402 protein-coding genes, 2 tRNA genes, 4 pseudogenes and 1 riboswitch (2 of these 409 running past the window's edge) are annotated in these 454,786 nt (G+C 74.0%); of the genes and pseudogenes, 211 read left to right on the top strand and 197 right to left on the bottom strand.

Features of this window, described 5'->3' with window-relative positions; all coding sequences use genetic code 11:
* Positions 1-1,457, top strand: the 3' portion of a protein-coding gene (gene pknB / locus ACWPWV_RS07050; RefSeq protein ID WP_454042220.1) for a Stk1 family PASTA domain-containing Ser/Thr kinase. Its footprint begins 616 nt before the window's first position; only the last 1,457 of its 2,073 coding nucleotides appear in the window; the start codon falls outside the window, past its left edge; it ends in the stop codon at positions 1,455-1,457.
* A gap of 177 nt (positions 1,458-1,634) precedes the next feature.
* On the opposite strand, the gene ACWPWV_RS07055 is transcribed toward pknB, so the two are convergent.
* The 4 genes from ACWPWV_RS07055 to ACWPWV_RS07070 are packed head-to-tail and all read right to left on the bottom strand — an operon-like array spanning position 1,635 to position 4,067.
* Positions 1,635-2,285, bottom strand: a complete 651-nt coding sequence (locus tag ACWPWV_RS07055; RefSeq protein ID WP_454042221.1) for an aminodeoxychorismate/anthranilate synthase component II — start codon at positions 2,283-2,285, stop codon at positions 1,635-1,637.
* Complete coding sequence (locus ACWPWV_RS07060) at positions 2,282-2,482, bottom strand: hypothetical protein (protein WP_454042222.1); 201 nt, start codon at positions 2,480-2,482, stop codon at positions 2,282-2,284. The genes ACWPWV_RS07055 and ACWPWV_RS07060 overlap by 4 nt, the downstream gene beginning before the upstream one ends.
* Positions 2,482-3,258: a class E sortase gene (locus tag ACWPWV_RS07065; RefSeq protein ID WP_454042223.1), complete on the bottom strand. Its 777-nt coding sequence runs from the start codon at positions 3,256-3,258 to the stop codon at positions 2,482-2,484. Before ACWPWV_RS07065 ends, ACWPWV_RS07060 begins: the two co-directional genes overlap by 1 nt.
* Complete coding sequence (locus ACWPWV_RS07070; RefSeq protein ID WP_454042224.1) at positions 3,255-4,067, bottom strand: DUF881 domain-containing protein; 813 nt, start codon at positions 4,065-4,067, stop codon at positions 3,255-3,257. The genes ACWPWV_RS07065 and ACWPWV_RS07070 overlap by 4 nt, the downstream gene beginning before the upstream one ends.
* 291 nt (positions 4,068-4,358) lie before the next feature.
* Between ACWPWV_RS07070 and ACWPWV_RS07075 the strand changes: the two genes are divergently transcribed.
* Positions 4,359-4,613 carry a cell division protein CrgA gene (locus ACWPWV_RS07075; protein ID WP_454042225.1) on the top strand — a complete coding sequence of 85 codons (255 nt, stop codon included), beginning with the start codon at positions 4,359-4,361 and terminating at the stop codon, positions 4,611-4,613.
* 92 nt (positions 4,614-4,705) lie between these two features.
* On the opposite strand, the gene ACWPWV_RS07080 is transcribed toward ACWPWV_RS07075, so the two are convergent.
* A complete protein-coding gene (locus ACWPWV_RS07080; protein WP_454042226.1) occupies positions 4,706-5,428 on the bottom strand; it encodes a rhomboid family intramembrane serine protease in 723 nt (240 codons plus the stop codon).
* A 203-nt stretch (positions 5,429-5,631) separates the two neighbouring features.
* Positions 5,632-6,171, bottom strand: a complete 540-nt coding sequence (locus tag ACWPWV_RS07085) for a peptidylprolyl isomerase (RefSeq protein WP_454042227.1) — start codon at positions 6,169-6,171, stop codon at positions 5,632-5,634.
* A gap of 150 nt (positions 6,172-6,321) precedes the next feature.
* On the opposite strand from ACWPWV_RS07085, the gene ACWPWV_RS07090 reads away from it, so the two are divergent.
* The gene (locus tag ACWPWV_RS07090; protein WP_454042228.1) at positions 6,322-7,494 is read left to right on the top strand and encodes a hypothetical protein; all 1,173 of its coding nucleotides are present in this window, start codon (positions 6,322-6,324) and stop codon (positions 7,492-7,494) included.
* A 101-nt stretch (positions 7,495-7,595) separates the two neighbouring features.
* Complete coding sequence (locus ACWPWV_RS07095) at positions 7,596-8,384, top strand: hypothetical protein (protein WP_454042229.1); 789 nt, start codon at positions 7,596-7,598, stop codon at positions 8,382-8,384.
* 93 nt (positions 8,385-8,477) lie between these two features.
* On the opposite strand, the gene ACWPWV_RS07100 is transcribed toward ACWPWV_RS07095, so the two are convergent.
* From ACWPWV_RS07100 to gyrB, 6 genes are all read right to left on the bottom strand, one after another.
* A tRNA-Ala gene (locus ACWPWV_RS07100) sits at positions 8,478-8,550 on the bottom strand.
* A 40-nt stretch (positions 8,551-8,590) separates the two neighbouring features.
* On the bottom strand, positions 8,591-8,710 hold the full coding sequence (locus tag ACWPWV_RS07105; protein WP_454042230.1) for a DLW-39 family protein: 120 nt from the start codon (positions 8,708-8,710) through the stop codon (positions 8,591-8,593).
* A 28-nt stretch (positions 8,711-8,738) separates the two neighbouring features.
* Positions 8,739-8,812 (bottom strand) — tRNA-Ile (locus ACWPWV_RS07110).
* Positions 8,813-8,948: 136 nt separating this feature from the next.
* Positions 8,949-9,926 (bottom strand): DUF3566 domain-containing protein, encoded by a 978-nt coding sequence (locus ACWPWV_RS07115; RefSeq protein ID WP_454042231.1) that lies wholly within the window; start codon positions 9,924-9,926, stop codon positions 8,949-8,951.
* Positions 9,923-12,538 (bottom strand): DNA gyrase subunit A, encoded by a 2,616-nt coding sequence (gene gyrA, locus ACWPWV_RS07120; protein ID WP_454042828.1) that lies wholly within the window; start codon positions 12,536-12,538, stop codon positions 9,923-9,925. Before gyrA ends, ACWPWV_RS07115 begins: the two co-directional genes overlap by 4 nt.
* Positions 12,539-12,826: 288 nt before the next feature.
* Positions 12,827-14,905 (bottom strand): DNA topoisomerase (ATP-hydrolyzing) subunit B, encoded by a 2,079-nt coding sequence (gyrB, locus tag ACWPWV_RS07125; protein WP_454042232.1) that lies wholly within the window; start codon positions 14,903-14,905, stop codon positions 12,827-12,829.
* Positions 14,906-15,521: 616 nt separating this feature from the next.
* On the opposite strand from gyrB, the gene ACWPWV_RS07130 reads away from it, so the two are divergent.
* Positions 15,522-17,018, top strand: coding sequence for a hypothetical protein (locus ACWPWV_RS07130; protein ID WP_454042233.1), 1,497 nt, complete (start codon positions 15,522-15,524; stop codon positions 17,016-17,018).
* 126 nt (positions 17,019-17,144) lie between these two features.
* Here ACWPWV_RS07130 and ACWPWV_RS07135 read toward each other — a convergent pair whose 3' ends face one another.
* The 5 genes from ACWPWV_RS07135 to dnaA all read right to left on the bottom strand — a co-directional run bounded on the left by ACWPWV_RS07135 (position 17,145) and on the right by dnaA (position 23,659).
* Complete coding sequence (locus ACWPWV_RS07135) at positions 17,145-17,645, bottom strand: DUF721 domain-containing protein (RefSeq protein ID WP_454042829.1); 501 nt, start codon at positions 17,643-17,645, stop codon at positions 17,145-17,147.
* Positions 17,646-17,754: 109 nt separating this feature from the next.
* On the bottom strand, positions 17,755-19,140 hold the full coding sequence (locus ACWPWV_RS07140) for a DNA replication/repair protein RecF (protein ID WP_454042234.1): 1,386 nt from the start codon (positions 19,138-19,140) through the stop codon (positions 17,755-17,757).
* Positions 19,141-19,192: 52 nt separating this feature from the next.
* Positions 19,193-20,128: a phosphogluconate dehydrogenase (NAD(+)-dependent, decarboxylating) gene (gene gnd, locus ACWPWV_RS07145; protein WP_454042235.1), complete on the bottom strand. Its 936-nt coding sequence runs from the start codon at positions 20,126-20,128 to the stop codon at positions 19,193-19,195.
* 43 nt (positions 20,129-20,171) lie between these two features.
* On the bottom strand, positions 20,172-21,302 hold the full coding sequence (dnaN, locus tag ACWPWV_RS07150; protein WP_454042236.1) for a DNA polymerase III subunit beta: 1,131 nt from the start codon (positions 21,300-21,302) through the stop codon (positions 20,172-20,174).
* 923 nt (positions 21,303-22,225) lie between these two features.
* Complete coding sequence (gene dnaA, locus ACWPWV_RS07155) at positions 22,226-23,659, bottom strand: chromosomal replication initiator protein DnaA (protein ID WP_454042237.1); 1,434 nt, start codon at positions 23,657-23,659, stop codon at positions 22,226-22,228.
* A gap of 568 nt (positions 23,660-24,227) precedes the next feature.
* On the opposite strand from dnaA, the gene rpmH reads away from it, so the two are divergent.
* The 9 genes from rpmH to ACWPWV_RS07200 all read left to right on the top strand — a co-directional run bounded on the left by rpmH (position 24,228) and on the right by ACWPWV_RS07200 (position 31,966).
* Positions 24,228-24,365: a 50S ribosomal protein L34 gene (rpmH, locus tag ACWPWV_RS07160; RefSeq protein WP_012880118.1), complete on the top strand. Its 138-nt coding sequence runs from the start codon at positions 24,228-24,230 to the stop codon at positions 24,363-24,365.
* A gap of 67 nt (positions 24,366-24,432) precedes the next feature.
* Positions 24,433-24,738: a ribonuclease P protein component gene (gene rnpA / locus ACWPWV_RS07165; RefSeq protein ID WP_454042830.1), complete on the top strand. Its 306-nt coding sequence runs from the start codon at positions 24,433-24,435 to the stop codon at positions 24,736-24,738.
* Positions 24,739-24,893: 155 nt separating this feature from the next.
* Entirely contained in the window at positions 24,894-25,112 is a 219-nt protein-coding gene (gene yidD, locus ACWPWV_RS07170; protein ID WP_454042831.1) for a membrane protein insertion efficiency factor YidD, read from the top strand.
* A 54-nt stretch (positions 25,113-25,166) separates the two neighbouring features.
* The gene (yidC, locus tag ACWPWV_RS07175; RefSeq protein WP_454042238.1) at positions 25,167-26,231 is read left to right on the top strand and encodes a membrane protein insertase YidC; all 1,065 of its coding nucleotides are present in this window, start codon (positions 25,167-25,169) and stop codon (positions 26,229-26,231) included.
* 44 nt (positions 26,232-26,275) lie between these two features.
* Positions 26,276-26,809, top strand: a complete 534-nt coding sequence (locus ACWPWV_RS07180; RefSeq protein ID WP_454042239.1) for a Jag family protein — start codon at positions 26,276-26,278, stop codon at positions 26,807-26,809.
* A 107-nt stretch (positions 26,810-26,916) separates the two neighbouring features.
* Positions 26,917-27,612: a 16S rRNA (guanine(527)-N(7))-methyltransferase RsmG gene (gene rsmG / locus ACWPWV_RS07185; protein ID WP_454042240.1), complete on the top strand. Its 696-nt coding sequence runs from the start codon at positions 26,917-26,919 to the stop codon at positions 27,610-27,612.
* 127 nt (positions 27,613-27,739) lie between these two features.
* Positions 27,740-29,032: a ParA family protein gene (locus tag ACWPWV_RS07190; RefSeq protein ID WP_454042241.1), complete on the top strand. Its 1,293-nt coding sequence runs from the start codon at positions 27,740-27,742 to the stop codon at positions 29,030-29,032.
* Positions 29,029-30,381: a ParB/RepB/Spo0J family partition protein gene (locus tag ACWPWV_RS07195; protein ID WP_454042242.1), complete on the top strand. Its 1,353-nt coding sequence runs from the start codon at positions 29,029-29,031 to the stop codon at positions 30,379-30,381. Before ACWPWV_RS07190 ends, ACWPWV_RS07195 begins: the two co-directional genes overlap by 4 nt.
* A gap of 895 nt (positions 30,382-31,276) precedes the next feature.
* Positions 31,277-31,966, top strand: a complete 690-nt coding sequence (locus ACWPWV_RS07200; RefSeq protein WP_454042243.1) for a hypothetical protein — start codon at positions 31,277-31,279, stop codon at positions 31,964-31,966.
* 1,204 nt (positions 31,967-33,170) lie between these two features.
* Here ACWPWV_RS07200 and ACWPWV_RS07205 read toward each other — a convergent pair.
* The 5 genes from ACWPWV_RS07205 to ACWPWV_RS07225 form a co-directional block, all read right to left on the bottom strand.
* Complete coding sequence (locus tag ACWPWV_RS07205) at positions 33,171-34,148, bottom strand: D-alanine--D-alanine ligase family protein (protein ID WP_454042832.1); 978 nt, start codon at positions 34,146-34,148, stop codon at positions 33,171-33,173.
* 184 nt (positions 34,149-34,332) lie between these two features.
* Complete coding sequence (locus ACWPWV_RS07210; protein WP_454042244.1) at positions 34,333-35,661, bottom strand: aminotransferase-like domain-containing protein; 1,329 nt, start codon at positions 35,659-35,661, stop codon at positions 34,333-34,335.
* A gap of 100 nt (positions 35,662-35,761) precedes the next feature.
* Entirely contained in the window at positions 35,762-36,094 is a 333-nt protein-coding gene (gene trxA, locus ACWPWV_RS07215; RefSeq protein ID WP_454042245.1) for a thioredoxin, read from the bottom strand.
* Between the two features lie 70 nt (positions 36,095-36,164).
* A complete protein-coding gene (gene trxB, locus ACWPWV_RS07220; protein WP_454042246.1) occupies positions 36,165-37,193 on the bottom strand; it encodes a thioredoxin-disulfide reductase in 1,029 nt (342 codons plus the stop codon).
* Positions 37,194-37,396: 203 nt separating this feature from the next.
* Complete coding sequence (locus ACWPWV_RS07225) at positions 37,397-38,236, bottom strand: hypothetical protein (RefSeq protein WP_454042247.1); 840 nt, start codon at positions 38,234-38,236, stop codon at positions 37,397-37,399.
* 132 nt (positions 38,237-38,368) lie between these two features.
* On the opposite strand from ACWPWV_RS07225, the gene ACWPWV_RS07230 reads away from it, so the two are divergent.
* Positions 38,369-38,809 carry a hypothetical protein gene (locus ACWPWV_RS07230; RefSeq protein WP_454042248.1) on the top strand — a complete coding sequence of 147 codons (441 nt, stop codon included), beginning with the start codon at positions 38,369-38,371 and terminating at the stop codon, positions 38,807-38,809.
* 149 nt (positions 38,810-38,958) lie between these two features.
* Positions 38,959-39,546, top strand: a complete 588-nt coding sequence (locus ACWPWV_RS07235) for a hypothetical protein (RefSeq protein WP_454042249.1) — start codon at positions 38,959-38,961, stop codon at positions 39,544-39,546.
* Here ACWPWV_RS07235 and murJ read toward each other — a convergent pair.
* From murJ to ACWPWV_RS07250, 3 genes are read right to left on the bottom strand one after another with little or no spacing between them, the layout of a single operon-like run.
* Positions 39,467-41,392, bottom strand: a complete 1,926-nt coding sequence (gene murJ, locus ACWPWV_RS07240) for a murein biosynthesis integral membrane protein MurJ (RefSeq protein WP_454042250.1) — start codon at positions 41,390-41,392, stop codon at positions 39,467-39,469. The genes ACWPWV_RS07235 and murJ overlap by 80 nt on opposite strands.
* The gene (locus tag ACWPWV_RS07245) at positions 41,389-43,503 is read right to left on the bottom strand and encodes a DUF6049 family protein (RefSeq protein WP_454042251.1); all 2,115 of its coding nucleotides are present in this window, start codon (positions 43,501-43,503) and stop codon (positions 41,389-41,391) included. The genes murJ and ACWPWV_RS07245 overlap by 4 nt, the downstream gene beginning before the upstream one ends.
* Positions 43,500-44,246: an NUDIX hydrolase gene (locus ACWPWV_RS07250; protein WP_454042252.1), complete on the bottom strand. Its 747-nt coding sequence runs from the start codon at positions 44,244-44,246 to the stop codon at positions 43,500-43,502. The genes ACWPWV_RS07245 and ACWPWV_RS07250 overlap by 4 nt, the downstream gene beginning before the upstream one ends.
* Positions 44,247-44,304: 58 nt before the next feature.
* Between ACWPWV_RS07250 and ACWPWV_RS07255 the strand changes: the two genes are divergently transcribed.
* A complete protein-coding gene (locus tag ACWPWV_RS07255) occupies positions 44,305-45,789 on the top strand; it encodes a CCA tRNA nucleotidyltransferase (protein ID WP_454042253.1) in 1,485 nt (494 codons plus the stop codon).
* Positions 45,790-46,054: 265 nt separating this feature from the next.
* Here ACWPWV_RS07255 and ACWPWV_RS07260 read toward each other — a convergent pair whose 3' ends face one another.
* From ACWPWV_RS07260 to ACWPWV_RS07275, 4 genes are all read right to left on the bottom strand, one after another.
* Positions 46,055-47,611: an MDR family MFS transporter gene (locus ACWPWV_RS07260; RefSeq protein ID WP_454042254.1), complete on the bottom strand. Its 1,557-nt coding sequence runs from the start codon at positions 47,609-47,611 to the stop codon at positions 46,055-46,057.
* A 313-nt stretch (positions 47,612-47,924) separates the two neighbouring features.
* Positions 47,925-48,533 carry a hypothetical protein gene (locus tag ACWPWV_RS07265; protein ID WP_454042255.1) on the bottom strand — a complete coding sequence of 203 codons (609 nt, stop codon included), beginning with the start codon at positions 48,531-48,533 and terminating at the stop codon, positions 47,925-47,927.
* 1,349 nt (positions 48,534-49,882) lie between these two features.
* Positions 49,883-50,974, bottom strand: coding sequence for an inositol-3-phosphate synthase (locus ACWPWV_RS07270; protein ID WP_454042256.1), 1,092 nt, complete (start codon positions 50,972-50,974; stop codon positions 49,883-49,885).
* Positions 50,971-51,666 carry a helix-turn-helix transcriptional regulator gene (locus ACWPWV_RS07275; protein WP_454042257.1) on the bottom strand — a complete coding sequence of 232 codons (696 nt, stop codon included), beginning with the start codon at positions 51,664-51,666 and terminating at the stop codon, positions 50,971-50,973. Before ACWPWV_RS07275 ends, ACWPWV_RS07270 begins: the two co-directional genes overlap by 4 nt.
* Positions 51,667-52,070: 404 nt before the next feature.
* Here ACWPWV_RS07275 and ACWPWV_RS07280 point away from each other — a divergent pair, with 404 nt between their 5' ends.
* The 5 genes from ACWPWV_RS07280 to rplI all read left to right on the top strand — a co-directional run bounded on the left by ACWPWV_RS07280 (position 52,071) and on the right by rplI (position 56,492).
* Positions 52,071-54,509: a transglycosylase domain-containing protein gene (locus ACWPWV_RS07280; protein ID WP_454042258.1), complete on the top strand. Its 2,439-nt coding sequence runs from the start codon at positions 52,071-52,073 to the stop codon at positions 54,507-54,509.
* 194 nt (positions 54,510-54,703) lie between these two features.
* Complete coding sequence (gene rpsF / locus ACWPWV_RS07285) at positions 54,704-54,994, top strand: 30S ribosomal protein S6 (protein ID WP_251152937.1); 291 nt, start codon at positions 54,704-54,706, stop codon at positions 54,992-54,994.
* Between the two features lie 161 nt (positions 54,995-55,155).
* Positions 55,156-55,698: a single-stranded DNA-binding protein gene (locus ACWPWV_RS07290; RefSeq protein WP_454042259.1), complete on the top strand. Its 543-nt coding sequence runs from the start codon at positions 55,156-55,158 to the stop codon at positions 55,696-55,698.
* Between the two features lie 91 nt (positions 55,699-55,789).
* The gene (rpsR, locus tag ACWPWV_RS07295; RefSeq protein WP_021481584.1) at positions 55,790-56,026 is read left to right on the top strand and encodes a 30S ribosomal protein S18; all 237 of its coding nucleotides are present in this window, start codon (positions 55,790-55,792) and stop codon (positions 56,024-56,026) included.
* Positions 56,027-56,045: 19 nt separating this feature from the next.
* Entirely contained in the window at positions 56,046-56,492 is a 447-nt protein-coding gene (gene rplI, locus ACWPWV_RS07300) for a 50S ribosomal protein L9 (protein ID WP_251152935.1), read from the top strand.
* Between the two features lie 139 nt (positions 56,493-56,631).
* Here rplI and ACWPWV_RS07305 read toward each other — a convergent pair whose 3' ends face one another.
* Complete coding sequence (locus ACWPWV_RS07305) at positions 56,632-57,927, bottom strand: MATE family efflux transporter (protein WP_454042833.1); 1,296 nt, start codon at positions 57,925-57,927, stop codon at positions 56,632-56,634.
* A gap of 580 nt (positions 57,928-58,507) precedes the next feature.
* Here ACWPWV_RS07305 and dnaB point away from each other — a divergent pair.
* On the top strand, positions 58,508-60,994 hold the full coding sequence (gene dnaB / locus ACWPWV_RS07310) for a replicative DNA helicase (protein WP_454042834.1): 2,487 nt from the start codon (positions 58,508-58,510) through the stop codon (positions 60,992-60,994).
* Positions 60,995-61,867: 873 nt separating this feature from the next.
* Here dnaB and ACWPWV_RS07315 read toward each other — a convergent pair.
* The 4 genes from ACWPWV_RS07315 to ACWPWV_RS07330 form a co-directional block, all read right to left on the bottom strand.
* A complete protein-coding gene (locus ACWPWV_RS07315) occupies positions 61,868-62,350 on the bottom strand; it encodes a GbsR/MarR family transcriptional regulator (RefSeq protein ID WP_454042260.1) in 483 nt (160 codons plus the stop codon).
* Complete coding sequence (locus tag ACWPWV_RS07320) at positions 62,343-63,152, bottom strand: alpha/beta fold hydrolase (RefSeq protein WP_454042261.1); 810 nt, start codon at positions 63,150-63,152, stop codon at positions 62,343-62,345. The genes ACWPWV_RS07315 and ACWPWV_RS07320 overlap by 8 nt, the downstream gene beginning before the upstream one ends.
* 68 nt (positions 63,153-63,220) lie before the next feature.
* A complete protein-coding gene (locus ACWPWV_RS07325; protein ID WP_454042262.1) occupies positions 63,221-63,934 on the bottom strand; it encodes an SDR family oxidoreductase in 714 nt (237 codons plus the stop codon).
* A 38-nt stretch (positions 63,935-63,972) separates the two neighbouring features.
* Entirely contained in the window at positions 63,973-65,049 is a 1,077-nt protein-coding gene (locus ACWPWV_RS07330) for an alkene reductase (protein ID WP_454042263.1), read from the bottom strand.
* 165 nt (positions 65,050-65,214) lie between these two features.
* On the opposite strand from ACWPWV_RS07330, the gene ACWPWV_RS07335 reads away from it, so the two are divergent.
* Positions 65,215-65,817 (top strand): TetR/AcrR family transcriptional regulator, encoded by a 603-nt coding sequence (locus tag ACWPWV_RS07335; protein ID WP_454042264.1) that lies wholly within the window; start codon positions 65,215-65,217, stop codon positions 65,815-65,817.
* Between the two features lie 183 nt (positions 65,818-66,000).
* Here the strand turns inward: ACWPWV_RS07335 and ACWPWV_RS07340 are convergent, their stop codons facing one another.
* From ACWPWV_RS07340 to ACWPWV_RS07355, 4 genes are all read right to left on the bottom strand, one after another.
* Positions 66,001-66,984, bottom strand: coding sequence for an MDR family oxidoreductase (locus ACWPWV_RS07340; protein ID WP_454042265.1), 984 nt, complete (start codon positions 66,982-66,984; stop codon positions 66,001-66,003).
* Positions 66,985-67,389: 405 nt separating this feature from the next.
* On the bottom strand, positions 67,390-68,259 hold the full coding sequence (locus ACWPWV_RS07345) for an alpha/beta fold hydrolase (RefSeq protein WP_454042266.1): 870 nt from the start codon (positions 68,257-68,259) through the stop codon (positions 67,390-67,392).
* A 65-nt stretch (positions 68,260-68,324) separates the two neighbouring features.
* Positions 68,325-69,320, bottom strand: coding sequence for an NADP-dependent oxidoreductase (locus ACWPWV_RS07350; protein ID WP_454042267.1), 996 nt, complete (start codon positions 69,318-69,320; stop codon positions 68,325-68,327).
* A 43-nt stretch (positions 69,321-69,363) separates the two neighbouring features.
* A complete protein-coding gene (locus ACWPWV_RS07355; protein WP_454042268.1) occupies positions 69,364-70,239 on the bottom strand; it encodes an alpha/beta fold hydrolase in 876 nt (291 codons plus the stop codon).
* 375 nt (positions 70,240-70,614) lie between these two features.
* On the opposite strand from ACWPWV_RS07355, the gene ACWPWV_RS07360 reads away from it, so the two are divergent.
* From ACWPWV_RS07360 to ACWPWV_RS07400, 9 genes are all read left to right on the top strand, one after another.
* A complete protein-coding gene (locus tag ACWPWV_RS07360) occupies positions 70,615-71,739 on the top strand; it encodes a LacI family DNA-binding transcriptional regulator (RefSeq protein ID WP_454042269.1) in 1,125 nt (374 codons plus the stop codon).
* Between the two features lie 14 nt (positions 71,740-71,753).
* Entirely contained in the window at positions 71,754-73,043 is a 1,290-nt protein-coding gene (locus ACWPWV_RS07365) for an extracellular solute-binding protein (RefSeq protein WP_454042270.1), read from the top strand.
* 195 nt (positions 73,044-73,238) lie between these two features.
* Positions 73,239-74,078, top strand: coding sequence for a carbohydrate ABC transporter permease (locus ACWPWV_RS07370; protein ID WP_454042271.1), 840 nt, complete (start codon positions 73,239-73,241; stop codon positions 74,076-74,078).
* A gap of 5 nt (positions 74,079-74,083) precedes the next feature.
* Positions 74,084-75,004: a carbohydrate ABC transporter permease gene (locus tag ACWPWV_RS07375; RefSeq protein ID WP_454042272.1), complete on the top strand. Its 921-nt coding sequence runs from the start codon at positions 74,084-74,086 to the stop codon at positions 75,002-75,004.
* Entirely contained in the window at positions 75,004-75,978 is a 975-nt protein-coding gene (locus ACWPWV_RS07380) for a glycosyl hydrolase family 32 (protein WP_454042273.1), read from the top strand. The genes ACWPWV_RS07375 and ACWPWV_RS07380 overlap by 1 nt, the downstream gene beginning before the upstream one ends.
* Positions 75,979-76,051: 73 nt before the next feature.
* Positions 76,052-77,752 carry a hypothetical protein gene (locus ACWPWV_RS07385; protein ID WP_454042274.1) on the top strand — a complete coding sequence of 567 codons (1,701 nt, stop codon included), beginning with the start codon at positions 76,052-76,054 and terminating at the stop codon, positions 77,750-77,752.
* A 70-nt stretch (positions 77,753-77,822) separates the two neighbouring features.
* Entirely contained in the window at positions 77,823-80,231 is a 2,409-nt protein-coding gene (locus ACWPWV_RS07390) for a GH32 C-terminal domain-containing protein (RefSeq protein ID WP_454042275.1), read from the top strand.
* 80 nt (positions 80,232-80,311) lie between these two features.
* The gene (locus ACWPWV_RS07395) at positions 80,312-84,952 is read left to right on the top strand and encodes a GH32 C-terminal domain-containing protein (protein ID WP_454042276.1); all 4,641 of its coding nucleotides are present in this window, start codon (positions 80,312-80,314) and stop codon (positions 84,950-84,952) included.
* A gap of 173 nt (positions 84,953-85,125) precedes the next feature.
* Positions 85,126-86,139: a PfkB family carbohydrate kinase gene (locus tag ACWPWV_RS07400; RefSeq protein ID WP_454042277.1), complete on the top strand. Its 1,014-nt coding sequence runs from the start codon at positions 85,126-85,128 to the stop codon at positions 86,137-86,139.
* A gap of 240 nt (positions 86,140-86,379) precedes the next feature.
* Here ACWPWV_RS07400 and ACWPWV_RS07405 read toward each other — a convergent pair whose 3' ends face one another.
* The 3 genes from ACWPWV_RS07405 to ACWPWV_RS07415 all read right to left on the bottom strand — a co-directional run bounded on the left by ACWPWV_RS07405 (position 86,380) and on the right by ACWPWV_RS07415 (position 89,854).
* Positions 86,380-88,062, bottom strand: coding sequence for a discoidin domain-containing protein (locus ACWPWV_RS07405; protein WP_454042278.1), 1,683 nt, complete (start codon positions 88,060-88,062; stop codon positions 86,380-86,382).
* Positions 88,063-88,256: 194 nt separating this feature from the next.
* Positions 88,257-88,928 (bottom strand): Type 1 glutamine amidotransferase-like domain-containing protein, encoded by a 672-nt coding sequence (locus ACWPWV_RS07410; protein ID WP_454042279.1) that lies wholly within the window; start codon positions 88,926-88,928, stop codon positions 88,257-88,259.
* A gap of 125 nt (positions 88,929-89,053) precedes the next feature.
* Positions 89,054-89,854, bottom strand: a complete 801-nt coding sequence (locus ACWPWV_RS07415) for a class I SAM-dependent methyltransferase (RefSeq protein ID WP_454042280.1) — start codon at positions 89,852-89,854, stop codon at positions 89,054-89,056.
* Between the two features lie 185 nt (positions 89,855-90,039).
* Here ACWPWV_RS07415 and ACWPWV_RS07420 point away from each other — a divergent pair, with 185 nt between their 5' ends.
* Positions 90,040-90,834 carry a 3-ketoacyl-ACP reductase gene (locus tag ACWPWV_RS07420; RefSeq protein WP_454042281.1) on the top strand — a complete coding sequence of 265 codons (795 nt, stop codon included), beginning with the start codon at positions 90,040-90,042 and terminating at the stop codon, positions 90,832-90,834.
* A gap of 11 nt (positions 90,835-90,845) precedes the next feature.
* Positions 90,846-92,975: an FAD-binding protein gene (locus ACWPWV_RS07425; protein WP_454042282.1), complete on the top strand. Its 2,130-nt coding sequence runs from the start codon at positions 90,846-90,848 to the stop codon at positions 92,973-92,975.
* Between the two features lie 21 nt (positions 92,976-92,996).
* Here the strand turns inward: ACWPWV_RS07425 and ACWPWV_RS07430 are convergent, their stop codons facing one another.
* Positions 92,997-93,662, bottom strand: coding sequence for a class I SAM-dependent methyltransferase (locus tag ACWPWV_RS07430; RefSeq protein ID WP_454042283.1), 666 nt, complete (start codon positions 93,660-93,662; stop codon positions 92,997-92,999).
* 111 nt (positions 93,663-93,773) lie between these two features.
* Between ACWPWV_RS07430 and ACWPWV_RS07435 the strand changes: the two genes are divergently transcribed.
* The 7 genes from ACWPWV_RS07435 to ACWPWV_RS07465 all read left to right on the top strand — a co-directional run bounded on the left by ACWPWV_RS07435 (position 93,774) and on the right by ACWPWV_RS07465 (position 100,414).
* Positions 93,774-94,217: a MarR family winged helix-turn-helix transcriptional regulator gene (locus ACWPWV_RS07435; protein WP_454042284.1), complete on the top strand. Its 444-nt coding sequence runs from the start codon at positions 93,774-93,776 to the stop codon at positions 94,215-94,217.
* A gap of 120 nt (positions 94,218-94,337) precedes the next feature.
* Complete coding sequence (locus ACWPWV_RS07440) at positions 94,338-95,831, top strand: MATE family efflux transporter (protein WP_454042285.1); 1,494 nt, start codon at positions 94,338-94,340, stop codon at positions 95,829-95,831.
* Between the two features lie 117 nt (positions 95,832-95,948).
* Positions 95,949-96,884, top strand: coding sequence for an ABC transporter ATP-binding protein (locus tag ACWPWV_RS07445; RefSeq protein WP_454042286.1), 936 nt, complete (start codon positions 95,949-95,951; stop codon positions 96,882-96,884).
* Positions 96,884-97,678, top strand: coding sequence for an ABC transporter permease (locus tag ACWPWV_RS07450; RefSeq protein ID WP_454042287.1), 795 nt, complete (start codon positions 96,884-96,886; stop codon positions 97,676-97,678). The genes ACWPWV_RS07445 and ACWPWV_RS07450 overlap by 1 nt, the downstream gene beginning before the upstream one ends.
* A 9-nt stretch (positions 97,679-97,687) precedes the next feature.
* The gene (locus ACWPWV_RS07455) at positions 97,688-99,034 is read left to right on the top strand and encodes a sensor histidine kinase (protein WP_454042288.1); all 1,347 of its coding nucleotides are present in this window, start codon (positions 97,688-97,690) and stop codon (positions 99,032-99,034) included.
* Complete coding sequence (locus tag ACWPWV_RS07460; protein ID WP_454042289.1) at positions 99,031-99,651, top strand: response regulator; 621 nt, start codon at positions 99,031-99,033, stop codon at positions 99,649-99,651. The genes ACWPWV_RS07455 and ACWPWV_RS07460 overlap by 4 nt, the downstream gene beginning before the upstream one ends.
* A gap of 166 nt (positions 99,652-99,817) precedes the next feature.
* A complete protein-coding gene (locus ACWPWV_RS07465; protein WP_454042290.1) occupies positions 99,818-100,414 on the top strand; it encodes a hypothetical protein in 597 nt (198 codons plus the stop codon).
* 63 nt (positions 100,415-100,477) lie between these two features.
* On the opposite strand, the gene manD is transcribed toward ACWPWV_RS07465, so the two are convergent.
* Entirely contained in the window at positions 100,478-101,704 is a 1,227-nt protein-coding gene (manD, locus tag ACWPWV_RS07470; protein ID WP_454042291.1) for a D-mannonate dehydratase ManD, read from the bottom strand.
* Positions 101,705-101,910: 206 nt separating this feature from the next.
* Here manD and ACWPWV_RS07475 point away from each other — a divergent pair, with 206 nt between their 5' ends.
* Positions 101,911-102,984 (top strand): saccharopine dehydrogenase family protein, encoded by a 1,074-nt coding sequence (locus tag ACWPWV_RS07475; RefSeq protein ID WP_454042292.1) that lies wholly within the window; start codon positions 101,911-101,913, stop codon positions 102,982-102,984.
* Between the two features lie 21 nt (positions 102,985-103,005).
* On the opposite strand, the gene ACWPWV_RS07480 is transcribed toward ACWPWV_RS07475, so the two are convergent.
* The 3 genes from ACWPWV_RS07480 to ACWPWV_RS07490 all read right to left on the bottom strand — a co-directional run bounded on the left by ACWPWV_RS07480 (position 103,006) and on the right by ACWPWV_RS07490 (position 106,447).
* Positions 103,006-104,679 (bottom strand): ABC transporter permease, encoded by a 1,674-nt coding sequence (locus ACWPWV_RS07480; protein WP_454042293.1) that lies wholly within the window; start codon positions 104,677-104,679, stop codon positions 103,006-103,008.
* Positions 104,676-105,695, bottom strand: a complete 1,020-nt coding sequence (locus ACWPWV_RS07485) for an ABC transporter ATP-binding protein (protein WP_454042294.1) — start codon at positions 105,693-105,695, stop codon at positions 104,676-104,678. Before ACWPWV_RS07485 ends, ACWPWV_RS07480 begins: the two co-directional genes overlap by 4 nt.
* A 65-nt stretch (positions 105,696-105,760) precedes the next feature.
* Complete coding sequence (locus ACWPWV_RS07490) at positions 105,761-106,447, bottom strand: TetR family transcriptional regulator (RefSeq protein WP_454042295.1); 687 nt, start codon at positions 106,445-106,447, stop codon at positions 105,761-105,763.
* A gap of 163 nt (positions 106,448-106,610) precedes the next feature.
* Between ACWPWV_RS07490 and glsA the strand changes: the two genes are divergently transcribed.
* The 3 genes from glsA (at position 106,611) to ACWPWV_RS07505 (ending at position 109,763) form a co-directional block, all read left to right on the top strand.
* Positions 106,611-107,627, top strand: coding sequence for a glutaminase A (gene glsA, locus ACWPWV_RS07495; protein ID WP_454042296.1), 1,017 nt, complete (start codon positions 106,611-106,613; stop codon positions 107,625-107,627).
* Positions 107,624-109,285 (top strand): MFS transporter, encoded by a 1,662-nt coding sequence (locus tag ACWPWV_RS07500; protein WP_454042297.1) that lies wholly within the window; start codon positions 107,624-107,626, stop codon positions 109,283-109,285. The genes glsA and ACWPWV_RS07500 overlap by 4 nt, the downstream gene beginning before the upstream one ends.
* 184 nt (positions 109,286-109,469) lie before the next feature.
* Positions 109,470-109,763, top strand: a complete 294-nt coding sequence (locus ACWPWV_RS07505) for a hypothetical protein (protein ID WP_454042298.1) — start codon at positions 109,470-109,472, stop codon at positions 109,761-109,763.
* A gap of 93 nt (positions 109,764-109,856) precedes the next feature.
* Here ACWPWV_RS07505 and ACWPWV_RS07510 read toward each other — a convergent pair whose 3' ends face one another.
* Positions 109,857-115,928, bottom strand: a complete 6,072-nt coding sequence (locus tag ACWPWV_RS07510; protein ID WP_454042299.1) for a PKD domain-containing protein — start codon at positions 115,926-115,928, stop codon at positions 109,857-109,859.
* Between the two features lie 242 nt (positions 115,929-116,170).
* On the opposite strand from ACWPWV_RS07510, the gene ACWPWV_RS07515 reads away from it, so the two are divergent.
* Positions 116,171-116,575 (top strand): hypothetical protein, encoded by a 405-nt coding sequence (locus tag ACWPWV_RS07515; protein WP_454042300.1) that lies wholly within the window; start codon positions 116,171-116,173, stop codon positions 116,573-116,575.
* Positions 116,576-116,582: 7 nt separating this feature from the next.
* On the opposite strand, the gene ACWPWV_RS07520 is transcribed toward ACWPWV_RS07515, so the two are convergent.
* Positions 116,583-117,278 (bottom strand): M23 family metallopeptidase, encoded by a 696-nt coding sequence (locus tag ACWPWV_RS07520; protein WP_454042301.1) that lies wholly within the window; start codon positions 117,276-117,278, stop codon positions 116,583-116,585.
* A gap of 128 nt (positions 117,279-117,406) precedes the next feature.
* On the opposite strand from ACWPWV_RS07520, the gene ACWPWV_RS07525 reads away from it, so the two are divergent.
* A complete protein-coding gene (locus ACWPWV_RS07525; protein ID WP_454042302.1) occupies positions 117,407-118,030 on the top strand; it encodes a dihydrofolate reductase family protein in 624 nt (207 codons plus the stop codon).
* A 114-nt stretch (positions 118,031-118,144) separates the two neighbouring features.
* Here ACWPWV_RS07525 and ACWPWV_RS07530 read toward each other — a convergent pair whose 3' ends face one another.
* Positions 118,145-118,795 (bottom strand): fasciclin domain-containing protein, encoded by a 651-nt coding sequence (locus ACWPWV_RS07530; protein ID WP_454042835.1) that lies wholly within the window; start codon positions 118,793-118,795, stop codon positions 118,145-118,147.
* 279 nt (positions 118,796-119,074) lie between these two features.
* On the opposite strand from ACWPWV_RS07530, the gene ACWPWV_RS07535 reads away from it, so the two are divergent.
* Positions 119,075-119,635, top strand: a complete 561-nt coding sequence (locus ACWPWV_RS07535) for a hypothetical protein (protein WP_454042851.1) — start codon at positions 119,075-119,077, stop codon at positions 119,633-119,635.
* A 585-nt stretch (positions 119,636-120,220) separates the two neighbouring features.
* Here the strand turns inward: ACWPWV_RS07535 and ACWPWV_RS07540 are convergent.
* Positions 120,221-120,436: pseudogene (locus ACWPWV_RS07540) on the bottom strand (NAD(P)-binding domain-containing protein); the annotation flags it as partial.
* Between the two features lie 80 nt (positions 120,437-120,516).
* Here ACWPWV_RS07540 and ACWPWV_RS07545 point away from each other — a divergent pair.
* Positions 120,517-121,508, top strand: a pseudogene (locus ACWPWV_RS07545) (metalloregulator ArsR/SmtB family transcription factor).
* A 25-nt stretch (positions 121,509-121,533) separates the two neighbouring features.
* Positions 121,534-121,971: an arsenate reductase ArsC gene (locus tag ACWPWV_RS07550; RefSeq protein WP_454042303.1), complete on the top strand. Its 438-nt coding sequence runs from the start codon at positions 121,534-121,536 to the stop codon at positions 121,969-121,971.
* Positions 121,972-122,083: 112 nt separating this feature from the next.
* Here ACWPWV_RS07550 and ACWPWV_RS07555 read toward each other — a convergent pair whose 3' ends face one another.
* Positions 122,084-123,499, bottom strand: a complete 1,416-nt coding sequence (locus tag ACWPWV_RS07555) for an FAD-dependent oxidoreductase (RefSeq protein WP_454042304.1) — start codon at positions 123,497-123,499, stop codon at positions 122,084-122,086.
* A 63-nt stretch (positions 123,500-123,562) separates the two neighbouring features.
* On the opposite strand from ACWPWV_RS07555, the gene ACWPWV_RS07560 reads away from it, so the two are divergent.
* Positions 123,563-123,958, top strand: a complete 396-nt coding sequence (locus tag ACWPWV_RS07560; protein ID WP_454042305.1) for an ArsR/SmtB family transcription factor — start codon at positions 123,563-123,565, stop codon at positions 123,956-123,958.
* An 18-nt stretch (positions 123,959-123,976) separates the two neighbouring features.
* Here the strand turns inward: ACWPWV_RS07560 and ACWPWV_RS07565 are convergent, their stop codons facing one another.
* On the bottom strand, positions 123,977-124,699 hold the full coding sequence (locus ACWPWV_RS07565) for a cation diffusion facilitator family transporter (RefSeq protein ID WP_454042306.1): 723 nt from the start codon (positions 124,697-124,699) through the stop codon (positions 123,977-123,979).
* On the bottom strand, positions 124,696-125,031 hold the full coding sequence (locus ACWPWV_RS07570) for an ArsR/SmtB family transcription factor (RefSeq protein ID WP_454042307.1): 336 nt from the start codon (positions 125,029-125,031) through the stop codon (positions 124,696-124,698). Before ACWPWV_RS07570 ends, ACWPWV_RS07565 begins: the two co-directional genes overlap by 4 nt.
* A gap of 154 nt (positions 125,032-125,185) precedes the next feature.
* On the opposite strand from ACWPWV_RS07570, the gene ACWPWV_RS07575 reads away from it, so the two are divergent.
* Positions 125,186-125,674 carry an SRPBCC domain-containing protein gene (locus ACWPWV_RS07575; RefSeq protein WP_454042308.1) on the top strand — a complete coding sequence of 163 codons (489 nt, stop codon included), beginning with the start codon at positions 125,186-125,188 and terminating at the stop codon, positions 125,672-125,674.
* Positions 125,671-126,003, top strand: a complete 333-nt coding sequence (locus ACWPWV_RS07580) for an ArsR/SmtB family transcription factor (protein ID WP_454042309.1) — start codon at positions 125,671-125,673, stop codon at positions 126,001-126,003. Before ACWPWV_RS07575 ends, ACWPWV_RS07580 begins: the two co-directional genes overlap by 4 nt.
* A gap of 97 nt (positions 126,004-126,100) precedes the next feature.
* Here ACWPWV_RS07580 and ACWPWV_RS07585 read toward each other — a convergent pair whose 3' ends face one another.
* From ACWPWV_RS07585 to ACWPWV_RS07620, 8 genes are all read right to left on the bottom strand, one after another.
* Positions 126,101-127,117, bottom strand: a complete 1,017-nt coding sequence (locus ACWPWV_RS07585) for an epoxide hydrolase (protein ID WP_454042836.1) — start codon at positions 127,115-127,117, stop codon at positions 126,101-126,103.
* Positions 127,089-127,298, bottom strand: a complete 210-nt coding sequence (locus tag ACWPWV_RS07590; protein ID WP_454042310.1) for an epoxide hydrolase N-terminal domain-containing protein — start codon at positions 127,296-127,298, stop codon at positions 127,089-127,091. Before ACWPWV_RS07590 ends, ACWPWV_RS07585 begins: the two co-directional genes overlap by 29 nt.
* Positions 127,299-127,374: 76 nt before the next feature.
* Positions 127,375-128,166, bottom strand: a complete 792-nt coding sequence (locus ACWPWV_RS07595) for an anti-sigma factor (RefSeq protein WP_454042311.1) — start codon at positions 128,164-128,166, stop codon at positions 127,375-127,377.
* Entirely contained in the window at positions 128,150-128,803 is a 654-nt protein-coding gene (locus tag ACWPWV_RS07600) for an RNA polymerase sigma factor (RefSeq protein WP_454042312.1), read from the bottom strand. The genes ACWPWV_RS07595 and ACWPWV_RS07600 overlap by 17 nt, the downstream gene beginning before the upstream one ends.
* A complete protein-coding gene (locus ACWPWV_RS07605) occupies positions 128,800-129,300 on the bottom strand; it encodes a class F sortase (protein ID WP_454042313.1) in 501 nt (166 codons plus the stop codon). The genes ACWPWV_RS07600 and ACWPWV_RS07605 overlap by 4 nt, the downstream gene beginning before the upstream one ends.
* A 180-nt stretch (positions 129,301-129,480) precedes the next feature.
* Positions 129,481-130,374: a DUF4397 domain-containing protein gene (locus tag ACWPWV_RS07610; protein WP_454042314.1), complete on the bottom strand. Its 894-nt coding sequence runs from the start codon at positions 130,372-130,374 to the stop codon at positions 129,481-129,483.
* A 58-nt stretch (positions 130,375-130,432) separates the two neighbouring features.
* On the bottom strand, positions 130,433-131,299 hold the full coding sequence (locus ACWPWV_RS07615) for a cytochrome c oxidase assembly protein (RefSeq protein ID WP_454042315.1): 867 nt from the start codon (positions 131,297-131,299) through the stop codon (positions 130,433-130,435).
* The gene (locus ACWPWV_RS07620; protein WP_454042316.1) at positions 131,296-131,829 is read right to left on the bottom strand and encodes a DUF2243 domain-containing protein; all 534 of its coding nucleotides are present in this window, start codon (positions 131,827-131,829) and stop codon (positions 131,296-131,298) included. The genes ACWPWV_RS07615 and ACWPWV_RS07620 overlap by 4 nt, the downstream gene beginning before the upstream one ends.
* A gap of 111 nt (positions 131,830-131,940) precedes the next feature.
* On the opposite strand from ACWPWV_RS07620, the gene ACWPWV_RS07625 reads away from it, so the two are divergent.
* The 4 genes from ACWPWV_RS07625 (at position 131,941) to lhgO (ending at position 135,834) form a co-directional block, all read left to right on the top strand.
* Positions 131,941-133,086, top strand: a complete 1,146-nt coding sequence (locus tag ACWPWV_RS07625) for a winged helix DNA-binding domain-containing protein (RefSeq protein ID WP_454042317.1) — start codon at positions 131,941-131,943, stop codon at positions 133,084-133,086.
* A 63-nt stretch (positions 133,087-133,149) separates the two neighbouring features.
* Complete coding sequence (locus ACWPWV_RS07630) at positions 133,150-133,779, top strand: glyoxalase (RefSeq protein WP_454042318.1); 630 nt, start codon at positions 133,150-133,152, stop codon at positions 133,777-133,779.
* Between the two features lie 105 nt (positions 133,780-133,884).
* Positions 133,885-134,550 (top strand): pentapeptide repeat-containing protein, encoded by a 666-nt coding sequence (locus ACWPWV_RS07635; RefSeq protein ID WP_454042319.1) that lies wholly within the window; start codon positions 133,885-133,887, stop codon positions 134,548-134,550.
* A gap of 72 nt (positions 134,551-134,622) precedes the next feature.
* Positions 134,623-135,834 (top strand): L-2-hydroxyglutarate oxidase, encoded by a 1,212-nt coding sequence (gene lhgO / locus ACWPWV_RS07640; protein ID WP_454042320.1) that lies wholly within the window; start codon positions 134,623-134,625, stop codon positions 135,832-135,834.
* A 10-nt stretch (positions 135,835-135,844) separates the two neighbouring features.
* Here lhgO and ACWPWV_RS07645 read toward each other — a convergent pair whose 3' ends face one another.
* The 4 genes from ACWPWV_RS07645 to ACWPWV_RS07660 form a co-directional block, all read right to left on the bottom strand.
* Positions 135,845-137,485: an ATP-dependent DNA ligase gene (locus ACWPWV_RS07645; RefSeq protein WP_454042321.1), complete on the bottom strand. Its 1,641-nt coding sequence runs from the start codon at positions 137,483-137,485 to the stop codon at positions 135,845-135,847.
* A gap of 51 nt (positions 137,486-137,536) precedes the next feature.
* Entirely contained in the window at positions 137,537-138,193 is a 657-nt protein-coding gene (locus ACWPWV_RS07650) for a PAS and ANTAR domain-containing protein (RefSeq protein ID WP_454042322.1), read from the bottom strand.
* A gap of 107 nt (positions 138,194-138,300) precedes the next feature.
* Positions 138,301-139,005 carry a GAF and ANTAR domain-containing protein gene (locus tag ACWPWV_RS07655; protein WP_454042323.1) on the bottom strand — a complete coding sequence of 235 codons (705 nt, stop codon included), beginning with the start codon at positions 139,003-139,005 and terminating at the stop codon, positions 138,301-138,303.
* Complete coding sequence (locus tag ACWPWV_RS07660; protein ID WP_454042324.1) at positions 139,002-139,754, bottom strand: ANTAR domain-containing protein; 753 nt, start codon at positions 139,752-139,754, stop codon at positions 139,002-139,004. The genes ACWPWV_RS07655 and ACWPWV_RS07660 overlap by 4 nt, the downstream gene beginning before the upstream one ends.
* 139 nt (positions 139,755-139,893) lie before the next feature.
* On the opposite strand from ACWPWV_RS07660, the gene ACWPWV_RS07665 reads away from it, so the two are divergent.
* The 6 genes from ACWPWV_RS07665 to ACWPWV_RS07690 all read left to right on the top strand — a co-directional run bounded on the left by ACWPWV_RS07665 (position 139,894) and on the right by ACWPWV_RS07690 (position 144,456).
* The gene (locus ACWPWV_RS07665; RefSeq protein ID WP_454042325.1) at positions 139,894-140,403 is read left to right on the top strand and encodes a hypothetical protein; all 510 of its coding nucleotides are present in this window, start codon (positions 139,894-139,896) and stop codon (positions 140,401-140,403) included.
* Complete coding sequence (locus ACWPWV_RS07670) at positions 140,400-141,629, top strand: Nramp family divalent metal transporter (RefSeq protein WP_454042326.1); 1,230 nt, start codon at positions 140,400-140,402, stop codon at positions 141,627-141,629. The genes ACWPWV_RS07665 and ACWPWV_RS07670 overlap by 4 nt, the downstream gene beginning before the upstream one ends.
* Positions 141,626-142,024 (top strand): hypothetical protein, encoded by a 399-nt coding sequence (locus ACWPWV_RS07675; RefSeq protein ID WP_454042327.1) that lies wholly within the window; start codon positions 141,626-141,628, stop codon positions 142,022-142,024. Before ACWPWV_RS07670 ends, ACWPWV_RS07675 begins: the two co-directional genes overlap by 4 nt.
* The gene (locus tag ACWPWV_RS07680; protein ID WP_454042328.1) at positions 142,021-142,473 is read left to right on the top strand and encodes a PRC-barrel domain-containing protein; all 453 of its coding nucleotides are present in this window, start codon (positions 142,021-142,023) and stop codon (positions 142,471-142,473) included. Before ACWPWV_RS07675 ends, ACWPWV_RS07680 begins: the two co-directional genes overlap by 4 nt.
* A 111-nt stretch (positions 142,474-142,584) precedes the next feature.
* Positions 142,585-143,187: a flavodoxin family protein gene (locus ACWPWV_RS07685; protein ID WP_454042329.1), complete on the top strand. Its 603-nt coding sequence runs from the start codon at positions 142,585-142,587 to the stop codon at positions 143,185-143,187.
* Positions 143,188-143,400: 213 nt separating this feature from the next.
* Positions 143,401-144,456, top strand: coding sequence for an NAD-dependent epimerase/dehydratase family protein (locus tag ACWPWV_RS07690; protein WP_454042330.1), 1,056 nt, complete (start codon positions 143,401-143,403; stop codon positions 144,454-144,456).
* A gap of 23 nt (positions 144,457-144,479) precedes the next feature.
* Here ACWPWV_RS07690 and ACWPWV_RS07695 read toward each other — a convergent pair whose 3' ends face one another.
* Both ACWPWV_RS07695 and ACWPWV_RS07700 read right to left on the bottom strand, forming a co-directional pair.
* Positions 144,480-146,261 carry a thiamine pyrophosphate-requiring protein gene (locus tag ACWPWV_RS07695; RefSeq protein WP_454042331.1) on the bottom strand — a complete coding sequence of 594 codons (1,782 nt, stop codon included), beginning with the start codon at positions 146,259-146,261 and terminating at the stop codon, positions 144,480-144,482.
* A 58-nt stretch (positions 146,262-146,319) separates the two neighbouring features.
* Positions 146,320-146,832, bottom strand: coding sequence for a GNAT family N-acetyltransferase (locus ACWPWV_RS07700; RefSeq protein ID WP_454042332.1), 513 nt, complete (start codon positions 146,830-146,832; stop codon positions 146,320-146,322).
* A gap of 103 nt (positions 146,833-146,935) precedes the next feature.
* Here ACWPWV_RS07700 and ACWPWV_RS07705 point away from each other — a divergent pair, with 103 nt between their 5' ends.
* Positions 146,936-147,478, top strand: coding sequence for a MarR family winged helix-turn-helix transcriptional regulator (locus ACWPWV_RS07705; RefSeq protein WP_454042333.1), 543 nt, complete (start codon positions 146,936-146,938; stop codon positions 147,476-147,478).
* Positions 147,471-148,445 carry a haloalkane dehalogenase gene (locus tag ACWPWV_RS07710; RefSeq protein WP_454042334.1) on the top strand — a complete coding sequence of 325 codons (975 nt, stop codon included), beginning with the start codon at positions 147,471-147,473 and terminating at the stop codon, positions 148,443-148,445. Before ACWPWV_RS07705 ends, ACWPWV_RS07710 begins: the two co-directional genes overlap by 8 nt.
* On the opposite strand, the gene ACWPWV_RS07715 is transcribed toward ACWPWV_RS07710, so the two are convergent.
* From ACWPWV_RS07715 to ACWPWV_RS07750, 8 genes and pseudogenes are all read right to left on the bottom strand, one after another.
* Positions 148,390-149,562 (bottom strand): glycosyltransferase family 9 protein, encoded by a 1,173-nt coding sequence (locus ACWPWV_RS07715; RefSeq protein ID WP_454042335.1) that lies wholly within the window; start codon positions 149,560-149,562, stop codon positions 148,390-148,392. The two genes, ACWPWV_RS07710 and ACWPWV_RS07715, sit on opposite strands and share 56 nt — an antisense overlap.
* Entirely contained in the window at positions 149,553-150,290 is a 738-nt protein-coding gene (locus ACWPWV_RS07720; protein WP_454042336.1) for an SDR family oxidoreductase, read from the bottom strand. The genes ACWPWV_RS07715 and ACWPWV_RS07720 overlap by 10 nt, the downstream gene beginning before the upstream one ends.
* Positions 150,287-152,455, bottom strand: a complete 2,169-nt coding sequence (locus tag ACWPWV_RS07725; RefSeq protein WP_454042837.1) for a PfkB family carbohydrate kinase — start codon at positions 152,453-152,455, stop codon at positions 150,287-150,289. Before ACWPWV_RS07725 ends, ACWPWV_RS07720 begins: the two co-directional genes overlap by 4 nt.
* A gap of 162 nt (positions 152,456-152,617) precedes the next feature.
* Positions 152,618-153,847 (bottom strand): annotated as a pseudogene (locus tag ACWPWV_RS07730) (glycosyltransferase); the annotation flags it as partial.
* Positions 153,844-154,848 carry a glycosyltransferase gene (locus ACWPWV_RS07735; RefSeq protein ID WP_454042337.1) on the bottom strand — a complete coding sequence of 335 codons (1,005 nt, stop codon included), beginning with the start codon at positions 154,846-154,848 and terminating at the stop codon, positions 153,844-153,846. The gene ACWPWV_RS07735 and the pseudogene ACWPWV_RS07730, both read right to left, overlap by 4 nt.
* On the bottom strand, positions 154,845-155,966 hold the full coding sequence (locus ACWPWV_RS07740) for a glycosyltransferase family 9 protein (protein ID WP_454042338.1): 1,122 nt from the start codon (positions 155,964-155,966) through the stop codon (positions 154,845-154,847). Before ACWPWV_RS07740 ends, ACWPWV_RS07735 begins: the two co-directional genes overlap by 4 nt.
* A complete protein-coding gene (locus ACWPWV_RS07745; RefSeq protein WP_454042339.1) occupies positions 155,963-157,603 on the bottom strand; it encodes an HAD-IIIA family hydrolase in 1,641 nt (546 codons plus the stop codon). Before ACWPWV_RS07745 ends, ACWPWV_RS07740 begins: the two co-directional genes overlap by 4 nt.
* Positions 157,600-159,297, bottom strand: a complete 1,698-nt coding sequence (locus tag ACWPWV_RS07750) for a carbamoyltransferase family protein (RefSeq protein WP_454042340.1) — start codon at positions 159,295-159,297, stop codon at positions 157,600-157,602. Before ACWPWV_RS07750 ends, ACWPWV_RS07745 begins: the two co-directional genes overlap by 4 nt.
* 188 nt (positions 159,298-159,485) lie before the next feature.
* Between ACWPWV_RS07750 and ACWPWV_RS07755 the strand changes: the two genes are divergently transcribed.
* Entirely contained in the window at positions 159,486-160,943 is a 1,458-nt protein-coding gene (locus ACWPWV_RS07755) for an aldehyde dehydrogenase family protein (RefSeq protein WP_454042341.1), read from the top strand.
* Positions 160,944-160,973: 30 nt separating this feature from the next.
* Here ACWPWV_RS07755 and ACWPWV_RS07760 read toward each other — a convergent pair whose 3' ends face one another.
* Together ACWPWV_RS07760 and ACWPWV_RS07765 are read right to left on the bottom strand one after the other, a co-directional pair.
* Positions 160,974-161,678, bottom strand: a complete 705-nt coding sequence (locus tag ACWPWV_RS07760) for a phosphonatase-like hydrolase (protein ID WP_454042342.1) — start codon at positions 161,676-161,678, stop codon at positions 160,974-160,976.
* Positions 161,679-161,740: 62 nt separating this feature from the next.
* Positions 161,741-162,868 carry a TIGR03364 family FAD-dependent oxidoreductase gene (locus tag ACWPWV_RS07765; RefSeq protein WP_454042343.1) on the bottom strand — a complete coding sequence of 376 codons (1,128 nt, stop codon included), beginning with the start codon at positions 162,866-162,868 and terminating at the stop codon, positions 161,741-161,743.
* Between the two features lie 65 nt (positions 162,869-162,933).
* Here ACWPWV_RS07765 and ACWPWV_RS07770 point away from each other — a divergent pair, with 65 nt between their 5' ends.
* Positions 162,934-163,641 (top strand): GntR family transcriptional regulator, encoded by a 708-nt coding sequence (locus ACWPWV_RS07770; protein WP_454042344.1) that lies wholly within the window; start codon positions 162,934-162,936, stop codon positions 163,639-163,641.
* Positions 163,642-163,652: 11 nt separating this feature from the next.
* Here ACWPWV_RS07770 and ACWPWV_RS07775 read toward each other — a convergent pair whose 3' ends face one another.
* From ACWPWV_RS07775 to ACWPWV_RS07790, 4 genes are read right to left on the bottom strand one after another with little or no spacing between them, the layout of a single operon-like run.
* A complete protein-coding gene (locus ACWPWV_RS07775) occupies positions 163,653-164,708 on the bottom strand; it encodes a zinc-binding dehydrogenase (protein WP_454042345.1) in 1,056 nt (351 codons plus the stop codon).
* Positions 164,684-166,306, bottom strand: a complete 1,623-nt coding sequence (gene phnE, locus ACWPWV_RS07780) for a phosphonate ABC transporter, permease protein PhnE (protein WP_454042346.1) — start codon at positions 166,304-166,306, stop codon at positions 164,684-164,686. The genes ACWPWV_RS07775 and phnE overlap by 25 nt, the downstream gene beginning before the upstream one ends.
* Positions 166,303-167,151, bottom strand: a complete 849-nt coding sequence (gene phnC, locus ACWPWV_RS07785) for a phosphonate ABC transporter ATP-binding protein (protein WP_454042347.1) — start codon at positions 167,149-167,151, stop codon at positions 166,303-166,305. The genes phnE and phnC overlap by 4 nt, the downstream gene beginning before the upstream one ends.
* A 2-nt stretch (positions 167,152-167,153) precedes the next feature.
* Positions 167,154-168,140, bottom strand: coding sequence for a phosphate/phosphite/phosphonate ABC transporter substrate-binding protein (locus ACWPWV_RS07790; RefSeq protein ID WP_454042348.1), 987 nt, complete (start codon positions 168,138-168,140; stop codon positions 167,154-167,156).
* 207 nt (positions 168,141-168,347) lie between these two features.
* On the opposite strand from ACWPWV_RS07790, the gene ACWPWV_RS07795 reads away from it, so the two are divergent.
* Positions 168,348-169,586: an alpha-D-ribose 1-methylphosphonate 5-triphosphate diphosphatase gene (locus ACWPWV_RS07795; protein WP_454042349.1), complete on the top strand. Its 1,239-nt coding sequence runs from the start codon at positions 168,348-168,350 to the stop codon at positions 169,584-169,586.
* Here ACWPWV_RS07795 and ACWPWV_RS07800 read toward each other — a convergent pair.
* The 7 genes from ACWPWV_RS07800 to ACWPWV_RS07830 all read right to left on the bottom strand — a co-directional run bounded on the left by ACWPWV_RS07800 (position 169,568) and on the right by ACWPWV_RS07830 (position 177,497).
* The gene (locus ACWPWV_RS07800; RefSeq protein WP_454042350.1) at positions 169,568-172,708 is read right to left on the bottom strand and encodes an alkaline phosphatase D family protein; all 3,141 of its coding nucleotides are present in this window, start codon (positions 172,706-172,708) and stop codon (positions 169,568-169,570) included. The genes ACWPWV_RS07795 and ACWPWV_RS07800 overlap by 19 nt on opposite strands.
* A gap of 149 nt (positions 172,709-172,857) precedes the next feature.
* Complete coding sequence (locus ACWPWV_RS07805; RefSeq protein WP_454042351.1) at positions 172,858-173,073, bottom strand: CDGSH iron-sulfur domain-containing protein; 216 nt, start codon at positions 173,071-173,073, stop codon at positions 172,858-172,860.
* The gene (locus ACWPWV_RS07810; protein ID WP_454042352.1) at positions 173,070-174,080 is read right to left on the bottom strand and encodes a glycosyltransferase; all 1,011 of its coding nucleotides are present in this window, start codon (positions 174,078-174,080) and stop codon (positions 173,070-173,072) included. Before ACWPWV_RS07810 ends, ACWPWV_RS07805 begins: the two co-directional genes overlap by 4 nt.
* On the bottom strand, positions 174,067-175,254 hold the full coding sequence (locus ACWPWV_RS07815; RefSeq protein WP_454042353.1) for an iron-containing redox enzyme family protein: 1,188 nt from the start codon (positions 175,252-175,254) through the stop codon (positions 174,067-174,069). Before ACWPWV_RS07815 ends, ACWPWV_RS07810 begins: the two co-directional genes overlap by 14 nt.
* Before the next feature lie 197 nt (positions 175,255-175,451).
* Positions 175,452-176,075, bottom strand: coding sequence for a DUF3618 domain-containing protein (locus ACWPWV_RS07820; protein ID WP_454042354.1), 624 nt, complete (start codon positions 176,073-176,075; stop codon positions 175,452-175,454).
* Positions 176,072-176,590, bottom strand: coding sequence for a phage holin family protein (locus ACWPWV_RS07825; RefSeq protein WP_454042355.1), 519 nt, complete (start codon positions 176,588-176,590; stop codon positions 176,072-176,074). Before ACWPWV_RS07825 ends, ACWPWV_RS07820 begins: the two co-directional genes overlap by 4 nt.
* On the bottom strand, positions 176,574-177,497 hold the full coding sequence (locus tag ACWPWV_RS07830) for a hypothetical protein (protein WP_454042356.1): 924 nt from the start codon (positions 177,495-177,497) through the stop codon (positions 176,574-176,576). Before ACWPWV_RS07830 ends, ACWPWV_RS07825 begins: the two co-directional genes overlap by 17 nt.
* A 334-nt stretch (positions 177,498-177,831) precedes the next feature.
* Between ACWPWV_RS07830 and ACWPWV_RS07835 the strand changes: the two genes are divergently transcribed.
* Positions 177,832-178,089, top strand: a complete 258-nt coding sequence (locus ACWPWV_RS07835) for an acyl carrier protein (RefSeq protein WP_251152845.1) — start codon at positions 177,832-177,834, stop codon at positions 178,087-178,089.
* Between the two features lie 122 nt (positions 178,090-178,211).
* Here ACWPWV_RS07835 and ACWPWV_RS07840 read toward each other — a convergent pair whose 3' ends face one another.
* Positions 178,212-178,400: a hypothetical protein gene (locus ACWPWV_RS07840; protein WP_454042357.1), complete on the bottom strand. Its 189-nt coding sequence runs from the start codon at positions 178,398-178,400 to the stop codon at positions 178,212-178,214.
* A 217-nt stretch (positions 178,401-178,617) separates the two neighbouring features.
* On the opposite strand from ACWPWV_RS07840, the gene ACWPWV_RS07845 reads away from it, so the two are divergent.
* The 9 genes from ACWPWV_RS07845 to ACWPWV_RS07885 all read left to right on the top strand — a co-directional run bounded on the left by ACWPWV_RS07845 (position 178,618) and on the right by ACWPWV_RS07885 (position 185,895).
* A complete protein-coding gene (locus ACWPWV_RS07845) occupies positions 178,618-179,055 on the top strand; it encodes a DUF6098 family protein (RefSeq protein ID WP_454042358.1) in 438 nt (145 codons plus the stop codon).
* 93 nt (positions 179,056-179,148) lie between these two features.
* Complete coding sequence (locus ACWPWV_RS07850; protein WP_454042359.1) at positions 179,149-180,108, top strand: manganese catalase family protein; 960 nt, start codon at positions 179,149-179,151, stop codon at positions 180,106-180,108.
* Between the two features lie 117 nt (positions 180,109-180,225).
* Complete coding sequence (locus ACWPWV_RS07855; protein ID WP_454042360.1) at positions 180,226-181,311, top strand: acyl-CoA dehydrogenase; 1,086 nt, start codon at positions 180,226-180,228, stop codon at positions 181,309-181,311.
* The gene (locus ACWPWV_RS07860; protein ID WP_454042361.1) at positions 181,305-182,747 is read left to right on the top strand and encodes a PIG-L family deacetylase; all 1,443 of its coding nucleotides are present in this window, start codon (positions 181,305-181,307) and stop codon (positions 182,745-182,747) included. Before ACWPWV_RS07855 ends, ACWPWV_RS07860 begins: the two co-directional genes overlap by 7 nt.
* Positions 182,744-183,556 (top strand): glycosyltransferase, encoded by an 813-nt coding sequence (locus ACWPWV_RS07865; protein WP_454042362.1) that lies wholly within the window; start codon positions 182,744-182,746, stop codon positions 183,554-183,556. Before ACWPWV_RS07860 ends, ACWPWV_RS07865 begins: the two co-directional genes overlap by 4 nt.
* Positions 183,557-183,646: 90 nt before the next feature.
* A complete protein-coding gene (locus ACWPWV_RS07870) occupies positions 183,647-184,333 on the top strand; it encodes a GAF domain-containing protein (protein ID WP_454042363.1) in 687 nt (228 codons plus the stop codon).
* Positions 184,334-184,431: 98 nt separating this feature from the next.
* Positions 184,432-185,061: a PAS and ANTAR domain-containing protein gene (locus ACWPWV_RS07875; RefSeq protein WP_454042364.1), complete on the top strand. Its 630-nt coding sequence runs from the start codon at positions 184,432-184,434 to the stop codon at positions 185,059-185,061.
* Between the two features lie 169 nt (positions 185,062-185,230).
* A complete protein-coding gene (locus tag ACWPWV_RS07880) occupies positions 185,231-185,557 on the top strand; it encodes an STAS domain-containing protein (RefSeq protein WP_454042365.1) in 327 nt (108 codons plus the stop codon).
* Positions 185,554-185,895, top strand: coding sequence for a hypothetical protein (locus ACWPWV_RS07885; protein ID WP_454042366.1), 342 nt, complete (start codon positions 185,554-185,556; stop codon positions 185,893-185,895). The genes ACWPWV_RS07880 and ACWPWV_RS07885 overlap by 4 nt, the downstream gene beginning before the upstream one ends.
* Before the next feature lie 24 nt (positions 185,896-185,919).
* Here ACWPWV_RS07885 and ACWPWV_RS07890 read toward each other — a convergent pair whose 3' ends face one another.
* From ACWPWV_RS07890 to ACWPWV_RS07900, 3 genes are all read right to left on the bottom strand, one after another.
* Positions 185,920-186,735, bottom strand: a complete 816-nt coding sequence (locus ACWPWV_RS07890; protein WP_454042367.1) for an SDR family NAD(P)-dependent oxidoreductase — start codon at positions 186,733-186,735, stop codon at positions 185,920-185,922.
* Positions 186,732-187,361 carry a DUF2231 domain-containing protein gene (locus ACWPWV_RS07895; RefSeq protein ID WP_454042368.1) on the bottom strand — a complete coding sequence of 210 codons (630 nt, stop codon included), beginning with the start codon at positions 187,359-187,361 and terminating at the stop codon, positions 186,732-186,734. Before ACWPWV_RS07895 ends, ACWPWV_RS07890 begins: the two co-directional genes overlap by 4 nt.
* A gap of 79 nt (positions 187,362-187,440) precedes the next feature.
* Entirely contained in the window at positions 187,441-188,103 is a 663-nt protein-coding gene (locus tag ACWPWV_RS07900) for an ANTAR domain-containing protein (RefSeq protein ID WP_454042369.1), read from the bottom strand.
* 202 nt (positions 188,104-188,305) lie between these two features.
* On the opposite strand from ACWPWV_RS07900, the gene ACWPWV_RS07905 reads away from it, so the two are divergent.
* From ACWPWV_RS07905 to ACWPWV_RS07920, 4 genes are all read left to right on the top strand, one after another.
* Positions 188,306-189,196, top strand: a complete 891-nt coding sequence (locus ACWPWV_RS07905; protein ID WP_454042370.1) for an SDR family oxidoreductase — start codon at positions 188,306-188,308, stop codon at positions 189,194-189,196.
* A 193-nt stretch (positions 189,197-189,389) separates the two neighbouring features.
* Entirely contained in the window at positions 189,390-190,271 is an 882-nt protein-coding gene (locus tag ACWPWV_RS07910; RefSeq protein ID WP_454042371.1) for a manganese catalase family protein, read from the top strand.
* A 10-nt stretch (positions 190,272-190,281) separates the two neighbouring features.
* Complete coding sequence (locus ACWPWV_RS07915) at positions 190,282-190,770, top strand: DUF4383 domain-containing protein (RefSeq protein WP_454042372.1); 489 nt, start codon at positions 190,282-190,284, stop codon at positions 190,768-190,770.
* The gene (locus ACWPWV_RS07920) at positions 190,767-192,134 is read left to right on the top strand and encodes a cytochrome P450 (protein WP_454042373.1); all 1,368 of its coding nucleotides are present in this window, start codon (positions 190,767-190,769) and stop codon (positions 192,132-192,134) included. Before ACWPWV_RS07915 ends, ACWPWV_RS07920 begins: the two co-directional genes overlap by 4 nt.
* Positions 192,135-192,201: 67 nt before the next feature.
* Here ACWPWV_RS07920 and ACWPWV_RS07925 read toward each other — a convergent pair whose 3' ends face one another.
* The 3 genes from ACWPWV_RS07925 to ACWPWV_RS07935 all read right to left on the bottom strand — a co-directional run bounded on the left by ACWPWV_RS07925 (position 192,202) and on the right by ACWPWV_RS07935 (position 194,349).
* Entirely contained in the window at positions 192,202-192,897 is a 696-nt protein-coding gene (locus tag ACWPWV_RS07925) for a GAF and ANTAR domain-containing protein (protein ID WP_454042374.1), read from the bottom strand.
* On the bottom strand, positions 192,894-193,604 hold the full coding sequence (locus tag ACWPWV_RS07930; RefSeq protein ID WP_454042375.1) for an ANTAR domain-containing protein: 711 nt from the start codon (positions 193,602-193,604) through the stop codon (positions 192,894-192,896). Before ACWPWV_RS07930 ends, ACWPWV_RS07925 begins: the two co-directional genes overlap by 4 nt.
* A gap of 73 nt (positions 193,605-193,677) precedes the next feature.
* A complete protein-coding gene (locus ACWPWV_RS07935; RefSeq protein ID WP_454042376.1) occupies positions 193,678-194,349 on the bottom strand; it encodes an ANTAR domain-containing protein in 672 nt (223 codons plus the stop codon).
* Between the two features lie 160 nt (positions 194,350-194,509).
* On the opposite strand from ACWPWV_RS07935, the gene ACWPWV_RS07940 reads away from it, so the two are divergent.
* A complete protein-coding gene (locus ACWPWV_RS07940; RefSeq protein WP_454042377.1) occupies positions 194,510-194,950 on the top strand; it encodes an SRPBCC family protein in 441 nt (146 codons plus the stop codon).
* Between the two features lie 3 nt (positions 194,951-194,953).
* On the opposite strand, the gene ACWPWV_RS07945 is transcribed toward ACWPWV_RS07940, so the two are convergent.
* The 5 genes from ACWPWV_RS07945 to ACWPWV_RS07965 are packed head-to-tail and all read right to left on the bottom strand — an operon-like array spanning position 194,954 to position 201,154.
* On the bottom strand, positions 194,954-196,546 hold the full coding sequence (locus tag ACWPWV_RS07945; RefSeq protein ID WP_454042378.1) for a phytoene desaturase family protein: 1,593 nt from the start codon (positions 196,544-196,546) through the stop codon (positions 194,954-194,956).
* Between the two features lie 46 nt (positions 196,547-196,592).
* Positions 196,593-197,798: a zinc-dependent alcohol dehydrogenase gene (locus ACWPWV_RS07950; RefSeq protein WP_454042379.1), complete on the bottom strand. Its 1,206-nt coding sequence runs from the start codon at positions 197,796-197,798 to the stop codon at positions 196,593-196,595.
* 38 nt (positions 197,799-197,836) lie between these two features.
* The gene (locus ACWPWV_RS07955) at positions 197,837-198,796 is read right to left on the bottom strand and encodes a carbohydrate ABC transporter permease (protein WP_454042380.1); all 960 of its coding nucleotides are present in this window, start codon (positions 198,794-198,796) and stop codon (positions 197,837-197,839) included.
* Positions 198,793-199,767 (bottom strand): carbohydrate ABC transporter permease, encoded by a 975-nt coding sequence (locus ACWPWV_RS07960; RefSeq protein WP_454042381.1) that lies wholly within the window; start codon positions 199,765-199,767, stop codon positions 198,793-198,795. Before ACWPWV_RS07960 ends, ACWPWV_RS07955 begins: the two co-directional genes overlap by 4 nt.
* A 1-nt stretch (position 199,768) precedes the next feature.
* The gene (locus ACWPWV_RS07965; RefSeq protein ID WP_454042382.1) at positions 199,769-201,154 is read right to left on the bottom strand and encodes an ABC transporter substrate-binding protein; all 1,386 of its coding nucleotides are present in this window, start codon (positions 201,152-201,154) and stop codon (positions 199,769-199,771) included.
* Between the two features lie 164 nt (positions 201,155-201,318).
* Between ACWPWV_RS07965 and ACWPWV_RS07970 the strand changes: the two genes are divergently transcribed.
* The 4 genes from ACWPWV_RS07970 (at position 201,319) to ACWPWV_RS07985 (ending at position 205,728) form a co-directional block, all read left to right on the top strand.
* Entirely contained in the window at positions 201,319-202,545 is a 1,227-nt protein-coding gene (locus tag ACWPWV_RS07970) for an SLC13 family permease (protein WP_454042383.1), read from the top strand.
* Between the two features lie 344 nt (positions 202,546-202,889).
* Positions 202,890-203,516, top strand: a complete 627-nt coding sequence (locus ACWPWV_RS07975) for a GNAT family N-acetyltransferase (RefSeq protein ID WP_454042384.1) — start codon at positions 202,890-202,892, stop codon at positions 203,514-203,516.
* A 116-nt stretch (positions 203,517-203,632) separates the two neighbouring features.
* The gene (locus ACWPWV_RS07980) at positions 203,633-205,357 is read left to right on the top strand and encodes an alpha/beta hydrolase (protein WP_454042385.1); all 1,725 of its coding nucleotides are present in this window, start codon (positions 203,633-203,635) and stop codon (positions 205,355-205,357) included.
* A gap of 95 nt (positions 205,358-205,452) precedes the next feature.
* On the top strand, positions 205,453-205,728 hold the full coding sequence (locus tag ACWPWV_RS07985) for a GlsB/YeaQ/YmgE family stress response membrane protein (protein ID WP_454042386.1): 276 nt from the start codon (positions 205,453-205,455) through the stop codon (positions 205,726-205,728).
* Positions 205,729-205,808: 80 nt separating this feature from the next.
* Here the strand turns inward: ACWPWV_RS07985 and ACWPWV_RS07990 are convergent, their stop codons facing one another.
* Entirely contained in the window at positions 205,809-206,999 is a 1,191-nt protein-coding gene (locus ACWPWV_RS07990) for an MFS transporter (RefSeq protein ID WP_454042387.1), read from the bottom strand.
* Positions 207,000-207,024: 25 nt separating this feature from the next.
* Positions 207,025-207,507, bottom strand: a complete 483-nt coding sequence (locus ACWPWV_RS07995) for a glutathione peroxidase (RefSeq protein ID WP_454042388.1) — start codon at positions 207,505-207,507, stop codon at positions 207,025-207,027.
* Between the two features lie 160 nt (positions 207,508-207,667).
* Here ACWPWV_RS07995 and ACWPWV_RS08000 point away from each other — a divergent pair, with 160 nt between their 5' ends.
* On the top strand, positions 207,668-208,435 hold the full coding sequence (locus tag ACWPWV_RS08000) for an SDR family NAD(P)-dependent oxidoreductase (RefSeq protein WP_454042389.1): 768 nt from the start codon (positions 207,668-207,670) through the stop codon (positions 208,433-208,435).
* A gap of 1 nt (position 208,436) precedes the next feature.
* Complete coding sequence (locus tag ACWPWV_RS08005; RefSeq protein WP_454042390.1) at positions 208,437-209,162, top strand: DNA alkylation repair protein; 726 nt, start codon at positions 208,437-208,439, stop codon at positions 209,160-209,162.
* Between the two features lie 19 nt (positions 209,163-209,181).
* On the opposite strand, the gene ACWPWV_RS08010 is transcribed toward ACWPWV_RS08005, so the two are convergent.
* Complete coding sequence (locus tag ACWPWV_RS08010; protein WP_454042391.1) at positions 209,182-209,973, bottom strand: CPBP family glutamic-type intramembrane protease; 792 nt, start codon at positions 209,971-209,973, stop codon at positions 209,182-209,184.
* Positions 209,974-210,122: 149 nt separating this feature from the next.
* Between ACWPWV_RS08010 and ACWPWV_RS08015 the strand changes: the two genes are divergently transcribed.
* The 10 genes from ACWPWV_RS08015 (at position 210,123) to ACWPWV_RS08060 (ending at position 225,349) form a co-directional block, all read left to right on the top strand.
* Positions 210,123-210,752 carry a uridine kinase gene (locus ACWPWV_RS08015; protein ID WP_454042392.1) on the top strand — a complete coding sequence of 210 codons (630 nt, stop codon included), beginning with the start codon at positions 210,123-210,125 and terminating at the stop codon, positions 210,750-210,752.
* A 77-nt stretch (positions 210,753-210,829) separates the two neighbouring features.
* Positions 210,830-211,330 carry an ATP-binding protein gene (locus tag ACWPWV_RS08020; protein WP_454042393.1) on the top strand — a complete coding sequence of 167 codons (501 nt, stop codon included), beginning with the start codon at positions 210,830-210,832 and terminating at the stop codon, positions 211,328-211,330.
* Positions 211,331-211,412: 82 nt separating this feature from the next.
* Positions 211,413-212,507, top strand: a complete 1,095-nt coding sequence (locus tag ACWPWV_RS08025) for an N-acetylglucosamine kinase (protein WP_454042394.1) — start codon at positions 211,413-211,415, stop codon at positions 212,505-212,507.
* Positions 212,497-213,384: a MurR/RpiR family transcriptional regulator gene (locus ACWPWV_RS08030; protein WP_454042395.1), complete on the top strand. Its 888-nt coding sequence runs from the start codon at positions 212,497-212,499 to the stop codon at positions 213,382-213,384. Before ACWPWV_RS08025 ends, ACWPWV_RS08030 begins: the two co-directional genes overlap by 11 nt.
* Complete coding sequence (locus tag ACWPWV_RS08035; RefSeq protein WP_454042396.1) at positions 213,381-216,335, top strand: FAD-binding and (Fe-S)-binding domain-containing protein; 2,955 nt, start codon at positions 213,381-213,383, stop codon at positions 216,333-216,335. Before ACWPWV_RS08030 ends, ACWPWV_RS08035 begins: the two co-directional genes overlap by 4 nt.
* Positions 216,336-216,539: 204 nt before the next feature.
* Complete coding sequence (locus ACWPWV_RS08040) at positions 216,540-217,520, top strand: sugar phosphate isomerase/epimerase family protein (protein ID WP_454042397.1); 981 nt, start codon at positions 216,540-216,542, stop codon at positions 217,518-217,520.
* 438 nt (positions 217,521-217,958) lie between these two features.
* Complete coding sequence (locus ACWPWV_RS08045; protein ID WP_454042398.1) at positions 217,959-221,636, top strand: PQQ-dependent sugar dehydrogenase; 3,678 nt, start codon at positions 217,959-217,961, stop codon at positions 221,634-221,636.
* A 93-nt stretch (positions 221,637-221,729) separates the two neighbouring features.
* Positions 221,730-222,758, top strand: a complete 1,029-nt coding sequence (locus tag ACWPWV_RS08050; protein WP_454042399.1) for a sugar phosphate isomerase/epimerase family protein — start codon at positions 221,730-221,732, stop codon at positions 222,756-222,758.
* A 38-nt stretch (positions 222,759-222,796) separates the two neighbouring features.
* Positions 222,797-224,071, top strand: a complete 1,275-nt coding sequence (locus ACWPWV_RS08055; RefSeq protein ID WP_454042400.1) for a hypothetical protein — start codon at positions 222,797-222,799, stop codon at positions 224,069-224,071.
* Positions 224,072-224,209: 138 nt separating this feature from the next.
* Complete coding sequence (locus tag ACWPWV_RS08060) at positions 224,210-225,349, top strand: WxL protein peptidoglycan domain-containing protein (RefSeq protein ID WP_454042401.1); 1,140 nt, start codon at positions 224,210-224,212, stop codon at positions 225,347-225,349.
* A 7-nt stretch (positions 225,350-225,356) separates the two neighbouring features.
* Here the strand turns inward: ACWPWV_RS08060 and ACWPWV_RS08065 are convergent, their stop codons facing one another.
* From ACWPWV_RS08065 to ACWPWV_RS08075, 3 genes are all read right to left on the bottom strand, one after another.
* Positions 225,357-225,689: an LPXTG cell wall anchor domain-containing protein gene (locus tag ACWPWV_RS08065; protein WP_454042402.1), complete on the bottom strand. Its 333-nt coding sequence runs from the start codon at positions 225,687-225,689 to the stop codon at positions 225,357-225,359.
* 756 nt (positions 225,690-226,445) lie between these two features.
* On the bottom strand, positions 226,446-227,705 hold the full coding sequence (locus tag ACWPWV_RS08070) for an MFS transporter (protein WP_454042403.1): 1,260 nt from the start codon (positions 227,703-227,705) through the stop codon (positions 226,446-226,448).
* A 69-nt stretch (positions 227,706-227,774) separates the two neighbouring features.
* Positions 227,775-228,701 (bottom strand): PhzF family phenazine biosynthesis protein, encoded by a 927-nt coding sequence (locus ACWPWV_RS08075; protein WP_454042404.1) that lies wholly within the window; start codon positions 228,699-228,701, stop codon positions 227,775-227,777.
* Positions 228,702-228,860: 159 nt separating this feature from the next.
* Between ACWPWV_RS08075 and ACWPWV_RS08080 the strand changes: the two genes are divergently transcribed.
* Positions 228,861-232,193, top strand: a complete 3,333-nt coding sequence (locus ACWPWV_RS08080; protein ID WP_454042405.1) for a family 16 glycoside hydrolase — start codon at positions 228,861-228,863, stop codon at positions 232,191-232,193.
* 222 nt (positions 232,194-232,415) lie between these two features.
* Positions 232,416-234,587 (top strand): annotated as a pseudogene (locus ACWPWV_RS08085) (MMPL family transporter); the annotation flags it as partial.
* A 317-nt stretch (positions 234,588-234,904) separates the two neighbouring features.
* Here ACWPWV_RS08085 and ACWPWV_RS08090 read toward each other — a convergent pair.
* Both ACWPWV_RS08090 and ACWPWV_RS08095 read right to left on the bottom strand, forming a co-directional pair.
* Positions 234,905-235,411, bottom strand: a complete 507-nt coding sequence (locus ACWPWV_RS08090) for an FBP domain-containing protein (protein ID WP_454042406.1) — start codon at positions 235,409-235,411, stop codon at positions 234,905-234,907.
* A 469-nt stretch (positions 235,412-235,880) separates the two neighbouring features.
* On the bottom strand, positions 235,881-236,276 hold the full coding sequence (locus ACWPWV_RS08095) for a VOC family protein (protein WP_454042407.1): 396 nt from the start codon (positions 236,274-236,276) through the stop codon (positions 235,881-235,883).
* Between the two features lie 67 nt (positions 236,277-236,343).
* On the opposite strand from ACWPWV_RS08095, the gene ACWPWV_RS08100 reads away from it, so the two are divergent.
* Entirely contained in the window at positions 236,344-236,592 is a 249-nt protein-coding gene (locus tag ACWPWV_RS08100; protein WP_454042408.1) for a DUF2630 family protein, read from the top strand.
* Positions 236,593-236,655: 63 nt separating this feature from the next.
* The gene (locus ACWPWV_RS08105; protein ID WP_454042409.1) at positions 236,656-236,910 is read left to right on the top strand and encodes a hypothetical protein; all 255 of its coding nucleotides are present in this window, start codon (positions 236,656-236,658) and stop codon (positions 236,908-236,910) included.
* A 98-nt stretch (positions 236,911-237,008) separates the two neighbouring features.
* On the opposite strand, the gene metE is transcribed toward ACWPWV_RS08105, so the two are convergent.
* From metE to ACWPWV_RS08145, 8 genes are all read right to left on the bottom strand, one after another.
* On the bottom strand, positions 237,009-239,498 hold the full coding sequence (metE, locus tag ACWPWV_RS08110; RefSeq protein WP_454042410.1) for a 5-methyltetrahydropteroyltriglutamate--homocysteine S-methyltransferase: 2,490 nt from the start codon (positions 239,496-239,498) through the stop codon (positions 237,009-237,011).
* Between the two features lie 32 nt (positions 239,499-239,530).
* Positions 239,531-240,592 (bottom strand): methylenetetrahydrofolate reductase, encoded by a 1,062-nt coding sequence (locus ACWPWV_RS08115; protein WP_454042411.1) that lies wholly within the window; start codon positions 240,590-240,592, stop codon positions 239,531-239,533.
* 117 nt (positions 240,593-240,709) lie between these two features.
* A riboswitch (SAM riboswitch) is annotated at positions 240,710-240,812 on the bottom strand.
* A 107-nt stretch (positions 240,813-240,919) separates the two neighbouring features.
* Positions 240,920-242,440, bottom strand: a complete 1,521-nt coding sequence (locus ACWPWV_RS08120) for a sodium/solute symporter (protein WP_454042412.1) — start codon at positions 242,438-242,440, stop codon at positions 240,920-240,922.
* Positions 242,437-242,922 (bottom strand): heavy metal transporter, encoded by a 486-nt coding sequence (locus ACWPWV_RS08125; RefSeq protein WP_454042413.1) that lies wholly within the window; start codon positions 242,920-242,922, stop codon positions 242,437-242,439. The genes ACWPWV_RS08120 and ACWPWV_RS08125 overlap by 4 nt, the downstream gene beginning before the upstream one ends.
* Positions 242,919-243,773 (bottom strand): LytR/AlgR family response regulator transcription factor, encoded by an 855-nt coding sequence (locus ACWPWV_RS08130; protein ID WP_454042414.1) that lies wholly within the window; start codon positions 243,771-243,773, stop codon positions 242,919-242,921. The genes ACWPWV_RS08125 and ACWPWV_RS08130 overlap by 4 nt, the downstream gene beginning before the upstream one ends.
* Positions 243,770-244,996, bottom strand: coding sequence for a histidine kinase (locus tag ACWPWV_RS08135; RefSeq protein ID WP_454042415.1), 1,227 nt, complete (start codon positions 244,994-244,996; stop codon positions 243,770-243,772). The genes ACWPWV_RS08130 and ACWPWV_RS08135 overlap by 4 nt, the downstream gene beginning before the upstream one ends.
* A 130-nt stretch (positions 244,997-245,126) precedes the next feature.
* Positions 245,127-245,393 (bottom strand): YbdD/YjiX family protein, encoded by a 267-nt coding sequence (locus ACWPWV_RS08140; RefSeq protein ID WP_454042416.1) that lies wholly within the window; start codon positions 245,391-245,393, stop codon positions 245,127-245,129.
* Positions 245,390-247,489, bottom strand: a complete 2,100-nt coding sequence (locus ACWPWV_RS08145) for a carbon starvation CstA family protein (RefSeq protein WP_454042417.1) — start codon at positions 247,487-247,489, stop codon at positions 245,390-245,392. Before ACWPWV_RS08145 ends, ACWPWV_RS08140 begins: the two co-directional genes overlap by 4 nt.
* A 361-nt stretch (positions 247,490-247,850) precedes the next feature.
* Here ACWPWV_RS08145 and ACWPWV_RS08150 point away from each other — a divergent pair, with 361 nt between their 5' ends.
* From ACWPWV_RS08150 to ACWPWV_RS08160, 3 genes are all read left to right on the top strand, one after another.
* Positions 247,851-248,408, top strand: coding sequence for a GNAT family N-acetyltransferase (locus ACWPWV_RS08150; protein WP_454042418.1), 558 nt, complete (start codon positions 247,851-247,853; stop codon positions 248,406-248,408).
* 82 nt (positions 248,409-248,490) lie between these two features.
* Positions 248,491-251,262 carry a prealbumin-like fold domain-containing protein gene (locus ACWPWV_RS08155; RefSeq protein ID WP_454042419.1) on the top strand — a complete coding sequence of 924 codons (2,772 nt, stop codon included), beginning with the start codon at positions 248,491-248,493 and terminating at the stop codon, positions 251,260-251,262.
* Positions 251,263-251,304: 42 nt separating this feature from the next.
* Positions 251,305-251,943, top strand: coding sequence for a hypothetical protein (locus ACWPWV_RS08160; RefSeq protein WP_454042420.1), 639 nt, complete (start codon positions 251,305-251,307; stop codon positions 251,941-251,943).
* A gap of 6 nt (positions 251,944-251,949) precedes the next feature.
* Here the strand turns inward: ACWPWV_RS08160 and ACWPWV_RS08165 are convergent, their stop codons facing one another.
* From ACWPWV_RS08165 to ACWPWV_RS08180, 4 genes are all read right to left on the bottom strand, one after another.
* Positions 251,950-252,762 (bottom strand): SDR family NAD(P)-dependent oxidoreductase, encoded by an 813-nt coding sequence (locus tag ACWPWV_RS08165; RefSeq protein ID WP_454042421.1) that lies wholly within the window; start codon positions 252,760-252,762, stop codon positions 251,950-251,952.
* A gap of 45 nt (positions 252,763-252,807) precedes the next feature.
* Positions 252,808-253,245, bottom strand: a complete 438-nt coding sequence (locus ACWPWV_RS08170; RefSeq protein WP_454042422.1) for an MFS transporter — start codon at positions 253,243-253,245, stop codon at positions 252,808-252,810.
* Positions 253,246-253,339: 94 nt separating this feature from the next.
* On the bottom strand, positions 253,340-253,954 hold the full coding sequence (locus tag ACWPWV_RS08175; protein ID WP_454042423.1) for a TetR/AcrR family transcriptional regulator: 615 nt from the start codon (positions 253,952-253,954) through the stop codon (positions 253,340-253,342).
* A gap of 2 nt (positions 253,955-253,956) precedes the next feature.
* On the bottom strand, positions 253,957-254,541 hold the full coding sequence (locus tag ACWPWV_RS08180) for a sugar O-acetyltransferase (protein WP_454042424.1): 585 nt from the start codon (positions 254,539-254,541) through the stop codon (positions 253,957-253,959).
* 142 nt (positions 254,542-254,683) lie between these two features.
* Between ACWPWV_RS08180 and ACWPWV_RS08185 the strand changes: the two genes are divergently transcribed.
* The gene (locus ACWPWV_RS08185; protein WP_454042425.1) at positions 254,684-255,973 is read left to right on the top strand and encodes an NYN domain-containing protein; all 1,290 of its coding nucleotides are present in this window, start codon (positions 254,684-254,686) and stop codon (positions 255,971-255,973) included.
* Between the two features lie 9 nt (positions 255,974-255,982).
* Here the strand turns inward: ACWPWV_RS08185 and ACWPWV_RS08190 are convergent, their stop codons facing one another.
* Positions 255,983-257,194, bottom strand: coding sequence for a cation:proton antiporter (locus tag ACWPWV_RS08190; RefSeq protein WP_454042426.1), 1,212 nt, complete (start codon positions 257,192-257,194; stop codon positions 255,983-255,985).
* Between the two features lie 257 nt (positions 257,195-257,451).
* On the opposite strand from ACWPWV_RS08190, the gene ACWPWV_RS08195 reads away from it, so the two are divergent.
* The 4 genes from ACWPWV_RS08195 (at position 257,452) to ACWPWV_RS08210 (ending at position 263,201) form a co-directional block, all read left to right on the top strand.
* Positions 257,452-258,810, top strand: coding sequence for an 8-oxoguanine deaminase (locus ACWPWV_RS08195; RefSeq protein ID WP_454042427.1), 1,359 nt, complete (start codon positions 257,452-257,454; stop codon positions 258,808-258,810).
* Between the two features lie 200 nt (positions 258,811-259,010).
* On the top strand, positions 259,011-260,627 hold the full coding sequence (locus ACWPWV_RS08200; protein ID WP_454042428.1) for a nucleobase:cation symporter-2 family protein: 1,617 nt from the start codon (positions 259,011-259,013) through the stop codon (positions 260,625-260,627).
* Positions 260,628-261,006: 379 nt separating this feature from the next.
* The gene (locus ACWPWV_RS08205) at positions 261,007-262,461 is read left to right on the top strand and encodes an amino acid permease (RefSeq protein ID WP_454042429.1); all 1,455 of its coding nucleotides are present in this window, start codon (positions 261,007-261,009) and stop codon (positions 262,459-262,461) included.
* A gap of 95 nt (positions 262,462-262,556) precedes the next feature.
* Complete coding sequence (locus tag ACWPWV_RS08210; RefSeq protein ID WP_454042430.1) at positions 262,557-263,201, top strand: lysophospholipid acyltransferase family protein; 645 nt, start codon at positions 262,557-262,559, stop codon at positions 263,199-263,201.
* A 106-nt stretch (positions 263,202-263,307) separates the two neighbouring features.
* On the opposite strand, the gene ACWPWV_RS08215 is transcribed toward ACWPWV_RS08210, so the two are convergent.
* Positions 263,308-264,054: a ZIP family metal transporter gene (locus ACWPWV_RS08215; protein ID WP_454042431.1), complete on the bottom strand. Its 747-nt coding sequence runs from the start codon at positions 264,052-264,054 to the stop codon at positions 263,308-263,310.
* A 109-nt stretch (positions 264,055-264,163) separates the two neighbouring features.
* Between ACWPWV_RS08215 and ACWPWV_RS08220 the strand changes: the two genes are divergently transcribed.
* From ACWPWV_RS08220 to ACWPWV_RS08235, 4 genes are all read left to right on the top strand, one after another.
* The gene (locus tag ACWPWV_RS08220) at positions 264,164-265,549 is read left to right on the top strand and encodes a sensor histidine kinase (RefSeq protein WP_454042432.1); all 1,386 of its coding nucleotides are present in this window, start codon (positions 264,164-264,166) and stop codon (positions 265,547-265,549) included.
* Positions 265,546-266,196: a response regulator transcription factor gene (locus ACWPWV_RS08225; RefSeq protein WP_454042433.1), complete on the top strand. Its 651-nt coding sequence runs from the start codon at positions 265,546-265,548 to the stop codon at positions 266,194-266,196. Before ACWPWV_RS08220 ends, ACWPWV_RS08225 begins: the two co-directional genes overlap by 4 nt.
* An 81-nt stretch (positions 266,197-266,277) precedes the next feature.
* Positions 266,278-266,715 carry a DoxX family protein gene (locus ACWPWV_RS08230; protein WP_454042434.1) on the top strand — a complete coding sequence of 146 codons (438 nt, stop codon included), beginning with the start codon at positions 266,278-266,280 and terminating at the stop codon, positions 266,713-266,715.
* A 75-nt stretch (positions 266,716-266,790) separates the two neighbouring features.
* A complete protein-coding gene (locus ACWPWV_RS08235) occupies positions 266,791-267,969 on the top strand; it encodes a hypothetical protein (protein ID WP_454042435.1) in 1,179 nt (392 codons plus the stop codon).
* A gap of 77 nt (positions 267,970-268,046) precedes the next feature.
* On the opposite strand, the gene ACWPWV_RS08240 is transcribed toward ACWPWV_RS08235, so the two are convergent.
* The 3 genes from ACWPWV_RS08240 to ACWPWV_RS08250 all read right to left on the bottom strand — a co-directional run bounded on the left by ACWPWV_RS08240 (position 268,047) and on the right by ACWPWV_RS08250 (position 270,772).
* A complete protein-coding gene (locus tag ACWPWV_RS08240; protein ID WP_454042436.1) occupies positions 268,047-268,916 on the bottom strand; it encodes a hypothetical protein in 870 nt (289 codons plus the stop codon).
* A 93-nt stretch (positions 268,917-269,009) separates the two neighbouring features.
* Positions 269,010-269,657, bottom strand: coding sequence for a hypothetical protein (locus tag ACWPWV_RS08245; RefSeq protein WP_454042437.1), 648 nt, complete (start codon positions 269,655-269,657; stop codon positions 269,010-269,012).
* Positions 269,658-269,695: 38 nt separating this feature from the next.
* Positions 269,696-270,772 carry an App1 family protein gene (locus ACWPWV_RS08250; RefSeq protein ID WP_454042438.1) on the bottom strand — a complete coding sequence of 359 codons (1,077 nt, stop codon included), beginning with the start codon at positions 270,770-270,772 and terminating at the stop codon, positions 269,696-269,698.
* Positions 270,773-270,904: 132 nt separating this feature from the next.
* Between ACWPWV_RS08250 and ACWPWV_RS08255 the strand changes: the two genes are divergently transcribed.
* The gene (locus tag ACWPWV_RS08255; protein WP_454042439.1) at positions 270,905-271,375 is read left to right on the top strand and encodes a hypothetical protein; all 471 of its coding nucleotides are present in this window, start codon (positions 270,905-270,907) and stop codon (positions 271,373-271,375) included.
* 33 nt (positions 271,376-271,408) lie between these two features.
* Here ACWPWV_RS08255 and ACWPWV_RS08260 read toward each other — a convergent pair whose 3' ends face one another.
* Positions 271,409-271,612, bottom strand: a complete 204-nt coding sequence (locus ACWPWV_RS08260) for a DUF2945 domain-containing protein (protein WP_454042440.1) — start codon at positions 271,610-271,612, stop codon at positions 271,409-271,411.
* 70 nt (positions 271,613-271,682) lie between these two features.
* On the opposite strand from ACWPWV_RS08260, the gene ACWPWV_RS08265 reads away from it, so the two are divergent.
* The 4 genes from ACWPWV_RS08265 to ACWPWV_RS08280 all read left to right on the top strand — a co-directional run bounded on the left by ACWPWV_RS08265 (position 271,683) and on the right by ACWPWV_RS08280 (position 273,915).
* Positions 271,683-272,309: a pyridoxamine 5'-phosphate oxidase family protein gene (locus ACWPWV_RS08265; protein ID WP_454042441.1), complete on the top strand. Its 627-nt coding sequence runs from the start codon at positions 271,683-271,685 to the stop codon at positions 272,307-272,309.
* The gene (locus ACWPWV_RS08270; protein WP_454042442.1) at positions 272,306-272,671 is read left to right on the top strand and encodes a TfoX/Sxy family protein; all 366 of its coding nucleotides are present in this window, start codon (positions 272,306-272,308) and stop codon (positions 272,669-272,671) included. The genes ACWPWV_RS08265 and ACWPWV_RS08270 overlap by 4 nt, the downstream gene beginning before the upstream one ends.
* A gap of 47 nt (positions 272,672-272,718) precedes the next feature.
* Positions 272,719-273,643 (top strand): IS5 family transposase gene (locus ACWPWV_RS08275; RefSeq protein WP_454042443.1). Its coding sequence is split into 2 segments (ribosomal slippage): positions 272,719-273,081 and positions 273,083-273,643, totalling 924 coding nucleotides; the frame shifts between segments, so codons are not numbered across the junction.
* Positions 273,640-273,915, top strand: a complete 276-nt coding sequence (locus ACWPWV_RS08280; RefSeq protein ID WP_454042444.1) for a hypothetical protein — start codon at positions 273,640-273,642, stop codon at positions 273,913-273,915. The genes ACWPWV_RS08275 and ACWPWV_RS08280 overlap by 4 nt, the downstream gene beginning before the upstream one ends.
* A gap of 43 nt (positions 273,916-273,958) precedes the next feature.
* Here ACWPWV_RS08280 and ACWPWV_RS08285 read toward each other — a convergent pair whose 3' ends face one another.
* Positions 273,959-274,603, bottom strand: coding sequence for a nucleoside/nucleotide kinase family protein (locus ACWPWV_RS08285; RefSeq protein WP_454042445.1), 645 nt, complete (start codon positions 274,601-274,603; stop codon positions 273,959-273,961).
* A gap of 79 nt (positions 274,604-274,682) precedes the next feature.
* Here ACWPWV_RS08285 and ACWPWV_RS08290 point away from each other — a divergent pair, with 79 nt between their 5' ends.
* Both ACWPWV_RS08290 and ACWPWV_RS08295 read left to right on the top strand, forming a co-directional pair.
* Entirely contained in the window at positions 274,683-275,147 is a 465-nt protein-coding gene (locus ACWPWV_RS08290) for a MarR family winged helix-turn-helix transcriptional regulator (protein ID WP_454042446.1), read from the top strand.
* A 152-nt stretch (positions 275,148-275,299) separates the two neighbouring features.
* Complete coding sequence (locus tag ACWPWV_RS08295) at positions 275,300-275,722, top strand: organic hydroperoxide resistance protein (protein WP_454042447.1); 423 nt, start codon at positions 275,300-275,302, stop codon at positions 275,720-275,722.
* A gap of 50 nt (positions 275,723-275,772) precedes the next feature.
* Here ACWPWV_RS08295 and ACWPWV_RS08300 read toward each other — a convergent pair whose 3' ends face one another.
* Positions 275,773-276,282, bottom strand: a complete 510-nt coding sequence (locus tag ACWPWV_RS08300) for a MarR family winged helix-turn-helix transcriptional regulator (RefSeq protein WP_454042448.1) — start codon at positions 276,280-276,282, stop codon at positions 275,773-275,775.
* Positions 276,283-276,376: 94 nt separating this feature from the next.
* On the opposite strand from ACWPWV_RS08300, the gene ACWPWV_RS08305 reads away from it, so the two are divergent.
* From ACWPWV_RS08305 to ACWPWV_RS08315, 3 genes are all read left to right on the top strand, one after another.
* Positions 276,377-276,805 (top strand): Rid family hydrolase, encoded by a 429-nt coding sequence (locus ACWPWV_RS08305; protein ID WP_454042449.1) that lies wholly within the window; start codon positions 276,377-276,379, stop codon positions 276,803-276,805.
* Positions 276,806-276,851: 46 nt separating this feature from the next.
* Positions 276,852-277,694, top strand: coding sequence for an NAD(P)H-binding protein (locus tag ACWPWV_RS08310; protein WP_454042450.1), 843 nt, complete (start codon positions 276,852-276,854; stop codon positions 277,692-277,694).
* Between the two features lie 145 nt (positions 277,695-277,839).
* Positions 277,840-278,010, top strand: coding sequence for a hypothetical protein (locus tag ACWPWV_RS08315; RefSeq protein WP_454042451.1), 171 nt, complete (start codon positions 277,840-277,842; stop codon positions 278,008-278,010).
* Between the two features lie 12 nt (positions 278,011-278,022).
* Here ACWPWV_RS08315 and ACWPWV_RS08320 read toward each other — a convergent pair whose 3' ends face one another.
* From ACWPWV_RS08320 to ACWPWV_RS08330, 3 genes are read right to left on the bottom strand one after another with little or no spacing between them, the layout of a single operon-like run.
* Positions 278,023-278,880, bottom strand: coding sequence for a ferredoxin reductase (locus tag ACWPWV_RS08320; protein ID WP_454042452.1), 858 nt, complete (start codon positions 278,878-278,880; stop codon positions 278,023-278,025).
* Positions 278,873-279,472, bottom strand: coding sequence for a sulfite oxidase-like oxidoreductase (locus ACWPWV_RS08325; protein WP_454042453.1), 600 nt, complete (start codon positions 279,470-279,472; stop codon positions 278,873-278,875). The genes ACWPWV_RS08320 and ACWPWV_RS08325 overlap by 8 nt, the downstream gene beginning before the upstream one ends.
* A gap of 37 nt (positions 279,473-279,509) precedes the next feature.
* Positions 279,510-280,160 (bottom strand): TetR/AcrR family transcriptional regulator, encoded by a 651-nt coding sequence (locus tag ACWPWV_RS08330; RefSeq protein ID WP_454042454.1) that lies wholly within the window; start codon positions 280,158-280,160, stop codon positions 279,510-279,512.
* A gap of 128 nt (positions 280,161-280,288) precedes the next feature.
* Between ACWPWV_RS08330 and ACWPWV_RS08335 the strand changes: the two genes are divergently transcribed.
* Both ACWPWV_RS08335 and ACWPWV_RS08340 read left to right on the top strand, forming a co-directional pair.
* Positions 280,289-281,602, top strand: coding sequence for a glycosyltransferase (locus ACWPWV_RS08335; RefSeq protein WP_454042455.1), 1,314 nt, complete (start codon positions 280,289-280,291; stop codon positions 281,600-281,602).
* A gap of 152 nt (positions 281,603-281,754) precedes the next feature.
* A complete protein-coding gene (locus ACWPWV_RS08340) occupies positions 281,755-283,116 on the top strand; it encodes a glycerophosphodiester phosphodiesterase family protein (RefSeq protein WP_454042456.1) in 1,362 nt (453 codons plus the stop codon).
* Between the two features lie 16 nt (positions 283,117-283,132).
* On the opposite strand, the gene ACWPWV_RS08345 is transcribed toward ACWPWV_RS08340, so the two are convergent.
* On the bottom strand, positions 283,133-283,864 hold the full coding sequence (locus ACWPWV_RS08345; RefSeq protein WP_454042838.1) for a class I SAM-dependent methyltransferase: 732 nt from the start codon (positions 283,862-283,864) through the stop codon (positions 283,133-283,135).
* A 118-nt stretch (positions 283,865-283,982) separates the two neighbouring features.
* Between ACWPWV_RS08345 and ACWPWV_RS08350 the strand changes: the two genes are divergently transcribed.
* Entirely contained in the window at positions 283,983-284,567 is a 585-nt protein-coding gene (locus tag ACWPWV_RS08350) for a carboxymuconolactone decarboxylase family protein (RefSeq protein ID WP_454042457.1), read from the top strand.
* Positions 284,568-284,571: 4 nt separating this feature from the next.
* A complete protein-coding gene (locus tag ACWPWV_RS08355) occupies positions 284,572-285,444 on the top strand; it encodes an RNA polymerase sigma-70 factor (protein ID WP_454042458.1) in 873 nt (290 codons plus the stop codon).
* 78 nt (positions 285,445-285,522) lie between these two features.
* Here ACWPWV_RS08355 and ACWPWV_RS08360 read toward each other — a convergent pair whose 3' ends face one another.
* From ACWPWV_RS08360 to ACWPWV_RS08375, 4 genes are all read right to left on the bottom strand, one after another.
* On the bottom strand, positions 285,523-287,730 hold the full coding sequence (locus ACWPWV_RS08360; RefSeq protein ID WP_454042459.1) for a rhamnogalacturonan lyase family protein: 2,208 nt from the start codon (positions 287,728-287,730) through the stop codon (positions 285,523-285,525).
* Positions 287,731-287,906: 176 nt separating this feature from the next.
* Positions 287,907-288,497, bottom strand: a complete 591-nt coding sequence (locus ACWPWV_RS08365; RefSeq protein ID WP_454042460.1) for a shikimate kinase — start codon at positions 288,495-288,497, stop codon at positions 287,907-287,909.
* A 275-nt stretch (positions 288,498-288,772) separates the two neighbouring features.
* Positions 288,773-290,224, bottom strand: coding sequence for an L-serine ammonia-lyase (locus ACWPWV_RS08370; protein WP_454042461.1), 1,452 nt, complete (start codon positions 290,222-290,224; stop codon positions 288,773-288,775).
* A gap of 57 nt (positions 290,225-290,281) precedes the next feature.
* On the bottom strand, positions 290,282-290,935 hold the full coding sequence (locus tag ACWPWV_RS08375; protein ID WP_454042462.1) for a DNA-3-methyladenine glycosylase I: 654 nt from the start codon (positions 290,933-290,935) through the stop codon (positions 290,282-290,284).
* A gap of 151 nt (positions 290,936-291,086) precedes the next feature.
* On the opposite strand from ACWPWV_RS08375, the gene ACWPWV_RS08380 reads away from it, so the two are divergent.
* Both ACWPWV_RS08380 and ACWPWV_RS08385 read left to right on the top strand, forming a co-directional pair.
* Positions 291,087-292,586: an ATP-binding protein gene (locus ACWPWV_RS08380; RefSeq protein WP_454042463.1), complete on the top strand. Its 1,500-nt coding sequence runs from the start codon at positions 291,087-291,089 to the stop codon at positions 292,584-292,586.
* Positions 292,587-292,593: 7 nt separating this feature from the next.
* Complete coding sequence (locus ACWPWV_RS08385; protein WP_454042464.1) at positions 292,594-294,309, top strand: tetratricopeptide repeat protein; 1,716 nt, start codon at positions 292,594-292,596, stop codon at positions 294,307-294,309.
* Positions 294,310-294,324: 15 nt separating this feature from the next.
* Here the strand turns inward: ACWPWV_RS08385 and ACWPWV_RS08390 are convergent, their stop codons facing one another.
* Complete coding sequence (locus tag ACWPWV_RS08390; protein ID WP_454042465.1) at positions 294,325-295,182, bottom strand: TetR/AcrR family transcriptional regulator; 858 nt, start codon at positions 295,180-295,182, stop codon at positions 294,325-294,327.
* Between the two features lie 104 nt (positions 295,183-295,286).
* On the opposite strand from ACWPWV_RS08390, the gene ACWPWV_RS08395 reads away from it, so the two are divergent.
* The gene (locus ACWPWV_RS08395) at positions 295,287-296,378 is read left to right on the top strand and encodes an ATP-binding cassette domain-containing protein (RefSeq protein ID WP_454042466.1); all 1,092 of its coding nucleotides are present in this window, start codon (positions 295,287-295,289) and stop codon (positions 296,376-296,378) included.
* Positions 296,375-297,226 (top strand): ABC transporter permease, encoded by an 852-nt coding sequence (locus ACWPWV_RS08400; RefSeq protein WP_454042467.1) that lies wholly within the window; start codon positions 296,375-296,377, stop codon positions 297,224-297,226. Before ACWPWV_RS08395 ends, ACWPWV_RS08400 begins: the two co-directional genes overlap by 4 nt.
* 43 nt (positions 297,227-297,269) lie before the next feature.
* Here ACWPWV_RS08400 and ACWPWV_RS08405 read toward each other — a convergent pair whose 3' ends face one another.
* Positions 297,270-297,905: a maleylpyruvate isomerase N-terminal domain-containing protein gene (locus ACWPWV_RS08405; protein WP_454042468.1), complete on the bottom strand. Its 636-nt coding sequence runs from the start codon at positions 297,903-297,905 to the stop codon at positions 297,270-297,272.
* 104 nt (positions 297,906-298,009) lie between these two features.
* Here ACWPWV_RS08405 and ACWPWV_RS08410 point away from each other — a divergent pair, with 104 nt between their 5' ends.
* Complete coding sequence (locus ACWPWV_RS08410; RefSeq protein WP_454042469.1) at positions 298,010-298,702, top strand: hypothetical protein; 693 nt, start codon at positions 298,010-298,012, stop codon at positions 298,700-298,702.
* Here ACWPWV_RS08410 and ACWPWV_RS08415 read toward each other — a convergent pair.
* Entirely contained in the window at positions 298,693-299,499 is an 807-nt protein-coding gene (locus tag ACWPWV_RS08415) for an SDR family NAD(P)-dependent oxidoreductase (RefSeq protein ID WP_454042470.1), read from the bottom strand. The genes ACWPWV_RS08410 and ACWPWV_RS08415 overlap by 10 nt on opposite strands.
* Positions 299,500-299,662: 163 nt before the next feature.
* On the bottom strand, positions 299,663-301,930 hold the full coding sequence (locus ACWPWV_RS08420; RefSeq protein WP_454042471.1) for a hypothetical protein: 2,268 nt from the start codon (positions 301,928-301,930) through the stop codon (positions 299,663-299,665).
* 391 nt (positions 301,931-302,321) lie between these two features.
* Between ACWPWV_RS08420 and ACWPWV_RS08425 the strand changes: the two genes are divergently transcribed.
* Positions 302,322-305,339: an esterase-like activity of phytase family protein gene (locus tag ACWPWV_RS08425; protein ID WP_454042472.1), complete on the top strand. Its 3,018-nt coding sequence runs from the start codon at positions 302,322-302,324 to the stop codon at positions 305,337-305,339.
* Between the two features lie 216 nt (positions 305,340-305,555).
* Here the strand turns inward: ACWPWV_RS08425 and ACWPWV_RS08430 are convergent, their stop codons facing one another.
* Positions 305,556-305,774, bottom strand: coding sequence for a PspC domain-containing protein (locus ACWPWV_RS08430; protein WP_454042473.1), 219 nt, complete (start codon positions 305,772-305,774; stop codon positions 305,556-305,558).
* Between the two features lie 113 nt (positions 305,775-305,887).
* On the opposite strand from ACWPWV_RS08430, the gene solA reads away from it, so the two are divergent.
* Together solA and ACWPWV_RS08440 are read left to right on the top strand one after the other, a co-directional pair.
* Positions 305,888-307,075: an N-methyl-L-tryptophan oxidase gene (gene solA / locus ACWPWV_RS08435; protein WP_454042474.1), complete on the top strand. Its 1,188-nt coding sequence runs from the start codon at positions 305,888-305,890 to the stop codon at positions 307,073-307,075.
* Positions 307,072-308,439, top strand: a complete 1,368-nt coding sequence (locus tag ACWPWV_RS08440; protein WP_454042475.1) for an APC family permease — start codon at positions 307,072-307,074, stop codon at positions 308,437-308,439. Before solA ends, ACWPWV_RS08440 begins: the two co-directional genes overlap by 4 nt.
* A gap of 17 nt (positions 308,440-308,456) precedes the next feature.
* Here the strand turns inward: ACWPWV_RS08440 and ACWPWV_RS08445 are convergent, their stop codons facing one another.
* Together ACWPWV_RS08445 and hrpA are read right to left on the bottom strand one after the other, a co-directional pair.
* Entirely contained in the window at positions 308,457-309,662 is a 1,206-nt protein-coding gene (locus tag ACWPWV_RS08445; protein WP_454042476.1) for a beta-ketoacyl-[acyl-carrier-protein] synthase family protein, read from the bottom strand.
* A 160-nt stretch (positions 309,663-309,822) separates the two neighbouring features.
* Positions 309,823-314,685 (bottom strand): ATP-dependent RNA helicase HrpA, encoded by a 4,863-nt coding sequence (gene hrpA, locus ACWPWV_RS08450; protein WP_454042477.1) that lies wholly within the window; start codon positions 314,683-314,685, stop codon positions 309,823-309,825.
* Between the two features lie 176 nt (positions 314,686-314,861).
* Here hrpA and ACWPWV_RS08455 point away from each other — a divergent pair, with 176 nt between their 5' ends.
* Positions 314,862-315,800, top strand: coding sequence for a potassium channel family protein (locus ACWPWV_RS08455; protein ID WP_454042478.1), 939 nt, complete (start codon positions 314,862-314,864; stop codon positions 315,798-315,800).
* 37 nt (positions 315,801-315,837) lie between these two features.
* Here the strand turns inward: ACWPWV_RS08455 and ACWPWV_RS08460 are convergent, their stop codons facing one another.
* The 3 genes from ACWPWV_RS08460 to ACWPWV_RS08470 form a co-directional block, all read right to left on the bottom strand.
* Positions 315,838-316,227, bottom strand: coding sequence for a hypothetical protein (locus tag ACWPWV_RS08460; RefSeq protein ID WP_454042479.1), 390 nt, complete (start codon positions 316,225-316,227; stop codon positions 315,838-315,840).
* A 209-nt stretch (positions 316,228-316,436) separates the two neighbouring features.
* Positions 316,437-317,024 carry an N-acetyltransferase family protein gene (locus ACWPWV_RS08465; RefSeq protein ID WP_454042480.1) on the bottom strand — a complete coding sequence of 196 codons (588 nt, stop codon included), beginning with the start codon at positions 317,022-317,024 and terminating at the stop codon, positions 316,437-316,439.
* 53 nt (positions 317,025-317,077) lie between these two features.
* Positions 317,078-317,494 carry a pentapeptide repeat-containing protein gene (locus ACWPWV_RS08470; protein ID WP_454042481.1) on the bottom strand — a complete coding sequence of 139 codons (417 nt, stop codon included), beginning with the start codon at positions 317,492-317,494 and terminating at the stop codon, positions 317,078-317,080.
* 69 nt (positions 317,495-317,563) lie between these two features.
* On the opposite strand from ACWPWV_RS08470, the gene ACWPWV_RS08475 reads away from it, so the two are divergent.
* Together ACWPWV_RS08475 and ACWPWV_RS08480 are read left to right on the top strand one after the other, a co-directional pair.
* Positions 317,564-318,445, top strand: a complete 882-nt coding sequence (locus ACWPWV_RS08475) for a siderophore-interacting protein (RefSeq protein WP_454042482.1) — start codon at positions 317,564-317,566, stop codon at positions 318,443-318,445.
* 66 nt (positions 318,446-318,511) lie between these two features.
* Entirely contained in the window at positions 318,512-319,630 is a 1,119-nt protein-coding gene (locus tag ACWPWV_RS08480) for an NAD-dependent epimerase/dehydratase family protein (RefSeq protein WP_454042483.1), read from the top strand.
* A gap of 134 nt (positions 319,631-319,764) precedes the next feature.
* Here ACWPWV_RS08480 and ACWPWV_RS08485 read toward each other — a convergent pair whose 3' ends face one another.
* The 6 genes from ACWPWV_RS08485 to ACWPWV_RS08510 all read right to left on the bottom strand — a co-directional run bounded on the left by ACWPWV_RS08485 (position 319,765) and on the right by ACWPWV_RS08510 (position 325,836).
* On the bottom strand, positions 319,765-320,838 hold the full coding sequence (locus ACWPWV_RS08485; protein ID WP_454042484.1) for an LLM class flavin-dependent oxidoreductase: 1,074 nt from the start codon (positions 320,836-320,838) through the stop codon (positions 319,765-319,767).
* 49 nt (positions 320,839-320,887) lie between these two features.
* The gene (locus ACWPWV_RS08490; RefSeq protein ID WP_454042485.1) at positions 320,888-322,525 is read right to left on the bottom strand and encodes a phosphatase PAP2 family protein; all 1,638 of its coding nucleotides are present in this window, start codon (positions 322,523-322,525) and stop codon (positions 320,888-320,890) included.
* A gap of 59 nt (positions 322,526-322,584) precedes the next feature.
* Positions 322,585-323,085 carry a hypothetical protein gene (locus ACWPWV_RS08495; RefSeq protein ID WP_454042486.1) on the bottom strand — a complete coding sequence of 167 codons (501 nt, stop codon included), beginning with the start codon at positions 323,083-323,085 and terminating at the stop codon, positions 322,585-322,587.
* 89 nt (positions 323,086-323,174) lie between these two features.
* Positions 323,175-324,059: a metal ABC transporter permease gene (locus ACWPWV_RS08500; protein ID WP_454042487.1), complete on the bottom strand. Its 885-nt coding sequence runs from the start codon at positions 324,057-324,059 to the stop codon at positions 323,175-323,177.
* The gene (locus tag ACWPWV_RS08505) at positions 324,056-324,868 is read right to left on the bottom strand and encodes a metal ABC transporter ATP-binding protein (RefSeq protein ID WP_454042488.1); all 813 of its coding nucleotides are present in this window, start codon (positions 324,866-324,868) and stop codon (positions 324,056-324,058) included. The genes ACWPWV_RS08500 and ACWPWV_RS08505 overlap by 4 nt, the downstream gene beginning before the upstream one ends.
* Entirely contained in the window at positions 324,868-325,836 is a 969-nt protein-coding gene (locus ACWPWV_RS08510) for a metal ABC transporter substrate-binding protein (protein WP_454042839.1), read from the bottom strand. The genes ACWPWV_RS08505 and ACWPWV_RS08510 overlap by 1 nt, the downstream gene beginning before the upstream one ends.
* 105 nt (positions 325,837-325,941) lie before the next feature.
* Here ACWPWV_RS08510 and yidD (ACWPWV_RS08515) point away from each other — a divergent pair, with 105 nt between their 5' ends.
* Positions 325,942-326,232 carry a membrane protein insertion efficiency factor YidD gene (gene yidD, locus ACWPWV_RS08515; protein WP_454042489.1) on the top strand — a complete coding sequence of 97 codons (291 nt, stop codon included), beginning with the start codon at positions 325,942-325,944 and terminating at the stop codon, positions 326,230-326,232.
* 4 nt (positions 326,233-326,236) lie between these two features.
* Here the strand turns inward: yidD (ACWPWV_RS08515) and ACWPWV_RS08520 are convergent, their stop codons facing one another.
* Positions 326,237-327,172: a universal stress protein gene (locus ACWPWV_RS08520; RefSeq protein WP_454042490.1), complete on the bottom strand. Its 936-nt coding sequence runs from the start codon at positions 327,170-327,172 to the stop codon at positions 326,237-326,239.
* 190 nt (positions 327,173-327,362) lie between these two features.
* Between ACWPWV_RS08520 and ACWPWV_RS08525 the strand changes: the two genes are divergently transcribed.
* The 3 genes from ACWPWV_RS08525 (at position 327,363) to ACWPWV_RS08535 (ending at position 329,180) form a co-directional block, all read left to right on the top strand.
* Complete coding sequence (locus tag ACWPWV_RS08525; RefSeq protein ID WP_454042491.1) at positions 327,363-328,085, top strand: response regulator transcription factor; 723 nt, start codon at positions 327,363-327,365, stop codon at positions 328,083-328,085.
* A gap of 94 nt (positions 328,086-328,179) precedes the next feature.
* Positions 328,180-328,614: a pyridoxamine 5'-phosphate oxidase family protein gene (locus ACWPWV_RS08530; RefSeq protein WP_454042492.1), complete on the top strand. Its 435-nt coding sequence runs from the start codon at positions 328,180-328,182 to the stop codon at positions 328,612-328,614.
* A gap of 65 nt (positions 328,615-328,679) precedes the next feature.
* Complete coding sequence (locus tag ACWPWV_RS08535) at positions 328,680-329,180, top strand: N-acetyltransferase family protein (RefSeq protein WP_454042493.1); 501 nt, start codon at positions 328,680-328,682, stop codon at positions 329,178-329,180.
* 10 nt (positions 329,181-329,190) lie between these two features.
* Here ACWPWV_RS08535 and ACWPWV_RS08540 read toward each other — a convergent pair whose 3' ends face one another.
* The gene (locus ACWPWV_RS08540; protein ID WP_454042494.1) at positions 329,191-330,354 is read right to left on the bottom strand and encodes a GAF domain-containing sensor histidine kinase; all 1,164 of its coding nucleotides are present in this window, start codon (positions 330,352-330,354) and stop codon (positions 329,191-329,193) included.
* A 127-nt stretch (positions 330,355-330,481) separates the two neighbouring features.
* On the opposite strand from ACWPWV_RS08540, the gene ACWPWV_RS08545 reads away from it, so the two are divergent.
* Complete coding sequence (locus ACWPWV_RS08545) at positions 330,482-331,294, top strand: tetratricopeptide repeat protein (RefSeq protein ID WP_454042495.1); 813 nt, start codon at positions 330,482-330,484, stop codon at positions 331,292-331,294.
* Between the two features lie 156 nt (positions 331,295-331,450).
* Here the strand turns inward: ACWPWV_RS08545 and ACWPWV_RS08550 are convergent, their stop codons facing one another.
* Together ACWPWV_RS08550 and ACWPWV_RS08555 are read right to left on the bottom strand one after the other, a co-directional pair.
* A complete protein-coding gene (locus ACWPWV_RS08550) occupies positions 331,451-332,077 on the bottom strand; it encodes a DoxX family protein (protein ID WP_454042496.1) in 627 nt (208 codons plus the stop codon).
* A gap of 93 nt (positions 332,078-332,170) precedes the next feature.
* Positions 332,171-332,686: a hypothetical protein gene (locus ACWPWV_RS08555; protein ID WP_454042497.1), complete on the bottom strand. Its 516-nt coding sequence runs from the start codon at positions 332,684-332,686 to the stop codon at positions 332,171-332,173.
* 182 nt (positions 332,687-332,868) lie between these two features.
* Here ACWPWV_RS08555 and ACWPWV_RS08560 point away from each other — a divergent pair, with 182 nt between their 5' ends.
* The 3 genes from ACWPWV_RS08560 to ACWPWV_RS08570 all read left to right on the top strand — a co-directional run bounded on the left by ACWPWV_RS08560 (position 332,869) and on the right by ACWPWV_RS08570 (position 337,268).
* Positions 332,869-334,857 (top strand): D-alanyl-D-alanine carboxypeptidase family protein, encoded by a 1,989-nt coding sequence (locus ACWPWV_RS08560; protein ID WP_454042498.1) that lies wholly within the window; start codon positions 332,869-332,871, stop codon positions 334,855-334,857.
* A gap of 133 nt (positions 334,858-334,990) precedes the next feature.
* Positions 334,991-336,724, top strand: a complete 1,734-nt coding sequence (locus tag ACWPWV_RS08565) for an ABC-F family ATP-binding cassette domain-containing protein (RefSeq protein WP_454042499.1) — start codon at positions 334,991-334,993, stop codon at positions 336,722-336,724.
* A 19-nt stretch (positions 336,725-336,743) separates the two neighbouring features.
* Entirely contained in the window at positions 336,744-337,268 is a 525-nt protein-coding gene (locus ACWPWV_RS08570) for a DUF2087 domain-containing protein (RefSeq protein WP_454042500.1), read from the top strand.
* 47 nt (positions 337,269-337,315) lie between these two features.
* Here the strand turns inward: ACWPWV_RS08570 and ACWPWV_RS08575 are convergent, their stop codons facing one another.
* Positions 337,316-337,963 carry a TetR/AcrR family transcriptional regulator gene (locus ACWPWV_RS08575; protein WP_454042501.1) on the bottom strand — a complete coding sequence of 216 codons (648 nt, stop codon included), beginning with the start codon at positions 337,961-337,963 and terminating at the stop codon, positions 337,316-337,318.
* A gap of 145 nt (positions 337,964-338,108) precedes the next feature.
* Here ACWPWV_RS08575 and ACWPWV_RS08580 point away from each other — a divergent pair, with 145 nt between their 5' ends.
* The 6 genes from ACWPWV_RS08580 (at position 338,109) to ACWPWV_RS08605 (ending at position 345,682) form a co-directional block, all read left to right on the top strand.
* Entirely contained in the window at positions 338,109-338,711 is a 603-nt protein-coding gene (locus tag ACWPWV_RS08580) for a TIGR03086 family metal-binding protein (protein ID WP_454042502.1), read from the top strand.
* Positions 338,712-338,804: 93 nt separating this feature from the next.
* Positions 338,805-339,905 (top strand): epoxide hydrolase family protein, encoded by a 1,101-nt coding sequence (locus tag ACWPWV_RS08585; RefSeq protein ID WP_454042503.1) that lies wholly within the window; start codon positions 338,805-338,807, stop codon positions 339,903-339,905.
* Between the two features lie 45 nt (positions 339,906-339,950).
* Entirely contained in the window at positions 339,951-340,421 is a 471-nt protein-coding gene (locus ACWPWV_RS08590; protein WP_454042504.1) for an aminoacyl-tRNA deacylase, read from the top strand.
* A 271-nt stretch (positions 340,422-340,692) separates the two neighbouring features.
* On the top strand, positions 340,693-341,055 hold the full coding sequence (locus tag ACWPWV_RS08595) for an STAS domain-containing protein (protein ID WP_454042505.1): 363 nt from the start codon (positions 340,693-340,695) through the stop codon (positions 341,053-341,055).
* Positions 341,056-341,129: 74 nt separating this feature from the next.
* Complete coding sequence (locus ACWPWV_RS08600; protein ID WP_454042506.1) at positions 341,130-342,395, top strand: exonuclease SbcCD subunit D; 1,266 nt, start codon at positions 341,130-341,132, stop codon at positions 342,393-342,395.
* The gene (locus ACWPWV_RS08605; protein WP_454042507.1) at positions 342,395-345,682 is read left to right on the top strand and encodes an AAA family ATPase; all 3,288 of its coding nucleotides are present in this window, start codon (positions 342,395-342,397) and stop codon (positions 345,680-345,682) included. Before ACWPWV_RS08600 ends, ACWPWV_RS08605 begins: the two co-directional genes overlap by 1 nt.
* On the opposite strand, the gene ACWPWV_RS08610 is transcribed toward ACWPWV_RS08605, so the two are convergent.
* Positions 345,666-346,412 (bottom strand): helix-turn-helix domain-containing protein, encoded by a 747-nt coding sequence (locus ACWPWV_RS08610; protein WP_454042508.1) that lies wholly within the window; start codon positions 346,410-346,412, stop codon positions 345,666-345,668. The two genes, ACWPWV_RS08605 and ACWPWV_RS08610, sit on opposite strands and share 17 nt — an antisense overlap.
* A gap of 21 nt (positions 346,413-346,433) precedes the next feature.
* Between ACWPWV_RS08610 and ACWPWV_RS08615 the strand changes: the two genes are divergently transcribed.
* Complete coding sequence (locus ACWPWV_RS08615; RefSeq protein ID WP_454042509.1) at positions 346,434-346,931, top strand: VOC family protein; 498 nt, start codon at positions 346,434-346,436, stop codon at positions 346,929-346,931.
* 87 nt (positions 346,932-347,018) lie between these two features.
* Positions 347,019-347,183, top strand: coding sequence for a hypothetical protein (locus tag ACWPWV_RS08620; RefSeq protein ID WP_454042510.1), 165 nt, complete (start codon positions 347,019-347,021; stop codon positions 347,181-347,183).
* A gap of 86 nt (positions 347,184-347,269) precedes the next feature.
* Here the strand turns inward: ACWPWV_RS08620 and ACWPWV_RS08625 are convergent, their stop codons facing one another.
* From ACWPWV_RS08625 to ACWPWV_RS08635, 3 genes are all read right to left on the bottom strand, one after another.
* Positions 347,270-348,064 carry a uracil-DNA glycosylase gene (locus ACWPWV_RS08625; RefSeq protein WP_454042511.1) on the bottom strand — a complete coding sequence of 265 codons (795 nt, stop codon included), beginning with the start codon at positions 348,062-348,064 and terminating at the stop codon, positions 347,270-347,272.
* A 162-nt stretch (positions 348,065-348,226) separates the two neighbouring features.
* Positions 348,227-349,567: a multidrug effflux MFS transporter gene (locus ACWPWV_RS08630; protein WP_454042512.1), complete on the bottom strand. Its 1,341-nt coding sequence runs from the start codon at positions 349,565-349,567 to the stop codon at positions 348,227-348,229.
* Positions 349,568-349,647: 80 nt separating this feature from the next.
* Positions 349,648-350,433, bottom strand: a complete 786-nt coding sequence (locus ACWPWV_RS08635) for an LLM class F420-dependent oxidoreductase (protein WP_454042513.1) — start codon at positions 350,431-350,433, stop codon at positions 349,648-349,650.
* Positions 350,434-350,551: 118 nt separating this feature from the next.
* Here ACWPWV_RS08635 and ACWPWV_RS08640 point away from each other — a divergent pair, with 118 nt between their 5' ends.
* Together ACWPWV_RS08640 and ACWPWV_RS08645 are read left to right on the top strand one after the other, a co-directional pair.
* Positions 350,552-351,241 carry an LmeA family phospholipid-binding protein gene (locus tag ACWPWV_RS08640; RefSeq protein ID WP_454042514.1) on the top strand — a complete coding sequence of 230 codons (690 nt, stop codon included), beginning with the start codon at positions 350,552-350,554 and terminating at the stop codon, positions 351,239-351,241.
* A 66-nt stretch (positions 351,242-351,307) separates the two neighbouring features.
* The gene (locus tag ACWPWV_RS08645; RefSeq protein WP_454042515.1) at positions 351,308-352,495 is read left to right on the top strand and encodes a DNA glycosylase AlkZ-like family protein; all 1,188 of its coding nucleotides are present in this window, start codon (positions 351,308-351,310) and stop codon (positions 352,493-352,495) included.
* On the opposite strand, the gene ACWPWV_RS08650 is transcribed toward ACWPWV_RS08645, so the two are convergent.
* Positions 352,492-353,295 (bottom strand): CPBP family intramembrane glutamic endopeptidase, encoded by an 804-nt coding sequence (locus ACWPWV_RS08650; protein ID WP_454042516.1) that lies wholly within the window; start codon positions 353,293-353,295, stop codon positions 352,492-352,494. The two genes, ACWPWV_RS08645 and ACWPWV_RS08650, sit on opposite strands and share 4 nt — an antisense overlap.
* Before the next feature lie 116 nt (positions 353,296-353,411).
* Here ACWPWV_RS08650 and ACWPWV_RS08655 point away from each other — a divergent pair, with 116 nt between their 5' ends.
* From ACWPWV_RS08655 to ACWPWV_RS08680, 6 genes are all read left to right on the top strand, one after another.
* Positions 353,412-354,728, top strand: coding sequence for an FAD-binding protein (locus ACWPWV_RS08655; RefSeq protein ID WP_454042517.1), 1,317 nt, complete (start codon positions 353,412-353,414; stop codon positions 354,726-354,728).
* 165 nt (positions 354,729-354,893) lie between these two features.
* The gene (locus ACWPWV_RS08660; protein WP_454042518.1) at positions 354,894-356,492 is read left to right on the top strand and encodes a sodium-dependent transporter; all 1,599 of its coding nucleotides are present in this window, start codon (positions 354,894-354,896) and stop codon (positions 356,490-356,492) included.
* On the top strand, positions 356,489-356,656 hold the full coding sequence (locus ACWPWV_RS08665) for a methionine/alanine import family NSS transporter small subunit (RefSeq protein WP_454042519.1): 168 nt from the start codon (positions 356,489-356,491) through the stop codon (positions 356,654-356,656). The genes ACWPWV_RS08660 and ACWPWV_RS08665 overlap by 4 nt, the downstream gene beginning before the upstream one ends.
* Positions 356,657-356,846: 190 nt before the next feature.
* Entirely contained in the window at positions 356,847-357,797 is a 951-nt protein-coding gene (locus tag ACWPWV_RS08670) for an ABC transporter substrate-binding protein (protein WP_454042520.1), read from the top strand.
* Positions 357,798-357,944: 147 nt separating this feature from the next.
* Positions 357,945-359,012 (top strand): amino acid ABC transporter permease, encoded by a 1,068-nt coding sequence (locus tag ACWPWV_RS08675; protein ID WP_454042521.1) that lies wholly within the window; start codon positions 357,945-357,947, stop codon positions 359,010-359,012.
* A 20-nt stretch (positions 359,013-359,032) separates the two neighbouring features.
* Positions 359,033-359,797, top strand: a complete 765-nt coding sequence (locus ACWPWV_RS08680; RefSeq protein WP_454042840.1) for an amino acid ABC transporter ATP-binding protein — start codon at positions 359,033-359,035, stop codon at positions 359,795-359,797.
* Between the two features lie 80 nt (positions 359,798-359,877).
* On the opposite strand, the gene ACWPWV_RS08685 is transcribed toward ACWPWV_RS08680, so the two are convergent.
* Complete coding sequence (locus ACWPWV_RS08685) at positions 359,878-360,084, bottom strand: hypothetical protein (protein WP_454042522.1); 207 nt, start codon at positions 360,082-360,084, stop codon at positions 359,878-359,880.
* 151 nt (positions 360,085-360,235) lie between these two features.
* Between ACWPWV_RS08685 and ACWPWV_RS08690 the strand changes: the two genes are divergently transcribed.
* The gene (locus ACWPWV_RS08690; protein ID WP_454042523.1) at positions 360,236-360,676 is read left to right on the top strand and encodes a hypothetical protein; all 441 of its coding nucleotides are present in this window, start codon (positions 360,236-360,238) and stop codon (positions 360,674-360,676) included.
* A 2-nt stretch (positions 360,677-360,678) separates the two neighbouring features.
* Here the strand turns inward: ACWPWV_RS08690 and ACWPWV_RS08695 are convergent, their stop codons facing one another.
* A complete protein-coding gene (locus tag ACWPWV_RS08695) occupies positions 360,679-361,305 on the bottom strand; it encodes a hypothetical protein (protein ID WP_454042524.1) in 627 nt (208 codons plus the stop codon).
* A 399-nt stretch (positions 361,306-361,704) separates the two neighbouring features.
* Between ACWPWV_RS08695 and ACWPWV_RS08700 the strand changes: the two genes are divergently transcribed.
* A complete protein-coding gene (locus tag ACWPWV_RS08700) occupies positions 361,705-363,483 on the top strand; it encodes a PP2C family protein-serine/threonine phosphatase (RefSeq protein WP_454042525.1) in 1,779 nt (592 codons plus the stop codon).
* A 76-nt stretch (positions 363,484-363,559) separates the two neighbouring features.
* Positions 363,560-367,297 carry a TM0106 family RecB-like putative nuclease gene (locus ACWPWV_RS08705; RefSeq protein ID WP_454042526.1) on the top strand — a complete coding sequence of 1,246 codons (3,738 nt, stop codon included), beginning with the start codon at positions 363,560-363,562 and terminating at the stop codon, positions 367,295-367,297.
* Here ACWPWV_RS08705 and ACWPWV_RS08710 read toward each other — a convergent pair.
* On the bottom strand, positions 367,294-368,013 hold the full coding sequence (locus ACWPWV_RS08710) for a hypothetical protein (protein WP_454042527.1): 720 nt from the start codon (positions 368,011-368,013) through the stop codon (positions 367,294-367,296). The two genes, ACWPWV_RS08705 and ACWPWV_RS08710, sit on opposite strands and share 4 nt — an antisense overlap.
* Before the next feature lie 239 nt (positions 368,014-368,252).
* Entirely contained in the window at positions 368,253-368,456 is a 204-nt protein-coding gene (cspE, locus tag ACWPWV_RS08715; protein ID WP_047231069.1) for a transcription antiterminator/RNA stability regulator CspE, read from the bottom strand.
* Between the two features lie 680 nt (positions 368,457-369,136).
* Between cspE and ACWPWV_RS08720 the strand changes: the two genes are divergently transcribed.
* The 6 genes from ACWPWV_RS08720 (at position 369,137) to ACWPWV_RS08745 (ending at position 376,622) form a co-directional block, all read left to right on the top strand.
* Positions 369,137-370,387 (top strand): branched-chain amino acid ABC transporter substrate-binding protein, encoded by a 1,251-nt coding sequence (locus ACWPWV_RS08720; RefSeq protein ID WP_454042528.1) that lies wholly within the window; start codon positions 369,137-369,139, stop codon positions 370,385-370,387.
* Positions 370,388-370,501: 114 nt separating this feature from the next.
* On the top strand, positions 370,502-371,560 hold the full coding sequence (locus ACWPWV_RS08725; protein ID WP_454042529.1) for a branched-chain amino acid ABC transporter permease: 1,059 nt from the start codon (positions 370,502-370,504) through the stop codon (positions 371,558-371,560).
* Positions 371,557-372,930 carry a branched-chain amino acid ABC transporter permease gene (locus ACWPWV_RS08730; protein ID WP_454042530.1) on the top strand — a complete coding sequence of 458 codons (1,374 nt, stop codon included), beginning with the start codon at positions 371,557-371,559 and terminating at the stop codon, positions 372,928-372,930. The genes ACWPWV_RS08725 and ACWPWV_RS08730 overlap by 4 nt, the downstream gene beginning before the upstream one ends.
* Positions 372,927-373,976: an ABC transporter ATP-binding protein gene (locus ACWPWV_RS08735; RefSeq protein WP_454042531.1), complete on the top strand. Its 1,050-nt coding sequence runs from the start codon at positions 372,927-372,929 to the stop codon at positions 373,974-373,976. Before ACWPWV_RS08730 ends, ACWPWV_RS08735 begins: the two co-directional genes overlap by 4 nt.
* Positions 373,963-374,682, top strand: a complete 720-nt coding sequence (locus ACWPWV_RS08740; RefSeq protein WP_435737442.1) for an ATP-binding cassette domain-containing protein — start codon at positions 373,963-373,965, stop codon at positions 374,680-374,682. The genes ACWPWV_RS08735 and ACWPWV_RS08740 overlap by 14 nt, the downstream gene beginning before the upstream one ends.
* Before the next feature lie 38 nt (positions 374,683-374,720).
* On the top strand, positions 374,721-376,622 hold the full coding sequence (locus ACWPWV_RS08745) for an outer membrane protein assembly factor BamB family protein (RefSeq protein WP_454042532.1): 1,902 nt from the start codon (positions 374,721-374,723) through the stop codon (positions 376,620-376,622).
* Between the two features lie 28 nt (positions 376,623-376,650).
* Here ACWPWV_RS08745 and ACWPWV_RS08750 read toward each other — a convergent pair whose 3' ends face one another.
* Genes ACWPWV_RS08750 through ACWPWV_RS08760 form a run of 3 tightly spaced genes read right to left on the bottom strand, consistent with a single transcriptional unit; the run spans position 376,651 to position 379,555 of the window.
* Positions 376,651-377,661, bottom strand: coding sequence for a transglutaminase-like domain-containing protein (locus ACWPWV_RS08750; RefSeq protein ID WP_454042533.1), 1,011 nt, complete (start codon positions 377,659-377,661; stop codon positions 376,651-376,653).
* On the bottom strand, positions 377,658-378,533 hold the full coding sequence (locus tag ACWPWV_RS08755) for a MerR family transcriptional regulator (RefSeq protein ID WP_454042534.1): 876 nt from the start codon (positions 378,531-378,533) through the stop codon (positions 377,658-377,660). Before ACWPWV_RS08755 ends, ACWPWV_RS08750 begins: the two co-directional genes overlap by 4 nt.
* 50 nt (positions 378,534-378,583) lie before the next feature.
* Complete coding sequence (locus ACWPWV_RS08760; protein ID WP_454042535.1) at positions 378,584-379,555, bottom strand: GGDEF domain-containing protein; 972 nt, start codon at positions 379,553-379,555, stop codon at positions 378,584-378,586.
* Between the two features lie 151 nt (positions 379,556-379,706).
* On the opposite strand from ACWPWV_RS08760, the gene ACWPWV_RS08765 reads away from it, so the two are divergent.
* The 5 genes from ACWPWV_RS08765 to ACWPWV_RS08785 all read left to right on the top strand — a co-directional run bounded on the left by ACWPWV_RS08765 (position 379,707) and on the right by ACWPWV_RS08785 (position 386,442).
* Positions 379,707-382,067 carry a S9 family peptidase gene (locus ACWPWV_RS08765; protein ID WP_454042536.1) on the top strand — a complete coding sequence of 787 codons (2,361 nt, stop codon included), beginning with the start codon at positions 379,707-379,709 and terminating at the stop codon, positions 382,065-382,067.
* 22 nt (positions 382,068-382,089) lie between these two features.
* Positions 382,090-383,034 carry a hypothetical protein gene (locus ACWPWV_RS08770; protein WP_454042537.1) on the top strand — a complete coding sequence of 315 codons (945 nt, stop codon included), beginning with the start codon at positions 382,090-382,092 and terminating at the stop codon, positions 383,032-383,034.
* A 60-nt stretch (positions 383,035-383,094) separates the two neighbouring features.
* Positions 383,095-384,723, top strand: a complete 1,629-nt coding sequence (locus tag ACWPWV_RS08775) for a hypothetical protein (protein WP_454042538.1) — start codon at positions 383,095-383,097, stop codon at positions 384,721-384,723.
* A gap of 157 nt (positions 384,724-384,880) precedes the next feature.
* Positions 384,881-386,146, top strand: coding sequence for an anion permease (locus ACWPWV_RS08780; RefSeq protein WP_454042539.1), 1,266 nt, complete (start codon positions 384,881-384,883; stop codon positions 386,144-386,146).
* Positions 386,147-386,157: 11 nt separating this feature from the next.
* Positions 386,158-386,442, top strand: a complete 285-nt coding sequence (locus ACWPWV_RS08785; RefSeq protein ID WP_454042540.1) for a hypothetical protein — start codon at positions 386,158-386,160, stop codon at positions 386,440-386,442.
* 43 nt (positions 386,443-386,485) lie between these two features.
* On the opposite strand, the gene ACWPWV_RS08790 is transcribed toward ACWPWV_RS08785, so the two are convergent.
* Both ACWPWV_RS08790 and ACWPWV_RS08795 read right to left on the bottom strand, forming a co-directional pair.
* On the bottom strand, positions 386,486-387,463 hold the full coding sequence (locus ACWPWV_RS08790; RefSeq protein ID WP_454042541.1) for a glycoside hydrolase family 3 N-terminal domain-containing protein: 978 nt from the start codon (positions 387,461-387,463) through the stop codon (positions 386,486-386,488).
* Positions 387,464-387,769: 306 nt separating this feature from the next.
* The gene (locus ACWPWV_RS08795; RefSeq protein WP_454042542.1) at positions 387,770-388,183 is read right to left on the bottom strand and encodes an SRPBCC family protein; all 414 of its coding nucleotides are present in this window, start codon (positions 388,181-388,183) and stop codon (positions 387,770-387,772) included.
* Between the two features lie 111 nt (positions 388,184-388,294).
* On the opposite strand from ACWPWV_RS08795, the gene ACWPWV_RS08800 reads away from it, so the two are divergent.
* Complete coding sequence (locus tag ACWPWV_RS08800; protein WP_454042543.1) at positions 388,295-389,341, top strand: hypothetical protein; 1,047 nt, start codon at positions 388,295-388,297, stop codon at positions 389,339-389,341.
* A 43-nt stretch (positions 389,342-389,384) separates the two neighbouring features.
* Here the strand turns inward: ACWPWV_RS08800 and ACWPWV_RS08805 are convergent, their stop codons facing one another.
* Positions 389,385-390,542 (bottom strand): threonine aldolase family protein, encoded by a 1,158-nt coding sequence (locus ACWPWV_RS08805; protein WP_454042544.1) that lies wholly within the window; start codon positions 390,540-390,542, stop codon positions 389,385-389,387.
* A gap of 99 nt (positions 390,543-390,641) precedes the next feature.
* On the opposite strand from ACWPWV_RS08805, the gene ACWPWV_RS08810 reads away from it, so the two are divergent.
* Positions 390,642-391,028, top strand: a complete 387-nt coding sequence (locus ACWPWV_RS08810) for a hypothetical protein (protein WP_454042545.1) — start codon at positions 390,642-390,644, stop codon at positions 391,026-391,028.
* A 113-nt stretch (positions 391,029-391,141) separates the two neighbouring features.
* On the opposite strand, the gene ACWPWV_RS08815 is transcribed toward ACWPWV_RS08810, so the two are convergent.
* Positions 391,142-392,845: an alpha-amylase family protein gene (locus tag ACWPWV_RS08815; RefSeq protein ID WP_454042546.1), complete on the bottom strand. Its 1,704-nt coding sequence runs from the start codon at positions 392,843-392,845 to the stop codon at positions 391,142-391,144.
* A complete protein-coding gene (locus ACWPWV_RS08820; protein ID WP_454042547.1) occupies positions 392,842-393,849 on the bottom strand; it encodes a TIGR03885 family FMN-dependent LLM class oxidoreductase in 1,008 nt (335 codons plus the stop codon). The genes ACWPWV_RS08815 and ACWPWV_RS08820 overlap by 4 nt, the downstream gene beginning before the upstream one ends.
* Before the next feature lie 120 nt (positions 393,850-393,969).
* On the opposite strand from ACWPWV_RS08820, the gene ACWPWV_RS08825 reads away from it, so the two are divergent.
* The gene (locus ACWPWV_RS08825; protein ID WP_454042548.1) at positions 393,970-394,428 is read left to right on the top strand and encodes a VanZ family protein; all 459 of its coding nucleotides are present in this window, start codon (positions 393,970-393,972) and stop codon (positions 394,426-394,428) included.
* Here the strand turns inward: ACWPWV_RS08825 and ACWPWV_RS08830 are convergent.
* Positions 394,337-395,227 (bottom strand): helix-turn-helix domain-containing protein, encoded by an 891-nt coding sequence (locus ACWPWV_RS08830; RefSeq protein WP_454042549.1) that lies wholly within the window; start codon positions 395,225-395,227, stop codon positions 394,337-394,339. The genes ACWPWV_RS08825 and ACWPWV_RS08830 overlap by 92 nt on opposite strands.
* A gap of 92 nt (positions 395,228-395,319) precedes the next feature.
* Here ACWPWV_RS08830 and ACWPWV_RS08835 point away from each other — a divergent pair, with 92 nt between their 5' ends.
* Entirely contained in the window at positions 395,320-395,901 is a 582-nt protein-coding gene (locus ACWPWV_RS08835; protein ID WP_454042550.1) for a dihydrofolate reductase family protein, read from the top strand.
* Here the strand turns inward: ACWPWV_RS08835 and ACWPWV_RS08840 are convergent.
* Positions 395,898-396,329 carry a YchJ family protein gene (locus ACWPWV_RS08840; protein WP_454042551.1) on the bottom strand — a complete coding sequence of 144 codons (432 nt, stop codon included), beginning with the start codon at positions 396,327-396,329 and terminating at the stop codon, positions 395,898-395,900. The two genes, ACWPWV_RS08835 and ACWPWV_RS08840, sit on opposite strands and share 4 nt — an antisense overlap.
* Before the next feature lie 23 nt (positions 396,330-396,352).
* Positions 396,353-396,865 (bottom strand): MarR family winged helix-turn-helix transcriptional regulator, encoded by a 513-nt coding sequence (locus ACWPWV_RS08845; protein ID WP_454042552.1) that lies wholly within the window; start codon positions 396,863-396,865, stop codon positions 396,353-396,355.
* Between the two features lie 96 nt (positions 396,866-396,961).
* On the opposite strand from ACWPWV_RS08845, the gene ACWPWV_RS08850 reads away from it, so the two are divergent.
* On the top strand, positions 396,962-397,552 hold the full coding sequence (locus tag ACWPWV_RS08850; RefSeq protein ID WP_454042553.1) for an NADPH-dependent FMN reductase: 591 nt from the start codon (positions 396,962-396,964) through the stop codon (positions 397,550-397,552).
* 122 nt (positions 397,553-397,674) lie between these two features.
* Here ACWPWV_RS08850 and ACWPWV_RS08855 read toward each other — a convergent pair whose 3' ends face one another.
* Positions 397,675-399,444: a carbohydrate-binding protein gene (locus tag ACWPWV_RS08855; protein ID WP_454042554.1), complete on the bottom strand. Its 1,770-nt coding sequence runs from the start codon at positions 399,442-399,444 to the stop codon at positions 397,675-397,677.
* Positions 399,445-399,528: 84 nt separating this feature from the next.
* On the opposite strand from ACWPWV_RS08855, the gene ACWPWV_RS08860 reads away from it, so the two are divergent.
* Entirely contained in the window at positions 399,529-400,275 is a 747-nt protein-coding gene (locus tag ACWPWV_RS08860; protein WP_454042555.1) for a DUF305 domain-containing protein, read from the top strand.
* A gap of 18 nt (positions 400,276-400,293) precedes the next feature.
* On the opposite strand, the gene ACWPWV_RS08865 is transcribed toward ACWPWV_RS08860, so the two are convergent.
* Together ACWPWV_RS08865 and ACWPWV_RS08870 are read right to left on the bottom strand one after the other, a co-directional pair.
* Positions 400,294-402,546: a hypothetical protein gene (locus tag ACWPWV_RS08865; protein ID WP_454042556.1), complete on the bottom strand. Its 2,253-nt coding sequence runs from the start codon at positions 402,544-402,546 to the stop codon at positions 400,294-400,296.
* A gap of 1 nt (position 402,547) precedes the next feature.
* On the bottom strand, positions 402,548-402,910 hold the full coding sequence (locus ACWPWV_RS08870; RefSeq protein ID WP_454042557.1) for a hypothetical protein: 363 nt from the start codon (positions 402,908-402,910) through the stop codon (positions 402,548-402,550).
* A gap of 227 nt (positions 402,911-403,137) precedes the next feature.
* On the opposite strand from ACWPWV_RS08870, the gene ACWPWV_RS08875 reads away from it, so the two are divergent.
* Positions 403,138-404,181, top strand: a complete 1,044-nt coding sequence (locus ACWPWV_RS08875) for a ribokinase (RefSeq protein WP_454042558.1) — start codon at positions 403,138-403,140, stop codon at positions 404,179-404,181.
* 135 nt (positions 404,182-404,316) lie between these two features.
* On the opposite strand, the gene ACWPWV_RS08880 is transcribed toward ACWPWV_RS08875, so the two are convergent.
* Positions 404,317-405,924, bottom strand: a complete 1,608-nt coding sequence (locus tag ACWPWV_RS08880; RefSeq protein ID WP_454042559.1) for an asparaginase — start codon at positions 405,922-405,924, stop codon at positions 404,317-404,319.
* Between the two features lie 196 nt (positions 405,925-406,120).
* Here ACWPWV_RS08880 and ACWPWV_RS08885 point away from each other — a divergent pair, with 196 nt between their 5' ends.
* Positions 406,121-407,494 (top strand): pyridoxal phosphate-dependent decarboxylase family protein, encoded by a 1,374-nt coding sequence (locus tag ACWPWV_RS08885; protein ID WP_454042560.1) that lies wholly within the window; start codon positions 406,121-406,123, stop codon positions 407,492-407,494.
* Between the two features lie 74 nt (positions 407,495-407,568).
* Here the strand turns inward: ACWPWV_RS08885 and ACWPWV_RS08890 are convergent, their stop codons facing one another.
* The 3 genes from ACWPWV_RS08890 to ACWPWV_RS08900 form a co-directional block, all read right to left on the bottom strand.
* Entirely contained in the window at positions 407,569-408,786 is a 1,218-nt protein-coding gene (locus ACWPWV_RS08890; protein ID WP_454042561.1) for a ScyD/ScyE family protein, read from the bottom strand.
* 284 nt (positions 408,787-409,070) lie between these two features.
* On the bottom strand, positions 409,071-410,189 hold the full coding sequence (locus tag ACWPWV_RS08895; RefSeq protein ID WP_454042841.1) for an endonuclease/exonuclease/phosphatase family protein: 1,119 nt from the start codon (positions 410,187-410,189) through the stop codon (positions 409,071-409,073).
* 331 nt (positions 410,190-410,520) lie between these two features.
* The gene (locus ACWPWV_RS08900) at positions 410,521-410,706 is read right to left on the bottom strand and encodes a hypothetical protein (protein ID WP_454042562.1); all 186 of its coding nucleotides are present in this window, start codon (positions 410,704-410,706) and stop codon (positions 410,521-410,523) included.
* 158 nt (positions 410,707-410,864) lie between these two features.
* Between ACWPWV_RS08900 and ACWPWV_RS08905 the strand changes: the two genes are divergently transcribed.
* Positions 410,865-411,713, top strand: coding sequence for a VOC family protein (locus tag ACWPWV_RS08905; protein WP_454042563.1), 849 nt, complete (start codon positions 410,865-410,867; stop codon positions 411,711-411,713).
* Positions 411,714-411,809: 96 nt separating this feature from the next.
* Here the strand turns inward: ACWPWV_RS08905 and ACWPWV_RS08910 are convergent, their stop codons facing one another.
* The 4 genes from ACWPWV_RS08910 to ACWPWV_RS08925 all read right to left on the bottom strand — a co-directional run bounded on the left by ACWPWV_RS08910 (position 411,810) and on the right by ACWPWV_RS08925 (position 417,285).
* On the bottom strand, positions 411,810-413,753 hold the full coding sequence (locus tag ACWPWV_RS08910) for a glycerophosphodiester phosphodiesterase family protein (protein ID WP_454042564.1): 1,944 nt from the start codon (positions 413,751-413,753) through the stop codon (positions 411,810-411,812).
* A 215-nt stretch (positions 413,754-413,968) separates the two neighbouring features.
* Positions 413,969-414,946, bottom strand: a complete 978-nt coding sequence (locus ACWPWV_RS08915; protein WP_454042565.1) for a glycoside hydrolase family 19 protein — start codon at positions 414,944-414,946, stop codon at positions 413,969-413,971.
* A gap of 282 nt (positions 414,947-415,228) precedes the next feature.
* Complete coding sequence (locus ACWPWV_RS08920) at positions 415,229-415,948, bottom strand: histidine phosphatase family protein (RefSeq protein ID WP_454042566.1); 720 nt, start codon at positions 415,946-415,948, stop codon at positions 415,229-415,231.
* 98 nt (positions 415,949-416,046) lie between these two features.
* A complete protein-coding gene (locus tag ACWPWV_RS08925; RefSeq protein ID WP_454042567.1) occupies positions 416,047-417,285 on the bottom strand; it encodes a hypothetical protein in 1,239 nt (412 codons plus the stop codon).
* A 190-nt stretch (positions 417,286-417,475) separates the two neighbouring features.
* On the opposite strand from ACWPWV_RS08925, the gene ACWPWV_RS08930 reads away from it, so the two are divergent.
* A complete protein-coding gene (locus ACWPWV_RS08930; protein WP_454042568.1) occupies positions 417,476-419,038 on the top strand; it encodes an alpha/beta fold hydrolase in 1,563 nt (520 codons plus the stop codon).
* Between the two features lie 5 nt (positions 419,039-419,043).
* On the opposite strand, the gene ACWPWV_RS08935 is transcribed toward ACWPWV_RS08930, so the two are convergent.
* Complete coding sequence (locus tag ACWPWV_RS08935; RefSeq protein WP_454042569.1) at positions 419,044-419,682, bottom strand: hypothetical protein; 639 nt, start codon at positions 419,680-419,682, stop codon at positions 419,044-419,046.
* 64 nt (positions 419,683-419,746) lie between these two features.
* The gene (locus tag ACWPWV_RS08940) at positions 419,747-420,856 is read right to left on the bottom strand and encodes a saccharopine dehydrogenase family protein (protein WP_454042570.1); all 1,110 of its coding nucleotides are present in this window, start codon (positions 420,854-420,856) and stop codon (positions 419,747-419,749) included.
* 528 nt (positions 420,857-421,384) lie between these two features.
* Between ACWPWV_RS08940 and ACWPWV_RS08945 the strand changes: the two genes are divergently transcribed.
* The 3 genes from ACWPWV_RS08945 (at position 421,385) to ACWPWV_RS08955 (ending at position 429,220) form a co-directional block, all read left to right on the top strand.
* The gene (locus ACWPWV_RS08945; RefSeq protein WP_454042571.1) at positions 421,385-422,512 is read left to right on the top strand and encodes a multicopper oxidase domain-containing protein; all 1,128 of its coding nucleotides are present in this window, start codon (positions 421,385-421,387) and stop codon (positions 422,510-422,512) included.
* 172 nt (positions 422,513-422,684) lie between these two features.
* The gene (locus ACWPWV_RS08950; RefSeq protein ID WP_454042572.1) at positions 422,685-426,608 is read left to right on the top strand and encodes a ThuA domain-containing protein; all 3,924 of its coding nucleotides are present in this window, start codon (positions 422,685-422,687) and stop codon (positions 426,606-426,608) included.
* Positions 426,609-426,742: 134 nt separating this feature from the next.
* Complete coding sequence (locus tag ACWPWV_RS08955) at positions 426,743-429,220, top strand: OmpL47-type beta-barrel domain-containing protein (RefSeq protein WP_454042573.1); 2,478 nt, start codon at positions 426,743-426,745, stop codon at positions 429,218-429,220.
* A 151-nt stretch (positions 429,221-429,371) separates the two neighbouring features.
* Here ACWPWV_RS08955 and ACWPWV_RS08960 read toward each other — a convergent pair whose 3' ends face one another.
* Positions 429,372-431,033 (bottom strand): hypothetical protein, encoded by a 1,662-nt coding sequence (locus tag ACWPWV_RS08960; protein ID WP_454042574.1) that lies wholly within the window; start codon positions 431,031-431,033, stop codon positions 429,372-429,374.
* Between the two features lie 271 nt (positions 431,034-431,304).
* Between ACWPWV_RS08960 and ACWPWV_RS08965 the strand changes: the two genes are divergently transcribed.
* Genes ACWPWV_RS08965 through ACWPWV_RS08975 form a run of 3 tightly spaced genes read left to right on the top strand, consistent with a single transcriptional unit; the run spans position 431,305 to position 432,609 of the window.
* Positions 431,305-431,715, top strand: a complete 411-nt coding sequence (locus ACWPWV_RS08965; RefSeq protein ID WP_454042575.1) for a hypothetical protein — start codon at positions 431,305-431,307, stop codon at positions 431,713-431,715.
* Positions 431,716-431,749: 34 nt separating this feature from the next.
* A complete protein-coding gene (locus ACWPWV_RS08970; protein WP_454042576.1) occupies positions 431,750-432,289 on the top strand; it encodes a nucleotidyltransferase family protein in 540 nt (179 codons plus the stop codon).
* Positions 432,286-432,609 carry a HepT-like ribonuclease domain-containing protein gene (locus tag ACWPWV_RS08975; protein ID WP_454042577.1) on the top strand — a complete coding sequence of 108 codons (324 nt, stop codon included), beginning with the start codon at positions 432,286-432,288 and terminating at the stop codon, positions 432,607-432,609. Before ACWPWV_RS08970 ends, ACWPWV_RS08975 begins: the two co-directional genes overlap by 4 nt.
* Before the next feature lie 25 nt (positions 432,610-432,634).
* On the opposite strand, the gene ACWPWV_RS08980 is transcribed toward ACWPWV_RS08975, so the two are convergent.
* Both ACWPWV_RS08980 and ACWPWV_RS08985 read right to left on the bottom strand, forming a co-directional pair.
* Positions 432,635-434,323, bottom strand: coding sequence for an SIR2 family protein (locus ACWPWV_RS08980; protein WP_454042578.1), 1,689 nt, complete (start codon positions 434,321-434,323; stop codon positions 432,635-432,637).
* The gene (locus ACWPWV_RS08985; protein WP_454042579.1) at positions 434,323-434,979 is read right to left on the bottom strand and encodes a DUF6308 family protein; all 657 of its coding nucleotides are present in this window, start codon (positions 434,977-434,979) and stop codon (positions 434,323-434,325) included. Before ACWPWV_RS08985 ends, ACWPWV_RS08980 begins: the two co-directional genes overlap by 1 nt.
* A gap of 104 nt (positions 434,980-435,083) precedes the next feature.
* Here ACWPWV_RS08985 and ACWPWV_RS08990 point away from each other — a divergent pair, with 104 nt between their 5' ends.
* From ACWPWV_RS08990 to ACWPWV_RS09015, 6 genes are all read left to right on the top strand, one after another.
* Positions 435,084-435,473 carry a hypothetical protein gene (locus tag ACWPWV_RS08990; RefSeq protein ID WP_454042580.1) on the top strand — a complete coding sequence of 130 codons (390 nt, stop codon included), beginning with the start codon at positions 435,084-435,086 and terminating at the stop codon, positions 435,471-435,473.
* Positions 435,474-435,525: 52 nt separating this feature from the next.
* Positions 435,526-436,569, top strand: a complete 1,044-nt coding sequence (locus ACWPWV_RS08995; RefSeq protein WP_454042581.1) for a hypothetical protein — start codon at positions 435,526-435,528, stop codon at positions 436,567-436,569.
* A gap of 55 nt (positions 436,570-436,624) precedes the next feature.
* A complete protein-coding gene (locus ACWPWV_RS09000; protein ID WP_454042582.1) occupies positions 436,625-437,581 on the top strand; it encodes an HNH endonuclease in 957 nt (318 codons plus the stop codon).
* A 185-nt stretch (positions 437,582-437,766) separates the two neighbouring features.
* Complete coding sequence (locus ACWPWV_RS09005; protein ID WP_454042583.1) at positions 437,767-438,120, top strand: DUF4352 domain-containing protein; 354 nt, start codon at positions 437,767-437,769, stop codon at positions 438,118-438,120.
* 83 nt (positions 438,121-438,203) lie between these two features.
* On the top strand, positions 438,204-438,806 hold the full coding sequence (gene mug / locus ACWPWV_RS09010; RefSeq protein ID WP_454042584.1) for a G/U mismatch-specific DNA glycosylase: 603 nt from the start codon (positions 438,204-438,206) through the stop codon (positions 438,804-438,806).
* A gap of 102 nt (positions 438,807-438,908) precedes the next feature.
* The gene (locus ACWPWV_RS09015) at positions 438,909-439,271 is read left to right on the top strand and encodes a DUF4440 domain-containing protein (protein WP_454042585.1); all 363 of its coding nucleotides are present in this window, start codon (positions 438,909-438,911) and stop codon (positions 439,269-439,271) included.
* A gap of 9 nt (positions 439,272-439,280) precedes the next feature.
* Here ACWPWV_RS09015 and ACWPWV_RS09020 read toward each other — a convergent pair whose 3' ends face one another.
* Positions 439,281-440,582: an FAD-dependent monooxygenase gene (locus ACWPWV_RS09020; RefSeq protein ID WP_454042586.1), complete on the bottom strand. Its 1,302-nt coding sequence runs from the start codon at positions 440,580-440,582 to the stop codon at positions 439,281-439,283.
* A 199-nt stretch (positions 440,583-440,781) separates the two neighbouring features.
* On the opposite strand from ACWPWV_RS09020, the gene ACWPWV_RS09025 reads away from it, so the two are divergent.
* Positions 440,782-442,977, top strand: a complete 2,196-nt coding sequence (locus tag ACWPWV_RS09025) for a family 43 glycosylhydrolase (RefSeq protein WP_454042587.1) — start codon at positions 440,782-440,784, stop codon at positions 442,975-442,977.
* 139 nt (positions 442,978-443,116) lie between these two features.
* On the opposite strand, the gene ACWPWV_RS09030 is transcribed toward ACWPWV_RS09025, so the two are convergent.
* The gene (locus ACWPWV_RS09030) at positions 443,117-444,073 is read right to left on the bottom strand and encodes a ribonuclease Z (RefSeq protein WP_454042588.1); all 957 of its coding nucleotides are present in this window, start codon (positions 444,071-444,073) and stop codon (positions 443,117-443,119) included.
* A 180-nt stretch (positions 444,074-444,253) separates the two neighbouring features.
* Here ACWPWV_RS09030 and ACWPWV_RS09035 point away from each other — a divergent pair, with 180 nt between their 5' ends.
* The 7 genes from ACWPWV_RS09035 to ACWPWV_RS09065 all read left to right on the top strand — a co-directional run bounded on the left by ACWPWV_RS09035 (position 444,254) and on the right by ACWPWV_RS09065 (position 451,267).
* Positions 444,254-444,841, top strand: a complete 588-nt coding sequence (locus ACWPWV_RS09035) for a DUF6318 family protein (RefSeq protein WP_454042589.1) — start codon at positions 444,254-444,256, stop codon at positions 444,839-444,841.
* Entirely contained in the window at positions 444,838-445,752 is a 915-nt protein-coding gene (locus tag ACWPWV_RS09040; protein ID WP_454042590.1) for a hypothetical protein, read from the top strand. Before ACWPWV_RS09035 ends, ACWPWV_RS09040 begins: the two co-directional genes overlap by 4 nt.
* Positions 445,753-446,009: 257 nt before the next feature.
* Positions 446,010-446,693, top strand: a complete 684-nt coding sequence (locus ACWPWV_RS09045; protein ID WP_454042591.1) for a histidine phosphatase family protein — start codon at positions 446,010-446,012, stop codon at positions 446,691-446,693.
* 95 nt (positions 446,694-446,788) lie between these two features.
* Positions 446,789-447,694, top strand: a complete 906-nt coding sequence (gene kynA / locus ACWPWV_RS09050) for a tryptophan 2,3-dioxygenase (protein ID WP_454042592.1) — start codon at positions 446,789-446,791, stop codon at positions 447,692-447,694.
* Positions 447,691-448,917 carry an amidohydrolase family protein gene (locus ACWPWV_RS09055; protein ID WP_454042593.1) on the top strand — a complete coding sequence of 409 codons (1,227 nt, stop codon included), beginning with the start codon at positions 447,691-447,693 and terminating at the stop codon, positions 448,915-448,917. Before kynA ends, ACWPWV_RS09055 begins: the two co-directional genes overlap by 4 nt.
* Positions 448,914-450,269 (top strand): kynureninase, encoded by a 1,356-nt coding sequence (gene kynU, locus ACWPWV_RS09060; protein ID WP_454042594.1) that lies wholly within the window; start codon positions 448,914-448,916, stop codon positions 450,267-450,269. Before ACWPWV_RS09055 ends, kynU begins: the two co-directional genes overlap by 4 nt.
* Positions 450,266-451,267 carry a PaaX family transcriptional regulator gene (locus ACWPWV_RS09065; protein ID WP_454042595.1) on the top strand — a complete coding sequence of 334 codons (1,002 nt, stop codon included), beginning with the start codon at positions 450,266-450,268 and terminating at the stop codon, positions 451,265-451,267. The genes kynU and ACWPWV_RS09065 overlap by 4 nt, the downstream gene beginning before the upstream one ends.
* Here ACWPWV_RS09065 and ACWPWV_RS09070 read toward each other — a convergent pair.
* Entirely contained in the window at positions 451,264-451,857 is a 594-nt protein-coding gene (locus ACWPWV_RS09070; protein WP_454042596.1) for a sugar O-acetyltransferase, read from the bottom strand. The genes ACWPWV_RS09065 and ACWPWV_RS09070 overlap by 4 nt on opposite strands.
* Positions 451,858-451,927: 70 nt before the next feature.
* Positions 451,928-452,650, bottom strand: coding sequence for a hypothetical protein (locus ACWPWV_RS09075; RefSeq protein ID WP_454042597.1), 723 nt, complete (start codon positions 452,648-452,650; stop codon positions 451,928-451,930).
* A 131-nt stretch (positions 452,651-452,781) separates the two neighbouring features.
* Between ACWPWV_RS09075 and ACWPWV_RS09080 the strand changes: the two genes are divergently transcribed.
* Together ACWPWV_RS09080 and ACWPWV_RS09085 are read left to right on the top strand one after the other, a co-directional pair.
* Complete coding sequence (locus tag ACWPWV_RS09080; protein WP_454042598.1) at positions 452,782-453,207, top strand: ChaB family protein; 426 nt, start codon at positions 452,782-452,784, stop codon at positions 453,205-453,207.
* A gap of 246 nt (positions 453,208-453,453) precedes the next feature.
* A protein-coding gene (locus tag ACWPWV_RS09085) for a collagen-binding domain-containing protein (RefSeq protein WP_454042599.1) crosses the window boundary here: on the top strand, positions 453,454-454,786 show its 5' portion. 353 nt of this gene lie beyond the right edge of the window; the window shows 1,333 of its 1,686 coding nt (coding positions 1-1,333); it begins with the start codon at positions 453,454-453,456; the stop codon falls past the right edge of the window.

Below are 454,786 nucleotides of genomic sequence, written 5' to 3' on the forward strand. Positions count from 1 at the left end.
TGTACTCGACCGGCTGCCTGCTCTACGAGCTCCTCACGGGCCGCCCGCCGTTCATCGGCGACTCGCCCGTCGCCGTCGCGTACCAGCACGTGCGCGAGGCTCCCGCGACGCCGAGCGCGATCGCGCCCGACGTCCCGGAGGTGCTCGACCGGATCACGCTCAAGGCGCTCGCCAAGGAGCGCACGGCGCGCTACTCGAGCGCGGCGGAGTTCCGGGCCGACCTCGAGAACGCCGTGCGCGGCGGGGCGATCACCGCGCCCTCGCTCGGTGTCGCCGCGGCGGCCGCCGGTCTCGGCGCCCTCGCCGCCGCCGACATGCAGCCCACGATGGTCGAGTCGGCCACCCAGGTCATGAGCCCGGCCGCGCCGCCGTCCCCCTGGGCGACGGCGGCAGCCCCCGCCGTCCCGCCGGGCGAGGTCCCCGGCGAGGACGAGGAGGAGCCGACGAAGAGCCGCAAGGGCCTCATGTGGGCCCTCATCGCGGTCGCCGTGCTCGCCGTCGCGGCGATCGTCACGATGTGGCTGCTCAACCGGCCGCCCGCCGAACCGGAGACGGTCACCGTCCCGACGGTCCAGGCCGGGATGACGGAGGACGAGGCGCGCGCGCTGTTCGAGGACGTCGACCTCGAGTTCACGCCCGTGCTCGAGGAGAGCGCCGACGTGCCGGAGGGCGAGTTCGTGCGCCAGGACCCGGCGGGCGGCGAGGACGTCGACCCGGGCTCCGAGGTGAGCGTCTTCTTCTCCACCGGCCCGGACAGCGTGCAGGTGCCCGACGTCACGGGCAGGAGCCAGGACGAGGCGCGCCAGCTCCTCACCGACGCGGGCCTCACGGTCGGCACGGTGAACACGGAGAACTCCAAGAACGTGCCCGAGGGCAACGTGACGCGCAGCGAGCCGGCCGCGAACGAGACGGTGGCGGCGAACTCCGCCGTCACGCTCTACACGTCCGACGGGCGCGTCGAGCTCGGTGAGCTCGTGGGGATGAGCCGGCAGGAGGCCGAGGCGGCGATCACCGACCTGGGCCTCAACCCGGTCGTCGAGGAGACCGAGTCCGACGAGGCCGAGGGCACCGTGCTGTCGCAGCAGCCCAACGCCGGTCAGGTCCCCCAGGGCTCCGACGTGACGATCGCGGTCGCGATCCCGCGGGCCGTCGAGACGACCACCGTCCCGGCGAACCTCGCGGGCATGACCGAGGCGCAGGCACAGGAAGCGCTGGGTGCCGCAGGGCTGAACGCGTCGGCGAACCGCCAGACGCAGGCATCTGACACGTGGCCCGCGGGCACCGTCATCGGCTCGGACCCGCGCGGCGGCTCGGAGGTCCCCGAGGGCACCGAGGTCTCGCTCATCGTCTCGACCGGCCCCGGGCCGGCGACCGACGACGAGAACGGCGGCGGTGGCAACGGCGGCGGGAACGGCGGCGGCGAAGGCGGCGGGGAGGGCGGCGGCGGCGAGGGCTGACGCCCCGAGCCCGCCTCCGCGCGACACGCACGCTGCCCCCCGAGCAGCACGTCGGCCCTCACCTCTCGAGGTGGGGGCCGACGTCGTGCAGGATCCGCGCAGGGCTACGGCGCGCCGGAGGCGCCGCCGCGCTCCCCGTGCGCAGGGCGCCGTCCGGGGGTCACCGCCGTGCGGGGGTCACTGCCGTACGAGGGGCGCCATGCCGGCGGATCGCTCGACGGCACCGTCCAGCCCGCAGGCCTTGAGCCAGTTCGCCAGCAGCCGGTGCCCGCCCTCGGTGAGCACCGACTCGGGGTGGAACTGGACGCCGTGCAGCGGGAGCTCGCGGTGCTGCAGGCCCATGACGACGCCTCCCGCCGTCTGCGCGGTGACCTCGAGCACGCCCGGGACGGTCTCCCGCAGGACGGCGAGCGAGTGGTAGCGCGTCGCCGTGAACGGCTCGGGCAGACCGCCGAGGACCCCGGCGCCGTCGTGCTCGACGAGGCTCGTCTTGCCGTGCATGAGCTCGGGGGCGTGCGTGACGGTCGCGCCGTAGACCTCGGCGAGCGCCTGGTGGCCGAGGCACACGCCGAGCATGGGCGTGCGCGACGTGGCGCACGCACGGATGACCTGCTCGCTCTGCCCGGCCTCCTTCGGCGTGCCGGGGCCGGGGGAGACCAGCACGCCGTCGAAGGGCGTGCCGTCGGTGTCGCGGAAGACGCCGTCGGCGTCGGGCTCCGGGACGGCGTCGTTGCGCACGACGACGGTCTGCGCCCCGAGCTGGTCGAGGTAGCCGACGATCGTGTAGACGAACGAGTCGTAGTTGTCGACGACGAGGATGCGGGTCATCTCAGGGTCTCTCCTGCCTCCGTCTGGATGCCGGCGGCGCCCGTCTGGACGTTGGGGTCGTTGAACGGCATGCGCTCGGCGACGATCGGGAACAGCCACTCGAAGCACACCAGCACGACGGCGGCCGCGAGCACCAGCAGGAGGAGCACCCGGAGCCACGCGGGTCCGGGCAGGATGCGCCACAACGCCCCGTACATCACGCGCTCCCGTCGGTCGGTGCGGTCTGGCCCACGAGGTCCGGCGGCGTGCCGTCCGCGACGGGCAGCCAGTAGTCGAGCTTCGCGTTGACGATGAAGCGCGCCTGGAGCGAGTTGAGCCCGATGGGGTGGCACGTCGTCAGGGTGAGGTACCGCTCGGTGGGCTCCACGCCGGGCTCCCACGGCACGGGGGCGACGGCCTCGACCTGGTCCGGCTGCACCGCCTGCATGTGCGTCACGCGGTACACGTACCAGGTGTCGTCCGCCTCGACGACGATCGGGTCGCCCACCTGCAGCTCCTCCGCACGGTGGAAGATCGCGCCGTACGTCATGCGGTGCCCGGCGAGCGCGAAGTTCCCGACGTCACCGGGCATCACGGTCTCGGGGTAGTGGCCCGCCATGGCCTTGTCGAGGATCGTCCGCTTGTCCGTCCCCTGCGCCATCGGCATCACGGCGTCGTCCCAGCGGGGCACGTGCAGCGTGCCGAAGACCTCGCCGACGGCCGGGGGGTCCATGACGGGCGGCGCGTCCCGGCGGACCTCGACCGCGACGTCGTCCGCGTCCGGGGTCGGGGCGTCGAGCTCGGCGAGGATCTGCGTCTGCTCACGGTCCGCCTGGACGTCGGTCCACCAGAGCTGCCAGACGACGTAGAGGCCGAGCAGCACGCCGAGGGTGATGAGGACCTCGCCCAGCACGCCGACGACCGCGGAGACACCGCCCCGGCGTGGCCTGCCGCCCGAGCGGTGCCGGATCGGCGGCACCGTGGTGGTGCTCACGGCGCGACCTCGGCGGGTCGGTCGCCCTCGGTCCCCGGCGTCCCGTCCGACGTCGTGGACGTCGGCGAGGTCGAGCGCGCGAACTTCAGCTCGAGCGCGCCCTCGTAGCGCGGCATGTCGATCCGGTCGTGGTCCTCGACGGCCCACCCGAGGTTCACCGCCTCGACGTACTCCTGGTAGATGTCGATCCGCTCCGAGCGGTCGAGCGCGTCGCGCAGCCGCTGCGGGTCGCCGACGGCCTCCACGACGTACGGCGGCGAGTAGACGCGCCCGTGCAGGAGCAGGATGTTGCCCGCGCAGCGGAAGGCCGAGGTCGCGGTGACGCGCTGGCCCTGGAGGGTCATCGCCTCGGCACCGCCCGCCCACAGGGCGTTGACGACGGCCTGGATGTCCTGCTGGTGCACGACGAGGTCGTCGGGTCGGATCGACGCGGGGTAGGAGCCCTCGGGAGGGGCGTCGTCGAGCATGACCGAGACGCCGGGCCCGCTCACGGCGACCGTGCCCGCGGCGACGCCCGAACGGCTCGCGAGCCCGGGGTCCACCGCACCGGACGCGGGGTCCGCCGCCGACAGGGTCGCGATCTCGTCGTCGAGGGCGTCCACCTGGGCCGCGAGGTCGGCGACCCGCTCCGACTCGCGGTCGACGAGCTGGGCCAGGTTCTCGGGGTGCCGGCTCTCCTCGCCGCGCGCGAGACGCGCGTTCGCCGTGAACATCAGGCCCGCGAGGGCGAGCACGAAGGCGACGGTCAGCGCGGACCGCCAGCGCCGGGCACGGGAGGGTGCGGGGACGGGGGGCTGGTCGGTGGCCATGCGCCCTCTCCTCTCGTGCTCGCGGTGCTGTGCTCGTCGGTGCTCGCCGATGCTCGCCGATGGCTCGACGTGCGCCGGCCGGGGCCTGGTGACGGTCGCCCGACACCCCGGTGGTGTGGTCTATTGTGTGCGCCCACTACGCTAGACGACGAACGCCGTCCACGGACGGGACGAGTGCCGCGACCCGGGCAAGAGCCCCGGACCGCGACCGCCCGTCGACGACGTCCACCCGAGCCACGCACGGTTCCTGCACGACGACGGCAGGAACCACCAGGACAGGAGCCATCCCTCGTGCCCGAGTCGAAGTCCCGCAAGAAGCCGGCGCGCCCGGCCCGCGAGCCCCGCCAGCCGAAGCCGGACACCGGCAACCCGCGCTGGCTCGTCCCGACCATGCTCACGCTGATGCTCGTGGGTCTCGCGTGGATCGTGCTGTTCTACCTCAGCGGCCCGGCGCAGCTGCCCGTCCCGGCGCTCGGTGCCTGGAACCTCGGGGTCGGGTTCGCGTTCATCATCGCCGGCTTCGCCCTCACCACGCGCTGGAAGTGACGCCGCCGAGGCACCCGTGCGCACGGACGGAATGACACGCACGTAGTTCGTTCCACACCTGTGCACAAACCTGTGGACAACCGGTCCGGTGGTCAGCCCACGACGCCGGGCGGAAGTCCGACGGACTGGTACGTCAGCCACGCCGTGAGGACCAGGGCCAGGGTGACGACCACTGTGGCACCGACCGACACGAGGGTGCGCTGTGCCTTCGGCGCGTACGCGTAGGCGAGCCCGAGCAGCACACCGACGATCAGGCCACCGAGGTGCGCCTGCCACGCGATGCCCGGGAAGAACAGGCCGATCGCGAAGTTGATGCCGATGAGGACGACGATCTGCATCGCGTTGCGTCCCGTGCGCCGCAGGACGAGCAGGATGGCGCCGAAGAGCCCGAAGACGGCCCCCGAGGCACCGACGACCGCGGTGTACCAGGCCTGCTCCGTCGGCCCCCCGGCGAGCACGAGGTAGCCGACCGACCCGCCGAGCGCCGACAGCAGGTACAGCGCCGTGAACCGCCACCGGCCGAGCATCTGCTCCAGGAACGGCCCGGTGATCCACAGGGCGTACATGTTGAACAGGATGTGCACCGGGCTCGTGGAGTGCAGGAACGCCGCCGTGAGGAAGCGGTACGGGTCCTGCTCGCCCACGACCGGGGCGAACGCGAGCAGACGGGTCCACTCGCCCCCCGTGACGAGCTGGAGGATCCAGCTGACCACGCACAGCCCGATGATCGTGAAGGTCACGACCGGCGGGCCCCCGCGCACCTTCCCGCCGAGCACCGTGCGCTGCTCCGGTGCGTTGCGGGACGCGTCCCGCACGCAGTCGACGCATTGGATCCCGACGGCCGCGGGACGCTGGCACTCCGGGCACGTCGGCCTCCCGCACCGCTGGCAGCGGACGTAGGACACGCGGTCGGGGTGCCGCGGGCACACGGGCGGGACGGCGGGACCGTCGTACGGCCCGGCCGTCCCGTAGGCGGGAGGTCCCGGAGGTCCGGGGGGCACCGGTGGCTGCGAGATGGTCAGTCCTCGATGGTCACGGAGGTGATGACGATGTCCTCCTGCGGGCGGTCCCCCGGACGCGTCGGCGTGTTGTTGATCCCGTCCACGACGGCGCGCGACGCGTCGTCCGCGACCGTGCCGAAGATCGTGTGCTTGCCGTTGAGCCACGGCGTCGGGACGGTCGAGATGAAGAACTGGGAGCCGTTGGTCCCCTCGACGTCGCCCGTGACCGGGTTGCGGCGGACACCCGCGTTGGCCATGGCCAGCAGGTACGGCTTGTCGAACTGCAGCTCGGGGTGGATCTCGTCGTTGAACGTGTAGCCGGGGCCACCGGTACCGGTCCCGAGCGGGCAGCCGCCCTGGATCATGAAGTCGGAGATCACGCGGTGGAAGATCAGGCCGTCGTAGAACGGCTCGGTGCGCTCGGCGCCCGTGCGGGGGTCGGACCAGGCCTTCGTGCCCTGGGCGAGCCCGACGAAGTTCGCCACCGTCTTCGGGGCGTGGTTCGGCAGGAGCTCGATCCGGATGTCACCAGCGGTCGTGTGGAGGGTTGCGAACATGCCCACCATCTTCCCACGACACCCGCGCCGTACCCGTCCGACGCCGATGCGCCAGACATCTCGCGGGCGCGCCCTGCTGGTGGCAGAGTGGGCGGAATCGTGACCTTCCACCACTCGTCCGTCACGGACGACGACACCCGAGGAGCGCGCATGACTCGTTCTCGCTCAGGGTCCAGCCCGATCAAGGAGACGATCGACTCGCTGGACACCGAGAAGATCAAGGACCAGGCGGCCGTCGCCGCCGCATCGGCGCAGAGCGCGGCGATCCAGCTCGCGGACCAGGCGAAGGACGCGGCGGTCCACGCGAAGGAGTGGAGCACCCCGAAGGTCGAGGCGTTCCTCGAATGGCTGCAGCCGCGCGTCGAGAAGGCGTGGCAGGACAGCATCCAGGCCGCCGCGCCGCGCGTCGAGAAGGCGGCGGACAAGGCCGCGCCGGTGTTCGACACGGCGCACGACAAGATCGTCGACGACGTCCTGCCGAAGATCGTCGCGAGCTTCAACGCCGCGGCAGCCAGCGCCTCGGAGGCCGCGCAGCGCGCCGCCGACGACGCCGCGGCCGCCACCGCAGCGGCGACCGCTGCCGCCGCGGCCGCCAGCGGCCGGAAGGGCCGCAAGCTCGCCAAGCGGACGAAGAAGGCCGCCGAGGAGGCTGCCAAGCAGGCCAAGAAGTCGTCGGGCAGGGCGGGCAGGAAGGCCGCGAAGTCGGCCGACAAGGCCGCGGCGAAGGCGAGCGCGAAGCTGGCCGTCGTCGCGGACAAGGCCAGCAAGAAGGCCGCCGAGAGCGACTCGACCGGCAGCAAGGGCAAGACCCTCTGGTGGGTCGCCGGCGGCGTGACCGCTGCCGGTGTCGGCTACGTCCTCTACCGCCGGGCCCAGCCCACGACCGACCCCTGGGCCGAGCCGTGGGAGCAGGAGGAGCAGCACGCGCGGTTCGACGACGTCGTGGGCGACGCCCGCCACGCCGTCGGCGACGCGGCCGAGACCCTCGGGGAGGCGGCGGGTGCAGCCGTCGCCAAGGGACGCGAGGCCACGGACAAGCTCTCCGAGCGTGCCGCCGAGGTGCGCGACGACGTCAGCGACCGGGTGACCGGTGCCGTCGGCGACGCCAAGGAGGCCGCGAAGAAGGCGACCAGCCGTCCGCGCGGTGGCACCGCGAAGAACGCCACCGGCACGGCGTCGGCCGTCCCCTCCGACGCGACGGAGACCACCGCCGGCGGCGACGCCGACAAGGCGGCGGAGCACGTCGAGCAGGCGGCGAGGAAGGCCCGCGAGGCCGCCGAGGCCAAGGGCGAGGACGCCGCGGACAAGGCCGACGACGCCTGACCGACGGCCGGCGACCTTCGTGTCGCCGACGGAGGTCGTGAAGAGGGGCCCGCACCGCACGGTGCGGGCCCCTCTCCGTCGGGAGCCGCTACGATCCCGCCATGCGACACGCCTGGATCGCACCCTGTCCGGGGCGGTTCCTCGCCGTCATGTGGCTGGTGATGAAGCCTGGTTCCATCCTGCGCCTGGACTGGACGCCCGTCCTGGCGGAAGCCCTCGACCGGTACGTCGTCGTGCTGCACCCGCGGACCTCCGACACGGACGTGGAGTCGACCAGGCGGCGTCTGGCCGCCGTCGGAAGGCTGGCCCGGACGCGCTACCGGTGGTCGCGCGCCGCGCACGCGCTGGTCGTCGCGACGCCGTTCGTCTTCCTCGCCGTGGCGGTCTCCGCCTCGAAGGCTGCGGGCGGGTCGACTGAGGCAGCCCTCGAGCCGGCGATCGCCGTCTCGTTCGTCGTGTGGTGCGTCGCGGTCACGGTCGCATGGGGGTGCGACGCCCGGAGCCGACGATCCGTCCGTCAGATCCGTGAGATCGCCGCACCTCACGTCGTGAAGAGCGCTCGTCTCGGTCGGAGCGCCGCGCTGCGTCTCGCCGTCGCTCACGCCGAAGGGGGCGAAGCCCGGGCCGAGGTCGACATGCTGGCAGAGCTCCTGTGGCGCGCGGCCCAGGCCGACAGGACGCGCTCGGAGCACCTGTCGAGCACCGCGTTCGACGACGCCGCGTTCGCGCACGTGCTCGCCCGTGCAGAGGAGGCACGTGACGAGTTCCTCGCCGCCAGCGCGGCGCTCCGCGCCGGCGGCCCTCGATCGCCCGCGGGTGATCGCCGCGGGGTCGCGCAGCGGCAGGGCTGGGCGCCGGCACGCTCGCGACGCGACCTCGCTCGGCGGTGAGCCACCTGGACGTCCCGCGGTCGCGCGTCGCCCGCGGAGAGACGACGAAGGCCCCGCACCGGTGGGTGCGGGGCCTTCGTGCTGTTCGGGACGTGGAGCCAGGGGGACTCGAACCCCCAACCCCCTGCTTGCAAAGCAGGTGCGCTACCAATTGCGCCATGGCCCCGGGACTTCCGGCCGACGGCCGGAGGTACGAGCCGCTGGACTCACTCGAACGTGTCGGTGACCTCTGCCCACAGGTCGCGCTCGGCGTTGTCCTCCGAGTACTTGCGCCACAGGAGGTAACCGGCGCCGGCAGCGAGCAGGACCACCAGGATCTTCTTCATCACGTTCCCCCTCGAGTGGGTTCGGCAGTGGGCCTAAGAGGACTTGAACCTCTGACCTCTTCCTTATCAGGGAAGCGCTCTAACCGTCTGAGCTATAGGCCCGTTCGCCGGCAGCGTCGCACGCTCCGACTCAGGTCAGGAGCTGCTCCGCACGCAGGCAGCGCTTGAGATTACCCCACGGGGGCCCGGACGCCCAAACCGAGACCGGGCTCCGGCACCCCGTCGGAGCGCCCGAGCGTCAGTCGTCCGTCAGCGTCAGGTGCACGCCACCGACGAGAGCAGCGACGATGTTGTACAGGAACGCCATGATCGTCGACAGGGCCGTGATGATCACCACGTTCACGACGCCGAGCAGCGTGGCGACCGAGATGACGCGCCCGAACTCGACGAACTGCAGCATGTCGACGTTGCTCTCCTCGCCCGCGATCTGCGTGACGAAGTCCTGCACCTTCTGGAAGACCATCATGCCGTCGAGGACGTACCAGACGACCGCGGTCGCCACGACGGTCATGATGCCGATCGCCACCGCGAGCAGGAACCCGAGCTTCATGGCCGACCACGGGTCGACACGGGAGACCGAGAGCCGCACGCGACGGGGCCCGTCGTGCCGGACCGTCGGGGTCGCGCCCGTCGCGGGGGACGCCGTCGAGGTCGCCCCCGTGACCGGGTTCGCGGTGCCGGTCACGCCGGCCGCGGAGTAGTGCATCGAGGAGGCGCCCGCGGAGGAGCCGTTCGTCCCCGTGGCCGGCGCGGCGGCGCCCACCGACGCGGCAGCACTCGTCGTGGTCACGCGCTTCACCGTCCGATCGTCGATCTCGTCGTCGTGCGTCTCCGGGGGAGCGGCCGGCACGGAGGCGGACACCTTCTTGGCCGCCGTCTTCGCGGCCGCGATCGCCGCGGCCGCGGCCTTCACCGCACCGGCGCGGGCGACCGCGACGCGGCTCTCGCCGGACGCGACCTCCATGCCGTCCGACGGGTCCGTCGCCGTCGCGGACCCGTTGCCGGCAGGACCGCTGCCGGAGGTGCCGTTGCCGGAGGTGCCGTTGCCGGAGGTGCCGTTGCCCGACACGCCGTTGCCGGACGCGCCGTGGCCCGAGCCGCCGTTGCTCTCCGCGGCCGACGGCGGCGGAGGCGGCGGAGGCGGCGTGCTCGTGTCAGGGCGTGCCACGGTCAGCCTCGGCGTGATCGCCGGCGGTGCGTTGTTCTCGGTGCTCATCTGGCTTCCTCGGTGGTTCCGTGCGCCGTGTCGGTCCCACCGGCCTCCTCGGCCGTGGCGCTCTGGTCGGTCTCCGGGGCGGAGTCGTTCGACGTGCTCTCCTCGCCCACGGTATCCCGATCCTCCCCGAGACGACGCTCGACGTTCCGGGCGACGGCGATGATGCGGTCCCCCTTGTCCGGCTTCGCGAAGGTCACTCCCTGGGTGTTGCGCCCGGTGAGGTTGACCTCGTCGACGGCCGACCGGACGATCTTCCCCCGCTCCATGATGACGAGGACCTCGTCGTCGGACTCCGTGACCAGTGCTCCCACAAGATCTCCACGAGCCTCGACGAGGTTGGCGACCTTGATGCCCAGGCCACCGCGTCCCTGGACGCGGTACTCGTCGAGCCGGGTGCGCTTCGCGAAGCCCCCCTCGGTCACGACGAACAGGTCCGCGCCGTCCTCGACGACGTCCGCCGAGAGCAGCTCGTCCTCCTCGCGGAACTTCATGCCCGTGACGCCCGACGTCGCCCGGCCCATGGGGCGCAGCGCGTCGTCGTCGGCCGTGAAGCGGATCGACTGGCCCTTGCGCGAGACGAGGATGAGGTCGTCCGTCGAGTCCACGAGCCGGGCGGAGACGAGCTCGTCCGGCGTCCCAGCCTCGTCCTCCCGCAGGTTGATCGCGATGAGGCCGCCGGAGCGCGGCGAGTCGTACTCCGTGAGCCGCGTCTTCTTCACGAGCCCGCGCCGCGTGGCGAGCACGAGGTACTCCGCGGCGGCGTAGTCCCGCAGGTCGAGCACCTGCGCGATCTTCTCTCCCGGCTGGAAGGCGAGCAGGTTCGCGACGTGCTGACCCTTCGCGTCGCGCCCGCCCTCGGGCAGCTCGTACGCCTTCGCCCGGTAGACGCGGCCGAGGTTCGTGAAGAACAGCAGCCAGTGGTGCGTCGTCGTGACGAAGAAGTGGTCGACGATGTCGTCCTCGCGCAGCTGCGTGCCCCGCACGCCCTTGCCGCCGCGCCGCTGCGACCGGTAGTTGTCGCTGCGCGTCCGCTTGGCGTACCCGCCGCGCGTGATGGTGACGACCATCTCCTCCTCGGCGATGAGGTCCTCGATCGAGACCTCGCCGTCGAACGGCAGGATCGTCGTCCGGCGCTCGTCGCCGTACCGGTCCACGATCTCGCGCAGCTCGTCGCCGACGATCGCCCGCTGGCGCTCCGGCGACGCGAGGATCGCCTCGTACTCGCGGATCTCGCGCTGGAGCTTGTCGTGCTGGTCGATGATCTCCTGGCGCTGCAGCGCGGCCAGACGGCGCAGCTGCATGTTGAGGATGGCCGTCGCCTGGATCTCGTCCACGTCGAGGAGCGTCATGAGGCCCTCGCGGGCCTGGTCCGCGTCCGGCGAGCGACGGATCAGCGCGATGACCTCGTCGAGCGCGTCGAGCGCCTTGAGGTAGCCGCGGTAGATGTGGATCTGCTTCTCCGCCTCGCGGAGCATGTACTGCGTGCGCCGCACGACGACGTCGAGCTGGTGCGCCGTCCAGTGCCGGATGAACGCGTCGAGGCTCAGCGTGCGCGGCACGCCGTCGACCAGCGCCAGCATGTTCGCGCCGAACGTGTCCTGGAGCTGGGTGTGCTTGTACAGGTTGTTCAGGACGACCTTGGCGACGGCGTCGCGCTTCAGCACGACGACGAGGCGCTGCCCGGTGCGGCCCGACGTCTCGTCGCGGATGTCCGCGATGCCCTGCACACGGCCCTCCTTGACGAGGTCCGCGATCTTCGCGGCGAGGTTGTCCGGGTTGACCTGGTACGGCAGCTCGGTGACGACCAGGCAGATCCGTCCCTGGATCTCCTCCACGTTGACGACGGCGCGCATCGTGACGGAGCCGCGCCCGGTGCGGTACGCCTCCTCGATGCCCTTGTGCCCGAGGATCGTGGCGCCCGTCGGGAAGTCCGGTCCCTTGATCCGCAGGAGGAGCGCGGCGAGCAGCTCCTCGCGGCTCGCGTCGGGGTGGTCGAGGTGCCACTGCACGCCCTCGGCGACCTCGCGCAGGTTGTGCGGCGGGATGTTCGTCGCCATGCCGACGGCGATGCCCGCCGAGCCGTTCACGAGGAGGTTCGGGAACCGGGCGGGCAGGACGGCCGGCTCCTGCGTGCGCCCGTCGTAGTTGTCCTGGAAGTCGACCGTGTCCTTGTCGATGTCCCGGACCATCTCCATGGCCAGCGGAGCCATGCGGCACTCGGTGTACCGGGGCGCGGCCGCCGGGTCGTTGCCCGGCGACCCGAAGTTCCCCTGGCCCGCGACGAGCGGGTAGCGCAGCGACCAGTCCTGCACGAGGCGCACGAGCGCGTCGTAGATCGCGGTGTCGCCGTGCGGGTGGAACTTGCCCATGACGTCGCCGACGACGCGCGAGCACTTCGAGAACGACCGGTCCGGGCGGTACCCGCCGTCGTACATCGCGTACAGCACGCGCCGGTGCACCGGCTTGAGGCCGTCGCGGACGTCGGGCAGCGCGCGCCCGACGATGACGCTCATCGCGTAGTCGAGGTACGACCGCTGCATCTCGAGCTGCAGGTCCACCTGCTCGATGCGCCCGTGGTGCACCGCGACGGCCGTCCCGTCGGAGTGCACGATCTCCTCGGCCCCGTCGCCGGGAACCGCGGGCTCGATCTCGGGGTTCTGCTCGTCGGTCACGATCTACCTCGTTCGTCGTCTTCTCGTCGTGCTGCTGTGGCTCGGCGTCGCATCACCCCATGAGGTGACGGGCGCGCGCGCGCCGGGCCGTGGCCGGAGGGGCGGCCGTGCCGGGTCGTGGCGGGTCTGGCGGGAGCGCCGCGAGGAACGAGCGGCGCGGATGGTAGACCCGGCACGGCCGCCCCGGAGAGCCACGGCTCGGCACCCCGGACAGCCGGGCGACCGGCGCTAGATGTCAAGGAAACGCACGTCCTTGGCGTTGCGCTGGATGAAGTTCCGTCGCGACTCGACGTCCTCGCCCATGAGGACGGAGAAGATCTCGTCCGCGGCGGCGGCGTCGTCGAGCGTGACCTGGTTCAGCGTGCGGTGCTCCGGGTCCATCGTGGTGTCCCACAGCTCGGAGTAGTCCATCTCTCCGAGACCCTTGTAGCGCTGGATGCCGTTCTCCTTGGGGATCCGCTTGCCCGCGGCCTGCCCCTGCGTGAGGAAGACGTCGCGCTCCCGGTCGGAGTACACGTAGTCGTGCGGCGCGTTGGACCACTTGAGCCGGTACAGCGGCGGCTGCGCGAGGTACACGTGGCCGTTCTCGATGAGGGGCCTCATGTAGCGGAACAGCAGCGTGAGCAGGAGCGTCGCGATGTGCTGGCCGTCGACGTCGGCATCGGCCATGAGCACGATCTTGTGGTACCGCAGCTTGGTGAGGTCGAAGTCCTCGCCGATCCCGGTGCCGAACGCGGTGATGATCGACTGGACCTCCTGGTTGGACAGGGCCCGGTCGAGGCGTGCACGCTCGACGTTGAGGATCTTGCCGCGGATCGGGAGGATCGCCTGCTTGTCGGGGTTGCGCCCGCGCACCGCGGAGCCGCCGGCGGAGTCGCCCTCGACGATGAAGATCTCGCACTCCTCGGCGCGGTTCGACTGGCAGTCGCGCAGCTTGCCCGGCATGCCCCCGGACTCGAGGAGCCCCTTGCGTCGCGTGGCCTCGCGCGCCTTGCGCGCGGCGAGGCGGGCCTGCGACGCCTGGATCGCCTTGCGGATGACGTCGCGACCCTCGGTGGGGTGCGAGTCGAACCAGTCGACCAGCCGCTCGTTGACGACGCGCTGGACGAACGTCTTCGCCTCGGTGTTGCCGAGCTTCGTCTTCGTCTGGCCCTCGAACTGCGGCTCGCCGAGCTTCACCGAGACGACGGCGGTCAGTCCCTCGCGGATGTCGTCCCCGGTGAGGTTGTCGTCCTTCTCCTTGAGGATGCCCTTGTCGCGCGCGTACCGGTTCACGAGCGACGTCATGGCCGCGCGGAAGCCCTCCTCGTGCGTGCCGCCCTCCGTCGTCGAGATGGTGTTCGCGTAGGTGTGCACCGACTCGGAGTAGGAGCTGGTCCACTGCATCGCGATCTCGACGGAGATGCGTCGCTCGGTGTCCTCGGACTCGAAGTCGATCACCTCGGGGTGGACGAGCTCGACCTTCTTCGCGGAGTTGAGGTGCTTCACGTAGTCCACGAGGCCGCCGTCGTACTTGTACGACACGACCCGGGCCTTCGGTGCATCGGTCTCCGCCGAGCTGTCCTCACCGGGCTCGGGGTCGACACCGGTGACCTCGTCGCCCGTGTCGAGGTGCGCGGGGCGCTCGTCGGTGAGGGTGATGCGCAGGCCCTTGTTGAGGAAGGCCATCTGCTGGAACCGGGCGCGCAGCGTCTCGAAGTCGAACTCGGTGGTCTCGAAGATCTCCGGGTCGGCCCAGAAGGTCTGGGTCGTCCCGGTGGCCGTCGTGGCGTCGCCGCGCTCGAGCCCGGTGAGGGGCTTCCCGCCGTCCCCGAACTCCTGGCGCCACGAGTAGCCGTCGCGCCGCACCTCGGTCACGACGCGGCGCGAGAGCGCGTTGACCACGGAGATGCCGACGCCGTGGAGGCCGCCCGACACGGCGTAGCCGCCGCCGCCGAACTTTCCGCCGGCGTGGAGGATCGTCATGACGACCTCGACGGTCGGCTTTCCCTCGGTCGGGTGGATCGCGACGGGGATCCCTCGACCGTTGTCGACGACTCGTACACCTCCGTCGGGGAGAAGTGTCACGTCGATCGTGTCGGCGTGCCCCGCGAGGGCCTCGTCCACAGAGTTGTCCACAACCTCGTACACCAGGTGGTGGAGCCCTCGTTCACCCGTCGAGCCGATGTACATCCCGGGACGCTTGCGGACCGCCTCGAGACCTTCGAGGACGGTGATGTTGCTCGCGTCGTAGCCACCGCCTGCGGGAGGTGCTCCGTCGGCGGGTGCCGCAGAGACGGGCTGGGCGGTGTCGGTGTGATCTGCCACGGGCAGGACTACTCCTCGTCGTCGCGCGCGACGACGGCTGCCGCGGCGGGCACGGGCGCGGATCCGGCCAGGATCCGGCCGTATCCCGCTGCAGGGCGGTCGTCGACGGCTCATAGGTTCCGGGCCCCCGACCGCCCGTCGACGCCGGATCCCCTCGGTCGAGCTCGTGCCGGCGATGGCCGACGGCGACCTCGGAGGAGGGTTGCGTAGACGGTCGGTGAGACGACCCGGAATGACCCTCCCAGTCTACCCGGAACGAGCCGAAAACCGCGGATCCTCGGCCTCCTGAGGACATCTCGTGCACACGGTCCCGGCCGTCCCGGCATCCTGCGAGCAGGGTTTCTCCACATCGTTGTCCACAGGCTCGCCCACAGCCTGCTGTCCGGCGCGAGAACCGCTCCGACGGGACCCTGCGCGGTCCGCCGCCGACCACCGCGACGCCCGTCCGGAGCGTCCGTTTCGCTACCGCTCACATGGTATTGGCGGGAATCGGCTTTTTGCGAGGAAGGTGGTTGACTACCACACACGATCCTCCTGTGCACGTCGGCCGCGGCGAAGCGGTCGGCCCCACCCCGAAGGGACACCTCCCCCAGTGAAGAGACTCCTCGCGGGCGCCATGACCACGGCACTCGCCCTCGGCGGGCTGCTCGTCGCCACCGCCGCCCCCGCCTCGGCCCACACGCCCGTCGTCGTGGCCGACTGCGACTCGCTCGACGTCGACCTGAGCTACTACGCGAAGAGCGGCAACCGGGTGACCGTCGTCGTCGACGGGAAGACCCTCGCCGAGGACGAGTTCGGCGACCGCTACAAGAAGTCGTTCGAGCTCGACGGCTCGGCCGACCACGCGTGGAGCGTCTCCGTCGACGCCTCCGACAAGAACCGGTACGACTGGTCCGACGAGGGCACGACGACGGCCTGCCCGCCGGCCGCGGGCGAGGAGGGCGAGGAGGTCCAGGTGGGCATCTACCTGTACCCCAAGCTCGACGCGACGAAGGGCGCCGCCTGGGAGAACTCCGGCAAGCAGGAGCTCCTCGCGACCAAGACGCTCGTCCTGCCGGAGGACCAGCTGAAGAACGACGAGCACTGGTTCACGGAGCTGCCGGAGACCACGCTGCTCGACGACGTCGACCTGTGCCTCGGGTGGGGCGTCCAGCAGGACCTGCTGCGCGGCGGGCCCGACGAGTACACGATGCCTCCGACCCTCACGTACCCGGACGGGACGTCCATGGACGGACGCCTCGTCGACTGGACCCACCAGGAGCTCTCCGCCTTCGGCATCACGCTGCCGTCGGCCGAGGACTGCGCGACGCCTCCCGCCCCGCCCGTCGAGGAGGTCGACGAGCCGGTCGTCGTCGTCCCCGAGGCGCCCGCCCCCGTCACGGTGTGCGGTGCGGACTCGACCAGCCTCGTCGCCCCGGCGAACACCGCCGACGTGACGTACCTCGTCACGGACGCCGGGATCCTCGCGACCCCGACCGAGGGCCGCGTCTTCGGCGAGGACCTCGCCGGGTACACCGCCACGGACGAGGGCCTGCTGTTCCCGGTCGACCAGCTCCTGCCCACGGCCGAGGAGTGCGCCCTGGTCCCCGGTGCGATCGAGGCCGTCTGCGAGGCCGACGTCCCGTACCTGGGCTACGCGGTCGCCCTCCCCGAGGGCGTCGAGGCCGACGGCGACACCCCCCTGACGATCACGTTCCTGCACCCCCGCGGTGGCGAGGACTACGTCGTGACGGACCAGCCGCTGTCGGGCAGCATCCTGTGGCCCGGCGCCTCGGCGACCGAGCCGAAGCAGTGGCCCGGGTACGTCCGCAACGAGGACGGCTCGTACGCGCAGACCGAGGGCAACTTCGCGTGGACGCGTGAGGGCGTCCAGGTGCTGTTCGAGGTCAACCCGTCGTACCAGACGGTGGTGGACTACCCGCCGGCGTCGAGCGAGTGCGCGAACCCGCCGGTCACGCCCGTCGCGGACGAGGACGCCACGCTGGTGAGCGCCGGGGAGGACGACGAGCTCGCCTCCACGGGCGCGACCGTCGCGGGCGCGGCGACGTTCGCGGTGCTGCTCGTCGCGGGCGGCGCGCTGGTGTTCTGGCTGCGCCGACGCGTGCAGGCCTGACACGGGAAGGCCGGCCGGTCCGGCCCGGAGGCCCGTCGCGACGCACGTCGCGGCGGGCCTCCGCCGTTCCCCGACGGATCGCGCGAGGGACCGCCGACGACGCACGGTGCGGCGTCGGCGCCGCGCTCAGCCCCAGGTGTCGCGCGGACCCGGCCCGCGGACGGCACGCTTGCCGCGCCGGAAGCTGGGGCCGGCCGGCCCCAGCACCGTCACGCTCTCGACGACGCCCTCGCCGACCTCCTGCGCAAGGCGTTCGAGCAGGCGCGGGACCAGCAGGCGCACCTGCGTCGCCCACGCCGTCGAGTCTGCGCGCACCACGAGCACCTTGTCCTCGAACGTCTCCGGCTCGCAGTGGTCCGCGACCTGGTCGCCGACGACCTGGCGCCAGCGGCCGATCACGCCGCCGACCGAGACGTCCGCCACCCAGTCGCGCTCGCGCAGCAGGTGCGCCAGGACGTCCGACAGCAGCTGCGGGTCCCGACCGCTCGGTCGCGCGCCCGACGTGGGGGTGTCCGCGAGGATCCGACGTCGCGGTTCCTGACCGGGTCGCAGACCCTTGGCACGTGCCGCCGCCTTCGCCCGGTTGAGCGCCTGACGGGCGACCTCGGCGGGCGGCGTGAGGTCCACGACGTTCCCGACCGGCACCCCGGTCGCGCGGGCCGGGCGGTCGTCGTCGTGGTCGCGGGCGCCACGGTCGTCGGGGTCCTCGTGCTCCCGCGCCGGCGGGTTCTCGTCGTCAGTCGTCGACACGCTGCACCGTCCCGTCCTGGACGGCGAAGCGCGCGCCGACGAGCAGCGCCGGGACGTCCTCGGCGACGGCCGCGGTGATGATGACCTGGCCCGCACCCGCGACGAGCTCGGCGAGGCGGTCCCGGCGGCGCGCGTCGAGCTCGGCGAACACGTCGTCGAGCACGAGGACGGGCTCGCCGTCGGGCCCCCACTGGTCCGCCCACAGGAGCGAGTCCAGCCCCGCCGGGGCCCCGTCCTTCAGCAGCCGGTAGGAGGCGAGGCGCAGCGCGAGGGCGAACGACCACGACTCCCCGTGGCTCGCGTACCCCTTCGCGGGCAGGCCGCCGAGGGTCAGGACGAGGTCGTCCCGGTGCGGGCCCACGAGGTTCACCCCCCGCTCGATCTCCTTCGCCCGCACCTCGCGCATGGCGTCCAGCATGCGCTTCTCGAGCGTCGCCACGTCAGCGATGCCCGACGCCGGACCGTCGCCCGCCGGCTCCGGCTCGCCCCCTGAGCGCGCTGCGCCGTCCTCGTCCGCCACCGAGCGGGTCGCGCGGTCGTCCACCGAGGCCCCGGGCGTGCCGTCAGGGGACGACCCTGCCTCTCCGACCGCCTCGTCGACCGACGACCGGTAGGCGACGAGCGCCTCGCCCTGCCCGGCGCTCACCTGCTCGTACGCGTGCGCGACGTACGGGGTGAGCGCCGCGACGAGCTGCAGTCGCAGGGCGGTGATCTCCGCGCCCAGGCTCGCGAGCCGGGAGTCCCACACGTCGAGGGTGGCGAGGGCCGCCTCGGGGCCGCCGGCCTGCGCGGGCCCGGCACCGTCGTCGGGCACGGGAGGCTCCGGCGCGCGCGACGGGCGCCCCCTGCCCCTGCCGCGCAGCGAGGACGCGGACTTGAGCAGCGCGCCTCGCTGTCGCAGGACGCGGTCGTAGTCGGCGAGGAGCGCCGACACCCGGGGCACCAGGAGCACCGCGAGCTGGTCGAGGAAGCGACGGCGACCGTCGGGGTCGCCCTTGACCAGCGCGAGGTCCTCCGGGGCGAAGAGCACCGTCCGCACGACCCCGAGGACGTCCCGCGGGCGGGCGGCGGGGGAGCGGTTGATGCGGGCGCGGTTCGCCCTGCCCGGGTTGAGCTCGATCTCGACCGTGCTCGCCCGGTCGCCACGCACCACGCGGGTCCGGACGACGGCGCGAGGTGCACCGGCGCGGACGAGCGCGACGTCGCCCGCGACCCGGTGGCTCGTGAGCGTCGCGACGTACCCGATCGCCTCCACGAGGTTGGTCTTGCCCTGCCCGTTGGGCCCGACGAGGGCGTTGACGCCCGGCTCGAGCTCGACGTCGACGGTCTCGTAGGAGCGGAAGTCGACGAGGGACAGGTGGGAGACGTACATGTGCTTCTCGGTGGTGCGGAGAGGTCGGGCCGGCGCGTCGGGCGACCGCCGGTCAGGCGGGCGGCTCGAGCGGACCGGCGCCGGGTGAGGCCGGCCCCGCGGCCTTGACCGCGTGCCCGCCGAACTGCTGGCGCAGGGCGGCGACCGCCTTGAGCGCCGGCGACTGGTCCTGTCGCGACGCGAAGCGCGCGAAGAGCGCGGAGGAGATGACGGGGAGGGGCACGGCGTTGTCGATCGCCTCGTCGACGGTCCAGCGTCCCTCGCCCGAGTCGTCGACCCAGTCGTCGATCGCGGTGAGCTGCGGATCCTCCTCCAGCGCCTTGACGAAGAGGTCCAGGAGCCAGGACCGGACGACCGTGCCGCGCGTCCACGCCTTCATCGTGCCGTGCACGTCCGTGACGAGGTCCTTCGCGGCGAGCAGCTCGTAGCCCTCGGCATACGCCTGCATGAGGCCGTACTCGATCCCGTTGTGGACCATCTTCGCGAAGTGGCCGGCCCCGACGCCGCCCGAGTGGACGAACCCCTCCTCGCGCGGACCGTCCGGTCGCAGGGCGTCGAACACCGGCATCGCGGCCTCGACGAGGTCCTTCTCGCCGCCGACCATGAGGCCGTAGCCGTTCTCGAGGCCCCACACGCCGCCGGACACCCCGACGTCGAGGTAGCCGACACCCTTCGTCGCCAGCTCGGCGGCCCGTGCCTGGTCCTCCTGGTAGTAGGAGTTGCCACCCTCGATGACCACGTCGCCCGCCCCGAGCAGCTCGCCCAGCTCGGTGACGACGCCTCGGGTCGGGTCGCCCGCGGGGACCATCACCCACACGATGCGGGGACCGTCCGTCGGCAGGGCCGCCACGAGGTCGGCGAGCGACGCGACGTCCGAGACCTCGGGCCGCGGGTCGTAGCCGGTGACCTCGATGCCCGCGGCGCGGACGCGCTCGCGCATGTTGTTGCCCATCTTGCCCAGGCCGACGAGTCCGATGCGGGTGACCATGCGAGTCCTCCGGGTGCGTGTGGTGCGCTGTCGGGCGGTTGCCTCAGCCGGCGAAGCGGATGGGGACGAGCAGGTACCGGTAGGCGGACGAGTCCTCGCCGTCCAGGGACTCCTGCCCCGTGAACTCGACCGGCTTGTTCGGGTGCGTGAAGCTCAGGCGGACGAAGTCCGTCCCGAGCGCGCCGAGCCCGTCGAGCAGGAACTGCGGGTTGAACGCCACCGAGATCTCCTCACCGACCAGCACGGCCTCGAGCGCCTCGGAGGCCTGCGCGTCGTCGCCCTGTCCGGCGTCGAGGACGACCTGCCCGTCCGTGAACGACAGGCGGATGGGGGTGTTGCGCTCCGCGACCAGCGCGACACGCTTGGCGGCGTCGATCAGGGGCGCCGTGGGCACCACGGCGTGGATGGGCGTCTCGTCCGGGAAGAGCCGGCGCACGGCCGGGTAGTCGCCGTCGACGAGCTGCGACGTCGTGTGGCGGCCACCCGCCTCGAAGCCGATGAGGTCGACACCGGCGCCCGTGTTCAGGCCGACGTTCACGAGGCCCGAGCCGCCGAGCGACTTCGCGACGTCGTTGAGGGTGCGGGCACGCACGAGGGCGACCGCCGAGAAGCTGGGCGTGACGGGCGTCCAGGTGAGCTCGCGCAGCGCGAGACGGTAGCGGTCGGTCGCGAGCAGCGTGATGCGCTCGCCCTCGATCTCGACGCGGACGCCGGTGAGGAGCGGGAGCGTGTCGTCACGGCTGGCGGCGACGGTCACCTGTGCGACGGCGTGGGTCAGCTCGTCGCCGGAGACCGTGCCGGTGAGCTCCGGCATGGCCGGGAGGGCGGGGTACTCCTCGACCGGCATCGTCAGGAGCGTGAACCGGCTCGCGCCGCACGTCACGATGACCTTCGTGCCCTCGAGCACGACGTCGACCGGCTTCGCCGGGAGCGCGCGGGAGATCTCGGCGAGCAGGCGTCCTGAGACGAGGACCGTGCCCGGCTCGCTCACCTCGGCGGGGATCTCGGACCGTGCGGAGACCTCGTAGTCGAAGCTCGAGAGGCCGATCGTGCCCGAGGCGTCCGCCTCGAGCCGGACGCCGGCGAGCACGGGAGCCGGAGGACGGGTCGGCAGGGTCCGTGCCGTCCAGGTCACCGCGTCGGCCAGGACATCACGCTCAACCCGGAACTTCATCCCACACCCTCTCGTCCCCACGTCCAGGATCGGACTCGATCTTCACACGTGCCGGACGTCCGTGCTCGCCTGTGCCCGTCGGCCGCCCCGTGTCTCAGGACCGGGGGACCGGCGCGCCGCTCGACGGCGGTGTGCGCGGTGTCCGGGTGGTGCGGTCGGCATGGCGGCGGGTCGGTGAACGACGTCCTGTCCAGCATGAACAGTACGCGAGGACCGCGTTCAGGAGGAACCGGGAGGGCTGGCGGTGTGGGCTGTCGGCACGGGGGCCGGAGCGGTACGTCGACAGGTCCGGCGCGCTCCACGTCCCAGGCCTGATGAAGGCGCTCGAATTTCCCCCTCGATAGATCGTTAGTCGTCGTCATAGGGGTTGTGCATACGGTGGAAAACGACTGTTTGCGCAGGTCAGCGGCGTTTTCGGCATGTGGACGAGGTCGTGGGCGCGTTGTGGGTAAGTCGCACGACCTGTGGGTACCGGTGTTTTCCCCACAGGTCGTCCACCGGGGAGAGGGGCTCCGTCCACACGCAGAGGCCCGTCGTCCACAGTTATCCACAGCGACATGCACAACTGTGTACACCTGTCCGGGATGGTTCGACGGATCGGCAACGGTCCGTCCACAGCATGGTGTGGGTAAACCTGGTGATGACGCACGGAGGGGCGGCGCCTCGGGAGGGTGTGGACGCCCGGAGAGACTGCGCTTCCGGCAGCAGCGTTGCCCACAGGTTCCTGTGGATGGGTGTGGATATCTCCGCCCACACCCTGTGCGTGGCGGCGTCGTCCGGTGGTCTCCTCGGACAGCCGTGGCGTCCGCGGGCTCCGGGCGGGGGGACGGGCCGCGACCGGGGCGTGCACGACGAGGTGACTGGCAGACGGGTCGGTGGAGGTCCTGGTCGGACGTCGCCGCGGAGCGGTCCACCGTCGAGGCTCAGCCCCGGTGCTGCTGCTTGATGCGGCTCGTCAGCTCGGTGACCTGGTTGTACGTCGAACGGCGCTCGGCCATCTGCTCGGTGATCTTGCGGTTGGCGTGCATGACCGTCGTGTGGTCACGGCCGCCGAACTGCTGACCGATCTTCGGCAGGGAGAGATCCGTGAGCTCCCGGCACAGGTACATGGCGATCTGCCGTGCGGTCACGAGCACCCGGGAGCGGGAGCTGCCGCACAGGTCCTCGATGGTGAGACCGAAGTACGCCGCCGTCTGCGCGATGATCGCGGCCGGCGTGATCTCCGCGGAGTCCTCGTCGGTGATGAGGTCCTTGAGGACGATCTCGGCCAGGGGGAGATCGACCTGCTGCCGGTTGAGGTTGGCGAACGCCGTCACCCGGATGAGCGCGCCCTCGAGCTCGCGGATGTTCGTCGAGATGCGCGACCCGATGTAGGACAGGACGTCGTCGGGTGCGTTGAGCCGCTCGCTGCTCGCCTTCTTGCGGAGGATCGCGATGCGCGTCTCGAGGTCCGGCGGCTGGACGTCGGTGATGAGGCCCCACTCGAACCGGGAGCGCAGGCGGTCCTCGAACCCGTTGAGCTGCTTCGGGGGCAGGTCGGACGTGATGACGACCTGCTTGTTCGCGTTGTGCAGAGCGTTGAAGGTGTGGAAGAACTCCTCCATCGTCTGCTCCTTGCCCTGCAGGAACTGGATGTCGTCGATGAGGAGGACGTCGACGTCCCGGTAGCGGCGCTGGAACGCGCCGGCCTTGCCCTCGCCGATCGAGTTGATGAAGTCGTTGGTGAACTCCTCCGAGTTCACGTACCGCACGCGGACGTTGGGATACAGGTTGTGGGCGTAGTGCCCGATCGCGTGGAGGAGGTGCGTCTTGCCGAGGCCCGAGTCGCCGTAGATGAACAAGGGGTTGTACGCCTTGGCCGGCGCCTCCGCGACCGCCACGGCCGCCGCGTGGGCGAACCGGTTGGAGGAGCCGATGACGAACGTCTCGAAGACGTACTTGGGGTTCAGCCGGCTCGGCTCCGCCTGCGGCCGAGGAGGAGGCGGAGCCGGGAGGTCGGGGAGGTCGTCGTCGGGGTCGACGTACGGGCGCTCGACGGCAGGCCTCGAGGCGGGTGCCAGGACGGGCTCCGAGCTGAGCTCGGGATCGACGGTGATACCGAACCGCACGTCCCGGCCGAGACACGACGACATGGCGGTCACCAGCTCGTCGCGGACCCTGGTCTCCAGGTAGGTCCGCGTCTGCTCGTGCGGCACCGCGATGAAGACCGTGTCGTCGAGGATCGCGAGCGGCTTCGCCAGCCGGATGAACGCGATCTGCCGTGGCGTGATGTCCGGGCTCGCCTCGAGGATGCTCAGGGTCTGTGCCCAGACGTCGGCGATGCTGTCGGCCGGGTTCGCCACGGGCGGTGTCCTCACGAGGTCGAGGGTGTGCGTCGACGAGCGGTGGCCGCGCGACGGAGGGCGCGAGTGGCGAGGGTCGACGGGAGTCAGAGGGGTTGGTGCTGAGGACGATCGTGCCACGTCAAGGGCTCATCCACATAGTTGTCCACAGGCTGTGGGTTACTAGCGTGACAATCGGCTGAGGTCAAGACGCGCGCGTCGACCGACCGAGGATCGGCCCCAGCGCGGGTCCGCAGGTCGGGCTGCAGCGGCGGGCTCGCAGACGATGGTCGGGCGGTGTGCTGGGGATCGTCGTCGTGGCCGTGCTGGTTTGACCTGGGCGGGTCCGGCAGCGTAGCGTCATACAGCCGTTCCAGGTGCTCTTGGCGCGCCCGCGTGGACAGCGCGGGTCGAGCTGCGGGCGGAGTCGCGTCGCGCAGGACCAGCCACTGCACACGGTCCACGTGTTGCTCGCACCAGGACGGCCGACGAGGGGGAGACCGCTCGTCGCGCCACCCGAACCACCGACAGGGTCCACCGGAGCCTGTCACTGCATCGTCGAGGACATAGACGGTGTACCTCCCCGACGTTCTTGGAGTACCTCGTGAGCAAGCGGACCTTCCAGCCGAACACCCGGCGCCGGGCGAAGACCCACGGCTTCCGGCTGCGTATGCGGACCCGTGCCGGCCGCGCCATCCTGGCTGCCCGCCGTCGCAAGGGCCGCACCGAGCTCTCTGCCTGATCGCGTGCTCCCCGCGGCGCACCGACTGCGCCGTTCCGTAGATTTCGAACGGGCGGTGCGCCGCGGCGTGCGTGCTGGCAGGTCGACCGTGGTCGTCCATCTCTCCGAGGACCCTCGGGGCGACGACGCGCCACAGGTCGGCTTTGTCGTATCCAAGGCCGTGGGCAACGCCGTGCACCGCAACCGCGTCAAGCGCCGCCTCCGAGCCGCCGTCGCGCCGCATCTGGGCGCGCTTCCTGCGCGGAGCCGGACGGTCGTCCGAGCGCTTCCGGCGTCCTCGTCGGCGAGCTTCGAACAGCTGGACGGTGACGTCGCCCGCGGCCTCGACCGCGCTGCCTCCCGGTGGCGCGAGCGCGAGAGCGCTCGGCCGTGACCACGACCAGGACGCGCGAGGACCACGCCGCACCCACGGTCGAGGACGGTCGTCCCTCGGCCGGCTCGGCCGACGAGGGTGCGTCAGCGCCAACGGGCGTCAGGCACCGGGTCATCGATCTGCTTCGCCGAGTGCCGGCACTCACCCTGATCGGGATGATCCGGGCCTACCAGTCCGTGATCTCGCCCATGACCGGGCCCACCTGCAAGTACTACCCGTCCTGCTCCCAGTACGCCCTGACCGCTGTGCAGCGGCACGGTGCGCTGCGCGGCACGGGCCTCGCCCTCTGGAGGTTGCTCCGCTGCAACCCGTGGAGCCTCGGCGGGGTCGACGACGTGCCGCCGGCACGAGACGCGCACACGCACCAGTCCTGAGCCCCGCAGGGGGCGACCCACGAGCTTTGTCAGAAGGTTAGGGAGCAGTCACCGATGGACTTCTTCGCGTTCCTCGCCCCCATCGAGTGGGCCGTGGCGTGGATCATGTACCTGTGTCACCAGGGCCTCGTGTTCCTGGGGTTCTCCGACGGTCCGGGCCCCGCGTGGGTGCTGTCGATCGTCGGCCTCGTCATCATCATCCGTATCCTGCTCATCCCGCTCTTCTTCAAGCAGATCAAGGCCTCGCGAGGCATGCAGATGCTGCAGCCGGAGATGCAGGCGATCCAGAAGAAGTACAAGGGCAAGTCGGACCCCGCGTCCCGTGAGGCCATGAGCCGCGAGACCATGGAGCTGTACCGCAAGCACGGGACCAACCCGTTCGCGTCCTGCATGCCGATCCTGCTGCAGTCCCCGATCTTCTTCGCCCTGTTCCGCGTCCTCAACGGCCTCGTGCCGATCTCTGACGGCTCGGACGACCCGATCGGGCCGATCAACGCCGCGGTGGCGAGCGACATCGAGAGCTCGTCGGTGTTCGGTGCGAACCTCTCCGACGTCTTCCTGCGGACCGACGACCTCCAGGCGAGGATCGTCATCGCCGTCCTCATCCTCGCGATGTGCGCCACGACGTTCTTCACCCAGCGCCAGCTCACCATGAAGAACATGCCGAAGGCGGCCCTCGAGGGCCCGATGGCCTCGACCCAGAAGATGATGCTCTACGTCTTCCCGTTCATCTTCGCGGTCTCGGGCGTGAACTTCCCCGTCGGCGTCCTCGTCTACTGGACCACGACGAACCTGTGGTCCATGGGACAGCAGTTCTACACGATCCGCCGGATGCCGGCGCCGGGCTCCGAGGCCGAGCGCCTGCTCAAGGAGCGACAGGCACGCAAGAAGGCCGCGAAGGGGATCGTCGAGGACACGGCGCCGGTCATCGAGCAGCCCCGCGGTCAGCGGCAGCAGCCTAAGCGGAAGGACCGGCAGAAGCCCCGGCCTCAGGTCTCCGGACCGTCGGCTGCGTCGAACGGGCAGAAGGAGCCCATCGAGGATGCGCCCGTCGTCGATGAGGGCCCGAGTGATCCGCCGGTCTCCGGACCGGCGAAGAAGCCCAAGAAGAAGCAGTAGACCCCGCGCCATCGCGCGACCCTGCCGCACCGAGGAGCACCCGTATGCCATCAACCGATACCCCTGTGCCCGACGACACCACTGCCGACGAGGCCGCGACGCGACAGCCGTCCCGGCTCGAGGAAGAGGGTGAGATCGCGGCGGACTACCTGGAGGAGCTGCTCGACATCGCCGACCTCGGTGGGGACATCGACATCGACGTCGAGCACGATCGCGCCGCCGTCGAGATCGTCGCCGAGGACGCATCGGAGCTTGATCCCCTGGTCGGCGAGGACGGCGAGGTCCTCGAGGCTCTCCAGGAGCTCACCCGGCTGGCGGTCCAAGCGCGAACGGGCGAACGTAGCCGGCTCATGCTGGACGTTGCGGGATTCCGTGCACAGCGGCGGCGTGAACTGACGACGCTGGCCGAGGAGGCGATCTCGAGGGTGAAGAGCGAGGGTGCCACGGTGGCCATGGACCCTCTCAACGCGTTCGAACGAAAGGTCGTCCACGACGCTGTGGCGGCGGCTGGTCTCCGCAGCGACTCCGAAGGCGCGGAGCCGCAGCGCTACGTGGTCATCCATCCTGCCGCCGAGTAGACGAACCCCGACGAGCGCCCCTTGTTTCACGTGAAACAGGGGGCGTTCGTCGTTGGGCGACTGGCGACCGGGGCACCCGGAACGGTTCCACGTGAAACGATGGAGCGTTGATCGAGACGAGAGAGGGCGACGGATACATGGATGCTGCTGAGACGGGGGACCGGGACGCGTCAGAGCTGGACGAGTCGACGCTGGCGACCTACTTCGGTGAGGCATATCCACAGATCCAGGCGTACGCGCAGCGGCTCGAGAGCGAGGGCGAACTCCGCGGCCTGATCGGTCCGCGGGAGGTGCCGCGCATCTGGGACCGGCACATCCTCAACTCTGCCGCTGTGGTGCCATTCCTTCCCGTCAGGGGTCTCATCGCCGACGTCGGGTCCGGTGCAGGTCTGCCCGGCATCGTGGTGGCCGCCCTGAGGCCCGAGTCGACGGTCTATTTGATCGAACCGATGGAGCGGCGGTGCGCGTGGTTGACGGAGATCGCTCGCGACCTCGGGCTTGCGAACATCGAGGTCAAGCGCGGGCGCGCGGAGGAGTTCCACGGTGCGTTCGAGTGTGACGCCGTGACATCTCGTGCCGTCGCGTCGCTCGACAAGCTGGTGCGCATGTCTATGCCCTTGGTTCGGCCTGGCGGCGAGATGATCGTCCTCAAGGGGCGAAGTGTTGCCAACGAGGTCGACCCAGCACGCAAGGTGATCCGGAAGTTCAAGGGCTCCGAGCCTGAGATCATCGACGCGCCGACGATCCATGGTGTGGAGAGCACCACCGTCGTCCGTATCGTGCGGCAGACTGGGTCTCGCTGAGCACCCGGCACCTCGGAGACGACGTGGTGCGGGGTGGCGAGGACCAGTGGAGAGTGGACCGCCGGAGGCGGCCCTGTCATCCAGGCTCGACGCCTGCTGGTCGAATGAGTCGAAGAGGGAGAGGCGCGTGACCGAGAGCACCCACGAGGTCGACACCGGTGCGACGGGCTGGGGCGATGCCGACAGGCTCGCGGAGCGTGGTCTTCCTGCTGAGGATGATCGCCGTGCCGCCCTCATGGCGAGCCTGCCTCAGACGGACGAGACCACGCCGCTGGCGGCACAGCTGGCCGTCGACGCACGTCGGCGGATCGATCTCCAAGGTCGCCGCTTTCCGCGACCGGCTTCGACACGGATCATCACCGTGGCCAACCAGAAGGGTGGCGTCGGCAAGACCACCACAACGGTCAACATCGCCGCAGGACTGGCTCAGGCGGGTTTGAACGTCCTCGTGATCGACAACGATCCCCAGGGCAACGCCTCCACCGCCTTGGGGGTCGACCACCGTGCTGGCACACCGTCGATCTACGAGGTTCTGGTTGATGGGGCTCCGCTGGAGTCGGCGGTTCAGCAGTGCCCCGACATCCCGACTCTGTGGTGCGTTCCGGCCACGATCGACCTGTCCGGCGCGGAGATCGAACTCGTCTCGATGGTTTCACGTGAAACGCGGCTCCGGCGTGCGCTGGACGTCTACCTTGAGCAACGCGTCGCGGCGGGGCTGGACCCTATCGACTACGTCCTCGTCGACTGCCCGCCGAGTCTTGGTCTCCTGACGATCAACGCGTTCGTCGTCGGTCGCGAGGTGCTGATCCCCATCCAGTGCGAGTACTACGCACTGGAGGGCTTGAGTCAGTTGCTCAAGACCATCGAGCTGATCAAGGCACACCTCAACCCCGGTCTGCATGTCTCCACCATCCTGCTCACCATGTACGACGGTCGCACGAACCTCGCACAGCAGGTAGCGGCGGAGGTGCGAGAGCACTTCCCGGACCAGACGCTCCGGACAACGGTTCCTCGTTCCGTCCGGATCTCCGAGGCGCCGAGCCACGGGCAGACGGTCATGACCTATGACGCCGGATCAACAGGTGCGCTGGCCTATCTCGAAGCGGCGCGGGAACTCACGCAGCGCGGGCCGGTCTTGGCCGGCCAGGGCGAACCGCGCGACACCGCAGGTCGGGGCGACCACGAGGCCAGCACGCCCGAGGGCGACACAGAGCGAGTCGTCGCAGACGACGAGCGTCCGGACATCTGGGGCGGGACGCAGGCCGTCAACGGGCGGTCTGAGGACTCCGGCACGACGGACGACGAGGTTGTCACCGTCGCTCCGCAGGGCGATCCGGAACGGGCCGTGACAACGACGAACGAACATCGGTTTGCCGCGTCCTTCGGAGGACCGGCTGTCCGACTGGAGGAGCAGCGATGAGCGAGAAGCGGCGTGGCTTGGGACGCGGCCTTGGCGCCTTGATTCCGACGAGCTCCGAGGGAAAGCGTCCCGTCGACGTCTTCTTTCCTAGTGCGCCAGCGGATGACGCGGAGGTGCAGGAGACGGAGCCGTCGGTAGGCGGGCCCGCATCACCTGGCACCTCACGTGATGGCCGCACGGAATCCGAGACGGCTGTCACCACGCTTGACGGCACGTCTGATCCCGCTGACGTGATCGGCATCGTCGGGCTTTCCGACGACGACCTCGCGGAGCTTGCTGCGCTTGAAGAGGTGCACGGCGGTGCTGGCGGGGATGGTGAGACGGCGTCTGTCGCCAGCCCTTCGACAAGCTCCGTGGTCGAGGATGCGTCAGCAGGCACGGCTCACGACGGCGTGAGTGACGTTTCACGTGAAACAGCGGAGTCCGCGACGGGGGGAGATCTGGCGCCCGATGGCGTCAATGCGCGGGCGATTGATGTCGATCTGGAGTGGACTGGCGGTGCGGGAGACGACCTCGTGCCCGTCCCCGGTGCGCGCTTCGCGGAGATCCCCGTCACGGCGATCCGCCCCAACCCTCGGCAGCCTCGTACGGTCTTCGACGACGTCGACCTCGATGAGCTTGTCGGCTCGATCCGCGAGATCGGAGTTCTCCAGCCGATCGTCGTTCGTCCCGTTCCGGGCGAGAGCGGCTCGTACGAACTCATCATGGGGGAGCGTCGGTGGCGCGCGACTCAGGCTGCGGGCCTGGCCGCGATCCCAGCAATCGTGCGCGAGACGGAAGATGCTGATCTGCTGCGCGACGCACTTCTCGAGAACCTGCACCGGAGCGCGCTCAACCCGCTCGAAGAGGCCGCCGCCTACCGGCAGCTCCTCGACGACTTCGGATGCACCCACGAGGAGCTCGCCGAGCGCATCTCGAGGAGTCGCCCGCAGATCTCCAACACCTTGCGACTTCTGCGACTCCCTCCGCTCGTGCAGCGTCGGGTCGCCGCGGGTGTCCTGTCTGCTGGCCACGCGCGGGCTTTGCTCGGCCTGACGGACGGCGGAGAGATCGAGCGCCTGGCGCAGCGCATCGTGGCCGAAGGACTCTCGGTACGTGCCACCGAGGAGATCGTCGCCATGGGCGGCCTCGATCAGGATCACCGCCAGCCTCGCGCACCGCGGGCGGGACAACGGTCGGCGGCGATCGACGAGCTGGCGACCCGGCTGTCCGATCGGTTCGAGACTCGCGTCAAGGTGGACCTCGGCAAGAGCAAGGGACGTCTCACGGTCGAGTTTGCGTCCGTGGAGGACCTCAATCGAATCCTCGACCTCATGGCCCCTGAGGATCCAGGCTTGTTGAGGCAGTAGCAAGGCTGCGGTGCGCGGGATCCCTGGATCATGAAGGGTTGGGCCGATCGGCCGGAGTGAGTGACGGCCGGTCGCGTCCAGCTGTCGTACCGGGGAAGTCTCGGTATCGCGGAGCTCTGCTGGGGGCCCAGCGCTGCTCCCTGCCATGTGAAGCAATCCGAGGCACGTGAAACGCCTCGCGCCGCATCCGCGCCGTCGTCACCGGGGTGGCCGCGATGACGTCGTTGCGGCGGTCCTTGAAGAGCATGGCAAGCCTCTTCACAACGGCTCGTCGATCCGATTGACGCTCTGAAATGTTCCACGTGAAACGTGTCGGCGCTCCTGCCGCGGTGATCGGTCGTCCACGGCCGGTAACGCGGTCAGCAATGGCTATGTTTCACGTGGAACCTATGGCGCTGGTCCCGTCGTGACTACTGCCGACGTCTCCAGGAGTAGGCGCAACCCGGGGCTCCCTCAAACTGGGCGCGGACCACATCGCGCTGCTGACGGGCGTCCCCTGCAGACGATCTACCGGGCAAGGCAAACGTAGGGGTCGACGTGGAGGTCGACCGCGTCATCTCGGCGGGCGCACGGCCCGGGGGAGCGGCGTCGGCGAAAGGAGTGCCGGCACGAGTGCGAGCCGCATGCGCGGGGCAGCGATGAGAATCCAGGGCCATGCCTGAGCGTCGGCGTTTCGATCGCCGGCGGAGGTCGTGCGTCCTGCGCATGCTTGATCGCGCGCGCAGTTGCGACGTCACGAGACCGCCCACGGCGCGAGAAGCGCGATGTCACACAGCGGCGACGTGACGCCCACGACGTGAGGCAGGCGACATTGCATGGGGGACACGCCGCCTCATTGCGATGCGGCCGGGAAAAGGACCTGACCGAACCGGTGTACGTCGCGCATCCTGGCTCCGTGCTTCCCACGTTCACCCGTCGCACCTCGGCTGTCGAGGCGCGCACCCTTCTTGAATCCACTGGCTGGCGGACCCTCGGTACGGGCGACTGGGCATGGGTCCTCGCGTCGCCGGACGACCATGTAGCGGTGCGCGTGACCCCGTTCGATCCGGCGTTCCGCATGTTCGCGGAGGCCTGTCTCTTGGCTCCGCCGAACCGGTTCGTCGTGCAGATCGACAAGGTCATCCCGTTGCGCCGCAAGGCCTACGCCGTCGTCATGGAACGACTGCATCCGGCCGACGAGGACCGCGCGAAGGCCCTCGTCGCCTCTCTGGGTGGTGCGGCCGCGACGGGCTCACTGCTCCGTGGCAGCGCTGCGGACCCCGGCGATGACGCAGCCCTCGCTGAGCTGCGGAAGCGGATCACGAGCCTTCTCGCCGGAGGTGCACGACGATTCCGGCTCTGGGGTGGCTCGGACATCCGTCCCGTCAACGTCCTGCAGACCTCGGACGGTCGACTGCGCCTCACCGATCCCGTCTACGTCCGCGGCACCTCCATCGTCGAGGCCATCCGTGAGGGTCGCACCGAGAACCTGGGAGACTTCTCCCGGCACGACCTCGAGGACTTCCTGTGCATCCCCGCCTTCTTACCGGGACCAGATACCGACGCACTGCGCCAATCGCTCGGGAGCCTCATCCTCACCCCATGAGCGAGCACCGACGCGGGCGGGGATGCTGGCGCAGTTCGGCTGCTGGCGCGGGTCGCAGGCGCTTGCGAGGCGTTCGCGCACCCTGGTGCAGGGTCTGGGCAGCGCCACCTCGCAGTGCGTGGGTGTGGCCGGGCGGAACGGCGATCGTGGAACTCGGCCTCCGCTCGGCGGCGCCTGATGGGCACGCCCTGGCTCCGCTGACTGCCGTGTCTTCCCAGATCAACTCCGGTGCTGTGGGCGGCGGTCATCCCGTCCGGCTCGTCGAACGTGGCTGACGACAGAGCCCTGTCCTGCCGTTTCACGTGAAACACGTGCGACGAGGACGGTGTTCGGAGGGCACTAGTCTCGTCGCATCGTTGGACGGAGCGGTTCGACGCCGACCCGTCAGGGACTCGGGGGCCCGCTCGGGGGTGCGGTGGCGTCCGAGATCGCCCCGCCGCTGTTCAGGATCTCGTCGGCTTGTTCAGCACGTGACAGATGCCGTGACGCCACAGATGCGTGGCCGGTGGTGGCCAGCTCGGCGGACCGGTACAGCGTCCCGCGATACGCTCTGGACGAACGCGGAGCCGATGGTGGCTGGTTCGGGGCGACGCGCACGACGACTCGTGGATGTGGCACGCCAACGGATGCGGAGCCGGTGGTAGCTGGCTCGGGCGACCGCGCAGCGACCGACGGATCCCACCACGCCAATGCAGCCCGAAGGTGCGGGGCCGGGCACAGCCGACCGCCAGTACGCCCGGCAGGATGGGTGTCGTCCACAGCACTTCGGGGAAGCAGTCACCCGCAGCGCATCCGGGAGACGGATCGCGCTCGCACAGCCACGAACGGACTCTCAAGCCAGGCAGCGCAGCAACGCCATCACCGGCCAGACCACGGGTTCGTCCTGTGCCGTGGCGCAGTCCGTGCCTCCGTTGCCTTCTGCCGGTGACTGAGTGCATGCGTTAGCGGTGAGTGCGCAGATCCATGCACAGCGCCCAGGACCCGGGGGAGCGGACAACGGAACGGCGCGCGCGTTTCACGTGAAACCACCGCCACTGCGTGGCAGACGTCCGGCGAACCACGCGAGGGCCCGCTCGCCCGTTTCACGTGAAACAGTCTCGACCGCGCGCCGCCCGCACCGGGGCCCAGGCCTTTACGGCGTCGATGAGCAAGCGACCCAGCCGGGCCCAAGGCACGCAGCGACAGTGTGCGTCTCAGACGCTCGTCACGCTCGAGCGTGGACGCGCACGAGCGCCCTGTAGAGGCCGGGCAGATCGGCTCCGGCGGCGCGTGCCGCCTGAGGGAAGAGGGAGGTCTCCGTCATGCCCGGTGCGACGTTCACCTCGAGGAACTGCACCACGCCGTCAGGGTCGAGGACGACGTCGGTCCGCGAGAGGTCGCGGAGCCCGAGCGCCGTGTGTGCGCGAACGGCGATGTCCTTCACCCCCTCCAGGACGGCGTCGTCGATGCGGGCCGGCGCGAAGTACTCCGTGCGCCCGGGGTTGTAGCGCGCGTCGTAGTCGTACGGCCCGTCGGTCACGATCTCGACCGGGGGAAGCGCGGACGGCCCGGACCCGAGGTCCACGACGCTCACCGCGAGCTCTACTCCCTGCACGGCACGCTCGATGAGCGCGACCTCGCCGTAGGCGAAGCAGTTGACCATGGCCCGGGGGAGGGCATCGGCCGTGGCGACCAGGGTGACCCCGAGTGCCGACCCGCCGTGGGTGGGCTTGACGACGAGCGGGAGGCCCAGCCGGGCGACGACGGCATCGAGGACAGGTCGAGCACCGAGCTCGCGGAAGAGGCTCTGGGGAAGGGTCACGTACTCGGGGGTGGAGATGCCGGCGCCGAGGACGATGCTCTTCGCCACCGGCTTGCTCCAGGCGGTACGACTCTCCCGGGGTCCGGTTCCGACGTACGCCAGACCGAGCAGCTCGAGCATGTCGCGGACGGAACCGTCCTCTCCGCTCGCCCCGTGCAGGAGCGGCCACACGACGTCGGGACGGTGCTTGTCCAGGAAGGGCAGGAGCGTCGCGTCGAGGTCGTGCACGGACACCTCGAGCCCTGCGGCGCGCAAGCTCTCTGCGACGCGTCGACCAGACCTCAGGGACACGTCTCGCTCGTGCGAGAGGCCGCCGGCGAGGATGACGACGTGTCCGCCGGGCTGTGCCCCAACGTTTCCATCTCCGAGGTGAACCTGCAGGTCAGAGGGACGGTCACGACCGGTCGAACCTGCCGAGGAGCTCACCTCGTGACGGTCTGCACGGTCTGCGTCCTCGTCGATCGGGGAGGGGATGCCGGTGGTCGTGTCCACGAACGGACTCCTTGTCGCTGAGCCCTCTGCGCGCGGTCGAGCGACGGGCTCACGGGTGAGATGGCGGCGGTGATCAGGCGAGGTCGGGCGAGGGGTTCTCGACGTCCGTGAGGTCCGGGTCCAGAGCGGTCCCGGTCCCGAAGATCTCGACGAGCTCGCGTTCGGCGTTCACGACCCCGGCGAGCCGGCGCACGCCCTCGCGGATGCGGTCGGGGGTCGGGAAGCAGAAGGAGAGGCGGACGTGGTCGGCTCCGGTGCCGTCCGCGTAGAAGGCCGTCCCGGGGACGTAGGCGACCCGTGCCGTGACGGCCCGTGGGAGCATCGATCGCGCGTCGAGGCCTTCCGGGAGCCGGACCCACGTGTAGAAGCCCCCGTCGGGGACCGTCCAGCGAGCCGTCGGCAGGTGCTCGGAGAGCGCGCCGATCATCGCGTCACGACGCTCGCGGTAGAGCTCGCGGAACTGCTTGATCTGGCCCTTCCAGTCGCAGGTGTCCAGGTAGGCCGCGATCGCGAGCTGCGACGCGTTCGACGGGCACAGGATCGCCGACTCGCTCGCGAGGACGAGCTTCTCCCGGACAGCGTGCGGCGCGACGACCCAGCCGACCCGGTAGCCCGGTGCGAAGGTCTTCGAGAAGGAACCGAGGTAGAGCACGCCGTCCTCGTCGAGCGAGCGGAGCGCGGGGAGGGTCTGACCGTCGAAGCCGAGGAGGCCGTAGGGGTTGTCCTCGACGACGAGCACGCCGTGGCGGCGCGCGATCTCCAGCACCCGGGGCCGTCTCTCGGCGGACAGGCTCACACCGGCCGGGTTGTGGAAGTTCGGCACGGTGTAGAGCAGCTTGACCTGTCGACCGTCGGCGGCGAGGGCGGTGAGCGTCTCCTCGAGCGCCTCGGGGACGAGGCCGTGCTCGTCGAGCGGCACGTGGACCACGTCGGCCTGGTAGGAGCGGAAGACGCCCAGCGCGCCGACGTAGCTCGGCGCCTCGGCCACCACGACGTCGCCCGGATCGATGAAGATCCTCGTCACGAGGTCGAGCGCCTGCTGGGACCCGGTCGTCACGACGACGTCGTCGGGGTGGCAGTCGATGCCCTCGAGCCGGACGACGTCGAGGATCTTCTCCCGGAGCGTCTCGTCTCCCTGCCCGGAGCCGTACTGGAGAGCCGTGGTGCCGCGGGTGGCCACGAGTCGCTGCATCGTCTCGGCGATCGTGTCGAGCGGCAGACCCTCGAGGTACGGCATCCCGCCGGCGAGGGAGACGACCTCGGGACGGTTGGCGACTGCGAAGAGCGCCCGGATCTCCGACGCGCGCATGCCGTGCGCACGCTCTGCGTAGGCGCCGAACCACGGGTCCAGGCGGGTGCCACCGGAGGCCGGCTGCTGCGGGGGAGTCGTGGGCGCGGTCACGCCTCCCAGTCTGGCACGGCGGATCGGGGGATCCCGTGAAGACGCCGGAGGGCGGACCGCTCGTGGCGGTCCGCCCTCCGGCGGGTGCGTGGACGAGGTGTCAGGCCGTCGTGGCCAGGACGGCGTCGATCTCCTCGGTCAGCGCGCGCTTCGGGCGAGCGCCGATGATCGATCGCTGGAGCTCTCCGCCCACGTAGACGTTGAGGGTCGGGATCGAGACGATGCCGTAGGCGCCCGTCGTCTCGGGGTTCGCGTCGGTGTCGAGCTTCGCGATCTTGATCTTGTCGCCGTACTCCTCGGAGAGCTCCTCGAGGATGGGCGCGACCTGACGGCACGGGCCGCACCAGGTGGCCCAGAAGTCGACGAGGACGGGGACGTCCGACTCGAGGACCTCGTCGCGGAACGTGGCGTCGGTGACGGGAACGGTGGCCATGCGTGACCTCCAGGGTGGAGTGCGACGAGGACGACCTGCGTCGCGGGACGGATGGGGAGATGGTGAGACGTCAGGCGCGGATCTCGGCGAGGGCCTCGGGGAGCTCTTCCGGGTTCGGGGTCTCGGGCGTGCCGGCGAGGTCGGCCAGACCCGCGGCGTCGGCGAGCTCGGTGAGGTAGCGCTGGGCGTCGAGGGCGGCGGAGCAGCCGGAGCCGGCCGCGGTGATCGCCTGGCGGTAGGTGTGGTCGACCAGGTCGCCGCACGCGAAGACGCCGGCGAGGTTGGTCGCGGTGGTGCGCCCGACGACCTGGACGTAGCCGTCCTCGTCGAGGTCCACCTGGCCGGCGAGGAGCTCGCTGCGCGGCTCGTGCCCGATCGCGACGAAGAGCCCGGTGGCGGGCAGCTCGCTCTCGGCGCCGGTCACCGTGTCGCGCAGGCGCACGCCCTCGACCTTGTTCTGCCCGTCGATGCCGATGACCTCGGCGTTCCACGCGAAGTCGATCTTCGGGTCGGCGAAGGCCCGGTCGGCCATGATCTTCGAGGCACGCAGCTCGTCGCGGCGGTGCACGATCGTGACCTTCTGCGCGAACCGCGTGAGGAAGGTGGCCTCCTCCATCGCGGAGTCGCCACCGCCGACGACGGCGATGTGCTGGTCGCGGAAGAAGAACCCGTCGCACGTGGCGCACCAGGACACCCCGCGCCCGGACAACCGCTTCTCGTCGTCGATGCCGAGCTCACGGTAGGCCGAGCCCGTCGCGAGGATCACGGCACGCGCGCGGTACGTGTCGCCGTTGCCCGTCACGACGGTCTTCACCGGGCCGTCGAGCTCGAGCGACGTGGCGTCGTCCCACTCGACCCGGGCGCCGAAGCGCTCGGCCTGCTTGCGCAGCGACTCCATGAGGTCCGGACCCATCACGCCGTCCGGGAAGCCGGGGAAGTTCTCGACGTCCGTCGTGTTCATGAGCGCACCACCGGCGGTCACCGATCCCGCCAGCACCACGGGCGCCAGGCCCGCACGGGCGGCGTAGATCGCCGCGGTGTAGCCCGCAGGACCCGATCCCACGATGATCAGGTTCTCGACGGTCGGCTGCTCGGTCACGTGATGCTCCTCGGTGTCGGTGCGCGACGTACCGGTCGCGCGATGTGGTGAACGCTGGCGACGGCGCATCTGTTCCGCGTCACCGCCCACGCGTCCCACGGTACGGCGTCCTGCCGTCGTGGTGCTCCGCCGACGCTCGGGGGGCCGGCCGGACCGGTGCCGAGGGCTGCTGCGCCCGGCTCCGGGCGCAGCAGCCGTCCTGCTCAGGAGAGCAGGATCTCGTTGATCTCCATACGGTTCTCACCGGTCGCGTTCTGCGGCAGCTCGGTGAACCACAGCACGATCGACTCGGCCTCGACGGGGGCCTCGAACGTGAACTCGACGCCCGGCGAGAGCGGACCGGACGCCAGCACCTCGCCCTCGGTGGGGGTGGACGGCGACGTCGCGCGGATCTCGACGTTGCCGCCGTTCACCGCCGAGTCGATGACGATCGTCTGCACCGGTGCCTTCTGCTCGAGGACGACCGCGAAGCCGATGCCGTCCTTGAGCCCGGCGAAGTCGGGGCTGTTGTACCGGCGGGTGTACCAGAACGTCTCGGGCTGTCCGTCGAACGCCAGCGCGACGGCCTCCGGGTGCTCGCCCTCGTTGCCGGGGTCGGCGTCTCCCTGGGGGTCCAGGGCCTGGCCCGACGCGATGACGGGGCGGACCTCGGGTGCCGGGGCCGGCTCCTCGCCGCCGTCGTCGGTCGCGCCGGCCTCACCCTCCGCGGGGGTCTCGGCGCCGGCCGTCTCCCGGCCGTCGGACTGCACGGCGGGGGAGAAGCCGTCGAACGCGGTGTTGACCGCCCAGAAGACGCCCGCGCCGACGAGGAGGACGACGAGCACGAGCACGAACGGCGTCGCGTTGAAGCGGCGCGGTCCCCGGCGCGGGACGGGCTCGCCCCAGCTGTTCTCGGCACGGGGCTCCACGGGCTCGTGGGCGGCCGGCGGCGGGCCCTCGGGCTGGTCGAACACCGGCGCGTAGGAGGCTGGCGCACCGGCGGGGACGGCGTACGCCTCGGTCGCCGCGGTCCCGGCGTCGTACGTGGAGGGCGGCGGCGGCACGGGCGGAGCGCCGTTCGCGGTGCCACCGACCGCCGTCGTCCCCGCACCCGTCGCGTCCTGGCCGTACGTCGCGGCCCCGGCCGCGTATCCCGCGGCGGCGTACCCCGCGGAACCGGGGACGGCACCGACGCGGTGGATCCTGCCCGTGGCGGGACGCCGGACGGGGGAGCGGGCGGGGGCGTCCCGGGCGGGGCCGAGGCCCCGCCGTCGAACGCCGTCCGGACGGACTGCCGGCTCACGCCCGCGGCGGCGGCCCCCGCGCCGGGCTGGACGAACGCGGGCAGCGCGGCCACGACGGAGACCTCGCCCCACGGCTCGAGCGCGGCGACCACGTCCGCAGGGGTGCTCGGACCGGCGCCCTCGGCGGGGTGCGTCCACGACGCGGCGTCGCCGGTGGAGGCCGTGAACGTCTCGCTGCACAGCTCGTCGAGCTCTGCGGGCACGTCCGACCGGACGGCGGACGGCGGGAGCGCACGGTCGTCCGCGAGCTGCGCGGGCAGGGGGTGGATCGCGGCCGCGGAGATCCACGGGACGTCGAGCGACGGGCCCGCCCAGCGGGCCGTCATCGCGTAGTAGAGGAGGGCCACGAGCCCGACGGCGTCCGCCCGGGACGTGCGCGCGGGGTCCTGCTGGTCCTGCCCGGCGACGCCCGCGTCGAGGCCCAGCCCCGTCACGACGACACGGCTCCCGTCCACCCGGACGGCGTCTGGCCGCAGCGCGAGGTGGTGCACCCCGCGGCGCCGGGCCGCCTCGAGCGCGGCGGCGGCCTCGCCGACGATCGCGCGGGCCTGCTGCGGGTCGACGATGCCGCCCGCGACGACCTCGGCGAGCGTGATCCCGACGAACGGCTCCGTGACGACGTACGCCGCGCCGTCCTCCGCCCCGACGTCGAGGACGCGGGTGAGGCGGGGATCGGCGACGAGCGCGGCGCGCCGCGCGGAGTCGAGCGCGTCGGCGACGTGCGCGCCGGTGACGAGCGAGACGCGCACCGGCCGGTCGAGGATCTGGTCGTGCGCCGACCAGGCCGTGACGTCGGCGAGGTCGGACGGGAGCTGCTCGTCCAACCGATAGCGGGCGACGAGCAGTGTTCCTGGGGCCACGCCGTTCACCGGACCTCCTTCGGGGGACTCGTGGTCGACACCACCACATGGTACGCGGGCCCGGAATGCCCGGATGTCCAGGCAAAAGACCGTCGGCGCGCCCTGCGCGACGGCGGGCCGGCTCCGGCCCTCATCGCCGCACGAGACGTCGGACGCGGCCGAGGACCGGTGCGAGGAGCTGGTCGAGCTCGCGCACGCGCAGGACCTTGAGGCCGCCGACGTAGACGGCGGTCATGACGACGCCGACGACCCCGACGACGACCACCGCGTGCCACCACGAGAGGCCGTAGACGTCGCCGAGGAACCGGCCGTGGAGCTGGAGCAGGCCCCAGCCCACGCCGGCGCTGACGAGCGCCGCGAGGACGGCCTTGACGTGCATGCGCACGATGCGGAAGCCGTCGAGGCCGCGCAGCGTGCGGCGCAGCCCGACGGTCCGCAGGGCCACCGCGACGACGTTCGACAGGCTCATCGCCGCACCGACCCCGACGACCCACCACTGCGGGTCGAGCGTGCGGGTCGCGAGCCACGACACGCCGACGAGCACGATCGTGCCCGGCACCTGGATCCAGAAGACGGTGCGCCCGTCCTCGAAGGCGTAGTAGACCCACTTCATGAGGACCATGCCGCCGAGCGGGACGAGGCCGAACGCCATCGCGACGAGGACCTGCGAGACGGCCGCGCCCGAGGCGGCGTCGACGGACGGCACGAGGAGCTTGGTGATGGGCAGCGCGAGGACGACGAACACGGCGGTCGCGAACACCGTGAACACACCGACCGTGCGGACGCCGCGCGACAGGTCGTGCCGCACGCGCGCGACGTCGCCGGCGTGCGCGGCGGCGCTCATCCCGGTGAACAGCGCGGTCGCGATCGACACCGTGACGAGCGAGTGGGGGAGCAGGTAGATCATGAGCGCCTGCGTGTAGGCCGCGTTGCCGGCCACCGTGAGGGAGTCGGCGAACGTCGCGGGGGCGCCGGCGGTGAGGCCCGTGACGACGCCCAGCGCGCCCGGGTCGTCGGCGTACCGCCCGAACGCGTCGGTGAGCGCGGCGCGCGGCGCCTCGCTCGCGAACCGCGTCGTGAACAGCACGCCGACCTGCTCGAGGAGCACGGCCGCGAACGTCCACAGCGCGACCTGGCCGGCCGACCGCAGGCCGATGCCGCGCAGGCCGAACCGGACGTGCCACCGGAACCCCGCGCGCCACAGCGGCACCAGCAGGATCAGGGCCTGTGCCGCGACGCCCAGCGTCGCCGTCCCGGCCAGCAGCGCGATCTTCGGTCCGTCCCACTGCGACAGGTCGTCGACGTTGCCCGTCGCCGCCGGCCCGTACACCGCGATGAAGGCCGCGAACCCGGCGATCGACACGACGTTGTTGAGCACCGGCGCCCACATGAACGGCCCGAACTGGCCGCGCGCGTTGAGCACCTGGCCGAGCAGCGTGTAGAGGCCGTAGAAGAAGAGCTGTGGGGTGCACCAGAAGGCGAACGCGACGGCGAGCGACATCTGGGGCGTGGTCCAGCCCGGGCCGGTGTACAGCGCGACGAGGATGCTCGCCCCGGCCGTGAGCAGGGCCGAGACCGCGAGCAGCACCACGCCCGAGAGCGTGAGGAGCTTGTCCAGCCGCTCCTGCGTGTTGTGGGCCCGGTAGGCCCGCACGATCTGCGGCACGAGCACCGCGTTGAGCACGCCGCCCGCGAGGATCGCGAACAGCACGTTGGGGATCTTGTTCGCGACGTCGAACGCGTCGGCGACGAGGCCCGTGGTCCCGATCGCCGCGACGAGCAGGACGTTGCGCACCAGGCCGAGCGCCCGCGAGACGAACGTCCCGGACGCCATGAGCGCCGACGACCGGCCGAGGCCCCCGGACCGCGCTCCCGCCGACGACCCGTCGGTCGCGGGCGCGTCGGTCGCCCCCGCCTCGGCGACCTCGTCCGGCGTGCCCGACGCCGCGGGGTCGCCCGGGAGGGTCGACGGCCCGGGTGCGCCGCCGCGCGTCGTGCCCGGCCGGTCGCCGTGGCCCGCGCCCGGAGGGCGGGCGTGGCGCGGAACGCCGGTCACGGGCGTGGCTCGCCGTCGGACGGGGGCGGAGCGGGCTGGTCGACAGTCGCCCCGGCGAGGCGGCGCGGCGAGCGTCCCCGGCGCACGGTCCGCCAGATGCCGGCGACCATCCCGACCGCGAGGAGGACGGCGACGACGACGGTCCCGACGGACTCCCAGTCCGCGCGCACCCGGACGACGAACTGCTGCGGCTCGGCGACGCGGACGTCCGGACGCGCCGCGCTGACCACCTCGACGTCGACGACCACGTTGACGCTGCCCGCGGCCTCGACCGGCACCTGCACCGTGACCTCGGAGCCGGCCGGGATCGTCGCCGTCTCGCGGTCGGGCGCCTTCAGGCGGGGCTCGTCGGGACGCAGGACGACCTGCACGACCGCGTCCTGCGCCAGGTCGTTCTGCAGCCGGACCGGCAGGCTCTGCTGCTCGGCGAGCAGGAGGATCGAGGAGCCGCGCACGATGGAGATGCTCCCCGTGACGGACCGCGCCGCCTGCTCGGCCTGCCGGACCGCGTCGGACCGCGCCGGGGGCGCGGTGCGGAAGGCGACCGACGTCGGCGTGACGAACCCCGTCTCGAGCGGGCGCGTGAGCGCCGCGGGGTCGGGCGCCACCGTGGCGAACGCGGCCAGGTCGTCGCGGGACCGCACGAGCGCGCGGAGCTCCGTCGTCGGCATCTCGTCCGCCGCCGGCGAGCTCTCGGGCAGCGCGGTGCGCCCGACCTCCGGGACGGGCGCGGCGAGCAGGTCGTCGACGGGCACGACGTCCACCCAGGCCGCGGACCCGAGAGCGGCGAGGCGTGCCGTGAACGCCGCGGGGTCGGGGTCCCACGCGCGCGGCAGCGCGACGAGGACGTTCCGCAGGTCGGCCGGGCGCTCGCGGGCGATGACCGCGGTCTCGGCGAGGAGCCGCTGCGTCGTCACGGGCTCGGCGCTGCCACCGGCGGCGAGGAGGCCGGTGAGCACCGGGTCGGGGACGAGGGCCGTGACGTCCCCCGCCGACGTCGACACGCGTGCGCTCCCCGTGGGCGTGTACGTGAGGGAGGAGTCGGGGGCGAGCGCGTCGCCGCCCACCACGACGGTCGACGCTCCCGACGCCGCGGCGAGCGTCACGGTCGGGACGTCGGGGACCGTCTCCGCGGGCCACGCGAGGTCGGTCCGCCAGGCCGCCGTGGCCGGCGGTTCCTCGGGGACCGCCGGGACGGGGTCGGCGCCGGGGAGCGGCGTGCCCTCCGGCAGGGCGACGTTCGCGTGGGCGTACGCCGCGACGTCGGGGTCGTAGGCGCGCAGCGCGAACGTCGTCCGCTGCTCGGCGGCCGTGAGCACGCCGCTCGCCCACCGCGTCACCGCCGGGTCCGGGGACGCCTGCGCGGCCGCGACGAGCGCCGGGTCGACGACCCAGCCGACCTGCGACGTCGCCCCGGTCGCGCCCGTGACCCGGTGCAGGCGTCCCGGCTCGTCCTCCGTGCCCACCGCGTCGGACAGCGCGTCGTCGTACGTCTCGGGGTCGGGGTCGACGGGCGGGCCGGTGACGGCGGCGAGGACGCTCAGCCGCACCGGCGCGACGTCTCCCGAGGGCGCCCACACGACGAAGGTGCGCTGCACGGCGAGGCGCTCCCCGCCGTCGGACACCCGCACGGCGAGCCCGCGCGGCCCCCAGTCGCTCGCGGTGCCGAGGCCCAGCTCGGCCGCCGTCACGGAGAACGAGACCTGCACCGTGGCGCCGGGCGCGATCGGGTCGGGCGTCTCGCGCGCGGCGAGGTTGCCCGGGAGGCCCGAGGCGTCTGCGGTGGCCCAGGCGTCGAGCGCCGAGCGGGTCACCGCCGCGCCGCGCTGGACACCCAGGTCGACGACGGGTGTCTCGAGCGTGCGGTCCGTGCCGTTGGCGACGGTCGCGGTCAGCGCCAGCGTGCCTCCCGCGGGGAGCACCCCGGGGGACAGCGCGTCGACCGTGACGGTGACCTCGCCGTCGGTCGGGGCGACGTCCGCGGTGAGCACGGACGGGGTGGCGCGGCTCGTGACCGGGGCGAGGACCGTGAGGACCAGCAGGAGGAGAGCGAGCAGCACGGCCGGGGCGGCGTGGTGCACGCGCGCGCCGCGAGGGTCGGAGGACGTCATGGGTGGTCGGTGGGGCTCCGGGGGGCGGGCGGTGGCGGCCCGCCCGGCGCGTCGGTCGGCCGGCGGGACGAACGGACGATCGTCCCGGTCACCCTACTCGTGATCGTCCCGTGGAACCGCGCAGGTCGACCGGCGAGGACGCTGTGCGCGACGAGGGCGATCCGTCGCTCGTTCGGGTAGGCGAGGCGCTCGGGCAGCTCGTCGACCGGGACCCAGGCGACGTCCTCCGCCTCGCCGTCGGGATCTCCCTCGACCGTGAGGTAGCCGCCCGTCGCACGGAGCAGGAAGTGGTGCACGACCTTGTGGACGCGGCGGTCGTCCCCCGTGAACCAGTAGTCGATGACGCCGAGGGGCTCGCGGACCTCGCCCCGGATGCCCGTCTCCTCCGCGATCTCGCGGACCGCCGCCTGCTCGGGCGTCTCCGTGCCCTCGAGGTGGCCCTTCGGGAGGCACCACTCGAGGCGGCCACCCCGGTTGCGGCGCGCGATGACCGCGGCGCTCGGGCGGCCGGTGGTGTCGTCGATGACGAGCCCTCCCGCCGACACCTCCTCCACGACGGGGAGCGGGGAGGGCACCGGCGCGGCCCGGGCGCGCGGGTCGATGTGCAGGGGATGTCCGCCCGGCGGGGCGGGGACGGCGACGGGACGGTCCGGGCCGCGACCCGTGGTCGTCGGACCCCTGTCGCCCGGTCCACCGGCGCCCGGAACCCTCCGGGGGTCGTCGGCGCGCGCAGGGGTGGACATGCACCAACACTACCGAGTGGCGCTCCGCCGACCGTCCGATCTGGCAGGCTTGGGTGTCGTGCCCACGCCAGCGTCCCCCCCGCCGACTCCCGCGTCGCTCGAGCTGCAGCGTCGCGCCCTCGCCGTGCTCACCGAGCTCGCGCCGGCCGCGATCGAGCTGGGCGAGGCGTTCCGCTCGGCAGGGCACGAGCTCGCGCTCGTCGGCGGGCCGGTGCGCGACGCGTTCCTCGGACGGGCGAGCAACGACCTCGACTTCGCGACGTCGGCGTCCCCGGACGAGACCCAGGCCCTGCTCGCCCGGTGGGGCGACGCGCACTGGGACATCGGCAAGGAGTTCGGCACGATCGGCGCCAAGCGGTTCTCGCCCGAGATCGTCGTCGAGGTGACGACGTACCGCTCGGACGAGTACGACGCGGCGTCCCGCAAGCCGGTCGTCGCGTTCGGCGACACGCTGGAGGGCGACCTGTCGCGGCGCGACTTCACGGTCAACGCCATGGCGGTGCGGGTCCCCGACATGACCTTCGTCGACCCGTTCGACGGCCTCGGCGACCTCGCGCGCCGCGTGCTGCGCACGCCCATCGCTCCCGAGCGCTCGTTCGACGACGACCCGCTGCGCATGATGCGCGCGGCGCGGTTCGCGGCGCAGCTCGGGTTCGGCGTCGACGGCGGGACGCTCGCCGCGCTCGTCCTCATGACCGACCGCGTGCAGATCGTCTCCGCCGAGCGCGTGCGCGACGAGCTGTCCAAGCTCCTGTGCGCGGCCGAGCCACGACGCGGTCTCGAGGTGCTCGTCGACACCGGGCTCGCGGACCACGTGCTGCCCGAGCTGCCGGCGCTCAAGCTCGAGATCGACGAGCACCACCGGCACAAGGACGTCTACGAGCACTCCCTCACGGTGCTCGACCAGGCGATCGCGCAGGAGACCGGGCCCGACGGCGCCGTCCCCGCACCCGACCTCGTCCTGCGGCTCGCCGCGCTGCTCCACGACGTCGGCAAGCCCCCGACGCGCCGGTTCGAGCCGGGCGGGGGCGTCAGCTTCCACCACCACGAGGTCGTCGGCGCCAAGATGGTCGCGAAGCGGCTCAAGGCTCTGCGCTACGACAAGCAGGTCGTGAAGGACGTCGCCCGGCTCGTCGAGCTGCACCTGCGGTTCCACGGCTACGGCGACGGCGCGTGGACGGACTCCGCGGTGCGGCGGTACGTCACCGACGCCGGACCCCTGCTCGAACGGCTGCACCGCCTCACGCGGGCCGACTGCACGACCCGCAACCGCCGCAAGGCGCAGCGGCTGCGGGAGTCGTACGACGACCTCGAGCGGCGCGTCGCCGACCTCCGGGCGAAGGAGGAGCTCGACGCGGTCCGGCCCGACCTGGACGGGCAGCAGATCATGACGATCCTCGGCATCCGCCCGGGCCCGGTCGTCGGGCGCGCGTACAAGCACCTCCTGGAGCTGCGGCTCGACCGCGGCCCCGTCGACGAGGCCGTCGCGCGCGAGGACCTCCTGCGGTGGTGGGCCGAGCAGCCGGAGTCGTCGGCCTCCTGACCCGGGTCGGCGTGCAGGCGTGGGGCGGGCCTGGGTGAGCGCGGCCTGGGATGGGCGCCGGACGAGGCGCTCCGGGGCGGCCGTGCCGGGTCTACCATCCGCGGTGCTCGTTCCTCGCACCGCTCCCGCCAGACCCGCCACGACCCGGCACGGCCGCCCCTCCGGCCTCGACCGGCGCCCGTCGCGTCACGACCGGCACCTTCCTGCCTCGACCGGCGCCCGTCGCGTCACGCCGACACGACCTCGTCCGACGCCGGACGGCTCGTCAGTGGCCGGACGGGACCGGGGCTCCGTGCGGGGCGACCGGGGTGCGGCGCAGGAGGAACGACAGCCCGACGGCGACGAGCATGACCGCCGTGCCCCAGACGAAGGCGTCCCCGACGCCCTCGGCGAGCGCGACCTGCGGCGACGCGCCGTCGGCCTCGTAGGCGATCGAGCGTGTCGTCATGACCGCGACGAACATCGCCGTGCCGGCGGCGCCCGCGAGCTGCTGCACCGTGCCGATCGCCGCGGAGCCGTGCGAGTAGCGGTTGGGCTGGAGCGACGACAGGGCCGTCGTGAAGAGCGGCGTGAACATGAACGCGAGCCCGAGGCTGAGCGTGACGTGCAGCGCCAGGACGAAGAACGGCGAGGAGTCGGCGTGGATCGTCGTGAAGGCCGCCAGGGCGACGGCCACGACGCTCACGCCGGGGATCACGAGCGGACGGGGGCCGACGCGGTCGAACAGGCGCCCGACCGTCGGGCCGAGCAGACCCATGAGCAGCCCGCCCGGCAGGACGATCAGACCCGTCTGCAGCGGCTCGAGGCCCATCGCGTCCTGGAGGAACAGCGGGAGCAGGATGAGCGAGCCGAACATCGCGACCATGCCGACCGCCATGATGCCGAGCGGGACGCTGAAGCCGCGCGAGGCGAAGACGCGCAGGTCGAGCAGCGCCCGGTCCTCGCGCTGCAGGCGCAGCTGACGCCACCCGAACACGCCGAGCGCGAGGGCGCCGAGCACGATCGGGATCCACGGCGCCACCACCGGGGTGTGGCGTGCGGCCTCGCCGATGCTCGACAGCCCGTAGACCAGGCCGCCGAACGCCAGCGCGGCGAGCAGGAGCGAGAGCGGGTCGAGGCGCGAGTGCGTACGGTCAGCGACGTCCCGGACGTACAGGAAGCCGAGCGCCAGGGCGAGGAGGCCGATGGGCAGCACGATGCCGAACACCCAGCGCCAGCTCAGCGTGTCGAGGATGAGGCCCGAGAGCGACGGGCCGAGCGCCGGTGCGGCCGCCATGACGATCGAGATGTTGCCCATGACCTTGCCGCGGATCGCCGGCGGGACGAGCGTCATGATCGTCGTCATGAGCAGCGGCATCATGATCGCGGTGCCCGACGCCTGGACGACGCGCCCGACGAGCAGCCAGGAGAACCCGGGCGAGAGCGCGGCGAGCAGGGTGCCCGCGCTGAAGAGCGACATTGCGAGCAGGAACGCCCCGCGCGTGCCGAGCCGCTGCAGCAGGAAGCCGCTCGCAGGGATGACCACGGCCATCGTCAGCATGAACGCCGTCGTGAGCCACTGACCGGTGCTCGCGGTGATGCCGAGGTCCGCCATCAGCGGCGCGAGCGCGACGCTCATCGTCGTCTCGTTGAGGATCACGACGAACGCCGAGACGAGCAGCAGCGCGATGACGAGGAAGTCCTCGCGGGGGAGCTTGTCGGCGCCGCCGTGCGGTGCGGCGCCCGACGGGGCGTCGACGACGGGAGCGTCGGTCACGGCGTCCGTCACCGGGTCGCGCGGCTCGAGACGGGCCGTCGTGTCGGGGGAGGGGGAGGCTGGCACGGGGGATCTCCGCTCGCGTCGTTCGGTGCGCCGGTCTCGGTCCAGGCCGGCGGAGGGCGGGGAGGCTGCGCGGTGGCAGCCCGGAGGTCGCGTGCGGAGGCACGCGACGGCGGTGTCGGGGGAGGTCGGTGGGGTGACCCGGGAGCCGGGCCGGCCGGTCCCCGCGGCGTGCGCCACGACGATCCGTACCCTGTACGACCGATCCTCATCCTGCGTTATTCCCACCGGACGTGACGACTCCTTTTCGCTCGTGGAGTCATCGGTCTGCCGTGGGCAGAAATCACCCGTCGCGCGCGCCGACCCAGGCCTCTCGTCAGGCGAGGTGCGAGGCGGAGGGGCTCGCGTCGTCGGACGTCGTGGCGTGCCCGGCGGACCCGGTGGGGCCGGCAGGCGTGCGGGCCCCCCGCGTCCACAGGACGAGCGCGGCGAGCGCGTACGCGACGGCGAGCGCGACGAACACGCCGCGCGACCACCCGGTGTCCGGGAGCGTGAAGGCGGCGAGGGCCGCGGCACCGACGAACGCGGCGTTGTAGAGGACGTCGTAGAACGCGAACGCACGCCCGCGGTACCCGTCCTCGGTGTCGCGCTGGACGATCGTGTCGACGGCGATCTTCGTGCCCTGCGCGGCGAGCCCGAGCAGGGCGGCGCCCGTGTAGACCACGGCGCGTGTCGGCGTCGTGACGAGGAGGAGGCGGCTCGCCGCGGCGAGCAGCAGCATGATCGCGATCCACGCCTGCGGACCGGTGTACCGCGACAGCGTGGGGGTGAGCACCATCGCGCCCGCTCCGCCGACGCCCGTGAGGCCGACGACGATCGCGAACGTCCCCATGCCAGCGTCCTGGTTGCCCGGGTCGAGCAGGTTGCGGGAGATGAGGATCGACGCGATGAACACGACCCCGTAGAGGAAGCGGTGCGTCGCCATCGCGAGCAGCGCCTGACCGGGGGTGCGGCGCGCGACGAGGTAGCGCGCGCCGTCGACCAGGCCCCGCGCGACCTTCGCGATCTCGCTCGTGATCGCTGCCTCGGCAGGGCGCTCGGGACCGAGCCTGCGTGCGGCCCAGCCGGAGCGCGAGGAGGGACGCGACGCCGAAGACGAGGGCCGCGCACACCAGGGCGGACGAGTCCTTGACCCGGCCCGGCTCGAACGTCAGGCCCAGGAGGAACCCGATGCCGCCGCCGACGAACGCCGCACCGGCGCCGAGCGTGGGGGTCAGCGAGTTGGCCGTGAGCAGCAGCGGGCCGTCGACGACGCGCGGGAGTCCCGCGGAGAGCCAGGAGGAAGCGGTTGACGGACAGGGCGGCGAGGCCCACCGCGTAGATCCAGCCGCTCACGCCGCCGGAGAGCATCAGGACCGCCATGCCGAGCGTGAGGACGACCCGGACGGCGTTGCCCCACACGAGGACCTGCCGGCGCTGCCAGCGGTCGAGCAGCACGCCCGCGAACGGCCCGACGATCGTGAACGGCGCGAGCATCACCGCGAACGCGCCCGCGATCGCCGCGGCCGTGCCCTGCGACTCGGGGAGAAGAACAGCAGCGACGCCAGGCCGACCTGGAACATGCCGTCCCCGGCCTGCGACACGAGCCGCACCGCGAACAGCCGACGGAAGCCCTCGAGGCGCAGCAGCCCGGAGCTCGGAGATCACACCCACACGTTCACCCTACGTTTCGTCGTGGCGGCCGGAACATGCGGTTGTCCCCCGTGCGCGACGGCGTCGGTCGGCTGCCGGTGCGCGTGGCGTCGGTCGGCTCGGGAGCGCGGTGGCGTCGGTCGGCTCGGGTTGTCGGGCGGGTGGGCGCGCCGCGTCTACCATCCGCCGCTCGTTCCTCGCGGCTCCCGCCAGACCCGCCACGACGCGGCGCGCCCACCCGCCCTCCCGGTGCCGTCTCACCGCAGGCCGTGGCTGCGGCCGCCCTCGAGAGAGAGCCTGGCTCCGCGAGGTGGAGGCCTGGCTCGCGAGGTAGAGCGTGGGTCCGCGAGACAGAGCCCCAGTCGGCGAGACAGAGCCCCGGTCGCAGGTGAGACGACGGCCGAGCGGGTGGGGCGGGCTCGGATGCGAAGGGCGTCGAGCCGCGCTCGTGAACCCACGGCCGACAGACCGTGGCGAGGGCGCGGCAGCCCGAGCACCGAGAACGCCCCACCCGTGAACCGGACCAGAGCCCTACCTCGGAGCGTTCAGATCAGCGCTCGACCGTGTCGGTCGCGCTGATCCTGCGCTCCGTTCCGGGCGAGTGCCTCGTTCCTCGGCCCTCACCCTTCACGGCGCTCCGGATCAGCGCTCGACCTCGCCGGCGATGAAGGCCTCGAGCTGGGCGCGGCCCTTCGTGTCCTCCATCTGGACCGGCGGGGACTTCATGAAGTAGGTCGACGCCGAGAGGATCGGGCCGCCGACGCCGCGGTCCTTCGCGATCTTCGCGGCGCGGACGGCGTCGATGATGATGCCGGCCGAGTTGGGGGAGTCCCACACCTCGAGCTTGTACTCGAGGCTCAGGGGGACCTCGCCGAACGCGCGCCCCTCGAGGCGCACGTACGCCCACTTGCGGTCGTCGAGCCACGCGACGTAGTCCGACGGGCCGATGTGGACGTTGCGGTCCTCCGTCTTGCCGGCGAGGGCACCGGTGAGGTTGGAGGTCACGGCCTGGGTCTTCGAGACCTTCTTGGACTCCAGGCGCTCGCGCTCGAGCATGTTCTTGAAGTCCATGTTGCCGCCGACGTTGAGCTGGTACGTGCGGTCCAGCACGACGCCGCGGTCCTCGAACAGCTTGGCGAGCACGCGGTGCGTGATCGTGGCGCCGACCTGCGACTTGATGTCGTCGCCGACGATCGGCACTCCGGCCTCCTCGAACTTCGCGGCCCACTCCGGGTCGGACGCGATGAACACGGGGAGCGCGTTGACGAACGCCACGCCGGCGTCGATCGCGGCCTGCGCGTAGAACTTCGCGGCGGCCTCGGACCCGACGGGCAGGTAGCAGACGAGCACGTCGACCTGGGCCTCGCGCAGCGCCGCGACGACGTCGACCGGCTCGGCGTCCGACTCCTCGATCGTCTGCGCGTAGTACTTGCCGATGCCGTCGAGCGTCGGGCCGCGCTGGACGGTCACGCCGAGCGGCGGGACGTCCGCGATCTTGATCGTGTTGTTCTCGGACGCGCTGATCGCCTCGGAGAGGTCGAAGCCGACCTTCTTCGCGTCGACGTCGAACGCCGCCACGAACTCGAGGCTCGACACGTGGTAGTCGCCGAACTGCACGTGCATGAGGCCCGGGACGGTGCTGCTCGGGTCGGCGTCACGGTAGAAGTGCACGCCCTGGACCAGAGACGATGCGCAGTTGCCTACGCCGACGATGGCGACGCGGATGGAGGTCATCCTCGCTCCTTGGTGTTCGAAGTTCCAGGGTCCTCGGGTCGCCATGCGCCGTCGGGCTCCTGCTCGGGTGGTTCCGCAGGATGCGGGGTGCTGCTGGGTCGTCCGCGACCGCTCCCTCGGGGGTGCCCGAAGGTCCGGTCGCGCTCGGTGGTGATGAGACCGTCGAGCCAGCGCACCTCGCGCTCGACCTGCTCGAGTCCGTGGCGCTGCAGCTCGAGCGTGTACTCGTCGAGCCGCTCGCGGGTGCGTGCCGCGGACTCCCTGACCGCCTCCAGCCTCTCCGTGAGCCGGGTACGCCGGCCCTCGAGGATGCGGATGCGGGTCTCGGCGTCGGTCTGCGCGAAGAACGCGAACCGGACGTCGAAGCTCTCGTCCTCCCACGCGGCGGGCCCTGAGGAGGCCAGCACGCTCTGGAGGTGTTCCTTGCCCTCGGCCGTCAGCTCGTAGACGATGCGCGCCCGCTTGCCCGACAGGGCCGGGGCGAGCGCCGTCTGCGCCGCCGTCTGCTCGGTCCCCGTGATGAGGCCGCGCGCGACGAGCGACTTCAGCGCCGGGTACAGCGAGCCGTACGACAGCACGCGGAACGAGCCGAGCATGATGTTGAGCCGCTTGCGCAGCTCGTAACCGTGCAGCGGTGACTCGTTGAGCAGGCCGAGGATCGCGGTCTCGAGCACCGGTGTCTTGCTGCGCACGATCCCACCTCCTGCCTGCCGCCTGTGTCGCCGGCCGACCGGCCGAAGAACCCGATGTATCGAGTCGATACATCGGAAGGTTAGGTCCTTCCGAGGTGTCGCGCAATGCCGGCTCGCCGGTGAGACGCGCGTCACCGGTCCGCCGAGGTTTGTGAAGGACCCGGGGAGGCGCGGGGACGCCGGGGCGAATCAATGGGGCAGCATCGGCCGATCGGCGCCGCAGGCCCTTGTGCGCGCAGGGCGACGCCCTATTGTTCAGGGTGGTCCGCCGTGTGCCGGCCCCGTGCCCGACGACGTCCCTCGCCTCAAGCGGGGGACGCGGCGTCGGACCCCGGGCCGGGTCGTGACGGGCCACGAGCGCGCACCAGGGCGCTCTCCGCTCGCCCCCCAGAGGAAGGTAGACCGTGGCGCGATCCACGAGGACGAAGGGACGGACGACCGCCAGCGGGCGTCGTCGCTTCTTCGACTACCCGCGTTCGCGCGTCCAGGGCTTCCGTCGGTGGCTGCCGTCGTGGCGCGTCGTCGTCGGGACGATGCTCACGGGCGTCGCGCTCGTCGCGGGCGTGATCGTCGCCGCGTGGTTCACGACCGAGGTCCCCGACGAGCTCCCGAGCGTCGACGCGCAGACCTCGACGGTCTACTGGGGCGACGGCACGACGACGATGGGCACCTACGCCATCGAGAACCGCGAGATCGTCGACTACGCGACGCTGCCCGAGTACGTGGGCGACGCCGTCGTGGCGTCGGAGGACCGGACCTTCTGGACGAACTCGGGCGTCGACGTCAAGGGCATCGCGCGCGCCTTCTACAACAACATCAAGGGCGGCGGGCGGCAGGGCGCCTCGACGCTCACGCAGCAGTACGTCGAGCGGTACTACACCAACACGGTGACCGACTACGCGGGCAAGGCGCGCGAGGCCATCCTCGCCGTGAAGATCACGCAGCAGCAGGAGAAGTCCCAGATCCTCGGGAACTACCTCAACACGATCTACTTCGGTCGCGGGGCGTACGGCATCGAGGCGGCCTCGCAGAAGTACTACGGCAAGCCGGCCGCCGAGCTGAGCCTCTCGGAGTCCGCGATGATCGCGGGCATCATCCCCAGCCCGACGAACTGGGACCCGGCGAACGCCCCGGAGCAGGCGGCGCACCGCTGGGAGCGCACGCTGGACCTCCTGCTCGAGGACGGGCACGTCTCCAAGGCCGACCACGACGCGGCGATCGCCGCGGGGTTCCCCCAGCCGATCGAGTACGTGAAGTCCAACAAGTACGCCGGCCCGACGGGGTACCTCCTCGGCATGGTCGAGGCGGAGCTGGCGGCGAACGACATCACCGAGGACATGCTGCAGAGCAAGGGGTACAAGGTCACCACGACCATCGACCCCGCGATGCAGCAGGCGGCGGTGGACACGGCGAACTCGATCCCGCGCACGCCCGAGCAGGACGCCAACCCGGCGTCGCCGAACCTGCGCGCGGCCATCGTGTCGATCGACCCCAACGACGGGTCGATCCGCGCGCTGTACGGCGGCCAGGACGCGGTGGAGCAGGCCTACAACAACGCGACGCGCGGTGCCGCGCAGGGCGGGTCGACGTTCAAGCCGTTCACCCTCGTCGCCGCGCTCGAGGCCGGGCACACGCTCGACGAGCGCTTCGACGGCAACCAGCCGATGACGTTCCCCGGAGCGAACGACGGCGCGGACTGGAAGGTCACGAACTTCGGGTTCAACTCGTGGGGCAACATCGACCTGGTCACGGCGACGGCGAACTCCGTGAACACGGTCTACGCGCAGCTCAACATCGCCGTGGGACCCGACAAGACCGCCGAGGTCGCGCACCGCGCGGGGATTCGCGAGGACACCGAGGTGGCCGCGAACGCGGCGAACGTGCTCGGTACCGCGACGGTCACCCCGCTCGAGCTGACCAACGCCTACGCGACCTTCGCGGCCCAGGGCCAGCGGTCGACGCCGCACATCGTGGCAACCGTCGTCGACGCGCACGGACGCCTCGTCTACGAGGCGCCCGGGACCGACAAGAGGACGAAGCAGTTCGAGCCCGACGTGATGGCGGCCGCGACCTACGCCATGACGCAGGTCGTCGAGAGCGGGTCGGGCGAGCCGGCGAAGGCGCTGGGGCGTCCGACAGCCGGCAAGACGGGCACCTCGAACGACAACAAGTCGGCGTGGTTCGCGGGATACACCCCGCAGCTCGCGACCGTCGTCGGGCTGTACCAGGTCGGTGCCGACGACTCGCAGGAGTCGATCACGCCCTTCGGCAAGTGGGCGACGTGGAGCGAGCCCGCGATGACCGGTGGTACCTGGCCGGTCGAGGCGTGGACGTCGTACATGCAGGCGGCGACGGCGAACATGCCCGTCGCGGACTTCCCGGAGTACGTCCCCCCGCGGAAGCCGCAGCCCACCGAGACGCCGACGGAGACACCGACGGAGGAGCCCACCGAGGAGCCCACGGAGGAGCCGCCGCCCGTCGAGCAGCCCGAGAACGTCATGGTCCCGGGAGTCGTCGGCATGGAGCAGGGCGCCGCGCGCGCCGCGCTCCAGGCGGCCGGGCTCAAGGTGCGGGTCACCGAGGAGTTCTCCGACCAGCAGCCGCGCGGGTTCGTGCTGAGCCAGTCGTCGATGGCCGAGGTGCCCCCGGGTTCCACGATCTCGATCGTCGTGTCGAAGGGTCCGGACCCGGCGACCCAGCCGACCGAGGAGCCGACCCAGGATCCCGAGCCGACCGAGGAGCCGACGGACGGCGAGACCGAGGAGCCGCCACCGGGCGGCGGCGGTGGGGCCGGAGGTGGTGGCGCCGGCGGCGGCGGTGCCGGCGGTGGTGGCGGAGGCTGACGCCACCCACGGATTTCCCGGGCCCCGCCCCGTGCGGGTAGCCTGGGGAGCTGCTGTCCACGCCGACGCCCGCCCGCCTGGGTGAGCGACGACGTCGGGCAGCAGGTGCGCGAGAGCGCACAGCAGTGCATGAACGAACCCTCCTGTCACGGATGGACCGTGGCCGCGAAGACCAGAGGAGGTGGGTTACCCGCATGCGCCAGTACGAACTGATGATCATCCTCGACCCTGAGGTCGAGGAGCGCACCGTCGCCCCGTCGCTCGACAAGTACCTGTCGGTCATCAAGACCGACGGCGGCACCGTCGACAAGGTGGACATCTGGGGTCGTCGCCGCCTGGCGTTCGACATCAAGAAGAAGTCCGAGGGCATCTACGCGGTCGTCGACTTCACCTCGACGTCCGACACCGCCAAGGAGCTGGACCGTCAGCTCGGCCTCAACGAGGTCGTGCTGCGCACCAAGATCCTGCGCACGGACGCTCGCTGACCCTCCCCGCAGCCCCCTCTCGGCCCTCGTCCACGGGTCGTCACCACGCCGTAGCGCGTGTGGGCGTCGCGTGATGGGATGGGCCGACGCGCGAGCGGCGAGACATCGTACGAGTCGAGATTCGACGCCGACGACACCGACGAACCACGAAGGAGCAGGCCATGGCAGGTGACACCGTCATCACGGTGATCGGGAACCTCACGGGTGACCCGGAGCTGCGCTTCACCCCTGCGGGTGCGGCGGTGGCCAACTTCACGGTGGCGTCGACCCCGCGGACCTTCGACCGCCAGTCGAACGAGTGGAAGGACGGCGACACGCTGTTCATGCGCTGCTCGATCTGGCGCGAGGCCGCGGAGAACGTCGCGGAGTCGCTGACGAAGGGCATGCGCGTCATCGTGCAGGGCCGCCTCGTCCAGCGCTCGTACGAGACCCGCGAGGGAGAGAAGCGCACCGTCGTCGAGCTGCAGGTGGACGAGATCGGTCCGTCCCTGCGCTACGCCTCCGCGAAGGTCACCCGGGCACAGCGCTCGGGTGGCGGTGGCGGCGGCAACTTCGGCGGCGGCGGTGGCGGCTTCGGAGGCTCCGGCGGAGCCTCCGGCGGTGGCGGTTTCAGCGCTTCCGGCGGCGGTCAGCAGAACGACCCGTGGGCCACGGCTGGTCCCGCGTCGTCCGGTGGCTCGTTCTCGGACGAGCCCCCGTTCTGACCGTTCGCCTCACCCAGAACACCCGACATCTGGTGCCCGACGCCGCGTGAGCGGCCAGGGCGCAGATCGCACCTTGTAGAGGAGCAACACCATGGCGAAGCCTGTGGTGCGCAAGCCCAAGAAGAAGTCCAACCCGCTGAAGTCGGCCAAGATCGAGTCGGTCGACTACAAGGACACCGCGCTGCTGCGCAAGTTCATCTCCGACCGCGGCAAGATCCGCGCGCGTCGCGTGACCGGCGTCTCCGTCCAGGAGCAGCGCCAGATCGCCCGTGCGGTGAAGAACGCCCGCGAGATGGCTCTGCTGCCGTACACGTCGACGGCTCGCTGAGCGGGAAGGGGAAGAACTCATGGCCAAGCTGATCCTGACGCACGAGGTCACCGGTCTCGGTGAGCCCGGCGACGTCGTCGAGGTCAAGGACGGGTACGCCCGCAACTACCTCGTCCCGCGCAAGCTCGCCACGCCGTGGTCGAAGGGCGCCGAGTCGCAGGTCTCCGCGATCCGCAAGGCGCGCAAGACCCGCGAGATCGCGTCGCTCGACGACGCCAAGGCGATCCGCGACTCGCTGCAGTCGAAGCCGGTCGTCGTCGAGGCGAAGGCCGGCACCGCCGGTCGTCTCTTCGGCGCCGTGACGACGGCGGACATCGCGTCCGCGGTCGCCGCTGCCGGCTCGTCGGTCGACAAGCGCAAGATCGAGATCGGTCAGCCGATCAAGTCGACGGGTGACTACACGGTCTCCGTCCGCCTGCACCCCGAGGTCTCCGCGACCGTCGCGGTGAAGGTCGTCGCTGCCTGACCCAGCAGTACCCCTGAGCCCCCGGGCTCGGACGTCGAAGGCCCGGTCCCTCTCCGGAGGGGCCGGGCCTTCGTGCTGACCCGCGACGGGCTCCCGGGCGCGGAGACGGCCAGGTCACCGGTGGCCGGACGCGCCGCGCTCAGGCCGTGCCGGTGACCATCCAGCGCGTCCCGCGGGCGCGCAGCCCCGTCGTCAGCGCGCGGGCCGCCATGAAGACCCCGGCGAACGCGAGCCAGAGCCACGCGAGGCCCGCCGGGCCGTCGGGCGCCCACTGCCGCACGGCGAGCGCGAACGGCACGTAGACGACGAGCGTCAGCATGCCCGCCCAGGCGAGGAACCGTCCGTCGCCGGCGCCGATGAGCACGCCGTCGAGCACGAAGACCCACCCCGCCATGGGCAGGAGGAGCCCGCAGACCGCCATGCCGAGCGCGACGGCCGTCCGCACGTCAGGGTCCGACGTGAAGAGCAGCGCGAACCACCAGCCGCCGGCGGCCATGACGAGCCCGAGCAGCGCACCCGCCGCGACGCCCCACTGCAGGGTGCGGCGCAGGACGGCGCGGACGCGGGGGACGTCGTCGGCCCCGAGACCGTGGCCGACGAGCGCCTGCGCGGCGATGGCGAGCGCGTCGAGCGCGAACGCGGCGAGCCCCCAGACGGAGGCGACGACCTGGTAGCCGGCGAGCGGGACCTCGCCGAGCCCCGTGGCGACGAACACGGTGAGGAGGATCGCGAGGCGCAGCGAGAGCGTGCGGACGAAGAGCGGGGTGCCGGCGCGTGCGTTGGCCCAGATCCCGCCGGCCGCGGGGCGCAGGGCCGCGCCGCGTCGTCGGGCACCGCGCACGACGACCGCGACGAGGATCGCGCCCATGCCGAGCTGGGCGATCGCCGTGCCGATGCCGGACCCTGCGATCCCGAGGCCGACGCCGTAGACGAGGACGACGTTGAGCACGGCGTTGGCCGTCGCGCCGCCCGCGGCGACCCACAGGGGGGTGCGGGTGTCCTGGAGCCCGCGGAGGACGCCGGTGGAGGCGAGGACGAGCAGCATGCCGGGCAGGCCGAACGCGGACCAGCGCAGGTACACGACGGCGTGCTCGGCGACCTCCCCCGTCCCGCCCATCGCGCCGACGGCCCAGGGCGCGGCGATCCACAGGAGACCTGCGAGCAGGATCCCGAGGCCCAGCGCGAGCCAGAGGCCGTCGACGCCGGACTGCAGGGCCTCGCGCTCCTGGCCGGCGCCGAGGCGTCGTGCGACGGCCGCGGTGGTCGCGTAGGCGAGGAAGACGCACAGGCCGACGAGCGTGACGAGCAGCGTCGAGGCGAGCGACAGACCGGCGAGCTCCGCGGTGCCGAGGTGGCCCACGACGGCCGAGTCGACGAGCACGAAGAGCGGTTCGGCCACGAGCGCGCCGAGCGCGGGCACCGCGAGGGCGAGGATCTGCCGATCGAGGAGCGACCGGGACCGGCGGCCTGTGGATGACGGTGCTACGTCGCCCTCGCCCGATGACGACGGCGTGTCGGACGGTTGGCCGGAGGGTGGCCGGCGTGTCGTCGGCGTGTCGTCGAACTTTCTTTCGTCCACACCCTTGAGGGTAGTGAAGAGGCTGGTCAGGCGGGCATCGGGCGTCTGTACACAGGGAGATGCGCCCGTTGTCCACATGGTTGTCCACCGGGTGTGCACAGCATGGGGGCGCGTGTCCACAGGTTGTCCCTGCCTGTCCACCGGCCCGTGCACAGGCACGTTTGCGGTGGCCGGGAGGCGGATCTAGTGTCGCGGGGTCGTGCCTGTCGGCAGAGGGAGGTGCGGCCACCGGGACAGTCGTGTGGGTGGCCCGCTGTAGAACAGGTGTACGACGCGGGCGATGCCCGGGGCGCCCCCGAGAGGGCCGTGTCCCCGGGGGAACGAGGGGCGCATGTCGATCGACGAGCTCGAGGAGAGCTACGGGGGGTCCGGTCACTCCGGGTTCGACCGCACGCCGCCTCAGGACGTCGCGGCCGAGATGAGCGTCCTCGGCGGCATGCTGCTCTCCAAGGACGCGATCGCCGACGTCATCGAGCAGATCCGCGGCAACGACTTCTACCGCCCGGCGCACGAGCTCGTCTACGACGCGATCATCGACCTCTACGGGCGCGGCGAGCCGGCGGACGCCATCACCGTCGTCGCGGAGCTGACGAAGCGCGGAGAGCTCCAACGCATCGGCGGCGCCCCGTACATCCACGACCTCATGGCCGGCGTCCCGACCGCCGCCAACGCCGGGTACTACGCGCGCATCGTGCGCGAGCGCGCGGTGCTGCGCCGCCTCGTCGAGGCAGGGACGCGCATCGTCCAGCTCGGGTACGCGACCGACGGCGGCGACGTCGACGAGATCGTCAACAACGCCCAGGCTGAGGTCTACGCCGTCACCGAGCGGCGGACGACCGAGGACTACGCGCCGCTCTCCGACATCCTGGGCCCCACGTTCGACGAGATCGAGGCCGCGCAGGGGCGTGGCGAGGGCATGACCGGCGTTCCGACCGGCTACTCCGACTTCGACCGGCTGACGAACGGCCTGCACCCGGGTCAGATGATCGTCGTCGCGGCGCGACCGGCCATCGGCAAGGCCCTCGCGCTGGACACGCCGCTCCCCACGCCGTCCGGCTGGACGACGATGGGCGACGTCGCGGTCGGCGACCTGCTCGTCGCAGCCGACGGCACGCCGACCCGCGTCGTCGCCGCCACCGAGGTGATGGTCGACCGTCCCTGCTACGAGGTCGAGCTCGACGACGGCACCGTGATCGTCGCGGACGCCCAGCACCAGTGGGTGACCTCGACCCGCGCTCAGCGTCGCGTGGTGCGCGCTGGCGAGACGCCCGAGTCGTCCGTCCGCACGACCGAGGAGCTCGCCGCCACGGTGCGGTGCACCACGGCGGACCGGCGCGTGAACCACTCGATCGCGACGGCGGGCCCGTTGGCTCTCCCGGATGCCGAGCTGCCGGTCCACCCTTACGCACTGGGCGTCTGGCTGGGTGACGGGAGCTCGCGCCTCGCGGAGTTTACGTCCGCCGACCCCGAGATCGCCATGCGGATCGAGGGCCTCGGCTACGTAGCGCAGGCACGAGGCGCTCTTAAAGGCCGCGCGCGTACCTACTCAATGCTCCTGCCTGAGCCGAAGCCCATCGTGCGTCCGTGCCTCGCATGCGGGACCGAGTTCACCCCGCGGATGGCCACCCTCGTCGCATGCAGCAAGGCCTGCGCGGCGCGCTCTCGAGGCATGGCGCGGCCGGTAGCGCCGACATGTCCTGACTGCGGCAAGGCAGGCTGGGGATTTCGGCGCTGCCAGGAGTGTCACTCGCAGAACGGCACGATGGGGGGACGGCTTCGCGCTCTCGGGGTGCTGTCGAACAAGCACATCCCGGAGTCATACCTCCGGGCGAGCGAGGCCCAGCGACGAGAGCTGTTGGCGGGCCTTCTCGACACGGACGGGACCGTGAACCCGACAGGCAGCGTGCAGATCACACTGACCAACTTGCGCCTCGCGTCCGACACGCGGGAGCTGGTGCACACGCTCGGCTATCGCACGGGGTGGTCGACGAGAGCGGTGAAGGGCCGGAGCGAGGCGTCATCGACCGCGTACACGATCACCTTCACGACGGAGGACGACGTCTTCGCGCTGGAGCGCAAGCGCCTCGTCCACAAGGACCGACGACGCCCGGGCACCGCGAGGCTGACGTCGCGGTTCGTCGTCGACGTGCGGCGGGTCGAGTCGGTGCCGGTGCGTTGCGTGGAGGTCGAGCACTCTTCCCACCTGTATCTCGCGGGTCGGTCGATGGTGCCGACGCACAACTCGGTGCTCGGCATCAACGTCGCGACGCACGCCGCCGTGCACCACCAGATGGCGTCCGTCATCTTCTCCCTGGAGATGAGCCGCAACGAGATCACGATGCGTCTGCTCGCAGCGGAGGCGAAGGTCCCGCTGACGCGCATGCGCTCCGGAAAGATGGACGACGGCGACTGGCAGAAGCTCGCCGGCACCATGGGCAAGGTCGCCGAGGCGCCGCTGTTCATCGACGACTCACCGAACATGTCGCTCATGGAGATCCGCGCGAAGTGCCGACGGCTCAAGCAGCGCCACGATCTCAAGCTCGTCGTCATCGACTACCTCCAGCTCATGTCCTCGGGAAAGCGCGTCGAGTCGCGACAGCAGGAGGTCTCCGAGTTCTCCCGCGCGCTCAAGCTGCTCGCCAAGGAGCTCGAGGTTCCGGTCATCGCGATCTCGCAGCTGAACCGTGGACCGGAGCAGCGCGGAGACAAGAAACCGCAGATGAGCGACCTTCGCGAATCGGGCTCGATCGAACAAGATGCTGACGTCGTCATCCTTTTGCACCGCGAAGATGCCTATGAAAAGGAATCGCCCCGTGCGGGTGAGGCGGATCTCATCGTCGCGAAGCACAGAAATGGTCCCACGGACACCATCACGGTCGCGTTCCAGGGCCACTACCAGCGATTCGCCGATATGCAGATGTGATTCTAGGCTGTCGATGTCGACGTGCAGCCTAGATTGCAGAATCCTGCACACATGCTGCATGGGGAGTGCTTTGCCTGAGCATGGTCCAGTTGTGGTGGGCGTAGCAGTGGAGTGATCCGGCTCGTAGCTCCCCCGCTCTCCCAAGACACCTGTCGACTTGCAGCCTACTTTTCGCGATCCTCGAGATACGTTGCGTAAGCGCTGCTGGACAGCTCCGATCGCACTCGTCACGCCGAGGCGAGGTCACGACGTCCCCCGCAGCACCGACGTCGACCGAGCACAGCGAGGCCTTCTCGACAGGCTGATCGAGCCTGTCCTGCTCTCGTAATAGCACACGCGCACCTTTGCCGTGTCTACGCACAGTCTCTCGGCTCCTGGCGCGCTCTCGCCAACGACTCGAACCTCTTCGATGGAAGTGAGGGCATGCGCGAGAACGATGGAACCCGGCTCGCGATGATGATCCAACCGCCCCGCGAAGACGTCTCACGCTGATTCTGCTCGTCGGATACCCGGAAACGCATGCGTGCAACCTACCTTTCGCGACGCGTGTGCCACGCCCGAGACCATGCAAGGTACAACGGCGTTTCCCGGCAATCTGCGCTGCACGTCGACACTCAAGCGGGTTCGGTGTCGAGATGCGGGGCTACTTTGACCGATCCTTCGTCCGGTTGACCCGCACGCCGCTCACCCTCGCAGGGCTGCAGCAGTTTCTCCTTCCCGCATGCTCGGCGAGCAACCGATCTCAGATGCCACAGATCCGTGGAGCAGCCTTCACTCCCGGTCGGGCAGCGCTCTTCATCGAGTACGCGACCGGTCGGCCGCTGGGGCGTCGGGGCGACGTGACCCGGCCCCCGGGTGGCGCGTGCGGCGGGTTCAGGCCTCCGGGTGGCTGGACAGCGGCGTGCCGCGCGCGGCGTCGACGTCCCGGCGACTCGCGAGGATCTGCTCGCCCGCCGAGACGTAGCCGTCGAAGAGAGCCACGACGTCGTGGAGTCGGTCCCGCGCCCTGGAGTCGGCCGGGACGAGCTCCTCGCCGCCTCGCAGTGCCGCGATGAAGAGGCGTGCTCGGCGGTGCGACGCGTCCAGCAGGGTGTCGAGCCCGGCCTCGGCCTCGACGTAGAGCCGCCGTCCGCCGTGGCGCGTCGTGGTCCGGGCCAGCCCCCAGCTCGCGAGCTCCCGGACGGACGTGCTCGTCTGGCCCTTGCTGAGGCGCGTCTCGTCCTGCAGCGCGTCGAGCGTGACGGGCGCGTCGCTGAGCAGGAGAGCCGCGTAGACGCGGCCGGTCGCGCGCGGCAGGCTCCACGAGGCGAGGAGGTCCGCGAGCCCCTCGACGAAGCGCTCGCGCCGGTCATCCACGGTGACCCACCACCGTCGCGAGGAATGCGAGCAGCTCCGAGTCGACCGCGCCCGGCGCGTCGAGCATGACGACGTGGCCGGCGTCGGGCACCACGACCTCCTCGATGCCCTCCGCGGCGGCCCAGCGCGGCATCGCGGTCGCGATGTTCCCGGTGCGGTCCGCCGCCCCGCGCAGCAGCAAGAGCGGAACGGGCGTGCGGTAACCCGGATCGGGCGCGACCAACTGCGTCGTCGCCCGCCACGCCGCGAGGAACTCGGCTCGGGACTGGACCGCGAAGAGCGCGCGCAGCGCCGCGCGGGCTGCAGGGGTGACGGCCGACGCGTCCGCCATGAGGCGGGGAAGCGAGCGGGCCGGAACCAGTCGCAGGAGCGGCGCCGCCGAGCGTAGCGCGAGGCGCTCGCCGCGCGTGAGCGGCCCCGTGCTCCACGTGGCGTCCAGGACGGCGAGCGCCGCGTACCGGTCGGGTGAGCGGCGCACCAGGCGCTGGGCCAGGTTGCCGCCGAGCGAGTGGCCCACGAGCACGGGCCGGACGAGGCCCAGACGGTCGACGAGCGCCTCGGCGTCCGCGACGAGCCGGTCCGCGGTCAGCGGCGCGCCGCTCGGCCGCGAGGTCCCGTGGCCGCGCAGGTCGAGGAGCACCGGCCGGTACCCGGCGGACGCGAGGGTGGCGGCCTGGGTGGTGAAGGTCGTGCGGTCGGTCCCGGCGCCGTGCAGCAGGACGACGGGGCGACCGTTGCCCCCGCCGTCCTCGAAGCGCAGCGTGCACCCGTCGATCCGGAGCTCTGCATCTACATTCGGCATCTACTGAATATAGCCGGCGTGACCGGGCGTGCGCCGCCACGATCGCGGCGCCGCCCGACGCCTCTGGCTCAGCTCGTTACGGCCAGCTGTGGGTAGACGGCCTGGATCGGGGCGGAGAGGCCGGCCTTGGCCTGGACGGAGGTCTCGTCAGCAAGGACCTCTAGCTCGCCGGCCTCGGTCGCGTCGAGCACTGCGCTGACCAGGACGGCGGGGTCGAGCTTCGGGTCGGTGGCGCTGGTGGCCATCGGGGTGTCGACCCAGCCGACGTGCACGCCGACGACCTGGACGCCGACGGGCTGGAGCTCGAGCCGGAGTGAGTTGGTCGCTGACCACAGGGCGGCCTTGGAGGCCGAGTAGATGCCGGCGACCGCGTACCAGGCGAGGGCGGAGTGGATGTCGATGATCGCCGCGCTGCCACCGTGGGCGGAGAGGAGGGGGGCGTAAGCGCGGGCGAGGAACAACGGGCCGAGGAAGTTGGTCTCGACGTTGCGGCGGATCTCCTCGTCCGAGTGGGTCAGGATGCCCGCGCTGGACACGGTCGCGCCAGCGTTGTTGATCAGCACCGTCACGTCCGGGGCCGCCTCGACGGCGGCCCGGATCGAGTCGGGGTCGGTGACGTCCAGGGTGAGCGGCACGATGCGGTCGTCGTCCCACTCGCGGGGGTTGCGAGCGGTGGCGTAGACCTTGGCTGCTCCACGGGCGAGGGCTTCGCGGACGAAGTGGGTGCCGATGCCGCCGTTCGCGCCGGTGACGAGGACGACGGCGCCGTTGATCGAGGTCATGAGAACTGTTCCTTGTGTCGAGTCTGGTCGGGTGGGTGTCAGGCGTGCGCGAGGACGGGGTAGTCGGTGTATCCGTTCGCGCCGCCGGTGTAGAGGGTTGCCGGGTCCACCTCGTTGAGCGGTGCGTCGGCGCGCAGCCTGTCGACGATGTCGGGGTTGGCGAGAGCGAACCGCCCGAGGGGCTCGACGTCGGCGAGGCCGGCGTCGATGTCCGCGGCGATGCCGTCACGGTCGCGCCCGTAGCGGACGACGAGGACCGCGGTCGGCCACGCTTCACGGAAGGAGCGCAGCAGCTCGTCGTCGCCGAGGTGGTGCACGTGCAGATGGACCAGTCCCAGCTTCGCGAGCTCGCCCACCAGGTAGCGGTACTGGGCGCGCACGGCCTCGGTGTCGCCCTCGTCGAGGCCGCCGAGCGGGAACGCAGGGGAGATGCGGATGCCGGTGCGGTCCGCGCCGATCTGGTCCGCGACGGCTCGGGCGACCTCGATGACGAACCGGGCACGGTTCTCGATCGACCCGCCGTAGGCGTCGGTGCGGTGGTTGGCGTTGGGGGCGAGGAACTGGTGCAGCAGGTATCCGTTCGCGGCGTGGATCTCCACCCCGTCGGCACCGGCCGCGATTGCGGAGGCCGCGGCGTGGCGGAACTCGCCGATCACGTCCCGGATCTCCGCGGTGCTCAGCTCGCGAGGGACGGGAGTGTTCTGGGGGCCGTCGGGCGTGAAGATGTCCTGCTGGGCGGAGATCGCCGACGGCGCGACCGGCTGCCGGTGGTGCGGGGTGTTGTCCGGGTGAGAGATCCGGCCGACGTGCATCAGCTGGATGAACAAGTGGCCGCCGTCTTCGTGCACGGCGTCGGCGACCTCTCGCCACGCGTCGACGTGCTCGGGCGTGTAGATGCCTGGGGTGTTGAAGTACCCCTGCCCGTCCTCCGAGGGCTGGGTACCTTCGGTGATCAGCAGTCCGAGGGCGGCCCGCTGGCCGTAGTACTCGGCGGCGAGCTCACCGGGGGTGCCGTCGGCGTTGGCCCGGTTGCGGGTCATGGGCGCCAGCGCGAGTCGGTGCGGAAGCTCGATTCGGCCGAGGGTCAGCGGCTTCCAGAGAGACGAGGTGGTCATGACGGGCGGGTTCCCTTCCGTTGCGCGGATCGCCACCGGTTCCGGTGCACGACGGTGGTCGAGTACCGGCGTGGAAGGATGAGCAGGGCCGCATCCGAGCCCACGCGATAGTGACTATACTCAGAACTGAGGTAGGTCAGACTCTATTCCCCGGGGAGGAACACGATGTCCGTGGAGACACCGCCGCTCGGTCGCCGTGAGCGAAACAAGCGCGCCAAGCTCGAGCGCATCACCGCGGCCGCGAGCGAGCTGTTCGCGAAGCACGGCGTGGACGAGGTCACCACGCAGCAGATCGCCGACGCGGCGGACATCGGCACCGGCACCCTGTTCCTGTACGCCAAGACCAAGGGCGAGCTGCTGCTGCTCGTGCAGAACGCCCACTACGCCGAGGCTCTGGAGCGAGGGCGCGCCGCTGCTGCGCAAGAGGCCACCGCGGTGGATGCGATTCTTGCGCTGCTGACGCCGGTCGTGGAGTGCAACCGGGTCCAGGTCGACAACGGCCGCACGTATCTGCGGGAGATGGTCTTCGGTGACCCGGGCGAACCGCATCACGCCGCGGCGCTGTCCATCGTCGCGCAGACCGAAGGAGCCGTCGCCGCCATCCTGGCCGACAAGGCGCGCCTACCAGCCGCCGAGGCCTCGACGCTCGCCCGGATGATCTCGGCCGTCCAGTTCCTCGAGCTGGCCGCGAGTGTGAACGTGAAGTCGAGCGTCCCGGAGCTACTTTCGAGCATCCGCACCCAGGTCGCGGCGATCCTCCCGCGCTGACCAGCGCGGAGCGGTGCCAGGCGAACGCGGCCTCGGTGGCGCTCGTGCGGACGACGGCGACGTCCCTGCTGCGTTCGCCGTGCCGACATCTGCGACCAGTGCGTGCCGAGGCCCCGAATTCTGGCACCTGCGTGATCACGCACCAGGACCGTGCCCTGCCACGAGACGTCGTGGCGGAGGCTCCTACCGGCTGAGGTCGACGATGGTGCGGCCGCGAACCTGGCCGCCGAGGATGCGGGGCGCGACGTCGAGCACGTCGGCGAGACCGATCGTGGTGCTCATGTGGTCGAGGGCGTCGCGGTCGACCTCGGTACCCAGCAGATTCCACGCGCGCTGCCGCAGGGACAGGGGTGCGTCGACGGAGTTCGCACCGGTGAGGGTGACGGCGCGCAGGATGAACGGCAGCACGGTGCCGGGCAGATCCGGGCCCTGGGCGAGCCCGTAGGCGACGACGATGCCGCCGTAGCGCGCCTGGGCGAGTGCGTTGGCCAAAGTGTGTGAACCGACGCCGTCGACGACGCCCGTCCAGCGCTGCGCCTGAAGCGGTGCGGACGCCGGTTCGGACAGGGTCTGACGGTCGATGACCCGTGATGCGCCGAGCCCGGTGAGGTAGGCGTGCTCGTCTTCCTTGCGGCCGGTGGACGCGGTCACGGAGTAGCCGCGGCGGGCGAGCAGACTGATCGCGATGGAACCTACCCCGCCTGCGGCGCCTGTCACGAGCACCTGGCCGTCGCCGGGCTCGAGACCGTGGTCCTCGAACGCGAGGACGGCCAGCGCGGCGGTGAACCCTGCGGTGCCGATCGCGGCCGCCTGCGCGGAGGTGAGGGTGTCCGGCACCTTCACCAGGGACGCAGCGGGCGCGGTCGTGTACTCGCCGTGTCCGCCGGGGCGCTTCTCGCCGGCCCCGGCCCCGTTGAGGGTGACTCGGTCGCCGGGCGCGAAGGCGTCCGAGGTCGACTCGGTGACGGTCCCGACGACGTCGATGCCGACGGTCAGCGGCCAGGCGCGCACGAACCCGGGACGGCCGAGCACGGTGCTGCCGTCCTTGTAGTTCACGCTCGAGTGCGACACCCGGATCAAGACCTCCCCGTCCGCGCCCGGGCGTGGAGGGTCGATATCGGTCAGTACGGCTGGTTGTCTCGGGGCGGAGACGACGATCGCGCGCATGGAGAAGGCACCTTTCGGTCAGTGGACGAAGACGTGCCGCGTCGGCTCGGTCAGTCCTCGTAGCTGGGCAGGATCTCGCTGTTCCTCACGAACGTCAGCGCGGCCTCGACGTCCTAGGCGTGGATGGCGGACACGTGCGGAGCGAGCAGCTCGGTGAGGTGTCCGGCATGGTCGGTGTAGAACGCGTCACGGGCGGTGTCGTCGGAGAACCCGAGGATGACCGAGGCGTGCAGGTGCTGGTCGTGCGGGTAGTCGTGCGCGACGTTCGGGGTGTCCCATGACGCGGGATCCGGGCTTTTCGCCAGGGGCGACGTCGTACCAACGGGAAGTGCCGGGAGGACCGGCGTGCAGGAGGGGGCGACGGAAGATGTCGACCTCGTCCTCCGTTCTCGGGTGTTCGGAGGGTCAGGGGGCGAGGAACTTCGCGGCGACGGGGGCGAACTGCTCCCAGTGCTGGAAGATGCCGCCGTGCCCGGAGTTGGGGTAGATGATCAGCTCCGAGCCCTTGATGCGCTGGTGCAGGTCCGCGGAGAGGATGGAGGGCACCATGCGGTCGTTGTCGCCGTTGGCGATCAGCGTTGGCTGGGTGATCACCGAGAGGTCCGACGGCGCGGAGCGGCCGAACTTCTGGATGGCCTTCAGCTGGGTGCTGAACGCCTTGTTGCTGATCGGCTCGTCCCGGTCGGCGGTGCGCTCCTTGAGCCGCTCCACGAACGCTTTCCCAGCTTTCTTTCCGACGGCGTCGCGGTTGAAGAAGAGGAACTCCTTGGGGTCCGAGCGGGTCAGGGTGGCGCGGAAGATGTCCCAGTAGGTGACGGCTACGACCTTGTCGATGTTCTTCCCGCCACGCGGGCCGGTTCCGGTCAGGACGAGCCGGCGGACCAGGTCGGGGTGCTTCACGATCAGGTCCTGGGCGATCATGCCGCCCATGGAGAACGAGAAGACGTCGATCTTCTCGAACCCCAGGCCCTTCGTGATGAAGGCGTAGGCGTCATCGGCTGCTTCCTCGATCGTGTCCGGGACGGTGCCGGCGGATGCGCCGACGCCGCGCTGGTCGAACGTGATGACGTGACGGGTCGTCGCGATGGCGTCGACGATGCGCGGGTCCCAGTTGTCCAGCGTCGCGGCGAGGTGCACGAAGAACACCACGGGGATGCCGCCCTTCGGGCCCAGCTCCCGGTAGGCGAACGTGACGCCACCGGCGTTGACGGACTTCGCCGGGGCTTTCGCGTAGGAGGTGATGACGGGTTCGTCGGTGCTGTGGTCGGTGCTCATGGTCGCCTCCTGCAGCGGATTGCGCTGTCGGTGGTAGGTGTCGGTGACAGTGAGTGGTTGGCTGGTCAGGGACCGGTGATGACGACCTTGCCGCGCAGGCCGCCCTGGGCCAGGGCATCCAGGGCACGCGGGGTCTCCTCGAACCGGAACCGTTCGCCGACGACGGGGCGGAGGCGGTCGGCGTCGACGAGGGCCGCGATCTGCCGCAGCTGGTCGCCGCTGCCGTGCATCCACAGGAACTCGTAGGACACTCCGAGCTTCTTCGCCTGCCGGCGGATCTTCCCGCTGAGTGCGGCGATCGCGACCCGCAGGATCGGGTTCAGACCCTGACTCCTCGCGAACGCGGGGTCGGGCGGGCCGGCGATCCCGATCGCCTTCCCACCAGGCTTCAGGATCCGCAGGGACTTGGCGAGGTTCTCGCCGCCCAGGGAGTCCAGGACCAGGTCGTAGCCGGAGAGCTCGGTCTCGAAGTCCCGGGTGCGGTAGTCGATCACCTCGTCAGCTCCGAGCTCGCGGACGAAGTCGGCGTTCTTCCCCGACGCGGTGGTCGCGACGTGCGCGCCGAGGTGCTTGGCGAGCTGGATCGCGATCGATCCGACCCCGCCGGCACCCGCGTGGACGAGGACCTTCTGCCCCGGCTTGACGTCCCCGCGCTCGACGAGCGCCTGCCACGCGGTCAGCGCCACCAGGGGCAGGGAGGCCGCCTCGACCGGGCTGAGCTTTTCGGGGATCGGGGCGAGGTCGGACTCGTCGACCGCGATGCGCTCGGCGAACGTCCCGATCCGCCCGTCCCGGGGGCGGGCGTAGACCTGGTCGCCGGGCGTGAAGCCGGTCACGCGTGCTCCGGTGCGGATGACGGTGCCGGCCACGTCGTGCCCGAGGACGAGCGGGGTCTTGTAGGGCACGATCGCCTTGAACTCGCCGGCCCGGATCTTCTCGTCCAGCTGGTTCACGCTGGTGGCGGTCACGCGCACGAGGACGTCGCGGTCGCCCACGGTGGGCTCGGGGACCTCCGCCTCGTGGATGGGCTGCTTGTAGTCGTCGAACAGGAACGCTCGCATGGTTCCTCTGTCTCCTCTGGATCTGTCTGTGGGTGACCGGCGGTCAACGCTGCAGGAACGTGCTGGTGAGGTGAGCGACGGTCCGGCGGCTCTGGGAGACGGCCCCGTGCCCGGAGTCCGGGAACACCTGCACCTGCGCGTCGGGGTACCGCTGCAGCAGCGCGTCGGCGTTCGCGGGCGGGACCATGCGGTCGCTGTCGCCGTGAAGGACCAGTACGGGCGTCGTCGACTCGGACGGCACCGTGGGTGGCTGCTGGCATCCCCAGTGGTTCACCGCGCGCAGCTGTGCTCGGAGCACCGCGGGGGAGACGGGCTCGTCCCGTCCTGTGCGCCGCTGCTTCAGGCGTGCCTGGTACGCCTTCGCTGCCCGCGTGCCCTGGCGCGTGCGGGTGAAGAACAGCAGGGACGTCGGGTGCGTGAACGTCACCAGCCCCCGCACGACACCGCGGACGAATACTCCGGTCATGCGTGTCAGCCCGGGACCGCCCCGTGGACCGGTACTGGCGAGGATCACCCGGTCCACCAGCTCAGGTGACTGCTCGAGGAGCGCCTGGGCGACCATGCCGCCCATCGACAACCCGAACAGGTCCACCCGCGACAGGCCCAACGCCCGGATCACGGCGATCGCGTCCGCAGCCATGTCCTCGAACCGCTCCCGCGCGACCCCGGTGGAAGCGCCGACGCCGCGGTAGCCGATCAGGATCACCCGGCGATCCTTCACGAGCGGATCGACGAGCTCCGGATCCCAGCTGTCCAGATTCGCACCAAGATGCGTCAACCCCACCAACGGCGGGGCGTCCGTGCGCTCGTCACCGAGATCGCGATAGACGTACTCCGTACCAGCCACGGCGATGGTCCGCGTCGGTACATCGACCAGACGCACCGGTGTGGCATGCGGTCCGTGCGCTGCGCGTCCCATCCCCTGTCCCTCTCTTCCCTCGCGACCGGCGGGTCACTGCCGACAGTGCCGAGCGTACTCAAGCATGAGTCCACTCAGTAATATTGTCAAGGAGGGCTGCCGTGGAAACGCATCCCGGCGCGATGGGTCGACGGGAGCGAGCGATGGAGGACGAGCGGGGTCGGATCTGCTCCGCGGCCAGCGAGCTGCTCTCCGGGGGTCACGGAAAGTCGCGGTACCCCCCGTCGATGTCGCGGGGAGCGGGCGACGGAGGCGTCGACGTCGCTGCGTGGAGGTCGTCACAGGCGGGTAACGATCCGATCGGCGGGTGCCGACGACTTGACGGGACGCGCCCGGGGCGGCACTGTGGGGGCACGCAAAACGATTGGGCAAGAGATGGCGCAACGACGAGTCACGATCAAGCAGGTCGCCGCTGAGGCAGGCGTGTCGATCACCACGGTGTCCCACGTCCTCAACGACGTGCCGGGCAAGCGGGTGCACCCCGACACGCGGGAGCGGGTCAAGGAGGCGGCGACGCGGCTCGGCTACGTGCCCAACGGGCTGGCGCAGAGCCTGCGCACCCAGCGGTCGAACACGATCGGTCTCGTCGGCGACGAGATCGCGACGACCCCGTTCGCCGGGAAGCTGATCCTCGGTGCTCAGGACGTCGCGCTGTCGCGGGACGCGGTCGTCTTCGTGGTCTCGACCGGCTACCAGCGCGACGTGGAGAACCGCGAGATCGAGGAGCTGCTGCGTCGGCAGGTCGACGGCATCCTCTACGCCTCGATGTACCACCGGACGGTCGAGCTGCCTCCGCAGCTCGCCTCGGTCCCGACGGTCCTGATCAACGCCTCGTGCACCACGCCTGGCGTGCCGTGGGTCGTGCCCGACGAGGTGGCGGGCGGGGAGGACGCGGCCGACATCCTGCTCGCCGCGGGGCACCGCCGTCTGGCGTTCATCAACGACGTCGACGAGATCCCTGCGGCGTTCGGCCGCGAGGAGGGGTTTCGCCGGCGCGCCGCACAGGCAGGGCTGCGCGCGGACGACCTCGAGGTCGTCACGGCGGAGACCGACCCGGCCGGTGGCTACGCCGCGGCCCGGAGGCTGCTGGAGGCCGAGGCTCGCCCGACGGCGATCTTCTGCTTCAACGACCGCCTCGCCATGGGCGTCTACCGCGCGGCCACGGAGCTGGGGCTCCGCATCCCCGACGACCTGTCCATCGTCGGCTTCGACAACCAGGAGTTCGTCGCGGACGGTGTCTTCCCCGGACTGACGACCATCGAGCTGCCGCACTACGACATGGGTGTCTGGGCCACCGAGCAGCTCTTCGACCGCATCGACGCGGCGCAGCAGGCGCCCCAGCCCGCTCCGACAGCACGACTTCGGGGACCGGTGATCCACCGGGACTCGGTCGCGCCGCCCCCCTGGGTTCAGAGCCCAGGGAAGCGGCGCCAACCTTCAGACCGGCGGGCCAACGCCGGCGCTGACGGTGCAGCACCAACCATCCACACGAACAAGTGACCTGGGAGGGCACCTTGTCTCGCAGAAACAGCCGCATCGTCGCGGCCAGCCTAGCCGTCCTCGCTGTTGCGGGCACAGCCGCATGCAGCACCGGGTCCGGCGGGAACGACTCCGACGGACCCGCCACGATCGACCTCTGGACCCACGCCGGCGGCAACGAGGCCGAGCTGGGAGTCATCAGCACCATCGTCGAGGACTTCAACGCCAGCCAGGACCAGTACGAGGTCAAGGTCCAGGACTTCCCCCAGGACGCCTACAACGACGCCGTCGTGGCGGCCGCCTCCTCGGACAACCTGCCGTGCATCGTCGACGTCGACGGGCCCAACGTCGCCAACTGGGCATGGGCCGGGTACATCCAGGCGCTCGGGCTGCCGGAGGAGACCTTCGACGGTCAGCTCGCCGGCACGCTGGGCCGGGTGGACGGCGAGGTCTACGCCTACGGGTACTTCGACGTCGCGCTCGCCATGTTCAGCCGCCAGTCCGTCCTCGACGAGGCCGGCGTGCGTGTGCCGACGGTCGACGAGCCGTGGACCAAGGACGAGTTCATGGACGCTCTCGCCAAGATCGACGGTCTCGGCCAGTTCGACTACGCCCTGGACATGGGGACGGGCGGCACGGGCGAGTGGATCCCGTACGGCTACTCCCCGCAGCTGCAGAGCTTCGGCGGTGACCTGATCGACCGCTCCGACTTCCAGAGCGCCGACGGGGTGCTCAACGGGCCGGAGGCGCTCGAGTGGGCGCAGTGGTTCCGCGGCCTGGTCGACGACGGCTACATGGCGCAGACCTCCGGTGACGACTCCACGGCTGACTTCGTGAACGGCAAGAGCGGTCTGCTGTTCACCGGGAACTGGGCCGACGCGACGGTCAGGGAGGCGTTCGACGACGCCGTCGTCCTGCCGCCGCCGGACCTGGGTGCCGGGCCGAAGATCGGTGCCGGCTCCTGGCAGTGGGCGCTCGCCGAGGGCTGCGAGGAGGTCGACGGTGCCCGCGAGTACCTCGAGTTCGCGCACGACACGAAGTACTTCGTGGAGTACGGCAACGCCGTGGGCCTGATCCCCGCCACCCTGGACGCCGCGGCGGAGATCCCCGCCTACGCCGAGGACGGGGAGAGCCGGATCTACCTCGAGATGGCCGACCAGTTCGCGGTCGTGCGCCCCGAGACGCCGGCCTACCCGTACATCTCCTCGGTCTTCCAGAAGGCGACGAGCGACATCCTCGCCGGTGGCGACCCGCAGTCGATCCTCGACAAGGCGGTCGCCGACATCGACCGTGACATCCAGCAGAACGGCGGGTACACCTCCTGACCTGAGCGTCAGGACGACCCCCGGCGGCGGCTGCGGGCAGCTCAGTCGCGCCCGCAGCCGCTCGCCCCCGGTGAAGGAATCCACCTCATGGCCCTAACCCAGCAGAGCTCGCCATCGTCTCCGGCTCTGGTCACCCAGTCACCCCCGCTGCGCCGCCCACGCGGACGGCGTGGAGAGTCCGCGGCCGCCGCCTGGATGATCAGCCCGGCGCTCGCGCTCTTCCTGCTGTTCCTCTTCGTGCCCATCGTGCTGGCGTTCGCCCTCGCCTTCACCAACGCGCGGCTCATCTCCCCTCGCCCGCCGGAGTTCATCGGCCTCGACAACTTCTCGCTGCTGCTGACCGACCCCGTCTTCTGGGCGTCGGTGCGCAACACCTTCTACTTCGCGATCGTCGTGGTCCCGGTCCAGGCGGGTCTGGCGCTCGTGCTCGCGGTGCTGGTGAACGCCAAGGTCAGGGGCACCCAGTTCTTCCGCACCGTGTACTTCCTGCCGGTCGTCACCTCGATGGTCGTCGTCTCCCTGCTCTGGCGGTTCATGTACCGCCAGGACGGGCTGGTCAACCAGATCCTGGACGCGGTGACGTTCGGTCGCTACACGCCGATCGACTGGCTCAACGACCCGACGTGGGCGATGCCCGCGATCATGTTCATGTCGGTGTGGCAGGGCGTCGGCTTCACCATGATCATCTGGCTCGCCGGCCTGCAGACCATTCCCGCCGAGCTGTACGAGGCCTCCGAGCTCGACGGCGCCGGGACGTGGCACCAGTTCCGCTACGTCACGTGGCCCGGTCTGCTGCAGACCCGCACCTTCATCCTCGTGACCATCACGATCGCCGCGTTCTCGCTGTTCACGCAGATCAACGTGATGACGCAGGGCGGACCGCTGGACAGCACGACCACGGTCGTCTACCAGGCCGTGCGCAGCGGGTACCAGCAGCTGCAGACCGGGTACGCGTCGGCGATCTCGCTCGTCTTCTTCGCCCTCGTCCTCACGGTGTCGCTGCTCCAGCGCTACCTCACCCGCGAGAAGGGCTGATCTCCATGTCCGTCGCTGCCCCGTCCCGTACCACCACGGCACAGAACAAGACGACCGGAGAGCGACGCCGTGCCGTCGTCGTGACGATCCTGCGGTCGGCGCTCGTGCTGTTCTTCGCCCTGCCGATCGTGTTCATGCTGGTGTCGTCCCTGAAGCCGGACCTGCAGATCTTCGCCGACCTGGACTCCCCACGGGCGTTCCTGCCGGTGGGCGACGTGTCGCTCGAGAACTACGTCGGCGTGTTCGACCGCGTCCCGTTCGCCCGGTTCATCCTGAACTCGGTCGTCATCTCGGGGGCGACGATCGCGTTGGGCATCCTGGTCAACAGCATGGCGGCGTTCGCGCTCGCACGTCTGCGCTGGCGTGGAAAGGGCGTCGTGCTCGGCCTCGTCCTGGCCACGCTCATCGTCCCGTTCGAGACGCTCGCCCTGCCGCTCCTGTGGTGGGTCAACAAGCTGCCCTCGCTGGAGGCCGACGGGTTCTCGCTGGCGTTCAAGCAGGGCTGGCTGGACACCTACCAGGTGCAGATCATCCCGTTCATCGCCAACGCCTTCTCCGTGTACCTCTTCTACCAGTACTTCGCCTCGATCCCGCGCGAGCTGGACGAGGCCGCACGGATGGACGGCGCCGGCTGGTTCGCGATCTACCGCAAGGTCGTCATGCCGCTGTCCGGGCCCGCGATCGCCACGGTCGCCATCCTCACGTTCCTTCCCGCATGGAACTCCTACCTGTGGCCGCTCATGGTGGTCCAGAGCGAAGAGCTGCGGCCGGTCATGATCGGGCTGCAGTACTTCTTCCAGATGAACACCTCGTGGGGCCAGGTGATGGCCTACTCGTCGCTGATCACCATCCCTGTGGTCGCGCTGTTCCTGGCGTTCCAGCGGTCCTTCATCAACTCCATCGCAGCTTCGGGGGTCAAGGGCTGATGCCGTACGTTCTTCCTGACGTCTGGACGTGGGACATGTGGTTCGTCGACGACGGGCACGAGCACCACGTCTTCTACCTCAAGGCCTCGCGCGCACTGGGTGACGCGAACCGCCGGCACTTCCACGTCACGGTCGGCCACGCCGTCTCCGACGACCTGCGCACCTGGCGCGAGGCCCCCGACGCGCTGATCGCCTCGGACTCCCCGGCGTTCGACGACTACACGACCTGGACGGGTTCGGTCGTGCGTGCACCGGACGGCACGTGGCGCATGTTCTACACCGGGACCAGCCGCGACGAGAGCGCGCTGGTGCAGCGCGTCGGCGTCGCGACGTCGAGCGACCTGTACACCTGGGAGAAGGCCTCGACCGAGGCGCTGTGCGAGGCGGACGCCACCTGGTACGAGAAGTACGACGGCGTGGCGTGGTTCGACGAGGCCTGGCGCGACCCGTGGGTCTTCCCGGACCCCGAGGGCGCGGGCTGGCACATGCTCGTCACGGCACGCGCCAACCACGGTGACACCGACAGCCGCGGCGTGATCGGGCACGCCACCTCGCCGGACCTGCAGGAGTGGACCGTGCGGGCACCGCTGTCCGACCCCGGTGCCGGGTTCGGACAGCTCGAGGTCCCTCAGATCGCCACGATCGAGGGGCGCACCGTGCTGATCTTCAGCTGCCTGCACGGCGAGCTGAGCGACGACCGCAAGAGCGCGGGCGAGCGCGGCGGGGTCTGGGCCGTCCCCGTCGACTCCGCGACCGGCCCCTACGACGTGGAGAAGGCCCGCCGCCTCACGGACGAGAGCCTGTACGCAGGTCGACTGGTCCAGGACCGCGACGGCGCCTGGTGGCTCTTCGCCTTCCACCACGTCGACGACACCGGCGCCTTCGTCGGTTCCCTGTCCGACCCCCTGCCCGTCGGCTGGGCACCGGACGGGCGTCTCCACGTGAGCGACGGCCGCTTCGACCACCTCGCGTGACACACCGGCGGCCGGCCATGCCGGGCCGGCCGCCGGCCCTACCCCTCGGATGACGGACATCAAAGGAGATGCCATGAGAATGCTCGCTCTTGCGCGCCCTCGTCAACGCGCACTGCTCGCGACGCTGCTGGCGGCCACGCTCGCCCTGGCCGGCGCCCTCGTCGCGGCCCAACCGGTCACCGCCGCGGCCCGCCCCACCATCGACAACCCGAGCTTCGAGACCGGCGACCTGACCGGCTGGACCGTCGTCGAAGGCCAGGCGTTCACGGACGCCGCGGTGTCCGACGCCACCGGCTGGGGATGGGGCTGCTGCTTCAACCCCGAGGGGACCCACCACCTGTGGGGAGCGGCCACCGCCGGGGGAGACACCCCGACCGGCCGCCTGCGGTCCTCGGTGTTCACCCTGCAGGGAACCGGCGAGATCAGCTTCCTGCTCGGCGGCGGCAACGACCCGGCGAACCTGTACGTGGCGCTGCACCGCGCGTCGGACGGCGCCGAGCTGATGCGCGCCACGAACACCGCGTTCGCCGACTCCGAGCAGCTCGGCCGCGTCGTGTGGGACGCGTCCGACCACCTCGGTCAGGAGCTCTACCTCGAGGTCGTCGACCGTGCCTCCGGCGGCTGGGGCCACCTCAACCTCGACGACGTGCGCACCCACACCGAGCGCTCGATCGGTCAGATCCTCAACCCCGGCTTCGAGACCGGCGACCTGACCGGCTGGACCGCGACCGGGCAGTCGTTCACCGCAGCGCAGGTCACCCACCGCACCGAGTGGGGTTGGGGCGGCCCGTTCGGGCATGACGGCGAGTTCCACCTGTGGGGCGCGAACGACGGCGGCGACGACAAGACCGGCACGCTGACGTCGTCCACCTTCACCCTCACCGGAACCGGGGTGATCGAGTTCCTCATCGGCGGCGGCAACGACCGCGAGAACCTCTACGTGGCGCTGCACCGCGCGTCGGACGGCACCGAGCTCATGCGCGCCACCAACACCGCGTTCGCCGACTCCGAGGCGTACAGCCCCGTGCGGTGGAACGCGGCCGACCACGTGGGCGAGGAGCTCTACCTGCGCATCGTGGACGACGCCACGGGCGGCTGGGGACATATCAACGTCGACGCCTTCACGATGGCGGTCGACGAGGACCCCGTCGGCCACGAGTTCGACAACGCGGACTTCGAGGCGGGCAGCCTGCAGGGCTGGACCGCTGACGGTGACGCGTTCTCCGAGGCCACCGTGAGCTCCGCGACGACGACCGCCGGCGGCGAACCCTTCGGCGCCCAGGGGACCTACCACCTGTGGGGAGGTGCGCAGGGAGCCTGCCTGACCGGCACGCTGACCTCCCCGCGGTTCGTCGTCGGAGGAGGCGGGCAGATCCGGCTGCTGATCGGGGGGACCGCCGATCCGAAGGTCTACGTCGCCGCGGTATCGGACACGGACGGCCAGGAGCTCGCCCGCGTGGGCGTCGCCGCCTCGCGCGAGACCTACACGGAAGCGGTCCTCGACCTCACCGGCCACGTCGGGGAGACGGTCCGTCTGCGGCTCGTCGACGCCTCGTCGACCGGACACCTCAACGTCGACGACATCCGGACGCCCACCGACGACCCGACGCCGTCCGCGCTCGACCTCCCCTCGACCGAGCAGGCGCAGGCCCTCGGTGCGAACGCGTCCCTCACCATCACCCCGGTCGTCGACCCCGCGTCCCGGACGAGCTGGGCGGCCGCCGCCAGCACGTGCCGGGACGGGCTCGGCAGCGTCGCGCCCCACGACGCCTAGGCCCTCTGCAGCGCGCCCACCGCGCTCGAGACGACCGACGACCACGACGACACGACGAGAGGTAGTTCCCATGACGGAGCTCCGACAGACCCAGCCGACCACCAACCTTCCGGGGCTCGGCCGCCGGACCTTCCTGCAGGGCGCCGCGGTGTCCGCGGCGGTCATCGCGACCGGTGCGCTGTTCCGCCCGGCCGCCGCAGCGACCGGTGACCCCGTCCTCCGCCTGACCTACGACCAGCCCAACGGCTCGACCACCGTCCTCGACGAGGTCGGCCGGTCCACCTTCACCGTCCACGTCAGCAACAACCCGGCCGAGCGCGTGCCCGGCGTGCGCGGCAACGCGTTCCGCACCGACGGCTTCTCCACGTGGGCGACGGGGCAGTTCGCGACGCCGCTGACGACGCGGATGACCGTCCAGACCTGGATCGCGCTCGAGAGCTACCCCTCGGACAGCGAACAGCCCTACGACGCGCTGACGCCCTCGTCGATCATCTACCAGCGGACCGACGACGCGGGGTTCGACATCGCCATCAACACCTACGGCGAGTGGTGGTTCACCGCGCACGTGGGTGGCCAGTGGCGCACGGTCAAGGCACCGTGGCTGTTCCCCCTCTACGAGTGGGTGCAGATCGCCGCCGTCGTCGACGGCGACGCCGGGCAGCTGCGACTGCACCTGGACGACGCGGCCGGGCCGAAGATGGCTTCGGTCGCCATCCCGACGGGGTCGCGGTTCACGCAGGCCGCCGGAGCGCCGCTGGTGGTCGGCAAGGCCAGCAAGGACGTCACGACCGGCGTCTTCCTGATCAACGCGATCAACGCCGCGTACGACGACACACGGATCTACGACATCGCCCGCGGCGCCGCCGCGCTGACGGGCGAGTACACCACCGGGATCGCCGGGGCCAGCCCGGCCCACGACGTCGCGCTCCAGGTGACGGGTCTGCGGTTCGCGGACGACATCCTGCGGCCGCGGTACCACGCGATGCCACCGGCCAACTGGACCAACGAGCCGCACGGCCTGGTCAAGCACGACTGCAGCTACCACATGTTCTACCAGCGCACACCGAACGGCCCGTTCAAGTGGCAGATGAACTGGGGCCACATGACCAGCACGGACCTGGTGCACTGGACGAACATGCCCGACGCGCTGCGGCCGGAGCTGAACGACCGCGAGGCGAGGCTCGGCGCGGTCGCCGGCAGCGGGCTGACCGCGCAGGGCTCCAAGGGGATCTGGTCGGGCGACGTCGTGTCGGTGGACGGCACCGCGCACGCGTTCTTCACCACGGTGAACTTCGGCGGGCCCTTCGACCCGGGGATCTCGCGCGCGTCCAGCTCCGACCCGGACCTGCTGACCTGGACGAAGGCGAGCACCGGGGTCATCGACAAGAACGCCCCGGCGCACGTGGCCGACTTCCGCGACCCCTACCTGTGGCAGGAGGGAGCGACCTGGCACATGATCATCGGCGCCGCGACCGACGCCGGCGGGGCGTTGGAGCACTACACGACCCAGGACATCCAGGGGCAGTGGACGCGCGCGAGCCGGCCGTTCTCCACGATCCCGTTCGCGTCGATGGACATCGGCTCGGCGATCTGGGAGATGCCGGTCTTCGAGAAGATCGGCACGCACCAGGGGCGGGACAAGTACGTCCTGGTCGTCAGCCCGATCGGCAGGTCCGTGTCCAAGCTCACCGAGCCGTACACACGCTCGGTCTACTGGACGGGGACGTGGAACGGTAGCCAGTTCACCCCGGACTACGCCCGACCCAACAACCTCGACCTCATCCACGGCCATCTCTCCCCGACCGTGACCCACGGCCCCGACGGGAAGATCGTCGCCATCGGCATCGTGGACGAGCGCTCGAGCTCGACGATGCAGCGCGACCTCGGCTGGGCGCACACGTTCAGCGCGCCGCGGGAGTGGCGTCTGCTCGAGGACGGCCAGACGCTCGGTCAGCGGCCGGTCGCCCAGCTCATGACCCTGCGAGCGGGCTCGGCGCAGACCGCGACGAACGTCGTGGTGACCGGGGAGCACCACCTCGCCGCGGCCGGCAACCAGGTCGAGATCCTCGCCACGGTCGACCCGGCGAGCACCGGGACCCGGTACGGCCTGTGCCTCGGCGCCTCGCCCGACGGCGCGGAGATCACGCGGATCTACTACGACGGCAACGACATCGTCATCGACAAGACCCGGTCGAGCCGCAACTTCGAGAACGAGGAGGCCGTGCTGCTGCGCGGCGCCTACGACGAGGCAGCCTTCGGCAAGCCCCGCACGTTCCACGTCTTCGTCGACCACTCCGTGATCGACGTGTTCGTCAACGACGCCGCGGCGTTCTCGAACCGGATCTACCCGACGAGCCGGGGCGCGGACGGCGCGGCCGCCAGCACGGGCCTGAGGCTCTACTCCGAGGGCGGCCAGACCCGCTTCACCCAGACCGACGTCTGGCAGCTGCAGTCCGCCTGGCCGACGACGGGCTCCTGACCGCACCGCACAGCGGCTGCCGACCCCACGGCGGCGGCCGATCCCGCTACTTTCGCGCGACGAACATCCCAGGAGATGTCATGAGAACGTCAGCTTCCGCGCAGCCGCGCCCATGGCGCGTCCTGCCCTCCGCGGGCATGGCCGCGGTCCTCGCCCTCGCCGGGGCGTTCGCCGTGGCCCCGCCTGCCCAGGCCGCGGCCCCGCCCACGATCGACAACCCGAGCTTCGAGACCGGCGACGTGACCGGGTGGCAGGTCCTCGAGGGCGAGGCCTTCACCGACGCCGCGGTCTCGGACGCCACCGACTGGGGCTGGGGCTGCTGCTTCAACCCCGACGGCACCTACCACCTGTGGGGAGCGGCCGCCGGGGGTGATGCTCGCACCGGACGCCTGCGCTCCTCGGTCTTCACGCTCCAGGGCATCGGGGAGATCAGCTTCCTGCTCGGTGGCGGCAACGACCCGGAGAACGTGTACGTGGCGCTGCACCGGGCGTCGGACGACGCCGAGCTGATGCGCGCGACCAACACCGCGTTCGCCGACTCGGAGAAGCTCAGCCGCGTGGTGTGGGACGCGTCGGCCCACCTCGGCGAGGAGCTCTACCTCGAGGTCGTCGACGACGCGTCGGGCGGCTGGGGCCACCTCAACCTCGACGACGTGCGCACCTACACCGAGCAGTCGATCACCCAGGTCGCCAACCCCGGCTTCGAGACCGGTGACCTGACGGGCTGGACCGCGACCGGCGAGGCGTTCACCGCGGGCCAGGTCACGGACGCCACGGACTGGGGCTGGGGCGGCCCGTTCGGTCAGGACGGGACCTACCACCTGTGGGGTGCGAAGGACGTGCCCGACTCCGCGACCGGCACGCTCACGTCGTCCACCTTCACCCTCGCCGGGACCGGCGCGATCGAGTTCCTCATCGGTGGCGGCAACGACCCGGAGAACCTCTACGTCGCGCTGCACCGTGCGTCGGACGACACCGAGCTCCTGCGCACCACGAACACCGCCTTCGCCGACTCAGAGAAGTACAGCCGCGTGCGCTGGGACGCGACCGACCACCTCGGTGAGGAGCTCTACCTGCGGGTCGTGGACGACGCGACCGGCGGATGGGGGCACATCAACGTCGACGCGTTCGACACCACGGTCGACGTGCTGGGCCACGAGTTCGACAACGCCGGCTTCGAGTCCGGGACGCTCGACGGGTGGACCGCCCAGGGGGAGGCCTTCACCGCGGACGACGTCAGCACCGAGACCACCACCCCCGACGGTGAGCCGTTCGGTGCCGAGGGCACGCACCACCTGTGGGGCGGGGCGCAGGGGGACGACAGCCTGACCGGAACCCTGACGTCACCGCGCTTCGTCGTCGGGGGGCGCGGCCAGGTCCGGCTCCTGCTCGGCGGCACCGCCGACCCCGCGGTGTACGTGACCGTGCGCTCGGCGACCGACGACCGGGAGCTCGCACGCGCGACCGTCGCCCAGACCGGTGAGGTCTACCACGAGGCGGTCCTGGACCTGGGCGGACACCTCGGTGAGGCCGTCTACCTGCAGCTGGTCGACGACTCCTCGACCGGTCACCTCAACGTCGACGGCGTGCGCACGCTCGTCAACGACCCGATGCACTGGTCCTTCGACGAGACCTCCGGCACGCAGGCCCGCGACGACGGGTCGGACACGGTCGACGACGTGGCCTACGTCTTCGACGACGCGAGGTACAAGCCGGACTCCGACCCGCTGTGGAGCGCGGGCGTCGACGCCGGGTCGTTGCTGTTCGACGGCTACTCGACCTACGTCCAGCGCGACGGGGCCGCCGCCCTGACCCCGAGCAGCACCCTGAGCATCCAGGCATGGGTCGCGCCGCGCTCCTACGAGTGGGGAGACCTCGGGCAGGCGTCGGCCATCGTCAACCAGCACGACCCGGACGCCAGGACCGGGTACCTGCTCGGCATGTACCGCCACGGGTCCTGGGGTCTCGAGCTCGGTGACGGCATCGCCTGGCACACGCTGCGCGCCCCGGAGGACGCCGTCCTGCCGACGTACGAGTGGAGCCACGTCGCCGCCACCTACGACGCCGGGTCCGGTGTCATGCGCCTCTTTCTCAACGGCGAGCCGGTCGCGACCAAGGACGTCGGGGCCGGGACACGCATCCTCGCGGCGGACGACCAGCCGCTCCTGGTCGGCCGGCACAACCAGGCCGCCGTCATCAACGGCACGTTCCACGCGAACTCCTGGAACGGCGCGATCGACGAGCTCACCGTGACCGACGAGCTCCTCGGCCCCCAGCAGATCGCCGACGCCGCGGCCCAGGGCGGTGACACCTCCACCGAGGACCTGCAGCCGGACCGGTCGCGCTTCGACGGAGACCGCTACCGCCCGCAGTACCACTTCCTGCCGCCCGAGCACTGGATGAACGAACCCCACGCACCGATCTGGTTCGACGGGCAGTACCACATCTTCTACCAGCACAACCCGCAGGGCCCGTACTGGCACCAGATCCACTGGGGCCACGCGGTGAGCACGGACCTGGTCCACTGGGAGGACCTCCCGGTCGCGATCGCGCCGACCGAGCCCGTCACGCCCGACGGGGTGTGGTCCGGCAGCGCGACGACCGACGCCGACGGCAACCCGGTGCTGTTCTACACCGCGGGCAACGACTCCAAGGTCCCGAACCAGGCGACCGGTCTCGCATGGCCGGTGCCCGGCGCCGCGCAGAGCCCGCTGACCGAGTGGCGGCTCGAACCGGAGCCCGTCACGGTCCAGGAGCCCGACCTCACCTCACCCGTGGGCACGCCGTGGTTCGGCCAGTTCCGCGACCCGTTCGTGTGGAAGGAGACCGCCGACGACGGCACGCCGATCTGGTACCAGATCGTGGGATCCGGGATCGTCGACGGCGAGACGAAGGTCGGTGGGACGGCCCTGGTCTACACCTCCCGCGACCTCGTGCACTGGGAGTACCAGAACCCGCTGTTCATCGGTGACGCGCAGACGTACCCGAAGACCGGGACGGTGTGGGAGCTGCCGGTGCTGCTCCCGCTCGGCGAGCAGGACGGCGCGGAGAAGTACGTGTTCGTCGTGAACCCGTGGTTCGAGGGATACGACGAGAACACCGCGAAGAACACCTACTACTGGGTGGGGGAGTGGGACCGGGACAGCCACACGTTCGTGCCCGACCACGACGAGCCGCGGCTCTTCGACTACGGCGAGCACTTCACCGGACCGTCCGGGATGGTCGACCCCGAGGGAAGGTCCCTTCTGTTCACCATCACGCAGGACGGGCGCAGCGAGGACGAGCACCACGACGCCGGCTGGGCGCACTCGATGGGGCTGCCGGTCGAGCTCACGCTCACCGACGACGGCGATGCCGGCCTCGAGCCGGTGGACGAGCTGCAGTCGCTGCGCTCGACGAAGGTCGTCTCGGTCAAGAACCAGTCGGTCGAGCGGACCAACGCCACGCTCGACGAGAAGCACGACACGTTCACGGACCTGCTCGAGATCAAGGCCGAGCTGCAGATCACCCCGGGATCGACGAACGGGGCGACCACGGAGGCCGGCCTCGAGGTGCGGCGCAGCAGCGACGGGACCGAGCGGACCACCCTGACCGTCGACCGCGAGGACGACACCCTCACCCTCGACCGGAACTACTCGAGCCTGGACCCCGACACCCGCAAGGGCGTCGACCAGGGCGCCTTCGAGGTCGACGCCAACGGCAAGGTCACGATGCACGTCTACGTCGACCGCTCCGTCGTCGAGGCGTTCGTCGACGGCGAGAAGTCGATGACCACGCGCATCTACCCGACCCTCCCCGACTCCGTCGGGCTGCACGTCCTCGGGGGCTCCAACGTCAAGGTCACGTCCCTCGAGGTCTGGAACCTCGACGGCGCCTACGGAGAGGTCGCTCCGGCGCACTACGAGGAGCCGACCGCGGGCGAGACCACCGAGGAGCTGACGAACGGTGACTTCGCGACGTGCGACCTCACCGGGTGGACCGTCGTCGAGGGCGACGCCTACGGCGACGCCAACGTCACCGACGCGACCGACTGGGGCTGGGGCGGTCCGTTCCGCCAGGCCAACGCGTGGGGCAGCGAGGACCGCTGCCACCTGTGGGGGTTCAACGAGGCGGTCGGGGACGCCGCGACGGGTCGACTGCGGTCCGAGACGTTCACCCTCGGCGGCGACGGCCAGATCGACCTGCTCACCGCAGGCGGCGACGACCCCGACTCGCTCTACGTCGCCCTCGTGCGCGCCGACAGCGGGGAGGTGGTCGCCAAGGTCAGCGGCAACGTCCACGAGACGCTGCGCGCGCAGTACCAGCGACGCGTCATCGACGCGGCACAGCACGTGGGGGAGAGGTTCTACATCGAGATCGTCGACCAGGCGACAGGCGGCTTCGGACATCTGAGCGTCGACGACATCAACGTCCCGGTCGCGGGCGTCGACGAGCCGGAGGTCGCGTTCTCGGAGGTGGTGGAGCCGCGCGTGCTGGCGGGAAAGGTCTACCTCGCGGTCAGAGTCGCCTCCGAGGAGGACGTCTCGGTGGACGTCACCGTCACGACGCCGTACGGCGAGAAGACGTTCACCGGAGTCACTCCCGGCAAGAGCGCCTACCAGTCGTTCGCGACGCGGCAGACCGCGATCGGAGCAGGGGAGGTGACCATCAAGGTCTCGAAGACCGTCGACGGCACGGTGATCACGTCCACGCGGACCGTCAGCTACGACGCGGTCGACTAGCCCGCGCCGCGGGGCCCGAGCGTCGCCACCCGGCGTGCCGACGGGCGCAGCACGAAATCCGGCTCTCACCCCCACGCAGAGACGAGAGCGTCACGGCGATTCGCAACAGAGAGGCAAGCGTGACTTCTGCACCATCTCTTGGAGGCGCGACCGCGCGCCCATCAGCCGAACACGTGCTCGTGGTGGGAGAGGCGTTGATCGACGTCGTCCACCGCGCCGACGGCAGCGTCGACGAGCACCCCGGTGGCAGCCTTGCCAACGTCGCTCTCACCCTCGGCCGCCTGGGCCGCGACGCGCGACTGACGACGTGGATCGCCGACGACGCGCACGGCGACGTGGTCCGCGCGTGGCTCGACGACTCGTCGGTGACGCTCACCTCGGGGAGCACGGGCGCGCCGTCGACCAGCGTCGCCACGGCGCACCTCGACGCCCACGGCGCCGCCACCTACGAGTTCGACCTCGAGTGGCGCGTCCCAGCCGGCTCCGCCCCGGACGCTGGGACGCTGGCGGTGCACACCGGCTCGATCGCCGCGGTGCTCGAGCCCGGCGCGTCAGACGTGCGTGCGCTCGTCGCCACGGCGCGCGCGACCGCGACGATCACCTACGACCCGAACGCCCGCCCCGCTCTCATGGGCGGCCTGGTCGACGCGCGCGCGCAGATCGAGGCGCTCGTCGCGCTCTCCGACGTCGTCAAGGTCAGCGACGAGGACGTCGCGTGGCTCGCGCCAGGCGCCGACCCGGTCGCGGTCGCGCGCGACTGGCTCGCGCTCGGCCCGGCGCTCGTCGTCGTGACGTTCGGCGGCGAGGGCGCGGTCGCGGTCACCGCGGCGGGCGAGCATCGCGTGGCCGCCCCCCGCGTCGACGTCGTCGACACCGTCGGCGCCGGCGACTCGTTCATGGGCGCTCTCCTCGACGGCCTGTGGGACGCGCACCTGCTCGGCGCGGAGCGCCGCGACGCGCTCCGCGCGATCGACGGTCCGACGCTCGCCGGGATCCTCGGACGCTGCGTCGCCGTCGCGGCCATCACCGTCGCGCGGGCCGGAGCCAACCCCCCGCGCCGTGCAGAAATGACAGCGACGATCACCGACCGGTCGCGAGCCTCGGCCGTCACCAAGGCACAGCCCACAACGCACAGCCCGTCGCGGCCCGGCCACCGATCGCCATCGGGGGCGAAGTCTCCGCGGTGAGGGCCGTGACGTGGCGATCCGCTGGACAGGCACGTTGCACCTACGTCGCGCAAGACCCACGGCATGGCCGAGATCGCGCAAGGTACAGCGGCGTGTCCGCGCAACCTGCCCTGCTCGATCGTCCACCGGCGCGGCAAGGGCGCCCGCCGACCTCGTCACGAGGCCGGCGGGCGCCGGGTCAGAGCTGGGCTGCCTGGAACGTTCGAGACCTTCGAGAGGATCGAGCGATCCAGGAGACCGTCAGGAGCAGGCGAGCTCGTCGTGGTCGAGGTCGACCGTCGAGGTGACGTCCTCGCCGTCGATCACCCCGGTACCCGTGACGGTCACCGAGCCGCTCGCGACCGAGGTCGAGCGAACGGGGAACGCCTGGTACGCGTTCGTGCCGGGGTCGACGTCGCCGAACTCGCGGGTGCCGAACGGCGTCGCGAGGGTCACGTCGAGCGCTGAGTCCTCGCCGTTCGCCGCGCGGACGGCGAGGTAGGCCTGGCCGGCGATGCACCGCGGCTGGACCTCGGCGTCGAGGTCGAGCTCCGCCTGTCCGCCGCTCGGCGTGCCGTAGATCTCGAGCTCGTAGAGAGAGAAGCCCCACTGCGTCGCGCGCTCCGTGGCGTAGAGACGCACGTGCCGCGCCGTGCCCGAGACGTCCAGCTCGTCGAAGAGACCGTCACCGTCGGTGACGGTGTGCACCGTGGTCCAGGTCGCGCCGTCCTGCGAGGTCTGGATCTCGTACCCCGACGCGAACGCGGTCTCCCAGTCGATCACGACGCGGTCCAGGTCGTAGCTCGCGCCGAGGTCCACCGCGATCCACTCGGGCTCGCTCCACGCGCTGCTCCAGCGGGTGCCGGCGTTGCCGTCCACCGCCATCTCGGCCTCGTGCCCGGGCTCGTCGATGCTGGAGGCCGTCACGGGCCGGCCGAGCGCGAGCGACTCCTCGTCGTCACCCCCACCGCCGTCGCCGTCGGACAGGTAGCAGCGCAAGTACTGGTAGGACTCCGCAGAGGTCTCGAAGGACGGCGCCCAGTCCCACTCGTACGTGTAGTACTCGACGTACGGCTCGGCCGCGGCGATGATCGCGGGGAGGTCGAGGTCACCGTTGCCGAGGGCGACCTGCCTCATGTCGCCCTCGGCGTTCACGTTCACGGCGTCCTTGATGTGCAGCTGCTCGATGCGGTCCCCGTACTCCTCGATCCACGCCGGGACGTCGATGCCGGCGTCGGCGGCCCAGCCGACGTCGAGCTGGAACGTGACGTAGCGCGGGTCGGTGTTCTCCTCGATGACCTGCCAGGCGCTGACCATCTCACCCGTCTCCGGGTGGGGGTATCGTGTGGTGAGCTCGCTCTGGTGGTTGTGCAGCACGATCTTGTTCGCGCCGTTCTCGTGCGCGTACTGGCCGAGCCGGTTGGCATGTGCCGCGGTCGCGAGCGCTTCGTCGTAGGTGCCGTAGCCACCCGCCATCCCCCCGGTCCCGATGTAGTCCTGGCCCAGCGCGACGGCGTAGGCGACGGTCTCCGGCCACGTGTCCCAGCTCGTGCTGCCGTGGCTCGAGGACACCTCGAGCCCGTGCTTGTCGAGGATCGCCTTGTACTCGTCGACCGGCATCGAGTAGGGCTGGTTGTAGGGCTCGACGTTGGTGAACCCGGCCCCGGCCACCTCGCCGAGCACACGGTCGAGCGTCTCCGGGGACGGTGTCCCGGACGACCCGAGCTCACCCACGTGCGTGTACAGCTGGATGGAGATCTTGGAGTCGGGGATCCCCATGTCCTCACCGCACGCCGGAGCCGCTGTGGTGGTGGGAGAAGGGTCGGTGACGGTCGCCGGGGTGGCCAGTGCCGGGGCGGCGGCGAGCGTGCTCGCGAGGAGCGCGCCGCCGGTCAGTGCTGCGCCGAGGCGCCGAGGGCGGGTCGAGTGCTGCGAGTTCTGCATGGGACTCCTCAATTGACAGCGTTGTCGATTTGGGATGAAGATCATGCGACTTATGCCTGATAGGTGTTCAAAAGACGCTATGGGTCGATCATTGCCCTGTCAAGGCAGGACCCGGCGATGGCAAGAGGTGCGGATGTCGGGTCCGGCGGTCGGCTGCGCGGTGAGGCAGCGTGCAGTCCGGGGGGCGCGCCGACTCAGTCGCGCAGGAGCCTCCAGCTCCCCTCGGAGACGACCTCGACGGTCCCGTCCGCCACGACGATCGCGGTGTCGTCGTCGATCGCGTACGCCGGGCCGTCGATCCCTTCCGCCCACCGCTCCGCCGCGGCCAGGGTGTTGTGCGGCAGCATCGGGTGGTCGGTGTGCGGGAAGATCGAGAAGTCGACGACTCCCAGGGTGGCGTCGTCGCCCGACGGCGGCGTCCACCCGACGAAGAACTCGCCGATGCGCGGGGTCATCACCATGCTGCCCGCGCTCATCCCCAGGTACACCGTCTCGGTCAACGAGGGGAGGAGGTCCGCGAAGCCGGACTCCCGCATCCAGTGGTTCAGGTACAGGGCGTCGCCGCCCGACACCAGCAGGACGTCCGCGTCACGGACGAGGGGGACCCACTGCTCCTCGTCGATGCTCGGGAGCGCGGTGAGCTCGAGCAGCCCCACGGACCTCCAGCCCAGCTCGACCATCGGCGAGGTGGACCGTCCGGCGACGAACTGCCACGCTCCCGCTCCCGGGCCGGCGTGCGGGTGCCCGTACATCGCGGTGGGGATGCAGAGGGCGTCGCACCGGTCCACCGGTCGGCCGAGGAGCCTGAGCAGCGCGTCGTGGATGCTGGCGTTCTGGACGCCTGCGGACGTCAGAAGGAGCTTCACGGTGTCTCCTGGTTCGGGTCGCGGGAAGGGGGACGAACCTGAGACCGCGTGGCGCCGGCAGACTCACCGTCGGACGCCGTCGGACGCCGTCGGACGCCGTCGGACGCCGTCGGACGCCTGTCCGGTCAGGCGTCCCGGCGTGCCTCGACGAGGTGGCGCGTCGAGTGCGCGACGAACGGGGTGGTCGTGGGGCCGTCGTCGCGTGCCCCGGCCCGCAGCCGGGCGTCGAGCTCCTCGAGGACGTGGCCGTAGCGGTCGACGGAGAAGTCGGGCACCCACCACACGCACCTGCGCAGGAGCCACACGACCGCGCCGACGTCGTACAGCTCGATGCGGCACGTCGCCGTGCGCAGGTCGACGACGTCGAGGCCGGCCGCGCGGGCGTGCTCGGCCTCGACGCGCGGGTCGCGGCCGGCGCGCGCCTCGGGCTGCGGGCCGAGGAACAGCTCGATGAGCTCGAACACGGAGGCGGGTCCGACGTGCTGCGCGAGGTACGCACCGCCGGGCCGCAGCACCCGGTGGATCTCCGGCCACGGCGGTGCGACGGGATGGCGGGCCGTGACCAGGCTGAAGGTGGCGTCGGGAACCGGGAGCGTGTCGTCGACGGGCGTGAGGACGTGGGCGCCCCAGGGCGCGAGGCGCTCGCGGGCGAGCGCGGCGTTGGGCGCCCACGTCTCCGTGGCGACCAGCGTGGCGGGGGTGGGGTCGCCGCGGTCGGCCGCGGCCGCCAGCGCCTCGGCCAGGACCTCGCCGCCGCCGGTGTCGAGGTCGAGCGCCGAGTCCGCCGCGGCGAGGCGGTGGGACAGGAGGGAGACGAAGCGCCACGGCGGGCGCTCCTCGGTGGCGCGGCCGTCGAGCCAGCCGAACCCCCAGCCGGTGACGTCCGCCTCCACGGCTTCGGTGATCAGCTCGTCGTAGGGTCGCACCCGCGCATCGTCGCGCAGCGGGGCGAGCGTCGACCAGCGGAATTCTCCGCGCCGCGACGACCCGACGCGTTGGAAAGCGCTTGCCCATCGTCCTCCGGCATGGCAGGATCGGGCGTCGCACAGGTGGCACGCAGGTCGTGACACGGTAGGGGTGCGGACCGCACGCTCGAGGAGGAGAGGCGACGATGCCGACTGTCGCACTGGTCACTGGTGGGAACCGCGGGATCGGGCTCGGGATCAGCCGGCGCCTGCTCGCGGACGGCTTCGCCGTCTCGATCCTGGCGACGCGCGAGGAGCCCACCGACGTGATCGAGGAGCTGCGCGAGCTCGCGGGGGACGCGTCGCGCGTGCGGTACGTCCGGGGGTCGGTCGCCGACCTGGACGACCACCGCCGGTACGTCGCGGACGCCGTCGACACGTGGGGCCGGCTCGACGTGCTGGTCAACAACGCGGGGGTCGCGCCGAGCGTGCGCGCGGACCTGCTGGACGCCACGGCGGAGTCGTTCGACCGGGTGCTCGGCATCAACCTGCGCGGCCCGTACTTCCTCACGCAGGAGTTCGCGCGTCGCGTGATCGAGCTGCGCGGGCCGCTCGACGAGCTGCCGGAGCCGCCGTCCGGTCCGGTCGCGACGGTCGTCAACGTCTCGTCGATCTCCGCCACGACGGTCTCGACCAACCGCGGCGACTACTGCATCTCCAAGGCGGGCGTCGGCATGGCCACGCAGCTGTGGGCGGCGCGCCTCGGGCCCGAGGGGGTCGTGGTGTACGAGGTCCGGCCCGGGGTGATCGCGACGGACATGACCGCGGGAGTCACGGCGAAGTACGACGACCTCATCGAGCAGGGCCTCGCGCCGATCAACCGCTGGGGACGCCCCGCCGACGTCGCGGGCGCCGTCTCGATCCTGGCCTCCGGTCAGACCCCGTACTCGACCGGCGAGGTGTTCCACGTCGACGGCGGCATGCACATCCCGGTCCTGTGAGGGGAGAAGCCATGAGCCACGAGCCTGAGACGCTCCGCATCGGCGGGCACGACGTGCCCGTCGTGACCGCCACGACCGTCGTCGTCGGCACCGGGTCCGCCGGCTACTGCGCGGCGGACCGCCTCGTCCAGTTCGGCCACGACGACGTCGTCATGGTCGCGGACAAGGTGCACGCCGGGGCGTCGCGCAACGCGGGGTCCGACAAGCAGACGTACTACAAGCTGACGCTCTCGGGCGGCGACGACGACTCGGTGCGCGAGATGGCGCAGACGCTGTTCTCGGGCGGCTCGATGGACGGCGACAACGCCCTCGCGGAAGCCGCCCTGTCGGCGCGCGGCTTCCTGCACCTCGTGGACCTGGGCGTGCCGTTCCCCCAGAACCGCTTCGGCGAGTTCATCGGGTACAAGACGGACCACGACCCCCGGCGCCGCGCGACCTCGGTCGGCCCGTACACGAGCCGGACGATGGTCGAGAAGCTCGAGCGGAAGGTCCAGGCCGACGGCACGCGGGTGTTCGACGAGTGCCGCGTGGTGGACGTCGTCACGGCACCCGACCCGCACGGCGGCCCCGGTGCGCGCCGGGTCGCGGGCCTGCTCGTCCTGCGGACCGACGTGCCGCACGACGGCGCCGCGAGCCCCTGGCTGCTGTTCCGGTGCACCAACCTCGTCTACGCGACGGGAGGTCCCGCGGGCATGTACGCGACGCGCGTGTTCCCCAACGGGCAGTGGGGAGCGTCGGGTGCGGCCTATCGCGCGGGCGTGCACGGCAAGAACCTCACCGAGTGGCAGTTCGGGCTCGCGTCGACCAAGCCCCGGTGGAACGTGTCGGGCACGTACATGCAGGTCGTGCCGCGGTTCGTCTCGACGGACGCCGACGGCGGCGACGAGCGCGAGTTCCTCACCGAGGCGATCACCGACTACGGGCGGCTCATGACGCTCGTGTTCCTCAAGGGCTACCAGTGGCCGTTCGACATCCGCAAGGCGCGCGACGGGTCGAGCCTGATCGACCTGCTGGTGTACCGCGAGACGGTGCTGCGCGGGCGCCGCGTGTTCCTCGACTTCCGGCGCAACCCCGTGCGCGAGGACTTCGACCCGACGGCGCTCGCGCCCGAGGCGTACCAGTACCTCGAGAAGGCGGGCGTGCTGTCCGGGACGCCGATCGAGCGGCTGCGGCGCATGAACGAGCCCGCGTACCAGTTCTACCTGGACAAGAACCCGTACGTGGACCTCGAGAAGGAGATGCTCGAGGTCGACGTGTGCGCGCAGCACAACAACGGTGGCCTCGTGGTCGACGCCTGGTGGCAGTCGAACGTCGCCGGGTTCTTCCCCGTCGGCGAGGCCGGCGGCGCGCACGGCGTCTACCGCCCGGGCGGCGCTGCGCTCAACAGCGGGCAGGTCGGGGCGACGCGCGCCGCGCAGTTCATCGCGGCGCGGCGCGACGAGAAGCCGTCCGACGAGTCGGCCTTCGCCGAGGCCGCGGCACCGGTGCTCGCCGCCGCGCTGGACCTCACGGCCCGCGCGACGGGCCGCGTGGCCGCGGGCGTGCCGGACAACACGGGCGACCTGCTGCGCGACGTGCAGCGGCTCATGAGCGAGAAGGCCGGACCCGTGCGGTCGGAGGCGTCGATCCGCGAGGCGCTCGACCAGGTGCACGCGTGGCTGACCCGCTACGAGGATCTCGTCAGCGCCGACGCCGGGTCGCGGCGCGCCGTGAACCGGACGTTCCTCGTCCGCGACATCCTCACGAGCGCGTACGTCTACCTCTCCGCCATGGCCGACTACGTCGCCCACGGCGGGCGCTCGCGCGGGTCGGTCCTCTACACCGACGCCGACGGCGACCTGCCCCTCGTGGGGTACGGCGACGATGCGGAGCGCGAGCTCGACCTGCCCGACCTCTACCGCTTCCGGCTCGACGGCGGCGCGCTCGACGAGGAGGTCCAGGAGACCGCGTGGGTCGCGCCCGGCGGGAGCGTCCCGACCGCCGAGGACGGCACCTCGTGGGCTCCGGTCGTGCCGCGAGAGGCCGCCGACGCGGCGGGCGTCCCGGTGTTCCGCTGGCGTCCCCGGCGCCCGCTCCCGGCGGACGACGACTTCTTCGAGAACGTCTGGCGCGAGTTCCGCGAGCACGGCAACGTGCAGTAGCGGACGGCCGGGTCGGCCGGCTCAGGCCCGCCGGAACTCCGCGCGCCAGGTCCCGGAGCTGCCCGGGGGACCAGGGACGGCGAGCCGTTCGATCGACACCGCGGACAGCGGTTCCTGGCCGAACGCCTCGATCTCCGCGCGGGTCAGCGGCCAGGGCGGTCCGTCCTCGTCGGCCGACTCGGTGGCCGCCTGGACCACGAGCAGGGTCCCGCCCGGCGCCACCAGGGAGCGGACGCCGGCCGTCATGTCGCCGCGGACGCTGCGGCTCACCGCCTGGACGGTGTAGATCTCGACGACGAGGTCGAACGCACCGGTCCACTCCTTCGGCAGGTCGAGCAGGTTCCCGACGGCGTACGTGACCGGGGAGCCCGGACGGCGCTCGCGGACGGCGGCGACCGCGGCGGGGGAGACGTCGAACGCCGTCGTCCCGTACCCCAGCCGGGCGAGGTGCTCGGCGTCGGCCCCGAGCCCGCAGCCGGCGACGACCGCCCGCCCGCCCCGGTCGCCGCGACCGGGGCCGTCGGTCCACGAGGCGAGCGCCGGGTGCGGGTCGTCCCGTTCCCACGGCATCGCGACGTCGCCGGACCGGGCGGAGGACCAGAGCCGCTCGAACCAGCCGGTCGGGTCGGAAGGGTCGGCCTTGCCGAGCCGATCGGCCTCGGACTGCCAGGGACGCGGCGCGGTCATGTGTCGACGCTAGTGAGGCAGGAGGCGGGCGACAAGGGGCCGTCGGCACTCGGGCGGAGCGCTCTCCCTCCGTCGTTGACCATTCGACATCTAACAGTTAGAGTCCTCATCATGACCGAGATGCGCACGCCGACCAGCAGCCTCGAGCTCCTCCGGTGGATCGGGTGGGCGCAGCGCAAGGCCGCCGAGGAGTGGATCCGCGAGCGAGACCTCACGCACGAGCAGGGCTACGTCCTCGGCTGGCTGGTGGAGAACCCCGGCGCGATCCAGCGCGACATCGCCGAGGTCAGCCGCACCAGCCCGGCGAGCGTCTCGAGCCTCCTGGCCGGGCTCGAGCGCCGTGGCCTGGTCGAGCGTCGCGCGGCGCCCGACAACGGCCGCGTCAAGCTCGTCGACGTGACCCCGGTGGGCGCGGAGCTCGTCGCGGGGTTCGCCGACGCGATGACCGCCGCCGACGAGACGATCCTGGCGCCCCTGGACCCCGGTGAGCGAGCGACCCTGCAGGCGCTGCTCACCAAGATCGCCGCGGAGCTGCCCCGGCCCACCCGGGACTGACCCGGCCCGAGCACCTTCCGCCCCTCCTTCCTTCCTCACGTCCTTCCTTCCTCACGTCCTTCCTTCCGCCGCGCCGGCGTCCGTCGGCGTGCGCTCGAGCCTGCCCGGAAAGGAGCAGCCATGAGCACCGCTGACCTGGAGTCCCGCACGGGGCCCGCCACAGGGGAGCCCTCCACGGCGACCACCCCGTCGTCCCGCGAGGCCCCCGCCGCCGGTACCGACCGCTGGTACCTCGCCTCCGCACCGATCGTCCGAGCCCTCGTGCACCTGTGCGTGCCGATGGCTGCCGCGATGATCGTCGGCGCCGTCTACAACGTCATCAACGCCGGCTTCGTCGGCTCGCTCCACGACAACACCCTGCTCGCCGCGGTCACGTTCGGCACGCCCGTCCTCGGCCTCGTCATGGCCGTCGGCGGCGTCTTCGGCGTCGGTGGCGGGGCGCTCGTCTCGCGCCTGCTCGGTGCGGCGGAGCACGACCCTGCCGAGGCCGCCGCGATCAAGAACGTGTCGTCGTTCGCCGTCTGGGGCGCGGTGGTCGCCGGAGCCGTCCTGGGAGCCCTGGGCCTCGTGTTCCTCCGGCCCGTGGTCTCGCTCCTCGGAGCGGACGCCACGGCCGCCTCGGCGACCGCCGACTACGTCGCCGTCATGCTCGCGTTCGTGCCCGTGCTCACCGCGGCGTTCTGCCTCGAGCAGCTCGTCCGGGCGGAGGGCGCGTCGCGCCAGGTGATGAACGCCCTCGTCGCCTCCACGGTCGCGAACCTCGTGCTCGACGTCCTCTTCGTCCTCGTCCTGCACCAGGGCGTCGCCGGCGTGGCCCTCGCGACCGGTCTGTCGAACCTCGCCGTCGTCGTCTACTTCGTCGTCTGGCTCCAGCGGCACAGCGAGCACATGAGCCTCGCGCCGCGCTGGTTCACCCTCTCGGGGGCGGTGCTCAGGCCCGTGCTCGGGGTGGGGGTCGGCGAGCTGCTCCAGGCGTCGTTCCTCGTCGTCACGTCGCTGGTGCTCAACAACCTCGCGGCCGCGTACGGCGAGGGCCCGCTCGCCGCGATGGGCGTCGCGGTCCGCATCGCGCAGGTACCGGAGTTCCTGCTGATGGGAGTGACCCTCGGTGTCCTCCCGCTGCTCGCCTACTCCTACGGGAAGGGTGACCGCGTCCGCCTCACCTCGGCGCTGCGCGCGTCGGCGGTGACGGTCGGCGGCGTCGGGCTGCTGTTCTCCGCGACCGTGTTCCTCTTCCGCGACCAGGTGCTCTCCGCGTTCGTGGCGGGCCCGGCGGTCCTGGCGATCGGCGTCACGATCCTCACCGCCCAGCTCGTGGCGATGATCGCGAACGGGTTCGCCGGTCTCCTGACGTCGCTGTTCCAGGCGACGGGTCGGACCGTGCCGGCGATCGCGATGTCGGTGTCGCAGGGCGTCCTGTTCGTCCCGGTCGTGATCCTCGGCAACCTGTTGTTCGGGCTGAGCGGCATCGTCTGGGCGCTGACCGTCACGGAGGTCGTCGTCTGCCTCGTCGGGGTCGTCCTCTGGCTCACGACCCGTCGCGCGATCGACCGCGGCCTCGCGGGCGGCAGCGCGGAGCGCGCCGACGAGGTCCTCGAAGGGCTGCCCGCCTGAGCGTGCGGTCCCGGTCGCCGTCGCCGCGCCTCCACCGAACGGTGGAGGCGCGGGTCCACCTCGGCGCAGGCGCCACGGTGGACGTGGCGCGGCGGGGCGCGTTCGTAGTCTCGCGGCATGACCGCGGTAGAGGTACGGAACCTGCACAAGCGCTACGGGGAGCACGTCGCCGTCGACGACGTCTCGTTCACCGTCGAGGAGGGGGAGATCTTCGGCATCATCGGGCCCAACGGCGCCGGCAAGACGACGACCGTCGAGAGCATCGCCGGCCTGCGGACACCCGACTCGGGCTCGATCTCCGTGCTCGGGCTCGACCCGGTCGAGGACCGGGCGGAGGTCCGCGAGCGGCTCGGCGTGCAGCTGCAGGAGAGCAGCTTCCCCGACGCGATCACGGTCGCCGAGGCGCTCGACCTCTACAGCTCGTTCTACCGGGACCCCGTCGACTGGCGCGAGCTCATGGAGCTCCTCGGCCTCACCGGGAAGCGCACCACGCAGTACAAGGCCCTCTCGGGCGGGCAGAAGCAGCGGCTCTCGATCGCGCTCGCCCTCGTCGGCAACCCGGAGGTCGCGATCCTCGACGAGCTCACGACGGGACTGGACCCGCAGGCGAGGCGGGACACCTGGAGCCTCGTCGAGCGGGTGCGCGACACGGGCGTCACGGTCCTCCTCGTCACGCACTTCATGGACGAGGCGGAGCACCTCAGCGACCGGATCGCCGTGATCGACGGCGGACGGGTGGCCGCGGTGGACACGCCGGCAGGACTGGTCAGGCGGTCGAGCGCGGTGCAGGAGATCCGGTTCCGCGTGAGCGGGCCGCTGGACGAGAGCGTCCTCACCGGGCTCCCCGAGGTGTCCGACGTCGAGGTCGTCGAGGGGCGCTGGCTGGTCACCGGTACGGGACAGCTCCTGAGCAGCGTCGCGGGAGCGCTCGCCCGGGCGGAGGTCGTCGCGGAGGACCTCCGCGTCGACCAGCGCACCCTCGACGACGCGTTCGTGGCCTTCACCGGACGCAGCCCGCAGCCGACAGCGCCCTCCGAGCGGAGGGTCGACTGATGTCCGTCCCCACCACCCGCGCTCTCGGGTCGCGTGCTCGTCTGAAGATGGTCACGGTCGAGGCGAAGCTCTTCCTCCGGGACTCCGCGACCGTCCTCTTCGGCGTGCTGTTCCCGGCGGTGCTCCTGCTCGGTCTGGGTGCCGTCCCGGCGCTCAGGGAGCCCACGCCGGAGACCGGCGGGCTCCGGGCGATCGACGTCTGGGCACCGACCGCCCTGGTGTTCGGGATGGTGATGATCGCCGTGCAGCACGTCCCGGCCGTGGTCGCGACGTATCGCGAGCGCGGCATCCTGCGCAGGCTGTCGACCACCCCGGCGCACCCGCGGAGCGTCCTGCTCGCACAGATGGTCGTCGCGTCCGCCTCGGTGGTCGTCTCGGCGACGCTCCTGATCCTCGTCGCGTGGGCGGTGCTGGACGTCGCGCCGCCCGCGCGGCCCCTGGAGTTCGCCGTCGCCTTCGTCGTCGGCTATGCCGCGCTGCTCGGGATCGGCATGGTCTCCGCGGCCGTGGTCCGCACGAGCAGTGCCGCCAACCAGGTCGGCACCGTCCTGTTCGTCGCGCTGATGTTCTTCGGCGGGGCCTTCCTGCCCCGTGTCCTCATGCCCGACGTGCTGCGGGTGGTCGGCGAGCTCGTGCCACCCGGGCTGCAGGCCCTCACCGCGGCGTGGTCACCCGAGGCGGCCGAGGTCACCGCCACCGCCGGCGGGCAGCCGTTCTGGCTGCAGATTGCCATAATGGCGGCGATCGCCGTGATCGCGAGCGCGGTCGCCGCGAAGCTCTTCCGCTGGGAGTAGGGGTCGTCGATGACGCGGGATGCCAGGGTCGGCGAGCACCCGAGCCCGGGGACGACCGAGCCCACCCTCACGGAAGAGGCGGAGATCGCGCACCGCTCCCGCCTGGCCTGGAAGCGCGAGCAGCTGCGGGTCTGGGACCTCCTGCAGCTGTTCGCGCCGTGGCTGCTGCTGACCGTCTCGACGGTGGTCTACCTCGCGCGGGTGCTCCCGGCCTCCGGTGACGGCTTCTGGCCGACGGGCGCCTCCGTCCTCGGGCTGGTGGCGGTCTCGGCGCTGTGGGTGCTGTTCGGGCAGACGCTGCCCCTGAGGAGGCGCACGCTCCGGCCCGTGCCGGCGGTCGTCCACCTCGTCGGGCTGCTGGCGCTGTGCGTCGCCCTCATGACGTACTCGGACGTGTTCCTCGTCTTCACCGTCGCGGGCTTCTTCCAGGCGTACCTGCTCAGGCCGTGGCCGGTGGGGGTGCTCGGGGTCCTGGCCACGTCCGTGGCCCTCAACGGCTCGGCGATGCGGGTGTGGGCCGACCCGAGCCCGGAGGTGCTCGCGGAGCTCCTCCTCGTCGTCGCCGTGCAGACCGCGGCGATCGGCGTGGGCATCCTGCTGACGGCGCGCAGCGAGCCGGAGGAGCGCAGGCGGGAGGAGCTCGTCGAGCGGCTCGAGGCGGCTCTGCACGAGAACGCCGGGCTCCACGCGCAGCTCGTCGCCCAGGCCCGGGAGTCCGGGGCCCAGGACGAGCGGCAGCGGCTGGCCGGCGAGATCCACGACACGCTGGCCCAGGGTCTCGCGGGCATCATCACGCAGCTCCAGGCCGCGGAGCGTTCCGCGGACGCGGACGGCGCAGCGGACGAGCACGTCGCGCGGGCGCTGCGGCTCGCGCGCAGCAGCCTGACCGAGGCCCGACGGTCCGTGCAGGCGCTCGCTCCCCAGGAGCTCGGGCGGGCGCACCTCCCCGACGCGCTGCGCACGTTGACCGAGCGATGGTCGCAGGACCAGGGGATCAGCGCGCGGCTGGAGGTCACCGGCACCCGGGAGCCGCTGAGCCCGGCGATCGAGGTGTCGCTCTTCCGGGTCGCCCAGGAGTCGCTGACCAACGTGGCGAAGCACGCGGAGGCGTCACGCGTCGGCGTCACCCTGTCGTACACGGGCAACGAGGTGCTGCTGGACGTGCGCGATGATGGACGCGGGTTCACGACCGGCGTCGGCACGGGATTCGGCCTCACGAGCATGCGCCAGCGCATCCGAGGGGTCGGCGGTCACGTCGACGTGCAGAGCGCACCGGGGGACGGGACGTCCGTCAGCGCGCGCGTGCCGGCCATCGCCCCGGGGGGCACGAGAGCGACGGGGGAGAGCGGCCGATGATCCGACTGGTGGTCGTCGACGACCATCCGATCGTGCGGGGCGGCCTTCGCGACACGTTCGCGGACGCCGAGGACATCGTCGTGGTCGGTGAGGCCGGCGACGGCGCCGAAGGCGTCGACCGTGCCGTGCGGCTGGCGGCGGACGTCGTGCTCATGGACCTGCGGATGCCCGGGACGGACGGCGTCGCCGCGACCGCAGCCCTGCGCGAGCGAGCCCCGGACGTCCGCGTGCTGGTCCTGACCACCTTCGACAGCGAGAGCGACGTCCTGCCGGCGATCGAGGCGGGTGCGACCGGATACCTCCTCAAGGACGCGCTGCCCGACGACCTAATGCGAGCGGTCCGTGCCGCTGCGCGAGGCGAGTCGGTGCTCGCGCCGTCGGTGACGCAGCACCTCATGGGCCAGGTGCGCAGGCCCGGCGCCGGCACGCTGACCGACCGGGAGAAGGAGGTGCTGCAGCTGGTCGCGAACGGCAGCTCGAACCGTGAGGCCGCGGCGGCGCTGTTCATCGGCGAGGCGAGCATCAAGACCCACCTGCAGCACGTCTACGACAAGCTCGGCGTCCGCGACCGAGCGTCGGCGGTGGCCGAGGGATACCGCCGACGGCTGCTCACCTGACGTCCCCGCACACCGGGCGTCGTCGTGCTCCACGGGGAGGCACTACCCTTCGAAGCGCGCCGATCGGCGCACACCGCCGTGCTTCCTCGGGTGACGTCGCGAAGGCTCGACGACGACCGCGAGGTCATCCGGGCAGCACGCCCCGCCGCGACGAAGGATCGAAGCCGTGAGCCAGCCTCCGTACCAGCCGTACCAGGGCGGCGACGCCCCTCAGCCCTCGCAGACCCCGGCGCCCCAGGGCCAGCCCGCGCAGCCGGGCTACGGTCAGCCCGCGCACCCCGACCACGGCCAGCCCGCCTACGGTCAGCCCGCCTACGGTCAGCCGGCCTACGGTCAGCCCGACCACGGTCAGCCGCCCTACGGTCAGCCCGGGCAGCACCAGCCGGCGTACGGGCAGATGGCACCGCAGGCGCCCGCGCCGGGCTCCGCCCCGGCGCCCGGCCAGCCGTACGGGGCGTACCCCGCGCAGGGGCAGCCGTACGGGTCGCCCTACGGCGGCCCCGGGGGCTACGCCCCCTACGCTCCGCCCGCCGGTCCCCAGCCGCTGACCTGGCGCACGATCCTGGCGTACGTGTTCAGCCCGATCGCGCTGATCTTCCTCCCCATCGTGTTCGGGGTGCTCGCCATCGTCTTCGCGTCGCTCGCGGTCAAGCGGAACGAGAAGACGGCGAAGATCGCGCTCGGCGTGGCGATCGCCTGCACGGCCGTCGGGTTCATCCTCGGCGCCATCTCGGGCGTGCAGACCATGCAGCAGCTCGGCTGACCCGACGGCGGTCGGACGGGCCCCGGACCGGACACCGGCACGTGACCCGGGCACGGGCTCGCGTCACCAGTCGTGCACGGTCCCGTCGGCGAGGCGGTTGACGGGGAGGTAGGCCGGCGCGTAGGGGTGCGCGGCGGCCATCTCCTCGTCGAGCTCGACCCCGATCCCGGGCGCCTCGCCGGGGTGGAGGTGGCCGTCGTCGAACGTGAAGGCGTGCCGGAAGACCTCGTGGGTCAGGTCGGTGTACCCGGAGTACTCCTGGATGCCGAAGTTGTGGATCGCGAGGTCGAGGTGGATCGCGGCCGCCATCCCGACGGGCGAGATGTCCTCCGGGCCGTGGATCGCGCTCTTGATCTGCCGCAGCGCGGCGTAGTCGAAGAGCTTGCGCAGCGGCGTGACGCCGCCGAAGTGGGTGACGGCCGAGCGGACGTAGTCGACGAGCTGCTCGTCGACGAGCGTCTGGTAGTCGTGCACGGTGTTGAAGACCTCGCCGATCGCGAGGGGCGTCGTCGTGTGCTGGCGGACGAGCCGCAGGCCCTGCTGGTTCTCCGCGGGGGTGCAGTCCTCGAGCCAGAAGAGGTCGTACCGCTCGATCTCCTTGCCGAGCCGCGCGGCCTGCTGCGGCGTGAGGCGGTGGTGCGCGTCGTGGAGCAGCGGCAGCTCGGGGCCGAACTCGTTCCGCACCGCCTCCAGCACGCGCGGCAGGTGCCGCAGGTAGCCGGCGGTGTCCCAGTCCTCGACGACGGGACGGACCCGCTGGTCCAGCCGGGCGCCGTCGGACTCCGCGGCGATCGCCGTGCCGTCGTGCACGCCGTAGACGACCTTCAGACCGGGCACGCCGGTCTGCACGCGCACGGCCTGGTAGCCCTCGGCCAGACGGGCGCGGACCGAGTCGAGGAGCTCGGGGACGTCGCGCCCGTTGGCGTGGCCGTAGGTGCGGACCCGCTCGCGCGAGGCTCCGCCGAGCAGCTGGTACAGCGGGAGCCCGGCGACCTTGGCCTTGATGTCCCACAGCGCGACGTCGACGGCGGCGATCGCGGCCATCGTCACCGGCCCGCGGCGCCAGTAGGCCCCGCGGTAGAGCGACTGCCACGTGTCCTCGATCCGGTGCGGGTCGAGCCCGACGAGGAGCGGGGCCACGTGGTCGCGCAGGTAGGAGACGACGGCGAGCTCGCGGCCGTTGAGCGTCGCGTCGCCGAGGCCCGTGACGCCCTCGTCCGTCGTGATCCTCAGGGTGACGAAGTTGCGTCCGGGGCTGGTGACGACGACCTGCGCGTCGACGATCCTCATGGCTGCTCGATTCAGGTGGTCCGTGGTGGTGCGGGGTGGTCCTCGGGCGCCCGGGTCCCCGGGCGCGCGTCCGCACGACCGTAGCAACGGGCCGGAGCCCGGCACGACGGCGCTCGGGAGCAGGCTCGCGAGACGTGGCAGGAAATGGACGGTTCGTGTCGTTCCGGGCGCTGGGAGACGGCGCCGCGACCGGGCATGATCTCCTCATGGACGACGTCGAGCGCGCAGGTCGCAGCCAGGGTCCGGGTCGGGTCGTCGCGGTGTACGGCGCCACCGGGCACACGGGACGGTTCGTGGTCGCGGAGCTCGCAGCGCGCGGGCACACGCCGCTGCTCCTCGGTCGCGACGCCGACCGGCTGGCGGCGCTGGTCCTGGACCGACCGGGCCTCGAGGCGCGACAGGCGTCGGTGGAGGACCCAGCCTCGCTGGACCGCGCCCTCGCCGGCGCGGCCGCCGTGATCAACTGCGCCGGGCCGTTCGCCACCACCGCAGCGCCGCTGGTCGAGGCCGCGCTGCGGGCAGGCATCCCGTACGTCGACGTGGCGGCGGAGATCGAGGCGAACGCCGACACGTTCGCGCACTTCGGGGACCGGGCCCGCGCCGCCGGCGCGCTCGTGGTGCCCGCGATGGCGTTCTTCGGCGGCCTCGGCGACCTGCTGGTGACCGCGGCGGCGGGCGACTGGGACTCAGCGGACGAGGTGCACGTCGCCTACGGGCTGAGCAGCTGGCACCCCACCGCGGGCACCCTCGCGGCGGGCGCGGTCTCGGGTCGGCGACGCGCCGGGCGTCGCGTCCGCTTCACAGGCGGGCGCCTCCAGTACCACGACGACGCCCTGCCGACGCTGGAGTGGCCCTTCCCGCCGCCGCTCGGCCCCCAGCCCGTCCTCGGCGAGTTCTCCATGGCGGACGTCGTGACGGTCCCCAGCCACCTCGACGTCCCGGAGGTGCGCACCTCCATGTCCGCCGTCGCGGCCGCGGACCTGTCCGCGCCCGACGCGTCCTCGCCGGTTGCGGTCGACGCGGAGGGTCGCTCCGACCAGACGTTCGTCGTCGACGCCCGGGTGCGCAACGGCGGGGTCGAGCGGCGCGCGGTCGCGACCGGCCGGGACATCTACGCCGTCACCGCGCCGCTCGTGGTCGAGGCGGTCGAGCGCGTCCTCACGGGCCGGACCAGGACGACGGGCGTCGTCTCCGCGGGTGCGGTCTTCGACGCGCCGGACTTCCTCGCCGCGCTGTCGGACCACGTCTCGCTGAACGTCCCGCTCGACGCGCAGGTCTGACGTCGAGCGGGACGTGCGCGGTCAGGCCGAGGCGACGTCCCGCCGTCGGAAGCCCGCGAGCGCGGCACCGAGCAGCAGGACCACGACGGCGGACAGCCCGATCAGGTGGCCGACGTCGAGGTCCTCGGTGAAGGCCGACGGCACCCAGTGGAACGGGGAGACCCAGCGCGCGGCGTCGGGCAGGTCCTCGATCAGACCGCCGAACATCCCGATCACGAACGTGTAGGCCAGCAGCGCCCAGCCGGCACCGGTCGCACGCGGCGCCCACGCGTAGAGCGCCGCGGTGAGCGCCAGGTACACGAGCACCGCGGGGAGGTAGGTCACGAGCACGGTGGTGTACGCACCCAGGTCGGGGCCGCCGCCGTCGACCGACACGCCGCCCAGCCACACCGCGTAGACGCTCACGGCGAGGAGCACGGCCGTGCCGACGCCGGCGACGAGGAGCTGCGCGCCGAGCCAGCGCGCGCGGGAGACGGGCAGCGCGAGCACGACCTCGGCCCGCCCGGCGGACTCCTCCGCCTTCGGCCGCAGCCCCATGACGACGGCGTAGGCGGCGCAGCACAGCGCTCCGTAGAGCATCATCACGCCGAGGAAGCCGAGCGTGAACTGGTCGGGGTCCGCGCCGAAGATCGCGGCGACGGCCGGGTTGTCCTGCGCGATCCCGCCGACCATCTCGTCGATGTCGGGGAGCATGGTGCCCGACGCGAACCACATGAGGCCGAGCCCGAGGCTCGACCAGAGCAGGGCGGAGCGCTGCTGCAGCCAGGCCAGCGCGACCGGACCGTGCAGCGAGGCGCGCGCCGTCGGCCGCCCGCCCCGCGTCGCGAGCAGGCCGGCACCGAAGTCCCGGTGCGACGCGAGCACGGAGGCGAGCCACAGCAGGAGCGCGATCGCGACGACGCCCAGCAGCGCCGGCCACCAGCGCAGGTCGACGAACGCGCGCATCTGCTGCGCCCACGCGACGGGCGAGAACCACGACAGCGCGCTCCCGCCGGTCTCGCGCAGGTCTCCTGCGGCACGGACCACGAACGCGACGCCGAACACGGCGAGGCTCAGTCCCGTCGCGGTGCGCGCGTGCCCGGTGACCTGGCACAGGACCAGGGCCACCGCGCCGAAGACCATCGCGCTGACCGCGGAGCCGAGGGTCATCGCGAACGAGTCGACGACGGCGAGCCCGCCCGTGCCGACCATCGTCAGCGCGGACAGCGTCGCGATGACGAGGTTGGCCGCCACGAGCGTGATCGTGGTCGCGACCGCGGGCGCGTGACGGCCGACGGGTGCCGCGCGGACGAGCTCCGCGCGGTTCGACTCCTCCTCGGCGCGCGTGTGGCGCACGACGTGCAGGATGCTGAACAGCGCGAGCGCCAGCACGACCCACGTGATGCCCTCGTTCGCCATCGCGACACCGGTCGTGTAGTGGTCGATGCCGTAGCCCGGTCCGCCCATGACGATCCCGGCCGGTGTCTCCATGACGGCGGCGCGGCCCTGCTGGGCGGCGGGGTCGGCGAACAGCGTGTCGAGGGCGAACGTGAAGTAGGCGTAGAACAGCACGACCGACCCCGCCCACACCGCGAGGCGCACCCGGTCGCGCCGCAGGATCGACCGCACCAGGGTCCACGTGCCCGCGAGCGTCGTCCCGCCGGGCGCGCGGTCCACGGGACCGGCCGTCGCGGGTCGCGTCAGCGTCGTCGTCATCGCGCACCTGCCGTGCTGCGCGCCGCCCGGCGCCCGGGCGCGGCGTCGGACGCGCCGTCCGACCCGTCGCCGGAGACGTCGTCGCCGTAGTGGCGCAGGAACAGCTCCTCGAGCGACGGCGGGGCCGCGGTGAGGCTGTGCACACCGAGCGCGCTCAGGGCCGCGAGGACGGGGCCGACCCGGGCGTCGTCGACGTCGAACCCGACGCGCGTGCCCGCGTCGGTCCGCGTGGAGGCGAGGTCGTGGACCCCGTCCATCGCGGCGAGCGGTGCCGGGTCGCCGTCGACCACCGCGGTGACCGTCGACCGGGTCAGGTGCCGCAGCTCGGCGAGCGTGCCTGACTCCACCGCGCGGCCGCCACGGATGATCGTGACGGTGTCGCAGACCTTCTCCACCTCGGACAGGATGTGGCTCGAGAGCAGCACCGAGGTCCCCGACGCCTTCGCCTCGCGCACGTGCTCGGTGAACACCGCCTCCATGAGCGGGTCCAGGCCGGAGGTCGGCTCGTCGAGGATCAGCAGGTCCACCTCGGACAGCAGGGCCGCGACGAGGGCGACCTTCTGCCGGTTGCCCTTGGAGTACGTGCGGGCCTTCTTCGTCGGGTCGAGCTCGAAGCGCTCGAGCAGCTCCTGGCGACGCCGCGCGGTGGCCGTACCGTCACGACCGCCACGACCGCCGCGCAGGCGCGTGAGGAGGTCGATCGCCTCGCCGCCCGTGAGGTTCGGCCACAGCGTGACGTCGCCGGGGACGTACGCCAGGCGCCGGTGCAGCGCGACGGCGTCGCGCCACGGGTCCCCGCCGAGCAGCCGCACCGACCCCGAGTCGGCGCGCAGCAGGCCCAGCAGGACGCGGATGGTCGTGGACTTCCCGGCCCCGTTGGGACCGAGGAAGCCGGCGACCTCGCCGGGTCGGACGGTGAGGTCGAGCCCGTCGAGGGCGGCGACCGTCCCGAACGACTTGCGCAGGTCGTGGATCTCGATGGCGGGGGCCTCGGAGGCCCGGGTGCTGGTGGTCATGGTTCCTCTTCTCGCGACGGTGGGAGCACGGGGCGGACGGCGCGCGGTGGAGGGCCCGGGGCGGCTCAGGCCGACGGCGCGCCGGGCTCGGCGGGCGGGTCGCCCACGTAGAGGAGGTACTCGTCGAGCATGCGGCGGGACGTGAGGAAGCCCTCGGTGTAGAGCTCGAGGGCGGGAAGCGTCAGCTCGTCGAAGAAGCGGCGCATGGAGGCGCTCACGTCGCCGAGGTCCTCGGGCGGGTCGATCGTGATCGACAGGAGGATGGCGCCGAGGGCCGACAGCGTGAGGTAGCGCGCGCGCCGCCGCTCGTCGCGGCTCGGCACGGCGACGCCGGCGGCCACCGCGGTGCCGACGTACTTCTCGGAGTCCTCGATCATGTGCGTGACGAAGGTGCGGGCGAGCGGGCCGCCGTCGAGCAGCGAGCGCAGCACGTAGCCCATGGCCGTCGAGTACCGGTCGGCCGTCGCGAAGTACTGGAGGAACGCGCCGGTGTCGGTCCGGACGATCGCCTCGGACTTGGCCGTGCGGATCTGCTCGAGGACCCGCTCGTCGCACGCCGTCCGCAGTCCGTCCTTCGACCCGAAGTGGTGCACGACGAGCGCGGGGCTCACCCCGGCGTCCGCCGCGACGGCGCGCAGCGGCGCGCCGAACCCGTCGCGCGCGAACCGCTCGACCGCGGCGTCGCGCACCCTGGCGCGGGTCGTGAGGTCGGAGTCCGCGCCGCTCGGGCGGCCGGCCGTCGTTGAACGCATGTTCAGCATGCTAACCGCGTGTTCAGCCGGTGTCGAGGGCGTCGCACAGGGCACCTGACACCTCGCGCGTGCGACCAGGACGCGGCGACCTGTTGCGCGTGCCGTCGTGGACGCCCCGTGGAACCATCGCGACAGGTGCGCGACCGGTCGGACGGGGGTGGGCGTGGACACGGACGTCGAGGGCGTCGAGCAGGAGGTCTCCACGGGCGCGCTGCCCGGCTGGGACCGCGTCGAGGAGCTCGTCCACGCCGCGCACGAGCGCTACCGCGACCACGCGGGCGGGACGGTCGCCGACTACATCCCGGTCCTCGCCGGGGCGGACCCCGCATGGTTCGGCGTCTGCGTCGCCGAGTCGGGCGGGGCGGTGCACGCGGTGGGCGACGCGGACGTCGAGTTCTCGGTCCAGTCCGTCTCGAAGGCCTTCGTCTACGCGCTCGTGTGCGAGGCGTACGGGCACGAGCGGGTGCTCGAGCGCGTCGGCGTGGACAACACCGGTCTCGCGTTCAACTCGGTCATGGCCGTCGAGCTGCACGACGGCCACCCCCGCAACCCCATGGTCAACGCGGGCGCGCTCGCCACGACGGCGCTCGTCCCGGGCGGCTCACCGGCCGAGCAGTGGGAGACCGTTCGCACCGGGCTGTCGCGCTTCGCGGGTCGCCAGCTGGAGCTCGACGGCGAGGTGTACCGGTCGGAGTCCGCGACGAACATGCGCAACAAGGCGATCGCGCGGCTCCTCGAGAGCTACGGGCGGATCGACACCGACCCGCTCGAGGTGGTCGACGTCTACACGCGCCAGTGCTCGCTGCGCGTGACGGCGCGGGACCTCGCCGTGATGGGGGCGACGCTCGCGGACGGTGGGGTCAACCCGCTCACCGGCGAGCGCGTCGTCTCGGCGCAGGTGTGCCGGGACACGCTCGCGGTCCTCGCGGCGACCGGCATGTACGAGCGGTCGGGGGAGTGGCTGTTCGAGATCGGGCTCCCGGCGAAGTCGGGGGTCGCGGGCGGCATCGTCGCGGTCGCGCCGGGCAAGGGCGCCATCGGCACCTTCTCGCCGCCGCTCGACCCCGCGGGCAACAGCGTGCGCGGGCAGCGCGCGACGGCCTACCTCTCGCGCGCGCTCGGGCTCAACCTCTTCGCCTCCTCGGTCCACGTCCCCGAACGAACGGAGCGCGGCGCATGACGCACGACGGCACGGCCGGACCCGCGCGCGCCACGGCGTCGCCCCCGCCCGGGACCGAGGAGCGGCGGTCCTGGGTCCCGATGGTCGGCCTGTTCCTCGCGCAGGTCCTCATGTCCTTCAACGTCGCGGCTCTGCCCGTGTCACTGGGCGGCATGGTCGAGGAGTTCGGCGTCCCCCCGACGGTCGTGAGCTCGACGATCGTCGTCTACGGGCTCGCCGTCGCGGCGCTCGTCATGACGGGGGCGAAGCTCGGCCAGCGGATCGGGTGGGTCACGGTGTTCCGCGTGGTCGTCGCGACCTTCGCCGGCTCCGCGGTGCTCATGATCCTGTCGCCGACGGTCGGCTGGGCGATCGCGGGGCAGGCCCTCGCGGGCGCGTCCGCGGCGATCATCGTCCCGGCGCTCGTGGCCCTCATCGCCGAGAACTACCACGGGGCCCAGCAGGCGACGGCGATCGGCTCGCTCGGCTCCGCGCGCGCGATCTCCGGCGTGAGCGCGTTCTTCATCGGCGGCGCGCTCGGCACGCTCGTGGGATGGCGCCCGGTCTTCGGCATCGTGCTGGCCCTCGCGATCACGGTGTTCGTCTTCAGCTTCCGGCTGCGCTCCGACCGTGGCGACCCCGGCATCCGGATCGACCTCGTCGCGGCGGTGCTCATCGGCGCGGCGATCGTGCTGCTCACGCTCGGGTTCAACAACCTGAACTCCTGGGGGCTGCTCACCGCGACCCCCGACGCGCCGTTCAGCGTGGCCGGCGCCTCGCCCGCGCCGCTGTTCGTGGTCGTCGGCGTGGTGCTCGGCCAGACGTTCTTCTGGTGGACGCGGCGACGGGCCGCGTCCGGGCGGACGCCTCTCGTCGACCTCACCGTCCTCGGCTCGCCGAGCGAGCGCGCCGCGGTCTACGCGATGTTCGTGGTCGTCGCGCTCGAGGCCGCGCTCAACTTCACCGTGCCCTTGTACATCCAGATCGTGCAGGGTCGTACACCGTTCGACACCGCGCTCGCGATGATGCCGTTCAACCTCACCGTGTTCGTCACGGCGACGCTCGTCGTGCGGTTCTACGGGCGCTTCGCGCCGCGGGTCATCGGCGTCTTCGGCTTCGTCCTCACGACCGTCGGGCTCGCGTGGCTCGCGCTCGTCGTGACGAACAACTGGGAGACGCTCCCGACGATCCTCGGTCTGTTCGTCTTCGGCGTGGGCCAGGGCGCGCTCGTCACCCTCGTGTTCAACGTCCTCGTGACGGCGGTGCCCAAGACCCTCGCGGGCGACGTCGGCTCGATCCGCGGGACCACGCAGAACCTCGCGTCCGCCGTGGGGACCGCCCTGGTCGGCGCGCTGCTCGTCACGATCCTCGGCATCACGGTCGGCCGGGCCGTCGTCGAGCACCCCGAGCTGCCGCCGTCGCTCGTCGCGCAGGTCGACCTCGACAGCGTGAACTTCGTGAGCAACGACGAGCTCAAGGAGGTGCTCGACCGCACCGACGCGGACGCGGCGCAGGTCGACGCGGCCGTCGCGGTCAACGAGGAGGCGCGCCTCGACACGCTGCGCCTCGGCCTGCTCATCCTGGCGGGCGTCAGCGCGACGGCGATCCTCCCGGCGAGCCGGCTGCCGCGCTACCGCCCGGGCGAGATCCCGGACCCGTCGCCCGAACCGGCTCCCTGACGCGCTCCGGCGCGCCCGGCACCGGGTACCGGCGCCGATCCCCGGGCCCCTTCACCAGCGCCCGGCCAGCGGTGCGAGGTCGATACGTGAGATCTCCTGACAAAGTCTTGCCAGCTGGTCGTCGTGCCTGTCAACATCGAGCGCGCGGCCCGACGACGGGTCGCCAGCGAGAAGGGACCTGTCCATGAAGAAGAGGTTCGTGAGCGTCCTGCTCGGCGTCGGCCTGGCGCTCGGCGTCGCCGTCGTCCCCGTCGGCGCGGCGAGCGCGGCACCCGGGTTCTCGTGCCCGGCCGGCCGGCAGGTGGCGTTCAGCTCGGCGAAGCCGTTCTCCGTGCGCGTCTACGTCACCAACCCGGGAGTCGTGTACACCGCCCGGAAGATCGGCACGCAGTACAAGGTGAACACGGGGCTCGCGAGCATCGGCGAGTGGCACGTGGTCAGCAGCCAGGCGACCGTCAGCCCCACCTGCTCGGTCTGATCCTCCCGACGCGGGACGGGCGCGCCGCCCGCGCGCCCGCCCCGCGTGCCGAACCGTCCTCTGCGCGCCAGTCCTTCTCGTCGGGCCTGACGCTCAGGACTCGCAGAGCGTCGCGACGACCTGGCCCGTCCCCGGGTGGCCCGGGCTCCCGGCGTACCCGGGGTCGGTCCGCACCACGACGACCTTCTCGACCGTGCCCGTGGTCGTCGACCCCTTCTTCACCGGGTCGGCGGTGACGACGACCGCCATGAACGGCGGCACGGTCGCCGGCGGGTGCGAGCTGTTGCCCGGCCGCGACGTCCACGTCCCCCCGCACACGGGGGTCGCGCCGCCCGCACCGACGAAGCCCTTGAACGCTGCCGGGCCGCCTGCGTTGCGACCGGCCCACTGCGCGCCCCAGAAGTACACGTCGTCGCCGTCGGCGTGCGCCGCGTCCGCGCCGACCGCGTGGAAGCCGCCCACGGGCCACGACCACGGCTCGCACGCGTCGCCGGTCCCGTCGCCGTCCGAGTCGGTCTGCGCCGGGTCGGGGTAGGCGGGGCAGACGTCCTGGCCGTCGTCCACCCCGTCTCCGTCCGTGTCGGTCTCCTGGAACGTCACCAGCACCGTGCACGCGGCCTCCTGGCCGAGCGCCAGCGTGACGGTGCCGTCCGCCGCGCAGTCCCCGCCGACGGAGACCGCGTACCCCGCGGGCGCGGTCGCGGCGAGCGTCCGCGTCCCGGCCGCGGTGGTGACCTGCGAACCGCTCGTGACCGCGCCGCCGTCGAGGGTGAGCCCGACGTCGTCGACGACGGCCGTCCCGCCCTGGACGGTGACGGTCGCCGTGAGGACGGGCGCCACGTCGTCGACCGTGACGACGCACGTCACGTGGTCGCCGTACGCCAGGTCGAGCGGCGCCGTGCAGCCCTCGCGGGGGCTCTCCGCGTAGCCCGCCGGGACGGTCACGGGCGGGACGACGTACGTCCCCGGCGCGAGCTCGTGCGTGACGCCGGAACCCGTCCCCGAGGAGACGGCGACGACGGTGCCGTCCCGCGTCACCGAGACGGCGACGTCGGCGGGCGAGGCCGTCCCGCCGGCGTCGTTCACGACGCGCGTCACGACGGTCAGGCGCGGTCGCGCGACGACGGTGTCCGTGTCCGTGGCGGTGTTGTTGGCGGGCGTGAGGTCGCCTCCGTGCGCCCCGTCGTCCGTGGCCGTCGCGGTGACCGTGAGCTGGTCGCCGTGACCGCCGCCCGCGCGGACGGTCACCGTCCGGACCAGCTGGGCACCGGCCGCGAGGTCCGTCGTCGGGAAGGTCACGGTCCCGTCGGCAGCGGTGCCGCCGTCGGACGCGGCGACGAACGTCGCGCCCGCCGGGAGCTCGACGGTCACCGAGACGCCCGTCGCGTCCGCCTCGCCCGCGTTCGCGACCGTGACGGTGTGCTCCACCTGCTCGCCGGCCCCCACCTCGGTGCGGCCGTCGTCGACCGTGGTGACGAGGTCGGGCCGCTGCGTGATCTGCGTGACGCAGCCCGAGAGCAGCGCCTCGAGCACCGGCGTGGGGTTCGCGCCGAACGTCCCGATGTCGAACACGGCACCACCGCTCTCGATCGCGAGGTCCTGGTACCCCTGCGAGCCCGCACCGGGCGTGACGATCGAGTACAGGACCGCCCCGCGCGCGGCGAGGGCGGCCTGAGCGTCCGCGAGCGTCACGCCGAGGGCCTGCTGGACCGGCTCGTCCGCGACGAGGACGAGGCACACGCCCGCGTCCGGCCGCAGCCCGGCCGTCGGGCCGAGCGCGTCGACGATCGCGTTGACCCCCGGCTCGGTGCCCCCGCTCGTGGTGAGCGCCGCCGCGGCCGCCGACACCTCGTCGAGATTGTCCGTGGGCGGGACGTGCAGGTGCGGGAGGTACCCGTCGCGGCCCGGGAGGCTGTGGTCGGTGCCCGCCCCGAAGCCCCACAGGCCGATCTGGTGGTCGATGCCCGCCGCGAGCTGGTTCGAGATGGAGACGACGTTGTTGCGCACCGCTGCCTGGTACGTCCCCATCGACCCCGACTCGTCCACGAGGAAAACGACGTCGCCGGGCGGGCGCAGGTTGGTGGTCACCGCGTCGGTGTCGGTGGCCGCGCCGCGCACGCGGTCGCCGGCGAACGTCCCCGTCACCGAGCCCTCGGAGCCGGCGAGGGGCAGGGTCGCGCGCACGACGCCGTCCGCGTCGGTCGTCAGCGTGCGGGACTCCGCTCCGAGCGCGAGCGTCACCGGGACCCCGCCCAGGGGCGCCCACGACTCGCGGTCCCACAGCACCGCGCGCACGTCGACGTCGCCGCCTGCGGCGGTGCCCGGGACCGGGTGCACCGACAGGTACGTGCGGCGCAGGGCGACCGTCGCGGTCGTCGTGTCGGTCCGCGTCCCGCCGTCCTTGTCCGTCACGGTGAGCGTCGCGGTGTAGGTCCCGGCGGCGGTGTACGCGTGCGGCACGCGGACCGTGCTCGTCGAGCACGGCTGCACGTCGACGGTCGTGCCGTCCCCGAAGTCCCAGCGGCACGCGAGCGTCCCGCGGTCGCCGGTGCCGGGGTCGGTCGCGCTCGCGGCCGGCGTCCAGAGGGCGTCGACGAAGAGCGACGCGTTCGCTCCGGCGTCGGCCGTCGGCGGGGCGTTGGTCACGGTGACCGAGCGGGTCGTGCTCGCCCGCTGCCCGAAGGTGTCGGTGACGGCGAGGGTCACGTCGTACGTGCCGTCGTCGGGGAAGGAGTGGCTCGGGGCCACGGTCCCGGCGGTCGTCGTGCCGTCGCCCCAGCTCCACGTGCGGTCCACGACACCGCGGTCGGTCGTCGGGGTCGTGTCGCCGAACGCGGCGCCTGACCCCTCCGCGACGGTCACGGGCCCGATGGTCGCGACCGCGGGCGGACCGACGACGGTCTGGGGCAGGGTCGTGCCGGCCGTGCGGCCGGTCGCGTCGGTGACGGTGAGCGTCACGGGGTAGGTGCCCGGCGCCGCGAAGGTGTGCGTCGGGCTCGCCTCGGTCGAGGTCGCCCCGTCGCCGAAGTCCCACGCCCACGCGACGACGTCCCCGTCGGGGTCCTGGGAGGCGTCGCTGAAGGTGACCGTCGCGTCGCCGACCTGCCCGGTGAGGAGCCGCAGCTCGTCGACGGCGAGGTAGGCCGTCGTGCCCCAGCGGTCCTTGGCGTCGAGCCGCACGTACCGTGCGGCGACCGGGCGGTCGAGCTCGAAGGTCTGCAGCGTGGCGTCGTTCGCGACGCGGTCCCGGAGGACCGTCGTGAGGTCCGCCGGGTCGGTGCCGGTCGTCGAGACGGCGAGCTCGACGTCGCGCACGCGCGCGCCGGACGCCGCGGAGCGCAGCTCGACCGCGCTCACGAGGTAGTCGGCCCCGAGCCGGAGCGTCGCCCACTGGTCGGTGACCTGGCCGTTCGCGGTGCGCCAGGGGCGGGAGGCGTCCGGGTAGTCGACGTCCACCATCTCCTGCGGCGCGTACGTCGCGGACGCCTGGCTGGACGACCCGACGACGGTCGCGCCGTGGGCGAGCAGCGCGACGTCGGTGCGGCCGCCCGCCGGGAGCGGCTCGAACGACGCGACGGGCGGGCCCGACACGTCGACGCGCCGCGTGACGACCTCCGAGACCGCGCCGAGCGCGTCCGTGACGCGCAGCGCGACCGTCGCGTCGGCCGCGAACACGTGCTGCGGGGACTGCTCGGTGCTGTCGACGTCGAACGTCGTGCCGTCGTGGTCGAGGTCCCACTCCCAGGAGGCGATCCCGTCGGCGTCGGTCGAGGCGTCCGCGAGCAGGACGGTCGCGCCCACCTCGGGCTCGGCCGGCTCGACGGAGAACGCCGCCACCGGGCGGTCGGTGACGACCACCTCGCGGGTGACGCCGGCGCTCTCGCCGTCGTCGTCGGTGACGGTGAGCGTCACGGGGTGGGGGCCGGCCGTCGTCCACGTGTGCACGACCTCGCGGGTCGTCGCGTCGGGCGAGCCGTCCGCGTCGAGGTCCCACGCCCGGTCGCGCACCTCGCCGTCCGGGTCGGTCGAGGTGTCGGTCAGGGTGACCGCCTCGCCGAGGATCCCCGGCTGCGGGCCGACGTCGAACCCCGCCTCGGGCGGACCGGAGTCGCGCGTGCCCGGGTCGCAGTCGTCGTCGAGCCCGTTCCCCGGGACCTCCGGCGTGCCCGGGTGCACGGCGGCGTCGTCGTCGGCGCAGTCGGCGTTCGCGGTCCAGCCGTCACCGTCCGCGTCGGGGTGGGTGACGAGCACGGACCAGTGCGCGGTGCGCCGTGAGACGCCGTCGGACACGGTGACGCGCACGTCGCGCGCCGCCGGGTCGGCGGTCGTCGCCGTGACGGTGAACGTGCCGCCCGTCCCGGCCGGCTGCCCGTCGAGCTCCCACTGCGGCGTGAGCGTCTCGCCCGCCGGCCCCGTTCCGGTGGCGGTCAGCTCCACGGCGGAACCGAGCGGGACCTCGACCACACCCCCGTCGGGCGGCGGGGTGAGACCGCCGAGGGTCACGCCCGGGTCGGCCCTCGAGACCGAGAGCGTCGCGACGTCCACGCCGAGGCGACCGCCGCCGTCGGTCACCTGCACGGCCACGAGCCGGTCGCCCGTGCTCGTCGGCGTGAGGGTCGCCGTCGGGCCGGTCGCGTCGTCGAACGCCCCGTCGCCGTCGAGGTCCCACGCCGCCTGCGCGCAGTCCGCGCACGACGCCGTGACCTGCACCGGCGTACCGACCACGGCGGCGTACGGGCCGCCCGCGTCGACCACGGGGTAGGCGGGCACGCCGCGGACGGCAACCGCGGTCTCGAGCTCCGCGACGACCGGGTCCAGCGCGTCGGCGACGCCCACGAAGGCCGACGCCATCGACGTGTTGGCCGTGGCCTGCGCGTCGACGAGCTCCTGGAGCGAGGCGAACGGGTGCTCGAGCTCGACGTCCTCCACGAGCACCCGGTCCAGCTCGGCGATCTCGGTCGTCGAGAAGCCGGCGTTGCGCAGGTGGCGCAGCTCCTCGTCGGTCGGCCCGTCCGACGCGACGCGCTCCTGCAGGTCGCGGAGGTCCTGGACGGCGGCGTCGAGGTCCACGCCGCGCTCGTCCAGCATCGTGGTGAGCGCGGCTGCCGCGGCGTCCTGCTGCTCGAGGACGAGGGCGAGGTCGGCGGCGCGGGCCTGGACGTCCCGGGCGTGCATCAGCGCCGCGGCGACGTCGTCCTGCTCCGCGGCGCCCTGGTACTTCTCCATCGACGCGAGGTAGGCCTTCGTCAGCGTCTCGCCCTGCGCCGCGGTGTCGGCCCAGTCGGCGAGCGCGGTGCCGACCGGGTCGCCGGACGGCCAGTCGAACGTGGCGACGGGGCCGGGGAGGGCGGGGTCGACGAAGTCGGGGTCCGGCGGGTCGGCCGCGATGCCCTCGTAGTGTCGCGAGTGGTTGACGACCGTGCGCACGACCTCCATCTGCAGCCGCAGCGTGTCCTGGATGCTCACCGTGGGGCACCACGGGCTGACCGGCGACCCGCCCGGTGCCGCCGGCACGAGCGGGGTGCTGCACACGTAGGTCAGGTAGAACATCATGAAGCCCTTCATGTCGCGGACCATCGCCGACGACACGAGCTCGTACGTGCTGTACGCGGTGAAGAGCACGGTGTACGCCAGGGCGGCGTCGCGCCAGTGGTCCGCCTCGGCCGAGGCCGCGGACTTCATGGCGGCGATCGCGCCGCCGGGCAGGTCGGGCACGCTGCTCGGGATCGCGACGGAGAACGCCTCGCGCCGGATCGAGTCGGAGCCGTCGAAGACGCCGTTCTGGCACGTGTCCTCGACGACGTCGTACGTCCCCGTCCCGAGCGTGCCGCCGGGCGCGGTGATCGCGACCTGCTCGTCGATCACGGCGCTCCCGAGCAGGAAGCTCTGCACGGTGTTCGGCGTCCCGCTCACGTCGGACAGGGTGCTGCCGGGGCCCACGGAACCCGTCGGCACGACGTACAGGTCCGAGGTCGTCTCGATGAAGTCGCAGTCGCGGGTGAGGCCGCCCGTCTCGATGAGCACGACCTCGTTCGGGCCGTAGACGGCCTTGCCGAACTGGAACGTCGCGGCGTTCGCGGAGGCCGGCGCCGCCACGACGACCGAGCCCCCCACGGCGAGGACGGCGGCGAGGCCACCGGCGATCAGGGCGCGTGCGCTGCGCATGCAGGTCTCCCGTCGGTCTGCCGGCGGTCGCCGAGCGCCTTCATCCTGGGGGCAGCACCGCGGGGTGTCGAGGGTGAAGTTCCACGTCGTCGCAGGTCGGGGCGGTGCGTACCGCCGCCGCCGGTCGCCGTACGGCACCCTTACCAGGCGGTCGAGTTCGTCCTCGCGCACCCATGGGTCACACTGTTCGGGCCTGGTGTGGGGTACACGCCGGTGCCAAGTTCTGGCCGGCAGGGGATGTGATGAGCACGTTGCGGTGGACTGCGCTGGACGGGGACGCGTGGCGCGCGGCCTCGGAGGACCGCTCGTACACGGTCCGCCCCGAGGTGACCGACGGGACCTGGGTGCTCGAGACCGAGGACCGCACGTGGAACGAGCTGCCGACGCGCGAGGTCGCCCAGGAGGTCGCCCAGCACGCCCACGAGGTCCGCGCGAGCGACACCGCCTCCACGAGGTACCAGGTCGTCACCGCCGGGGGAGCCGTCCGCGGGGAGGTCTTCGGCGCCTCGGACGACGCCGCGGCGCTCGAGGTCCTGCGGTCCCGGCTGCGGGCGGGGAACCTTCCCCTCGCGCCGTTCCGGCTCGTCACCGACGACGGCCGCGTCGTCGGCGCCTGGCAGCGCGCGCACGAGGTCCGCCAGGCGTGACGGCCGCCTAGGAGCGCGTCGGACCGGCCGCGAGCGGCTCCACCACGGACCGCTCGCCCGGCACGCCCACGTCGCGCTCGACCGCGGCGCGACCCCGGTGCGGCCACTCCCGGAAGTCGCGGAACGCCGTCGGGAGTCCGCGCGCGACGGCGAGGTCCGGACCGTCCGTGACCTGCACGTGCACGTGCGGCTGCGTCGAGTTGCCCGAGTTCCCGCACTCGCCGAGGACCTGGCCCTCGGCGACCTCCTCGCCCGGACGCACGCGCAGCGACCCGAGCCGCAGGTGCACGAGCGCGACCCACGCGCGCCGCCCGGCCAGCGCCACGACGACGTGGTTCCCCGCGACCGCCTCCCGCCCCTGTCGCACGCGCCCCGCCTGGCCGACCGCGTAGGGGACCAGCGCCAACGGCGACCGCCGCGCCTCGTGGTCCGGCTCGCCGTCGTGCACGTGCACGACGACGCCCGCACCGGGCGCGAGGACCGGTCGCCCGAACGCGACGAACCGCTCCGGCGGCTCGGTCGCGAGCGCGGTCCGCCAGTCGCGGACGGGGCTCGTGCGGTGCCGCTCGTCGACGCCGACGAAGTCGATCGCGTACCGCATGCCGTAGAGCTCGACCCCGTGGCTGGGCACGCGCCGCGCGGGGCTGTTCTGGACGAGCCACCGCCCGGTGAACGGCAGCGAGAGGACGACGGGCTCGGGCACACGCACCTCCGGGGTCGGGCGACTGGACCCACCGTACGCAGGCCGATGAGTCGCGGGCACCGGTCCGGTCGGACCACGGGTGGGCCCGCGCACGAGCACGGGCCGTCGAGACGGAGGGAGCGGACGGCATGGGCATCGTGACCACGAGTGCGAGCGTGTCGCTGGACGGGTTCATCGCGGGACCGCAGGGCACCGGCTTCGAGCACCTCTTCGCCTGGTACGACGGCGGCGACCAGGAGTTCCCGAGCGCGAACCCGGACGTGCACTTCCACCTGTCCCCGGCCGACCACCGTTATCTCAGCACCGTGATGCCGCAGATCGGGGTCCTCGTCGTGGGCCGGCGGCTGTTCGACATGACCGACGGCTGGGGAGGGACGCACCCGCTCGACAAGCCCGTCGTCGTGCTCACGCACACCGTCCCGCAGGAGTGGGTCGACGCGCATCCCGGCGCACCGTTCCGGTTCGTCACGACGGGGATCGAGGACGCCGTCGCGGCGGGGCACGAGCTCGCCGGCGGTCTCGACGTCGCGGTCAACGCGGGCGAGATGGCGAGCCAGGCGCTCGCGGCCAGTCTCCTCGACGAGGTCGTGCTCGACCTGGTACCCGTCCTGCTGGGCGACGGCGTGCGGTTCTTCGACGCGATCGGTCCGGCCCCGTACGTGCTCGACGGCCCGGAGATCTCGACGGGCGAACGCGTGACCCACCTGCGCTTCCGGCTCCGCCCCGCGTCCGACGACGCCGGTCCTGCCTGACGGCGTACGGCTCGGCACCTCGTGCGCTCGTCGGCGGCTGCAGACGCCGGGGGAGAGCACGAGGTGCCGAACGGTGCGCGGGCTACCGAACCGTCAGGACGGCGAGGCGACGGCTCAGAGGTCGAGCGGACGCAGCACGGCCGTGATCCCGTGCGCGATCTGCACGTTGCCCTTGTTCAGGTCGAGCTTGCTCGCCACGAGGAACGGGTTGAGGTCGTTCCGGTCCTGGTCCACGAGCCGGACGAGCGCGAGCTTCTTGCTCAGGACGTCGACGCGGAAGGTGCCGCCCTGGGCGGTGGTGAGCGCCGCGTCGTCGGAGGCGAGCGCGGTGCGGGCGTCGATCGTCGCGCCCGGGACCACGTGGTAGAGGAGCACCTGCTCGACGGCGTCGATGCCGACGGCCCCCGCGATCGCCGTCAGCGTCCCGCTCTCGGTCCGCTGCCACCGGTGCGTGAGGTCGAACGCGAGGAGCTGGAAGGCGCGGTCGTTCGGCAGGAACGCGGTGAGCGGGACGGTCCCGTCGGCGAGGACGGCGACCGGGCTGTCCGGCTTCGCGGCGAGCACGGCGGCGACCGCCTGGTCGACGATGTCGAAGTCCGACCAGTTCCGGTCGAACGTGTCGCCGTCGGCCGCGAGGACGGCGGCCAGGCTGGTGGTGCCGGGTGCGGCGGAGGCCGAGGTCGCGGCGACCGCGACGCCCGTCGAGGCGAGCAGGACCGCCGTCATGGCGGCGGTGGTGCGGCGGAGCGTGCGTCGGAGGTTCATCGTCGAGTCCCTTCGTCGGAGCACGGCGGCCCGGGAGCCGCCGGACGTCGTGTCGACGTCCACCTGCTCTTCCCCCAGGACGGTCCCCACGGATGCACCGGACGGCGACGAGGTCCGCCTGAGGTGCCTCACCCCGGGACGGTCGTGCCACCGAGGTGTGCCTGAGTCCCGGCGTCGCCGGTCGTGCGCGATCGCCCGATGCGGCCGCCGCGGCCTCAGGACGAGCGTGGGTCGCACGGCCGGGACGGACGTCGCCCGGCGTGCACGGAAGGACGAGCCATGACGTGGAGCACGAGCACGACCACGACCCGGGCGACCCGGACGAGGACCACGCGGGAGGCGGCAGCGACCCGGCCCACCGGGACGACCCGGAGGACCCGCCCGGTCGGCGGCCGCACGACGCGCGCCGCCGTCGGCGGGGCGGTCGCCCTCGCGGCAGGCCTCGGGCTCGCGGCGTGCGTCGCGGACCCCGTGGTGCACGTCCGCTCGGTCGCGGACGTCACCTACCCCGGGCTCCCGGCGGAGGGAGGTGAGCTCCGCCCGGCCGTCGACCCCGAGGAGCACGGCGTCGGGTTCGCCCGCGGCGGGGAGCCGGAGACGGTGAACGTCGTGACCGTCGGGTCGAGCTCGTGCCCGCTCACGCCCGTCGACGTCGAGTGGGACCCGGCCGAGCGCACCCTCGCCTTCACGTTCGGCCGGCGCCCGGCCACCGACACGCGGCCCTGCACGATCGACGTCGAGCCCAGCACGAGCGTCGTGCACGTCGACGGGCTGCCGGCGGACGAGCCCGTCACGGTGCTCACCAGCACGCGCGAGATCGTGCTGCCGCCGACGCGCTAGGCCAGGTCTCCCGACGTCCGCCGGGCGGACCGGTCGCGGGACGCCCGCTCGCCCGCGTGCTCCGTCGGGAGCCGCCCGGTGGTCAGAACTGCCGGCCCGCGACGTCGACCCGGGTGGCGGCGGCGAGGTGGCGCGACAGGCGGGAGGGGGCGGGACGGGGGCGGCCGGGGCCTCCATCAGCCGTTCCGGCGGTGTGCTCGGGTCCGCCAGGTAGAGCGGGGTGTACGCCGCCGACTCCGGCTCGAACCGCCACGCGTCGGCCAGGGTCCCGGCGTCCACGGTGAGGAACCCCAGCCGGTCGATCAGTGCTGCGGCCTCGGCCTTCGCCGTGTCGTCGTCGCCGGCGATCGGCAGGGCGGTGCGGTCGTCGGCGCCGGACGGGCGGGCCAGGCGCGGACGTGCGGGGCGACGATGTTGCTGAACGCCTTGACCAGGCGCGCTGCCGGGAAGTGCTCCTGGACCAGGCTCGCCGCAGGTGACGTCGCCGTCGTCGAGGCGCGGGACACGTCCGTCGCGGGACGGGTAGTAGTTCGTGGTGTCCAGCACGACCTTGCCGTCGAGCAGGTGCGGGTCCAGCGTCTCGACCGCCGTCAGCGGGACCGAGAGCACGACGTGGTCACCGGCTGCTGCGGCCTGCTCCACGGTCCCGGCGGTGGCGAGAGGGCCGAGCTCGTCCATCAGGCCCGTGAGGGTCTGCGGGCCGCGCGAGTTGGCGACCACGACGGGGATGCCCGCCGCGACGGCGAGCCGGGCGACCGCCGATCCGATGCTCCCGCTGCCGATGATCCCCAGGGTGCTCATACGACCACCGTATGCCGCCGACCGGAGCAGCGACGAGCCGCCGCCTTGTCCAAGGCATCGACAGGTGTCAACATAGACACATGTCGATACAGGCGCCCTCGCTCCTGCACGCCGAGTCCCATGCGATCGGCACCGAGGTCGCCGTCGCCGTCGCGACCACGCTCAAGGCCCTCGCCGAGCCGCTCCGGCTGCGGATGCTGTCCTTCATCGCGACCTCCCCGGCCGGGGAGGCGTGCGTGTGCGACCTGGCTGCCCTGACGGACGTGTCTCAGCCGACGGTGTCGCACCACCTCAAGGTGCTGCGCGACGTCGGGGTGCTGACCTCCGAGCGGCGCGGCACCTGGGTCTGGTACCGCATCACCCCTGGCTACAAGGGCGCGGTCTCCACCCTGCTCGAGTCCTTCGCCCCGGCCGCGCTCGAGGCGCTGGTCGCCCCGCACGAGCCACGGGTCTGGAGGACGTCGACGCCGCGCTCGACCGCCTGGCCGCCGACCTCGCCACCCGCCACCCGAACGTCGGCCCCGAGGTGGTGCTGCGTACCGTGCGCGAGTCCTACACGGCCCTGGCCCGCTCGGCCACGGTCTCGGCGCACCTGCTGACCCTCACGGACCGGTTCGCCCGCCAACGCCTCGCGGACCTGTCCCGCGAGGCCGACGCTCGACCGCAGGTGCTCTTCGTGTGCGTCGCCAATGCCGGCCGGTCTCAGCTCGCGGCCGCCCTGGTCCGCCGCTACGCCGGGGACCGCGTCGTCGTCCGCTCCGCGGGCTCGACGCCGGCCGCGGACGTGCACCCCGCGGTGCGCCCCGAGCTCACCGCGCTCGGCACCACCGACGGCGAGGCGTTCCCCAAGCCGTTGACCGACGACGCGGTCCGCGCCGCGGACGTCGTGATCACCATGGGCTGCGGCGACGTCTGCCCGGTCCTTCCCGACAAGCGGTACGAGGACTGGCTCGTGGGCGACCCCGCCCTGGCCTCCCCGGCCGGGGTCGCCGCGATCCGCGTCGAGCTCGACACCCGCGTCCGCGCCCTCCTCATCGACCTGCTGCCCGACCTCACCCACACCGACCGGTGACCCGCCCGCCCACCAGGAGAACCCCATGACCGAGACCACCACCGCGAAGCCGTCCGCACTGTTCGTCTGCGTGCACAACGCCGGCCGCTCCCAGATGGCCGCCGGGTACCTGCGCGCGCTGTCCGGCGGCGCCGTCGACGTCCGCTCGGCCGGGTCGGCGCCCGCCGAGCAGATCAACCCCGTCGCGGTCGAGGCGATGCTCGAGGAGGGCATCGACCTCCGTGCCGAGCAGCCCAAGGTCCTCACCACGGACGCCGTGCAGGCGTCCGACGTCGTGATCACGATGGGCTGCGGCGACGCCTGCCCGATCTTCCCCGGCAAGCGCTACGAGGACTGGGCCCTGGCCGACCCGGCCGGGCAGGGCATCGAGTCCGTGCGCCCCATCCGCGACGAGATCCGCACCCGCGTGCTCACCCTGCTCGACGAGCTCGGCGTGACGCCCGTGCAGGTGGCCACCGCCTGACACTGCCCGTACCACGACGTCGGCCGGGACCCTGCCCAGGGTCCCGGCCGACGCGCGTGTCAGGTCAGCGTCTTCTGCATCACGCTCGTGCCGAGCCAGCGGTCGTACGGGCTCACGCGTCCAGACCGTCGCTCGAACGCCCGTGCGCGACACCCGAGCCGAATCCGACACCCGCCGGCGCCCCGACACCGAGTGCGACGAGCTGCGGCTCGGCCGGTGCCGTGCCGCAGCACGAGCCGCCGGCGGCCTCGCCGTCGGCGGCCAGGGCCAGGTCGCTCGAGCAGACACCGGTGGCGGGCAGGTCCAGCTCGACCGCGTCGGCCGCCGCCCGGTCCCCGGCCAGCGCCGCGGCGATCGAGCGCACCTGCTCGTACCCCGTCGCGAGGAGGAACGTCGGGGCACGCCCGTAGGACTTCATGCCGGCGAGGTAGAACCCGTCGTCGGGGTGGGAGAGGACCTGCTCGCCGTGCGGCGGGACCGTGCCGCACGAGTGCTGGTTCGGGTCGATGAGGGGAGCCAGCGCCGTGGGCGCCTCGACGACCGGGTCGAGGTCGAGACGCACCTCGCGCAGCATGTCGAGGTCGGGGCGGAACCCGGTCGCGTCGACGATCTGGTGCACGTCGAGGTTCAGGGCGCCGTCGCGCGCGGTGCCCAGCACCTGGACGGCGTCCGGGCCCGGGACGAGGCGCTCGATCGAGACCCGCGTGAGAAGGGTCAGGCGCCCCGCCTCGACGGCGGAGCGCAGGCGCGTGCCGAGCAGCCCGCGCGCCGGGAGCTCGTCGTCGGTCCCGCCGCCGAACAGGCGCCGGGCCGAGCCGCCGCGGATCGCCCACGTGACCGTCGTGCCGGGCTCGGTCTCGGAGAGCTCGACGAGGCTCAGCAGCGTGTTCGCGGCCGAGTGGCCCATCCCCACCACGAGCGTGTCCCGGCCGGCGAACCGGTCGCGCTGCGCGCCCAGGACGTCCGGCAGCGGACCCGTCACGAAGCGGGCCGACTCGGCCTCGCCCGCGGCCGGCAGCCCCGAGACGCCCAGCGGGTTCGACGTCCCGAAGGTGCCCGACGCGTCGATCACGGCGCGGGCCAGGACGTCCTGCACGCGCCCGTCCGGACCGACCGTGCGCACCCGGTAGCCCTGCCGCTCGCGGCCGAGCGACCGGGTCTTGTCCGCGCCGTCGCGCGCCACCGCCAGCACGCGGGTCCCCGTGCGCAGGCGCGACGCGATGGCCGGGGTCGCCGCCAGCGGCGCCAGGTACCGCCCGACGAGCTCGCCACCGGTCGGCAGCACGTCCGGGTCCGGCTCCACCCATCCGGTCGGCTCGAGGAGCCGACGGGCCGCGGCGTCGACGTCGTACCGCCACGGCGAGAACAGGCGCACATGGCCCCACGACGCCACCGCCGCTCCCGGTCCGGCCCCCGCCTCGAGCACGACCGGCTCCAGACCGCGTTCCAGCAGGTGGGCCGCCGCCGCCAGCCCGACCGGGCCCCCGCCGATCACCACGACCGGCAGCTCCGCACGCTCCACGCTCATCGCACACTCTCCTCGCATCGACGAACTTCGATCAAACCGAGGCCAACGTATCCATGATTGTCGATGCGTGGCAAGATGGGGGCCATGACGACGACAGTGGAGCTGACGCCCGCCCCGCCGACAGCACCGGCCGCGGCGGGGTGCTGCGCGCCCCTCGTCCGGGAGGCCGCGGACCCCGAGGTCGCGCGCGACATCGCCCGCGTGTTCAAGGCGCTGGGCGACCCCACGAGGGTCCAGCTCCTGTCGATCGTCGCCGCTCACGACGGAGGGGAGGCGTGCGTCTGCGACCTCACCGGTCCTGTCGGCCTGGCGCAGCCGACCGTCAGCCACCACCTGAAGATCCTCGTCGAGGCGGGGCTGCTCACCCGCGAGCAGCGCGGGCGCTGGGCGTACTACTCGCTGGTGCCGGGCGCCCTGACGGCCCTGGCCGCCGTGCTCACGGAGACCGCCCGGGGGTGAGCGAGGCCGGCGCCGCGCCTAGCGGGCCGCAGGCCCGGGGGTGCAGCAGCCGTCGTGGCACCCGTCGTCGTCGTCGGTGGTGTCGCTGGTGGTGAGGAGCGCGCCGACGGGTGTGCAGCACGCGTCGCCGCGCCAGGCCTCGACGCCCTCGCGCACCGCGAACGCCGCGATCACGAGCGCGGCGAGCGGGTCCGCCCAGGTCCAGCCGAGCGTCGCGTTGAGCACCAGCCCGACGAGCAGGACGGCCGACAGGTAGGTGCAGATCAGCGTCTGCCTCGAGTCGGCCACGGCGGACGCGGAGCCGAGCTCGCGCCCGGTGCGCCTCTCGAACCACGAGAGGAACGGCATGACGGCCAGGCTGACGGCGGCGAGAAGGATGCCGGCCGGGGAGTGGTCCGGCTCGGCGGCGCCGAGGAGGGTGCGGACGGCGTCGACGCTGACGAAGGCCGCGAGACCGAAGAACGACACGGCGATCACGCGCAGCGCGACGCGTTCGCGGGAGTGCGGGTCCGGGGCGGCGAACTGCCAGGCGACCGCGGCGGCGGAGAGCACCTCGACGACGGAGTCGAGGCCGAACCCGACGAGCGCCGCTGACGAGGCCACGCGCCCCGCGGTGATCGCGACGACCGCCTCGACGACGTTGTACGCGATGGTCGCGGCGACGACCCGGCGGACCCGCCGCTCGAGGACGGACCGGCGTGCAGGGGAGAGGGGGCGCGGCCCGAGCGAGACCGAGGTCATGAGCAGGTGCACCCCTCGGGCGCGCAGCACGCCGGGTCGACGGCCACCACGAGGCGCAGGAGGTCGTCGAGCGCGGGGGCGAGGTGGGCGTCCGCGAGCCGGTACCAGGTGCGACGCCCGTCGGGGATCGCCTCGACGAGGCCGCAGCCGCGCAGGCACGCGAGCTGGTTGGACATGACCTGGCGTGAGACGCCGAGCGCGTCGGCCAGGTCCGACGGGTAGGCCGGCGCCTCCCGCAGGGTGAGCAGGATCCGCGTCCGGGTCTCGTCCGACAGCGCGTACCCGAGGCGTGCGAGCGCGGCGGTGTGGGTCAGGGTGACGGCTTCGGCCATGGCGTCGACGATACACGGAACGCTGTACCGTCACCAGGCTCCGATGCGGTGGATGCAACTGAGGGGTTGCGCCTGACGGTGATGTCGTGCAACTCTGTAGTTGCATTGCCTGGAGCGAACAGGGTCCCGATCACGTACCGAGAGGAGCACGACCATGACCACGACCAACGAGCCGGCCGTCGTCGACCAGGAGACGTTCACGGTGAGTCGCACGGTGCACATCCGTGCGTCCGTGGACCGCGTCTGGGCGGCCCTCACGCACGAGGACCTCATCAGCCAGTGGTTCGGCCAGCGGGCCACGCTGCCGGACCTCCGCGTCGGCGGGGAGGGCGTCTTCGGCTGGGACGGCGAGGCCGACGCTCCCGTCCGCATCGAGGAGTACGACGAGCCGGCCGTGTTCGCGCTGCGCTGGAGCGCTCCGGCCGGTCAGCCGCTGACCGACGAGAACTCGACCGTCGCACGCTTCACGCTCGTGCCCGACGGCGACTCGACCGTGCTCAGCGTCGTCGAGACCGGGTTCGAGCACCTCGCGGACGCGCGCGCGGCGCTCGAGGACCACCGCCAGGGCTGGACGAGCGAGCTCGACGAGCTGGTCGCGCTGGTGGAGGGGGCGACCGTCCCCCCGGCGGGCGCGCCGGCGTGAGCGCGCCGGACCCGGCGGCAACGCTCACGCCCGTCTTCGCCGCCCTCGCCGACGACACGCGCTGGCGCATCCTCACGGAGCTGGGCGGCGCCGAGCTCTCGGCGTCGGCGCTCGCGGAGATGCTCCCCGTGAGCCGGCAGGCGATCGCCAAGCACCTCACGGTGCTCGCGGACGCCGGCCTCGTCGAGGCCACCCGGGCCGGGCGCGAGGTCCGGTACCGGGCGCTCGGCGCCCGCCTCACCGAGACCGCGCGTGCGCTCGACGCGATCGGCGCCGGGTGGGACCGACGCCTTGCGGCCATCCGCCGCATCGCGGAGTCCTCGCCCTGACGGTCACCGCCAGATCGACCCGTCCGCCGCGACGTCGACCCCCAGAGGGTCGACGCCGCGACGGACGGGCCGATCTCGCGTGCGGCCGGCGGGTCCGTCAGCGCAGGCCGCGGACGAACGTGCGCAGGTCGTCGACCAGGAGCTGCGGTTCCTCGAGCGCAGCGAAATGACCGCCGCGGTCGACGTCCGTCCACCGGACGACGGTGTTGCTCTCCTCGACGTATCGGCGGATCGCGACGTCGTGGGCGAGGTTGAGCACGGCGAGCGGCACGTCCGTCCGTTCCTTCGTCGTGCCCCACGCCGTGTCCTGCGCGTAGACCGTGAGCGCGGCCGACCCGGCCGTCCGTGTGAACCAGTACAGCGAGACGTTCGCGAGCAGCACGTCGCGGTCGATCACGTCGAGCACGGGAGCGTCGACGGGCCACGTCCACGCCTGGAACTTGTCGGCGATCCAGGCGAGCTGGGCCACCGGGCTGTCGGTGAGCATCGTCCCGACGAGCCCCGGTCGCGTTCCCTGGACCGCGATGTAGCCCATCTGCGACCACGAGAACGCCTCGATGTCGGCGACCGCCCGGCGCTCGCGGTCCGTGAGCGCCGCCTCGACGTCGGCGGGGAGCGGCAGCTCGGGGATCTGGCCGGTCGTCCCGTTGACGTGCACCCCGATGACCCGACCCGGAGCGACCCGGGCGATCTCCGGCGAGATCCCGGCCCCGGCGTCGCCGCCCTGGGCGACGAAGTGCTGGTAGCCGAGCCGGTCCATGACCTCGGCGAACGCGCGGGCGATGCGCGCCTCGTCCCAGCCTCCGTCCGCGAGAGGGCTCGAGAAGCCGAAGCCCGGGATCGACGGGACGACGACGTGGAAGGCGTCCGCAGGATCCCCACCGTGCTCCTGCGGTTCCGTGAGCGGGCCGATGAGGTCGAGGAGCTCGACGAACGACCCCGGCCAGCCGTGCGTCAGGACGAGAGGGGTCGCGTCCTCGTGGCTCGACCGCACGTGCAGCACGTGGAGGCGCTGGCCGTCGACCTCGGTGAGGACCTGGGGGAGCGCGTTGACGCGGTCCTCGAAGGCGCGCCAGTCGAACTCGTCACGCCAGTAGGCGACGGTCTCGCGCAGCCACGCGTCGGGGACGCCGCGCGACCAGTCCTCGGCGCCGGCCGTGCGCGCGCCGCCGGTGCCCCCACGTCGCCGCGGGCAGCTGGTCGGCGAACCGCGTGGCGGCCAGCCGGGAGCGCAGGTCGTCGATCGCGGCCTGCGGGATCTCGATGCGGAACGGGGTGGTCTCGGAGGTGGTCATACGACCAGCGTCCCGCTCGAGGCGGTCAGGTCGTGGCCTCTTCTCGGGCGGGAGCGAAGGCTGGAGCGCGGGCGACCTACACGTCGAGCGGGCCGCGCACGACCGAGTCGCCCGAGTGCGCGGGGTCGCCGTCGAAGTGCTCCTCCGAGACGTCGACCAGCGGGAAGTCCGCGAGGTCCAGCCCGTCGGGGAGGTCGAACCGTCCCTCGCTGCCCTCCAGGACGCCGAGGCTCACGAGCCCGCTCACGTCCTCCGCGAGGAGCCACACCTCGCGGAACGTGCCGTCGGGTGCCGGGGCGTCGAGCGAGACGACCACCTGGCGCCGACCGTCGGCCGACTCCTCGACCCGTGCCTCACCGCTCGCGTCGTCCCAGCCGGGCAGCGGGGCGAGCTCGGCGGTCGCGACGGTCGTCTCGACCGGGGTGACCTCGCGCCGCTCCCACCAGACGCCGCCCGCGACGCCGACGACGAGCGCGAGGCACGCGGCCGCGGCGACGGGCAGCCACGCACGGCGCCTCCGCCCTGCGAGCGGCGTCACGGTCGCGAGGTCGCCCGCGCCGGTCGTGCCGCCCGTGCCGCTGCCCGACCGCTCGGCCGGAGCGACACCGGCCGGTGCCGGTGCCGGTGCCGGCGTCGAGGGCGTCGAGGAGGCGCCGAGCCCGAGCTCCGCCTGGATGCGGTCCCAGACGTCCGGCCCGGGCGCGACGAGGTCGGGACCACCGGCCCGTGCGTCGTCGACCACCGAGCGCAGGCCGTCGACCTCGGTGGCGCAGCCCGGGCACGTGCCGAGGTGGGCGCGCGCGGCGTCGTCGAGCACGTCCTCGCCGAGCGCGAGGAGCGCGAGGGTCTCGTCATCGATGTGCTGCACCGTCCACCTCCATTCGGTCGCGCAGCCGGATCAGGCTCCGTCGTACGTGGCTCTTGACCGTACCGAGCGGCAGGTCGAGCTCCTCGGCGATCTGCACGTGCGTCAGGTCACGGAAGAACGCGAGCTCCAGGATCGTCCGCCCCGGGTCTCCGAGCCGTCTGAGCTCGTCGGCGACGAGCACGCGGTCGGCGACCCGGCGCACGTCGTCCTCCGTCGTCTCAGGGTTCGGAGCCGACGCCGCGACGGCTTGCTCGGAGCGCCGGGCCCGGGACCGCGCCTCGTGCGCGTCGGCGACGCTGTGCCGCGTGATGCCGACGAGCCAGGCGGGGAGCCGCGCGCGGTCCGGGTCGAACCGGTGCCTCCCGCGCCACGCCCCGACGAAGACCTGCTGCGTCACGTCCTCGGCGTCGGCCCGGTTCCCGAGCGACCGCAGCGCGATGGTGTGCACCAGCGTCGACCACCGGCGGTACGCCTCGGCGAGCGCCTCCTCGTCGCCGTCGGCGAACCGCCGGCCGAGGAGGGCGACGTCGGCGTCGTCGACCGCGGTGTCGGGGGAGCTCAGCTCGGGTCCTCCGTGCTCGGGGGCCGTCCTCGTCGTCGCCGGCCGTGTGCGTGTGGGGCGATCGTAGCCCGTCACGCACCGCCCGTCCGCTCTGCGGTGACGACGACGTTCGCGGTGTACGAGCGTCGCTCGCGGTCCCACTCACCACCGCAGGTGACGAGCACGAGCCGGGGCGGGCCTTCGCGGTCGAAGACCGTGTCGATCGGGAGGTCCGCCTTCGCGACGTCCTCCACGCCGGTCACTGTGTAGGTGTAGGTGCTGCCCGTCGCGTCGAGGACGTCGACGGTCGTGCCGGCCGCGACGTCGGCCAGCCGTGCGAACGGTCCTGCTCCGGCGAGGTCGTCCACGTGCGCGGCGACGACGACGGCCCCCGCGGGGCTCGCGGGCCCCGGACCGAACCGGTACCACGCCGCCGAGCGGGCGTCGTCGGGCAGGGCCATCTGTCCCTCGCCGTCGACGCCCGCCGGTTCCACGGCCATGTCCAGGCCGATCGACGGCACGACGACCCGGGTCGCCGCCGGTGGTGCCGCCCCCGCCTGGTCCCGCGCGGGACGGACGGGGACGTCGGGCACGGGGCCCGACGTCGCCGCGTCCGTCCCGGCGGTGCTCCCGCCCGGGGCGGGCCGGGCGGGAGCCTCCGCCGCCGGGACGTGACCTCCGGCGGCGGTCTCGTCGGGGGGGGGGGGAGCCCCCGCCGGGGAGGAGGACGGCGCCCACGGCGACGGACGCGGGCGCCGTCGCGTGGCGGGGCGTCACACCGGGCGGTGGTCGCGCGGCGTCGTGGGGACGGCCTCGTGGGCCCGCTCTCCACGCATCGACCGCGTGAGCATGACGCCCGCCATGACGAGGAGCAGGCCGAAGAGGCTCGCACCGAACGCGATGGCGACCGTGGTGAACACGGAGGACGTCGACGGCTCCGCCGCGAGACCGGTCTGCCCGCCCGGGACGCCGGACGGCGCGGAGTGCAGGCCCTCGACGGTCTGCGTGGCGAGGGCGAGGTTGCCCGCGTCGAGGCTGCCCCACGCGTAGGCGATGGTGTTGACGCCTTCGGCGACGGTGACGTCGACCGGGCCGAGCACCGGCTCGGTGGTCCCGGCCGCGGCGATGGCCGCGGACACGGTGCTCGCCGGGAGGTTCAGCACGGACTCGTCGGGGTTCTCCAGCCCGGAGACCACGGCGGTGCCGCCCGCGAGGACGTCGACGGCCGGCGCGGCGGCGATGTGCCGGACGGTGAGCCGGCCCTCGCCCGCCGCGGTCGGGGACGTGTCGTTCGTGAACAGGGTCGCGGTGGGCTCCCCGGCGGCGTCGAGGTGCGCTGCGGCGGTGTAGTTCCCGCCCGCCTCGAGGGGCAGGTCGACCGGCCCGATCACGGGTGCGCTCGTGTCCGTCGCGTCCGGGGCGGTGATCGCCACGCTGTACGTGCCGGCGGGCAGGTCGAGCGGCCCGGCGAGGTCCCCCGGCTGGAAGTCGTCGAGCGTGAGCTCGTCGTTGACCCAGACGTCGACGGGCGTGTCCGGGACGCCGTGCAGGACGGAGAGCTTGGCGTTCTCCGCGGTGTCGGCCGAGGCCGGGGCGGCGAACGCGCCGAGGGCGACGAGTCCGACGGCGCCCGCGAGCGCGGCGCTGCGTCGTGCGGTGCGGTGCATGGTGTCCTCCAGGTGGCGGGCCCGGCGCTGCTGCCGGGCGCGAGTGCTGCTGACACCACTACTTCCCCTGGAAGGGCAGGTTCGGATGCACCGGTCGTGGACCGGATGTCGCCGTGGCCACCAGCCGGTCCGTGGTGGCGGCCGCGCGTGCCCGTACCGGGCGCCAGGTCGAGACGAGGGCGAGCGCGAGCAGGACCACCGCGAGGTCGCCGCCGTAGTACATGATCTCCGCTCCCGTCTGCCGGTCCCCGGCCGGGCCCGGCACGACGACGAACGCCCCCGCGTACAGCAGCTGGGCGAGCACGGCGTGCCCCGCGATCGCGACGCCCAGCACGACCAGCCGCGCGGGGACCGGCGGTCGGTGCGGGGCCGGGTCCGGGCCGGCCAGCGCGAAGGCGAACAGGTAGCCCGCTGCCAGGAAGTGCAGGTGGACGAGGTGGTGCAGCGTCGGGTCCTGCGTCGTCACCGCGTAGAGCGGCGTCAGGTAGAGCGCGTACAGGGTGCCGACGCTGAGCAGGAGGGCGGTCACGGGGTGCGCGAGGACCTGCACGGGACGACGGCGCAGCAGCCGTCCGACGCGACGCCCGGCACGCGGGCTCACGGACCGCAGGAGGAGCGTCACCGGTGCCCCGAGCACCAGGGCGAGCGGCGCGTACATGCCGACGAGCAGGTGCCGGTACATGTGGTCCGCGAACGAGCCCCCGGGCAGCGGCGACAGCGCCGGCACGAGAGCGGCCGCGAGCAGCACCACGCCACCGAGGAAGCTCGCGGTGCGCCACGGGCTCCACCCGCGCGGGTCGGCGTGCTGGCGCAGCGCGAGGACGAGGTACGCCCACGCGACGACCCCGAGCACGGCGAGGACGAGCAGCGACTCCCCGTCGAGTCCGACCCCCGTACCGCCGCCGTGCCCGCCGTGGCCCGTCACGGCTCGACGGGCCGGCCCGTGCGCTGCAGCAGCCAGCCCCCGAGCACGAGCAGGGCCCCGAGGACGAGGAACGCGACGTCGGCGAGCGTCTGGTACCGGCCGCTGACGACGTGGTGGATGGCGAGCACGTGGTGGTCGATGACGCCCTCGACGAGGTTGAACAGCCCCCAGCCGACGAGCACCCAGCCCCACAGCGTGCGCGACGCCCAGACCCGCCCGCGCGCCTCGGTGACGCGCGAGTACAGCAGGCCCAGGCCGACGAGCACCGCGACCCAGGTCACGGTGTGGAAGAGCCCGTCCCAGAGGGTGTTCATCTGCAGGCCGTGGACGGTCGTCGGCGGATAGCTGCCGACGTCGATGTTCGCCGTGCCCGCGCTCGAGAGCATGTGGTGCCACTGGAGGATCTGGTGCAGCAGGATGCCGTCCACGAAACCGCCGAGCCCGACACCCAGCACGATGCCGGGCAGGGCGATGCTGGGCGGGTCGGCCGTCGTGCGGCGGGCGGTGAGGGCGCTCGTGCTGGTGCTCATGGCAGGCCTCCTCGGGAGGGAGGTGGCACGGGGCTTCTTCCCGTGGACGAGCCACGCTACGCGGGCCGGCCGCGCTCGCCAGGGGAGCCGATCGGGGGCAGAGTCGCTCCTGTGACGCCGCTGTCGCAACGTGCTCTCAACCGCGCGACCCTCGCGCGCCAGCTCCTCCTCGAACGGGCCGACGTGACCGTCCCCGAGGCGGTGCGCCGCGTCGTCGCGCTCCAGGCGCAGCACCCGGCGTCGCCGTACGTCGCGCTGTGGAACCGGGTCGCAGGGTTCGACCCGGCCGACCTCGACACGACGCTCGCGGCCCGCACGGTGGTCAGGGCCTCGCTCCTGCGCGTCGCGCTCCACCTCGTGCACGCCGACGACTACGAGACGGTGCACACCGCGATGCAGCCGTCCTTGCGCGCCGCTCGCCTGCACGACCCGCGCTTCGCGGTGAGCGGGATCTCGATCGACGAGGCGCACGCCCTCGTCCCGTACCTCCTCGCCTACGCCGCGACCCCGCGCACGGGCGCCGAGCTCGAGGCGTGGGTCGACGCGCGCGTCCCCGAGACGCCGCGGGGGGCGTGGTGGGCGCTCCGGACGTTCGCGCCGCTCCACCACGTGCCGACGGGCGGGCCGTGGTCGTTCGGGAGCAGCACGACCTACGTCGCCTCCGGCACGCCCGCTCACCCACGCGAGACCGCGGCCCTCGATGCGGCGCTCCCCGCCCTCGTGCGGCGCTACCTCGAAGGCTTCGGGCCGGCGTCGGTCGCCGACGTGTCGCAGGTCGCGATGATTCCGCGCGCCCGCGTCCGGGCGGCGGTGAAGGCGCTCGGTGACGCGCTCGAGCGCTTCGCCGGCCCCGACGGCACCGAGCTGCTCGACGTGCCCGGCGCCCCGCTCCCCGACGAGGACGTCCCCGCACCACCGCGGCTCCTCGGGATGTGGGACGAGACGCTCCTCGCGTACGCGGACCGCTCGCGCGTCGTGCCCCCGGACGCGCGCCCGCTCGTCACGCGCTCGAACGGCGACGTGCTGCCGACGGTCCTCGTGGACGGGTACGTCGTCGGGGTGTGGCGCCCCGTGGCCGCGGGCGTCGAGGTCACCACGTACCGGCCCGTGCCCGACGACGCGTGGCCGGCCCTGGAGGAGGAGGCCCGGTCGCTCGTCGCGTTCCTCGCCGACCGGGACCCGGCGCCGTTCGCCCGCTACGACCACTGGTGGGCCAAGCTCCCGGCCGGTGCCGTCCGCACGATCGGGGCCGCGTGACCGGTCAGTGACCGGTCAGGATTCGAGAAGCGCGCGCCGTCCCGCCGCTCCTACCGTTCAGGCATGGACACCACGAACCGCACCGCCATCGACCACGTCACCCTCGAGGTGACCGACGTCGCCACCGCCGAGGTCTTCTACGACCAGGCTTTCGGCCTCGGCGGCACCGTCCGCGTCCGGGAGTCGGACGCGCCGACGTCCGGGTTCCGCGGCTTCACGCTGTCGCTCGTCGTCGCGCAGCCGAGCACCGTCGACAGCCTCGTCGGCACGGCGCTCGACGCCGGCGCGACCGTGCTCAAGCCGGTCGCGAAGAGCTTCTGGGGGTATGGCGGTGTCCTCCGTGCGCCCGACGGCACGATCTGGAAGGTCGCGTCGACGGCGAAGAAGGACAGCGGACCGCCCACGCGCGAGGTCGACGACGTCGTGCTTCTGCTCGGCGTGCAGGACGTCAGGGCGACCAAGCAGTTCTACGTCGACCGCGGTCTCGCGGTGGGGAAGAGCTTCGGGAGCAGGTACGTCGAGCTCGACACCCCCGGGTCGGCCCTCAAGCTGGCGCTCTACACGCGCCGCGCGGCAGCGAAGGACGCCGGGGTCGAGCCGGACGGGGACGGCTCGCACCGCCTCGTGGTCCACGGCGATACCGGTACCTTCACCGACCCCGACGGTTTCCGCTGGGAGTCCGGGCCGCGCTGACCCGTCGAGCGGGCGCCACGAAAGGTGGGCGAACGGCAACGGTCGGGCAGGTAGCAGGTCACGTTCGACTGCCCGGAGCCCGGTGGCCTGTAGCACCATCGGACCATGCCGCCGAAGAAGCCCACGACCGAGCCGCCGGTGCTCGACCCCGTCGTCCTCGCCGACCTGACGCCCGGAGACCGCTACGACCTCGAGGACGAGGCGGACCTCGAGGGGTTCGGGTTCGTGGATCTCGAGGTCGACCAGCTCTCCCTCGCCCACGCGAGCGTCGTGGGGTCGCGGCTCGAGGGCGTGCGCGCGTCGGAGGCCGAGCTGCGCGGTGCGACGCTCACCGAGGTCGTCCTGGAGCGTGCCGACGTGCCCGTGCTGCGCGGCGTGCGAGGCCGGTGGCGCGACGTCGAGGTGCGCGGCGCGCGCATCGGGTCGGCCGAGCTGTACGAGTCGACGTGGGACGGCGTGCACCTCGTCGGGTGCAAGCTCGGGTACCTCAACCTGCGGGGCGCGGCGCTGCACGACGTCGCGTTCACGGACTGCACGGTCGACGAGCTCGACCTCGTGCAGGCGAGCGTCACCCGGATGTCGTTCACGGGCACGCGCGTGCGGCGCCTCGACGTGCAGTCGTCGACCCTCGCCCACGTGGACCTGCGGGGGGCGGACCTGCACGACCTCGCGGGCGTCGGGTCGCTGCGGGGCGTGACGATCAGCCCGCCGCAGCTCGCGCAGCTCGCCGACCTCCTCGCGCGCGACCTCGGGATCACCGTCGCGGACTGAGCCGCGTTTCATCCTCGCGCCGGGAGCCGGGCCGCGGGAGCATGAGCACCCACGACCGTCGGGAGGAGAAGCGTGGCCACGAGGAATGACCCCGGCACGGTCGGGGTCGTCGGCGGGGGGATCGTCGGCCTCGCCGTGGCGCGGGAGGTCGTCCGACGGCGGCCCGGCACGCGCGTCGTCGTGCTCGAGAAGGAGGACCGGCTCGGGGCGCACCAGACCGGCCACAACTCCGGCGTCGTGCACGCCGGCATCTACTACCGACCGGGCAGCCTCAAGGCGCTGCTGTGCACGCGGGGGCGCGACCTGCTGCGCGACTACTGCGCCGAGCACGACGTCCCGTACGTCGAGTGCGGCAAGCTCGTCGTCGCCGTCGACCCGTCCGAGGCCGGCCGCTTCGACGCGCTCGAGCGGACCGCCACGGAGAACGGCGTCCCCGGCCTGCGCCGGCTCGACGGCCGGGAGATCGCCGAGGTCGAGCCGCACGCGGCCGGTATCGCGGCGCTGCACTCGCCGCGCACCGCGATCACGGACTACGTGGCGGTGTGCCGCGCGCTCGGCGCCGAGATCGAGGCCGCGGGCGGGGACGTCCGGCTCGCGACGCCCGTCACCGGCGTCGTCCGGCACGGCGGGCGGGTTGACGTCCTGAGCGGCGACGAGCGCGTCCCGGTCGACGAGCTGGTCCTGTGCGGAGGTGTCCAGTCGGACCGCCTCGGCGCGCTCGTGGGCGGGGCGCCGTCGCCCCGGATCGTGCCGTTCCGCGGCGAGTACATGACGGTCCGCCCCGACAAGCGGGACCTGGTGCGCGGCATGGTCTACCCGGTGCCCGACCCGCGGTACCCGTTCCTCGGCGTGCACTTCACGCGTCGCGTGGGCGGAGGGCTCGAGGTGGGGCCGAACGCGGTCCTCTCCCTGGACCGCGAGGGCTACGCGCGCTTCGCCCTCTCGCCGCGCGACGTCGCCGGGATCGCGTCGTGGCCCGGTGCCTGGCACATGGCGAGGACCCACTGGCGGACGGGCGCGCGCGAGCTGCTCGGCTCCCTGTCCGTGCGCGCGTACATGCGCGCGGCGCAGCGGTACGTGCCCGCGATCGGTGCGGCCGACGTCCGTCGCGCGGGCGTCGGCATCCGCGCCCAGGCCGTCGAGCGGGACGGCACGCTCGTCGACGACTTCCGCATCGACCGGGCCGACGGCGTCACGAGCGTGCGCAACGCGCCGTCGCCCGCCGCGACGTCGAGCCTCGCGATCGCCGAGCACGTGGTCGACCGGATGCTGGAGACCCGCTGACGGCGGTCGGTCACCGGCCGGCGAGCGCCCGGACCGCGTCGATGGTGTCCGCCTCGGCGGCGGTCTTGTCGTCGCGGTAGCGGATCACGCGCGCGAACCGCAGCGCGAGGCCGCCGGGGTAGCGGGTCGAGCGCTGCAGCCCGTCGAACGCGATCTCCACGACCTGCTCGGGCCGCACGTGCACCACGGGTCCCTCGCGCGACGTCTCGAGCTCGGTGAACCGCTCGGTCTGCCACGCGAGCATCTCGTCCGTCATGCCCTTGAACGTCTTGCCGAGCATGACGAAGCCGCCGTCGGGGTCGCGCGCGCCGAGCCAGATGTTCGACAGCCACCCGCTCCGCCGGCCGGAGCCCTGCTCGACGGCGAGCACGACGAGGTCGAGCGTGTGCCGCGGCTTGACCTTGACCCAGCCCGCGCCGCGCCGCCCGGCGGCGTAGGGCGCGTCGAGCGACTTCACGACGACGCCCTCCTGGCCCTGCGCGACGGCTCCCTCGAAGAACGCGGTCGCCTCGGCGGGGTCCGCCGTGGCGAGGCGACGCACGAGGTGCGGGCCGGCGACGACGTCGAGCACCGCGAGGCGCTCGCGCAGCGGCTCGTCGAGCAGGTCCCTGCCGTCGGCGTGGAGCACGTCGAAGAAGAACGGCGTGAGCTCGAACCCGGAGGCCTGGGCTGCCGCGAGCGCGGGTTCCCCGGCGTCGTGGGTCGCGGACCGCGCCGCCGTCTCCTGGAAGGGTCGCGGCACGCCGTCGTCGCCGACGACGAGCGCCTCCCCGTCGAGCACGAGCGTCCGCGACGGCAGGGCGCGCACGGCGGTGACGATCTCGGGCACGCGGGCCGTGATGTCGTCGAGCGAGCGGGTGAAGACGTGCACGTCGTCGCCGTCGCGGTGCACCTGGACGCGGATGCCGTCGAGCTTGACGTCCACCGTGACCGGCGGCTCGTCGTCGTAGCCGGGCAGCCCGTCGGTGTCCGGGACCCCGCTGACCCCCAGCTTGGCGAACGCCTCCGCGACGTCAGGGGCGGACTGCGCGAGCATCGGCCGGACGGGTCGCCCCACCTCGAGCCGGAACTCACCGAGCGCGACGAGCGCCGCGTCCGGGCCCGGCGCGGCGAGCGCGGCGCGGGCGACCGGCCCGGTCGCGCCGCGCAGCATGACGGCGCGTCGCACCGCGTCCGCGGGGACGTCCGCGGCCTCGGCGACCGCGTCCACGACGACCGAGTCGAGGGCGCCCTGCCGGAGCTCGCCCGAGACGAGGCCCGCGAGGAGCGCCTGCTCGCGCGCGGTCGCCGCACCGAAGAGCGCGGCGGCCTCGCCCTGGCGCGCGGTCGCGGAACCCTGGCCGGACAGCCCGGCCATGCGCTCGAACGCGGCGTCGACCGCGTCGAGCGTGAGCGTGGGCGCCTCGGCGGGGGCCGGCAGCTCGCGCAACGACCGCCAACCCAGACCCGTGCGGCGCTGACGCAGCTCACCGGCGAGGTAGGCGACGGCGACCTCCACCTCGTCCAGCGCGGGACCGAGCGCGTGCGTCGGGCCGTGGAGCGCCTCGTGCGCGCCGCGGCGCAGCAGGTCGGCGATCGCGGCGCGCTTCGCGAGCCGGGAGCGGGTGGACGCGACGGCGTCGGACGTGGCGGCGACCTCGGCGAGCAGCATGGTCCATCCTGGCGCCGACGACCTCGTCGGCGCTCGCGGAGAGGTGGTGGCTCAGCTCGCGCGCGGAGCGAGGACGGCGTCGAGGTACTCGCGGCAGCGCTCCCCGGACGCGCTGGCCGTCCGCACGACGAGCTGCGCGACGTCGCGCAGGCGCACGTTCCGGTCGTTGGAGACCGAGCGGAGCAGGCCGAACGCCTCTTCCGGCTCCAAGCCGTAGGTCGCCGCGATGACACCCTTCGCCTGCTCGATCGTCCCGCGGGTCTTGGCGGCGGCGGCGATCTGCTCCGTCGCACGCTCGTCGCTGCGCTCCGCGACGACACCCGAGATGTCGACGAAGTAGCCGGTCAGCTCGACGAGCTCGCCCGCCCCGTCGCGCCGGCCCCGGCCCACGACGGCGACCGTCCGCTCGCGCCCGCGCGCGTCCATGATGCGGTGCACGCTGCTGAACGGGGCACCGGTCCGTCGGCCGGCGTCGAAGATCTTGCGCGCGTGCTCGCGGTCCTCAGGATGCTTGTGCGCGAGGATCAGGGCGGTCGTGGGCACGACCTCCCCCGGCGCGAAGCCGTGGACGAGGAACGCCTCGTCCGACCACCACCAGGTCCCCGTCCGGAGGTCGAGGCGGTACTCGCCGGTGAGCTGCTGCGGACCGAGCGCCAGCGCTCGTTCGACGGCGGAGTGCTCGACGGCGGAGGAGTTTTCGACAGTCATCTCCGTCACCTGTTCTGAGAAGAAGGCGTAGAAATGAGCCGTGGCCTGACTCGTTCTCCTCACCGTAACGCCGGTCCTGAGCTTTCGCACCGGTTGGGGCGAAACAGTCATCTGCCGCCGGCTGCCGCCGCGCCGACGACCTCGTACGCGACCTCGTCGAGCCGTCGGCCGCCCGCCGACGCGAGCTCGAGGAGACGGCGGTAGGCCTCGGCCATGTCGACGCCGTGGCGGTAGGCGAGCACGCCCTTGGCCTGCTCCACGACCACGCGCTCGTCGAGGGCGCGTGCCACGCGGGCGGCGAGCGCCTCCCCGTCCAGGTGGTCCGGGCTGACGATCGCGAGGGTCGCGAGGTCGGCGAACGTGCGCAGCGTGGCGAGGTCGGACGTGCCCTGCGAGCGCTCCGCGCTCGCGAACACGTTGATGCCGGCGAACGCCGACCCCTGCCAGTGCATGGGCGTCGCGCAGACGGACCGGTACCCGGTCGCGAGCATCCGGGCCCCGACGTCCGGCCAGCGCCGGGCCACCTCGTCCGCGGAGCCCGCGACCACCACGCCGTCCTCCCGGATGGCGTCGACGCACGGGCCCTCGCGACGCTGGGCCTGGTACACCTCGAGCGCGGACGCCTCGTGCGACGTGGCGCTGAGCACGTCGAGGTCGCCGCCGGGCAGCATGACGAGGACGGCGGCCGAGTCGGCGTCGAAGAGCTCGACCACGTCCCCGAGCATCCGGGCCAGGAAGTCGGTGACGTTCAGCCCGCCGACGAGGGCCGACGTCGTGGAGGCCAGCGCGCGGGCGGCCGTGGGGTCGGTCATCGTCCCTCGTTCTCGTCGTGGTCCGCAGGCCGGTCGGGGTCCGCGGCGGCACCCGGGGTGTCGTCCGAGTGCGAGAAGTCGAACCGTCGTGCGAGGACGACGGAGGCGAGATCCTCCAGCGTGGTGTCGTCGGCGAAGGCGTGGGCGCGCAGCAGCGCGAGCGCGTCCGCGGTGGGGATCCCGAGCTGGGCGACGACCATGCCCGTCGCCTGGTGCACCCTGGCACGGTGGGGCCACGACGACGTCTTTGTCCCCTCGACGACGTCGGTGTCGCGCAGGAGGGCCGCGCCGACCGCGTCCGCGAGGAACTGGCGGTCGTCGGTGTCGAGGCCGAGCTCGACGCCGTCGTCCTGGTAGACGACGACGACCCCGATCGTGTGGGGCTCGGGCAGCAAGGGCAGCGCGTAGAGCGTGGTCGGACCGGCGATGCGCCGCGCCTCGTGGACGTACTCGCCGAGCCCGTCCGTGACGTCCTCCGCGAGCCGGATCACGACGGCGTCACCGGACGCGGTGACCTGACGTCCGGGCCCCGCGCCGAGCACGTCCTCGAGGTCCTCGAGCCGCGCGGCGACGACGTCCGTGGCGGAGACCGTCCACCGTTCGGGGTCCGCGGGGGACAGCGTGATCGCGCCGCCGCGCGCACCGAGGATGTCGACGCACGCACGGCACAGGCGCAGTGCCAGGGGCGCGTCGCGGTCGGTGCCGGCGATGCTCGACGCCAGCCGTGCGAGCACCTGGACCTTGTCCACGGCGGCTCACCTCCCGTCCACGCCCCCAGACCTCCAGCGTCCCACACCTGGCCGGCCCCGCAGCCGTCGGCCGGGCTCTTCATCCCCTGCGGGTGACGTTCGTCGTGCGCGGTCCCGCGCTCCGCGGGACGATCCGCAGGTGGGACGCCGTCGAGCACGTGCGCGGGCGACCGTCGCAGGGGTCGCCGTGGCCCTGGCCGTCGCCGCGGGAGCGACGGGCTGCACCGTCGCCAGCCGGCAGCAGCCGGGGCAGGCCACGGCCGCCGTGCGTGACGCGCTCGCCGAGGCGGCCTCCGCCGCCGGGACGACACGGCTCACGGTCGGGCTGCTCGACGACGACCGCGTCACGTCCACCGTCGCGGACGCCGCGATCCTCGACCAGGTGCGCGTCCTCGCGGACGCGTCCACGGCGCTCACGACCCTGGTGCCGCCCGACGACACGTCCTCCGCGCAGCGGTCCGCCGGCCTCGAGGCGCTGGACGGCGTCACGACGGAGGTCGTCGCGGCGCGCGCCTGGGTGGCGCGCGAGGCGGGCGGCGACCTGTCCGACGCGGGCGACGTGCCCGCGACGGGCGACGAGGCGATCGCCCGGCTCGACGCCGCGGCCGCCGACCTCGACGCCGCGCTGGCCCTGGCGGGTGGCGCGTGAAGCAGGTCCTCGGCGTCGCGCTCGGCATCCTCACGGCCATCGGCGGGTTCGTCGACATCGGGGACCTCGTGACGAACGCCGTCGTGGGGTCGCGGTTCGGTCTCTCCCTCGTGTGGGTCGTGGTCGTCGGCGTGGTCGGCATCTGCGTCTTCGCGAGCATGTCGGGCCGCGTCGCCGCGGTGAGCGGGCGCGCGACGTTCGAGATCATCCGCGAGCGCCTCGGCCCGCGGGCCGCCGGTGCCAACCTCGTGGCGTCGTTCCTCATCAACCTCCTCACGCTCACGGCCGAGGTCGGGGGCATCGCGCTCGCGCTGCACCTCGTGAGCAGCGTCGAGCCGCGGCTGTGGATCCCGGTCGCGGCGCTCGCGGTGTGGCTCGTGCTGTGGCGCGTGAAGTTCGACGTCATGGAGAACGTCGCGGGCCTCATGGGGCTGCTGCTCGTCGGGTTCGCGGTCGCGCTGTTCCTGCTGGGCCCCGACTGGGGCGAGCTCGTGCGGCAGGCCGTGCCGCCGTCGCCGCCCGCGACGGAGCACGTCGCGTCGTACTGGTACTACGCCGTCGCGCTGTTCGGCGCGGCGATGACGCCCTACGAGGTGTTCTTCTTCTCCTCGGGCGCGGTCGAGGAGAAGTGGACGGCGAAGGACCTCGTGCAGAACCGGATGAACGTGCTGGTCGGCTTCCCGCTCGGCGGCCTGCTGTCGGTCGCGATCGCGGCGTGCGCGGCCGTGGTCCTGCTGCCGGCCGGCATCGAGGTGTCGTCGCTGTCCCAGATCGTCCTGCCCGTGGCGCTCGCGGGCGGCAAGATCCTCCTCGCGCTCGTGATCCTCGGCATCGTGGCGGCGACGTTCGGCGCCGCGCTCGAGACGGCGCTGTCCGGTGGGTACACGCTCGCGCAGTACCTCGGCTGGTCGTGGGGGAAGTTCCGCCGCCCGGCCCGCGCCGCGCGGTTCCACCTCACGATGGTCGTCGCGCTCCTGCTCGCCGTCGGGATCCTCATGACGAGCGTGGACCCGATCCGGGTCACGGAGATGTCGGTGGTGTTCTCGGCCGTCGCGCTGCCGCTCACCTACATCCCCATCCTCGTGGTGGCGAACGACCCCGAGTACATGGGCGAGCACGTCAACGGGCGCGTGATGAACGCGCTCGGCACGGTGTACCTCGTCGTCGTGGTCGCCGCGGCGGTCTCGGCGATCCCCCTGATGGTCGCGACGGGAGCAGGGACATGAGCGACGGACCGCGCCGTGTGGTGGGGACCCGCGTGGTCGACGCGCGGCTGCACCTGCTCAGCCGGCAGGTGCTCGACGTCGACGGCGAGCCCGTGACCACGGTGGACGACCTCGAGCTCGTGGGCCCGGACGGAGGCGACGTCGTCCCCGGCCGGGAGGCGCGCGTCGAGGCGATCGTCGCGTGGCCCGTGCTCGTGACACGGATCTTCGGCGGGCATCCACCGCGGTCACGACGGGCGCAGATCGCGTGGGACGACGTGGGGCACGTCGGCACGGCGCTCGAGCTGACCGTGCCCGCGGACCGGCTCGACGTCGGCTGGGCCGAGCGGTGGGTGCGGGACCACGTCGTCGGGCGCATCCCCGGCGGCACGCACGACCCGGAGGAGGGCTCGTGATCCTCTCCGACCTGCTCGACGCGCCCGTCGTCGGGGCCGACGGCGCCCGGCGGGGATTCGTCGTCGACGTCCGGCTCGTGCTCGACCTCCTCGCGGAGGACGACGGCCCGGGCGGGCCTCGCGACCGGGAGGACGCCTCCCGTCGCGACGTCGGTCGGGACGGCGGACCCGACGACGAGCCGCTGAGCGCTTCGACCGCGGGGCGCGGCGCGGTGGGCGACGCGCGCGTCGTCGGGATCCTGGTCAGCCCGCGCAGGGCCGGCTCGTTCCACGGGTACGAGCGCACGGAGGTTCGCTCGCCCTGGCCGATCCCGCAGCTCGTCCGTCACCGCCACCGCGGGACCTACCTCGTGCGGTGGGAGGACGTCACGGGCGTCGGGCCGGAAGGCGTCCGGCTCGCCGCCGGGTACGCCGAGCACGACCCGGCCCTCGGGGCCGCGACCGTCTAGGGCGCGACGCCGGTCCCGTGCCGGTGCAGGCCGCGCGAGTCCTGGTTACCGTGGCCGGAGGGTCGAGCAGAGCGCCCGCTGCATCGTGGCGCGTGTCCGGAGGTGGCCGTCGTGAAGGCCCTGTTCGTCAGCTGCACCCTCAAGAAGTCTCCCGAACCGTCGAACACCGAGACCCTCGCGCGGGTCGTGGCGGAGGCGCTCCAGGACCGGGGGGTCACGGTGGAGCACCTGCGGCTCGTCGACCTCGAGGTACCTCCCGGCGTGGTCACGGACCTCGGCGAGGGGGACGAGTGGCCGCAGGTCCACGAGAAGCTGCTCGGCTCCGAGATCCTCGTCGTCGTGACCCCGACGTGGCTCGGCCGTCCGTCCTCGGTCGCCCAGCGCATGCTCGAGCGCATGGACGCGATGATCTCCGAGACCGCCGACGACGGCACGCCCGTCGCGTACAACCGCGTCGCCGGCGTCGTGGTGACGGGCAACGAGGACGGCGCGCACCACGTCATCTCGGAGATCAACGGCGCCCTCGTCGACATCGGGTACACGATCCCCGGCCAGTCGTGGACCTACTGGAACCAGGGTCCCGGCCCCGGCCCGGACTACGTGCAGACGGGGCACGGGCACGAGTGGGCCCGGTCGACCGGCCAGCTCATGGCGCACAACCTGCACGCCGTCGCGACGGCGCTCGCCGAACGTCCCGTGCCGCCGCAGGGCTGAACCGCGAGAAGCGCTTCTCGGCGTGCGGGTGCTGAGGGCCCGTGCCAGCGTGAAGGCGCCGGGTCCAGCAGAGAGCCCGTCGTCCCTTGCGTGAGGAGCGACCATGGCCGAGAAGTCGGAGACCAGGACCACGACCGACCACGACGAGATCCGCTCGTGGGTCGCGCCACGCTCCCGGGGCGGCGACAGCACCCTCGTCGGGCTCGTGCGCCGGTGAGCGCCCCGACGACGCCGCGGCCCGTGCGGCGCGCGGTGGTCACCGGGGGCGCGGGGTTCGTCGGCAGCCACGTGTGCGAGGCGCTCGTCGCGGGCGGCACCGAGGTCGTGTGCGTCGACGACCTGTCGACGGGGCACGAGCGCAACGTCGCCGCCCTGCGCGACGACCCGCGCTTCGACCTCGTCGTGGCCGACGTCTCCGCAGGCCTGGAGATCCCGGAGCCGGAGCGCGTCGACCTCGTCCTGCACCTCGCGTCCCCGGCCTCGCCCGCAGACTACCTGCGGCTCCCGGTCGAGACCCTGCTCGTCGGGTCGGCCGGGACGCGGAACGCCCTGGAGCTCGCGGAGCGCGCCGGAGCCCGGTTCGTGCTCGCGTCGACCTCCGAGGTGTACGGCGACCCCGAGGTCCACCCGCAGCGAGAGGACTACTGGGGCAACGTGAACCCGGTGGGGCCCCGCAGCGTCTACGACGAGTCGAAGCGGTTCGGCGAGGCGCTCACGACGGCCTACCGCCGCAGCCGCGGCGTCGACGCGGGGATCGTCCGGATCTTCAACACGTACGGTCCGCGCATGCGCGGCCACGACGGCCGGATGATCCCGACGTTCGTGCGGCAGGCGCTCGCCGGCGAGCCGCTCACGGTGGCGGGCGACGGGTCCCAGACACGGTCCGTCTGCTACGTCGACGACCTCGTCGAGGGCCTGCTCGCGTTCGCGGCGAGCGGCCACCCCGGGCCGATGAACCTCGGCAACCGCACGGAGCTCACGGTGGAGCGGGTCGCCCAGGACGTGCTCGCCGCGACCGGGTGCGACGCCGGGATCGAGCGCGTCGAGCTGCCTGAGGACGACCCGCGCCGTCGGCGTCCCGACACGACGCTCGCCGAGCGCGAGCTCGGGTGGGTGGCTCGCACGTCCTGGCCCGAGGGCCTCGCGCGCACCGTCGCGTGGTTCCGCTCCGGTCCGCAGGAGCGTCCCGACGCGCCCGACGACACCGATCGAGAGGGCGCCGCGGTCGCGGCCGTCGGGTCGGTGAGGGGTCCGGCGGACACCTCCTGAGGGTGTCGGCGTGACGTGAGGCGTCAGCCCTCGTGGTCGCGCTGCTCGCGCAGCAGCCGCGCGGCCTGGTCTCCGACGTCCTCCTGCCCGAGGCCGCGGAGCGCCTGGTCGACCTTCTCCTGCGGCTGCCGCGGTGCGAGGAGGGGCGTGTCGGGGTCCACGACGGCCTCGACGACGACGGGGCGGTCCGCGCCGAGCGCCTCGCGCCACGCGGCGCCCACGTCGTCGCCCGCCTCGACGCGCAGTCCGCCCAGGCCGAGCAGGTCCGCGTAGGCGGCGTACGGGAAGTCGGGCACGGTCTGCGACGTCGGGAACCGCGGGTCGCCCTCCATCTCCCGCTGCTCCCACGACACCTCCGCGAGGTCGCCGTTGTGCAGCACGAGCACGACGAACCGGGGGTCCGACCAGTCCCGCCACCGGTGCGCGACGGTGATGAGCTCCGACAGCCCGTTCATCTGCATGGCGCCGTCGCCCGCGAGCGCGACGACGGGCCGGTCGGGGTGCAGGAGCTTCGCCGCGACGCCGTACGGGAGGGCCGAGCCCATGGACGCGAGCGTGCTCGACAGGTGGGCGGGGACGCCCGGGGGCAGCCGGAGGAAGCGCGCGTACCAGTAGGTGACGGAGCCGACGTCGACGGCGACCTGTGCGTCGCGCGGCAGGACCTCCGACAGCTCGTGCACCACGAGCTGGGGGTTGAGCCGCTCGGTCTCCTGCGCGACCCGGTCGGCGGCGACGTCGCGCCAGGTGCCCACGAACCGTTCGACGTCGGCACGCCAGCCCTGTCGCTCGGGGAGCAGGGGGACGAGCGCCTCGAGCGTCGCGGCGGCGTCGCCGACGAGCGGCACCTCGACGGGGTGCTTGGCGCCGACGTTCCGCGCGGTCACGTCGACCTGCACGGCGCGCGCCTGGCCCGGAGCGGGGTAGAACTCGGTCCACGGGTCGTTGCTGCCCACGATCAGGAGCGTGTCGCACCCTGCCATGAGGTCGGCGGACGCGGTGGTGCCGAGGTGGCCCATCACGCCGCAGTGGTACGGCAGCGACTCGTCGAGCAGCGGCTTGCCGAGGAGCGACGTGGTGAGACCGGCGCCCAGCCGCTCGACGAGCGCGCGCACGTGCTCCTCGGCGCCGCGCGCGCCCTGACCGACGAGCACCGCGACGCGCTCGCCCGCACCGAGCACCCGGGCGGCCTCCTCCAGCGCGTCGGCGTCGGGGACGGCGCGGCTGCGGGCGAACGTGGCCGACGAGTGCACGACGCCGTGCTCGTGACCCGGGTTGGGCAGGGGGGCCTGCTGGACGTCGTGCGGCACGATCACGCAGACCGGGCTGGACGTCGCGAGCGCGGTGCGGAACGCGGCGTCGAGCACGTGCGGGAGCTGCTCGGGGGACATGACGGTCTGCACGTACTGCGCGCACACGTCCTTGAAGACCGTGTGCAGGTCGACCTCCTGCAGGTACCCCGCGCCGAGCGCCGTGCTCACGACCTGACCGACGATCGCGACGACCGGCTTGCGGTCCAGCTTCGCGTCGTACAGGCCGTTGAGCAGGTGGACCGCACCGGGGCCCTGCGTGGCGAGGCAGACGCCGACCGAGCCGGAGTACTTCGCGTGCCCGCTCGCCATGAAGGCGGCCATCTCCTCGTGCCGGGCCGTGACGAGCTCGACGTCGCCCGCGCGGCGGCGCAGCGCCGCGAGGATCGGGTCGATGCCGTCCCCGGCGTAGCCGAAGACACGGTCGACCTGCCAGTCGACGAGGCGGTCCACGAGCCCGTCGGCCACGATCCTGTCCGTACCGGTTCCGTCGCTCATCGCCCCATGCTGCGAAGCGGTGTCGGCACACGCATCTCCGGTGACCGCGGGCGACCGTTCAGGCGTTGCCTCGCTGCTCGACCACGTCGACCGGGCCGGTCGAGCGTCGCATGACGTACCGGTCGAGCGTGACGTCGCCCCGGTGCACCGTCTCGCGCTCGACGACCGCGAACCCGGCGCGCTCGAACACGGGCCGTGCCACCTCGCTCGCGTGGGTGCTGAGTGACGAGAGGCCGTCGCGTCGCGCCGACTCGACCACGTGGGTGAGGAGGCGCGCGCCGATCCCGCGGCGCCCGTGGTCGGGCGAGACGAAGAGCATGTCGACGTAGCCCTCGTCGCGCAGGTCGGTGAACCCGGCGACCTCCCCGTCCACGACGGCAACGACCGTCGCCGCGGAGGCGCGCCGCGCGTGCCACGCCGCCAGGTCGCGCGGGCCGCCCAGCCACGCCCCGACCTGCGCGGCGGAGTACCGCGAGCGGGCCGTCTCCGTGACGGCCCGCTCGAAGACGCGCAGCGTCGCGAGGGCGTCGTCGGCCGTGTAGGGGCGGATCGTCACGTCGTCCTGGGTCATCGCAGGAGCGTATCGACCGTCCCGCGCGGGAGCGGCGCCGCTGTCCCGCGACACCGAGGGCCAGATGCTTGTCATGTTTACTGTCTGCGTCTAGGGTCGTTCCATGCCCGTCCCACCCGGAGCCCGCGCCGGGGCGCTCGTCTGGCGCCTGTCGACCCGGTGGCGCACCGCCGTCGACCGCGCCGTGGCTCCCCACGGCCTGACGCACGCCACGTACGTCGTGCTCACCACGCTCTTCGCGATGCACGCCGGCCGCGCCGGGGAGCCGGACCCGGTCGGGTCCGGCTCCGTCGGGTCGGGATCGGTCGGGTCGGGTCTCGCCGCACCGAGCCAGCGCGACCTCGCCCAGACCTCGGGCCTGGAGCCCATGTACGTCTCGCGGCTCGTCCGCACGCTGGCGGCGGACGGTCTCCTGACCCGTACCCGCGACGACCGGGACACCCGGGTCGTCCGCCTGGAGCTGACGGAGCGTGGGCTGTCCGTCGTCCGCCCGGCGATGCGCACGGTCCAGGCGTTGCTCGACCAGCTCCTCGCGCCGCTCGGCGGCCGCGACAGCCCGCGCAGCGCGGACCTCGTCACGATGCTCACCGCGCTGCTCGACGCACCCCTCGACACGACCCTCGACCCGGGAGCCACCGATGCCTGACGTCCCCGTCCTCGGCTCGACCCTGCACCACGCGGAGTCCTCGACCGGCTCCTCCGGCACGACGCCGGTCGTGTTCCTCCACGGCAACCCGTCGTCGTCGCACACCTGGCGCCGCGTGCTGCCCGCCGTGGGGCACGGCCGGCTGCTGGCGCCCGACCTGATCGGCATGGGCGGCTCCGGCAAGCCGGACCTCGCCTACACGTTCGCCGACCACGCGCGCTACCTCGACGGCTGGTTCGACGCCGTGCTGGGGGACGAGCCGGCGGTCCTCGTCGGTCACGACTGGGGTGGCGCGCTGGCGGTCGACCGCGCCGCCCGGTTCCCCGACCGGGTCCGCGGGGCGGTGCTCCTCGAGGCCGTGCTCCGGCCCGTGCGGCCCGAGCACCTGTCGCCGCAGGCGCGAGCGCGGCGCGAGCTCGTGGCGTCTCCCGAGGGCGAGGTGATGTTCCTGGACCAGGACACCGCCGTCCGCCAGGCCTACACCGGGGGAGTGCTGGACCCGGTCTCGCCGGACGACCTCGCGGCGTACCTCGCGCCGTACCCGACGCGGGAGAGCCGTCGTCCGCTGCTGTCCTGGGCGCGCCAGCTCGGCGCCCCGCCCCCGGAGCTCGTCGCACGGCTCGGACGGGCGGGCGTCTGGCTGGAGAGCTCCTCGGACGTGCCGAAGCTGCTGCTCGTCTTCGAGGGCTCCCCGACGCTGCTGGTCGACGAGGCGGCGGTCGCGTGGGCGCAGGAGAGCATCTCTGCGCTCGAGGTCGAACGGCTCGGGTCGGCGGGCCACCACGCGACCGAGGACAGGCCCGTCGAGATCGGCCGTGCGGTCGGAGCGTGGCTCGACCGTCACGGTCTGCGCCGACCGCCGCTCCCGGCGCGGTCGACGGGTCGTCCCGTCGACCGCGCCACCGGGCGGGTCACCGGTCGGACTGCTGGAGCTCCCGCGCGAGGAGCGCGTCCGCCGCGGTCGTGACCTCGTCGACGGTCACGCGGTCGAGCGCCGGGTCGACGTCCGCTCCGTGCGGGTCGCCCTGGTACGGCGTGGTCCCGCTGACCGCGGCCGGGAGGAGGTCCTCGCCGTGCCAGAGCACGACGTGCCGCTCGGGCTCGATCGCGGGCCCCCACAGCGAGGGCGGCGTCGGGCCGAACAGCACGACCGACGGCGTGCCGTAGGCGGTCGCGAGGTGCGCGACGCCCGTGTCCCCGCTGACCACGAGGAGCGCCGTCGCGACCACGTCCGCGAGCGCGGGCAGGTCGAGCACGCCCGCCGCGTGGTCCACGGCGCCGCGGGCGAGCGACGTCGGGGTGGCGGCCCGTCCGCCGCGACCCGCGCGCCCGGTCGCCTCGGCGACGACGCGCTCGCAGAGCTCGCGCTCGTCGGCGCTGCCCGTGACGACGACGTCGTGGCCCGCCTCCGCGAGGTGCCGGACCACGGCGGCGAACCGGTCGGCGGGCCACCGCCGGGACCCGGACGCGGCGCCCGGGTGCACGACGACGTGGGCGTCGCGCGGCGCCGGCGGCTCGAGCCGCAGGTCCTCGCGCGCGCACTCGCCCCCGGCGGAGGTGACGAGCCGGCACCAGCGGTCGACCTCGTGCTCGTCCGGGTCCCACGCGGGTCCGTCGACGCCCGCCTCGCGCGAGGCGAACGCCACGAGCCGGTCGGGCCCGGTCGCGAGCAGCACGCGGTGGCTCTCGGGCCCGCTGCCGTGCAGGTTCACCGCCACGTGCCCCGCGGCGGGCGCGCCGGTGACGGTCTCGGCCTCCTCGAGCCAGCGCAGCGGCTCGAGACCTCGCGTCGGCAGGACGCCGTCGACGAGGCCCAGCCCCTCGAGCCACGCGCCGGTCTCGGCCGGCGCGGCGAGGAGCACGCGCCGCCCCGGCCACGCGCGGCGTACCCCGCGCAGCGCCGGGATCGCCGTCACCGCGTCGCCGAGCCCCAGCGCGCGCAGCACGAGGACCGTGCCCTCGTCCGCGCCGTCGACGACCGACGGCAGGTCGGGCGCGAGCTCGCTCGCCCCGTCGGTCCCGGTCAGGCCCTCGGCGGACACCGCGTCGTCGGGCAGCTCGTCCGCGCCCCCCGTCACGGCCACGACGTCTCGCCGGAGGCCATCACCAGCATCTCGCGGATCTCGCAGCCGACGGGCTGGCGCAGCGCGGTGACGACGGCGGCCGCCGTCGCGCGCGGGTCGTTGAGGTCGGCGTCGGGACCGGGCTTGTACTGCTCGGTCCTGCCGTCGAAGAACGCGGTGCGCATGCCGCCCGGCACGAGGCACGTCACGCCGACCCGGCCTGCGAGCTCGGCGGCGAGCGCCTGCGAGAAGCCCCGGACGGCGAACTTCGACGCGCAGTACGCGGTCGCGTCCGAGACGCCCTTGAGCCCGAGCGTCGACGCGACCGTCACGACGGTGCCGCGGCGCTCCTCGAGGTACGGCAGCGCGGCACGCACGACGGCGACCGTCCCGAAGAGGTTGACGCGCACGACGCGCTCCCACGTCTCCGTGTCGATCTCGTCGAGCCGCCCGCACGCGTCGGTCCCGGCGGCGGTGACGACGGCGTCGGGCGGGCCCACCTCGACGGCGAGCCGTTCGACCGCGGCGGCGGCCGCCGTGGAGTCCGAGAGGTCGACGATCGCGTGCAGGCCGCCGTTCGCGGGCGCGACCCGGTCGAGCACGACGGGCTTGCCGCCCGCCGCGGTGACGGCCTCGACGAGCGCCGCGCCGAGGCCGCTGGCGCCGCCCGTCACGTAGACGGTGCCGACCTCGCGGGGCACGGGGAGCGGTGAGTCCGCGGGCTGCTGGAACGTCGTGGGGGAGGTCATGCGGTGGTCTCCTTCGGGGTCGGGAGGGGGGTCGGGGAGTCGGCCGTGGAGGGCGCGTAGCGCCCGGACCGCTCGAGGATGGAGGTCGTGGAGCGGCCGGCGACGTAGGGGAGGACGACGACGCGTCCGCCGTGGCGGCGCACCACCTCGGCCTCGGGCAGCGTCTCCTCGGTGTAGTCGCCGCCCTTGGCCCACACGTCGGGCCGGAGCGCGTCGAGCGCGGCGCGGGGGTCGTCCTCGTCGAAGACGACGACGGCGGCCACGCAGTCGAGCGCGGCGAGGACCCGTGCCCGGTCGGCCTGCGCGACGACGGGCCGCTCGGGACCCTTGAGCCGTCGCACGGACGCGTCGCCGTTGAGCAGCACCACGAGGTGGTCGCCCAGACGGGCGGCGGCCTCGAGCGTCGCGACGTGACCGGCGTGCAGGATGTCGAAGCACCCGCCGGTCGCGACGACGGTGCCGCCGAGGGCGCGCAGGCGCGCGCCCACGTCCGCGGGCGAGCCGTGCGTCCGGGCATCCCGCCCGGGTCCGGCGGGCCGCTGCTCCGGGTCGGCGGTCGCGGCGGGGGCCGCCGTCGCGACCGTGCTCCGGTCACCCGCGTCGTCGGCTCGACGGCGGTAGCCCTCCGCGCCCCCGGTCGCGACCCAGGTGGACGCGACCTCGACGCCGCGGGCCACCGCGTCGACGAGCCCGGTGCCGCGCGCGAGGGCTCCCGCGACGGTCGAGGCGAAGCGGTCGCCCGCGCCGCACGGGTCGCCCGCGACGGCGGTGGCCGGGACGTAGGCCGGCTCGCCGGTCGCCCGCGCGACGAACGCGCCGCGGTCGCCGGCCGTGACGCACACCGCGGCGACCTGCCAGCCGCGCGCGAGCGACTGCGCGAGGCCGCCGAGGTCGTCGGGCGACGCCTCGACACCCAGCGACTCCGCGGCGTCGAGCGCCTCCGCGAGGTTCGGCGTGACGAGGGCGGCGCCGGGGACCGGGCGGCCGCCGCGCGGGTGCGGGTCCCACACGACCGGCGTCGACACCGCCGCCTCGGCGAGCAGGTCGCGGAGCGGACCGTCGTGCGTGGTGCCCGCGCCGTAGTCGGAGACGAGCACCACGTCCGCGTCGGCGAGCGCCGCGCGGACCCGCGCGACGGGGACGTCGACCGGGCGCGCCGGTCCGCCGTCGTCGACGCGGACGACGGTCTGCCCGGCCGACCGCACGCGCGTCTTGCGGCGCGTGGTGCCCTCCTGCGGCACGGCGACGACCTCGACGTGCCGGCGCAGGAGACCGCGCAGGTCCGACCCGGCGTCGTCGTCGGCGAGCGGCGCGACGAGGCGCACGCGTGCGCCGTCGGCCGCCAGGAGCGCGGTGAGGCCGGCGCCGCCGGGACTGCGCCGCACCCCGAGGGTGTCGACGACGGGCACGGGCCCGTCGGGGGAGAAGCGGGTCACCTGGCCGTCGACGTCGCGGTCGAGCAGGACGTCGCCCACGACGACGACACGCGGGCGGGAGTCCTCCTGCCGGGCGGGCTCCGGCACGTCCCCGGGGACGCCGGCGACCGCAGGCACGGGCTCGGGCACGGGCTCGCCCGATGCCTCCGCCTCGCGCCGGCGCACGTGCGCGTCGAGCGCGGCGCACAGCGCGTGCGCGACCACGAGGTGCAGCTCCTGGACGGACGACGTCGAGGCGCCCTGCATCGCGAGCGTCTCGTCGCACGCGGCCGAGAGCCCGCACGGGCTCGGGCCCGTCAGCGCCCACGTCGTGAGGCCGAGCTCGCGCCCGCGGTGGGCCGCCGCGACGACGTTCTCGCTGTTGCCCGACGTGGACAGCAGCAGCAGGACGTCGCCCGGGCGCCCGTGCGCGGCGACCTGCCGCGCGTACATCTCGCCGATCCCGTAGTCGTTGACGATCGCGGTGAGGCTCGACGTCTCGGCGTGCAGGCTGATCGCGGACAGCGGCACGCGCTCGCCCTCGAACCGCCCCACGAGCTCGGCGGTCAGGTGCTGGGCCTCCGCCGCGCTGCCGCCGTTGCCCGCGACGAGCAGGCGACCGCCCCCGAGCACGACGTCGGCGAGGTGCTCGCCCCACGCGTCGATGCGGTGCGCCTCGGCGAGGAGCAGGTCGAGGCCCTGGTGGAGGTCGTCGGCGTGCGCGCGCAGCCAGCGCTCCGCGGCGGTCATCGGGCGCTCACCGCCCGCACCGGGGCGCCGGCGGGTGCCGCATCGGCGGGGGAGTTTTATTTTTTTTTTTTTTTTACTGTCCCGCCCCCCCCCACTCCCCCCCCCTCTCTTTTCGCCGGCGGCGTCAGATGTGTAAAAGAGCCAGCCCCCCGCCGGTCCTCGCGCGCCCGACCGCGGACCCTCGGCGACCACGCGCTCGTACGACTCCAGGGTGCGCGCCGCGACGGTCGTCCACCCGTAGAGGCGCTCGGCCCGGACGCGCGCGGCCGACCCGAGGCGCTCGCCGAGCGCGGGGTCGTCCGCGATCCGGCGCAGCGCCGCGGCGAGGGCGTGCGGGTCGCGCGGCGGGACGAGCAGCCCCGTGCGCCCGTCGACGACCGAGTCGAGCAGCCCGCCGACCGCCGCCCCGACGACCGGCCGCCCGCACGCGGCCGCCTCGAGCGGGACGATGCCGAAGGGCTCGTACCAGGGGTCGCACACCACGACGTCGGCGGCGTGCATGAGGCCGCGGACGTCGTCCTGGGTCACGCTGCCGACCAGGGTCACGCGGTCGAGCACACCGAGCGTGTCGGCGAGCTTCACGAGCCGTCGGGCCTCCTCGTCGTCCTCGAGGTGCTCGGCGGGCGGCCCGCCCGCGACGACGAGCTGCGCGCCCGGCAGCTCGGGCAGCGCCTCGATGACGGTGTCCACGCCCTTGCGCTCGACGAGGCGCCCGATCGACAGGAGCCGGATCGTCCCCGGCTCGTCCCCGCGGTGCTCGCGCAGGTGGGCCGCGCGGTCCGTGTCCGGCCGGAAGCGCCCGATGTCGACGCCGCACGGCACGACGTCGACGCGGCCGGGGTCGGCCCCGAGCGCGACGAGCTCGTCCACCTCGTCGCTGCACGTCGCGACGATCCGGTCCACCCCGCGGCACAGGAGCCGCTCGCGCGCGACGCGCTCGCGGGGGCTCGTGTCGCGCGCGCCCTGGTGCCGCCGCTTGACCGACCCGAGCGCGTGGAACGTCTGCACCAGCGGGATGCCGAGCGGGGGCGCCGACAGCAGGCCGGCGATCCCGGACATCCAGAAGTGCGCGTGCACGACGTCGGGCGCCGCACCCGGCTCGCTCCAGCGCCGCAGGAGGTCCGCGCCGAACGCGTCCATGTGCGGGAGCAGGTCGTCCTTCGGGACGGGGACCGGCGGGCCCGCGTCGACGTGGACGACGTCGACGCGCGGCGCGAGGGAGACCCGCTCGGGCAGCGAGACGTCGTCGCGGCGCGTGTAGACCTCCACGTCGTGCCCCTGGGCGCCGAGCCGCGTCGCGAGCGACGCGACGTGGACGTTCTGGCCGCCGGCGTCGACGCCGCCGAGGGCGGCGAGCGGGCTGGCGTGCTCGGAGATCATGGCGATCTTCATGAGGTCACCTCCTGGAGGACCGTGTCCCAGCGGTGCAGGAACCTGGCGTGGGAGTAGTGCTCGAGGACGTGGGCGCGCGCGGCGGAGCCGTGCTCGCGCGCCTCGTCCGGGTCGGCGAGCCAGCGCCGCGCGGTCGCGACGAGCTCGTCGGGGCGGGAGCTGAGCGTCCCGGCGGTGGGCGGCACCGCGACGGGTGCCTCGGTGGTGGGCAGGGCGAGGACGGGCATCCCCAGGGCCATCGCCTCGAGCAGCGACAGGCCGAGGCTCGTCCAGCGGTACGGGTGCAGGTAGGCGCGCGACGTCGCGAGGCGCGCGTGCATCGCGGCCTGGGGGACGTCGTCGTGCAGGCCGTGCCGGACCACCGGCCCGGCGGTGTGCCCGTCCAGGTGCTCGGCGAGCTTGCCGACCCCCATGCCGTACACGTCGAGCGGCACGTGGCGGCCCACCTCGACGAGGACGTCGGTACCCGCGACGCGCCAGCGCCGCACGGGCTCGTTGACGACGACGCCGACGCTCGCGCGTTCCCCGGTGTAGAGGTGGCCGGGGTCGGGGATGCCGTGGTCGACGACGAGGGTGCGCGCGTCGCCCGCGTCCCACATGAGCGCGTTGAACGCCGTGACGTGGACGATCGGCACGAGCCCCTCCTCGACGACGTCGAGGTCGGCGAGCGGGTGGCGCGTCGAGGCGGCGTGGCCGGTGGGGGCGTTGTGCTCCACGTAGACGGCCGGGACGTCCCGGCCGGCGACCAGGCCCGTCCAGCGCCGCAGCAGCTCGACCTCCTCGGGCCGCTGCAGCACGACGACGTCGATCCCGCCGCCGGCCGTCAGGTCGGCGAGCTGCTCGGGGGTCGCCTCGCGCACCGTCGCGGGCCAGTCCCACGTCTGCGCGCGCCCCCGGCCCTCGGGCCCGCGGTCCGCGACGACGGGGACGACGTACTCGTGCGCACCGGCGACGAAGGCCGTGGCCCACGAGCCGTGCACGTGCCAGACGAGGATCCTCATGCGACGACCTCCGCGGTCTCGGGCACCGCGGGGGGCGGCACGAGGAGGAGGTCCCCCGTGCGCGCGGTCGCCGGTGCGGTGAGCTGGGCGACGGCGTCGGCGACGTCGTCGGGGGTGACGCCCGTCAGGCACGGGTGCCCGGGCACGGTGCACTCGCGCGCCCGCGTGCCCTGGCACGCCGCCTGCTGGTCGCCGAGCACGACCGTCCGCACGCCCCACGGCGCCCAGCGGTCGGCGGGGACGACGGGGGAGAACAGCGAGACGACGGGCGTGCCGACGGCCGCGGCGAGGTGCGCCGGTCCCGTGTTCCCCACGACGACGCACGCGGCGCCGGCCAGCACGGCGGCCAGGCCCGCGAGGTCCGTGCGCCCGGACAGGTCGGTCGCGCGCCCGTCGGCGACGTGCGCGGCGAGGCCGGTCTCGCGCGGCCCGCCCGTGACGACGACGCGGTGCCCCCGGTCGACGAGGGCGGCCACGAGCGCGCGGGCGTGGTCGGGCGACGGGGCGCGGGCGGGCACGGAGGCGCCCGGGTGCACGACGACGTACGGCACGTCGGGGTCCGCGCCCTCGTCGTCGCCGGGGAAGGGCAGGAGATGACGCACGTCGGGCAGCGGCTCGCGGACCTGCAGCCGGTCGTCGCCGGGGGCGGAGGGGAAGCCTGCGGAGCACGCGAGGTCGAGCGCGGCCTCGACCTCGTGCAGGCCGTCGGGGCGACGGTGGCGCACGTCGAGCAGGGAGCCGGGGTAGTCGTCGCTGGTCCCGGCGACGTGGGGGATCCCGGCCAGCCGGGCGAGCAGCGCCATGGGCAGCGGGCTCTGGTGGAACGACGTGAAGACCACGGCGGCGGCGTAGCGGCGCGCGGCGAGCGTCTCGACGAGGCCGAGGACCTCCGCGCGGTCGAGCGGCGGCGGGGCGTACCCGGACCACGGCGCGTCGAACGTCAGCACGTCGCGCACGCCGGGCAGGAGGTCCGCGGCGGCGCGACCGGCCGACGACGCGAGCACGTCGACGCGGCCGCCGCGCGCCGCGGCACCGGCCGCGAGGGCCCGGACCGCCGGGCCGGTGAGCAGCACGTCGCCGTCGCTGTCGAGACGGACGGCCAGCACGTCGGCGCTCATGCGGAGCCTCCGGCCGGGTCGGGGAGCCGGTCCTTGAGGGCCTGCACCGCCGCGGCGAGGTCGGCCGCCACGTGGGGAGCGGCGTCGACCTCCTCGCGCCGCGTGACGGGGGTCGGCACGAGCACGGGCACGGCCCCCGCGGCGACGGCGGCGCCGACGTCGGCGCCGATGTCACCGACGACGGCGCAGCGCCACGGCGGCACGCCGAGCTCCGCGGCGGCGGCGAGGACCATCCCGGGCGCGGGCTTGCGGCACGCGCACGCGTCGTCGGGCCCGTGCGGGCACACCTGCCACGTGTCGAACGGTCCGAGGAGCTCCTCGACGCGCGCGTTGACCGCGTCGACCTGCTCGCGCGCGAGCAGGCCCCGCGCGACGCCCGACTGGTTCGAGACCACGCCGACGCGCACGCCGCGCGACCGCAGGTCGTCGAGGACCTCGCGCGCGCCCGCGACCGGCCGGACCGCCTCCGGGTCGCCGTTGTAGGGGACGTCGTGGACGAGGGTGCCGTCGCGGTCGAAGAGCACGGCGGCGAGCGGCGGCGGCCACGGGTCGAGGCCGCGCCGGGCCGCGACCGTCCCCGCCACACGGTGGCGCACGGCCGCGAACGGGATCGCGGCGCTCGTCCAGAGCATGCGGCGCAGCTCCGCGCCGAAGACGTCGTCGCCGGGTCGCGGGCCGGGCGCGAGGCGGCGTCGGGCGAAGTCGAGCGTGAGCCCGGCCCATGCCGCGGCACCGAGCGCGGCGACGCGCGGCCTGCGGGCCAGCACGCCGGCGACGCCGACGCCCGCCGCGGCGACCGTCGCGACGTGCCAGGCGAGCCGGCCGCGGCCCGTCTCGGCACGCTCGCGCCAGTCCGGCCCGTGCAGCGCGCGCATCGTCGCGTCGTCGCGCGTCCCGGCCTGCACCCGCAGGCTCACGCCGTCGTCGGTCGGGCGCACGGGGTGCGTCGTGGTGCGGGTCCCGCGCCGCAGCTCCCATCCGGCGTCGCGCACGCGCAGCGCGAGGTCGGCGTCCTCGCGGTAGGCGCGGGGGAACCGCTCGTCGAACCCGGTGACCTGCTCGAGCGCCGCGCGCCGGTACGCCATGTCGGCGGTCGGCCACAGCGCGTCCTGCAGGCCCGCGGTCCCGCGCTCCCAGTCGGTCGGACGGCGGTCCGCCGGCAGCGGCACGTGCAGGCGGCCCTGGACGCCGCCGGTGCGGTCGTCCGCCGCCGCGAGGTCGGCGGCGAGGAGGCCGGCCCACCCGTCGGGCAGCTCGACGTCGTCGTCGAGGAAGACGACCCACGGTGCCGACGTCGAGCGCCACCCGGCGTTGCGCGCGGCCGCGGGGCCCCGCCCGCCCGTGCGCACGACCCGCGCGCCGAGCCGGTCACCGACCTCGCCGAGGTCCAGCGGTCCGGGCACGGACGACCCGCCCGCGCCCTGGCCGGGCACGGGGAGACGACGGTCGTCGGCGACGACGACCTCGGCGGGGGCCGGGGCGCCGGGGGACGACCCCGCCTGCGCGGCGAGCGTCTCGAGCAGCCGCAGGAGCGAGGGCCGGCCGATCGACGGGACGACGACGGCGTAGGAGCCGCGGGCCGCCACCCCCGGCCGGTCGGCTCCGACCGGGGCGGCCGCGTGCCGGGGCGTGGTCATGCGCGGGCCTCCTCCTCGTCCGGGCCCGCACCGTCACCGCCGGCGAAGACGTCGGCGCGCCGCACGAGGTGCGGGCCGAGCACGAGCAGGTCGACCGGTGCCGACCCGAAGAGCTCGAGCGCGTCGCGCGGGTCGTCGACCATCGGGCGGCCCGCGGTGTTGAGGCTCGTGTTGACGACGACCGGCAGCCCGGTGCGGTCCTTGAACGCGCGGATCATCGCCTGCAGGCGCGGGGTGGAGTCGTCGATCGTCTGGATGCGTGCGGTGTTGTCCACGTGCACGACCGTCGCGATCCGGTCCCGCCACTCCGGCGCGACCTCGTGGACGAAGAGCATGTACGGGCTGGGGATCGGCCCGCCGCTGAAGATCTCGGCGGCGTCCTCGAGCAGCACCATCGGCGCGACCGGGCGGAACTGCTCGCGGCCCTTGACGTCGTTGAGCCGCTCGAGGTTCTCGACCGGGCCCGGGTTGGCGATGAGGGAGCGGTGCCCGAGCGCGCGCGGTCCGAACTCGGCACGGCCGTCGAACCACGCGACGACCCCGTTGTCGGCGAGGACCTGCGCGACCTCGCCGGGCAGGTCGTCGGGCGTCGTGAACGGCACCCTCGCCGTGCGCAGCCAGCCGGCGAGCTCGTCGTCGGTCCACGACCTCCCGAGCGCCGCCGACCCCATGGGCTCGACCGCGTCGCCGGCCTCGGCGGCGAGCTGCATCGCCGCACCGAGCGCCGTCCCCGAGTCACCCGCGGCGGGCTGCACCCACACCTCCTCGAAGGGCGTCTCGCGCCAGATGCGCGAGTTCGCGACGCAGTTCAGCGCCGTGCCGCCACCCATCGCGAGGACCCGGTCCCCGGTCTGCCCGTGCAGCCACGTCGCGAGGTCGACCAGCACCTCCTCGAGCCGCGCCTGGACGGACGCCGCGAGGTCGGCGTGCTCCGCGAGGCCGCCGTGCTCGGTGCCCCACGTGCCGTCGTCGACGCGGCGCGGCGCCCAGCGGTTCCAGTCCGGGGCCTCGGCGACGAACCCGCCGTCGTCCGTGGCGTAGAGGATCTCGCGCAGGTCGTCGAGGAAGCGCGGCTCGCCGTACGACGCAAGCGCCATGACCTTGTACTCGTCGCTCGACCGCAGGAACCCGAGGTGCTCGGTGAGCGACTCGTAGACCAGGCCGAGCGAGTGCGGCAGCTCCTGGCTCGCGAGCACCTCGAGGCGACCGTGGTCGTAGCGGCCCGCGAGGTGCGACGAGCGTTCGCCGCGCCCGTCGAGCGACAGCACGCTGGCCACGGGGAACGGCGAGGCCAGCGCGGCCGACGCCGCGTGCGCGACCTCGTGCGGCACGAACCGGACCGCGGCCGGGGACAGGCCGGGCAGCGCCGTCGCGATGAACTGCGGGGCGCGCTCCGCGTACTGCACGCGCAGCCAGTCCCACGGGTCGGGCAGCCCCATCTCCTCGGCGGGCTTCGCCAGGGCGGGGTCGAACGAGTACGCGACGGCGTCGAGGTCCTGCGGGCGCAGCCCGCCGGCCTCGAGGCACCAGGCCATCGCCTTCTCGGGCAGCTCCCAGGCCGCGAAGGGCACGGGCCGCTTGCCGTGCTTGCGCCGGGAGAAGCGCTCCTCCTCCGCGGCGGCGACGACGCGGCCGTCGACGACGAGCGCAGCGGAGGGGTCGTGGAACAGGGCGTTGACGCCGAGGACGCGCATGGGCTGGCGAGCCTTCCTCGATGGGGCCAGGCTCGTGGTGCGCCTCGAGAATCCGTGGGCGCTCGCCTGACGCGTACGGGTCGGCTCTGCTGCAACCCGCCCTCACCCTCACCCCGAGAAGCGCTTCTCGCACCTCGACCCCGCACGCACAGGTACTTCTCTCCGTGTCATTTCCCCTGGAGGACCGCATGACGACGACCTCGACCTCACGCCCCGCCACCGATCCGGACGCCGCCGCGCCGACCGCCGACACCCCCGGTGCGCGTCGGCTCGAGCGCACCGACCCCGCGACCGGGCGGCCGGGCACCCCGGTGGAGTGCGCCGGGCCGGACGAGGTCGACGCCGCCGTGCGCGCCGCCGCCGCCGCGTGGCCCGCGTGGCGCGCCACACCGCCGGGGGAGCGGGCCGCAGCGCTGCGGGCCGCCGCGCGGGCGGTGCGGGAGGCCGCCGACGAGCTCGGTGCGCTCCTGCGCGCGACGACGGGGCGCCTCGAGGGCGAGTCGCGCGCGTCGGCCGAGGTCGCGGCGGAGCTCTTCGAGGAGGCGGCGGTCGCGGGCCTCGGCCGGGCCGGTCGCGTGCTCGCCGGGGACCCGGCGGCGCTCGACGTGGTGCGCCGCGAGCCGCGCGGCGTCGTCGCCGTCATCACGCCCTGGAACGACCCGTACCCGGCTGCCGCGGGGCTCGTCGCCGCGGCGCTGGTCACCGGCAACGTCGTCGTCCACAAGCCGTCCGAGCGCAGCGACGCCCCGGGGGTGCGACTCGCCGAGCTCGTCGCGGGCGCGCTGCCGGCCGACGTGCTGCGCGTGGTCAGCGGCGACGGGGCGACGGGCGAGGCGATCGTCGCGCACGAGGACGTCGCGCTCGTCGCGCACGTCGGCTCGACGGCCGCCGGGCGCCGCATCGCGGCGACCGCGGGGGCCCGCGGCGCGAAGGTGCTGCTCGAGAACGGCGGCAAGGACCCGGTCGTCGTCGACGCCGGGGTGGACCCGGCGCTCGCCGCCCGGCAGATCGCGACGGGGGCGTTCACCAACGGCGGGCAGCTGTGCACCGCGGTCGAGCGCGCGTACGTCGTGGAGGAGGTCGCCGACGCCGTCGTCGCGGAGCTCGCGCGGATCGCGCAGGACCTGCGGGTCGGCGACCCGGGGGACGAGGCGACGACCATGGGACCGCTCGTCGACGAGGACCAGCTCGCGGTCGTCGACGAGCACGTGCGCGGCGCGACCGCCGCCGGGGCGCAGGTCGTCACCGGCGCCGCGCGGCTCGACCGGCCGGGCTCGTTCTACGCGCCGACCGTGCTGGACCGCTGCCCCGACGACGTCGCGCTGCTCACCGAGGAGACGTTCGGCCCCGTGGTGCCGGTCGTGCGGGTCGCGGACTTCGAGGAGGGCCTGCGGCGCGCGTCGGCGTCCGCGTACGGGCTGGCCGCGACCGTGCTCACGCCGTCGCTCGACCACGCGCTGCGCGCCGCCGACGTGCTCGACGTCGGGACCGTGAAGGTCAACGCCGTCTTCGGCGGGGCGCCCGGCGGCTCGGCGGACCCGCGCCGCGGCAGCGGCGGCGGCGCGGGCTACGGGCCGGACCTGCTCGACGAGCTGACCCTCCGCAAGGCGATCCACCTCGAGGGCCTCGGCGGGCAGGCGGGCTGACCCCCTCCGCCCGACGGGGCCCCCACGACCTCACCGCGCGGCCGCGAGCGGTGCCGTCCCCGGGGTCGTTCCGGCGTCGCCGACCAGCACGAGCGGCAGGTCGGCGACGCTGTCGACGACGTGCGTGTGCGGCGCCGCCTCCAGGACGTCCCGGGGCACGCCGCCGCTCAGCACTCCGACGACGACCCGCGCCCCCGCGTTCGTGCCCGCCTCGAGGTCCAGGACGGTGTCCCCGACCGTGAGCACCCGCCGCACGTCGGTGACGCCCGTGCGCTCCATGGCCCGGTGCACCATGTAGGGCGCCGGCCGGCCGGCCGGGACGTCGTCCGTGGTCACGACGGCGTCGACGACGCCGTGCTGCCACCCGAGCCGTTCGAGGAGCAGGCCGGTCACGTCGGCGGAGAACCCCGTGGTGAGGGCGATGCGCGCGCCCTGGTCGCGCAGCGCCGCGAACGCGTCGAGCACGCCGGGCATGGCGACCGGCGGCGTCGCGTCGTACGCCTCGCGCAGGAGGCGCTCGAAGTCGGTGAAGGTGTCCTCGACCGCGGTCGCGTCGCCCCCGTGCGCGAGCAGGGCGCGGATGGCGGTGCGCTTGTCCGCTCCCATCCAGCGGGCGACGTCGTGCACGGTCGCGGTGCTGCCGCGCCGTCGGACGGCGTCGTGCAGCGCGCGGTAGACGGCGCCTCCTTCCTCGACGGTGGTGCCGGCGACGTCCAGGGCGGCGAGTGCGATCACGATGGTCCTCTCGGGTGGGGTGGTGGGTCGTCCCGACCGTCACGGCGACGGCCGGGTGAGGGTCAGGTGGCGAGCCCTGCGCGGGCGAGCACGTCGGCGGCCAGCCCGAGGCCCGTCGTCATGCCGATGCCGGTGGTGAGCGTGGCGACGTGGACGCCCGGCTCGGGCTCGGCGAGCAGGACCTCGCGGTCGGGCGCGGTCGCGTAGGTGCCCTGCCAGCGCTCGACGACGTGCAGGTCGGCGCCGAGGAGGTCCGCGCCGAGCCGCAGGAGCACGTCGTAGCCCGCCTCGTCCTGGAACACGGGAGCGTCGAGGTCGCGCACGTGGGTGTCGCCGAGGATCAGGGTCCCGTCGTCCTGCGGCGTCGTCATGAGGTTGACGTCCCAGGCGGCGGCCTCCGGGTCGGTCGCGGCGAGCTCCGCGGCGACCGCCGTCGCCGACGGGCACGCCGCGAGGGCCGCGTACCGGACGGTCGACCACCCGGTGAGGACGGGGGTCGTCAGCACGACCGGGGCCGCGGGGCGGACCCGGAGCATGTGCAGGCGGCAGCGCCGCAGCCCGGCGGCCGTCGCGACGTCGGGCAGGAGCCGGTCGAGGTCGTGGTGCGTCGCGACGACCACGACGTCCGCGTCGACCGGCCCGCGGGTGGTGTCGACGCGGCCGGTGCCGACGCCGCACGCGGCCGTGCGCCAGAGGATCTGCACGCCCTGCGCCTCGAGCCACGCGGCGAGCGCCGGCGCGGCGGCGCGCGGGTCGACCTGCAGGTCGAGCGGGAGGTGGGCACCACCGACGACCCGTCCGGGCCGGACGGGCACCGCGCCGGTCAGCCCGTCGGCGTCGAGCATGCGCACCTCGTCCGCTCCCCGCTCCTGCGCCAGCTCGCCGAGCAGGCGCAGCTCCGTGGCGGTCCGCGCGACGACGTGCGTGCCGCTCTCCTGCGCGCGGAAGCCGGCAGCCGAGGCGAGCGACAACCATCGGTCGCGGGCGACGAGCGCGTAGTCGCGGGCGACGCCCGCCTGGGCGGTCACGCACACGTGCCCGAAGTTCTGCACCGAGGAGCCGACGACACCGGCCGCCTGCTCGACGACGGTCACGCGGTGACCGCGGCGGTGCGCCTCGGCGGCGACGCCCAAGCCGACGACGCCGGCTCCGACGACGGCGACGTGGCTGCGCCCTGGCGTGGTGATCATCGGTCCTCCTCCTCCTCGCGGGTGGTGTTCACCCGGCGGTCATCTGCCGGCGGTACGGTCCGCGCGTGACCAGGTCGACCGAGATCGTCCGCGTGCTCGCCGACGAGCTCGCTGCCCTGCCTCCCGGCACGCGCGTGGCGTCCGAGGCGGGCGTCGGCCTGCGCTTCGGCGTCGGACGCGCCGCGGCGCGCGCCGCGCTCGAGGAGCTCGAGCGCCGGCTGCTCGTCAGCCGCATCCAGGGCGTCGGGACGTTCACCCGGCGACGCGTCGACTACCTCGTGGCGCCGGGGCGCGCGCCGTCGTGGAGCCGGACCGTCCGGGAGGCGGGCGCCACGCCGCGCACCGTCGTCCTCGCGTGCGACGAGGTCCCGCTGCCCGACGACGTCGCCGGAGCGCTCCAGACCGTGCCCGGCACGCCGGGGTTCCGCCTGGTGCGCCGCTCGTTCATCGACGGCATGCCGGCCGCGTGGGGCGTGGAGTGGCTGGCCGCCGCCCTGGTGCCCGAGCTGCCCGCGGCCCTGCGGCACGAGGAGTCGCTCGACGCGATCCTGCGCGGCACGGCGCGCGTGGTCCCCGAGCGCGCCTGGACGCGCGCGAGCATGGAGTCGGCGCCGGAGGACGCGAGCACGGGCCTCGGGTGCCGCCCCGGCGACCCGGCGTGGCTGATCGCGAGCCTCGCGCGCGACGGCGTGGGAGGCCGTCCGCTGCTGTCCACCGAGCGCTGGGTCCGCGCCGACGCGGTGCGCGTCGTCGTGGAGCTGGGCGACGGCTGATCCCGTCGGCGTCACGGCACGACCGCCGCGCGCGGCGCGGTACCGGCGGGACCGGCGAGGAGGCGTCCGACCTCGCCGAGGGGCACCGCGGAGGTGACGAGCTCTTCCCACGGCACCGCGTCACGGGTCCGGTCGAGCAGGTCGAGCGCCGCTCGCAGGTGCCGCGGCTCGTAGTTGTGCACCCCCGTGACGGTCAGCCAGCCGCGCACGACGCGCTCGGCGTCGAGCGGGACCGCCGGCGCCGGTGCGACCGACCCGGCGAGCACGAGACGGCCGCCGACGTCGAGCGCACCCAGGCACCGCTCGACGGCGGGGCTCGCGCCCGACAGCTCGATCGCGACGTCGACCAGGCCGACCGGCTCGTCCGTGCCGCGCGCTGACGTCGCGCCGAAGCGCAGCGCCAGACCGCGCCGCCCCGGGTCGGGGTCGGTGACGACGACCTCGGCCGCGCCGGCGTCGCGCGCGGCGGCGACGGCCGTGATGCCGAGCATCCCGGCCCCGCTGACGAGCACGCGCCTGCCCTCGAGCGGGCCGGCCGCCTCGATCGTCGCCATGACGGTCGCCGTCGCGCACCCCGCGGGCGCCGCGACGACGTCGGGCAGACCGGCCGGGACGCGCGCGACGGTCGCGCCGGCGGGGAGCACGACGTGGTGCGCGTAGGTCCCGCTGAGGGGCCACGCGGAGTCGAACGGCTCGTGACCGATCTTGCGGACGGAGCGGCACTTGGCGCTGCGGTCCGCGTTGCAGCGGTCGCAGACCCCGCACGCGACCGTCACGCCGAGCACGACACGGTCGCCGAGGGCGAGAGGCGTGCCGTCCTCGCCCGGTGCGCCGTCGCGACCGAGAGCCACGACCTCCCCGACGCCCTCGTGGCCGAGGACCGACGGGGACGGCGACTGCCGGCGGCCCGAGACGGTGTGGCGGTCGCTGCCGCACACGGTCGCGAGGCGCAGCCGGACGAGCACCTCGCCCGGCTCGAGGTCCGGCAGGGGCACGTCGACGAGGCGGACGGCGTCACCGCCCTCCCAGAGCGCGACGGTGGTCAGGTCAGCTGTGCGCGGATCCACCCGGAGAGCCTCTCGATGAGGAGGACGACGAGGAACACGAGGAGCACGATCCCGCCCGCCACCTCGAAGTGGAGGGTGCGCACCGCCTCGAAGAGCAGGAAGCCGATCCCGCCGGCGCCGACGATCCCGAGGATGGTCGACGTGCGGATGTTGACGTCCAGCAGGTAGAGCCCGGAGCCGACGATCGAGGGCATCCCCTGCGGCAGGACCGCGGAGAACAGCACCTTCCACCAGCCGCCGCCCACCGAGCGCACCGCCTCGGCGGCACCGGGCGGGATCTCCTCGACGGCGTCCGCGACGAGCTTGCCGAGGAAGCCGATCGATCCGATGCCGAGCGCGATCGCCCCGGCGACCGGGCCGAGCCCGACGGCGGCGACGAAGACCACCGCGAGGATGAGCTCCGGGATCGCCCGGACCACCAGGACGGTCGTCCGGGCGGCGCCGTAGACCAGGGGGTGCGGTGCGACGTTGCGGGCCGCGAGCAGGCCGAGCGGGAGCGACAGCACCACTCCGAGGCCGGTCGCGACGGCACCGATGGCGAGCGTCTGCAGCATCGCCTCCCACAGCGCCGGGCCGAGGGACGTGAGGTCGGGCGGGAAGGTGCGGCCCGCGACCTCGAGGAGGCTCGGGACCGACGTCACGACGGCGAGCGGGTCGATGTCGAGGCGGACGAACGAGACGACGACGAGTGCCGCGGCCGCAGCGCCCGACGCCCACCGCACCACGCGGTCGCGCTGGAACCGGGGCCGCTTCGGCGCGAGCAGCGTGCGCCGGATCGCGACCGACAGGAGCTCCATCGCGGCGACGAGGACGAGGACGACCGCGACGATCCCGAGCGCCTTCGGGTAGACGAGCCCGCGCAGAGCGTCCTGCAGCGCGAAGCCGATGCCGCCCGCACCGACGAACCCGAGCACGACCGACGTACGGAGGTTGATGTCGACGCGGTAGACGAACGCGGACACCCAGGCCGGCACGACCTGCGGCACGACGCCGTTGAGCAGCTCTCGCAGGCGGCCGACGCCCACGCTGCGCACGGCCTCGCGCGGACCCGGGTCGGCGTCCTCGACCGCGTCGGCGAACAGCTTGCCGAGCATCCCGACCGAGTGCAGCGCGAGCGCGAGGACGCCCGGCAGCACGCCGAGCCCGAGCGCACGGACGAACAGCACGGCGAAGACGAGGTCCGGCACCGCGCGGCAGAACGTGATGATCGCGCGCGCCACGGCGGCGACGGCGGGGTGCGGGGTCGTGTTGCGCGCGGCCAGGAAGGCGAGCGGCACGGACAGGACCGTCGCGAGGACCGTGCCGAGGAACGCCATGAGGACGGTGTCGAGGGCGAGCGTGGCGATGCGCGCGGGGTCGTCGAGGCGCGGGGGCAGCATGCGCTCGAGCAGGTTGGCGACGTCCTCGCCGCCCGCGACGAGCGTGGGGACGTCGAGACCGATCGACGACGCCGCGACGAGCGTGACCACGACGGCGCCGCCGCCGAGCCAGCGCAGGATCCGCTGCTGCCGGGTCGGGCGTGGCCTGACCGGATACCCGCCTCCGGGCCGGCCGTCCTGGCGCGACGGCGCGGGACGTGGCGGTGCGGCGGCCGTCACGCGCTCGCCCCGGCGGGCACGGGCTCGGCCGGCGTCCCCGGCGCGACGCGCCGGTAGATCGCCATGGCCTCGTCCTTCGTGAGCCCTGCGACGGGGCGGTCGAGCACCTTCTCCCCGTGCCGCAGACCGACGAGGCGGTCCGCCCACCCGAGCGCCAGGTCGACCTGGTGCAGCGTGCAGACGACGGTGAGCCCCTCCTCGGCGCACACGCGGACGAACAGGTCCATCACCGCGCCGGCGTTCTCCGGGTCGAGCGACGCGACGGGCTCGTCCGCGAGGACCAGCTGGGGCCGCTGCATGAGCGTGCGGGCGATGGCGACGCGCTGCTGCTGGCCCCCGGAGAGCGTGTCGGCTCGCTGGTACGCCTGGTCCGCGAGCCCGACGCGCTCGACGTGCGCCATCGCCTCCTCGCGCATGCGGCGCGGGTACGTCGAGATGCCGTACCGCGGTCCGCGCACGCGACCGAGGCCGCCGACGAGGACGTTCTCGAGGCACGTGAGTCGCCCCACGAGGTTGAACTGCTGGAACACGAAGCCGACGTCGGTGCGCAGGCGACGCAGCTCGCCCGACGACGCCCGGTCGACGCGCGTGCCGGCCACCTCGACCTCGCCGGACGTCGGCCGGTGCAGACCGTTGAGGCAGCGCAGGAGCGTCGACTTGCCCGAGCCCGAGAGACCGAGGAGCACGAGCAGCTCGCCGCGCGCGACGTCGAGGTCGACGCCCGCGAGGGCCGTGGTCCCGTCGAACTCCTTGACGAGACCGCGGACCCGCACGAGCGGCTCGCCCGCCGTCGGACGTGCGGGGGAACCGGGGGCTGCGCGGTCCACGGGGGTCGTCGTGCGCACGGTCAGCCCTCGCACTTGTCCGACTTGGTGAGCGTGCAGACCTCGCGCGTGCCGTCGTAGTCGGCGTCCTCCGCCGGCGCGAAGCCCCACGCGTCCTCGTCCGTGAGGAGGCACTCGCCGTCGCAGAAGCCCTGCGACAGCAGGTACTCCGAGTTGGCCTTCTCGGTGATGAGCTCGGTCAGCGTGGCGATGTTCTCCTCGCCGAGCGCGTCGTTCCCGACGAACAGCGAGCCCGAGATCTTCGGGGACCTCCAGACCTCCTTGAGGTCGCCCTCGGCGAGGTCGCCGGCGGTGGGCAGCGTGTCCTGGACCATCGACTCCATCGCGAACCCGGCCTCGCAGTCGCCCGCGGCGACGGCCAGCGCCGAGGCGTCGTGGCCGCCCGCGAAGACGGGCTGCACGCCCGCGGCGAGGTCCTTCTCCGTGCCGGATTCGATGACGCCGGCGTCGATGAGACCGGAGCTCGGGTAGAGGAAGCCGGACGTCGAGCCGGGGTCGACGAAGCACACGCTGCGGCCCGCGAAGTCCTCGAGGTCGTCGATCTCGGCGTTGTCGCCCTGCGTGATGCCGAGCGAGTAGTAGCCGGGCTCGGCGCCCTCCGCCTCGATCGCCGCGCCGAGCGGCGTGATCGCCGCGTCGTTGTGCGTCGCGATGACGTACGCGAAGGAGCCGAGGAACGCGATGTCGACCTTGTCGGCGATGAGGCCCTCGATGACGCCCGCGTAGTCGGACGCCTGGCTCACCTCGACCGTCGAGCCGGTCTCCGCCTCCAGCATGGCGATGATGGGGTCGTAGCCGGCGGCGAGGTCGGTCGAGTTCTCCGCGGGGATGGCACCGAGACGCAGCACCTCGGGGAAGCCGGAGCTCGTCGTCGACGTGTCGCCCGAGGGGCCGTCCGCCGCCTCGCTCGAGCCTCCGCACGCGGACAGGGCGAGGGCCGCGACGCCCGCGAGCGCGACGGCGGTGAAGGTGGTGGTCGTGGTCTTCATGTCGTCTCCGGGGTGTGACGTCAGCGGGTGGCGCCCGGGGCGGGCGCCGTCGAGGAGTCTGGGAGAGCCGGAAGAACCGTCGGCCCTGCGACGGTGAACGACCGGTGAACTGTCGTTCACCGTCTCGCCAGGTCGTCCGGACAACATGCGGCCATGCCGCTGCCGACCGTCCCTGCTGCCCCGTCCCACCCGCGCGAAGGGGGTGGGGTGGCCCGTGACGTCGGCCGCGCGCCGCTCGACTACACGCTCGACGGCGTCACGGCCGTGCTGCCGGACCGGGTCGTCGAGGACGCGCGCGTCGTGGTGCGCGACGGCCTGGTCGTCGAGGTGGCCGAGGCGCCACCCGGCAGCACGGCGGAGATGCACGGCGGGGGCGCGCTGTGCCTGCCCGGCCTGGTGGACGTGCACACGGACGTGCTCGGGCACGAGGCGCGGCCGCGCCCGGGCGCGCGTCTCCCGCTCGACCTCGCGGCCCGCACGGCCACCGACCGGCTCGCCGCGGCGGGCGTCCTCACCGCGTTCCACGGCGTGGCCTACGGGGAGCGCACGCCCGTCGGGCTGCCCGCGGGCGAGCCCGAGCCGGGGGAGGTGCTCGCCGCTCTCGCGGCGGACGCGGTGCACGGGGAGGGTGCGCGCGTGCTGCATCGCCTCGACGTCCGGTGCCCGTCGGCCGTGGCGACGTTCCGGGACGTGCTGGGCGGGACGGCCGGCGGCGTGCTCCGCACCGCCGGCGCACCCGTCCTCGTGTCGCACGAGGACCACACCCCCGGTATCGGGCAGTACGCCCGGCCCGGGACGATGGAACGCTGGCTGGTCGAGCGCGCCGGGATGTCCGCGGACGCGGCGCACGACCACGTCGTGCGCTGGCGTTCCGACCGCGAGGAGCGCGCGGACGTCGCGGCCGTGACACTCCGCTGGCTGGGCGAGCTCGCGCGCACCGGGCGGGTGCGGCTCGCCGGGCACGACCCGGAGACGGTCGAGGACGTCGAGGCCCTGGCGGCCCGTGGGGGTGCCGTCGCGGAGTTCCCGACGACGGTCGTCGCCGCCCGTGCCGCACGGGCAGCAGGACTCTCGGTGGTCGCCGGTGCGCCCAACGTCGTGCGCGGTGCGTCCCACACCGCGAACGTGTCCGCGCGCGAGCTCGTCTCGCTCGGTCTCGTCGACGCGCTGGCCTCGGACTACGTGCCCGCGAGCATGCTGGCAGCGGTCGACGTCGTCGTGCGCGAGGGCCTGGCGTCGTTGCCGGGGGCCGTCTCGCTCGTCACGTCCGGACCCGCCCGTGCGGCAGGCCTCGTCGACCGTGGCGCGCTGGTCCCGGGTGCCCGGGCGGACCTGGTGCTCGCCCGGGCGCGGGGCGGGTGGCTCTCGGTGGTGGCGACGCTCCGCTCGGGACGCGGGGCGCCCGAGCGGAGCGTCGCCGCGGCGGGTCAGCCGCGGGCGTCGTAGAGCGCCGTGAGGGTGTTGCGCACCGCGAGCTGGTCGATCCGGCCGCTCAGCTCGACCGTCACCGCGCCCGCCGGGACCGCGGACCTGCGGGTGGCGAACGACTGGTACGCGCTCCTGCCGGGCTCGATGCCGAGGAACGACCTCGTGCCGAAGTCGGTCGTGATCTTGACGTCCACCGGGACCGGCTCGGTGTTCTCGACCCGGACGGCGACCACGACCTTGTCCGCGATCGTGCGGGTCTCCGCCGTGACGACCGCCTCGGGCCGCTCGCGCTCGAGCGGTCGGCCGTAGGGCGTGAGCTCGGCGGCCGCCGCGAACTGGAGGCCGTTCTGCGAGCTGAGGGCCACCAGCTTGACGTAGCGGGCGGCGGTCTCGGCGAAGTCCACGCGGGCGAGCGCGGTCCCGGCGGGGAACGACCCCGTCGCCACGGCGCCGCCCCACGTGGCGTTGTCCTGGGAGAGGTAGACCTCGTAGTCCTTGATCAGCCCGTTCGTGCCGGACTGCCGAGGCAGGTATCCCAGGCCGTCGAGCAGGTGCTCGGCCCCGAGGTCCACCGCGATCCAGTGCGGGTAGCCCGGTACCGGCTGCGCGGCCCACCGCGAGTGCCAGATCGAGAGCGGCGCGCCGTCGATGACGTTCGCCGCGCGGTCGCCCGACGGCTCCTCGCTGCTGAACCCGGCGATCGACAGGCGCGAGCGGGGCACCGTCCCGTCCGCGACGACCGAGACGGTCGCCTGTCGCGTCGCGGTGCCGTGGGCACCGGCCGGCGAGTACGTCGACCGGGCGACGAGCACGACGTCGCCCGGCTCGGCACCGACGGGCGGCTCGACCGTCCAGTTCGTCGTGCGCGTCTCGCCGTCGGCGAGGTCGTGGAACGTCGTCCCGGTCGCCGCGGTGACCTGCCAGCCGAGGGGTGCCTCGAGGACTGCCGTCACCTCGTCGAGCGAGTCACCGGACTGGTTGGTGACGCTCGTCGTGATCGTCGACGACCGACCCGCGAGCAGCTCGGTCGCGGCCGACGGGAAGCCCACGAGGACCGGCAGCGGCGTGAGCTGCGCGGCGTCGGTCGCGACCTCGAACACCCGCTCGCCGTCGCGGTTGATCCACGTCGCGGTCATGGTCGCGGGCTCCACCGTCGAGTCGATCTCGAGCTTGAGGAACACGTGCGGCTCGACGGCGCTGTGGACGAGCGCCGGGTTGGGCACGTTGAGGCTCGGGATGACGGAGCTGTGCATCGGGCTCACGATGAACTGCCAGAGGTCGTAGCCGACGCGCGGGCCGTAGTTCAGCGCGCGCGAGACGTGGATGTCGCCGCCGAGCAGGAAGACGCCGGGGATGCGGTGCTCCTGCACGAGGTCGAAGATCGCGTCGCGCTCGTACGAGTAGGTGCCCCAGTCGTCCGCCTCGCCGTTCTGCTTGTCGTCCCAGATCATCCCGCTCGCGAGGAGCTTGAACGGTGCCGTGCTCGCGAGCAGCCTCTCCTGCAGCCACTCCCACTGCACCTGGCCGATGCCCGTGGTCCTCGTCGCGTCCGCCCAGCTCTGCTCCGTGCGGCTGAACCAGCGCGGGTCGAGGAGGAACACCTCGAGCGGGCCGCGACGGAACGACGTGTAGATGCCCTCGCCGTCGACCGTGCGCTCGCGCAGCGGCTCGCCCGCCGCCGTGTGCCCGAACGTGGCGTTCGCGCGGTAGTCGACGAACGCGGTGCGGTTGTTGCGCTTGCCCGGCAGGTCGCCGTGCACGTCGTTGCCGCCGAAGTCGTGGTCGTCCCACGTCCCCCAGACCGGCATCGTCCGCGTCACCTCGCGCACCTGCGGGACCTGGAGGAAGGCCCGGTGCTTGTCCCGGGCGGTCTGCAGGTTCGTGCTGTCGATGTACGGGGTGTCGCCCATGAGGACGAAGGCCTCGCACCCCTCCGCACGGATCGTGTCCCAGATGTGGTTCTGCTCGGTCCACACGCACGAGCCGAGGCCCACGACCAGCTTCGTCGGGGCGTCGTCGGCCGGTGCGGTCGTGAACGACCCCGAGATGTCGAGCCCGGGGATCGGATCGCCCTCCGGCGCGATGGCGTAGGAGTAGGCCGTCGCGGCGCTGAGGCCGGCGATGTCGAAGAGCACGGTCGAGTCGTTGTCGGGGGAGAGGACGGCGCCGACGCTCTGGCGGGGTCCCCCTTCGGCCCAGTACTCGAGCGTCCACGACTCGCGGTCGTGCAGGTCGCTGCCCGGCCGGATCAGGACGCGGGAGCGGTCCGTCCCGGTGTCCCCGACGAGCGGGCCGGCGACGGCCTGCATCGTCGGGGTGACCACGGGCGCCGTCCCGGCGACGACCATCTTGACGTAGGCGGCGAAGGCCGTGAAGAACATCTCGCTGTCCGCGACGGCCTGGGCCGGCTGGATGGTCTGACCGGCGGCGTTGTAGATCTTGTCGATCGTCAGGCTGGTCAGCACGAACCGGCCGCGACCGTGCGCCCCCTCGAGCAGGGCCGGCGGGCGCCCGCCGGCGCTGCACGCGAGCAGCACCCGCATCTGGCGCCAGTCGAGCAGCGACTCCCAGCTCACGCGGATCTGTGTCGACCGTCCCGTGAACACCCGGCCGTCGACCACGCGCAGGTGCGACACCAGCGGGTGGTCGGCCACGACCGGGAAGATCGAGTCGTAGTCCGAGTCGTTGCGGCTCGCCGACATCGGCGCGGGCAGGTACGTCGCCGTCGAGTGGAACTGGTCGGACTGGGCCATGTCGAGGACGACGCCGCCGGCGGCGACGAAGGCCTGCAGCGACTCGGCCTGCGACTCGACGTAGCGACCGTACGTCGGCGCGTTGTTCGTGAACGTGCCGAAGGCGATGACGTCGACGCCCTGCTCGGTGGCGGGCTTCGACGGGTCGAGCGCGACGACCGCGAAGCCGGCGTTGGTCAGCAGCTTCTCGAGACCGGTCGCGCTGGTCCACGGGTCGCGCAGCTCCAGGACCGCGGCGCGCAGCGGGACGTCGTCGGCCGCGACGGCGGCAGGGCCGTTCGCCGCGATCCACGCGGTGGCGGCGGCGGTCGCGGCTCCGCCGAGGAAGACCCGCCGACTCGTGCCGGCTGTGGTCGGGCTGCCCTGTTCGGGCGTGCGCTTCTTCACGGGGACATCTCCGTATCCGGGGGACAGTCGTGCGCTGACACGCACGGCCTGATCCGACCGCTCCTCGATGTCCGGCGGTCGATCACCAGGTGAACGGGTGGGAGACCACCGGCGACGACCCCGACCGGTTGTCCGGGCGAGTGCTCCCGTCAGGCGGGCTCGCCGCTGCGGTACCCGTTGACCTTGTGCGTCCCGTCGCACCAGGGCGGGATGGCTGTGCCGCCGCACCGGCACAGCGCGACGGTCGCCCGGTTGCGCTCGATCTCGCGCCCGTCGCCGTCGACGAGCCGCGCCGGCCCGCGCACGAGCAGCGGGCCGTCCGGGCACGCGGTCACCGTGACGTCGTCCTGCTCGGGGCGCGTCACGAGGCACCCCGTCCCGGGGCGTCGGCGCGCAGCACGCGGAGCGGGTGTGCCGCGCGCCGCAGGCGCGTCCCCGCGTAGGGCACGCCGCCGAGCGCCCACCACCCGAGCGCGACCCACGAGCACAGCGCGCGCTCGAGGACCCACGCCGGCGCCCACAGCGGGGCGGTGGCGGGGAACACGGCCGTCCCGCCGGTGCGTCGACGGCCGGCCTCCGCCAGCACGACGGCGCCCGCGAGCACGGCGACGACGACGGCCCACCCTGCCGACCGGGCGCGCGCCCGGCCGCGGACGCCGGCGAGGACCCCCGCCGTGAGGAGCGGGGCGACGGCGAGCTCGACGGCGAGGCGCGCCGGCTGCGCGAGCGAGTCGTAGGCCTGGCGCACGCGCTGCTCGGCGAAGCGACGCGCCTCCGGTGGCCGGCGGGGGACCACGACGTCGGGCGCGTGCACCACCCGGCCGCCCCGCGCGACGACCGTGCGCTCGAGCTCGAGGTTCTCGAACAGCACGGCGGCGTCGTAGCCCTCGGCACCGAGCGCGGCGCGGCGCAGCACGGTCGTCCCGGCCCAGTCGTGACCGACCGCACGGTTGACGAGGGACCGGGCGGTGTCCCAGCGCGCGTGCCACGGCGCCGGGTCGAACACGTTCTGCGGCACGACGAGGTCCGCGGCGTCGAGGAGCCGAAGCGCGCGGTCGAGCGTCGGGCCGTCCCACCGGACGTCGTCGTCCGCGACGACGACGCGCGGCTGCGTCGTCGCGGCCAGCCCGGCGAGGACCCCGACCACCTTGCCGTTCGTGCCCGGCGGCGGCGGCGGGACCGCGACGAGGCGCGCGGCTCCCGCCCAGGACGCGGCGTGCCGCGCCCGGACGTCCGGTGGCGACCCGTCGGCGACGACGACGGGCAGCTCGCGCGCGAGCCGGCGCAGGTAGGCCGCGAGCTCGTCGAGCTCGCCGTCCACCACCGCGGGACGTCGGATCGGCAGCAGGTACACCGCGTCAGCCCTCGGCACGCACGGCCTCCCCGGGCGCGGGCGCGAGCGGCTCGCGCAGCGCGGACAGGCCCTCCTGCCACCGCCCGAGGGCGTACGCGGCGACGTCGCCCTCGACCGCGAGGCAGGCCGCCGCGCCGAGGAGGACGTCGTCGCACAGCGCCGGCTCCTGCTCGACCAGCCGCCCGGCCAGGTCGCGCGCCGCGATCTGCTCGTGGACGGCGTCCGCCTCGACGTGCTCGTCGAAGTACCACGTCGTGCCCTCGTCGTGGCCGAGGCGCCGGAACCCGTTCCCGTAGAGCCGGCTGGGGACCGACGACGTCATCTCGAACGCCGCGAGGTGCCCGACGATCGCCCCCCGCAGGCGACGGTGCAGGCCGAACAGCGACATGGTGTTGAGCGCCACCAGGACCACGGTGGGCACCGCGTCGACGTAGCGGCCGTACGTGTCGTCCAGCCCGACCCCGCGCATCGTGCGCGCGAACAGCTCGGCGTGCATGCGGCCCGGTCGACCGCCGCCGTACTCGTCCGCCTGGATCTCGACGAGCGCGGCCTTCGGCGCGCCGGCGAGCCGCGGGACGGCCCACGTGTGCGGGTCCGCCTCCTTGAGCTGGTAGAGCGACTTGAGCGCGAGCAGCTCGCGCACCTGCTCGGCGTCGGCCCGCTTGGCGACGTAGCGCGACAGGCTCGGCCCGTCGTCCTCCGCGGCGAGCTCGAAGAGCCGCCGCGCCACCGTGGCGGCGTCGGTCCCCGGGCAGCCCGGGCTCCCGGCGCGCTCGCGCACCGCGCGCTCGAACGGTCGCTCGATCGTGGCGCGCACGGCGAGGAGCGTCGGCTCCCACTCCCACGCGTCGTCCACACCCTCGACGCCCCGGTAGTGCAGCTCGTAGAGCACCGTGAGCGTGAGCTGGAGGTCCTCGTCGTCGAGCACGTCGCGGCCCGACGTCGCCCGGTCCAGCCGGTCCGCGACGGCCGCCCGGACCGCCTCGAGCCGGACGTCCGCCGAGCCGTCCGGCGGACCCGCGGTGAGCACGGCGAGCAGCGCCGCGCTCGCCGGGCCGCGAGGGGTCGGGAGGGGCAGGCGGGCCGAGGCCGCCGTCGCGGTGCCGGGGTCGGTCGACGTGTCGGTCGCGAGGCCGGTCGACGTGTCGGTCGCGGTGTCGGCGGCGTCGGTGCGTGCCGGGGCGGGGTTCATCGAGGCGCTCCAGGGTCGAGGAAGAGGCGCCCCTGCTCGACACCACGGTCATCCTGTCCCCGACACCCGTCGTTCGCTCGTCGTGAGCCGGCCCGACGACGCGCAGGCCGGGCAGGACGGCGACGCGCGGGGGCCCGGGCGACGACGTCGCCCGGGCCCCCGGGGAGTGCGGCCGTGCTCAGCCGCGCTCGGCCTGCTCAGCCCTCCTTGACCTGCGACCGCACGTCGCCGGCGGCCTCGCGGCCGTGCTCGCCGACCGAGCGGGCCGCGTCCTTCGCGGAGTCCGCGACGGCCTGGGCGCTCTCCTTCGCCGGCTCCTTGAGGTCGTCGACCAGCTCGGTGGCCGTCGACCGGACGTCGTCGACGAGCGGCGCAGCCTTCTCCTTGACGGTGGACGCGGCACGCTGCTCGGCGCGGCTCGCCGGGATGAGCGACGCCGCGACGAGGCCGAGGCCGAAGGCCACGAGGCCCACGGCGAGGGGGTTGCCCTGCGTCTGCTCGCGGACCGCCTGGGGCGCCGAGCGCGCGGTGTCGGCGACCGACGACGCGGCGCCGCGCGCGGAGTCCGCGACGGACGAGGCCGCCTCGCGACCGCGGTCCGCGAGGTCGTGCGTCGTGCCGCGCGCGGAGTCCGCGGTGTCGTGGGCGCTGCCCATGACGCGGTCCTTCACGGAGCCGACGCCCGACTTCACGCGGTCGACCTGACGCCGTGCCACGTTGCCGGGGCTCACCTTGTCGCCGAGCGCGTCGACGTCACGGCTCAGCTCGCTCCGCGTGCGCTCGATGTCGGCGCGGATCTCCTCGGGGTCGCTGGTGCTCATGAGTTCTTCTCCTCGTGTCCTCGGACGGCGTTCGGGATCTTCTTGATCGTGTCGGCGGTCTCGGGCATGCCCTCGACGGTCTTCAGCTCCTTGCGACCGATCGCGGCGAGGATCGCCGCGACGACGGCCCACAGGACCGCGACGACGAGCGCGGACCAGCCGCGGCCCATGACCGCACCGAGCGCCCACCAGAGGGCGATCGACAGGAACAGCAGGACCATGTGCCCCGCCACGCCCGCGCCGGCGAGCATGCCGGCGCCCTTCCCGGCGCGCTGCGCCGACTGCTTGGCCTCGGCCTTGGCGAGCTCGACCTCCTGCCGCATGAGCGTGGAGAGGTCGCGGCTGACCTCGGCGACGAGCTCGCCGACGCTCTGCTGCTCGGGCGAACGGACCGGGTCCACGCCCGGGGTGGCGTCCGCGCCGAGGCCCGGACCGCCGGTCCCGAGGTCCGGCCCCGTGGTGGCGGCGTGCCGCGACGTGTTCGCCGCGGCGAACGGGTCAGGTGCGCTCGACATCGGCCTCACCCCCGAGCGTGGAGGTCCCCGTGGCGCCGCCCGTGGGCGTCGGCGGGAACGACGGCGGCGGCGTCGGCTCGACGGCGCTCGGACGCTCCGGGTCCGGCACGAGCGGGTCGTCGTCGGCGTAGGCGCCCGTCCGCCCGGCGAGCGGGTCCCCGCTCGCGACGCCGCCCGTCGTCGACCCCGTGACGGCGGCCGAGCCGGTGCCGGTCGAGTAGCCGGCCCCGGTGGTGCCGTAGCCCGCGGACTCGTAGCCCGTGGTGCCGTAGCCCGTGCTGCCGTACGCCGTCGGCGCGCCCGTGGCGCCGTACCCGCCGGTCCCGTAGCCGGTCGACTCGCTGCCGCCGCCCGAGCCGCTGTCGGATCCTGCGTCCTTCGCGCCCCGCAGGAGGCGGCCGACGATCAGGCCGGCACCCGCTGCGATCGCGATGAACATCCCGGGGCGCCGGCGCGCGAAGTCCTCGACCTCGCGCAGGACCGACGACGGGTCGCGATCCTCGAACCAGTCGGCGACCCGACCGGTCGCGTCGCCCGCGCGCTGGACGAGGTCGGTGGCGTAGCCCGGGTCCTGCGTGTTGTCGGCCATCTGCCGCAGCTCGTCGCCCAGGGTGCGCAGACCGCCCGCGAGGCGCTGCTGCTGCGAGGACGCCTGCGAGCTCAGCTCGTCGCGCGTCTGCTCGACGAGCCCGCGGGCACGGTCCTTCGCCTCGTGCGCGACGTCGCGCGCCTTCTCCTTCGCGTCCCCGGCGACCTCACGTCCGGCGTCGCCCGCGTGGGACGCCGCGTCGCCGACCCGGTCCTTGATCCCGGTCGCGTGCTTGCCCCCCGTGCCCCCGCCGTCGTCCGTCGTCGCGGAGCCCGGCGAACCGGGTCCGGAGCCGTAGGGAATCTGCGTGTCGCTCATGGTGGACTCCTGTCGTCGTCCCCGCCCGTGGTCGGGCGCTGGCACTGACGGCGGAGCACGAGACCGCAAGAGGGCTCGTGCGCCACCGGTGACGGCCTCTTGCTGGACCTGTTCCCTCACGGTAGGGCGGCTCGCCCCGCTCACAACTGGACGGGCTCGCTGCGTCCGACCGGTGCCCGATCGGCCCCCGACCACCGGTCGACGACCGCTGCGGTTGCGAGCGCCACGAGCCTTGCGACGGTGGACGTGGTCCAGCAGGAGGCCGTCGCACGCGCCGGGCCGCGGCTCGGCACCACGACCACGCACCGACGTCGGTGCGCCGGAGGAGCAGATCATGGCCACAGGAGAGACCGGGTTCGACGACGTCACGTTCGACCTCATCTCGGTGCAGTACCACTCGCTCAAGGCCGGGCACGACTACGGCCAGTACGTCCGCGACGCACGGAACGCGGGCAAGGAGGAGATCGCGTCCTTCTTCGAGAAGGTCATGCAGGAGGACTCGGAGCGCGCGCAGCAGTGCCACCGCTTCCTCGCCGAGCTGACGCAGCACGGCACGTCCGCCACGTCGCCGCAGGGGTCCCAGCAGGGCTGACGGGGGCTGACGGGGGGTGACGAGGGCTGACGACCCCCACCCGCACGAACGTGTGCCGCGGCGCGCGAGGCGCCGCGGCACACGGGGTCCCGGCCGTGGCCGGGCGTCGCGCTCGGGCGGTGTCAGTCGCCGCCGTCGCCCGACGCCTCCGCGCCGGTGCGCGGGTTGAGGTTCGCCGGGTCGGCGTCGGGGTCTCCCTGGTCGGTCGACCCCTCGGCGCCCTGGCCCTCCCGCGGGTTGAGGTTCGCGGGGTCGGCGTCCGGGTCCTCGCCGGGGTCGTAGCCGCGGCCCTGCTCGTCGCTCTCGCTCATGTCGGCCTCCTGGGGTCGTCGGTCGGCGCGCCCGGGAGGGCGCCGGTCCCGTCACCGTGGCACGCACCCGCCGCGTTCGCAGCGTCGGAGCGCCCCGGGGGTGCCCGCGGCGGTCGACCCTCGTAGCCTGAGGCCGACGGACAGCGTCACGGAGTCGAGAACTGGCCCGCACCGGTCACGGGGCACGAGCAGTGCCCGTGCATGCCAGGAGGTCCGGATGCCGACACAGGACGAGGGGACGCTCGACGGGCTCCCGCGACTGCGGAGCCTCACGGAGGTCGCCGAGCTGGTCGCGGTGGTCGACCCGTTGTACGTGCGGTTCAGCGCAGGGCCGGAGGACGACCGGCAGACCGTGAGCCGCGACCACGAGAGCGGCTGCCTCCTGCCGGGTCTGAGCGTCAACCCGATGAACCCCGAGCCGTGGTGGGACCGGCCGGTCGAGCACTGGGTCGCGCGGCAGCTCTGCCAGTACGCCCACCTCATGACCGGTGAACGGTTCCCGTGGCTCCTCACCGGCGAGGTCTCCGGGCGGGGCCCGGACTGCGAGCCGCTCCTCGTCGGGGTCGTGCCCGCCGCCTCGCTCGACCCGGGCGTCGTGGAGGAGGCGGGACGCCTCTACCGCGAGGTGTTCGACGCGGGCGACGACGGGACCTGAGCCCGCCGGGGCGGGAAGGGCCGCCCCAGATGCCAGTCGCGCCCCCCGGACGCACGGTGAGGGACCAGCACCCTCCGACCGAGGAGACACGACATGTACCTGCACGTGCAGCGCCTGATCAACGACATCGTGCCGGACGAACCGGACCCCGCGGCGGCCAACGCCCTGCAGGAGGGTCTGGGCGGCCAGTTCGGCGAGATGCGGACGATGATGCAGTACCTGTTCCAGAGCATGAACTTCCGGGGTCCGACGGGGAAGCCCTATCGCGACCTGCTCCAGGGCATCGGGACCGAGGAGATCAGCCACGTCGAGCTGATCGGGACGACGATCTCCCGCCTGCTCGACGGCTCGCCGCGGTACAACGGCAAGAAGACCGACCCGCTCGACACCCCCGGTGCCCGTGGCAAGACCCCGCTCGACGTGGCGCTGGGTGCCGGGAACATCCACCACTACCTGGTCGCCTCCCAGGGGGCGCTGCCGGTCGACGCGGCAGGCAACCCGTGGAGCGGCAGCTACGTCTACAACTCCGGGAACCTCGTCCTGGACCTGCTCTACAACCTCATGCTCGAGTCCACGGGCCGGCTGCAGAAGTGCCGGATCTACGAGATGACGGACAACAAGACCGCCCGCTCCACGATCTCCTACCTCATCGTGCGGGACCAGGCCCACGAGAACGCCTACGCCCGCGCCCTGGAGACGCTCGGCGTGAACTGGTCGGCGACCCTGCCCATCCCCAAGACGGAGGCGGAGAAGTTCCCCGAGGTGAAGAAGCTCCTCGACCTGGGCCTCCAGTCCAAGCAGTACACGTTCGACCTCGAGGGTGCCTCGGAGGCCGGTCGGATCTTCCAGGGGATGTCGCCCTCGAACGACGGGACCGAGCTCGACGCGACCGAGCAGGCACCTCCCGGCGTCCCGTCGACCATCGCGCCCGAGCGGTTCGAGGAGTACTCCCCGGGTCTCGACCCGGAGCTGCTCGCCCTCGTCCAGGCCACCGCGGAGCTCGAGATGGCGGACGCCGCCGAGCCGCTCTTCGGGCCGACGACCACCAGCTGAGGGCCCAGGGCCTCCCGGGCGCCGGCCGGGGCGTTCCGGTTGCGGAGCGCTCCGGCTGCACCGACGCTGGGCGCGGTCCGGAGCAGGACCGCCCCACCGGCGCCCTGGAGGCCCTTCATGACCGCGCTCGCGCGCACCGAGCCGTCGCCCCTCGGCGGGGCGCCCTTGCCGGCACCGGGAGACGCGGCCCCCGGTCACGTCCTCACCGGAGAGGACCTGGCCTCCGTGCGGCGGCTCGGCACGGACGTCCCGACGACGCTCGCGTGGGTCGCCGACCTCGCCCCGCGGCTCCCGCTCCCCGGAGCGGGTCGCACCGCGGACCTGTGGTCGGCGCTCGCCACCGTGGCGGCCGTCGACGTCGGCGTCGCTCGCGCGCTCGAGCCGCACCTCGACGCGCTCGCGATCCTCGCGCAGGTACCCGAGCCGGTCCCGCTCGGCGTCGTCGACGCCGGGGAGCGCAACACGTGGGGCGTGTTCGCGGCCGAGGGGCCGGGAGCCCGCCTCGAGGCCACCGCGACCGCCGACGGCTGGTCACTGACCGGCACCAAGCCGTGGTGCTCGCTCGCCGCGGACCTCAGCCACGCCCTGGTCACGGCGTGGACCGACGCGGGCCGGCGCCTGTTCGCCGTGGACCTGCGCACCGCGGCGGTCGCACCGGCCGGGGGCCCGTGGGTCGCCCGCGGGCTGGCGCAGGTCGTCAGCGCCCCGGTCCGGTTCGACGACGCGCCGGCCGTGCCCGTCGGCGCCGCCGGCTGGTACCTCGAGCGCCCGGGGTTCGCGTGGGGCGGCATCGGCGTCGCGGCGTGCTGGTGGGGCGGTGCCGTCGGGCTCGCGCGCACGCTCTGGGACACGCTCGGCCGCCGTGATCCCGACCAGCTCGCGCTCGCGCACCTCGGGGCGACCGACGTCGCCCTCGGCGCGGCCCGGGCGGTCCTCGCGGAGGCGGCCACCGCCGTCGACGCGGGGCTCGACGGCGTGCGGGCCGCGCTCGTCGCGCGGCGCGCCCGGGCCGTGGTCGCCGACGCGGTCGAGGAGGTGCAGCGCCGGTGCGCCCACGCCCTCGGGCCGGGTCCGCTGACGACGGACGAGGAGTTCGCGCGCCGGGTCGCCGACCTCGGCCTCTACGTGCGCCAGCACCACGCCGAGCGGGACCAGGCCGCGCTCGGGCGCGACCTGCTCGCGGCGGGGGAGCGGCCGTGGTGAGCTTCGACCACCGCGAACCGGGGACCTCCGAGGACGACTGGGTGCGAGCGGGCGTCCTGGACCGGCCGCGGGACCTCGACCTGGACGACGTCGCGGCGCTGGTCGTGCTGGCCGCGCACCCCGACGACGAGTCCCTGGGCGCGGGCGGGCTGGTCCACCGGCTCGCGGCGCGAGGGGTTCCCGTCACGCTCGTCGTCGCGACCGACGGCGAGGGCTCCCACCCCGGGTCGAGCACGTCGCCGGACGAGCTGCGCGCGATTCGGCGGCGCGAGCTGCTCGACGCCGTGGACGCGCTCGCGGCCGGGTCCCGGGTGCTCCTGCTCGGGCTGCCCGACGGCGGCCTGCGCGAGCACCGCGACGTGCTGCGGACCGCCGTCGAGGCGGCCGTGGACCTCGCCACGGGCACACGGGCGGGCACACGGAGGGGCACGGGACGCACGCTCGTGTGCGCGCCGTGGCGCGGGGACGGGCACCGCGACCACCGCATCGCCGGGGAGGTCGCCGCCGAGGTCGCGACGACGCGGGACGCCCGGCTCGTCGAGTACCCGGTGTGGTTCTGGCACTGGGCCGACCCGGCGGGGCCCGACGTGCCGTGGGACGCGCTGCGCGGCCTGCGCCTCACCGTCGACGAGGCCGCGGCGAAGGGCAAGGCCGTGGCCGCGCACGCGTCCCAGGTCGGCCCGCTGTCCGGGGACCCGGGCGACGAGGCCGTCGTCGGGCCCGAGATGCTGCGCCACGCCGCCCGACAGGTCGAGGTGCTCGTCGAGGCGGACGGGTCGGGCCAGGACGCGACGTCGTCCCCGCCGGCCACGGGTCGCGACGGACGCGCCGGTGCTGGTCGCTCGCTCGCGCGGGACTTCTTCGACCGCTTCTACACGGGCCGCGCCGACCCGTGGGGCTTCGAGTCGCGCTGGTACGAGGAGCGCAAGCGAGCCGTGCTCCTCGCGTCGCTGCCGCGGCCACGGTTCCGGGCCGCGCTGGAGATCGGGTGCTCCACGGGGGTGCTCACCGCGGGCCTCGCGGCCCGCGCCGACCGGGTGGTGGGGGTCGACATCGCCGACGCCCCGCTCGAGGCTGCCCGGAGGCGGCTCGGGACCGGCGTCGAGCTGCTCCGGCTCGACACGCCGCACGAGTGGCCCGACGGCACGTTCGACCTCGTGGTGCTGTCCGAGGTCCTGTACTACTACGGGGACGAGGACCTCGACCGGACGCTGGACCGCGCCGTCGCCTCGCTCTCGGACGACGGGGTGCTCGTCGCGTGCCACTGGCGCCACGACGTCCCCGAGTACCCGCTCAACGGGGACACGGTGCAGTCGCGGGTCCTCGCGCGGCCCGAGCTCGGCGGTCTCGCCCACCACGAGGAGGAGGACTTCGTGCTCGACGTCCTGACCCGGCGCCCGGCGCGGTCCGTCGCGCGCGAGACGGGGCTCGTATGACGGGTGGGCGTGCCGTCGAGCGGGCGACGGGCGCGGTGCCGACGGCCATGCCGACGGACGTGCCGACGGACGTGCCGACGGACGTGGCGGCCGTGCCGACGGTCGAGGCGGTCCTCGTCGTCGTCCCGGCGCACGACGAGGAGGAGCTGCTGCCGGCGTGCCTCGACGCGGTGCGCCGGGCCGTCCGGACCCTGCGCGCGGCGCGGCCCGGGCTGGCCGTCGCCACGCTCGTCGTGCTCGACGGGTGCACCGACGCGAGCGCGGACGCGGTCGCCGCGGCGGGCCTCCCGGCGCTCGTCACGGGCCGGGCGGGTGTCGGCCCGGCCCGGCGCGCGGGCGTCGAGGCGGCGTTCGACCTCCTCGGGGGTGTCCCCGCGCGGGACCGGACGTGGCTCGCGTGCACCGACGCCGACTCGGTGGTGCCCGACCACTGGCTGGCGCACCACGTGGCACTGGCCGACGAGGGCGCCGACGTGGTGGTCGGCACCGTCCGTCCCCGGCTCGACGAGCTCTCTGCCGACCGGGCCGCGGCCTGGCGTGCGCGCCACGCGCCGGGGCACGCGAACGGGCACGTGCACGGCGCCAACCTCGGTCTGCGCCTCGCGACCTACGACGCGGCGGGCGGGTTCGCGCCTGTCGCCGAGCACGAGGACGTCGCGCTCGTGCGCGCCGCACGTCGTGCCGGCGCCCGGGTCGTCGCGGACGCCGTCGCCGAGGTGCTGACCTCCGGCCGGCTGCTCGGGCGCACCCCCGGCGGCTACGCGCAGCACCTGCGCGACGACCTGCTCCCGCTCGACCGGTCCGCCTAGGTGGCCCGGCCCCCGACCGCTGCGGTTCCCCGGTGAGAGGCGAGTGCAGGCCGGGGTGCCGACACTGGGAGCCGACAGGGGAGGAGCTCAGTGGTCGATCCGACGCAACCAGCACAGCTCGCCCGTGTGCTCGCCGGCCTGAACCCGGACGTGCCGCTGGCGAGCGGGCTGTGCGACGCGTGCGCGCGCATCCTCGGCGCCCGGGGTGGGGCGCTGACCCTCCTGCCGACGGCGTTCGAGCGGCTGAGCGCCACCACGGCCGACGAGGCGACGCGTCGGCTGGAGGACCTGGAAGAGGTCCTCGGCGAAGGACCGGGCCGGCTCGCGTACGTCCGGAACCGCGGCGTCGCCCTGTCGCTCACGGGTGACGCGCAGGACTTTCCGACGCTGTCGGTGTTCGCGTCCGCGGCTGCGGAGCTCGGCACGTGGGCGTCGGTGGTCGCCGTCCCTCTGCGCCTGGACCGGCGCCCTCTCGGGTCGCTGACGCTCTACCAGGACACCGGCAGCACACCGATCCCCGCCGACGAGGCGCAGCCGCTCGCCGACACGGCGTGCGCCGTGCTGCTCGGGTCACGCGCCCCGCTCGAGCAGCAGTGGCCCGACCAGACGAGGAGGCACCGGGCGATCGGGATGGTGATCGCCCAGCTGCGGGTGGGGCCGGACGACGCGCTGGCCGTCCTCCGTGCGCGCGCCCTGGCGCGCGCGTCCACCCTGGCGTCCGTGATCGACGACGTCCTGGCGCGTCGTCTGACGTTCGGGTCCGCGAAGAGGGCGTGAGACCCCGACGAGTGGGTGATCGGGCGGAAGTGGGCTAGGTTCAGGGCGACGAGTCTGGCCCTGGCTCCTCATCGACACCAAGAACTGGTGGTACGAGGATGACCGTCCACGACGCACCGATCGATCTCCCCCTCGCCCGGGGAACGCGTCAGCTGCCCGGTCGCTACCGGCTCGACCTGGCCACCGACGTGTGGTGGTGGTCGGCGGAGACGTACCACCTGCACGGGTTCGCCCCGGGCGACGTCGTCCCCACGACCGCGCTCGTCCTCGCCCACAAGCACCCGGACGACCGCGACCGCGTGCGGCAGGCGCTCGACGAGGCCCGCCGGACGGGCGAGCCCTTCTCCAGCATGCACCGCATCATGGACGCCCGCGGCCGCGAACGGTTTCTCGTCGTCGTCGGCCAGGGCCGGCGGCGCTCCGACACCGGCGAGGTCGTCGAGCTGCTGGGCTACTTCGTCGACGTCACCCAGGCGGTCCGCGCCGAGGCCGCGTCCCAGGCCGGGCGCGACATCGCCGCTGCCGCGCAGAGCCGTGGACCGATCGAGCAGGCCAAGGGCATGGTCGCGCTCGCCTGCGGCGTCGACCCGGACGAGGCCTACCGACGTCTCCGGCGCGTCTCGAACGACCGCAACGTCCGCCTGCGGGACCTCGCCGAGCAGATCGTCGGGACCGCCGCCTCCCGAGGACCGGCCGTCGTCCAGGACGTCGCCGACCTGTTCGCCTAGCCGTCCTCGAGGGCGGGCAGGGCCCACCGGAGGTACCGTTGAGGAGGGTCGAGGCGCGGCCCGTCGGCGCTACGGCGGAGGCGCTGCGATGGCGACGGAGCTCTCGTGGAGACCTGACACCCCCACGACGGCCGGGATCGACGGCCGCCCAGGCAGGCCTCGGCCCTGCGTGCGGGGCGTCACCTACTGCCTCGAAGGGCCGTGGGCCCTGCGAGGCGCCCTGGACCGGACGGCTCTGGAGTCGTTCTGCGGCGAGCTCGAGTCCATGGCGAGACGCGTGGCGGGCTCGATCGTCGTCGACCTGTCCGGCGTGCGGTCCTGCGACGCGGCAGGGCTCGAGCTCCTGAGCCGGCTCGGACGCGCCGCGCGGCACCCGGTCGTGCTGCGCGCGGTGCCCGTCTGCGTCCGGGAGGTCCTCGCCGGCACCATGACGTCCGGGGTCAGCGTGGAGCCGGACCCGTCCGACGACGCGGCCGCCGGTCGAGCCACCGCGTGAGCCACCTCGGCCCGGTGCTCGGGGAGACCACCACCGCGGAGCTGGCGGACCAGGCCGGGGTCTCGCCGTCGGCGGTCCGGCACTGGCTGCGGAAGAACGCCGTCCGGAGCGGAGCAGGTCCGTGGCGGATCGACGAGGAGACCGCCGCGCGCGCCCTCGAGCACTTCGACTCCACGCGGTCGGCCCGAGAGAGCAGACGGGGCCGGTGCCTCGTCGTCCCGTGCGAGCGGGTGTCCGCCGCCCGCGGTCTCTGCCGCAAGCACTACCTCCGGTGGTACCGCGCCGCACGAGCCGGCGGTCGACGCCCGGGGCGGGGACCCGCGGCGGACGGTGGCTGACGCGCCGACCGACCCGCTCGTCCCTCAGGCTCCCGGTGCGTAGAACCACCCGTGGAACGCGCTGCGAGCCCGTTGCGGGAGCACGCGCGACATGAGGAGCATCGTCTTGCCCGCCGACCCCGTGGTGACCTCGGGCCGGCCGGCCGCGAGCGCGTCGACGGCCTTGCGCGCCACCATGGCCGCGCTCGGTTTCGGCAGCCGGCCCACGCGCGTTCGGCGCATCCCGGCCTCGGCGAAGAACGGGGTGCGCGTCGGACCGGGCAGGAGCGCGGTCACGGTGACGCCGGTGCCGGTCAGCTCGCCCCGCAGCGACCAGGCGAACGAGCGGAGGAACGCCTTCGACGCCGCGTAGGTCCCGAACAGCGGTGCCGGCATGGTCCCGGCGACCGACGACGTGACGAGCAGCCGCCCGTCGCCCTGCGCGAGGAGCTCCGGCAGGAGCAGGTGGGTGAGGTGCACGACGGACCGGACGTTGAGGTCGACCAGCCCGAGCTCGGCCTCGAGCGGTGTCCGGGCGAACGGCCCGTGGACCCCGACGCCGGCGTTGAGCACGAGCGTCCGCACGCCGAGCGAGCGGGCACGGGCCGCGGCCGCCTCCACGCCGGCCGGGGTCGTCAGGTCGACCTCGAGCCCGGTCACGCCGACGCTGCCGCGGCCACCGCGGCCGCCCAGGCGCCGGACCGTCTCGTCGACGTCCCGGTCCGCGACGACGAGCACGTCGTGGCCGCGGTCGACGAGCTCGCGCGCGATCGCGAGCCCGATGCCGCTCGTCGCGCCGGTGACCAGCGCGACGTCGTGGTCCGCGGGCTCGGCGGGACCTCGCCGGGACCCGGGGCTCACGCCGCCCCCGAGGCGCCGCCCGACGGTCCGGACAGACCGGTCGCCGTCCAGTCGTCGTCCTCGTCCTCGGACCCCAGCGCGACGTCGGCCGGGGGCTCGCGCAGCGCCTGCGCGAGGTGGCCCCCGAGGTACGCGCTCGCTCCCGCGACGCCGTAGGCGAGCAGGGAGACCGCGACGCCCGCGCGCCGTCGGCCCGCGCGCCGCAGGAGCCATGACGCCCCGTACAGGAGCGACACGCCGCCGTTCAGCGTCGCGTGGACCGAGCCCACACGACGGGCCCGCTCGTCGACCGCGAGGTAGTCGGCCAGCCCGGTGAGGGCGGTCGGTACCGCGGCGAGGAGGCCGAGGCCCACGAGGCGCTGCGCGGCGGGCGCGCTGCGCTCGCCGCCGGCGAGGTCGAGCACCGCCGCGCTCGTCCACAGGCCGACCGGGACGTCGGTGAGCGTCGAGTGCAGGGCGTGGCCGAGCGACCGGCCGTGGAGCTCCTCGCGGAGCCTGCCGTGCGCGGGCACGACGGCGAGGGCGACACCGCGGACGATGCCGGAGAGGCCGTCGACGCTCGACGACTCCTCGAGCCGTCGCACGGCGCTCAGGAGGACGGGGACATCCGTCGGTTCGGTGGACATGGCGCTCCTCGGTCGGGTGCGCGCAGGTCTCGACGCCTCTCTGCGTCGACCGTAGGCAGGATCCGGACGGCCCGCTCGCTCAGGAGCCGGGGACGGAGTCGTCGTCGGTGACCACGAGCGCCCGCAGGACGGTCTCGGCGACCTCGCGCCGGCTCACGTTGCGGTGCTGCGAGGCGGACTCCAGGATGCGCCGCGCCTCCTCCTCGCTGCAGCCGTTGGTGTGCATGACGGCACCGACGGCACGCTCGACGGCGACGACGTCGGTCATCTCGCGGTAGAGGCCGGCCGTGCGGTCCTCCAGCTCGGCGAGCTCGAGGTGCAGCCGGACGGCGGAGGCGACGAGCTGGGCGTACGAGTCGGCTGCCGCGAGCAGACGGTCCGTCCAGGGGTCGGGGGACCGCGAGTAGAGGTTGAGCGCGACGCCGACGTCCGGTTCCACCTGGGCCGGGACACCGAGCGAGGACACGAACCCTTCGCGCACGGCCTGGTCGCGCCACGCCTCCCAGCGGTCCTCCGTGGCGATGGCGGGCACGAGGACGGCCGTCGTGCTGCCCACCGCGTCGATGCACGGCCCGGCGTTGGCGAGCGCCTCGGCCTGGTCGCACCGTGCCGCGGCGGCGGTGCTGCTCCCCGCGCGCAGGCTGAGACCGTGCTCGCGCAGGGTGATGCTCACCTCGAGGTCGGCACCGAGGACCGCGGCCGCCCGCTGGGCGAACTCGGACGGGTAGCGGGAGATGCTCATGGGGTCCGTCCTGTCTGACGGTGCACGTCGGTGTCCTGCGACCGCGGCCGCCGTGTCGGCATGGTGACGGTCGGAGGACCGTCCTGACCTTCACCGTACGCACCGGGCGTGCGCTCGCACCGCGGGGTGCGCGTGCCGCTGCGAGCGCGAGCCGTCGTGCCCATGCTGGACGGACGACCGACCGACCGAGACGGGAGCACCCATGACGGACCAGACCACGCCGCAGGACCCGACCACGCAGCACCCCGAGCCGGAGCAGCCGGCCGACGACCTCCAGCCGCCCGGTCGCACGGGGGACATGTCGCAGGAGCCCGACCACGGCGAGGAGTCCTACGAGGGCTCGGGCCGCCTCGAGGGCAAACGGGCGCTCATCACGGGCGGCGACTCCGGCATCGGGCGCGCGGTCGCGATCGCGTTCGCGCGCGAGGGCGCCGACGTCGCGATCTCCTTCCTGCCCGAGGAGGAGGAGGACGCCCGCACGACGGCGCGCTGGGTCGAGCAGGCGGGCCGGAAGGCCGTGCTGCTGCCGGGCGACATCCGGGACGAGGCCTTCTGCCGACAGCTCGTCGCGGACGCGGTGGCGGGCCTGGGCGGCCTCGACGTGCTCGTCAACAACGCCGCCTACCAGATGGCCCAGGACGACGGGCTGCGCGGCATCACGACGGACCAGCTCGACCGCGTGCTCAAGACGAACGTCTACGCGCTGTTCTGGATCACGAAGGCGGCGCTCGACCACCTCCCGCGCGGCGGGTCCATCATCAACACGACGTCGATCCAGGCGTCGCAGCCCAGCCCTCAGCTGCTCGACTACGCGTCGACGAAGGCCGCGATCCTGAACTTCACGCGGGGCCTGTCGCAGCAGCTCGCGGAGGAGGGCATCCGCGTCAACGCGGTCGCGCCGGGGCCGATCTGGACGCCGCTCATCCCGGCGACCATGCCCGAGGAGAAGGTCGAGCAGTTCGGCGGCGACACGCCGCTCGGCCGCGCGGGGCAGCCGGCGGAGCTCGCCCCCGCGTACGTCTTCTTCGCCTCGCAGGAGTCCAGCTACATCACGGGCGACCGCCTGGGCGTCACGGGCGGCCGGCTGCTCTGAGCCGTCCGCCGGGCCGGCGTCGGGCGTCCCTGGCACGTCCCGGTCGCGTCTCGGGTCCGTCCCGAGATGCGACCGGGAGGACGTCGGTCGAGGCTGGACGCACGTTCGACGCGTCGAGAACGAGGCGCGTGCCGGGGTCGTCCGGGCACGCGGTGCCGTGCCGTGGCGGCCGACTCTCTCGAAGGAGAGACCCATGTTCTTCCACCGTCAAGAGCTTCAGCACAGCGCCAAGCCCGACAAGCCCGACGCCGTCTACGCCCGCAAGCTCCAGGAGGTGCTCGGCGGTCAGTACGGCGAGATCACCGTCGCCATGCAGTACGGGTTCCAGTCGTGGAACGCCCACCTGCCGGGGAAGTACCGCGACCTCCTCTACGGCATCGGTGCGGAGGAGATGGGTCACGTCGAGATGCTCGCGACGATGATCGCCCAGCTGCTCGAGAAGGCGCCCGTGGGCATCGTCGAGGGCGCGATGCAGGACGACCCGACGATCGCGGCGGTCATCGGCGGGACGGACCCGCAGCACGCGATCGTCGCGGGTGCGGGCGCGCGTCCGGTCGACTCGAACGGCAACCCGTGGACGGCCGGCTACATCACCGCGAGCGGCAACATGCTCGCCGACTTCACGGCCAATGCGAACGCCGAGATGCAGGGCCGGCTCCAGGTCGCGCGGCTGTACCACATGACCGACGACGCGGGCGTGAAGGACCTCCTCTCGTTCCTCCTCGCGCGCGACACGATGCACCAGAACCAGTGGCTCGCCGCGGCCCAGGAGCTGCGCGACGAGGGGATCGAGGAGCTCCCCGTCCCGAGCACGTTCCCGCTGAAGCAGGAGGACCGGTCGGTGTCGTACCAGTACATCAACTTCTCCGACGGCGAGCACGCGTCCGAGGGCCGCTGGGCGAGCGGTCCGACCCCGGACGGCAAGGGCGAGTTCGAGTACGTCCCGACGCCGCCGGCCGGCGTCCCGATGCCGCCGCCCACCCAGCCCGACGAGCGGTTCCACGGCACCACGCCGAAGCCGTCCGGGCTCGAGAAGGCCGCAGGGGTCGTCAAGGACGCCCTGCACAAGGGCTGAGGGGGTCGTCATGACTGCCGCATCGACCTCCGGCGCCTCGGGCGCCTCCGCGCGCCCGGCGCGCGCGCACCGCGGGGTGCACCAGTACCTCGCCCTCGTCATCGGTGTCGTCTACCTCCTCGTGGGAGCGGTGGGGTTCGCGATCACCGGGTTCGACGACTGGACCGTGCACGACCACTCGCAGACCCTCCTCGGGTTCGCCATCAACCCGCTGCACAACGTCGTCCACCTCGTCATCGGCCTGCTCGGCGTCCTGATGTGGAGCCGGTCGGCCAGCGCACGCACCTACGGGTGGATCCTCGCGATCGGGTACGGGGCGGCGTTCGTCTACGGCCTGGTCGTGGTGAACGACCCCGAGGCGAACCTGCTCAACATCAACGGTGCCGACAACGTCCTGCACGCGGTGAGCGCCGTCGCCGGTCTCGCCATCGCGCTCTGGCCCGTCCGGAAGGACACGACCGCGACCACGGGCACGACGACGACGGCTCGTCGCCCGTGACGGACACCCCCGTCGACCTGACGACGAGCGAGACCGGGCGCGTCCTGCAGGGCGTGCTCGGTCCGCTCGTCGCCCAGGGCGCCATCGTCCGACGGCCGTCCATGACCGCCTGGGCGGAGCGCCGGCAGGTCGACCGGCGCGCGCGTCGCCTGCTGCGCGAGCTGCGCGACCGGTACGACGGCGCGCCGCTCGCCCTGCGGCTCGGCGGCCGCCGCCTGGTGCTCGCCATGGGGCCGCAGCACGTAAAGCGGCTCCTCGACGGCTCTCCCGACCCGTACACGCCGGCTTCGTGGGAGAAGCGGGGCGCGCTCGCGCACTTCCAGCCGGACGGCGTCCTCATCTCCTCGACGGACGACCGTCGCACCCGGCGTCCTCTCAACGAGCACCTCCTCGACATGCGCGAGCCCGTGCACGCCGACGGCGGCGCGTTCACGGCCGTCGTCGACCGCGAGATGCGCGAGCTCGCGGACGTGGTCGAGAGGACCGGCCGTCTCGACTGGGACACGTTCGCGGCGGCGTGGTGGCGGGCGGTGCGGACGCTCGTGCTCGGCAGCGCGGCGCGCGACGACGAGCAGCTCAGCGCGCTGCTCGAGGCGCTGCGCCGGGACGGCAACTGGTCGTGGTTCCGGCCGCGTCGCCCGTGGCTGCGGGCCGGCCTGGAGCGACGCATCGCCGAGCACGTCGCGGTCGCCGAGCCGGGCACGCTCGCAGCGCGCGGTCGCGACGTCGGCGGGGCGGACGCCGTGCGCGGCCAGATCCCGCACTGGCTCTTCGCGTTCGACGCCGCGGGCGCCGCGACGTTCCGCGCGCTGGCCGTCGCCTCCGCGCGGCCCGAGGTGCAGGAGCGGCTCGTGACCGAGCTCGTGACGTCCGGGCGGGGACCGAGCGTCCTGCCCTACGGGCGCGGGTGCGTGCTCGAGGCGGTCCGCCTGTGGCCGACGACGCTCGCGGTCCTCCGCGACGCGACCCGCCCCGTGCGGTGGGGCACGCGCACGCTCCCGGCCGGCACCGGCTTCGTCGTGCTCAGCGCGTTCTTCCACCGCGACGGCGACCGGCTCGGGTTCGCGGACGCGTTCGAGCCGGAGGCCTGGCTCGACGGGCGTGCGGACGCCGACTGGGGGATCGTGCCGTTCAGCGGCGGACCCGTCTCGTGCCCGGGTCGGAACGTCGTCCTGCTCGTCGCGTCGCACGCACTCGCCCGGCTCGCGACGCTCGACCTGAACGTGGGCCGCGGGCGCTACCTCGCGGACGACCCGCTGCCCTGCACGGTCGACCACCTCGGCCTGCGGTTCGGGACCCGGTCCGGCCTGCGGCCGGAGACCGCGCGGGGCGGCGTCGCGGTCACCGGGGCGACAGCGGCCTGACGGCGTGACCGCGGCCTGGACGACGCCGGGGTGCGAGCCCGGTGGCGCGCAGCCAGCCGTGACGTCCTCAGCGGCGCTGGGCCTCGTGCAGGACCGTGCTCGCGGTGCCGGTCAGCGACGTGCCCTCGCGCTCGGCGCGGTCGACCAGCTCGTCGTAGGCGGCGGAGACGTCGATGCCGAGCCGGTGGGCCAGCGCGCCCTTGGCCTGCTCGATCACGACCCGGTCGCGGAGCGCCCGCTCGATGGTCCGGCCGAAGTCCAGCCTGCTGAGGCGGAGGGGCTGGCCGACGACGAGGGTGAGCATGTCCGCGCACGCCTGCACCGCGCGACGCTGCTCGTCGTCGAGAGCGCGCGCCTCGCGCCCGAAGACGTTGAGACCTCCCACGACGCCGCCCTGCCACGCGAGGGGCGCCGCGTACACGGAGTGGAACCCCGCGGCCACGATCGCCGGGCCCACGGTCGGCCAGCGGTCCTCCAGCTCCTGCCGGCCGACCGCCTCGACGGGCCGGCCCGCCTCGACCACGTCGACGCACGGACCCTCGTCGCGCTGGGACTGGAACGCCTCGAGGTGCTCGGTGGTGTGCGACGTGGTGGTCAGCGTCTCCAGCCGTCCCTCCGAGCGCACGAGGAGACCGGCGGCGTCCGCACCGGCGAACAGCACGGCGTCACGGGTGAGCTGCGCGAGCAGGTCGGTGACGTCGTGGTCGCCCAGGAGCGCCCGGGCCGCGTCGGCGAGGGATTCGGTGGGGGTGCGCGGCGTCATGGCTCCTCGGTCCTCTCTGTCGTGACCGCGTCGGTCTCGTCGTAGGTGAAGGCGACCCGGCGCGCGACGACGTCGTCCGCGACGTCCTCGAGCGTGGCGGGGGTCGCGAAGGCGTGCGCGCGGAGGACCGCGAGCGCGTCGCGCGGGGAGATGCGCAGCTGTGCGGTGACCATGCCCGTCGCCTGGTGGATCCGGGCCCTGGCCGACCAGTCGATCGACTCGAGCTCGCCGAGCAGCGCCGTCCCGACGGCGTCCGCGAGGAACTGGACGTCCTCGGGGTCGCGCGCGAGCCCGCCCGAGGTGACGTAGAGGCTGAGCACGCCGATGGGACGGCCCCCGACGCGCATGGGGACCGCGTACGCGGTCGCCGGCCCGCTCAGGGAGGCCACGAGGTGCGAGAACACGGGGAACTTCTCGTCCGTGGGGCTGCCGCCGTCGAGCTCGGTGACGACGATCCGGTCCTCGTCCAGCGCGAGCTGGCCCGGACCTTCGCCGAGCAGCTCCTCGAGGTCCTCGATCTCCGCCGACATGCCGTCGGACGAGCTGACCGTCACGCGGTCCTCGGGCGTGGCGCGCACGGTGAGCGCGCCGCTCTGCGCCCCGAGGATCTCGACGCACGCGCGGCACAGCCTCGACGGCATCGCCATGTCGGCATCGATGCCGGCGAGCGACCGTGCGAGCAGCCCGAGCAGCACCGACGCGTCCACAACTGCCCTCCGTCCTGCCGGCCGTCACCCTGCCGACCCGACCCAGTTTTCCATCGATCCGCGTGCTCGCGCGTCAGCGCTCGCGCTCGTCGACGATGTCGCCGTGGCCTCCTGGCGCCAGGGAGCGCAGGATCGACTCGGCGATCTCGCGCTCGCTCACGCCGCGGTGGCCGGAGGCCGACCGCAGGACCTTCCGGGCGTCGTCGGGCGAGCACGAGTTGGTCTCCATGATCGCCCCGACGGCCCGCTCGACGGCGACGCCGTCCGACATGGCGCGGTACAGCCCGGCCGCCGCGTCCTCGACGTCGGCGAACTGCAGGTGCAGCCGCACGCCCGCGGCGACGAGGCACGCGCACGCGTGGGCCGTCCCGAGCAGCGGCGCCTCCCAGCCCTCGGGGGAGCGGGAGTACAGGTTGAGCGCGACGGCCATGCCGGGGACCACCTCGGACGGGACGGCGACGGCCTTGGCGAAGCCCTCGTGCGCCGTCTGCGCGCGCCACGCGTCCCAGCGGGACTCCTCCGCCACGTCCGCGACGACGACGACCGACCCGGCGACCATCGCGTCGATGCAGGGCCCCGCGTCGGCCCGGGCCTCCGCCTGGTCGCACCGCGCCGCACCGGCGGCGCTGCTGCCGGCCCGGAGGGTGATGCCGTGCTCCCGCACGGTGATGGAGGCCTCGACGTCGCCGCCGAGGGCGGCCGCGGCGCGCGCCGCGTACTCGTCGAGATAGCGGGAGAGAGCCATGGTGTGCGTCCCGTCTGGCGGCCGACGCCAGTCGCGAGTCCGCCGCGCTGGTGGGTCCGTCACGGTCTCTCGGTGCCGGGGCGAGGTGGTGTCTCCCCGAACTTCCACGGTACGCCTCCGCATGGGTTGCCAGTGCCCCGGACCTGGCTACCGTCGGACCATGGTGACCGTGACCCGCACCGCGCGCTGCTCGAAGGACGCGGTGCTCGCCGTGCTCGCCGACGGCTGGACGTACTCGACCTGGGTCGTGGGCACGGCCCGCATCCGCGCGGTCGACGCCGGCTGGCCCGCTCCGGGCTCGCGCATCCTGCACTCGGTGGGGCTGTGGCCCGCGCTCCTCGACGACGAGACCGTGGTCCGGGCGTGGGACCCGGCCGGATCCCTGGACATCCAGGCGCGCGGCTGGCCCGCCGGGGAGGCGCGCGTCCGGATCGACGTCGTCGACGCAGGCGCCGGCACGTGCCGCGTCCGGATCGTCGAGGACGCCGACCGCGGTCCGGGCACGCTCGTGCCGAAGCCCGTGCGCAGCGCGGCGATCGCACCGCGCAACCGCGAGACCCTGCGCCGCCTGGCGTTCCTCGCCGAGCGGCGCACGCCCTGAGCGTCAGGGCTCTCGCAGGAGGCGGCCCCACGCGGAGCGCGCCAGGGCGCGCGGGAGGGACTGCCACCGGCTCGACGCGCCGAGCGCCGCTCGCGCGGCGTTCCAGCCGCACGCGCCGTGCACGCCTCCGCCGGGGTGCGCCGACGCGCTCGCGAGAAAGAGCCCGGCGACCGGGGTCTCGGGACGCCCGAGGCCGGGGGTCGGGCGGAGGAACAGCTGCTGGTGGATGGCGGACGTCCCGCCGTTGACCGCCCCGCCGACGAGGTTGGCGTCGGCCTGCTCGAGGTCGCGCGGGCTCTGGACGAACCGGCCGACGACGGCGTCGCGGAAGCCGGGCGCGACGCGCTCCACGGCGTCCTCCATGCGGGCCACCTCCTCCTCGACGGCGTCGGGGGTCCACGTGATCCCGTGCGGGACGTGGGTGTAGGCCCACGCCGACTCGGTCCCGCGCGGCGAGCGCGACGGGTCCGACGTCGTCATCTGGCCGAGGACGAGGAACGGGCGCCCGGGCACCCGGCCCTTCGACAGGTCGGCGGCGACGTCGACGAAGCCGAGCCGGTCGACGCCGAGGTGCACGGTCCCCGCGCCGACGGCTCCCTCGGCCGCCCACGGCAGCGGGCGGTCGAGGGCCCAGTTGAGCTTGAACGTCGGGTGGTCCCACTGGAACCGTTCGAGGTCGCGCACGAGGCGCGCGGGCAGGTGCCCCGCGCCCACGAGGTCCCGGTAGAGCGACGGCGCGGTGACGTCGGCGAGCACGGCGCGGCGGGCGCGCACGTGCTCGCCCTGCGCCGTGCGCACGCCCACCGCGCGACCGCCCGCGACGTGCACCCGGTCGACGCGGGCGCCCGTGACGAGCTCCCCGCCGCCCGCGGCGAGCCGCGACGCGAGCGCCTCGGCGAGCATCCCCGCCCCGCCGACGGGCACGGGGAAGCCGACGTCCTGGCCGAGCATCGCGAGCAGCCAGCCGAACACGCCGCTGCCGCCCGCGTCCGGCGGGACGTCGGCGTGCATCGCGTTGCCCGTGAGCAGCAGCCCGCCGCCCTCGCCGCGGAACGTCTCGTCCGCCAGGCGCCGGACGGGCAGCGTGGCCAGGCGCGCGAGGTCGAGGGCGCCCGGCACGCCGAGCCGGCGGAGCAGCCGCACGACCGGGCCGGCGGCGGGCAGGGGGCTGAACAGCGCGTCGAGCAGAGGGTCGCGCACCCGCGTCCAGGACGCGAACATCCGCAGCCAGGCCTCCCCGTCGCCCGGGGCGAAGGCCTCGAGCCCCGCTGCCGTGTCGTCGGGGTCGTCGTGCAGCACGGCGGCGCGGCCGTCGTCGAGCGCGTGCGCGAGCACGGCCGGCGCGCGCGACCACGCGAGACCGTGGTCCTCCAGGTGCAGGCCCCGGATCACGGACGAGCCGGCGGCGAGCGGGTAGAACGCGCTGAACAGGTCGGTCCGGAAGCCGGGCGCGGCCACCTCGGCCGTGCGGACGGCACCGCCGGGCGTGTCCTGCGCCTCCAGCACGAGGACGTCCCACCCCGCGTCGACGAGCGCGTTCGCGGCGACGAGGCCGTTCGGCCCCGCGCCGACGACGACCGCGTCTACCGTGCGCACGGTCGGCCGGTCCCGCTCGTCCGGCCGGCTCCGAGGCGGAGCCGGCTCATCCCGTGGCCTTCGCCCAGGGGTCGAGCACGACCTTGATGCACCCGTCCTCCTTGCGCTGGAACGTCCGGTAGGCCTCGGGCGCCTCCTCGAGCGACACACGGTGGGTGCGCAGGTCGAGCGCGCCGAGGGGGTCCGCGTCGTCCTGGACGAGGGGCAGGATGTCGTCGGTCCAGCGCCGCACGTTGGCCTGGCCCATGCGCAGCGTCACCTGCTTGTCGAACAGCTGCATCATGGGCAGCGGGTCCTTCGCCCCGCCGTAGACGCCGGAGATCGACACGGTCCCGCCGCGCCGCACGACGTCGATCGCGGTGTAGAGCGCGGCGAGCCGGTCCGTGCCGGCACGCTCGGTGAGCGGCGCGGCGACGGCGTCGGGCAGCATGCCGACGACCTTCTGCGTCGCCTCGGCGACGGGCGACCCGTGCGCCTCCATCCCGACGGCGTCGATCACCGAGTCCGGCCCGCGGCCGCCCGTGAGGTCGCGGATCGCGGAGGCGAGGTCGTCGACCGTCGTCGGGTCGACCGTGCGCACGCCGTGCCGGTGGGCCATCGCCCGCCGCTCGGGCACCGGGTCCACGCCGACGACGAGCCCGGCGCCCCGGTGCCGCGCGACCCGGGCCGCCATCTGCCCGATGGGGCCGAGCCCGAGCACGGCCACGCTCCCGCCCTCCGGGACGTCCGCGTACTCGACGGCCTGCCACGCGGTGGGCAGCACGTCCGAGAGGTAGAGGTACCGCTCGTCGGGGGTGCCGTCGTCGGGCACGACGACCGGCCCGTACTGCGCCTGCGGGACGCGCAGGTACTGCGCCTGGCCGCCGGGGACCTGGCCGTAGAGCTTCGTGTACCCGAACAGGGCCGCGCCCTTGTCCTGCGAGTGGACCTGCGTCGTCTCGCACTGGGTCTGCAGTCCGCGGCTGCACATCCAGCAGTGCCCGCACGCGATGTTGAACGGCACGACGACGCGGTCGCCCACCTTGAGGTCGCCCGCCGCCGACCCCACCTCCTCGACGACGCCCATGGCCTCGTGCCCGAGCACGTCGCCGCTGTCGAGGAACATCCCCAGCACGCCGTACAGGTGCAGGTCGGAGCCGCAGATCGCCGTCGACGTCACGCGCACGACGGCGTCGGTCGGCTCCTCGATCCGGGGGTCGGGGACGTCCTCGACGCTCACGCTCTCGCGTCCCTGCCAGGTCAGTGCTCGCACGGTGTCTCCTTCGGGTGGTGGTGCGGGTGGTGCGGGGGTCAGCCCTTGCTGCCGGTCGTCGCGACCCCCTCGACGAAGTGCCGCTGGCCCAGGAAGAACAGGAGGATCATGGGGATCGTCGTGATGACGGAGGCCGTCACGACGATCTCCCACTGCGACTCGCCGCCCGGGCCGAACTGGTCGATGAGGGCCTTGAGCCCGCGGGGGATCGTGAACGTGGACGAGTCCTGCAGGTAGATGAGCGGGCGCATGAGGTCCGTCCAGGACGCCTGCGCCTCGAAGAGGAACGTGAGGATGAGGGCGGGCCGGCACAGCGGCACCGCGAGGCGCCAGAACTGCTGCCAGTTGTTCGCGCCGTCGAGCCTCGCCGCCTCGAACGGCTCGCGCGGCAGGCCCAGGAAGAACTGGCGCAGCAGGAAGATGTAGAACGCGCTGCCGAAGAGGTTGCCCGCCCACAGCGGCACGTTCGTCCCCACGAACCCGAGCTGGTTCCAGATGAGGAACGTGGGGATCATCGTCACCGCGCCGGGGAGCATCATCGTCGCGAGCACGAGCCCGAACAGCGGCCCGCGACCGCGGAAGCGGAAGAACGCGAACCCCCACGCGACGAGCGCGCTCGACAGCGTCACGAGCCCGGCCGCCAGGACCGTGACCACGACCGTGTTGCCCAGCCACAGCGCGAGCGGCGCCTCCTGCCAGACGGTGACGTAGTTGTCGAGCGTGAAGGTGCTCGGGACGAGGCGGTTGTCGAAGACGTCGGCCCGCGGCTTGAACGACGCGGAGAGCAGCCACAGCAGCGGGTACACGAACGTGACCGTCGCCAGGAGGAGCGCGAGGAGCACGACGACGCGCAGCACGCGGCGCCGCGGGCTGCGGCTCCGCGTGGTGCTGCCCGGGGGCGGGGGAGGCACGACGGCGTTCGCGTCCCCCGTCGCGGGGTCCGGCGCCGCGCCGGGTCCGGAGACCGCGGGGCGCGGGAAGGACGGGGCGGTGGTCATCGCTGCTCCCCCTCGTAGTAGACGAGGCGTCTCGACACGAGGAGCTGGACGACCGTGACGAGCATGATGACGACGAACAGGAGCCACGCCAGCGCCGACGCGTACCCCATGTGCAGCTCCTGGAAGCCCTCCTGGAACAGGTAGATCACGTAGAACAGCGCGGCGTCGTTGCTGTACGTCGAGTTGCCCGCGCCGAAGTACGCCGAGTACGCCTCGGTGAACATCTGGAAAGCGGCGATCGTGTTGACGACGACGACGAAGAAGATCGCCCCGCTGATCATCGGGATCGTCACGGTGCGCGTACGGCGCCAGAACCCGGCGCCGTCGACCTTGGCGGCGTCGTACAGGTCGTTCGGCACGTTGCGCAGCGCCGCGAGGAGGATGATCACGGCCGCGCCCACGGTCCACAGGCTGATGAGGACGAGGCCGGGCTTGATCCAGTCCTGGTCCGTGGTCCACGACGGGCCCTGGATGCCGAACCAGGACAGCACCTCGTTGACCACGCCGTACTGCCCGTTGAAGAGGAGCAGGAGCAGGACGCCCACGGCCACCGGCGGCGTCATCTTCGGGATGAAGAACGCCGTGCGGAAGAACCCGGCGGAGCGCCCGGCCTGGTTGAGCAGCAGCGCGAGACCCAGCCCGACGAGCGTGTAGAGCGGCACCTGGAGCACCGTGTACACGAGCGTGTTCCAGAGGGAGAGGGAGACCTTCGGGTCCTGGAACATCTCCCGGTAGTTGTCCAGGCCGACGAACGTCGGGTCGTTGATGACGTCGTAGTCCGTGAAGGACAGGTAGGCGCTGTAGACGATCGGCCACGCGGTGAAGATCAGGAAGCCGACGATCCACGGGCTGATGAACCGCAGCGCCGCGTTGCGCTCGCGGCGCGCGCCCGGGCTCAGGCGGTGCCGACGGCCGGTGTCGTCGCGTCCCCGCGCCGCGGCTCCCGGTGCCGCGACGTCGACCGCGGTCACCTCACTCCTCCTCGTCCCACTGCGCCCACGCGTCGTCGAGGGCGCCCTGAGCCTCCTCCTGCGCCTGGGCCATGGCCTCCGCCGGCTCCTGCTGACCGTTGAGCACGCGGTTCACCGCGTCCTGCCACGCCGTCTCGAACTCGTTGTCCGCGGGGTTGGCGGGCAGGGCGAACGTCGCGTCGTTCGCCTCGTACATCGCGTCGATCGCGTCCTGCCACGGCTGCGGCGCGTCGTCGGGGACCAGCTCGGAGCGGATCTGCTCGTCGGCCTCCTCGTTGCCCGTGAGCACGCCCGTGAACACCAGGCCGTCCTGCTCGCGCGCGTCGGCGCGGGCCTGCGCCGCCTCGACCCACGCGTCCGTCTCGGTCATGAGCCGCGCGAACCGGCACGCGGCGCCCGCGTTCTCGCTCCCGCGCGGCACGGCCCAGGCCGAGCCCGACGCGAAGGCGATCGGGTCGCCGTCGGTGGTGCGGACGGCGTCGAACGCCATGGGCGCGTCCGGCGACGACTCGTTGAGCACGTTGATGTACCACTGCTCCATGGGCATCGCACCGAGCACGTTCGTCGCGAACTGGTTGCCGGCGCCGAAGAAGTCCGCCGAGTCGCGGTACGTCTTCACGGCGGGGAACCCGCCCTGCGCGTCGTAGATGCCGACGGCCCACTCGAGCGACTCGACGACCTCGGGGCTGTCGAGCTGCGCGGTCCGCCCGTCCTCCGAGAGCAGGTCGGCCCCGACGGACTTCGCCCACAGCGGGAGGAACTCGGGGAGCTTCGAGTCGTACCCGATGACGCTCAGCGTGCCGCCGTCGGCGTTCATCAGCGCCTCGTTGGCCGCCGTGACCGCCTCGCGGTCCGAGCCGTTGACGTCCTCGACCGAGAGCCCTGCCGCGTCGAGGAGCTCCGCGTTGGCCATCGTCACCTGCACCTGGTTGAACTCGGGGATCCCGTAGACGCTGCCGTCGAAGGTCACCTGCTCCACGGCGGTGTCGACGAACGCGTCCATGTCGACGTCCTCCGCCTCGACGCACTCGTCCAGGGACAGGATCGCGTCGCGCGACGCGAACGTGCCGATCTGGTCGCGGTTCGCGTAGACGAGGTCGGGCGGGTTGCCGGACGCGACCGACGAGAGGAACGCCTGGATGTCGAGCTCCCCCTCGGAGAGCTTCACGTCGGCGCCGAGCTCCTCGACCGCGCGGTCGTACCGCACCTCACCGATCTCGTCGCCCGTGCCGAAGCCCATGACGGAGATCTCCCCGGGGGTCTCGTCGACCGAGAAGTCGGTGTCCGTCTCGGTGTCGCCCGTCCCCTGCGCGCACGCGGCGAGGACCAGGGCCCCCACCGCCAGCATGCCCGTCCGTGCGGCTGCGGTGCCGCGTCCTCGTCGCATCTCCGGCCTCCTCAGGATCACCGCAGGACGGTCGACGGGTCGACGACGCCACCGCGCGGCTCGACGCAGTCGGCGGGATGCCGCCGACGCCGCCAGTGAAGCACCGGCCCTGCTTGCTCACACGCCGAAGCGCTTCTCCGTCGCCGGCGACGTACCCTGCCGCGGTGACGTCTCCTGGTCCTGGCGGCGCGGGCCCGGACCTCGGGGCCGTGGACGACCACCACCGCCGCCGGCGCCGCGTCCCGCCGTGGGCGGTCGCGGCGCTCCTGGTCGTCGCCCTCCCCGCCACGGGTCTCCTCCCGTCCGACGACGCGCGCGACCTCCTCGTCCGCACCGGGCCGGTCCTCGTCTTCCTCCTCGCGATCACCGTCGTCGCGGAGCTGTGCGCCGGTGCCGGGCTGTTCGACGCGGTCGCCGGTCGTGCGGCGCGCGTCGCCCGGGGTCGACGCCTCGTGCTGTGGGCGCTCGTCGTGCTGCTCGCGACCGCGAGCACCGTCGTGCTGTCCCTCGACACGACGGCGGTGCTCGTCACCCCCGTCGTGCTCGCCCTCGCGCGGCGCACGGGGACGCGCCCCCTGCCGCTCGCCCTCACGGTCCTCGCGCTCGCCAACACGGCGTCGCTGCTGCTGCCCGTCTCGAACCTCACGAACCTCCTCGTGGCCCACCGGTTCGGGTCCGGGTACGTCGCCGCGATGTGGCTCCCGGCGCTCGCGGTCCTCGCCGTGACGGTCGTCGTGCTCCTGGCCCTGCACGGCCGGTCGATCAGGGGCCGCTTCACCCTCGCCGACGGCGGCCCGGTCCCGCCCGACCGCGTGCTCCTCGTCGTGACGGGCGTCGTCGTGACCCTGCTCGCCGTGGCGTTCGCGGCCGAGCTCCCCGTCGCGGTCGTCGCGCTCGCGGGCGTCGTCGTGCTGGGCCTCGCGACGTGGTGGCGTCGCGTGCCCCTCCTCGTCCCCGTGCGCGAGATGGTCCCGTGGCGGTCCGCCGTCGTCGTCGCGGGCCTGTTCGTCGTCGTCGAGGCGTGGCACGCGCACGGTCTCGGCGACCTCCTCGCCGCGGTCGCCGGGGACGGCACGGACGGCGGCGACCTCGCCCGCCTCGCGGCGACCGGTGTGCTCGCGGCCAACGCGGTGAACAACCTCCCGGCGTTCCTCGCGCTCGCCCCCGCCGACGGCGAGGACCTCGACCGTCTCGCGACGCTCCTCGTCGCGGTGAACGCGGGACCGCTCGTCACGCCCTGGGCGTCGCTCGCGACCGTCCTGTGGTGGCAGCAGTACCGGCGGCACACGTTCGGGAGCGGTGGGCCGCCCGCGTGGCCCGTCGTCCGGCAGGGTCTCCTGCTCGCCCCGCTCGCCGTCGCGGCGGGGGTCCTGGCGGTCGCGCTGCGCTGACCGAGTCGCGGCCGGGCTTCGCCCTCCTGGTAGGTGAAGCAGACGATCCACGTCGTGCCGTCGAGGGCTTCGGCCGCGGCGGTGTAGTCAGCGGCTCGTCCCGCCTTGTTGCGGGTAGCGATCAGGGGCCCAGGAGCATGGAGCGGTAGTCGTCCTCGGTGAGCCCGTTCTGGGTGATGTGGTCCCGATTGCGGTCGTCGATGTCGACGTACGTGATGGTGAACCGCGGCATCGAGTCCCCTGTATGACCGATTGAGTTGTCGTGTATGACAACGATGGGCCGGGCCTGTCGGCGGCGCGAGGGCCGTTGCGCCGGGGAACGCTTCCTCGGAAGGATCCAGAGCATGCGCCGCCCAGAGGTCCGTCCGTACCGCCCGTCCGACCGACGCGACCTCTACGACGTGTGCGTCCGGACCGCCGACGCCGGCGGCGACGCGCGCGGGCTCCACGCGGACGACGACCTGATGGGCGACCTCTTCGCGGGCCCGTACGCGACGCTCGAGCCACACCTCGCGTTCGTCGTCGACGACGGCGAGCGTGTCGTCGGGTACGTCGTCGGCACGTCCAGCACGCCGCGGTTCGCCCAGCGGTACCGCGACGAGTGGATCCCGGCGCTCGGTGCCCGGCGACCGTCGCCGCCGGACCCGCTGCCCGCGGACGCCTCACCGGACGAGGTGATGCTGCACCTGCACCACCACCCCGAGCGGCTCCTCGTGCCCGAGCTCGCGCCGTACCCGGGCCACCTGCACGTCGACCTCCTGCCGGAGGCCCAGGGCCGCGGCCTCGGTCGCGTCCTGGTCGAGACATGGTCGCGCGCGGCGGCGGACGCCGGGGCGCCCGCGCTCCACGTCGGGATGGTGACGGCGAACGTCCCGGCGCGCGGGTTCTACGACACCCTGGGCTTCCACGAGATCGACGTCGCCGACCCCGGCCCCCTCACGTACCTCGGCCGCGCGACCGTCCCCTCGTGAGCATGACCGGGGGTCCCGGTCCGGCGGATGACTCCCACCCCCGCTGCGGTGGGAGAGCGGTCACGTCCGGTCATGTCGAGGTGCGCGTCCGGTCCTTCCGTGGTCTGGTGCTGGTCATGACTTCGCGATCGACGACGACACGAGCTGTCCGCGCCGCAGCGTCCACGCTGGCGGCGGTCCTCCTCCTGGGCGGCCTGCCCGCCGCGGCCGTCGCCGGGCCGGGGGGTGACCCACCGCGCGGGACCGGCAGCGCGCCGTCGGGAAGCAGTGACGGAGGCCCGACGACGGCGGGCCAGGTCGACGCGCCCGTGCCGGAGGTCGCGTGGGGTCCGTGCGAGGGCGAGGGGCTCGACGCGTTCGACTGCGCGACCGTCGAGGTCCCGACGGACTACGACCGCCCGCAGGGCCGCACGACGACGATCGGCCTCACGCGGCTGCCCGCGAGCGACCCCGAGGCGCGGGTCGGGAGCCTGTTCACCAACTTCGGCGGCCCGGGTGGCCCGGGCGTCGAGACGCTGCACCTCCTGGGCGGCTCGCTGTTCGACGAGGAGGTCCTCGCGGCGTACGACGTCATCGGGTTCGACCCGCGCGCCGTCGGGACGTCGGACCCGGCGACGTGCTTCCGCGACGCCGGGCGGGAGGAGGCGTTCCTCGCGGGCCTGCCCGCGTTCCCCGTGACGGCGCGCGAGGAGGCGCGGTTCCTCGGGCAGGTGGCCGTCCTCGGGGCGGGCTGCTCCCTCTTCTCGGGCGACCGCATCTCCTCGTCGTCGACCGCGAACGTCGCCCGCGACATGGACCTCCTGCGCCAGGCCGTGGGCGACGACCGGCTGTCCTACGTCGGCTACTCGTACGGGACCGTGCTCGGCGCGACGTACGCCGCGCTCTTCCCGGACCGGGTCCGCGCGATGGTGCTCGACGGGACGATGGACGTCGAGGCGTGGTCGGGCGTGGGCTCGAAGGAGCTCGTCGGGGCGCGCATCGGCCAGGCCGCGGGCGCGACCGAGACGTTCGGCGAGTTCGCCCGGCTGTGCGCGGAGGCCGGTCCCGCGACCTGCGCGCTCGCGTCGCTCGGGGACCCGGCCGAGGTGGTCGAGGCCACGTACGCCGCCCTGGAGGCGCGGCCGGTGTCCGTGCCGATGCCCGACGGAAGCACCACCGAGATCGGCTACGACGACACCGTCGCTCTCGTGTTCTCGTACCTCTACGAGCCCGTCGCGTGGGGCGACCTCGACCTGACGCTCGCGCAGCTCGCGGTGATGAGCGGCGCCGTCGAGCCGCCGGCAGCCGCCCGCCAGCCGCGCGCTCTCGGTGCCCTGCCCTCGCTCGGCGAGCTCCTGCGCCGCGCCGGCTGGGCCGAGGACTACCCGTCGATCGGCGGCGCGCTCGCGAGCCTGTGCGTCGACACCACGACGCCGGGACGACCCTGGCAGTACCCCGCGAAGGTCGACGCCCTCGACGCGCAGTACCCGCACTTCGGCCGGCTGCGGGGCTGGGTGGGCGTGCAGTGCGAGTTCGTCGCGGCGCACGACGAGGACGCCTTCACCGGGCCGTGGGACCAGACGACGCAGACGCCCGTCCTCGTGATCGGCACCCGCTACGACCCGGCGACCCCGTACGGCTTCACGCAGCCCTACGCCGACCGGTGGCCCGACGCCCGCGTGCTCACGGTCGAGGGCTGGGGCCACACGGTCGTCGGCAAGAGCGCGTGCGCGGACCAGGCGGTGGCTCGCTACCTCGTGGACGGCGAGGCGACGGACGGTGCCTCGTGCGCCCAGGACGTCGTGCCGTTCGAGACCCCCACGGTCCCGCTGGGCGAGGCGTCGACGCTGCCACCGGGCTGAGCCTCCGCCGCGTCCGGGATGCGGGGACCGTCCCGATCTGGGATCGTCCTGGCTCGCGGAAAAACCGCGCACACCGGATGAAACGGAGACTCATCATGGGTTGGCTCGCCTACATCGTGCTCGGCCTCGTCGCGGGACTCGTCGCGCGTGCCGTGCTGCCCGGCAAGCAGACCAGCTCTCTCGTCATCACCATCGTCCTCGGGATCCTCGGCGCGCTGCTCGGCGGCTGGCTCGGGGCGGAGTTCTTCGGCACCACGCTGGGCGACCTGGGCGACTTCCGCACCTGGCTGCTCGCGCTCTTCGGCTCGCTCATCACGCTCGGGCTCTACGGAGCCCTGACGAACGGCAACCGCCGCCGTCGCCGCGCCTGACCTGTCGTCCGGGCCCGGTCCTCGTCGTCGTCGACGGCGAGGACCGGGCCCTTCTCGTGGGCACGCCCGCGTGGCCGGACCTACCCATCCCCCGATGTCGGGCCGGCGGGGAACGCGCGCCTCGCCACGAGCACGACGACGAGCGCCGCGAGGATCATCGCGGCCCCGACGAACGGCACGACCTCGAGCCCGGCGCCGGCGAGGACGAGCGCGCCGATCGCGGCCCCGCCGCCGATGCCGACGTTCGCCGTCGTGTTGACGAGCGCGCCCGTCATGTCGGGCGAGGCGCCGTGGGCCTTGATGGCCGCCGACTGGAAGACCGACGCGACGCCGCCGAACCCCGCGCTCCAGACCGCCGTCGCGACGAGCACGCCCACCAGGCCGGGGAAGGTCAGCCCGAGCGCGAGCATCCCGCCCCCGACGGCGACGAGCATGACGACCGTGGTGCGTCGCGGCCGGTGGTCGAGACGCGCCGCGGCGAACGCGGTCCCGAGCAGCCCGAGCGCGCCGAGCACGAGCAGCGCCGGGCCGAGCGCGGACTCGGTGAGGCCGGCCGCCAGCAGCAGCACGGACACGTACGTGTACACCGTGTACTGGCCCAGGTAGGTCAGGGCGTTGGTCGTGACCACGACGGCGAGCGCCGCACGGCGGGCCGACCGCGCGGCGTCGGCGGGCGGTGCGCCCCCGCCGGGCACGGGCGGGAGCAGCCACGCGATGAGGAGCGTCGTCGCCGCGCAGACCCCGGCGAGGACGGCGAACGAGGCACGCCAGCCCACGGCGGCCCCGAGCGCGGTCGACAGCGGGACGCCGAGCACGAACCCGGCGGACGCGCCCGAGGTCACGAGGGCGAGCGACCGACCCGTCAGGTGCGGCCGGACGAGGCGCGACGCGTACCCGATGCTGACCGAGAAGAACACGGCGTGCGACGCGCCGCCGAGCGCCCGCGCCGCCGCCACGACGGCGAACGTCGGCGCGATCGCGACGAGCACGTTGCTCAGCGTGTAGACGACGAGCGTCGTGAGCAGCAGCCCCTTGCGCGGGAGCCGGCGCGTGCCGAGCGTCAGCGGCACGGCGAGCGCGGCGACCATGAGCGCGTAGGCCGTCACGAGCAGGCCGGCGAGCGACTCCGTGACGTCGAGATCGGTGCTGATCAGGGGGAGGAGGCCGATCGGCACGAGCTCGGTCGTGATCGCGACGAACGTCGCGAGGCTCAGCGCGACGATGCCTCCGGCGGCCTCGCGGATGCCCCCGCGGACGGCTGGCCGTGTCATCGGGCGAGCGTACCGGGCGGGCCGCTCAGCGCGGCAGGTGCGCCTCGACCAGCCCGACGATCGCCGGGTCGTCGGGGAGGGTGCGCGGCCGGAAGCGGTGCACCGCGCCGCCCGGGAGCACGACGAACTTCTCGAAGTTCCACGTCACGCGGCCGGCCTTGCCCTCGGCGTCGGGCGTCTTCTTGAGCTCCGTGTACAGCGGGTGCTCGTTGCGACCGTTGACGCGCACGCGGTCGACCACGGGGAACGTCACGCCGTACGTCACGGAGCAGAACTCCTGGATCGCCTCGTTGCTGCCGAGCTCCTGGAGGAACTGGTTGCTCGGGAAGCCGATGACCTGGAACCCGCGGTCGCCGTACTCCTTCTGCATCGTCTCGAGCGTCGCGTACTGCGGTGCGAGACCGCACCGTGACGCGACGTTGACGACGAGGACCACGTCGTCGCGGTGCTCGCCGAGGGTGCGGGTCGAGCCGTCCATCGCCTGGAACGGGATGTCGTAGAGGGTCATGCTGCCATCCTGCACCCGTCGCGACGCCGGTCCGCCCCGGGACGGACCAGGGGGGCTCCGGGACCGAGCGCCCGACGGTCGACGTCGCGACGGACGGGTCGACCTCGGTACGGTCGTGGGGGACGGGCGACGTGGCCCGGCTGGCTGCGGAGGAGACGGCATGCGGATCGACGGCACGGTGGCGCTCGTGACGGGGGGAGCGTCCGGGCTCGGGCGCGCGACGGCGGAGGGTCTGGTCGCCGCGGGCGCGCGCGTGGTCGTCGCGGACCTCGCGTCGTCCGACGGGGCCGCGGTCGCCGAGGCCCTGGGCGACGCCGCGCGCTTCGTCCCCGCCGACGTGACGGACGAGGACGACGTCGCGCGAGCTCTCGACGTCGCGGACGACCTGGGCGGCGCGCGCGTCGTCGTGAGCTGCGCCGGGATCGTCCTCGCGCAGCGCGTGCTGGGCAAGCAGGGCGTGCACGCGCTCGACGCGTTCCGGCGCGTCGTCGAGGTGAACCTCGTCGGCACGTTCAACGTCGTGCGGCTCGCGGCCGAGCGGATGGTCGCGCTCGACCTCCTGCCCGACGGCGAGGAGCGCGGCGTCGTCGTGCAGACCGCGTCCGTCGCCGCGACCGACGGTCAGGTCGGGCAGGCCGCGTACGCGGCGTCGAAGGCCGGTGTCGCGGGGCTGACCCTCCCGCTCGCGCGGGACCTGGCCCAGCACCGCATCCGCGTCATGACGATCGCCCCCGGCATCTTCCGGACGCCGATGATGGCGTCGCTGCCCGAGGAGGCCCAGGAGTCCCTCGCCGCGCAGGTGCCGCACCCGAGCCGGCTCGGGCGGCCCGAGGAGTACGCGCGGCTCGTGCGGTCGATCGTCGAGAACCCCATGCTCAACGGCGAGGTGATCCGCCTCGACGGGGCGATCCGGATGGCGCCGCGCTGACATGCGACCCGACCCGGCGACCACCGCCCCCGCGCTCGACGCCGCCACGTTCCGCGCCGAGCTGCTCTCGCAGGCCACGCGCGAGCAGAAGCGCCAGTACGCGCGGTTCTTCCCCGGCGACGCCTCGTTCGCCGGCGTGCGCATGGGCGACGTCTTCACGCTCGCGAAGCGCTCGCTCGCGATGCCCGTCGCGGAGATCGAGCGCCTCCTCGAGGACCCCGTCCACGAGGTGCGGGCCGGCGCGTGCTCGATCATGGGCAAGGCGTCCACCGCCCGTCGCGTCGACCCGGCCCGCCACGCCGAGCTCGTCGGGCTCCTGCTGCGGCGCCACGACCGCGTCGACGCGTGGGACCTCGTCGACCTCACGGCCCACCAGGTGCTCGGGACCTGGCTCCTGGACCGGCCTCGGGACCCGCTCTACGACCTCGCGCGCGCCCCCGACTGGCCGCGCCGCCGGACCGCGGTCGTCGCGACGGCCGCGTTCCTGCGCAAGGGCCAGGTCGACGACACGCTCCGCCTCGCCGAGATCCTGCACGACGACCCGGAGCCGTTCGTCCAGAAGGGCGTCGGCTGGATGCTGCGCGTCGTCGGCGACGTCGAGCCGGAGAGGTTCCGTGCGTTCCTCGACGAGCACGCCGCGACGATGCCGCGCCCGACGCTGCGGGCCGCCGTCGAGAAGTTGCCCCCCGCGGAGCGCAGGGCGTGGGCCACGTCGTCGCCGACCTGAGCGCGCGCCCGACCGCGCGTCAGCCGACCGTCCCCGAACCGAGCAGCCCGAGGCCGAAGAGCGTCCAGTCGTTGAGGACGTGCGCGCCCGCCGAGACCGCGAGGTTCTTCGTCAGCAGGTAGGGGACGAAGAGGATGACGCGCGCCACGCCGATGATGAGCAGGCACTGCAGCAGGTTCCAGTCGTACGTCGGCAGGTGGATCAGCGCGAAGATCACGGCGGCGACGGCGACGGCGACCGTGACCGAGGCGCGTCGGCCCAAGCGCCACGCGACGGTCGCCAGGGTCAGCACGGCCAGGAACGGCACGACCGTGAAGACCTCCTCGCCGACCAGCTGCGGGACCATGCTGAGGAAGTACGCGATCCGGTCGCCCGCCCCGAGGTCGGCGAGCGCCGCGCCCGTCGGGTTGGGGGTGGCCTCGAACAGGGACGACACGAGCACGCCCACCAGGAACGTCACGACGACGTTGAGCACCGCGAACCCGACCATGAGGCCGACGTCGCGACCGCGCACCCGGCGGAAGAGCGTGCCCCACGCCGCGCGCAGGCCCCCCAGTGCCCACGCGAGGGCGAGCAGCGGCAGGCCGGCGAACAGGAGGCCGCGCACCACGATGCTCAGCCAGGGCGGTCCCGGCACGCCGACGAGCAGGTCGCACGCGGCGGCCACGAGCCACGCTCCGAGGAGCACCGCCCACTGGACGCCCGTGAGCCGCCGCGGGTCACCGGCGTAGAGGGGGAAGTCGCGACCGCGGGCGGGGGTGCCGCTCGCGGCGAGGGTCGTGCCGTCGCCGGCCGGTGCCGCACTGCTCATGGTGGTTCTCCTGGGTGACGGTGGGCGCACTGCGGCGCGGCCGGTGCGGGCGCCCCGAGCAGTATGGGACGCGGACGCCCCGACCGCTCGCCCGGTCGCTCACCCGGCCCTGCGACGCCTCCCACCGCGCGCGGTGCGATGCTGGCTCCGTGCGCGTCGAACCGGTGTCCGAGGACGTCCTCGTGCGACGCGTGGTCGACGTCGTGCTCGCCCGCCCGGTCGGACCCGGCGCCCTGCGCGTGCTCGTCGACGGGCATCCCTCGACCCGACCGGAGGCGCTCGCCGACGCGCTCGCCGACCCGTTGCGCGCCGCGGGCAGGCCGGTCGCCCGGCTGCACGTCGCGGACTTCTGGCGGGCCGCGTCGCTGCGGCTCGAGCGCGGACGCCAGGACCCGGACGCGCTGCTCGAGGACCGGATCGACGTCGCGGGCCTGAACCGCGAGGTGCTCGACGCGGTCGGTGCGGGCGGCCGGGGCCGGTACGTCCCGAGCCTGCGCGACCCCGTGACGGACCGCGCGACGCGCGCGGCGTACGTCGAGGCGGAACCCGGGCTGGTGGTCGTGCTCGACGGGTCGCTGTCGCTCGGTCGCGGACTCGTGACGGACCTCGCGGTCCACCTCGCGCTCCGGCCGGCGACGGTCGAGCGCCGGACCGCCGCGGCGGACGCGTGGACGCTGCGGGCCTACGCGCGGTACGCGACCGAGGTCGTGCCGGAGCAGGTCGCGGACGTGGTGGTCCGGGTCGACGACGCCCGGCACCCCGCGCTCGTCGAACGGTGACGACGGGTTGCTCCACCGTGCACGAGCGCCCCGCTCGTGGAACTCTCGAACCTTGCCCGCCGAGCGAAGGAGTCCTCATGACCCGTCCTGCTGTCGAGCCGCTCGCCGTCCCCACGACCGATGCCGGCCTGCCGGTGTCCCGCCCGCCCGCCAACTTCGTGCCCGTCCGGAGCTGGCGCCTCGACTCGCTCGACGGCCTGTCGGCGCTGCGCCGTGAGCTCGGCGAGGTGCTCGGCCAGGCGGAGTCCGGACCGGACGCCGGTCTCGCGCAGACGCCGGAGAAGGTCGTGCTCGTCGCGTCCGAGCTGGCCACGAACGCCCTCGAGCACGGACTGCCTCCCACGGTGGTGAGCCTCTCGCGGGACGACGACCTCTGGCTCCTGGACATCGCCGACCACGAGCGGGGAGTGCCTCCGGTGTACGCCGGGGAGCGGGTGCCGGGTGCCGGCGGCATGGGCCTCCACCTGGCGCGGCAGCTCGCGCTCGACGTGGGCTGGTACACGACCGGGACGACGAAGAACGTCTGGGTGACGTTCCCCGTGGACCGCCACCACGAGGTCGACCCGGCGCTACGCTGACAGGACTCGGCGGGACCGCTGGGTCCTGGCGAATTTCTCCACGGGCACACCCCGACGTGAAAGTTTGTGCCACAATGGGGTCGTGCCGAATCCTGCTGGCGACGCCGCCTGGATCGTCGCGCTCGACGTCGGCGGCTCCGGGAGCCGGCTCGTCGCGCGCCGGTCGTCCACGGCGCTGCCCGCCCCCGGTGCTGCGCCGACCGACGTCGTCCTCGCCGGTCGCCCCGTCGCCGTCCGGCCCGACGGGAGCGACGCGGTGGACGTCGTCCGGGAGCTGCTCGCCCGTCTGCGCGCCGACGCGCCGCACGTGGCCGACGTCCGGGCCGCCGCGGTCGGGGCGACAGGGCTCGCGACGCTCGTCCGCGACCCCGCCGTCCTGCACACCGCGCTCCGCGAGGGCCTCGCGATGCCTGATGCGCCCGACGCGCCCGAGGCGCCCGACGGACCGGGCTTCCGCTCGGCCGTCGCGGCCGACGCGCTGACCGCACACCTCGGGGCGCTGGGCGGGCGCGGGGGAGCGGTCGTGGCGGCAGGGACGGGAGCGATCGCGCTCGGCACGGACCTGCGCACGACGTGGCAGCGGGTCGACGGCTGGGGACACCTGCTCGGCGACCTCGGCGCGGGGTCGTGGATCGGTGCGCAGGGCCTGCGCGCGGCCGCCGCCGCGCACGACGGACGCCCGAGCGGCGGCTCCGCCGCCCTGCTCGACGCCGCGACCGCCCGGTTCGGGGCCGTGCCCACGTGGCCCGCGCAGCTGTACACGCGCGCCGACCGGGCCCAGGTGCTCGCGTCCTTCACGCCCGACGTCGCGGCCGTCGCGCACGCCGGGGACCCCGTGGCCCGGCAGGTCCTCGCGGGCGCGGGGACCCACCTCGCGACGACGCTCGCCGCGGCCCTCGTCGAGGGCGTCCCGCCGCGCGCGGCGGCGACCGGCGGCGTCCTGGAGGCCGGCACGCTCCTCACCGGCCCCTTCCGCGCGCGCCTCGCCGTGCTGCGGCCCGACGTCGAGCTCGTCCCGGCGGCGGGCACGCCGCTGGACGGCGCGCTGCTCCTCGCCGGCCGGCTCGCGCACGACCCGGCCGCCGTCGTCGGGCACGAGCCGTGGCTCAGCGTCTCCGGCCCCACCCGCCCCGCACCGCACACCGACCTCGTCGAGGAGGATCCCGATGGCCGCTGACGGTCTCGTCCGCATCCGCCAGGCCCTGCCCACGCTGCGCCCCGCCGAGGCGCGCATCGCGCAGGCGGTGCTCGACGACCCCACCGCGGTGGTCGGCAAGACGATCACGGAGCTCGCCGCGCACGTCGGCACGTCCCAGGCGACCGTCGTCCGGTTCTGCCGCGCGGTGGGCTATGCCGGCTACCCCGAGTTCCGCATCGACCTCGCCCAGGCGACGAGCCGCCGCGCCGTCGAGCAGGAGCGCGCGAACGTCGCGCACGGCGAGATCGACCCGGACGACACCGTGCAGGACGTCGTCGAGAAGATCGCCTTCCACGAGGCGCGGACCATCGAGGAGACGGCGCGCGCGCTCGACCTCGAGGCGCTCGAGGCCGTCGCGGCCGCGGTGGCGGCGGCGCCGCGCATCGACCTGTTCGGCGTCGGGTCGAGCGGCCTCACCGCGCAGGACCTCGCGCAGAAGCTCCAGCGCATCGGGCTCGTGTGCTTCGCGTCGCCGGACCCGCACGTGCAGCTCCAGTCCGCGGCGCTCCTCGGGCCGGGCGCGGTGGCGCTCGGCGTCTCGCACAGCGGGCTCACGGTCGAGACGAACCACGCGCTGCGCATCGCGCACGAGCGGGGCGCGACGACCGTCGCCGTCACCAACTTCCCCGAGTCGCCCCTGGTCGGGCACGCCGACCTCGTCCTCACGACGACCGCGCGCGAGACCCAGTTCCGCTCCGGGGCGCTGTCGAGCCGCATCGCGCAGCTCGCGATCGTGGACTTCCTCTTCGTGCGCGTCGCGCAGCGGCTGTTCGAGCGCACCACGGAGAACCTCCGGGCGACCTACGAGGCGGTCCAGCCGCACCGCCTCGGGTACGAGCGCCGGGCCCGCCCGTGACGTCCCGCCGGTCCCGGACCGGCCGGCCCGCACAGGCCGGGCCGGGGTTCGAGCTGCGCACCGACCTGCTGACCCGGGTCGCGCACGCGCACGACGCCTCGCACTACCTGCTGCGGCCCGACGTCGTCGTCCGGGCGCACGACCGGGGCGGCGTCGTCGCCGCGCTCCGCGAGGCGCACCGGCGCGGTCTGCCCGTGACGTTCCGGTCGGGCGGGACGAGCCTGTCCGGGCAGGCGTCGGGCGGCGGGATGCTCGTCGACACGCGCACGCGGTTCACGCGCGTCGAGGTGCTCGACGGCGGCGCGCGCGTGCGGTGCGAGCCCGGCGCCACGCTCCGGCTCGTCAACGCGCACCTGCTCCGGCACGGCCGGCGCCTGGGACCGGACCCCGCGAGCGAGATCGCGTGCACGATCGGCGGGGTCGTCGCGAACAACTCGAGCGGGATGTCCTCGGGCACGGCGCGCACCGCGTACCGGACCGTCGAGTCGATGACGGTCGTGCTCGCCGACGGCACGGTGCTCGACACGGGCGCCCCGGACGCGGACGCCCGTTTGCGCGCCGTCCGCCCCGACGTCCACGCGGGCCTCGCCGCGCTGCGCGACCGGGTGCGGGCGAGCGCGACCGCGCGCGCCGAGATCGAGCGTCAGTTCGCGATGAAGAACACGATGGGCTACTCGGTCAACGCGCTGCTCGACCACGACGAGCCGGTGCGGGTCCTCGAGCACCTGATGATCGGGTCCGAGGGGACGCTCGGCTGGGTCGCCGACGTCACGTTCCGCACCGTCCCGCTGCTCACCCACGCCGCGACCACGCTCCTCGTGCTCGACTCGATCGAGCGCGCGACCGACGCCCTCGTCCCGCTCACGGCGTCGGGCGCCGAGGCGGTCGAGCTGCTCGACGCCGCGTCGCTGCGGGTGGCCGCCGTCGACCCGGCCGCGGACCCCTCGATGCGCGCACTCGCCGCGGGACCCGGCATCACGGAGCAGACCGCGCTGCTCGTCGAGTACCGCGCCGCCACGGCCGAGGCGCTGGCTCCGCTGCAGGAGGCGGCCCGTGACGTCGTCGACGGGCTCGCGGGCTCCACGACGACGGCGGTCCCGGCCGTCCTCACGACGGACCCGGCGACGCGCGAGCGGCTGTGGCGCGTGCGCAAGGGCCTCTACACGGCGGTCGCGGGCGCACGGCCGGCGGGGAGCACCGCGCTCCTGGAGGACGTCGCGGTGCCCGTCGCCGACCTCACCGCGACGGTGCGCGACCTCTCCGGGGTCTTCGCGCGCCACGGGTACGACGACGCCGTGACGTTCGGGCACGCCAAGGACGGCAACCTGCACTTCATGATCACGCCGCGGCTCGGCGACCGCGCGGAGCTCGCCCGCTACGCCGCCTTCAGCGAGGACCTCGTGGACCTCGTCCTCGACCACGGCGGGACGCTCAAGGCGGAGCACGGCACGGGCCGCATCATGGCGCCGTTCGTGCGACGCCAGTACGGCGACGAGCTCTACGACGTCATGCGCGAGGTCAAGCGGCTGCTCGACCCGCAGGGCCTGCTCAACCCGGGCGTCGTGCTCAGCGACGACCCCGAGGAGCACCTGCGGAACCTCAAGGTCGAGGCGTCGGCGGGCGGCGAGGACGCCGCGCTCGTGGACCGCTGCGTCGAGTGCGGCTACTGCGAGCCGGGCTGCCCGTCGCGCACCGTCACGACGACGCCCCGCCAGCGCATCGCGCTGCTCAAGGAGATGTCGTCCGCGAGCCCGGCGGAGCGCGCCGAGCTCGAGCGCGACTACGGGTACCAGGCCGTGCAGACGTGCGCCGTCGACTCGCTGTGCGTCGAGGCGTGCCCGGTCGGCATCGACACCGGCACCGTGATGAAGGGTCACCGCGCCCGGGCTCACGGTCCGCTCGCCCGCCGCGGGGGAGAGGTCGCCGCCGAGCGCTGGGGCGGCGTCCTCACGGGCGTGCGCGGCGCGCTCGCCGTCGCCGACGCGCTGCCGACGCCGCTCGTGCGCGGGGCGTCGCAGGTCGGCCGGGCGCTCCTCGGTGCCGACGCCGTGCCGCTCGCCGACGACGACCTCCCCGGCCCGGGCCCGCGCCGCGAGCCGAGGCCGGAGGTTCCCGGGGCGTCCGCGCGCCCGGACCCCGAGGTGCGCGCGGTGCTGTTCGCGTCGTGCACGGGGGAGATGTTCGCGCCCGCGGCGGGCGGGCCCGGCGCCGGTGCCGCGCTGCGCGCGGTGTGCGAGCGCGCAGGTGTCGGGCTCGTCGTCCCCGCCGGGGTGGGTGGCCTGTGCTGCGGCACGCCGTGGTCGTCCAAGGGCCTGCCCGACGGCGCGGCCACCATGGCGCGCCGCGTGCTCGACGCGCTGTGGGCGGCCACGCGCGAGGGCGAGCTGCCCGTCGTGTGCGACGCGTCGAGCTGCACGCACGGCCTCGTCGAGTCGGGGCACCGGCTGGCGCACGACCCCGAGGCCCACGGGCGGTGGTCGAGGCTCCGGTTCGTCGACGCCGTGACCTTCGTGCGCACCGACGTCCTGCCCGCCCTCGCGGACCGGGGCGTCGAGGTCGCGAGGCTGGGGGACGTCGTCGTGCACCCCACGTGCGCGACCGTGCACCTCGGTGCCGTCGACGACCTGCGGGCGGTCGCCGCGGCCGTCGCGGAGCGCGTGGAGGTTCCGGCCGCGTGGGGCTGCTGCGGGTTCGCCGGCGACCGCGGGATGCTGCACCCCGAGCTGACGGCGGCGGCGACGCACGCGGAGAGCGCCGAGGTCGCGCGCCGTGCCGCGGCGCTGCCGGCAGGACGATTCGACGCCTACGTGTCGAGCAACCGGACGTGCGAGACGGGCATGTCCCGCGCCACGGGCCACGACTACGTCCACGTCCTCGAGCTGCTGGAGGAGTCGACCCGTCCGGCGCGCCCGGCCCGCACGTCCGGAACGGCTCTCGACGGACCCTCGTAGGATGTCGACCGGGTGGTCGGTCGACCGGCCGCCCGCGCAGTCCGGACCGACCACGGCGCACGCTGCGCCGGACGCCGAGGTCGCCCCTCTCGCACGACGACGTGCGAGAGCCCCCGCTCGACGGCGAGACGAGGAGGATCGGCCCCGGGGCACGACGCCCCGACCAGCAAGGACACAGATCGGTCATCCCTCGAAGGAGAGACGATGAGCACGTCCCAGATGACACGTCGGAGCCTCATCAAGGCGCTCGCGACGTCGACCGTGGCCGTCGGCCTCGGTGCCGCCGCCGCCCCGGCGGCGAGCGCGGCGACACCCACCGCCGGGCCGCTCGCGGCAGCCGGCAACGGCCGGCTGCTGCCGCCCGGCAAGATCGGCATCCAGCTGTACTCGATCCGCGACAAGGTCTCGAGCCTCGGGTTCCGCGCGGTCTTCGAGCAGCTCGCCGACATCGGGTACTCCGAGATCGAGTTCGCGGGCTACAACCAGGGCCAGGTCGGGCCGATCACGCCGGAGGAGATCCGGCAGCTCCTCGACGACAACGGGCTCAGCGCCGTCGGTTCGCACGTCGGCCTCAACGCGCTGCGCAACGACCTCCCGCGCCAGCTCGAGATCGCCAACGTCCTCGGCATGCCGCACGTCGGGACCGCGAACGCGCCGACCAACGTCAACACGGTCGACGGGTACCGCGCGGCGGCCGACGAGTTCAACGCGTGGGGGGAGCAGGCGCGCGCGGCGGGCCTCAAGCTCTACCAGCACAACCACGCCGGTGAGTTCGCGTTCGCGACGGACCAGCCGGACGTGCGCCTCTACGACGTCTTCTTCGACAACACGGACCCGCGGACGGTGTTCCTCGAGATGGACGTGTACTGGGCCTTCGTCGGTCAGTACCGCTTCCCGGGCTTCGAGCCGATCGACTACGTCCGGGACAACCCGCACCGCTATCCGCTGCTGCACCTGAAGGACGGCGACCGCAACGCCGCGAACCCCAACGGGTTCGACATCATCGAGTTCGACGCGGGCGACCTGCCCTACCGCGAGTTCCTCCGGGCCACGAAGGCGCGCGGCACGCGGTACGGCATCTGGGAGCAGGACAACGCCCCCACGACGGCGGTACCGCCGAACCCGGTCGACTCGTTCGGCAACGCGGAGCGCAGCTACGCGGCGCTGCTCGGTCTGCGCGGCTGAGGGCCGGCACCCCACGATCCCCGCAGCACCCTGGGACCCAGGGCGCTGCGGGGATCGTCGCGTCCGGAGAGGCCCCAGGTCTCAATAACGACCGGCTTCCAACTTTTGATTGACACCTGACAGAAGGTCCGTAGGATAACGACCGGGTGGTAGGTGAAGGACCCGTGGCCGCCCGCTCCGCGGACCGCGCACGGTGCTCGGAGCGCAGTTCCTCCCGCACGCCGACGTGCAGGAGCCCCGCTCGACGTCGAGACGAGGAGGACACGACGCACGGCGCTCATCCGCGCCCACCAGCACACACACAGACCGGGCCACCTGATCCCGTCGTTGGCGCGACGGGGGCGACCCGGTCCGGATGACCCCTCACAGGCGACTGAAACCTCACAGGAGTGGCATCACATGAAGGATATCCGCAGGCGGTCCCGCCTGAGCAGAGGGATGACGGCCGCTCTCGCCGCCGGCGCCCTCGCGCTGACAGGCGTCGGCCTGGCGGTCGCTCCCGCGACCGCGCACGACGGCGTCGACCACGGGGCAGAGCCCGGTGCCGACGCCGCGCTCGACTGGTCCAACTACGAGAAGGTCCTGCTGACGAAGAACGTCGGCGAACCCCTCGACATGGCGATCCTGCCGGACTCGCGCGTGCTGCACACCGCGCGCAACGGTGACGTCCGGCTCACCGACCCGGCGACGGGCACCACGCGCACGATCACCCAGGTCCCCGTCTACGCGAACTCGGAGGACGGGCTCCAGGGCATCGCCCTCGACCCCGCGTTCGAGGAGAACGGCTGGGTCTACCTCGTCTACGCGCCGATCGACGCCGACGGCGACGGGCAGCCCGACACCCCCACGGGGAACGCGCCGAACTCCCTGCCCGCCGGTGCGGACGAGAGCTACTGGGACCAGTGGGTCGGGGTGAACCGCCTCTCGCGGTTCCAGTGGACCGACGACGCGCTCGACCTGTCGAGCGAGCAGGTCATCCTCGACGTCGAGGTCCAGCGCGGCCAGTGCTGCCACGTCGGGGCGGACATCGACTTCGACGGCGAGGGCAACCTCTACCTCACCACGGGCGACAACACGCCCGCGAGCACGCCCGGCGCCAACGGCTTCGCGCCGAACAACGACGCGCCGGGGATGAACCCGGGCTTCGACTCGCGCCGCGGCGCGGGGAACACCAACGACCTGCGCGGCAAGATCCTGCGGATCCACGTCGAGGAGGACGGGACGTACACGATCCCCGAGGGCAACCTCTTCGCCCCGGGCACCGAGAACACCCGGCCCGAGATCTTCATCATGGGCGTGCGGAACCCGTTCCGGTTCGAGGTCGACCCGGAGACGAACTCGATCTCCTGGGGCGACTACGGGCCGGACGCGACGAAGGCCGTCGCCGACGCCAACGACCGCGGCCCGATGGGCTACGTCGAGTGGAACGTCGCGAGCCTCGACGACCCGCACAACGCGGGCTGGCCCTTCATGACGGGTGACAACTTCGCCTACAACGACTGGGACTTCGAGACGTCGACCCCCGGTGAGTTCTTCGACCCCGAGAACCTGCAGAACACGTCGCGCTGGAACACGGGACTGGTCGACCTGCCGGCGCCGCGCCCCGCGACGCTGTACTACGGCGACGAGCCCGGCGACCAGCCCTGGGACGAGCTCGTGAACTTCGGGACGAGCAACGGCCAGGCGCCGATGGGCGGACCGGTCTACCACTACGACGCCGACAACCCCTCGACGACCAAGCTGCCCGAGTACTGGGACGGCAAGGCCTTCATGGGCGAGTTCTCGCAGGACTACATCGCGGCGATCACCGTCGACTGGTCGACGTTCGACGTGACGCACATCGAGGACTTCCTGCCGAACTCCGCCCTGACGAGCGCCGCGCAGCCGATCCACGACAACCCGATGGACATCGAGATCGGTCCGGACGGCTCGATGTACGTGCTCGACTACGGCGACGGCTTCTTCCGCGCCAACCCCGACGCGGGCCTGTACCGCATCGACTACGTCGAGGGGAACAAGTCCCCGCAGGCGCGGTTCACGGCCACGCCGAACTCGTCGTCCGAGGCTCCGCTCGAGGTCACGTTCGACGCCTCGACGTCGTCCGACCCCGACGGTGACGCGCTCACCTACGAGTGGGACGTCGACGGCGACGGCACGTACGACTACACGGGCGCGCAGGCGACGCACACCTACACCGAGATCGGTGCGTACACGGCACGGCTCCGGGCGACGGACGACGGCGGCCGGCGCGGGCTCACGTCGCGCGTCATCTCGGTCGGCAACCAGGCGCCCGAGGTCACGGTCGAGTACCCGGGCAACGGCTCGTTCTTCGACTGGGGCAACGCGATCCCCTACCGGGTCACGACGACCGACGCCGAGGACGACGCCTCCGTCGAGACGCCGGAGCCGCACCTCACCGCGGACTCCCCGATCAGCGCGTGGCTCGCCGACCAGATCGGTCACGACGTCCTCGTCGAGAACCTCGGGATCGACGCGGAGACGCTCGGCGAGATCAGCGGGTACAGCCTCAACGAGCTCGTCGCGCTGTCCGGCGGCGCCCTGTCGGCCGAGATGGTGCAGGGCGTGGTCACGGCCTACGCGGCCGCGTTCGAGGAGGCTCCGAGCGGCGGCGGGACCGTGTGCTCGCGCGTCGCGTGGACGTACGGCCTCGGTCACGACGAGCACGCCCACCCGGAGAACACGGGCACGGGCTGCACGGGCGCGTGGCTGACCGACCCGAACTCGCCCGAGCACGGCCCGGGCGCACAGCTCTACGGTGCGGTCGTCGTCACGTACACGGACGCCGGTCACAACGGGCTGCCCCCCGCCCAGGGCGAGGCGACCGTCCGCCTCAACCCGAAGCTCCAGCAGACGGAGCACGCGACGCAGCGTCAGGGCGTCGTCGTGTACGCCGACGAGACGGCGTCGGGCGGCACGGCCGTCCGTGGCCTCGGTGCGGGTGGCGACTTCCTGCGCTTCGACCCGGTGAACTTCGCCGGGATCGACGGGGCGGTCGTCCGCGCGAACGGCGCCGGCCAGGTCCAGCTCCGCTGGGGTGCCGCCGACGCGGCGCCCTTCGCGACGGCGACGATCCCGGGCGGTGCCGGCTGGAAGGACGTCGAGATCGCGTTCGACGCCCCCGAGGGCAGCGGTCAGCTCTTCGTGACCTCGGCCGCCGACCTCGCGGTCGACGCCGTCACGATGGTCGGCGCCGGCGTCTCCGACGTCACGGCCCCGACCGTGGTCCACACCCTCGCGCCGGCCGAGCCGACCGGGGTGGGCGGGGTCTTCAACGAGCCGGTCACGTTCTCGGTGGGTGCCACCGACGACGGGGCGGTCCGGAGCGTGGAGTACACGCGCGACGCCGGGGCGACGTGGCAGGCGCTCTCGTCGCGCCAGCAGTACTCCGTCGCGTTCTCGGAGAGCGGCACGTACGACCTCCAGTACCGGGCGACCGACACCGGGGGCAACGTCTCCGAGCTCGGCAGCGCGTCGTTCACGATCGACCTCGACGCACCCGACGAGCCGACGGTGGAGTCGACCACGAGCATCACGCTCGGTGCCGCTCGCGTCACCTACGGCGACCCGGGCGACGCGGTCGTGACGGTCACCGGCGAGGGCGGCGTGCCCACCGGCGAGGTCGTGCTCACGGCGGGTGACGTCGAGGTCGGCCGCGGGACCCTCGCCGAGGGCACCGCGACGATCGCGATCGACCCCTCGCTCGCCGTCGGGACGCACGTCGTCAAGGCCACGTACCAGGCGGACGGCACGTTCAAGGCGTCGTCGGCCGGGGCACGGCTCACCGTCGCCCAGGCGCGGTCGACCCTGACCGGCTCGGTCATGCCGAACCCGGTCAAGCCGGCGGTCGCCGCCAAGGCGACGCTGCACGTCGAGCCGTCGACCGGCGTCGTCGCCACGGGCGACGTCGTCCTGACCATCAAGAAGAACAACGTCACCGTCGCGACCCGCACCGGGACGCTCGACGCGGCCGGCGACGTCGTCGTGACGCTGCCCAGGCTCGGGGAGACCGGCACCTACCAGGTGCAGGCCCAGTACGCCGGCTCCGCCGGCGTCGCGAAGAGCTCGGCGACGTTCAACCTCACGGTCCGCAGCTGACCGTCCGCCGGTGGCCCGGGCCTCGAGCCCGGGCCACCGGCCCACCGGACGTCCCCGGGCCGGTCCCGGGACGGCTCACCTCGAAGGAGAGACATGAGTTCACAGCACCACCACCACCCGACGGTCCCGGCCAAGCCGATGAGCCGTCGCAACCTGCTCAAGGCGCTCGCCGCGTCGTCGGTCGCCGTGGGCGCGGGAGCGATCCTCGGCCCGGCGGCGGCCAGCGCGCTCGGTGGCGCAGGCCTCGCCGCGGCCCCCGCCCCCTCGGGCGGCCGCGGGCGCCTGGTCCCGGTCAACCGGATCGGCATCCAGCTCTACACCGTCCGTGACAAGGTCAGCTCGCTCGGCTTCCGCCAGGTGTTCGAGGAGCTCGCGGACATCGGCTACTCCGAGATCGAGTTCGCCGGGTACACGCAGGGCAACGTCGGCGCGATCACCGTCCAGGAGATCCGCCAGCTCCTGGACGACAACGGCCTGCGCGCCGCGGGCGCCCACGTCAACCTCAACCTCAACAACATCGACGCCGAGATCGAGAAGGCGCTCGTGCTCGGCATGCCGCACCTCGGGCAGGGTGGCCCGATCGCGGGCGGCTACGGCGGCCCGGTGCCGAAGGACGCGTGGCTCCAGGCGACCGACGTGTGGAACCAGATGGGCGAGAAGGCGCGAGCCGCGGGGCTCAAGCTGTACTCCCACAACCACGCGCAGGAGTTCAACTTCACGAGCGACGACCCGAGCACGCGCGTCTACGACCTGCTCTGGGAGAACCTCGACCCGGACCTCGTCTTCTTCGAGATGGACGTGTACTGGGCCTACGTGGGCCGCCACCTGTACCCGGGGTTCGAGCCGATCGAGTACGTCAAGGCCGACCCTCGCCGCTTCCCGATCCTGCACCTCAAGGACGGCAAGACGAACGAGGCGAGCACGAACGGCTACGACATCATCGAGTTCGGCGCCGGCAACATCCCCTACGCCGCCTTCCTCTCCGAGCTGCGCGACCGCGGCCAGCGCTTCGGCATGTACGAGCAGGACAACGCCGCGACCGTGGCGGAGCCCGGCAACGCGCTCGACTCCCTGGGCAACGCCCGGCGCAGCTACGGCGAGATCTCCTCGCTCCGCGGCTGACGCGACCGACAACACGCTCTTTCGAAGGAGAAGCACGCATGACATGGAAGTGGAAGGTCCCGTCCGCCGCGCTGCTCGCGCTGGCGACGGCCACGGTGGTCGCCCCGGCGGCGCACGCCGCGGACGTCGAGTGCACGGGCGACCTCGGTGACCAGACGATCAGCGGGGACCTCGTGGTCCCCGGCGGCGTCGACTGCGTCCTGGGCGGCGCGACCGTCGAGGGCGACGTCGTCGTCAACCCCGACGGCTGGCTCGACGCGACGTCCGTGACGGTCGGGGGCGACGTCGTCGCGACCGACGCGTACGGCGTCTCGCTCGACGGCACGAGCGTCGCGGGCGACGTGAGCGCGTACTCCGCGGACACGCGGGTCGGGTTCCTGTACCTCAACGACCTCACCGTCGGCGGCGACGTCGCGGCCGGGGGCGTCGACGTCGAGATCAACGACTCGACGCTCTCCGGGACGCTCCTCACGCAGGAGGCGAGCTACGTCGACCTGCTGCGCACGTCGGTGCACGGGGACGCGACCCTCGACGGCTCGGCGTACGGCGTGTCCGTCGCCGGTGCGGTCGTCGGCGGCACCCTCACGGTGAGCAACGGCCAGCGCGACCTGCTGGTCGGGGCGACCGCCGACGGCGAGGCCGACGAGTGGGGCAACGCCGTCGCGGGCGACCTCGTGCTCACCGACAACGCGGGCAACCTGCGCGTCGCCGGCACGGCCGTCCAGGGCTCGATCCGCACGTCGGGCAACGACCCGGCGGCGGCGTTCGGGCCGGGCAACACGGCGGGCGCCGTCGAGGGCGAGCACTCGGGCGAGGAGCCCGGGGCGGCCCCCGAGGGCGACCAGGCCGTGGCCGTCACCGTGCCCGCCCAGTCGGGCGGCGAGCTCACGTGGCAGCTCGAGGGCTCGTCGAGCCTCGTCGACCTGGGCGTCGCGACGGAGGAGCTGGGCTACTACCAGGCGATGGGCCAGCTCGTCCCGGTGCGCGTGCAGGACACGCGTGCGGGCGACCCGGCGTGGTCGGTCACCGGACAGGTGTCCGACTTCGTCGCGGGCGGGCAGACCGTCGAGGGCAAGTACCTCGGCTGGACGCCGGGCGTGCTCGAGAACGGCGGCGACGCGATCGCCGGCGAGCACGTGGCGTCCGGGTTCGACGCGGGCGAGGGCCTCGCGCAGGCCCGCACCCTCGCGCGGGCCGACGAGGGTCACGCGCGCGGCGCGTCCGTGGTCGGGGCGACCCTCGACCTCAAGCTGCCGCTCGACACCCCGCGCGGCACGTACACCGCGACGATCACCCTGACCGCTCTGGGGTGATCCACCACCCCGCCCCTCGGGCCGAGAGGGGCGGGGCGCGGCCGGCCGCCACGAGCGCCGTGGCGGTCGGCCGGACCGGTGCGCACGGCCTCGACGAGGCCGGCCGCCACCACGCTCCACGACGAAGGACCGAGCATCATGACCGACCGACGGAACCGTCCCACCGCCCCCGCGAGCGCACGCCTGCGGCGGCTGCTCGCCGTGCTCGCCGCACCCGTCCTGACGCTCGTGCTGCTCGTGACCCCCGCCGGCGTCGCCGCGGCGGACGTCGCGCCCGCACCACCGGAGTCGGCGACGACCGTGCAGTGGGGCTTCCGTCCCGCGGACACCGCCCAGGGCACGGACCGCCCGAACTTCGCGTACTCGCTCGCCCCGGGAGGCTCGGTCCAGGACGCGATCGTCGTGACCAACCACGGCGACGAGCCCCTCACCCTCGGGGTCTACGCGGCGGACGGGTTCCTCACCGACGACGGCACCCTGGACCTCCTCCCGACGGGCGAGGAGTCGACGGCGCTCGGCTCGTGGATCGTGCTCACGCAGCCGGAGATCGTGGTCCCGTCGCAGGAGAGCGTCGAGGTCCCCTTCACCCTGACCGTGCCGCAGGACGCCACGCCCGGCGACTACGCGGCCGGCGTCGTCTCGTCCCTCGTCGTGGCCGCGGACGACGGCGTGACGACCGACCGCCGCCTCGGCTCCCGCGTCCACCTGCGCGTCCAGGGCGACCTCGCCCCCGCGCTCGCCGTCGACGACGTGCACCTCGAGTACGACGGCACGCTCGGCCCGTTCGCGGCAGGGACCGCGACCCTGCGCTTCACGGTGCGCAACGAGGGCAACACGCGGGTCGCTCCCGCGACGTCCGTGCGCGTGACCGGTCCGTTCGGTCTCGCGGGCGGCAGCGCCGCCTCGGTCGACGCGCCCGAGCTCCTGCCCGGGTCGTCGGTCGAGCGCACGGTCGAGGTCGACGGCGTGCGGCCGCTCGTGCGGCTCGGCGCGACGCTCACCGTCGGCGGGGAGGTCGTGCCGCTGCCGGGCACCGTGCCCGACCCCGAGGTCGTCGTGCCCGGCGTCACGGCGTCTGCGTCCACCTGGGCGGTCCCGTGGGTCGCCCTGGGGCTGGTCGTGCTCGTCGTGGCGCTCGTGGTGTGGCGGGTCCGGGCGCGGCGCCGGGCGAGGGCCGCGCAGCAGCGCGCGGTCGACGCCGCGGTCGCCGCCGCCCTCGCCGAGCGCGAGGCCGCCGGCGTCACCGCGGGTGACGGCGACCCGCGCCCCGGCGCCTGAGCCCGCGTCAGACGAGCCGGCGCCGCCGCGCGACCAGCAGCACCGCGCCGCCGAGGGCGAGAGCCGCGCCCACGGCGAGGAGCGCGACCACGGAGCCGCCGGTCGTCGCGAGCTCGTCCTCGGTGGCCGGCGAGCCCTGGTCCGCCGACGCGACGACGTTCTCGACCAGCGTCGCGGAACCCGGCGCGCCGGTGCCCGACGGCGCGGGCGCGCCCTCGGCGTCGTCGGTCCCGACGGGCGTCGTGCCCTCGGGCAGCTCCTGCGCCGGGACGTCGACGTCGGGCGCGCCGCCCTCCGGCGTCGACGGCGTCCCGTTCTCGGGGACCTCGACGGGCGGCACGGGGACGGTCGGCTCGTCCGTCCCGGGCTCGGTGGGGTCTCGGGCTCCGCCGGGGTCTCGGGGGAGACGGGCGTCTCCGGGGTCTCGGGGACGCCCGGGGTGAGCGGCGTCGTCGTGCAGAGGGGGTCCTGGCCACCCTCGCCGAAGTGCTCGTCGAAGCCGTCGACCTGGACCCAGGTCACGCAGTAGCCCTCGGGGAACGTCTGTGCCGCCTGGAAGAAGTCGAAGGTGCTGCTGCCGATGTAGACGCGGCCGGGGTGGCCGACGTTGGGGTCGAAGTGCAGGCCGAGCCCCGTCTCGCCGGTCCCGTCGAGCGCCGTGACCCGGTAGTTCACGTGGTTGCTCTCGCGGAAGACCGTGCCCGTCGGCAGGGTCACGCCGGCGGCCGTGACGGTGTACGGCGTCGGGGCGTCGGAGCCGCCCGCGACGGCGGTCGCGGCCGGGCCTGCGAGGACGAGGGCCGTGGCCGTCGCGGTCGTGAGGGCTGTCGTGACGAGGGTCGCCGGGGCGAGACGCATGGACGCGGACCTTTCGGGCGGTCGAGGCAGGGGGCGGCCCCAACGTACGGTCCTGGACGCTCGTCCAGGACCGTGGGTGCGCTCCCACGGAGCATCGTGCCTGGTCACAGCGTTGCGCATTGCCGTGGTGTGATGGACCTCACAGACGAGGTTCACCCACCGCGCGGCCGCCGCGGGCGGCCCGCGCCGCCGCTGCGGGTGGCTTGCGACGCCGCGTCGGGGGCCGTGCCGCGCGGGTTCAGACGGCCGAGGCGTCGCGCGCGGGGCGCTGCTCCGCCACCGGGCGGACGGCCCCGGCGACGGCCAGGCTCAGCACGGTGGCCGCGCAGAGGACGAGCAGAGCGTGGCGTGCACCGACGCCGTCGACGAGCAGCCCGAGCAGCGGCGGGGCGCCGAGCATCGCGACGGTGGAGAACGACGTCGCGACGGCGACCCGGGGGCCGGCGTGCGCCGGGTCGTCCGACGCGGCGGCGATCGCGACGGGGTTGGCGAGGGCGGCCCCGCAGCCCCACAGCACGATCCCGACCCAGGCGAGCGGCAGGCTCGGCGCGAGCCCGAACGCCAGGAGCCCGAGGAGCGCCGAGACCCCCGAGGCGCGCAGCACCGTGACGCGCCCGAACCGGTCGATGAGGCCGGTCCCGGCGAGGCGGAAGACGGTCATCGCGCCCACGAACGTGCCGTACGCGACCGCGCCGAGCGCCTCGCGCACCTCGAACCCGTCGACGACGGCGATCGAGAGCCAGTTCCCGGCCGACCCCTCCGACAGCGACGACGCGAGCAGCACGAGCCCGACGAGCAGCGTGCGCGGCTCGCGCCACGCGCCGAGCGCCGCGCGGACCCCGGCCCCGCGGCGCGGTGAGGTCGTGGAGCCCGTGCGCGCGGGCTCGAGCGCCGTCGCCGGCCGGATCGTCGCGGCGCGCGTCAGGGCCACGACGGCGGTCACGACGACGAGCTGCGCCGTGATCCCGACGTGCGCCCAGGAGAACGTCGCCGCGGCCAGGGCGCCGCACGCCGCCCCGATGGAGAACGCGGCGTGGAAGTGGGGCAGGATCGCCCGCCCGACGTGCTGCTCGACGGCGGCCGCGCAGACGTTGATCGGCACGTTGGTCAGCGCGCCGCACGCGCCGTTGAGGAACGCCCCCGCAGCGAAGAGGCCGACGCTCCCCGTCCCCGTCCCGGCCGCCACGAGCGCGAACCCGACGACGTTGCCCGCCGTCGCGACGACGAGCGTCGTCCGGCTGCCGAACCGCGCGACGACGGCGCCCGTCACGACGACCGCGGTGAGCGTGCCGAGACCGCCCACGACGAGCAGCGCCCCGAGCTGCCCGGAGCTCAGGCCGAGCGCGTCGCGCACCGACGGCAGGCGGCTCATCCACGACGTGCCGACGACCCCGAAGAGGGCGAACTGCACCATGAGCGCCCAGCGGGCACGGGCCACGGTCGTGGCGTCGCCGCCGCGGGCCGCCGGGTCCGCGGAAACTGTTGGGAGTCCTGACACTTGCCGCAGTCTACGGAGCGCGGCGGCAGCCCGGGCGCGCCGTGGGACACGGGACCGGAGGCCGAACGGTCAGAGGCGGACGGTGCCTGCCACGACGGTGACGCAGTCGCCGCCGACCCACACCGTGCCAGCCTCGTCACGCTCGACGCGCACCCGGCCCGCGCGGCCGAGGGCGGCGCCCTGCGCGGCGACGTACCGGTCGGGCAGCCGTCCGTCGCGCGTGAGCCACTGCCCGACCACCGCGTTGAGCGACCCGGTCACGGGGTCCTCGGGGATGCCCATCGCCAGGGCGAAGCCGCGCACCTCGGCCGCGGCGCCGTCGGGCCCGGAGGCGCCGTCGGGCCCGGCGGGGTGCAGACCGACGACGCCCAGGGACAGGTCCGGGTGCTCCGCGCGCAGCGCGGTGAAGTCGGGGGAGAGGCCGGCGACGCGCTCGGCCGAGTCGAGCAGCACGACGCGCCAGCCCGGTCCGTTGTCGAGGAGCCGGTGGTCCACGACGGCGTCGGCGGGAACGCCGAGGGCCGCGACCACGGCGCCGAGCTCGTCGTCGCCGAGGGGCGCGTCCGTGAGGAGGTCCGGCGCGGCGAACGCGAGAGCACCGGTGCCGTCCCCTCCGGCGACACCCCTCCGGAGCGTCACGAGGCCCACGCCGCACTCCTGCACGACGGCGCCGCTCGCCCGGGGCGCGCCGCCCGCCTCGAGCCACGCGTGGCACGAGCCGAGCGTGGGGTGCCCGGCGAACGGCAGCTCGCCCGCGGGGGTGAAGATCCGCAGCCGGTAGTCCGCGCCGCCCGCGTCGCCCTCGGCCGTGGGCGGGAGCACGAACGTCGTCTCGGACAGGTTGGTCCACCGCGCGAAGGCGGCCATCTCCGCGTCGCCCAGCCCGTCGGCGTCGAGCACGACCGCCACGGGGTTGCCGAGCGTCGGCACCGCGGTGAAGACGTCGACCTGGGCGAAGGGTCGCGAGGGGGCGACCTCGCCGTGGCGTGCACTCATGCGGACGAGACTACGCGCGGACCAGCGGGTGACTTTTGCCGATTGGTCGACAGAAGTTGTCGACAGGGTGGCTGAACCGGGTTACATTGTCCAGCGTTGTCATCGACGGGGAGGCAACGTTGGTCCCCGCCGGTCCGGTCGGCCTCACGAGGAGCGAAGATGCTCGTAAGCACGTCACCCCCACCACCCCGGAACGGCGCCCGCAGACGACGGAGCGGCATCGCCGCCCTCGCTCTCGGCGCCGTCGCCGTCACCGGTCTCGCCGCTCCCGCAGCGGCGGACCTGCCCGAGCAGGAGCCCGGCGTCACGCTGCGGACCTTCCAGCTCGCGTCGGACCCCGGCGCGGTCTGCACCCTGAAGTCGGGCCAGACCCCGAACGTCGACAAGCTCATGCCGACGATCGACTGGACGACGGCCGAGCAGTTCGGGGCCGAGGACCGGTTCATCTCCCAGGTCACCGCCAACCTCCACGTGCCGGCGGACGGCCAGTACACCTTCCGGGTCACCAACGACGACGGCGCGCTCGTGTACATCGACGGCCAGCTCGTGGCCGAGAACGACGGACCGAACGACTCGACGTCCGTCGAGGGCACGGCCACGCTCACGGCGGGCGTGCACGACCTGCGCGTCGACTACTACGAGGGCGGCGACAAGCAGCGGCTCACGCTCGCCTGGAAGACGCCGGGCAGCTCGGCCTTCGCGGTGGTCCCCCAGTCGGCGCTGAGCACCGAGGCGGACGTCGTGCGCGTGACCGCCCCCGGCTACAAGTACTGCGAGGGCGACAGCGACACCGCCGGCGACGGCCTGCGCCTCGACACCGTCAACCCGAACTACGAGCTCACCGACCTGCGCCCCGCGGGCTTCGAGCCCAAGGTCTCGGGTCTCGCCTTCACCCCGGACGAGCAGCTCGCCGTCGTCACGACGGGCGAGGTCAGCTCCGGTGGCTGGCGGCCCGACCCGGTGTCGGGCGAGGTGTACTTCCTCGACGGCGTCGTCGGTGCCGACGGACCCGAGGACGTCACGGTGACGAAGGTCGCCGACGAGCTCCTCAACCCCATGGGCATCGAGGTCATCGAGGACTCGATCTTCGTCTCCGAGCGCAACCAGCTCACGCAGCTCACGGACCCCGACGGCGACGGCTTCTACGACGTCCACACGAAGATCGCGGAGTGGCCCGACGGCGGCAACTTCCACGAGTTCGCGTTCGGCCTCGTCCACGACGAGGACTACTTCTACGTGAACCTCTCCGTCGCCATCAACAACGGCGGCGCGACGACCAACCCGCAGCCGGCCCAGAACCGCGGCACGTCGATCAAGATCGACCGCGAGACCGGCGAGGTGACCTACGTCGCGGGCGGTCTGCGCACCCCGAACGGCATCGGCTTCGGCCCCGAGGGCGAGCTCTTCGCGACGGACAACCAGGGCGCGTGGCTCCCGTCGAACAAGCTCGTGCACATCGAGCAGGACCGGTTCTTCAACCACTTCACGAACCCGGCCGGTCCCTTCGACGCGAACCCGGTGACCCCGCCGGCCGTGTGGCTCCCGCAGAACGAGATCGCCAACTCCCCGGGCAACCCGATCCTCGTCGAGGAGGGCGAGTTCGCCGGCCAGATGCTGCTCGGCGACGTCACCTACGGCGGCATCCAGCGCGCGTTCCTCGAGAAGGTCGACGGCGAGTTCCAGGGTGCGGTCTTCCGCCACACCGCGGGCCTCGAGGTCGGCGTCAACCGCGTCATCACCGGTCCCGACGGCGCGCTGTACGTCGGCGGCACCGGTGAGGGCGGCAACTGGGGCGAGTCCGGCAAGCTGCGCTTCGGCCTGCAGAAGCTCACGCCCGTCAACGAGGACTCCTTCGACATGAAGGAGATGCGCGTCGTCGAGGGCGGCTTCGAGATCGAGTACACCGACCCGGTCTCCGACGAGGTCGTCGCGAACCTCGCCGACGCCTACCAGCTCAAGCAGTGGCGCTACGTGCCGACGCAGCAGTACGGCGGCCCGAAGGTCGACGAGCAGCCGGTCTTCGTCACGGACGCCCAGGTGTCCGAGGACCGCACGACCGTCACGCTGCAGGTCGACGGCCTCAAGCCGGGGCACGTCGTGCACCTGCGCTCGCCGCGTCCGTTCGCCTCGGCCGAGGGCACCGAGCTCCTCAGCACCGAGGCCTGGTACACGCTCAACTCGCTGCCGGGCTACGTCGCGCCGGCGGACCGCGGGTGGTACGAGGCCGAGACGGCGCAGCCGCTCGGTGGCTCGAGCATCGCGGCCGACCACAGCAACTACTCGGGCACCGGCTTCGCCGCGGGCATGACGAACGTGGGCTCCGGCCGGACGTTCACCGTCACCGTCGACGAGGCGGGGACCTACCCCGTCAACGTGCGGTACGCGAACGGCATCCACCCGTACACGGAGCTGCGGGCGAAGAACGTCTCGCTGCACGTCAACGGCGCCGACCTCGGGCAGTGGAACTTCCCGACGACCGGCGACTGGAAGAACTGGGGCACGCAGACGCGCGACCTCGAGCTCGAGGCCGGCGTGAACACCATCACGCTGCGCTACGAGGACGGCGACCAGGGCAACGTCAACCTCGACGTCCTCTCCGTCGGCGAGACCCCGGACATCTGCACCCCGGGCGAGGTCGAGGAGGGCTACACCGCGCTCTTCGACGGCACGCTCGCGAGCCTCGACGCCGGGTGGCGCATGGCAGGACCCGGCGGCTTCGGCCGCCAGGACGACTGCTCGATCCGCGGCGAGGGCGGCATGGGCCTGCTCTGGTACACGGCCGAGGAGCTCGGCGAGTACTCGCTCAAGCTCGACTGGAAGCTCTCCAAGGACGACAACGGCGGCGTGTTCATCGGCTTCCCGAACCCGGGCAACGACCCGTGGGTCGCCGTGAACCAGGGCTACGAGATCCAGATCGACGCCACGGACGCCGACGACCGCACCACCGGTGCGATCTACACGTTCCAGGGTGCCGACGCGGAGGCGGTCGAGTCCGCGCTCAACCCGGTGGGCCAGTGGAACGCGTACGACATCCGCGTCGAGGGAGACCGCATCCGCGTCTACCTCAACGACGTGCTCGTCAACGACTTCACGAGCACCGACCCGGCGCGCGACCTGTCGAGCGGGTTCATCGGCATCCAGAACCACGGCGGGGGCGAGATGGTCTCCTACCGGAACATCCGCGTGAAGGACCTCGCGGAGGAGCCGGCCGAGGACCTCGCGGTCGACGCCACGGCGCAGGTCCGCTGCCTCGCCGGCAAGGCGTACGTCGCGGTCCGTGCGACGAACGCCGACACCGTGGCGGCCGACATCACCCTCACCACGCCGTTCGGGACGAAGACCTTCGCCGGGGTGGAGCCCGGCAAGGCCGCGTACCAGTCGTTCGCGGTGCGGGCCACGTCGCTCGAGGCCGGAGCCGCGCAGGTGAGCGCGTCCGGTGACGGGCGCACGGCCGAGCTCGACGTCGCGTACGACGCGACGAGCTGCGGCTGACGCATCACCCCAGGGGCCCCGCGCCCGGCGTCACGCCGGGCGCGGGGCCCTGCCCGTCCTCCGCGGGTCGGTGCCGGGGACGGCCGGCACGGGCGTGACGGGAGCGCGGTCCGACGACGCTCCCGTCACGACGTACGCTGCTCGGGCCACCGACCCACCGACCCACCGGCACCTTCGCGCTCCGGACCCTCGCCCGGGACGCACCTCGACGAGGAGTACCCCATGCTCGAACGGCTCGGCCGTGCCGTGGCCCGACGACGCGGGCTCGTCCTCGCGCTGTGGGCCGTGCTGCTCGTGGCGGGTGCCGTTCTCGGGGGCGCGGTGTTCGACCGCACCCAGCCCCTCGCCGACGCGCCGGCCGGCAGCGAGTCGGCCCTCGCCGACGCCCGGCTCACCGAGATCACGACGCCCGCGGGCGAGGAGCCCGAGGGCGAGATCGTCAGCGCGGTGATCAGCGGTCGCGACTTCTTCGACCCGGCGCTCGTCGAGAGCGCGACCGCGGTCATGGCGGAGGTCCGCGCGATCCCCGGGGTCGTCGACGTCTACGACGCCTACACCGCGGGCGGGCTCATCAGCGACGACGGGCAGGGGTCGCTCGTCACCGTCGAGCTGGACCCCGCCCTGGACGACGACGCGGCGGTCGCCGTCGCGGACCGGGTCGCCGAGACGCTGCGCACCGTCGACGCACCCGAGGTGCTCGTCGGCGGCGAGCTGCTCGCCGAGCGCGCGTTCGTGGACCGCTCCCTGACCGACGCCGCCGTCGGCGAGAGCATCGCGCTCGTGGTCCTCCTCGTCGTGCTCGTCATGGTGCTCGGCGGTCTGCGCGCCGGTGCCCTGCCGGTGCTCGCGGCCCTCGCGACGATCGCCGTCGCGCTGCTCGTCCTCTCCGGGTTGCTCGGTGTGGTTCCCGTGAACGAGTTCGCGGTGAACGTCGTGACGCTGCTCGGCCTCGGCCTCGCGGTCGACTACGCCCTGCTCGTCGTCGCGCGGTTCCGGGAGGAGCGCGCGCTCGCCCCCGACGCGGCGGTCGAGGAGCTCGTCGGCCGGTCGGTGGCGACCGCCGGGCGCGCCGTGCTCGTCTCCGGGGTCGCCGTCGGCATCGCGCTCACCGGCCTGCTGCTGCTCGGCGACCCGCTCCTGTCCGGCATGGCCGTCGGGGGCGCCGTCGTGGTGCTCGTCGCGACCGTCGCCGGTCTCACGCTCGTGCCGGCGCTCGTCGCGACGTGGCACCGGCACGTCCCCGCGCGCGGGGTGCGCACGTGGTCGAGACCGTGGGGGGTCCGCCCCGAGGCCGCCGGCGCGGCCGGCCGGCGTGCGGAGGCCGCACGGACGCCGTCGGGCGGGACGGGACTGCTCGGACGCCTCGCGGCCCTCGCCCAGCGGCACGCGGTGCTCGTGACGCTCGGCGCGACCGCCGGGCTCCTCGTGCTCGCCGCGCCGCTCGGCTCGCTCACGCTCGGCAGCTCGGAGGTGCGCTCGATGCCCGCCGACGCCGAGGAGCGCCGCGCGTACGAGGCGCTCACCACGGGCTTCTCCGACCTCGGCGTCGAGCCGGTCACCGTGATCCTCGACGCGCCGGTCGAGGACCCGCGGGTGCAGGACTTCCTCGACGAGGCCGCCGCGCTGCCCGGCGTCGCCGACGCGGGCCTGGACCTCGACGCCCTCGACCCGGACGTCACCGTCGCCGAGCTGACGCCCGACGGGGACGCGACGGGCGCCGAGGCGCAGCAGGTCGTGCGCGACGTGCGCGAGCTGCGGGACGCCCGGTCCGGCGTCGGCGACGCACCGAGCCTCGTCGTGCAGGTGACCGGACCGGCGGCGGACGTCGTCGACACGCAGGCGCAGCTCGTGCAGCGCCTCCCGCTCGCCCTCGGGGTCGTCGTCCTCGCGACGTTCCTCCTGCTCCTCGCGCTCACGCGGTCGGTCGTCGTGCCGGTCAAGGCGCTGCTGCTCAACGGGTTGACCATCGCGGCGACGCTCGGTGCGCTCACCGCGATCTTCGGGTGGGGCTGGGGCGAGGGTGTTCTCGGGTTCGACTCCTGGGGCGCGCTCGACGTCACGACGCCGCTGCTGCTGTGCCTGCTCGTCTTCGGGCTGTCGATGGACTACGAGGTGTTCCTCCTCGCGCGCATCACCGAGGAGTGGCGGCGCCGCGACCCCGCCGAGGACCCGCGCGTCGCGAACGACCGCGCCGTCCTGCGGGGGATCACCGCGACCGGTCCCGTCGTGACGACAGCGGCCGTCGCGATCACCATCGTGTTCCTCGGCTTCGCGATCGGCGACGTCGTCGCGATGAAGGAGGTGGGCGTGGGGATGGCTATCGCCGTCGTGCTCGACGTGACCGTCGTGCGCGGGCTGCTCCTGCCCGCGACGATGACGCTCCTGGGTCGGTGGAACTGGTGGCCGGGGTCGTCCGGGGGCTGGTCCGCCGACGTCTCCGCGGGGGCGGGGCGGGTCTACCATCCGCCCGCTCGTTCCTCGCGGGCTCCCGCCAGACCCGCCGACGACCCCCACCCCCGCGGACACGTCGGCTCTCTGAGCGGCGTCACCACCTGCGTCCGCCGAGGTAGTACCCGGGTTGGGCGAGGTAATACCCCGCTTTGGCGAAGTAGTACCGGGGTTCGGCAAGGTAATGCCGGGGACGTCCGAGGTCGTACCGCGGTCGTCGGGGAGGACCCTGGTCGGGGCGACCAGGGTCCTCCCCGTGGCCGTCAGGCGTCGCGGAGGACCTCGGTGACGAAGCGCGCCGAGCGCTCGCGCAGGCCCTGGATGCGCAGCTCGACGAAGAGGTCGCGCATCGACTCGTCGTCGCCCATCTCGGTGCGGGTCGGGGCACGGCGGACGTTCGCCGAGCAGAGGAACTCGGTGCAGATGAGCGTGCCGACGGTGTTGCCGCGGCGGCCGGCGGCGCCGGTGCGCCGCGCGACGTAGAGGCTCACGTCCTCCGTGACGACGACGTCCTCGCACCACGCGCACACGGCGCGCTTGCGGGGGCCGCCGGTCTTCGCGTCGGACGAGCGCAGCAGGATGCCCGTGGGCTCGCCGTCGAGCGGGACGACGGCGTACGACGCGAGCGGCGCTCTGCGGTCGCGCCACCCGAGGTAGTCGAGGCGGTCCCAGTCGAGGGCGTCGAGGTCGGGGAGCGTCGCCTGGGCGGCCTCGCGCTTCGAGGCGTTGACGAAGGACGAGCGGATCTGCTTCTCGGTCAAGGGGTTCATGGTTCAGGCTTCCGGTGCGGTCGGGAGCCGCCGGCCGGGACGGCGCGGGCGCGACCGGGCGCGGGAGCGCGCGGTGCACGACGGCGGCGGTCCGGGCCCGGGCGACACGGGTCACCCGGGCGGCGGCGTGGGAAGGAGAGGGCCCGACGTCGGGCCGACCGCAGCGCTCCGGAGCGGTGCACAGGAGCAGGCTCAGCCCGGGTGCGGGCTCAGCTCAGGGCGGGCGGGCGACGTGCGGGTCGACGCGCCGGCCGAGCAGGCCGACGCGGCCACCTCGCAGCCTGCGGTGACGCCGTGCATCCGCTGTCTCCTCGTGGTCGTGACCGGTGTCCGCGCGAGCCGTGCGCGGCCCGCGGCGTCGGCGCCTGATGGTTGACCGACCCAACCATGGTGCCTCAGCGACCCCGCCGAGGTCCACCGGCGGGGGCGGAGCCGCACAACCCAGGGTTCGGGCGGCCGCCCTGGACCGTCAGCCGGCCGCTGCGTCGCCGAGCTGCACGACGACGATGCGGTGCCCGTCCGGGTCCTCGACGTGCGCGAACCGGTCGCCCGTCTCGTCGTCGGTCCCCGGTCCGACGGTCGGCTCGACGCCGATCGCCGCGAGGCGCCCGACCGCCGCGTCGAGGTCGTCGACGTACAGCACGAGGTTCGGGAGGCCGGAGCGCACGAGCGGGGACGCGCCGTCGGGCAGCGGGACGAGCCACAGGCCCGGCTCGTCGACGCGCCCCGGGCCGACGTGGAGCAGCGGGAATCCCTCGGTCTCGCCGCGGAACAGCGTCCCGAAGCCGAAGCCGTCCGCCCAGAACGCGGCGCTCGCGTCGAGGTCGCGGCACAGGAGGACGGTGCGGCCGATCGTCGTCGTCATGCCGGGGAGCCTAACCACCGCCCCCGCATCGCGTGCCTGCCGGCGGAGACCGGAATACCGTGGGCGGATGGCGAGCGACGGCGGGATCCGGGAGCACATCAGCGAGCTTGTCGCGCGAGAGCGCGCGATCCGTGACTGGCTCGGGTCGGGCGAGGGCGCGGCTCCGGCCGACCGCGAGGAGCTGCAGGCGATCGAGGTCGAGCTCGACCAGTACTGGGACCTGCTGCGTCAGCGGGACGCGGCCCGTGAGTACGGCGCGGACCCCGACACCGCGACCGTCCGCGACCCCGGTACCGTGGAGCACTATCTGGAGTGACTCGTCGGAGCGACCCGGCCGACGAGCCCCAGCCCTCCCCGAACCTCAGAAGGAGCCACCGACATGACCACGACGAGCGAGCAGGCGGCGCACAGCCCTCTCCCGACCGGCACCGAGGGCCGCGACATCCCCGGTCACGCGGGCGCGTTCGCGCGGTTCGTCGTGTCCCTGGCCCTCTTCGTCGGCGGCATCGTCCTCATGGGGTCGGGCATGTCGGTCGAGGCCACCTACGGCGCCTGGCTGTTCGTCGGCGGCATCGCCGCGTGCACGATCGCCTTCATGTGGCCGATGACGTTCACGGGCAACACCGAGCGCTGACCGCCTGCCCCGCAGGGCGCGCGAGGACGACAGGTCGCGAGGGAGAACCCCCCGAGGTTCGCCCTCGCGACCTGCGTCCTACCTCGTGACCTGCCGTACTACCTCGCCGGCTGCTCGAGCGTCGCGCGGACGGCCTTCGCCGCCTCGACGAGGTGCTCGAGCGACGGCACCGTCTCCTCGTAGCGGCGGGTCTTGAGCCCGCAGTCGGGGTTGACCCACACGACCTTCGGGTCGATCGACCTCACGGCGAGCTCGAGCAGCTCCGTGACCTCGCCGGCCGACGGCACGCGCGGGCTGTGGATGTCGTAGACGCCCGGCCCGATCCCGCGGTGATAGCCCGCCTCGGCGAGCTCGGGGACGATCTCCATGCGCGAGCGAGCCGCCTCGACCGACGTGACGTCGGCGTCGAGGCCGTCGATCGCCCCGATGACCTCGCCGAACTCCGAGTAGCACAGGTGCGTGTGGATCTGCGTCGCCGCCTCCACGCCCGACGTCGCGAGGCGGAACGACCGCACCGACCAGTCGAGGTACGCCGGCTGGTCGGCGCGCCGCAGCGGGAGGAGCTCGCGCAGCGCGGGCTCGTCGACCTGCACGATCCCGATGCCCGCCGCCTCGAGGTCCGCGATCTCGTCGCGCAGCGCGAGCCCGACCTGGTTCGCGGTGTCGCCGAGCGGCTGGTCGTCGCGCACGAACGACCACGCGAGGATCGTCACCGGCCCGGTGAGCATGCCCTTGACCGGCTTGTCGGTGAGCGACGCGGTGTACGCGGACCACTCGACCGTGATCGGTGCGGGACGCTGCACGTCGCCCCACAGCAGCGGCGGGCGCACGCAGCGCGACCCGTACGACTGCACCCAGCCGTTCGCGGTGACGGCGAACCCGTCGAGGTGCTCCGCGAAGTACTGGACCATGTCGTTGCGCTCGGGCTCGCCGTGCACGAGCACGTCGAGGCCCAGCTCCTCCTGCAGCGCGACGACGCGTGCGATCTCGTCGCGCATGGCCGCCGTGTAGTCGGCGTCCGAGAGCGCGCCCTTGGTCCACAGCGCGCGGGCGCGGCGGATCTCCGGGGTCTGCGGGAACGACCCGATGGTCGTGGTCGGCAGCGGCGGCAAGTTCAGGTGCTCCTGCTGGGCGGCCGCCCGTTCCGCGTACGGGCCGCGCGCGAAGTCCGCGTCGGACAGCGCGGCGGCGCGCTCGCGCACGGCGGGGACGACGACGCCCTCCGCGGCCGCGCGCGACGCGACGGCGGCGCTCGACGCGGCGAGCGCGTCGGCCACGGCCTCGCGGCCCTCCGTGAGGGCGCGGGCGAGCGTCGCGACCTCCCCGACCTTCTGGTCGGCGAACGCGAGCCACTCGCGCAGGCGGGGGTCGAGCGTCGTGCCCGGGGCCGTGCCCGGCTCGGCGAACGTCTCGTCCTCGACGTCGTGCGGCACGTGCAGCAGCGACGTCGACGTGCCGACGGCGACCGCTCCCAGGTCCGGTCCGGGCACGTACGCCTCGAGCAGGTCGAGCTTCGCGGCGAGGTCGGCGCGCCACACGTTGTGCCCGTCGATCACGCCGAGGACGAGGGTCTTTGTCCCGAGCCCCGAGGGCAGGCCGTCGGGAAGGTCGGCGGCGACGCCGTCGAGCGCGATCGCCTCGACGTCCGTTTCGGCCAGGACCGCAAGGAAGTCGAGAGACCGGCCGTCCGGACCCGGCGAGGTCTCGAGCCGCCCGTATGGCGCGGCGACGAGGATCGCGGGCCGCGTGTCGTCTGCCGAGGCCGGGTTCTCGCGGGACCCGGACGTCTGGTTGCCGTCCGACCCGGGGCTCCGCACGGGCTGGAGATCCGTGGCGAGCGCGCGGTACGCCCTCTCGACCGCCTCGGCGAGCTCCGCGGCGTCCGCCGAGTCCGTGACGAGGATCGGCTCGTCGAGCTGGACCCACGGCGCGCCCGCCGCGGCGAGCGCGCGCAGCAGGTCGGCGTAGGCGGCGACGACGTCGTCCAGGCGGTCGAGCGGCGAGTACCCGGCGGGGGCGTCGTCGGCGGCCTTCGACAGCGCGAGGAACGTCACCGGCCCGACGACGACCGGCCGGGTCACGACCCCGGCCTCCTTGGCCTCGACGAACTGGCGCACGACGTGGTCGTCGACGAACCGGATCGGGGTGTCCGGACCGATCTCGGGCACGAGGTAGTGGTAGTTCGTGTCGAACCACTTGGTCATCTCGAGGGGTGCCCGCGAGTCCTGGCCGCCGGTGCCGCGAGCGACCGCGAAGTACCCCGCGAGGTCGAGCCGGCCCTCGGCGTCGGTGAGCCCGGCGAACCGGGACGGCACGGCGCCGAGCATCGCGACGACGTCGAGCACCTGGTCGTAGGAGGAGAACGAGCCGGGGACGGACGCGTCGTCGGCGCCGAGGCCGAGGTCGACGAGCCGCCGCACGGTCGCGATCCGCAGGTCGCGCGCGGTGGCCTCGAGCTCGTCGGCGGTCGTGCGGCCGGCCCAGAAGGCCTCGACGGCCTTCTTGAGCTCACGCCGGCGCCCGATGCGCGGGTAGCCGAGGACGGTCCCGGCCGGAAAATGGGTAGGGGAGGGTACGGAAGCGGTCATGATCGAAACCTCTTGCTGGTCCTGAGGACCGGTCAGACGGGTGTGCCGCGTGAGGCGACGCCCGTCGTGGGCAGGGAGGTGCCGGTGACCCACGGCCCGCTGGCCAGGTCCGGACCGCCGGGGAGGTCGACGACAGCCGAGTCGTCGGTCCCGGGCGTCCCGCCGCCGAGGTGAACACCCTCGAGCAGGTCAAGAGCGGCGCGGTACTTGTTGAACGTGTACACGTGCAGGCCCGGCGCACCGGCGTCGAGGACGCGCTGCGCGAGGTCGGACGAGTACGCGATCCCGTAGGCGTGCTGCGCCTCGGGGTCGGGCAGGGCGTCGAGCGCGTCCAGCAGGCGCTGGGGTGCAGGGACGCCCGTGAGCTCCTCGACGCGACGGAGCCTGCGCGGCTCCGTCGTGGGCAGCAGCCCGGCGAGGACGGGGATCGTCACTCCGGCCGCACGGGCCTCGGCGACGAAGTCGGTGTACGACGACGCGTCGTAGAACAGCTGCGTGATCGCGAAGCTGGCGCCCGCCTGCTGCTTCTCGAGCAGGCGCTGCACCTCCTGGGTGCGCGTCGTGCCGGCGTCGCGGTTGCCGTCGACGAACGTCGCGACGGCGATCGTCAGGGGGCGGGCCGCGCCGCGCAGCGCGAGCGAGGGGTTCGCGGCGCAGCGCGACGCCTCGACCTCGCGCAGGAGCGCGACGAGCTCGAGGCTCGACCCCACGCCGTCCGGGGCCGGCCGCCAGTCCGGCTGGTCCTTCGGGGGGTCGCCCCGCAGCGCGAGGAAGCTCCGCACCCCGGCGTCGAGGAAGTCGGTGATGACGTCCTCGACGTGCTCGCGGGACGCCCCGACGCACGTGAGGTGCGCGATCGCGTGCACGGGCGTCCCGTGCAGGAGCCGGCCGATGACGTCGAGCGACGTCTTGCGGTCGGTGCCCGCCGCGCCGTACGTCACGGAGAGGAAGTCCGGCTGCGTCGCGACGAGCCGGCGCGCGGTCTCCCAGAACTTCGGCGCCGCGTCCGGGCGCCGCGGCGGCATGAGCTCGAACGAGACCGTGGGCCTCGCCGTCTCGGCGTGCGCGCGCCGGACGGCGTCGGCGACGCTCACGCCGCGACCTCGCGCGGGGGCTGCGCGGCGGGGCGCGCCGACGTGCGGACGGGAGCGCTCGCCGTCGGGCACGGAAGGCCCGGACGGTGCGCGAAGGATGCCTCGTTGACCATAGTCACTCCATCGACCCTGGCGTTAGCACCTTTGTCCTCGGGAGGCTTCCGTCGGCGGGTTGCTGCGGTGTCGTCGAGCCAGGACTCTCGACCGCTCTGGATGGTTCACCCGATCCTAAGCGGTATCCGCCATGCGGTCGAGGGCGCTCGTCAGGTGAGACGGGTGTGTCACGGGCGGCCGGGAGGCCGACGCGCGCGGCGGTCGGCGCGCGGCTCATCGGCGGGGGATCTCGGGCACGTGCAGCCGGCGCAGGATCCGGTCGGCCCGCAGCGGCGGCCCGCGGCGGTCCAGCCGCGACACGACGACGACCGTCGCCGTCGCGAGCGGGACGGTCCACGCGGCCGGCTGCCCGAGGAGCGCTCGCACCCATCCCGGCACGGCGTCGTCCCCGCCCGACGGCGCCACCCCGTAACCGGTGCCGATCGCGGACGAGGCGAGCAGCGCCGTCGCGCAGAGCACCGCGCCGACGACCATCCCGGCCACCGCGCCGCGGGCCGTGAGCCCGCGCCACCACACGCCGAGCAGGATCACCGGGGACAGCGCGGACGCGGCGAACACGAACACCGTGCCGACGCTCGTCACGAGGCCCTGCGGGATGGTGACGAGCGCGACGGCCAGCGGCACGAGGGTGCACGCGACGGCCGACCACCGGAACGAGCGGACCGTGCCGCCGAACAGGTCCTGGCTGACCACGCCGGCGAGCGCCACGACGAGCCCCGACGACGTGCCGAGGAACGCCGCGAACGCCCCGGCGACGACCAGCGCCGCGAGCAGCTCCCCGCCCGCTCCCGCGACGAGGCGCGTCGGGAGCGTGAGCACGACGGTGTCGGCGAGACCGGGCTCGGCGAGGTCCGGTGCGACGACGCGGGCGACGAGGCCCATCGTGCTCGACACCATGTAGAAGAGGCTGATCATGACGATGACGACGACGGTCGTGCGCCGCGCCGACCCGCCGTCGGGGCTCGTGTAGAAGCGCACGAGGACGTGGGGGAGGCCGATCGTGCCGAGCAGCAGGGCGAGCAGGAGCGACGTCGTGGCGTAGACGTCGGTCGCGGCGGGACCCTGCGCGTGGGGGAACACCACGGCCGGGTCGTGCGCGGTGGCGTCGGCGAGCGGGCCGCCGTCGGCCCCGAGCGCGAGGAGCAGGAACACGACCGGCACGGCGAGGGCGGTGAGCTTGACCCAGTACTGGAACGCCTGGACGTAGGTGATGGACCGCATGCCGCCCGCCGCGACGACGACGCACACGACCGCGGCGACGCCGACCGAGCCGACCCAGGGCGGGACGGGCGCGACGGCCGCGATGACGAGCGCCGCGCCGTGCAGCTGCGGGACCACGTAGAGCCACCCGATGACGAGCACGAGGACGCTCGTCACGCGGCGCGCGGTGACGGAGTCGAGACGCGCCTGGACGAAGTCGGGGATCGTGTAGGCGCCGCTGCGGCGCAGCGGCCCGGCGACGAACAGCAGCACGAGCAGGTAGCCCGCGGCGTACCCGACGGGGAACCAGAACGCCTCGGAGCCTGCGAGCAGCGCCAGCCCGGACAACCCGAGGAACGTCCCGGCCGAGAGGTACTCGCCGCTGATCGCCGACGCGTTCCACACCGGCCGGACCGTGCGCGACGCGACGAAGAAGTCGCTCGTCGTGCGGGAGATCCGCAGGCCGTAGACGCCGATGAGCACCGTCGCGAGCAGGAGCATCCCGACGGCCACGAGGGGCAGCGCGGTGCTCACTCGTCCTCCGCGGGCTGGTCCGCGGCCGCGCCGGGCTCCGCGAGCGCACGGAACCGCCGCTCGTTGCGGGCCGCCGCGACGGCGAACACGACGGCGAAGGCCACGATCACGGGGTAGAAGCCGTACGCGTGGACCAGCCAGGGCAGGGGAACCCCCGCGACGACGACGTCGTCGAGCGCGCTCGTCGTCGTGACGAGCAGGGCCAGCAGGAGGACCGCGACGAGGAACGTCCCCGCGCACGCGAGCCCGAGCCGGAGCTGGGCGCGCGCGAGGCTCCGGGCGTAGACCGTCGCGTCGTCTCCGGTGTCCACGGCCCGGGGCGGGCGCGCGGCGGTGCCCGACGGCGCGGCGTCGGGCCGGGGCCCAGGGTCGCCCGGGCCACCGGGGTGGCCGGGCGGGGCGGGGTCGGTCGAGCGCACGCGCACGCGTGGAGCGCGAACCCCGTGCTCGCCGCCGTCGGCGTCCTCGCCGGGGGTGCTCACGACGGCCGCCGGTGCGGCCGCAGCAGCGCGTCCCGGACTGCCGGGAGCATGCGGCGGCTCACGGGCACCTCGTGGCCGGCGACGACGAGCACGGGCCGTGGCCCTCCGAAGCGCGCGGCGGTGACCGCGCCGCGCTGCACGAGGTAGGAGCGGTGGACGCGCAGGAAGCCGGCCTCCGTCCAGCGCTCCTCGAGGTCGGTGATCGGCTCGCGCACGAGGTAGGAGTCCGTGTCCGTGACGAGCCGCGTGTAGTCGCCCTGCGCCTGGACCCAGCGCACGGCGCTGCGGCGCACGACCCGGGTGGTCTGGCCGACGGTCACGGCGAGGGTCTCGTCGCCGGGGGTCGCGTCACCGGCCGGGGGCCGCCGGCCGCCCTCCGCGGGCGCGCGGCGTCCCTCGTCGGGTGCGGGCGGCCGGTCCGACGACGGCGCGGCAGGTGGCGCGGGCCGCTCGGCCTCGACCCGCGCGACGACGCGCTCGACGGCGCGCGCGAGCCGCTCGCGCCGCACGGGCTTGAGGACGTAGTCGACGACCTCGAGGTCGAAGGCCTCGAGCGCGCGCGCCTCGTCCGCGGTGACGAGCACGACGGCGGGACGGTGCGCGAACCGCGACAGGGCCCGCGCGAGGTCCAGACCGCTGAGGCCGGGCATGTGGATGTCGAGGAACGCGGCGTCGAGCCGTTCCTCGGCGAGGACGCGCAGAGCCTCCGAGCCGGTGGCCGCCGTGCGCACGGACCGGACGTGCGGGTCGGCGCCGAGGAGTCGGGCGAGGTCGTCGAGCACCGGGCGCTCGTCGTCGGCGACGAGGACGTCGAGCGTCGGCCCGTCCGTCGTGCCGGGGGGTGCCGTCACGGGCGGGCCTCGGTCTCGTGCAGGGGCTGCGAGAGCGGGATGCGCATCCGCACCATGGTGCCGGAGCCGGGAGCGGTCTCGATCTCCAGCGCGTGGTCGTCGCCGTAGAGCTGGCGCACGCGGGTGTCGACGTTGCGCAGGCCGACGTGGCCCGCGCGGTCCCCGACGAGCACGGCGTGCAGCGTCGCGGGGTCCGTGCCGACGCCGTCGTCCTCGACCGTGATCTCCGTCCGGGTGCCCTCCGCGCGGGCGGTGATGACGATCGTCCCGCCCTCCTCGCGCGGCTCGAGCCCGTGCCGCACCGCGTTCTCGACGAGCGGCTGGACCGACAGGAACGGGATCGTGGTGGCCAGCACCTCGGGGGCGATCCGCAGCGTCACGGTGAGGCGCTCGCCGAAGCGTGCGCGCTCGAGCTCGACGTACGAGTGGATGCTGCGGAGCTCGTCGGCGAGCGTCGTGAAGTCGCCGCGGTCCCGGAACGAGTACCGCGTGAAGTCGGCGAAGTCGAGCACGAGGTCGCGGGCCCGCTCGGGGTCCGTGCTGATGAACGCGGCGATCGCGCCGAGCGCGTTGTAGACGAAGTGCGGGCTGATCTGCGCGCGCAGCGCCCGCAGCTCGGCCTCGGCGAGCGCCGTGCGCGACGCCTCCAGCTCGCCGAGCTCGAGCTGGGCGGCGCACCACTGCGCGACCTCCTCCGTGGCGCGCACGAGCGGCGGGCGCACGCGGCCGGCGAACGCGACGACGGCACCGACGACCTCGTCGCCCGCGACCACCGGCGCGCCGACGGCCTCGCGCACGGCGTACGACCCCACGTCGACCGTGCCCGACGACGCCGCGGGCGTCGCGGGCCCGTCCCGCTCCGTGGAGACCTGGCGCCGACCGGTCGCGACGACGCGCTCGGCGACGCGCCGCGCGTCGGGCACGAGGTGCGACGGTCCGTCGAGCGCCAGGACGCCGTCGCGCGTGACGATCGCCAGGGCGTCGCAGCCGAGGAGGCTCCGCAGGGAGCGCGCGGCGCGGCGGACGTCGTCGCCGTCGAGCCCGTCGCGCAGGTGGGTCGCGGCGCGCGACGCGAGGTGGAGCGTGCGGAACGTGGCCTGCTCGGAGTCGCTGCCGAGCTCGCGCGTGCCGCGGGCGAACCGGAGCGCGAGGACGAGGCCCGCGGTGAGCAGGACGCCCACGACGAGGCCGACGGCGACGCCGGCGAGCACGGGCCCGGTCATGCAGCGATCGTAACGAGGCGCGGCCGCGGACCGGTGTTCGCCGAGCACGACCTGAGGGCCGTCATCGGCGTGATGACGACCCTCAGGTCGTGGTCGACGGAGCGTGGCGTCGTGCTCGGCCGCGAGGGCGTCAGCAGCAGCGCGACCCCGGGTTGGCGTCCTGGTCCGCCATGCGCGCGCGCCAGAACTCGCGCTCGCTGACGACGTCGCACCCCGGGTGCGCGGCCCGGTGGTGCGCGACGTAGGTGGGGTACGCGTCGTCGCCCATGAGCTGTCGCACGTACCAGCGGACGGCGCGCGCGGCGTCGCGCAGGCGCCGGCCCGCGGTGCGGAGCCCCGCCACGACGGTCGCTCGGACCGTCGTGGCGGAGCCCTGCGTGTCCTGTCGCACCGTCACCGGTGCCCCGTCGCGACAGGACGCCTGTCGGACGGCAGCGCCGCCCAGTCCTTCTCGAGGGCCTTCTCGGGCGCCGACGCGACGATCCCCGAGGGCGCGTAGCGTCGCGACGCGACCGGGGGCTCCTCGTGGTTCTCGCCACCGCCGGCGCGCAGCGCCTTCACGGTCGTGACGACCGAGGCGATCATGACGACGATCGCGAGGACCACGAACACGATCGACAGGGTGCCCTGGACGAACGTGTTGCGGACGACGGCCTCCATCGCCTCCACGGACCCTGCCGTGCCGAACGACGTCTCGCCCGCGTCGAGCGCGTCCTGGAACGCGTCGTGCTGCGCCCAGTACCCGACCGCCGGGACGGGGGAGAAGATCTTCTCGAACGACGCCGTGATCGTCACGACCGCCGTGAACGCGAGCGGCAGCGCGATGATCCACAGCCAGCGGAAGTAGCTGCGGCCGCGCTTGGTGACGATCGCCAGCACGACGGCGAGCGCGATCGCCGCGAGGAGCTGGTTCGCGATGCCGAACAGCGGGAAGAACGTGTTGATGCCGCCGAGCGGGTCGGTCACGCCCAGGTACAGGATCGACCCCCACCCGGCGACCATGATCGCCGTGCACAGCCAGACGCCCGGCCGCCACGTCACGTCCCGGAACTTCGGGGCCACGTTGCCGATCGTGTCCTGGAGCATGAAGCGCGCGACGCGCGTGCCGGCGTCGACCGCGGTGAGGATGAACAGCGCCTCGAACATGATCGCGAAGTGGTACCAGAAGCCCATCATCGCGGTGCCGCCCACGAGCTGCTGCATGATCGTCGCGAGGCCGAGCGCGAGCGTCGGGGCGCCGCCGGTGCGCGACACGATCGACGGCTCGCCGACGGCCTCGGCGGTCGAGGTCAGCATGTCGGGCGTGAGGTTCACGCCCATGAGCCCCAGGCCGTTGACGAACGCGACCGCGCCCTCGACCGTGCCGCCGGTCGCCGCGGCCGACGAGTTCATCGCGAAGTAGATGCCGCGGTCGATGGAGATCGCCGCGACCAGGGCCATGATGGCGACGAACGACTCCATGAGCATGCCGCCGTAGCCGATGAAGCGCGTCTGGCGCTCCTTCTCGACGAGCTTCGGGGTCGTGCCGGACGCGATGAGCGCGTGGAAGCCGGACAGCGCGCCGCACGCGATCGTGACGAAGAGGAACGGGAACAGCGACCCGGAGACCACGGGGCCCGTCTCGCCGCTGGCGAACTCGCTGATCGCAGGGACCGTGATCTCGGGCCGCACGACGATCACCGCGACGGCGAGGACCACGATGACGCCGATCTTCATGAACGTCGACAGGTAGTCGCGCGGCGCGAGGAGGAGCCACACGGGCAGCACGGCCGCGACGAACCCGTAGACGATGACGCCGATCGCGATCGTCGTGCGGTCGAGGTGGAACAGCTCGGCGCCCCACGCGGTGTCCGCGACCCAGCCGCCGCCGATGATCGCGGCCATGAGCAGCACGAACCCGATGACCGAGACCTCCGTGATGCGGCCCGGACGCAGGTAGCGCAGGTAGACGCCCATGAACAGCGCGATGGGGATGGTCATCGAGACGCTGAAGACGCCCCAGGGGCTCTCGCCGAGCGCGTTGACGACCACGAGCGCGAGGATCGCGACGATGATGATCATGATGAGCAGCGACGCGACGATCGCGGCGGTGCCGCCCACGCGACCGAGCTCCTGTCGCGCCATCTGGCCGATGGTCCGGCCGCCGCGGCGCATGGAGAAGAACAGGACGAGGTAGTCCTGCACCGCTCCCGCGAGCACCACGCCGACGATGATCCAGATCGTGCCGGGCAGGTAGCCCATCTGCGCGGCGAGCACGGGCCCGACGAGCGGGCCGGCGCCGGCGATCGCGGCGAAGTGGTGGCCGTAGAGCACGCGGCGGTCGGTCGGGACGTAGTCCTTGCCGTCCTCGCGCACCTCGGCGGGCGTCGCGCGCCGGTCGTCGGGTCGCGTGATGTACCGCTCGATGACCTTCGAGTAGAAGCGGTACGCGATGAAGTAGGTGCAGACCGCGGCGAACACGAACCAGATCGCGTTGACCGTCTCGCCGCGCACGACGGCGAGCATGACCCACGCGACGCCGCCGAGCAGGGCGACCGCGGACCAGACCGCGATCCGCGTCGGGGTCCAGCGCGGGGTGAGGTCGTCCTCGGGGACGGCGGTCGGGGGAGCGAGGGATCGGGGACGATCTCCGGCTCGGGGGCCGCGGGTCCTTCCGCGGTCCGGGTGGACGATGACACGGGAGCCTCCCAGGGCGTCGCGTCGTTGCGTTCGACATCAGCAGGCTAGGGCCGCACGTCCCGGCGCGGAGGCCCCGCCGGGACGGGCGGTGCGCGGGTGCGACGAACGGTGGTCGGCGTGCGACGAGCGGTGCGTCGCTGCCGCCGTCGGCGCCGGTGCGCGCGAGGATGGCGCCGTGGACGACGGCCGTGGCGTGGTCGACGAGCGGACCCCGACGCTCGACGCGCCCCCCGTCCGGCTCCGCGCCTGGCGGCCCGACGACGCGCACGTCGTCGTCGAGGCGTCGCAGGACCCGCTGATCCCTCTCGTGACCACCGTCCCCCGCACGGCCGACCCCTGCGCCGTGGACGCGTACGTCGCCCGGCAGCGCCGACGCCTGGCCGACGGCGTGGGCTACTCGTTCGTCGTCGCGACGGCCGAGGACGACCGCGCCGTCGGACAGCTCTCGGTCCTCCTCCGCGACGTCGACCACGGACGGGTCGGCATCGGGTACTGGGTCGCGGCGAGCAGGCGCCGGCGCGGCTACGCGGGAGCGGCCCTGCGGGCCGCCGCGGACTGGGCGCTGGGCCTGCCGGGGGTCCAGCGCGCGGACCTCTTCGTCGAGCCGTGGAACGAGGGCTCGTGGCGCGCCGCGGAGGGCGCCGGCTTCGTCCGGGAAGGGTTGCTGCGGGGGTGGCAGCGTGTCGGCGGCGAGCGGCGGGACATGTACGTCTACGGGCGTCTGATCGACTGATCGCGTCGCGGGTCGTCGCCGGGCGTGCGTGGGGACCGCGGGTTAGGTTCGTGCCGTCCCCCCGTGACGGAGGTCTCAGCCCGTGCTCCCTCGCTCGTCCCCGGCCGTGCCGGCATCCCGCCCTCGTCGGCTCGCCACGGTCGGTGCGGCGCTCCTCGCGCTCGCCCTCGTGCTGGCGCTCGCGGTACCCGCGGCCCTCTCGGCCTCGGCGCAGACCGCCACGGGCACGCTCTCCCTCTTCAAGCGCATCGAGAACCTCGACACGGGCGCCTCGGAGGGCCGGCGCGAGCTGTGGACCATGCACGCGCAGAACGTCGAGACCGGGGAGCTCGTCGAGGGCGACGGGCTCAACGGCGTGCAGTCGCTCCAGGTCCCCGCCGGGACGTACCGGATCTGGGAGAGCGGTGGCGTCGCGGGCTACCGGTTCCAGGACTGGAACTGCGGGGGCGAGGACATCTTCGACCCGACGCCCGAGGTGGTCGTCTCCGCGGGCGGCACGCTCACGTGCACGGTCGACAACGAGGCGATCTACCCCACGCTGACGCTCGTCAAGGAGGTCGTCGGCGGCACGGCCTCGCCCGAGGACTGGACGCTGCGCGCGCAGGGGCCGTCGTCGATCGGCGGGCCGTCCGGCTCCGACGAGGTGACGAACCGCGAGGTCCGGGTCGGGGAGTACACGCTGTCCGAGGAGGGCGGGCCCGAGGGGTACCGGAACGACGGCTGGGCGTGCGAGGGCGCCGAGGTCGAGGGGTCGACCGTGACGATCGACCTCGCCGACTCGGTGACGTGCACCGTGACGAACGTCGGACCCGTCACGCCGACGGTCCCGACCCTGACGCTCGTCAAGGAGGTCGTCGGGGGTCCGGCCACGGCCGCGGACTGGGACCTCACGGCGACGGGTCCGTCGACGGTCACGGGGACCACGGGCCAACCCGGGGTGTCCGCGGTCGAGGTCGAGCCCGGGGCCTACACCCTCACGGAGGACGGCCCGGCCGGGTACGACGGCGCGTGGTCGTGCACCGGTGCTGCGGCGGGCGACGGGTCCGGCGGCTCGGTCACGGTCGCCGAGGGCGAGGACGTCGTGTGCACGGCGACGAACACGTGGGCCGGCGCGACGCTGACGCTCACCAAGCTGCTCGAGGGCGAGCTGTTCGCTCAGCCCGAGCACTGGACGCTCACCGCGACCGGAGGGCCCGACCCCGACGCCCCGGTGACGGTCAGCGGCCCGTCCGGGTCGGACGCGGTGACGGACGCCTTCGTCCCCGCGGGCGACTACACGCTCGTCGAGGACGGGTGGAGCGGCTTCGAGGCCGGGCCCTGGGTCTGCACGGGCGCCCCCGTGACCGGTGACGTCGTGAGCATCGGTGCGGGCGCGGACGTCGTGTGCACCGTCACGAACACCCCGCTGCCGTCGCTGCTCACGCTCGTCAAGGTGGTCGACGGCGGCCCCGCCGCGCCCGAGGACTGGACGCTGTCGGCGACCGGGCCGCAGCCGGACGGGACCGCGGGCACGATCTCGGGACCGTCGGGCAGCGTCGCGGTGACGCAGGTCGACGTCGGGGAGGGCGTCCACGCGCTCGCCGAGTCGGGCGGACCGCCGGGCTACGAGTCCGAGGGCTGGGTCTGCGAGGGCGGTCTCCTGCAGGCGGGCGCGAACGTCGTGGTCGGGGCCGACGAGGACGTCGTGTGCACCGTGACGAACACGTACGTCGAGTCCACGCTGACCCTCGTCAAGGTCGTCGTGGGCGGGTCGGCGGACCCCGCGGCATGGACGCTCAGCGCGACGGACGCGTCCGGCGAGACGGTCCTCGCGGGCCCCGCCGGCAGCGCCGAGGTCACGTCGGTCGCGGTGCCGACCGGGACCTACGACCTCGCGGAGTCCGGTGGCTTCGGCGGCTACGTGTCCGAGGGGTGGAGCTGTGGCCCGGCGCCGCTCGACGGCTCGACCGTGACCCTCGGTCCCGGTGACGACGTCACGTGCGTGGTGACGAACCGCGCCGAGCTGCCGCACCTCACGCTCGTCAAGGAGCTCGACGACCGGGGTTTCACCGGTGACGTCGAGCCGACCGACTGGACCCTCACCGCCGTGGGCGGCGGCACCTCGATCTCGGGTGCGACGGGCAGCCCGGAGGTCTCGCACGTCGCCGTGGCCCCCGGCCGGTACGTGCTCGGCGAGACCGGCGGCCCCGACGGCTGGACCGCCCTGCGCTGGGTGTGCGACGGCGCGCGCGTCGTCCAGTCCCCGGGCGACGGCGGCGCGCTGTTCTCGACCGTGGTGGTCGAGCCGGGCGACGACGTCACGTGCACGGTCACGAACCACTGGCTCGCGGGCACGCTCACGCTGCACAAGCAGGTGGTCGACGACGTGGTCCCGGTCAGCGACTGGGAGCTCACGGCGTCGGGGCCCACGCCGATCTCGGGCTTCGACGGCAGCCGGGACGTCGCCCTCGTCCCCGTCGCGCAGGGCACGTACGACCTCTCCGAGTCCGGCAGCGGCTGGGACTACGTCGAGGAGGGGTGGGTCTGCGACGGCGGCGAGCTGGTCGACGCGGACACCGTCCAGGTCGACGACGGCGCGGACGTCACGTGCACGGTGACGAACACGGTGCTCGACCCGCCGACGCCGAACCCGACGCCGACCCCGACCGACCCGACCGCGCCTCCGACGGACGGTCCGACGGACGGCCCGACCGACGTCCCGACGGGCGGCCCGGACGGCACGCCCGGTGGCGACGCGGACGGCGGCGGCGAGATGGCGGCCACGGGATCCGACGTGGGGGTGATGCTCGCGGTGGCGCTCGCGGCGCTGCTCTCCGGCGCGGTCCTCCTCGGGGTGCGACGCCGGGTCGGCTGAGCCCGCCGCGCGCGACCCGACGACGCGGGCTACCTTGCTGCCGTGGCCGACGACGAGGTGGGCAGGCGCGAGAGACCGCTGCGCGAGACCGTGACCGTGGTGCTGCTGTCCGTGACGGCGGTGCTCACCGCGTGGAGCGGCTTCGAGGCGAGCAAGTGGGGCGGCGAGATGTCGATCGCGTTCTCGCGCGCCTCCACGCAGCGCATCGAGGCGTCGACGGAGCGGACCCGCTCGGAGGCCGCGCGCGCGATCGACCTCCAGGTGTTCAGCCTCTACCTGGAGGGCGTCGCGAACGGGAACGAGGTGCTCGAGGACTTCGCGCGGGACCGCTTCACGCCGCACTTCGAGCCGGCCTTCGAGGAGTGGCTGGCCTCGCGCCCGCTGCAGAACCCGGACGCCGCCGAGAGCCCGTTCGCGCTCGACGCGTACGTCCCGCCCGGCGAGGTCGAGGCCGTCGAGGCGGACGCCCGCGCCGACGAGTACTTCGACCAGGCCCTCCGGAACAACCAGCGGGGCGACGACTACACGCTCGTGACCGTCCTCTTCGCCCTCGTCCTCTTCTTCGGCGCGTTCGCCGGGCGGTTCCGCTCGGAGCGCGCGTCGTGGGGCATGGTCTGCGCAGGCGGCGTCCTCTTCCTCGTGGGCGTCGGACTGCTCCTGAGCTTCCCGAAGATCGTCTGACCGCCGTCAGTCGACCAGAGCGCCGCCGGTCAGGTTGACGACCGTGCCCGTCATGGCGCCCGCGCGGTCCGACGCCAGGAACGCGGCCGTCTCGGCGACCTCCTCGAGGGTGGGCAGCCGCTGGAGCAGCGTCCCCGCGGCCATGCTCCCGGCGTCGAGGAGCTCCTGCACGGACTGGCCGGCCGCCGCCGCGGCCGGTGCGAAGAGCTCGCGCGTGTACGACCCCGCGGCGGGCGCGTCGACGACGGCGTGCGGACGGAGGCCGACGACGCGGACGCCGCGCGGTGCGAGCTCCGCGGCCAGCAGCCGCGAGAACGCCTCCTTCCCCGCCGCGCTCACGCCGTGACCCAGGATGCCCGGCACGGCCAGCCTCGCCCCCGGCTCCGAGAGGACGAGGACGACACCCGGCCGCTCGCCGCCCATGTGCCGCGCCACGGCCTTGCTCGTGACGAACAGCGTCCGCAGGAAGCCGTCGACGGGCCGCATGAACTCCTCCACCGTGAGGTCCGCGAGGACGGTGCCCTGGTCGTGCGGGACGCTCACCGCGTCGAGCGCGACGTCGATCCCGCCGGCCTTCGCGGCGACCGCTGCGGCGTGCGCCTCGACGGCCTCCTGGTCGAAGACGTCGACCTGTGCCGTCTCGACGGTCCCGCCTGCGGCGGCGATGTCCCGCGCGACGGCGTCGAGCCGTTCCGGCGTCCGCCCGGCGAGGAAGACGCGCGCTCCCTCCCGCGCGAACACCCGCGCGACGGCACCGCCGATCGCTCCTCCGCCGCCGTAGATCACGGCGGTCCTGTCCTCCAGCAGCAGCGTGCTCATGGTTCCTCCTCGGTGGGTGTGTCTCGGGCCGGGACGTGCGCCTGGTCAGGCTCGTGCCGGGACGTCCTCGTCGGCCGTCGTCCCCGGGGACGGTGCGGGCCGCAACGCGCTGGTGGCCGCCGTCATCGCCGCGGCGATGAACAGCCCCTGCACGGCGCTGACGGAGACCCGGGCGACGAGGAACGCCGAGTAGCCGGCGCCGAGCGCAGGCAGCAGGTTGGCGAGGACGAAGACGGCGAGCGAGACGAGCAGGACGACGCGGCGGTCGAGCCGCGTGGTCGCGAGGGTCAGCAGCGGACCGCCGACCGCCAGACCGAGGGCGTTCGCGGTCACGAGCGCGCCGGCGTCCGGGACGGAGACGGTCAGGTCTGCCGCGACCAGGTCGATCAGGCCGACCACGAGCATCTCGGCGCACCCCATCGTGAACGCGCCGAGGAAGAGCGTCGTCAGGACGAGGCGCGGGGGAGCGGTTCGCCGAGGCATCGGGACTCCCTCCTGTTGTGCAACTAGAGAGTTGCACAACAGGAGGGGGTCGCGCAACCCCTCAGTTGCAGATGTGCGCGAGCGGCCGCTGCCGTCAGGCGTCGAGGGCGCTCGCCGGGCCGCCGACGCCGGTGGGTGCCGGCACGCCCGTGAGGCGACGCACGGCGTCGAGGACGTCCGCGTCGTCGTGCGGCTCGGTGTCGAGAGCGCGGTGGATGGTCATGCCCTCGACGAACGCGTCGAGCGCACGGCACGTCGTCGGGTCGAAGTGGTGCCCGAGCGCCGCGCGGCTGCGGCGCATCCAGTCGTTCGTCAGCGTGCGGTAGGCGGGGTCGCGCGCGGCGAGCGTGTAGAGCTCGTGGCTCAGCACGAGGTCCCGCTGCGTGGCGAAGACCTCGTGTGTGACGAGCCGCGTCACGGCCCGGACCGCCTCCTCGGGCGTCGTGGCCTCCACCATGCGGCGCTCGAACTGCGCCGCGGCCTGCCGCGCGAACCGGCCGAACGCCTCCTGCAGCAGGTCGTCCATGCCCGCGAAGTGATAGGTCATCGACCCGAGCGGGACGTCGGCGGCGGCCGCGACGCGGCGGTGCGACGTCCCCGCGACCCCCACCTCGGCCAGCACGTCGAGGCACGCGTCGACGATGCGGTCGCGCCGTCCCGGGTCGTGGCGGCGGGCGCGCGGCAGGTCGGCGGACGGCTCCCCGGGCACGGTCAGGCGACCTGGCGGACCACGCGCGCCGGGTTGCCCACGGCCACGACGCCCGCCGGCAGGTCGCGGGTCACGACGGCACCCGCACCGACCACCGTGTCGGCCCCGATCGTCACGCCCGGGCACACGACCACGCCCCCGCCGAGCCACACGTTGTCGCCGATCGTGATCGGCCGGGCCGCCTCGAGCTTGTCGCGCCGCGGCTGCGGCTCGACGGGGTGCGTGGGCGTGAGGAGCTGGACGTTCGGCCCGATCTGGCAGTCCTCGCCGATCGTGATCGCCGCGACGTCCAGCGCCGTGAGGTTCGCGTTGACGAAGGTGCGCGCGCCCACGTGCAGGTTCTCGCCGTAGTCGACGACGAGCGACGGCCGGATCCACGCGCCGTCACCCAGGGAGCCGAGGAGCTCGGCGAGGATCGTGCGCGACGACGCGTCGTCGGCCACGACGGCGCGGTGGTACTCGTCGGCGAGGCGGATCGCGCGCTTCGCGAGGCGCTCGTTCTCCGGGTCGTCCGCGATGTACAGGTCGCCCGCGAGCATGCGCTCGCGGTTCGTGCGGTCGTCGCCGGCGAAGTGGTCGGTCGTCATGAGGGGGCTCCCTGCTCGGTCTCGTCCCACGGTCCGGCCCCGGTGGCGCGGCCTGGTTGCGTACGATCGTACACATCGACGCCCGGGCGGCGGCGGGGAGGGCGGTCCGGCACCTGCGCCGCGAGAGCCCTAGGCTCGGGGCATGGACCTCGAGGAACGCCTGGCCGTCTTCATCGACTACGAGAACCTCGCGCTCGGCGCGCGCGAGCACCTGGGCGGGATGTCCTTCGACTTCGGACCGATCGCGGACGCGCTCGCGGTGCGGGGCCGCGTCGTCGTGCGGCGCGCGTACGCCGACTGGTCGTACTTCGACGAGGACCGGCGGTCGCTCACGCGCCACCAGGTCGAGCTCATCGAGATGCCGCAGCGCATGGGCGCGTCCCGGAAGAACGCGGCCGACATCAAGATGGTCGTCGACGCGATCGAGATGGCGTTCGAGCGCGACTACATCTCGACGTTCGTCATGTGCACGGGCGACTCCGACTTCTCCCCGCTCGTCCACAAGCTGCGCGAGCTGAACAAGCGCGTCATCGGCGTCGGCGTCGAGAAGTCGACGTCCCGGCTCCTGCCGCCCGCGTGCGACGAGTTCCTGTTCTACGACCGCCTCGAGGGCGTCGACGTGCCGGACGAGCCGGAGGAGCGCCCGACGGCGCGCCGCGGGTCCGGGCGGGCCGCGGGTGGCGCGACGGGCCCTCGCGGGGGACGGCGCCGCGCGCCGGCCGCCGAGAAGGGTGCGAAGCCGGAGCCCACGCGCGACGAGTCGGCGCGTGCGGCCGCGGCCGCGCTCGTCGGCGCGGCCCCCGGCGCGGCGTCGGCCGAGGAGACCGCGCCCCCGGCGGGCGAGGGTGCGCCGGAGGGTGCGCTCGAGGCCGTCGTGCCGACGACCGTCCCCGCCGGCGCGGACCCGGCTGCTCCGGCCGAGCCGGTCGAGGCGGCCGACGACGACGCCCCCGCGGGCGAGGATCTGCCCATGGAGGTGCGCGTCGCGCAGACGCTCGCGGACCTCGCGTCGTCGACGGGAGGTGCCGTGACGGCGTCGGTCCTCAAGCGGACGCTCCTGCGCAAGGACCCGACGTTCAGCGAGGCCGACTACGGCTTCCGCACGTTCGGCGAGTTCCTGCGGTTCCTCGCCGACCGCGGGTTCGTCGAGCTCGCGACCGGTCCGGCCACGGGAGACCCGGAGGTGTCCCTGCCCGCGCAGGGCGACACGGACGCGACCTTCGAGCTCCTGCGCTCGGTCGTGCAGGAGGAGGGCGGGTCCGCGGCGCTGTCCGGGCTGAAGAACGCCATCCGCAAGAAGCGGCCGGACTTCAGCGAGAAGGCCCTCGGCTACCGCGGGTTCCTGCAGTTCTGCAAGGCGGCGCAGGCGGCAGGTGCCGTCGCCCTCGCGTGGGACGACGACGCCGACGACTACCTCGTCACGGTGGCCTGACCGGACGGCTCACACCGTCTCGACGACGCCGTCCTGCGGCCCGTCCGTCCGTCGGTCGGCAGGCAGGTCGGCGTCGTCGCGGTCCCGTCCGAGCCGGCTCGCGACCATCGGCAGGACGATCACGGAGAGCACCCCGGCCCCGACGAGCGCGGCGCCGGTCCGTGAGCTCATCGCCCCGTCGTCCACGGCGAGCTCGGTGAGGGCCACGAGGACCGGGAGCGCCGTCGCCGAGTAGAGGGCCGTCTGGGCGCGCTCGCGCGCGGGCAGGTCCCGACGGAAGAAGAACAGCACCGGGCCGCCGCGGACGAGGAGCATCAGCGCGAGGATGAGGAGCGGCAGGGCCGGCGCGGCGACGATCGAGTCGACGTCGAGGCCCATGCCGGAGCTGACGAAGAACACGGGGATGAAGATGCCCCACGCGACGACGTCGAGCTTCTCCTCGAGCCGTCGCACGTCGCCCGGGGCCCACCGCCGCAGGACCATGCCACCGACGAACGCCCCGAGCACCGCGTCGAAGCCCATCGCCGCCGCGGTCGCGAGGAGGGCGACCAGCAGCAGGACGGTCAGGCGCAGCGTGCTCTGCCCGGTGCCGTGCTCCGACGCCTCGAGGAGGCGCGAGCCCGCGGGCGCGTGGACCTGCGCCGGGAGCACGGAGAGGCCGATCGCGACGGCACCGAAGAGCACGAGCAGGACGGCGGCGGCCCCCGTCTGGCGCGTCCCGAGGAGCAGGGCCATGGCGACGATCGGGGCGAGCTCGCCCACCGCGCCGTTGACGAGCACGGTCCGCCCCAGGCGCGTGCCGAGCCGGCCCGCGTCGCGCAGGATCGGCAGGACGATCCCGAGCGCCGTCGTCGTCAGGGCGATCGCGCCCGCGGCGAGCGCGTGGACCGTGTCGTGCTCGAGGAGCAGGAGGGCGACCAGCGCGCCGAGCAGGAGCGAGGTCAGCCACGCGGCGCCCGCCCTGCGGCCCTCCCGCTCGCGCAGCACGCTGGGCTCCAGCTCGTACCCGGCCAGGAGGAAGAGGAACCCCATGCCGAGGTCCGAGAGCAGGACCACGTCGTCCGGGCCGGCGACGCCGAGCAGCTGAGGCCCGATGACGACGCCCCCGAGCAGCAGGAGCACCACCTGGGGGAGCCGGGCGCGCGCCGGCATCAGCCCCGAGAGCAGCGGGGCGAGGAGCGCGACGACGAACACGGGGACGAGCGGCGCGTACTCGTTCACGGCGACTCCCTGGGCGGCGGACGGCGGCACCAGCATGGCGCACCGGCCCGCAGGGCGCGCGGGCGGAGCGCGCTGGCGGCCGCAGGCTCCGTGGTTGACCTCGCGCCCCGACGGGTCCTACCGTCCAGAGGAGCCGCGGCGCACCGCCGCCGGCCCCTGGATCGGCAGACAGGACCACTGAGCCGGCGCCTGTGGCGTCGCTGTGGCGCCGCCCGACCCGCCACCGGTGACGCGACGACCAGCCACCAGGAGTCCTCATGACCCGTCTCTGGATCCGCGACCCGCTCGGCGTCTTCACCGCGGACGACACCCCCGACGCCCCCGACGCACGCGGCGGGATCGTCGTCGAGGAGGGCGTCGTCGCCGAGCTCGTCCCGGCGGGCGGTGCACCCGCGACGCCCGTCGACGAGACGTTCGACGCGTCGCAGCACGTGCTCACGCCCGGCCTGATCAACACGCACCACCACTTCTACCAGACCCTCACGCGCGCCTGGGGGCCCGTCGCCGACGCCCCGCTGTTCCCGTGGCTCCAGCGGCTCTACCCCGTGTGGGCACGCCTCACGCCGCGCGACCACGAGCTCGCGACGACCGTCGCGCTGGCCGAGCTGCTCCTGTCCGGCTGCACGACGGCGGCCGACCACCACTACGTGTTCCCCGACGGGCTCGACGACGCGATCGACATCCAGGTCGACGTGGTCCGGCGCCTCGGCGTGCGGGCGACGCTCACCCGGGGGTCCATGACGCTCGGCGAGGACGACGGCGGCCTGCCGCCCCAGTCGGTCGTGCAGACCCTCGACGTCATCCTCGAGGACTCGCGCCGGCTCGTGGAGACGTACCACGAGCGCGGCGCGGGCGCGCAGGTCCAGATCGCGCTCGCGCCGTGCTCGCCGTTCTCCGTGACCACCGAGGCCATGCGGGAGAGCGCCGCGCTCGCCGAGGCGCTCGACGTGCGCCTGCACACCCACCTCGCCGAGACGATCGACGAGGAGGACTTCTGCCGCGAGCGCTTCGGGCTGCGCACCGTCGACTACCTCGAGTCGGTCGGCTGGCTCACCGACCGCGCCTGGCTGGGCCACGGCATCCACTTCGACGACGACGAGGTGCGCCGGCTCGGTGCGGCGGGCACCGGCGTCGCGCACTGCCCGACGTCGAACATGCGCCTCGCGTCCGGCACCGCGCGGGCCGTCGAGCTCGAGGACGCGGGCGCGCCCGTCGGCCTCGGCGTCGACGGCTCGGCGTCGAACGACGCGTCGACGATGATCCTCGAGGCCCGCCAGGCGCTCTACCTGCAACGGCTCAGGTACGGCGCCGACCTCCCCGTCACGCGCGCGCTGGGCTGGGGCACGCGCGGGTCCGCGCGCGTCCTCGGCCGGGACGACGTCGGCGTGCTGGCCGTCGGCAAGCAGGCCGACCTCGCGCTGTGGCGGCTCGACGAGCTGCGCTTCTCCGGGACGCACGACCCCGTCGCCGCGCTCCTGCTGTGCGGTGCGGACCGCGCGGACCGCGTCATGGTGGGCGGCGCGTGGCGCGTCGTGGACGGCACGATCCCGGGCCTCGACCTCGGTGCGCTGGCCGCCGAGCACTCCGCCGCCGCGCGGCGTCTCGTCGGGGGGTGAGCCGTGGCCGCTCCCGCCAGGCCCACCACGACCCGCCGCCGCCCCGCTCCGGTCCCCACCCTCCGCTCGGCCGTCACGTCTGCGTCGCCGCAGGCCACGGACGAGTTGGGGAGCGGGACTTGACACACGTCACACTTGGGGTTCGAATGGTGGAAGTACTTTTCCGCCCAGCGGAACGATAGCCGACGAGGAGGTCCGCTATGAATGCGCGAGCCCAGAAGGTCGCGGACGACGCCGAACGCCGTCCGGTACGCCCCGAGGACGAGCGGCTGCCCCTCGGGGCGACGTTCGGGTACGGGTTCCAGCACGTGCTCACGATGTACGGGGGGATCATCGCGCCCCCGCTCATCGTGGGCGCGGCCGCGGGGCTCACGGGCGCCGAGATCGGCACGCTCATCGCGGCGTCGCTGTTCATGGGCGGTCTCGCGACGATCCTGCAGACGATCGGCATCCCGTTCTTCGGGTCGCAGCTGCCGCTCGTCCAGGGCGTGTCGTTCGCCGGCGTCTCGACGATGGTCGCGATCGTCGGCGGCGGGGGAGGGATCCCCGGCGTCCTCGGCGCCGTGCTCGTCGCCTCGGCGGTGGGGCTGCTCATCACGCCGTTCTTCGCGCAGGTCATCCGGTTCTTCCCGCCGGTGGTGACGGGCGTCGTCATCACGACGATCGGGCTCACGCTCATGCCCGTCGCGGCGAACTGGGCGATGGGCGGCAACGCGGAGTCGCCGGACTACGGCTCGGTGAGCAACATCGGCCTCGCGGCGCTGACGTTCGCGATCGTCATCCTGCTCTCCAAGGTCGGCAGCGGGACGGTCTCGCGGCTGTCGATCCTCCTCGCGATCGTCCTCGGGACGCTCGTCGCCGTCCTCACGGGCCAGGCCGACTTCTCGGGCGTGAGCGACGGACCGGTCGCCGCGTTCCCCTCGTTCCTCGGCTTCGGCGCCCCGACGTTCGAGATCGCGGCCATCGTCTCGATGCTCATCGTCATCCTCGTGACGCTCACCGAGACGACGGCCGACATCATCGCGGTCGGGGAGATCGTCGGCACCAAGGTCGACCGCAAGCGCATCGCCAACGGTCTGCGCGCGGACATGGCGTCGTCGGTGGTCTCGCCGTTCTTCGGGTCGTTCACGCAGTCCGCGTTCGCGCAGAACGTCGGCCTCGTGGCGATCACGGGCATCAAGTCGCGGTTCGTCGTCTCGGCAGGCGGCGCGATCCTCGTGGTCCTCGGCCTGCTCCCGGTGCTGGGACGCGTCGTCGCGGCCGTCCCGACGCCGGTCCTGGGCGGCGCGGGCATCGTGCTCTTCGGCTCGGTCGCCGCGTCGGGCATCCGCACGCTCGCCAAGGTCGACTACTCCAACTCGGCGAACCTCATCATCGTCGCCGCGTCGATCTCGTTCGGCATGATCCCCATCGCGAAGCCCGACTTCTACGACCAGTTCCCCACGTGGTTCGGCATCATCTTCCACTCCGGGATCAGCTCGGCCGCGATCATGGCGATCCTGCTCAACATCCTGTTCAACCACATCAAGGCCGGGACGCCCGACAAGCCGTCCGTCTTCGCCGAGGGCGCCGAGCGCGGCGCGAGCTCGGTGGACGACGAGGACCTCGAGGACCTCGAGGACGACGGCGTGCTCAACGGGTCCGCGGGACGGCGCACCGCCGCGCCGGGGACGTCCACCGGCCCCGCCGCCGACCGGGGCACGACGCCGGCCGTCGGCTCGGACGGTTCCCCGGGCGGTCGACCGCCCGCGGCACAGCACGGTGAGGCGGGGCACGCGGCACCGGCGCCGCGCACCCCGACGCCCGAGGTGTCCTGACACCGGGCACAGGAAGACAGGTCGGCCGTCCGGGACGGCCGACCTGTCTCCGTGACCTCAGTCGAGCGGCAGGGAACCCGCCACGGGTCCTCTCAGCCCCCCGAGCAGACCGACCACGGGGAGCCGCCGCCCATCCAGCTGATGAACGGGTACAGCATGGCGTAAGCAATGCATCCCATCGTTCGCACCTTCCTGTCGTCGCGAGCTGATGACGAACCGAATGTACGTGCCGTCCCCCGTTCCGTCGCGGCGACGGGCGGACCACCGGGTGCTCCGAGGTCGTCGGCGCCCGGCCGGGCCCGGACCCGCGGTGCCGGCGGGAGTCGGGTAGCGTCGGACGTCGGCCGACCGGCCCGACCCCCTCCCACCGCAGGACCTCATGAGCACCTCCATGCCCCCGTCCGACCGGACGCCCCGTCCCACGTCCTCCGACCGGCTCGGCCACGGCCTGCGTGCCCGCCACCTGACGATGATGGGCCTCGGCTCCGCCATCGGTGCCGGGCTGTTCCTCGGGTCGGGCGTCGGCATCGCGACCGCGGGGCCGGCGGTGCTCGTGTCGTACGCGATCGCCGGGGTCCTCGTCATCCTCGTCATGCGGATGCTCGCCGAGATGGCGAGCGCTCGGCCCGCGAGCGGGTCCTTCTCCGTGTACGCCGAGGAGGCGCTCGGGCCGTGGGCCGGGTTCGTCCTCGGCTGGCTCTACTGGTTCATGCTCGTCATGGTGCTCGGCGCGGAGATCACCGGGGCCGCCGTGATCGTCACCGGCTGGTTCCCCGGCGTGCCGCAGTGGGGCGTGGCGCTCGCCGTCGTGACGGTGTTCGCCGTCGTGAACCTGTGGGGCGTGCGGCAGTTCGGGGAGTTCGAGTTCTGGTTCGCGTTCGTCAAGGTCGCGGCGATCGTCGGGTTCCTCGTGGTGGGCGTCCTGCTCGTCCTCGGCCTGCTGCCCGGCACGGAGCCCGTGGGCACGAGCAACCTGCTCGGGCACGGCGGGTTCGCGCCCCAGGGCTGGGCGGGCGTCGCGGCGGGGCTCCTCGTCGTGGTCTTCGCGTTCGGCGGGATCGAGATCGTCACCATCGCGGCCGCCGAGGCCCGCGACCCGCGCACGGCCGTCGCGCGCGCCACGCGGTCGATCGTGTGGCGCATCCTCGTGTTCTACCTGGGCTCCGTCGCGATCATGGTGCTCGTCCTGCCCTGGGACTCGCCGCTCCTCGCGGAGAGCCCGTTCGTCGCGGTGCTCGACCTCGCGGGCCTCGCGGGTGCCGCGCGGCTCATGGAGGTCGTCGTGGTCGTGGCCCTGCTCTCGGCGTTCAACGCGAACGTCTACGGGACGTCGCGCATGGCGTACTCGCTCGCCGGGCGCGGCGACGGCCCGACGGCGCTGCGCCGCGTCTCGCGCCGCGACGTGCCGTGGGTCTCGGTGCTCGTGTCGGTGTTCTTCTCGCTCGTCGCCGTGGGCCTCAACTGGCTCGCCCCGGACGCCCTGCTCGGCATCCTCCTCAACGCCGTCGGTGCCGCGCTCCTCGTCGTGTGGGTGCTCGTCGCGGTGTCGCAGCTGCGGCTGCGCCGCCGGCTCGAGGCCGAGGCGCGCGCCGCCGGCGAGCCGCTGACGCTGCGCATGTGGGGCTTCCCGTGGCTCACGTGGGCGGTCCTCGTCGGGCTCGCGGCGCTCGCGGTCCTGATGCTCACCGACGACACCGCGCGCGCCCAGCTCGCGTCGACGGCCGGTCTCGTCGTCGTGCTCCTCGCCCTGTACGCGCTCACGCGGGGCGGACGCGCGCGACGGCTGGCCGCGGCGCCCGTGCCGACCCGCGACCGGCCGGGCGCGACCGACTGAGGCGGGGACGCCGTCGTGCACCGGCGTGCACGGCGTCGTCGCAGGTCGCGTCGCGTGTGCACGGGCGTGCGCGGACGACGGTGCACAATGAGCGGATGACCTACCGCGTCCTCAGGCTCCTCCTGTCGCTGCTCGCGTACGTGCTGCTGCGACCCCAGGTGACCGGACGCAACAACATCCCGCGCAACGGTGCGGTCATCCTCGCGAGCAACCACCTGTCGTTCATCGACTCGCTGCTCATCCCGATCGTCGCGCCGCGGCACGTGACGTTCCTCGCCAAGGCGGAGTACTTCGAGGGACGCGGCATCAAGGGACGGCTGTCGCGGTGGTTCTTCACCACGATCGGCATGATCCCCGTGCAGCGCGACGACCCGCGCGCCGGCCAGCGCTCGCTCGAGGACGCGCTCGAGGTGCTGCAGCGCGGTGGCGCGTTCGGCATCTACCCGGAGGGGACGCGCTCGCGCGACGGCAAGCTGCACCCGGGCCGGACCGGCGTCGCGTGGCTCGCGCTCGCCGGGCACGCGCCCGTCGTCCCGGTCGCGGTCCGCGGCACGGACAAGGTCCAGCCGGTCGGGGCGCGCCTGCCGCGCATCCACCGGGTGCAGGTGCACTTCGGCAAGCCCATCGATCCGCAGCGCCAGCTCACGGCCGGGACCCGTCCGGCGCAGGCGCGTCGCGAGCTGACCGACGAGGTCATGGCGTCGATCCACCGCATGAGCGGCCAGGAGCTCGCGGCCTGACCGCCCCTCCGCCGAGCACGAGCGCTCGCCGAACACGACCTGACGGTCGTTCTGGTGCCCTTCGCGACCCTCAGGTCGTGCTCGACCGCGCGCGACGTCGTGCTCGTCAGCCGATCGAGCTGAGCCCGAACGCCGTCGCGAAGCCCAGCACGGTGACGAGGCCCGTCACCGGCCCGCCGAACTCGGTGGCCTCCGGGATCATCGTGTCGACGAGCATCGTGAGCAGCGCGCCCGCGGCGAACGCCTGCGTGACCGCCACGACGGCCGGTGACGCGCCGTCGAGCGCGAGGTAGCCGAACCCCGCGGCGAGGGCGGACACGACCGTCGTCGACCCCCACAGCATCCACAGCTGCGAGGGCCGCGTGCCCGACTTGAGCAGGCCCGACGTCGCCGCCATCGCCTCGGGCAGGTTGGACAGGAACACGGCGGCGAGCATGGCGACGCTCACGCCGCCGCCGCCGATGAGCGTCGCGCCGAGGACGACCGACTCGGGGATCCCGTCGAGCACGGTGCCGAGCGCGATCGCGGCGCCACCGCTGCCGCCCGCGGCCTGGACGGTGTGCCGCTGCACGCCGGTCGAGCGCTTGCGGCCCTCGCCGCCCAGGTTGTCGATCACCCGGTCGCCCACGAAGAACGTCAGCGCACCGCCCGCGAGACCGGCGAGCAGCAGCCACCCGCTCACGCTGCGCGAGGCGTCCTCCACGAGGTCGTAGGCGACGGCGCTGATGAGCACGCCCGCGCCGAAGGCCATGACGAGACCGACCGCCCGCTGCCCGGGCGGGCGCCACAGCACGACCGCCGCGCCGACCAGCAGCGACGAGCTCGCGAGCAGCCCCCACCAGAAACCCTCCATGGGACCAGTGGACCAGCGCGGCGCACGGACCGCGCGACGGGTGCTCGACGGCGTCGCTCACCCGGGCGGGGGAGGCGGCCCACGCGTGGCCCGGGGCAGGATGAGGCGTATGACGCAGGGGACCCGCCGGGGCGGCGGTGACACGGCGCAGCGGCTGACCGCGCCGCTGCGCAGCGCGTCGACCGTGCGCGCGGGCGTGTATCTCGTGATCGGCGGGGTCGTCGCGGGCGCGTACCTCGTCCTCGTGACGGGCTTCGTGCAGATGTTCGCGTCGACGCAGACGCCGCGTGTCGCCGCCGGGGTCCTCGCCGTCCTCTCGGCGGTGATCGCCGGCACGCCCCCGTTCCTCGCACCGGTGCGGGCGCTGGAGATCGCGGCGGTGCGGACGTTCCTCGACCTCGACCTGCCGGCGCCTGCCGGCGACGCGCACCCGAGCGCGGCGACCCGGTGGCGGGCCGCGGCCTGGTACGCGCTGCACCTCGCGCTCGGTGCGGCCGTGCTCGTCGTCGTGCTCCTGGCGGTCCCGGTCGCGACGCAGCTCGTCCTGTCCGCCCTCGGGGTCGAGCCCGTCCTGCTCACGGACTGGCGCCCGTGGGAGCGCGTGCCGTCGTGGGCCGGCACGTGGCCCCTCGCGCTGCTCGCGCTCGTCCTGCTGCTCGCGCTCCCGTACGTGACCGTGGCCGCTCGCGCGCTCCTGCGCCAGGCGGCGTGGCCGCTGCTCGGCCCTGACCAGTCCGAGCGCATCGCGGAGCTCGAGGCCGCGGCGGACCGCGACGCCGAACGTGGCCGGCTCGCACGGGAGCTGCACGACTCCGTCGGCCACGCGCTCACCGTCACGACACTCCAGGCGGCGGCCGCGTCGCGCCTCCTCGACACCGACCCCGACGCGGCCCGGCGCGCGCTCGCGGCGATCGAGGAGACGGGTCGCACGGCGATGGCCGACCTCGACCACGTCCTCGGCCTGCTGCGGGCCGACGCGGGCGTCGGTGCCCCGCGGTCGCCCGCCCGCACCCTCGCGGACCTCCCCGCGCTGCTCGACGACGCCCGGCGGGCGGGCGCCGACGTCACGTTCGTCGCACCGTCCGGGCCGACGCGTCGCGCCGGCCGCGGGGCCGTGCGCGCACCGCTCCCCCCGGACCTCGACGCGGTGCCGCGCGCGACGTCCCAGGAGGCGTTCCGCGTCGTCCAGGAGGCGTTGACCAACGCGATGCGGCACGCCCCGGGCGCTCCTGTCGAGGTGTCGGTCGACGTGGTGCGCGTGGCGGACCCCGACGACCGGCGCGCGCCGCGCAGCCCCGGCGTCCCACCCGGCTCCCTGCGCGTCGAGGTGCGCAACCCGCTCGGTCCGGCGGGCCGTCGTCGGGCGGGTGGTGGACGCGGCCTGGCCGGGATGCAGGAGCGCGTCCGGCTCCTGCGGGGTGAGCTGGTCGCAGGGCCGGACGACGCCGTGTGGGTCGTGCGCGCGACGTTCCCCCGGGGAGGGCCGGACGCGTGACCGACGCCGTGATCCGTGTCGTGCTCGTCGACGACGAGCCGCTCGTGCGCACCGGGCTGCGCGCGATCCTCGAGGCCGAGCCGGACCTCGAGGTCGTCGGCGAGGCCGGGGACGGCGTCGAGGTGCCGCGCGTCGTCGCCGCGACCCGGCCCGACGTCGTGCTCATGGACGTGCGCATGCCGCGCGTCGACGGGATCGCGGCGACGACGGCGCTCCTGGCGCGCGACGCGGCCCCGCGCGTGCTCGTCGTCACGACGTTCGAGAACGACGACCACGTGCTCGACGCGCTGCGCGCCGGCGCGCACGGGTTCCTGCTCAAGCGCGCCCGGCCCGAGGAGGTCGTGCAGGCGGTGCGCGTCGTCGCGCGCGGCGAGTCGCTGCTCTTCCCGGACGCCGTGCGACGCCTCGCGACCGCCCGGCCTCCCGCCGGGGACGGGCTGCGCGGCGCGCGTCTCACCGATCGCGAGGGCGAGGTGCTGCGGCTCATGGCGACCGGGCTGTCGAACGCCGAGATCGCCGGGGAGCTGTACCTCGGCGTCGAGACCGTGCGCACGCACGTCGGCAACCTCCTCGCCAAGCTGGGCGTGCGGGACCGCACCCAGGCCGTCGTCCGGGCGTACGAGTCGGGGTTCGTCCGGGCCGGCTGAGTCGCGGCCTCGCGGGGAGCCCGGTTCCGCCGCGGTCGTACCGCGGTGTCGCGAGCGGTGCCGCGGTGCGACGATCGGTGGATGGACCTCACCGTGCTCACGCAGCCGACCCGCACGTCCGTCCCCGCCACGGTCGCGCGCGTCGCGCTCGGCCTCGCGCTCGTCGGGGCGGGCGTCAGCCACCTCACCGTGGCACGCGAGGAGTTCCAGGCCCAGGTGCCGGGCTGGTTCCCGGTCGACGAGGACGTGACCGTCCTCGCGTCCGGCGCGGTCGAGATCGCGCTCGGTGCGTCGCTCGTCGTGCTGTCGCGGTGGAAGGTCGCCGTGGGGCTGGTCGCGGCGGCGTTCTTCGTCGTGATCTTCCCCGGGAACGTCGCGCAGTGGATGGAGGGGAAGGACGGGTTCGGTCTCGACACGGACGCGAAGCGCCTCGGCCGGCTGTTCTTCCAGCCCGTGCTCGTCGCCTGGGCGCTGTGGTCGACGGGTGCGCTGCGCGCCCTGCGCCGCGCCCGCGACTGAGGGTCACCCGACCGGGGGAGGGGCGTCACCGCGGCGGGTGATCCCTGCGGCCTCGTGCGGGACGAGGGTCGGGTCATGAGCACACGACACCCCGAAACCCGTCCCGTCCCCGGCGAGCCCGCCCCGACCGCTCCCGACCGTCCGCCGGCACCGAACCCCCAGCGGCCACGCCGTGCCGAGCCGGCCGACCGTGCCCGTCGGGCGCGCGGTACCTGGATCGGCCCGACCGCCGCGCTGTGGTGGGTGGTGGGTGCCGTCGTCGCGCTCGCCGTCACGCTCGCAGGCGGCACGCTGCCGGTCGGCGACGCCGACGCCACCGGGTTCAGCGCGCTCACCGCCGTCCGCGGCGCGAGCCTCACCCCGTGGGTCGCCGTCCTCGCGCTGACGGGCGCGGCGCTCGCGGCGTGGACCTGGCGCGGCGGCCGGTCCCGGCCCGTGGCGCGGGGCGTGCGCCTCGCGACCTGCGCCGCCGTTGGCCTCGTCCTCGCGGGTGCCGTCGCACTGGTCGACGCGTCGATCCTCGCCCGGCTCGGCTACCTCCCGGTCACCGCGATCATGGCGCCGTTCGACGCGGAGCTGCGCGCAGCGTTCGCCGAGTTCCTCACCCCCGGCGTGCTGCTGCAGCTCGCGGTGCTCGCCAGCGCGGGGCTGCTCGCGGCGTCGACCACGCGGTTCGCGCGCCGAGCGGTCGGCGCGTGCGAGTCGTGCGGCCGTCGGCACGACGGCCCCGACCCGGCCTGGACGACGCCCGCGTCCGCCGCCCGCTGGGGCCGGGTCGCCGCGCTCGTCGCCGCCGCGATCCCGCTGTTCTACGCCGTGACCCGCATCGCCTGGGTGCTCGGCATCCCGCTCGGCTTCTCGGCCGACGACGTCGCGGCACTCGCCGGGGACGACGCCTGGATCGCGGCGCTCGGCCTGGGCGGCTTCGCGCTCGTGGGCGCCGTCCTCACGCTCGGACTCTTCCAGCACTGGGGCGAGGTCTTCCCCCGCTGGATGGTCGGCCTCGCGGGCCGTCGCGTCCCGGTCAACCTCGCGGTGGTCCCCGCGACGATTGTGGCCGTCGCGGTCCTCCCGGCCGGTCTGTCGCTCATCGCCCTCGGCGTGAGCGACTCGAAGCTCGCGCTCACGGCCGACTCGTGGGGCGCCGTCGGCCCGGCGCTCCTGTGGCCGCTGTGGTCCGTCGCCCTCGGCGCCGCGACCTACGCCTACTGGCTCCGCCGCCGCGGCGCGTGCGTCGTGTGCGGCCAAGGCTAGCCCCCGGGGTCGCCGACCACGACCTGGGGGTCGTTCTCCGCGTGAGAACGGCCCCCAGGTCGTGCTCGGCGGCCGCGCTACTGCGGCTCGACGGGTCCGTCCTGGCTGGCGACGAGTTCGCCGCAGCTCGTCTCCTGGGCGGTCGTGACGACCGCGTCCTCCGGGCCGGCGCCCGTCGCGACGGTCTCCTCCTGGCCGTTCGTCGCCGTGCGGGCGTCGGTGTCGAGGTCCACGAAGGTGCGGTCGACGGTGAAGGAGGTGCCGTCGTCGGACACGGCGTCCAGGCCCGCGAGCCGCAGCTCGCCGCCCTGCTCCGTGCAGCCGACGCCGGTGCCGAACCCCGTGAAGCCCTTGTCGAACGTGTAGGCCTCGCCCTGGACGTTCTGCGTCGGGGCCACCGCGCAGCCGGCCGCCGAGAGGAGCAGCACCTCGCGGCCCGTGTCGACGAGGGCGATCGGAGAGGTCCCGTCGCCCGCCGCGACGAGCTGCACGATCGCGCTCGCGGGCTGGGGGCTCGCCGACCCGATCGGCGCGGAGAACGTCGCGCCCGACGCCGTCGTGATGCCGAAGGCACGGTCGGCGCCCCCGGTGATCCAGGCGGTGTCGGGGCGGCCGTCGCCGTCCACGTCGACGATCTCGTGCGTGTCCGCGCCCTCCGGCGGGCCGTCGCCCTCGGCCGGGCAGCCCTCGGCGGCGGGGGCCGACGTCGTCGGGCTGTCACTCGGCGACGAGGTCTCGGTCGGCGACGCCGACTCGCTCGCGGTGTCCGACGGCGCGGGCGACGCTGCGGGCTCGCCGTCCGTGGGCCGGTTGACGAGCCACACGACGAGCGCGACGACGAGCACCGCGACGACGGTCAGCACGATCCACGGCCAGGTCCGCCGGGTCTGGTCGGTCTCCGAAGGGTCGGGACCGGCGGGTGGTGGGGCGGAGCTCGGCGTCATCATGTCCTCAGGCAACCACCGGCCTGCCGCCGCGGCATCCGGGCAGCCGCGGCGCGCGGACGCGCGCCGACCCGCCGGCTGCCCTCGACCGGTCGTCTAACCGGGCGGGTGCGCCTGCTCGGCGAGCTCGGCGAGGGCGGTGAGCCGCGCGGACCAGAAGGCCTTGAGCGGCGCGACGTCGTCCGGCGAGCGGAGGCCGCCGTGCTGCACGCCGACCCGGACCTTGCCCGCGGGGCTGCCGTCGGCCGCACGCGGCTGGTAGAGCCCGACCGTCACGCGTCCCGGCCGGTCCGGCGGTGCGCCCAGCGCGCCGACCGGCCACGCGAGCCGCACGGACGACGTGGGCGTGGCGCCGAGCACCTCGAGCCGCTCGCCGGCACCCACCTCGTCGAGGGCGGCGTCGAGCCACCGCGCGCGCGAGGAGTCGTCCGCGACGAGGGCGTACACCTCCTCGACCGACCCCACGACGGACCGGCTGGGGGAGACCTCGTAGGTGCCGTCGGACCGCTGGCCGGGCGCACGCATCCCGCGCTCCTGCTCGTACGCGACCGTGAGCGACTGCGCCCACCAGCCGTCGACGCCCTGCTCCTCGACGAGCCACGCGGCGATGTCCCGGTGGGTCCACGTCGTCGCGTCCTGGGCGTCGAGCAGCGCGAACCACGTCGCGCGGGGTTGTCCCGTCGCGGTGGCGACGGCGTCGTCGCCGAGGGCCTCGGTGTGCCGTCGGACGCCTCCGGTGCTCATGCTCCCAGCGTCCCACCACCCCCTCGGCGGTGCATCACTCAGCGGCGGTAGTCCGCCAGCGCCGTGGCGAGCGAGCGCGCGAGCGCCGCGCCGTCGGGACCCTGCGCCGCGGGCACGGGCGCCTCGTGCTCGGGACGGTGGGCGTCGTCCCCGGGCGTCGGCAGGGGGGAGCCGTGGGAGAGCACCTGCTGCGTGGGCGTGAGCTGGCGGATCGCGATCGCGGCGACGTGGTCGGGGTGCAGGCGCGCGGCGCGCGTGTAGATCTCGGGGTCGTGCTGGCCGTCGTCGCCGATCAGGAGCCAGTCGACGTCCGGGAGCTCGCGCACGAGCCGGTCGATCGACGTGTTCTTGTGCTCGCGGCCGCTGCGGAACCACCCCGTGTTGGTGGGGCCCCAGTCGGTGAGCAGCAGCGGGCCCGGCGGGTAGGCGTTGCGCTGGAGGAAGCGGCGCAGGTTCGCCGCGGTGTTCCACGCGCCCGTCGACACGTACACGAACGGCGTGCCGGGGTTCGCCGAGGCGATGCCCTGGTAGAGCACGGCCATGCCGGGCACCGGGACCCTGGCGCTCGAGTGCCGGACGAACGTGTTCCACGCGGCGAGCAGCGGTCGCGGGACCGCGGTCACCATCGTGGTGTCGTCGATGTCGGAGACGACCCCGAGCCGTCGGCCGTCCGCGACGACCAGGACGCGGCCCGTCACGAGCTCGCCCGACGCGGGCCGGAACGTGACGTCGTGCCAGCCCGGGGGGAGGTCGACCTCGACCGTGACGTCGAGATAGCCCGAACGGTCCGAGCAGACGTCGACCACCGTCTCGCCGACGTAGACCCGCACCTCCTCGCGCGACGCGGGCGCGGTGAAGAAGTAGCGCCAGCCACGCCGGTCCGCGGTCGTCGCGGGGTCGAAGGCGGGGCTCGCGAGCAGGACCCGCCCGAGGACGCGCACGCGGCGCGTGCTCCCGTACCCCGTGAAGGGCTCGACGCGCGGGCGCCACCCGCGGGACTTCTGGAACCGGGAGACGACGGCGCGCCACCGGTCCTCGAGGCGGGCCGCCCGGTGCGGGCGCTGGCTCCTGGACGGCTCGGTGGTGACGGAGGGTGCGGTGGCGGTCTCTGGCATGAGCGGTTCGGGCGTCTCCGTTCGGGGGTGGGCAGGTCAACACTGTCACAGCGTCCCTCCGCGCGCGGCCGGGGGACGCGGCGGCCCGGTTCTTCGCGTGCGGGTGCCTCGTGCTCGTCCTAGCGTGGCCGCGTGGCCGACGACGCGACCGACCAAGACCCCCGCGAGACCCACGAGCTGCCGGGGCGTGCGGCGCCGGACGGCGTGAGCGACGCGACGGTCGACGCCCTGGGCGCCCTCAGCGAGGCGCTCGAGACGACGGAGCGCGCGCGGGGGCACCTCTACGCGTTCCACCAGCTCACGGGCGAGGCGGACCTCGCCCTGGGCGACGCCGTGGAGAAGCTGCGGGCGGCGGGGCACGACGAGGTCGCCGACCGGGTCGAGGCGGACCTCGTCGGACGCAACGTCGTGTCGGGTCGGTGGACGTTCCAGCTCGTCGAGGAGTACGACGACGGCTACTGGTCGGCGTTCCGCGCGCACGAGCGGAAGGCACGCGACGAGCTCGCGGGCGGCGTCCGGCACCTGTTCGAGGCACGGATGAAGCAGGACCGGCGGTCGGCGGGCCGCGCAGGTCATGAAGCAGGGCCGGTGGCCCCGGCCTGACCGCGCCCGGGTCAGAGCGCTGACCGCTCCCGGTCAGACGGCCCGGAGCGACGACTCCTTGTGCGCGGCGCGGGCGCCGCTCTTCTCCGACTCGACGATCCAGTACGGGTCGTCGTCCGTGGGGACGAAGGCCTGGCCGTCGTGCTCGAAGCGCGTGGTGCGCTTCTCGACGGCCGTGCCCGTGGTCCGGCCCTGCGACGTGTTCCACGAGACCCGATCCCCGCGCGAGATGCTCATCCGTGGACCGTAGGCCGATGAGTCCGCGCTCGCTCGCCGGTCCCAGGGAAGACCGACGAGAGGACCCGACGTGACCACCACCCCTGACGACGACCTCGACACCCGAACCGTCGCCGCCGCCCCCGCGCCGGACCTCGGCAGCACCGTGGAGACGCCCGGCGACCCCGACGGGACGCTGGTCCCCGGCTACAGCTCGCCCGGCGCGCGCGCGGTGCCGTGGGAGACCGTGCGACGGACGCTCGAGCGCGCCGAGATCTCGTGGATCTCGACGGTGCGCCCCGACGGGCGTCCTCACGTCACGCCGTTGATGACCGTCGTCGCGGACGGGTGCCTCCACGTCACCACGGGCCCCGAGGAGCGCAAGGCCCGCAACCTCGCGGAGAACCCCCACGTCGTGCTCACCACCGGCACCAACGCGTACGTCGACGCGCTCGACGTGGTCGTGGAGGGCGAGGCGGTGCGCGTGACGGACGACGCCGCGCTGCACCGCCTCGCCGAGCGGTGGCGGTGCAAGTACGGCGACGAGTGGGCGTTCACCGTGCGCGACGGGTCGTTCCGGCACGCCGACGGTGGCGAGGCCCTGGTCTTCGCCGTCCGGCCCGACGTCGTCTTCGCGTACGAGCGGACGGCGGAGCACGCCGCGATGCGCTGGCGGTTCGGTGACGGCGGCGAGGCACGCGCGGCGGGTGCCTCATGACGGGCGACGCCGCGGCGGCGGCGCGCGACGAGCTGGTCGGCCGGCTCCGGGCCCTGCTCGCCGACGAGCCGTCGGTGCGCGAGGTGTCGATGTTCGGCGGTCGGTCCTTCATGGTCGACGACGCGCTGGTCGTCAGCGCGCTGCGTGGCGGAGACCTCCTCGTCCGTGTCGACGCCCGCCGTCACGACGAGCTCGTCGCGCGTCCGGGTGCCGCGCGGGCCCAGATGGGCGCGGGCCGCGACATGGGGCCCGGGTGGGTCGCGGTCGACGCCGCCGCCGTCGTCGGCGACGGCCTGTCGTCCTGGCTCGGCGTCGCGCTGGAGCACCACCGGGCCGCGACGGCAGGGCCGGCCGAGGACTAGGGCGTGTCTCCTAACCCAGCGGTGAGGCTCGCGGCAGACTCGCGGCCGTGAGTCGTTTCCAGGTCTTGACGGACGAGCAATGGGAGCGGATCGAGCCGTTGCTGCCGTCGAACGCGGGCAAGGTTGGTCGCCCGTTCGGTGATCACCGCACGGTGGTGGAGGGCATCGCCTACCGGTACCGGACCGGGATCCCATGGCGTGATCTGCCCCGCGAGGCTTTCGGGCCGTGGCAGACGGTGTGGAAGCGGCACAAGAAGTTCGCCGACGACGGGACGTGGGACCGCATCCTCGCGCACTTGATGGCCGAGGCCGACGCCGCTGGGCAGATCGACTGGACGGTGTCGGTGGACTCGACGATCAACCGGGCTCACCAGCACGCGACGAACACGAGGCGTCCGGAGCAGGACACAGGGGGCGTCGTCGAATCACAAGAAGTGCCGCGAGAGCGTCGTCCACAGTGAACCTGCAGGTCATGGCATCGGGCGGTCGCGTGGTGGGTTGACGAACAAGGTCCACCACGCGGTCGACGGGCGAGGACGTCCGCTCGCGGTGGTGGTCACACCTGGGCAGTCGCACGACGGGCGTGCGCTGGAGCTGGTGCTCGGCGACATCTGGGTACCGCGCCTGGGCGTGGGCCGTCCACGAACGACACCGGACGCGGTGCTCGGGGACAAGGCGTACTCCTCGCGCGGCACTCGGGAGATGCTGCGTCGGCGCGGCATCAAGGTCGTGATCCCTGAGCCGGCCGATCAGCAGGCGAACCGGAAGCGTCGCGGCGCCAAGGGCGGACGCCCGCCGAAACTCGACCGCGAGACCTACAAGCGGCGCAACGTCGTCGAGCGGTCCTTCAATCTGCTCAAGCAGTGGCGCGGCCTGGGAACCCGATACGACAAGCACGCGGTGATCTACCGCGCCGGCGCTGTCCTCGCCGCGATCGTCGCCTGGGTTCGCAGTGCGACCATTCAACGGTGACGACGAACCTGGGCCAGGGGTGGACGATCGAGCGCGTGCGCACCCACTCGGGTGACGCCAACGCCGAGGAGCTCTCTCTCGTTCGACACGCCTACCTCGACGATGGCAACGACCTCGTCCCGCTCATCCCACGCGCGATCGTCCAGGTCGGTGGGCTGATCCTCGTACGCCACGACGACAACTGGTACATGGGCGAACTTGCCGACGACGGCACCGCTATCTGCTGGAGCGCCTACGCGTCTGACCTCGGAGAGGCGATCGACGCGCTCTGACCCTAGTGAGCAGCCGTGCCTGGACACGATTGGGAGACACGTCCTAGTCCGGGATCGCGCCGGAGACGACGAGGTCGGCACGCGGCCGCGTCGCCTCGACGACGAGCGCGTTGCGGCCGTCGACCTCGTCCGCCCAGGCCGTCGCCGCCTCGACCGTGCGTCCGTGCCGTGTGTGGCGGTCGACGAGCCGTCGCCGGCGCTCCTCGTCGGTGGCGCGGCAGAACCACGCCTCGTCGAGCAGGTCGCGCACGCGAACCCACGGCTCCTCCGCCACGAGGAGGTAGTTGCCCTCCACGACGACGACCCGGTGCTCGGGACCCACGGCGATCTCGCCGGCCACGGGCTCGTCGACCTCGCGGTGGAACGACGGCGCGTACACCGGGTGGTCGACCTCGTCGCGCACACGGCGCAGCAGGGCGACGAACCCCCAGCCGTCGAACGTGTCCGGCGCGCCCTTGCGGTCGTGCCGGCCGAGCCGGTCGAGCGTCGCGTTCGCGAGGTGGAACCCGTCCATCGGCAGGTGCACCGCCTCGGGCCCGAGCGACTCCGCGAGCCGGACGGCCAGCGTGGTCTTGCCCGCGCCGGGGCTGCCGGTGATCCCGACCACGACCCGGCCGCCGTCCGCCCGGTCCTGCAGCGCGCGGACGCGTGCGACCAGCGCGCCCAGGTCCTCCACGTCGGTCTTCATGCCGCCAGTGTCCCGGAGAGGGACGACGGTTCGCGCGAGACGTATTGTGCACAACCGGGTTGTGCACCATGATGAGGAGGTGAGCACCGAGAGCCCGCCGACCGACGTCGGCGACATGGTCTGCTTCTCCCTGTACGCCGCGGCACGCGCGACGACGCAGGCCTACCGGGCGCTGCTCGCGCCGTGGGACCTCACCTATCCCCAGTACCTCGTCCTCGTCGACCTCTGGGTGCACGAGAGCCGGACGGTCGGAGAGCTCGGCGCCTGCCTGGGCCTCGACTCCGGGACGCTCTCCCCGCTCCTGCGCCGCATGGAGCGCGCAGACCTGCTCGTGCGGACGCGCGACGAGGCGGACGAGCGGGTCGTGGTGGCGCGGCTCACCGACCGCGGCCTCGCGCTGCGTGACGAGCTGGGCGACGTCCCCCGGCGCGTCTACGAGGGGATGGGGCTGGACCCCGAGGGAGCCCGTCGGCTGCGGGACGCGGTCCACGGGCTCACGGACGGCATGAGGGCCGTGACGACGGCGGCCCGTCAGGTCGGCTGAGCGCCCACCTCGACCGGCAGGTCCACCCTTCGCACCGGCCGGCCCTGCGCGCGACCGGGCCCGCCCACGACCGGGCCCACCTACGACCTCTCGCGCGAGAGTCCTCGCGCGAACCCCCGGGGCACGACCCCGAACCGACGAAAGGAACCGACATGGTCCCCCTCTACACCGCCGAGGCGCTCTCGACCGGAGGAGCACGCAACGGCAACGTCCGCACGAGCGACGGCGTGCTCGACCTCGACCTCGCCGTCCCGCGTGAGATGGGCGGCGCGGGAGGAGCGGCGAACCCGGAGCTCCTGTTCGCCGCCGGCTTCTCCGCGTGCTTCCACTCGGCCGTGCAGTCGGTCGCCCGGGCGCGCAAGGTCCCGCTCCACGACTCGTCCGTCGGCGCGCGCGTCCAGATCGGCCCCGACGGCGAGTCCGGCTTCCGCCTCGCCGTCCACCTCGAGGTCGTCCTGCCGGACGTCCCTCACGACGTCGCGCAGGAGCTGGTCGACGCGGCCCACCAGGTCTGCCCGTACTCGAACGCGACGCGCGGCAACATCGACGTCACGGTCTCCGTCGTGGAGGACTGACCGCAAGGTCCACCCCGGGTCGCGCGTGCTCGGCGAGACCCGGGGTCCCCTCACGAGGCCGCGAAGTCCTCCGGCCGGGTCCGCAGCTTCTCCGCGATCCGGGCGAGCGCCCGCTGGTCGGTGACCGTCAGCGGGTCGAGCACGTGCTCGCGCACGGACCGCACGTGCGCGGGGGCCGCCTCGCCCACCTTCGCCCAGCCCTCGTCCGTGAGGGCCGCGATCGTCCGTCGCCCGTCGTCCGGGTCGGGCTGGCGGTAGGCCCAGCCGCGGGCCTCGAACTTCTTCATGACGTTGGACAGGCGGGACAGCGAGCCGTTGGTCAGGTATGCCAGCTCGCTCATCACCAGCCGACGGTCCGGCGCCTCCGACATGTGGCTCAGCGTCAGGTACTCGAAGAGCGTCAGTCCGGCCGCGCGCTGGACGGCCGACTCCAGGCGGCTCGGCAGCAGGAGCATCAGGGATACGGCGCCCGTCCAGGCCTCCTTCTCGCTCGGGGAGAGCCAGCGCGGCTCGTCCTCGGCGTCCGCGCCGACCTGAGCTTCCTGGGTCGGTTCCGGCATGGACCCGACTCTAACAGCGCCGAATCACTTTTCGTGTGAAGTGAACCCGTGCTACGTTCAGTTCACACCTGAAGTGAAATCGAAGGAGCATCCCATGGTCACGCCCCAGTTCTTCGTCACCCCCGGCTACGGCGACATGATGCGTGAGCGCCTTCACTACCAGCAGGCGGTGCGCGTCGGCGACGTCGTCCACGTCTCCGGCCAGGGCGGCTGGGACGACGAGATCCGCTTCCCCGAGGACCTGGGCGACGAGATCGTCCGGGCCTTCGACAACGTCGAGCGCACTCTGGCGCTCGCGGGCGCCACGTGGCGCGACGTCGTCGCCGTCGACAGCTTCCACGTCCCCACGCGTCCGGACGAGATCGGCGACGAGCACACCGCGGTGATGGTCGAGCAGCTCCGTGAGCGCATGGGTGACCGCGCGCCGGTGTGGACCGAGATCGGCGTCGCCGCCCTCGGCGCCGTCGGCATGCGGGTCGAGATCCGGGTCACCGCGGTCGTGCCGGAGGGCGCCGGCTCCTGACCCCGCCCGACCGACCCGACCGAAGACTCCGTAGGGAAGGACACGCATGATGCGCATCCTCGTCACCTCCGTCCGTGGGAAGACCGGGTCGGCGCTGGCGGACCGGCTGGCGCCGCGGGACGACGTCGAGCTCCGGGGCGGGAGCACCGACCCCGCGCGGGTCACGCGCGACGGCGTCGTCCCGGTCGAGCTGTCCTGGGACGTCCCGGACGGGTGGGCCCGCGCCAACGCGGGTGTCGACGCGGTCTTCGTCGTCGTGCCGCTCCGGGCCGACGCTCCCGAGCTCGTCGCCTCGTACCTCGCGACGACGTCACGGTCCACCCACGTGGTCCTGCTCTCCGAGCGCGACCCGGCGCAGTCCGGACCGCAGGGCTGGTCCTCCCGCGTGGAGCACGCCGTCCGGACGAGCGGGCGGTCCTGGACCGTCCTGCGGCCCGGCTGGTTCATGCAGGTCATGAGGGACCCCCGGTTCCTGCGCGACCAGATCGCCGGCGGAGAGCTCGCCTTCCCGCACGCGGAGGCGCCCGTGGCCTGGACCGACGTGCGCGACATCGCCGAGGTCGCTGAGCTCGCCCTGCTCGACCGGCAGCATGCCGGCCGGACGTACGAGCTCTCCGGCCCGCAGGCCGTGCTCCACACCCGGACGGCGGAGCTCCTGTCCGCCGCGCTCGGCCGGCCGGTCGTCTACACCGAGCTCGGGGCCGCGGAGGCCCTGGACGGGCTCACCGGGTTCGAGCGGGAGCTGACCGCCCTCACGTACGAGCGCGTGCGCGCCGGGCACTTCGCCGTCGTCACGGACGACGTGCCGCGCCTGACGGGCCGGCCGGCGCGTTCCCTGGAGGCGTTCGTCGCCGACGCGGCGGCAGCCGGTGAGTGGTCGACCCCGTAGCCGCGGGCGCCGACCTCGGCGGCGCGAGTCCCGGATCGCCGACGTGCAGGTCCGGCGTCGAGCGCGGCCGTACCGTGGCCTCGTGGTGCCGCGTGACCTGGATCCCATGACGTCCCCCCGTGCCGTCGCCCGCTAGGGTCCGCCCATGGCCATCTACCCGTTCCTGATCCTCGCCTACGTCCTCGTCATCGCGACGGTGGCCGTCCTCGTCGTCTGGGCGCTCGTCCTGACGATCAAGCTGCTCCGCAGCGTGCTCGCGGAGCGCGAGGCGCGGGCGCGCGCGTGGGCGCAGGCGACCGTCGAGCCGCCGCGGTAGTCACCCCGCGGCTCAGTCGACCGCGGGGCCGAAGCGCTCCGTCTTCACACGTGCCGGGTCGTGGCCCAGCCCGACGAGCGTGCGCGACACCGCCTCGACGAACCCCGTCGGCCCGCACACGAAGCACGCGGGCTCGAGCTCGGGCGGCCACCCCCACGCGCCGAGCTCGGCGAGCGTGAGACGGCCAGGAGCGCGCCGGGAGTCGAGCGGCGCGGCGCGCGTGAAGGCGACGCTCACGTCGAGACCGTCACCCGCCCGCGCGAGGCGCGCGAGCTCGTCGGCGTAGAGCCTGTCCTCGGGCCGGCGCACGGAGTACACGAGGCGGAACGGCGAGCGGTCACCCTCGTCGCGGCGCGTCCGGAGCATCGCCATGAGGGGCGCGATCCCGGACCCGCCGGCGGCCAGGAGGACCGGGGTCCCGGCGTCGTGCTCGGGCGACCACACGAACCAGCCGCCGATCGGCCCGCGCACCTCGATCGTGTCACCCACGGTGAACCCGTCCGTGAGGTACCCGGAGACCTCGCCCCCGGGCACGCGCTGCACCGACACCTCCACGCGCGCGGTCGCCGCGGCGTCCGTGGCGGCGCTCGCGATCGAGTAGCTGCGCTCGGCCGTGTAGCCGTCGGCAGCGGTGAGGCGCAGGTCCAGGTGCTGTCCCGCGAGGTGCCCGGGCCAGTCGGGGACCTCGAGGACGAGGGTGCGCGCCGTCGGGCTCTCGGCCCACGCGTCGACGAGAGTGGCGACGCGCCAGCCCGACGGCATGGCGTAGCGCGCTCCCAGCCGGACGCCGCCGGGCTGCTCCGCGGCGCCCGGGAGCGCGGTGCCTCCGCCGACCCCGCCGGCCGCTCCCTCGGTCAGCTTCTCAGTCACCCTGGTACCTCTGCTCGCGCCACGGGTCGCCGAGGTCGTGGTAGCCGAGCCGCTCCCAGAAGCCCTGCTCGTCCATCGGCATGAGCGTGATCCGGTTGACCCACTTCGCGGACTTCCAGAAGTACAGGTGCGGCACGATGAGTCGCGCCGGGCCGCCGTGCACGGGGTGCAGCGGCGCGCCGTCGAACGTGTGGGCGATCCACGCCTTCCCGCCCAGCAGCTCCGCGACGGGGAGGTTCGTCGTGTACCCGCCGTAGCAGCCGACCATCGCGAAGTCGGCCGTCGACTCCACGTCGGCCAGGAGCGTGTCGAGGGAGACGCCGCGCCACGTCGTGCCGAACTTCGACCACCGGGTGACGCAGTGGATGTCGACCGTGGGCTCGTCCTGGGGGAGGCGCATGAGGTCGGCCCACGTCCACGTGTGCGTGGCGCCGGTCTCGGTGACGACGTCGAGCCGCCACGTGCTCGTGTCGACGCGCGGGGTGGGTCCCGCGGAGAGGACGGGGAACCCGGCCTCGACGTACTGCCCGGGCGGCAGGGCGACGCCCTGCGGCCTCGGCCGGCCCTGGAAGCCGGGGGTGAGGGTGCTCATGCCTCACGGTAGGCCGTGCGCGACGGCGCGTCATCCGTCAGGTGACCGGCTCGGCCCCCGGGGGCGACGCCACGAGCCGGACCACGGCGTCGCGCAGCCACGCGCGGTAGTCCTCGTCCGACCAGCCGGCGCCCGGGACGAAGTGGGTCCGACCCTCCGGGGCGAACACGTACGAGAGCGTCTCGGCCGCCCGCTCGCGCGAGGTGCGCAGCGTGAACCCGTGCGCGACGAGCAGATCGACGCTCGCGAGCACGGTGGACCGGCGGCGCTCGAGCAGCGCCTCGAGCTCTGCGGCGACCTGGTCGTCGCCGTGGGCCGCCGCGACGAACGCGGGCCACAGCCCCGCGACGCGCGCGTTCGCGTCGGCGACGAGCGCGACCATCCCGTCGAGGAAGGCGCCCGGGTCCGTCAGCGCCACGACGTCCCGGGCCTCGGGCCGGTCGGCGAGCGACTGCGGGCCCTCGGAGCCGCCGAACGTCAGCTCGAACGCCGCGAGGAGCAGGGCGCGCTTGGGGCCGTGCGCCTTGACCGTCTCGACGGAGACGCCCGCGCGGTCGGCGATGCGCGCGAGCGCCGTGCGCTCGTAGCCCCGCTCGGCGAACTCGGTCGCCGCGGCGCGCACCACCCGGTCGCGGGTGAGCGCGGCCTGCTCGGCGCGCAGGTCGGAGGAGTACGCACGAGGGACCACTATTGACTACCCCCTGAGGGTGATGAATACTTCGGACGGTTGATCGATCTTTCCACACGCCCGGACGGCCCGGTCCGCGCGTCACAGGCTCTCTCCCCCTGTAGCGCTCCCTACGAAAGGCACGACCGATGGCTTCCGTCCTGCTGTGCTCGACGCCCGTCCACGCCCACGTCACCCCCCTGCTCGCCGTCACGCGCAGCCTCGTCGCGCGCGGCCACGACGTCCGCTTCCTCACCGGCGCGCGCTTCGCCGACGCCGTCACGGCCGCCGGGGCGCAGCACCTGTCGCTGCCCGCCGAGGCCGACTTCGACGACCGCGACCTCGCCGGTCGCTTCCCCGGGCGGGCGGGACGGACGGGCCTCGACGCCATCCGGTACGACATGCTGCAGATCTTCGTCGGCCCCGGGCTCGCCCAGCACCGCGCGGTGCTCGCCGCCCTCGCCGACCGGCCGGCCGACGCGGTGCTCGTCGAGCCCCTGTTCCTCGGGGCGACGGCGCTCGCGGCCACGCCCGCGGACCGACGCCCGCCCCTCGTCGCGCTCGGCATCTTCCCCCTCGGGCTGACGAGCGCGCACACCGCGCCGTTCGGCCTGGGCCTGCTCCCCGCGCGCGGTCCGCTCGGCGTCGCGCGCAACCGGGTGCTGCAGCGGGTGGTGGAACGCTCGCTCGCGCCCGCCCAGGACGCCGCCGCGGACCTGGTCCGGGCAGCGGGGGAGCGGCCTCTGGACGGGTTCTTCCTCGGCTGGCCCGCGCACGCCGACGCGATCGTCCAGCTCACCGTCGAGGAGTTCGAGTACCCGCGACCCGACGTGCCCACGCCGGTGCACTACGTCGGCCCGCCCGCGGCGTCGGCGGCCGGCGGGACCGGCGGACCGGCGCTGCCGTCCTGGTGGGGCGACCTCGACGGGACGCGGCCCGTCGTCCACGTCACCCAGGGCACCGTCGCGAACGACGACCCGGAGCAGCTCCTGCTGCCCACGATCAGGGCGCTCGCCGGTGAGGACGTCCTCGTCGTCGCGGCGACGGGCGGGCGGCCGGTCGAGGCCCTCGGCGCGCTGCCGGAGAACGCCCGCGCGGCGGAGTACCTGCCCTATGACGCGTTGCTCCCGCGCACGTCGGCCTACGTGACGAACGGCGGGTACGGCGGCGTGCACCACGCGCTGCGCCACGGCGTACCGCTCGTCGTCGCGGGGAAGACCGAGGACAAGGCCGAGGTCGCGGCGCGCGTCGCGTGGTCCGGGGCGGGCGTCCGGCTGCGGACCAACGAGCCGCGGCCGTCCCAGGTGCGGCGCGCGGTCCGGCGCGTGCTCGACGACGCGGCGTACGCGGCCGCGAGCGCGCGGATCGGCGAGCGCATCGCCGCGTCGCCCGGGACGGACGGCGTGGTCGACGTCGTCGAAGGGCTCGTGGGCGCTGCGGCCCGGACCGCGGTCGACGGCTGAGACGGCGACCGCCCCGCTCGGGGCGGCCCGCGCCCGGTCATCCGCTGTTCACGCGCGCGACGTCCCGGTGTGGGCCCCGTGCCACCCACGCCGCCTAGCGTGGAGCGTGCGGTACGCGGCCGCGTGCCCGTCGAAGGAGAAGGGGACCAACCGTGAGCCGTCGTACACCGCTCCTCGCCGCCGCCCTCGCGGCGGTGCTCGCCTGCGGCACCGGGGCTGCCGCCGTCGCCGCGCCCGCGGTCCCGCCGCCCGGCTCGGACCTGCCGGCGTTCGACGTCCAGGCGCACCGCGGTGGCGTCGGCCTGAACGTCGAGAGCTCGGTCGCGTCGTTCTCCGAGGCGCTGCGGATGGGCGTCACGACCCTCGAGCTCGACGTGCAGATCACCGAGGACGGGCAGGCCGTCGTGACCCACGACCGGCGCACGAACGCCGCCGTCTGCCGGGACACGCGCCCCGCCACGCCGGGCGACCCCGAGTTCCCCTACGTCGGGCGGTACGTCAAGGACCTGACGCTGGCCCAGCTGCGCACGCTCGACTGCGGCTCCGTGACGAAGCCGCAGTTCCCGGAGCAGAAGCCCTCGCCGGGCGCGCGCATGATGCTGCTCACCGAGGTGTTCCAGCTCGTGCGCGACCACGACGCCGACGACGTCGTGCTCAACGTCGAGACCAAGGTCGAGGCCGGGGCGCCCCACGAGACGGCGCCGCGCGAGCAGTTCGTCCAGGTCGTGACCGGGCTCGTCCGCGCGTGGGGCATGGCCGACCAGGTGACGATCCAGAGCTTCGACTGGGGTTCCCTCGTGCGCGTGCGCGAGGTGATGCCGGAGCTGCCGATCGTCGCGCTGACCAACGGGCAGCAGTTCCTCCAGGTGGGGATGCCGGGTGCGTCGCCGTGGCTCGGCGGCCTCGACATCGACGACTTCGACGGCGACCTCGTCGCCGCGGTCGACTCGTTCGGTGCCGACGCGCTCTCGCCGGTGCACGGCGACCCGCAGAACGGGTCGATCGACGACCCCGGTTACGTGCCGTTCACCACGCAGGAGCTCGTCGACGACGCGCACGCCGCCGGGATCCGCGTGGTTCCGTGGACCGTCGACGACCGCCCCACGCTCGAGCACCTCGTCGACCTCGGGGTGGACGGGATCATCACCGACCACCCCGACGTGCTGCGCGACGTCCTCGCCGACCGCGGCTACGACCTCCCGGACGGCTACGCGTGGGAGGGCGACCCGCGGCTCGTGAACCTCGCTGCGCGGGCGCAGTGCCTGAACGGCCGCGCCCACGTCGCCGTCCACGCGGTCAACGGCGAGCAGGCCCCCGTCGACGTCCGCCTGACGACGCCCTACGGCGACGCGAAGCGCAGCGCGGTGCGGCCGGGTGCGGGCGCCTACGTGCTCGTGAGCTCGCGCGCGACGAGCGTGCCCGCGGGGACGGCGACCGTCGCCGGGTACCTGTGGGACGGCGTCGGGCACCACGAGGTGCGGACCGTGCCGTACGCGGGCGTGGTCTGCGGCTGATCGCGTCGCCCCCGGCTCAGGCGGTCGGGTCCCCTGCGCTCCGCAGGAGGTGCAGGACCGTCTGGTAGTGCTCCGTCACCGTGCCACCCAGCTCGTCGACCGCGTGCGCGGCCTGCTCCGCCTCGTCGGCGCTCCAGTCGCTGAACGTGCGGAAGAGCCGGTGCACCCGGTCGCGGTCGAGGTCGATCGACCAGTGCCAGCGGTCGGATCGGACGTGCTCGAACAGCCCGCCTGCCGACAGCTCGACCACGGTCGGCCGCAGCTCGCGGGCCGGCGCGTCGTCGGGCCGCTCGCGCCGGGCCACGATCTCGTCGACGCGGCTCCGGAACGGCGTGGCGACGTCGTCGCCGAACACGTTCCGCCAGACGGCGAGCCACCCGCGCGGTCTCAGCGTCGCGTGCATCGCAGGAAGCCCGACGGCGAGGTCCACCCAGTGCATCGCCGTCGCCGCGACGACGGCGTCGAACGCGTCGTCGGGCAGTTCCGCGTCCTCGAGCCGGGCCACGCGCACTTCTGCTCCCGGGGCGGTGGCCCGCGCGAGCGCGGCCAGGCGTCCGCCCGGCTCGAGAGCGACGACGTCCGTCCCGCGGCGCACGAGCTCCGCGGTGGCGAGGCCCGAGCCTGCGCCCACCTCGAGGACCCGCAACCCACGACCGATCGCGCCGGCCGCCTCCAACGCGTCGAAGACGACCGCCGGATAGGGCGGGCGTGCGGACGCGTACTCGGCGGCCATCCCCTCGAAGTGCATGCTCGACACCGCCACACCCTACGGCGAGGGCCTCGCGCCGGATCTCGAACCGGGCTGTCACAGCCGCCGCCCGGCCGGTGTCTCCATGTCGACACCACGAGACACCTCTGGAGGAGACATGGTCAGCGAAGCACGGGTGCCCGCCGCCGAGATCACCGGCGTCTACGGGGCCCTGGTCAAGACGATGAGCCGTCGGATGCTCGGACAGGTCCCGGACTCGCTCGGGGTGATGTGGAACAACCCCGCCGTGTTCAAGGACCTGATGACGCTGGGGCGCAGGGCCGAGAAGTGGGACCGGCTCGACCCGAACCTCGCGACGTTCGCGCACATGGCGACGGCAGCGACGGTCGGCTGCGGGTTCTGCCTCGACCTGCAGTACTTCCTCGCGCACGACAAGGGCCTCGACGAGGCGAGGGCGCGCGAGGTCCCGCGGTGGCGCGAGTCGGACGTCTTCACGCCCACCGAGCGTCGGGTCATGGAGTACGCCGAGGCGATGTGCCAGACGCCGCCCGCCGTGTCCGACGCGCTGTCCGACGCGCTCCTCGCCGACCTCGGGGCGGCGGCCCTCGTGGAGCTGGCCGCCAAGGTCGGCTTCATGAACGCCACGGCCCGGACGAACGTGGCGCTCGGCATCCGCTCGCAGGAGCTCGCGGCGTCGTGCGGGCTGCCGCCGCTCGCCCGCCCGGCCGCCGTGGCAGGCTGACCGCATGGGCGAGGACCCGTTCGTCACGCACCGACGCCTGCTGTTCACGGTCGCGTACGAGATGCTCGGCTCCGCCGCCGACGCGGAGGACGTCGTGCAGGACGCCTGGCTGCGGTGGGCCGACGTGGACCGGGACGAGGTGCGCGACCCGCGGGCCTACCTGGTCCGGGTCGTCACGCGGCAGGCGCTCAACCGGATGCGGACCGTCTCGCGCCGCCGTGAGGACTACGTGGGCGAGTGGTTGCCCGAGCCGCTGCTGACCAGCCCCGACGTGGCCGACGATGTCGAGCTGGCCGAGAGCGTCTCGTTCGCGATGCTCACCGTGCTCGAGACGCTCCGCCCGGCCGAGCGCGCCGTCTTCGTGCTGCGCGAGGTGTTCGACGTGCCCTACGACGAGATCGCCGAAGCCGTCGACCGCTCGCCGGCCGCCGTGCGGCAGATCGCGCACCGCGCCCGCGACCACGTCGCGGCGCGGCGTCCGCGGGTCGCCGTCGACCGGGACGAGCAGCGGCAGGTCGTCGAGCGGTTCCTCGCCGCTCTCTCCACGGGAGACGTCCAGGGCCTGCTCGACGTGCTGTCCCCGGACGTCGTCCTCGTGTCCGACGGCGGTGGCGTCGTCTCGGCCGCGCGCCGTCCCGTCGTCGGTGCGGACCGGCTCGCCCGGTACCTGCTGGGAGGGCTCGGGAAGGCCGGGGGGACCGTCGCGGCGAGCCTGGCGTGGATCAACGGCGCGGCCGGCCTCCGGATCGAGCTGGACGGCCGGCTCGCGAGCGCCGTGGGCGTCGTCGTCGAGGGTGGTCGCATCACCCGCCTGTTCGGCGTCGCGAACCCCGACAAGCTGGCGTGGCTCGACGACGAGGCCACCCTCGCGCGGTAGGGCCGTGCTCGTCGTACGTCTCCGGCGCCGCCGGAAGGACCGCCGCCGAACCGGCGACGGCCCTTCCGCCTCGGGGCCTCAGCGGGTGTAGATCCTGGGCTGGGCGGGGAGCGTGAACGGTGTGCCCAGGAAGAAGCCGGTGTGGGGCGGCTGGTTGTACGCCGTGTTCTGCCACGCGATCGCGACCCGGTAGGTCTGGTCGTGCAGCAGGGTCCACACGCGGGTGCTGGTGACGGTCGGGGTGGCGTGGATGCGCAGCCCGGTGTCGTCGGTCTTGGCCCAGACGACCTCCTCGCGCCAGTCGCCGAGCAGGTCGCCGGACAGGACCGGGGTGGACTTGGTGCCGTTGTTGGACCGCACCCCGGACCCGGTCAGCAGGCGGGTGTCGCCGCCGGTGCCGTACTTGGAGATCTGGGTGCCGTCGAGGAGTTCGCGCGAGGTGTCGCCGTCCCAGTAGGCGAGGAAGTTGGCCGAGCCGGGCTTGCGGCCGATGGTCTGGCCGGAGGTGTTGCGCATCTGGGAGTCGGCCGACGACCAGGACTCCGCGCCGGGGCTGCCGGGCCAGACGTCCGCGGAGACACCGCGCCCGTTGTCCCCGGCCGGGGGCGTGCTCCACAGGACCTGGCCCGTGCGGGCGTCGGCCATCCACGAGGCGGGCTTGCTGCCGTCCTCGTCGACCTTGTAGTACTCCAGCCCGGGCCGGCTCGGGATCAGGTCGCCGACGTGCCCGGCGTCACCGTGGCCGTTCCGGGTGTTCCACAGGCCGCGACCGTCGTCGTCGATCGCGGCCGAGCCGTACAGGATCTCCTGGCGGCCGTCCTGGTCGACGTCGGCCACGGACAGGGAGTGGTTGCCCTGTCCGGCATAGGTGCTGTTGCCCGAGACGTTGGAGTCGAAGGTCCAGCGGCGGGTCAGCCGACCGTCGCGGTAGTCCCAGGCCACCACGACCGCGCGCGTGTAGTAGCCGCGGGCCATGATGATCGAGGGCCGTGAGCCGTCCAGGTAGGCGGTGCCGGCCAGGAAGCGGTCCACCCGGTTGCCGTAGCCGTCACCCCAGCTCGAGACGGTGCCGCGGGCGGGCACGTAGTCGGTGGTCGCGCCGATCGCGCCGGTCTGCCCGGTGAACACGGTGAGGTACTCGGGTCCGGACAGGACGTAGCCGCCGGAGTTGCGGTGGTCGGCGTTCGCGTCGCCGATGACCTGACCGGTGCCCGAGCGGGTGCCGTCGGCGGTCTTCATTGCGACCTCGGCCTTGCCGTCGCCGTCGTAGTCGTAGACCTGGAACTGGGTGTAGTGCGCGCCGGCGCGGATGTTGCGGCCCAGGTCGATGCGCCACATGCGGGTGCCGTCGAGCTGGTAGGCGTCGACGAACACGTTGCCCGTGACGCCCGACTGGGAGTTGTCCTTCGCGTCCGTCGGGTCCCACTTCAGGACGATCTCGAGCCGGCCGTCCCCGTCCAGGTCCCCGACGCTGCCGTCGTTGGCCACGTGCTGGGCGCTGGGCCTCTGGATGGGCACGTCGAGGTAGCCGTTGCCGAACGTCAGCGAGGTAGGCGACGCCGCCTGCTCGGAACCGTTGACCACGGCGCGGACCGTGTACCGGGCGCCTGCGGGCGCCCCGGGGTCCAGGTAGTTCGTGGAGCCCGTGATCGGCCCGGCCACCCTCGTGCCGTCGCGGTAGACGGTGAACCCGGTGCTCGCCGCCTCGGTGCCCAGCAGCCGCCACTGCACCAGGTTGTCGCTGCCCGACCGCACGCTGATGAGGCCGCGATCCAGGTCCTCGGCCTGCCACGACCCCGCAGGCGCCGTGACCGGGGGCGTCGGGTCCACGGGGTCCGGCGGCGTCGGGTCGACGGGAGGCGTGGTGGGGTCCACGGGGCTACCGGTGCAGCGTGTGCCGTTCAGGACGAAGGCCGTCGGGACAGGGTTGCTGCCTGCCCAGGTGCCGTTGAACCCGAACGACGTGCTCGCGCCGGTCGCGATGCCCGCGTTGTGGGAGACGTTCCTCGCGCTCACCTGGGCGCCACCCTGCGTCGCTGCCGCGTTCCAGGCCTGAGTGACCGTCTGCCCGGCGTCGAACGACCAGGTGAGGGTCCAGCCGTCGACGGTGTCACCGAGGTTGGTGATCGTGACGTCGGCGCCGAAACCACCGCCCCACTGGTGGGTGACCGTGTAGTCGACGCGGCAGCCGGCCGCGGCGCTCGCAGGTTGCGCGACCGTCACGCCGACTCCGGTGGCCAGCACGGCCGCCATCAGCAGGGGGACGGTTCTCCGGGGATGGGTCATGGCGTGCCTCCAGCGGTGCGGCGGCCGACACCGGTGTCGGCCGGGCTCGAGCGAGCCGGTCGCGACGCTAGGACGAGACGGTCCGGCGTAGCGACGTCTGAAACGTTTAAACGGAATCCGCTTACCCGCCCGGCCCTGTCGGGGTGCGCCTGTGCCTGGTGCTGCCGACCGCGCGGTCAGCGTCGCCCGCCGGTCCTTCCGTCGAGGAGTGCCACGAGCCGGGTGACCGCAGTCGCAGGGCCCTCGTTGCCGGTGACCAGCGTCGCGGTCGCGAGCCCCCGTGTGCCCGGGTCGTCGAACCAGCCGGCGAGGAGGTCGTGGCCGTCCCGGACCCAGTCCGTGCCCTTGCTCGCGATCGACCGGCGCCGCAGCTCCGTCAGCGCCGTGTCGCGATCGGCGGCCGGCAGGAGGAGCACGACGTCCGGGACGTCGGCCAGGGCGGCGCGGACCGTGCCGAGGTGCTCGTCGGTGGAGTACGCGGTGTGCCCGGCACCGAGCGCGACGACGGCACCCGGACTCTCGGCCACCACGCGCCGGACCGCGTGCGCGCGCGCCGGCTCCCACTCGCGCTCCGCCGCGACGCGACCGACGACCGCGACGCGCTCGACGAGGCGCTCGACGCTCCACCCGACCTCGCCGTAGTAGCGGTCGCCGACGGCGTCGAGATCGACGAACGGTGCGCCGACCCGTGCGGCGACCAGCTCGCCGAGCGTCGACTTCCCCGCGGCGGGCGGCCCGACGAGGACGAGGCGGGGGACGGCGAGCACGCCCGCGATGCTCTCACGACGGAGTCGGACCCGAGACGCGCGTGCGCCTGCTCCGCTGCGCTCCGGCTCAGCACGCGGGCTGCTGGTCGTGCCGGAGCCTGCGCTCAGCACTCGGGCTGCTGGTCGTGCTGGAGCCTGCGCTTGCTCCGCCGCGCTCCGGCTCAGCACTCGGGCTGCTGGTCGTGCTGGAGCCTGCGCTTGCTCCGCTGCGCTCCGGCTCAGCACTCGGGCTGCCGGTCGTGCTGGAGCCTGCGCTTGCTCCGCTGCGCTCCGGCTCAGCACTCGATGACGTTGACCGCGAGGCCACCCGTCGACGTCTCCTTGTACTTCGTCGACATGTCCACGCCGGTCTGACGCATCGTCTCGATGACGGTGTCGAGCGAGACGACGTGCGAGCCGTCGCCCTGGAGCGCGAGCCGTGCCGCGGACACCGCCGTGCAGGCGGCGATGGCGTTGCGCTCGATGCACGGCACCTGCACGAGCCCGCCGACGGGGTCGCACGTCAGGCCGAGGTTGTGCTCCATCGCGATCTCGGCGGCGTTCTCGACCTGGGCCGGCGTGCCGCCCAGCACGGCGCACAGCGCTCCCGCGGCCATCGAGCAGGCCGACCCGACCTCGCCCTGGCAACCGGCCTCCGCTCCCGAGATGGACGCGTTGCGCTTGTAGAGCGCGCCGATCGCCGCCGCGGTCAGCAGGTAGGTCCGCATCGCCCGACGTCGCCGCTCGTCGTCCGCGGCGACCTCCGGGTGGGTGCGCAGGAAGTGGCGGCCGACGGCGGGGATGATCCCGGCAGCCCCGTTCGTCGGCGCGGTCACGACGCGGCGCCCGTCCGCGTTCTCCTCGTTCACCGCCATCGCGTACGCCTGCAGCCACTCGATCGAGTGGTCGACCGCGCCCGACTGCTCCGACGCGAGACGCTCGAGCCGTTCGCGCTGGGCCCGTGCGCGGCGCCGCACCGCCAGCCGGCCCGGCAGCACGCCCTGGCGGTCCAGACCCGCGTCCACGCACGCGCTCATCGCGTCCCAGATGCGGTCGACACCGGCCCCGACCTCCCCGGCCGGGCGCAGCGACGTCTCGTTCTCCCACGCCACGGCGGCGATCGACGTCCTCTGCGCGGCGCACGTCGCCAGCAGCTCGGCGGCGTTCGCGAAGGGGCACGGTACGTCGGCCGGCTCCGTCGCCCGGTCGACCGCCTCGCCCGCGAGCTCCGCGCCGACCTGGGCCGCCTCGTTCGCCGACGCCGCGACGAGGTCGGCCGCCGTGAGGACGAACCCGCCCCCGACCGAGTAGTACGCCTCCTCGGCGAGGACGTCGCCCGCGGCGGACAGCGCCGTGAAGCGCATGCCGTTCGGGTGCCCGGGCATGCGCGTCAGCGGGGCGAGCCGCACGTCGTCCTGGCGCACCGTCACGCCGTGGCGTCCCAGGAGCGAGACCCGTGCGCCGTCGCCGAGCTTCTCCCACCCACCCGGCACCCGGTCCGGGTCGCACGTCTCCGGGTCGAGCCCCGTCAGGCCCGCGACGACGGCGTCCGGCGTCCCGTGCCCCACGCCCGTCGCGCCGAGCGACCCGCACAGCACCACGCGCACGCCCGCGACGTCGTCGAGCGCACCGCTCGCGGCGAGCGACCGCGCGAAGGCGTGGGCCGCGCGCATCGGGCCGACGGTGTGGGAGCTCGACGGACCCACGCCGATCGAGAACAGGTCCAGCACCGACACGTAGGAGCTCATGACCCCATCGTCGCACCGTGTCTCAGGATGCGGACGAGTCGAGGGTGGCCGGGCCGGTCAGGCGGAGCGCCCCAGCACGACGGGGCACGTCGCGAGATGGTCGTCGACGAGGCCGCAGGCCTGCATCGCGGCATACGCCGTCGTCGGCCCGATGAAGCGGAAACCGAGCTTCTTGAACGCCTTCGCCAGGGCGACGGACTCGGGCGAGAAGGACGGGACGTCCGCCCACGTGCGCGGGCGGGCGGCCTCCGCCCGGGCCTCCGGGGCGAACGACCAGAAGAGCTCCTCGAGCGTGCGGCCCTGCTCGTGCAGCGAGAGGACGGCGCGCGCGTTGGAGATCGTGGCCTCGATCTTCTGCCGGTTGCGGATGATGCCGGCGTCGCCGAGCAGGCGTGTCACGTCGTCCTCGCCGAACGCGGCCACGGCCTCGGGCTCGAACCCTGCGAACGCCGCGCGGAACGTGGGTCGCTTGCGGAGCACGGTCAGCCACGACAGGCCCGACTGGAACCCCTCGAGCGCGATGCGCTCGAGCAGCGCGGCCTCCCCGCGCACCGGGACGCCCCACTCGGTGTCGTGGTAGTCCTCGTACAGCGCGTCCCCGTCGCCGAAGCACCGGGTCCCGGCGGGAGGTGCCGTGGGGGTGTCGTCGGGAACCGCGAGGGGAGTCGCGGGCCGCTCGGGGGTCTCGGTGCCGGGAGCGTCGGTCGTCATGGCTCCACTGTGCCGCCCGGCGCCGACATCGTGCAGCCGACGACGCGGACCTGTGGAGGGGACCGACGGACCGCAGGACTGTGAACGGTGAGGAGCGGTGTCGCCCGGGCAGGGCACACTAGGGCCGTCCGCCCCGTCCCGAGGAGCTCGTATGTCCGACGCCGCGCTCTCCGCGCTCGCCGCCGCCGTCCAGGCCTCGCCCGGCAGCGCACCGCTCCGCCTGCACTACGCCTCCCTGCTCCTCGCGGCGCGACGTCCGGTGGAGGCCATCGAGCACGCGAGCGCAGCCCTGCGCCTCGACCCGACGAGCACCGAGGCGGTCGACGTCCTCCAGCGCTCCGCGGCCGCCGTCGGTGCCGGACAGGTGCCGCCGGCGCCCGTCCCCCCGGCGACCCCGAGGACCGAGGCGCCCACGACCGACGCGCCCACGACCGACGCGCCCGCGAGCGACGCGCCGACCGGGACCGCTCCCGGCCCGGGCCCGCTCGTCACGGGCGTCCCGGACGACCTCACGGTGCCGCGCCGGCCCGCCGGCGGGGTCGCCGGGATGCAGGGTGACGCCGCGGCGTCGGGCATCGACTGGCGCCTCCTCGAGAAGGAGATGGGCCTGGACGTCCCCCCGCCGTTCGTCGAGGGGACGCCGCCGAGGTCGCCCGCCGGTGCGCCGCCGTCGGGCGACGACGCACCGACCGCACCGCCCGCGGCGGTCCCGGCGCCGCCGGACCTCGTGCCCGCGCGGGACGACGCCGAGGCGACCGACGACCCGTCCCTCGTCGAGGTGTCGCGCGAGACGATCACGCTCGCGGACGTCGGCGGCCTCGAGCCGGTGAAGAAGCGCATCCGCGAGGCGTTCCTCGAGCCGATGCGGAACCAGGCCATCGCGCGTGCGTTCGGCAAGTCCCTGCGCGGCGGCCTGCTGCTCTACGGCCCGCCCGGGACGGGCAAGACGTTCATGGCGCGCGCGGTCGCGGGCGAGCTCGGCGCGCGGTTCCTCACGGTGACGCTCGCGGACATCCTCAACCGGTGGCAGGGAGAGTCGGAGAAGAGCCTGCACGAGATCTTCCAGAAGGCACGGCGTCTCGCGCCCGTGGTGCTGTTCCTCGACGAGGTCGACGCGATCGGTGGCAAGCGCGCCCAGTACTCGGGGTCGTCGGGGATGCGGACCATCGTCAACCAGCTCCTGCAGGAGATGGACGGCATCGGCTCCGACAACGACGGCCTCTTCGTGCTCGGCGCGACGAACCACCCGTGGGACGTCGACACCGCGCTGCTGCGGCCCGGCCGCTTCGACCGCGTCGTGCTCGTCCTGCCGCCCGACGAGCCGGCGCGCGAGGCGATCCTGCGCCACCACCTCGCGGGACGGCCGGTCGCGGGTATCGACCTGCGCGCGATCGCGGCGCAGACCGACGGGTACTCCGGCGCCGACCTCGAGCACCTGTGCGCGACCGCGGCGGAGAAGGCGATGATGGACTCGATCGCGTCCGGCGAGGTCCGGCCGATCACGATGACCGACGTGCGGGCCGCGCTCCAGGAGCTGCGGCCCTCGACGACGGCGTGGCTCCAGTCGGCTCGCAACGTCGTGACGTTCGCGAACAACGACGGCCGCTACGACGACCTCGCCGCGTACCTGCGTGCGCGGCGCATGCTCTGAGCCGTCGGTGAGCACCACGACCGACCCGGGGACCGTCGTCTCGCGGGTGGAGATGCTCGTCCAGATGGGTCGGCCCGAGCGGGCCCTCGACGAGGTCGACGCGGCGCTCGCCGCGACGCCCGACGACCCGCGCCTCCTCGTCACCGCCGGCTGGGTCCGGCTGCGCCTGCAGCGCTCGGCGGAGGCGGTCCCGCTCCTGGAGCAGGTCGTCGCGGGACAGCCCGCGGCGCACGGCGCCCTCTACCTGCTGTCGATCGCGCAGCAGAACACGGGCGACGTCGCGGCGGCGCGCGACAGCGCCGGTCGTGCGCTCGAGCTCGACCCCGACGACGCCCGCTACCACCTGCAGATCGCCGACGTGCACCTCGTCGGGAAGGTGCGGCGGGCAGACCGCGCGCTCGCGCGCGAACGCATCTCCTCGGCGCTCGAGCTCGCTCCCGAGGACCCCGACCGGCTGCTCCAGGCTGCACGCCTGTGGTCGCGGCTCGGCGACGACGACACGGCGCGCACGCTGGTGCGGCGCGGGCTCGCCGTCGCACCGCAGCACGTGGACCTGCTCTATCTCGACGCCGCGCTCTCGACCGACGCGGGGCGCAGCGCGAAGGGCTTCGGCGCCGTCCTCGCGCAGAACCCCGAGCACGCCGAGGCCGGCTACGTGCTGCACCTCAGCGTGTGGCAGCAGGTCCTGCGCCTCGTCGAGGCGCCGGTCCTGCTCGTCGGCGCGGTGGCTCTCGTCGTGACCTTCACGATGAGCGACGCCCTGGTCGGGAGCACCGCGATCTGGGGGGTCGTCGTCCTGGTCGGGGTCCTCGTCACCGCGCTGCGCGCCGTGCCGGTGCTCGTGCAGGTGCCGCCCGGTCTCCTGCGCCGGACCCTGCGCTGGACGCCGTGGCGGCGGGGGACCACCGTGGCGCTCGTGGTCGGGTGGGTGGGCGTCGTGGCGGCGCTCGTCCTGCTGTACGGCGTGCGCGACGCCGTGGCCGTGCGCTGGTCCCTCGTCGGCCTCGCGGGCGTGCTCCTCCTCAGCGGCGCCACGTCGGTGATGCTGCACCGCGCGATGCTGGCCCAGGCCCGGGACCTCGGCTACTACCCGCCGGGACGCGCCGGCGCGGCGCGGCTGACCGCGCTGCGGTCGGGACTGCGGGCGGAGACGATCCGCCGCCTGGTCGTCGTCGGGATCCCCGCGGTCGTCGTCCTGGCCATCGGCGCCGGCGGTCTCGCGCGCGAGGACGGTCGCGGCGTCGCGGCGCTCGCCGCGGTCGCGTGGACGCTGCCCGGCCTCCTGGCGCTGTGGTTCGCGCGGTCGCTCCTGGCCCGCGTGCGGGCCGCGGGACCGGACGGGCCGCGGACCGGTGTCGCGAGGACCGTGCGGGCCGTCGTCGGCGGTGCCGTGCTGGCCCTCACGACGGCGATCGTCGCCCTCGCCGGGGTGGTGGCGCTCGTCGCGGTCCCGGTCGTCCCGAACGAGCACGACGCCGACGGCCGCTACGTCCAGGTGGTCCGCGACCCCTCCGACGGCTCGACGTCGTCGTGCACCGGCCGGCCGGTGACCCGCATCGGGTGCCTCCAGCGCGAGCGGGAGGAGCGCCTGGACGAGATGCAGGAGCGCATGGAGGACATGGAGGTGCCGACGTTCGACGTGCCCGACGTCGAGATCCCCGACTTCGACCTGCCCAGCGTGCCGCCCCTCGACGTCGAGGTCCCGGGCGGCCCGACGCCCTGACGCTCCCGGCAGGGGTCAGCGCCGGCGCAGCGCGGTCCGCTGCTCGACGAACCTCTCGATGCCGTCGAGGACGATCTGCAGCCCGACGTCGAACCCGTCCTCCCACTCGTCCTCGTGGCGCGGCCCGTCCGGCGCCGGCTCGTCCCCGGCCAGCGCGGCGAGGAGGTGCGGGTACGCGTCAGGGGTCGCGAGGTGGCGCAGCACCGTCTCGAAGTCGTAGTACGGGTTCGCGCGCTCGAGGGCGTCGGGGTCGAGCTCGGACTCGGGGGTGCTCGCCGGCAGGCCCTGCTCGAGCCGGACCGCGACGGCCGCCGCGCGCTGGGTCTCGACCGCCACGCGACCCTCGCCGAGCACGTGCTGCGCGAGCAGGCCGACGATCTGGAGCTTCTCGTCCGCCGTGAGCGGGACGTCCCGCAGGACCCGGAACGCGTGGTCGAGCCACTGCACGCGGTGCGGTCCGAGGCGGACCGTCGTCAGCGGCAGCTCGAGGAACCAGGGGCGCGCGAGGATGCCGTCGATCTGCGCGCGCGTCCACGACTCCAGCCCTGCGCGCCAGTCGCTGCCGTGGTCGGCGGGGAGCGGGAGGTCGGCGGCTGCGGCGTCGGCCATGAGGGACAGCAGCTCGTCCTTGCCGGTGACGTACCGGTAGAGCGCCATCGACGAGTAGCCGAGCGACTCGGCGACGCGTGCCATCGACACGGCGTCGAGCCCTTCCGCGTCGGCGATCGCGACCGCGGCTCGCGCGACCTGCTCGATGCTGAGCGCCGGCTTCGGCCCGCGACGTCGGGCGTCCCCGCGGCCCCAGAGCCGCTGCAACGTGGGGGAGACCACGGGCTCGGGGGTCGGTTTCGCCTCGTCCGGCGCGTCGTCCATGCGGCCATCCTCTCCCGGACGTTGACCCGGCGCGAAACTGTGTCTACCGTACACATAACTGATTCGCCCATAAACAGTTTCTGACCTACGCACAGGGAGCCGCCATGTCCCCGCCGCTCGTCCAGGCCGTCGGCCTGCGCAAGACCTTCGGCAGTCCCCGCAGGCCCGTCCCCGTGCTCGACGGGGTCGACGTCACGCTCGCCGAGGGCGAGGTCGTCGCGCTCCTCGGCCCCAACGGCGCGGGCAAGACCACGACGGTCCGCATCCTCTCGACGCTCCTGCTGCCCGACGGCGGCACGGCGACCGTCGCCGGCCACGACGTCGTGCGCGACGCCGCGCGCGTGCGCGAGATCATCAGCCTCACCGGGCAGAACGCGGCCGTCGACGAGAAGCAGACCGGCCGGGAGAACCTCGCGATGATGGGTCGCCTCGCGCACCTGCCGCGTCGTGCCCTCCGCGGACGCGTGGCCGACCTGCTCGACGCGTTCGACCTCACCGACGCCGCCGACCGCCGCGTCGGCACCTACTCCGGCGGCCTGCGCCGCCGCCTCGACCTCGCTGCCGGGCTGCTCGTCCGCCCCCGCGTCATGTTCCTCGACGAGCCCACGACCGGTCTCGACCCGCGCAGCCGCCAGACCATGTGGGAGGTGGTGCGGCAGGTCGTCGCCGACGGCACGAGCCTGTTCCTCACGACGCAGTACCTCGAGGAGGCCGACCAGCTCGCCGATCGCGTCGCGCTGGTCGACGACGGGCGCGTGGTGGCCGAGGGCGCACCGTCCGAGCTCAAGCGCCGCGTGGGCGAGGCCGCCGTCGAGCTGACGTTCGCGACGCCGGAGGATGCGGCCGCGGCGCGGTCCGCGGGCCTGGGGCCGGAGGTGCTCGGGCTGGCCGCGCCGTCGCCCGGCGTGTCCGGGCGTCCGTCCGCGAGCGCGGCCTCGACGCCCTTCGCATCCTCCGCCCCCACGCCCGCTCGTCCTGGCGCAGCGGGCGTCGCGACGCTGCGGGTGCCGACCGACGGGTCGGTCCGGCACGTGCGGGACGTGCTCGCCGCCGTCGCGGCGACCGGGGTCGAGCCGGAGCGGTGGGAGGTGCGGGAGCCGACGCTCGACGACGTGTTCCTCACCCTGACCGGTCACGCGGCCCGGACGCACGACCGTGCCACCACGCCGGAGAACCACGAGGAGGCCGCAGCATGAGCGCCCAGACCCTCCCCGCGCCGTCGGGCGCCGTGCTGCCGCGGAGCGACGCCGCGCCACGGCCCGGGCGCCACGTGCTGGCGGACACGTCAGCGATGATCGGGCGGTCGTTGCGGCTCGTGCGCCGCGAACCGGACGAGCTGCTGCTCGCGCTCGTGCTGCCCGTGATGATCATGGTGCTGTTCGTCTACGTGTTCGGCGGCGCGATCGCCGTCGGCGTCGACTACGTCACCTACGCGACGCCCGGGATCATCCTGCTGTGCGCCGGGTACGGCGCCTCGAACACGGCGATCACCATCGAGCAGGACATGTCCGGCGGCATCATGGACCGTTTCCGCTCGATGCCGATCGCGAGCGCCACGGTGCTCGTCGGGCACGTCGTCGCGAGCGTCGTGAAGAACCTCGTGACGACGGCCGTCGTCCTGGGCGTCGCGTACCTCATCGGGTTCCGTGCCGACGCGTCGGCGCTCGAGTGGCTCGGGGCCGTCGCGACGATCGTGGCCTTCGTCGTCGCGATCACGTGCGTCGCGACCTTCGTCGGCGTGCTCGTGCGCTCTCCCGCGGCCGCGGGCGGGTTCGGCTTCTTCATGCTGTTCCTGCCCTACGTGTCGAGCGCGTTCGTGCCGCCCGAGACCATGCCGGAGTGGCTGCGCGGCTTCGCCGAGCACCAGCCGGTCACGCCCGTCATCGAGACGATCCGCGGGCTGCTCGTGGGCCTCGGCACCGACGGGCAGCCGGTCACCGACCTGGGCCCGACGGCGGTGCTCGCCCTCGCCTGGTGCGCGGCTCTCGTCGTGGTGTTCCTCGGCGGCGCGGCATGGGCGTTCGCGCGGAGGCGGCGGCAGTAGCGCACCGCCCCGACGCGGGCAGCGGGAGCCGGCGGGCGCCGGGTCAGAACGCGGAGACGTTCGCCGGCGCCCGCTGGGGCCGGCTCAGGGCGCGCAGGACCGCCGTCTGCCCGTGACGCCGGACCGCGACCGTCGTCAGGACGTCGAGCACGGCGTCGACCACGGGCTCGGGGAGCTGCGGGGTCGGGACGCCCACGCTCGCCGCGAGGTCGTCGCTGTGGACGGTGAGCTCCACGAGGCGTGTCGTGAGGAAGTCGTCGGTGGGCATCGCCCAGGCGGTCCACGGAGGATCGACGAGGTCGGGCGTGCGGGGCCGGTCGACGAGGGTCGCGACCGCGTCGCAGGCCTCGCGACCCCAGGCGAGCACCGCCTCGGGACCGTCCTCGGCTGCGGCGTCGCTCGCCTCGCGGACGCCCACGTTCGCCGGCGCGTCGAGGTCCGCACCGACCCACGCCGAGCGCGCGTAGTGCTCGTGCGCGCCCACGACGTCGGCCGCCGCCTGCGGAGGCGCCTCCAGGACGAGGCGCGTGTTCGCGAGCTGCTTGAGCAGGTGGTGCGTGAGGCCGCCGACGGTCATCCCCTCGCACGCGCTCTCGGCCGACCAGGCGGCGGCGACCTCCGGGCGGGCGGCGAGCTCGAGGGCGCTGCGCGCGGTGGCGAGGAAGAGGCTGCGGTCCACGGCGCCAGGCTAGCGGCCGCCGGGAGCCGTCCCCGCGCCGGCCCACCCTGCCGGGCCAGGGCGCCGACCGTGCGGGTGGACCGGTGCGATGCCACGGTGGCGGGGTGACAGGAACGATCCAGGAGCGCGTCGTCCGACCGGTCGGGACGGCGCTCGCGGCGGTGACCGGCGTGGCGGCCCGCGCGCTGCGACGGCGGCCGCTCCACCCGCGGGGCGTGCTGCTGCGCGCGACCCTCGTCGTCGCGGAGGACGAGGCCGGAGCGGTCGCCCTGCCCCAGGGGCGGACGGACGCCCTCATGCGCGTGTCCCTCGCGGTGGGGCTGCCGCGCGGCCTCCCGGACGTCGTGGGCCTCGCCGTGCGGTGGACCGACGACGGTGCTCCCCAGGACGTCCTGTTCTCGTCCGCGGGCTCCGGACGCGTCACGCGCTACGTCCTCGCGCCGCGACGCCGGCTCATGCACGGCGACTTCTCCACGCTCATGCCGCTGCGCTCGCCGCACGGACCCGTCGTGCTCGGCCTGCGCCCGGACCCGGGCGCCACGCGGGCGCGGGGTGTACCCGTGCTCGAGGTGCTCGAGGCCTCCCCGCTCGGGCCCTGGCGACGGTTCGGCGCGCTCGAGCTGCACGGCCCGGTGCCCGGGGCGCCGCGCGACGGTGGCGATCCCGGCGTCCGGTTCGACCCCACACGGAACGCACCTCGCCGACTGGGGACGTACCCCTGGGAGGACGCTCTGCGTGCGCCCGTGTACGCGGCCGCCCGGCGGGGGTCGACCGTCGGGGCCCGCGGTCAGTCGTAGGCCGTCCACGGGTCCGACCGGACGCGCTCGTCCACGGCCGTCGCGTCCGCGCCGATCACGACCCGCCAGTCGCCGCGCCGCACCGCCTCGACGATCGCCACCGCGGCCTCCGCGCTCGACACGGGCTGGTAGTCCGCGAAGAGCGAGCCGAGCGCTCGTCGCCACGTCCGCGGGGGAGACGGCATCCGGGTGCGCACGTGACCGGGCAGGACGAGCACGGCGGACAGGTGCGGCGCGTTCGCCCGGAAGTCGACGAGCAGGGACTCGGTGAAGCCCCGGACGGCGAACTTCGCCGTCGAGTAGGCGCTGTGCGGCGCGCGCGGGCCGAGGCTCGCCCACAGCCCGCTCACCGACGACATGTTGACGATGACGCCCTGGTCGGCCGCCAGCAGCAGGGGCAGGAACGCCCGGGTGCAGCGGTAGGTCCCGAGCCAGCTGACGTCGAACGTCCGCTCCCACTCCTCGCGCGGTCCGGTGACGAACGACGTCCCGCCCACGACCCCGGCGTTGTTGACCACGAGGTGGACCGCGTCCGTCGCGTGCTCCTGAGCGACGTCGTCGCGGAAGCGGTCGACCGCGTCCGCGTCGGCGACGTCCACCGCGTGGCCTGTGACGCGGACCGCCGGGCCGAGCGCGCATGCCCGACGCACCGTCGCCGCCAGCCGGTCGCCGTCGACGTCGCACACCGCGACGTGCATCCCACGCCGGACGAGCTCCAGCACCAGGTCGCGACCGATCCCGGACGCACCGCCCGTCACGACGGCGAGGCGGTCCTCGAACCGGTCGAAGGGGGCCACGGCGTCCACTCTGCCCGTTCCGCGGGGAGCCGTCACCCAGGACACGTCGGCGCAAGGGAAGGGGCGGTGGCCCCGGTGCCCTGATGCACCGGGACCACCGCCCCGCGAGGGCGGCACCGTCGACGTGAAGCCGCCCTCGAGATCGTGACCGCGCGGACGAGCGTCAGGCCTGGAGGCGACGCCGCAGGCCGAGCCCGATCCCGGCGACACCGGCGAGGACGCTCCCTCCGAGCAGCGCCGACGCGCCGACCGAGAGCTTCCCGGCGGGAGAGCTCTCGACCTCCGTCTTGAGCTCGGTGGTCCCGGCCTGGAGCGTGCCCGTGCCGTCGGAGAGCGTCTCGGCGCCGTCAGCGATCTTCGCGCTGCCGTCACTCAGCTCCGACGCGCCGTCCGCGAGCGTCGACGTGCCCTCGTGGAGCGTGAGCGACCCCGTCGCGAGCGCCGCGTTGCCCGCGGCGAGCGTCGTCGCGCCGGTCGACAGCGTGGTCAGGCCGCTCTGGAGGCGCAGCGTCCCGTCCTCGAGACGCGTCGTCCCGGCGAACAGGTCGCCGGAGCCCGTCAGGAGCCGCGCCGCGCCGTCGCGGAGGTCGCCGGCACCCTCCGCGGCGCGCAGCGTGCCGGCCGTGAGGCGGGTCGCCCCTCCCACGAGGTCCTGCGTCCCCGTGGCGAGCTCCCACGTCTTGGTCGCGAGGAACGCGTTGCCGCCCGCGACCTGGTAGGCGCCGTCGGCGAGGTGCGCCGTTCCCTGGGCGAGCCGGGACGACGCCACGGCCGCGGACTCGTTGCCGTCGGCCACCGTGCGGGCGCCGGCGGACACCTTCACGGCGCCGTCCGCGAGCTCGCGAGATCCCCCGGCGACCTGGGACGCCGCGGTCGCGAGGGCGGTGGTTCCTGTGGCGACCTCCGCGCTGCCCGCCTGCAGGCCCACGGCGCCTCCGGCGACGGCCGCTGCGCCACCGGCGAGCTGCTCGGTACCGACGGCGAGCTCCTGCGCGCCCTGGGCGACCTGCGCGGAACCCTGCTGGACCGCCTCGGCACCGCCCGCGACGACGTCGGCACCCGCACGGGCCGACCGTGCCCCCGTCGCGACGTCGCTCGCGCCGGCGCTGAGGGTGCCGAGCCCCGTGGCGAGCTGGTTCGCCCGCTCGACGGCGCCCTGCTCCCCGGCGAGCCCGTCACGGAGCGTCGTCGACCCTGCGACGAGACGGTCGGCTCCTGTGTCGACGGCTGCCGCTCCGTCTCGCACGGATCCCGCGCCGGCGGCCAGCGACTCGAGCTGGGCCCGTAGCGTCGCGTCGTCGGTCGCGGCGGCGAGCTGGGCGAGCTGGGTGGCGAGCGCGCTCGCGCCCTCGTGCACCTGGCCGGCACCCTGGGCGACGGACTGCGACCCGTCGGCGAGCGCGACCGCGCCGTCTCTCGCGGCCGCCAGGCCGTCCGCGAGCGCGAGCGCACCTCCGTGCGCGGTCCGGGCGCCGGTCGCGACACCGTCCGCGCCGGCGGCGAGGGTGACGGTGCCGCTCTCGAGCGATCGCGCTCCGGCGGCGAGGTCCGCGGCACCTCGAGCGACGCCGTCCGCACCGGCCGCGAGCGTCTTGCTCCCCGCGGCGGCCGTCGAGGCTCCCGTACGCAGCGACGACGTCCCTTCCACCAGCTGCTTCGCTCCTGTGGCGACGGCGCCCGCCCCGCCGGCTGCTCGCGTCGCACCGGCCGACAAGGTCGACGACCCGTCCGCGAGGGTCGCGAGCCCCGTCGAGACGATGAACGACCCGTCGGCGACGGTCACGGCGCCGGCAGCGAGCGCGGACGTTCCGTCGGCGAGCTGTCCCGCTCCGTACGCGGCGGTGGCGTTGCCGACGTAGAGCTCGGCGGCGCCGTCGCTCAGCACGCCCGCTCCGTCGGCGATCTGCGCTGCACCGTCGGCGGCTCGGACGGTGCCCGCGCGGAGCTCGCGCGCTCCGGCGTCGAGGTCGGCGGTCCCCGCGGCGAGCCGGGACGCCCCGGCGGCGGCGTCTCCGGCGCCGGTGGCCAGGCGCGAGGCGCCGGCGTTCAGCTCGTCGGCGCCGGCGGCGAGCTCGGTCGCGCCGTCGAGCGCGGTGACCCCGCCGGCGGCGAGCTCGTCGGCGCCGGCGGACGCCTTCTGCGCCCCGGCGGTGAGCTCGGCCGCGCCGTCCTCGAGGTCACCCGCCCCGGACGCGAGCCGGACGGCTCCGGCCCGGGCGGTGGCCGTCCCGGCCGCGAGCTCGGCGGCGCCGCCGTCGAGGCGGGAGGCGCCGTCGTCGAGCCGGGTCGCGCCGTCGGCGACCTTGCCGTTGAAGATCAGGAGGTACGCGACGAGACCGGCGACGAGGAGCGCCAGCACGACGAGGGCGGCGGACGTGAGGACGGTGTGGGCGCGGGACGGTCGGGTGGCGGCGTGCAGGGTGGTCGGCATGGTCGTCCTTCCTCGCGCCCGGCGTCGTCGCCGGGCGGTCAGGAGCGGGGAGGGAGGCCCGAGGAGGTGGGCCGCCGGACGTCCGCCCCCTTTGGCGGGACGCCGGGTATCAAGTAATTCTCGATCGACGCTAGCAACGCTCCCGGCTCCGGGGACAGCGAGTAGCAGGTAAATGTCCCCGGACATCTCGTCACGATTCGGTCACGGCCTCGGAGTATCCAGTACTTGCCCGGTCACGACGTCGCCCCCGGCAACGACATCGTCCACGGGCGGTGGACGGCGCGGTGGACTGTTCACCGCGACGTCACCCGCAGGTACCGCGCACGACGCCCGCGAGCCACGCGGCACCACCACGCTCTGCTCGGCCCGCACGACCCGCCGAAGGAGACCCATGCCACCGACCACCGCGCGCACCGGCACCCGCCGCTCGCGCCTCGCCGCGCTCGTCGCCACCGGCGCCGCGCTCACCCTGGGGCTGGGCGCGGTCCCCGCCCTGGCCGCCGCGCCGTCGGGCGCGGGGACGCAGGGGCTGCACCAGACGCCCCTCGCCCCCGCGGTCACGTCCGCCTTCGCGCACCCCGCCGCCGGCGAGACGTTCCACCGCCTCGCGACGTACCCGGTCTTCCAGAACCGCCCGAGCGGGGCCGCCGTCGAGGACGTGACGGTCGCGGAGATCTCGGCGGTGAGCGAGGACGGGAGGACCGTCGTCCACACCGACGCGGCCGCGCGGCGCATCGGGTTCCTCGACATCTCCGACCCGAGCGCGCCGAAGGGCCTGGGCACGCTGAGCCTCGCCGAGCTCGGCTCCGAGCACGACGAGCCGACCTCCGTGGCGGTCGTGGGCGGCTACGTGCTCGTCGTGGTGGACACCTCGCAGAGCTTCGTCGACGCGAGCGGTCGACTCGACGTCGTGGACCTCGAGACGCGCGAGAGGGTGAGGTCGTTCGAGCTCGGCGGGCAGCCGGACTCGGTCGTCGTCACCCCGGACGGACGGCACGCGGTCGTCGCGATGGAGAACCAGCGCGACGAGGAGGCGACCCCGGAGGGGGCGGAGGAGGGCGACCTCCCGCAGCTTCCCGCCGGCTTCCTCCAGGTCCTCGACCTGCCGGGCGACGACCCGGCGGGCTGGTCGACGCGGCCCGTGCCGCTCGTCGCCGAGGACGGCTCGGCCCTGCCGCTGCTCGTCGAGGCCGGTCTCGACACGCCGCAGGACCCCGAGCCCGAGTACGTCGCGGTGAACCCTGCGGGGACGACCGTCGCGGTGACGCTCCAGGAGAACAACGGTGTCGTGCTCGTCGACGTCGCCACGGGCGAGCTCGAGGGCGCGTTCTCGGCGGGAACCGCGTCGGTCGAGGGCGTCGACACGGTCGAGGACGACGTCATCGACCTGACCGGCTCGATCACCGACGTCCCGCGCGAGCCCGACGCGATCGGCTGGCTCGACGACACGCACGTCGCGACCGCGGACGAGGGCGACTGGAAGGGCGGCTCGCGCGGCTGGACCGTGTTCGACACCACGTCAGGCCAGGTCGTCTGGGAGGCGGGTGCCGAGATGGAGCACCTCGCGGCGCGCGTCGGCCTGCACGACGAGAGCCGCACGGAGAACAAGGGCACCGAGCCCGAGGGCCTGACGGTCGCGACGCTCGGCGGGACCCGCTACGCCTTCGTCGGGTCGGAGAGGTCGAACCTCGTCGCGGTCTACGACGTCGACGACCCCACCGCGCCCCGCTTCGTCCAGGTGCTCGCGACGACCAACGGCCCCGAGGGCCTGCTCGTCGTGCCGGAGCGCGACCTGCTCGTGGTCTCGAGCGAGACCGACGACGCCGACGCCGGTGTGCGCTCGGCCGTCACGGTGTTCGGTCTCGGCGAGCGGTACGCCGACGCCGCCGGGTCGCCGCAGTTCCCGAGCGTCGTCTCCGCAGACGCGACCGAGGGCGACGCCGCGGGCTCGCCGATCGGGTGGGGCGCGCTCGGTGCCCTCACCGCGGACCTGACCGATCCCCAGCGCCTGTGGACGGCGACCGACGCCGCGTACGCGATGACCCAGCTCCTGTCGCTCGACGTCAGCGCCTACGGGGACGGCTCGCCGGCGGTCGTCGACCGGTCGGTGACGCTCACCGCCGACGGCGAGCCCGTCGGCCTGGACGTCGAGGGCCTCGCCGCGCGTCCCGACGGTGGGTTCTGGCTCGCCGTCGAGGGGGCGTCGGGTCCGGAGAACGCGGTCGTCCGCGTGGACGCGGACGGCGCTCTCGTCGAGACCGTCGCGCTGCCCGACGACGTCGCCGCCGGCCTCGGCAAGCAGGGCCTCGAGGGTGTCGCGGTCCAGGGCTCGGGCGAGACCGAGCAGGTGTGGGTGGCGCTCCAGCGCGGCCTGACGACCGACGAGGGCGGGACCGCCGGGACCGCACGACTGGGCCGGTACGACGTCGTCACCGGCACGTGGGACTGGTTCGCCTACCCGCTCGAGCAGACCACGACGTCGGGCGACTGGATGGGCCTCAGCGAGGTCGTGGTCGTCGACGACGACACGCTCGCCGTGGTCGAGCGCGACAAGCTCAACGGGCCGGCGGCCGCGGTGAAGCGCGTCTACGCGGTGGACGTCCCCGAGACGGCGGTGGGCGCCGCGTCGTCGGTGCCGGTCGCGCTCACCAAGGACCTCGCGCACGACGTGCTGCCCGACCTGCGGGCCACGAACGGCTGGACGCAGGAGAAGCTCGAGGGCTTGACGGTCGCCGGTGACGGCACCGTCTACGCGGTCACCGACAACGACGGCCTCGACGACGCCACGGGCGAGACCGTGCTCCTCGGCCTGGGCGCCGCGGCCGACGTGTTCGAGGGCCACCTCGACCCGACCGACCCGACCGACCCGGGCGAGCCGGGCGAGCCGGGGGAGCCGGGCGGCGAGACGCCGGGTGCCGGTGAGGAGCCGCCGGCGCCCGTCCGGCACACGGTCGGCGCCGACGACCTCACGGACGCGAACGAGGGCGGCGTGACGCTCTCGCCGACCCGCGTCCGCCCGGGGCAGGAGGTCACGGCCACCGCCGAGGGCTTCGTGCCGGGGGAGTGGGTCTCGGCGACGCTGTTCTCGACGCCGGCCGAGCTGGGCCTGTTCCGCGCGGACGCCGACGGCACGCTCACCGCGACGGTGACGGTCCCGGCCGACGTCGCGGCGGGCACGCACCGCTTCGCGGTCGTCGGCCAGGTCGACGGGCGCGTCCTGTGGACGGAGCTCGAGGTCCTCGCCGACGGCCCCGCAGGCGGCTCCGGCGACGACGACGCCGCGTCACCGGGCGGGCTCGCCACCACCGGCGTGCACGTGGGCACCTTCATCGGTCTCGCGATCGTCCTCGTCGCGGGCGGCGTCGCCATCGTCGTCGCCCGCCGCCGGATGCGCGGCATCCCCGGGTAGGCAGGCCACCCGACCGGCGAGCCCGAAGGACCGGCTCATCGCCGGGTGGGCGACCGGACCACGAGCCCTGGAGGGGCGGCCTCGGAGGCGAAGGGCGTCAGAGCCGCGCGCGGCCACGGACAGCCGGACGACCGTGGTGACGGCGCGGCAGCCCGAGCACCGAGGCCGTCCCTCCAGGGCGGACGGACCTCAAGGACCGGACGGACCCGAAGACCGTCAGTCCCGGTCGTTCGGCATGAGGAGCCACAGGACGAGGTAGGCCAGGACCTGCGGCCCGGGCAGCAGGAGCGACACGACCGTGACGACGCGCACGACCGTCGTGCTCCAGCCGAAGCGGCGCGCGATCCCGGCGCACACGCCGGCGATCATGCGGCCGTGACGCGGGCGGGACAGCGTGGCGGAGCTGCCGGCGGGGGAGGCTGCTGAGTTGCTCATGCCCTCGACGCTACGACCGCTCGTGCCCGGGCGACATCCGGAGAACCCCCGACCCGACCCTGGTTCTCGTGCGTCGGGACCCCGAGCCGCGCCGGGAGGCGAGACTGGTGGGCATGACGTGGGACGCGCAGGTGGGAGTGGTCGGTCTCGGGGCGGCGGGCAGCGCGGCGCTGTGGCGCGCGGCGGCCCGCGGCGCGAGCGTGGTCGGGTTCGAGCAGCACGAGCCCGGTCACCCGCACGGGTCGTCGCACGGGCACTCGCGCCTGTTCCGCACCGCGCTCGTCGAGGGTGCCCGGTACGTCGACCTGGTGCGGCACGCGCACGACCTGTGGCGCGAGCTCGAGCGCGCGTCGGGCCGCGACCTCCTCACGCTCACGGGCGGGCTCTTCGTCGGCCGGCCCGACGGCGCGATGCTCACCGCCACGCTCGACGTCGTCCGGGCGCACGACCTGCCGCACGAGCTCCTCGACACCGCGCAGGTCCGTGCCCGCTTCCCGCAGCACGCCCTCGACGACGACGTCGTCGGCCTCCTGGACCCCGGCACCGGCGTGCTGCGTCCGGAGGCGGCGGTCCTCGCAGCGGTCGAGGAAGCCCGACGGCTGGGCGCCCGGGTGCGCAGCCACGAGCGCGTGGTGGCGGTCGAGCCGGTGGGCGGGGGCGTCGTCGTGCACGCCGACGGGCCCGAGGGGAGCCGGTCGTGGCGCGTGCGGCGCCTCGTGGTCGCCGCGGGCGCGTGGACCGACCGGCTGCTGCCCGCGCTCACGGTCCCGCACGAGGTGCGGCGCGTGCTGCTCACGTGGTTCGCGCCGCGCCCCGGGCAGGGGGCCGCGCACGGTCCGGACCGGTTCCCCGTGTTCGTGCACGAGGCGGACGGGCGCCTCGCGTGGGGAGCGCCCGCGTTCGAGGGGCGCGGCGTCAAGGTCGGGCTGCACGACGCGCCCGTGCCGCTCGTCGACGACCCCTCGTCGAACCCGCTCACGGCGGCACCGGAGGAGTGGCGCGAGGTCGCGGCGTGGGTCGCGCGCCGCCTCCCCGGCCTCGACCCGGCGGCCGTCACCGCCGAGGGGTGCATGTACACGCGCACTCCCGACGAGGCGTTCTCGATCGGCGAGCCCGCCGCGTACCCGGGCGTCGTGCTCGCCGCCGCGTGCTCGGGCCACGGCTTCAAGCACGCGAGCGCCGTCGGGGACGCCGTGGCGGCGCTCGCGCTCGACGAGGCGCCGGTCGTCCGCCTGGACGCGTTCTCGCCGGACCGGTTCGGGCCGCGAGCAACCGGAGTCGGTGCCACATTGGGCCGATGAGCAGCACCGACACCTCCCGGAGCCCTCGGAGCACGGACCCGGACACGCGGCTGTCCCGGTCCGTCGGCGGGCGCCTCCTGTACCTGTTCATCCTCGGCGACGTCCTCGGGGCGGGCGTCTACGCGCTGGTCGGCGAGATGGCCGGCGAGGTCGGCGGGGCCGTCTGGCTCCCGCTGCTCGTCGCGCTCGGGCTCGCGCTGCTCACCGCGGGGTCGTACGCCGAGCTCGTCACCAAGTACCCGCGCGCGGGCGGCGCCGCGGTGTTCGCCGACCGCGCGTTCCGCAGCCCGCTCGTGTCGTTCCTCGTGGGGTTCTCGATGCTCGCGGCGGGCGTCACGAGCGCGGCCGGCCTGTCGCTGGCCTTCGCGGGCGACTACTTCGCGACGTTCGTCGACGCGCCCGACCGGCTCGTCGCCGTCCTCTTCCTCGCGGCCGTCGCGGCGCTCAACGCGCGGGGCATCAAGGAGTCGCTGCGCGCGAACGTCGCCATGACCGCGATCGAGCTGTCCGGGCTGGTCCTGGTCGTCGTCCTCGCGGCGGTCGTGCTCGGGCGGGGCGACGGCGAGCCGGCGCGCGTCACGCAGTTCGCCGAGGGCACGACGCCGGCGCTCGCCGTCCTCGCGGGCGCGATCCTCGCGTACTACTCGTTCGTGGGCTTCGAGACGTCTGCGAACCTCGCCGAGGAGGTGCGCGACGTCCGGCGCACGTACCCGCGCGCCCTGTTCGGGGCGCTCATCACGGCGGGCGTCGTGTACGTGGCGGTCGGGCTCGCGGCGGTCGCCGTCGTGTCCCCGGAGACGCTCTCGGGCTCGTCGGGACCGCTGCTCGAGGTCGTCGACGCGGAGGGCTCCGTCCCGGCCTGGGTGTTCTCGCTCGTCGCGCTCATCGCCGTCGCGAACGGCGCGCTGCTCACGATGATCATGGCGAGCCGCCTCGCGTACGGGATGGCGGAGCAGGGCATCCTGCCGTCCGCGCTCGGGCGCGTGCTGCCCGGCCGTCGCACGCCGTGGGTCGCGATCGTCGTCACGACGCTCGTCGCCATGGGCCTCGTCTTCACGGGCGACGTCGCGGCGCTCGCCGAGACGGTCGTCCTCCTGCTCCTGCTCGTCTTCGCCTCGACGAACGTCGCGGTGCTCGTGCTGCGGCGCGACCACGTCGACCAGCCGCACTTCCGCGTCGCGACGGTCGTGCCGGTGCTCGGCGTCGCGTCGTGCGTGCTGCTCCTCACCCAGCAGGACGGCGTGACGTGGCTCCGTGCCGGCGCCCTCCTGGCCGTCGGTGTGGTCCTGTACCTCGTGATGCGGTGGACCGGCGGGGTCGGTCGCGACCGGCGACCGTCGCCCGAGGGCGGCACGTCGGTCTGAGACCGTCGAGGCGGAGCTCAGTCGCGCGACACCACGAGGCTCGCGCTGTGCCCGCCGAACCCGAACGCGTTGACCAGCGCGTGCCGGGCCGTCGTCCGTGTCGTCTCCCGGACGACGTCGAGGTCGATCGCCGGGTCCTGCGTGTCGAGGTTGAGCGTGGGCGGCACGACGCCGTCGCGCAGCGCCAGCACCGCGGCGAGCGCGCCCAGCGCCCCGGACGCACCGAGCAGGTGCCCGGTCGCGCCCTTCGTGGACGTGACGGGCGGGGGCACGCCCAGCGCCGTGCGGATCGCCGTCGCCTCGTTGACGTCCCCGGCGGGGGTCGACGTCGCGTGGGCGTGCACCAGCCCGACGTCGCCCGGGACGAGCCCCGCGGACCGGACGGCCTGCGTGATCGTGCGTGCCTGGTTCTCGGGATCGCCGCCCACGATGTCGAAGGCGTCCGACGTCAGCGCGGCCCCGGCGACCACGCCGTGGACCGTCGCGCCGCGCGCCCGCGCGTGCTCCTCGTCCTCCAGCACGAGCACCGCCGACCCCTCGGCCATGACGAACCCGTCGCGACCGACGTCGAAGGGCCGCGACGCCTTCTCCGGGTGGTCGTTGCGGGTCGACAGCGCGCGCGACTGCGCGAACGCCGCGATGGAGAACGGCAGCACGCCCGCCTCGACCCCTCCGCAGACGACGACGTCCGCCGACCCCGCGAGGATCATCTCCCGGCCCATGGCGATCGCCTCCGTGCCGGCCGCGCACGCGCTGATCGGTGCCCGCGCGCCGGCCTTGGCGCCCAGGACGATCGACAGCCACGCCGCGGGCCCGTTGGCCATGAGCATCGTCACGCTGTGAGGAGAGACGCGGCGGTAGCCCTGCTCGTCGAGCACCTTCGCCTGCGCGAGCGTCGTCGCGATCCCCCCGTTCGCGGACCCGATCGCGACCGCGAGGCGCGTCGGGTCGACGTCCGGTGCACCGGCCGACTCCCACGCCTCGCGGCCCGCGACGAGCGCGAGCTGCTCGGCGCGGTCGGTGCGGCGGGACTCGCGGACGCTGAGCGCCTCCGCGAACGCGTCGTCGACCCGTGCCGCGATGCGCACCGGGAGCTCCTGCGCCCAGTCGTCCTCGATCGCGCGGATCCCCGAGCGACCTCGCGTCAACCCGTCCCACGTCGCCGCCGCGGTGGTCCCCAGAGGGGTCACCGCTCCGAACCCTGTCACCACTGCGCGTGTCATGGACGCCCCCCGCTCCCTCGACCCGTCGCCGCGACGGGTGCCGGCTGATGGGCACTATTCCAGGACATGGAGGCCGCATCTGTCGTATCGGGGCGTGCGGAGGACCTCCCGGGCCGATCTCACACCGCTCGATCCGCGGCGGCCCGGACGTCGACCCGGGTCACCAGCCGCCGGGGCTGAGGATCTTGCGGATCCGCTTCTCGCTCACCGGGCCGTCGGTGCCGAGCTGCTGCGCGAACAACGACACCCGCAGCTCCTCGATCAACCAGCGCACCTCGGCGAGCTCGCGCGACCGGCCGACGTCCGCGGGCCCGGCGGCGTAGGCGGCGCGCGCCGTCGCGAACGCCTCCTCGACGTCGTGCACGCGCCACGCGAGCTCCGCGTCGCGGTTCGGGTTCGCCTGCGCCTTCTCCAGCCGGTACGACGCCGCGCGCAGGTACCGGGTGAGGTGCGGCAGCCGGTCCGGCGGCGTCGCGGAGACGAACCCGTCGTGGACCAGCCCCGCGACCTGGTCGCGCAGGTCCGTGAGCGTGTTGAGCAGCGCCAGGCTGTTCGCCGACCGGATCTCCCCGTCCAGCGTCCGCGCCGCCGACAGGGCCGCCACCACGTGGCCGACGACGCGGTGCACCTGGTCCTCCAGGTGCTGCCGGACGAACGTGCGCGCCGCCGCGTACGCGTCCGCGTCGCGGATCGTGCGCGCGTCCGGCTGCGGCCCGTACGACCCGCCGCCCCCGCTCGTCAGGGCGATGACCGACGCGAGCTGCAGGTCGGTCACCAGCGCGTCGGTGCTGCGGTACGGGCTCGCGGCGAGCGTCAGCGACTGCGTCCCGCTCCACCGGCTCGTGACCCGGCCCGTCGCGAGCGCCACCTCGCCCAGCAGCAGGCGTCGCACGCCGCGCGCGTGCTCGCGCACCTGCGCGTTCGCGTCCGCGAGCACCCGCAGCGCGACCGTCGGCCGCCCCTTCGCGTCCTGCTCCTCGACGAGCGCCGGGTACCCCCGCACGACGACGCCGCCCCCGAGGTCCGTCGACACCGTGGCCGGGATCGCACCGCCCGGCAGGTCGGACGGCCACGACGTGAGCCCGGTCTGCTCGGCGACGAGTGCCGTCGTGGTCGGGTCCGCGTTCGGTGCGCCGTCGGTGCTCGGGCTGGCCGCGCCGTCGCCTCGAGCGGTCGGCCGTCCGTGACCGCGCGCGGCTTCTACGCCCTTCGCATCCGACGTCGCACCGCCCGCTCGTCCGTCGTGTCGCCCCGGTGAGCCGGACGCGGAGGCGGGGGAGGGGGCGTCGGTGGCGAAGGGCGTGGTGGGCCTGGCGGGAGCACCGCGAGGGACGAGCGGTGCGGATGGTAGCCCGAGCGCCGACGCCCCCTCGGCCGCCGTACCCGACTCCGCACCAGCGGCCGCCTCCCGCAGCGCCGCGCCCACCGCACCCTTGACGGCGGCGCGGACCGCCGCCTGGTTCTGGGCGGCGAGGCGGCGCTGGAGTGCGAGGAGATCCTTCGACTCGTCGAGGACCACCTCACCCTGGCGTCGTGGGTCGACGACACGGAAGGTCATGCGCAGGTGCGCCGGGAGGCGGGACTCCTGCTCGGGGCCCCACGCGTCGTCGGGGATCACGACGTCGCGCAGCGCGCGGACCGCGCGCGTGAACGCGACGTGGAACGGCTCCGCCATGTCGCCGGCGCGGGCCATGTCCTCCCACGCGGGGGTGTTGTCGCGCAGCCAGGCGACGACGTCGCGCGCGACGTCCGGGGCGGGCACGAGCTGGACGCGGACCGGCTTCGGCAGCGAGCGGATCGTCGCCGTCGCGAGCTCGTCGAGCAGGCCGGGGACCATCCAGTCGAAGCCGTCGGGAACGACACGGTTGAGGACGGAGATCGGGACGTGCACCGTGACGCCGTCGGCTTCCGTGCCGGGCTGGAACTGGTACGTGAGCGGGAGCGTGAGCTCGCCCTGCGGCCAGGTCTCGGGGAACTGCGACGTGTCGACCTGGTCGGCGTCGGGCACGAGCTGCTCGAGCGTGAAGGTGAGCAGGTCGGGGTCGCGGCGCCGCGCCGTCTTCCACCAGCGGTCGAAGTGCGCCGCGGAGACGACGTCGTCGGGGACGCGCTCGTCGTAGAAGGCGAACAGCGCCTCGTCGTCGATCACGAGACCGCGCTGGCGCGAGCGTGCCTCGAGCTCCTCCGCCTCCTCCAGGAGGCGCCGGTTCTCGTGGAAGAACTGGTGGTGCGTCGTCCACTCGCCCTGCACGAGCGCGTGCCGCACGAAGAGCTCGCGCGCCGCCTCGGGGTCGACCTTCGCGTAGAGCACCTTGCGGTCGGCGACGATCGGCACGCCGTACAGCAGCACCTTCTCGACGGCGATCGCCGCACCCCGCTTCGTCGACCAGTGCGGCTCGGAGTACGTGCGCCGCGCGAGGTCGCCCGCGAGGTCCTCCGCCCACTCCGGCTGGATGCGTGCGACGTCGCGCGCCCACAGGCGGCTCGTCTCCACGAGCTCGCCCGCCATGATCCACGCCGGCGGCTTCTTGCTCAGCGGCGAGCCCGGGAAGATCGCGAACCGCGCACCGCGTGCGCCCGTGTACTCGTTGCGCGCCTGCTTCTGCGCCCGGCGCAGCGCCTTCGCGCGCGCCTCGCCCTTGAGGTGGGCGACCGACGACGCCTTGACGTCGCCCGTGTCCTGCATCCCGATCTGCGACAGCAGGCCGGCGAGCAGCGCGCGGTGGATCGTGTCGCCGTCCCAGGCGCGCTTGTAGGCGGTGCTCGGGTCCGCGGCCGGTGCGCCGTCGGTGCTCGGGCCGGTGGTCGGGTGCGCGGCCGGTGCGCCGTCGGTGCTCGGGCTGGCCGCGCCGTCGCCTCGGGTGCTCGGCCGTCCGTTCTCGAGCGCGGCTTCTACGCCCTTCGCATCCGACGTCGCACCACCCGCTCGTCCGTCCTGTCGCCCGGGGGTGCCCGCCGTACCTGACCGTGCACCGCGCGGGCGGTAGGACATGTCGATGCCGAGGGGCTTGGCCATGTCGCGGAGCTGGGCGACGACGTCCTGCCACTCGCGGATGCGGAGGAAGTTCAGGTACTCGGCCTTGCAGAGGCGGCGGAAGGCCGAGGAGGAGAGGTCGTGCTGCTGCTCGCGGACGTACTCCCAGAGGTTGAGGTACGTGAGGAAGTCGGAGTGCGGGTCGGTGAAGCGGGCGTGGAGCTGGTCGGCCTGGGGGCGCTGCTCGGCGGGGCGCTCGCGCGGGTCCTGGATCGACATGACGGCCGCGATGATGGCGACCTCGCGCGCGACCCCGAGCGTCGAGCCCTCCCAGATCATGCGGGCCAGGCGCGGGTCCATGGGCAGCTGCGCGAGGACGCGGCCGACCTCGGTGAGCCGAGTGGTCTGCTGCCCGCCGTCGGCCGCCGCGACGGTCTCCAGGGCGCCGAGCTCGGTGAGGAGCTGGACGCCGTCGCGCACGGCGCGCGTGTCCGGGGGCTCGACGAACGGGAAGCGCGCGACGTCGTCGGGCGAGCCGACGACGCCCACCGAGATCATCTGGAGCAGCACCGACGCGAGGGACGTGCGCAGGATCTCGGGCTCGGTGAACTCGGGGCGGGAGAGGAAGTCGTCCTCGGAGTAGAGGCGGATCGCGATGCCGTCGGCGACGCGGCCCGAGCGGCCCGAGCGCTGGTTGGCGCTCGCCTGCGAGACCGGCTCGATGGGCAGCCGCTGGACCTTCGTCGCCTTGGAGTAGCGCGAGATGCGGGCGGTGCCCGGGTCGACGACGTAGTGGATCCCCGGGACGGTGAGCGACGTCTCGGCGACATTGGTCGCGAGGACGATGCGGCGCGACGCGTGCTGCTGGAACACGCGGTGCTGCTCCGCCGAGGACAGGCGCGCGTAGAGGGGGAGGATCTCGACGCGCTGCGGGTGCTTCGGGTCGCGCACGCGGTCCTTGAGGTGACCTTCGAGGGCGTCGGCGGCGTCGTGGATCTCGCGCTCGCCGGAGAGGAACACGAGGATGTCGCCGGAGCCCTCGCGCATCAGCTCGTCGCACGCGTCGACGATGCCCGTGACGAGGTCCTTCTCCTCGGTCCTGGCCTTCCCGACGGTCTTCCCGCTCCCGGGGTCGACGTCGGGGGACAGCGGCCGGTAGCGGATCTCGACCGGGTACGTCCGGCCGGAGACCTCGACGACGGGCGCGGCGTCGGGCAGGGCGTCGACGACGTAGTCCGGCGCGCCGCCGAGCGTGGCGAGGTGCGCGGGCGAGAAGTGCGCGGCGAACCGCTCGGAGTCGATCGTCGCGGACGTGATGACGAGCTTGAGATCGGGGCGCTGCGGCAGCAGCCGCGCGAGGTACCCGAGCAGGAAGTCGATGTTGAGCGACCGCTCGTGCGCCTCGTCGATGACGATCGTGTCGTAGGCGAGGAGCTGCGGGTCCCGCTGGATCTGCGCGAGCAGGATGCCGTCGGTCATGACCTTGACGAGCGTGTCCTCGCTCGACGTGTCAGTGAACCGGACCTGGTACCCGACGACGCCGCCCAGCGGCACCTGGAGCTCCTCGGCGATGCGCTCGGCGACCGTGCGTGCCGCGATCCGGCGGGGCTGCGTGTGCCCGATCTGCCCGGCACGCCCGCGTCCGAGGTCGAGGAGGATCTTCGGGAGCTGCGTCGTCTTGCCCGAGCCCGTCTCGCCCGCGACCACCACGACCTGGTGGTCGCGGATCGCGGCGGCGATGTCGTCGCGCCGCGCGCTGACCGGGAGCTGCTCGGGGTAGACGATGGGTGGGACCTCGACGGCAGCGCGCTTCGCGGCCGCCCGCTCGAGCTGGGCACGGCTCACCTGGCGCGTGCCCGACGCCGGCCGCTCGCGCCGGTCGGACCGCGCGCCCTGCTCCGGGCGCTCGCCCTGTCCCTGCGCCTGGGGGCCGCGGCCGCGGCGGCGGTTCCCGCGTCGCCGGCCCGGCGCGCGAGGGGTGCCCTCGGCGGCGCCGCCCTGCTGGGGAGGGCGCACGTCGGGCTGGGGCTGGGAGGACTCGGGACTCACGACGACCCATTCTCTCAAGCGGTGGCAACCGCAAATCACCCGGGGTACGGGACCGTGCGCCGCCGGGGCAGGACGTCCGCGTCGTCGGTCCGGGGGCGGGCGTCGTGGGACCACCTCGCGAGCGAGGCCCAGAGGCCGTGCCTACGGTGGGCCGGAGGTCGAGGGTGAGGAGCCTCATGGACGTGGTCCTGACCGTGGCGGGCATCGCCGTCATCGTGCTCGTGCTGCGCGACGTCTTCCACACGTTGTGGCACCCGGCGGGCGAGGGGCGCCTGAGCGGCGCCCTGGGCCGCGCGACGTGGTGGGCGGTGCACCGTCTCCCGGCGCGCTCCCGGCCGCGCCGGTTGCTGCTGGACCTCGCCGGTCCGCTCGTCCTCGCCGCGACCATCGTCGGGTGGGCGACGGGCGCCGTGCTCGGCTGGTCGTTCGTCTTCTGGCCGCAGATGCCCGAGGGCTTCCAGGACACCACCGGGCCACCGTCCGCCGACACGTGGGAACGCTTCGCCGACACCGTCTACGTGTCGATGGTCGCGCTGTCCACGCTGGGGATCGGTGACGTCGTGCCGACGACGGGCTGGACCCGGTCGTGCACGGCGGTCCAGGCGCTCGTCGGCTTCGCGCTGCTGAGCGCGTCGATGTCCTGGGTGCTGCAGGTGTCGCCCTCGCTCACGCACCGTCGTGCGCTCGCGCGCCGGCTGACCGCTCTGGCCGAGGCGCACCGGCTGACCTCGCCCGCCCCCGCGGCCGATCCCGTCGCCCTGCCGGTGTCGACGGTGGAGGACCTCGTCCAGGAGGTGGCTACGGTCCACGCGGAGCTCGGTCACTACGGCGAGACGTACTACTTCCGGGACGCCGACCCGGACGAGGCGCTGCCCGCCGCGGTCGGCATGGGCGTCGGCCTCGCGGACGGTGCGCGCCGGTCCGCCGACCCCGAGGTGCGCCGCTCGGCCGCGTCCCTCCGGTGGACGCTCGACCGGTTCGCGGCGCTCCTCGACGACCAGTACCTGCACACGGGCGGCTCCACCGAGGAGATCTTCGCCGCCTACGCCGACGACCAGGACCACGTGCCCTCGGCGATCGGGTCCCGGCGACCCACGCGCAGCGACCGGGCCTGACGTGTCCTGGCCGGCCGCGGGAGTCCGGCACGTGAGGTCAGCGCGTCCCGTTCCAGACGTTCTCCGGCTCGCACGGCGCGGGTACGTGCAGGCCCTCGGGCGGCTCCCACGCCGAGGCGCCCTCCACGAGGACACCGCCCGCGAGGCTGATCGGGTCGCCGTCGACGAACGCGCCGCCGGCTGCGCTCAGCGTCTCGCCGTCCCAGCCCACGCGATCCTCGCTGAACACCGGGAGCCACCGCGTGCCGGTGATGTCGGTGACGTACACGCACCCGTCCTCGACGGTCAGCGTCCCCTCGAGGAGCGCGCCGTCCCCGGCGCCGACGCTGTGACCCCAGAGGGCGACCCCGTCGACCGTCACGTCCGCGCCGCCCCGCAGGGCGTCGCACCCGGCGAGCGCTCCGGCGACGCAGACGGCGACCGTCACGCCGGTCACCACCCCGCGTCGTCGGGCCCGGAGGCGGCGGCCGGGGCGAGGACGGGGACGGACGAGAGCTCCCATGGCCGGACCGTAGGTGCGCCGTCGCACGCTCGACCGGCGCCGGCCGGGATCGTCGCCGGATCGTGACGCCGAACCCCGGCTGTGGGCGACGGACCGTCCTTCGTGCCGCGCGATCCCGGGTTCGGCGACGAGGCTCAGCCCAGCGCCTTGCGCATGACGACCCGCGTCGTCCCTCCGCTGACGCCCGTCGTGGGGGCGGCGCGGACGAAGCCGGCCCGCTCGAAGACGTCGACGCTGCCGACGTACCCCGAGATGACGTCGACCCGCTCGCCGCGCGAGTCCACGGGGTAGCCCTCGACCGCGGGTGCACCGTGCGCGGCGGCGTGCTCGACGGCGCCCGCGAGCAGCTCGTGCAGGAGGCCCTGCTTGCGGTACCCGGGCCGCACGACGAAGCAGACGGCGCTCCATGCGTCGAGGTCGTCGACGAACGGGATGGTGCGCGAGTGCATGAGCCGCCGGTACGTGCTGCGCGGCGCGACGGAGCACCAGCCCGCGACCTCGCCGTCGACGTACGCGAGCACGCCCGGGCCGGGCTCCGCGTCGCACAGGTCGGCCATGTACCCGGGGCGGCCGTCGTTCGAGACGCGGCTGTCGCGGTAGGACATGCACCAGCACGCGCCGACGCCCGCCTTCCTCGGCCCCACGACCGTCGCGAAGTCGTCGAAGCGCCCGACGGCGGAGCGGACCTCGACGTCGTGGCCCGCCAGCGTTCTCGTCCCCACGGTCGTCACGCTAGACCCACGCGCCGACAGCCGCTGCACGGCGGCGCGCGGCCTCACCGGTCCAGCAGGCCGAGCACGTCCTCGAACGTCGTGTCGCGCAGCGTCGCACCGTCGAGGAGCGCTCCCGTCAGGTCCGTGACGTGCACCGGGTCACCCGTCGAGCCGAAGCGCGCGGAGGTGAGGTCCGCGTCCCGCAGGTCGGCGCCGCGCAGGCAGGTGCCGCTGAACGAGGCGCCGCGCAGCGACGCTCCTCGCAGGTTCGTCCCGGTCAGGTCGCACCACAGGAAGGCGCAGCCGTCGAGCGTCGCGTGCCGCAGGTCGGCCCCGACGAACGTCGACCCGATGACGAACAGGTCTCGGAGGGTGATCGACGCGAGGGACGCACCGTCGCCGTCGATGCGGCGCAGGGACGCGTACCGCGAGGCGCGGACGAGGTCGTCGAGCGTGGCCCGGCGGGAGGTCCTGGACATCGTCGCTCCTCGGTGTCGTCGGCGGCCGGGACGCCAGACTAGCCGTGGCGGTCGTGATGGAATCGCAGGGTGTTCACGCGTCCCCGCACCCGCCTCGACCTGGTCCCACGTCGCGTGCGCGTCCACGCCGTCCGGGAGACCTCGGCGTCTCTGCGCCGCATCACCTTCCGCGACGCCGTCGCCGACGGCGACCGGGCCGAAGGCCCGCTGTCGCTGGCCGCGCTCCTGGCCCCCGGCCCCGACGACCACGCGAAGGTCTTCCTGCCCGACCCGGCGACCGGCGTCCTGCACGCCCCGACCCTCGCGCCCGACGGGGCGCTCCAGCGCCCGACGGGCGTCGTGTCGATCTCCCGCGAGATGACGGTCCGTGCGACCCGGACCGTCGACGGGGTCGCGGAGGTCGACGTCGACTGGGTGCTGCACGGCGACGACGTCCCGGGCGCCGCGCCCGGGGAGCCGGGTGGTCCGGCGTCCGCCTGGGCGGCGCGCGCGACGCCGGGGGACGAGGTCGTGCTCGCCGGGCCGGCGTCGAGCCGCAGCGTGCCCGACGGGATCGGGCGGCTGACGCTCGTCGGTGACGAGGCGGGGCTGCCCGCGCTCGCGCGCTGGGTCGCGGCCGTCGGGCCGGACGTCCCGGTGACGGCGATCGTCGAGATCGGCGACGACGTCGACGAGGCGTTCGTCGAGGACGAGCTCGGGCGCGCGACCGTCGAGATCCTCTACCGCACCGACGGGCCGGGACAGCTCGCCGAGGCCGTGCGCGCTCTCGGCGTGCCCGAGCCGGACGAGTACGTGGTGGGGGTGGGCGAGGCGACCGACCTCGTCCCCGTGCGCCGCGACCTGCGCCGCGCGGGCGCACGCCCCGACCAGCTCGCGATCCACGGCTACTGGCGGCGCGGCGTCGTGAACCTCGACCCCGACGCCCCGCTGGACCCGAGCGACCCGGACTGAGCCTGCGTCGTCTGCCGACCGCGTAAGCGGCTGCGTGCGGGCGCGCCGTGCGCGACGCTGGGGCGCATGACGACACGGCTCCTGGTCCTCGGTGGTTCGGACTTCGTCGGCCGCGCGGTGGTCGACGACGCCCTCGCGCGCGGCTGGGACGTCACCGTTCTCAACCGCGGCACGCGCCCCGTGCCCGACGCCGTCACCGCCCTGGTCGGCGACCGCACCCGCCCCGACGGCCTCGACGCCCTGCGGTCGGACGACGTCGCGCAGAAGTGGGACGTCGTCGTCGACACGTGGTCCTGGGCGCCCGTCGCGGTGCGGGACGCCGCGCGACTGCTCGCGGGGCGGATCCCCGGCGACAGCCGGTACGTGTACGTGTCGTCGCGCTCGGTGTACGCGCCGTGGACGCCGCGGGGTGCGGACGAGTCGGCGCCGCTCGTCGACGCCCACCCGGACGAGGAGACGCACGACGACTACGCGCGCGCGAAGCGGGGCGCCGAGATCGCCGCCGTGGACGCGCTGGGCGACCGCGCGCTCCTGCTGCGCGCCGGCCTGATCCTCGGGCCGCGCGAGAACGTCGGCCGCCTGCCGTGGTGGCTGCGCCGCGTCGCGCGCGGCGGCCCCGTCCTGGCACCGGGGCCGGCGGAGCTGCCCCTGCAGTACGTCGACGCGCGCGACCTCGCGGCGTTCGCCCTCGACGCGGCGATCACGGGCGCGTCGGGACCGGTGGACGTCGTCTCGGCGCCGGGCCACACGACGATGCGCGAGCTGCTGTCCGCGTGCGTCGCGGTCACCGCCGACGCCGCGGCCGAGGCGGGTGCCGCGCCCGCGGAGCTCGTGTGGGTCGAGCCGGACGTGGTGGAGCGCGCGGGGATCCAGCCGTGGACGCAGCTGCCGGTGTGGTTCCCGCCGGGAGAGCTGCACGACGCCCTGCACGGCTCGGACGTGTCGCGCGCGTTCTCCCTCGGGCTGCGCACGCGCGACGTGCGCGAGACGGTCCGCGACACGTGGGACTGGCTGCAGTCCCTGGACTCCGCGGGGGAGGCGACGCCGCAGCGCGCCGACCGGCCCGGCATCGGGCTGCCGCCGGAGCTGGAGCAGGAGGTGCTCCGCCTCGCCGGTGCTGACGCCGCCGCCGGCTCCGGCGCACGCCACGCACCCGGCCGACCGGGCGTCGGCTTCACGGCCTGAGCGTCCCTCGCCTCGCGCTGCCGACCGTGCGGGCAGCGGTGTCGAGCACGACGTCGCGCGCCGTCGAGCACGACCTGAAGGTCGCCGACGACCGGTTGACGACCTTCAGGTCGTGCTCGGCGCGCTGCCCTGGCTCAGCCCTCGGCGAGGAGCTCGCGCACCCGGGGGATCACCCGGGTCCCGTAGAGCTCGATGCTGCGCATCATGGCGTCGTGCGGCAGCGTGCCGGACGAGTACTTGAGGTCGAACCGGCCGGCGCCGAGCGTGCGGACGGTCGACGCGATCTTGCGGGCGACCGTCTCGGGCGAGCCGACGTACAGCGACCCGTCGCGGATGTCGTGCGCGAACCGGCCGCGGTGGTAGGCGGGCCAGCCGCGCTCGCGGCCGATGCGGTTGTTCATGGCCGCGAAGTGCTCGTAGACCTCCTCCTGCGCCTGCTCGTCGGTCTCGGCGACGTGCCCGGGGGAGTGCACGCCGACCGGCAGCACCGGCTGCCCGAGCTCGTCGACCGCGCGGTGGTACAGGTCGACGTACGGGCGGAACCGCTCGGGCTCGCCGCCGATGATCGCGAGCATGAGCCCGAGGCCGTGGCGCGCGGTGCGGACCACCGACTCCGGCGACCCGCCGACGCCGACCCAGGTGCGCAGGCGTCCGGACTCGGTCTTCGGGAAGACCTCCAGCCCGCTCAGCACCGCGCGCGTCGTGCCGGACCACGACACCGGTCCCTCGTCGAGCAGGTGCACGAACAGGTCGAGCTTCTCCTCGAACAGCACCTCGTAGTCGGAGAGGTCGTAGCCGAAGAGGGGGAACGACTCGATGAACGACCCGCGCCCGAGGATCACCTCGGCGCGGCCGTCGGACAGGGCGTCGAGCGTCGCGAAGCGCTCGAAGACGCGCACGGGGTCGTCCGAGCTGAGCACCGTGACGGCCGACCCGAGCCGGATCCGCGACGTGCGCGTCGCGATGCCCGCGAGCACGACCTCGGGCGCGCTCACGGCGAAGTCCTCGCGGTGGTGCTCGCCGACTCCGAAGAAGTCGACGCCCACCTGGTCCGCGAGCACGGCCTCGTCGACGACCTCGCGGATCGTGCGCGCCGCGGTGACCGGCGCACCGTCCGGCCCGGCCGTGACGTCGCCGAACGTGTCGAGACCCAGCTCGACCTGCTCGGGAGCGGTCGTCTCCGCGGGGGCGGTGGTGGGCTCGGTCATGGTCTCTCCTCGGTCGTCGTGCGCCGTCGGGGCCGACGGGTGCGTCCGGTCAACGGTTCCGGGGCGCGGGATCTTCCGCGAGCGCCTCGCCGGCCGGGACGTAGAGGCGCAGCGCCGCGCGGCGGACCGTGAGCCGCACGCGGACCGTGCCCGACGACGCGTGGTCACCCACGGTCAGCACCTCGCCGTCGTGCGCGAGGACGACGTGCGGGTCGCCCGGCCCGCGCGCGGGGAACCGCAGGTCGAGCCGCTCGACCGCCGTGGCCCCGACGACGAGGTGCCGGCGCACCCCGGGCACGCGGCGCGCGAGCCGGGTCCCGGTGTCGCCGGCCGCCACCTCGAGGAACGTGCGCAGACGGCTCGCGCGGCGCTCGGCACGGGCGGTGCGGACGTCGAGCACCCCGTCGTCCAGGCGGCGGCGCTCGACGGGCGCGAGGCTCTGCGGGTAGTAGCGGTTCACGCCGGCGAAGAGCGACCAGTAGTCGCCGCTCCTGACCTCGTGGCCGGCCACGTCGAGCCGTACGGGCCGCGCGCTGCCGAGGACGCGCGCGGCGGCGAGCACCGCCGCGGGCCACTTCCCGAGCCGGTGCTCGTAGCGCTCCCGCTCGGTGACGAGCTCCGGGTACACCCCGACCGAGAACGTGCTGAGGACCGTGCGCGCACCGCGGCGCGGGTCGCCGTCGACGCCGGGACCCGTGACGTCCAGGTCCGCGACGTCGATCACGGCACCCGTCCCCGCGCGCACCGCGGCGAGGGAGGCCGCGACCGAGCCGAGGCCGGCCGCCCGCGCGAAGTGGTTGAGCGTCCCGCCGGGCAGCACCACGAGGGGCAGGTCGTGCGCGCGGGCCGCCGCGGCCGCCGTCGACACCGTGCCGTCGCCGCCGCTGACCCCCAGCGCCCTCGCCCCGCGCGCCGCCGCGTCGTCGTCGTACAGGGCGCGCAGGTCGTCGCCGTCGGACAGGAGATGTAGCTCGGCCGCCGGGAGCCCGTCCCGGACGGCCGCGGCCGGGTCCTCCGCGAGGACCCGGCCCGAGCCGGCCGCGGGGTTGGCCACGACGAAGAGCCCGGCGCCGTCGGGCAGCGCGGGGACGTCGGCGGTGGGGCCGGCCGGCGCGGCGTCGCGGCGACGGTGGGACCCGGGCGCGACCGCCCGCCCCACGAGCGCGACGGTGGCGCCCACCGCGACTCCGGCCGCGACGTCCGAGAACCAGTGCGACCCGGTGTGCAGGCGCGAGTAGGCCACGGCGGTCGCGAGGGGCACCAGCGCGACGCCGAGCGCGGGCCACTCCACGGCCACGCCCGTGACGAAGGCCGCCGCCGACGCGGAGTGGCCGGAGGGGAACGACGGCGAGGTCGGGGGGTGGGCGAGCCGCCGCCACGCGGGGAGGCTCTCGAGCGACGGCCGCTCGCCGCCGAACACCGTCTTGCCCACGAGGTTCGCGACGGCGCTCGCGGCGAGGAGCGAGCCGTAGCCTCGCACGGCGGCACGCCGGCCGCGCGGCCCCGTCGCGGCGGCGGCGAGGGCGAGGCCGCCCCACAGCGCGCCGCGGTCGGCGGCGGTGGACAGGCTCGCGAGGGCCGCGTCCGCCCGCGTCCCGAGCCGACGGCGGTTCGTGCGGTCGTTGATCGACCGGTCGGCGCGGGCGACGGCCGGGAACGCCTCGTGCGGCTTGACGAGGCCCGTCACGCGCCGCACGGCACGAGGCCGCGGCCGGCGCGGGACCAGGGACGCCATCGTCGCGAGACTCAGGCGGTCGCGCGCGTCGTCTCGCCCCGGAGCTCGTCGATGTGCGCCTGGAGCCGCTCGAGGGCGACGGCGACGCCCTCGCCGGCGTCGTGCGCGAGGTCGGTGACGTACCGGAGCTGGGCGGACGCGGCGTCGAGCGCGACCTGCGCGTCGGCCAGGGCCACCGCTGCGCGACCGTCGGCCGCGTTCTCGGCGTCCTGGGCGCGGTCGAGCGCCGCGCGCGCCTCGTCGGTCGCGGCCTGGACGGACTCGGTCGCGTCGACGACGTCGTTGCGGAGCACGGGGTGCAGGGCGGGCAGGTGGGAGCCGACGCGTTCGATGTCGTCGCCGATCGTCTCGGTCTGGACCTGTGCGTCGGCGATGAGCTGTTCCACCTCGGCGGCGCTCGCTGTCGCGCCGAGCGGGAGCATCATCGACAGCGCGAGCAGGCTCGCGGCGGCGAAACGGGCAGACGTCCTCGTCCGCGGCGTCGCCGGCTGATCGCTCGTCCTCGCTGACATGGTGAACAGTCTGGGGGGCGTTCCTGGGAAGAGCCAGGGAATCGGGCCCCGAGGTGTGGAGATTTCGCACACAGCGCAGGCCGGACGCCTCAGGAGCGCGCCGCGGCGACGGCGCGCCGTCGCCGTGCCCGCGCGACGCGCGTCGTGAGGAGCCCGTGGCGCGGCCCGAACAGGTACGCCAGGCCGAACACGGCGCCGAGCGTCACGACGACGGTCCCTCCCGACGACGTGTCGAGCCAGTAGCTGAGGAAGATCCCGACGACCCCGCTCACCGACGCGACGAGCGGCGAGATCCACAGCATGCGCGAGAACCGGTCGGTGAGCAGGTACGCCGTCGCGCCCGGCGTGATGAGCAGCGCGACGACGAGCACGACGCCGACGGCCTGCAGCGCGACGACCACCGTGAGGGCGAGCAGGCCGAGCAGCAGCGCGCCGAGCCGGCGGGGCGACAGGCCGATCGCGTGCGCGTGCACGGGGTCGAACGCGTAGAGCGTGAGGTCGCGCCGCTTGAGCACGACGACCGCGAGCGTCACGGTGCCGAGCACCAGCACCTGCAGCAGGTCGGCGCGCGAGACCCCGAGGAGGTTGCCGAACAGGATGTGGTTGAGGTCGGTCTGGCTCGGCGTGACGGAGATGAGGACGAGGCCGAGGGCGAAGAGCGTCGTGAACACGACCCCGATCGCCGCGTCCTCCTTGACCCGGCTCGTGTCCCGGACCGCGCCGATGAGCAGCACCGCGAGCAGGCCGAAGAGGAGGGCGCCGAGCGCGAACGGCGCCCCGACGACGTACGCGAGCACGACGCCCGGCAGCACGGCGTGCGACACCGCGTCGCCCATGAGCGACCAGCCGATGAGCACGAGCCAGCAGGACAGGACCCCGCACACGACGCCCGCCGTCACCGTCACGGCGAGCGCCGTCCGCACGAACTCGAACGACAGCGGCTCGACGACCAGGTCCCAGAGCCCCGGGCTCACGGCGCGACCTCCAGCCCGAACGCGAGCGCCAGGTTCTCCGGGCGCAGGACCTCCTCGGGCGTCGAGTGCAGCAGGACGCGGCGCATGAGCAGGACCGCCTCGTCGGCGAGGGCGGGCAGGCCGTGCAGGTCGTGCGTCGAGACGAGGACCGTCGCGCCGTCCCGCGCGAGCTCGCGCAGCAGCGCGGTGATCGTCGCCTCCGACCGCTTGTCGACCCCGGCGAACGGCTCGTCGAGGAGGAGGGTGGTCGCACCCTGCGCGAGGCCGCGCGCGACGAACGCGCGCTTGCGCTGCCCGCCGGAGAGCGCGCCGATCTGCCGGTCCGCGTGGTCGGCGAGCTCGACGCGCTCGAGCGCGTGCTCCACCGCCGCGCGGTCCGCGGCGCGCGGCCGCCGGGTGAAGCCCTGGTAGCCGTACCGCCCCGTCATGACGACGTCGTGGACGCTCAGCGGGAACGCCCAGTCGACGTCCTCGCTCTGCGGCACGTACCCCACGGCCTGGGCCCGCCGGGCGCGGGCCGGCGGGGCGCCGTCGAGCAGGACGGTGCCGTGGTCCGGGCGCAGCATGCCCATGATCGCCCTGAACAGCGTGGACTTCCCCGAGCCGTTCATCCCGACGAGCCCGCACACCGTCCCGCGACCCGCCGTCGGGCCGAGCGTCAGGGAGACGTCGTCGAGCGCCAGGACGTCGCCGTGGTGGACCGTGAGGTCGCGCACGTCGATCGCCGGCGCGCCGTCCGTCGCCGCGCCCCGCGCCACCCCGTCACCCGACGCCGCCCCGTCGCCCGACGCCGCCCGGTCGCGCGCCATCACCCCTCGCTCCCCGGCGCCTCGCCGGTGAGGGCGCCGACGATCGTGCCCGCGTCGTGGCGCAGCAGGTCGAGGTAGGTCGGGACGGGACCGTCGGGCTCGGAGAGCGAGTCGACGTAGAGCACGCCGCCGAACGTCGCGCCGGTCGCCTCGACGACGCGCTGCATGGGCTCGTCGGACACCGTGGACTCGCAGAAGACGGCCGGGACCTCGTCGCGCTCCACGCGCTCGATGGTGCCGGCGACCTGCCGCGGTGTGGCCTGCTGCTCGGCGTTGACGGCCCACAGGTAGTGCTCCGCGAGCCCCGCGTCGCGTGCGAGGTAGGAGAAGGCGCCCTCGCACGTGACGAGCACGCGATGCTCGGGCGGGAGCGTGTCGAGCGCCGCGGTGAGCTCGTCGTGGACGGCGCCGATCTCGGCGGCGTAGTCGTCGGCCGCGGCGCGGTACTCGTCGGCGTGCTCGGGGTCGAGCTCGGCGAACGCGTCGGCGATGTTGTGCACGTACAGCTGCCCGTTCACGGGCGACATCCAGGCGTGCGGGTTCGCGGTGCCCTGGTACTCCTCGGCGGTGTCGTCGCCGAGCGGGATCGTGTCGACCCCATCGCTCACGACGACGTGCGGCACGTCGAGGTCGCCGACGAACCGGTCGAACCACGCCTCGAGGCCGAGGCCGTTGTCGAGGACCAGGTCGGCCTCGGCCGCGCGGCGCAGGTCGCCCGGGGTGGGTTCGTAGCCGTGGATCTCCGCCCCGACCTTGGTGATCGACTCGACGCGCAGACGGTCGCCGGCCACGTTGCGCGCCATGTCGGCCAGCACCGTGAACGTCGTGAGGACGACCGGGCGGTCGTCCGCGGGGCCGCTCGCCGAGCCGGCGTCGGTGCCGGGCGAGCACGCCGACAGGGCGAGGGCGAGCCCCGCGAGCGCTGCGGCGGTGCCGGCGGGACGCCGTCGCGAGTAGAAGTTCGGCATACCGAAAAACATAGTCCGGCACCCCAGCGCTCGCAACGCCCGGACGCTGCGTGCGTGCGGGGCGCCCGAGCGGCGTGCACCGCGGCCCCGACCTACGGTGACCCGATGAGTGCAGCGAGCCGATGGGCAGACTCCGCGATCGGGTGGTACCAGACGCAGGTCTCGCCACGGAAGGGGTGGGGCTGCGCCCACCGCGTCGCGCACGGCGGCGACTCGTGCTCCGCCGCCGTGCGGGAGCTCGTCGCCCGCCGTGGCGCGGTGCGGGCGACGCTCCCCACGGCGGTGCGGTTCCTGGCGTGCTGGCAGGCGGCGCAGCTCCTCGCCACGTCGGGCGTGAGCGGCGTCTGCTGCTGCGGGCCGATCCCGGTCCCGTTCCGGTTCGGCGGGCGCTCCTGAGCCGTCAGGCGCGCGCCGCGTGCACGACGGCGACGGGGCCCTCGGCGTGGTGGAGCACGTCCTGGCTCACCGAGCCGAGCAGCATGCCCTGCACGTCGCCGCGCCCGCGCGACCCGACGACCGTCAGGCCCGCGCTCCGGCCGGCCTCGTGGATCGCGGCGCCCGGTCGTCCCTCGACGACGAACGTCTCGACGCCCACGTCGTCGTGCTGGGCGGTGCGCACGCGCGCGAGCGCCTCCTCGACGGTGCGGGACGCCGCCGCGCGGGCGTCGCGCTCGGCGCGGGTGTCGAACGCGAGGCGCTCGTCCGGCTGCAGGCTCGCACCGTGGCGCCACGCGGACACCGCGACGACCCGGCCTCCCGTCAGCGCCGCCTCGTCGAGCGCGAAGCGCAGGGCCGCGTCGCCGTGCGGCGAGCCGTCGACGCCGACCACGACGTCGGACGTGCGGTGGTGGCCGGCGTCCACCGGCGGCACGACGAGCACGGGGGCCGCGCTGCGGGCGGCGAGCCGCGTCGAGACGGAGCCGAAGAACGCCGAGCCGACGGAGCCGAGGCCGCGCGTCCCGACGACGACGAGGTCGGCGTCCTTGGCGGCGTCGAGCAGCACCTCGGACGGGGCGCCGGAGCGCAGCGTGGTGAGCACGCGGACCGTCGGGTCGAGGCGTGCGGCGCGGTCGACGGCGGCGTCGAGGATCGGTCGCCCGATCGCCTGGACCTCCTCGACCGTCGGGTAGTAGACGCCGCCCACGAACGGCGTCGACACGACGGGCACGTAGGCGACGTGCACCACCCGCAGCGTCGCGCCGCGGCGTGCCGCCTCGTGGACCGCGACGTCGAGGGCGCGTCCGCTCGTCGTGCTCCCGTCGACGCCGACCAGCACCGCCGGCTCTCGTCCTGCGCCCGTCGCGCCCGTGCTCCTCGTCCCGCCCTGCGTGCTCATGTCGTCGACCTCCGTGACGTACCGATCCCTCTCCTCTCCTGGATACCTCCGCGGGGTGGGGTCGCGCGGCGGCCGGACGGTCCGGCGTGCCGGGCCGGACGGCACGACCCTCCGGGACCAAGGTCCCCGGGTCCACCGGGGGACCCGGCCCGGCGCGAGAACGCCCCGGGGAGCGACTACGTTGAGAGCCATGGGCTCTCCCCACCCGATCCGCGTGTTCCTGCTCGACGACCACGAGGTGGTCCGCCGCGGCGTCGCCGCGCTGCTCGAGGCCGCCGGCGACATCACCGTCGTCGGCGAGGCCGGCACGGCCGCCTCGGCGCTGTCGCGCATCCGCGCGACCCGGCCCGACGTCGCGATCCTCGACGTGCGCCTGCCCGACGGCTCGGGCGTCGAGGTGTGCCGCGAGGTGCGCTCGGAGCTGCCGGAGGTCGGCTGCCTCATGCTCACGTCGTTCGCCGACGACGAGGCGCTGTTCCAGGCCGTGCTCGCCGGCGCCTCGGGCTACGTGCTCAAGCAGATCCACGGCTCGGACCTCGTCGGGGCGGTCCGCACCGTCGCCGCGGGCGGGTCGCTGCTCGACCCGTCGAGCACCGCTCGCGTGCTCGAGCGGCTGCGGCACGCCGCGGACGAGATCCCCGACCGGCTCGAAGGGCTGTCCCAGCAGGAGCGCCAGATCGTCGCGCTCATCGGCGAGGGCCTGACGAACCGCGAGATCGGCCAGCGGCTGTACCTCGCCGAGAAGACCGTGAAGAACTACGTCTCGCACGTGCTCGCGACGCTCGGCCTGCAGCGCCGCACGCAGGTCGCCGTCCTCGCGACGGAGATCCGCAACGAGGAGGCGCGGGGCGGTGCCGCCGGTGCACCGGGCTCGACGGGCAGGGCTCCCGGTGGGTCGCGGCCCCGGCCCTGACGGCGCCGGACCCGTCGTCCCGAGGCCGGGCGACCGCGCGTCGTCGGGACCTTCGGCACTCACGGACCCGACATCCCGGCGCGACGATGGTGGCATGACGATCACCGGCGCCCGGGGTGGGCTCGCGTCGGCGGGGCTCGCGGAGCTCGCGCCGGAGGAGAGCTACGCGCTCCTCGCGACGGTGCCGGTGGGCCGTATCGTCTTCACGGACCATGCGCTACCCGCGATCCAGCCGGTGAACTTCGTCCTCGACGGGCCCGACGTCGTCTTCCGCACCGGAGAGGGCTCGAAGCTCGCGGTCGCGGCGAGCCGCGCCGTCGTGGCGTTCGAGGCGGACTGGTTCGACGCCGAGGCGCGCTCGGGCTGGTCGGTCGTCCTCGTCGGCCGCACGTACGAGGTGACGGACCCCGCCGAGCGGGAGCGGCTGCTCGCGCTGCCGCTCGTCACGTTCGTCCCCGGCGACCGCGACCGCGTCATCAAGGTCGTGCCGCGCATCGTCACGGGCCGCCGCATCGCCCGCCCGGCCTGACGGCTCGGCGGGTCCTGCCGCGATCGGCAGCCGGAGCCGCCGAACGGTCCGGCTAGCCTCGACCCGTGACCACCGCGCCCGCCGTCCGAGACGCCACCGCCGCCGACTGGCCCGGGATCTGGCGGGTCCTCGAGCCCGCGTTCCGCGCCGGCGAGACGTACACGTACCCGCGCGACATCACCGAGGACGACGCCCGGTCGGCGTGGACGGGGTCGCCCGGCGCGCGGGTCCTCGTCGCGGTGGACGACGCCGGCGCGGTCCTCGGCACCGCGAAGTACCTGCCCAACCACCCGGGCGCGGGCGCCCACGTCGCCAACGCGAGCTTCGTCGTCGGGCCGGACGCCGCGGGCCGCGGTGTCGGGCGCGCGCTGGCCCGCGCGGTGCTCGACGGCGCCCGTGCCGACGGTTACCGCGCGATGCAGTTCAACGCCGTGGTCGAGACCAACGAGCGCGCCGTGCGCCTCTGGGAGTCGCTGGGCTTCACGGTCCTCGCGACCGTGCCCGAGGCGTTCGACCACCCCGCGCACGGGCTCGTGGGCCTGCACGTCATGCACCGCACGCTCTGAGGCCCGGCGGCTACCCGAGCGGGGCCCACCACTCGAGGCGCGTGCCGCCGTCGGGCAGGGCGGTGACCGTGCAGCCGCCGCCGAGCGCGGACGCGCGCGCGTCCATGTTGCGCAGCCCGGAGCGGCGCCCGCCCTCGCGGATGCCGACGCCGTCGTCGGTCACGGTCAGGCGCGCCTCGTGCGCCGTGACGCCGAGGTGCACGACGACGGCGCTCGCCCCGGCGTGCCGCGCGACGTTGGTGAGCGCCTCGCCGAGGACGACGACGAGCTGGTCCGCGACCTCGGCGGGCATGCTCGGGCCTCCCTCGGTCACGCCGGCGCCGGAGCGCTCGCCCGCGACCTCGACCTGGACGTCGGGCGCGAACCCGAGGACGGTCGTCGCCGCGGCGGCCTGGGCGCGCAGCCGGTCCTCGATGGAGGGCGCGTCGGGGTCGGCCGCCGTGTGGAGGGCGAAGATGGTCGAGCGGATCTGCCGGATCGTGTCGTCGAGGTCGGCGACGGTCTCCTCGATGCGCGTGCGCGCCGTCGGGTCGGTGACGAGAGGCTGCACGCTCATGAGCGACATCGCCGAGGCGAAGAGGCGCTGGATGACGACGTCGTGCAGGTCGCGCGCGATGCGGTCGCGGTCCTCCAGGACCCCCACCTGCTTCGCCCGCCCGTACAGCCGCGCGTTCTCGACCGCCACGCCGGCCGCTGCGGCGAGCGCCACGACGGCCGCCTCGTCCTGCGCCGTGAAGGGCTCGCCCCCGGCCTTGTCCGTGAGGTACAGGTTGCCGAACACCGTGTCCCGCACCCGCACGGGCACCCCGAGGAACGTGTGCATCGGCGGATGGCCCGCGGGGAACCCGGCGGAGCGCACGTCGTCGGCGATCTCCGCCACGCGGATGGGTTCCGGGTGGTCGATGAGCTCGCCCAGCAGGCCCTCGCCGTGCGGCCAGTGGTCGATCGCCGCGACCTCGTCGTCGGTGAGCCCGAGCGGGACGAACCGCGCGAGGCGCTCCCGCCCCGAGGGGTCCAGGACGCCGAGCGCGCCGTAGCGCGCCCCGGTCAGGTCCATCGTGGCCTGGACGATCCGCCGCAGGACCTGGTCGAGGTCGAGGTCGCTCGTCACGGCGACCACGGCGTCCAGCAGGCGCCGCCCGACGCCGCCCGGCAGGTCCGTGTCTCCGCTCACCGTCGCAGTCTCCCAGACCCGCGACGACAGCCCGCCTCTGCGGGCGCGTGGTGTGACCCGCGCGACACGACGGTGCGCTAGGGTGCGTCCACGCCGACGCGGGGGGACGGAAGGACGCGCTGCTGCCATGTCCCCCCTGCCCTCCACCCGTGAGAGCGCTCTCGCCGACCTGCGCGCCGCGGTCGCGCACCTGCACCCCGACGACCCCGCCGAGCTCGTGGCGATCGCCGACGACCTGTGCGCGCTCGGCACCCCGGACGCCGCGGTCCCGTTCTACGAGGAGGCCGTGGGCCGCGAGGTCCCCGGGGCGCTCTACCGCCTCGGCCTCGCGCGGTACGACGCGGGGGACGACGCCGAGGCGTTCCGCTGCTTCGAGCTCGCCGGGCTCGCGGGCGACGCGCTCGGCGCGTTCATGGCCGCCCAGGTCGCGCACGAGCGGGGCGACCTCCACGCGGCGCGCCGCTGGTACGAGCAGGCGGGGAGCGTCGACGGCGCGCAGGAGCGCCTCGCGCGGGTCCTCGCGGACCTCGGTGCCGGCTCCGGCAGGACCGTCGGCGGCCGGCCCGACGGCGCGTCCGCCGACCGGCTGGACGCGGGCTTCGGCCAGACGGCCCGCGAGGACTGGGAGACCGCCGTCGAGCAGGCACGGTCCGGGTCGATGGGGCCCGACGCCGCCGTCGGGCTCCTCGAGTCGTGGGCCGAGGCGGGCGAGCCCCGGGTCGCGCCGGCGCTCGCGGACCTCTACACCCGTGCGGGTCGCCTCGCCGACGCCGAGGACCTGCTGGAGCAGGCGGCGCTCGCGGGCGACGCGGCGTCGGGCACGGCGCTCGGCGTCCTGCGGCTCAAGGCGGGTCGCGTCCCCGAGGCGATGGACCTGTGGCGCGACGCCGCGGACCGGGGCGACCAGGACGCGGCGGAGCTCCTCACGCGGTTCGGCTGACGGGTCCGGGCACGACAGAGGGTGTGCGGGTGGTCTCCCCACCACCCGCACACCCTCTTCCCCCGGGGCGGCCTGCGCTGCGACGGCCTCAGAAGCGTCGCGCGGTCCTGGGTCCTGCCCCTGCGCCCCGCCGTTCGCGGCGGGCGGTCCGGTGCGTCACACGAGCCAGCGGTTGCGGCGGACGATCGGCAGGTTCTTCCAGACCTTGCCCAGACCGAGCACGTCACCGCCGCCGATGAGGGCGAGCGCCACGATCGTCAGCGCCATCGTGATGTGGTCGTCGACGACCGGGTTCGTCTCCAGCGGGAGTGCCGCGAGGTACATGAAGACCAGGAGGAGCGAGCCGCTGACCGCGGCGATGCGCATCCCGATGCCCAGGACCAGCGCCAGCCCGATGCCGAGCAGGCCCGCCATGAAGAGCCAGTCTGCCCAGACGGCCCCCGCCATGCCGTTGAAGAACCCGGCGAACGGACCCTCGACGCCCGAGAGGAAGCCGGTCGTCGGGCTGCCGCCGTTGACCCAGGCCCTCTCGGCCGGCGTCGCGAAGCCGAGGCCGAACGTCTTGTCGAAGAACGCCCACAGGAAGTAGAACCCCAGGGCGATGCGCAGCACGCCGAGCACCACCTGCGTAGGCCGGCTCGCTCGTGCAGCGAGGCTGAGCGTCTCGGGCGTGGTGCCCTCGACCGTCGTGAGCGGCACGTTGGCGTTCCGCTCGATCGTCCCCGTCATCGTCGTGCCCTTCTCGTCGACCCGGTCCCTGTGGCCGGGCTCCTCGGTACCCATCTCACTCCGTGAAGGAGCCGTGGACGCCGGGAGAAGGTCGCGCGACGGGGGGACCTTGGTCCCCGGGCGGCCGCGGTGCGGTCGCCCGACCGGTCAGGACGTGGAGGAGTCGATGTCGGAGCGCATGTCGTCCACCTGCGCGCGCAGGTCCTCGAGCGACTCGCGGACCGCGGCGTCCGCGTCCGGGAGCGACGACACGACGTCGTCGAGCTGGTCGGACGCCGTCTCCAGGCGCTCCTCGGCGTCGGCGAGGCGCTGCTCGGCCTCGGCGCGCTCGTCGGCGGTGGCCGACGCCGCGTCGTCGACGGCGGTCCGGGCCTCCTCCGCGGCGTCCTGGGCCGCGGCGACGGCCTCCTCGGCGCGGGCCCGGGTGTCGTCGGGCAGGGAGCCCAGGTCGTCGGTGAGCGAGCGGACGTCGTCGCCGATCGACTCCGCCTGCGACCGGGCGTCGTCGAGGAGCTGTTCGAGCCCGTCGCCGGTGAGGGTGAACTCCGGCACGGAGACGGAACCGTCCTCGGTGCAGGCCGTGAGCGCGAACGCGCTCGCCGCGACGGCGGCGACCGCGACGGCGCGGGACGTTGACCAGCGATGACGCGCGGGTGAGCTCATGGAGCCATCGTGCCACCGGCACATGAGAGCGGGGTGAGAGCTGCGGGAACGCGGTGTACGGTATTCAGACGAGGCACCGCGGCGGTCCGACAACGCGGCGCCGGGCGCGACGACGCGTGTGACCGGTGGCGACTCCAGGACCAGTGCGGGGCCGTACGGCGAACGTGTACGAGGGAGCCACGGTGAGCACGGAGACGCACAGCGACGACGCGGAGGACCGCGCGCTGCCGGAGCCGTCGCGCCGTCTCCGCCTGGTCTCGCAGACGCTCATCTCCTCGGCCCTCGGCATCACGCTCGTCGCGGCGCTCGCGAGCAGCACGCCTCCCCAGCAGGGCGCGTCCTTCTTCGCGACCCCCGTGACGGCCACGGTGGAGCCCACGGCGAGCGTGCTCGGCACCGGCCTCGACGAGTCGCAGCAGCTCGACGGCGCGATCGAGGTCCTCGCGACCGCGAACGCGCTCGAGTCGGGCGTCGTGAGCCCGTCCATCGAGCAGGCGCGGTCCGAGCTCGGGATGCTGGTCGCCACCTACCTCGCGCAGCAGGACGCCGCGCGGCGCGTGCCCGTGCAGGTCGTCCCGGACGAGGACCTGGACCTCGACTCCTCGCTCGACGACCCGGCGCTGCCGTCCGTCCCGGACCCTCTCGCACCGTCCACGGACGACGAGGACGCCGCGGGCGGCGACCCGCCGCGGACGGAGGACCCCGCGGACGTGCCGGCGGACGAGACGCCCGGCTCGACGGTGCCGGCGCCGGACGACGACGTCCCGGGGAAGGCCGCCACGCCGGACGACGAGCCCGCGACGCTCGCCTCGGCGACCCCCGCTCCCCGGCCGACGCCCAGCGGCTCGCCCTCCGGGACGCCGACCGACCTGCCGACCGATCTCCCGACCGATCTCCCGAGCGACGACCCCACGGGACCGGCGACCGGCCCCACCACCGGGCCGGACGGGTCGTCGTCGGACACCGGGCAGCCCGACGGCCCGGGCGAGCGCGTGCTCCCCGAGGACGCGGTCCCCGCACCGGACGGTGTCGCCCCCGGTGAGCTCGAGGACGACGAGGGGGCCGGCGACGACGGCAGCGGCGACGCGGAGGACGACGGCACGCACCAGGACGGCGACGGCCACGACCACGGGGCCGTGACGCTCGACGACGTCGTCGTCTCCGCGACGCACCTCGCCGACCTGCTCGGCACGACCACCCAGTTCCCCGAGGTCGGCGTCCTCCCCGCGGACGGCGTCGACCCGACCACCGGGGCGAAGGCCGGCTCCGCCCTCGCGGCCCGCCTCGCCGAGGTCGTCGCGAAGTACGCGGGCTCCACGGCCGACTACGAGAACGGGCGCATCCCCGCGAACGCCCTGTGCGACCTGTCGTTCGCCGCCGGCCAGTCGCTGCGGTGCGACGCCGCGGAGCAGCTCGAGGCCCTGGCCGCCGAGTTCGAGAAGGAGTTCGGCTACGCGCTGAAGATCACGGACTCGTACCGCCCGTACGAGGACCAGGTGCGGCTCAAGGTGATCAAGCCCTACCTCGCGGCGGTGCCCGGCACGTCGCAGCACGGCTGGGGCCTGGCGATCGACGTCGGCGGCAACGTGCCGTCCGGGACGTCGGCCGAGTACGTGTGGCTGCGCATGCACGCACCGGACTACGGGTGGGACAACCCCTCGTGGGCGCGGCCGAACGGCTCCAAGCCCGAGCCGTGGCACTTCGAGTTCTTCGGCGCCGGCGCGATGCCCGACCGCTACACGCCCGGCGAGACGACGGTTCCGCGCCCGTCGCCGTCGCCGAACCCCGCACCCGGGCCGAAGCCCACCGTGCCGCCGGCGCCCGCGCCGTCGCCGGGCCCGAAGCCGACCCCGACACCGACGCCGACACCGACGGACCCGCCGCCCAAGCCGACGGACCCGCCGACCAAGCCGCCGACGGACCCGCCGACCAAGCCGCCCACGGACCCGCCGACCGACCCCCCGACGGACCCGCCCACGGATCCGCCCACGGATCCGCCGACGGACCCGCCGACGGACCCTCCCACGGATCCGCCGACCGACCCCCGACGGACCCGCCGACCGAGCCGGCGCCGGACGAGCCGTCGTCCTCGCCGACGGCGATCCCGACGGCGACGCCGACCGACGTCGTCACCGAGGCGCCCTGACCCTGCGCGGTCGGAATTCGCGTGACGCCGGCCCGGACGGCGCGTAGCGTCGTCCCCGATGTGATCCTCACCTGCCCCGACCGGCCCGTCCGTCCCCGCCCGTGAGCCCGCCGCGCCCCGTCGCGCGGAGCTCCGGGCACCCCTTGGCAGGTGATCCCGTGAACCCCGTCCTCCGCGCGTCCGACGTGCACGTCTCCTACGACGGCCGCGCCGTGCTGCGCGGCGTCGACCTCGCCGTCGACCCCGGCCACCGCGCCGGGCTCGTCGGCGAGAACGGTGCCGGCAAGTCCACGCTCCTGCGCGTCCTCGCCGGCGCGACCGCCCCGGACTCCGGCACGGTCGAGCGCCCGCCCGACCTCGGCTTCCTCCACCAGGAGTTCCCGTACGCGCCGTCGACCACGGTGCGTGCCGTCGTCGACGACGCGCTCGCGGAGGTCCGGGCGATCGAGGCCGCGCTGGAGGCGGCGGCCACGGCTCTCGCGGACCCGCGGGCGCCCGGTGCGGCGTCGGGCCGTGCGCCCGACCCCGCCGCCGCGTACGACGCCGCCCTCACGCGCGCTCAGCTCGCCGACGTGTGGGACGCCGACGCGCGCGCGGCCCGCACCCTCGCAGGGCTCGGCCTGGACGTCGAGGGCGTCGCGGACCGGCCCGTCGGGACGCTCTCGGGCGGGCAGCGCACGCGGCTCGGCCTCGCGGCGCTCCTCGTCCGGCAGCCCGGCGCGCTCCTGCTCGACGAGCCGACGAACCACCTGGACGACGGTGCCGCGGAGTTCCTCGCGGCTGCGCTGCGCGCGCTCCCCGGAGCCGTCGTGCTGGCGAGCCACGACCGCGTGTTCCTCGACGAGGTGTGCACCGAGATCCTCGACCTCGACCCCTCGGCGGTGCCGCACCGTGAGACGTCGGGCGACGGTGCCGCGTCGGGCATCACCGCCTACGGGGGGACGTACAGCGACTACCTCGAGGCCAAGCGGGTCGAGCGGGAGCGCTGGGAGCAGCGGTTCGCCGCGGAGCAGGCGGAGCTCGCCGAGCTGCGCCGGGCCGTCGCGGTGACCGCGCGCGACGTCAGCAAGAACCGCGAGCGCGGCAACCAGGCGAAGATCCTCTACGACTTCAAGGGCGAGCGGGTCCAGAGCCAGGTGGCGCGCCGCGTCCGCAACGCGCAGCTGCGCCTCGACACGCTCGACCGCGAGCAGGTCCGCAGGCCGCCGGCGCCGTTGCGGTTCGCGCCGCCCGCCGCGGCGTCGCGCGCCGCACGCGGGGAGGTCCCCGGTGGCGACCTCGCGGTGTGGGCGCACGACGTCGTCGTGCGGCGCGACGGTCCCGCGCCCCCGGGCGAGCGACCCGCCCGGCTGGACCTCGTCGCGTCGGGGGCGCGGTCGATCGAGGTCGCGCGCGGCGCGCGCCTGCTCGTCACGGGGGCGAACGGTGCCGGCAAGTCGACCCTGCTGCACGTCCTCGCCGGGGACCTCGTGCCCGACGCCGGGTCGTCCGGCCGGGCGCGCGGCGTCCGCGTGGGGCTCCTCGAGCAGGACGTCCACCTGCACGACGACGCCCGCACACCGCGCGAGCTCCTCGCGCTCGTGCAGGGCGTGGGGGAGGGGGAGGGCGTGCGCGACGCGCGCGTGGACGCGCACGGGCTCGTCGCCCCGCGCGACCTCGGGCGTCCGCTCGCGGACCTGTCCGTGGGGCAGCGCCGCCGCGTCGTCATCGCGATGCTCGTGTCGCAGGCGCCCGACGTGCTCCTGCTCGACGAGCCGACCAACCACGTCTCGCTCACGCTCGCGACCGAGCTCCTCGAGGCGGTCGAGGACTGGCCGGGGGCCGTCGTCGTCGCGTCGCACGACCGCTGGCTGCGGCGACGCTGGACCGGCGACGTCGTGCACCTCGCCTGAGCGCGCCTAGGGTCGGAGCATGGAGAGCGCGCCCTCGGTCCCCGACAACGCCTGGAAGCAGGTCGTCGCCTCGCTCGCCGACGACGGGCGGCTGCGCCTGTTCGGACGCGTGGTCGTCGAGACGCCCGCCGAGGCGGACCTGTCGACCGACGACCGCCGCCGCCTCGCGCCGCTGCTCGCCGCGGGCGTCGTCGTGCGCGACGACACCGGGTCGCTGCGGGCGGACGCCGGCCGGTTCGCGGCGCTGCTCGCGGGCGGGTCGGCGCCGCAGCAGAGCGGACCCGAGCGGTTCCTCAGCGACGGCCGGCTCGTCCGGAGCCCGAGGCGGCTGCGCGACCGTCAGCTCGTCGTGCGGTACCTCGCGGCGCAGGTACTGCCGCTCGACGAGCCCGTCACCGAGCTCACGCTGACGAAGCGGCTCGCGGAGCGGGCGGCGGACCCCGTGTCGCTGCGGCGATCGATGGTCGACGCGGGCCTCGTGCACCGCACGCGCGACGGCGCCGAGTACTGGCGCACGGTCGTCACCGAGTTCGACGACGTGTGACGGCTCGCGGCCGGTCGCCGACCGGTCGCGGACGGCCCGGCGTGCGGTCAGCCGCGGGGGACCCAGCGGGCGCCGAGCTCGGCCTGGGTCGGGGCGCTCCCGGGCAGGGCCGCCCCGTCGGCGGCGGCCGCGCGCAGACCGGCGAGCTGCAGCTCGAGATACCGGCGCCGCAGGTCCGCGACCCGGTCCGGGTCGCCGAGCCGGATCGCCGCGAGCTGCTCGTAGACCATCGGCAGGTCGGTGTCGTCGACGTCGGCGCGCACGACGCCGGCGTCCTGAGCACGCCGGAGGACCTGCGCGGCCAGCTCCCCGGCCTCGCCGGCGAGCGCGTGGTGCTCGGGCGTCGGCGTGAAGCGGCCCGCGAGGTGGACCGTCAGGGAGTGCACGTCGGCGTCGACGATGCCGCGCAGGAACGTCTCGAACGCCCGCCACGGGTCGGGCACGTCGAGCGCGGCCTGCGCCACCTCCACGAACCGCCGGAGCCCGTCGAGGCACAGCGTCGCCAGCAGCGCCTCCTTGCTCGGGTAGCGGCGGTACAGCGCGCTGATGCCGACGCCCGCGGCCTGCGCGACGGCGGCGACGGGGGCGTCGGGCTCCGCGACGAAGACGTCGCGAGCCGCCGCGAGGATCACGGTGTCGTTCCGCGCGGCCTGGGCGCGGCGGCCGCTGAGCGGTGGGCTGCTCTCGGTCGTCATGCGCACGACGATAGCACTTGTACGGAACGGAACATTCCGCTACGCTGCGAAGTACGGAACGATGTATTCCGTTCCCGGTCGCCGACGGTGGCGCCGGGGCCGACTCGAGGTGCATGACAGGTGCACCACGGACCGCGGAGGAACCATGACCACGTTCACGGACCCGACGGCAGTGATCGACCGCGCGCACGCCGCGCTGCGACAGGTGGTCGCGGGGCTCTCCGCCACCGACCTGGCGCTCCCCACGCCGTGCGCCGGCTGGACGGTCGCGCACGTCCTCCAGCACGCCGCGGGCGACCAGCGCGCGTACGTCGCCGCGCTCACGGGGGAGGGCGGCCCGACGGACGACCCGTTCTCCCCGTCGGGCCGGCTCACCGAGAGCCCGCGCGAGCTCGTCGAGGCGGCCCTCGCGGCGTCGGCTGCGGCCTTCGCGCTCGTCGACCCGGCCGGCGAGGTCTCCACCCCGCTGCCGATCGGCCCCGTGCCGGCGCTCTCGGCCGCCGGTGCCGCCGCGATCGACGCCGCGGTGCACGCGTGGGACGTCGCCGTCGCCACGGGCCAGCGCTCCCCGCTCGACGACGACCTCGCGGGCTTCCTGCTCTCCGTCGCACCCCCGCTCGTCGAGCCCGTCCGGCCGTACGGCGTCTACGCCGCGGCGCTCGCCGCCCCCGAGGGCGCGGCCCCCCGCCCCGCCGACGCGCTCCTGCGCTACCTCGGACGCGACCCGCGCTGGACCGCAGCCTCCTGACCCTCCCGGGCCCCCGCCCCCGTCACGGCTCTCACGTCGTGCCGCACCCCCCAACAGACCGCTCGCACACCGCACCGACCGAGGAGAACGACGATGGACACGCAGGTCACCCCGACCCGGATCGACATCCCCCAGGCCGACCTCGACGACGTCCGCGAGCGCCTCGCGCGCACGCGCTTCACGGACGCGCTCGACCCCGACGAGGGCTACGGCACGAGCGTCGCGTCGGTCCGCGAGCTCGTGCGCTACTGGCTCGAGGAGTTCGACTGGCGCGCGCTCGAGGCGCGGATCAACGCGTACCCGCAGGTCGAGACCGTGATCGACGGCCAGCGCGTGCACGCGCTCCACGTGCGATCGGGACGGCCGGACGCCGTCGGGCTGGTCCTCACGCACGGCTGGCCGGGGTCGGTCGTGGAGTACCTCGACGTGATCGAGCCGCTCACGGCGGCGGGGTATGACGTCGTCCTCCCCTCGATCCCGGGCTTCGGCTTCTCCGGCCCGACGACGGAGCGCGGCTGGGACAACCAGCGCGTCGCCCGCACCTGGGCCGAGCTCATGCGCCGGCTCGGGTACGAGCGGTACGGCGCGGTCGGGAACGACGGGGGCTCGATGATCTCGCCCGAGGTCGGCCGGCTCGACCCCGACCACGTCGTCGGCGTGCACGTCACGCAACTCTACTCGTTCCCGTCGGGGGACCCGGCCGAGCTGGCCGACCTCGACGAGGACGAGCAGGCGGCGCTCGCCCATCTCGGCTGGTTCTGGGAGAACATCGGCGCCTTCAACGTCCTGCAGTCCCAGCAGCCGCAGACCCTCGCGCACTCGCTCGCCGACTCGCCCGCCGGGCTGCTCGGCTGGAACGTCCAGCTCATGCCTGACCTCGACCCGGCGTTCACGGTCGCCAACGCCGCCGTGTACTGGTTCACCGGGACGCAGGGCTCGGCCCTGCGCCTGTACCGGGAGAACGCCCTCGCGCAAGAGCGGGCGCAGGAGGCGGGAGAGCGCCCCGGGCCCACGACGGCGCCGACCGCGCTCGCCCAGGCGAAGGGGGACTTCGCCACGATCCGCCGGTTCGCCGAGCGCGACCACGCGAACATCCGGCAGTGGACCACGTACGAGCGCGGCGGCCACTTCGCGGCCTACCTCGAGCCGCAGCAGACCGCGGGCGACGTCGTGCGCTTCTTCGACAGCCTCTGAGGGCTCGGCCCGCAGGGCGCGCAGCGGCGCGTAGGGTCGGGTGCCATGGGCAGCGAACGCGCCGAGGCGGCGCTGGAGGCGTCGGGCATCGACTTCACGATCACGCGGCACGGGGCGGTCTCCTCGCTGGAGGAGGCCGCCGCAGCCCGCGGCGTCGACCCCTCGCGCGTGCTCAAGACGCTCGTCGTGCGGCGCGCGGAGGACGACTACCTCTTCGTCCTCGTGCCCGGTGACCGGCAGATCTCGTGGCCGAAGCTGCGCGCGCTGCTCGGCGTCTCGCGCCTGTCGATGCCGGACAAGGACGTCGCGCGCGACGTGACCGGCTACGAGCGCGGCACCATCACGCCGTTCGGGGCGACGCGCGCGTGGCCCGTGGTCGCCGACCTGCGCGTCGTCTCCGGGCCCGGCCCGGTGTCGATCGGCGCGGGGGCCCACGGGGTCGCGGCGACCGTCGACGGCGCGGCGCTCGTCCGGGCGCTCGACGCCCAGGTCGCCGACGTCACCGAGCCCGCGTGACCCGTCGGGGCCCTGACCAGCGGGTCCGTGCCGTCCCTCGCGCCGCCCCGGACGGTGTGAGGGTTTCGGGCAGGTCGCGCCGAAGGGGCTGACGGGCTGGTGTGCTCGGTGCGTCGGGTGCACACTCGTGGTGCTCCGGCCGCGTCGTCCGTACGGAACGTCACCCCACGGTGCTCCCTCCGGGGAACAGGGGTCGTCCTCCGGACGTTGGACATGGTCGGGACAGGGGCGCGACAGCAGTCGGTTTCGAGAGACGGTGGAGCTGGAACGCATGGAGACAGACAGCGCGAGCGGGATCACCTACGCGCCGCACGAGGACGGCGTCGTCGTGACGATGTGGGGCGAGGTGGACGCGGCGCTCCGCGACCGCGCGAGCGAGGCGATGTCGTACGTCCTGGACACGCGCGGGCCGGTCACGGTCGACGTCGCGGGTGTGACGTTCATCGACTCCTCGGGCATCGCGTTCATCATCCAGCTCTACATGCTGGGCGAGGAGGACCGCCGCCCGGTCGCGCTGCGAGACCCGTCGTCGAGCATCGTCGAGCTGCTCGAGATGATCGGCATGGGCGGGCGCATCCCCGTCGTGCGCAGCGGTGCGACGACCGGGCCCGTCGAGGTCGTCGGCGTCGGCTGACACCGGCCGGCGGGGGCCTCCCGCCACGGACCGGCCTCCGCGGCCCTGTCGGTGCGGGCGGCTACGGTCGCACCATGCGGTTCCTGCACACGTCCGACTGGCACCTCGGGCGCACGCTCCACGGGGTCGACCTCCTCGAGCACCAGGCCGCCTTCGTCGACCACCTCGTGGAGCTCGTCCGCGCCGAGCGGGTCGACGCGGTGCTCGTCGCGGGGGACGTGTACGACCGTGCGATCCCGCCCGTCGAGGCCGTCTCGCTCCTGTCCGACGCGGTCGCCCGCCTCGCCGAGCACGCGCACGTCGTCCTGACGCCCGGCAACCACGACTCCGCGATCCGTCTCGGGTTCGCCGAGCAGCTGCTGCGCCCGGGCGTCCACCTGCGCACGCGCGCGGCCGACGTCGGTGCACCGGTCGTCCTGGGGCCGCGCCCCGGGGGCGCGACCGGGTCGGACGACGAGAGCGTGCTCGTCTACGCGCTGCCCTACCTGGACCCCGACGCGGCACGGCACGTCCTCGCCGACGACCCGTCGGACCCGCTCGCCCGGTCCCACGAGGCCGTCATGGGTGCCGCGCTGCGCCGCGTCGGCGCGGACCTGGCGCGGCGTCGAGCGGGCGGTCACGACGGCGGGGCCGTCGTCATGGGCCACGCGTTCGTCGTCGGCGGGCTGGCCTCGGAGTCCGAGCGCGACATCCGGGTCGGCGGCGTGGACGCGGTGCCCGCGGGCACGTTCGGCGGGTGGGGCCTCGACTACGTCGCGCTCGGGCACCTGCACGGTCCGCAGCGCGTCGTCGTGCCCGAGGTCGCGCGGGACGTCCCCGTGGACGGCGCAGTGGGGCGCGCGGGGACCGCGGCCCCGCCCGTCGCGCGGTACTCCGGGTCCCCGCTCGCGTTCTCCTTCTCGGAGGCGCACCAGCGCAAGTCGACCGCGCTCGTGGACCTGGCACGCGTGCGGGCGGGGCACCACGACGCCGTGGAGCTCGTGCCCGCGCCCGTCCCGCGCCGGCTCGCCGACCTCACCGGGACGCTCGACGACCTGCTCGGGGCCGCGGGGGAGGAGCACGTCGACGACTGGCTGCGCGTCGTCGTCACCGACCCCGTGCGTCCCGCCGAGCTCTACGCGCGGGTCAGGGGACGCTTCCCGCACGCGCTGCAGGTGACGCACCGCCCGCCGCGCTCGGCCGAGCGCGAGACCGTCACGGCCGTCGGGGCCGGGCACGACCCGCTCGACGTCGCGCGCGACTTCGTCGAGCACGTCTCGGGACGTGCACCGTCGGACGCCGAGGTCGTCGTGCTGCGCGGCGCGCTCGAGGACGCCCTCGCCGCGGACCGGAGCGCCTGATGCACCTGCACTCGCTCGCCTTCCAGGCGATCGGTCCGTTCGCCGGGCGCCACCGCATCGACCTCGCGACGCTCGGCGCGTCGGGGATCTTCCTCCTCGACGGACCGACGGGCGCCGGCAAGTCGACGATCATCGACACGATCGTCTTCGCGCTGTACGGGAAGGTCGCGTCGGAGGCGACGAGCGACGACCGGCTGCGCTCGGCGTTCGCCGCGGGCGACGTCGAGTCGTTCGTGGACCTCGTGCTCGAGGTGCCGGGCGGCGTGTTCCGCGTGCGCCGGACGCCCGAGTACCGGCGCCCCAAGAAGCGCGGCGAGGGCACCACGACGCAGCAGGCGTCGGTCCGCCTGTGGCGCCTCCCGGCGGTGCCGTCCTTCGCGGACGAGGACCCGCAGGGCGAGCTGCTGTCGGCGCGGCTCGACGAGGCGGGGGCGGAGATCCAGCGCCTCGTCGGTCTCGACCGGCGTCAGCTCGTGCAGACCGTCGTGCTGCCGCAGGGCGAGTTCGCGAGCTTCCTGCGCGCCGAGCCCGAGAAGCGCCGGGACCTGCTGCAGAAGGTCTTCGGGACCGAGGTCTACGAGCGCGCCGCCGCGCGGCTCGGCGAGCTCGCGCGGGCAGCCCGCGCGCGCACGGAGACCGCGCGGCAGGGCGTCACGGGCGCCGTCGAGCACTTCGCGGGAGCCACGGGGCTCGCCCTGGAGGCCGCGCACGCGCTGCGCGAGGCCGCGCGCGACGACGCATGCCTGCGACGCGCGGCACCGGAGGACGTCGCCGCGCTGCTGGCCGCCGGTGTCGCGGACCCGGGCGCCGGCTCGGTCGTCCCCCCCGGCGCGCCCGCGGCAGAGGCGGTCGGGGAGGCTGCCGGGGAGGCGCCGGTCCGGGCCGGGGTGCACGCGCTCGCGCTCGCGCACGCCCGACGCCGTGCGGCCGAGGCGGACGAGCTGGTCACGGTCGAGCTCACCGCGAACGGTGCGCTGGTGGCGGCCCGCGACCGGCTCGAGGCCGAGCGGTCGACCGCCGCCGCGCTCGACCGCCGCGCCGCGCTGCGGACGGAGCGCGCACGTCTCACGGAGGCGGAGCCGCGGGTCGCCGAGCACCGGCGACGGCTCGACGCGGCCGCTCGGGCCGCCGTCGTCGCACCGGCGGCGCGGGGAGCGGTCGCGGCGGCGCGCGTGCTCGGGACGGCGCTCGAGCGCGAGGAGCTCGCGCGCGCCGGCGTCCCCCCGGAGCTCGCGGGCGCGGACGAGAGCACGCTCGAGGCCGTGCGGTCCGAGCTGCTGACCGTGTCCGTGCGCGTCGAGCGGCTGCTGCCCGTCGGAGCAGCCCTGCCGGGGCGCGAGCGGGAGCTCGCGGACGGCCGCAAGGACGTCGAGCGAGCCGTCGAGGAACGGCACCGCGTGCTCGCCGAGCTCGCCGGGCGCCCGGCGGTGCGCGACACGCTGCGCCGGCGCGTCGCCGAGCTGGGCGAGACCGCGGGGCGGCTCGGCGAGCTCCAGGAGCGCGCCCTGCGGGCCCGGGCCGTCGCGACCGCGGCGAGCGACGCGGAGGCCCTGGAGGTCGACCTCGCGCACGCGGTCGACGACCGGACCCGCGCGGCGCAGCGCGCGCGGGACGCCGTGGAGGCCGAGCGGGACGTACGGGACGCCCGCATCGCCGGGATCGCGGGCGAGCTCGCGTCGGGGCTCGGCCCCGCGGCGTCGTGCCCGGTGTGCGGCTCCCTCGAGCACCCCCGGCCCGCCACCCGCACCGAGGACCACGTGACGCCGGCGGAGGTCGACGCGGCCGAGGCGGCGCGCGTCGCGGCCGAGACCGCGCTGGCCGACGCGTCGGGCCGGGTCGTCGCGCTCACGGAACGGCGCGACGCCCTGCGCCACGCGGCGGAGGGCCGCGACGCCCGAGAGGCGCACGAGCGCGTGGCGGCGGTGGAGGCCGAGGTGCGCGCCGCGCGCGAGGCGGTCGCCGAGCGCTCTGCCGCGGAGCGCGCGCTCGACGAGCACGACGCGGTCACGACGGCGCTCCAGGAGCAGGCGGGCGCGCTCGCCGAGACCGTCGCGGCGGGGACGTCCCGGCTCGACGAGCTCGCCGCCGCCGTCGCCGCCGACCGGGCCGAGGTCGCGCGCGAGACCGCCGCCGCGCTCGCGCTCGTCGGCGGCCCGGACGACGCTGCGCCGTCCGACGACCCCGACGGCCCCGACGCGGCCGCACGGCCTGACGGCTCGGACGACGCCCGGCGCGGTGTCGACGTCGGGGGGTCTGCGGGCGGGGCGCGCAACCCCGTCGCGGTGCTCGGCGCGCGGCTGGTCGAGCGCGTCCGGTCGGTCGCCGCGCTGACCGAGGCGCACGACGCGGTCGCCGTCGCCCGGCGCGACGTCGAGCGGCGCGAGGCCGAGGTGGCCGACCTCGTGTCCCAGGGTGGCTTCGCCGACGCCCGGCACGCGCTCGCCGCCGTGCTCGACGACGCCGAGCGCTCCCGGCTCGAGCACGAGGTGTCGCAGCACGCGTCGGCGCTCGCGATGCTCCGCGCCGGGCTCGCCGACCCGTCCGTGGCGGCGCTCGCCGAGGACGCGACCGCCGACGTCGACGCGGCGCGGGCCGCGGTCGTGCAGGCCGAGGAGGCCGCGCGGACCGCGACGCGGCGGCACGACTTCGCCGTGCGTCAGGCAGCGGCCGCGGCGGACGGTGCCGACGCCGTCGGGACCGCCGTCGACGCGTGGCACGCGGCGCTCGACGACGCGGCGCCCGTCGCCCGGATGGCCGCTCTCTCGGCCGGCACCGGGAGCGACAACGTCCACGCGCTGTCCCTCGCGACCTACGTGCTCGTGCAGCGGTTCGAGGACGTCGTCGCCGCCGCGAACGAACGCCTCGCCGAGATGTCCTCCGGGCGGTACGAGCTCGTGCGCAGCGCGTCGCGCGAGGACGTGCGCTCGCGGCGGACGGGCCTCGCGATGAAGGTCGTGGACCACGTGACGGAGCGCGAGCGCGACCCGCGGACGCTCTCGGGCGGGGAGACCTTCTACGTGTCGCTGTGCCTCGCCCTCGGCCTCGCCGACGTCGTGACCGCGGAGGCGGGCGGGGTCGAGCTCGGCACGCTGTTCGTCGACGAGGGCTTCGGCAGCCTCGACGCGGAGACGCTCGACGTCGTGCTCGGGGCGCTCGGTCGGCTGCGCGCCGGCGGTCGCGTCGTCGGGGTGGTGTCGCACGTCGAGGCGCTCAAGCAGGCCGTCGCGGAGCGTGTCGAGGTCCGGCGGGCGCCCGGGGGAGGGAGCACGCTCACCGTGCGGGCGTGAGCCGAGCGGGGCGCGGTGCGCACGCCCGTTCGACCAGGTCCGTGACCGCGCGGTGGACCGCGTCGCGGCCGGGTCCGTCCTGGTCGGCCGAGGCCAGCGCGGCGCGGTCGAACGCCGCCGAGAGCAGGAGCGTGAGCGCGTCGAGCTCGAGGGCGTCGGGGCCACGGGCGTCGGACGCGTCGGACGCGTCGGATGCGTCGGATGCGTCGGACGCGTCGGGGTGCTCGGGGGCCTCGGCGGGCCCGGAGCGCCTTGCCGCCTCCAGACCCTCGCGCAGCGTGCGGCGCGCGTGGCGCGCGTCGAGGGCGTCGGCCTCCGTCGCGCCGAGGACGGCAGGGGCGTCGACGAGGAGCAGGCGCGTGCGGCCCGCGACGGCCATCGCGTCGAGGTACGCCGCCGCACCGGCCGTGAGGCGGCGTCGTGCTGCGGCGGCGTCGTCCTCGCTGTGGGACGGAGCGGCCGTGCCGGTCGCCGCGCTCTCGATGTCCTGCGCGACCGCCGCCGCCTCGGCCTCGACGACGGCGCGGAACAGGGCCTGCTTGTCGGCGAAGTGGTGGTAGAGCGCGCCGCGCGTGACGCCGGCGGCGGTGGCGATCTGGGGCGTCGACGTCGCCGCGTACCCCTTCTCGACGAACAGGGCCCGCGCGGCGGACACGAGTGCCGCCCGGGTCGTGCGCGTGCGCTCCTCGTTGCTGCGTCGCGACGCTCGTCGCGGTGCACCCTCTTGCATACCGACAGACTGTACGTCACGATGAGAAACAAGCAGGCTGTATGTAAATGGCGACCGGGCTCCGGCCCGGCACGACGCGAGGAGACGACCGTGCGCATCACGAGCTGGTACCCGGTGATCATGACCGGTGACGTCGCGGCTACCGCGGCGTTCTACGTCGACCACCTGGACTTCCGTCCGCTCTTCACCAGCGGCTGGTACGTGCACCTGCAGTCGGTGCACGACGAGTCCGTGAACCTCGCGGTGCTCGACGGCGACCACGAGACGATCCCCGAGAGCGGCCGCGGTCGCGCGGGCGGGCTGCTGCTCAACCTCGAGGTCGAGGACGTCGACGCGGTGCACGCCCGCCTCGTCGCCGCCGGCCTGCCGATCCTGCGGTCGCTGCGCGACGAGGCGTTCGGCCAGCGGCACTTCATCACGGCCGACCCGAACGGTGTCCTCCTCGACGTCATCACGCCGATCCCGCCGACGGGTGAGTTCGTCGAGCAGTACGACGCGTCGTCGCTGCCGACGGCGTGACGCTCCCGATGTCACGAACGGGCGTCGTGGCCGTCCCTCCCGTGGGGGCAGGCAGGCGACACGACGGTCCGGTCGAAGGAGAGCAGCATGGCAGCAGCATCGTCCCCGCTCGAGCGTGAGCTGCGGCGCATGGAGGTCATCGAGCGCCGCGAGCAGCTCCGGCTCGTCGGCCGGGTCGCGCCGCGCGTCGTGCAGCGTCGCCGGTGGGCCGACGCGCCGCGCCGCCAGTCGCCGGTGACCGCCTCCCGCTGACCGGCACCGAGCGCCGCACCCTGCGCGAGCGATGCGTGCCCGCGCGAACGATGCGTGCAGGGACGCAGCTCTCGCGCGGAGACGCGTCAGTCGCGCGGGGCGTCGGGCGACGCGAGCGCGGCGAGCTCCTGCGCCCGGAGCAGCACGGCGTCGAGCATGTCGGGCGTGAGCCGTCCCGTGAAGGTGTTCTGCTGGCTCACGTGGAAGCACCCCAGGAGGGTGAGCGTCCGCTCCGGGGCCGTGCTCGCGCCGTCGGGCACCGGTGCACGACGCCGCAGCGTCACCTCCGCACCGTGCGCGAACCGGGGGCGGGGGCGCGGGACCTCCCAGCCCTGCTCGGCGAGCGTCGCGAGCAGGGCCTGCCAGCCGAACCCGCCGAGCACGACGGCGACGCGGACGGACGCGTCGAGCAGCTCGAGCTCGCGCGCGAGGTACGGGCCGCAGCGCTGCCGCTCCACGGGGAGCGGCTTGTTGTCGGGCGGTGCGCACCGGACGGGCGCGGTGACGCGGACGCCCGCGAGGCGCAGGCCGTCGTCCGCGCTCACGGAGACGGGCTGGTTCGCGAGGCCCGTGCGGTGCATCGCCGCGAAGAGGAAGTCCCCGCTGCGGTCGCCGGTGAACATGCGCCCCGTGCGGTTCGCCCCGTGCGCGGCGGGCGCGAGCCCGACGACGAGGATCCCCGGACGGTCGTCGCCGAAGCTCGGTACCGGCCGGGCCCAGTACTCCTCGTCGCGGAACGCGGCGCGCCGCACGTCGGCGACGTGCTCGCGCCACGCCACGAGGCGCGGGCAGGCGCGGCAGCCGACGAGGTGCGCGTCGAGATCGTCGAGCGTCGCGGCGTCGCGGACCGCGCGGGGGTAGGCGTCGTCGTCGGGCGTCACCGTCCCATCCTCCGCCGAGGACGCCCTTCCGCGCCGGACGTGCCCTCGCACCCAGCTCGCCCGCCCGCCGAGCACGACCTGAAGGTCGTCATCGGGCCGGACACGGCCGTCAGGTCGTGCTCGGCAGCGAGCAGGGACGTGCTCGACGCCAGGCGTCCGGCGTCAGGCGTCGACCCGCGCGACCGCGGGTGCCGGGGCCGCGGGGAGCACCTCGGCGGTGTCCTCCGTGGTGTCGGGCGGCGCGGCGGCGAACGTCCGCCGCACGGCGAGGAGCACCACCCCGGCGACGGTGACGACGCCGAACATCACGGCCGCCATGGTCACGGCGGGCGACCCGCCGAGCAGGCCGGTGACCGGCGCGACGACCGCCCCGACCCCGAACTGCGCCGCCCCGATGAGCGCCGCGGCGCTGCCCGCCCGGTGCGCGTTGCGCTCGAGCGCGATCGCCGGCACGGACGGCATGACGAACCCCGCCGTGCCGAGCGTGAGCACGATGAGCGGGACGAGCACACCGAGCCCGCCGCCGGCGAGCGCCGCGACCAGGAGCGCCCCCGACAGCACGAAGCCCGCGGCGACCGCCGCCTGGAGGATGCGCTCGGGCGCGACCCGCCCCACGAGGGCGCCGTTGATCTGCGACCCGGCGGTCACGGAGACCGCTCCCGCGCCGAACACGAGCGCGTACTGCTGGGCGGACATCCCGAACGTCTCCTGGAAGACGAACGTCGACGCGGAGATGTACGTGAACATCGCCGCCATGTAGAACCCGGCGATGAGGGCCAGCCCGACGAACGACCAGTCGGAGAGCAGCGACCCGTACGAGCGCAGCGCCGCGGACGTGCCTCCGGTCCGCCGGCGCTCGGCGGGCAGCGACTCCCGCAGGCGCAGCAGCACGACGACGAACAGCGCCACCCCGACGGCGGCGAGCGCGACGAACATCGACCGCCAGGTCCACAGGTGGAGGAACTGGGCGCCGATGGTCGGCGCGAGGATCGGCGCGACGCCGACGACGAGCATGAGGCGCGCGATGACCTTGCCGATGCGGTAGCCGTCGAACAGGTCGCGCACGATCGCCATCGACAGGACCATCCCCGCCGCGGCGGACAGGCCCTGGACGAACCGCAGGCCGGTCAGTGCCTCGACCGACCCGGCGAACACGATCCCGACCGACGCCGCGACGTACACCGCGAGCGACACGAGCAGGGGACGGCGCCGTCCGAGCGCGTCCGACATCGACCCGATGAGCAGCTGCCCGAGCGCGAGGCCGGCGAGCGTCGCGGTGAGCGTGAGCTGCACGCGCGACGCGGTGGTGCCGAGCTCGTCGACGATCTCGGGGAACGCGGCGAGGTAGAGGTCGATCGTCAGGGGGCCGACGGCGGTCAGGGCCGACAGCAGGATCACGAGGCCCGCGGGGATCCTCTGGTCGCGGGGGAGCCGGGTGCGGCGAGCGGGTGCCGTCGCGGCGGCGGCGTCGGGGGTCGTCGACGCGGGGGGTTCGGAAGGCATGTGAACGGCAACCGTGATCGCGCACGACGTGTTCCCGCACGCCGTACGCGATCACGTGCTGAGACGGCCGCGCGGTCGGGTCAGCCCTGCGCGTCGCGCCAGTCGACCCACTGCTTGGTGAGCGCGAGGTCGTAGTCGGGGCCGTCCGTGTCCGTCGTGAACAGGGTCGCGCCGGCGGCGACGAGCTCGTCCGCGACCTCGCTCGGGGGCCGGGAGACGCCGATCGACCGCTCGACGAGCGCCCCGGTGTCGCGTCCGACGGCCGTGCCGTGCTCGTCGAGGATCGCGCTCTTGCGCGCGAGGGTCGACGCGTCGCCGAAGGAGTGCCACACGTCGGCGTGCTCGGCCACGAGACGCAGCGTCTTCTTCTCGCCGCCGCCCCCGATCAGCACGGGGATCTCGCGCGTCGGGGCGGGGTTCTTCGCGGCCCAGCGCGCCCGGATGCGGGGGAGGGCGTCCGCCAGGTCGGCGATGCGCGAGCCCGCGGTCCCGAACTCGTAGCCGTACTCGGCGTAGTCGCGCTCGAACCAGCCCGCGCCGATCCCGAGGACCAGCCGGCCGCCGGAGATGTGGTCGACCGTGTGCGCCATGTCGGCGAGCAGGTCCGGGTTGCGGTAGCTGTTGCACGTCACGAGCGCGCCGATCTCGACGCGCTCGGTCTGCTCGGCCCACGCCGCGAGCATCGTCCAGCACTCGAAGTGCTTGCCGTCCGGGTCGCCGCTGAGCGGGAAGAAGTGGTCCCAGTTGAAGATCACGTCGACGCCCAGGTCCTCCGCGCGCAGCACGGCGTCGCGGATCTGGGCGTAGTCGGCGTGCTGCGGCTGGATCTGGACGCCGATGCGGAAGGGGTGCTGCGAAGAGGTCATGGGCGGCAATCTACGTCGGCGCCGAGCACGACGCCGCCCGCGGTCGAGAACGACCTGAAGGACGCGAAGCGCCCCAGAACGACCGTCATGTCGTGCTCGGCGGACCTAGGGTGGGCGCATGAAGCGCCTCGTGGGGGTCCTGGTCGTGCTCGTCGTCCTCGTCGGTGTCGCCGTGGTCGTGGACCGGGTGGCGCTCCGGTCGGCCGAGAGCGGGGCCGTCACGGCGTTCGAGCAGGAGGCCGACGACGTCACCGGCGCGCAGATCGACATCACCGGGTTCCCGTTCCTCACGCAGGTCGCGCGCGGCGAGCTCTCGCACGTCACGGGCTCGGCGGACTCGGCGACCTTCGCCGGCTACGCCATCACGGACCTCCAGGTCGACGCGCGCGGCGTGGGGACGTCGGAGCCGTACACGGTCGCGTCGGGCACCGCGTCGGGCGTCCTCGCGGCGTCGTCGCTGCAGGAGGCCGTGCAGGAGCAGTCCGACCTGGACGTCACGGTCGCCGCCGACGGCGACGTGCTCGCCCTCGGGGTCGAGGTGCTGGGCCTGCCCGTCACCGTCGACGTCACGCCGCGCGTCTCCGGTCCCGAGACGCTCGCCGTCGACGTCGAGGCGGTCCGGACCGGGCTCGGCGTCGTGTCGGTCGACGACCTCCCGGCGGGGGTCTCCGGTGCGCTCACCGACCTGCAGATCGCGCTCGACCTGCCCGACGGCGTCGCGCTCGACTCGGTCGCCGTCGCCGACGGCGGTGTCCGGGTCGCGGTCACGGGGACCGACGTCGTCGCCACGGACCTCGTCGCGTCATGAGGCCGTCGTGAGCCCGTCCGTGAGCCCGTCCGCGAGCCCGTCCGTGAGCCCGTCCGTGAGCCCCGCGTGAGCCCGGTCCGCGAGCGCCGACCCGCGCCGGGGACGCCCCCGGTCGACGGCGACCGTGTGCGCGCCGCGCGCCTCGCCGCGCCCCGGCTGCGGTCGCCCGACCTGCCGGACGTCGCGGGCGCCGTCGGGCACCTCGTGGCCGCGCAGGGCCAGGAGTTCCACCCCGCGCTGTGGGGGCTCGCGCGCCGGCTCGACCCGGCGGCGCGGCCGGGCGCCGAGGGCGCCGTCGCGGCGTGCGACCGGGGCGAGGTCCTGCGCACGCACGTCCTGCGTCCCACGTGGCACCTCGTGGGGCCCGACGACGCGCGCTGGCTGCTCGAGCTCAGCGCGCCGCGCGTGCACGGGACCAACGGGACGATGTACCGGCAGGTCGGCACGGCGGACCACGGGCATCGGCGCGACCTCGTCGTCGCGGCGGTCCAGGACCGCCCGCGCACCCGTCGCGAGCTCGCCGCCCTCCTCGGGGAGAGCGGCCTCGCGCTGGACGGCATGGCCCTCGGGTACGTCCTCATGGCGGCGGAGCTCGACCGCGAGGTGATCAGCGGCCCGGTGCGGGGCAGGCAGCAGACCTACGCCGCCTTCGACGACCGGGTGCCCGCCGGGTACGGGCCGCTCGGCGCGAGGTTCGACCGCGACGCGGCGCTCGTCGAGCTCGTCCGCCGCTACCTCGCGAGCCGGGCGTACGCGACGGTCAAGGACGTCGCGCAGTGGTCGGGTCTCACGCTCACGGACGTGCGTCGCGCGCTGGACCTGCTCGGCGAGGACGTGGTCGCCGTCCCGGGGGCGGGGACGCTCGACGGCCTCGTGCTGTGGCGCGTCGCCGACGACGCCGCGGGCTCGCGCGTGCTCGATCCCGGGCGGTACGCCCCGCCCGTCGACCCGTCGCGACCGGTGGTCGACCTCCTGCAGAGCTACGACGAGCTGTTCATGTCCTACGGAGAGAGTCGCGGCGTCGTCGTCGCGCCCGGCGTCGACCTGGGCGACCGGCTCGGGTCGTTCATCCACGGGCTGGCCGTCGACGGCGTGGCCGTCGGACGGTGGCGGTGGGTCGTCGGCGCGCGGGACGTGGCCGTCGAGGCGCAGTGGCGTCGGGATCCCACCCCGGCGGAGCTCGCGGCATTCGGCGCTCAGGCCGACGAGGTGGCGACGCACTGGGGTCTGCCGCTGCGGCCGCCGGCGTCCTAGGGCCGGGTCACGAGGTGGATCACCACGGCCGTGAGCACGACGACGCCGACGTACACCGCCATGCCGACCGGTGCCGTGACCGCGAGCAGCGCGAGCGCGGTGTTGCCCGCGAGGTGCAGCACCACGGCGGCGGGGACGCCGCCGTGCAGCCGCTCGGTGACGAACCAGTACGTCGACGACATCGGCACCATCGCGACGAGGAACAGCACCGTCTCGACGGGTCCGAGCGTGGACTGCCACGTCCCGTCCAGCAGGAACAGCGGCAGGTGCCACACGGACCACACCGCGCCGAGCAGCGCCGACGCGGCGAGCGGCGAGAGGCGACGACGCAGGCGCGGCTGGGCGTACCCGCGCCACCCGAGCTCCTCGGCCAGCGGCCCGGCGACGAGCGAGAACGCGGCGAACGCCAGCAGGCCGCCCGCGCCGGCGACGACGCGCGCGGCCTCGGACAGGTCGACGGACGGCCCGCCGAGCAGCGGGGTGACGGCTGCCGTCACCACGGCGGGAGCGACCCCGAGCCCGACCGCCGCCGGGAGCCATCGCCCGGCCGCTCCCCAGCGGAGCGAGCTCGGGGTGCGTCGACCCGTGGCGGCGAGGAGCAGGGCGGCGAGGCTCGGGCCGCAGCCGCCGAGCGCGTAGAGCGCGAACGTCAGCGGGTCGTCGACGTCCCCGCCCGTCGCCAGCGCGGCCGCCCACGGGCCCCAGCTCAGCCCGAACGCGAGGAGCCAGAAGACGGGCAGGCCGCCCCGGACCTGGGGGAGCCGAGCGGCAGGGCGGCCCGGAGCCGTCGTCGTCGTCATGCCCCGATCCAACCGAGCCGCGCGACGCACCGGACCCCGGTGCGCACCCGTCCTGGGGTGGGGACAACCCCCGTCCGCGCCGTCTCGGTGCACCGCCGCATGGCAGGGTGGTCCCCGTGACGACGACGCCGACGACCCGCACGAGCCGCAGCGCGAACTGGGCGGGAAACCTCACGTACTCCGCGACGCGGACCGTGCGCCCGACGACGCCCGACGAGCTCGCCGAGGTCGTCCGCACCTCGCCGCGGGTCAAGGCGCTCGGCTCACGGCACTCGTTCGACGACGTCGCCGACACGACCGGGACGCACGTCGTGCTCGACGCGTACGACGACGGCCGCCCGCCCGTCGAGGTCGACCCCGCCAGCGGCGTCGCGTCGATCGCCGCCGGGCTGCGCTACGGCGACGTGACGCGCCACGTCCAGGGTGCCGGCCGTGCGCTGGCCAACCTCGCGTCGCTGCCGCACATCTCCGTCGCGGGATCGGTCGCCACGGCCACCCACGGGTCGGGCGACGGGGTGGGATCGCTCGCGAGCGCCGTCGTCGGGGTCGAGCTCGTCACGGGCGACGGCGAGCGGCGCGTCGTGCGCCGCGGCGACGCCGACTTCCCGGGCACCGTCGTGGCGCTGGGCGCCCTCGGGGTCGTCACGCGCCTCGAGCTCGAGACGGAGCCGACGTTCGACGTCCGCCAGGACGTGCACCTCGGCCTGTCGTGGGACGCGATCACCGGGCACCTCGACGAGATCACGGGCTCCGCGTACTCCGTGAGCCTCTTCACCGACTGGGGTCCCGACGGCGCGCAGCAGGTCTGGCGCAAGACCCGCCTCGTGCCCGGTGACGAGGGGGCGGCACCCGGGGACTTCTTCGGGACGCGGCTCGCGACGGCGCCCGTCCACATGCTCGACGGCATCGACCCGGTGCACTGCACGCCCCAGCTCGGTGCGACCGGGCCGTGGAACGAGCGCCTGCCGCACTTCCGCCTCGACTTCACGCCGAGCAACGGCGAGGAGCTGCAGTCGGAGTACCTCGTGCCCCGCGAGCACGCGCTCGCGGGCGTCGCGGCGCTGCGGGCGCTCGGTCCGCGGATCGCGCCCCTGCTCCAGGTCTCGGAGATCCGGACCGTCGCCGCGGACCCCGAGCCGTCGTGGCTGAGCCCGTTCGACCGTCCCACGGTCGGGTTCCACTTCACGTGGAGGCACGCGCCCGACGACGTCGCGCGCCTCCTGCCCGAGGTCGAGGCCGCGCTCGCCCCCCTCGGCGCGCGCCCCCACTGGGGCAAGCTCTCGCACGCGGTCGCCGGCGGGGCGGCCCCGGAGGCGCTCGCGGCCGTGGCGGCGGCGTACCCCCGGCTCGCCGACCTCCGGTCCCTCGCCGAGCGCCTCGACCCCGCGGGGCGCTTCCGCGGAGGCTTCGTCGAGCGGCTGCTCGCCCTCTGAGCGGGCCGTCCGCGCGAGCAGTCCTGCGCCCGGCCCCCCTCGCGCGCGTGGCGCGTCCCGGTTCGCGCCCGACCGGACCCCTCGGTACGGTCGACGCGGAAGATCCGGCCCGCCGTCGTGCCTCCGGGGCGACGCGCGAGCCACGGCACGGCACCGAGGAGACCTGTGACAGCGACACCGAGCACCACGGGCGGGGCGCCCGCCCCGGAGGCGCCGCGCGAGGAGTGGACCGGCCAGGTCGGCTTCATCATCGCGGCGATCGGCTCGGCCGTCGGGCTGGGCAACATCTGGCGCTTCCCGGGCGTCGCGTACGAGAACGGCGGCGGCGCGTTCCTCGTGCCCTACCTGATCGCCCTGCTCACCGCCGGCATCCCGATCCTGTTCCTCGACTACGCGCTCGGGCACCGCTTCCGCGGCTCCGCGCCGACCGCGTTCCGTCGTGTCGCGCGCTGGCTCGAGGGCCTCGGCTGGTTCCAGGTGATGATCTGCTTCGTCATCGCGGTCTACTACACCGCGGTCATCGCGTGGGCGCTGAGCTTCTTCGTCTTCTCCTTCGACCTGCGCTGGGGCGACGACCCGGCCGCGTTCTTCACGGGCGAGTACCTGCAGCTCGCGGACCCCGGCATCTCCCTCGACTTCGTCCCGGCCGTGCTGATCCCGCTCGTGCTCGTGTGGGTCGTGACGATCGCGGTCCTGGCGGCCGGCGTCGCGAAGGGCGTCCAGCGCGCGAACACCGTGTTCCTGCCGCTGCTCGTCGTCGCGTTCCTCGTGCTCGTCGTGCGCTCGCTCTTCCTCGAGGGCGCGGCCGACGGCCTGGACGCCCTCTTCACGCCCAACTGGGCCGCGCTCGGCGACGCGAACGTGTGGATCGCCGCGTACAGCCAGATCTTCTTCTCGCTCTCGGTCGCGTTCGGGATCATGATCACCTACGCGTCGTACCGCAAGCGCCGGGCCAACCTCACGTCACCGGGCCTCGTCGTCGCGTTCTCCAACTCGTCGTTCGAGATCCTCGCGGGCATCGGCGTGTTCGCGACGCTCGGCTTCCTCGCGCACGAGGAGGGCATCGGCGTCGGCGAGCTCGAGGGCATCTCGGGGCCGATCCTGTCGTTCGTGACGTTCCCCGCGATCGTCTCCGAGATGCCCGGCGGCCCGTTCTTCGGCGCCCTGTTCTTCGGCTCGCTCGCGATGGCGGGCTTCACGTCGCTGCTGTCGATCCTCCAGGTGGTCTCCGCGGCGTTCCAGGAGAAGTTCGGCTGGTCGCCGCGCGGGGCGGCGGTGCGGGTCGGCGTCGTGAGCGCCGTCGTGTCCGTCCTCCTGTTCTCCACGACGACCGGCCTCATCGCGCTCGACACCGCGGACCAGTGGGCCAACAACATCGGCATCGTGGCGTCCGCCGTCCTCACGACGATCCTCGTCGTGTGGGTCCAGCGCCGCGGTGAGGAGCTGCGGTACCACCTCAACGCGGTCTCGACGTTCCAGGTCGGCCGGTGGTGGGTGTGGCTCGTCGGCCTCCTCGCGCCCGTGGTGCTCGGCTACATGCTCGTGTCGCGCATCGTCACGCTCCTGACCGACGGGTACGAGGGGTACCCGGCCTGGTACCTCGCGGTCTTCGGGTGGGGCGCGGTCCTGCTCATCGTCGTCGGCGCGGCGGTGCTCACCGCGATGCGCTGGCGGCGCAGCCCCGACGAGTTCGCGGCCTGGCCGCCGTACCCGCCGGAGCGGGCGACGTCGTCCCGCCGCACCGAGCCGGAGGTGACCCGATGAGCACGGAGGCGATCATCCTGCTGGTGCTCGCGATCGTCGTGGTGTGGGGCGGGCTCGTGGCGAGCACGCTCGCCCTGCGCGCGCGCCCGGAACGGACCGAGTTCCCGCCCGGCGGGGAGGACGACCGGCGCGAGGACGCGGCGCCCCTCGAGCGCGACACGTAGAACCTGCCGGTGCGGCGGGTGCGCCGGTTTGGCACGGGGGGCCACTCTCCCGCACACTCGTCCCCTGGTGCTGCGCACCGCCGGGTCCTCTGTTCCCCGTACGTCTCCCGCTCCGGGTGCTGACGTAACACGACGGAGACGATCGGTGAATACGCTGCCCCTGCCCGGCCCACCCCCGATCGGAGACCTCATGCGAACGGCTCAGCGCAAGCTCCCCCTCACCGGACTCGTCGCGCTCACGGCGACGACCGCCCTGCTCCTCACCGCGTGCACCGACGCGTCCCAGACCGGGACCGACGGCGGCACCGCGGGCACCGACGGCGAGTCCAGCGCCGCGCCGTCGTTCGACCCGTCGACGATCGAGGTCGACGACGCGGCCGCGGCCCTGCTCCCCGAGGACGTCGCGTCCGCGGGCGTGCTCACCGTCGGCTCCAACACGGAGTACGCGCCGGCCGAGTTCATCGGCGAGGACGGGCAGACGCCGGTCGGCTTCGACATCGACACCATCAAGGCCGTCGGCGCGACGCTCGGCCTCGAGGTCGAGATCCAGTCCGCCGACTTCCCGGCGATCATCCCCGCGCTCGGCACCAAGTACGACGCCGGCATCTCCTCCTTCACGATCACGGAGGAGCGCATGCAGGAGTCGAACATGATCGCGTTCCTCAACGCCGGCTCGGCCTACGCGGTGGCGGCGGGCAACCCGGACGACATCGACCCGGAGAACCTGTGCGGCGTCACGGTCGCGGTCCAGACGGGCACGATCCAGGACGAGGACATCGCCCTGCAGAGCGAGGAGTGCGAGGCCGCCGGCGAGGAGGCCATCGACATCCTCCAGTACGAGTCGCAGGCCGACGCGACGACGAACCTCGTCGGCGGCAAGGCGCAGGTCATGTACGCCGACTCCCCGGTCGCGGGCTACGCGATCGAGCAGACCGGCGGCCAGATCGAGCAGCTCGGCGACGTGTTCGACGCCGCGCCGCAGGGCATCGTCGTCGCCAAGGACGCGACCGACCTCGCCGCCGCGATCCAGGCGGCGCTCCAGACGCTCATGGACGACGGCACGCTCGCCGAGATCCTCGGCGCGTGGGGCTCCGAGGACGCCGCGCTCGACACGGCCGAGATCAACCCGTCGGTCGGCTGACCCCGTCCTGAGACGGTACTGACCCGCCGGTCGCGGGCACCCGACGACGTCGGGGCCCGCGACCGGCACACCTGGTCGTCGGCGGGCGCGAGGACGCACCCGCCTGCGGCAGCTCGGTGACCCGAGCCCGAACCCCGAGGTGGACCCATGGCCCTGCCCGGACCGAACGCACCCCACGGCACCGACGACGCGTCGTCCGGCACGTCGCCGGACCCGTCGCCCGACCGCACGAGCGACCCCTCGAACGACCCGGTCCCCGACCGGATCCACGCCCGCCCGGTGCCGCGGCCCGGCCGGTGGATCTCCGCCGTCGTGCTGCTCGTCCTCGCGGCGATGGCGGTGCACGGCCTCGTGACGAACGAGAAGTTCCGCTGGGACGTCGTGTGGCTGTACCTGCGCGACGTCAACGTCGTCCGCGGCGTCGGCTGGACCCTGGTCCTGACGTTCGGCTCGATGGTCATCGCCATCGTGCTCGCCGTCGGCCTCGCGGTGATGCGGCGCTCCGACAACCCCGTGATGCGCTCGGTGAGCTGGGCGTACATCTGGTTCTTCCGCGGGACGCCGATCTACACGCAGCTCGTGTTCTGGGGACTTCTCGCGGTGCTCTACCCGCGGCTCAGCCTCGGCGTCCCGTTCGGGCCCGAGTTCTTCGAGTTCCGCACGCAGGACGTCATCACCGCCTTCTGGGCCGCGCTCTTCGGCCTCGCGCTCAACGAGGCGGCCTACCTCGCGGAGATCGTGCGCGCGGGACTCGGGTCCGTCGACCCGGGGCAGAGCGAGGCGGCGCGGGCGCTCGGCATGAAGGACCGCAAGATCCTCACGCGCGTCGTGCTGCCGCAGGCGATGCGCGTCATCGTGCCGCCCACGGGCAACGAGACGATCTCCATGCTCAAGACGACGTCCCTCGTGCTCGCGGTGCCGTTCACGCTCGACCTCACCTACGCGACCAACGCGATCGGCAACCGCACGTTCCTGCCCATCCCGCTCCTCATGGTCGCGGCGCTCTGGTACCTGCTCATCACGAGCATCCTCATGGTCGGCCAGTACTACATCGAGCGCTACTACGGCCGCGGGTTCGGTGACCAGGCCTCGGGTGCCCGACGGCGCGGGGGCGGCCCGGGCGGGCGACGGCGCCGGGGCAGGCCCAGCAAGCAGGAGCTCATCGCGGCCTCCCGCACGACCAAGGACGACCCCTTCCTGGAGGTGACCCCGTGAGCGCCACGGACGACGAGCCGATGGTGCGGGTCGAGGGCCTGCACAAGATGTTCGGCGACCTGCACGTCCTGCGGGGCGTCGACCTCGAGGTGCCCCGGGGGTCGGTGTGCGTCGTGCTCGGGCCCTCGGGCTCCGGCAAGTCCACGCTCCTGCGGTGCGTCAACGAGCTCGAGGAGATCACGGGCGGACGCATCCACGTCGCCGGCGAGCTCATGGGCTACCGCGAGGTGACCAAGAACGGGCGGACGGTGCTCCACCGCCTCCACCCGAAGGTCGTCGCGCGCCAGCGCGCGCGCATCGGCATGGTGTTCCAGCGCTTCAACCTGTTCCCGCACATGACGGCGTTGGAGAACGTCATGGAGGCACCCGTGCAGGTCCGCGGCCTGAGCAGGGCGCAGGCGCGGGCTCGCGCGAACGAGCTGCTCGAGCGCGTCGGGCTCGCGGACCGCGCCGACCACTACCCGGCGCAGCTCTCGGGCGGGCAGCAGCAGCGCGTCGCGATCGCGCGGGCGCTCGCGATGGACCCCGAGCTCATGCTGTTCGACGAGCCGACCTCCGCGCTCGACCCCGAGCTCGTCGGCGAGGTCCTGTCCGTCATGCGGGACCTCGCCCGCTCGGGCATGACGATGATGGTGGTCACGCACGAGATCGGGTTCGCGCGCGAGGTGGCGGACACCGTCGTCTTCATGGACGAGGGCGCCATCGTCGAGCAGGGGACCCCGGAGCAGGTGCTGGGCGACCCGCAGCACGAGCGCACGAAGGGGTTCCTCGCGCACGTCCTGTAGCGGTCCGCACCGAGACCGACCCGAGCGCACCGGGAGCGACCTCCGAGGGTCGACGCCGCGGCGCCCGGGTCGGTCTCGCGTCAGGAGGCGCGGCGGCGCGGGAGGACGGGGACGTCCTCCGAGGGGACTATCCGGGGGTCGAGGCCGACCGGTCGGGCGACCGTCACCATCTCCCCGCTCAGTGCCCTGCCGAGGTGCAGGAGCGGGAGCTGGTGCTCGTGCTCGACGACGAGGGCGTCGAAGATCGGGGTCTCGCTGTCAGATGTGGAGGTGGTGGAACGGCGCACCCCACAACCTTCGGTGACGCGCGTGAAGACCGCGACCGGAACGCGTGACGTGTCCGTGACGACGTCGTGCGTGCGCGGGGTCGGGTGGCGGACCGTGCCGTCCCGCGGTTCGATGAGTCGTCCCCGAGTCCGGGATCTCCGGGAGGGTCCGATGAGCCTCGCCCCGATAGTCCACGAGCTGCGTCTCGCGTGCCCGGTCGGCACCGCGTTCGACACCTACGCGCTGCGCATGAGCGAGTGGTGGCCCCGGCAGTACACGGCGCACGCCGAGACGTTCTCCGGCCTGGCCGTCGAGCCGGCGGTGGGCGGCCGGATCGTCGCCTCGTACGGTGCGGTCGAGCAGGAGTGGGGACGCGTCACGCTCTGGGAGCCGACGGCGCACCTCGCCCACACCGTCACGCTCGCGCAGCCGTCGGGCGGGGGGTCGCTCGTGCGGGTGGACCTGCGCCCGACACGTCACGGCACCGCCGTCCGTGTCGAGCACGGCGGCTGGGCGCAGGGGACCGAGCACGTCCGCGCCCGGTTCACCGACTGGCCGCTCATCCTCAGCCGGTACGCGTTCCTCGCGGAGCACCCCCACCCGGAGAAGTGACGTCAGCCCCAGCTCCCGAGATCCCCCCAGGACCAGCCGGAGTCCTCGCCGTCCTGGTCGTCGTTGCCGTTCCCGTTCCCGCCGCCCTGGTCGCGCTCCTGGTCCTCCCGCTCGCGCCGGTCCTGCTCCGCCTTCGTGTCGTCGAGCTCCTTCTGGCGGGCGGCCGCGTCCTCCTCGGCCTTCGCCACCGCGGCCTCGCGCTCGGCGAGGCCGGACTGGGCGGCGTCGACCTCGGCGCGCTGAGCCTCCAGGTCCGCGCGCTCGGTCTCGAGCTGCTCCCGCTCCGCCTCCACCTCCGCCTGCACCCGTTCCGCCTCGGCCGTCGCCTCCTGCGCGGCGCCCTGCGCGGACAGCGTGAGGCCGATGCCGACGAGCAGACCGAGGGCCAGGCCCGCGAGCCCGAACGCGCTCGGCACGAGCCAGCGCCGTCCTCGGTCGGGGGCGTGGTGGTCGTCGTCGGCCGCCGGGAGCGACAACGGGCCGAGCGGTCCGGCCGCAGCCCGTGGGGCGGCCGCGGGCGCCGGGCCGACCGGGCGGATCGGGCCGACCGGGCCGACCGTCCCGACCGGGACGGCCGCCGGCCGGGGCGCCGGCGTCGCGGAGAGGCCGGCGAGGCTCGGCAGGACCATCGTGGAGCTCGCGACCGGGTGGGCGCGTCGTCCGCGACGACGGGCACCGGGCCGGACGAGCGCTCACGCAGCGACCGCCGGCTCGGCGGGAGGTCTGCCGGTGCGGGCACCGGGGCGGGCGGGGCCGGGGCCTCGTCGACCCAGAACACCCAGCCGGGCGGGGCGGGCGGCCACGACGGGTCCGGGTGCCAGTCGGTCGTCGGCGTGAAGCCTGGCGGGACCGACCAACCAGGGGGCGGTGTGAACCGCACGGCCATGGGACCTCCTTCGACGGGCGCCGGTCGGCGCGATCGACGGGAACACTATGCTGCAGGGGGCTTCCGCGGGACGAATCGCCCGTTCCGCCGCGGTGGCCGCCAGGATGCCGTCCTGAGTGCGCGGACCGCCTAATCTTGCGCGATGAGACCCGACTGGTTCGCGCGCGCGACCGCGACCACGAGCACGGGCTCCCTCGCCGGGGAGGTCGACTGGTCCGCCACGCCCCTCGGCCGGCCCTCCACGTGGCCCCACGGGCTCCGGGCGGCGTTCGTGCTGTGCTTCAGCACCCGCTTCCCCGTGATGCTGACGTGGGGGCCCGAGCTGACGATGATCTACAACGACGGCTACCGGGAGATGCTGGGCCGGGACAAGCACCCGGCCGCCATGGGAGCGCCCGCCCGCACGGTGTGGGGGGAGATCTGGGACGACATCGGGCCGCTCTTCACGACCGTGCTGGCGTCGGGCCGTCCGACCTGGACCGTCGACGCGAAGCTCCTCATGGAGCGCTCCGGCTACCTCGAGGAGACCTACTTCACGTTCTCCTACAGCCCGCTGGAGGACGACGACGGCGTCGTGCGCGGCGTGCTCGACATCGCCACGGAGACGACGGACCGCGTGGTCGACCGTCGCCGGATGCTGCTCCTGAGCCGGTTGTCGCTCGCGCTGCAGGACCGCGCGCACCGGGTCGACGAGCTGGCCCGGACCTTCGTCGACGAGGTCGCCTCGAGCGCCGACCTCGTCGGGGCGGAGGTGTGGGCGCGCAGCGCGGAGGGCGCGGACGTCGTCCTCCTCGCGGCGACGGCGGAGCGGCCCGCCGCCTACCGGGCGCCGTCACCCGACCCGGCTCGCACGGCCACGGGCCCGTTGCGCGCGACCGCGCTCGAGGTGCTGGAGGACGGGGTCGCGCGCACGCTCGGGGCGACGCTCGTCGCGCCCCTGCACGGGCCGGGGACCGCAGCGCCGCTCGGCGTCGTCGTGCTGGAGGCGGTGCGGACGCGCCCGGTCGACGCCGCCGCGCTCGACTTCCTGCGCCTGGTCGCCGCGGCCCTCGCGACGGCGGTGCGCGACCGGGTGACGCACGAGCGCGAGGTCCGCGAGGCGCGCGCCGCGAGCGAGGCCTTCCAGCTCGCGATGCTGCCCCCGCAGCTCTCCACCTCGCGGTGGACGACGCGCTACCAGCCCGCCGACGAGCGGTACGCGGTGGGCGGCGACTGGTACGACGTCGTGCCGCTCGGACCAGGGCGCTGGGGCCTGCTCGTCGGCGACTGCGTCGGTCACGGCCTGCACTCCGCCGCCCTCATGGGCCAGCTCCGCAGCGCGGGGCGCGCGCTGCTGCTCGACGACCAGGGGCCCGCGGCTACGCTCGCCGCGCTCGACCGGTTCGCCGACGAGCTGCCGGGCGCCGAGTACGCGACCGTCCTGTGCGGCGTCGTCGACGAGACCACGGGCACGCTCACCTGGTCGACGGCGGGCCACCCGCCCGGTCTGCTCGTGCGCGACGGGGCGGCGCGCTGGCTCGCCGGGGGCCGGGGCGCCCCGCTCACCCTGGCGACGTCCGCGGGCCGCACGGAGACGAGCACCGCGCTCGAGGCGTCCGACGTGCTCGTCCTCTACACCGACGGGCTCGTCGAGCGTCGGGGCGAGAGCCTGCGCGAGGGGCTCGCGCGGCTCGCGTCGGTGGCGTCGCGCGTCGTGCGCGACCGCCCCACCGCCGCGGTCGCGGACGCGCTCCTCGCCGAGCTCGTCGGGGACGCCGCGCGCGACGACGTGGCGCTCGTCGTGTACGCGGCGCCGGCGAGGACAGCGCGCGACGGAGCCGGGCACGCCCCGGGCGAGAGGCGCTCCGCGACCTGGTCCGCGACCCGTGCGCAGAGCGTCGAGGACTCCGAGGTGCCGGACCGCGTGGGTGGCCGCTGGTAGAACGGCAGGAGCCGGGGACACCGGCTCGCCGGCCGGCCGTCGGCCACGTCGGCGCCGTCCGAGCGCGGAGGTGCGCGTGTTCCTGGTCGACGAGCCCGCGAGCGGCGTGGTGCCGGGCGCTGCACCGGTGACCGGGGTGACGACGCCCGCCCTCGTGCACTCCGCGAGCGACCTGGTCGTCGCCGCGGCGTGCGAGTACCGGCTCCTGAGCCGGCTCGACGAGCAGCTGGGCCGGTCGCCCCGCCGCGAGCACGCCCAGGACCTCATGCTCGAGCGCGCCGCGGTGCTCGGGCGACGCCACGAGGACGCCGTCCTCGCCGACCTCGAGGCGCGCCACGGCTCGTACGACCCCGCGACCGGTCGCGGGGTGCTGAGGCTCGAGCCGCCGCGCCACGGCTCCTGGGACGAGCTCGTCGCGGCGCACGACCGCACGCTCGCCGCCGTCGAGGCCGGCGCGGACGTCGTGCACCAGGCGGCGTTCTTCGACGGCACGTTCCACGGCCGGGCCGACTTCCTCGTCCGGACGTCGGAGACCGACGACGCCGGCGACGCCCGGGGACCCGGGAGGCCGGCGCGGTACGCCGTCATGGACGCGAAGCTCGCGCGCCGCGCGAAGGTGCCCGCCCTGCTCCAGCTCGCGGCGTACGCCGACCAGCTCCTGGCGGCGGACGTCCCCGTGGCCCCCGAGGTCGTGCTCGTCCTCGGCACGCGCGCGCGCAGCACCCACCGCCTCGCGGACCTCCTGCCCGTGTACCGCGCGCGGCGGGACAGGCTGCGGCACCTCACCGCGACGCACCTCGCGCGCGACGGGCGCGCGCCCTGGGACGACCCGGACGTCCACGCGTGCGGGCGGTGCGACGCGTGCCGGGAGCAGGTCGAGTCCCGGCGAGACGTCCTGCTCGTCGGCGGCGTCTACGAGCGGCAGCGCACGCTCCTGAACGCCGCGGGCATCCGGACCGCCGAGCAGCTCGCGGCCGCGACGGAGCCGCCGGAGGGGATGTCCGCGTCGTCGTTCGCGCGCGCCCGCGACCAGGCCGCGCTCCAGCTCGGCACCGGGACGCCCGACGGGACCGTCGTGTGGGCCGACGCGTCCGGTCCGCGCGAGCTCTCGTGGCGCATCGACGACCCCGCGCCCGTCCACGCCCTCCCCGAGCCCAGTCCCGGCGACCTCTTCTTCGACTTCGAGGGCGACCCCCTGTGGGTCGACGCCGACGGCGAGAGCTGGGGTCTCGACTACCTCTTCGGCTGGGTCGAGAGACCGGCGGGACCCGGCGAGCCACCGCCCTTCCACGCCCTCTGGGCGCACGACCTCGCGTCCGAGCGAGACGCGCTCGTCGCGTTCGTCGACCACGTCACCGCACGCCGGCGCGAGCACCCCGACCTGCACGTCTACCACTACGCCGACTACGAGAAGGCCCACCTGCTCTCCATCGCCGCGCGCCACGGCGTGTACGAGGAGGAGGTCGACGACCTGCTGCGCGACGGCGTGCTCGTCGACCTCTACGCCGTCGTGCGACCGGCGCTGCGCATCTCCGACCCGTCACGGTCGCTCAAGAAGCTCGAGCCGCTGTACATGGGCGACGAGCTCCGCAGCGGCGACGTCAAGGACGCCGCCGCGTCGATCGTCGCGTACGCCGAGTACACCGCGCTGCGGGACGCCGGCCGGCACGAGGAGGCCGACGAGCTGCTCCGCGGGATCGCGGACTACAACCGGTACGACTGCGTGTCGACGTGGCGGTTGCTCGAGTGGTTGCGGTGGGCCGTCGGTCGTCCCGGTCCCGGTCCCGGTCCCGGTCCCGGTGCCGAGGTCGTGGTCGGGTCGGGTTCGGGCGTCGCCCCGGTCGGTCCCGTGGGGACGACGGCGGGCGGTGAGCCCGGGGTGAAGGAGGCTGCGCTCGCGCTCGAGGCGGAGATCCGGGGGGTCGTGGGGGAGGACCGCGCCGGGCGGGACGCGTCGGTCCAGGCGCTCGCGCTGTACGGGGCCGCCGTCGGGTACCACCGGCGGGAGGCGAAGCCGTTCTGGCAGGAGCACTTCTCGCGGCTCGCGCTGCCGGTCGACGAGTGGCTCGGGCGCAGGAACGCGTTCCGTGTGGAGCGTGCCGAGGTCGTGGGCGACTGGGAGGTGGAGCCCGGCCGCACGACGTGGTCGCGTCGGGTCGAGCTCGTCGGGCGGCTGCCCGAGGGCACCGACCTGCGTGCCGGTGTCTCGACCTACGTGCTCTACGACCCGCCGCTGCCGCCCTGCGCGCGGACCTCCGCGGACGGCGTGCGCGGCTGGCTGACCGGCGGATCGATCCTCGGTGGCGACCGGCGCAGCACGGACGCGGGGGAGCGGGACGTGCTGCTCGTGCGAGAGCGGCTGCCCCGCGGCGCGGAGCCGTTCCCGATGCTGCCCACGGCGCTGACGCCGGCGCCCGGGCCCGGCACCAAGCCGCTCGAGGCCGCCCTGGCGACGGCGGCACGACGCGCGCTGGGGACGTGGCGCGCGACCGGTGGGTTGCCGCTCGACGCCGCGTCCGACCTGCTGCTGCGCCGTCCACCACGGCTCGTCGGGTCCGGTGCGCTGCCGAGGCCGGTCGACGACGACGTCGTCACGGCGATCACCGCCGCCGTCGAACGCCTCGACCGGTCGTACGTCGCGGTCCAGGGACCGCCGGGGACGGGCAAGACGCACGTCGGGTCGCACGTCGTCGCGCGGCTCGTCGAGCGCGGGTGGCAGGTGGGTGTCGTCGCGCAGTCGCACGCCGTGGTCGAGAACATGCTGTCCGCGGTGGTCGGGAAGGCGGGTGTGCCCGCGGGGATCGTCGCGAAGAAGCTGTCGGGCGACGGCCCGTCGCCGACGGCCGTGTGCGCGGAGCTGGACGGCGCCGCGCTCGCGGCCTTCGCCGCCGAGCCCGGCCCGCGGGTCGTCGGCGGCACGGCGTGGGACTTCGCGGCCGAGCGGCTGCCCGAGGGCACGCTCGACCTCCTCGTCGTCGACGAGGCGGGCCAGTTCTCGCTCGCCGCGACCGTCGCCGTCGCCCGCGCCGCGCGGAACCTCCTGCTGCTCGGCGACCCGCAGCAGCTGCCCCAGGTGAGCCAGGGCACCCATCCCGAGCCCGTCGACCGCTCCGCGCTCGGCTGGCTCGCCGACGGGCACCGCACCCTCCCCGACGAGCTCGGGTACTTCCTGCCCAGCACGTGGCGCCTGCACCCGCGGCTCGCGGCCGCCGTGTCGACGCTCTCCTACGAGGACCGGCTGCGCGCGCACCCCGTCGCGGCGCGCCGCGTGCTCGACGGCGTTCCTCCCGGGGTCGAGCAGGTCCTCGTCGAGCACGCCGGCAACACCGTCCGGTCGCGCGAGGAGGCCGCGGAGGTCGTCCGGCAGGTCGAGCGGTTCGTCGGGCGGTCGTGGACCACGTCCGTCGACGGCGTCGAGGTGACCCGGCCGCTCGGGCCCGGCGACGTCCTCGTCGTCGCGGCGTACAACGCCCAGGTCTGGGCGGTCCGGTCGGCGCTCGCCGACGCGGGGTACCCCGACGTGCAGGTCGGCACCGTCGACCGCTTCCAGGGCAAGGAGGCGGTGGTCGTCGTCGTGACCCTCGCCGCGTCGTCCGCGCGGGACGCCTCGCGCGGGCTCGGGTTCCTGCTCTCGCGGCACCGCGTCAACGTCGCGGTGTCGCGCGCGCAGTGGGCCGCGGTCGTCGTCCGGTCGCCCGCGCTCACGGACCACGTGCCGAGCTCGCCACGAGGCCTCGAGGAGCTCGGCGCCTTCCTCGCGCTGGGTGCCGCCTCGCCCGTCGTCGCCGACCAGCGGGGCGGCCCGGACCTCTAGAACTCGCCGAAGCCGCCGCCGAAGTCGTCGAACCCGCCCCCGAAGTCGCCGAAGCCGCCGTCCCCGCCGGAGTCCGCACCGGCGTCGGCGCCCGACGCCTCGACGGCGCCCGCGTCGCCGGCACCTGCGTCACCGGCTCCCGTGTCGCCACCCGCGCCCGGGTCCTCGCCCGAGGCCGCCGCAGCGTCCTCCGCGACCGGCTGCGACGGGTCGGCGAACGCAGGGCCGAACATCGCGTTCGCGACGGCCGAGCCGATGACGACACCGGCGACGGTGCCCAGCAGGCTCGAGCCGACCATCGACCCGAACCCCGGCGCGCCGCCCTGCCGGCCCCCGAACGAGCGCTCGAGGGTGCCCGGCTGACGCATCTCGGCGCGCGTCGCCATGCGCGCGAGGTCCTGCGGCGAGTCGGTCGCCGCACGCTCCGCCGGGGGCACCACGGCGCCGAGCTCGGAGAGGACCTGGCGGCGCTGCTCGGGCGTGAGCCGTGCGAACGCCTCCGCGTGCGCCTGCTCGACGGCGTCCGGCGGCGCGGTGCGGAGCATGTAGCGGTAGCGGTCGATCGCGACCTGGTCGGGGGTGCGCTGAGCACCGGGCCCGGACGGCGCGTCGTGCGGGGTGCCGTAGGCGGGGCCGCTCGGCGGGTACTGGGTGGGGTACAGGCTCGGCGGCGCGTCCTGCGGCTCGCGGCCGAGAAGTCGGTCGAGGAATCCCATGTTCGCCCTCCGGGGTCGTCGTGGACGGGCGTCCGCCCGACACCCGGGAAACGAGCGTGGGTCGTGCCGGGTTCCTCCGCACGCCGAGACCGCGCTGGTCGGCCGGTCGGCCCGCGCCACGCCTCGCGCCCGGGGGCTGCTGCGCGGCGCGCCGGGCCCGGACGCACGAGCGCCCCCCGACCCGGAGGTCGAGGGGCACTCGTCAGATCAGCTCACGCGGCCTGACGGCCGCGGGGAGATCAGATCGCGCGGATGTTCTCCGCCTGCGGGCCCTTGGGGCCCTGCGTGACGTCGAACTCGACACGCTGGTTCTCCTCCAGCGTGCGGAAGCCCTGCGACTGGATCGCGGAGTAGTGCGCGAACACGTCGGCCGAGCCGTCCTCGGGGGCGATGAAGCCGTAGCCCTTCTCGCTGTTGAACCACTTCACGGTTCCGGTAGCCATGGTTACTCCTTCAAGAGTGTCAACCTTCACCCCCCACGGTCGCGGGGGCGTACATCACAGGTGTTCGTCGTCAACTCTTGGGGTAACAAGGTCCGCCGGGGCTCCACCCGAGGGTGTCACCTCAGCGCGAGGACAAGCGAGGCACTGCAATCTCGCGCACAACCGTACAGCCTTCGCCCGATCCTGGCTATGGATCTGGGGAGATCTCGTGGTAGCGGTCCCGCACCCCTCGTCGGATCGCGCCGGAGGGCGCAGGAACTGCCCGACGGCAGGCCTCGCGGACGCCGACCGTCCCCGCCGCGACGTCGACGCGGGGCCCGTGGCGCCCGGCCGGCGCGCCCGGTCGGTGCAGGTCGAGGAGTGGTACCGCTGTACCGGCATCGGCTCGAACAGAGACCAGCGCGTTACGAGTCGGTAACAACTGGTGGCCGTCCGCGAAACCCGGCGCGCCTAGGTTCACGGCACCCAGGTACGCGGAGAGCGCCCCCTCCCGCGGATTTGTCGGCCCGGCGGGGCCCGCCGCAGCGCGGGAGCCCCGGGTCGGCACGTCCGAGGTGGGTTTCGGCTGTCGGTGACCTGTGTCACTATTCAGCACGCTATTCAGTGTTGAACTCAGCGATCGACCGTGGAGGCGTGCGGCTCAGGCCACCTCCGCGGGGATCTGGACCACGGAGGTTGGCATGCATCGCACAGCACGACGGGCGAGCGGGGGTGCGGCCCTGCTCCTGGCGGCCACCCTCGTCCTGACCGCCTGCGGACCCCAGTCCCAGGGCGGCGACGACGAGACGACCGGCACCTCGACGGAGACCAGCGACGCGGACTCCGGGGAGCTCGGCATCGTCCCCTCCGTGCAGATCGACATCGACGGCGCGGAGGTCGAGGCCGAGGCGGGCGGCGACGCGGTCGACCCGGCAGGTGACGGCAGCGCCGAGTGCGCCGAGGGCACCTCGATCGCGATGGCCGGTGCCCTCACGGGACCGAACGCCGCGCTCGGCCTCAACATCCTCTACGGCGCCCAGGTCGCCGTCGACGCGTTCAACGAGGCGAACCCGGGCTGCCAGGTCGAGATCAAGCAGTTCGACACCGAGGGCGACCCGCAGAAGGCGACGCAGGTCGCGCCGCAGATCGTCGGCGACGAGAGCGTCATCGGCCTCCTCGGCCCGGCGTTCTCGGGCGAGACGGCCGCGACGGGCGACGTCTTCAACCAGGCCGGTCTGCTGTCCCTCACGGCGTCGGCCACGAACCCCGACCTCACGGCCAACGGCTGGACCAACTTCTTCCGTGGTCTCGCGAACGACGCGGTCCAGGGCCCGTCGGTCGCGAAGTACCTGGTGAACACCCAGGAGTTCGCCAGCGTCTGCGTCGTCTCGGACAACTCCGACTACGGCATCGGCCTCGCCGAGCAGATCACGACCGGTCTCGGCGACGCCGCGAACCCGGACTGCGCCGCCGAGGTCAAGACCGGTGACAAGGACTTCTCCGCAGCGGTCCAGATCATCGCGGGCGCCGACGCGGACGCGGTCTTCTACGCGGGCTACTACGCGGAGGCGGCGCCGTTCGTGCAGGGCCTGCGCGACGGTGGCGTCGAGATCCCGTTCGTCTCGGCGGACGGCACGAACGACCCGCAGTTCGTCGAGCAGGCGGGCGCCGCGTCCGAGGGCGCGATCCTCTCCTGCCCGTGCGGTCCCGCCCCCGAGGACTTCGCGGCCCAGTACGAGGAGTCGGCCGGCCAGGCGCCGGGCGTCTACTCGGTCGAGGGCTACGACCTCGCCACGATCATGCTGACCGGCATCGCGTCGGGCGTCACCGACCGTGCCGCGATGATCGACTACGTCGCGAACTACTCCGGTGAGGGCCTCGCCCGCAACTACGAGTGGGACGACAAGGGCGAGCTCGCCTCCGCCCTGATCTGGATCTACGAGGTCCAGTAGTCCGACGACGACGGGCGCCTCGCCCCGCACCCCGCCACCGGCGGGGCCCAGCGGGCGGGGCGCCCCGTCGTGGACCACGACCTCGTACGATCCGAGCCAGAATCAAGGAGCGTCATGCCCGCTCTTGCCGACGCGCTGATCGCCAGCGCGACCGCCGGTCCCCTCGTCCACCAGTCGCTCATCGACTTCGACCTCGCCGCCCTCGGCCGCAACTTCTGGGGCCTCACCATCGAGGGCCTCACGTACGGCGCGATCTACGCGCTCGTCGCCGTCGGCTACACGCTCGTCTACGGCGTGCTCCGGCTCATCAACTTCGCCCACTCCGAGGTCTTCATGCTCGGGATGTTCGGGCAGTACGCGACCCTCCTGCTGCTGGGCTTCTACCCGAGCGGCGACGCGTACGACAAGGGCATCGCGCTCACGGTGCTGTACCTCGGGATCGCCATGCTCGGCGGGATGCTCGTCGCGGGCGGTACGGCCGTCGGGCTCGAGCGCGTCGCGTACCGGCCGCTGCGCAAGCGCGGCGCACCGTCGCTCGTGTTCCTCATCACGGCCATCGGCATGTCGTTCATCCTCCAGGAGTTCGTGCACTTCGTGCTGCCGAAGCTCACGGGCGGCACGCTCGGCGGCGTCAACGCGGAGCAGCCCATCCGGCTCGTGCAGCCGGAGGTGCAGTTCACGATCGGCGGCGCTCCCGTCACGAACATCACGCTCGTGATCATCCTGTCGGCGCTCGTCCTCGCGCTGGCGACGGACATGTTCATCAACCGGACGAAGTTCGGGCGCGGGATCCGCGCCGTCGCGCAGGACCCGGTCACGGCGACCCTCATGGGCGTCTCGCGCGAGCGCGTCATCATGCTGACGTTCCTCATCGGCGGCATCCTCGCGGGTGCCGCGGCGCTGCTGTACACGCTGCGCGTCCCGAACGGGATCATCTACTCCGGCGGGTTCATCCTCGGCATCAAGGCCTTCTGCGCGGCGGTGCTCGGCGGGATCGGCAACCTGCGCGGCGCGCTGCTCGGCGGTCTGATCCTGGGCGTCATGGAGAACTACGGCCAGGTCGTGTTCGGCACGGAGTGGCGCGACGTCGTCGCGTTCGCGCTGCTGATCATCGTCCTGATGTTCCGCCCGACGGGCATCCTCGGGGAGTCGCTGGGGAGGGCCCGCGCATGAGCACGTCGACACCAGCACCCCAGCCCGCCGGCGGCGCGCCGGTCCAGCTGCCGCCCGCCGGGCGCACGGCGACCAAGGACCGTCCGCACGGCGGCGTCGGCGACAGCCTCCGCCTGTGGTGGGACGCGCTCCCGCGCCCCGCCCAGTGGGCGGCCGGCGTCCCGTTCCTCCTCTTCATCGCGCTCGTGCCGATCCTCAACATCCCCGTGCTGACCACCGTGGGCACGAACTTCGGCGGCGTCATGGCGCAGTTCGGCATGATCGCGCTCATCGCGATCGGCCTGAACGTCGTCGTGGGACAGGCGGGCCTGCTCGACCTCGGGTACGTCGGCTTCTACGCGATCGGGGCCTACACGGTCGCGATCCTCACGAGCCCGGACAGCCCGTGGAACCAGGCGGGTGACGGCATGTGGCTCTCGCGCGAGTGGGCCTGGCTGGCGACGCTCCCGGTCGCGGTCGCGATCACCGCGATCTCCGGACTGATCCTCGGGTCCCCGACCCTGCGCCTGCGGGGCGACTACCTGGCGATCGTCACGCTCGGGTTCGGTGAGATCGTGCGCCTGCTCGCCGACAACCTGGACGAGCTGACGGGTGGCGGCCAGGGCCTGCGCGGCGTGGCCTACCCCCGGCTCGGCGTCACGGAGGACCTGCCCAACGGCGTCTTCTCCGCGGGCAACGCGAGCGGCACGCTCAACTCGGGCGTGTGGTGGTACTGGGTGAGCCTCGTCTTCATCGTCATCTCGCTGCTCTTCGTCGGGAACCTCGAGCGGTCGCGCGTCGGCCGCGCCTGGGTCGCGATCCGCGAGGACGAGGACGCCGCGGAGATCATGGGCGTCCCCACGTTCCGCTTCAAGCTGTGGGCGTTCATCATCGGTGCGTCGATCGGCGGCGTCGCGGGTGCGCTCTACGCGGGACAGGTCCAGTTCGTCATCCCGACGAACTTCAACGTCATCAACTCGGTGCTCTTCCTCTGCGCCGTGGTGCTCGGCGGGCAGGGCAACAAGCTCGGCGTCATCCTCGGCGCGTTCATCATCGTGTACCTGCCGAACTTCTTCCTCGGCCGGACCGAGCTGTTCGGGATCCCGATCAACGGCAACGAGATCGCGAGCTACCGCTACCTGTTCTTCGGGATCGCGCTGGTCGTGCTCATGATCTTCCGGCCACAGGGGCTGATCCCCGTCCGCCAGAAGCTGCTGGCCTACGGCCGCGAGCTCTACGTCGCGGCGCGCCGGCTGGCCCGTGCCGGGAACGGGGCCGGCGGTGCTGCACGCCCGGGCGCTCCGGCGCCCGTGGCGGCGTCGGGCACCGGCGGCACGACGAGCGGCACGACGAGCGGCACGGCGACCACGAGCGGGGAGGAGACCCGATGAGCACCCACGACCCGGGCGGCATCGGGGCCGGCGGCGAGCACGGCGACGAGCACCTCGCCGCCTCCGGCCGCGCGGACTCGACCCGTCCCGACACGTACATGCCGGGCGCGGTCCTGGACGAGCCGGTCATCGTCGACGTCGAGTCCGTGCGTCCCGAGCTGGCCGACCCCGAGCTCGTCGACGCGATGGTCGCGCCGGACCGCGCCGTGCACGCCAAGGTCGGCGAACCGCTCCTGCAGATGGAGAACGTCACCGTCCAGTTCGGCGGTCTCGTCGCGCTCGACGACGTGACGTTCGAGATCCGGCGCGGGGAGATCCTCGGCCTCATCGGACCGAACGGCGCGGGCAAGACGACGGCGTTCAACGCGATGACGGGCGTGTACCGGCCCACCAAGGGCCAGGTCGTGTTCGACGGCGCACCCCTCGGCGCGCTCAAGCGGTACCAGATCACCCAGCGCGGCATCGCCCGGACGTTCCAGAACATCCGGCTGTTCAACGAGATGACGGCGCTGGAGAACGTCGTGGTGGGCACGGACGCGCGGCACCGCACGTCCGTGCCGGGCGCGCTGTTCCGGCTCCCGCGGCACCGCCGCGAGGAGCGCGACGCGATCGACCGCGGCATGGCGCTCCTCGAGTTCGTCGGGGTCGGCGGCCGGGCCACGGAGAAGGCGCGCAACCTCTCCTACGGTGACCAGCGCCGGCTGGAGATCGCCCGCGCGCTCGCCACCGAGCCCAAGCTGCTGTGCCTCGACGAGCCCGCGGCGGGCTTCAACCCGGCGGAGAAGGAGGCCCTCATGGACCTCATCCGCCACATCCGGGACGACGGCTACACGGTGCTGCTCATCGAGCACGACATGCGCCTCGTGCGCGGTGTCACGGACCGGATCGTCGTGCTCGAGTTCGGCCGCGTCATCGCGGACGGCACCCCCGACGAGGTGACGAGCGACCCGAAGGTCATCGCCGCCTACCTGGGGGTCCCGGACGAGGAGCTGGTCGGGGACGCCGCCACCACGGACGAAGGGGGCAGCGGCGATGCCACTGCTTGAGCTGCAGGACGTGACCGTCGCCTACGGGCGCATCGAGGCGGTCCGGGGGATCTCCATCACGGTGGAGGAGGGCGAGCTCGTCACGCTCATCGGCGCGAACGGCGCCGGGAAGACGACGACGATGCGCGCGATCTCGGGCATCCGGCCCGTCGCGCGCGGACGGATCCTCTTCGACGGCAAGGACATCACCCGCATGAAGGCGCACCTGCGCGTGCTCGAGGGCATCGTGCAGGCGCCGGAGGGCCGGGGCATCTTCCCGGGCATGACCGTCATCGAGAACCTCGAGATGGGCGCGTACGCCCGCACGTTCGCCTCTAAGGCCGAGCACGACGAGACCGTCGACCGGGTGTTCGAGCTCTTCCCGCGACTCGCGGAGCGCAAGGACCAGGTGGGCGGCACGATGTCCGGCGGCGAGCAGCAGATGCTCGCCATCGGGCGTGCGCTCATGGCGCGTCCGCGGCTGCTGCTCCTCGACGAGCCGTCGATGGGCCTCGCCCCGATGATCATCCAGCAGATCTTCCGGATCGTCTCGGAGATCAACGCGCAGGGGACGACGGTGCTGCTCGTCGAGCAGAACGCGCAGCAGGCGCTCTCGCGGTCCGACCGCGCGTACGTCCTCGAGACGGGTGAGGTCGTGCGCACGGGCGGCGGCCGGGAGCTGCTCGCCGACTCGAGCATCAAGGAGGCGTACCTGGGCGTCGCGTGACGTCCGCGGGGGACCCCGAGCGCGCCTACGATCGTCTCGTGCCCCTGCGACGCCGCGCGGCCGCTGCCGACCGCCACACGTTCGAGCTCGTCGACGACGGGTTCGACGACGAGCCCGACCTCGACGGGCTCCCGCCGGGCACGGTCGCGGCGGCCGGGCTCGCCCACCCGGCGGAGCGCGTCCGACCGGCAGGGCGCGTCCACCCGGTGGGAGCGGCCGGCTCGAGTGCCGGGACGTCCGACGACCTCGACGCGGCCACGGTCCTCGCCGACCTGGGTCGCGCCGCCCCGGGCGCCACCGGACCCGACCGCCTGCATCCCGACCCCGGGCACGGCGACGACGGTCCGGGTGCCCCTCTCGGTGGCGGAGGGACCGGCGCCCCGGCGTCCGCGTCGCCCCGGCGCCGTCGCGCCGTGGTGGCGACGGCCGCAGCCGTCGTCGTCGTGCTCGGGGGGATGACGGCCGTCGACGCGATCACGCAGCGCGTCCAGACGGCACGGCTGCGCGAGGCGCCCGGCGGTCTCGCGCCGATCGGGGACGCCCCGGAGGTCGTGTGGGAGCTCGACGTCGACATGAGCACCCAGGGTCTCGGCGCGGTGACCGGTGCGATCGTGCTGAACGAGGGCGACGACGTCGTGGGCTACGACCTCGACACGGGCGAGGAGGCGTGGCGCGCGACGTTCGACGGACCGACGTCCTGCGGTCTGCCCGCGCAGTACTACTCCGCGGTCGCCGTGAGCGTGCAGGAGTCGATGACGTGCCTGCCGGCGGCGGGCGGGGTCGAGCGCGGCCCGCGCCCGGCCGCGGGGTGGGACCCGGTCCCGGTGGCGGTCCTCGCGGACGACGGCACCACCGTCGCCGCGCGCGACCTCCTTCCTCCCTCCGGCCCGGTCGACGGCACGGAGGCCGGTGCCGAGGTCCGGTGGCTGCGCCCGACCGCGGGGCCGGACGGCACGCTGCTCTGGGTCGGCCGCGTCGGTCCCGAGGCCGAGCAGCAGGGCGCCACGGTGCAGGTCGACGAGTCCACCGGGAACGTCCGGATCCTCGGCGACCCGCCCGACGTCGCGCTGGCGCTCCAGGACGTGGCGAGCGGTGAGGTGCGGTGGACCGCCGTCGTGCCCGCCACGGTGCGCGACCAGTCGTCGTACGAGTGCGCCCTGTGGGTCCCGTCCGACGGCGGGGCCGTGGAGTCGGCGACCGCCGACCTCGACCAGGCCTGGGGGTTCGGCTCGGACCGGGGGGTGCACGTGCAGGGGTGCGGCGTCACGGCGTCGTTCACGCCCGACGGCGTGCGCACCGACGACCCGGCCGTCGACGGGGACGTCGCCGTCGCGCACGGGGACGGCTACCTCCGGGACCCGTCCGCGGGCTCGGTGATGTACGGCGTCGCGGGGCTGTACGACGCGTCGGGCGAGCCGCTGCGCTCGGCGCTGCTCGCCGCGGACGGGTCGGTCGCGTGGGAGGCGCCCGGCGTGCTCGTCCCGCCGCTGGCGACCGACGGCCGGTCGGAGCTGCGGTTCGTGCGGACCGACCTGACGCTCTCCGCGTTCGACCGGTCGGGTGCCGAGCTCTGGGAGCCGGACGTCGACGGCACGCCGGACCAGGTCCTCGTCGCGACGGCCGACGCGGTCCTCGTGTCGGGGTTCGGTGGGCTCTCCGCCCTCGACCCGGCCACGGGACGGGCGCGGTGGAGCGTCGAGCCGGCCGCCCTCGCCGATGCGGGCTTCTCGGTCGGATCGGTGATGCAGGCGTTCACCGACGGCCGCACCGCGCTCCTCGTCGTGAGCACCTCGGCGTCGGCGCCGTCGCTCGTCGCGGTCGACCTCGCCGACGGGCGGGTGCTGTGGAACGAGGAGGGTACGCGGGACGCGTGGTCCTACCTCAGCGTCCAGGGGCGGCTCCTGTCGGTCGGCGAGGACTCCGTCGCGCTGCTGCACTGACGACCGTCGTGGCGCGGTCGGTCGCGCGTCACGAGAGGCCGGGCGCCGGCGCCGTGTGCCAGACGGTCGTGCGGCGGACCAGGTCGGTCGACCCGAGGCGGCCCGCGGGGGACCAGGTGAGCACGTCCGGGCCCGGGCGCAGCCGGACGTCGTCGGCCGCCCACAGCGTGCTGAGCGCGCGCTCCGCGGCGGGGTCTCCGGCGTCGGCGCGCACGACGAGCCGGGCGACCCGGTCGGTGAGCACGACGTCGCGCGGGTCGACCGGGGAGCGGAAGACCCGCGAGGTGCCCCACACGTCCCACAGGAGCAGCTCCGTCCGCATCCGGTGCGCCAGGTCGCCGAGCACGTAGCGCTGGACGATCGCCGGCCCGCCGAGCTCCGGGAGGTCGGGCGCGACGCCGTAGGTCGCGAGGTCGGTGCGGCCCGCGCGGTACGCGAGCCACGCCTCGGCGGCCGTCTCGAAGGGCGAGCCCTCGCCGGACGGCAGGTCGTGCACGTCGAAGCCGCGCGAACCCGCGGGGAGCTCCGGGTCGAACCGCACCCACCGCCCGGGCGTCCCGGTGCGCGCCCGGGCGGCCGCGGCGTCGGGCACCTCGTCGGCGGGCACCTCGTCGGCGAGCACGGCGTCGGCGACCCAGCGTTCCGCGACGACGTGGTCGGTGCGGTAGCCGTCGTCGAGGTATCCGGCGAACCCGAGGCGCGTGCGCGCCGGCACGCCGTGCTCGCGCAGGACCGCGACCGCGAGCAGCGCGTGGTCGCGGCAGCACCCGCCGACCTGCTGGGCGGGGTCGCGCGCGTCGGCGAGCCCCCGTCCCGGAGCGCGCCGGGCCGCGGTGGCGAGGATCGTCTCCACCCAGCGGGCGTCGACGTCGGCGAGCTGGTCCGGCGTCGGCGGGGTGGCCCCGGCGCGGTAGTGCACGACGGCGGCCGTGACCGCCGCGTGGAGGCTCGCGGTGTCGACGGGGACGGCGTCGAGCAGGGCCGCGTGCGGCCCGGGGTCGGAGTAGGGGCTGTGGGTGGCGTAGTCGGCGAGGTTCATGGCGACACGGTGGGGTCCGCCCCTGGGGCAGGGTCAACCGGGACGACGACCTCGGCGACGACCGCGTCCGCGTCGGCGGACCACGGGACGGGGTAGACCTCGCGCGGGGGCCCGGTCGCGCCGCCGCGTGCGCGGGCGGCCGCGGCGACGGTCCCGGTGTAGGCGAGGATCTGCGGGTAGCGGCAGTCCCGTGGGGGCACGGGGACGACGAGCTCGGTCCGTCCCGGCTCGACCCGCAGCGTCACGCGCTCGGACGGGTCGGCCGTCCCGGCGTAGGGCACGCACGTCTCGATCCGACCGGCGACTCCCGGTCCCGGCGGCTCGTGGTAGACGACCCAGTACTCCGCGCCCCACGTCGCGCCGTGCGCGTCGAGGTGGGCGCGGACGCCGAGCAGGTCCGCGGTGAACCGCGCGACGAGGTCCTCCTGGTCGACCGTCGCCGCGGCGGTCGCGAGCCTGCGGGGCGGCGAGCGCCGTTCCGCGACGGCGGGGGGCCGGTGCGCCGGGGTCGGCTCCGGTCCGGCACCGAGCTGCAGGGCGGCGGCGTGGAGGGCGTCGCGCTGCGCGACGAGGGTGGCCTGCCGGCCGGACCACCAGGCGAGCAGGACGTCGCGCGCCCGGTCGGGGGCGGCGTCGAGCACGTCGGCGATCGTCGCGAGCGGCATGTCGAGGCGGCGCAGGAGCGCGATCGTGCGGCCCCGCGCGACCTGCTCGGGCGCGTACGCGCGGTAGCCCGTGCGCGCGTCGACGCGTGCCGGCACGAGGAGCCCGTTCGCGTCGTAGAGGCGCAGCGCCTTCGGCGACAGGCCCGACGCGCGGGACATCGACCCGCTCGTGAGGTCGGGCCCCGCCGGGCCCGGGTCGGTGCGCACGGGCCGAGCGTACGGCCCGGCGACCCGCCCGTCCGGCCCGGCCAGGCCGGTCAGGCGGTGAGCGGCGCGTGCGGCAGCGCGGACCGGACGACGGCGAGGCGGTGCTCGGCCTCGCGGACGAGCTCGTCCGGGTCGGCCGCGCCGGCGACCGACCACACGGCGGCGGCGTCGACCGTGGGCCAGGCAGTCGCCGGCACGGCTCCCGACGGGCCCACGAGGCGTGCCAGGACGTCCTGCCGCAGCGCCTCGACCGACGCGGCCGCCTGGACGTCGTCCATCGCGGGCAGCGTCGCGAGGACGGCGAAGCGGTCGCCGTCGACGCGGCCGGCCTCGCACCCGCCGGGCACCGCGGCGGCGAGCCGGGCGGCGAGCTCGGCGAGCACCGCGTCGCCCGCCTCCTGGCCGAAGCGGGCGTTCACGGTGGCCATCCCGCGCACGTCGAGCAGCAGCAGCACGACGCGCGTCCCGCCGCGGGCGACGAGGCGGCAGCGCCGGGTGAGCGAGTGCCACGTGGTCCCGCGGGTGGACAGGCCGGTCAGCGCGTCGTGCGTCGACCGCTCGGCGAGCGTCCCGACGAGGGACCGCATGAGGTCGGCCGTGCTCGCGCTGCGCCAGCTCGACCCGCCGACGAGGACGTCGTCGTACCGGTGCTCGCCGGGGCGCTCCATGGCGAGGGTCGCCACCTCGGAGACCGACGCGTCGGGGTGCACGGCGAGCGGCGCCCAGTCCGTGATGCTCTCGGTGGGGCGGCGTTCCAGCACGGCACGGCCGTACCCCAGGCGACCGGTGAGCGCCGCGGTGATGCCCGCACGCGTCACGATTCCGGTCCGGTCGCCGGCGGTGTCGTCCTGCACGACGACGCACGCGACGTCGGCGGGCCGGAAGATCACCTCGAGCTGCCCGACCGGCATCGACGACCCGACGGCGAGCACGGGCCGGGCCAGCTCGGCGACGACACCGACCCGGTGCGCGCGCGGGCGGACGGCGACGTGCTGGGCCAGCTCGGCGAGGGTGTCGTGCACACCGGAAGTGTCGCGGTGCCGCAACCGGGGGAGAAGGGTCGGGGACGAGTGTTCCGGCACTGTTCAGCGCGGCGACACCGACCGTTCGGCGGGGCGTCGCCGGAAGCCGGGTCGCGCCCTCGCCGCGGGCGCCGCCCACTACCCTGGCCAGATGTCCGACGACGTCATCGCGCCCTCGTCCACCCCCGTCACCCGGCCTGGCGACCGACCCGGCGCCGCTCCCGTCACGCCGCCCGTCGCCGCACCCGTGGCGCCCCGCCGCCCGACGACGCGCACGCACCACGGGGAGACGACCACCGACGACTACGAGTGGCTGCGCGACAAGGAGTCGCCGGAGGTGGTCGCGCACCTCGAGGCCGAGAACGCGTGGACGGAGAGCCGGCTCGCCCACCTCGCCCCGCTGCGCGAGCGGATCTTCGAGGAGATCAAGGGGCGCACCCTCGAGACGGACCTGTCCGTCCCCGTGCGCCAGGGCGACCACTGGTACTACGCCCGCACGGTCGAGGGCCGGCAGTACCCCCTCCACGCGCGCGCCCCGATCGACGCGGGGGCGACGGACGACCTCGACGCGGTCGCCGGGGCGTGGGTGCCGCCCGTGCTGGAGCCCGGGGCCCCGGTGCCGGGCGAGCAGGTCCTGCTCGACGACAACGTCGAGGCCGAGGGGCACGACTTCTTCTCGCTCGGCTCGTTCGACGTCTCCGTCGACGGGCGCCTCCTGGCGTACGCGGTCGACGTCGTGGGCGACGAGCGCTACACGCTGCGCGTGCGCGACCTCACGACGGGGGAGGACCTGCCCGACGTGGTCCCCGGCACGTTCCCGGGCGCCGTCTTCTCCCCGGACGGCCGGTACGTGTTCTACCCGACCGTCGACGACGCGTGGCGCCCGTGGCGCGTGTGGCGCCACGAGGTCGGTACCCCCGCCACGGACGACGTCGTGGTGCTCGAGGAGCCGGACGAGCGGTACTGGGTGGGTGTGGGGGTGTCGCGCTCGCAGCGGTTCGTCCAGATCGAGCTGGGGTCGAAGATCACGTCCGAGACGTGGCTGATCGACGCCGCCGACCCGGCGGGCGAGCCGCGCGTCGTCTGGCCGCGCCGCGAGGGCGTCGAGTACACGGTCGAGCACGCGGTCGTGCCGAGCACGTGGCTGCCCGCTGCCGACCACGACCTGGAGGACGGGAAGGCGCCCGGAACGACCCTCGGGTCGGGTTCGGCGACCGAGGCGCGTCACGACGTGCTGCTCGTGCTCCACAACGACGGCGCGGAGAACTTCGAGCTCGCCGTCGTCGACGTCCCGGGCACGAGCGGCCCGGACGACGAGGGAGCCGCCGCGACCGGGCCGGCAGGGGCGCGCGTCGTCGTGCCGCACGACCCGGCGACGCGCCTCGAGGGCGTCGACGCGTTCGCCGGGCACCTCGTGCTCTCCTACCGTCGCGACGCGCTCTCGCGCGTCGGCCTCGTCGACCTCACCGCGCCCGGCGAGCCGTGGCGCGTGCGCGAGGTGGAGCTCGACGAGCCGCTGTTCACCGCGGGCCTCGGGCCGAACCCGGAGTGGGACCAGCCGACGGTCCGGCTGTCGTCGACGAGCTTCGTCACGCCCGCGACCGTCTACGACCTGCACGTCGCGACGGCCGAGCTCACTCTCCTCAAGCGGCAGCCCGTGCTCGGCGGCTACGACCCCGCGGACTACGTGCAGCGCCGCGACTGGGCGACCGCGGAGGACGGCACCCAGGTGCCGATCTCGCTCGTGTGGCGTCGCGACGCGCTGGGCCTCGACGCGACGGGGACGGGCGCGGAGCCGGCGCCCCTGCTGCTGTACGGCTACGGCTCGTACGAGATCAGCATCGACCCCGCGTTCTCGGTGTCGCGGCTGTCGCTGCTCGACCGGGGCGTCGTCTTCGCCGTCGCGCACGTGCGCGGCGGTGGCGAGATGGGTCGCGGCTGGTACGACGACGGCAAGATGCTCGCGAAGACCAACACGTTCACCGACTTCGTCGCCGTGGCCCGCCACCTGGTCGAGACGGGCTGGACCAGCCCGGAGCGGATGGTCGCGCAGGGCGGCTCCGCGGGGGGTCTGCTCATGGGCGCCGTGACGAATCTCGCGCCGGACCTGTTCGCCGGGGTCCTCGCGCAGGTGCCGTTCGTCGACGCGCTGACCTCGATCCTCGACCCGTCCCTCCCGCTGACCGTCGTCGAGTGGGACGAGTGGGGCGACCCGCTGCACGACCCGGAGGTCTACCGGTACATGCGCTCGTACACGCCGTACGAGAACGTGCCCGACGACGCGTCGCACTTCCCGCGCATCCTCGCCGTCACGAGCCTCAACGACACGCGCGTGCTCTACGTCGAGCCCGCGAAGTGGGTCGCGCGGCTGCGCGCCGCGGGAGCGCCGGCGCTGCTGCGCATCGAGATGAACGCCGGGCACGGCGGCGTCTCCGGCCGGTACGACGCGTGGCGGGAGATCGCGTACGAGGACGCGTGGGTGCTCGACGTGCTCGGTCTGGCCGCCCGGTGACGAGGGCGGCGGTCGTGACGCGATGACCGGCACGAGCGCGCACCCCGACCCGCGGACCGCGCGCGACGCGACGCCGCCCGGGACGGCGGTGCTGCTCCTGCGCCCGCTCGGCTACCTCGCGACCGGTCTCGTGTGGACGACGATCGGGCTGCTCGTCGTCGGCCTGTACCTCGCCGTCGCCGTCTACGGGCTGCTCGAACCGCCCGAGGAGCAGGAGCCGTGGGCCGAGCTGGCCGCGTCGCCGGGCGCCGTGCTCGGTCGGCTCGCGGTGGTCGCCCCGGTCTTCGTCCTGCTCGCCGGTCCGGTCGCCTGGTATCTCTCGTGCGCGACCTGGCCGCTCGCCGCCCTGTCGTTCGTGCACGCCGCGCGGGCGCTGCGGCCGTCGTACCGGGGCGACCGGCTGTCCTTCACGAGCCGCGCCGCACCCGGTACGACGCTCGGACCGCCCCTCCCCGGGCCGGTGGCGATCTCCCTCCAGCCGGTGCGGCGCTCGCGGCTCACGGACACGCTCGTGCGGTTCGCGGCCTGCGGCTGGGACCCGGACCTCCGCGAGCTGTGGCCCGCGGTCCCCGGCGGCGTCGCCTGGGTGCTCGCGAGCGCCGGGGCCTCGACCGCGATGCCGGGGCCGGTACGCCTGGCGCTGCTCGCGGCGAGCGTCCCCCTCGCGGTGTGGTCGGTCGTGCTGCTGCGGCGCCGGTGGGTCTGGCGGTTCCACCGTGAACGGGCCCGGGCGGGCCGGCGCGAGCGGACGGTCGCGCAGCACGACGGCCCCTCGGGGGTGGTCCTGCGGGACGGCGCACGCGTCGTGCGGTCGGGCCCGCGGTCCGCGGCGCACCGCGAGCAGGTCGAGGCGGAGCGTGCGCGCGCCCGGCAGGAGACCGAGCCCCTCACCGCGCTCACGAGCGACGCGATCGGCGAGCGGCGCGAGCGGGTGCTGCGTGCTCGCGAGCGCCGGCTGCGGGGGTAGCCGCGAGACAGGGGAGAGGTCCCCGTGGACAACCGCTCCCCGCTGAGTACGCTCGCGCGCATGTCGACCTACAGCTCCTGGCGCTCGGACCACGGCAACATGCAGGCACTGTCCGAGGAGCTGGAGGCCCAGGCGGCGATGGCCCGCTCGCGCGAGGCGTCGCTCAACCGCCGGCTGCGCTCGCTCGAGGGCGACCTGTCGAGCCGCGTGGAGGTCCTCCAGCGCCTCGTGAACGCCCTCGTCGAGCTCGGCGAGGTGCGCGAGGAGCTCGCGCTCTTCACGCCCGCGCGTCGGGCGCGCGACGCCGCGCGCGACCTGGTGCGTGCCGTGGTCTCGGGCGAGGGCGACGTGTCGTACCTGCGCCGGTCGCCGGACCTGGTCGACGTGCACGGGTACTGGCTCGTGCCGGCGGCCCTCGCCGTCGCGGACGTGCGGGAGGGTCGGCTCGACGACGACGCGTTCCAGGAGGCGCTCGTGCGCGACCGGCGACGCACCGCGACGTTCGTCGTGGGCGTGTGCGCGCTCGTCGGGCACCCCGCGCTCGCCGCACCGTGGCTGTCGTCCGTGCTCGACGCGCCCGCCCTCCCCGACGCGGGCTGGGGCAGCGCGAGCGAGCGGACGGAGCCCGACGACGACCCGGACGACGTGACCGTCGCCGTCGCCGAGCGTGCGCTGTGGCTGGCGGCGGCCGCCGGCCTGCTCGGCGACGCCGCCGACCGGACCGTGCGCGACGCGCTCGTGCAGCGCGTCGGGCTGCTCGACGTCGGTGCGCACGACCGGCTGCGCGGCGCGCTGCTCGCGGAGCCGCCCGCTCTCGGCGGGGGCGGCGGCGACTGGGGGAGCCCGTCCGGCGCCCGCGACGACCTCGGCGTGCTGCGCGCGTGGTCGGCGTGGGCGCGCGCGGCCGCGGAGGGTGCCCTGGTTCCCGCCGGGGCCGACGGGACCGCCGCCGGGGTCCCGGCCGCGACCGACCCGGCCCGTACGGCGCTGCGGTCCGTCGTCTCGTCGGTCCTCGACGAGGGGGCGCCCGTCGAGCGCGACCTCCTCGACCGGGCGGACGAGCTGGACGCTCTCGTCGGCCGCGAGCGCGAGCGCGACCAGCCGGGCTGGGACGCCTCGGCCGGGAGCCTCGTCGACCTCCTCGCGGCGGACGCGCGCGGCGACGACCCGGGGCGTGCGCGGCTCGTGGCGCCGATCCTCGCCGAGGACCTGAGGGACGCCGCGCACGACCTCGCCGCGCGGCTCGCCGCCGAGCCGGCACCGGCGCGCACCCTGCGCCTCGCCGGCCGGACCGTCACGGTCACTCCCGCGGACGACGGCGAGCGCACGGCCGCGACGGCGCGCGCCGAGCTCGCCGCACGCCCGCTCGACGGGGTCTCGTGGCCGGTCGTCGGCGGTCTCGGCGCGGCGGCCGTCGTGGCGCTCGTCCTGGCGGTCGTGGCCGCGCCCGCGTGGTGGGTCGTCGTGGCGGGGGCCGCGGCGGTCGGCGGCTGGCAGTGGTACGCCGGTGAACGCCGCGCCCGTGACCAGAGGGAGCACGCCCGCCGCCAGGTCGAGTCGTTCGACGCCGAGATCGTGCGGGCCCGGCAGGACGTGGTCGACGAGGTCGAGCGGGCCCGGACCCGGCGGGAGGCGGTCTCGGAGGTCGTCGTCGAGCTCGACGAGGCGCTCGCCGAGGTGCGCGCCTGACGTGCGCGCCCGAGGGCGTCCGGGGCACCGTGCGGCCGTCCGCGCGGGCGCCTCTCCGGACGGTTCGAACAGGGCTTCGAACGCTGGGTGAACTGTCGATGAACACTGGAAGAAGAATCCACAGGATGGTCGGCAGCGCTCCTGGCGCGACCCCACCATGGAGTACGTGACCGAGACGCTCCTGCTGGTGCTCGTCGTCGTGACCGCACTCGCCTTCGACTTCACGAACGGCTTCCACGACACGGGCAACGCGATGGCCACCTCCATCGCCACTCGCGCCCTCAAGCCCAAGACCGCCGTCGCGCTGTCGGCCGTCCTGAACCTCGTCGGCGCCTTCCTGTCGCTGGCCGTCGCCGCGACCATCGCCAAGGGCCTGGTCGACGCGAACGTCATCACGCTCGAGGTGGTGCTCGCCGGTCTCGTCGGCGGTATCACGTGGAACCTGCTCACGTGGCTCCTGGGCCTGCCGTCCAGCTCGTCGCACGCCCTCATCGGCGGCGTCGTCGGCTCGGTGCTCGCGGCCGTCGGCACCTCGGGCGTCATCTGGACCGGTGTCGCCGCCAAGGTCCTCATCCCCGCGCTCCTCGCGCCGCTCGTCGCGATCGGCGTGGCGAGCGTCGGTACGTGGCTCGTCGCGCGGCTCACGCGCGACGTCCCCGAGGACACGAGCAACCGGGCGTTCCGCTGGGGCCAGGTCGGCTCCGCGTCGCTCGTCTCTCTGGCGCACGGCACCAACGACGCGCAGAAGTCGATGGGCATCATCCTGCTCGCGCTCATCGCGGGCGGCGCGGTCCCCGCCGACTCCGGCGTGCCGTTCTGGGTGATCCTGTCCTGCGCCCTCTTCATGGCGCTCGGCACGTACCTCGGCGGGTGGCGCATCATCCGCACCCTCGGCAAGGGCCTCGTGGAGATCGACTCGCGCCAGGGCATGGCCGCGGAGACGTCGTCCGCGGCGGTCATCCTCATGTCCGGCTTCTTCGGCTTCTCGCTCTCGACGACGCACGTCGCCACGGGCTCGATCCTCGGGTCGGGCGTCGGCATGCCGGGCGCGAAGGTCCGCTGGGGAGTCGCGGGCCGCATGCTCGCCGCGTGGGGCCTCACGCTCCCCGCCGCCGGGGTCGTCGGTGCGCTGTGCTTCTGGATCCAGTCGGGGATCGGGGGCGTGCTCGGCACCGCGGTCGTGTTCGGCATCCTCATCGCGGTCTCGGTCGCGATCTGGGTGGCCTCGCGCCGGAAGCCGGTCGACCACAACAACGTCAACGACGACTGGGAGGGCGCCGAGCCCGCCGGGGCCGAGCCCGTCGAGCCCGTGCTGGCCGACGTCGCCGCCACCCCCGCCGTCGTCGCGACCGCTGCGCCCGAGGCCTCTGCCGTCACGTCGTCCACCGAGCCGCTCGGCGCGCGCCAGCGCGCCGGCGTCTGAGAGGAGCCCTCGTGGCCGAGTTCATCGAGATCGACTCCCTGCTCAAGGTCGTCGTCGCCGGGCTGATCATCGGCGCCGGGCTGCCCGCGCTCTTCGCGCTGGGCGTCCGGCTCGCCGCCGGTCGCACCACGCCCGCGGCCGTGGACGCCGAGGGCGTGCACATGACGCCGTCGGGCGAGGTGGTGACGGTGGAGCGCGCGTCGAACGTGCGCGTCGTCGCGGCGGGCGTGTGCTTCCTCGTCGTCGTGCTCGCCATCGCCGGCGGGATCGTGTTCCTCGCCAACGGCGGTCACTGACCACCGTCCGGCCCGGCGTCCGTCGGCGCCGGGCGCGCGTGCCTCAGCGGAGGCGCTCCTTCGCGGCGAGCACGCGCTCGACGGCCGCGTCGACCTTCTCGGCGAACGCGTCGTCGCTCGCCGCGCGCTCGACGAGCGCGTCGGCCATCTCCGCGACGACCGACGGGTCGGCCGACGCGAGCACCACGTCCCCGCCGGCCTCGATCGTCAGGACGGCCCGCTCGGCCGGTGACCACGCCTGCACCTGTGCGGCCGCGGACACGTCGTCGGTGATCACGACGCCCTCGTACCCGAGGTCGCCGCGCAGCATCCCGTCGACGACGACCGGTGAGAACGCCGCCGGCCGGTCCGGGTCGATCTGCGTGTAGACCGCGGTCGAGGTCATGACGAACGCCGCGCCCGCGTCGATGCCCGACGCGAAGACCGCGACGGACGGGTCGTCGCGCGTCGTGACGTCGTCCGTCACGCCCGCGTCGGTGTCGGTGTTGGCGGTGACGCGCCCCAGCCCGGGGAAGTGCTTGATCGTCACGTCGACGCCGGACGCCTCCATCCCGGCGCTGAACGCGTTCGCGTGCGACGTGACCGACTCCGGGGTGAAGCCGTAGGCGCGGTCGTAGTACCCGATCGGCGGGTTCTGCGCCGCCGACTGCTCGGGCACGAGGTCCATCACGGGGGCGAGGTTGAGGTTGATGCCCGCGGCGGCGAGCTCGGACCCCCACGTCGCCGCCTGCTGCTGCAGCGCGGCGGGCTCGAGGCGGGACTGGTCGAGCGCCGTCGGGATCTGCGAGAACCCGGGCCCGCGCAGCACCTGCACGAGCCCGCCCTCCTGGTCCGTCGCGACGAACAGCGGCGTGCCCCGCGTGGTCTCCTCCGACACGAGCGCCGTGAAGCCGGCGACGAGGTCGGCCGTCGCGGTCGTCCCCGCCTGCGACCGGCCCGCGAGGAACACGTTCCCCACGTGCCGCGTGGTCACCGCGTCGTAGCTCTCCTGCTGCGGCGAGCGCACGTCGACCCCCACCATGAGGAGCCTGGCCGACCTTCTGCTCGAGCGTCCAGCCGGCGAGCGGGTCCGGGGCGGGCGTCGTCGGCGTCGGGGCGGTCGGGGCGGTCGGGGTGGGCGACGGCGCGGGCTCGCTCGTGCTCGTGGCGCCGGGCGTGGGGGAGCCTCCGCCGCCCGTGCCCGGCCGCAGCACGGACCAGGCGACGGCCAGGACCGCGGCCGCCGTCGCGACCACCGCCACGACGACCCAGACGGTTCGGGCCCTGCTCGACACGTCACCACCTCCGCGTGCCACCGTAGCGGTGCGCGGGACCGGTCAGGCGCCGCTCAGTCGTGCCCGGCGAGGGTCGCGAGCGCCTTGCACCACAGGTCGTAGGCGCGCTGGGCGCGGTCGGCGGTCTCGATGTTCTCCTCGAGCACGTGCACGGTCGTGCCGGCCTCGTCGGGCTCGAGCGTGATCGAGATGTCGTGGTAGTTCTCGGGCACGTCGGGCAGGTCCATGGTCGGGGAGAAGTGGGTGAACCGCAGCAGGCGCGGGCGCTCGACCGCCACCACCGTGCCCCAGTCGGCGAACTCCCGCCCCATGTAGTGACCCTCGAACGTCACCGGGCTCCCCGGCCGGTAGTCCGTCTCGACGTTCATGCCGAGCATCCACCGCGCGCCCGGGTGGACCATCTGGGACCACACCACCTCCGGCGGGCGGGCGACGTGGACGGTGCAGGTCGTGGTGTGACCGGTCATGGGGTACCTCCTGGGGGTGGGGCCTGGGAGCGACCGTAGACCGTCCCGGCGCGCCCGGCAGCCCGGACGGACGTGGGGCGGATCACGGCCGGTCTGGGTAGGTTCATCCGCGTGACCCGACTCGTGCTCCTCCACGGCCGCGACAACCAGGGCCTCGACGCGGAGGAGCTCGAGCGCACGTGGCGGACGGTCCTGTCCGCCGGCCTCGCGGCCGCCGGCCGGCCGGGTGCGGTGGCCGACGACGACGCCTCCTTCGTCTACTACGGCGACACCCTCGCCGCGCTCGTCCGGGGCGACGGCTCACCCCCGCCGGTGACCGTGCACGCCGTGCCCGCGATCCCCGGCGCGCGCCGGGACCGGACCGACGTGGACGCGCGCGGCGTCGCCGACCTCCCGGAGGACGAGCTGCGCTTCCTCGAGTCCGTCGCGTCCGAGGTGCTGCGCGCCGCGGGGGTGGACGACGCCGAGGTCGCGGCGGTGGCACGCGCCGACGGCGCCGTGACGCCCCGGGGCGGCGACGTGAGCGGTGCCCCGGGAGTGCTCGAGGAGCTCGGCGGCTGGGTCAACGCGCTGCTGTCGGCGCTCGACGCGCACGTCCCCGGGCTGAGCAGCGCCGTGCTCGTGCTCCTCGTGCGCGACGTCTGGGCGTACCTGCACGACGCGGACGTGCGGCGCGTGATCGACGACGCCGTCGCGGCCGCGATGCCGACGGACGAGCCGGCGGTGGTCGTCGGGCACTCGTTCGGGTCGGTCGTCGCCTACTCGGTGCTGCGCGAGCACCCGGCGGCACGGCGCTGGGACGTGCCGCTGCTCCTGACGCTCGGGGCCCCGCTCGCCGTCCGTGCCGTCCGGGACGCCCTCGCCGCGCGGGCGCCGCTCCGCGTGCCCGCCGAGGTGGACCGGTGGGTCGCGGTCCGCGACCGCCGTGACCCGCTCGCGTTCCACGGCCTGGGTCCCGGCGCGTTCCCGCTCGCACCGGGGTCGCCGCCGATCGAGGAGCTCGAGGTGCACAACGACGCCCCGGGCCGCCACGCCGCCGCCGTGCTGCTCGACGACGGCCGCCGCCCCGCGGGCTACCTCGCCCTCCCGGAGGTGGCGCGTCTCCTGCCGAGCGACGACCGTCGACCCGCGAGGCAGCACCGGGGCCCCGCGAGGTAGCACCGGGGTCCCGCGAGGTGGTGCCGCGGTCGCTGCTGCGGCACTACCTCGCGAGGGCGGTGCGGACGTCGGCGGCGAACGCGTCGACGTCGGCGGCGGTCGTGTCCCACGCGCACATCCAGCGGACCTCGACGCGGTCGGGCGTCTCGCCGGGGCCCCAGTCGTAGAACCGGTGGCGCTCCCGCAGGGCCGCCACGACGGCGCGCGGCAGCGTCGCGAACACCGCGTTCGCCTCGGTGGGCTGCGTGAGGACGAGGCGGGACACCGGCGGCGCGCCCTCCGCCGGGCTGTCGTCCGCCGGGCTGTCGTCCGTCGGGCCGCCGTCCCGACCGGCGGCGGCGTCGGTGAGACCGGCGCGCAGCCGCGCGGCCATCGCGTTCGCGTGCCGCGCGTTGCGCAGCCACAGCTCGTCGGCGGCGGTGAGCTCGTCGACCTCCGCGACGGGGTCGCCGACCGGCTCGAAGAGGACGAGGAGCTGCGCGGAGACGTACCGCAGCTTCGAAGCGAGCTGCATCGTCGACTTGCGGACGAACTCGACGCCGTCGACGGCCGAGGGGTCGAGCACGACGACGGCCTCGCCCAGCGCCAGGCCGTTCTTGGTCCCGCCGAAGGACAGCACGTCCACGCCGGCGTCGGTCGTGAGCGCGCGCAGCGGGACGCCGAGCGCCGCGGCGGCGTTCGCCAGCCGCGAGCCGTCGAGGTGCACCCGCATCCCGCGCGCGTGCGCCGCGTCGGCGACGGCGCGGATCTCGTCCGGGGTGTACACCGTGCCGAGCTCGGTGGCCTGCGTGACCGAGACGACGAGCGGCTGCGCGCGGTGGGGGTCGCCGAGGTCGGCCGCGAAGCGGTCGACGGCGTCGGGGGTCAGCTTCCCGTCCGCGGCCGGCACGGTGAGGACCTTGATGCCGCCGACGCGCTCGGGCGCGCCGTTCTCGTCCGTGTCGAGGTGCGCGTGCTCGGACGCCACCACGGCGCCCCACCGGGGCAGCATCGACATGAGGGCGACGACGTTGGCGCCCGTTCCGGTGAGCACCGGGTAGGCCGTCGCCTCCCCGCCGAACCGGTCCCGCACCACCTCCTGCAGCCGCGCGGTCCACGGGTCCTCCCCGTAGGAGATCGCGTGGCCGGCGCTCGCGGCGGCGAGGGCGGCGAGGACGTCGGGATGGGCAGGGGCGTAGTTGTCCGAGGCGAACGAGGTCACGGGCCCAGCCTAGGCACGCGGCGCGCGAGCCGGGCGGTCCGGGCCTAGCGTCAGGAGGGACGCCGACGTCGGCGTCGCACTCGACGCTGGAGGTGCGCGATGACCACGATCCCCGACCCGGGCTCGGTGCCGGACGACCCGAACTTCACCGGGCTGCCGCGCGACGAACGGGACACGTTCGCGAACCAGGCCGAGCCGTCCGACCCTGCAGGACCGGCCGAGCCGACCGGTCCGGTCGACCCCGGCGGTCCCGGCGGACCCGTCGAGCCCGGGGGTCCGGTCGAGCCGGTGCGGCCGGCCGAGCCCGTCGTGGAGCCCCCGAAGTCTCCCGGGCCGCCCGCCGACCCCTCGGCGCCCCCGCACGGGCCGGGCCCGGGCGAGCCGGTCCCGGGCGAGCCGCGCCCGAGCGACCCCGTCCCGGACGACCCGGGCTGGCCGTCGTCGCCCGGCCCCCCCGTGGGGCCCGACGAGCCGACGCACGGCTGACGCGCACGGCTGACGCGCACGGCTGACGCACGACTCGCACGGCCGACAGCCACGCCGCCCCGCCCGGGCAGGACCCGGGCGGGGCGTCGCGCGTCAGACCGACGAGTCCTCGCTCACAGCAGCCGGCGCGCCTCCGGGTGCGTGACGCGCAGCCACCGGAAGCCGTAGCCGTCGAGGCGGACCTCGACGCTGCCGTCGGCCGCGGGCTCGAGGTCGTCGTGGTCGAGGAGGTCGACCAGCCGGGCCTCGTCGGGCAGGTCGTCGAGCACGAGCGGCACGACGGCCGGGTCCGGCGACAGGTTGTGCAGCGTGACCATCGACGCGTCCTGCCACGTGGTGCGCAGCGCGAGCACCGAGGCCTCCGGCTGGTCGAGCACCTCGGCGTCGCCCCACCCCAGCTCCGGGCACTCCCGGTAGCGGTGGGCGAGCAGCCGCACGAACGTGAGGAGCGAGTCGGGGTCGCGCCGCTGGTCGGCGACGTTGACGTGCTCGGGGGCGTACCCGTCGTCGGGCAGGGGCGCGGCGAGCCGGCGCGCGGGCGCGCGCGAGAACCCGCCGTTGTGCTGCGACGTCCACTGCATGGGGGTGCGCACGGCGAGCCGACCCGGGACGTCGAGGTTCTCGCCCATCCCGATCTCCTCGCCGTAGAAGAGCACCGGGGTGCCCGGCAGCGAGAAGAGCAGCGAGTACACCATGCGCAGCCGCCGCGGGTCCCCGCCCAGCATGGGCGGCAGCCGGCGGCGCAGCCCGCGCCCGTAGAGCTGCATGTCCTCCTCGGGACCGAACGCGGCGAAGACCTCCTGGCGCTCGTCCTCGCTCAGCTTGTCGAGGGTCAGCTCGTCGTGGTTGCGCACGAACGTCGCCCACTGGGTGTCGTGCGGGATGGGCGGTCGTGCCTGCAGCGACGCGGCGAGCGGGCCGGCGTCGTGGCGCGCGAACGCCAGGTACATGGCCTGCATCGCGTTGAAGTCGAACTGCATCGTCAGCTCGGAGCTCGTCGTGCCGCCCGGGTCGCCGTCCGCCGGGTTCCCGTCGCCGAAGAACCGCGCCTGGTCGGCGTAGGGGAGGTTGACCTCGCCCATGAGGATCGCGTCGCCGGAGCGGCGGCCGAGGAACGCGCGCAGCACGCGGAGCATGTCGTGCGGGTCGTCGATCTCGTCGTCCGGGTTCGCGGCCGCGTCCGTCAGGGCGAAGGGGACGGCGTCGACCCGGAACCCCGAGATGCCGAGCTCGAGCCAGAACCCGATCGCCTTGGCGATCGCGTCGCGCACCTTCGGGTTCGCCGTGTTGAGGTCGGGCTGGTGCCGGTAGAAGCGGTGGCGGTACCACTCGCCGGTCTTCTCGTCGAGGGTCCAGATGCCGTCCTCCTGGTCGGGGAACACGACCTGGTCCTTCGTGGACGGCGGCTCGTCGGAGCGCCACACGTAGAAGTCGCGGAACGGGTCGTCGGTCGAGCGGCGCGCGCTGCGGAACCAGGGGTGGCGGTCCGACGTGTGGTTGATGACGAGGTCGACGATGACGCGGATGCCGCGGTCCCGCGCGGTGCGCACCAGCTCGACCACGTCACCCATGTCGCCCAGGCGCGGGTCGACGCCGAGGAAGTCGGTGATGTCGTAGCCGTCGTCGCGGTCGGCCGTCGGGTAGAACGGCATGAGCCACAGGCACGTCACGCCGAGGTCGGCGAGGTGGTCGATCCGCTGCACGAGGCCGGGGAAGTCTCCGATGCCGTCGTCGTTCCAGTCCATGAACGTCTCGACGTCGAGGCAGTAGACGACGGCGTTCTTCCACCACAGGTCGCCGGTGTCGCGGATCTTCACGCGGTCCCCCCTCCGGTGGTGGTGGCGGCCGTCGTGGAGGCGGCGGCCTCCCGGAGCCGGGGCAGCAGCTCCTCGCCCGCGGCGTCGAGGAACGCGTCCTGCTCCTGGCCCACGTGGTGCAGGTAGACGGCGTCGAACCCGCACGCGACCATCTCGCCGACGCGGTCGGCGAGCCGCTGGGCGTCGTGCTCGACGAGGACGGTCCCGCGGACCTCCTCGGGCCGCACGAGGTCCGCGACGGCGTCGAACTGCTCGGGCGTCTCGAGGTGCCAGTTGACGCTCGGGGGCAGGAGGTTCGAGCGCCACTGGTCGTGCGCGACGGCGAACGCCGCCTCGTCGTCCTCGCCCCACGCGACGTGCACCTGCAGGGCGAGCTCGCCGCGACCGCCGGCGTCGCGGTACTCGCCGACGACGCGGCGCAGCGTCTCCACCGGCTGGTTCACGGTGACGAGGCCGTCCGCCCAGTCGGCGTGGCGGCGCGCGGTCCGCGCCGTGACGGCCGCGCCGACGAGCCGCGGGGCGACGTCGGGCAGCGACCACACGCGCGCCCGGTCCACGGTGACGTGCCCGTGGTGCGTGACCTCCTCGCCCGCGAGGAGCGACCGCATGACGTCGACGCACTCGCGCAGCCGCTCGTCCCGCTCCTCCTTCGTGGGCCAGCGGTCACCGGTCACGTGCTCGTTCATGGCCTCGCCGGAGCCGAGGGCGGCCCAGAACCGGCCGGGGAACATGGCGCCGAGGGTCGCGATCGCCTGGGCGATGATCACGGGGTGGTAGCGCTGGCCCGGCGCGGTGACGACGCCGAAGGGCAGGTCGGTCGTCGCGAGCGCGGCGCCGAGCCACGACCACGCGAAGCCGGACTCGCCCTGCCGCTCGCTCCAGGGCGCGAGGTGGTCGGAGCACATCGCCGCGTCGAAACCCACGTCCTGCGCGCGCCGGGCGGCGGCGAGGAGGGGACCGGGCGGGATCTGTTCGTGGGAGGAGTGGAATCCGAGAGTGACCATGGCGCCCAGTGAACCGACAGTCCTGCCTTCCCGCGCGTCGAGGGGCGGGATCGGTGAAGGCGGCGTGGCGGTCCGGCACCCGCACGGGGCCGCCACGGCGCAGGTCCCTACGCTGTGGCGGTGCGCCTGCTGCCCTGGACGTTCGCCGCCTACCTCGCCGCCGTCGGCGTCGTCACGCTGTGGCCGTCGCCGCAGTCCACCGCGGCGCCCGGGTGGGCGACGGCGACCCTCGAGGTGCTGGACGGCCTGGGGATCCCGCTGACGCTCCCGGTGCTCGAGGCGTCCGCGAACGTCGTGATGTTCCTGCCGTTCGGGGTGCTCGGGCTGCCGCTGCTGCGCGATGCCGTCGCGCGCCGCGGTCGCCGCGCGCCGGGCGTGGGGCGTGCCGTCGCGCTCGTCACCCTCGCGGCCGCCGCGCTGTCCACCGCGATCGAGCTGACGCAGATCCTGCTGCCGGGCCGGGTGCCGACCGTGCAGGACGTCGTGCTCAACACCGCCGGGGCGCTGCTCGGTGCGCTCGCGGTCGCGGTCCTGCGTCCTCGTCCCGGTCGAGGAGGCCCAGCGCGGTCGACGGCGTAGGGCGGCGGGCGGCGACGAGGGCGCCCGGCGTGTCCCCCGAGTAGCGCACGACGTCGCGCGTGAGGTGGCTCTGGTCGGCGTACCCGTGGAGGGCGGCGATCTCGGCCAGCGGCAGCCGGCCGAGGTCGGCGGACGCGCGCTCGAACCGGACGACGCCGGCCGCCTGCTTGGGCGTCACGCCGACGTTCTGCGCGAAGACGGTCGCGACGTGCCGGTGGCTCCAGCCGGTCTGCTCGACGAGGTCCGCGATGCGGGCCCGGCCGCCGCTCGCCCGGATCTGCCGCCACATCCACGCGACCCACGGCGGCACGACGCCCGCGCTGCGCGCCGCGTGCCGGGTGAGCGCGGCCTCGACGAGGGCGAACCGCTGCTCCCAGCCCGGCGCGGACGCGACGCGGTCGGCGAGGTCGTCGCCCAGGCCGGGGACGACGTCGTCCACCGCGACGACGCGGCGCGCCACCTCCGTGCCGGGGACGCCGAGGACCCGGCGGACGCCGAGCGGGGTGAGGTACACCTGCAGGCACTCCATGGTCCCGGCGAACCGGGTCGTCGCGTGGCCGCCCGACAGGCCGGCGACGAACGAGCGGTAGGAGCGGCCCGCTCCCGTCCCGTCCGAGAGGTCGACGATCTCGAGCGCACCGTCGAGGGTGAGGACGAGCGGGAGCAGCGTCCCGGCCGGCTGCCGGCGCCCGACGACGCCCGGTGCGCTCTCCGACAGCCCGACCATGCCGGCGACCAGCCCGGCGAGACCCGGCCGGGGACGGTGCCGGACGAGCGAGACGCGACGGTCGTCGTCCATGACGGCAGTATGGCGCGCGGCGCGGGCCCCCGGTACCGCCGGGTCAACATTCTTCAAGCCGGGACCGCGTCGTGGGGGCCAGCATCGACGCCATGAGACGACTGGTGATCATCGAGTTCCTGACCGTCGACGGCGTGATGCAAGGCCTCGGCTCGCCGGAGGAGGACACGGAGGGCGGCTTCGCCCACGGCGGCTGGGGTGCCCCGTACGCCGGGGCGGTCCACGAGGCCGTCGCCGCGGACGGGTTCGGCCGCACGACCGGCTACCTCTTCGGTCGGCGCACCTACGAGAAGATGGCGGCGTTCTGGCCCCACGCGCCCGCCGACGACCCGATGGCGCGGCACCTGGGCGAGACCCCGAAGCACGTCGCGACCCGCACGCTGACCGACCTCGCCTGGGACGGTGCGCGCGTGCTCGACGGCGAGCTGGAGGCAGCCGTACCGCGGCTCAAGGCGGCAGGCGACGGCGACCTCGCCGTCCTGGGGAGCGGCGACCTCGTCCGGCAGCTCATGGCGCTCGGGCTCGTCGACGAGCTGCGGCTCTTCGTCCACCCGCTGCTGCTGGGTACCGGCAAGCGCCTGTTCCGCGAGCTCCCCGCGCCGCGGTCGCTCCGGCTCACGGGGTGCTCCACGACCAGCCTCGGCACCGTGGCCGTGTCGTACGACGTGCTCTAGCGGATGTCCCCGTCGACGTACGTCCAGCGCCCGTCCTCCCGGACGAAGCGGCTCTCCTCGTGCAGGCGGCCGCGCGTCGTCGGGCCGCCGGTGCGCGAGCGGTGGTGCGCGACGAACTCCACGACCCCCGTGGTGTCGAACGGTCCGCCCGCCTCGGTCCGCACGACGTCGAGCCGCCGCCACTCCACGTCGTCGTCGAGCTCGAGCGACCCCGGCCGGGTCGACGGGTGCCACGTCGCCAGGAGGTAGTCGGCGTCGCCCACCGCGAACGCGCTGTAGCGCGAGCGCATGAGCGCCTCGGCCGTCGGCGCTCCGGCGGTGTCCGGCCCGCCGCCCGCGCGCAGCGAGGCCGGCGTGGCGTGGTACCGGCCGCAGCACGCGCCGTAGGTGTCGCCGGACAGGCACGGGCAGCGCGCGTCGTCGGGCATGGCCCGCCGACCCGAGGACGCGGTCACGACGACGCCCCCGTGCGTGCCGTTCGGCCCGAGGCCGGCGCGCCGGGCCGGCCGGAGCGCTCGACCGCGTCGACGACACGGTGGGCGACGTCCTCGAGCCGCGCGAGCCCGTCGGGGCCGAGCGGCTCGAACAGGACCTCCCGCAGCAGCTCCGTGTGACCGCGGACCGCCCGGAGCAGCGCACGGCGTCCAGGGTTCGTCAGGACGATCCACGTCCCGCGCCCGTCGTCGACGCACTCGGTCCGCTCGAGCAGGCCGCGCTCGGCCATCCGGCGGGACAGGTGGGAGACCCGGCTGCGCTCCCAGTCGAGCGCGGCGGCGAGCTCGCCCGTGCGCAGGGCCCGGTCGTCGGCGGCGTGCAGCACGGAGAGCACCTGGAACTCCGGCGGCGACACGTCGCCCTCCGTGCGCATGGCCGCCTCGAGCACCCGGTCGAGCGCGCGACGCATCGTGAGGTAGGCGTCCCACGCGTCTCGCTCGGCGTCGTCGAGGATCGGGTGTCCCGTCATGCGGACGATCCTACCCGCGTTGCGTGACACGTCACCGACATCGCGGTACGGTGACGCATCACCAAGTTAGGTGACACGTCACTCAACGGAGGAACCATGACCACGACCCCACGCATCGCGATCCTCGTCGGGAGCACGCGCACCGGCCGCAACAGTGCGGGCGTCGCGGACTGGGTGCTCGACCGGGCCGTGCAGCGGTCCGACGCGACCTTCGAGGTCGTCGACCTCGCCGACCACCCGCTCCCGCACCTCGACGAGGCGCTCCCGCCGCGGATGCAGCAGTACGAGAACCCGCTCGCCTGGGAGTGGTCGCGCCTGATCGACGGCTTCGACGGGTACGTCGTCGTGACGCCCGAGTACAACCACGCGCCGGCCGCCGTGCTGAAGAACGCGATGGACTGGCTGTACCACGAGTGGGCGGACAAGGCCGTCGGCTTCGTCGGCTACGGGGTCCAGGGCGGGGCGCGGGCCGTCGAGCAGCTGCGGCTCGTCGCGGGCGAGCTCCGGCTCGCGGACGTGCGCACGCAGGTCGGCCTGTCGCTCTACGACGACTTCGAGGAGTACGCGCGGCTCGCGCCGCGTGCGCGGCACGAGGGCGACCTCGACGCCATGCTCGACGAGCTCGTCGCGTGGAGCGTCGCGCTCGCGACCGTGCGGGAGCGCAGGGCCGCCGTCGCGGCGGCGTGACGGCGCCCGCGCAGAACGCTGCGCCGCGCACCGAGCGCGCGCGACGGCGCCCGCCCACCGGAGGGTGAGCGGGCGCCGTCGGTCTGCCGGTCGCCCGGGTCACGACCCGGGCGGTCGGTGGGTCAGTCCTGCGGGTCCCACGGGCCCCAGCGGTCGCCGGGCTCCTGGTTCCGGGTCCACCACTTCGCGGTGTACTCGGTGCCCTCGTGCGTCACGGTGTCGCCCTTGACGTACACGCGCGTCGGCTTCCACGCGCCGACGCCCGCGGAGTCGACGCCCGCGATCTCCTCCCACGGACCCCACGGGTCGCCCGGCGTCTGGCCCTTGCTCCACCACTGGGCCTTCCACACCGCGCCCCCGTAGGTGACGACCGCCCCGCCCGCGTACGCGGTGCCCTTGGCCCAGGCCGCCGGCTCCTCGTACGTCGGCTGCGCCTGCGGGTTGAGCTCGTCCGTGACGACGGACTTCGCCGCGTTGGTGATCGGGTCGTCGAGCAGCAGGACGTCGAGGCCCAGCTGGATGTCGTTCGAGATGATCGCGCCGTTGTACCAGTAGGCCGACCACGAGCCACCGAGGATCAGTCGCTCGGCCGAGAGCGGGCCACGGTCGAACCACGCGATCTCGACGGGGTTCGCCGAGTCCGTGAAGTCCCACACGGAGATGCCGCCCTGGTACCAGGCCTGGACCATGATGTCGCGGCCGGGGACCGGGATGAGCGAGCCGTTGTGCGCGACGCAGTTCTCCGTCGGCGCCTGCTCGCGGCTGATCTTGTAGTAGCTCTTGAAGACGAGCTGGCCGTCGACGATGTCGTAGATCGCGTCGGCGCCCTTCTCCGGGCCGACGGTCGCGTTGCACGTCGGTGCGCCACCGCCGCCGAGCTCGTCGGTGAAGACGACCTTCGTGCCCTCGTTGTTGAACGTCGCCGAGTGCCAGAACGCGAAGTTCTTCGTGTCGCGGACCACCTCGGTGACCACGGGGTGCGCACGGTCGGTGATGTCCATGAGGACGCCGTCGCCCATGCACGCGCCCGCCGCGATGTCCTTCGACGGGTAGGTCGTGATGTCGTGGCAGCCCGACGTCGTGCTCGAGCCGTTGCCACCGGGGTTGCCGCCGTCCGGGAAGAGGACGGGGGTCGACACCACGGCCGCCGACGCCGGGTCGTCGACCGGGATCCGCACGACGCTCACGAGGTCGTGCGGAGGCTGGCAGTCCGGGAACGCCGCGTTGGGGCTGTACGACGAGACGTAGACGAACAGGTCCTCGCCGTCCTTGCTCGGCGCGAGCGAGTGCGTGTGGGAGCCGCACTGCGTCTCGACCGACGCGACGTACTGCGGCGACGTCGGCTCCGAGATGTCGAAGATCTTGAGGCCCTCCCACGACTCCTTGACCGTGGCGCTCTGCGCGACGTTCTCGCACGAGTCGGTGCTGCGCGAGGAGTCCGTGCTCAGCACGAGGAGATCCCCGTGGACCGAGATGTCGTTCTGGGAGCCGGGGCACTCGTACTGGACCACCTGCTGCGGGTTCGTCGGGTCTGCGACGTCGTAGACCGTGAACCCGCCGTAGTTGCCGGCGAACGCGTACCGCCCTTGGAACGCGAGGTCGGAGCTGTACTGGCCCTCGGGTGCGAACGCGCCGTTCTTCGGCACGTTGGCGACGAGCTCGAGGTTCGGGCTGCCCGCGACCTCGCCGACCCCGAGGACCGGGGCGGAGACGGCGAGCGGTGCGATCCGCTGGGCGGGAAGATCGGTCAGGGCCTCCACGGCCTCCGGCGAGCCGTCGGACGGCTCGGCGAGGGCGGGTGCGGCGACCGCGAGGGAGGAGACGGCGAGTCCTGCGGCGAGTGCTGAGGCGACGATGCCCCGGCGTCGTTGCCTGTGCGTCGGTTGATGCACGGGGGAAACACCTCCTTGGTAGGGTTCTGCGAATTCTGACGGGCAATTCCCGGCTCGGCTACCCAAACCGGACACTTTCTGGCGATGTTTTACACGGAGGGAACGAGCGGCGTGAGGAGTTTTCCTGGTGGAAACGTGCGGCGCCGTCGGCGCGAGGCGGCGCTGACCTGCGCGGTCGTCGTCCCGATGCTGCTCGTCGCCTCGGCGTGCACCGGCGACGACGACGCCTCGGCCACGCCGTCGAGCGCCGTCGTGCAGCCGGGGCGGCCCGGTGACGACCCGACGACCACGGCGCCCGAGGACTTCGACGGCCCGCAGCCGGCGGGGGAGTGGAACCAGGCCGACGTCACGTTCGTGACGAGCATGATCGGCCACCACCTCCAGGCGCTCGACATGGCCGCGCTCGCGCCCGATCGGGCCGAGGCTCCCGACGTCGCCGCCTTCGCCGAGCGCGTCACCGCCGCGCAGGGTCCCGAGATCCACGCGCTCGCCGCGTGGCTCCAGGAGCGCGAGCTGCCGGTCCCCGCGGAGGTCGAGTCGCTCGACGGCACCGGGCCGCGCGTCCCCGACAGCGGTCACGACCACGCGCACGACGGGATGGCCGGCATGCTCAGCGCGGAGCAGATGACGGCGCTCGAGAGCGCGACGGGGGCGGAGTTCGACCGCCTCTTCCTCGAGGGCATGATCCAGCACCACCAGGGCGCGCTCGACATGGTCGACGTCGTGCTCGTCGACGGGCAGGACACGTACGCGCTCGAGATCGCCGCCGACACCGCGGCGGGCCAGGGTGCCGAGATCGACCGCCTGCGCGGGCTGCTCGACGCGCTCTGACCTGCGCGGTCGTCGACGTCACGGCACGGGCGGCCCCGGGGGGACGGCCAGGGACGTGCCGCGGTAGGGAGCGAGGCCGGCCGCCTGCAGGAACGGCGCGCCGAAGCCGCTGCGGTCCTCGCCGTCCTCGGTCCGGACGAACGCCGCCGCCCGGGCCGCGGCGTCCTCCGGGGAGACCCCGTCCGCGACGAGCGCGGCGACGACGAGGTCGTGACCGCGGGCACGCAGGACCGCGCTCTCGGCCGTCCCCTCCGCGCTCGCGCGGTCGACGGCCGTCGTGCGGCCGGAGTCGAGGTCGACGAGGTAGCCCTCGACCACGGCGAGCGCCGGCGTGCTGAGCACGGCCGGCCCGGGGGCGACGTCGCCCGCGACGCCCAGGAGGAAGGCGACGCGGGCGTCGTACCGCTCCGCGGCGTCCACGGCGGAGGCCACGTCGGCGCGGTGCATGCTGCCGACGACCACCCCGGCGTCGGACAGCACCTTGTCGTGCGCGTCGAGCGCCCGGACGACGCCGGTGCGGAGCTCCGGGTCCGTCGGGTCCGGCGCCGACGGCGTCGGGCAGAGCGCGTCGAGGACGGTCGTGTCGTGGTGGGCGATCATCGTCGCGCTCCAGGACCGCACCCCGTCGGGCGACGCCATGGTCGCGGACAGCGTGCGGGACAGGGCCTCCGGCTCGAGCAGCGGCAGCCGGCGGCCGCCGCTCCCGTCGGCGCCTCCGCCGGCACCTCCGTCCACGGTGCCGACGGCGTCGAACGGGCCCTGGGCGACGAAGCCCCGGTCGAACGCCTCGACGTACGGGGCGTAGGCGGCGGCGAGGTCGGACTGCGCGACGGGGGACAGGGGCGCGCCGGCGAGCCCGCCGGGAGCGTCCCAGGTCACCCGGGACAGCAGCAGCGCCGCGCGCTCCTGGTCCGTCGCCGAGGTGCTCACCGCCCCGTGCTCGACCGCGGCCCGGACGACCGCCGCGACGCCCTCGCCCTCGTCGGGCCAGCCGCCGAGGGGGACGGCGCCCACCCACCGCGCGGACCGCGCGGCGACGCGGGCCGGGTCCCCGTCGCCGGCGAGGAAGCGCAGCGACTCCTCGGGAGAGTCCGCGAGCCCGCGCAGCGCGGCGCTCATGACGTACCGCGCGTCGCGCTCGAAGGGGAGGGACGCGAGGGGGTCGAGAGAGGCTGCGTCGGCCTGTCGCCGCGCGTCGAGGCGTTCCAGCGCGCCCCGGTGCGTCCCGGGTGCGCCCCGCGCCGCACCGAGGAGCGCCGTGGCCGCCGCCGCCCAGCCGCCGGGGATCGTGCCGGACCCGAGGTCGTCGACGACGCGCGCGCCCAGCGCCGACTGCTCGTCCGGGGGCAGCGACGCGGCCCACGCGCCGAAGGTGTCGGCCACCGCGTGGGCGATCGTGCCGTGGTGCGTCCCGGGACCCAGGACGGACCCGTCCGGCGCGAGGTGGTCGCCCTCCAGCAGCACGTAGAGGTCCTGCGGCGTCGTCGCCGCGTAGAAGGCGGACCAGAAGGCCTCGTCCGCCCGGGCGCCGCCGACGAGCCGGGCGAGCCCGTCGAGCACCGCCGCCTGCGCGTCGTCGTCCAGCGCCCGTCCTGCCACCTGGTCGACGAGCGCGGCGGCCGCGAGGCCCGACACCGTGGAGGCGGTCGGCGCCGGACCACCGCCCGCGACCCACGTGGTCCCGAACGCCGACGCGTCCCCGCCCGACGCGACCCACGCGCTCACGGCACGTACCTCGGTGAGCGGGAGGAGGCGTGCCGCCGCACGCCGGGACTCCGCCTGCTTCGCGTCGCGCGCGGCCCGCCAGTCCTCCTCGGCCCGGCGGACGTCGTCGCGCGCCTCCACCACGCGCCGGACGGCGTCCGCGACCGCGTGCCCGTGGCCGGCGCCCAGGGTGTCGAGGAACGGCGTCCGGTGCAGCGCGTCGAGCTCGGCCTCCCGGCTCGTGACCGCGTCGAGGGCGGCACGGCGGCGCGCGATCGCCGCCGCCGCCTCGAGCTGGCGGGTGCGCAGGAGGTCGGCCTGGCCGTGCAGGACGCGCGCCGCGGCGTCGAGCACCGCACCGTGGGCCGCGGACCGCGCGGTGAGGTCGTCGAGACGTCCGAGGGCGAGCGTGACGGCCGCGCCGCGCTGGGACGCGACGGCCGCCCGGACGCGCGCGAGCCCGGCGTCCGCGACCTCGAGCGCGTCCCCGGCGCGCGAGAGGGTCGACGCGGTCGCGTGCAGCGCGGTGGGGTCGCCCGCCAGCGGCAGGTGCTCGACGTCGCCCACGTCACGCCTCCCGCGCGTGCCCGGGCCGGGCGGCCGACGGCGCGGCGCCCACGGCCCCTGACGGCACCAGGACCGCGGCGAGGTCGCGCGCGGACCCGCTCTCGGCGTCGTCGAGGAGGGCCGCCGCGGCGCGGAGCGCCGACGCGAGCTGGTCGAGCTCGGTGAGCAGGAGCCGCCGCGCCGGACCCCACGCCGCGACCAGCGCAGCGACGGCGTCGGCCAGCACGGCGTCACCGGTCGCGGACGCGCCAGCCGCCGGGTCTCCGGCCCCCGGTCCGTCGACGGCGAGGAGCGCACCGGCGGCGCCGGCGGTCAGCGCCCCGGCGAGCGCGAGCGCGTCCGTGTCCACCTCGAGGTGCCCCACCCCGGCCCCCTGCCCTCGTCGGTCGCGAGGGCCGACGGCCCTCGATCCGGTGCGACGCTAGCAACGCGAGGCACCCGGCCACGGGTTGTCCACAGCCGTCGCGCGGCACCCCGGGACCGGTCGGCGCGCTGCACGCACGCACCACGCTGGGTACGCTGCTGGACGTCCCCGGGCGGGACGTCCAGCAGCCGGTCACCGGACGGGAGACCGCGGACCAGGGAGGCGCCATGAGGGCTCGCGCGAGCGGCGCGACGAGCACGAGCGGCGCCGTGAGCGCGGGGGGCCCGGCGGAGCGGGGCCGTGTCGTCGTCGTGGGCTCCGCGAACGTCGACCTCGTGGTGGACGTGCCGCGGCACCCGGGCGCGGGGGAGACCGTGCTCGGCGGCGACCTGCGCCGGTCGCCCGGCGGCAAGGGCGCGAACCAGGCCGTCGCGGCGGCGCGCGCCGGGGGCGCGGACACGACGTTCGTCGGGGCGGTCGGCCGCGACGACGGCGCCGACCTGCTCCTCGCGTCCCTCGACGGGGCGGGTGTGCGGACCGACCGCGTCGCGCGCGTGGACGCGGCCACCGGTACCGCCCTCATCACCGTCTCGCCCGACGGCGAGAACACGATCGTCGTCGCACCGGGCGCCAACGCGCACGTCCGGCTGGGGGCCGAGGACGTCGCGCGGATCACCGCGGCCGACGCCGTGCTGGCTCAGCTCGAGGTCCCGCTCGACGTCGTGCGCGCCGCGGCGGACGCCCGCCGCTTCGGCGTGCCGATGGTCCTCAACGCCGCCCCGTCCCGGGACCTGCCCGACGACGTGTGGGCCGCCGTCGACGTGCTCGTCGTCAACGAGCACGAGGCCGCCGACCTGGCCGGGCCCGCCGATCCCGGCGGCGCGGGTCGTGCGGACGCGGGTCGTGCGGACGCTGGTCGTGCGGACGGGGGTCCTGCGGACGCGCTCGCGGTCGCGCTGCTCGCGCGCGTCCCGGCCGTGGTCGTGACGCTCGGCGGCGAGGGGTGCCTGGTCGCCCGGCGCGGACGGGCCGCGGGAGCCGGGCCGGAGCTCGCCGTCGTCCCGCCGTTCCCGGCCGACGTGGTCGACACGACCGGCGCCGGGGACACGTTCTGCGGCGTCCTCGCGGCCGCGCTCGCCCGAGGGGACGACCTGGTCGACGCCGCCCGCCTCGCCGCGGCCGCGGGTGCGCTCGCCGTCGCCCGCCCGGGCGCGCAGGACGCCGTGCCCGCCGCGGCCGACGTCGCCACGCTCGCGGCCCGCCCGGCCTGACGGGCGACGGGGCCGGCGTCCGCCGAGCAGGGGCTCGGCGACCGGATCCCTCAGGAAACGGTCACCGACCCGTGCTCGGCGGTCGCCGACCCCGTGGTCGGACGAGCGGTGCGTCAGCGGGGCGTCACCGGTGCGTCAGCACGTCGTCGCCGGGTACGCCACGGTCTTGACCGTCTGGATGCCCTTGCCGTCGACGTTCTTGTACGCCGTGAGCTTCGCCTCGCCCGCGGCGAGGTCGGCGACCTTGGCCGGGATGGTGTGCTTCACGGTCTGGCCGGCGGGGATCTTCGTGAACTTGTACCCGCCCGCCGGGCTGTCGACGCGCAGGTCGACCGGCACGGCGTCGGAGTTCGTGATCGCGACCGTCAGCTCGGCCTTCTGGGCCTTGCACGACGGCGTCGCGGTCCCGGAGAACAGCACCGCGGTGCTGCCCGGGGTGGCCCCGACGACGTCCGCCGTCGCCGACTGGTCGAACGACGCGTTGCCGAACGTCGCGAACCAGCCCTGCGCCGTCGCGAAGTCCTCGGTGAACGCGCGCGACAGGAGCAGCAGGAGCCGGGCCTTGACGGCGGTGAGGTCGCCGCCCGCGATGAGGCCGTTGCCCGACCCGTAGGAGGACCCGGAGCCGGTGCGCGTCGTCGAGACGAACCACACGCCCTTGTCCCGGATCGCGGCGGTGCGGGCCTGGCTCATCGCGGACGAGATGCCGCCCGCGCCGGTGCCCGCGGTCACGATGCCCTTGACGCCCGCGTTCGCGAACGCCGTGACGGCCTCGCCGCCGGCCTGCTGGTACGACATGAGGATCTCGGTGCGGGGCAGGTTCTCGGGCGCGGTCTTCGTCAGGTCGAACGGCGTGAACCAGTCCTCCGTGTCGCACGTCATGACGCGGGCCGGGGCGCGGCCGAGCGTGATGTTGTTCCCGTCGATCCAGCCGAGCACGCCGTACTCGCGGGTCTGGAACGTGTCGGTGCGGTACGAGTTCGACTTGGTGACCTCGCGGGCCGCCTGGATCTCGTCGTTGAGCATGAGCACGGTGCCGAAGCAGTAGGTCTGCTGGGACGCCGCGACCTTGATCGCGTTGTACAGGTTGGCGGGCGCGTCGGTGCCGAACACGAGGCTGTCGTCCGGGCCGTCGCCCGACCCCCACGGGCGCATCGAGCCGGACGTCACCACGGGCTTGCGCGACTGCACGGTGAGGTCGAGCCAGTAGGCGAACTCCTCCTGCGTGTCCGTCCCCGTCGTCACGACGACGGCGTCCGCCGTCTCGAGCTGCTTCTCCACCTCGAGCGTCAGGGCGTGGAACTGCGCGATCGAGTACCCGGACGAGCCGGCGTTGCCGAACTGCACGGCCGTGACGTCCGCGACGGCGTCGAGCTCGGGCCGCAGCGTGTTCAGCATGTCCTCCATGCGGTACGTGCCCGCGCGGTAGCTCGTGAAGGTGTCGCGCCCGGTCGCCTTGCCCGCCATGGTCCCGCCGGTCGCCACGACGACGACCTTCGGCTTGCCGGCCGCGGCGTTCGCCGTCGCGGTGCTGTACCGGGCGGACGCGATGCCCAGCGGGTTGGTCGCGGCGCCCGCGGCGACGACGGCGGGCTGCGCGCCCTCGGCCCGGGCCGCGGCCGCCGTGGCGCGCGAGTCGGCGACGGAGTACGCGACGGTCGCGACGACCGCGGCGAGGGCGAGGGCGACGGCGAGGACGAGCGCGACGACGCGCCCGGAGAGGGTCAGTGTGAGCGTTCTCAAGGGGGTGGCCTTCCGTGGGTGGTACGTGGCCCGCCCGACCCTAGGCACCGAGTGTTGCCTGGTCGTTGCCCGGGTGTAAGAAGTACGGACGTCCAGGACCGGCCGGGAATCACCCGGGTCCGCGGTTGACCGCGCCCGTGCGCAGGACGAGCCTGGAACCGGCGCCGGCGCGCGACCGGCGCGGTCAGGAGCGGTCATGGACGACCGGACCGAGGCGCTGCGCCGCGCCGTCGAGCACGCGGGCACGTGGCTCGACTCGCTCGCGACCCGGCCCGTGCCGCCGCGCGCGGGCGTCGAGGACGTCGTCGCGGCGCTCGGCACGGACCTCCCGCAGGGACCGACGCCGCCCGCCGAGGTCGTCGACCTGCTCGCGACCGCGTGCGACCCCGGCCTCACGGCGATGCCCTCCGGACGCTTCTACGGCATGGTCATCGGCGGCAGCCACCCCGCCGCGCTCGCCGCCGACTGGCTCACGAGCGCCTGGGACCAGAACTCCGCGCTGCGGACCGTCACGCCCGCCCACACCGCGGTCGAGGACGTGGCGAGCACGTGGCTGCTCGACCTCCTCGGCCTCCCCCCGGCGAGCGCGGTCGGCTTCGTCACCGGTGCCACGACGGCCAACTTCACGGCGCTCGCGGCCGCGCGGGCCGAGGTGCTGCGTCGGGTCGGCCGGGACGTGCGGGCCGACGGGCTGTCGGGCGCGCCGCGCGTGCGCGTGCTCGTGGGCGCCGAGCGGCACGAGTCGGTCGACCTCGCGCTGTCGTACCTCGGCCTCGGCGCGCCGGAGGTCGTGCCCGCCGACGACCAGGGCCGGATCCGGACCGACGCGCTGGCCGCGGCGCTCGACGCGGTCCCGCACCCCGACGGGCCGCCGCCGATCGTCGTCCTCCAGGCGGGCAACGTGCACTCCGGCGCGTTCGACCCGTTCGCCGACGCGATCGACGTCGCGCACCGGCACGGGGCGTGGGTGCACGTCGACGGCGCGTTCGGGCTGTTCGCGGCCGCTTCGCCGACGTACCGGCACCTCGTCGCGGGCTACGAGAGCGCCGACTCCTGGGCGACCGACGCGCACAAGACGCTCAACGTGCCGTACGACTGCGGTCTCGCGATCGTCGCCGACCCCGCGCCGCTGCGCGCCGCGATGGGCATGCACGGCGACTACCTCATCCAGAGCGCCGCGGGCGACCCGCTCGACAAGGTGCCCGAGCTGTCGCGCCGGGGCCGGGCGTTCCCGGTGTGGGCCGTCCTGCGGTCGCTCGGGCGCGACGGCGTCGCCGACCTCGTCGACGGCTTCTGCCGGCACGCCGCGGCGTTCACGGACGGGCTGCGCGCGCTGGACGGCGTCGAGGTGCTGCACGACGTCGTGTTCACGCAGGTGTGCGCGTCCTTCGGCGACGACGACCGCACGCGGGACGTCGTGCGCCGGGTGCTCGAGGACGGCACGGCCTGGATGTCCGGCTCCCGCTGGCACGACCGCGCCGTGCTGCGCATCTCGGTGAGCAGCTGGGCCACGACCGACGACGACGTCCGGCACAGCCTCGACGCCCTCCGCCGCGCCGCGACCACCTGACGCCGCGACCGCTTGACGCCCGGACCGCCGTCGCACGCCCCCGTCGGGAGCGTGCGCCGGCGGGTCCGTCGGGCTCAGCGACCGCGGTCGAACCACCCGCCGAGGCCGTGGCGGTCGTCCTTCCAGTCGTCGCGCCACGAGCCCCAACCGCCCCAGCCGCCGTGGCCGTGCGTCTTCCCGAGCGTCACGGTGGTGACGCGCCCGTCGGGCGGCACACCCTCGCCCGGGAGCACGTTCGTCGTCGCGACGAGCCCCTTGCCGGTCCACTCGACGGCACCCGGGAGCGGCACCTCGACGAGCGTGCGCAGACCGCCGCGCTCGACCACGGAGATCTTCCCGCCGAACATCTCGGCGACGTACACGGTGCCCTTCTCCGTCACGGCGAGGTCGGTCGCGCCGACGAAGCCGGTCGCGACCTGCCGCACGGCGCCCCGCCACGGGTCCATCCGGTAGACGACGCCGCGCCCGCCGAGCGACGGGTCCTCCGGGCCGCCGGGGAGCACGGACACGTAGAGCTGGCCCCACGGACCCACCTCGACGTCGGTGGGCACCGACTCGAACCAGTAGGTCTCGCCGACCGTGCACGCCGGCCAGCCGACCTCGGCCGCCAGCGCCTCGGTGATGACGTAGGGCTGGGCGGGCAGCACGCCCACGGTCCGCACCCCGCGCCGGTCCACCGCGAAGATCGCGTTGGCGCCCGCGTCGGCGACGTAGGTCGTGCCGAGGAACGACGTCGTCGCGTAGGGGTGCGCGTCGACGACCCCGGTGTACACGGCCGGGACCGGCTCGGGCGGCACCTGCGCGACGCACGCCGGGTCGGTCTCGAGGAGCCCGTACGAGGTCCCGCCGTCGGGGTTGTTCGCCGTCTCGAACGCGTGGATGTCGGCGAGGACGGTCGGCGACCCGACGGGCCGGCCCGAGCGGTCCGTCCGCAGCGTCTTCACCGTGGCGGCCAGCGACGTCGGGTTCTCGCCGTAGAACGTCTCGGTGAAGACGACCCGGCGGTCGCCGTACGAGACGCCCCCGACCTCGTACCCCGGCTCGGCGGTGTGGATCGTGGTGGCGGTCCCGTCGCGCGCGACGGACGTGAGCGCCCCGGCGAAGTCCTGCGAGACGTAGGTGAGGCCCTTCGGGCCGACCGCGAGGCTCAGCGGCCCGACGAGGCCGCCGGTGACGTCCTTCACGGTGGGCGGGCGGGGCTCCGGCGTGCCGCCGCCGTGCGCGACGGCGGGGGTGGCGGCCAGCAGCAGCGTCGTCGCTGCGGCGGCCAGGACGGTGGGAACGCGTCTCATGGGTGTGCTCCAAGGTCCGGCAGTGCCCGGCACCCGCAAGGGGACGGCCCGCGGGGGCGGGCGCGCGAGGTCCGGGCGGTACAGGGTGTCGTCGGGCCGGACGACGGAGGCGCGCGTCGCGGGGCGACCGTGCCGGGGGCCGGCGGGGCCGGCCGCAGAGTCGGTGAGAGCTGGCTGTGACTCGGCAGTGAGCACGAGCCTCCACGAGTGTGCACCCGCCGGCCGGGTCGGCGCCAGGGTCGAGAGCCGGCCGGCGGGGTGAGAAACCGGGTGATCTCCAGGCGTCAGCGCACCACGACGTCGACCCACACGAGTCGGTGGTCGCTGCTCGGGAACGGGAACACGCCGGTGAGCCGCGACAGCGGGTCTGCCTGCACGGGCCAGAACACGCCGGCGTCGCGCACGCGCAGGTCGCGCGACGGCAGCACGTAGTCGGCGCGCAGGTTGCCCGGCGCGGTGTCGGCGAAGTCCGCGGTGTCGTACGCGGGGTCGCCCTCGTGCGTCGCGTTCGCGCCGCCCTGCAGCGCGGCCGCCTCCGGGCCGCCCGTCGACGTGGGCAGCGGGTCCGCGATGCGCCGGTGGTCGAGGAGCTGGTCGATCGCCGCGTCCACGGAGTCGCCGTCGAGCGGGTCGGCGTTCTGGTCGCCCAGGATCACGAACGACTCGCTCGGTCGCAGCCCGCCGCGACGGCCGTCATCGTCGTAGACGTACCGGGACGTCTTCCCGGGCGTGACGTAGTCGGCCCAGAACCGGATCTCGTCGTGGTTGCGGCGGCCGTTGCGGTCCTCGACACCGTCGAACGTCGGCGGCGTCGGGTGGGACGCGAGCACGTGCACGGTCTCGCGGCCCACGCGGACGGGGACGTCCCAGTGCGACTTGCTCGACAGCCGCACGACCTCCAGCTCCTCGGGCGTGAACCAGTCCGCGGGCGCGGGCGTCGTCGGGTCGTCGGGGAGGAGCGCGCCCGGCATGTCCTTCCACAGGAACTCCTGGAACGTGCGGACGTCGCGCGTGTCGATCGGGTACCGCGACAGGACCGCCATGCCGTACTGACCCTCGAACACGCCGAACCCGAGCGCGTCGTCCCCGCCGCCGACCGTCCCGTCGTTGTTCAGGTCGAACCCGCTGGGGATCCCGGTGTTCGACGGCGCGACGTACGCGTACCGGTACTCGATCGGCTGCGCGCCGCCCTGCGGGACCTCGAGGTAGTTGTCGCGGAACAGGTCGACGGCACGGCCGTCCGGGACGTAGTCGAACTCGTTGAGCAGGACGACGTCCGGGCGCGTGCGCTGCAGCACCTCCGCGATCGTGGCGGCCTGCGCGTCGTCGGGCGTCGACAGGTCCGCCTCGAGCTCGCCCGCGGCGGCGCGGTTGAGGCTCGCGTTGTAGGTCGCGACGCGCAGCGTCTCGCCCTTCCCGTGCCCGCCACCGTGCCCGCCGCTCTGCCCGCCACCGTGCCCGCCGCTCTGCCCGCCGCTCTGCCCGCTCTGCCCGCCGTGCGCGACGGCGGCACCCGCCGACGCGCCGACGGCGCCGAGCGCCAGGGCTGCGGCGAGCGCCGCGGCGAGCGCGGTGCGGGGACGGGTGCGGTGCGTGGTGCGCGGTCGCGTGGTGCGCGGGTGCGTGGTGCTGGTGGACACGGTCGGTCTCCCTCGTCGTCGACGGGTCGTCCCCGTCACCGTACGAGGTCGGGGTGACGCCGGGAAGACCGGGAGGTGACGCCCCGGCGTCGGGTCAGAGCAGCCGCCGGGCCTTCTGGGCCAGCCCGTCGACCGAGCGCAGCCCGCGCGAGAGGGTCGTCGGCCCGCCGTGCTTCGCCTCCGTGCGGTCCGCGATCGCGCGCGCGACCCGCGTCGCGACGGGGATGAGCACGACCGCGATGACGAGCGTGCGCAGCCGGCGTCCGAAGAATGCCCACATGGTCGTGCCTCCGGGGTGTCGAGGTCGTCGGATCCTCGACCGTAGGGCCGCGCCCGGGTGCTCGCGCGCGGAAGGGGGTCCGGACCCTTGCGTCGGCGGCCACCACGGGCCGAAGGTGGGTGGGGGCCGCGTCGCAGCGGCACGGGACGGAGGCCGACATGACGGACCAGCAGCCGGGCGGACCGGTCCCGCGCACCTATCCCCACGGCGTGCCGTGCTGGGTGGACACCGAGCAGCCCGACGTCGACGGGGCGCTCGCGTTCTACGGTGCGCTGTTCGGCTGGGCCTTCGAGGACCGGCTCCCTCCTGGTGCGGGCGGGCGGTACGTCGTCGCGTCGCTCACGGGGCAGCCGGTCGCGGCGATCGCGTCACGGGACACGGACGAGGGGACGCCGGAATGGGTCACGTACGTGGCGGTGGACGACGTCGACGCGAGCGCCCGCGGCGTCGAGGACCTCGCCGGTGCCGTGCTCGACGGTCCGACGACGGTCGGGGCCGCGGGTCGCATGGCGGTCGTGCGCGACCCGCAGGGGGCGACGTGCCGGTTCTGGCAGGCCGACGAGCGGCTCGGTGCCCAGCGCGTCAACGAGCCCGGGACGTGGAACTTCAGCAACCTGCGCACGCCCGAGCCGTTGCGGGCGCTGCACTTCTACGGGCCGCTGCTCGGGTGGGAGGTGGACCCGGACCTCGGCGCGGGCATGGTGCGCGTGCCCGGCTACGGCGACCATCTCGCGCGGACGGCCGACCCCGGCATCCACGAGCGCCAGGCGCTGCTGCCGCCGGGCTTCGCCGACGTCGCCGCGGGCATCGAGCGCGCCGACGGTCCGGCGCGGTTCGTCGTGACGTTCGCCGTCGCCGACCGCGACGCGTCGGTCGAGGCGGCCGAGCGCGCGGGCGCGACGGTGCTGGCGTCGGCGGAGACGGACTGGTCGCGCGACGCCGTGGTCAGGGACCCGCAGGGCGCCGAGCTCACGCTCTCGCAGTTCGCCCCGAAGCAGCCGGTCTGACCGCCGCACCCCGGCCGGACCCTGGCCGCACCCCGGACCGCGCGCCGGCCGTCGACCGGCGTGCGACCCGGGGTGCGGAGTGCGGCGAGCCCGCGGTCAGCGGGGCGCGAGGTGGTCGATCTCCGCGGTGAGGCGCTCGACGGTCGCGTCGTCGTCCACGTGCTTCGTCACGGTCCGCACGAGGCGGTCCCAGTCCTCGCGCTCCAGCGCGGAGAGCAGCTGCTGGAGCTGGCCCGTGCTCACGTCCAGACCGGCCAGCCGGGCGCGCAGCCCTTCGGCGGTGACGGTCACGACGACCGTCCGCTCCGCCGTCGCCTCGCCGCCCTCGCCGGTCGCCGTCGCGACGACGGTGTGCTCGCCGAGCGCGAGGTCGGCGGCCGGGACGGTGGCGCCGTTCTCGACCCGCTCGCCGTCGAGCGTGAGCACGACCTCGTCGGCGTCGGTCGACGAGGCGGCGACGACGACCGCGTCGCCCCGCTCCACCTCGGCGCCGTCGGCCGGGCTCACGATGCTCACGGTCGGCTCGGGGGCCGGAGCGGGCTCGCCGACCTGGCCCTGCGCCTCCTTCCAGCCGATGAACGCGCCCGCGCGGTCGGTGATGACGCCGTCGACGCCGACGTCCGTGAGCCGCTTCCAGTCCGCCGCCGAGTTCACGGTGTACGGCATGACGGCGATGCCGGCCTCGTTGAGGTCGGCGACCACGCCCGGCCGCGCGAGCAGCGCCGCGGCCGACGGGTTGTACATGACGGCGCCGAGGTCCTCGGCGACGGCGACGGGGTCCGCGTCGAGCGCGCCGCGCAGCAGGCCGCGCGGGATCTGCGGCGCGTGCTCGCGCGCGGAGCGCAGGGCGTCCACGTCGAACGACTGGAGGACGACGCGGTCCTCGAGCCCGGCGTCGACGATCATGTCGACGACGCGCTCGACCTCGGCGGACGTCTCCGGCCCCTTGATCTCGAGGAGCATCGTCGAGGAGCCCGTCCCCATGAGGTCGAGCATGTCGGCGAACGTCGGCAGGCGCTGCCCCGTGAACGCGGGGCTGAACCACGAGCCCGCGTCGAGCCCCGTCAGGTAGGCCGACGAGAGGCGCGCCACGTCGCCCGAGCCGTCCGTCGTGCGGTCCACGGTCTGGTCGTGGCTCACCACGGGGACCCCGTCCGCGGACGTGTGCACGTCGATCTCGACGTACTCGGCACCCGTACGCATGCCCGCCGCGTACGCGGCGAGGGTGTTCTCGGGAGCGACCGACGAGTACCCGCGGTGCGCGACCGTGACCGGCAGCTCGCCGTCGTCGCCGACGTACGAGGCGGGCTCGATCTCGGTGACCGTGACGTCGTCGACGCTCACGGTCGCGCCTGCCACGACGAACCCGAGCGCGCCGCCGTCGGTCCGGTCGATGCGGCCCTCGAGCACCTCCCGGCCGTCGAGGGACCACGTGGTCCTCGCGCCCTGCACCTCGACGGCGAGCGCGACGTCGCGACCCGTGCCCGCGTCGAAGGGCGCCGACGCGGTGTACGGGACGTTCCACGCGTTCGCACGCGTGCGCTGCGCGATCTCGACGCCGTTGCCGGCGGTCGAGGTGCTGCGCAGCACGGCCTGCCACCACGGGACGGACCCGTCGGGCGCGACGTCGAGGATCGCACCCGCCCAGCGGGAGGCGTTGTCGACCTGCTCGAAGCGCAGCGTCGCCTCGAGGCGGTAGTTCTCGAGCGACTCGCCGAACGTGATGCGTGCGGGCGAGGAGCCGTCGGGCGCGTCGCCCACGAGCCGGCCGTCCCGGACCTGCCAGTCGCCGAGGACGGGCGTCCAGCCGGCGGGGAGGGCGTCGCCGTCGAACGTCTCGGTGAGCACGACGTCGCCCGGCTCCTGGGCGAGGACGGCGGGGACCGCGCCCGCACCGGGGGCGGCGGGGAGCGGTGCGGCGCCGGCGACGCCGGGGGCGATCGCCGCGGTGGTGACGGTGGCGGCGACGAGCGCCGCGGCGAGGCGGCCGGATCGTCCCGCGGCGGGTCTGCGGGTCGGGCGGGTGGTGGTGAGGGTCATCGTCGGGTCCTCCAGGCGTCGTGCTGACGGTTGCCCTGACGACGCTAGGAACACCGGGTGGCTCCCGCGCGACGAGCGGACGAACGCCGGGCGTCGGTCCGGTGACGCGCGGGCCGGCGGGCCCGGCCCTCCGGGGAGGACCGTGGGGGCGCACGACCGGAGGGCGCGCCGGCGCCGGTGGGGCGACCGGCGCCGACGCGCCTCCCGGGGTCGGGTCAGCAGTACAGGTTCGCCCCCGTCGTCGTGCCGAGGATCTGCGCGAACCGCTGGAACGCGGTCACGCGGGACTGGACCTGCGCGGGGTTGCCGCCGTTGCACTCGATGGAGCCGTTGATCGAGCGGATCGACTCGCCGAACCCGGCGCCGCCGACGATCGCCTGGTGCCCGGACATCGTGCCCGCGCCCGACTGCGTGTTCCAGAACCACAGTCCCGTCTTCCACGCGACGGCGGAGTTCGTCTCCACGAGGTACGGGTTGTTGAGCAGGTCGATGCCGAGCGCGTCGCCCGCCGCCTTGTAGTTGTAGTTCCAGCTCAGCTGGACCGGGCCCTTGCCGTAGTACGCGCTCTGGCCGGCGGGGCACCCGTACGGCTGGGAGGTGTCGCAGTAGTGCGGGTAGTTCGCGGTGTTGATCTCCTTGACGTGGACCAGGCCACCGGTCTCGTGGTTGACGTTCGCGAGGAACGCCGCGGCCTCGCGCTTCGCGATCTCCGTGCCGCCCGCCGACGCGAACTGCGGGTAGGCCGAGAGCGCCGCGACCAGGCCGTCGTACGTGTAGAACGGGTTCCGGTTCGGGAACATCTGGTCGAACTGCGCCCTGCTGACGACGAAGCCGCCGGGCGTGCCGGGGTCGGTCGGGCCGCCGGGGTCGGTCGTGCCGCCGCACGCGCCCTGGGAGCGCCACACGCCCCACTGGCCGGTGGTGCCGGGCGTCTCGCCCTGGGTCCACCAGCCGGCGCGCCAGTTCTGGCCGCCGTGCGAGACGACCGCGCCACCGGTGTACACGGCGCCCGCGCTCCACGCGGGGGCGCACGCCGTGGCGGCCTGGGCGGACGGCACCGGGCCGGCCGTGGTCAGCGCGACCGCGGCGACGAGCGCCAGGGTGAGCGCGAGGAGAGCGGCGAGCGGCCGGGACAGCTGTCGGGAGAGCGGGGCCGGGTGCCGGAAGACACGGGTCTGAGCGGGGGAGTGCATCGGTGCACCTCTCGTCGGGATCGGGTCACCGACGAGCCTGTGCCGCCTGCCGGGCGATGGACAACCCCCGTACGGGGAACCCCGTAGTCGTCCGTCGCGCGTCCGGTCGCCCGGTGCTCCGCGTGCTCCGTCCGCCCGGCGTCCACGACGGCGCGCGCGGGTCTACCATCCGGCCGCTCGTGCCTCGCGGCCTCCCGCCAGACCCGCCACGACCCGCGCGCGCCGTCGTTCCCGCCGGGCTCGTCCCGAGCCCCGGGCTTCTCGCGCGGACGCGCCCGGATCTCAGCCCGGGACGGGTGCGGTGCGCGCGGCGACCACCGAGGGGTCGACCGGGACGCCGCCCGGGGGGAGCGGGGCCGGGCGTGCCGCGACCGAGCCGTGGCCCGCGACGTCGACGCCGACCGAGACGGCGCGCGCGGTGCCGTCCGTCACCTCGACCGTCGAGACGGAGGCGTTGGGCAGCGCGGCGAGGCACGTCGGGTCGAGCGTCGCGAGGTAGGCGCCCAGCGTCAGCCCGTGCCCGACGACGAGCACGTCGCGGTCCTGCGTCGCACCCGGGCGGGCCGCGTCGTCGTGCGCGGCGACGATGCGGTCGAACACCGCGGCGACGCGGGCCATGAAGTCCGCCCCCGGCTCGCCGCCGCCGACGCCCGGGTGGGTGCCGGCGAGGACGGCGGGGACGAGCTCGGACCACGGCTCGACCGCGTCGAGCTCGTGCTCCGGTCGGCGCTCGAACGTGCCGAACGACAGCTCGCGCAGGTCGTGGTCGACCGTCATGGTCAGGTCGGGGTGGTGCCGCAGGATCTCCATCGCCGTGAGGACGGCGCGGCCCTGCGGCGAGGAGTACGCGGCGTCGAAGTCGTGCCGCGCGAGGTGCTGCGCCGTGACGCGCACGCCGGCGCGGCCGGTGCGCGTGAGGGGGGAGTCGCACGCGCCCTGGAGGTGGCGGCGCGCGTTGAGGACGGTCTGCCCGTGGCGGACGAGCGTGATCGTGAGGGTCATCGTCGGTGTGCCCTTCCGGTGGTTCCCGGTGTCGCGGTCGTCCGCGACGCTAGCCGCCCGAGGTGACGGGGCGGCGTCGGGCAGGGGGCCGGGAGGCGTCAGGCAGGGGTCCGGTCGGTGACCGGTCGTGCTCCCTGCCCCGCGTCCGCGCCGTCGTGCCGCGCAGGGTCGTCCCGGTGCGCCCGCTCGTCCCGCCGCGCCTGCTCGACCTGCTCCTCCGGCTCGCGGACCTCGAGGTCGTCCACCGGCTCCGGCGTCGGTGCGGGAGCGGGCCACGGGTCCTCGACGGGGCCGGTCTGCGGGACGACCGTCCCCGCGTGCCGGTGGACCAGGACCGTCAGGAGCGCGACGAGCCAGCCGAGCCCGATGCCCCAGGCCAGCGCGTCCTGCACCGGCGGCAGCACCTGGTTCAGGTCCGGGCCGCTCAGCGACCCGAACACCTCGAGCCGGTGCGCCACCTCGCGCACCAGCGCGGCCGTCGCCGCCGCCGCCACGCACGCGAACCACACCGCGAGCCCCAGCGCGACGCGTCCCGTCGCGGGCGGCAGCCGACGCGTCGCGAGCGCCGCGAGCACGCCGACGACGAGTGCGACGACACCCAGCAGCCCCAGCTCGACCGGCTGGTCGAGGAGGTCCTGCGGGGTCTCGCCCCAGCGCATCGCCGGCGGCACGACGCGACCGGCGAGCGGGCCGAGGACGTCGCCCGCCCACGGCGCCGAGAGCAGCACCTGCTGCGTGACGCCCGCACCCGCCCACACGGCGACCGCCGTCACGACGGCCGTGAGCACCGCCGGGAGGATCCGCACGTGCGGCAGGGCGCGCGCGTGCCGGGACCCCGCCGGGTCGTCGCGCCGGTCGGTGAGCGCGAGCGTCACGACGACCGCCAGCCCCACCACCCAGCCGTTCACCAGCCCCCAGTACCCGTCGACGAGCGCGTCGAGGAGCCCCGACGTCCGCTCCGCCGTCCACGGCAGCGTCATCCCCGAGAACGAGCGCGCCGTCCCCGCCCCCACCGCCGCGGCGACCACCGTGAACCACACCGCGAGGAACGCCGCCCAGCGCCCTGTCCACAGCGGCAGGCGTCGCACCGCGAGGAACGTGCCGAAGGCGGCGACGGCGCCCGCGAGCGCCGCGGTGAGGACCGCGCTCCCGGTCAGCGGCTCGCCGCCGAGCACGAGGCCGGTCGGGTGCGGAAGGACCGTCCGGACGACCGCGCTGTGGACGGCGTAGGTGGCGTTCGCGTGCACCCAGTCGGCGGCCTGGCCGGTGAGGAGCCACAGCACCGCGGTGAGCAGTCCGGCGACGACGACGGGTGGCACGGTCCTCGATGACGGCATCCTGCGAGGGTAGTGGCACCCGGGTGTTACGAAACACGTCGAGCCGGACACATCCCGTCGGGCACCGGGCCGGCCGGTGCCCCGACGGCAGCGGAGGAGCCCCGACGAGCCCACGGCACCGAGGGGCGGCGCGAGGGTCGACGAGGACACGTCCGTCGACCTGACGGCTGGCGGGTCGTAGGGTGGCGCGGTGCCGAACGCCGCCGACCTCGCCGCAGCCGTCGGGCAGCGGCTCGAGCAGACGCCCTACCGGATCGTCGACCTGCGCCCGGACGGGTTCACGCTGCGGCTCGACCTCGCCGACGCGCGCTGGTGGGGCGTGCTCTCCCGCAGCGGGCTGCGTGAGACGTACGAGCTCCTCGTCGGGGTCTCCCCGGACGGGCGTTCCTACGCGATCTCGGACCGTCGGACGGAGGTCGTCTGGAGGGCCGGCCCGTCCGGCCCTGTCCCGCGCGTCGGTGCGACGCTTCGTGCCTCCGCCTTCCAGGGCCGGACATGGAGCTACTCCTCGAAGAAGGTCGTGGGCGTCAGCGACGCCGGGCGTGTCGAGACCGTCGTGGACTACGCCTTCTCCACGGCGCCCGGGCACCGCCTCGTGTCCGAGGCCGCTGCGTCGCTCGGCCTGCGCGAGAAGATGTCGGCGTCGACGAGGATCGGCGTCGTGGCGGCCGTCGTCGGCGGCGCCATGGCGCTGCTCGCCGTGGGGGGCCGCGATCGTCTCGACCGTCCTCGCGGGCTGAGGTCCCCCCAGCGCACGGAGGCGCACGGGGCCGGCGAGCGCGCCGAGGCCGATCAGTTCGCGCCCGCGCCCCCGTCTACCGTCCATGACGCCGGACCCGGCCCGCAGGCGGGAGGGCCGGCAGGACCCGACGACACGGAGGCTGCCATGAGCGAGCGCACCACCCACACCCTGGACGTGCCCGGTGCCGTCCTCACCTACGACGTGATCGAGCCCAGCACCCCGAGCAGCGAGCCGCCGCTCGTCGTCATGGGCTCGCCGATGGCGGCCTCGGGCTTCGCGCAGCTCGCCGAGCTGTTCGACGACCGCACCGTCGTCCTCTACGACCCGCGCGGCACCGAGCGCAGCACGATCGCCCCCGACGGCGAGGTCACCATGCCGGGCCACGCGGACGACCTGCACCGGATCGTCGAGGCGCTCGGCATCGGGCCGGTCGACGTCTTCGGGTCGAGCGGCGGCGGGATCGTGGGCCTGTCCTGGATCGAGCAGCACCCGGAGGACCTCCGGACGTTCGTCGCGCACGAGCCGCCGGTCACGGCCGTGCTCGAGGACCGCGAGGTCGCCGACGCGGCGGAGCTCGACATCGTCGCCACCTACCACCGCGACGGGTACGGGCCCGCGATGGCGAAGTTCATCGCGCTCGTCAGCCACGTCGGCCCGCTGCCGGCCGACTACCTCGACCGCCCCGCCCCGGATCCCGCCATGTTCGGGATGCCGACGGAGGACGACGGGTCCCGCGACGACGTGCTGCTGTACGGCAACCTCGCGGCCCAGCCGCTGTACGCGCCGGACGTCGAGGCCCTGCGGTCGTCCGGGGTGCGGATCGTCCCCGCGGTCAGCGCGGAGGGCGAGGGCACGCTGGCGTGGCGTGGCGGTGCCGCGCTCGCCGGGGCGCTCGGCGTCGAGGCCGTGACGTTCCCCGGCGACCACGGCGGCTTCATGGTCAGCGAGTGGTCGCCGAACAACGACCCCGCGGCGTTCGCGAAGACCCTCCGCGAGGTCCTCGCGGGCTGACGCGCTCAGCGCCCGGTCGTCCCGTCGGCGGGGCGCGCGAAGGCCAGGACGATCCCCAGGCCCTCCCGCGCGGCGAGACGGTCGCGGTCCTCGGGGTGGTCGAGAAGGTGGCGCAGCACGAGCGCGACCGTCTCGGCGTCCACGAGGTCGACGGCGCCCACGTCCGGCGCTGCGCCCGGCCGGCGCGACCGCAGGACGTCCTCGCCCTCGGCCAGGACGACGCGGGCGCCGTCGTGCAGGTCCACCGCCAGGACCGGACGGCGCTCGCCCGCGACGACCCGCACGTCGGCGACGTCGTCCCAGCGGACGACGACGCGCGTCGTCTCCGTGCGGCCCGTCGGCAGCTCGACCTCGTCGGGTCGCAGGACGACCGACCCGCGCAGCGGGGCGCGCACGTACAGGGCGAGCCCGTACGCGAACCCGAGCGCCGCCACGGCGGCCACGAACGCCGCGAGCCCCTCCTCGGCACGCAGCGCCAGGACGCCCAGCACCGCGCACCCGCCGAGCAGGACGAGCAGGACCAGCAGCACCGCGAGGAAGTCCACGAGGGGCGTGAGGCGCTCGCGGCCGCGGACGCCGCCGCGCACCCGCGTCCAGACCAGCGCGCGCCGGTGCACGCGAGCAGGTCGGGCGGCGCGGGTCACGGGACCAGTGTCCCGGACCCGCGGACCGTGCCGGGCCGGGATCGGCGGACGACGACGTCCCCGGTCAGCGCACGGTGACGCCCGCGTCGCCGAGGGCGTCGAGCAGCGCGTCGAGACCGAACGCGTCGACCGGGCCCAGCGCGCCGACGCCGCGCACGCCGTCCTCGGCCGCGCGGAGCGCCCCCCACGCGAGGAACCGCGCGGTGAGGTCGTAGGGGTCCGGGCCGTCGAGCCGCACGCGGTGCAGCAGCGCGCCGTCGGCGGCGCGGGCGTCCGCGAGCACGTGGCTGCGCGACCGTGCGCGCCGCGCGGCGTCGGGGCCGCCGGACGAGCCGGTCGACCGCGCCTGGACGGCTCGGCGCACCACGGCGCCCACGCCCGGGACGTGCAGCGCCCCGGCGAGGACCGCCGTCGCCGCGGGCACGAGCCGTAGCGCGGGAGTCCTGGCGCCGATCACGACGTCGACGTCGCGCAGGCCGGGCGCGAGGGGTGGCAGGGTGAACGGCTCGGTGCCGCCCGCCGAGACGCCCCGCACGCGCCGCCCCTGGCCGAGGTCGAACGTCACGACGTGCGCGCCGACCCGCTCGGCACGCACGCGGCCGCCGCGGAACGCGTACGACGGCTCGAGCACGACCCGCGCGGCGCTCGCCCGGGTGCCGCCGCTGATGCCGCCCCCGCCGCTGCCGAAGTAGCCGATGCTCAGCCGCGTCGCGGCGCCGCCCGCCTCGCGCAGCGCGAGCGCGCCCGCGACGTTGCCCGGCACCCAGTCGTGCCCGAACGCGGTGAGGAGCGCGGCGCCCGCCGTGCGGGCTCGCGGCCCGTACCGCTCGACGACGTCCCGGATGAACGACGGCTCTCCCGTCGAGTCGAGGTAGACCGCGCCCGCGGCGATCGCGGCCTCGACCGCGGGGCGGCCGTGCCGCGCGAAGGGACCCACCGTCGACACGAGCACGTCGCCGCGCCCGACGAGCGCGCGCACGGCGCCGGGGTCGTCGACGTCGGCGACGGCCGTCTCGAGGCGCGACCCGTCCGAGGGCTCGAGGTCGTCCGCGAGCGCCGCCAGCCGGTCGCGGGACCGCCCGGCGAGCAGGGGGCGTGCGCCGCGCCGCACGAGCTCGTGCGCGACGAGCGTGCCGGTGTACCCCGTGGCGCCGAGCAGGACGATGCGTCGCATCCCGTGAGCGTACGAGCGCTCCGGGCGGCTCGCGCGACGCCCGTCACGCGGCGCGCGTGATGGCATCGCTCCCACATGCTGAGCGCTCTGTCGGTCGACATGAGACTTTTGCGCCTCGGCGACAAAACTTCCGTACACCTGTTGACACCGCTGTCTGGGTGGGGTGTGATGAATCTCAGTTGCCCCTGGAATCCACCGGGGGATCCGGAGGTCGGGCCCAGGGGAAGCCGGACGTCCGGACCGACCGCCGGCCCGCACGCATCGCGGCGTGCACCGGCACGGCCCTCGCTGGCCCTGGACCTCCTCGCGGCTCGGGTACCTGCCCGCCGCGTGGTGCGCCCCGCCCGTCCGACAACCTCATCACGCCTCCGACGTACCTCCAGCGCGGGAAAGACCCCGCGTGCTCAGTCGTGCCCTCGCGGCCCGGGGCACTCCCGTGACCGCTCGATCGAAAGACGTGGCACCCAGTCGCCGCGGCGCGCCGACGCGCCGGGTCGGCTCGGCATGCCTTCGTCCGGAAGGAGACCCATGTCCGCACCGACGACCGACGGTCAGGCCCCCACCACGCCGCTGTCCCGGCGCTCCCTGCTCATCGGTGCCGGCGTCGTCGCCGCCAGCCCCGCCGCGGCGCTCGTGCTCGGCTCGGGAGGCAGCGTCGTCGCCGCGACCCCGGCCGCTGCCGCCGCACCGGTGGCCACCGCCGTGAGCGGCACCGTCCGCAAGATCACGATGTACGCCGAGCGCATCGACGCGAAGACCGTCGGCTACGGCCTCGAGCCCGGGAAGGCCACCGTCCCCGGCCCGATCCTCGAGATGTGGGAGGGCGAGACGCTCGAGATCACGCTGGTCAACACCACGGACCAGCGCCTGTCGATCCACCCCCACGGCGTGAACTACGACGTGAACAGCGACGGCAGCCCGTTCAACGACTCGTTCAACGAGCCGGGGGAGACCCGGACGTACGTCTGGTCGACGGTGCCGATGCGCCGCGACCGCGGCATCTGGATGCCGGGGAGCGCGGGTTACTGGCACTACCACGACCACGCCTGGGGCGAGCACGGGACCCCGGGCATCGCCGCCGGCCTCTACGGCGCGCTCGTCGTGCGCCGGGTCGGCGACGTGCTGCCCGAGAAGCAGTTCACCGTCGTCTTCAACGACATGCTCATCAACAACAAGGCCGCCCCGAACACCCCGATGTTCGAGGCGAAGCTCGGTGAGCGCGTCGAGTTCATCTGCATCGGTCACGGGAACACGTTCCACACGTTCCACCTGCACGCGCACCGCTGGGCGAACAACCGCACCGGGCTGCTCTCCGGTCGCGAGGACACGAGCCAGGTCGTGGACAACCGGGACCTCAACCCGGGTGACGCGTTCGGCTTCCAGGTCGTCGCGGGGCTCGGCGTCGGTGCGGGCGCGTGGATGTACCACTGCCACGTCCAGTTCCACGCCGACGGCGGCATGGCCGGCATCTTCCTCGTGCGCAACGCCGACGGCAGCATGCCCGCCGGCGCCCAGGAGTCGATCGACCGCTTCCAGGCGCACGGCGCGCACGCGATGTCGGGCAGCTCGACCGGGACGACGGCCACGGATCCCGAGGCCGCCACGGACCACGGGGTCGAGGGCCTCCCGCCGCTCGCTGGCCACGCCGACCACTGACCCGGTCGAGCACCACGAGCGGTACCAGCAGAGCCGCACCACCACGTTCGGCGCCCGGGTCCGTCCGGGCGCACCGCACCGATGACGAAGGAGTTCAAGAGTGCTATCCAGACGTGCACCGTCCCCCGCCACGAGAGGACGCTCCCGACCAGGAGCGCTCCGCTCGGTCGCGGTGGGCCTGACGAGCGTCGCGCTCGTCGCGAGCGCGGCCGTCATCCCGGCCTCCGCGCAGTCCGGCCTCGCCGCCGGCACCACCTCGACGGCGGCGCAGCCCGCCGCCGTGAAGACCGCGACGAACGCAGCGCCCGTGCGCGTGCTCGTCTTCCACGGCGCCCCGGACGCCCAGGACGACCCGGTCGTGGAGGCGACGCAGGCGCTCGCCGAGCTGGGCTCCGCGAACGGCTTCGAGGTCGAGGCGTCGTCCGACCCGGCCGTCTTCACCGAGGCCGCGCTGGGCGACTACCGCGGCGTCGTCATGCTGTCCGCCGAGGGCATCGAGCTGAGCGCCGCGCAGGAGGCGGCGCTCCAGGCCTACGTGAACGGCGGCGGCGGGTTCCTCGGCGTGCGCGACGCGGCGCGCGCCCAGGAGGCCTCGCAGTGGTTCACGGGTCTCGTCGGCGCCCGGATCGCGGGTGCCCAGCCCGACGCCGCGGACGTCGCCGAGGTCTCCGCGACCGCGGAGAACCCGCCGAACGAGGACGCACCGAACCTCGTCGACGGCGACCCCGGCACCAAGTGGCTCGCCTTCGAGCCCACCGCGACCATCACGCTGCGGCTCGAGGAGCCCCTCGAGCTGGCGCGCTACACGCTCATCTCGGCCAACGACTCCGCCGGCCGCGACCCGCAGAACTGGACGCTCCAGGGCTCCACCGACGGCGAGACCTGGGTGGACGTCGACGAGCGCAGCGACGAGGACTTCCCGCAGCGCTTCCAGCCCCGCAACTTCGAGGTCGAGAGCGACACCGCGTACGAGTGGTTCCGCCTCGACATCACGAAGAACGCGGGCGAGGGCCTCACGCAGCTCGCCGAGATCTCGCTGTTCGACGACGAGTCGGTGAACCAGCCGGAGCCCGAGATCCCGGTGGAGACGCGCACGGTCGACCTGATCGACCGCCAGCACCCCGCGACGGCGGACCTCCCGCTCACGTGGGAGCGGGACGACCGGTGGCTCGACTGGGCCGACAGCCCCGCGGGCCAGGTGCACACCGTCGCGCAGGTCGAGCCCGGCCCCGACGCCGGCCCGACGACCAACCCGTTCCACCCCGTGTCCTGGTGCCGCGACTACGACGGCGGACGCTCCTTCTACACCGGCATGGGGGGCACGCCGGAGAGCTGGGCGGACGAGTCGTTCCGCGAGCACCTGCTCGGCGCGCTGCAGTGGACGACGGGCGTCGTGCGCGGCGACTGCCAGGCCACGATCGCGTCGAACTACACGACCGAGCGCCTCTCGGCACCGAACACCGCGGGTCAGCTCGACCAGAACGGTGAGCCCCACGGCCTGACGATCGCGCCCGACGGCACGGTCTTCTACATCGGCCGCGGCGCGTGCCCGACCGGCCCGATCCCGTCGTGGGACAACCCCGACGTGGGCCTGGGCTGCGGCACGATCCACCAGTGGGACCCGGAGACGGACGAGGTGGACCTGCTGACGACGCTCGAGGTCATGGGCAACCGTGGCAGCGGCGACGAGCTCGTGAAGAACGAGGAGGGCCTGCTCGGCATCACGCCGGACCCGAACTTCGCGGAGAACCACTGGCTCTACGTCTACTGGATGCCGCACGAGTCGATCGACACCGAGCGTCGCGTCGGGATGCGCACCGTGTCCCGCTTCACGTACGACCCCGCGGGCCCGACCATCGACCAGGGCACGCGCGTCGACCTGCTCGAGTGGGAGACGCAGATCCACAGCTGCTGCCACGCGGGCGGCGGCATGGCGTTCGACGACGACGGCAACCTGTACATCGGCTCCGGCGACAGCAACTCGTCCGGCGGCTCGAACGGCTACTCCGGCAACAACTGGACGAAGGAGTACGCCGGGATCAGCTTCCAGGACGCGCGCCGCACGTCGGGCAACACCAACGACCTCAACGGCAAGATCCTGCGGATCCACCCCGAGGCCGACGGCACGTACACGATCCCGGACGACAACCTGTTCCCCGTGGGCGAGTACCCCGCCGACAAGACGCGTCCCGAGATCTACGTCATGGGCGTGCGCAACATCTCGCGCCTGCAGATCGACCCGGACACCGACTGGCTGACCGCCGCGTGGGTGGGCCCGGACGCCGGCATGCCGGACCCGGAGCTCGGCCCGGCCAAGTACGAGACGGCGACGATCATCACGTCCGCCGGCAACCAGGGCTGGCCGTACTGCATGGGCAACCGGCAGCCGTACCGTGACCGGAGCAACGAGGACGCGAGCGTCCTCACCGGCTGGTACGACTGCGACAACCCGAAGAACACGTCGCCGCGCAACACCGGTCTGGTCGACCTCCCGCCGGTGCGCGACAACATGATCTGGTACTCGCCCAGCGGCGGCGGCCCCGTCTTCCCGATCGGCGAGGACGGCATCCCGACGTACGAGGACGAGGACGCGACCTACACGATCCCGTGGCTCCGCGGTGGCGGCCAGGCCGTCATGTCCGGCCCGACCTACCGCCAGTCGCAGGTCGACCCGGAGAGCGACGTCGCGTGGCCGTCGTACTGGGAGGGCAAGTGGTTCCTCGGTGACCAGTCGAACTCGAACAACCGCACCGCGGTGACGGTCGACCCGGACGCCGTGGAGTCGCAGGGCGCCCCGGCGTTCATGGAGGACCTGCGTCAGATCCTCCCGGGCGGTCGCGGCGACACCCTCGTGCAGAGCTGGATGGACGCGAAGTTCGGTCCCGACGGCGCCCTGTACCTGCTCGACTACGCGAGCGGCTTCTTCAGCCTCGACCCGAACCAGAAGCTCGTGCGCGTCACGTACGACGGCGGGGCACCCACCCCGCTGCCGACCGCCACCGCGGCGAGCATCCAGGGCGACCCGCTCACGGTGTCCTTCATCGGCTCCCGCTCCGGCGGCGTGTCCTACCACTGGGACTTCGGTGACGGCGCGACGTCGACCAAGGCGAACCCGCGGCACACCTACCCCCGGGTGGGCGAGTACGAGGCGACGCTGACCGTCACGTACGCCGACGGCAGCACGGAGAAGGTCACGGCCGACGCGAGCACGACGTGCACGCTGCCGGACGACCGCGAGACCGTCTTCTTCGGCGAGTTCGACTCCGGCGTCGCCAACGACGACCTGGGCGGCTGCACCATCGCCGACCTGTTCCAGGACGAGAAGGAGTGGGACTCGCACCAGAAGTTCCTGCGCCACGTGAAGGCCGTCGCGAAGAGCCTCTTCGACGACAGCCGCATCACGGGCGCCGAGCGCAACGCGCTGGTCAACGCGGCCGCGCGCTCGCAGATCGGGGTCGACCCGGGCGGGTACCGGACGATCTTCGACGGCACGCAGGAGTCGCTGTTCGACTGGAAGCAGGCTCCCGGCGGCAGGTTCGTCCTGCAGCCCGACGGGTCGCTCCGCTCGAGCGGCGGCCTGGGGATGCTCTGGTACGCGGGCGAAGAGCTCGGGGACTTCTCCGTGAAGCTCCTGTACCGCGACATCTCGCAGGGGAGCACGTTCGCGAACAGCGGCGTCTTCACGCGGTTCCCGAACCCCGACGCACCCGGTGACGCCGAGTGCGCCGAGGGCCAGTCCCCGGCGTGGGTCGCGATCTCGTGCGGTCACGAGATCCAGATCTACGACGGCCCGACGGGCGAGCCGCAGAAGACGGGCTCGGTCTACAACTTCGACCCGCTCGGTCTCGACACCCCGGGGCTGAAGCCGAAGGGCGAGTGGAACGAGTACGAGATCCGGGTGGTCGGCCAGCAGTACACGATCATCCGCAACGGCGAGGTCATCAACGAGTTCGAGAACTCGCCCGGCCAGGAGTCCTCGCGGGCGGGCGACCCCCCGACCGACCTGCGCCAGTTCGACAGCGGGTTCATCGGGCTGCAGAACCACGGGAACGCGGACCTCATCGAGTTCCGTGACATCCGGGTGGCCGACCTGTAGCACCCGGCCGGGCCGGCGGGGGAGCACCCCGCCGGCCCGGCACCGCGCCGCCCACGCGGCGCACCAGCGTCCCGGGGCACCGCCCCGGAGTCCACGACCTGAACGACCTGCACATCGACGAGGAGTGCACACCCATGGAACGACACAGCGCGAGAGCGCGCGGCGGACAGCGGCTCCTGGCCGCCGTCGTCGCCGGCCTCACCGCCGCGACGGTCATCTCCGTCGCCCCGGCGACGGCGAGCCCCCAGCCGGCGGCCCTGCCGTCGGTCGCCCAGCCGGCCGACGCGGAGGCCACCGAGGCCGTCGTCGCCGCCGAGCAGGTGCTCACCTGGACCGGCGACAACAGCGTCACCGACTACAAGACGTTCCCGGCGACGGCGACCGCGGGTCCCGCGACGATCGTCTTCGAGAACAGCCTCGCCACGGGCAACACGTTCGGCATGAGCCACACGCTGACGTTCGACACCGCGACGCCCGGCTACAACCACGACGTGGACCTCAACATCCTCGCGAGCCCGTTCGACGCGATGGGCGGCCTGCACGAGGCCGAGGTCGTGCTCACCGAGGGCACGTACCGCTACTTCTGCGCGATCCCCGGGCACGGCGACATGTGGGGCGAGCTCGTCGTGACCGGTGACGGCGGCAGCGGCGACGACACCACCGCGCCGTCGGTCAGCGCCACGGTGACGGGCGACCAGGACGGCGCGGGCGCCTACGTGGGCGGCGCGACCGTCACGCTGGCCGCGACCGACGACGGCTCCGGCGTCGCGGGCGTCGAGTACGACCTCGACGGCGCGGGCTGGCAGGCCTACGACGAGCCGTTCGTCGTCGACGCGGTCGGGGCGCACACGCTCCAGTTCCGCGCGACCGACGTGGCCGGCAACACCTCCGAGGCCCAGACGGCGACGTTCACCGTCGTCGAGGGCGACGGCCCCGTCGAGGACACGACCGCCCCGGTCGTCGAGCCGATGGTCATGGGCGAGCAGGACGAGGACGGCGCGTACGTCGGCTCGGCCGGCTTCATGCTCCACGCGACCGACGAGGAGGGCGGCTCGGGCGTCGCGTCGATCGAGTACGCGGTCGACGGCACCTGGCTGCCGTACACGACGACCGTGCAGTTCGCCGAGCCCGGCGAGTACGCGGTGCAGTACCGCGCGACCGACGAGGCGGGCAACGTCTCGGAGGTCGGCACGTCGACGTTCACCGTCGTCGCCGACGGCGGCGGCGAGGACACGACGGCCCCGACCGTGACGGCCGAGGTCGCCGGCGAGCGCGACGACAACGGCGCGATCGTGGGCTCCGCGACGGTGACCCTCACCGCGACCGACGACGCGTCCGGCGTCGAGACCGTCGAGTACGACCTCGACGGCGCGGGCTGGACCGAGTACACCGAGCCGGTCGTGGTCGACGCCGAGGGCGAGCACACGCTCGTCTACCGCGCGACGGACGTCGCGGGCAACGTCTCCGAGGAGACGGTCACGGAGTTCACCGTCGTCGCCGAGGGCGGCGGCGAGGACACCACCGCGCCGACGGTCGCCACCGAGCTCAGCGGCACGCAGGACGACGACGGCGCGTACGTCGGCTCGGCGTCGGTCATGGTGACCGCCACCGACGACGGCTCCGGCGTCGCGTCGGTCGAGTACGACCTCGACGGCGCGGGCTGGACCGCGTACACCGAGGCCGTCGTGGTCGACGAGCCCGGCCAGCACACGCTCGCCTACCGTGCGACCGACGAGGCGGGCAACGTCTCCGAGGCCGCGACCGTGACCTTCGTGGTCGTGGCGGGCGACGGGAGCGACACGGTGGCGCCCGAGGTGGACCACCGTGTCTACGGCCAGCTGAACGACGCCGGCGAGTACGTCGGTCCCGCGTTCGTCCGACTGCGCGGGACCGACGCCGGCTCCGGCGTCGCGTCCGTCGAGTACCAGCTCGACGGCGGGGAGTGGACCGCGTACGCGAAGCAGATCTCGCTGCGCACCCCGGGCGAGCACACCATCACGTACCGCGCGACGGACGTCGCGGGCAACGTGTCGGCGCCGCAGAGGGTCACCGTCGTCATCGAGGGCGGCGAGCCCGGCGGCGGCGAGGGTCCCGAGGTCACCGCGGGCATCGGCGGCAGCCGCAACCGCGACGGCGCGTTCGTCGGGCGGGCGACCGTGACGCTCACGGCCGTCGACGAGGAGTCGGGCGTCGACCGCACCGAGTTCCAGGTCGACGGCGGCACGTGGCAGCGCTACGCCGCACCGTTCGTCGTCGCGGCGGACGGCGAGCACGTCGTGCGCTACCGGGCGGTCAACGGTGCCGGCGAGACGTCGCAGACGGGCGAGGTGACCTTCACCGTCGTCCAGCTGCTGCGCGACCGCTGCCAGGGTTCGGACGTGCGGCCGACCGTCGTCATCGACGGCCACGACAGCACGGTCCAGAACTTCGACGACGGCGAGGGCTGCACGGTCAACGACCACATCGCCGAGGGCGACGAGTACCCGACCCACCGGGAGTTCGTCCGCCACGTGCGCGAGGTGACGGCCGACCTCGTCGACGAGGGCGTCCTCATCGGCGCCGAGCGGCAGCTGATCATCGCTGCGGCGGAGCTGTCGGACATCGGTCGCTGATGCTCTGACGGGATGTGCTGACGCAGCACACGAGAAGGCACGGGCCGCGCTCCCTCGGGGGCGCGGCCCGTTGCTGTGCCGTCCGTCATCGGTCACACCGGGATGGCGGCCTCATGAATCATGAGGTCCGCTGTTCGTCGCCGCGAAGCCGTCAGCGCTTGGGAACCGTGACTGTAGGACTGATCGCCTGGGTAGCCGCCTGGTCCGAAGGGGCCAGCACTCTGAAGACGCGGTTCGCGGTCGTCCGACCGACCAGGAACCGGACCTCGCTCGTCGAGCCGGCCGACCCAGCCGCTGTACGGGTCACGCGAGTGACCCATGTTCCGTTCGTGAGCCGCTCCTGCAGAAGGACCTTGCCCACCGGCGCGACCTTCGTCACGAGGATCGCCGAGGTGCGGGGCGCCGTCGGATGCTGGATGCGAGCAAGGGAAGCCGTTCGCGACACCGTGACGCGGGAGGTCTGCGACGTCGACCCGGTGTAGGTCGACGTGCCCTGGACGACCGCCCGGTAGTCGCGCGAGACGCGTGGCGTCGTCGAGAGTGCCGCTACGCCGTTCTTCGTCGTCGCCGTCGCCACGGTGCGCCAGGTCGTCGACCCCACAGCCCGCTCCTGGAAGGCGACCCGTACGTTGATCGGAGCTCCCGTGGAGTCGAGGACCGTGGAGCGAAGAACCGTCGGGCTCGTCGACCTGACGGTGGCGGGGACCGCATGGGGCTTGCTCACCGACGTCGGGACCTTGGCGACCGTGAGTGTTGTCGATGCTGACGACGGTTGGAGCTGGTCGGTGCCGCCGAACGACACCGTGATGTCGTGCGTTCCCGGTGCGATCTCGAAGTTCTTCACGACACGGAGCCTCGAACGCAGTCCGTGTTCCGTCTCCGTTCGACCGAGCTCGTTCGCGGGCGCAACGACGTGGCCCAACAGGCGTCCGTCCACGCTGATGGCTACCGGTTCACCGAGCAACCACTGGGAGGATCCTGGTGACCAGTCCACGATCTCTGCGACGACCTGCGCGTGGGTGGCGCTCACGGTGGCCGACGTGATCGCCGTTTCCGTCCTCGTCCGGTTGTCGAGCAAGGGTTTGGACGAAGTGCCAGCCGGGTACCCGGCATCTCCGAGGTAGTCCAGGACGACCGGCTCCCCGATCGCGAGGCCGCTGACTCTCAGCCGCGCCCACGACTCGTTCACGTAGACGCTCGACGGCGTCAGCTCGGCCGTTCCGACGATCGCGTCACCACGACGCACGACAACCGTCCCCGTCGCCTTGTTCGGTGTGACCAGACCTCCGATGTTGAGAGTGCGCGGGGTCACGACCGTCGCATCGACGTTCGTCACGCCACCCGCCTTGACGTCGGTCGACATGCGCAGGCTCACGGAGCTCGACGCCGTCGTGACACGGGCAGGCCACGAGCGCGACGGGCTGCCGTCAACAGGTTCGAAGACCACGACGATGTCGAACGACGATTCGGAGCGTGGTGCCGAGACACCCGCGAACGAGCGGGACCCGCTCGACAGTCGCGACTCCGCGATCACCTCGCCGCTGCCAGAGAGGGCGAGCCGGACGGTCCCGTCGGCAGGAGCGCCCGACGCGCACTCCGCCACGCGAACGCTCGCCCCGAACTGCCGGCCGTAGGCGTGGGTCTGCGTGAACTGGGCGCGAAAGCCGTCGACGCATGCGGGATCGTCGACGGCTTCGACAGTGCCCACGGCCCCAGGCCCAGCCACTTCCTCTGCATGTGCTGCGGTCGGGCCAACCAGAGCCCCGAGAACCAACGCGATCGTGCACCACCAGGCGGCGTACCGCTTCGTCATGCTCACTCCTGTCCGCGAGCCGAGCGCGGACTCCCGCGTCGAGCAGCGCGAGCATAGGGCACCCACAGGACTTCTCGGCTCGGTTGTCGCGGGTGAACTCTTGGACAAGTCAGCGTCCGATCTGGCGGCGAGGAGCCGAGCAGTCGTGGAAGGGTGACTGCATGACGGCGCTCGCCCAGCTCCGCAAGCCCGCGCTCGCGCTGCCCGAGACCGTCGAGAAGCCGCATCTCGGGATGGTCGCGTTCAGGTTCCACGGCAAGGGTTCGCGTCGGTGACGACGGACGACGGCGTGCAGCTCCACCTCCCGGCCGACGACGTCGAGCGGCTGCTCGCCGAGCATCCCGGTGCCTCGCGGCTGACCCGGGGCGAGTCCCTGCTCGGGGTGCGCGTGCCGCTCGCCGAGGTGAACGGGCAGCAGCTCAACCACTGGGTACGCCGCGCGTGGCTGCACCGGGCGCCGAAACGCCTCGCGGCGACGGTCGCGGCGGGGGACGCCGCCGAGCCGGGGCAGGTCGGGGACCTGCCCGCGTCGATCGGTGGCCCGGCCAAGCGCGCGCTCACCGGCGCGGGTCTCACGTCGCTGTCCGACGTCGCGCGGCTGAGTGATGCGGAGCTGCTGGCTCTGCACGGGGTCGGGCCCAAGGCGGTGCGGCTGCTGCGGGAGGCGCTCGCGACGCGATGATCGCTCCGATAGCATCTGCTATCGGAGGTGACGTATGGCTGCGGGGTCTGAGGTCGAGAGGGCGTTCGAGGAGTATCTCGGCGCGCTGACGGTCAGGGCGGACGTTCTGCGTGCGGAGGCTCGCGAGACGCTCGAGCGCGGTGCGCGCCAGGCGGCGGCACTGGGGTGGAGCCAGCGCCGGATCGCTCGCGCGCTCGGTCGGAGCCAGCCGGAGGTCAAGCGACTCCTCGACCGCTCCGCCGGAGCCGGTGCCGCCCGGATCGATGACGGCGAGACCGGCGGGCGCGTCTCCGTCCTGGACGACGTCCTGCGACGGCGGCGTGACGCCGTGGTCCACGCCGCGGCGCGGCACGGCGCCCGGAACGTGCGAGTCTTCGGATCGGTGGCGTCGGGGGCGGACAGCGCCGAGTCGGACATCGACCTGCTCGTGGACCTCGACGACGACGTCGGGCTCCTGGCGCTCGGTGCCCTCCAGGTCGAGCTCGAGGAGATCCTCGGTCGCCCCGTCGACGTGGTGCCGGAACGGTCCCTGCGGCCGGCGGTGCGCGCGACGGTCGAAGCGATCCCGCTGTGAGGCGCAGCGACGCGGACCATGTGCGGGACGTGCTCGAGCACGTCGAGGTGATCCACCGCTACGTCGCGGAGGGTTCGTGGGATCAGCAGATCCTGGTGGACGCCGTGTGCCTCCGCCTCGCCGCGTCCATCGAGCGGGCAGCGCAGCTGAGCGACGAAGCACGGGCTGCCGCGTTCGGAGGGTCGTGGACCGCGATCTGGGCGACACGGAACCGGATCGCGCACGGATACTCGACCGTCGATCCCCTGATAGTCCGCGCGACCGTCGAGAACGACCTCGACGAGTACGCGGGCGCGCTGAGGCGGGTCGTCGGCCGGTAGACCCCCAGGGCGCCGCGACAGCGGGTCAGCGACCGGCGGATCCCGCACCGAACTGGTCGAGGGTGTCGGCGAGCTGGGTCCAGGCGTCGTCCGTGCCGATCCGACGAGCGGCCTTCGCCATGCTCCGAAGATCGGCGACGAGTGACACCGCCTCGTCCCCGCGCTCGTCGGCGTACCGATCGTCGAGCAGGTGCGATGCGTCGCGCTCCGCGTGCATCGCGACGACGTCGAGGAACACCGTGAGCGCTCGCGCGGCCCGGCGGCGCTCGGCCGCCTCGCGGTCGCGCAGCGCCTCGTCCGACTCGGCGGGCTCCGGCGTCGGCGTCGAGGTTCCGATCCGGTCGGCGGCGTCCAGGGTGGGGACGACGACGTCGAACCGGCCCTTCCACAGGCGGCTGAACGCCGCGTCGTCGGCGAGGTGGACGACCGTGCCGATCTCCGGTGCGCCCGGCGCGCGCTTCTCGATGCTCGCGCGGAGGCCGGCCACCTCGTAGGCAAAGCGCAGCAGGTTGTCGTCGGTCATCGACGCGCCGACGACGAGCAGGTGCTTCGTCATCATCAGCGACTGGACGAGCGACCCGACGGGCTTCCACCGGGTGTCGTAGTGCACGAACGAGCTGCGGGACAGCACGATCGAGTCCGGGTGCTTCACGTCGCCGTGCATCTTGAGCAGCCACGGCCGGTCGGTGCTCGTGCGGTCCCACGGGAGCCGGTCGATGACGACCCGCTGGTCGTCGGACGGGCGGCCGGCAGTCGCGGTGACGGCCTGCTCGTAGAGCTGGTCGTAGTTGGTCGTCGCCGCCTCGCGCACGCGCATGCTCGCGAGAACGGTGTGGGCGAGGCTGGGCCGGGCAGACGCCGCCGTGATGATCTTCGCGACACGGCTGCCCAGCGCCTTCTGCGTGTCCGCCTTGGCGCGTGCGGACCGGTCGGCGAGCGCGACCTGGATGAGCTCCGCCTGCTCGAGCGGACCGAGCTCGCTGATGCGCGCGCGAACGTCGCTGTCCAGGTCGAGCTTCGCGACCAGCTCGGTGAGCAGATGGCTCCACGAAGGCAGTCCCGCGGCGATGCTCACACCGGCGCCGAAGAACAGGGCGAGGTCTCCGTCGGCGGCGTGCCGGCCCAGCTCCTGCGCTCGTGTCGTCGTCTCCGGCGGGAGCCCGGTGGGTCGGGCCAGCGCCCGACGGCGGTGCTGCAGCGCCGAGTAGTCCGCCCGGTTCGACGCGACGAGGGCGACGTCGACGCCGAGGTCGCGTGCGGCGTCGTGCAGGGTGGTGAGGAGAGCCGAGATGACCTGGCCGCGGCGCAGCCGGTGGCCGCCGTAGCCGGTCCCGATGACCGGGAGCGCGACGAGCGGCAGGTCGCGACCCGCCGTCTCGGCAGCGGTGCGGAGACGGTCGGCCGAGTGCTCGACGATCGCGGCGACGGCCCGGCGGGCGGCGTCTCCGACGCCGTCGGGCGTGGTGGCGATGGTGTCGAGGAACCAGACCTCTGGCTGGTGCTTGGCGCTACGGCGGGACGTTCGCGCGGGGAGGGCTGCGCCCTGCCCCCAGCCGCCCGGCTTGACCTGGCTCCAGGTGGTCGCCGGCTCCAGGCCGGCCGCGTCGCGCCACCAGCGCTCGACGTGGAACGCCGCATCGGTCGGGATGACGAAGGCGTCGGCGCTCAGCGCCTCGAGGCGGCCGTTGACGACGAAGAGGTGTCCCTCGGTCATCAGGCGGCTTCTGCGTCAGTGGTGGGGTTGAGATAGCGGTAGTGCATCCACACGACGACGTCGAAGACACGCAGCGCCGAGATGTCGTCGCCGATGCCGGCCTCGTCGCGGAGGGAGAGGAGGTGGCGGTGGAGCGCGCGGCCGTCGGCGCGCAGCGCTGCGCGAAGTGCTTCCCAGAACGAGGCGGAGGGCGTGACCGCCGCCTGCACGACGGTGTCGTAGACCGGGATGAGGCGCGGACGTTTGCGCGCCAGGAGCTTGCCCGCCGTGACCCAGCCGATGCCGCGGACGTCGCGCAACGTCGCCCACAGGCGGTTCGGGGCCCAGTCGTCGGGGATCGACTCCACGTCGACGAGCTCGAGGTCGTGAGGGATCTCGGCGAGCAGGCTCGCGAACTCGTCCGCACGAGACTCGAGGAGCTGGATCGCTCCGTGAGGTGGCACGTTCACCGACAGGAGCGAGACGGCGACGAGGTCGTCCGCAGTGAACCGGTCGGCGACGTCCGGGCGGTCACCTCCACCCGCCAGGCGCTCGAAGCGTGAGCCCGCCCAGCCAGACGTCCCGTCGACGGGACCGAAGTACCGGCGGAGGTGCTCGACGGCCTGGGCACGGGAACCGGGCGTCAGGATCTTCGGGACGTTCAGCGTCGAGGTCACGCGGCCACAGTAGGTGCGACCTCGTGCCCGTCCGCGTCCACCGTGCGGGTGAAAACTGCGTGCACCTCTTGCGCATGTGCAGTTACTGCACATAGCCTGATCGCATGACCTCGACCCCGGCGCGACAGCCCCGCCCTCGCCTCGACGCCGTCCGTGCGGCGCTCGACGAGGCGACGAGGGCTGCGCCGGGACAGGCGGTCGAGCCGCTCGCCCGGGCTCGTGGATTCCTCGACGCCGCACTCGATGAGGCCATGGCCGAGTCGCTGCTCGCCGGGGCGTCGATGCGGTCCGTCGCGGAGGAGGCGGGCGTCGCGCCCAACACCGTGCCGCCTCGGCTCGGTCGGACCGAGTCGCTCGGCGGCTACTCCGGTCCGGACGGCCGCGTCTCGGCCGAGGGCGTCACTCGCGCCCGCTACGACCGCGAGCGCGGCACCCCGCCGCCGGCCGCGCCGTCGTCCACGGAACCGTTGCGGTTCCGCCGACGCCGCAGCTGAGCCAGCGCCACTCTCCAGGACCCAGACCAGCAGCACGACGAAGGGAACCGCCATGCCCGACAACGCCCTCACCCACCTCGCCATGCTGCTCGACCGGTCCGGTTCGATGCAGGCGATCAAGACGGCCACCGAGCAGGGCTTCGACCTGTTCCTCTCCGAGCAGCGCGAGGCGCCGGGGCGCTGCACGGTCACGCTCGCGCAGTTCGACAACGAGTACGAGGAGGTCTACACCGACCTCGACATCCGTCAGGTCCCGCGGCTCGACCTGCGGCCGCGCGGCATGACGGCGCTGCTCGACTCGATAGGCCGGCTCGTCCAGACGACCGCGCTGCGCATCGCGCAGCTGCCGGAGGAGCAGCGCCCGGGCGCGGTGATCGTCGGCATCATGACCGACGGCATGGAGAACGCGTCGAAGGAGTTCACGCACGCCGCGATCAAGGCGCTCGTCACCGAGCGCGAGGAGACGTTCGGATGGACGTTCCTCTACATGGGCGCAAACCAGGACGCCATTGAGGTCGGCGAGTCGATCGGCGTCAAGCGCGAGCGCTCGCTCACCTACGACACGGCGAACGTCGATCAGGCCTACGCCGCGACGTCGCGCAGCATGGCCGCGATGCGCGGCGCTGTGTGGGCGGGGGCGGCCCCCGCCGCAGCGCGCGACCAGCACGCCGGGTACACGGAGGCGGAGCGGCTCAGCGCGGCCGCACCCCGAGGTGCGGCGCGTCGCGGTGGTGAGGGGACCAAGACGTCGCCGTTCTCCGAGCTCGAGCTGCTCGCGCACCTGCGCAGCTGGCTCACCACCGGAGAGACGACCGTCGCCGACGTCACGAGCTACGGCGGCAGCGCGGCACTGCACGCGGTGCTCGGCGGTGTCCCGGTGTTCATCAACGCCGACAGCTCGCGCGCGGCCGTGCAAGAGCTCATCGACGACGCAGCCCGCGGTCCGGTCCGATGGTCGGCCCTCGCCAACCGGTCCGGCACGCTCAACAAGGTAACCTTCCGGCCCGACGGCGCCAGCGTCCCTGGCTTCTATTGCTACACCAGCGAGGTGCAGCGCACCGCCGGTCCGCTAGGCGCGGTCGCAAACCGCCGTTGAGCGCCTGACGGCGCGACGCGGGTTAAGCTCACGGCGAGTCGAGGAGGAGATTGCCGTGGAGCGGTCCGTCTGGAGCTGTTACTCCAAGGTGTTTGCGACCAGCGACGACGCGCTGTATGAGGACCGATTTGGCGAGCGATACGAGTACGACTCGAACGTCGTGAACAGCTCTCGAATCCGCGAAGGGGATATTCTCCTCATTCGCGATGCCCAGTTGATCTTCGGCTTCGGGGTCGTCGACCGCATCGACGCTTCCCAGGGCGAGAAATTGATGCAGCGGTGCCCTCAGTGCTCCCGTGCGGCCGTGTCCCGACGGAAGGCAGTGATTCCGGAGTATCGCTGCCTCAAGTGCAAGGCCGAGTTTGATGAGCCACTCGTCCAGCCGTCCATCGTGACCAAGTTTGTCGCACACTACGGGCGATGGTGGGTCCCACTTCCCTCGCCCGCACCTGTGCGCCGGTTGCTCGAAATTTACGCTCAGCAGGACCGGCAGAATGCCATACGGCGGCTCGATGCGATTGAGGCAGAACATCTCATCGGACAGCTTGCTGGCGTTGACGGGCAGTTCTTCGTTCAGATCTCCCACGCGGTCGGGCCGCTCGAAGGCGGCTTCATAGAATCCGTGGCGAAGGTGCGGCGAGGCCAGGCGCGGTTCCGGCAGGGCCTCGTCGACCGTTTTGGCACGGTGTGCGCGGTAACTGGTCCGCAGCCCGATCAGATACTGGACGCAGCTCATCTGTACTCGTACGCGAACGCGCCGCATCACGATCCGAATGGTGGACTGCTCCTCCGGGCGGACGTTCATCGGCTCTTCGACCGACTCGTGCTGACGATCGACCCGAAGACTTGGCGTGCGCGTGTCGATCCCGCCCTGGTCGATCGCTTCGCGCTCTTGCGCGACCTGGCAGATCGAGAGCTGGTGCTCGACCAAGCAAAGCGGCCGCGAATCGATCTCGTTCATGGCCACTTCGACCTGGCGACACGGGCCTGGAAGGATCGCCGCGTGGTGTGAACCGGCCTTGCTCGATCGGGTCCGGTGAAGCCGACGCGAGCCGGGCGTACGCCGAGGGGCCCCCGTAGATTCGATGCACCCGACAGGGTTTCGAATTCACCGTGACGTCGGTGGAGTCGGGCGTGCCGAGTGTCGGGGACGAGTTCCTCAACGAGCAGGCGCAGGGTCGGTAGGTGGTGGTGCACATGACGGCGACGAACATCGGCGACGAGGCGCAGGTGTTCGACGGGTCGAGCCAGGAGCTCACCGACACCGTCGGCCGCACGCACTCTTCCGACGGCAGCGCGGCGATCTACCTCGGGAACGCAAACAGCTTCCTCACCGACATCAACCCCGGGAACTCCGTCGTCGCGCAGCCGGTTGAGGCTGTACCCCCGCACGTACACCGGGTCATCGACGTGCAGCACGCCGAGCTCGGGCGACGCCTCCGCGTAGAAGAGGGGACCGTCGTGTTCGACATCCCTGCCGACGCCGTGCCGGCGTCGATCGACCTGCACGACTCGTTCCTCTCGGGCGGCGTCGAGGTCGCGCTGGGCTGACGTCCCGGCGAGGAGGCTCTGCAGCACCGAGCCGGGGCGACGTCCGCGTCGACCCCGGAACCCGTGCGCGCCAGGATGGTCCGGTGCCTCCCCACAGCCCCGACGACCGCCCGACGCCGCCCTACCCGCGCCCCACGCCGGCCGAGCTCGCCGCCGCGCGCGATCGCGAGATCGACGACTGGCTGCGCGACGACCTGGACGTGCTGTTCTGCGGCATCAACCCGGGCCTGTACTCCGCGGCCGTGGGGCTGCCGTTCGCCAACCCGGGCACCCGGTTCTGGAAGGCGATGCACACGGCCGGCTTCACCGACCGCGTGCTCGGCCCGTGGGAGCGCGACGCGTTCCTCGACGCTGGCCTCGGCATGACGAACGTCGTGCGTCGCGCGACGGCGCGCGCGGACGAGCTTGCGCCCGAGGAGATCGTCGACGGCGGTCGTCGGCTCGTGCAGACGGCCGAGACGTGGCGCCCGCGCTGGGTCGCGGTGCTCGGGCTGGGCGCGTACCGCACGGCGTTCGGCGACCGCCGCGCGACGACCGGCCCTCAGGAGCGGCGCATCGGCCCGGCGCGCGTGTGGCTGCTGCCCAACCCCAGCGGGCTCAACGCGCACCACACCGTCGGGACGCTCGGCGCGGCGTACGCGGAGCTGCGCAAGGCGGCGGGGCTGCCGGACCGCCGTCGGGCCTGACGCCGCGCCCCTGGCGGGGCCGACCAAGCGGCTCCACCAGCCCCCCGACCTGCCGGACCGGAGCGCGCGCGAGCGCGACAGGCCGTGCCTACCGTCGACAGCATGGACGCCCAGGGAACCGCTCAGGAGTTCTTCGATCGCTACACGCGCGCGCTGCTGGACCGCGACGAGGAGGCGCTCGCCGACCTGTACGCCGTGCCGGCGCTCATCGCGTTCCCCCAGCAGTCGCTCGCGGTGGCCGACCGCTCGCAGACCGCCGCCTTCTTCTCCTCGGCCTTCAGCCAGTACGAGGGCGTCGAGAACACCAGCGCAGACATCGAGGTGATCGCGGAGGCCCCGCACAGCATCTGGGCGGACGTCACGTGGCACCACGACAACGACCTCACCGAACGGTTCGTCTACCAGCTCCTCGACACGGGCGACCGCTGGCAGATCGGCGTCCTCACGCCGCTGCCCACCGACTGACGGTTTTCCTCACGCCTCGCCCGGCGTCGGCGGCCGCCAGCCCATGACGCCGTCGAGCGCGCGCGTCCCGAGCGACGCGGCCCAGGTCCCGGCCGCTCGCGCCCCGAGGTCGCGGGCGCCGGTCAGCACGGGCGACGTCCACCGCGTCGGGACGGCGACCTGCGCGGACAGCCTCATGACCTTCTCGACCCGCGGCCGGCGCTCGGCCGACCACGCCTGCAGCGCCGACGCGACGTCGAGCCCGCCGGACCGGCGCGCCACGGTCGCCGACGCCGGCACCCGGACGCCCAGCACGACCGCGTCCTCGAGCGCTTGGCACCCGCCCTGCCCGACGTTCGGCAGCATCGCGTGCGCTGCGTCGCCGACGAGTGCGACGCGACCGGTCGCGAGCGTCGCCGGGGGAGCGGGCAGGCAGCGGAGCGCGTGCCGCAGCGTCTGCGCGGGGTCGACGGACGCGAGCAGCTCCGGGATCGGCTCGTGCCAGTCGGCGAGGCGCTCGCGGAGTTCCTCGAAGGTCTCGGGCACGTCCGCCGCGTCGGCGACCGAGACGTAGGAGTACACCCGACCGTCGGCGAGCGGCACGATCCCGACGACGATCCCGCGCCCCCAGGTCTCGCCCCCGACGATGTCCGTTCGGGCCGGCGCGACGAGCCGCCACGCCGTCGACCCGCCGTGCACGGGCCGCGGCGCGTCTGGCCACCACCGCGTCCGGGTGGGGGAGTCGATGCCGTCCGCCGCGACCACGAGGTCGGCCTCGACCTCCTCGCCCGACGCCGCGGCGTCGGGCGCGTCCGTCCCCGCTGGCCCCGCGCCGTCGGCCACGTCTCCTCCCGCGGGACCCCCGACGTCGGGCACGTCACCGTCGACCGACCTCGCGGCGTCGGACACCAGGACCACCGCGGGCCGCCCGCCGTCCCCCGCGCGCACGACGGCGGCGCTCGCCCCGAGCCGCAGCGCGCCGTCGGGCAGGGCGTCCGCGAGCATGCCGACGAGCTGCGCGCGGTGCAGGACGAGCGTCTGGTCGCCGAACCGCGCGCCGGCATCCGCCGTGTCCGCGCGCACGAGCCACCGGCCGTCGGGGCGGCGCATGCCGACCTCGCCCTGGAGGGTCGACAGCTCGCGCAAAGCGTCGCCGAGGCCGAGCGCGCCGAGTGCGCGCACCGCGTTCGGCGCGACGGCGATCCCCGCGCCGACGGGCTCGAGCGACGTCGCGCGCTCCAGCACCGTGACGTCCCAGCCGCAGCGTGCGAGCGCGACCCCGGACGAGAGTCCACCGATGCCGCCGCCGATCACGACGGCCCGCGCGGTCACCGTCGTCCGTCCTGAGGTGCAGTCACCCGCAGACCGTATCGCCGCCACGGCGCCTCCACCCTGACTCCGTCGGTGGTCGATCGTGCAGTGTTGGCTCTTGCCCGAATGTGTTGACTCGTGTGCGTTCGCCAGGGACACTCAGATTCCCAGGGACGACGCTGCCCCGGGGACACCGCCCCTCACCGTCGAGAGGACACCGATGAGGCCACGCGCCCGGTCCACCCGTTCCCTGCCCTCGCTCGCCGCGCTCGCGACGAGCGCTCTCGTCGCGCTCGGCCTCGTCGCGTCCGCGACGACCGCCACCGCGGCCGCCCCCAGTACCGCGACCACAGGTCCCGTCGCCGCGCAGGCCGCTGCCGACGCGGCGCCCGTGATCGAGCCCGTGATCGACGACAACTTCCCCGATCCCGACATCCTGCTCGTCGACGGCGTCTACCACGCGTACGCGACGAACTCCGACGGCGACAACGTCCAGCACCGGACGTCGACGGACCTCGTGACGTGGACCGAGCAGCCCGACGCCGCGCCCGAGCTCGGCGCCTGGGTGGGGGAGTGCAGCTTCAGCCCCGGCGGCGCGACGGACCGGTGCGTCTGGGCGCCCGAGGTCGCCGCGGTCGAGGGCGGCTACGCGCTCTACTACACGGCGCGCGACGCGACGACGGTGCGCCAGTGCATCGGCCTCGCGCTGTCCGACACCCCGGACGGGCCGTTCGTGCCCGTCGGCGACGACCCGATCGTCTGCCCCAACGGCGAGGACGGCACGCAGGACCTCGGCGGCGCGATCGACGCCGGCACGTTCCACGACGGCGACCAGCTGTGGCTGCTGTGGAAGGCCGACGGCAACTGCTGCACGGGCAAGACGGCGATCATCTACGCCCAGCCGCTCTCGGCCGACGGCACGACGCTCACCGGCCCGGCGACGGAGCTCATCCGGGTCGACCTCGCGAACGAGGGCCGCGTCGTCGAGGCGCCGACGATCGTCGAGCGCGACGGCACGTACTACCTCATCTACTCCGCCAACGACTTCTACGGCGGCGCCTACCGGACGGCCTACGCGACGTCGGACAGCGTGACCGGGCCCTACACCAAGGCCACCACCGAGCTCATGACGAGCGACCGCTTCCGGGGCGACGTGCGCGGCCCGGGCGGCCAGGACGTCGTGACGACGCCCGACGGTGGCACCGCGATCGTCTTCCACGGCTGGAACGAGGCGTTCACGTACCGCGCGATGTACCTCAGCGACCTGGAGTGGTCGGAGGACGGCGTGCCGTCGGTCGCCGCGGCGTCCGACCGGTACCAGGCGGAGGACGGCGTCGTGACGAACGCGCGTGTCGTGCAGGACGGCAGCGCGTCGGGACTCGCGAAGGTCGGCGGGCTCGACTTCGCGGACAGCTCGGTCTCGGTCGAGGTCTACGCCGAGGAGGCCGGCCCGGCCCTGCTGGGCGTCCGGTACGCGAACGGCTCGACGGTCGGCGCCGAGCGCGTCCCGTCGACCCACACGATGACGGTCAACGGTGAGGACGCCGGGACCGTGACGTTCGCGCACACGACGTGGGGCAACTGGCAGACGGTCGAGCACGTCGCCGAGCTGGACGCCGGCTGGAACACCGTCACGCTGACCCGGGCCACGTTCTTCGCCGAGATCGACGCGATCGACGTGTTCCCCGTCCTCGACGAGCCGCGGACCGTCGTCCCGCCGGTGATCCCCGACGACGCGGTGCGGTACGAGTTCGAGGACGGCGTGATCGTGCGCGGCTCGGTGGGCACCGCTGCGGGCGCGTCGGGCGGGGAGAAGGTCGGCGGCCTCGACTTCGCCGACAGCTCCGTGACGCTGCAGGTTCAGGCCGAGGAGGCCGGGCCGTACACGCTCGCCGTGCGGTTCGCGAACGGGTCGGAGCGCGGCGGGTACACGCTGTCGTCGACCGACCGCGTCACCGTCAACGGCGAGGACGCCGGGGTCGTCACCTTCCCGCACACGACGTGGGGCAACTGGCAGAGCGTCGAGCACGACGTCGAGCTCCAGGCCGGCCTCAACACCGTGACCTTCACGCGCGGCAGCTGGTACACCGAGCTCGATGCGCTGGACGTCTACCCGCGCGAGGAGCCGCCGACGGAGATCGACGTCGCGGTGACCGCGCAGACCCGCTGCCTCGGCAACGCGGCCTTCGTCGCGGTGCGGGCGACCAACGACGGCGACGAGGCGCTCGCGCTGACGCTCTCGACGCCGTTCGGCGAGAAGAGCTTCGCCCAGGTGGAGCCCGGAAAGAACGCGTACCAGTCCTTCAAGGTGCGCGGCACGGCGGCGGCGGGGGAGGCCACGGTCACCGCGACCGCCCCGGACGGGATGACGCAGACGTTCACCGCGGCCTTCGACGCGCCGAGCTGCGGCGCCTGACGCCGTCGACGAGCACTACCCGCGAGCCCGGCGGCCCCTCACGACGAGGGCCGCCGGGCTCGTCCGTGCCCACGGGGCGTGTCGCGTCGTCGGACGGGCGGGCGTTGCGCTGCTGGACGTCGCGCTGCTGGATGCCGAGCTAGTGGGCGCCGCGACGGTGGGCGCTGCGGCGCCGGGGGACCGGTACGCGGTCGAGGTCCTGCGCGACGGTGAGGTCGCCGTCGAACACGGTGCGGGCCTCGCGCTCGAACGCGCGCGGGTCGGTGTAGCGCTGCGAGAAGTGCGTGAGGACGAGGTGCCGCACGCCGGCGTCGGCGGCGACCTTCGCCGCCTGGAACGCCGTGAGATGGCCCCAGCGCTCGGCCTGGTCGAGGTCGCGGTCGAGGAACGTCGACTCGATGACGAGCAGGTCGACGCCCTCCGCGAGCTCGAGCACGGCGTCGCACAGGCGCGTGTCCATGACGAACGCGAACGACTGGCCGGGGCGTGGCGCGCTCACATCGTCCAGGGTGACGGTCCGGCCGTCGGGCGCGGTGACGACGCCGTCGCGCTGCAGCTGCCCGACGACCGGCCCCGCCAGACCGTGCCGCGCCAGGAGGGTGGGGTCGAGGCTGCGGCCGTCGGGCTCGTCGAGCCGGTACCCGACCGCCTCGAGCGTGTGGTCGAGGCGGCGGTGGCTCAGCGTGAAGCCGGGGTCGGGCCGGTCGGGGGACGGCGGGATCGTGCCGTCGGTCGTCAGCGGCTGCTCGAGGAGGTGGCCGCGGCGGTGGTGCGCCGACGCGTCGAGCAGGTGGTCGACCCACCGCTGTCCCGACGCCGGGTACGACACCGGGATGGTGTGCCGCACCCCGTCACCGCTGATGCGCTGCGCGACGCCCGCGAGCCCGAGGCTGTGGTCGCCGTGCAGGTGCGTGATCGCGATGCGCGTGAGGTCCGTCGCGGAGACGCCCGCGAACGTCATCTGCCGCTGCGTCCCCTCGCCGGGGTCGAAGAGGATCGCCTCGTCGTCCCAGAAAAGCACGTACCCGTTGTGGTTCCGCGTCCGGGTCGGAACCATGCTGGCCGTCCCCAGCACCACGAGCTCCCTGCGCGACATGCCGACAGGCTGCCACGCCCCGCCGTTGTCCACAGAACGAGAAGGCGGGTTCCACGGGACGTCCTAGTTCGCTAGGTTCTGGGGCAGTTCGTGCGGCGTCGCCCGGATCCGGGCGCGCAGGGGGTCTCAGGGGGTTGCATGCGTCTCGCGTCAGGATCGTCGTCCCGTGCCCGACGGCGCGTGCTCGGCCTTGGTGTCGTCGTCGCCGTGGGGATGCTGGTCGCCGGGTGCACCGGTGAGGAACCCGTCGAGCCCGAGCCGTCGACGAGCACGGCCGAGGAGTCGGCGGAGCCGACCGAAGAGCCAGAGCCCTCACCGACCGAGACCGGCCCGGTGAAGCCGGAGCGTCCGGCGGCGATGGAGCAGAAGGACGCCGAGGGCGCGGCGGCTGCCGCGGAGTACTTCATCGAGCTTTATCCGTACGTGATGGCGACTGGTGACACAGCTGAGTGGCAGGCAATGTCCCTCGAAACTTGTGAGCCGTGCTCGGGCTTCATCGACCAGGCCAGCACGATTGCCAGTCGGGGTGACGTTTTCGAGGGAGGTAAAATTTCGGTCGATGTCCCGGAGCCAAATCGATACATGCGCGACGAGATCACTGGCATCGTTCCCTTGGACGTGCAGTACAGCCAAGAGCCGATGAGGATTCTGAGTTCCTCTGGGAAGGAGCTCTTCTCGTCCCAGCGCACCTCTAATGAGCGGCGTGTTGAGGTGGGGCTCCGGGACGGGGAGTGGGTTGTTGTGACAATCGCGGAGATGCCGGCGTGACGACTCCGGATGTGCGCCGCCGGAATCTAAGGCTCAAGCACCTCGCCGCAGTTTCACTTGCCGCCGCCTTCGTCCACTCTGGCCCTGGATCGGCAATTGCGCTAACGCCTGATTACACGGACTTCACCAGTGAGTCCAAGGGCGGCGCAATCCACACGGAGGCTGTCAGGGAGGCGACTCGCGGTGGTGGTGTCTTTGTCCCAGCGGGGGCTGAGGACCCGGTCGACCGCTACTTCTCTGCAACGCCGGCGCTGTGCGCACTCGTCAACAACCTCGACGGTCCGTCGACGCGCTACGACTTCGCGTGCACCGAGGGCGAGCAGCTCGCCTACGAGGGCATCGAGTGCGGGCCGGACGAGTTCGCCGAGGGTGCGTTGTTCCGCGAGGTCCGGCAGCCCGACGGCTCCTGGGGGCCGCCCGAGCTCGTCGGTGACGAGGGCTGCATCACGCCCGCCGACCTTCTCGCAGAGGCGGAGCGCGAGTTCGCGACGCTGCCGATCACGCCGTCGTCGATCGTCGTGCAGCCGCCTGACGGCTGGACGCTCGTCAACGTCCCGACCATCACGTACACCGACTCCGCGGAGCAGACGTTCGACACCACGCTGCTCGGCATCCCCGTGCAGATCCGCGCGACGCCCGAGTCGTTCGCGTGGGACTACGCCGACGGCAGCGCGCCGCTCGTCACGTCCGACCCCGGCGGGCCGTACCCGGACCACACCGTGCACCACACCTACGAGCAGCCGGTCGAGTCGCTGACGATCGGGCTGACGACGTCGTGGACCGGGCAGTTCCGCATCGCTGGCTCACCGACGTGGACGGACGTACCGGGCACCGCGACGACGGCGAGCGCGGCCGAGCCGCTCCAGGTCTACGAGGCGCGTTCGCGCCTCGTCACGGACCCCGTCGGCTGACGGGTACCCCCACGACCGGCCAACGCGCCACCCGAGACATCCGCCGACGCCCACGGAACACCGGTCGGCACGCTCCCAGCGCCCCTTCGCGCCTTCGCAGCGCTTCTCCGAACCCACCCAACGCCTCTTCGAAGCCTCCCAGCACCGCGTCGGCGCCCTCTCCGCGCCGCCGTGTTCGCCCCTTTCGTCGCGCCGCCTGTCGAGGCGTGCGCGGGTTCCGGACCATAGGGTGGCGGTACCCCACGAACCGGAGAATCATGCGCCTGCTGCTCGTCCGTCACGGACAGACCCCGTCCAACGTCGCCGGTCTGCTCGACACCGGCCACCCCGGCCCCGGGCTCACGGCGCTGGGCGCGCGCCAGGCCGCGGCGCTCCCGGACGCGCTGGCGGAGCGCGTCATCGACGGCATCGCCGTCTCGACCCTCGTCCGCACGCACCAGACCGCGTCGCCGCTGGCCGAGCACCGTCAGCTCGAACCGCTCGAGCTCGACGGTTTCCGCGAGGTGGAGGCCGGTGACCTGGAGATGTCCGACCGGCACGAGGACCACCTGCTCTACCTCGAGACGGTCTTCGCGTGGGGTGGTGGCAACCTCACCCGACGGATGCCCGGGGGCCCGTACGGGACGGAGTTCGTGGCGCGCTTCGACGACGCCGTGGCGAAGGTCGCGTCGGCCGGCTGGCAGACCGCGGTCGTCGTCTCGCACGGTGCCGCCATCCGCTCGTGGACGAGCATCCGTGCCGAGGGCGTCGACCTGCACGCCATGGCCTACACGCCGCTCGAGAACACGGGCCTCGTCGAGGTCGAGGGCGACCCCGAGAACGGCTGGCGCTACGTCGGGATGAGCGCCGGCCCGCTCGGCGGCCACGTCCTGGCGGACGAGCTCGCCGACGACCCGACCGGCGAGTCCGTCGCCGAGGAGCGCGCCGACGCCGACTCCTGACGGCGCCGCGACCACCTCCACCTCTCGGCACCCCGACCCTCATTCATATCGCACGAACGCAGCGATCGTCACGACGATGACATACGCTCGACGGCATGGCTGACGCATCGACGCCCCTCGGCGGGGGCTCGTCCACGACCTCGAACGAGCGCGCCCTCGAGCCCGACATCGTCACCGACCTGCGCGAGCGCATGACGTACGGGTCGTACCTGCACCTCGACACCCTGCTCGCGGCGCAGGAGCCCACCAGCGCGCCGGCGCACCACGACGAGATGCTGTTCATCGTCCAGCACCAGACCACCGAGCTGTGGCTCAAGCTCGTGCTCCACGAGCTCGTCTCGGCGCGCGACCTCCTGGCCGCCGACGAGCTCCAGGCCGCCCTCAAGCGCGTCGCCCGCGTCAAGCACATCCAGCGCACGCTCACCGAGCAGTGGTCCGTCCTCGCGACGCTCACCCCGAGCGAGTACGCCGAGTTCCGCGGTTTCCTCGGCAACGCGTCGGGCTTCCAGTCGTGGCAGTACCGCGCGGTCGAGTTCCTCCTCGGCAACAAGAACGCGGGGATGCTCCAGGTGTTCGCGTCCGAGCCCGCCGCGCACGCCGAGCTCTCCCGGCTCCTCACCGAGCCGAGCGTCTACGACGAGTTCCTCCGCTATCTCGCGCGCCACGGTCACGACGTCCCCGCGCACGTCCTCGACCGCGACGTCACGCACGCGCACGTGCTCGACGACGACCTCGTCGAGGTGTTCCGGCGCATCTACGACGACCCCGACACCCACTGGTCCGCCTACGAGACGTGCGAGGAGCTCGTGGACCTGGAGGACAACTTCCAGCTCTGGCGTTTCCGCCACATGAAGACGGTCCTGCGCATCATCGGCACCAAGCGCGGCACGGGCGGGTCCAGCGGCGTCGGCTTCCTCCAGAAGGCCCTCGACCTCACGTTCTTCCCCGAGCTCTTCGCCGTCCGCATTGAGATCGGCGCCGCGCGGCCGTCCGGCGCATGACGCACCGGCCCGTGCACGACGGCGCCCGCCTCGTCACCGTCGACGCCTCCTGGTTCCCCGGTCGTCCGCCCACGGGCCCGACGGCGTTCCTCGCCACCGCGTCCGGCCTCGGCCCCGGGAGCGGTGCCGCGGGTGAACCGCTGCACCTGCCGGGTACGCTCCTGCCTCCGTTCACGGACGCCCACGTCCACCTCGGGCTCGTCGACGCGACCGAGCTCGTCGCGCACGGCGTCGCCGCCGTGCACGACCTCGGCTGGATCCCCGACGTCGCGGCCGTGTGGGCACGCCCCACGGCACCGCCCGCCGCACGGCTGCCGCACGTCGTGTTCGCCGGCGCGTTCCTCACCGCGCCGGGCGGATACCCGTCCGACCGGGCGTGGGCGCCCGACGGCTCGGTCGCGCAGATCGCGTCGCCCGAGGAGGCCGTCGCCGCCGTCGACCGGCAGCTCGACGTCGGGGCGTCGTACGTCAAGGTCGTGCTCAACACCGTGGCAGGCCCGGTCCCCGACGACGCGACGCTCGCCGCCGTCGTCGGCCGCGCCCACGAGCGCGGGGTCCCGGTCGTCGCGCACACCGAGGGCCCGGGACAGGCGGCGCGCGCGTTCGAGGCCCGCGTGGACCGGCTCGCGCACGCCCCGTTCTCCGAGCGCCTGTCCGACGACCTCATCGCCGCCATGGCTCGCCCCGGCCCGCTCCCGGCGCGTGGCTCGGCGCGGCGTCGAACACGTCATGAAGAACCGAATGGCCCCGAGAACGACCTTCAGGTCGTGTTCGGCGAGGCGCGGGCGAGCCGCATGACCTGGGTGAGCACGCTGGACATCCACGGCTGGGGCGCACCGACGCCCGAGCGGGACGTCGCGGCCGACAACGTCCGGCGCTTCGTCGCTGCGGGCGGCTCGGTCGTCTACGGCACGGACCTCGGCAACGGACCGCTGCCGCTCGGCGTGAACCCGCGCGAGCTCGCCGCGCTCGCCGCCGCCGGTCTCGGCGCCGACGCGCTGCTGCGGGCGCTGACCTCCGGGCTGCCGTCGTCCGGAGCGGTCACCTACGTCCCCGGACCCCCGGTGGAGGACCTTGCACGGCTCCACCTGCTCGACGGCCCCGACGAGCTCGCCCAGATCACGCGCTGGCTCACCGGCGCGACGACCCTGCACCTGGCCGACGTGCTGCACCCGCGGTTCGCCCCGCCGTCGGGCACGACCACCCGGAAGGACCAGCCATGAGCCCCACCACCGCGTCCCGCGACGACCACGCCGACCCGTCCGACGCGCCGACCGGAGCCGTCGACCGTGCCGCAGCGCGTGCCGCGCGGGCTCGCGACCTCGACGCCGCCGACCCGCTCGCACGGTACGTCGACGCGTTCGTCCCGTCCGACGACGTGGTCGCGTACCTCGACGGCAACTCGCTCGGCCGCCCCACGCGCGCCTCCGCGGAGCGTCTCGCGCGGTTCGCGACGGAGCAGTGGGGCGCGCGGCTCATCCGCGGCTGGGACGAGGAGTGGTACGAGCTGCCGCTGACGGTCGGCGACCGGATCGGTGCCGCGGCGCTCGGCGCGGCAGCGGGCCAGACGTTCGTCGCGGACTCCACGACGGTCGTCCTCTACAAGCTCGTGCGCGCGGCGCTCGCGGCCCCGCAGGTCGCCGGGCGCGACGAGATCGTCCTCGACTCCGGCAACTTCCCGACCGACCGCTACGTCCTCGAGGGCGTGGCGCGCGAGCACGGGGCGTCGTTGCGTTGGATCGAGCCGGACCACGACGCCGGTGTCACCCCTGACGAGGTCGGCGCGGTGCTCTCCGACCGCACCGCGCTCGTGGTGCTGAGCCACGTCGCGTACCGGTCCGGGTACGTGAGCGACGCGGCCGAGATCACGCGCCGCGCGCACGACGCCGGCGCGCTCGTCCTGTGGGACCTGTGCCACTCCGCAGGAGCGGTGCCCGTCGCGCTCGACGCGTGGGACGTCGACCTCGCCGTGGGCTGCACCTACAAGTACCTCAACGGCGGGCCGGGTGCGCCCGCGTTCGGGTACGTGCGCGCCGACCTGCAGGAGACCGTGACCCAGCCGATCCAGGGCTGGATGGGCAGCGCGGCGCCGTTCGAGATGGGACCGGGGTACGCCCCGCACCCGGGCGCGCGCGGCTTCCTCAGCGGCACGCCGGCGATCGTGGGGATGCTCGCGATGCAGGACATGGTCGACCTGGTCGCCGACGCCGGCATGGACGCGATCCGCGCCAAGTCGGTCGCGCTCACCGAGCACGCGCTCGACCTCGTCGACGAGCTGCTCGTGCCGCTCGGCGCGCGCGTGGCGTCCCCGCGCGACGCCGCTCGGCGCGGCAGCCACGTCACCGTCGACCACGACGCGTTCGAGGCGACGCTGCCGCTGCTGTGGTCTCGCGGCGTCATCCCGGACTTCCGCCGGCCGAACGGCCTGCGCCTCGGGCTCTCGCCGCTGTCGACGTCGTTCGACGAGGTGCGCATCGGCGTCGAGGCCGTGCGCGACGCGCTCGTCGAGGTGACGTCGGGCGCGGTCCCCGCCCAGCGCCTGGCCGACGACGCGCCCGACGCGCCGACGCCGTGAGCACCACGACCGACACCGGCCCCGTGAGCCCGACACCCGAGCGCGACCTCATGAGCCCGGCACCTGGGCGCGGCGCCGTGGTCCTCGACGACCTCGACGCCCGTCCGGGCAGCGCGACGTCGCTGCTGCGCACGGTCGTCGGGCTCTCCGTGCGGGACCTCGGCGGCCGGGTCGCGGTCGCGGACCTCGTCGAGCTCCTCGACGCCGTGGGCGTCCCGGCGGCGGGAGCGCGCAGCGCGATCTCGCGCGTCAAGGCCAAGGGGCTGCTCGTCGCGGAGGACGTCGACGGTCGGCCGGGATACCGGCTCGCACCCGGGGCCGACGCGATGCTCGCGCGCGGCGACCGCCGCATCTTCGCCTACCGGCAGCAGGCCGACGACGACGCGTGGCTCCTCGTGTCGTTCTCCGTCCCCGAGGACCGGCGAGCGGCACGCCACCAGCTGCGCCGCCACCTCGCGGGCATCGGGTGCGGGACCGTGGCCGACGCCCTGTGGATCTGCCCGGCCCACCTGGCCGACGAGGTCGAGCAGGTCCTCGTGCACCTCGGTCTGCGCGACGCCGCGACCCTGTTCGTCACCGGGACGCCGCGCACCGCCGGGCCGTTCGCCGATGCCGCGGCGCGCTGGTGGGATCTGGACCGGATCGCCGCGCTGCACCGCGCGTTCCTCGCCCGGCACGGCGACGCGTCCGGCTCGTCCGCACCCGACGGCGCGCGGCCGGGCGTCGCCGTCGCCTCGCCGCGCGACGCCTTCGCCCGCTGGGTGCGCGCCGTCGACGACTGGCGGCCCGTCCCGTACGTGGACCCCGGGCTACCGCCGGGCGCCCTGCCCGCCGACTGGCCGGGGAGGGCGAGCGTCGCGCTGTTCGACGAGCTGCGCGCAGCGCTCGCGGACGCGGCGACGGAGTACGTCCGGGGTCAGACGGCCGTGCCGGGCGCCGCGGCGGGGACGACCCGGGGTCCCGGTCCCGGGACGTCGAGGGTCCGGGGCGCGCGTTAGGTCCACTCGCGGTCGGCGTCCGTGATCGGCCGGAGCACGCGCGCGGGCACCCCTCCGACGACGGTCATCGGCGGCACGTTCCCCGCCACGACGGCTCCCGCGGCGACGACCGACCCACGCCCCACGGTGACGCCCGGCAGGACGACCGCTCCCGTGCCCACCCACACGTCGTCCTCGAGGACGACCGGGGCGGAGAACTGGGTGCCGTCGGGGCGCAGGTCGGGGTGCACCGGGTGACCGGTCGTCGAGATCGTCACGTTCGGCGCGAACATCACGCGGTCGCCCACGGTGATCTCGACGTCGTCGACGAGCGTCAGCCCGAAGTTCGCGTACACGCCGTTCCCGAGGCGCGTCGTGCCGCCGTAGGCCACGCGCAGCGTCGGCTCGATCCACACGTCGTCGCCGACGGCGGCGAACAGCTCGCGCAGCAGCCGCTGCCGCTCCTCGGTCGCGGACGGGCGCGTCGCGTTGAAGTCGTAGGTCAGCTCCGTGGCACGGGCCCGTTCGGCGGCGAGGCCGGCGACACCGTGGTCCGTGTACAGCTCGTGCGCCGCCATGCGGCGGCGGGTCTCACGCTCGTGGTCGTCCACAGGTCTCCTCCGGGGTCGGTGCCGGGTCGGCTCAGGGACCAGCCTCTCGCACGGAGCGCGACGTGTGCGCTCAGGCGGCGTCGTCCGCGTCGGGCAGGACGATCGTCGTCACGACGTCGGTCACCGCCGGCCGCCGCGGCGTCGACCCGAACCCGAAGCGCACCGGCGGGTCGACGGACGTGAGGCTGCCCAGCGGCTCGCCGTCCCACGACGACACGACCTCCTCGAGCGCGTGCACGTCCGTCGCCCCGTAGTGCTCGACCCGCCCGGAACCGGCGCTCCCGCGCGTCCGGACGCCGTGCAGCAGCGCGCGGGCGACCGGGTCGGTCACCGCGGTGAACCGCCGTGAGCCGGACACCCGGTCCGGCACCGCGCGCAGCGCGCGCCCCAGCCCGGTCCGGCGCCCGACGACGAGCCGCGCCTCGAGCGGTCCGGCTACCACGTGCCACGGGGCCGGCCCACGACCGCGGCGCTCGCCCACGGTCGTGCCGTCGCCGACCTCGCCCACGGCCGTGCCGCCGCCGTCCCGGCCCTCGGCCGTCGATCCGGGATCCTCGGCGTCGCGCACCTCGACGGGCACGAGCTCGACCCGGTCGAACGAGTACGTCGAGCCCACGAGGGACGCCACCTCCTCGGACGGGGCGAGCAGGATGCGCTCGCCGTCCGGCCGCTCGACCATGACGTCGGCGAACGCGCCGAACGGCGACCGGTCCCAGCGGCCGAGCACGACGCGCGTCCCGGACGACGTCCCCCAGCCGGCGATCCGGCCGCGGAAGATCAGGGCGCGTCGCACCCGGGCAGCGTAGGACCGCCCGTCCGTGGTCGCCCGTCGGCGGCCGCCGCGCTGGCGAGGGACCGCACGAGGCGAGACGCTCGACGGAGGCGGCGACCGCCGTCGGGCAGCGACCCGGAAGGAGACCGACCGTGCCGAAGACGACGCGCAGCGGCGACGCGAAGGAGTCAGAGATCCCGAGCACGCTCCAGCGCTCGGACGAGAAGGCGCAGCGGACGTACGCGAAGGCGTACGACGCCGCGATGGAGGAGTACGGCGAGGCGGAGCGTGCGGCCCGTGTCGCGTTCGCCGCGCTCAAGCACACGCACGAGAAGGTCGGCGACCACTGGGAGCCGAAGGACGAGAACGGTCCGTCGGACGCGCGCGCCGAGGGCGGCGGCCCGGGCGGGAAGGCCGAGACGGCGGGTGGCGTGGACGCGAACGCGTCGAAGGAGCACCTCCTGGACGTGGCGCGCCGGCTCGACGTCCACGGGCGGTCGACGATGACGAAGGACGAGCTCGTCGAGGCGATCCAGCGCGCCAACGACCGCGAGACCCGCAAGGCCCGCGACGACTGACCCGACAGTCTCCGACGGGGGCATGGTCGGGCACGGTCGGGCACGGTCGGGTCTGCGCTCGTGTCCGACATGGCCGGACGAATCGGCCTGTAGTGGACGTGGGTTTGCTCACACGGGCTCGAGTTCACCCCTGGCCTGACCTGGACGCGCGTCCAGGCCGACCTAGCGTGGGAGCGGGCGATCGCCCCGTCCGCCGAACCCGACCCTCAGGTAGTGATGACCCGCTCCACGCTGTCCTCAGCTCCGTTGTCCCCGTCAACCATCTCGTCCCGTGCCCGACGGCGCACCCGCGCGGCCCTCGTCGCGGGGCTCGCCGCCGCAGCGCTCGTCGTCCCGTCCGCGGGCGCCGTCGCCGTCGCCGCCGTCGAGCCGGTGAACCCCTTCGATCTCGCCGGGGGCTTCAGCGTCTACGCCCGCGGCGACGCGCAGCTCGACAACACGGAGACCGAGGGTGCGGTCGCCGTCGGCGGCGAGCTCGCCGTCCGCGCCGACGGCGGCATGTACGGGATCATCCACCAGGCCGCGGGCACCGCGGACTACTCGATCCCGACCGTCGACGGCGACCCGACGCGGCTCCTCGTCGGCAGCTACGCGCCGACGTCGGGCATGGTCGAGATCTCGAACCACGGCGTCCCCGCGGACAGCGGTCCCGAGCTGGAGGGCTACCTCAAGGTCGTCGGCGACGACCCCGCCTTCGGCACGTACGAGCGCGGCACCTGGACGCGCTACCGGACCGCGGTCGACGGCGCGCCGTCGATCGACGCGACGAACCAGGAATGGCCCGACGGCGCGGCGACCGTCGCGACGCAGGGAGGCTCCGTCGCGGGGTACGTCGAGCAGGGCGCGACCGATCCCGACGTCGTCCGCCAGTGCCTCGCCGACCTCGTCCCCTCCGGCGCGGCGCACGAGCTGACCGTCGTCGAGGACGCCGGCGACCGCGTGGTGCTCTCCGCGCTCGAGCCCGGCCGCCCGAACGTCGTCGACTACGCGGCGATCGCCGGCGCGTACCAGGTCCAGTTCGCCGACGGCGTCCTGCCCTCGGTCGACGCGCCGCTCGTCGTCTCGGTGCCCGCGGGCACGGCGACCGTCAAGGGCAAGGTGTTCGGCGGCTCGGGCGCCGCCGCCCGCTCCGTCCTGTGGGACCTCTCGTCGATCGACGGCGCGGTGACCCTGGACGGTGCCGGGACCCGGGTCGACGGCTCCGTGTACGCACCGTTCGCCGACCTGACCGTGGACGCGGCACCGCTCGACGGCCAGGTCGTCGCGCACGACCTCACGCTCCTCGGCGGCGAGGCGCACGCGTACCTGTTCGCCGGGGCGATCCCGTGCGGGACGACGCCCGTCGAGGAGACGGGCAGCATCACGGTGTCGAAGGTCGTCGACGGCGACGCCGCGAGCAGCGTCCCGGACGGCACGGAGTTCACCGTCGCGTACGTCGTCGGCGGGACGTCGGGCGAGCTGACCGTCCCGGTCGGCGGTTCGCAGACGATCGACGACCTCCCGCTCGGCTCCGAGGTCGTCCTGTCCGAGCCGACGTTCCCGGAGGTCGACGGCGTCGTGTGGGGCGAGCCCGCCTGGG

This window comes from Cellulosimicrobium sp. Marseille-Q8652 (assembly GCF_965112045.1).

Bases quoted from the DNA above. Each gene is read 5' to 3' on its own strand.
- ACWPWV_RS07055 (WP_454042221.1), bottom strand. From the start codon at position 2,285: ATGACCCGCATCCTCGTCGTCGACAACTACGACTCGTTCGTCTACACG.
- ACWPWV_RS07060 (WP_454042222.1), bottom strand. From the start codon at position 2,482: ATGTACGGGGCGTTGTGGCGCATCCTGCCCGGACCCGCGTGGCTCCGG.
- ACWPWV_RS07070 (WP_454042224.1), bottom strand. From the start codon at position 4,067: ATGGCCACCGACCAGCCCCCCGTCCCCGCACCCTCCCGTGCCCGGCGC.
- ACWPWV_RS07085 (WP_454042227.1), bottom strand. From the start codon at position 6,171: ATGTTCGCAACCCTCCACACGACCGCTGGTGACATCCGGATCGAGCTC.
- ACWPWV_RS07090 (WP_454042228.1), top strand. From the start codon at position 6,322: ATGACTCGTTCTCGCTCAGGGTCCAGCCCGATCAAGGAGACGATCGAC.
- ACWPWV_RS07095 (WP_454042229.1), top strand. From the start codon at position 7,596: ATGCGACACGCCTGGATCGCACCCTGTCCGGGGCGGTTCCTCGCCGTC.
- ACWPWV_RS07105 (WP_454042230.1), bottom strand. From the start codon at position 8,710: ATGAAGAAGATCCTGGTGGTCCTGCTCGCTGCCGGCGCCGGTTACCTC.
- ACWPWV_RS07115 (WP_454042231.1), bottom strand. From the start codon at position 9,926: ATGAGCACCGAGAACAACGCACCGCCGGCGATCACGCCGAGGCTGACC.
- ACWPWV_RS07130 (WP_454042233.1), top strand. From the start codon at position 15,522: ATGACCACGGCACTCGCCCTCGGCGGGCTGCTCGTCGCCACCGCCGCC.
- ACWPWV_RS07140 (WP_454042234.1), bottom strand. From the start codon at position 19,140: ATGTACGTCTCCCACCTGTCCCTCGTCGACTTCCGCTCCTACGAGACC.
- gnd (WP_454042235.1), bottom strand. From the start codon at position 20,128: ATGGTCACCCGCATCGGACTCGTCGGCCTGGGCAAGATGGGCAACAAC.
- dnaN (WP_454042236.1), bottom strand. From the start codon at position 21,302: ATGAAGTTCCGGGTTGAGCGTGATGTCCTGGCCGACGCGGTGACCTGG.
- yidD (WP_454042831.1), top strand. From the start codon at position 24,894: ATGATCCGGGCCTACCAGTCCGTGATCTCGCCCATGACCGGGCCCACC.
- yidC (WP_454042238.1), top strand. From the start codon at position 25,167: ATGGACTTCTTCGCGTTCCTCGCCCCCATCGAGTGGGCCGTGGCGTGG.
- ACWPWV_RS07180 (WP_454042239.1), top strand. From the start codon at position 26,276: ATGCCATCAACCGATACCCCTGTGCCCGACGACACCACTGCCGACGAG.
- ACWPWV_RS07195 (WP_454042242.1), top strand. From the start codon at position 29,029: ATGAGCGAGAAGCGGCGTGGCTTGGGACGCGGCCTTGGCGCCTTGATT.
- trxA (WP_454042245.1), bottom strand. From the start codon at position 36,094: ATGGCCACCGTTCCCGTCACCGACGCCACGTTCCGCGACGAGGTCCTC.
- ACWPWV_RS07245 (WP_454042251.1), bottom strand. From the start codon at position 43,503: ATGACGTCCTCCGACCCTCGCGGCGCGCGCGTGCACCACGCCGCCCCG.
- ACWPWV_RS07250 (WP_454042252.1), bottom strand. From the start codon at position 44,246: ATGTCCACCCCTGCGCGCGCCGACGACCCCCGGAGGGTTCCGGGCGCC.
- ACWPWV_RS07265 (WP_454042255.1), bottom strand. From the start codon at position 48,533: ATGGCGACGCACCGCTTCCTCTACGGGGTCGTGTTCATCGCGTCGATC.
- ACWPWV_RS07270 (WP_454042256.1), bottom strand. From the start codon at position 50,974: ATGACCTCCATCCGCGTCGCCATCGTCGGCGTAGGCAACTGCGCATCG.
- rpsF (WP_251152937.1), top strand. From the start codon at position 54,704: ATGCGCCAGTACGAACTGATGATCATCCTCGACCCTGAGGTCGAGGAG.
- ACWPWV_RS07290 (WP_454042259.1), top strand. From the start codon at position 55,156: ATGGCAGGTGACACCGTCATCACGGTGATCGGGAACCTCACGGGTGAC.
- rpsR (WP_021481584.1), top strand. From the start codon at position 55,790: ATGGCGAAGCCTGTGGTGCGCAAGCCCAAGAAGAAGTCCAACCCGCTG.
- rplI (WP_251152935.1), top strand. From the start codon at position 56,046: ATGGCCAAGCTGATCCTGACGCACGAGGTCACCGGTCTCGGTGAGCCC.
- dnaB (WP_454042834.1), top strand. From the start codon at position 58,508: ATGCTGCTCTCCAAGGACGCGATCGCCGACGTCATCGAGCAGATCCGC.
- ACWPWV_RS07320 (WP_454042261.1), bottom strand. From the start codon at position 63,152: ATGCCGAATGTAGATGCAGAGCTCCGGATCGACGGGTGCACGCTGCGC.
- ACWPWV_RS07325 (WP_454042262.1), bottom strand. From the start codon at position 63,934: ATGACCTCGATCAACGGCGCCGTCGTCCTCGTCACCGGCGCGAACGGC.
- ACWPWV_RS07330 (WP_454042263.1), bottom strand. From the start codon at position 65,049: ATGACCACCTCGTCTCTCTGGAAGCCGCTGACCCTCGGCCGAATCGAG.
- ACWPWV_RS07335 (WP_454042264.1), top strand. From the start codon at position 65,215: ATGTCCGTGGAGACACCGCCGCTCGGTCGCCGTGAGCGAAACAAGCGC.
- ACWPWV_RS07340 (WP_454042265.1), bottom strand. From the start codon at position 66,984: ATGCGCGCGATCGTCGTCTCCGCCCCGAGACAACCAGCCGTACTGACC.
- ACWPWV_RS07345 (WP_454042266.1), bottom strand. From the start codon at position 68,259: ATGAGCACCGACCACAGCACCGACGAACCCGTCATCACCTCCTACGCG.
- ACWPWV_RS07350 (WP_454042267.1), bottom strand. From the start codon at position 69,320: ATGCGAGCGTTCCTGTTCGACGACTACAAGCAGCCCATCCACGAGGCG.
- ACWPWV_RS07355 (WP_454042268.1), bottom strand. From the start codon at position 70,239: ATGGGACGCGCAGCGCACGGACCGCATGCCACACCGGTGCGTCTGGTC.
- ACWPWV_RS07360 (WP_454042269.1), top strand. From the start codon at position 70,615: ATGGCGCAACGACGAGTCACGATCAAGCAGGTCGCCGCTGAGGCAGGC.
- ACWPWV_RS07370 (WP_454042271.1), top strand. From the start codon at position 73,239: ATGATCAGCCCGGCGCTCGCGCTCTTCCTGCTGTTCCTCTTCGTGCCC.
- ACWPWV_RS07375 (WP_454042272.1), top strand. From the start codon at position 74,084: ATGTCCGTCGCTGCCCCGTCCCGTACCACCACGGCACAGAACAAGACG.
- ACWPWV_RS07380 (WP_454042273.1), top strand. From the start codon at position 75,004: ATGCCGTACGTTCTTCCTGACGTCTGGACGTGGGACATGTGGTTCGTC.
- ACWPWV_RS07385 (WP_454042274.1), top strand. From the start codon at position 76,052: ATGAGAATGCTCGCTCTTGCGCGCCCTCGTCAACGCGCACTGCTCGCG.
- ACWPWV_RS07390 (WP_454042275.1), top strand. From the start codon at position 77,823: ATGACGGAGCTCCGACAGACCCAGCCGACCACCAACCTTCCGGGGCTC.
- ACWPWV_RS07395 (WP_454042276.1), top strand. From the start codon at position 80,312: ATGAGAACGTCAGCTTCCGCGCAGCCGCGCCCATGGCGCGTCCTGCCC.
- ACWPWV_RS07405 (WP_454042278.1), bottom strand. From the start codon at position 88,062: ATGCAGAACTCGCAGCACTCGACCCGCCCTCGGCGCCTCGGCGCAGCA.
- ACWPWV_RS07420 (WP_454042281.1), top strand. From the start codon at position 90,040: ATGCCGACTGTCGCACTGGTCACTGGTGGGAACCGCGGGATCGGGCTC.
- ACWPWV_RS07425 (WP_454042282.1), top strand. From the start codon at position 90,846: ATGAGCCACGAGCCTGAGACGCTCCGCATCGGCGGGCACGACGTGCCC.
- ACWPWV_RS07430 (WP_454042283.1), bottom strand. From the start codon at position 93,662: ATGACCGCGCCGCGTCCCTGGCAGTCCGAGGCCGATCGGCTCGGCAAG.
- ACWPWV_RS07435 (WP_454042284.1), top strand. From the start codon at position 93,774: ATGACCGAGATGCGCACGCCGACCAGCAGCCTCGAGCTCCTCCGGTGG.
- ACWPWV_RS07440 (WP_454042285.1), top strand. From the start codon at position 94,338: ATGAGCACCGCTGACCTGGAGTCCCGCACGGGGCCCGCCACAGGGGAG.
- ACWPWV_RS07445 (WP_454042286.1), top strand. From the start codon at position 95,949: ATGACCGCGGTAGAGGTACGGAACCTGCACAAGCGCTACGGGGAGCAC.
- ACWPWV_RS07450 (WP_454042287.1), top strand. From the start codon at position 96,884: ATGTCCGTCCCCACCACCCGCGCTCTCGGGTCGCGTGCTCGTCTGAAG.
- ACWPWV_RS07455 (WP_454042288.1), top strand. From the start codon at position 97,688: ATGACGCGGGATGCCAGGGTCGGCGAGCACCCGAGCCCGGGGACGACC.
- ACWPWV_RS07460 (WP_454042289.1), top strand. From the start codon at position 99,031: ATGATCCGACTGGTGGTCGTCGACGACCATCCGATCGTGCGGGGCGGC.
- manD (WP_454042291.1), bottom strand. From the start codon at position 101,704: ATGAGGATCGTCGACGCGCAGGTCGTCGTCACCAGCCCCGGACGCAAC.
- ACWPWV_RS07475 (WP_454042292.1), top strand. From the start codon at position 101,911: ATGGACGACGTCGAGCGCGCAGGTCGCAGCCAGGGTCCGGGTCGGGTC.
- ACWPWV_RS07480 (WP_454042293.1), bottom strand. From the start codon at position 104,679: ATGACGACGACGCTGACGCGACCCGCGACGGCCGGTCCCGTGGACCGC.
- ACWPWV_RS07485 (WP_454042294.1), bottom strand. From the start codon at position 105,695: ATGACCACCAGCACCCGGGCCTCCGAGGCCCCCGCCATCGAGATCCAC.
- ACWPWV_RS07490 (WP_454042295.1), bottom strand. From the start codon at position 106,447: ATGCGTTCAACGACGGCCGGCCGCCCGAGCGGCGCGGACTCCGACCTC.
- ACWPWV_RS07500 (WP_454042297.1), top strand. From the start codon at position 107,624: ATGACGCACGACGGCACGGCCGGACCCGCGCGCGCCACGGCGTCGCCC.
- ACWPWV_RS07505 (WP_454042298.1), top strand. From the start codon at position 109,470: ATGAAGAAGAGGTTCGTGAGCGTCCTGCTCGGCGTCGGCCTGGCGCTC.
- ACWPWV_RS07510 (WP_454042299.1), bottom strand. From the start codon at position 115,928: ATGCGCAGCGCACGCGCCCTGATCGCCGGTGGCCTCGCCGCCGTCCTC.
- ACWPWV_RS07515 (WP_454042300.1), top strand. From the start codon at position 116,171: ATGAGCACGTTGCGGTGGACTGCGCTGGACGGGGACGCGTGGCGCGCG.
- ACWPWV_RS07525 (WP_454042302.1), top strand. From the start codon at position 117,407: ATGGGCATCGTGACCACGAGTGCGAGCGTGTCGCTGGACGGGTTCATC.
- ACWPWV_RS07530 (WP_454042835.1), bottom strand. From the start codon at position 118,795: ATGAACCTCCGACGCACGCTCCGCCGCACCACCGCCGCCATGACGGCG.
- ACWPWV_RS07535 (WP_454042851.1), top strand. From the start codon at position 119,075: ATGACGTGGAGCACGAGCACGACCACGACCCGGGCGACCCGGACGAGG.
- ACWPWV_RS07550 (WP_454042303.1), top strand. From the start codon at position 121,534: ATGACCGAGACCACCACCGCGAAGCCGTCCGCACTGTTCGTCTGCGTG.
- ACWPWV_RS07555 (WP_454042304.1), bottom strand. From the start codon at position 123,499: ATGAGCGTGGAGCGTGCGGAGCTGCCGGTCGTGGTGATCGGCGGGGGC.
- ACWPWV_RS07560 (WP_454042305.1), top strand. From the start codon at position 123,563: ATGCGTGGCAAGATGGGGGCCATGACGACGACAGTGGAGCTGACGCCC.
- ACWPWV_RS07565 (WP_454042306.1), bottom strand. From the start codon at position 124,699: ATGACCTCGGTCTCGCTCGGGCCGCGCCCCCTCTCCCCTGCACGCCGG.
- ACWPWV_RS07570 (WP_454042307.1), bottom strand. From the start codon at position 125,031: ATGGCCGAAGCCGTCACCCTGACCCACACCGCCGCGCTCGCACGCCTC.
- ACWPWV_RS07575 (WP_454042308.1), top strand. From the start codon at position 125,186: ATGACCACGACCAACGAGCCGGCCGTCGTCGACCAGGAGACGTTCACG.
- ACWPWV_RS07590 (WP_454042310.1), bottom strand. From the start codon at position 127,298: ATGACCACCTCCGAGACCACCCCGTTCCGCATCGAGATCCCGCAGGCC.
- ACWPWV_RS07610 (WP_454042314.1), bottom strand. From the start codon at position 130,374: ATGCACCGCACCGCACGACGCAGCGCCGCGCTCGCGGGCGCCGTCGGA.
- ACWPWV_RS07620 (WP_454042316.1), bottom strand. From the start codon at position 131,829: ATGAGCACCAGCACGAGCGCCCTCACCGCCCGCCGCACGACGGCCGAC.
- ACWPWV_RS07630 (WP_454042318.1), top strand. From the start codon at position 133,150: ATGGACACCACGAACCGCACCGCCATCGACCACGTCACCCTCGAGGTG.
- ACWPWV_RS07635 (WP_454042319.1), top strand. From the start codon at position 133,885: ATGCCGCCGAAGAAGCCCACGACCGAGCCGCCGGTGCTCGACCCCGTC.
- ACWPWV_RS07645 (WP_454042321.1), bottom strand. From the start codon at position 137,485: ATGCTGCTCGCCGAGGTCGCCGCCACGTCCGACGCCGTCGCGTCCACC.
- ACWPWV_RS07650 (WP_454042322.1), bottom strand. From the start codon at position 138,193: ATGACTGTCGAAAACTCCTCCGCCGTCGAGCACTCCGCCGTCGAACGA.
- ACWPWV_RS07655 (WP_454042323.1), bottom strand. From the start codon at position 139,005: ATGACCGACCCCACGGCCGCCCGCGCGCTGGCCTCCACGACGTCGGCC.
- ACWPWV_RS07675 (WP_454042327.1), top strand. From the start codon at position 141,626: ATGAGCGACGGACCGCGCCGTGTGGTGGGGACCCGCGTGGTCGACGCG.
- ACWPWV_RS07695 (WP_454042331.1), bottom strand. From the start codon at position 146,261: ATGAGCGACGGAACCGGTACGGACAGGATCGTGGCCGACGGGCTCGTG.
- ACWPWV_RS07700 (WP_454042332.1), bottom strand. From the start codon at position 146,832: ATGACCCAGGACGACGTGACGATCCGCCCCTACACGGCCGACGACGCC.
- ACWPWV_RS07705 (WP_454042333.1), top strand. From the start codon at position 146,936: ATGCCCGTCCCACCCGGAGCCCGCGCCGGGGCGCTCGTCTGGCGCCTG.
- ACWPWV_RS07710 (WP_454042334.1), top strand. From the start codon at position 147,471: ATGCCTGACGTCCCCGTCCTCGGCTCGACCCTGCACCACGCGGAGTCC.
- ACWPWV_RS07720 (WP_454042336.1), bottom strand. From the start codon at position 150,290: ATGACCTCCCCCACGACGTTCCAGCAGCCCGCGGACTCACCGCTCCCC.
- ACWPWV_RS07725 (WP_454042837.1), bottom strand. From the start codon at position 152,455: ATGACCGCCGCGGAGCGCTGGCTGCGCGCGCACGCCGACGACCTCCAC.
- ACWPWV_RS07735 (WP_454042337.1), bottom strand. From the start codon at position 154,848: ATGAGGATCCTCGTCTGGCACGTGCACGGCTCGTGGGCCACGGCCTTC.
- ACWPWV_RS07740 (WP_454042338.1), bottom strand. From the start codon at position 155,966: ATGAGCGCCGACGTGCTGGCCGTCCGTCTCGACAGCGACGGCGACGTG.
- ACWPWV_RS07745 (WP_454042339.1), bottom strand. From the start codon at position 157,603: ATGACCACGCCCCGGCACGCGGCCGCCCCGGTCGGAGCCGACCGGCCG.
- ACWPWV_RS07750 (WP_454042340.1), bottom strand. From the start codon at position 159,297: ATGCGCGTCCTCGGCGTCAACGCCCTGTTCCACGACCCCTCCGCTGCG.
- ACWPWV_RS07755 (WP_454042341.1), top strand. From the start codon at position 159,486: ATGACGACGACCTCGACCTCACGCCCCGCCACCGATCCGGACGCCGCC.
- ACWPWV_RS07765 (WP_454042343.1), bottom strand. From the start codon at position 162,868: ATGATCACCACGCCAGGGCGCAGCCACGTCGCCGTCGTCGGAGCCGGC.
- ACWPWV_RS07790 (WP_454042348.1), bottom strand. From the start codon at position 168,140: ATGAAGACCACGACCACCACCTTCACCGCCGTCGCGCTCGCGGGCGTC.
- ACWPWV_RS07815 (WP_454042353.1), bottom strand. From the start codon at position 175,254: ATGAACCCCGCCCCGGCACGCACCGACGCCGCCGACACCGCGACCGAC.
- ACWPWV_RS07820 (WP_454042354.1), bottom strand. From the start codon at position 176,075: ATGAGCACCAGCGACCCCGAGGAGATCCGCGCCGACATCGAGCGCACG.
- ACWPWV_RS07825 (WP_454042355.1), bottom strand. From the start codon at position 176,590: ATGTCGAGCGCACCTGACCCGTTCGCCGCGGCGAACACGTCGCGGCAC.
- ACWPWV_RS07830 (WP_454042356.1), bottom strand. From the start codon at position 177,497: ATGAGCGACACGCAGATTCCCTACGGCTCCGGACCCGGTTCGCCGGGC.
- ACWPWV_RS07835 (WP_251152845.1), top strand. From the start codon at position 177,832: ATGGCCACAGGAGAGACCGGGTTCGACGACGTCACGTTCGACCTCATC.
- ACWPWV_RS07840 (WP_454042357.1), bottom strand. From the start codon at position 178,400: ATGAGCGAGAGCGACGAGCAGGGCCGCGGCTACGACCCCGGCGAGGAC.
- ACWPWV_RS07845 (WP_454042358.1), top strand. From the start codon at position 178,618: ATGCCGACACAGGACGAGGGGACGCTCGACGGGCTCCCGCGACTGCGG.
- ACWPWV_RS07850 (WP_454042359.1), top strand. From the start codon at position 179,149: ATGTACCTGCACGTGCAGCGCCTGATCAACGACATCGTGCCGGACGAA.
- ACWPWV_RS07855 (WP_454042360.1), top strand. From the start codon at position 180,226: ATGACCGCGCTCGCGCGCACCGAGCCGTCGCCCCTCGGCGGGGCGCCC.
- ACWPWV_RS07865 (WP_454042362.1), top strand. From the start codon at position 182,744: ATGACGGGTGGGCGTGCCGTCGAGCGGGCGACGGGCGCGGTGCCGACG.
- ACWPWV_RS07875 (WP_454042364.1), top strand. From the start codon at position 184,432: ATGACCGTCCACGACGCACCGATCGATCTCCCCCTCGCCCGGGGAACG.
- ACWPWV_RS07895 (WP_454042368.1), bottom strand. From the start codon at position 187,361: ATGTCCACCGAACCGACGGATGTCCCCGTCCTCCTGAGCGCCGTGCGA.
- ACWPWV_RS07900 (WP_454042369.1), bottom strand. From the start codon at position 188,103: ATGAGCATCTCCCGCTACCCGTCCGAGTTCGCCCAGCGGGCGGCCGCG.
- ACWPWV_RS07905 (WP_454042370.1), top strand. From the start codon at position 188,306: ATGACGGACCAGACCACGCCGCAGGACCCGACCACGCAGCACCCCGAG.
- ACWPWV_RS07910 (WP_454042371.1), top strand. From the start codon at position 189,390: ATGTTCTTCCACCGTCAAGAGCTTCAGCACAGCGCCAAGCCCGACAAG.
- ACWPWV_RS07915 (WP_454042372.1), top strand. From the start codon at position 190,282: ATGACTGCCGCATCGACCTCCGGCGCCTCGGGCGCCTCCGCGCGCCCG.
- ACWPWV_RS07925 (WP_454042374.1), bottom strand. From the start codon at position 192,897: ATGACGCCGCGCACCCCCACCGAATCCCTCGCCGACGCGGCCCGGGCG.
- ACWPWV_RS07935 (WP_454042376.1), bottom strand. From the start codon at position 194,349: ATGGCTCTCTCCCGCTATCTCGACGAGTACGCGGCGCGCGCCGCGGCC.
- ACWPWV_RS07940 (WP_454042377.1), top strand. From the start codon at position 194,510: ATGGTGACCGTGACCCGCACCGCGCGCTGCTCGAAGGACGCGGTGCTC.
- ACWPWV_RS07955 (WP_454042380.1), bottom strand. From the start codon at position 198,796: ATGACCACCGCCCCGTCCTTCCCGCGCCCCGCGGTCTCCGGACCCGGC.
- ACWPWV_RS07965 (WP_454042382.1), bottom strand. From the start codon at position 201,154: ATGCGACGAGGACGCGGCACCGCAGCCGCACGGACGGGCATGCTGGCG.
- ACWPWV_RS07975 (WP_454042384.1), top strand. From the start codon at position 202,890: ATGCGCCGCCCAGAGGTCCGTCCGTACCGCCCGTCCGACCGACGCGAC.
- ACWPWV_RS07980 (WP_454042385.1), top strand. From the start codon at position 203,633: ATGACTTCGCGATCGACGACGACACGAGCTGTCCGCGCCGCAGCGTCC.
- ACWPWV_RS07985 (WP_454042386.1), top strand. From the start codon at position 205,453: ATGGGTTGGCTCGCCTACATCGTGCTCGGCCTCGTCGCGGGACTCGTC.
- ACWPWV_RS07990 (WP_454042387.1), bottom strand. From the start codon at position 206,999: ATGACACGGCCAGCCGTCCGCGGGGGCATCCGCGAGGCCGCCGGAGGC.
- ACWPWV_RS07995 (WP_454042388.1), bottom strand. From the start codon at position 207,507: ATGACCCTCTACGACATCCCGTTCCAGGCGATGGACGGCTCGACCCGC.
- ACWPWV_RS08000 (WP_454042389.1), top strand. From the start codon at position 207,668: ATGCGGATCGACGGCACGGTGGCGCTCGTGACGGGGGGAGCGTCCGGG.
- ACWPWV_RS08005 (WP_454042390.1), top strand. From the start codon at position 208,437: ATGCGACCCGACCCGGCGACCACCGCCCCCGCGCTCGACGCCGCCACG.
- ACWPWV_RS08010 (WP_454042391.1), bottom strand. From the start codon at position 209,973: ATGAGCAGTGCGGCACCGGCCGGCGACGGCACGACCCTCGCCGCGAGC.
- ACWPWV_RS08020 (WP_454042393.1), top strand. From the start codon at position 210,830: ATGACCCGTCCTGCTGTCGAGCCGCTCGCCGTCCCCACGACCGATGCC.
- ACWPWV_RS08030 (WP_454042395.1), top strand. From the start codon at position 212,497: ATGGCCGCTGACGGTCTCGTCCGCATCCGCCAGGCCCTGCCCACGCTG.
- ACWPWV_RS08040 (WP_454042397.1), top strand. From the start codon at position 216,540: ATGAGCACGTCCCAGATGACACGTCGGAGCCTCATCAAGGCGCTCGCG.
- ACWPWV_RS08045 (WP_454042398.1), top strand. From the start codon at position 217,959: ATGACGGCCGCTCTCGCCGCCGGCGCCCTCGCGCTGACAGGCGTCGGC.
- ACWPWV_RS08050 (WP_454042399.1), top strand. From the start codon at position 221,730: ATGAGTTCACAGCACCACCACCACCCGACGGTCCCGGCCAAGCCGATG.
- ACWPWV_RS08055 (WP_454042400.1), top strand. From the start codon at position 222,797: ATGACATGGAAGTGGAAGGTCCCGTCCGCCGCGCTGCTCGCGCTGGCG.
- ACWPWV_RS08060 (WP_454042401.1), top strand. From the start codon at position 224,210: ATGACCGACCGACGGAACCGTCCCACCGCCCCCGCGAGCGCACGCCTG.
- ACWPWV_RS08075 (WP_454042404.1), bottom strand. From the start codon at position 228,701: ATGAGTGCACGCCACGGCGAGGTCGCCCCCTCGCGACCCTTCGCCCAG.
- ACWPWV_RS08080 (WP_454042405.1), top strand. From the start codon at position 228,861: ATGCTCGTAAGCACGTCACCCCCACCACCCCGGAACGGCGCCCGCAGA.
- ACWPWV_RS08090 (WP_454042406.1), bottom strand. From the start codon at position 235,411: ATGAACCCCTTGACCGAGAAGCAGATCCGCTCGTCCTTCGTCAACGCC.
- ACWPWV_RS08095 (WP_454042407.1), bottom strand. From the start codon at position 236,276: ATGACGACGACGATCGGCCGCACCGTCCTCCTGTGCCGCGACCTCGAC.
- ACWPWV_RS08100 (WP_454042408.1), top strand. From the start codon at position 236,344: ATGGCGAGCGACGGCGGGATCCGGGAGCACATCAGCGAGCTTGTCGCG.
- ACWPWV_RS08105 (WP_454042409.1), top strand. From the start codon at position 236,656: ATGACCACGACGAGCGAGCAGGCGGCGCACAGCCCTCTCCCGACCGGC.
- metE (WP_454042410.1), bottom strand. From the start codon at position 239,498: ATGACCGCTTCCGTACCCTCCCCTACCCATTTTCCGGCCGGGACCGTC.
- ACWPWV_RS08135 (WP_454042415.1), bottom strand. From the start codon at position 244,996: ATGACCGGGCCCGTGCTCGCCGGCGTCGCCGTCGGCCTCGTCGTGGGC.
- ACWPWV_RS08165 (WP_454042421.1), bottom strand. From the start codon at position 252,762: ATGAGCACGCTGCTGCTGGAGGACAGGACCGCCGTGATCTACGGCGGC.
- ACWPWV_RS08170 (WP_454042422.1), bottom strand. From the start codon at position 253,245: ATGCCTCGGCGAACCGCTCCCCCGCGCCTCGTCCTGACGACGCTCTTC.
- ACWPWV_RS08180 (WP_454042424.1), bottom strand. From the start codon at position 254,541: ATGACGACCGACCACTTCGCCGGCGACGACCGCACGAACCGCGAGCGC.
- ACWPWV_RS08185 (WP_454042425.1), top strand. From the start codon at position 254,684: ATGGACCTCGAGGAACGCCTGGCCGTCTTCATCGACTACGAGAACCTC.
- ACWPWV_RS08195 (WP_454042427.1), top strand. From the start codon at position 257,452: ATGACCCGTCTCTGGATCCGCGACCCGCTCGGCGTCTTCACCGCGGAC.
- ACWPWV_RS08200 (WP_454042428.1), top strand. From the start codon at position 259,011: ATGAATGCGCGAGCCCAGAAGGTCGCGGACGACGCCGAACGCCGTCCG.
- ACWPWV_RS08205 (WP_454042429.1), top strand. From the start codon at position 261,007: ATGAGCACCTCCATGCCCCCGTCCGACCGGACGCCCCGTCCCACGTCC.
- ACWPWV_RS08210 (WP_454042430.1), top strand. From the start codon at position 262,557: ATGACCTACCGCGTCCTCAGGCTCCTCCTGTCGCTGCTCGCGTACGTG.
- ACWPWV_RS08215 (WP_454042431.1), bottom strand. From the start codon at position 264,054: ATGGAGGGTTTCTGGTGGGGGCTGCTCGCGAGCTCGTCGCTGCTGGTC.
- ACWPWV_RS08220 (WP_454042432.1), top strand. From the start codon at position 264,164: ATGACGCAGGGGACCCGCCGGGGCGGCGGTGACACGGCGCAGCGGCTG.
- ACWPWV_RS08230 (WP_454042434.1), top strand. From the start codon at position 266,278: ATGGACCTCACCGTGCTCACGCAGCCGACCCGCACGTCCGTCCCCGCC.
- ACWPWV_RS08235 (WP_454042435.1), top strand. From the start codon at position 266,791: ATGAGCACACGACACCCCGAAACCCGTCCCGTCCCCGGCGAGCCCGCC.
- ACWPWV_RS08240 (WP_454042436.1), bottom strand. From the start codon at position 268,916: ATGATGACGCCGAGCTCCGCCCCACCACCCGCCGGTCCCGACCCTTCG.
- ACWPWV_RS08245 (WP_454042437.1), bottom strand. From the start codon at position 269,657: ATGAGCACCGGAGGCGTCCGACGGCACACCGAGGCCCTCGGCGACGAC.
- ACWPWV_RS08250 (WP_454042438.1), bottom strand. From the start codon at position 270,772: ATGCCAGAGACCGCCACCGCACCCTCCGTCACCACCGAGCCGTCCAGG.
- ACWPWV_RS08260 (WP_454042440.1), bottom strand. From the start codon at position 271,612: ATGAGCATCTCGCGCGGGGATCGGGTCTCGTGGAACACGTCGCAGGGC.
- ACWPWV_RS08270 (WP_454042442.1), top strand. From the start codon at position 272,306: ATGACGGGCGACGCCGCGGCGGCGGCGCGCGACGAGCTGGTCGGCCGG.
- ACWPWV_RS08285 (WP_454042445.1), bottom strand. From the start codon at position 274,603: ATGAAGACCGACGTGGAGGACCTGGGCGCGCTGGTCGCACGCGTCCGC.
- ACWPWV_RS08295 (WP_454042447.1), top strand. From the start codon at position 275,300: ATGGTCCCCCTCTACACCGCCGAGGCGCTCTCGACCGGAGGAGCACGC.
- ACWPWV_RS08300 (WP_454042448.1), bottom strand. From the start codon at position 276,282: ATGCCGGAACCGACCCAGGAAGCTCAGGTCGGCGCGGACGCCGAGGAC.
- ACWPWV_RS08305 (WP_454042449.1), top strand. From the start codon at position 276,377: ATGGTCACGCCCCAGTTCTTCGTCACCCCCGGCTACGGCGACATGATG.
- ACWPWV_RS08310 (WP_454042450.1), top strand. From the start codon at position 276,852: ATGATGCGCATCCTCGTCACCTCCGTCCGTGGGAAGACCGGGTCGGCG.
- ACWPWV_RS08315 (WP_454042451.1), top strand. From the start codon at position 277,840: ATGGCCATCTACCCGTTCCTGATCCTCGCCTACGTCCTCGTCATCGCG.
- ACWPWV_RS08325 (WP_454042453.1), bottom strand. From the start codon at position 279,472: ATGAGCACCCTCACCCCCGGCTTCCAGGGCCGGCCGAGGCCGCAGGGC.
- ACWPWV_RS08335 (WP_454042455.1), top strand. From the start codon at position 280,289: ATGGCTTCCGTCCTGCTGTGCTCGACGCCCGTCCACGCCCACGTCACC.
- ACWPWV_RS08345 (WP_454042838.1), bottom strand. From the start codon at position 283,864: ATGCACTTCGAGGGGATGGCCGCCGAGTACGCGTCCGCACGCCCGCCC.
- ACWPWV_RS08350 (WP_454042457.1), top strand. From the start codon at position 283,983: ATGGTCAGCGAAGCACGGGTGCCCGCCGCCGAGATCACCGGCGTCTAC.
- ACWPWV_RS08355 (WP_454042458.1), top strand. From the start codon at position 284,572: ATGGGCGAGGACCCGTTCGTCACGCACCGACGCCTGCTGTTCACGGTC.
- ACWPWV_RS08360 (WP_454042459.1), bottom strand. From the start codon at position 287,730: ATGACCCATCCCCGGAGAACCGTCCCCCTGCTGATGGCGGCCGTGCTG.
- ACWPWV_RS08370 (WP_454042461.1), bottom strand. From the start codon at position 290,224: ATGAGCTCCTACGTGTCGGTGCTGGACCTGTTCTCGATCGGCGTGGGT.
- ACWPWV_RS08375 (WP_454042462.1), bottom strand. From the start codon at position 290,935: ATGACGACCGACGCTCCCGGCACCGAGACCCCCGAGCGGCCCGCGACT.
- ACWPWV_RS08380 (WP_454042463.1), top strand. From the start codon at position 291,087: ATGTCCGACGCCGCGCTCTCCGCGCTCGCCGCCGCCGTCCAGGCCTCG.
- ACWPWV_RS08390 (WP_454042465.1), bottom strand. From the start codon at position 295,182: ATGGACGACGCGCCGGACGAGGCGAAACCGACCCCCGAGCCCGTGGTC.
- ACWPWV_RS08395 (WP_454042466.1), top strand. From the start codon at position 295,287: ATGTCCCCGCCGCTCGTCCAGGCCGTCGGCCTGCGCAAGACCTTCGGC.
- ACWPWV_RS08400 (WP_454042467.1), top strand. From the start codon at position 296,375: ATGAGCGCCCAGACCCTCCCCGCGCCGTCGGGCGCCGTGCTGCCGCGG.
- ACWPWV_RS08420 (WP_454042471.1), bottom strand. From the start codon at position 301,930: ATGCCGACCACCCTGCACGCCGCCACCCGACCGTCCCGCGCCCACACC.
- ACWPWV_RS08425 (WP_454042472.1), top strand. From the start codon at position 302,322: ATGCCACCGACCACCGCGCGCACCGGCACCCGCCGCTCGCGCCTCGCC.
- ACWPWV_RS08430 (WP_454042473.1), bottom strand. From the start codon at position 305,774: ATGAGCAACTCAGCAGCCTCCCCCGCCGGCAGCTCCGCCACGCTGTCC.
- solA (WP_454042474.1), top strand. From the start codon at position 305,888: ATGACGTGGGACGCGCAGGTGGGAGTGGTCGGTCTCGGGGCGGCGGGC.
- ACWPWV_RS08440 (WP_454042475.1), top strand. From the start codon at position 307,072: ATGAGCAGCACCGACACCTCCCGGAGCCCTCGGAGCACGGACCCGGAC.
- ACWPWV_RS08445 (WP_454042476.1), bottom strand. From the start codon at position 309,662: ATGACACGCGCAGTGGTGACAGGGTTCGGAGCGGTGACCCCTCTGGGG.
- ACWPWV_RS08455 (WP_454042478.1), top strand. From the start codon at position 314,862: ATGGACGTGGTCCTGACCGTGGCGGGCATCGCCGTCATCGTGCTCGTG.
- ACWPWV_RS08470 (WP_454042481.1), bottom strand. From the start codon at position 317,494: ATGTCCAGGACCTCCCGCCGGGCCACGCTCGACGACCTCGTCCGCGCC.
- ACWPWV_RS08480 (WP_454042483.1), top strand. From the start codon at position 318,512: ATGACGACACGGCTCCTGGTCCTCGGTGGTTCGGACTTCGTCGGCCGC.
- ACWPWV_RS08485 (WP_454042484.1), bottom strand. From the start codon at position 320,838: ATGACCGAGCCCACCACCGCCCCCGCGGAGACGACCGCTCCCGAGCAG.
- ACWPWV_RS08495 (WP_454042486.1), bottom strand. From the start codon at position 323,085: ATGTCAGCGAGGACGAGCGATCAGCCGGCGACGCCGCGGACGAGGACG.
- ACWPWV_RS08505 (WP_454042488.1), bottom strand. From the start codon at position 324,868: ATGGCGCGCGACCGGGCGGCGTCGGGCGACGGGGCGGCGTCGGGTGAC.
- ACWPWV_RS08510 (WP_454042839.1), bottom strand. From the start codon at position 325,836: ATGCCGAACTTCTACTCGCGACGGCGTCCCGCCGGCACCGCCGCAGCG.
- yidD (WP_454042489.1), top strand. From the start codon at position 325,942: ATGAGTGCAGCGAGCCGATGGGCAGACTCCGCGATCGGGTGGTACCAG.
- ACWPWV_RS08520 (WP_454042490.1), bottom strand. From the start codon at position 327,172: ATGAGCACGCAGGGCGGGACGAGGAGCACGGGCGCGACGGGCGCAGGA.
- ACWPWV_RS08525 (WP_454042491.1), top strand. From the start codon at position 327,363: ATGGGCTCTCCCCACCCGATCCGCGTGTTCCTGCTCGACGACCACGAG.
- ACWPWV_RS08530 (WP_454042492.1), top strand. From the start codon at position 328,180: ATGACGATCACCGGCGCCCGGGGTGGGCTCGCGTCGGCGGGGCTCGCG.
- ACWPWV_RS08545 (WP_454042495.1), top strand. From the start codon at position 330,482: ATGTCCCCCCTGCCCTCCACCCGTGAGAGCGCTCTCGCCGACCTGCGC.
- ACWPWV_RS08550 (WP_454042496.1), bottom strand. From the start codon at position 332,077: ATGGGTACCGAGGAGCCCGGCCACAGGGACCGGGTCGACGAGAAGGGC.
- ACWPWV_RS08555 (WP_454042497.1), bottom strand. From the start codon at position 332,686: ATGAGCTCACCCGCGCGTCATCGCTGGTCAACGTCCCGCGCCGTCGCG.
- ACWPWV_RS08570 (WP_454042500.1), top strand. From the start codon at position 336,744: ATGGAGAGCGCGCCCTCGGTCCCCGACAACGCCTGGAAGCAGGTCGTC.
- ACWPWV_RS08575 (WP_454042501.1), bottom strand. From the start codon at position 337,963: ATGACGACCGAGAGCAGCCCACCGCTCAGCGGCCGCCGCGCCCAGGCC.
- ACWPWV_RS08580 (WP_454042502.1), top strand. From the start codon at position 338,109: ATGACCACGTTCACGGACCCGACGGCAGTGATCGACCGCGCGCACGCC.
- ACWPWV_RS08585 (WP_454042503.1), top strand. From the start codon at position 338,805: ATGGACACGCAGGTCACCCCGACCCGGATCGACATCCCCCAGGCCGAC.
- ACWPWV_RS08590 (WP_454042504.1), top strand. From the start codon at position 339,951: ATGGGCAGCGAACGCGCCGAGGCGGCGCTGGAGGCGTCGGGCATCGAC.
- ACWPWV_RS08595 (WP_454042505.1), top strand. From the start codon at position 340,693: ATGGAGACAGACAGCGCGAGCGGGATCACCTACGCGCCGCACGAGGAC.
- ACWPWV_RS08600 (WP_454042506.1), top strand. From the start codon at position 341,130: ATGCGGTTCCTGCACACGTCCGACTGGCACCTCGGGCGCACGCTCCAC.
- ACWPWV_RS08605 (WP_454042507.1), top strand. From the start codon at position 342,395: ATGCACCTGCACTCGCTCGCCTTCCAGGCGATCGGTCCGTTCGCCGGG.
- ACWPWV_RS08610 (WP_454042508.1), bottom strand. From the start codon at position 346,412: ATGCAAGAGGGTGCACCGCGACGAGCGTCGCGACGCAGCAACGAGGAG.
- ACWPWV_RS08615 (WP_454042509.1), top strand. From the start codon at position 346,434: ATGAGAAACAAGCAGGCTGTATGTAAATGGCGACCGGGCTCCGGCCCG.
- ACWPWV_RS08620 (WP_454042510.1), top strand. From the start codon at position 347,019: ATGGCAGCAGCATCGTCCCCGCTCGAGCGTGAGCTGCGGCGCATGGAG.
- ACWPWV_RS08630 (WP_454042512.1), bottom strand. From the start codon at position 349,567: ATGCCTTCCGAACCCCCCGCGTCGACGACCCCCGACGCCGCCGCCGCG.
- ACWPWV_RS08635 (WP_454042513.1), bottom strand. From the start codon at position 350,433: ATGACCTCTTCGCAGCACCCCTTCCGCATCGGCGTCCAGATCCAGCCG.
- ACWPWV_RS08640 (WP_454042514.1), top strand. From the start codon at position 350,552: ATGAAGCGCCTCGTGGGGGTCCTGGTCGTGCTCGTCGTCCTCGTCGGT.
- ACWPWV_RS08650 (WP_454042516.1), bottom strand. From the start codon at position 353,295: ATGACGACGACGACGGCTCCGGGCCGCCCTGCCGCTCGGCTCCCCCAG.
- ACWPWV_RS08665 (WP_454042519.1), top strand. From the start codon at position 356,489: ATGAGCACGGAGGCGATCATCCTGCTGGTGCTCGCGATCGTCGTGGTG.
- ACWPWV_RS08670 (WP_454042520.1), top strand. From the start codon at position 356,847: ATGCGAACGGCTCAGCGCAAGCTCCCCCTCACCGGACTCGTCGCGCTC.
- ACWPWV_RS08675 (WP_454042521.1), top strand. From the start codon at position 357,945: ATGGCCCTGCCCGGACCGAACGCACCCCACGGCACCGACGACGCGTCG.
- ACWPWV_RS08680 (WP_454042840.1), top strand. From the start codon at position 359,033: ATGGTGCGGGTCGAGGGCCTGCACAAGATGTTCGGCGACCTGCACGTC.
- ACWPWV_RS08690 (WP_454042523.1), top strand. From the start codon at position 360,236: ATGAGCCTCGCCCCGATAGTCCACGAGCTGCGTCTCGCGTGCCCGGTC.
- ACWPWV_RS08695 (WP_454042524.1), bottom strand. From the start codon at position 361,305: ATGGTCCTGCCGAGCCTCGCCGGCCTCTCCGCGACGCCGGCGCCCCGG.
- ACWPWV_RS08700 (WP_454042525.1), top strand. From the start codon at position 361,705: ATGAGACCCGACTGGTTCGCGCGCGCGACCGCGACCACGAGCACGGGC.
- ACWPWV_RS08710 (WP_454042527.1), bottom strand. From the start codon at position 368,013: ATGGGATTCCTCGACCGACTTCTCGGCCGCGAGCCGCAGGACGCGCCG.
- cspE (WP_047231069.1), bottom strand. From the start codon at position 368,456: ATGGCTACCGGAACCGTGAAGTGGTTCAACAGCGAGAAGGGCTACGGC.
- ACWPWV_RS08720 (WP_454042528.1), top strand. From the start codon at position 369,137: ATGCATCGCACAGCACGACGGGCGAGCGGGGGTGCGGCCCTGCTCCTG.
- ACWPWV_RS08725 (WP_454042529.1), top strand. From the start codon at position 370,502: ATGCCCGCTCTTGCCGACGCGCTGATCGCCAGCGCGACCGCCGGTCCC.
- ACWPWV_RS08730 (WP_454042530.1), top strand. From the start codon at position 371,557: ATGAGCACGTCGACACCAGCACCCCAGCCCGCCGGCGGCGCGCCGGTC.
- ACWPWV_RS08735 (WP_454042531.1), top strand. From the start codon at position 372,927: ATGAGCACCCACGACCCGGGCGGCATCGGGGCCGGCGGCGAGCACGGC.
- ACWPWV_RS08740 (WP_435737442.1), top strand. From the start codon at position 373,963: ATGCCACTGCTTGAGCTGCAGGACGTGACCGTCGCCTACGGGCGCATC.
- ACWPWV_RS08750 (WP_454042533.1), bottom strand. From the start codon at position 377,661: ATGAACCTCGCCGACTACGCCACCCACAGCCCCTACTCCGACCCCGGG.
- ACWPWV_RS08765 (WP_454042536.1), top strand. From the start codon at position 379,707: ATGTCCGACGACGTCATCGCGCCCTCGTCCACCCCCGTCACCCGGCCT.
- ACWPWV_RS08770 (WP_454042537.1), top strand. From the start codon at position 382,090: ATGACCGGCACGAGCGCGCACCCCGACCCGCGGACCGCGCGCGACGCG.
- ACWPWV_RS08775 (WP_454042538.1), top strand. From the start codon at position 383,095: ATGTCGACCTACAGCTCCTGGCGCTCGGACCACGGCAACATGCAGGCA.
- ACWPWV_RS08780 (WP_454042539.1), top strand. From the start codon at position 384,881: ATGGAGTACGTGACCGAGACGCTCCTGCTGGTGCTCGTCGTCGTGACC.
- ACWPWV_RS08790 (WP_454042541.1), bottom strand. From the start codon at position 387,463: ATGGTGGGGGTCGACGTGCGCTCGCCGCAGCAGGAGAGCTACGACGCG.
- ACWPWV_RS08795 (WP_454042542.1), bottom strand. From the start codon at position 388,183: ATGACCGGTCACACCACGACCTGCACCGTCCACGTCGCCCGCCCGCCG.
- ACWPWV_RS08810 (WP_454042545.1), top strand. From the start codon at position 390,642: ATGACCACGATCCCCGACCCGGGCTCGGTGCCGGACGACCCGAACTTC.
- ACWPWV_RS08820 (WP_454042547.1), bottom strand. From the start codon at position 393,849: ATGGTCACTCTCGGATTCCACTCCTCCCACGAACAGATCCCGCCCGGT.
- ACWPWV_RS08830 (WP_454042549.1), bottom strand. From the start codon at position 395,227: ATGGACGACGACCGTCGCGTCTCGCTCGTCCGGCACCGTCCCCGGCCG.
- ACWPWV_RS08835 (WP_454042550.1), top strand. From the start codon at position 395,320: ATGAGACGACTGGTGATCATCGAGTTCCTGACCGTCGACGGCGTGATG.
- ACWPWV_RS08840 (WP_454042551.1), bottom strand. From the start codon at position 396,329: ATGCCCGACGACGCGCGCTGCCCGTGCCTGTCCGGCGACACCTACGGC.
- ACWPWV_RS08845 (WP_454042552.1), bottom strand. From the start codon at position 396,865: ATGACGGGACACCCGATCCTCGACGACGCCGAGCGAGACGCGTGGGAC.
- ACWPWV_RS08850 (WP_454042553.1), top strand. From the start codon at position 396,962: ATGACCACGACCCCACGCATCGCGATCCTCGTCGGGAGCACGCGCACC.
- ACWPWV_RS08860 (WP_454042555.1), top strand. From the start codon at position 399,529: ATGTTTTACACGGAGGGAACGAGCGGCGTGAGGAGTTTTCCTGGTGGA.
- ACWPWV_RS08875 (WP_454042558.1), top strand. From the start codon at position 403,138: ATGAGGGCTCGCGCGAGCGGCGCGACGAGCACGAGCGGCGCCGTGAGC.
- ACWPWV_RS08885 (WP_454042560.1), top strand. From the start codon at position 406,121: ATGGACGACCGGACCGAGGCGCTGCGCCGCGCCGTCGAGCACGCGGGC.
- ACWPWV_RS08890 (WP_454042561.1), bottom strand. From the start codon at position 408,786: ATGAGACGCGTTCCCACCGTCCTGGCCGCCGCAGCGACGACGCTGCTG.
- ACWPWV_RS08900 (WP_454042562.1), bottom strand. From the start codon at position 410,706: ATGTGGGCATTCTTCGGACGCCGGCTGCGCACGCTCGTCATCGCGGTC.
- ACWPWV_RS08905 (WP_454042563.1), top strand. From the start codon at position 410,865: ATGACGGACCAGCAGCCGGGCGGACCGGTCCCGCGCACCTATCCCCAC.
- ACWPWV_RS08910 (WP_454042564.1), bottom strand. From the start codon at position 413,753: ATGACCCTCACCACCACCCGCCCGACCCGCAGACCCGCCGCGGGACGA.
- ACWPWV_RS08915 (WP_454042565.1), bottom strand. From the start codon at position 414,946: ATGCACTCCCCCGCTCAGACCCGTGTCTTCCGGCACCCGGCCCCGCTC.
- ACWPWV_RS08920 (WP_454042566.1), bottom strand. From the start codon at position 415,948: ATGACCCTCACGATCACGCTCGTCCGCCACGGGCAGACCGTCCTCAAC.
- ACWPWV_RS08925 (WP_454042567.1), bottom strand. From the start codon at position 417,285: ATGCCGTCATCGAGGACCGTGCCACCCGTCGTCGTCGCCGGACTGCTC.
- ACWPWV_RS08940 (WP_454042570.1), bottom strand. From the start codon at position 420,856: ATGCGACGCATCGTCCTGCTCGGCGCCACGGGGTACACCGGCACGCTC.
- ACWPWV_RS08945 (WP_454042571.1), top strand. From the start codon at position 421,385: ATGTCCGCACCGACGACCGACGGTCAGGCCCCCACCACGCCGCTGTCC.
- ACWPWV_RS08955 (WP_454042573.1), top strand. From the start codon at position 426,743: ATGGAACGACACAGCGCGAGAGCGCGCGGCGGACAGCGGCTCCTGGCC.
- ACWPWV_RS08960 (WP_454042574.1), bottom strand. From the start codon at position 431,033: ATGACGAAGCGGTACGCCGCCTGGTGGTGCACGATCGCGTTGGTTCTC.
- ACWPWV_RS08970 (WP_454042576.1), top strand. From the start codon at position 431,750: ATGGCTGCGGGGTCTGAGGTCGAGAGGGCGTTCGAGGAGTATCTCGGC.
- ACWPWV_RS08980 (WP_454042578.1), bottom strand. From the start codon at position 434,323: ATGACCGAGGGACACCTCTTCGTCGTCAACGGCCGCCTCGAGGCGCTG.
- ACWPWV_RS08990 (WP_454042580.1), top strand. From the start codon at position 435,084: ATGACCTCGACCCCGGCGCGACAGCCCCGCCCTCGCCTCGACGCCGTC.
- ACWPWV_RS08995 (WP_454042581.1), top strand. From the start codon at position 435,526: ATGCCCGACAACGCCCTCACCCACCTCGCCATGCTGCTCGACCGGTCC.
- ACWPWV_RS09005 (WP_454042583.1), top strand. From the start codon at position 437,767: ATGACGGCGACGAACATCGGCGACGAGGCGCAGGTGTTCGACGGGTCG.
- ACWPWV_RS09015 (WP_454042585.1), top strand. From the start codon at position 438,909: ATGGACGCCCAGGGAACCGCTCAGGAGTTCTTCGATCGCTACACGCGC.
- ACWPWV_RS09025 (WP_454042587.1), top strand. From the start codon at position 440,782: ATGAGGCCACGCGCCCGGTCCACCCGTTCCCTGCCCTCGCTCGCCGCG.
- ACWPWV_RS09030 (WP_454042588.1), bottom strand. From the start codon at position 444,073: ATGTCGCGCAGGGAGCTCGTGGTGCTGGGGACGGCCAGCATGGTTCCG.
- ACWPWV_RS09045 (WP_454042591.1), top strand. From the start codon at position 446,010: ATGCGCCTGCTGCTCGTCCGTCACGGACAGACCCCGTCCAACGTCGCC.
- kynA (WP_454042592.1), top strand. From the start codon at position 446,789: ATGGCTGACGCATCGACGCCCCTCGGCGGGGGCTCGTCCACGACCTCG.
- ACWPWV_RS09055 (WP_454042593.1), top strand. From the start codon at position 447,691: ATGACGCACCGGCCCGTGCACGACGGCGCCCGCCTCGTCACCGTCGAC.
- kynU (WP_454042594.1), top strand. From the start codon at position 448,914: ATGAGCCCCACCACCGCGTCCCGCGACGACCACGCCGACCCGTCCGAC.